Annotated in this window: 332 protein-coding genes, 1 tRNA gene and 4 pseudogenes (1 of these 337 only partly in view); 135 read left to right on the plus strand and 202 right to left on the minus strand. The window is 64.6% G+C overall.

The window, feature by feature from the left end:
* Positions 1 to 52: the 5' portion of a TetR/AcrR family transcriptional regulator gene (locus I6F37_RS09130; protein WP_225150994.1), read on the minus strand. The gene continues 533 nt to the left of window position 1, outside the view; only the first 52 of its 585 coding nucleotides appear in the window; it begins with the start codon at positions 50 to 52; its stop codon lies beyond the left edge, outside the window.
* An 80-nt stretch (positions 53 to 132) separates the two neighbouring features.
* On the opposite strand from I6F37_RS09130, the gene I6F37_RS09135 reads away from it, so the two are divergent.
* On the plus strand, positions 133 to 633 hold the full coding sequence (locus tag I6F37_RS09135) for a peptide deformylase (RefSeq protein WP_225150996.1): 501 nt from the start codon (positions 133 to 135) through the stop codon (positions 631 to 633).
* Positions 634 to 796: 163 nt separating this feature from the next.
* Here I6F37_RS09135 and I6F37_RS09140 read toward each other — a convergent pair whose 3' ends face one another.
* Together I6F37_RS09140 and I6F37_RS09145 are read right to left on the minus strand one after the other, a co-directional pair.
* Positions 797 to 1,159: a helix-turn-helix transcriptional regulator gene (locus I6F37_RS09140; protein WP_225146625.1), complete on the minus strand. Its 363-nt coding sequence runs from the start codon at positions 1,157 to 1,159 to the stop codon at positions 797 to 799.
* Positions 1,159 to 1,821 (minus strand): SRPBCC family protein, encoded by a 663-nt coding sequence (locus tag I6F37_RS09145; protein WP_036000961.1) that lies wholly within the window; start codon positions 1,819 to 1,821, stop codon positions 1,159 to 1,161. Before I6F37_RS09145 ends, I6F37_RS09140 begins: the two co-directional genes overlap by 1 nt.
* 173 nt (positions 1,822 to 1,994) lie before the next feature.
* On the opposite strand from I6F37_RS09145, the gene I6F37_RS09150 reads away from it, so the two are divergent.
* Positions 1,995 to 2,345: a cupin domain-containing protein gene (locus tag I6F37_RS09150; protein ID WP_109144042.1), complete on the plus strand. Its 351-nt coding sequence runs from the start codon at positions 1,995 to 1,997 to the stop codon at positions 2,343 to 2,345.
* A gap of 161 nt (positions 2,346 to 2,506) precedes the next feature.
* On the opposite strand, the gene I6F37_RS09155 is transcribed toward I6F37_RS09150, so the two are convergent.
* From I6F37_RS09155 to guaA, 5 genes are all read right to left on the minus strand, one after another.
* The gene (locus I6F37_RS09155; RefSeq protein ID WP_225150998.1) at positions 2,507 to 3,763 is read right to left on the minus strand and encodes a serine hydrolase; all 1,257 of its coding nucleotides are present in this window, start codon (positions 3,761 to 3,763) and stop codon (positions 2,507 to 2,509) included.
* Positions 3,764 to 4,070: 307 nt separating this feature from the next.
* On the minus strand, positions 4,071 to 5,081 hold the full coding sequence (gene cydB, locus I6F37_RS09160; protein WP_225151000.1) for a cytochrome d ubiquinol oxidase subunit II: 1,011 nt from the start codon (positions 5,079 to 5,081) through the stop codon (positions 4,071 to 4,073).
* Positions 5,078 to 6,523 (minus strand): cytochrome ubiquinol oxidase subunit I, encoded by a 1,446-nt coding sequence (locus I6F37_RS09165; RefSeq protein ID WP_057028924.1) that lies wholly within the window; start codon positions 6,521 to 6,523, stop codon positions 5,078 to 5,080. Before I6F37_RS09165 ends, cydB begins: the two co-directional genes overlap by 4 nt.
* A gap of 299 nt (positions 6,524 to 6,822) precedes the next feature.
* Positions 6,823 to 7,260 carry a nuclear transport factor 2 family protein gene (locus I6F37_RS09170; RefSeq protein ID WP_225140216.1) on the minus strand — a complete coding sequence of 146 codons (438 nt, stop codon included), beginning with the start codon at positions 7,258 to 7,260 and terminating at the stop codon, positions 6,823 to 6,825.
* A 213-nt stretch (positions 7,261 to 7,473) separates the two neighbouring features.
* Positions 7,474 to 9,072 (minus strand): glutamine-hydrolyzing GMP synthase, encoded by a 1,599-nt coding sequence (guaA, locus tag I6F37_RS09175; protein ID WP_225151002.1) that lies wholly within the window; start codon positions 9,070 to 9,072, stop codon positions 7,474 to 7,476.
* A gap of 260 nt (positions 9,073 to 9,332) precedes the next feature.
* On the opposite strand from guaA, the gene I6F37_RS09180 reads away from it, so the two are divergent.
* On the plus strand, positions 9,333 to 9,665 hold the full coding sequence (locus I6F37_RS09180) for a DHCW motif cupin fold protein (RefSeq protein WP_036000985.1): 333 nt from the start codon (positions 9,333 to 9,335) through the stop codon (positions 9,663 to 9,665).
* A 263-nt stretch (positions 9,666 to 9,928) separates the two neighbouring features.
* Positions 9,929 to 10,138: a cold-shock protein gene (locus I6F37_RS09185; protein WP_008141931.1), complete on the plus strand. Its 210-nt coding sequence runs from the start codon at positions 9,929 to 9,931 to the stop codon at positions 10,136 to 10,138.
* Between the two features lie 205 nt (positions 10,139 to 10,343).
* Here the strand turns inward: I6F37_RS09185 and I6F37_RS09190 are convergent, their stop codons facing one another.
* On the minus strand, positions 10,344 to 11,645 hold the full coding sequence (locus tag I6F37_RS09190) for an RsmB/NOP family class I SAM-dependent RNA methyltransferase (protein WP_225151004.1): 1,302 nt from the start codon (positions 11,643 to 11,645) through the stop codon (positions 10,344 to 10,346).
* A 28-nt stretch (positions 11,646 to 11,673) separates the two neighbouring features.
* Positions 11,674 to 12,096, minus strand: a complete 423-nt coding sequence (locus I6F37_RS09195) for an MAPEG family protein (RefSeq protein ID WP_036000992.1) — start codon at positions 12,094 to 12,096, stop codon at positions 11,674 to 11,676.
* A 153-nt stretch (positions 12,097 to 12,249) separates the two neighbouring features.
* On the opposite strand from I6F37_RS09195, the gene I6F37_RS09200 reads away from it, so the two are divergent.
* From I6F37_RS09200 to I6F37_RS09210, 3 genes are all read left to right on the plus strand, one after another.
* Positions 12,250 to 12,864, plus strand: coding sequence for an acriflavin resistance protein (locus tag I6F37_RS09200; protein WP_225112223.1), 615 nt, complete (start codon positions 12,250 to 12,252; stop codon positions 12,862 to 12,864).
* 69 nt (positions 12,865 to 12,933) lie between these two features.
* Positions 12,934 to 13,776: a metallophosphoesterase gene (locus I6F37_RS09205; protein ID WP_225112222.1), complete on the plus strand. Its 843-nt coding sequence runs from the start codon at positions 12,934 to 12,936 to the stop codon at positions 13,774 to 13,776.
* Positions 13,777 to 13,978: 202 nt separating this feature from the next.
* Positions 13,979 to 14,509, plus strand: coding sequence for a DUF992 domain-containing protein (locus tag I6F37_RS09210; RefSeq protein WP_225112221.1), 531 nt, complete (start codon positions 13,979 to 13,981; stop codon positions 14,507 to 14,509).
* Positions 14,510 to 14,527: 18 nt separating this feature from the next.
* On the opposite strand, the gene I6F37_RS09215 is transcribed toward I6F37_RS09210, so the two are convergent.
* On the minus strand, positions 14,528 to 15,469 hold the full coding sequence (locus tag I6F37_RS09215) for an alpha/beta fold hydrolase (protein ID WP_036022562.1): 942 nt from the start codon (positions 15,467 to 15,469) through the stop codon (positions 14,528 to 14,530).
* Positions 15,470 to 15,703: 234 nt separating this feature from the next.
* Between I6F37_RS09215 and I6F37_RS09220 the strand changes: the two genes are divergently transcribed.
* Positions 15,704 to 16,300 carry a phasin family protein gene (locus I6F37_RS09220; protein ID WP_036001015.1) on the plus strand — a complete coding sequence of 199 codons (597 nt, stop codon included), beginning with the start codon at positions 15,704 to 15,706 and terminating at the stop codon, positions 16,298 to 16,300.
* 118 nt (positions 16,301 to 16,418) lie between these two features.
* Here I6F37_RS09220 and I6F37_RS09225 read toward each other — a convergent pair whose 3' ends face one another.
* From I6F37_RS09225 to I6F37_RS09235, 3 genes are all read right to left on the minus strand, one after another.
* Complete coding sequence (locus I6F37_RS09225) at positions 16,419 to 16,712, minus strand: hypothetical protein (RefSeq protein WP_057028917.1); 294 nt, start codon at positions 16,710 to 16,712, stop codon at positions 16,419 to 16,421.
* 257 nt (positions 16,713 to 16,969) lie between these two features.
* Complete coding sequence (locus I6F37_RS09230) at positions 16,970 to 17,992, minus strand: NADP-dependent oxidoreductase (RefSeq protein ID WP_225112220.1); 1,023 nt, start codon at positions 17,990 to 17,992, stop codon at positions 16,970 to 16,972.
* A gap of 187 nt (positions 17,993 to 18,179) precedes the next feature.
* Positions 18,180 to 19,745, minus strand: a complete 1,566-nt coding sequence (locus I6F37_RS09235) for a winged helix-turn-helix domain-containing tetratricopeptide repeat protein (protein ID WP_225112219.1) — start codon at positions 19,743 to 19,745, stop codon at positions 18,180 to 18,182.
* A 195-nt stretch (positions 19,746 to 19,940) separates the two neighbouring features.
* Between I6F37_RS09235 and I6F37_RS09240 the strand changes: the two genes are divergently transcribed.
* From I6F37_RS09240 to I6F37_RS09250, 3 genes are read left to right on the plus strand one after another with little or no spacing between them, the layout of a single operon-like run.
* The gene (locus I6F37_RS09240; RefSeq protein WP_225112218.1) at positions 19,941 to 20,711 is read left to right on the plus strand and encodes an SDR family oxidoreductase; all 771 of its coding nucleotides are present in this window, start codon (positions 19,941 to 19,943) and stop codon (positions 20,709 to 20,711) included.
* Positions 20,708 to 21,529, plus strand: coding sequence for an alpha/beta fold hydrolase (locus I6F37_RS09245; protein WP_225112217.1), 822 nt, complete (start codon positions 20,708 to 20,710; stop codon positions 21,527 to 21,529). The genes I6F37_RS09240 and I6F37_RS09245 overlap by 4 nt, the downstream gene beginning before the upstream one ends.
* A gap of 47 nt (positions 21,530 to 21,576) precedes the next feature.
* A complete protein-coding gene (locus I6F37_RS09250) occupies positions 21,577 to 22,224 on the plus strand; it encodes a hypothetical protein (RefSeq protein WP_057028914.1) in 648 nt (215 codons plus the stop codon).
* Between the two features lie 130 nt (positions 22,225 to 22,354).
* Here I6F37_RS09250 and guaB read toward each other — a convergent pair whose 3' ends face one another.
* Positions 22,355 to 23,848, minus strand: a complete 1,494-nt coding sequence (gene guaB, locus I6F37_RS09255; protein ID WP_036001027.1) for an IMP dehydrogenase — start codon at positions 23,846 to 23,848, stop codon at positions 22,355 to 22,357.
* Between the two features lie 485 nt (positions 23,849 to 24,333).
* Here guaB and I6F37_RS09260 point away from each other — a divergent pair, with 485 nt between their 5' ends.
* The gene (locus I6F37_RS09260; protein ID WP_225140203.1) at positions 24,334 to 25,824 is read left to right on the plus strand and encodes an MDR family MFS transporter; all 1,491 of its coding nucleotides are present in this window, start codon (positions 24,334 to 24,336) and stop codon (positions 25,822 to 25,824) included.
* 148 nt (positions 25,825 to 25,972) lie between these two features.
* Here I6F37_RS09260 and I6F37_RS09265 read toward each other — a convergent pair whose 3' ends face one another.
* Positions 25,973 to 26,659, minus strand: coding sequence for an RlmE family RNA methyltransferase (locus tag I6F37_RS09265; protein ID WP_225151006.1), 687 nt, complete (start codon positions 26,657 to 26,659; stop codon positions 25,973 to 25,975).
* A gap of 2 nt (positions 26,660 to 26,661) precedes the next feature.
* The gene (locus I6F37_RS09270) at positions 26,662 to 27,735 is read right to left on the minus strand and encodes a Ppx/GppA phosphatase family protein (protein WP_036001035.1); all 1,074 of its coding nucleotides are present in this window, start codon (positions 27,733 to 27,735) and stop codon (positions 26,662 to 26,664) included.
* 210 nt (positions 27,736 to 27,945) lie between these two features.
* On the opposite strand from I6F37_RS09270, the gene I6F37_RS09275 reads away from it, so the two are divergent.
* Positions 27,946 to 30,318: a xanthine dehydrogenase family protein molybdopterin-binding subunit gene (locus I6F37_RS09275; protein ID WP_225151007.1), complete on the plus strand. Its 2,373-nt coding sequence runs from the start codon at positions 27,946 to 27,948 to the stop codon at positions 30,316 to 30,318.
* Between the two features lie 170 nt (positions 30,319 to 30,488).
* Here I6F37_RS09275 and I6F37_RS09280 read toward each other — a convergent pair whose 3' ends face one another.
* A complete protein-coding gene (locus tag I6F37_RS09280; RefSeq protein ID WP_225151009.1) occupies positions 30,489 to 31,289 on the minus strand; it encodes a hypothetical protein in 801 nt (266 codons plus the stop codon).
* 106 nt (positions 31,290 to 31,395) lie between these two features.
* Between I6F37_RS09280 and I6F37_RS09285 the strand changes: the two genes are divergently transcribed.
* The 3 genes from I6F37_RS09285 to I6F37_RS09295 are packed head-to-tail and all read left to right on the plus strand — an operon-like array spanning position 31,396 to position 34,784.
* Positions 31,396 to 31,887 carry a YaiI/YqxD family protein gene (locus I6F37_RS09285; protein WP_225112214.1) on the plus strand — a complete coding sequence of 164 codons (492 nt, stop codon included), beginning with the start codon at positions 31,396 to 31,398 and terminating at the stop codon, positions 31,885 to 31,887.
* Positions 31,888 to 31,889: 2 nt separating this feature from the next.
* Positions 31,890 to 33,701, plus strand: a complete 1,812-nt coding sequence (locus I6F37_RS09290; RefSeq protein ID WP_225151011.1) for an ABC-F family ATP-binding cassette domain-containing protein — start codon at positions 31,890 to 31,892, stop codon at positions 33,699 to 33,701.
* Positions 33,702 to 33,704: 3 nt separating this feature from the next.
* Positions 33,705 to 34,784, plus strand: coding sequence for a D-TA family PLP-dependent enzyme (locus tag I6F37_RS09295; RefSeq protein WP_225151013.1), 1,080 nt, complete (start codon positions 33,705 to 33,707; stop codon positions 34,782 to 34,784).
* Between the two features lie 115 nt (positions 34,785 to 34,899).
* Here I6F37_RS09295 and I6F37_RS09300 read toward each other — a convergent pair whose 3' ends face one another.
* The 8 genes from I6F37_RS09300 to I6F37_RS09335 form a co-directional block, all read right to left on the minus strand.
* The gene (locus I6F37_RS09300; protein WP_225151161.1) at positions 34,900 to 36,117 is read right to left on the minus strand and encodes a TIGR03862 family flavoprotein; all 1,218 of its coding nucleotides are present in this window, start codon (positions 36,115 to 36,117) and stop codon (positions 34,900 to 34,902) included.
* Positions 36,114 to 37,031: an SDR family NAD(P)-dependent oxidoreductase gene (locus I6F37_RS09305; protein ID WP_225125772.1), complete on the minus strand. Its 918-nt coding sequence runs from the start codon at positions 37,029 to 37,031 to the stop codon at positions 36,114 to 36,116. Before I6F37_RS09305 ends, I6F37_RS09300 begins: the two co-directional genes overlap by 4 nt.
* A 229-nt stretch (positions 37,032 to 37,260) precedes the next feature.
* Complete coding sequence (locus tag I6F37_RS09310; RefSeq protein ID WP_225112211.1) at positions 37,261 to 37,740, minus strand: MaoC family dehydratase; 480 nt, start codon at positions 37,738 to 37,740, stop codon at positions 37,261 to 37,263.
* Positions 37,741 to 39,459, minus strand: coding sequence for an AMP-binding protein (locus I6F37_RS09315; RefSeq protein WP_225151015.1), 1,719 nt, complete (start codon positions 39,457 to 39,459; stop codon positions 37,741 to 37,743). It lies immediately after the preceding gene.
* Positions 39,459 to 40,379, minus strand: a complete 921-nt coding sequence (gene mmsB / locus I6F37_RS09320; RefSeq protein ID WP_345944086.1) for a 3-hydroxyisobutyrate dehydrogenase — start codon at positions 40,377 to 40,379, stop codon at positions 39,459 to 39,461. Before mmsB ends, I6F37_RS09315 begins: the two co-directional genes overlap by 1 nt.
* A complete protein-coding gene (locus I6F37_RS09325) occupies positions 40,375 to 41,439 on the minus strand; it encodes an enoyl-CoA hydratase/isomerase family protein (protein WP_225151017.1) in 1,065 nt (354 codons plus the stop codon). Before I6F37_RS09325 ends, mmsB begins: the two co-directional genes overlap by 5 nt.
* A complete protein-coding gene (locus I6F37_RS09330) occupies positions 41,436 to 42,581 on the minus strand; it encodes an isobutyryl-CoA dehydrogenase (protein WP_057028900.1) in 1,146 nt (381 codons plus the stop codon). The genes I6F37_RS09325 and I6F37_RS09330 overlap by 4 nt, the downstream gene beginning before the upstream one ends.
* A 121-nt stretch (positions 42,582 to 42,702) precedes the next feature.
* Positions 42,703 to 44,199 (minus strand): CoA-acylating methylmalonate-semialdehyde dehydrogenase, encoded by a 1,497-nt coding sequence (locus I6F37_RS09335; RefSeq protein ID WP_036001072.1) that lies wholly within the window; start codon positions 44,197 to 44,199, stop codon positions 42,703 to 42,705.
* A 102-nt stretch (positions 44,200 to 44,301) separates the two neighbouring features.
* Between I6F37_RS09335 and I6F37_RS09340 the strand changes: the two genes are divergently transcribed.
* Positions 44,302 to 45,210, plus strand: a complete 909-nt coding sequence (locus I6F37_RS09340; RefSeq protein ID WP_225151019.1) for a LysR family transcriptional regulator — start codon at positions 44,302 to 44,304, stop codon at positions 45,208 to 45,210.
* Positions 45,211 to 45,359: 149 nt separating this feature from the next.
* Here the strand turns inward: I6F37_RS09340 and I6F37_RS09345 are convergent, their stop codons facing one another.
* Positions 45,360 to 45,980 carry a TetR/AcrR family transcriptional regulator gene (locus tag I6F37_RS09345; protein WP_225151021.1) on the minus strand — a complete coding sequence of 207 codons (621 nt, stop codon included), beginning with the start codon at positions 45,978 to 45,980 and terminating at the stop codon, positions 45,360 to 45,362.
* A gap of 69 nt (positions 45,981 to 46,049) precedes the next feature.
* Positions 46,050 to 46,577, minus strand: coding sequence for a PaaI family thioesterase (locus I6F37_RS09350; RefSeq protein WP_036022513.1), 528 nt, complete (start codon positions 46,575 to 46,577; stop codon positions 46,050 to 46,052).
* 155 nt (positions 46,578 to 46,732) lie between these two features.
* On the opposite strand from I6F37_RS09350, the gene I6F37_RS09355 reads away from it, so the two are divergent.
* From I6F37_RS09355 to I6F37_RS09370, 4 genes are all read left to right on the plus strand, one after another.
* The gene (locus I6F37_RS09355) at positions 46,733 to 47,503 is read left to right on the plus strand and encodes an enoyl-CoA hydratase (protein WP_109144069.1); all 771 of its coding nucleotides are present in this window, start codon (positions 46,733 to 46,735) and stop codon (positions 47,501 to 47,503) included.
* Positions 47,504 to 47,806: 303 nt separating this feature from the next.
* A complete protein-coding gene (locus I6F37_RS09360; protein WP_225151023.1) occupies positions 47,807 to 48,997 on the plus strand; it encodes an acetyl-CoA C-acyltransferase in 1,191 nt (396 codons plus the stop codon).
* A 110-nt stretch (positions 48,998 to 49,107) separates the two neighbouring features.
* On the plus strand, positions 49,108 to 50,397 hold the full coding sequence (locus I6F37_RS09365) for an MFS transporter (protein ID WP_109144071.1): 1,290 nt from the start codon (positions 49,108 to 49,110) through the stop codon (positions 50,395 to 50,397).
* Positions 50,398 to 50,518: 121 nt separating this feature from the next.
* Positions 50,519 to 51,262, plus strand: a complete 744-nt coding sequence (locus I6F37_RS09370; RefSeq protein WP_051056846.1) for a DUF72 domain-containing protein — start codon at positions 50,519 to 50,521, stop codon at positions 51,260 to 51,262.
* A gap of 22 nt (positions 51,263 to 51,284) precedes the next feature.
* Here the strand turns inward: I6F37_RS09370 and I6F37_RS09375 are convergent, their stop codons facing one another.
* A complete protein-coding gene (locus I6F37_RS09375; RefSeq protein ID WP_081494475.1) occupies positions 51,285 to 51,452 on the minus strand; it encodes a DUF2934 domain-containing protein in 168 nt (55 codons plus the stop codon).
* Between the two features lie 182 nt (positions 51,453 to 51,634).
* Here I6F37_RS09375 and I6F37_RS09380 point away from each other — a divergent pair, with 182 nt between their 5' ends.
* Positions 51,635 to 53,104, plus strand: a complete 1,470-nt coding sequence (locus I6F37_RS09380; RefSeq protein WP_225151026.1) for an FAD-binding oxidoreductase — start codon at positions 51,635 to 51,637, stop codon at positions 53,102 to 53,104.
* 78 nt (positions 53,105 to 53,182) lie between these two features.
* Here the strand turns inward: I6F37_RS09380 and I6F37_RS09385 are convergent, their stop codons facing one another.
* From I6F37_RS09385 to I6F37_RS09400, 4 genes are all read right to left on the minus strand, one after another.
* Positions 53,183 to 53,776 (minus strand): hypothetical protein, encoded by a 594-nt coding sequence (locus I6F37_RS09385; RefSeq protein ID WP_225151029.1) that lies wholly within the window; start codon positions 53,774 to 53,776, stop codon positions 53,183 to 53,185.
* A gap of 280 nt (positions 53,777 to 54,056) precedes the next feature.
* Positions 54,057 to 55,754, minus strand: a complete 1,698-nt coding sequence (locus I6F37_RS09390; protein WP_225141515.1) for a GMC oxidoreductase — start codon at positions 55,752 to 55,754, stop codon at positions 54,057 to 54,059.
* A 276-nt stretch (positions 55,755 to 56,030) separates the two neighbouring features.
* Positions 56,031 to 57,590, minus strand: a complete 1,560-nt coding sequence (locus I6F37_RS09395; RefSeq protein ID WP_036001111.1) for an acyl-CoA carboxylase subunit beta — start codon at positions 57,588 to 57,590, stop codon at positions 56,031 to 56,033.
* A complete protein-coding gene (locus I6F37_RS09400) occupies positions 57,520 to 58,494 on the minus strand; it encodes an IclR family transcriptional regulator (RefSeq protein WP_036001116.1) in 975 nt (324 codons plus the stop codon). The genes I6F37_RS09395 and I6F37_RS09400 overlap by 71 nt, the downstream gene beginning before the upstream one ends.
* Before the next feature lie 95 nt (positions 58,495 to 58,589).
* Here I6F37_RS09400 and I6F37_RS09405 point away from each other — a divergent pair, with 95 nt between their 5' ends.
* The 4 genes from I6F37_RS09405 (at position 58,590) to glsA (ending at position 64,326) form a co-directional block, all read left to right on the plus strand.
* Positions 58,590 to 58,811, plus strand: a complete 222-nt coding sequence (locus tag I6F37_RS09405; protein ID WP_036001120.1) for a biotin/lipoyl-containing protein — start codon at positions 58,590 to 58,592, stop codon at positions 58,809 to 58,811.
* A gap of 167 nt (positions 58,812 to 58,978) precedes the next feature.
* Positions 58,979 to 60,145 carry a TAXI family TRAP transporter solute-binding subunit gene (locus I6F37_RS09410; RefSeq protein WP_036001123.1) on the plus strand — a complete coding sequence of 389 codons (1,167 nt, stop codon included), beginning with the start codon at positions 58,979 to 58,981 and terminating at the stop codon, positions 60,143 to 60,145.
* Positions 60,146 to 60,381: 236 nt separating this feature from the next.
* Positions 60,382 to 62,457, plus strand: a complete 2,076-nt coding sequence (locus tag I6F37_RS09415; RefSeq protein ID WP_085968778.1) for a TRAP transporter permease — start codon at positions 60,382 to 60,384, stop codon at positions 62,455 to 62,457.
* Between the two features lie 21 nt (positions 62,458 to 62,478).
* A complete protein-coding gene (gene glsA, locus I6F37_RS09420; protein ID WP_036001126.1) occupies positions 62,479 to 64,326 on the plus strand; it encodes a glutaminase A in 1,848 nt (615 codons plus the stop codon).
* 131 nt (positions 64,327 to 64,457) lie between these two features.
* Here the strand turns inward: glsA and I6F37_RS09425 are convergent, their stop codons facing one another.
* The 14 genes from I6F37_RS09425 to I6F37_RS09490 form a co-directional block, all read right to left on the minus strand.
* Complete coding sequence (locus I6F37_RS09425; RefSeq protein WP_036022497.1) at positions 64,458 to 64,760, minus strand: nucleoside triphosphate pyrophosphohydrolase family protein; 303 nt, start codon at positions 64,758 to 64,760, stop codon at positions 64,458 to 64,460.
* 28 nt (positions 64,761 to 64,788) lie between these two features.
* Positions 64,789 to 65,316 carry a carboxymuconolactone decarboxylase family protein gene (locus I6F37_RS09430; protein WP_036001128.1) on the minus strand — a complete coding sequence of 176 codons (528 nt, stop codon included), beginning with the start codon at positions 65,314 to 65,316 and terminating at the stop codon, positions 64,789 to 64,791.
* A gap of 640 nt (positions 65,317 to 65,956) precedes the next feature.
* On the minus strand, positions 65,957 to 66,316 hold the full coding sequence (locus tag I6F37_RS09435) for a Zn-ribbon domain-containing OB-fold protein (protein WP_225149465.1): 360 nt from the start codon (positions 66,314 to 66,316) through the stop codon (positions 65,957 to 65,959).
* The gene (locus I6F37_RS09440) at positions 66,313 to 67,449 is read right to left on the minus strand and encodes a thiolase family protein (RefSeq protein ID WP_225151031.1); all 1,137 of its coding nucleotides are present in this window, start codon (positions 67,447 to 67,449) and stop codon (positions 66,313 to 66,315) included. Before I6F37_RS09440 ends, I6F37_RS09435 begins: the two co-directional genes overlap by 4 nt.
* Positions 67,450 to 67,604: 155 nt before the next feature.
* Positions 67,605 to 68,804 carry a CaiB/BaiF CoA-transferase family protein gene (locus tag I6F37_RS09445; RefSeq protein ID WP_225125788.1) on the minus strand — a complete coding sequence of 400 codons (1,200 nt, stop codon included), beginning with the start codon at positions 68,802 to 68,804 and terminating at the stop codon, positions 67,605 to 67,607.
* Positions 68,805 to 68,928: 124 nt separating this feature from the next.
* Complete coding sequence (locus I6F37_RS09450) at positions 68,929 to 69,135, minus strand: hypothetical protein (RefSeq protein WP_036001140.1); 207 nt, start codon at positions 69,133 to 69,135, stop codon at positions 68,929 to 68,931.
* Between the two features lie 121 nt (positions 69,136 to 69,256).
* Entirely contained in the window at positions 69,257 to 70,426 is a 1,170-nt protein-coding gene (locus tag I6F37_RS09455) for an acetyl-CoA acetyltransferase (RefSeq protein ID WP_027571779.1), read from the minus strand.
* A gap of 60 nt (positions 70,427 to 70,486) precedes the next feature.
* Positions 70,487 to 71,137 (minus strand): bifunctional 4-hydroxy-2-oxoglutarate aldolase/2-dehydro-3-deoxy-phosphogluconate aldolase, encoded by a 651-nt coding sequence (eda, locus tag I6F37_RS09460; protein WP_036022476.1) that lies wholly within the window; start codon positions 71,135 to 71,137, stop codon positions 70,487 to 70,489.
* A 25-nt stretch (positions 71,138 to 71,162) separates the two neighbouring features.
* Positions 71,163 to 72,137 carry a sugar kinase gene (locus I6F37_RS09465; protein ID WP_225146777.1) on the minus strand — a complete coding sequence of 325 codons (975 nt, stop codon included), beginning with the start codon at positions 72,135 to 72,137 and terminating at the stop codon, positions 71,163 to 71,165.
* A gap of 24 nt (positions 72,138 to 72,161) precedes the next feature.
* Positions 72,162 to 73,148, minus strand: a complete 987-nt coding sequence (gene denD / locus I6F37_RS09470) for a D-erythronate dehydrogenase (protein ID WP_036022474.1) — start codon at positions 73,146 to 73,148, stop codon at positions 72,162 to 72,164.
* 87 nt (positions 73,149 to 73,235) lie between these two features.
* Positions 73,236 to 74,171 carry a carbohydrate ABC transporter permease gene (locus tag I6F37_RS09475; RefSeq protein WP_225151033.1) on the minus strand — a complete coding sequence of 312 codons (936 nt, stop codon included), beginning with the start codon at positions 74,169 to 74,171 and terminating at the stop codon, positions 73,236 to 73,238.
* Positions 74,164 to 75,117, minus strand: coding sequence for a carbohydrate ABC transporter permease (locus I6F37_RS09480; protein WP_225151034.1), 954 nt, complete (start codon positions 75,115 to 75,117; stop codon positions 74,164 to 74,166). Before I6F37_RS09480 ends, I6F37_RS09475 begins: the two co-directional genes overlap by 8 nt.
* A 65-nt stretch (positions 75,118 to 75,182) precedes the next feature.
* On the minus strand, positions 75,183 to 76,502 hold the full coding sequence (locus I6F37_RS09485; RefSeq protein WP_225112195.1) for an ABC transporter substrate-binding protein: 1,320 nt from the start codon (positions 76,500 to 76,502) through the stop codon (positions 75,183 to 75,185).
* Between the two features lie 52 nt (positions 76,503 to 76,554).
* On the minus strand, positions 76,555 to 77,622 hold the full coding sequence (locus tag I6F37_RS09490) for an ABC transporter ATP-binding protein (RefSeq protein WP_036001178.1): 1,068 nt from the start codon (positions 77,620 to 77,622) through the stop codon (positions 76,555 to 76,557).
* 201 nt (positions 77,623 to 77,823) lie between these two features.
* Between I6F37_RS09490 and I6F37_RS09495 the strand changes: the two genes are divergently transcribed.
* The 7 genes from I6F37_RS09495 to I6F37_RS09525 all read left to right on the plus strand — a co-directional run bounded on the left by I6F37_RS09495 (position 77,824) and on the right by I6F37_RS09525 (position 84,224).
* Complete coding sequence (locus I6F37_RS09495) at positions 77,824 to 78,924, plus strand: LacI family DNA-binding transcriptional regulator (RefSeq protein WP_036001181.1); 1,101 nt, start codon at positions 77,824 to 77,826, stop codon at positions 78,922 to 78,924.
* Positions 78,925 to 79,047: 123 nt separating this feature from the next.
* Entirely contained in the window at positions 79,048 to 80,877 is a 1,830-nt protein-coding gene (locus tag I6F37_RS09500) for an IlvD/Edd family dehydratase (protein WP_036001184.1), read from the plus strand.
* 136 nt (positions 80,878 to 81,013) lie between these two features.
* Positions 81,014 to 81,745 carry an SDR family oxidoreductase gene (locus I6F37_RS09505; RefSeq protein ID WP_036001186.1) on the plus strand — a complete coding sequence of 244 codons (732 nt, stop codon included), beginning with the start codon at positions 81,014 to 81,016 and terminating at the stop codon, positions 81,743 to 81,745.
* An 18-nt stretch (positions 81,746 to 81,763) separates the two neighbouring features.
* Entirely contained in the window at positions 81,764 to 82,510 is a 747-nt protein-coding gene (locus I6F37_RS09510) for an SDR family NAD(P)-dependent oxidoreductase (RefSeq protein WP_057028884.1), read from the plus strand.
* 7 nt (positions 82,511 to 82,517) lie between these two features.
* Positions 82,518 to 82,910, plus strand: a complete 393-nt coding sequence (locus I6F37_RS09515) for a GFA family protein (protein WP_036001190.1) — start codon at positions 82,518 to 82,520, stop codon at positions 82,908 to 82,910.
* A gap of 147 nt (positions 82,911 to 83,057) precedes the next feature.
* On the plus strand, positions 83,058 to 83,738 hold the full coding sequence (locus I6F37_RS09520) for a site-2 protease family protein (protein WP_225151036.1): 681 nt from the start codon (positions 83,058 to 83,060) through the stop codon (positions 83,736 to 83,738).
* Between the two features lie 63 nt (positions 83,739 to 83,801).
* Positions 83,802 to 84,224, plus strand: coding sequence for a hypothetical protein (locus tag I6F37_RS09525; RefSeq protein ID WP_036001196.1), 423 nt, complete (start codon positions 83,802 to 83,804; stop codon positions 84,222 to 84,224).
* Here the strand turns inward: I6F37_RS09525 and I6F37_RS09530 are convergent.
* The 5 genes and pseudogenes from I6F37_RS09530 to I6F37_RS09550 all read right to left on the minus strand — a co-directional run bounded on the left by I6F37_RS09530 (position 84,212) and on the right by I6F37_RS09550 (position 87,087).
* Complete coding sequence (locus I6F37_RS09530; protein WP_036001198.1) at positions 84,212 to 85,036, minus strand: TonB family protein; 825 nt, start codon at positions 85,034 to 85,036, stop codon at positions 84,212 to 84,214. The genes I6F37_RS09525 and I6F37_RS09530 overlap by 13 nt on opposite strands.
* Positions 85,037 to 85,048: 12 nt before the next feature.
* Positions 85,049 to 85,504, minus strand: a complete 456-nt coding sequence (gene exbD / locus I6F37_RS09535) for a TonB system transport protein ExbD (protein ID WP_225112194.1) — start codon at positions 85,502 to 85,504, stop codon at positions 85,049 to 85,051.
* Between the two features lie 3 nt (positions 85,505 to 85,507).
* On the minus strand, positions 85,508 to 86,440 hold the full coding sequence (gene exbB / locus I6F37_RS09540; RefSeq protein ID WP_225151038.1) for a tonB-system energizer ExbB: 933 nt from the start codon (positions 86,438 to 86,440) through the stop codon (positions 85,508 to 85,510).
* Positions 86,437 to 86,664 (minus strand): annotated as a pseudogene (locus I6F37_RS09545) (PKHD-type hydroxylase); the annotation flags it as partial. The pseudogene I6F37_RS09545 and the gene exbB, both read right to left, overlap by 4 nt.
* A gap of 126 nt (positions 86,665 to 86,790) precedes the next feature.
* On the minus strand, positions 86,791 to 87,087 hold the full coding sequence (locus I6F37_RS09550; RefSeq protein ID WP_225112277.1) for a hypothetical protein: 297 nt from the start codon (positions 87,085 to 87,087) through the stop codon (positions 86,791 to 86,793).
* A gap of 374 nt (positions 87,088 to 87,461) precedes the next feature.
* On the opposite strand from I6F37_RS09550, the gene I6F37_RS09555 reads away from it, so the two are divergent.
* From I6F37_RS09555 to I6F37_RS09565, 3 genes are read left to right on the plus strand one after another with little or no spacing between them, the layout of a single operon-like run.
* Positions 87,462 to 88,634 carry an efflux RND transporter periplasmic adaptor subunit gene (locus I6F37_RS09555; protein WP_225112192.1) on the plus strand — a complete coding sequence of 391 codons (1,173 nt, stop codon included), beginning with the start codon at positions 87,462 to 87,464 and terminating at the stop codon, positions 88,632 to 88,634.
* Positions 88,631 to 91,774 (plus strand): multidrug efflux RND transporter permease subunit, encoded by a 3,144-nt coding sequence (locus I6F37_RS09560; RefSeq protein ID WP_036022406.1) that lies wholly within the window; start codon positions 88,631 to 88,633, stop codon positions 91,772 to 91,774. Before I6F37_RS09555 ends, I6F37_RS09560 begins: the two co-directional genes overlap by 4 nt.
* Before the next feature lie 60 nt (positions 91,775 to 91,834).
* Entirely contained in the window at positions 91,835 to 92,401 is a 567-nt protein-coding gene (locus tag I6F37_RS09565; protein WP_036001398.1) for an invasion associated locus B family protein, read from the plus strand.
* A 10-nt stretch (positions 92,402 to 92,411) separates the two neighbouring features.
* Here the strand turns inward: I6F37_RS09565 and I6F37_RS09570 are convergent, their stop codons facing one another.
* Positions 92,412 to 92,774: a DUF1428 domain-containing protein gene (locus tag I6F37_RS09570; RefSeq protein WP_036001227.1), complete on the minus strand. Its 363-nt coding sequence runs from the start codon at positions 92,772 to 92,774 to the stop codon at positions 92,412 to 92,414.
* A 302-nt stretch (positions 92,775 to 93,076) separates the two neighbouring features.
* Between I6F37_RS09570 and I6F37_RS09575 the strand changes: the two genes are divergently transcribed.
* Positions 93,077 to 94,825, plus strand: a complete 1,749-nt coding sequence (locus tag I6F37_RS09575; RefSeq protein WP_225151040.1) for a site-specific integrase — start codon at positions 93,077 to 93,079, stop codon at positions 94,823 to 94,825.
* A gap of 16 nt (positions 94,826 to 94,841) precedes the next feature.
* Here I6F37_RS09575 and I6F37_RS09580 read toward each other — a convergent pair whose 3' ends face one another.
* From I6F37_RS09580 to I6F37_RS09615, 8 genes and pseudogenes are all read right to left on the minus strand, one after another.
* A complete protein-coding gene (locus I6F37_RS09580) occupies positions 94,842 to 96,119 on the minus strand; it encodes a HEPN domain-containing protein (protein ID WP_225151041.1) in 1,278 nt (425 codons plus the stop codon).
* 81 nt (positions 96,120 to 96,200) lie between these two features.
* Positions 96,201 to 96,407: a hypothetical protein gene (locus I6F37_RS09585; protein ID WP_225151167.1), complete on the minus strand. Its 207-nt coding sequence runs from the start codon at positions 96,405 to 96,407 to the stop codon at positions 96,201 to 96,203.
* Between the two features lie 140 nt (positions 96,408 to 96,547).
* Positions 96,548 to 97,066 (minus strand): annotated as a pseudogene (locus I6F37_RS45890) (phage portal protein); the annotation flags it as partial.
* Positions 97,067 to 97,461: 395 nt separating this feature from the next.
* Positions 97,462 to 97,535 (minus strand) — tRNA-Gln (locus I6F37_RS09595).
* A gap of 158 nt (positions 97,536 to 97,693) precedes the next feature.
* A complete protein-coding gene (locus I6F37_RS09600) occupies positions 97,694 to 98,596 on the minus strand; it encodes a ribonuclease Z (RefSeq protein WP_036001228.1) in 903 nt (300 codons plus the stop codon).
* Positions 98,597 to 98,648: 52 nt separating this feature from the next.
* Positions 98,649 to 99,632 (minus strand): antibiotic biosynthesis monooxygenase, encoded by a 984-nt coding sequence (locus I6F37_RS09605; protein ID WP_036001231.1) that lies wholly within the window; start codon positions 99,630 to 99,632, stop codon positions 98,649 to 98,651.
* A gap of 15 nt (positions 99,633 to 99,647) precedes the next feature.
* A complete protein-coding gene (guaD, locus tag I6F37_RS09610) occupies positions 99,648 to 101,045 on the minus strand; it encodes a guanine deaminase (RefSeq protein WP_036001234.1) in 1,398 nt (465 codons plus the stop codon).
* A gap of 15 nt (positions 101,046 to 101,060) precedes the next feature.
* Positions 101,061 to 102,278 (minus strand): multidrug effflux MFS transporter, encoded by a 1,218-nt coding sequence (locus I6F37_RS09615; protein ID WP_036001237.1) that lies wholly within the window; start codon positions 102,276 to 102,278, stop codon positions 101,061 to 101,063.
* 509 nt (positions 102,279 to 102,787) lie between these two features.
* Here I6F37_RS09615 and I6F37_RS09620 point away from each other — a divergent pair.
* The gene (locus I6F37_RS09620) at positions 102,788 to 103,372 is read left to right on the plus strand and encodes a DUF1349 domain-containing protein (RefSeq protein WP_036001240.1); all 585 of its coding nucleotides are present in this window, start codon (positions 102,788 to 102,790) and stop codon (positions 103,370 to 103,372) included.
* A 64-nt stretch (positions 103,373 to 103,436) separates the two neighbouring features.
* Here I6F37_RS09620 and I6F37_RS09625 read toward each other — a convergent pair whose 3' ends face one another.
* On the minus strand, positions 103,437 to 104,039 hold the full coding sequence (locus tag I6F37_RS09625; RefSeq protein ID WP_036001244.1) for a TetR/AcrR family transcriptional regulator: 603 nt from the start codon (positions 104,037 to 104,039) through the stop codon (positions 103,437 to 103,439).
* Between the two features lie 199 nt (positions 104,040 to 104,238).
* On the opposite strand from I6F37_RS09625, the gene I6F37_RS09630 reads away from it, so the two are divergent.
* The gene (locus tag I6F37_RS09630) at positions 104,239 to 105,483 is read left to right on the plus strand and encodes an efflux RND transporter periplasmic adaptor subunit (protein WP_036001246.1); all 1,245 of its coding nucleotides are present in this window, start codon (positions 104,239 to 104,241) and stop codon (positions 105,481 to 105,483) included.
* 182 nt (positions 105,484 to 105,665) lie between these two features.
* Positions 105,666 to 108,854: an efflux RND transporter permease subunit gene (locus I6F37_RS09635; protein ID WP_225151044.1), complete on the plus strand. Its 3,189-nt coding sequence runs from the start codon at positions 105,666 to 105,668 to the stop codon at positions 108,852 to 108,854.
* Positions 108,855 to 108,890: 36 nt separating this feature from the next.
* Here the strand turns inward: I6F37_RS09635 and I6F37_RS09640 are convergent, their stop codons facing one another.
* From I6F37_RS09640 to I6F37_RS09665, 6 genes are all read right to left on the minus strand, one after another.
* The gene (locus tag I6F37_RS09640) at positions 108,891 to 109,403 is read right to left on the minus strand and encodes a hypothetical protein (protein WP_036001249.1); all 513 of its coding nucleotides are present in this window, start codon (positions 109,401 to 109,403) and stop codon (positions 108,891 to 108,893) included.
* A gap of 86 nt (positions 109,404 to 109,489) precedes the next feature.
* Positions 109,490 to 109,936, minus strand: coding sequence for a MaoC family dehydratase (locus I6F37_RS09645; protein WP_036001252.1), 447 nt, complete (start codon positions 109,934 to 109,936; stop codon positions 109,490 to 109,492).
* A gap of 483 nt (positions 109,937 to 110,419) precedes the next feature.
* A complete protein-coding gene (locus tag I6F37_RS09650) occupies positions 110,420 to 110,842 on the minus strand; it encodes a hypothetical protein (RefSeq protein WP_036001255.1) in 423 nt (140 codons plus the stop codon).
* A gap of 12 nt (positions 110,843 to 110,854) precedes the next feature.
* On the minus strand, positions 110,855 to 111,076 hold the full coding sequence (locus I6F37_RS09655; protein WP_007592399.1) for a hypothetical protein: 222 nt from the start codon (positions 111,074 to 111,076) through the stop codon (positions 110,855 to 110,857).
* A gap of 113 nt (positions 111,077 to 111,189) precedes the next feature.
* Positions 111,190 to 112,008 (minus strand): lytic transglycosylase domain-containing protein, encoded by an 819-nt coding sequence (locus tag I6F37_RS09660; RefSeq protein ID WP_036001257.1) that lies wholly within the window; start codon positions 112,006 to 112,008, stop codon positions 111,190 to 111,192.
* Between the two features lie 40 nt (positions 112,009 to 112,048).
* Positions 112,049 to 113,902, minus strand: a complete 1,854-nt coding sequence (locus I6F37_RS09665) for an NAD(P)/FAD-dependent oxidoreductase (RefSeq protein WP_225112180.1) — start codon at positions 113,900 to 113,902, stop codon at positions 112,049 to 112,051.
* A gap of 177 nt (positions 113,903 to 114,079) precedes the next feature.
* Here I6F37_RS09665 and I6F37_RS09670 point away from each other — a divergent pair, with 177 nt between their 5' ends.
* Both I6F37_RS09670 and I6F37_RS09675 read left to right on the plus strand, forming a co-directional pair.
* Entirely contained in the window at positions 114,080 to 115,705 is a 1,626-nt protein-coding gene (locus I6F37_RS09670) for a long-chain fatty acid--CoA ligase (protein WP_225112179.1), read from the plus strand.
* Between the two features lie 31 nt (positions 115,706 to 115,736).
* Entirely contained in the window at positions 115,737 to 116,948 is a 1,212-nt protein-coding gene (locus I6F37_RS09675) for an acyl-CoA dehydrogenase family protein (protein WP_225151046.1), read from the plus strand.
* Positions 116,949 to 116,969: 21 nt separating this feature from the next.
* On the opposite strand, the gene I6F37_RS09680 is transcribed toward I6F37_RS09675, so the two are convergent.
* The 5 genes from I6F37_RS09680 to I6F37_RS09700 all read right to left on the minus strand — a co-directional run bounded on the left by I6F37_RS09680 (position 116,970) and on the right by I6F37_RS09700 (position 122,172).
* On the minus strand, positions 116,970 to 117,878 hold the full coding sequence (locus I6F37_RS09680; RefSeq protein WP_036001269.1) for an amino acid ABC transporter substrate-binding protein: 909 nt from the start codon (positions 117,876 to 117,878) through the stop codon (positions 116,970 to 116,972).
* Between the two features lie 136 nt (positions 117,879 to 118,014).
* A complete protein-coding gene (locus tag I6F37_RS09685; RefSeq protein ID WP_036001274.1) occupies positions 118,015 to 119,448 on the minus strand; it encodes an amidohydrolase family protein in 1,434 nt (477 codons plus the stop codon).
* A 16-nt stretch (positions 119,449 to 119,464) separates the two neighbouring features.
* Positions 119,465 to 120,499: an ABC transporter substrate-binding protein gene (locus tag I6F37_RS09690; protein ID WP_225151048.1), complete on the minus strand. Its 1,035-nt coding sequence runs from the start codon at positions 120,497 to 120,499 to the stop codon at positions 119,465 to 119,467.
* Between the two features lie 39 nt (positions 120,500 to 120,538).
* Positions 120,539 to 121,315, minus strand: coding sequence for an ABC transporter permease (locus tag I6F37_RS09695; RefSeq protein ID WP_036001283.1), 777 nt, complete (start codon positions 121,313 to 121,315; stop codon positions 120,539 to 120,541).
* Positions 121,315 to 122,172, minus strand: a complete 858-nt coding sequence (locus I6F37_RS09700) for an ABC transporter ATP-binding protein (protein WP_036001404.1) — start codon at positions 122,170 to 122,172, stop codon at positions 121,315 to 121,317. Before I6F37_RS09700 ends, I6F37_RS09695 begins: the two co-directional genes overlap by 1 nt.
* Before the next feature lie 194 nt (positions 122,173 to 122,366).
* On the opposite strand from I6F37_RS09700, the gene I6F37_RS09705 reads away from it, so the two are divergent.
* Entirely contained in the window at positions 122,367 to 123,125 is a 759-nt protein-coding gene (locus I6F37_RS09705; protein ID WP_036001286.1) for a GntR family transcriptional regulator, read from the plus strand.
* On the opposite strand, the gene I6F37_RS09710 is transcribed toward I6F37_RS09705, so the two are convergent.
* Positions 123,122 to 123,538, minus strand: coding sequence for a nuclear transport factor 2 family protein (locus I6F37_RS09710; RefSeq protein ID WP_036001289.1), 417 nt, complete (start codon positions 123,536 to 123,538; stop codon positions 123,122 to 123,124). The genes I6F37_RS09705 and I6F37_RS09710 overlap by 4 nt on opposite strands.
* Before the next feature lie 152 nt (positions 123,539 to 123,690).
* On the opposite strand from I6F37_RS09710, the gene I6F37_RS09715 reads away from it, so the two are divergent.
* Together I6F37_RS09715 and I6F37_RS09720 are read left to right on the plus strand one after the other, a co-directional pair.
* Entirely contained in the window at positions 123,691 to 124,926 is a 1,236-nt protein-coding gene (locus I6F37_RS09715; RefSeq protein WP_036001292.1) for an amidohydrolase family protein, read from the plus strand.
* 265 nt (positions 124,927 to 125,191) lie between these two features.
* Positions 125,192 to 125,446, plus strand: coding sequence for a hypothetical protein (locus I6F37_RS09720; RefSeq protein WP_368736750.1), 255 nt, complete (start codon positions 125,192 to 125,194; stop codon positions 125,444 to 125,446).
* On the opposite strand, the gene I6F37_RS09725 is transcribed toward I6F37_RS09720, so the two are convergent.
* From I6F37_RS09725 to I6F37_RS09750, 6 genes are all read right to left on the minus strand, one after another.
* Entirely contained in the window at positions 125,447 to 126,370 is a 924-nt protein-coding gene (locus I6F37_RS09725) for an NAD(P)-dependent oxidoreductase (RefSeq protein ID WP_036001295.1), read from the minus strand.
* On the minus strand, positions 126,370 to 127,248 hold the full coding sequence (locus I6F37_RS09730) for a hypothetical protein (RefSeq protein ID WP_036001298.1): 879 nt from the start codon (positions 127,246 to 127,248) through the stop codon (positions 126,370 to 126,372). Before I6F37_RS09730 ends, I6F37_RS09725 begins: the two co-directional genes overlap by 1 nt.
* Positions 127,245 to 127,958 (minus strand): PIG-L deacetylase family protein, encoded by a 714-nt coding sequence (locus I6F37_RS09735; RefSeq protein WP_036001301.1) that lies wholly within the window; start codon positions 127,956 to 127,958, stop codon positions 127,245 to 127,247. The genes I6F37_RS09730 and I6F37_RS09735 overlap by 4 nt, the downstream gene beginning before the upstream one ends.
* Positions 127,959 to 128,038: 80 nt before the next feature.
* Positions 128,039 to 128,923 (minus strand): amidohydrolase, encoded by an 885-nt coding sequence (locus I6F37_RS09740; protein WP_036001411.1) that lies wholly within the window; start codon positions 128,921 to 128,923, stop codon positions 128,039 to 128,041.
* Between the two features lie 31 nt (positions 128,924 to 128,954).
* On the minus strand, positions 128,955 to 129,665 hold the full coding sequence (locus tag I6F37_RS09745; RefSeq protein ID WP_036001304.1) for a TetR/AcrR family transcriptional regulator: 711 nt from the start codon (positions 129,663 to 129,665) through the stop codon (positions 128,955 to 128,957).
* An 84-nt stretch (positions 129,666 to 129,749) separates the two neighbouring features.
* Complete coding sequence (locus tag I6F37_RS09750) at positions 129,750 to 130,892, minus strand: mechanosensitive ion channel family protein (RefSeq protein ID WP_036001308.1); 1,143 nt, start codon at positions 130,890 to 130,892, stop codon at positions 129,750 to 129,752.
* A gap of 126 nt (positions 130,893 to 131,018) precedes the next feature.
* On the opposite strand from I6F37_RS09750, the gene I6F37_RS09755 reads away from it, so the two are divergent.
* A complete protein-coding gene (locus tag I6F37_RS09755; protein ID WP_036001313.1) occupies positions 131,019 to 132,269 on the plus strand; it encodes a DUF763 domain-containing protein in 1,251 nt (416 codons plus the stop codon).
* A 35-nt stretch (positions 132,270 to 132,304) separates the two neighbouring features.
* Here the strand turns inward: I6F37_RS09755 and I6F37_RS09760 are convergent, their stop codons facing one another.
* The 8 genes from I6F37_RS09760 to I6F37_RS09795 all read right to left on the minus strand — a co-directional run bounded on the left by I6F37_RS09760 (position 132,305) and on the right by I6F37_RS09795 (position 136,289).
* Positions 132,305 to 132,547 carry a hypothetical protein gene (locus I6F37_RS09760; RefSeq protein ID WP_036001316.1) on the minus strand — a complete coding sequence of 81 codons (243 nt, stop codon included), beginning with the start codon at positions 132,545 to 132,547 and terminating at the stop codon, positions 132,305 to 132,307.
* 24 nt (positions 132,548 to 132,571) lie between these two features.
* Positions 132,572 to 132,835, minus strand: coding sequence for a hypothetical protein (locus I6F37_RS09765; protein ID WP_036001319.1), 264 nt, complete (start codon positions 132,833 to 132,835; stop codon positions 132,572 to 132,574).
* 15 nt (positions 132,836 to 132,850) lie between these two features.
* Positions 132,851 to 133,078: a hypothetical protein gene (locus I6F37_RS09770; RefSeq protein ID WP_036001323.1), complete on the minus strand. Its 228-nt coding sequence runs from the start codon at positions 133,076 to 133,078 to the stop codon at positions 132,851 to 132,853.
* Position 133,079: 1 nt separating this feature from the next.
* On the minus strand, positions 133,080 to 133,280 hold the full coding sequence (locus tag I6F37_RS09775; RefSeq protein WP_036001325.1) for a hypothetical protein: 201 nt from the start codon (positions 133,278 to 133,280) through the stop codon (positions 133,080 to 133,082).
* Between the two features lie 14 nt (positions 133,281 to 133,294).
* Positions 133,295 to 133,480: a hypothetical protein gene (locus I6F37_RS09780; protein ID WP_036001413.1), complete on the minus strand. Its 186-nt coding sequence runs from the start codon at positions 133,478 to 133,480 to the stop codon at positions 133,295 to 133,297.
* 148 nt (positions 133,481 to 133,628) lie between these two features.
* Positions 133,629 to 134,900: a cytochrome P450 gene (locus tag I6F37_RS09785; RefSeq protein WP_036001328.1), complete on the minus strand. Its 1,272-nt coding sequence runs from the start codon at positions 134,898 to 134,900 to the stop codon at positions 133,629 to 133,631.
* Between the two features lie 101 nt (positions 134,901 to 135,001).
* Positions 135,002 to 135,325 carry a hypothetical protein gene (locus tag I6F37_RS09790; protein ID WP_036001330.1) on the minus strand — a complete coding sequence of 108 codons (324 nt, stop codon included), beginning with the start codon at positions 135,323 to 135,325 and terminating at the stop codon, positions 135,002 to 135,004.
* A 190-nt stretch (positions 135,326 to 135,515) separates the two neighbouring features.
* A complete protein-coding gene (locus I6F37_RS09795) occupies positions 135,516 to 136,289 on the minus strand; it encodes a ferredoxin--NADP reductase (RefSeq protein ID WP_036001332.1) in 774 nt (257 codons plus the stop codon).
* Positions 136,290 to 136,446: 157 nt separating this feature from the next.
* Between I6F37_RS09795 and I6F37_RS09800 the strand changes: the two genes are divergently transcribed.
* Positions 136,447 to 137,643: an amidohydrolase family protein gene (locus tag I6F37_RS09800; protein ID WP_036001335.1), complete on the plus strand. Its 1,197-nt coding sequence runs from the start codon at positions 136,447 to 136,449 to the stop codon at positions 137,641 to 137,643.
* A 124-nt stretch (positions 137,644 to 137,767) separates the two neighbouring features.
* Positions 137,768 to 138,469 (plus strand): hypothetical protein, encoded by a 702-nt coding sequence (locus I6F37_RS09805; protein WP_036001338.1) that lies wholly within the window; start codon positions 137,768 to 137,770, stop codon positions 138,467 to 138,469.
* Positions 138,470 to 138,473: 4 nt separating this feature from the next.
* On the opposite strand, the gene I6F37_RS09810 is transcribed toward I6F37_RS09805, so the two are convergent.
* From I6F37_RS09810 to I6F37_RS09850, 9 genes are all read right to left on the minus strand, one after another.
* Complete coding sequence (locus tag I6F37_RS09810) at positions 138,474 to 138,863, minus strand: hypothetical protein (protein WP_036001342.1); 390 nt, start codon at positions 138,861 to 138,863, stop codon at positions 138,474 to 138,476.
* 162 nt (positions 138,864 to 139,025) lie between these two features.
* The gene (locus I6F37_RS09815) at positions 139,026 to 139,481 is read right to left on the minus strand and encodes a MarR family winged helix-turn-helix transcriptional regulator (protein WP_036001344.1); all 456 of its coding nucleotides are present in this window, start codon (positions 139,479 to 139,481) and stop codon (positions 139,026 to 139,028) included.
* A 24-nt stretch (positions 139,482 to 139,505) separates the two neighbouring features.
* Positions 139,506 to 140,210, minus strand: coding sequence for an ABC transporter ATP-binding protein (locus I6F37_RS09820; RefSeq protein ID WP_057028850.1), 705 nt, complete (start codon positions 140,208 to 140,210; stop codon positions 139,506 to 139,508).
* Positions 140,207 to 140,998 carry an ABC transporter ATP-binding protein gene (locus tag I6F37_RS09825; protein WP_036001349.1) on the minus strand — a complete coding sequence of 264 codons (792 nt, stop codon included), beginning with the start codon at positions 140,996 to 140,998 and terminating at the stop codon, positions 140,207 to 140,209. Before I6F37_RS09825 ends, I6F37_RS09820 begins: the two co-directional genes overlap by 4 nt.
* A complete protein-coding gene (locus I6F37_RS09830; protein WP_057028848.1) occupies positions 140,995 to 142,884 on the minus strand; it encodes an ABC transporter permease in 1,890 nt (629 codons plus the stop codon). Before I6F37_RS09830 ends, I6F37_RS09825 begins: the two co-directional genes overlap by 4 nt.
* Positions 142,885 to 143,034: 150 nt before the next feature.
* On the minus strand, positions 143,035 to 144,237 hold the full coding sequence (locus I6F37_RS09835; RefSeq protein ID WP_225140161.1) for an ABC transporter substrate-binding protein: 1,203 nt from the start codon (positions 144,235 to 144,237) through the stop codon (positions 143,035 to 143,037).
* Between the two features lie 32 nt (positions 144,238 to 144,269).
* On the minus strand, positions 144,270 to 144,854 hold the full coding sequence (locus I6F37_RS09840; protein ID WP_025035619.1) for an amino acid synthesis family protein: 585 nt from the start codon (positions 144,852 to 144,854) through the stop codon (positions 144,270 to 144,272).
* Between the two features lie 15 nt (positions 144,855 to 144,869).
* Positions 144,870 to 145,766, minus strand: coding sequence for a UPF0280 family protein (locus tag I6F37_RS09845; protein WP_225151050.1), 897 nt, complete (start codon positions 145,764 to 145,766; stop codon positions 144,870 to 144,872).
* Positions 145,763 to 147,220: a hypothetical protein gene (locus tag I6F37_RS09850; protein ID WP_057029297.1), complete on the minus strand. Its 1,458-nt coding sequence runs from the start codon at positions 147,218 to 147,220 to the stop codon at positions 145,763 to 145,765. Before I6F37_RS09850 ends, I6F37_RS09845 begins: the two co-directional genes overlap by 4 nt.
* A gap of 265 nt (positions 147,221 to 147,485) precedes the next feature.
* On the opposite strand from I6F37_RS09850, the gene I6F37_RS09855 reads away from it, so the two are divergent.
* Together I6F37_RS09855 and I6F37_RS09860 are read left to right on the plus strand one after the other, a co-directional pair.
* Positions 147,486 to 147,968, plus strand: a complete 483-nt coding sequence (locus tag I6F37_RS09855) for a (2Fe-2S)-binding protein (protein WP_225132849.1) — start codon at positions 147,486 to 147,488, stop codon at positions 147,966 to 147,968.
* Positions 147,968 to 151,492 carry a molybdopterin cofactor-binding domain-containing protein gene (locus I6F37_RS09860; protein ID WP_225151053.1) on the plus strand — a complete coding sequence of 1,175 codons (3,525 nt, stop codon included), beginning with the start codon at positions 147,968 to 147,970 and terminating at the stop codon, positions 151,490 to 151,492. Before I6F37_RS09855 ends, I6F37_RS09860 begins: the two co-directional genes overlap by 1 nt.
* A gap of 116 nt (positions 151,493 to 151,608) precedes the next feature.
* Here the strand turns inward: I6F37_RS09860 and I6F37_RS09865 are convergent, their stop codons facing one another.
* Complete coding sequence (locus I6F37_RS09865; RefSeq protein ID WP_036001365.1) at positions 151,609 to 152,574, minus strand: catechol 2,3-dioxygenase; 966 nt, start codon at positions 152,572 to 152,574, stop codon at positions 151,609 to 151,611.
* A gap of 369 nt (positions 152,575 to 152,943) precedes the next feature.
* On the opposite strand from I6F37_RS09865, the gene I6F37_RS09870 reads away from it, so the two are divergent.
* From I6F37_RS09870 to I6F37_RS09880, 3 genes are all read left to right on the plus strand, one after another.
* The gene (locus I6F37_RS09870; RefSeq protein ID WP_036001369.1) at positions 152,944 to 154,683 is read left to right on the plus strand and encodes an ATP-binding protein; all 1,740 of its coding nucleotides are present in this window, start codon (positions 152,944 to 152,946) and stop codon (positions 154,681 to 154,683) included.
* Between the two features lie 162 nt (positions 154,684 to 154,845).
* A complete protein-coding gene (locus I6F37_RS09875; protein ID WP_036001422.1) occupies positions 154,846 to 155,427 on the plus strand; it encodes a peroxidase-related enzyme in 582 nt (193 codons plus the stop codon).
* Between the two features lie 10 nt (positions 155,428 to 155,437).
* Positions 155,438 to 155,941 carry an MgtC/SapB family protein gene (locus I6F37_RS09880; RefSeq protein ID WP_036001373.1) on the plus strand — a complete coding sequence of 168 codons (504 nt, stop codon included), beginning with the start codon at positions 155,438 to 155,440 and terminating at the stop codon, positions 155,939 to 155,941.
* On the opposite strand, the gene I6F37_RS09885 is transcribed toward I6F37_RS09880, so the two are convergent.
* The 3 genes from I6F37_RS09885 to I6F37_RS09895 form a co-directional block, all read right to left on the minus strand.
* Positions 155,938 to 158,490, minus strand: coding sequence for a cation-translocating P-type ATPase (locus I6F37_RS09885; protein WP_225151055.1), 2,553 nt, complete (start codon positions 158,488 to 158,490; stop codon positions 155,938 to 155,940). The two genes, I6F37_RS09880 and I6F37_RS09885, sit on opposite strands and share 4 nt — an antisense overlap.
* Complete coding sequence (locus I6F37_RS09890; RefSeq protein WP_167361653.1) at positions 158,487 to 158,654, minus strand: hypothetical protein; 168 nt, start codon at positions 158,652 to 158,654, stop codon at positions 158,487 to 158,489. Before I6F37_RS09890 ends, I6F37_RS09885 begins: the two co-directional genes overlap by 4 nt.
* 235 nt (positions 158,655 to 158,889) lie before the next feature.
* Positions 158,890 to 159,033, minus strand: a complete 144-nt coding sequence (locus I6F37_RS09895) for a hypothetical protein (protein WP_167361652.1) — start codon at positions 159,031 to 159,033, stop codon at positions 158,890 to 158,892.
* Positions 159,034 to 159,295: 262 nt separating this feature from the next.
* Here I6F37_RS09895 and I6F37_RS09900 point away from each other — a divergent pair, with 262 nt between their 5' ends.
* A complete protein-coding gene (locus I6F37_RS09900) occupies positions 159,296 to 159,451 on the plus strand; it encodes a hypothetical protein (protein ID WP_165637160.1) in 156 nt (51 codons plus the stop codon).
* A gap of 11 nt (positions 159,452 to 159,462) precedes the next feature.
* Here the strand turns inward: I6F37_RS09900 and I6F37_RS09905 are convergent, their stop codons facing one another.
* The gene (locus I6F37_RS09905; RefSeq protein WP_057028844.1) at positions 159,463 to 160,092 is read right to left on the minus strand and encodes a ParB-like protein; all 630 of its coding nucleotides are present in this window, start codon (positions 160,090 to 160,092) and stop codon (positions 159,463 to 159,465) included.
* A gap of 322 nt (positions 160,093 to 160,414) precedes the next feature.
* Between I6F37_RS09905 and I6F37_RS09910 the strand changes: the two genes are divergently transcribed.
* From I6F37_RS09910 to I6F37_RS09935, 6 genes are all read left to right on the plus strand, one after another.
* On the plus strand, positions 160,415 to 160,756 hold the full coding sequence (locus I6F37_RS09910; RefSeq protein WP_036001385.1) for a hypothetical protein: 342 nt from the start codon (positions 160,415 to 160,417) through the stop codon (positions 160,754 to 160,756).
* A gap of 234 nt (positions 160,757 to 160,990) precedes the next feature.
* Positions 160,991 to 161,278 (plus strand): acyl carrier protein, encoded by a 288-nt coding sequence (locus tag I6F37_RS09915; RefSeq protein WP_007592476.1) that lies wholly within the window; start codon positions 160,991 to 160,993, stop codon positions 161,276 to 161,278.
* Positions 161,279 to 161,288: 10 nt separating this feature from the next.
* On the plus strand, positions 161,289 to 161,759 hold the full coding sequence (locus I6F37_RS09920) for a 3-hydroxyacyl-ACP dehydratase FabZ family protein (protein WP_036001387.1): 471 nt from the start codon (positions 161,289 to 161,291) through the stop codon (positions 161,757 to 161,759).
* Positions 161,756 to 162,961, plus strand: coding sequence for a beta-ketoacyl-ACP synthase (locus I6F37_RS09925; RefSeq protein WP_036001390.1), 1,206 nt, complete (start codon positions 161,756 to 161,758; stop codon positions 162,959 to 162,961). The genes I6F37_RS09920 and I6F37_RS09925 overlap by 4 nt, the downstream gene beginning before the upstream one ends.
* A 21-nt stretch (positions 162,962 to 162,982) precedes the next feature.
* Positions 162,983 to 164,260 (plus strand): beta-ketoacyl-ACP synthase, encoded by a 1,278-nt coding sequence (locus tag I6F37_RS09930; RefSeq protein ID WP_036001392.1) that lies wholly within the window; start codon positions 162,983 to 162,985, stop codon positions 164,258 to 164,260.
* Between the two features lie 8 nt (positions 164,261 to 164,268).
* The gene (locus I6F37_RS09935) at positions 164,269 to 165,201 is read left to right on the plus strand and encodes a lipid A biosynthesis lauroyl acyltransferase (RefSeq protein WP_036034424.1); all 933 of its coding nucleotides are present in this window, start codon (positions 164,269 to 164,271) and stop codon (positions 165,199 to 165,201) included.
* A 99-nt stretch (positions 165,202 to 165,300) separates the two neighbouring features.
* Here I6F37_RS09935 and I6F37_RS09940 read toward each other — a convergent pair whose 3' ends face one another.
* The 7 genes from I6F37_RS09940 to I6F37_RS09970 all read right to left on the minus strand — a co-directional run bounded on the left by I6F37_RS09940 (position 165,301) and on the right by I6F37_RS09970 (position 173,883).
* Positions 165,301 to 166,413, minus strand: a complete 1,113-nt coding sequence (locus tag I6F37_RS09940; RefSeq protein WP_036001433.1) for a polyamine ABC transporter substrate-binding protein — start codon at positions 166,411 to 166,413, stop codon at positions 165,301 to 165,303.
* A gap of 6 nt (positions 166,414 to 166,419) precedes the next feature.
* Positions 166,420 to 167,601 (minus strand): aminotransferase, encoded by a 1,182-nt coding sequence (locus I6F37_RS09945; RefSeq protein WP_042336240.1) that lies wholly within the window; start codon positions 167,599 to 167,601, stop codon positions 166,420 to 166,422.
* A 7-nt stretch (positions 167,602 to 167,608) separates the two neighbouring features.
* Positions 167,609 to 167,935 carry a rhodanese-like domain-containing protein gene (locus I6F37_RS09950; RefSeq protein WP_036001486.1) on the minus strand — a complete coding sequence of 109 codons (327 nt, stop codon included), beginning with the start codon at positions 167,933 to 167,935 and terminating at the stop codon, positions 167,609 to 167,611.
* 173 nt (positions 167,936 to 168,108) lie between these two features.
* A complete protein-coding gene (locus tag I6F37_RS09955) occupies positions 168,109 to 170,043 on the minus strand; it encodes a potassium transporter Kup (RefSeq protein ID WP_036001439.1) in 1,935 nt (644 codons plus the stop codon).
* Positions 170,044 to 170,183: 140 nt separating this feature from the next.
* Entirely contained in the window at positions 170,184 to 172,082 is a 1,899-nt protein-coding gene (locus tag I6F37_RS09960; protein WP_036001442.1) for a potassium transporter Kup, read from the minus strand.
* A gap of 173 nt (positions 172,083 to 172,255) precedes the next feature.
* Positions 172,256 to 173,086, minus strand: coding sequence for a flagellar motor protein MotB (locus I6F37_RS09965; protein WP_036001445.1), 831 nt, complete (start codon positions 173,084 to 173,086; stop codon positions 172,256 to 172,258).
* Positions 173,087 to 173,109: 23 nt separating this feature from the next.
* Positions 173,110 to 173,883, minus strand: coding sequence for a motility protein A (locus I6F37_RS09970; protein WP_036001447.1), 774 nt, complete (start codon positions 173,881 to 173,883; stop codon positions 173,110 to 173,112).
* A gap of 301 nt (positions 173,884 to 174,184) precedes the next feature.
* Between I6F37_RS09970 and I6F37_RS09975 the strand changes: the two genes are divergently transcribed.
* Positions 174,185 to 174,478 carry a hypothetical protein gene (locus I6F37_RS09975; RefSeq protein ID WP_225151057.1) on the plus strand — a complete coding sequence of 98 codons (294 nt, stop codon included), beginning with the start codon at positions 174,185 to 174,187 and terminating at the stop codon, positions 174,476 to 174,478.
* Between the two features lie 117 nt (positions 174,479 to 174,595).
* Here I6F37_RS09975 and I6F37_RS09980 read toward each other — a convergent pair whose 3' ends face one another.
* The 4 genes from I6F37_RS09980 to I6F37_RS09995 form a co-directional block, all read right to left on the minus strand.
* The gene (locus tag I6F37_RS09980; RefSeq protein ID WP_036034447.1) at positions 174,596 to 175,315 is read right to left on the minus strand and encodes an RraA family protein; all 720 of its coding nucleotides are present in this window, start codon (positions 175,313 to 175,315) and stop codon (positions 174,596 to 174,598) included.
* Between the two features lie 123 nt (positions 175,316 to 175,438).
* Positions 175,439 to 176,320, minus strand: coding sequence for a phosphatidylcholine/phosphatidylserine synthase (locus tag I6F37_RS09985; protein WP_225142783.1), 882 nt, complete (start codon positions 176,318 to 176,320; stop codon positions 175,439 to 175,441).
* An 86-nt stretch (positions 176,321 to 176,406) separates the two neighbouring features.
* Positions 176,407 to 177,129 (minus strand): phosphatidylserine decarboxylase, encoded by a 723-nt coding sequence (locus I6F37_RS09990; RefSeq protein ID WP_225126019.1) that lies wholly within the window; start codon positions 177,127 to 177,129, stop codon positions 176,407 to 176,409.
* A gap of 87 nt (positions 177,130 to 177,216) precedes the next feature.
* Complete coding sequence (locus I6F37_RS09995) at positions 177,217 to 179,175, minus strand: ABC transporter ATP-binding protein/permease (protein ID WP_225132840.1); 1,959 nt, start codon at positions 179,173 to 179,175, stop codon at positions 177,217 to 177,219.
* Positions 179,176 to 179,375: 200 nt separating this feature from the next.
* On the opposite strand from I6F37_RS09995, the gene I6F37_RS10000 reads away from it, so the two are divergent.
* Complete coding sequence (locus tag I6F37_RS10000) at positions 179,376 to 179,981, plus strand: TIGR00730 family Rossman fold protein (RefSeq protein WP_036001463.1); 606 nt, start codon at positions 179,376 to 179,378, stop codon at positions 179,979 to 179,981.
* Between the two features lie 108 nt (positions 179,982 to 180,089).
* Here the strand turns inward: I6F37_RS10000 and I6F37_RS10005 are convergent, their stop codons facing one another.
* From I6F37_RS10005 to cysS, 4 genes are all read right to left on the minus strand, one after another.
* Positions 180,090 to 180,467, minus strand: coding sequence for a VOC family protein (locus I6F37_RS10005; RefSeq protein WP_225151059.1), 378 nt, complete (start codon positions 180,465 to 180,467; stop codon positions 180,090 to 180,092).
* Positions 180,468 to 180,607: 140 nt separating this feature from the next.
* A complete protein-coding gene (cimA, locus tag I6F37_RS10010; RefSeq protein WP_225141430.1) occupies positions 180,608 to 182,206 on the minus strand; it encodes a citramalate synthase in 1,599 nt (532 codons plus the stop codon).
* Positions 182,203 to 182,694: a GNAT family N-acetyltransferase gene (locus tag I6F37_RS10015; RefSeq protein ID WP_036001471.1), complete on the minus strand. Its 492-nt coding sequence runs from the start codon at positions 182,692 to 182,694 to the stop codon at positions 182,203 to 182,205. The genes cimA and I6F37_RS10015 overlap by 4 nt, the downstream gene beginning before the upstream one ends.
* Positions 182,695 to 182,809: 115 nt before the next feature.
* Complete coding sequence (gene cysS / locus I6F37_RS10020) at positions 182,810 to 184,192, minus strand: cysteine--tRNA ligase (RefSeq protein ID WP_225151061.1); 1,383 nt, start codon at positions 184,190 to 184,192, stop codon at positions 182,810 to 182,812.
* A gap of 289 nt (positions 184,193 to 184,481) precedes the next feature.
* On the opposite strand from cysS, the gene I6F37_RS10025 reads away from it, so the two are divergent.
* Together I6F37_RS10025 and I6F37_RS10030 are read left to right on the plus strand one after the other, a co-directional pair.
* Positions 184,482 to 184,775 (plus strand): hypothetical protein, encoded by a 294-nt coding sequence (locus I6F37_RS10025; RefSeq protein ID WP_225151063.1) that lies wholly within the window; start codon positions 184,482 to 184,484, stop codon positions 184,773 to 184,775.
* 140 nt (positions 184,776 to 184,915) lie between these two features.
* A complete protein-coding gene (locus I6F37_RS10030) occupies positions 184,916 to 186,085 on the plus strand; it encodes a DUF2865 domain-containing protein (RefSeq protein WP_074447864.1) in 1,170 nt (389 codons plus the stop codon).
* 52 nt (positions 186,086 to 186,137) lie between these two features.
* Here the strand turns inward: I6F37_RS10030 and I6F37_RS10035 are convergent, their stop codons facing one another.
* Positions 186,138 to 187,043 (minus strand): DUF2189 domain-containing protein, encoded by a 906-nt coding sequence (locus tag I6F37_RS10035; protein ID WP_036001493.1) that lies wholly within the window; start codon positions 187,041 to 187,043, stop codon positions 186,138 to 186,140.
* Positions 187,044 to 187,568: 525 nt separating this feature from the next.
* Here I6F37_RS10035 and I6F37_RS10040 point away from each other — a divergent pair.
* From I6F37_RS10040 to I6F37_RS10060, 5 genes are all read left to right on the plus strand, one after another.
* The gene (locus I6F37_RS10040) at positions 187,569 to 188,402 is read left to right on the plus strand and encodes a cytochrome c oxidase subunit II (RefSeq protein WP_225151065.1); all 834 of its coding nucleotides are present in this window, start codon (positions 187,569 to 187,571) and stop codon (positions 188,400 to 188,402) included.
* A 73-nt stretch (positions 188,403 to 188,475) separates the two neighbouring features.
* Positions 188,476 to 190,254 carry a cbb3-type cytochrome c oxidase subunit I gene (locus I6F37_RS10045; protein ID WP_036001499.1) on the plus strand — a complete coding sequence of 593 codons (1,779 nt, stop codon included), beginning with the start codon at positions 188,476 to 188,478 and terminating at the stop codon, positions 190,252 to 190,254.
* Positions 190,251 to 190,955, plus strand: a complete 705-nt coding sequence (locus I6F37_RS10050) for a cytochrome c oxidase subunit 3 (protein ID WP_225151067.1) — start codon at positions 190,251 to 190,253, stop codon at positions 190,953 to 190,955. Before I6F37_RS10045 ends, I6F37_RS10050 begins: the two co-directional genes overlap by 4 nt.
* A 13-nt stretch (positions 190,956 to 190,968) precedes the next feature.
* Positions 190,969 to 191,691 carry a heme-copper oxidase subunit III family protein gene (locus tag I6F37_RS10055; protein WP_036001504.1) on the plus strand — a complete coding sequence of 241 codons (723 nt, stop codon included), beginning with the start codon at positions 190,969 to 190,971 and terminating at the stop codon, positions 191,689 to 191,691.
* 9 nt (positions 191,692 to 191,700) lie between these two features.
* Positions 191,701 to 192,093 (plus strand): cytochrome C oxidase subunit IV family protein, encoded by a 393-nt coding sequence (locus I6F37_RS10060; RefSeq protein WP_225151069.1) that lies wholly within the window; start codon positions 191,701 to 191,703, stop codon positions 192,091 to 192,093.
* Positions 192,094 to 192,118: 25 nt separating this feature from the next.
* Here I6F37_RS10060 and I6F37_RS10065 read toward each other — a convergent pair whose 3' ends face one another.
* The 3 genes from I6F37_RS10065 to I6F37_RS10075 all read right to left on the minus strand — a co-directional run bounded on the left by I6F37_RS10065 (position 192,119) and on the right by I6F37_RS10075 (position 195,837).
* Positions 192,119 to 193,876, minus strand: coding sequence for an NAD+ synthase (locus tag I6F37_RS10065; RefSeq protein ID WP_225151071.1), 1,758 nt, complete (start codon positions 193,874 to 193,876; stop codon positions 192,119 to 192,121).
* Positions 193,877 to 194,090: 214 nt separating this feature from the next.
* Positions 194,091 to 194,444: a diacylglycerol kinase gene (locus I6F37_RS10070; protein WP_036001513.1), complete on the minus strand. Its 354-nt coding sequence runs from the start codon at positions 194,442 to 194,444 to the stop codon at positions 194,091 to 194,093.
* A gap of 4 nt (positions 194,445 to 194,448) precedes the next feature.
* Positions 194,449 to 195,837, minus strand: a complete 1,389-nt coding sequence (locus I6F37_RS10075) for a class II 3-deoxy-7-phosphoheptulonate synthase (RefSeq protein ID WP_225141419.1) — start codon at positions 195,835 to 195,837, stop codon at positions 194,449 to 194,451.
* A gap of 181 nt (positions 195,838 to 196,018) precedes the next feature.
* Here I6F37_RS10075 and I6F37_RS10080 point away from each other — a divergent pair, with 181 nt between their 5' ends.
* Positions 196,019 to 196,915 (plus strand): alpha/beta fold hydrolase, encoded by an 897-nt coding sequence (locus I6F37_RS10080; protein ID WP_225112793.1) that lies wholly within the window; start codon positions 196,019 to 196,021, stop codon positions 196,913 to 196,915.
* Between the two features lie 7 nt (positions 196,916 to 196,922).
* Here the strand turns inward: I6F37_RS10080 and I6F37_RS10085 are convergent, their stop codons facing one another.
* The 5 genes from I6F37_RS10085 to I6F37_RS10105 form a co-directional block, all read right to left on the minus strand.
* A complete protein-coding gene (locus tag I6F37_RS10085; protein WP_036001521.1) occupies positions 196,923 to 197,186 on the minus strand; it encodes a hypothetical protein in 264 nt (87 codons plus the stop codon).
* Positions 197,187 to 197,387: 201 nt separating this feature from the next.
* Entirely contained in the window at positions 197,388 to 197,972 is a 585-nt protein-coding gene (locus I6F37_RS10090; RefSeq protein ID WP_036022249.1) for a TIGR00645 family protein, read from the minus strand.
* 31 nt (positions 197,973 to 198,003) lie between these two features.
* Positions 198,004 to 198,651, minus strand: a complete 648-nt coding sequence (locus I6F37_RS10095) for a TerC family protein (RefSeq protein ID WP_036022248.1) — start codon at positions 198,649 to 198,651, stop codon at positions 198,004 to 198,006.
* Positions 198,648 to 199,010 carry a hypothetical protein gene (locus I6F37_RS10100; RefSeq protein WP_036022245.1) on the minus strand — a complete coding sequence of 121 codons (363 nt, stop codon included), beginning with the start codon at positions 199,008 to 199,010 and terminating at the stop codon, positions 198,648 to 198,650. Before I6F37_RS10100 ends, I6F37_RS10095 begins: the two co-directional genes overlap by 4 nt.
* A 2-nt stretch (positions 199,011 to 199,012) precedes the next feature.
* On the minus strand, positions 199,013 to 199,480 hold the full coding sequence (locus I6F37_RS10105; RefSeq protein WP_225112792.1) for a TerB family tellurite resistance protein: 468 nt from the start codon (positions 199,478 to 199,480) through the stop codon (positions 199,013 to 199,015).
* Between the two features lie 359 nt (positions 199,481 to 199,839).
* Between I6F37_RS10105 and I6F37_RS10110 the strand changes: the two genes are divergently transcribed.
* The 4 genes from I6F37_RS10110 to I6F37_RS10125 all read left to right on the plus strand — a co-directional run bounded on the left by I6F37_RS10110 (position 199,840) and on the right by I6F37_RS10125 (position 203,629).
* Positions 199,840 to 200,667, plus strand: coding sequence for a class II glutamine amidotransferase (locus I6F37_RS10110; RefSeq protein ID WP_225112816.1), 828 nt, complete (start codon positions 199,840 to 199,842; stop codon positions 200,665 to 200,667).
* 18 nt (positions 200,668 to 200,685) lie between these two features.
* Positions 200,686 to 201,915 carry a carboxylate-amine ligase gene (locus I6F37_RS10115; protein ID WP_225151073.1) on the plus strand — a complete coding sequence of 410 codons (1,230 nt, stop codon included), beginning with the start codon at positions 200,686 to 200,688 and terminating at the stop codon, positions 201,913 to 201,915.
* Between the two features lie 26 nt (positions 201,916 to 201,941).
* On the plus strand, positions 201,942 to 202,163 hold the full coding sequence (locus tag I6F37_RS10120) for a hypothetical protein (protein WP_225151074.1): 222 nt from the start codon (positions 201,942 to 201,944) through the stop codon (positions 202,161 to 202,163).
* 326 nt (positions 202,164 to 202,489) lie between these two features.
* Positions 202,490 to 203,629 carry a glucuronate isomerase gene (locus I6F37_RS10125; protein ID WP_225151076.1) on the plus strand — a complete coding sequence of 380 codons (1,140 nt, stop codon included), beginning with the start codon at positions 202,490 to 202,492 and terminating at the stop codon, positions 203,627 to 203,629.
* A 97-nt stretch (positions 203,630 to 203,726) separates the two neighbouring features.
* Here I6F37_RS10125 and I6F37_RS45895 read toward each other — a convergent pair whose 3' ends face one another.
* Together I6F37_RS45895 and I6F37_RS10135 are read right to left on the minus strand one after the other, a co-directional pair.
* Complete coding sequence (locus tag I6F37_RS45895; RefSeq protein ID WP_036001543.1) at positions 203,727 to 203,948, minus strand: LuxR C-terminal-related transcriptional regulator; 222 nt, start codon at positions 203,946 to 203,948, stop codon at positions 203,727 to 203,729.
* A gap of 547 nt (positions 203,949 to 204,495) precedes the next feature.
* Positions 204,496 to 204,747: a hypothetical protein gene (locus tag I6F37_RS10135; RefSeq protein WP_225151078.1), complete on the minus strand. Its 252-nt coding sequence runs from the start codon at positions 204,745 to 204,747 to the stop codon at positions 204,496 to 204,498.
* Between the two features lie 162 nt (positions 204,748 to 204,909).
* Between I6F37_RS10135 and I6F37_RS10140 the strand changes: the two genes are divergently transcribed.
* On the plus strand, positions 204,910 to 205,344 hold the full coding sequence (locus I6F37_RS10140; protein ID WP_036001546.1) for a hypothetical protein: 435 nt from the start codon (positions 204,910 to 204,912) through the stop codon (positions 205,342 to 205,344).
* 912 nt (positions 205,345 to 206,256) lie between these two features.
* Here I6F37_RS10140 and gor read toward each other — a convergent pair.
* The 3 genes from gor to rpiA are packed head-to-tail and all read right to left on the minus strand — an operon-like array spanning position 206,257 to position 208,963.
* Complete coding sequence (gor, locus tag I6F37_RS10150) at positions 206,257 to 207,645, minus strand: glutathione-disulfide reductase (RefSeq protein ID WP_036001552.1); 1,389 nt, start codon at positions 207,643 to 207,645, stop codon at positions 206,257 to 206,259.
* A 47-nt stretch (positions 207,646 to 207,692) separates the two neighbouring features.
* Entirely contained in the window at positions 207,693 to 208,235 is a 543-nt protein-coding gene (locus I6F37_RS10155) for a DUF2059 domain-containing protein (protein ID WP_036001556.1), read from the minus strand.
* Positions 208,232 to 208,963: a ribose-5-phosphate isomerase RpiA gene (gene rpiA, locus I6F37_RS10160; RefSeq protein ID WP_036001558.1), complete on the minus strand. Its 732-nt coding sequence runs from the start codon at positions 208,961 to 208,963 to the stop codon at positions 208,232 to 208,234. The genes I6F37_RS10155 and rpiA overlap by 4 nt, the downstream gene beginning before the upstream one ends.
* A gap of 183 nt (positions 208,964 to 209,146) precedes the next feature.
* On the opposite strand from rpiA, the gene I6F37_RS10165 reads away from it, so the two are divergent.
* The 5 genes from I6F37_RS10165 (at position 209,147) to I6F37_RS10185 (ending at position 215,133) form a co-directional block, all read left to right on the plus strand.
* On the plus strand, positions 209,147 to 209,854 hold the full coding sequence (locus tag I6F37_RS10165; protein WP_036001631.1) for an HAD family hydrolase: 708 nt from the start codon (positions 209,147 to 209,149) through the stop codon (positions 209,852 to 209,854).
* A gap of 266 nt (positions 209,855 to 210,120) precedes the next feature.
* Complete coding sequence (gene moaA, locus I6F37_RS10170; protein ID WP_036001562.1) at positions 210,121 to 211,140, plus strand: GTP 3',8-cyclase MoaA; 1,020 nt, start codon at positions 210,121 to 210,123, stop codon at positions 211,138 to 211,140.
* Between the two features lie 169 nt (positions 211,141 to 211,309).
* Entirely contained in the window at positions 211,310 to 211,891 is a 582-nt protein-coding gene (locus I6F37_RS10175) for a TRAP transporter small permease subunit (protein ID WP_036001566.1), read from the plus strand.
* A 27-nt stretch (positions 211,892 to 211,918) separates the two neighbouring features.
* Positions 211,919 to 213,574 (plus strand): TRAP transporter large permease subunit, encoded by a 1,656-nt coding sequence (locus I6F37_RS10180; protein ID WP_036001569.1) that lies wholly within the window; start codon positions 211,919 to 211,921, stop codon positions 213,572 to 213,574.
* A 269-nt stretch (positions 213,575 to 213,843) separates the two neighbouring features.
* Positions 213,844 to 215,133 carry a M20/M25/M40 family metallo-hydrolase gene (locus I6F37_RS10185; RefSeq protein ID WP_036001572.1) on the plus strand — a complete coding sequence of 430 codons (1,290 nt, stop codon included), beginning with the start codon at positions 213,844 to 213,846 and terminating at the stop codon, positions 215,131 to 215,133.
* Between the two features lie 167 nt (positions 215,134 to 215,300).
* Here the strand turns inward: I6F37_RS10185 and I6F37_RS10190 are convergent, their stop codons facing one another.
* The 4 genes from I6F37_RS10190 to I6F37_RS10205 all read right to left on the minus strand — a co-directional run bounded on the left by I6F37_RS10190 (position 215,301) and on the right by I6F37_RS10205 (position 217,930).
* Positions 215,301 to 215,513 carry a type II toxin-antitoxin system RelE/ParE family toxin gene (locus I6F37_RS10190; protein ID WP_225151080.1) on the minus strand — a complete coding sequence of 71 codons (213 nt, stop codon included), beginning with the start codon at positions 215,511 to 215,513 and terminating at the stop codon, positions 215,301 to 215,303.
* Positions 215,503 to 215,778 (minus strand): type II toxin-antitoxin system ParD family antitoxin, encoded by a 276-nt coding sequence (locus I6F37_RS10195; RefSeq protein WP_225151083.1) that lies wholly within the window; start codon positions 215,776 to 215,778, stop codon positions 215,503 to 215,505. Before I6F37_RS10195 ends, I6F37_RS10190 begins: the two co-directional genes overlap by 11 nt.
* Positions 215,779 to 215,880: 102 nt before the next feature.
* Positions 215,881 to 217,170, minus strand: coding sequence for an ATP-binding protein (locus tag I6F37_RS10200; protein WP_225151163.1), 1,290 nt, complete (start codon positions 217,168 to 217,170; stop codon positions 215,881 to 215,883).
* Between the two features lie 85 nt (positions 217,171 to 217,255).
* Complete coding sequence (locus I6F37_RS10205; RefSeq protein WP_036001578.1) at positions 217,256 to 217,930, minus strand: response regulator transcription factor; 675 nt, start codon at positions 217,928 to 217,930, stop codon at positions 217,256 to 217,258.
* 252 nt (positions 217,931 to 218,182) lie between these two features.
* Here I6F37_RS10205 and I6F37_RS10210 point away from each other — a divergent pair, with 252 nt between their 5' ends.
* Positions 218,183 to 218,392, plus strand: coding sequence for a hypothetical protein (locus I6F37_RS10210; RefSeq protein ID WP_036001583.1), 210 nt, complete (start codon positions 218,183 to 218,185; stop codon positions 218,390 to 218,392).
* A gap of 437 nt (positions 218,393 to 218,829) precedes the next feature.
* Here I6F37_RS10210 and I6F37_RS10215 read toward each other — a convergent pair whose 3' ends face one another.
* From I6F37_RS10215 to I6F37_RS10230, 4 genes are all read right to left on the minus strand, one after another.
* Positions 218,830 to 219,918, minus strand: a complete 1,089-nt coding sequence (locus I6F37_RS10215; protein WP_036001586.1) for a TRAP transporter substrate-binding protein — start codon at positions 219,916 to 219,918, stop codon at positions 218,830 to 218,832.
* Positions 219,919 to 220,073: 155 nt separating this feature from the next.
* Complete coding sequence (locus tag I6F37_RS10220; RefSeq protein WP_036001589.1) at positions 220,074 to 221,162, minus strand: TRAP transporter substrate-binding protein; 1,089 nt, start codon at positions 221,160 to 221,162, stop codon at positions 220,074 to 220,076.
* Between the two features lie 206 nt (positions 221,163 to 221,368).
* A complete protein-coding gene (locus I6F37_RS10225; protein ID WP_036001591.1) occupies positions 221,369 to 222,505 on the minus strand; it encodes an Mrp/NBP35 family ATP-binding protein in 1,137 nt (378 codons plus the stop codon).
* A 53-nt stretch (positions 222,506 to 222,558) separates the two neighbouring features.
* On the minus strand, positions 222,559 to 222,996 hold the full coding sequence (locus tag I6F37_RS10230) for a VOC family protein (protein WP_036001594.1): 438 nt from the start codon (positions 222,994 to 222,996) through the stop codon (positions 222,559 to 222,561).
* 182 nt (positions 222,997 to 223,178) lie between these two features.
* Between I6F37_RS10230 and I6F37_RS10235 the strand changes: the two genes are divergently transcribed.
* The 5 genes from I6F37_RS10235 to I6F37_RS10255 all read left to right on the plus strand — a co-directional run bounded on the left by I6F37_RS10235 (position 223,179) and on the right by I6F37_RS10255 (position 228,191).
* Positions 223,179 to 224,051, plus strand: a complete 873-nt coding sequence (locus I6F37_RS10235) for an NAD(P)-dependent oxidoreductase (RefSeq protein ID WP_036001597.1) — start codon at positions 223,179 to 223,181, stop codon at positions 224,049 to 224,051.
* A 126-nt stretch (positions 224,052 to 224,177) separates the two neighbouring features.
* Positions 224,178 to 225,602 carry a sodium:proton antiporter gene (locus tag I6F37_RS10240; RefSeq protein WP_225126023.1) on the plus strand — a complete coding sequence of 475 codons (1,425 nt, stop codon included), beginning with the start codon at positions 224,178 to 224,180 and terminating at the stop codon, positions 225,600 to 225,602.
* 162 nt (positions 225,603 to 225,764) lie between these two features.
* Complete coding sequence (locus I6F37_RS10245) at positions 225,765 to 227,360, plus strand: HAMP domain-containing sensor histidine kinase (protein WP_036001601.1); 1,596 nt, start codon at positions 225,765 to 225,767, stop codon at positions 227,358 to 227,360.
* 44 nt (positions 227,361 to 227,404) lie between these two features.
* Positions 227,405 to 227,608 carry a DUF1289 domain-containing protein gene (locus I6F37_RS10250; protein ID WP_036001604.1) on the plus strand — a complete coding sequence of 68 codons (204 nt, stop codon included), beginning with the start codon at positions 227,405 to 227,407 and terminating at the stop codon, positions 227,606 to 227,608.
* A gap of 28 nt (positions 227,609 to 227,636) precedes the next feature.
* On the plus strand, positions 227,637 to 228,191 hold the full coding sequence (locus tag I6F37_RS10255; protein WP_036001607.1) for a TIGR02281 family clan AA aspartic protease: 555 nt from the start codon (positions 227,637 to 227,639) through the stop codon (positions 228,189 to 228,191).
* A gap of 105 nt (positions 228,192 to 228,296) precedes the next feature.
* On the opposite strand, the gene dusA is transcribed toward I6F37_RS10255, so the two are convergent.
* The 4 genes from dusA to I6F37_RS10275 form a co-directional block, all read right to left on the minus strand.
* Entirely contained in the window at positions 228,297 to 229,283 is a 987-nt protein-coding gene (dusA, locus tag I6F37_RS10260; RefSeq protein ID WP_225126024.1) for a tRNA dihydrouridine(20/20a) synthase DusA, read from the minus strand.
* A 1,247-nt stretch (positions 229,284 to 230,530) separates the two neighbouring features.
* Positions 230,531 to 231,829, minus strand: coding sequence for a lysine N(6)-hydroxylase/L-ornithine N(5)-oxygenase family protein (locus I6F37_RS10265; RefSeq protein WP_036001610.1), 1,299 nt, complete (start codon positions 231,827 to 231,829; stop codon positions 230,531 to 230,533).
* Between the two features lie 22 nt (positions 231,830 to 231,851).
* A complete protein-coding gene (locus I6F37_RS10270; RefSeq protein WP_036001613.1) occupies positions 231,852 to 232,913 on the minus strand; it encodes a GNAT family N-acetyltransferase in 1,062 nt (353 codons plus the stop codon).
* A gap of 176 nt (positions 232,914 to 233,089) precedes the next feature.
* On the minus strand, positions 233,090 to 234,787 hold the full coding sequence (locus I6F37_RS10275; RefSeq protein ID WP_225151085.1) for a cyclic peptide export ABC transporter: 1,698 nt from the start codon (positions 234,785 to 234,787) through the stop codon (positions 233,090 to 233,092).
* Positions 234,788 to 235,087: 300 nt separating this feature from the next.
* Here I6F37_RS10275 and I6F37_RS10280 point away from each other — a divergent pair, with 300 nt between their 5' ends.
* Positions 235,088 to 236,143, plus strand: a complete 1,056-nt coding sequence (locus I6F37_RS10280) for a siderophore-interacting protein (protein WP_210161151.1) — start codon at positions 235,088 to 235,090, stop codon at positions 236,141 to 236,143.
* Positions 236,140 to 236,991, plus strand: coding sequence for an ATP-binding cassette domain-containing protein (locus I6F37_RS10285; RefSeq protein ID WP_081494481.1), 852 nt, complete (start codon positions 236,140 to 236,142; stop codon positions 236,989 to 236,991). Before I6F37_RS10280 ends, I6F37_RS10285 begins: the two co-directional genes overlap by 4 nt.
* A 6-nt stretch (positions 236,992 to 236,997) precedes the next feature.
* Here the strand turns inward: I6F37_RS10285 and fhuB are convergent, their stop codons facing one another.
* From fhuB to I6F37_RS10360, 15 genes are all read right to left on the minus strand, one after another.
* Positions 236,998 to 239,004 (minus strand): Fe(3+)-hydroxamate ABC transporter permease FhuB, encoded by a 2,007-nt coding sequence (gene fhuB / locus I6F37_RS10290; RefSeq protein WP_202801495.1) that lies wholly within the window; start codon positions 239,002 to 239,004, stop codon positions 236,998 to 237,000.
* Positions 238,991 to 239,923, minus strand: a complete 933-nt coding sequence (locus tag I6F37_RS10295; RefSeq protein ID WP_036001618.1) for an ABC transporter substrate-binding protein — start codon at positions 239,921 to 239,923, stop codon at positions 238,991 to 238,993. The genes fhuB and I6F37_RS10295 overlap by 14 nt, the downstream gene beginning before the upstream one ends.
* Before the next feature lie 82 nt (positions 239,924 to 240,005).
* On the minus strand, positions 240,006 to 240,986 hold the full coding sequence (locus I6F37_RS10300) for an alpha/beta hydrolase (protein ID WP_036001621.1): 981 nt from the start codon (positions 240,984 to 240,986) through the stop codon (positions 240,006 to 240,008).
* 4 nt (positions 240,987 to 240,990) lie between these two features.
* A complete protein-coding gene (locus I6F37_RS10305; RefSeq protein ID WP_225151087.1) occupies positions 240,991 to 257,427 on the minus strand; it encodes a non-ribosomal peptide synthase/polyketide synthase in 16,437 nt (5,478 codons plus the stop codon).
* Complete coding sequence (locus tag I6F37_RS10310; protein WP_225151089.1) at positions 257,420 to 263,968, minus strand: non-ribosomal peptide synthetase; 6,549 nt, start codon at positions 263,966 to 263,968, stop codon at positions 257,420 to 257,422. Before I6F37_RS10310 ends, I6F37_RS10305 begins: the two co-directional genes overlap by 8 nt.
* Positions 263,969 to 263,970: 2 nt before the next feature.
* Entirely contained in the window at positions 263,971 to 273,702 is a 9,732-nt protein-coding gene (locus I6F37_RS10315; RefSeq protein WP_225151091.1) for a non-ribosomal peptide synthetase, read from the minus strand.
* A 56-nt stretch (positions 273,703 to 273,758) separates the two neighbouring features.
* Positions 273,759 to 274,727, minus strand: a complete 969-nt coding sequence (locus I6F37_RS10320) for a TauD/TfdA family dioxygenase (protein ID WP_036013450.1) — start codon at positions 274,725 to 274,727, stop codon at positions 273,759 to 273,761.
* A complete protein-coding gene (locus I6F37_RS10325) occupies positions 274,696 to 275,451 on the minus strand; it encodes a thioesterase II family protein (RefSeq protein WP_081494622.1) in 756 nt (251 codons plus the stop codon). The genes I6F37_RS10320 and I6F37_RS10325 overlap by 32 nt, the downstream gene beginning before the upstream one ends.
* 21 nt (positions 275,452 to 275,472) lie before the next feature.
* Complete coding sequence (locus I6F37_RS10330; RefSeq protein ID WP_036013449.1) at positions 275,473 to 275,700, minus strand: MbtH family protein; 228 nt, start codon at positions 275,698 to 275,700, stop codon at positions 275,473 to 275,475.
* A gap of 98 nt (positions 275,701 to 275,798) precedes the next feature.
* On the minus strand, positions 275,799 to 276,053 hold the full coding sequence (locus tag I6F37_RS10335) for a hypothetical protein (protein ID WP_141697691.1): 255 nt from the start codon (positions 276,051 to 276,053) through the stop codon (positions 275,799 to 275,801).
* 22 nt (positions 276,054 to 276,075) lie between these two features.
* The gene (locus I6F37_RS10340) at positions 276,076 to 278,415 is read right to left on the minus strand and encodes a TonB-dependent siderophore receptor (RefSeq protein ID WP_036013447.1); all 2,340 of its coding nucleotides are present in this window, start codon (positions 278,413 to 278,415) and stop codon (positions 276,076 to 276,078) included.
* Between the two features lie 249 nt (positions 278,416 to 278,664).
* Entirely contained in the window at positions 278,665 to 279,813 is a 1,149-nt protein-coding gene (locus tag I6F37_RS10345; protein WP_036013444.1) for an amidohydrolase, read from the minus strand.
* Positions 279,814 to 280,084: 271 nt separating this feature from the next.
* The gene (locus I6F37_RS10350; protein WP_036013441.1) at positions 280,085 to 280,516 is read right to left on the minus strand and encodes a RidA family protein; all 432 of its coding nucleotides are present in this window, start codon (positions 280,514 to 280,516) and stop codon (positions 280,085 to 280,087) included.
* 18 nt (positions 280,517 to 280,534) lie between these two features.
* On the minus strand, positions 280,535 to 281,713 hold the full coding sequence (locus tag I6F37_RS10355) for an acyl-CoA dehydrogenase family protein (RefSeq protein ID WP_225151093.1): 1,179 nt from the start codon (positions 281,711 to 281,713) through the stop codon (positions 280,535 to 280,537).
* 16 nt (positions 281,714 to 281,729) lie between these two features.
* Positions 281,730 to 284,048 carry a bifunctional salicylyl-CoA 5-hydroxylase/oxidoreductase gene (locus tag I6F37_RS10360; protein ID WP_225151095.1) on the minus strand — a complete coding sequence of 773 codons (2,319 nt, stop codon included), beginning with the start codon at positions 284,046 to 284,048 and terminating at the stop codon, positions 281,730 to 281,732.
* Between the two features lie 281 nt (positions 284,049 to 284,329).
* Between I6F37_RS10360 and I6F37_RS10365 the strand changes: the two genes are divergently transcribed.
* Complete coding sequence (locus tag I6F37_RS10365; RefSeq protein WP_036034548.1) at positions 284,330 to 284,836, plus strand: MarR family winged helix-turn-helix transcriptional regulator; 507 nt, start codon at positions 284,330 to 284,332, stop codon at positions 284,834 to 284,836.
* A gap of 12 nt (positions 284,837 to 284,848) precedes the next feature.
* On the opposite strand, the gene I6F37_RS10370 is transcribed toward I6F37_RS10365, so the two are convergent.
* Genes I6F37_RS10370 through I6F37_RS10400 form a run of 7 tightly spaced genes read right to left on the minus strand, consistent with a single transcriptional unit; the run spans position 284,849 to position 292,238 of the window.
* A complete protein-coding gene (locus I6F37_RS10370) occupies positions 284,849 to 286,513 on the minus strand; it encodes an ATP-dependent acyl-CoA ligase (RefSeq protein WP_225151097.1) in 1,665 nt (554 codons plus the stop codon).
* A 9-nt stretch (positions 286,514 to 286,522) separates the two neighbouring features.
* Complete coding sequence (locus I6F37_RS10375; protein WP_225132800.1) at positions 286,523 to 287,680, minus strand: ABC transporter substrate-binding protein; 1,158 nt, start codon at positions 287,678 to 287,680, stop codon at positions 286,523 to 286,525.
* 58 nt (positions 287,681 to 287,738) lie between these two features.
* Complete coding sequence (locus I6F37_RS10380) at positions 287,739 to 288,521, minus strand: cyclase family protein (RefSeq protein WP_225151099.1); 783 nt, start codon at positions 288,519 to 288,521, stop codon at positions 287,739 to 287,741.
* 35 nt (positions 288,522 to 288,556) lie between these two features.
* A complete protein-coding gene (locus I6F37_RS10385) occupies positions 288,557 to 289,798 on the minus strand; it encodes an SDR family NAD(P)-dependent oxidoreductase (RefSeq protein WP_225151101.1) in 1,242 nt (413 codons plus the stop codon).
* Positions 289,795 to 290,973 carry a thiolase family protein gene (locus tag I6F37_RS10390; protein WP_225151103.1) on the minus strand — a complete coding sequence of 393 codons (1,179 nt, stop codon included), beginning with the start codon at positions 290,971 to 290,973 and terminating at the stop codon, positions 289,795 to 289,797. The genes I6F37_RS10385 and I6F37_RS10390 overlap by 4 nt, the downstream gene beginning before the upstream one ends.
* Positions 290,974 to 290,995: 22 nt before the next feature.
* Entirely contained in the window at positions 290,996 to 291,424 is a 429-nt protein-coding gene (locus tag I6F37_RS10395; protein ID WP_345944074.1) for an organic hydroperoxide resistance protein, read from the minus strand.
* 31 nt (positions 291,425 to 291,455) lie between these two features.
* Complete coding sequence (locus I6F37_RS10400; RefSeq protein ID WP_057029858.1) at positions 291,456 to 292,238, minus strand: aspartate/glutamate racemase family protein; 783 nt, start codon at positions 292,236 to 292,238, stop codon at positions 291,456 to 291,458.
* Positions 292,239 to 292,873: 635 nt separating this feature from the next.
* Between I6F37_RS10400 and I6F37_RS10405 the strand changes: the two genes are divergently transcribed.
* The 4 genes from I6F37_RS10405 to I6F37_RS10420 are packed head-to-tail and all read left to right on the plus strand — an operon-like array spanning position 292,874 to position 297,584.
* Positions 292,874 to 294,022: an ABC transporter substrate-binding protein gene (locus I6F37_RS10405; protein WP_225151105.1), complete on the plus strand. Its 1,149-nt coding sequence runs from the start codon at positions 292,874 to 292,876 to the stop codon at positions 294,020 to 294,022.
* Between the two features lie 42 nt (positions 294,023 to 294,064).
* Positions 294,065 to 295,108: a branched-chain amino acid ABC transporter permease gene (locus I6F37_RS10410; protein WP_225151107.1), complete on the plus strand. Its 1,044-nt coding sequence runs from the start codon at positions 294,065 to 294,067 to the stop codon at positions 295,106 to 295,108.
* Positions 295,105 to 296,874 carry an ATP-binding cassette domain-containing protein gene (locus I6F37_RS10415; RefSeq protein ID WP_225151108.1) on the plus strand — a complete coding sequence of 590 codons (1,770 nt, stop codon included), beginning with the start codon at positions 295,105 to 295,107 and terminating at the stop codon, positions 296,872 to 296,874. Before I6F37_RS10410 ends, I6F37_RS10415 begins: the two co-directional genes overlap by 4 nt.
* Positions 296,871 to 297,584: an ABC transporter ATP-binding protein gene (locus tag I6F37_RS10420; protein ID WP_225151110.1), complete on the plus strand. Its 714-nt coding sequence runs from the start codon at positions 296,871 to 296,873 to the stop codon at positions 297,582 to 297,584. Before I6F37_RS10415 ends, I6F37_RS10420 begins: the two co-directional genes overlap by 4 nt.
* A gap of 250 nt (positions 297,585 to 297,834) precedes the next feature.
* Here the strand turns inward: I6F37_RS10420 and I6F37_RS10425 are convergent.
* Positions 297,835 to 297,972, minus strand: a pseudogene (locus I6F37_RS10425) (IS5/IS1182 family transposase); the annotation flags it as partial.
* 171 nt (positions 297,973 to 298,143) lie between these two features.
* On the opposite strand from I6F37_RS10425, the gene I6F37_RS10430 reads away from it, so the two are divergent.
* Positions 298,144 to 298,383, plus strand: coding sequence for a hypothetical protein (locus I6F37_RS10430; protein ID WP_157784090.1), 240 nt, complete (start codon positions 298,144 to 298,146; stop codon positions 298,381 to 298,383).
* 92 nt (positions 298,384 to 298,475) lie between these two features.
* On the opposite strand, the gene I6F37_RS10435 is transcribed toward I6F37_RS10430, so the two are convergent.
* The 10 genes from I6F37_RS10435 to I6F37_RS10480 form a co-directional block, all read right to left on the minus strand.
* Positions 298,476 to 299,147: an ABC transporter ATP-binding protein gene (locus tag I6F37_RS10435; protein ID WP_081492912.1), complete on the minus strand. Its 672-nt coding sequence runs from the start codon at positions 299,145 to 299,147 to the stop codon at positions 298,476 to 298,478.
* Positions 299,144 to 299,887: an ABC transporter ATP-binding protein gene (locus I6F37_RS10440; protein WP_036023835.1), complete on the minus strand. Its 744-nt coding sequence runs from the start codon at positions 299,885 to 299,887 to the stop codon at positions 299,144 to 299,146. Before I6F37_RS10440 ends, I6F37_RS10435 begins: the two co-directional genes overlap by 4 nt.
* Positions 299,887 to 300,843: a branched-chain amino acid ABC transporter permease gene (locus I6F37_RS10445; protein WP_225143071.1), complete on the minus strand. Its 957-nt coding sequence runs from the start codon at positions 300,841 to 300,843 to the stop codon at positions 299,887 to 299,889. The genes I6F37_RS10440 and I6F37_RS10445 overlap by 1 nt, the downstream gene beginning before the upstream one ends.
* The gene (locus I6F37_RS10450; RefSeq protein ID WP_036013410.1) at positions 300,843 to 301,742 is read right to left on the minus strand and encodes a branched-chain amino acid ABC transporter permease; all 900 of its coding nucleotides are present in this window, start codon (positions 301,740 to 301,742) and stop codon (positions 300,843 to 300,845) included. Before I6F37_RS10450 ends, I6F37_RS10445 begins: the two co-directional genes overlap by 1 nt.
* 71 nt (positions 301,743 to 301,813) lie before the next feature.
* Entirely contained in the window at positions 301,814 to 303,118 is a 1,305-nt protein-coding gene (locus I6F37_RS10455) for an ABC transporter substrate-binding protein (protein WP_036023831.1), read from the minus strand.
* A 350-nt stretch (positions 303,119 to 303,468) separates the two neighbouring features.
* Positions 303,469 to 304,104, minus strand: a complete 636-nt coding sequence (locus I6F37_RS10460) for a hypothetical protein (protein WP_225151112.1) — start codon at positions 304,102 to 304,104, stop codon at positions 303,469 to 303,471.
* Positions 304,105 to 304,172: 68 nt separating this feature from the next.
* Entirely contained in the window at positions 304,173 to 304,610 is a 438-nt protein-coding gene (locus tag I6F37_RS10465; protein WP_036023826.1) for a thioesterase family protein, read from the minus strand.
* Complete coding sequence (locus I6F37_RS10470; RefSeq protein ID WP_036023825.1) at positions 304,610 to 305,518, minus strand: fumarylacetoacetate hydrolase family protein; 909 nt, start codon at positions 305,516 to 305,518, stop codon at positions 304,610 to 304,612. Before I6F37_RS10470 ends, I6F37_RS10465 begins: the two co-directional genes overlap by 1 nt.
* 45 nt (positions 305,519 to 305,563) lie before the next feature.
* Positions 305,564 to 306,670: a cupin domain-containing protein gene (locus I6F37_RS10475; RefSeq protein ID WP_036023823.1), complete on the minus strand. Its 1,107-nt coding sequence runs from the start codon at positions 306,668 to 306,670 to the stop codon at positions 305,564 to 305,566.
* A 53-nt stretch (positions 306,671 to 306,723) separates the two neighbouring features.
* Positions 306,724 to 307,746 carry a carbon-nitrogen hydrolase family protein gene (locus I6F37_RS10480; protein WP_225151114.1) on the minus strand — a complete coding sequence of 341 codons (1,023 nt, stop codon included), beginning with the start codon at positions 307,744 to 307,746 and terminating at the stop codon, positions 306,724 to 306,726.
* Between the two features lie 127 nt (positions 307,747 to 307,873).
* Between I6F37_RS10480 and I6F37_RS10485 the strand changes: the two genes are divergently transcribed.
* The 4 genes from I6F37_RS10485 (at position 307,874) to I6F37_RS10500 (ending at position 312,728) form a co-directional block, all read left to right on the plus strand.
* Complete coding sequence (locus I6F37_RS10485) at positions 307,874 to 310,033, plus strand: indolepyruvate ferredoxin oxidoreductase subunit alpha (RefSeq protein WP_225151116.1); 2,160 nt, start codon at positions 307,874 to 307,876, stop codon at positions 310,031 to 310,033.
* On the plus strand, positions 310,030 to 311,595 hold the full coding sequence (locus I6F37_RS10490) for an indolepyruvate oxidoreductase subunit beta family protein (RefSeq protein WP_225151118.1): 1,566 nt from the start codon (positions 310,030 to 310,032) through the stop codon (positions 311,593 to 311,595). Before I6F37_RS10485 ends, I6F37_RS10490 begins: the two co-directional genes overlap by 4 nt.
* Positions 311,596 to 311,751: 156 nt before the next feature.
* Complete coding sequence (locus I6F37_RS10495; protein WP_225151120.1) at positions 311,752 to 312,246, plus strand: MarR family winged helix-turn-helix transcriptional regulator; 495 nt, start codon at positions 311,752 to 311,754, stop codon at positions 312,244 to 312,246.
* Complete coding sequence (locus I6F37_RS10500; protein WP_057029875.1) at positions 312,246 to 312,728, plus strand: MarR family winged helix-turn-helix transcriptional regulator; 483 nt, start codon at positions 312,246 to 312,248, stop codon at positions 312,726 to 312,728. The genes I6F37_RS10495 and I6F37_RS10500 overlap by 1 nt, the downstream gene beginning before the upstream one ends.
* Before the next feature lie 10 nt (positions 312,729 to 312,738).
* On the opposite strand, the gene I6F37_RS10505 is transcribed toward I6F37_RS10500, so the two are convergent.
* From I6F37_RS10505 to I6F37_RS10530, 6 genes are all read right to left on the minus strand, one after another.
* Positions 312,739 to 313,467: an SDR family NAD(P)-dependent oxidoreductase gene (locus I6F37_RS10505; RefSeq protein ID WP_225151122.1), complete on the minus strand. Its 729-nt coding sequence runs from the start codon at positions 313,465 to 313,467 to the stop codon at positions 312,739 to 312,741.
* 33 nt (positions 313,468 to 313,500) lie between these two features.
* On the minus strand, positions 313,501 to 315,117 hold the full coding sequence (locus tag I6F37_RS10510) for an ATP-dependent acyl-CoA ligase (protein WP_225151124.1): 1,617 nt from the start codon (positions 315,115 to 315,117) through the stop codon (positions 313,501 to 313,503).
* 7 nt (positions 315,118 to 315,124) lie between these two features.
* Positions 315,125 to 315,601, minus strand: coding sequence for an aromatic-ring-hydroxylating dioxygenase subunit beta (locus I6F37_RS10515; protein ID WP_225151126.1), 477 nt, complete (start codon positions 315,599 to 315,601; stop codon positions 315,125 to 315,127).
* Positions 315,598 to 316,938 (minus strand): Rieske 2Fe-2S domain-containing protein, encoded by a 1,341-nt coding sequence (locus I6F37_RS10520; RefSeq protein ID WP_225151128.1) that lies wholly within the window; start codon positions 316,936 to 316,938, stop codon positions 315,598 to 315,600. The genes I6F37_RS10515 and I6F37_RS10520 overlap by 4 nt, the downstream gene beginning before the upstream one ends.
* Positions 316,939 to 316,955: 17 nt before the next feature.
* Positions 316,956 to 317,906, minus strand: coding sequence for a PDR/VanB family oxidoreductase (locus tag I6F37_RS10525; RefSeq protein ID WP_225151130.1), 951 nt, complete (start codon positions 317,904 to 317,906; stop codon positions 316,956 to 316,958).
* Positions 317,907 to 318,333: 427 nt separating this feature from the next.
* Entirely contained in the window at positions 318,334 to 319,278 is a 945-nt protein-coding gene (locus I6F37_RS10530; protein ID WP_036023805.1) for a LysR family transcriptional regulator, read from the minus strand.
* A gap of 229 nt (positions 319,279 to 319,507) precedes the next feature.
* On the opposite strand from I6F37_RS10530, the gene I6F37_RS10535 reads away from it, so the two are divergent.
* The 22 genes from I6F37_RS10535 (at position 319,508) to I6F37_RS10640 (ending at position 343,810) form a co-directional block, all read left to right on the plus strand.
* Positions 319,508 to 320,443, plus strand: a complete 936-nt coding sequence (locus I6F37_RS10535; RefSeq protein ID WP_225151132.1) for an MBL fold metallo-hydrolase — start codon at positions 319,508 to 319,510, stop codon at positions 320,441 to 320,443.
* A 13-nt stretch (positions 320,444 to 320,456) separates the two neighbouring features.
* Complete coding sequence (locus tag I6F37_RS10540) at positions 320,457 to 321,452, plus strand: alpha/beta hydrolase (RefSeq protein ID WP_225151134.1); 996 nt, start codon at positions 320,457 to 320,459, stop codon at positions 321,450 to 321,452.
* Positions 321,453 to 321,648: 196 nt separating this feature from the next.
* Positions 321,649 to 322,899, plus strand: coding sequence for an ABC transporter substrate-binding protein (locus tag I6F37_RS10545; protein WP_036013367.1), 1,251 nt, complete (start codon positions 321,649 to 321,651; stop codon positions 322,897 to 322,899).
* A 124-nt stretch (positions 322,900 to 323,023) separates the two neighbouring features.
* Positions 323,024 to 323,851 carry an AraC family transcriptional regulator gene (locus tag I6F37_RS10550; protein ID WP_036013364.1) on the plus strand — a complete coding sequence of 276 codons (828 nt, stop codon included), beginning with the start codon at positions 323,024 to 323,026 and terminating at the stop codon, positions 323,849 to 323,851.
* Between the two features lie 286 nt (positions 323,852 to 324,137).
* On the plus strand, positions 324,138 to 325,148 hold the full coding sequence (locus I6F37_RS10555; protein WP_225125937.1) for a branched-chain amino acid ABC transporter permease: 1,011 nt from the start codon (positions 324,138 to 324,140) through the stop codon (positions 325,146 to 325,148).
* Position 325,149: 1 nt separating this feature from the next.
* Positions 325,150 to 326,232, plus strand: coding sequence for a branched-chain amino acid ABC transporter permease (locus tag I6F37_RS10560; RefSeq protein WP_225125939.1), 1,083 nt, complete (start codon positions 325,150 to 325,152; stop codon positions 326,230 to 326,232).
* Positions 326,225 to 327,007, plus strand: coding sequence for an ABC transporter ATP-binding protein (locus I6F37_RS10565; RefSeq protein ID WP_036013359.1), 783 nt, complete (start codon positions 326,225 to 326,227; stop codon positions 327,005 to 327,007). Before I6F37_RS10560 ends, I6F37_RS10565 begins: the two co-directional genes overlap by 8 nt.
* Positions 327,000 to 329,210 carry an ABC transporter permease gene (locus I6F37_RS10570; protein WP_036013356.1) on the plus strand — a complete coding sequence of 737 codons (2,211 nt, stop codon included), beginning with the start codon at positions 327,000 to 327,002 and terminating at the stop codon, positions 329,208 to 329,210. Before I6F37_RS10565 ends, I6F37_RS10570 begins: the two co-directional genes overlap by 8 nt.
* 3 nt (positions 329,211 to 329,213) lie before the next feature.
* Positions 329,214 to 330,047, plus strand: coding sequence for a phosphoenolpyruvate hydrolase family protein (locus tag I6F37_RS10575; RefSeq protein ID WP_074448191.1), 834 nt, complete (start codon positions 329,214 to 329,216; stop codon positions 330,045 to 330,047).
* Between the two features lie 27 nt (positions 330,048 to 330,074).
* Positions 330,075 to 332,993, plus strand: a complete 2,919-nt coding sequence (locus tag I6F37_RS10580) for a flotillin family protein (protein ID WP_225125941.1) — start codon at positions 330,075 to 330,077, stop codon at positions 332,991 to 332,993.
* A gap of 11 nt (positions 332,994 to 333,004) precedes the next feature.
* A complete protein-coding gene (locus tag I6F37_RS10585; RefSeq protein ID WP_225125943.1) occupies positions 333,005 to 333,442 on the plus strand; it encodes an SRPBCC family protein in 438 nt (145 codons plus the stop codon).
* A gap of 2 nt (positions 333,443 to 333,444) precedes the next feature.
* The gene (locus tag I6F37_RS10590; RefSeq protein ID WP_225125945.1) at positions 333,445 to 333,888 is read left to right on the plus strand and encodes an SRPBCC family protein; all 444 of its coding nucleotides are present in this window, start codon (positions 333,445 to 333,447) and stop codon (positions 333,886 to 333,888) included.
* A gap of 3 nt (positions 333,889 to 333,891) precedes the next feature.
* The gene (locus tag I6F37_RS10595; RefSeq protein WP_225125947.1) at positions 333,892 to 334,710 is read left to right on the plus strand and encodes a xanthine dehydrogenase family protein subunit M; all 819 of its coding nucleotides are present in this window, start codon (positions 333,892 to 333,894) and stop codon (positions 334,708 to 334,710) included.
* A 6-nt stretch (positions 334,711 to 334,716) separates the two neighbouring features.
* Positions 334,717 to 335,193 (plus strand): (2Fe-2S)-binding protein, encoded by a 477-nt coding sequence (locus tag I6F37_RS10600; RefSeq protein ID WP_109144206.1) that lies wholly within the window; start codon positions 334,717 to 334,719, stop codon positions 335,191 to 335,193.
* 9 nt (positions 335,194 to 335,202) lie between these two features.
* On the plus strand, positions 335,203 to 336,795 hold the full coding sequence (locus tag I6F37_RS10605) for a xanthine dehydrogenase family protein molybdopterin-binding subunit (protein WP_225151136.1): 1,593 nt from the start codon (positions 335,203 to 335,205) through the stop codon (positions 336,793 to 336,795).
* Between the two features lies 1 nt (position 336,796).
* On the plus strand, positions 336,797 to 337,819 hold the full coding sequence (locus I6F37_RS10610; RefSeq protein ID WP_109144208.1) for a xanthine dehydrogenase family protein molybdopterin-binding subunit: 1,023 nt from the start codon (positions 336,797 to 336,799) through the stop codon (positions 337,817 to 337,819).
* Between the two features lie 10 nt (positions 337,820 to 337,829).
* Positions 337,830 to 338,711: a MoxR family ATPase gene (locus tag I6F37_RS10615; protein WP_109144209.1), complete on the plus strand. Its 882-nt coding sequence runs from the start codon at positions 337,830 to 337,832 to the stop codon at positions 338,709 to 338,711.
* Positions 338,708 to 339,826, plus strand: a complete 1,119-nt coding sequence (locus tag I6F37_RS10620; RefSeq protein WP_225151138.1) for a VWA domain-containing protein — start codon at positions 338,708 to 338,710, stop codon at positions 339,824 to 339,826. Before I6F37_RS10615 ends, I6F37_RS10620 begins: the two co-directional genes overlap by 4 nt.
* Complete coding sequence (locus tag I6F37_RS10625; protein ID WP_036013325.1) at positions 339,823 to 340,707, plus strand: amidohydrolase; 885 nt, start codon at positions 339,823 to 339,825, stop codon at positions 340,705 to 340,707. The genes I6F37_RS10620 and I6F37_RS10625 overlap by 4 nt, the downstream gene beginning before the upstream one ends.
* A 30-nt stretch (positions 340,708 to 340,737) precedes the next feature.
* Positions 340,738 to 341,586: an MBL fold metallo-hydrolase gene (locus I6F37_RS10630; RefSeq protein WP_036023756.1), complete on the plus strand. Its 849-nt coding sequence runs from the start codon at positions 340,738 to 340,740 to the stop codon at positions 341,584 to 341,586.
* A gap of 19 nt (positions 341,587 to 341,605) precedes the next feature.
* Positions 341,606 to 343,180 (plus strand): isochorismatase family protein, encoded by a 1,575-nt coding sequence (locus I6F37_RS10635; RefSeq protein WP_225151139.1) that lies wholly within the window; start codon positions 341,606 to 341,608, stop codon positions 343,178 to 343,180.
* 3 nt (positions 343,181 to 343,183) lie between these two features.
* Positions 343,184 to 343,810 (plus strand): NAD(P)H-dependent oxidoreductase, encoded by a 627-nt coding sequence (locus I6F37_RS10640; RefSeq protein ID WP_225151141.1) that lies wholly within the window; start codon positions 343,184 to 343,186, stop codon positions 343,808 to 343,810.
* 27 nt (positions 343,811 to 343,837) lie between these two features.
* On the opposite strand, the gene hydA is transcribed toward I6F37_RS10640, so the two are convergent.
* Positions 343,838 to 345,298 (minus strand): dihydropyrimidinase, encoded by a 1,461-nt coding sequence (gene hydA / locus I6F37_RS10645; protein ID WP_085969190.1) that lies wholly within the window; start codon positions 345,296 to 345,298, stop codon positions 343,838 to 343,840.
* A complete protein-coding gene (locus I6F37_RS10650) occupies positions 345,259 to 345,999 on the minus strand; it encodes an aspartate/glutamate racemase family protein (RefSeq protein ID WP_225145670.1) in 741 nt (246 codons plus the stop codon). The genes hydA and I6F37_RS10650 overlap by 40 nt, the downstream gene beginning before the upstream one ends.
* A 206-nt stretch (positions 346,000 to 346,205) precedes the next feature.
* On the opposite strand from I6F37_RS10650, the gene I6F37_RS10655 reads away from it, so the two are divergent.
* Complete coding sequence (locus I6F37_RS10655) at positions 346,206 to 346,916, plus strand: GntR family transcriptional regulator (RefSeq protein ID WP_225151143.1); 711 nt, start codon at positions 346,206 to 346,208, stop codon at positions 346,914 to 346,916.
* Between the two features lie 2 nt (positions 346,917 to 346,918).
* Complete coding sequence (locus I6F37_RS10660) at positions 346,919 to 347,668, plus strand: aspartate/glutamate racemase family protein (RefSeq protein ID WP_225151144.1); 750 nt, start codon at positions 346,919 to 346,921, stop codon at positions 347,666 to 347,668.
* On the opposite strand, the gene I6F37_RS10665 is transcribed toward I6F37_RS10660, so the two are convergent.
* Positions 347,669 to 349,057: an amidase gene (locus I6F37_RS10665; RefSeq protein ID WP_225151146.1), complete on the minus strand. Its 1,389-nt coding sequence runs from the start codon at positions 349,055 to 349,057 to the stop codon at positions 347,669 to 347,671.
* An 88-nt stretch (positions 349,058 to 349,145) separates the two neighbouring features.
* On the opposite strand from I6F37_RS10665, the gene I6F37_RS10670 reads away from it, so the two are divergent.
* Genes I6F37_RS10670 through I6F37_RS10685 form a run of 4 tightly spaced genes read left to right on the plus strand, consistent with a single transcriptional unit; the run spans position 349,146 to position 353,014 of the window.
* Positions 349,146 to 350,240, plus strand: coding sequence for an ABC transporter ATP-binding protein (locus I6F37_RS10670; protein WP_225125964.1), 1,095 nt, complete (start codon positions 349,146 to 349,148; stop codon positions 350,238 to 350,240).
* Between the two features lie 30 nt (positions 350,241 to 350,270).
* Positions 350,271 to 351,317 (plus strand): ABC transporter substrate-binding protein, encoded by a 1,047-nt coding sequence (locus I6F37_RS10675; RefSeq protein ID WP_036004961.1) that lies wholly within the window; start codon positions 350,271 to 350,273, stop codon positions 351,315 to 351,317.
* An 18-nt stretch (positions 351,318 to 351,335) separates the two neighbouring features.
* Positions 351,336 to 352,199, plus strand: coding sequence for an ABC transporter permease (locus tag I6F37_RS10680; RefSeq protein WP_036004964.1), 864 nt, complete (start codon positions 351,336 to 351,338; stop codon positions 352,197 to 352,199).
* Positions 352,199 to 353,014: an ABC transporter permease gene (locus I6F37_RS10685; RefSeq protein ID WP_036004967.1), complete on the plus strand. Its 816-nt coding sequence runs from the start codon at positions 352,199 to 352,201 to the stop codon at positions 353,012 to 353,014. Before I6F37_RS10680 ends, I6F37_RS10685 begins: the two co-directional genes overlap by 1 nt.
* Here I6F37_RS10685 and I6F37_RS10690 read toward each other — a convergent pair whose 3' ends face one another.
* A complete protein-coding gene (locus I6F37_RS10690; RefSeq protein ID WP_036004970.1) occupies positions 353,015 to 353,350 on the minus strand; it encodes a hydroxyisourate hydrolase in 336 nt (111 codons plus the stop codon).
* A gap of 26 nt (positions 353,351 to 353,376) precedes the next feature.
* On the opposite strand from I6F37_RS10690, the gene I6F37_RS10695 reads away from it, so the two are divergent.
* From I6F37_RS10695 to I6F37_RS10705, 3 genes are read left to right on the plus strand one after another with little or no spacing between them, the layout of a single operon-like run.
* Complete coding sequence (locus I6F37_RS10695; RefSeq protein WP_036004972.1) at positions 353,377 to 354,585, plus strand: MFS transporter; 1,209 nt, start codon at positions 353,377 to 353,379, stop codon at positions 354,583 to 354,585.
* Positions 354,566 to 355,936, plus strand: coding sequence for an amidase (locus tag I6F37_RS10700; protein WP_225151148.1), 1,371 nt, complete (start codon positions 354,566 to 354,568; stop codon positions 355,934 to 355,936). Before I6F37_RS10695 ends, I6F37_RS10700 begins: the two co-directional genes overlap by 20 nt.
* A gap of 17 nt (positions 355,937 to 355,953) precedes the next feature.
* Positions 355,954 to 356,814 carry an alpha/beta hydrolase gene (locus I6F37_RS10705; protein ID WP_036004986.1) on the plus strand — a complete coding sequence of 287 codons (861 nt, stop codon included), beginning with the start codon at positions 355,954 to 355,956 and terminating at the stop codon, positions 356,812 to 356,814.
* A 124-nt stretch (positions 356,815 to 356,938) separates the two neighbouring features.
* Here the strand turns inward: I6F37_RS10705 and I6F37_RS10710 are convergent, their stop codons facing one another.
* From I6F37_RS10710 to I6F37_RS10755, 10 genes are all read right to left on the minus strand, one after another.
* Positions 356,939 to 357,292 carry a Rieske (2Fe-2S) protein gene (locus I6F37_RS10710; protein WP_051056880.1) on the minus strand — a complete coding sequence of 118 codons (354 nt, stop codon included), beginning with the start codon at positions 357,290 to 357,292 and terminating at the stop codon, positions 356,939 to 356,941.
* Positions 357,264 to 357,968, minus strand: coding sequence for an ABC transporter ATP-binding protein (locus I6F37_RS10715; RefSeq protein WP_036005223.1), 705 nt, complete (start codon positions 357,966 to 357,968; stop codon positions 357,264 to 357,266). The genes I6F37_RS10710 and I6F37_RS10715 overlap by 29 nt, the downstream gene beginning before the upstream one ends.
* A complete protein-coding gene (locus I6F37_RS10720) occupies positions 357,961 to 358,743 on the minus strand; it encodes an ABC transporter ATP-binding protein (RefSeq protein WP_036004989.1) in 783 nt (260 codons plus the stop codon). Before I6F37_RS10720 ends, I6F37_RS10715 begins: the two co-directional genes overlap by 8 nt.
* A complete protein-coding gene (locus I6F37_RS10725) occupies positions 358,743 to 359,789 on the minus strand; it encodes a branched-chain amino acid ABC transporter permease (RefSeq protein WP_036004992.1) in 1,047 nt (348 codons plus the stop codon). Before I6F37_RS10725 ends, I6F37_RS10720 begins: the two co-directional genes overlap by 1 nt.
* Positions 359,786 to 360,658, minus strand: a complete 873-nt coding sequence (locus tag I6F37_RS10730) for a branched-chain amino acid ABC transporter permease (RefSeq protein ID WP_036004995.1) — start codon at positions 360,656 to 360,658, stop codon at positions 359,786 to 359,788. Before I6F37_RS10730 ends, I6F37_RS10725 begins: the two co-directional genes overlap by 4 nt.
* Before the next feature lie 68 nt (positions 360,659 to 360,726).
* Positions 360,727 to 361,881, minus strand: coding sequence for an ABC transporter substrate-binding protein (locus I6F37_RS10735; protein WP_036004998.1), 1,155 nt, complete (start codon positions 361,879 to 361,881; stop codon positions 360,727 to 360,729).
* 76 nt (positions 361,882 to 361,957) lie between these two features.
* Positions 361,958 to 363,154, minus strand: coding sequence for a 2Fe-2S iron-sulfur cluster-binding protein (locus I6F37_RS10740; protein WP_036005001.1), 1,197 nt, complete (start codon positions 363,152 to 363,154; stop codon positions 361,958 to 361,960).
* Positions 363,151 to 363,987, minus strand: coding sequence for a xanthine dehydrogenase family protein subunit M (locus I6F37_RS10745; protein ID WP_036005004.1), 837 nt, complete (start codon positions 363,985 to 363,987; stop codon positions 363,151 to 363,153). The genes I6F37_RS10740 and I6F37_RS10745 overlap by 4 nt, the downstream gene beginning before the upstream one ends.
* Positions 363,984 to 366,377: a xanthine dehydrogenase family protein molybdopterin-binding subunit gene (locus I6F37_RS10750; RefSeq protein WP_225151150.1), complete on the minus strand. Its 2,394-nt coding sequence runs from the start codon at positions 366,375 to 366,377 to the stop codon at positions 363,984 to 363,986. The genes I6F37_RS10745 and I6F37_RS10750 overlap by 4 nt, the downstream gene beginning before the upstream one ends.
* Before the next feature lie 9 nt (positions 366,378 to 366,386).
* Complete coding sequence (locus I6F37_RS10755; RefSeq protein WP_036005011.1) at positions 366,387 to 367,664, minus strand: amidohydrolase/deacetylase family metallohydrolase; 1,278 nt, start codon at positions 367,662 to 367,664, stop codon at positions 366,387 to 366,389.
* 160 nt (positions 367,665 to 367,824) lie between these two features.
* Between I6F37_RS10755 and I6F37_RS10760 the strand changes: the two genes are divergently transcribed.
* Complete coding sequence (locus I6F37_RS10760; RefSeq protein ID WP_225114753.1) at positions 367,825 to 368,319, plus strand: MarR family winged helix-turn-helix transcriptional regulator; 495 nt, start codon at positions 367,825 to 367,827, stop codon at positions 368,317 to 368,319.
* A gap of 266 nt (positions 368,320 to 368,585) precedes the next feature.
* Positions 368,586 to 370,004 (plus strand): cytosine permease, encoded by a 1,419-nt coding sequence (locus I6F37_RS10765; RefSeq protein ID WP_225149396.1) that lies wholly within the window; start codon positions 368,586 to 368,588, stop codon positions 370,002 to 370,004.
* Between the two features lie 27 nt (positions 370,005 to 370,031).
* Here the strand turns inward: I6F37_RS10765 and treZ are convergent, their stop codons facing one another.
* Positions 370,032 to 371,843: a malto-oligosyltrehalose trehalohydrolase gene (gene treZ, locus I6F37_RS10770; RefSeq protein WP_225151152.1), complete on the minus strand. Its 1,812-nt coding sequence runs from the start codon at positions 371,841 to 371,843 to the stop codon at positions 370,032 to 370,034.
* Between the two features lie 189 nt (positions 371,844 to 372,032).
* On the opposite strand from treZ, the gene I6F37_RS10775 reads away from it, so the two are divergent.
* Genes I6F37_RS10775 through I6F37_RS10785 form a run of 3 tightly spaced genes read left to right on the plus strand, consistent with a single transcriptional unit; the run spans position 372,033 to position 375,534 of the window.
* Entirely contained in the window at positions 372,033 to 372,266 is a 234-nt protein-coding gene (locus I6F37_RS10775) for a DUF3606 domain-containing protein (RefSeq protein WP_036005232.1), read from the plus strand.
* Positions 372,267 to 372,286: 20 nt separating this feature from the next.
* Entirely contained in the window at positions 372,287 to 374,524 is a 2,238-nt protein-coding gene (gene glgX / locus I6F37_RS10780; RefSeq protein ID WP_157287664.1) for a glycogen debranching protein GlgX, read from the plus strand.
* Between the two features lie 5 nt (positions 374,525 to 374,529).
* Positions 374,530 to 375,534 (plus strand): patatin-like phospholipase family protein, encoded by a 1,005-nt coding sequence (locus I6F37_RS10785; RefSeq protein WP_225151153.1) that lies wholly within the window; start codon positions 374,530 to 374,532, stop codon positions 375,532 to 375,534.
* Here I6F37_RS10785 and I6F37_RS10790 read toward each other — a convergent pair.
* The 4 genes from I6F37_RS10790 to I6F37_RS10805 form a co-directional block, all read right to left on the minus strand.
* Complete coding sequence (locus I6F37_RS10790) at positions 375,531 to 376,427, minus strand: SIR2 family protein (RefSeq protein WP_225151154.1); 897 nt, start codon at positions 376,425 to 376,427, stop codon at positions 375,531 to 375,533. The genes I6F37_RS10785 and I6F37_RS10790 overlap by 4 nt on opposite strands.
* 50 nt (positions 376,428 to 376,477) lie before the next feature.
* Positions 376,478 to 376,915: an NUDIX hydrolase gene (locus tag I6F37_RS10795; RefSeq protein ID WP_225151155.1), complete on the minus strand. Its 438-nt coding sequence runs from the start codon at positions 376,913 to 376,915 to the stop codon at positions 376,478 to 376,480.
* Positions 376,916 to 377,042: 127 nt separating this feature from the next.
* Positions 377,043 to 377,207 carry a hypothetical protein gene (locus I6F37_RS10800; protein WP_225125994.1) on the minus strand — a complete coding sequence of 55 codons (165 nt, stop codon included), beginning with the start codon at positions 377,205 to 377,207 and terminating at the stop codon, positions 377,043 to 377,045.
* A complete protein-coding gene (locus I6F37_RS10805) occupies positions 377,179 to 377,685 on the minus strand; it encodes a DUF2243 domain-containing protein (RefSeq protein WP_225125996.1) in 507 nt (168 codons plus the stop codon). The genes I6F37_RS10800 and I6F37_RS10805 overlap by 29 nt, the downstream gene beginning before the upstream one ends.
* 359 nt (positions 377,686 to 378,044) lie before the next feature.
* On the opposite strand from I6F37_RS10805, the gene I6F37_RS10810 reads away from it, so the two are divergent.
* Complete coding sequence (locus I6F37_RS10810; RefSeq protein ID WP_036005032.1) at positions 378,045 to 378,260, plus strand: hypothetical protein; 216 nt, start codon at positions 378,045 to 378,047, stop codon at positions 378,258 to 378,260.
* A 242-nt stretch (positions 378,261 to 378,502) separates the two neighbouring features.
* Here the strand turns inward: I6F37_RS10810 and I6F37_RS10815 are convergent.
* Positions 378,503 to 378,778, minus strand: a pseudogene (locus I6F37_RS10815) (hypothetical protein); the annotation flags it as partial.

Raw genomic sequence — 378,778 nt, forward strand, 5'->3', positions numbered from 1 at the left:
GCGTACGGGCGCAGCCAAGAATGTCGTCGGCGGTCGAGGAAGCGGTGCTCATGGCGCTTAGCTACCTTCCAGTAGGTAGGCGGTCAAGCGAGGATGCTTCAATGATCCGTGAGTGAGTGGTAGGAGCCCTGCATGACCATCCGCCCGATCGTGCGCTATCCCGACCGCCGGCTTGCGCTGCCGGCCCGCCTCGTCACCGCGTTCGACGATTCCTTGCGCGAGCTCGCGCAGGATCTGCTCGACACAATGCGCGCCGCGCCCGGCATCGGCATCACCGCGCCGCATATCGGCGTGCCCTTGCGCGTCGTGGTGCTGGAGCTCGACGCGAAGGACGGCCCGCAGACCTACGTCAATCCGGAGATCACATGGGTCTCGCCGGAGATGATCATGCACCGCGAAGGCAGCGTCTCGATGCCGGGGATCAACGACGAGGTGCAGCGACACGCGCGGGTGCGGATCAGCTATCGGGATCTCGACGGCAACATGCACACCGAGGAGTCCGAAGCCCTGCGAGCTGTCTGCCATCAGCACGAGATCGACCAGCTCGACGGCACGTTCTGGATTCAGCGGCTGTCGCGGCTGAAGCGGGAGCGGCTGGTGAAGAAGTTCGAGAAGATGTCGCGGAATTCGTAGGGTGGATTAGCGCAGCGTAATCCACCTGAGTACGACAAAATGAGAGAGATGGTGGATTACGCCGCCCGCTGCGCTTCGCGGCGGCCTGCTAATCCACCCTACGCTACTGCCTGTGTGGGACACCCTGGATTACGCTGCGCTCCATCCAGGCTACGGAGCCCGATTACGCCCTCTTCCCTGTCCGCTTGATGATCGGCTCCTTGCGACGCTCGCGCTTGCCGCGCGCGATCTCGGTGGCGAGCGCGTCCAGCTTCGGCTCCCAGAAAATCCTGAACTGGCCGACCCAGGCATCGACCGCTTGCAGCCCGGCGGCGTCGACCGAATAGAGGCGCCTTTGCGCCTCCGCCCGGACGCTCGCAAAGCCGCTCTCGCGCAGCACCTTGAGGTGCTGCGAGACGGCCGCCTGGGTGATGCCGAACTCGGCCCCGATGACTTCGACGACCTCGCCGGACGCCATCTCCTTGAGGCCGAGCAGCTCGAGGATGCGGCGGCGCACGGGATCGGCGAGGACCTCGAAGGCGTGCATCAGCTTCCGGTGCCGGGATGAACGATGTCGGGCGGCATCTCGCCGCGATAGAATGCGATGGTGCGGTCCGAGCGCTGCTTCGCCTCGTCAGGATCGACCCCGCTTGCGACATGCGCCGCACGCCAATATTCGCCGCTCGTCGTCATGAAGTCCTTGCCCTCGGGCGAGACCATCCACGCCTCCGCCGTTTCATGATCGACCGATGCCCCGGTCGCAAGATATCGCTCAAGTCCCGCAAGCGCGAGGTCCCAACCGATACCGACCGCACCCGGACCGAACTGATTCCAATGATCCTCGATGATCGCGGTGTGCTCAAGCGTCAGGCGCGCCTGGCTTCGCTCGGCTTTCAGGCTGACGTCGATCCAGCTCGTGGCGCCGCCGAATTCCCAGGTCGCGGCGAAATGGGTGGGCGGCGTGCAGGACGTGATGGTGCCGCCGGCATTGCCCTTGACCTGGTAGCGTCCGCCGAGCCGGAGGTCGCCCTCGACCGGCGCAAACCAGCGCGGGATCCGCTCCCTGCTGGTCACGGCGTCCCAGAGATCGTCGACGCTGGTGTCGTAGAGCCGCGTTAGCGTCACCGCGCTAGCCGGCTTGCCGTCTCTCTCCAAGCTCCTCACCGAGCGCGTCACAAGCCCCAAGACCCTGGCGACGTCGATCTGCATTTTCGGTTCTCCCTGTGGTTCATCCGCCGAACAAATATCGATCGCGACTAATATAAGTCAATACTTATATTGCGCGACGTTCCGCTGCGTCAAACCGCCCGCGAGGCGGAACCAAACAACGGCCACGGCGTCTATCGGTGCCCTCCCCCAGCTCCACAAGACGGAATGACCTCATGAAAGTTCGCAAATTCGCCATCGCCGACGCCTCGCTCGAGCGCTCACCGGGACAGGATGGCGATATTTTCGTCGCCAACATGGTCGACCAGCGCCACGGCGGACCTATCACGATCGGCTTCGGCCGCTACGCGCCGAACCAAAATCTCAAGGAGACGATGAAGGTCGACGATGTCATGATCGTCCTCGAAGGGAAGCTGTCGGTCACGAGCGACGGCAGCACCGTGACCGCGGGGCCCGGCGAGATCGTCCATATGCCGAAGGGCGAGACGGTCACGATCCGCTCGCACGAGCAAGGCGCCGTCACCGCCTATGTCACCTATCCGCATTGGCAGGAGGCGCATGAGTGAGGCACGAGCTGCGACGCCCTACCCGCCGGGCATCAGCGCCTTCGCCGGCTCGTAGGGCGGATTAGCCGAAGGCGTAATCCGCCATCTGCCAACACCGCGCGGCGAGAGATGGTAGATTACGCCGGCGGGCTGCGCTTCGCGCAACCGCAGGCCAATCCACCCTACGCACCGACCACTAGCGCTTTGGCTAGCGCCCTGTAGGCCGGCAGCGTCACGGGATCGTTGGCGGCGTTACCCGCCATCGGATGCGAGGCGTAGCGTGCGATCACCATCTCGGCCTTGGGATCGATGTAGATGCCCTGGCCGTAGACGCCGCGCGCCATGTAGGCGCCGTGCTCATTGTGCGTGATCCACCATTGATTGCGGTAGGAGGCGCCCGGCAGTGTGGTGTAGCCGGCCGGCTTGAATTTTTCGGGATCGCCGCCGCGCGCGATGTCCTCGACCACCTGCGACGGCACGATCTGGCGGCCGTTGAAGCGGCCGTGGTTGCGCATGGTCTCGCCGAAGCGGGCGAGATCGCGCAACGTGGTGGAGAGGCCGCCGCCGCCGCTCTCGGTGCCGATGCGATCGACGTGATAATGCGCATCCTCCTCCGCGCCCATCGGCTGCCAGATCCGCTCCGACAAGAGATCGGACAGCGTCAGGCCGCTGGCGCGCCTGATTATCCACGCGAGCACGTCGGTGTTGACGGTCTTGTAGGCAAAGGCCGTGCCGTGCTCGCCCTGCTTCTTCTGCGCGATGAGGAAATCGAAGATGGTGGTCAGGCCGTCATAGCCCGGCGGAATCGGCGCCATGCCGTTGGCGCGCCTGAGGCCCCACACGTCCGAGTTCTTGTCGGTATAGACCTCTGTGTAGAGCAGCCCCGTGGTCATATCCATGACCTCGTGCACACGCGCATCGCCGAACGCGCTTGGCTTCAGCTCCGGCACATAGTCCGTGACGGGCGCCTGCGGGTCGATCCTGCCCTCGGCGACCAGAATCCCCGCGAGCACGCCGGTGAACGACTTCGTCACGGACATCGCGATATGCGGCTTGTGCGGCTTCAACGCGCCGAAATAGCGCTCATAGATCAGCTTGCCCCGGTGCAGCACCGCGATGCCGTCGGTGTAGGTCTCCTCCAGCATCTTCTCGAAGGTCATGGGACGCCCGTCCATCGTGACCGAGGCAACCCGGCCGATGTCCTGCTCCGCCCGCGGCAACACCGACGCCGGCCCTGCCCCGCGCCAGACGTTCACGGTCGGCACGAGCTGGCGGATGTTGCTCCAGGCCCAGCGCAGCTCGGGGAAGCTGCGGAAGGAGCCGTCCTGGAAGGTAATGAGGCGGTCGGGGGATGGCGGGAAGCCGCGCATATAGCCGAGGGTTTCGGGGTCGGTTTCAGCGGCAGCAGGCTGCTGGCTGGCGGCAGTCGCGACGGACATTAAGCGGGCTCCTTGGAGACGATGCGGATGTCGTATCACGGGAGCAGAGGTCGGGCATCCGACGTTTGTGCCGGGGAGCTACGCACAGTCGGGATCACGTGGCCAAGCATGGCACGCGAACGGCTCGCAGCGCCGCACTATGCCGAAAGAGGATTGGCAGCCTGCCGATCCTGCCCGCTCCGGATTCCTCATCCCGCCTTGAGCAACCACCGAATCGGCAATGCGACCACGAAGAGCGTGGTGACACCTGCAGCCCACAGCGTCACGAACCATAGCAGCTGCTTCCAAGTCCGCGATGCGCGCAGCATCAGTGATACCCCTCGCCGTGCCGCACCTTGCCGCGGAAGATCCAATAGACGTAGCCGGTATAGACAAGGATCACCGGTACCAGCACCGCCGCGCCAACGAGCAGGAATAACTGGCTGCTGGGATGCGTGGCTGCCTGCCAGATCGTAATCGAGGGCGGCACGATCATCGGCCACATGCTAATGCCCAGCCCGGCATAGGAAAGCAGGAAAAAGCCCAGTGCGCACAGGAACGGCATCCCATCCTCGCCCTTTGCGAGCGCGCGATGAAAGCGCCAAGCCAACAGGGCCAGAAGGATCGGCACAGGCGCTGCGTAAAGCATGTTCGGCAGCGTCAGCCATCGCTCCCGAAACGCAGGGCTTTGGATGACCATCATCAGTGATATGAGGCCGATGAAGCCGAGTGTCGCAAATCCGAGAACGCGTGCGTAGTTGCGGCAGCGTGCCTGAAGCGCGCCGTCGGTCTTCCAGATCAGCCAGCACGCGCCGAGCAGGCCGTAGCCGACGACAAGGGCAACACCGGTCAAAACCGAGAAAGGTGTCAGCCAGTCCCACCACCCGCCGGCGTAAGCACGCCCCTCCACGCGGATGCCCTGCACGATGGCACCAAGGCAAACGCCCTGGAGCAATGCGGCCGCAAAGCTGCCCCACGAGAAGGCGCGGTCCCACCATATTTCACCAGCCGACGTCCGCGCTCGAAACCGCATTTCGAAGGCTACTCCGCGGAACACCAGCGCCAGCAGCATCAGAATGAGCGGCATGTACAGCGCAGGAAAAATCGTCGCGTAGGCCAGTGGAAACACGGCGAACAATCCGCCGCCACCGAGGACGAGCCAGGTTTCGTTGCCGTCCCAGACCGGTGCCACCGAGTTGACCATGACATCGCGATCGGGCCTCGCCACCTCGGCCGGAAACAGGATGCCGACGCCGAGGTCGAAGCCGTCCATCACGACGTAGAGCAGCACGGCCGTGGCGATCAGCAGCGCCCAAATCAATGTGAGGTCGATGCTCATGGCCGGATCCCCGCTTGCCGCGGCTCTGCTCTGTGCGTGTCTGACCCTGCTATCAAGGCTGGCGCCGGCGTGATGCCGGCCGTGCGGACCGGCTGGCCTTGTGGCGGTCCGTGCTCGCCGGCTTCAGGGGTCTGGCGGAAGAGGTGAAACAGATAAGCAATCCCCGCGCCGAACACGACAAAGTACACGACAACGAATGCCGCCAGAGACGCGGCCACCGCCGGCGCTGCGATCGGCGCCACGCTATCGGCGGTCCTCAGCAGTCCATAAACCGTGAATGGCTGGCGTCCCGCTTCCGTCACTGTCCATCCAGCCGTCACAGCGATCAGCCCCGACGGCCCCATGGCCACGGCAAAGCGGTGCAGCCATGGCGTGTCGTACAGAGCGTCGCGCCAACGCAGAACGAGCGAGGCCATGCCGAGCACGATCATCAGAATCCCCAAGCCGACCATGATGCGGAACGCCCAGAAGACGAGCGGAATGTTGGTCGGCCAGGTGTCTTTCGGGAAAGCCTTGAGCCCCTTGACCTCTCCATCAAGGCTATGCGTGAGATAGAGGCTCGCAAAGCCAGGAATGGCAATTTGGCCGCGCGTCACCCCGGCTTCGGCGTCCGGCATTCCGAACAGGATGGAAGGCGCGCGGCGCTCGGTCTCGAAGTGACCCTCCATGGCGGCGACCTTGGTGGGCTGGTGGTGATACGAATTCACCCCATGCAGATCGCCGATCAGAAGCTGTAGCGGGGCCACGATGGCGGCCATCCACATCGCCATTGAGAACATGATGCGAGCGCGTTCGTTCATCCTGTTCCGCAGCAGGTGCCAGGCGCCCACGGCTCCCACGATCATCGCGGTGGTCAGGTAAGCCGCGGTGACCGTATGGGCGAAGCGATAAGGGAACGACGGATTGAAGATGATCGCCGGCCAGCTCTCGGGGATGAATTGGCCGTCCGCTCCCATCGCGTGTCCTGCCGGCGTCTGCATCCAGGAATTTGCGGCTAGAATCCAGAAGGCCGAAAGCAAGGTGCCGCCCGCGACGAAACAGGTCGCGACGAAATGCAGGCGCGGGCCAACGCGTCCCAGGCCGAAGAGCATGACTCCAAGGAAGCCGGCCTCGAGAAAGAATGCCGTCAGCACCTCGTAGCCGAGGAGCGGCCCGAGCACCGGGGATGTCTTGTCGGCAAACACCGACCAGTTCGTGCCGAACTGGTATGACATGACCAAGCCCGACACCACGCCCATGGCGAAAGCGACGGCGAAAATCTTAAGCCAATAGCGGTAGGTATCGAGATAGGCGCCGCGGCCCGTCCACAGCCACAGCCCTTCGAGCACGGCAAGATAGCTCGCCAGTCCGATGGTGAAGGCCGGAAATAGGAAGTGCCAGACCACCGTGAAGGCAAACTGGAAGCGCGCGAGATCCAACGCGCTGGGTAATAAGTCGGACATAGCTCCGCCCCCGACATCAAGTGCGGCCCGCAGCTAACGCTTTCAACCTACGCTTGTTCCAGCTGCCTCGAACATCCGATGTCGAGGGTTTTAAGAATTCTCTGCGGGCGCTGTCCTTGAAGGCTATCCTCGGCACATTACCATCTCAATATGCCGGAATGTCCTACCCCGCGCACGGCCTGCAACGGACGAGTTGCGGTTGAGTTCGACGCGCAGAGGCCGTTCTGCCGGCTTCGAAGAGCCGGCGCAGAGCTTATTTGATCAATGCAAGTTGCTGACGCGCTGCCGTTGGGCAAGCCTCACAAGAGGCCATTGTCCTTGAGCAGTTGAACTTCATCACCCGTAATCCAGCCGAAAACCTTCAGCAGCCCATCATTCTGCTCAAGCAGATAGGCATTGGTAAAAGGCACGTCGATACGCCTGCCATCTTTCTCGAATTCGCTGCTCCAGCCCACGTGGACAAGGCAATGTGTTTCATCGATCGAATGCATCTCGATCTCGGAGACGGTGACCGCCTTGTTTCCGATCTGACGGTAGCGCTCGTATCCTTTTGAAATCCGCTCGACAAAACTGTGATCGTTGTCCCCTGCCATGACACCCTTTGGTCCTGCAGCGATATATTGGGTGGAAAAAAGCGAACGGAAAAACTCCTCATCAAGAGTACCGTCCAAGCCATCTCTGAAGGCTTGGGCATATCGTTCAAAGAACTGTTCCACTTCGCTTGTCGAGATGGTCATCGCAGCTCCTCCTTCGACTTCGAGAAAATGTTGCCAGATCCGCCGCAAGCTGACGGTGCGCTACCTATCGATCTTGGCAAAGATGGACCCTGTGCCAGCGACGCGAGTCTTGCCGGCGCTCGCAAGCACCAGCTTGAAAACGAAGAAGCCCGCATCTCTGCGGGCGTTCCAGGGTTTCACCTTTCTGGTTTCGGGCCGTGCCAACCAACCAGATCACTCCCACTCGATCGTCCCAGGCGGCTTGCTCGTCACATCATACACCACGCGGTTCACGCCCTTCACCTCGTTGATGATGCGCGTCGCGGTCTCCCCTAAGAACTTCATGTCGAACTGGTAGAAGTCCGCGGTCATTCCGTCGGTCGAGGTCACGGCGCGCAGGCCAACGACGTAATCGTAAGTGCGGCCGTCGCCCATGACGCCGACGGTCTTCACGGGAAGCAGCACGGCGAACGCCTGCCAGATTTCGTCGTAGAGGCCGTGCTTGCGGATCTGGTCGATGTAGACGGCGTCGGCTTTGCGCAGGATGTCGAGCTTGTCCCTGGTGATGTCGCCGGGGCAGCGGATGGCAAGGCCCGGGCCCGGGAACGGATGGCGGCCGACGAAGATTTCGGGCAAGCCGAGCTCACGGCCGAGCTTGCGCACCTCGTCCTTGAACAGCTCGCGCAGGGGCTCGACGAGCTTCATGTTCATGCGCTCAGGAAGGCCGCCGACATTGTGGTGCGACTTGATGGTGACGGAAGGTCCGCCGGTGAAGGAGACGCTCTCGATCACATCAGGATAGAGCGTGCCTTGCGCCAGGAAATCGGCGCCGCCGATCTTCTTGGCCTCAGCCTCGAACACCTCGATGAAGAGGCGGCCGATGGTCTTGCGCTTGGCTTCGGGGTCGGTGACGCCCTCGAGCTCGCCGAGGAATTGCTTGGAAGCGTCCACGTGGACGAGCGGGATGTTGTAGTGGTGGCGGAAGAGGTCGACGACCTGCTCGGCCTCGTTGAGGCGCATCAAGCCGTGATCGACGAACACACACGTCAGCTGGTCGCCAATGGCCTCGTGGATCAGGACGGCCGCCACGGCCGAATCGACGCCGCCAGAGAGGCCGCAGATCACCCTGCCCTTGCCGACCTGCTGGCGGATCTTTGCGATCTCCTCCTCGCGGAAGGCGCGCATGGTCCAGTCGCCGGTGAGGCCGGCGATCTTGCGCACGAAATTGCGGATGAGTTTGGCGCCGTCGGGCGTGTGCACCACCTCGGGGTGGAACATCAGGCCGTAATATTTGCGCTTCTCATCCTGGATGATTGCGAAGGGCGCGTTCGGCGAGGTGCCGGCGACGGAGAAGCCCGGCGGCATCCTGGTGATGCGATCGCCATGGCTCATCCAGACCTGGTTCTTGCTGCCTGACGACCAGACGTCCGCGAACAGCTGGCTCTCGGCCTTCACCTCGACATCGGCGCGGCCGAATTCGCGGTGATGGCCGCCCTCGACCTCGCCCCCTAACTGGGCCGCCATGGTCATCTGGCCGTAGCAGATGCCCATCACCGGCACGCCGGAATCGAAGATGAGTTGCGGGGCGCGGGGCGAGCCGGCCTCGTGCACCGATTCCGGGCCGCCGGACAGGATCACCGCTTTCGGCTTCATCTCCTCGAAGGCGGCCTCCGCCTTGTTGAACGGGACGATCTCGCAATAGACGCCGTCCTCGCGCACGCGGCGCGCGATCAGCTGCGTCACCTGGCTGCCGAAGTCGACGATGAGAATCTTGTCGTGCGCCGAGGCCACCGAGGGCGTCGACGAGGAGCGGTCGTTCTGTGCTGCTGTCATGGCCAGCCAATACGCTGGCGGCGCGCGGGCCGCAACCGCGGTGGTGGAGCGCCCACATGCTTCTTTGGGCATAGACACGAGGCGCTTAGGTAAGTAATATTTACCTAATTTGGTCAACGCAAACGTCGTCGCAACGCTAACGAGCGCTCCAAGAAAAAGCGGCCACATCGGGGCGACGATCAACGCCTCGCGCCCGCAATGACGGAGGCAACAGCGTGCGCTAACAAAAGCGGCGCCGGCTCCGAGACAGGATCGCCCCCATGAAACTCCCCACCTCCCCCTTCACCGTCACCGACTGGAGCAAGGTTGAGCCGACCACGCATCCCGGCGAGAGCGGCGAGGCCACATGGCGCACGCTCAACATCGGCGAACTCCGCGTGCGGATGGTGGAGTACTCGCCGGGCTATCTCGCCGATCACTGGTGCGATCGCGGCCACGTGCTCTATGTGCTGAAGGGCGAGCTCGACTCTGAGTTGCGCGACGGGCGCAAATTCAAGCTCACGGCGGGGATGAGCTACCAGGTATCGGACTTCGGCGACGCCGCGCACCGGTCCTCGACGACGACGGGGGCGACGCTCTTCATCGTCGACTGAGGCGCGCCGACGGTTAATTTGCACCGCAAAATAGCAAAGTCGCGCGAGGTTTCGGGTCGCGGGTGGTGCCTTGAAGTGGCCCCAAATTCTCGCTATATTGTGATCATCGATACTTGGCCGAACGACTGGGCCGCTTCGCTTCGTTGCTGACGGGCGCGCACGCTTCAGATGAATTCTCCAAACATCGACTCATCAGGGACTATGGGCGCAATGCTGCGTACCGGTCTGCGTGCGTACCTCTCTAACTAAACAAGGAAATTCCCATGGCTATGGGCACCGTGAAGTGGTTCAACACCCAAAAGGGTTATGGTTTCATCCAGCCGGATGACGGCCAGAAGGACGTGTTCGTTCACATCAGCGCCGTCGAGCGCGCTGGCCTCTCCTCCCTCAACGAGGGTCAGAAGGTCTCGTTCGACATCGTCGCCGACCGCCGCAGCGGCAAGTCGTCGGCTGACAATCTCCGCGTCGGCTAACGCCCTCGCACCGTTCTGACCGCGGACGTACCGGCAGAACGTTGGAACTCGAAAGCCCCGCGACCGGGATCGGTCTGCGGGGCTTTTGTTTTTGATGTCATTCCGGGGCGCCCGCAGGGCGAACCCGGAATCCGTGGACCCGCGGAGACCGCCGCACGATGGATTCCGGGCTCGCGCTGCGCGCGCCCCGGAATGACAACGTCGATCAGCCGGTCTTTTTCAGCACCGACACGAAAAACCCATCCGTCCCGGTCCGGCGCGGCGTCATCAGCCAGCCCTCGGCTGACTGCAGCGCAGCCTCGCCAAAGGCTTCCGCCTTGTCCCAGAGCACGCTTGCGGTCTGCTCGGGCGGGACAACCGAGAACTCGCCATGTCGGCCGACGAACGCCCTCACCTGCTCGCCGTTCTCCTCCGCCAGCACCGAGCAGGTGATGTAGGCGATGCGGCCGCCCGGCTTGACCAGCGGAACCGCGCGCTCCAGCACCTCGGCCTGGTCACGCAGGCGGATCTCCAGCGCACCGGGGCGCATCCGCCATTTGGCATCGGGGTTGCGGCGCCAGGTGCCGGTTCCGGTGCAGGGCGCGTCGATCACGACCAGGTCGGCGGTGCTGCGGATGTCGGCAAGCGAATCGGCCTCGCCCTTGGGCGTGCGGATTTCGGCGTTGTGGACGCCGGCGCGCGACAGCCGCTCATGGATCGGCGCGAGCTGGCGCTTGTCGCGGTCGGTCGCGATCAGCCGACCCTTGCCCTGCATCAGGGCGGCCAGCGCCAGCGTCTTGCCGCCGGCGCCGGCGCAGAGATCGATCACCTGCTCGCCGGGTTTTGCCGCTGTAAACTGGGCCGCAAGCTGCGATCCCTCATCCTGCACTTCAATCGCGCCCTTGATGAAATCCTCCTCCGCCTGGATGCCGGGGTTGCGCGCATCGGCCGAAAGCTCGATGCGCAGGCCGGTTGCGGACCAGGGCGTCGGTTTTGCATGAAGATGAGAAAGCGCCTTCAGCGCCTTGTCGCGGTTGGATTTTAGCGTGTTGACGCGCAGGTCCAGCGGCGCCCGGCTCGCCATGGCGGCCGCCTCCGCGGCGCGGTCCTCGCCGAACACCTTGGCAAGGTGCGGGTCGAGCCATTCCGGGTAGTCGCCGGCTACGGCGGCAGGTGCGTCCTGGAGGGAGCGCGAGGCGAGCGCAGCCTGCTCGGCCTCGGTCAGCGGCGCCGGCGCAAAGCGGCTGCCGTCGAACAAGGCGCCCATGGTCGCCGTGTCCATGTTGCGCTCGAGGCGGAGCATGCCGATCAGCCGGGCCCGTGCGGTATCGGAATCCATCAGCCAGGCGCTCGAGGCGTAGCGGCGCAGCACATCCCAGACGAGGCCGGCGATGGCGGAGCGGTCGCCGGAACCGGCGAAGCGGTGCGCGGTGCCCCACTCCTTCAGCGCCTTCGCCGCGGGCACGCGGTCCCTCTCGATGGTGTCGATCAGTTCGATGGCTGCGGACAGCCGGGCAGCAGGGGTCATTCGCGTTCTTTCAAGTGGTGCGCAGCGCCTAGATCAGCAGCAAAAGCTTCAGCGCGAAGTAAATCCACATCGCGAGCAGCACCAGCACGCCGGCGAGCCAGACCGTGGAGCGGCGGCCGAGATCGTTGGAGGAAACGAACACGCCGGCATGGGCAAAGCGCGTCACCACGAACACCCAGGACATCAGCACGATGAAGAGATCGGCGCGGCGCAAGGGCAATGCCAGCGCAATCAGGACATAGAACAGCACCGGCAGCTCGAACTGGTTGCGGTAGCAATTGGCGATTTGTGTGGCGCCCTTCGGCCAGTTTGGCTCGCCGAGCGCAATGTCGCGGATCTTGGTCTCGCCGGAGACCAGGGTCTTGCGGCGCGCCAGGACCATGCCGATCAGCAGCGCGAAGGTGAGAGCGACCTGCACGAAGACCGGCAGCAGGACCATTTGAACGGACATCGGAACTTTCCCGGGAGGCGAAATGCCGCCGACGTCATTAGCCGCGACTTTTGGCGCTGACAATGAACGACTTGAACCGGCATTCCCGCTTCCCCGACCAACCCCAGATTGTTGAAGCGATTTCGGCCCCTTGGGCCCCGAGGCGAGCCAGCCATGAATTCCTTGTCCAGCTTGTTCAGCGAAGCCGCCGCGGGCCAGCTCGGCCTCCTGATGTCGGCACTGTCGGGGATCGCGGCAGCGCTCGCGGTCGCGCTGGCCATGACGGTCTACTTCCGCCTGAGTTACAGGACCTGGCGCGACGTCATCAGGCATGGCCTGGCGACCTTGGCCGCGCTCGCGCTGTTCGCCTTTGCCGCCTACGACATGCGTCACGCGGCGCTCGCCTATCTCGGTCTCAACCCCTCCAAGCCCGCCGTCGAGTTCGAGATCCGCATGCCCCGGGAGATGCTGGCGGCGGTGGGCGACAGCCAGATCGAGCTGCACACCGACCGCAACCAGACATTGGCGCTGGTGGACGGCGTGCGCGACCTCTCGGACGGCCGGGCCGTGCTGCGCGGCGCAGTGGTGCTCAACCACCGCACGGCCGATCGCGTTCTGGTCGTGAACCTCTCAGGCAAGGGCGTCTTCGAGTTCCGCCTCCGCCTGCCGGCCGAGCCGCATCGCTCCGGCCAGTTCGGCCCCTGGCACCTCGCCGACCGCATCGCTTCCCCGCTCGCCGCTGCCGTCGCCCCGCAGGACGGCTACAGCATCCGCTATCGCGTGCTTTAAACTTTGTTCGTTGCGATCCATGCCCGGCCCGTCATCGTTCCGACGCGCGGCGACGGGTAGGATGATCGCATGCCCGAATTTCGTCTCACGCAGATTTCCGACACCCATCTCGGCCGGCGCTTTCCCGGCCTGATCGCCAACTTCCATCGCATCAGCGAGCACATCGGCGCCGGCAGACCCGATCTCGTCGTCAACACCGGCGACGTCTCATTCGACGGGCCGACCAGCCGCGACGACCTTGAATTCGCGAAAGGCCTGCACGACGCCCTGCCGGTCACCTGCCGCTATCTCCCCGGTAATCACGATATCGGGGACAATCCGACCGCGATCGGGCCGGCGCCGAAGCCGCCGGTCAGCGAGACCCACCGCCGGCAGTTCTGCGACATCATCGGCGAAGATCATTGGGCGTTTGACGCCGCGGGCTGGCGCTTCATCGGCCTCAATTCGCTGGTGATGAACTCAGGGCTCGCCTTCGAGGCCGAGCAGTTCGACTGGCTGTCTCAGGAAATCTCGCGCGTGAACGGCAGGCCGGTCGCGCTGTTCCTGCACAAGCCGCTGTTTCTCAACCTGCCCGACGATCCCGAGACGCCGGAGACGTCGATCCGCTACGTGCCGCAGCCGGCGCGGGCGCGGCTGATCGAGATGTTCGGCAAGGTCGACCTGCGTCTCATCGCCAGCGGCCACGTGCACCAGCGCCGCGACTTCACCTTCCGCCACACCCGCCACGTCTGGGCGCCGTCAGCGGGCTTCGTCATCAACGATCAGCGCCAGGACCGGATCGCGATCAAGGAAGTCGGCCTGGTCGAATACCGCTTCCAGCCCGACAGTCTCGAGGTCCGCCACATCAGGGCGGCCGGCCAGGTCGATGTCGATATCGAGGAGCTGCTCATCCAGATGGGCGACGGGCACTGATAAAATCGGCTGCGTGCAGTAGGCGCGCTTGATGTCCGCCTGTCACTCAACACCTAGCGCAGAGCCGGACACGCGTGCTCCACATCCCGACCCCGTAAGCGAGGCCTGTCTCGTGGTTCTGGAGCTTCGGCTTGCGACCAACAGGAACATCGCTGGCTCCGCGCGCATTGAAGGACGATCAGACTACGTCGATGGAGGCCCCATGACCAGGACAACGCTGAATGAAGCGAGGCTGACCAATTTGGCCACGGCTTGCGCGGCCTTGGCACTCGTCCTCACGATGGTTCCGGCAACGGCGCAGGAGGCTGGGCGCTCGAGAGCCGGCACACTCACGTGCAACATATCGCCCGGAGTCGGCATGATTGTTGCGGGACAACGGCAGCTGAGCTGCATCTATGCATCGGCACGAGGCAGGGCGCGCGAGGCTTACGAAGGCACCGTCAGCACGCTTGGTCTGGACATAGGAGCCACGTCCGGCGGTCAGCTCGTTTGGACCGTGTTTGCGCCAACGACAGTTCGCCGGGCAGCCTTGGCCGGAACTTATGCGGGCGCGACCGCCGGCGGCACTGTCGGCGCCGGAGTTGGTGCCAACCTCCTGGTGGGCGGCTCGGATCGTACGATTGCCTTGCAGCCGGTGTCCGTCCAGGCGCAGACAGGTGTGAACGTCGCAGCAGGCATATCAAGAATGGAATTGCGGCCGATTGCTGCGCCTGCACGCGGCAAGGCCCAGTGACGGCCGTCGCTGCCGATCTCAGGAGTTCGTCATTGAGTTGACGACCTCCACGATGGCGGCGGGGTCTGCGTACGTGACCATATGCCCGGCATTTGGAACAAGGTGAAGATCGGACCGAGGCAGTGCTTGATGTAAATCCTGCGCTTGTCTGAATTCGATCACTTGGTCCTCTGTTCCGTGGAATATCTGCACTCGCTCGCCGATGGCTGGATAATAAGCTTGGAATTGTGTTGCAGTTGGAATGAGGAGTGCACTTTCCTCCGCAGCCGCCCTCAACTGTGTGGGTCTGAGCACCAAAGACGCTGGAAATTCATTCCTGAACGTCTGCGGGACAGAACGGGGCGCAAAGATCTTGCGAAGAGCTCCTGGCAGGACGGCCCACGAAACGATCGGCGCGACAGTGTAACTGACCAGGTCGCCCAGGACCGGTATGGCTGGACCTGACATCAGCCACACGTCCAATCGGCCGGTCGGGAAATAGTACCCTGACGCAAGCACAAGACCCTGGGTCGGATAATCCTTTCGCACGGCGAGAGCGATAGCGACCAAGGCGCCCCAAGAATGGCCGAGCACAACCGGATTGCGGATTCCAAGTTGATTGAGTGCCTTCGCCAACAGAGCGGCTTGAGCTGCCGCGGTCCATATTCGGAGCCGCGGCCGCTGACTATAGCCAAAGCCTGGGCGATCGAAGCACACCACGCGATTGGTGCGGGCAAGAAGATCGACCAGACCGCTGATCGTGAAGTCCTGGATCATGGATCCGTTGCCATGGAGCAGCACGACGCAAGGAGCGGCCGGATCCCCTCGATCGACATAGTGGAGCACTACGCCGTCGCATTCGAGGAACTTGCCGATTGGTGGATTCCTCCACTCGGCCAGTTTGGAGAAGCCGATGTTACCGACGACGAGAAGCGCCAATAACAAGGCAGCGATGAGCAACACGGTTTCAGCGGTGGTCATTACTTACTGACCCTTGATGATCGAGGGTATGAACATGAGACCCGCGGTGCCAAGCAAGTGAACCAATCCATGGAGTAATTGGAAGTTGAGGCGCTCGTTCCTGCGCGCGATCGCGGAGGATTGATTAAAAATCACGTGCCCCGGAACGGTCGAGAAATGCCCACGTTGGCCGCTAAGGATCGCACCTGTGACGGAGAGGATCCGACGTCACCAACAATAACCAAGGAGCAACAGATGGCTAATCCACGCCAGGAGGAAAAGTCTACGCAAAGCCCTGAGGACACAATGCGCCGCGCCGCCGAAAGGACCGCTGAGCAAACCAGACGGATCGGCTTAGCTACCGCTGAGGCCAGCGAGGAGGTGGCCCAAGCCAGCAGTCACCTGCTGCAACAGAATGCCGAGATGTTGCAAAACAGTTGGCGCTTCGGCGTCGACATGGCCACTGTGATGTTGGGCCGGTCTGCTGATCAGCTTGGTCGCACGTTCGGTGTGACGGGCAATGAAACGGAGCAGGCAACAGAACGATCGGTCCGCAACGCTGAAGCAATCATGTACTCTACAACCGCGGTCGTCAAAGGAATGAACGGCGTCTCACGCGAGTACTTCGATTTCGTTCGACAGCAGATCGAGAGGACCATGGACCGTATGAATGAACTCTGGCGCTGCCGAACTCCGCAGGATTTGGCGGCTGTGCAGACCGATCTGATGCGCGATTCGATCAGAAGCGCCCTCGATACCAGCCGCCGGATGGCGGACATGTCTTTGAAGGTCGCTGACGATGCAGGAAACCATATTACTCAGAGTATCGAACGCATGCGGCACGCCGCCTAAAGCGCGATGCGATTAAGATGAATCGTCATCGCGCTTTGGGTTACTGTTTGAGCATGACTTTTCGGAAAACCGCCACCCACTTTTCCGAATCATGCTGTGTTGCGGCCTCGCGAAAGACTCAAGCCACGCTTTTAAGATCCTGCTGGATGGCCGCGAGCAGCGATTGCAGCGCAGCGCTGTTCACCGGCTTGGCCTCGGTGCCGGCTGGCTGAGCAGCGGGGCGCTGCGCAGCTTTCACGGGACGCTTCGGGAATGGCGGAGGCGCAGGCATTGCGGCCGGGGCGAATTCGCCCTCGTCCTCGGCGTGAACGAACTTGCCATGGATGACGTCGTCGCGACGGCCCATGATGAACATGGTCGCCCAATAGCCGACGGCTAGGAGGATGACGCAGAAAATACCAATCTCTAACATCGCAGCACCTAAAATATGCGCGATGATTCAATGCCTTCGTCCGGCCGTCAATGAACAGGCGGTCACACCCGCGGCTTTTGCGGGCAGGTGTGACCATTTGGTGACTCTTTCTTAACTATCCCCACGCGGCGTGTGCCCGCGGGGCCACGTAAGGCCCAGTCCCTGTCGCCTAAAGCGCGATGAATGCGCTCGCGCTTTAGGTTGTTGTTTTGGCATGATCTTTCCGGAAAACCGCTTCACATTTTTCCGGATCATGCCTAGGCCTTGTCCGGCCCGACCCGGACCAGCTGCTTGCCGAAATTGGCCCCCTTCAGCAGGCCTATGAAGGCGCCGGGGGCGCTTTCCAGGCCCTCGGTGACGAACTCCTTGTACTTGACCTTGCCGACGCGAACCCAGCCCGACATGTCGCGCAGGAAGTCGCCGTGGCGGGCGGCGAAGTCGGAGACGATGAAGCCACGGAAGGTCAGCCGCTTGGTCAGCGTGGCGCGCATCAGGCTGGCGGCCCATTTCGGCGGCTTGGCCTCGGTGTCGTTGTAATGGGCGATCAGGCCGCACACCGGCACGCGCGCAAACGGGTTGAGCAGCGGGAACACCGCCTCGAACACCGCACCGCCGACATTCTCGAAATAGACGTCGATGCCCTTTGGGCAGGCTTCCTTCAGCTTGGCGGCGAGATCGGGATCGCGGTGATCGATGCAGGCATCGAAACCGAGCTCCTTCACGACGTAGTCGCACTTGTCCTTGCCGCCGGCGATGCCGACCGCGCGTGCGCCCTTGATCTTCGCGATCTGCCCCACCGCCGAACCGACGGCGCCGGACGCACCGGCAACGACGACAGTCTCGCCCGGTTGCGGCTTGCCGATGTCGAGCAGGCCGGTATAGGCGGTCATGCCGGGCATGCCGAGCACGCCGATCGAGGTCGAGATCGGCCCGAGCTTGGGGTCCACCTTAATCAGGCCCTTGCCGTTCGAGATCGCATGAGTCTGCCAGCCCGAGCGGATGCGCACGATGTCACCGACCGCGAAATCGGGATTGTTGGAGGCCGCGACCTCGCTGACCGCCTCGCCTTCCATCACGCCGCCGACCGGCACCGGAGCTGCGTAGGACGGCCCTTCGCTCATGCGCCCGCGCATATAGGGATCGAGCGACAGCCAGATCGTGCGCAGCAGGACTTCGCCCTGCCCTGGCGTCGGAACGGCGAATTCCTCCAGGCGAAAATCAGACGGCTTGGGTTCGCCGACGGGACGCGCGGCGAGAACGATGCGTTTGGCTTGGGCCATGGCTTCCTCCTTTTGTCTTTCGATACGGACGGAAGCGGAGGCAGCGAGGCGCGTCAACACAAAAGCGGTGAGCGGTTGGCCCCTCGGAGCCGAGGGCGCGTCAGCGTCGATTCAAGGCCTATCGCCGATCAAGCCTGTTCAGATCCGTTGTCGCCGTTTCCAGCATTTTGTGCCGAGACAGCGTCCTTCATTCGGGTAGCCCGGCCATCCGCATGCCCTCCGAGGCGAGCGCGAAATCCTGCGGGCGGCGGACGAGCAGCCAATCCTCCAAAACGCTGACCCGTAAAGTCGGATCCAGCCTGCGGACGTGGGCCATCGCTTCACGGGCTTCGTCCATCCGCCCGGCTAGCGCGTGGCTCGCCGCCATGAAGGCGGCCACCCGCAGGACGTTCGGCATCTGCCGCGATGCCCGCTGCAGTGACGCCACCGCGTCGTCGAAGCGGCGGCAATACAGATGTCCCATCGCGATCCCGGTCTGCATCTGAAATATCTCGGGGTCGAGCGGGCTGAGCCGCATGGCGCGACTGAAATAGTCGATCGCGCTGTCGTGTTCGCCCATCGAGATTCGTTGATACCCGCCGAGATACCAGATCGTCGACGAATTCGGATTGAGCACCAGCGCGCGGTCTACATGGGCGACGCAGGTGTCCAGATCGCCGCCGAAATGGGGCCATGTGTGGCCGCCACGGCACAATGCAACTGCGTCGTTCTTGTTCAGCGTCACCGCGCGCTGGCACAACCGCGCCGCCTCGGCGCCATCGGCGGCGCGGTCTGCGAGCCAGCGATTCATCTTGCGCCAGTAAAAGCACCACGCCGCCATGCCATAAGCCGCAGCAAAGTCCGGATCGCGATCGATCGCCCCGTAGAACAGTGGCAACGCCGCATCGATTCCGTCGCGGGTCGCGGTGTGGAATTGCGCCAGCCCGCGGAGATAATAGTCGTAGGCATCGAGGCTTTCGGTCGGTTTGCGCTTGGCGCGTTCGATTTCGGCGAGTTCGAGCTGCGGCGCAATCGCGCCGACGACGCTGGCGGTGATCTGGTCCTGCAGTTCGAAGATGTCGTCCATCGCGCTCTCGAACCGCTCAGCCCACAGATGAGCGCCGGTAGAGGCGTCGATCAATTGTCCGGTGATGCGCACGCGGCCAGCGGAGCGGCGCACGCTGCCTTCCAGGACGTAGCGCACGCCCAGTTCGCGGCCAATTTGCTTCACATCGACCGCGCGGCCCTTGTAGGTGAAGCTGGAATTGCGGGCGATCACGAACAGCCAGCGGATTCGCGACAGACCGAAGATGATGTCTTCGACGACGCCGTCGGCGAAGTAGTCCTGAGCGGGGTCCCCGCTCAGGTTCAGAAACGGCAGCACTGCGATCGAGGGCCGGTCGGGCAGGTCGAGCGCGGCAACCGGCTTCTCCGCCGACGGCACGATCGCGATGCGCTGATCGGCCGCTACGTGCACCTCGCCGACGAAGCGGAACCCCTTGCGCGGAACGGTTCGAATCAGCCGCTGTCCCTCTCCACTGTCTTCCAGCGCCCTGCGCACAGCGTTGATGTGGCTGGCCAGCGTCGATTCCGAGACGATCCGCCCGCCCCAGACCGTGTCGAACAGATCATTCTTGCTGACGACGTGGCCGCGGTTGCGCACCAGATACAGCAGCAGATCGAAAGCCTGCGGCGTGAGGCTGACCGCCTCGGAGTCCCGCCGCAACTCCCGCCGGTCCTCATCGAGGACATAGGCTTCGAAGGTGAACCGCACCACAAAGACCCTGATTGAAACCCGAGCGGCATCCCGCTCTCGGCGCACCCCAGCCGAGGCTGCTGCGCCCTGTTTGGACGAAACTCCAAGTAGATTTCAAGCGAAAACCAAGGGCGCTGCACGTCCATACCAAGGTCTTGGGCCGGATTCCGGCGCATCCTGCCGCATCTGGAGCGAACGAGACGCGAGGGCACAATGAAGATCGTGGTGATCGGCGGCAGCGGCCTGATCGGAAGCAATGTGGTGCGCAGGCTTCAGGCCAAAGGCCACCAGGTGGTCGCGGCCTCGCCCTCCTCCGGCGTCAACACATTGACCCGCGAGGGCCTCGCCGAAGCAGTCGACGGTGCACAAGTCGTAATCGACGTCTCGAATTCGCCCGCCTTCGACGACAAGACCGCGATGGATTTTTTCCGGACCTCGGGCCGCAACCTGCTGGCGGCCGAAACCGCCGCCGAGGTGAAGCATCATCTCGCGCTGTCGGTGGTGGGTACCGACCGACTGGAGACGAGCGGCTATTTTCGCGCAAAGCTTGTGCAAGAGGAGCTCATCCAAGCATCAAGCCTTCCATACACCATCCTGCGCGCGACCCAGTTCTTCGAATTCATCGACGCGATCATCGCAGGCGGCGCCGAGGGCGACGTGATCCGGCTGTCGCCTGCGCATCTCCAGCCCGTCGCTGCCGACGACGTCGCGGCCACACTGACCGAATTGGCGCTTGGTCCGCCTCGCAACCGCATAATCGAGATCGCTGGTCCCGAAAGGCGTGGCCTCGATGAGTTTGCACAGCAGGTTCTGGCCGCCAGGGGCGACACACGCCGAGTGATCCCCGATATCCGGGCGGACTATTTCGGCCTGCCCCTGAACGATCAGTCGCTGACGCCGGGCGACGAGCCACAGCTCGGGCGGACCCGGCTCGCCGACTGGCTCCACAACCCTCTCCTCACCCCAAAGGACGCAAAACGATGAGCACGATCACCACCAAGGACGGCACCGAGATCTATTACAAGGACTGGGGCCAAGGCCCCGTCGTGACCTTCTCGCACGGCTGGCCGCTGAATGCAGACGCCTGGGACGGCCAGATGCTGTTCCTTGCCCAGCACGGCTTTCGCGTCGTCGCGCACGACCGGCGCGGTCATGGTCGCTCCAGCCAGGCCTCGGAGCACAACGACATGAACGGCTATGCCGACGATCTCGCCGCGGTGATCGAAGCGCTTGATTTACGGGACGCCACGCTGATCGGCCATTCCACCGGCGGTGGCGAGGTCGCGCGCTATATCGGCCGCCATGGTACCGGTCGCGTCGCCAAGGCGGTGCTGATCGCGGCGGTGCCGCCGATCATGCTGAAGACCGAAGCCAACCCGGAGGGACTTCCGGTCGAGGTGTTCGATGCCATTCGTGCAGGCGTCGCCGGCGACCGGTCGCAATACTACAAGGATCTGGCGATTGCCTTCTACGGCGCAAACCGGCCGGGTGCAAAAGTCTCGCAGGGCACGCTCGACCAGTTCTGGCTGTGGAGCATGCAGGCAGGCGCCAAGAATGCCTATGAGAGCGTCAAAGCTTTCTCGGAAACTGATTTCACCGAGGACCTGAAGAAGTTCGACGTGCCGACCCTGGTCCTGCACGGCGAGGACGACCAGATCGTGCCGGTCAAGGACTCCGCGCGCAAATCGGCGAAGCTGATCAAGGGCGCCAAGGACGTCTACTACCCGGGGGCCCCGCACGGCCTGACGGCCACCCATCAGGATCAGATCAACGCCGAGCTGCTGAAATTCATCCGGAGCTAGCGATCTCGTTCACCTGAATTGCAGATCTCAACGAGAAAGACAGCAGCATGGACAAACCTGCCCACCGCACCCTCGCGGGCGTCGTCGTTCCCGACACTCCCATAGTCGATGCCGCAATCGAACATGCGCGGCAGCACTGCGCCCCGTATCTGTTCAACCACGTCGTCCGCTCGTGGCTGTTCGCGGCAAGGCTCGGACAATTGCAGAACGTGGTGCACGATGAGGAGGTGCTCGCGGTCGGCACCCTGCTGCACGACATCACGCTGAATGAAAGCTTCGCCGGACCTCGCCGCTTCGAGGTCGAAGGCGCGGACCTGGCGCGGCACTTTGCCGCCGAGCGCGGCTTCGACCGGCGCCGCGCCCAGCTGATCTGGGACAGCGTCGCGCTGAACTCGACCCCGTCGATCGCTCTCTACAAAGAGAGCGAGGTTGCACTCGCCACGGCCGGCATCTGCTTCGACGTCATCGGGCTGCAATACGACATCATCCCCGCCGCCGAAGTGTCGCGGATCGTCGCCGAATTCCCGCGAATGCAGATCAAGCGGCAATTCCGCCGCTGCTTCTGCCATATTGCAAGCACCAGGCCGGAAACAAGCTACGACAATTTCATCCGGGATTTCGGCGAACGCTTTGTCGAAGGATACAGCGCGCCTTCGGTGGTTGATCTGGTGGATGCAGCGCCATTCGCCGAGTAGGATTGCATCTCAACCTTACCTGAGCGACAGCGACGACGAGCTTATCCGAAATCCGGTCGCGGGCCGCTCCGGTGCGAACCAAGCACGGCAGTATCTTATCGCGCGCAAAACGCGCGCGCGACCGAAGCGCCTAACCCCCGCCCGGATAATTCGGGCTCTCGCGCGTGATGGTGACGTCGTGGACGTGGCTTTCGCGCAAGCCCGCACCGGTGATGCGGACGAACTGGGCCTTGTCGTGCAGCTCCTTCATGTCGCGTGCGCCGACATAGCCCATCGCGGCGCGCAAGCCGCCGGCGAGCTGGTGCATGACGTTGCCGACCGGGCCCTTGTAGGGCACCTGCCCCTCGATGCCCTCGGGCACGAGCTTGAGCGTGTCCTTGATGTCCTGCTGGAAGTAGCGGTCGGCAGATCCCCGCGCCATCGCGCCGACCGAGCCCATGCCGCGATAGGCCTTGTAGGAACGGCCCTGCCACAAAAACACTTCGCCGGGCGTCTCGTCGGTGCCGGCGAGCAGCGAGCCGACCATGGCAATGTCGGCGCCGGCCGCGAGCGCTTTCGCAAGGTCGCCGGAATATTTGATGCCACCGTCGGCGATGACGGGGATGTCGGCCTTCTTCGCCGCTTCGACCGCATCCATGATCGCGGTGAGCTGGGGCACGCCGACGCCGGCGACGATGCGCGTGGTGCAGATCGAGCCCGGGCCGATGCCGACCTTGATGCAATCCGCGCCCGCATCGATCAGCGCCTGCGCGCCTTCCGTGGTGGCAACGTTGCCGGCGACGACCTGCACCGAATTGGACAGGCGCTTGATGCGGTTCACCGCCTGCAGCACGTGACGGGAATGGCCGTGCGCGGTGTCGACGACGACAAGGTCGACGCCGGCATCGATCAGCCGCTCGGTGCGCTCGAATCCGGTATCGCCGACCGTGGTGGCGGCAGCGACGCGAAGACGCCCCTGCCCGTCCTTGCAGGCGAGCGGATGAGCAACCGCCTTCTCCATGTCCTTCACGGTGATGAGCCCGACGCAGCGATATTGATCGTCGACCACCAGCAGCTTCTCGATGCGGTGCTGGTGCAGCATCCGCCGCGCCTCATCTTGGTTGACATTCTCACGGACCGTGACGAGCCCTTCACGGGTCATCAGCTCGGAGACTTTTTGCCGGCGGTCGGTGGCAAAGCGCACGTCGCGGTTGGTGAGGATGCCGACCAGCTTGCCGGGCGTGTTCTTGCCGGCGCCGGTGACGACGGGAATGCCGGAGATGCCGTGATCGCTCATCAGCTTGAGCGCGTCGTCGAGCGTGGCGTCGGGGCTGATGGTGAGCGGGTTCACCACCATGCCGGACTCGTAGCGCTTGACCTGCCGCACCTGGGCGGCCTGCCCTTCGGGATCGAAGTTGCGGTGGATGACGCCGAGGCCGCCGGCCTGCGCCATGGCGATCGCCATGCGGGCCTCGGTGACGGTGTCCATGGCCGAGGCCATGATCGGGATGTTGAGCGGGATGGCGCGGGTGACGCGGGAGCGAATGTCGACCTCGCCCGGCATGACGTCGGACAGGCCAGGCTTCAACAGCACGTCGTCGAACGTAAAGGCTTCGCGGATGCCCTGAAGTTGCACCGTGGCCATCTGCCAACTCCTTCCTGCGGCCCTGCCGCAAATGCTAATGGATGAGCGCCGCCCTCGGCGTCCCTTGCGGCAACGCCTTGAGAATCGGAGCCCATCGGTGGGGTTGACGCGGGTCGATAGCACGGCCGCGTGACGAATCAAAGCAATTCGGGCCGCTGGCCAGCCATGCACAGGGGTTTTTTGGCCGATTCAGCGGGGTTGGGCTCGGTGCGCCGTCCCCTCCGCCGTCATTCCGGGGCGCGACGAAGTCGCGAACCCGTAATCCATCTGGCGGCAACGCTGCGGCCCAATAGATTCCGGGCTCGCGCCAAGGGGCGCGCCCCGGAATGACGGCGGAGCGAGAAGCGACGCCCCGGCATGACGGAGGCTGTGGGTCACACCGTTGTTACGCGGGATTTAGGTGCCATGCGTGGATCCGCAATGGTCGGCGGCGGACGGCGGTGATAAGCCGCAGCTCCACCCCTCCTTCCGATTTCATTACCCTCATGGTCGACAAGCAACGCGTCATTCCGCTGATCGTGGCCACCGCTCTGTTCATGGAGAACATGGATTCGACCGTGATCGCCACCTCGCTGCCGGCGATCGCAGCCGACATCGGCACCAGCCCGCTGACGCTGAAGCTCGCGATCACCTCCTATCTGCTGTCGCTCGCGGTGTTCATTCCGGCGAGCGGCTGGACCGCCGACCGGTTTGGCGCGCGGATGGTGTTCGCGATCGCCGTCGGCGTGTTCATGGTCGGCTCGGTCGGCTGCGCGCTCTCGACCTCGGTCACCGACTTCGTGTTCGCGCGCATCCTGCAAGGCATGGGCGGCGCCATGATGACGCCGGTCGGGCGCCTCGTGCTGCTGCGTTCGGTCGATAAGAGCGCGCTGGTCAACGCCATGGCTTGGGTGACGGTCCCTGCCCTGATCGGTCCCGTGATCGGCCCGCCGCTCGGCGGCTTCATCACGACCTATGCGTCCTGGCACTGGATCTTCCTGATCAACATCCCGATCGGGCTGCTCGGGATCTTCATGGCGCTGAAGTACATCGACCCGATCAAGAGCGAGGAACGCGAGCCATTCGATCTCTACGGCATGGTGCTCTCTGGGCTGGGGCTCGCAGGCATCGCCTTCGGCCTTTCCGTTGCCGGGCTCAACCTGCTGCCATGGAGCACGGTGGCCGCGCTGGTCGTGGGCGGAGCGATCTCGATGACGCTCTACGTCATCCACGCGCGGCGGACCAGATCGCCGGTGCTGGACTTCTCGCTCCTGAAGCTGCCGACGCTGCGCGCAGCCGTGTTCGGCGGCTTCCTGTTCCGGCTCGGTATCGGCGCGCTGCCGTTCCTGCTGCCGCTCCTGATGCAGATCGGCTTCGGCCTGTCGCCGTTCCATTCCGGCCTCGTCACCTTTGCCTCCTCGCTCGGGGCGATGGGCATGAAGACGCTGGCGGCGCGCATCATCCGCACCTTCGGCTTCCGCAATTTGATGACGGTGAACGCGATCGTCAGCGCGTTCTTTCTCGGCGTCTGCGCGCTGTTCACGGTGACGACGCCGCTGCTCATCATCATGGTGATCCTGGTGGTCGGCGGCTTCTTCCGCTCGCTGCAGTTCACTGCGATCAACACGGTCGCCTATGCCGACGTCGAGACCGCGCAGATGAGCCGCGCCACCACCCTCGTCAGCGTCAACCAGCAGCTCGCGATCTCGGCCGGCGTCGCCGTCGGCGCGGCCTGTGTCGAGACCACGATGTGGTTCAGCCATGTCAGCGAGCTCAACGCCACGGTGTTCGCGCCCGCCTTCGTCGTGGTCGCGCTGACCTCGGCGGCCTCGAGCTGGTTCTTCTGGCAGATGCCCGCGGACGCCGGCCACGAGATTTCGGGGCGCAAGGCGGTGGAGATCGCGAGCCGCAAGGGTGCCGGCAAGGGTGCGGAGAAGGCCGCGGTCAAGGCGGCATCCGAGGATACGCAGGACGTGCGGGATCAGCGGCTGGGGTGAATACCTCCTCGGTCATTCCGGGGCGATGCGCAGCATCGAACTATGATGCGCAATTGCGCATCTGAGAATCCATCGCACCGCGGAACGCGTCGAGACATGGATTCCGGGCTCGCCTCTTCGAGGCGCCCCGGAATGACGGAGTGCGAGGCTACGCCGCTCCCCCGCCGCGAAATCCCGTCGCCAGCACGTAGCGTTCCGAGGAATCCTGCCGGCTCGCCGCCGGCTTGACGTGACGCACGGTGGCGAAGTCGCGCTTGAGCTTGGCCAGCAGCTCAGCGTCGGCGCCGCTCTGGAACGTTTTCGCCAGGAACGTGCCGCCGGGCTTGAGCACGTCGCAGGCAAAGGCCGCCGCCGTCTCGACCAGGCCGACGATGCGGAGCTGGTCGGTCTTGCGGTGGCCGGTGGTGTTGGCGGCCATATCGGACATCACGACGTCGGCCTTGCCGCCCAGCATCGCGGTGAGCTTCTCGGGCGCGTCGTTGTCCATGAAGTCGAGCTGCGCGAAATCGACCCCGGGAATCTCCGGCATCTCCAACAGATCGATCGCGACGACCTTGCCCTTGCCTTCCAATGATCCGACGCGCTTGGCGGCAATCTGGCTCCAGCCGCCGGGCGCCGCGCCGAGATCGACCACGGCCATGCCAGGCTTCAGAAGCCGGAACTTGTCGTCGATCTCCAGCAGCTTGAACGCGGCGCGGGAGCGATAGCCCGCCGCCTTGGCTTTGGCGACGTAGGGATCGTTGAGCTGCCGCTCCAGCCACAGCTTCGACGACAATTTGCGCTTGCCGCCGGTCTTGACCTGGACGTGCAAGCGGCCGGTGGTGTCCTTGGCCATACTCACCAGCTCCTGAGCGCGCCGTCCTCGCGCATCATCTCGACCAGCATGCCCTCGCGCAAGCCGCGGTCGGCGACGCGCAGGCGCGGCAGCGGAAAGGCGCGGCGGATAGCGTCGAGGATGGCGCAGCCCGCCAGGACGAGATCGGCGCGCTCGACGCTGATGCAGCTGTTGGCGGCACGCTCCTCGTAGCTCATGCCGAGCAGCTTGTTGATGGTCGCGGTGATGTCGGCATCGTTCATCCAGATGCTGTCGATGCGGCGGCGGTCATAGCGCGCGAGGTTGAGATGGATGCCGGCCAGCGTCGTCACCGTGCCCGACGTGCCGAGCAGGTGCATGTCGGCGAGATCGCGGCCGTGCTCCTCGGCGAATGGCGCGACGTGGCTTGCGACCTCCTGCTCCATGGCGGCATAGATCTCCGGCGTGACGTCGCGTCCGCCGAACTGCTCAGCGAGCGTGACCACACCATAGGGAATCGACATCCAGGCCTTTATGCGCGGCTCCGGATTGGTGGCGTCGCGCTCGATCCGCACCAGCTCGGTGGAGCCGCCGCCGATGTCGAACAGGATCGCGCCCCGCCCCCTGGGGTCGACCAGCGGCGAGCAACCCAGCACGGCGAGCGCGGCCTCGGTCTCGCGGTCGATCACCTCGAGCTCGATGCCGGTCTCGGCCGCAACGCGGCTGCGGAAACCTTCCGCGTTCGAAGCCGCGCGGCAGGCTTCGGTCGCGATCAGCCGCAGCCGCCGTGCCTTCCGCAGATTGATCTTGTCGCGGCAGATGCTGAGCGCGGCGATGGCGCGCTCGATCGCGGCGTCGCTGATGCACCCGGTCGCCGAGACGCCCTCCCCGAGCCGTATGATGCGCGAGAAGGAATCGACCACGCGAAAGCCGTCCTGGGTCGGACAGGCGATCAGCAGCCTGCAATTGTTGGTGCCGAGGTCCAGCGCCGCATAGACGCCGGTTCCCGGCGCCTGCGCGCCGACGGCCGGATTGGTGGCCAACGCCACCGCCGCCATCGACCCCTCCAGCTCGCTATGCGGCGCATGGCCGTCGCGGAGCCGCGTGTGGTCATTCATACAAACTGTCTTTCCGCGGCCGGTCGGGCCGGTCTGGAATTGATTATTCGCCTGAAACATTAGCAGCGCGGCAGGCCTGCGCAACAACGCATCACATGGGACCATGTCCAATCGTGCGTTGTCGTGAACGGGGGTGGTGGGTTATTTGAGGGAGTCCGGTGCTCCGCTGCCGCGAAAATGCGCAAATGCCGGCTTTTCAGGTCAATTCCCATGCAAGAACACACCAAATCGTCGACGCTCGAGAACGCTATTGCACTGCAAAAGTATGGCGTCGGGCAACCGGTCCGCCGCAAGGAGGACGACACGCTGGTGCGCGGCAAGGGCCGCTACACCGACGATTTCAACCTGCCGAACCAGGCCTATGCCGTGGTCGTCCGCTCGACCCATGCCCATGGCATCATCCGCAGCATCGGCCTCGATGCTGCCAAGGCGATGCCGGGTGTGCTGGGCGTGTGGACCGGGAAGGATCTCGATGCCGCCGGCTATGGCCCCTTCACCTGCGGCCTGCCGCTGAAGAGCCGCGACGGCTCGCCCCTGCTCCAGACCAACCGCCAGCCATTGGCGACCGACAAGGTCCGCTTCGTCGGCGATCCCGTCGCCTTCGTGGTGGCCGAGACGCTGGCTCAGGCGCGCGACGCGGCCGAGGCGGTCGAGCTCGACATCGAGCCGCTGCCGGCGGTGACGGACCCGGAGCAAGCCGCCAAGCCCGGCGCGCCGCAGCTCTATGACCACATTCCTGGTAACGTCGCACTCGACTACCACTATGGCGACATGGACAAGGTGAACGCCGCCTTCGCCAGCGCCGCTCATGTGACCAAGCTCGACATCGAGAACACCCGCGTTGCCGTGGTCTCGATGGAGCCGCGCGTGGGGCTTGCCTCCTACGACAAGAAGACCGAGCGCTACACGCTTCAGGTGCCGACGCAGGGCGTTGCCGGCAACCGCGCCAACCTCGCCAAGAACCTGAAGGTGCCGAACGAGAAGGTGCGCATTCTCACCGCCAATGTCGGCGGCTCCTTCGGCATGAAGAACATCAACTATCCCGAGTACATGTGCATTCTGTATGCGGCGAAGGCACTGGGACGCCCGGTGAAGTGGCTGGACGAGCGCTCCACCAGCTTCCTCTCCGACAGCCACGGCCGCGCCCAGAAGATCCACGCCGAGCTCGCGCTCGATGCCGAGGGGCAGTTCCTCGCGGCAAAGCTGTCCGGCTACGGCAATCTCGGCGCCTACATCACCGGCGTCGCGCCGGGGCCGCTTTCGCTCAACACCGGCAAGAACTTCTCCAGCGTCTATCGCACGCCGCTGATGGCGGTCGACATCAAGGTGGTGCTGACCAACACCACGCTGATGGGGGCCTATCGCGGCGCCGGCCGGCCCGAGGCGAACTATTACATGGAGCGGCTGATCGACCGCGCCGCCGACGAGATGGGCATCAATCGGCTGACCTTGCGTAAGCGCAACTTCATCAAGCCGAACCAGATCCCGTTCGCGGCGTCGTCCGGCGTCACTTATGACAGCGGCGACTTCCAGGCCGTGTTCAACAAGGCGCTCGAGATCTCCGACCACGAGAACTTCGCCAAGCGCAAGAAGGAGAGCAAGAAGGCGGGCAAGCTGCGCGGCATTGCGGTCGGCTCCTATCTCGAGGTCACGGCGCCGCCGAGCCCCGAGCTCGGCAAGATCGTGTTCGATCCTGACGGCACCGTGCAGCTCATCACCGGCACGCTCGACTACGGCCAGGGCCACGCCACCCCGTTCGCGCAGGTGCTGTGCGAGCAGCTCGGTGTTCCCTTCGAGAGCGTGAAGCTCGTACAGGGCGACAGCGATATCGTCCACACCGGCAACGGCACCGGCGGATCGCGCTCGATCACCGCGACGGGCCAGGCCATCGTGGGGGCCGCAAAGCTCGTCATCGAGAAGGGCAAACGCGCCGCTGCACATATGCTGGAAGCATCCGAAGCCGATATCGAGTTTGCCGACGGCAGCTTTACGATCGCCGGCACCGATCGCAGCATCGACATCATGGAGCTCGCCAAGCGTCTGCATGACGGCAAGGTGCCGGAGGGCGTGCCTGACAGCCTCGATGTCGACCACACCAGCGAACCGGTCGCCTCGGCGTTCCCGAACGGCTGCCACGTCGCCGAGGTCGAGATCGACCCGGACACCGGTGTGGTGCAGATCGTGCGCTACAGCGCGGTCAACGATTTCGGCACGGTGATCAACCCGATGCTGGTCGCGGGCCAGCTCCATGGCGGCGTGGTCCAGGGCATCGGCCAGGCCCTGATGGAGCACATTCGCTACGACGACAATGGCCAGCCGATCACGGGCTCGCTGATGGACTACGCCCTGCCCCGCGCGGAGGACGTCCCCAACATGACGGTCGGCGACCACCCGGTGCCCGCCACCACCAACCCGCTCGGCAGCAAGGGCTGCGGCGAAGCCGGCTGCGCCGGCAGCCTGTCGACAGTGGTGAACGCGGTGCTCGATGCGCTGTCGGAGTACGGCATCAAGCACATCGACATGCCGCTGACCCCCGAGCGGGTGTGGCGCGCGATCCAGGAGGCGAAGGCCAAGGCGGCGTAAGGGGCACTATCGTCGCCACAAACTCTACTGTCATCGCCCGGCTTGACCGGGCGATCCAGTACTCCGAGACGGCAGCGATTGACCGAGAAGCTGCGGCGTACTGGATTCCCCGCCTTCGCGGGGAATGACGACGTCCTTGATTGACGGGCGTGGGCTTTCCCAACTGTCCGCTACGCCGCCGCCTGCTCGCGCGGCTGGTAGATCGCGGTGTGCTGGCAATGCGCGAGCGGCGTCGTGCCGTTGGCGACGACGAGGGCGTCGAGCTCGACGAAACGGTGGCCCTTCTTCTCGTAGTTCGCGGTGACTCTTGCCCGCGCGGTGATCTCGTCGCCGGCCCGGGCGGCGGACAGCAGCTGCATGCGGCTGCCCACGTGGATCCAGGGACCCAGGATGGTGTTGTCCACCAGGACGCGGTTCATGACGCGCTGGATCAGGCCGGGATGGCCGAGGCTCTCGCGGGCAAAAATCGGATCGGCCTCCCTGACGTCAGTGAGATAGTCGGCCGCATCCTGCCCGGCCCACCGGCGCGGCGTCGTGCCCAGCCATTTGCCCAGCTCGAATGTCGCAGGACTGACAGGCTTGCGCTCGGCGGCGGCGGGGACTTCGACATAGTCGCTCAACGACACTGCCGGCACCGCCGCCGGCAGCGACGCCGTTCCCGTGGCACACAGCTCGGTGCGACTGAACACCTCGATGGTCAGCAGGCCGTTGTGCTCGGTGGCATCGACATCGGCGGTCTCGCCGTCATAGACCGGCTTGATGAAGCGGGCCTCGACCAGCCCGCGCGACAGGAAGTCCCGCCCCCAGCGCGCGATCGGCACGTGCATCATGTAGGCGAAGACGTCGACACCGGGGACCAGCCCGCCGGAAAAGCCGAAGCGGCGGGCCACATTGTCGTCGTGCATCTTGTTTTCGGACTGCCTGGCGGTGTTGTAGGCCTCGACGCGGTAGGTTTCGAGCCGGTTCGGCATGACTGGCCTTTCCCTGTTCTTGTTGTTTCGGGAGCGATCGTAGGGCCTGAGGAACTGGGGTCAATCCCCTCGCCTTTGCGGCCCGAATGCGGTACCACGCGGCGGAATGACCGAGACCCCGACCCGCATCTATGTCGACGCCGACGCCTGTCCGGTGAAGGACGAAATCTATCGCGTGGCGCTCCGGCACGGCGTGCCCGTGAGCGTGGTCGCCGGCAATTTCATCCGCGTGCCGCAGGACCCTCTGATCGAGCGCATCGCCGCGGGCAGCGGCATGGACGCCGCGGACGACTGGATCGCCGAGCGCGCCAGGCCCGGCGACGTGGTTGTGACCTCGGACATTCCGCTGGCGAGCCGCTGTGTGAAGGCGGGCGCCGACGTGATCGCGCCGAACGGCAAGCCGTTCACCGAAGAATCGATCGGGATGACGCTGGCGGTGCGCAATCTGATGACGGACCTGCGATCGGCCGGCGAAGTCACCGGCGGCCCGCGCTCGTTCTCGCCGCGAGACCGCTCCAGCTTCCTCTCGGCGCTCGACCAGACACTGCGCCGGATCCAGCGCCGCCGCGCAGATCAGGCCGCAACGAGCCAAAGTTAGCCATGGCCCCGCCGCTGATCCAACTCAAAGACATCAGGCTGACCTTCGGCGGCACGCCGCTGCTGTCGGGCGTCGAGCTCAACGTCGCGCCATCCGAACGGGTCTGCCTGATCGGCCGCAACGGCTCCGGCAAATCGACCCTGCTGAAGATCGCGGCCGGCCTGGTCGAGCCTGACGCCGGCACACGCTTCGTGCAGCCCGGCGCAACGGTGCGCTACCTGCCGCAGGAGCCGGATTTCGGCGCGCACAAGAGCACGCTCGCCTATGTCGAGTCCGGGCTCGCGCCGGGGGACGACCAGCACCAGGCGCGCTATCTCCTGGAGCAGCTCGGCCTCACCGGCGAGGAGAACCCGCACAACCTCTCCGGTGGCGAGGCGCGCCGCGCGGCGCTGGCCTTCGTGCTGGCGCCCTCGCCCGACATCCTGCTGCTGGACGAGCCGACCAACCATCTCGATCTCGCCACCATCGAATGGCTGGAGCAGGAGCTCGACTCCAGGCGCAGCGCGCTCGTCATCATCAGCCACGACCGTCGCTTCCTGACCAATCTCTCGCGCTCCACCGCTTGGCTCGATCGCGGCCGGATCAAGCAGATCGATCGCGGCTTTGCCTCGTTCGAGAGCTGGCGCGACGAGGTGCTGGCCGAGGAGGAGCGCGATCAGCACAAGCTCGACCGCAAGATCGTCGACGAGGAGCACTGGCTGCGCCACGGCGTCTCCGGCCGCCGCAAGCGCAACGTCAAGCGGCTCGCCAATCTGCATGCGCTGCGCGCCCAGCGCCGCAACTATCGCGGCACCGCCGGCAGCGCCAACCTCGCAGCCAGCGAAGCCGAGCAGTCCGGCAAGCTGGTGATCGAGGCCAAGGGCATCACGAAATCCTACGGCGAGCGCAAGATCGTCGAGAATTTCTCCACCCGCATCCAGCGCGGCGACCGGCTCGGCATCATCGGGCCGAACGGCGCCGGCAAGACCACGCTGGTCAACCTGCTCACCGGCGGCATGCAGCCGGATTCCGGGACGATACGTCTCGGCGCCAATCTGGAGACGGCGACGCTCGACCAGCACCGCGAAAGCCTCGATCCCAAATCGACGCTCGCCGAAGCGCTCACCGGCGGCCGCGGCGATCAAATCATGGTCGGCGGCAAGCCGAAGCACGTCGTCGGCTACATGAAGGACTTCCTGTTCGCGCAGGAGCAACGCGGCACACCGCTGGAGGTGCTCTCGGGCGGGGAGCGCGGCCGGCTGATGCTGGCGCGGGCGCTGGCAAAGCCGTCGAACCTCCTGGTGCTGGACGAGCCGACCAATGATCTTGATCTCGAAACGCTCGACGTGCTCGAGGAGATGCTTGGCGACTACGAAGGCACCGTCATCCTGATCAGTCACGACCGCGACTTCCTCGACCGCGTCGTCACCTCGGTGATTGCGCCGGAGGGTAACGGCAAGTGGACCGAATATGCCGGCGGCTACAGCGACATGCTGAGCCAACGTGGCGCCGATTTGAAGCGCGAGGCGCCGAAAGCGCCACCGCTGGCGGAGAGGAAGGACGAGCGCGCAGCGGTCCCCTCGTCCGCGCCCAAGCGCAAGCTCAGCTTCAACGAGAAGCACGCGCTGGAAACGCTGCCGAAGAAGATGGAAACGCTGCACGCCGATATTGCAAAATTGCAGCGCGTGCTCGACGACCCCGGTCTCTATGCGAAAGATCGCAAAAAATTTGACGACACATCGGCTGCCATCGCCAAGGCGCACGAAGAATTGTCCGCCGCCGAAGAGCGTTGGCTCGAACTCGAAATGCTCCGCGAAGAGATTGAACAGGCATAACTCATGACAACAACTCTTGCAGCCAAGATCGCCCGCGAATACGGCACACCCTGTGCCGTCATCGACATGGACAGGGTCGAGCGCAACATCGCGCGGATCCAGAAGGCCTGCGACGACGCCGGAATCGCCAATCGCCCCCACATCAAGACGCACAAGAACCCGACCATTGCCAAGATGCAGGTCGCGGCCGGCGCCAAGGGCATCACCTGCCAGAAACTGGGCGAAGCCGAGATCATGGCCCATGCCGGCATCGACGACATCCTGATCAGCTACAATCTGCTGGGCGATGAGAAGATGGCGCGGCTCGGCGCGCTGCAGGCGAAGGCCAACATGACGGTGGCGGCCGACAATTCGACCGTCGTCGCCGGCCTGCCTAAGGCGGCTGCGGCGTCAGGCCGCCCGCTCTCGGTCGTGGTCGAATGCGATACCGGGCGCAAGCGCGCAGGCGTCGAAACGCCGGCGGAGGCGATTGCGCTGGCGCGCGAGATCGCGGCGTCTGAGGGACTCGCGTTCGCCGGCTTCATGCTGTATCCGACCGAGACCGGCTGGGCTGAGGCGCAGAAATTCTACGACGAGGCGCTGGCTGGCGTGCGCGCGCACGGGCTCGACGCCAAGATCGTCTCGACCGGCGGCACGCCGAACCTCGTCAATATCGGCAAGCTCAAGGGCGGCACCGAGCACCGCTTCGGCACCTATATCTACAACGATCGCATGCAGGTCGCCGCGGGCTCGGCGACTTGGGACGATTGCGCGCTGCACATCTATTCGACGGTGGTCAGCCGCGCCGCGCCCGAGCGCGGCATTCTCGATGCCGGCTCGAAAACGCTGACGACGGATACCGGCGGGCTCGACGGCCACGGCCTGATCCTGGAACATCCCGAAGCCAAGATCGCGAAGTTCGCCGAGGAGCACGGTTTTCTCGATCTCTCCCGCAGCAACACGCGGCCCAATGTCGGCGACGTCGTCCGCATCGTGCCGAACCACGTCTGCGTCGTCGTCAACATGATGGATGAGGTGGTGATGGTGCGCGGCGAGGACATCATCGGCACGCTGCCGGTGGCCGCGCGTGGGAAGCTGCGGTAGGTGTACGCGCGCCGTTGCCACGGCCGTCATTGCGAGGAGCTCTTGCGACGAAGCAATCCAGACTTCCGCGGAGGAGGGATTCTGGATTGCTTCGCTGCGCTCGCAATGACGGGGGTTAGCGTTTGAGCCACTCCAGCACGCCCCTGCCCGCGGCAGCCCCAGTCGCGAAGGACGCCTGCAAGAGATAGCCGCCGGTCGGCGCCTCCCAATCCAGCATCTCGCCGGCGGCGAACACACCTTGCAATTTGCGCAGCATGAATTGCTCGTCGAGCTCGTCGAACATAATTCCACCCGCGGTCGAGATCGCGCGATCGATCGGCGCCACTCCGGTGAGCTGAACTGGAATAGCATTGATCAGCCCTGCGAGCTCCGCCGGCGAGAACGCGGCCAGCGGCCGGCCGGAGGCGAAGGCTGCCTCCTGCATCAATCCGATGCCGACCGGCGACAATTGCGCGGCCTTGCGCAGGAAGTTCGCCAGCGATTGCTTGCCACGCACGCCTGACAGCCGCGTGGTCAGCGCAGCGGCGTCGAGATCGGGCCGCAACCCGATCATCAGCGTCGCCTGCCCGAGATTCAGCACAGCCTCGCGCAGTTCCGCCGACAACGAGTAGATCGCGCCGCCTTCGATGCCGCTGCGGGTGATCATCGCCTCTCCGCGCACCGTGTGTGCGCCGATCGTCAACGCCACGCCCTTGAGCGGCTGGCCCTCGAACCGGTCGCGGAACAGTTTGGACCAAGCGACCGTGAAGCCGGAATTGGCCGGCCGCAGCTTCGAGACGGCAATGCCCTTTGCAGCGAGGATGTCGACCCAGCCGGCGTCCGAGCCGAGCCGCGGCCAGCTTGCGCCGCCGAGCGCGAGCAGCGTGGCGTTCGCTTCGATGGCGGAGACGCCTTTCGGCGTCTGAAAGATCAACCGACCCTCGCCGTCCCAGCCGATCCAGCGATGGCGAAAAGCAAAGCGGACACCGGCGGCATCGAGCCGCCGCAGCCAGGCGCGCAGCAAGGGCGAGGCCTTGAACGTTTTCGGAAACACGCGTCCGCTGCTGCCGACGAAGGTCGGCTCGCCCAGCGCCTCGCTCCAGGCACGCAGCGCATCGGGCGAAAATGCCTCGACCGCCGCCTGCAGCTTCGGTGCGGCCTCGCGGTAGCGCGCCATGAATTGCGGCAGCGGTTCGCTGTGAGTGAGGTTGAGTCCGCCGCGGCCGGCCATCAGGAATTTGCGTCCCGCTGATGGCATGGCGTCATAGACGGTGACGGGGGCGCCGCCTGACGCCAGCACCTCCGCCGCCATCAGCCCGGCGGGACCTGCGCCGATGACGGCGACGTCGGTCAGAGCTTGATCCCCGCCCGCACTGCTGCCTGCGCGACGTATTTCTGCGTCTGCTCGAACGCGCCCTGCAGCGCCCTCGCCTTCGACATGTCGCTGATCTCGGCGAAATGCGCGGCGATCGCATCCGGCGTCCACTCGCTCTCCGGCAGGTTGATACCTTCGCTCTCCAAAATCTTGATCACCGCAAACGAGCCGGCACCGGCGCCCATGATGGTGCGGGTCGGCGCATCCTCGCTCAGCATGTACTCGACCGCAGGGGTGATCGCGTTCGGCTTCATCAGTTGCAGCGCCTGCGGCGGCAGCAGCTCTTCGGTCATGCGCGTCGCCGCCGTCGGCGAGATGATGTTGACGCGGATGTCGTTCTTGCGGCCCTCCTCGGCGAGCACGTTCATCAGGCCGACCATGCCGGACTTCGCGGCGCCGTAATTGGCCTGACCGAAATTGCCGTACAGGCCCGAGGATGAGGTGGTCAGCACGATGCGGCCGTAATTGCGGTCACGCATGCCGGCCCAGGCCGCCTTGCAGCAATAGAAAGTGCCGACGAGATGCACGTCGAGTACCTTCTGGAAATCGGCCACCTCCATCTTGCCGAACGACTTGTCGCGCAGGATGCCGGCATTGGCGCACAAGAGATCGACGCTGCCCCACTCCTTGGTAGCGCGCTCGACCATGGCGGTGACCTGCTCGAAATTGGAGACGTCGGCGCCGTCGGCCATCGCGATGCCGCCGGCCTTGCGGATCTCCTCGACCACGGCCTCGGCCGGCGACAGCGAGCCGCCGGTGCCGTCGCGCGCGCCACCGAAATCGTTGACCACGACCTTGGCGCCGCGGCTCGCCAGCCCCAGCGCATGCGCGCGTCCGAGACCATTGCCCGCGCCGGTGACGATGGCGACGCGTCCGTCGAACCTGATTGGCATTGCGTAGCTTCCTGTCTTCTTGCCTTCTCCCCTTGTGGGAGAAGGTGGCGCGAAGCGCCGGATGAGGGGTATCTATCAACAGCGGAGCTCGCGGAGAGATACCCCTCACCCGGCTTCGCTTCGCGAAGCCACCCTCTCCCACAAGGGGAGAGGGTGAGAACCGCGAGAATTCGTCAGCTTTTGAGCAGCGATGGGTTGCCGGGTCAAGCCCGGCAAGGACGGCACGGGCCTACTCGAAATAGATCAGGCCGAGCCAGTCGGCGACGAGCGCCGGTTTATCCTCGCCCTCGATCTCGACCGTGACGTTGGTGCGGGACTGGAGCTCGCCTGGCTTGCGGAGCTTGGCTTCCGCCAGCACGAAACGGCCACGCACGCGCTTGCCTGAGCGCACCGGCGAGATGAAGCGCAGCCTGTCGAAGCCGTAATTCACGCCCATCGTGGTGCCCGCAATCACGGGCATCACCTCGTAGGACATGATCGACAGCAGCGACATCGTGAGAAAACCATGCGCAATGGTAGTGCCGAACGCGGTTTCCTTCTTCGCGCGTTCCGGATCGACGTGGATGAACTGGTGATCTTTGATCACGTCGGCATAGCTGTCGATGCGGGGCTGATCGATCAGGTGCCACGACGATACGCCGATCTCCTTGCCGATCATGGCCTGATAGGCCTCGAGCGTAACAGGCGGCTTCTTCCAGACTTCGTTCACTTAGGTCTCACTCCGTGTCTTCGCCAGCTCCGGAAAATCCTCCTCACGGAATTCCCGGCCGCGCAAGGGATCGCTGCGATCGTCGTCGCGTTCGAGCCGTCGTAGCTGGACGCGGCGGATCTTTCCAGAGATCGTCTTCGGCAGCTCGGTGACGATTTCGAGGCGGCGGATGCGCTTGAACGGGGCCAGGCGCGCGTGCAGGTGCTTGAAGATCGATAGCGCGGTTTCCGGCGAGCGTTCTGCACCCGCGGTCAGCAGCACGAACGCCTTGGGGATCGCGAGCCGGATTGGATCCGGGCTCGGCACCACCGCAGCTTCCGCGACCAGCTCGTGCTCGAGCAGGACGCTCTCCAGTTCGAACGGGCTGATGCGATAATCGGAGGATTTGAAGACGTCGTCAGAGCGGCCGACGAAGGTCAAGTAGCCATCCTCATCCGCGAAAACGACGTCGCCGCTGCGATAGAGCGCGCCTTCGGCGCCGGACAACTTGCCATCCTCGCCCTGGTAGCCCTGCATCAGGCCCGCGGGGCGGTCAGCGCCCAGCACCAGCGTCACCTCGCCTTCCTTGGCCGGGTTTCCATCGGCATCGCTGATCTGCACGCGATAGCCTGGCAGCGGACGGCCCATCGAGCCGATCTTGATGGGCTGGCCCGGCGAGTTGCCGGCGAGCGCCGTGGTCTCGGTCTGGCCGTAGCCGTCGCGAATGGTGAGGCCCCAGGCGGCCTGCACCTGATCGATCACTTCAGGATTGAGCGGCTCGCCGGCGCCGCAGACCTCGCGAAGCGCCACCTTGAACGAGGCGAGGTTCTCCTGGATGAACAGCCGCCACACCGTCGGCGGCGCGCACAGCGTGGTGACGCCGCAGCGGCCGATGGTGGCAAGCAGCGCCTTGGCGTCGAAGCGCGGCTGGTTGACCACGAACACGGTCGCACCCGCATTCCACGGCGCGAAGAAGCAGCTCCAGGCATGCTTGGCCCAGCCGGGCGAGGAGATGTTGAGATGGACGTCGCCGGGCTTCAGCCCGATCCAGTACATCGTCGAGAGATGGCCGACGGGATAGCTGCGCTGACTGTGTCGCACCAATTTTGGTTTTGCTGTCGTACCCGAGGTGAAATACAGCAGCATCGGATCGTCGGCATTGGTCGGACCATCAGGCGCGAAGCTTTCGGAAGCTTTTGCTGCTTCGTCATATGCCAGCCAACCGTCGGAGGCCGCGCCGACGACGATGCGAACGACATTCTCGGCGCCCAAGCTCGTGAATTTCGCGACCTGGTCCTGCGCGGCGACCACTGCCCTTGCCTTGCCGCGATCGAGCCGGTCGCGCAGCTCGTCGGCGGTCAGCAGCGTCGTGGCGGGAATGACGACCACGCCGAGCTTCATCGCGGCAAGCATCGTCTCCCACAGCGGAACCACGTTGCCGAGCAGCAGCAGGAGATGGTCGCCGCGCCGGAGGCCCTGCGCGCGGAGGAAGTTGGCGACCTGGTTGGAGCGGCGCGACAGCGCCGCAAAGGACAGCTTCGTCTGCTTGTCCTGGGCGGCATCGACGATCCAGAGCGCGGGCCGATCCTTGCTGTCCGCATTGGCCGCGAGCTCGGCGTCGAACCAGTCGAGCGCCCAGTTGAAAGGAACCGGATCAGGCCAGCGGAAACCTTTGACCGCAGCCTCGTATTCCGTGCGGTGTTGCAGAAGGAACGCGCGTGCTTCCTGGAATGTGGTCATCAAGCTTTCCCGGCTAAACTCCTAACGTGCTTGATAATTCCGGAAAAATCCACCCCGCCCTGGCCGGCTGCGTCGAAAGACTGATAGATCTCCTGCGCATGCTTGCCGAGCGGCGTCGCCGCGCCCGCAGCCTTGGCCGCATCCTGCGCCAGGGTGAGGTCCTTCACCATCAGCGCCGAGGCAAAGCCCGGCTTGTAATCGTTGTTGGCCGGCGAGGTCGGCACCGGGCCCGGCACCGGGCAATAGGTGGTCAGCGACCAGCACTGGCCGGACGAGGTCGAGGCGACGTCGAACAGCGCCTGATGCGAGAGCCCGAGCTTCTCACCGAGCGCGAAGGCTTCGCTCACCGCGATCATGGAAATGCCGAGGATCATGTTGTTGCAGATTTTTGCGGCCTGCCCTGCGCCGGCACCGCCGCAATGTACGATCTTCTTGCCCATGTTCTCGAGCACGGGCTTGGCCGCGGCAAATGCCTTCTCCTCGCCGCCGCACATGAAGGTGAGCGTCGCACCCTTGGCACCGCCCGTGCCGCCGGAGACCGGCGCATCGACCGAGAGCACGCCGTGCTTGGCGGCGAGCGCATGCGCGGCTCGCGCGCTTTCGACGTCGATGGTGGAGCTGTCGATGATGAGCGCACCCTTGGTCATGGCGGGCACGACCTCGTTCCAGACGCCGAGCACATGCTTGCCTGCGGGCAGCATGGTGACGACGACATCGGCGCCCTTCACCGCGGCCGGTGCGCTGTCGGCGATGCTGGCGCCATCGGTCTTGGCCTGATTGCGCGAGGCTTCGACAAGATCGAACGCCACCACCTTGTGGCCGGCCTTGACGAGGTTGGCCGCCATCGGGCCGCCCATGTTGCCGAGACCGATGAATGCGATCGTCGCCATTGTCGTTTCCTCCGCTACAGCGTTGTTAATTGAACTTCAATTCGTCCGCGCCGATCTCGGCGAAATAGGGCGCAAGCATCTCCGGCGTCACATCCTCGATCCGCGGCGGCGACCAGGTCGGGTTGCGGTCCTTGTCGATCACGGCGGCGCGCACGCCCTCGCGAAAATCATCGCTCCGAAACACCTCCAGCGCGGCGCGGTATTCGCGAACCAGGCACTCTTCCAGGCTCGATCCGCGCGCAAGGCGCAGTAGCTTCAGCGTGACCACCATGCCGCGCGGCGATTTTTCGTTCAGCGTCTTCAGCGTGGCCAGCGCGAACTCGGAACCATCGCGCTTCAGCGCAGCGACAATGTCCTCCATGCGGTCGAAGCCGAACAACGCATCGATGACCGGCTCCCTGGCGGCGACCGGCCCCGCAGTCTCGCCGGAGGCGAAGCCGTCGATGAGCTTGCTGACATCGGCTGCGGTCGCACCGGACCGCAGCTTGGTCAGCGCCTCGCGCAGCTCCGGCAATCTCACGGCCGGCACCACCCAATCGGCAAACTTCGCGTGGATCGCGTCCGGCCCGTTCATGGTCTGGCCGGTCAGCCCGAAATAGGTGCCGATCTCGCCCGGCGAATGCGACAGCAGATAGGTGCCGCCGACATCGGGGAAGAAGCCGAGGCCGACTTCGGGCATCGCGAGCTTGGTCCGATCGGTGACGATACGGTGGCTGGCATGGGCGGACAGACCGACACCGCCGCCCATCACGATGCCGTCCATGAAGGCGACATAGGGTTTTGGAAATTTCTTGATCCGGGCATTGAGGATGTACTCCTCGCGCCACAGGATCTTGCCGAGATCGCCACCCGCCTTCGAGCTTTCCCAGAGCGTGCGGATGTCGCCGCCGGCGCAGAGGCCGCGCTCGCCGGCGCCTTCCAGCAGGATCACGGCAATTGCAGGATCAGCTTCGAAACGATCGAGCGCCTTGTCGATGTCGCGAAACATCTCAAGCGTCACGGCGTTGATCGCCTTGGGACGATTGAGCCTGATGATGCCGGCCGCGCCTTCGACGCGCGCGACCAGATCGCCCTCTTCCACCCCACTCATCGCGCGCCCTCGATCAGTTTGCGCGCCACGATGAGCCGCATGATTTCATTGGTGCCTTCGAGGATCTGGTGCACGCGTAAGTCGCGCACGATCTTCTCGATGCCGTATTCGCTGAGGTAGCCGTAGCCGCCGTGGAGTTGCAGCGCATGGTTGGCAACCTCGAACCCGACATCGGTGCCGAAGCGTTTCGCCATGGCGCAGAGCATGGTGGCGTCGGGGTCTTTGCGATCGAGCGCCGCGGCGGCGCGCCACAGGAAGGTGCGCGCGGCCTCCAACTCGATCGCCATGTCGGCGAGACGGAATTGCAGCGCCTGGAATTCGTCGAGCCGCTTCCCGAACGCCTTGCGCTCCTTCATGTAGGCGCGCGCCTTGTCGAGTGCTGCTTGCGCGCCGCCGAGCGAGCACGCCGTAATGTTGAGACGGCCGCCGTCGAGGCCGGCCATCGCGATCTTGAAGCCTGTGCCCTCCTCGCTCAGGCGATTGGCCACAGGCACGCGGGCGTTCTCGAATATCACCGCGCGGGTCGGCTGCGCGTTCCAGCCCATCTTGCGCTCATTGGCGCCGAAGGAGACACCCGGCGCCTTGCCGTCGATCACGAGCGTCGAGATGCCGCCGGGACCGTCGCCACCGGTACGTACCATCGCGACCAGAATATCCGTGCCGCCAGCGCCGGAGATGAATTGCTTCTGGCCGTTTAGGACGTAGTGGTCGCCGTCGCGCACGGCGCGCGTGCGCAGCGCCGCGGCGTCCGAGCCGGCACCCGGCTCGGTCAGGCAGTAGCTTGCGATCAGCTCCATGGTGCAGAGCTTCGGCAGCCATTGGTGGCGCTGGGTGTCGCTGCCGAAGGCATCGATCATCCAGCTCGCCATATTGTGGATGGAGATGAAGGCCGAGGTGGTCGGGCAGCCCGTCGCCAGCGCCTCGAAGATCAGCGCTGCGTCGAACCGCGTCATGGCGGAGCCGCCGACATCGTCGCGGATATAGATGCCGCCCATGCCGAGCTTGGCGGCTTCGCGCATCACCTCGACTGGAAAATACTTCTCCTCGTCCCAACGCAGCGCGTGCGGCGCGATCCTTTCCGCCGCAAACGCCAGCGCCATGTCGCGAAGGACGACCTGATCCTCGTTCAGAGCGAACTGCATGCTGGGCTGCTCACTATTCTCGTCATTGCGAGGAGCGAAGCGACGAAGCAATCCAGAGTAGTTCCGCAGTGACAGTCTGGATTGCTTCGCTGCGCTCGCAATGACAGGCTGGGCTACAGCCTTACTTCATCAGCGGGATCGAGAACTCCGCACCTTCCTTGACGCCGGACGGCCAGCGCGAGGTCACCGTCTTGGTCTTGGTGTAGAAGCGGATCGAGTCCGGGCCGTGCTGGTTGAGATCGCCGAAGCCCGACTTCTTCCAGCCGCCGAAGGTGTAATAAGCGATCGGCACCGGGATCGGCACGTTGATGCCGACCATGCCGACGTTGACTCTGGCCGCGAAGTCGCGCGCGGCATCGCCGTCGCGGGTGAAGATGGCAACGCCGTTGCCGTAATCGTGGTCGGACGGCAGCGCCAGCGCCTCCTTGTAGTCGTGCGCGCGCACCACCGAGAGCACCGGGCCAAAGATCTCTTCCTTGTAGATCCGCATGTCCTTGGTGACGTTGTCGAACAGCGAACCGCCGAGATAGAAGCCGTTCTCGTAACCCTGCATCTTGAAGCCGCGGCCGTCGACGGCGAGCGTCGCGCCTTCCTTGACGCCGATGTCGATGTAGCTCTTGACCTTCTCGACCGCCTCGCGGGTCACGAGCGGACCGTAGTCGGCCGACGGATCGATCGAGGTGCCGATCTTCAAGGACTCGACGCGCGGGATCAGCTTTTCCATCAGGCGGTCGGCGGTGGACTTGCCGACGGGGACCGCGACGGAAACGGCCATGCAGCGCTCGCCGGCCGAGCCGTAGCCGGCGCCGATCAGCGCGTCGACGGCCTGGTCCATGTCCGCGTCCGGCATGACGATGGCGTGGTTCTTGGCGCCGCCGAAGCACTGGCAGCGCTTGCCGGTCTGCGCGGCGCGCTCGTAGATGTATTGCGCGATCGGCGTCGAGCCGACGAAGCCGATGGCCTTGATGTCGGGATCGTCGAGGATGGCGTCGACCGCCTCCTTGTCGCCGTTGACGACGTTGAGGATGCCGGCGGGCAGGCCCGCTTCCATCATGAGTTCAGCGAGCAGCATCGGCACGCCGGGGTCGCGCTCCGAGGGCTTGAGGATGAAAGCGTTGCCGCAGGCGATCGCCGGCGCAAACTTCCACATCGGGATCATCGCCGGGAAATTGAACGGCGTAATGCCTGCGACGACGCCGAGCGGCTGACGCATCGAATAGATGTCGATGCCGGGGCCAGCGCCTTCGGTGTACTCGCCCTTCATCAGATGCGGAATGCCGCAAGCGAATTCCGCGACTTCTAGGCCGCGCTGGATGTCGCCCTTGGCGTCGGGGACGGTCTTGCCGTGCTCGCGCGCGAGCAGCTCGGCGAGCTTGTCGTAATCGCGCTGGACCAGTTCAACAAATTTCATCATGACGCGGGCGCGGCGCTGCGGGTTGGTCGCGGCCCATTCGGGCTGTGCGGCGCGCGCGTTCTCGACGGCGGCGCGGACCTCGGCCTTGGACGCCAGCGCCACCTTGGCCTGAACGTCACCGGTCATCGGCTCGAAAACGTCGGCGGTGCGGCCCGAGGTGCCCTTGACCTCCTTGCCACCGATGAAATGTCCGATTGAACGCATGGAATGGTCTCCTTCAGGCCGAGCGTGGTCGCTTTGACAAATCCTATTGACCTGCATTTTATAGGATTCAAGTCTGAGATAATGCACCATAGATGTGCGAAAATGCTGGATCAAGGCGCTATCGATTGGGACGACTTTCGCTTCGTGCTGGCCATCGTGCGGGGCGGCTCGGTTTCGGCTGCGGCAAAACAGCTGGGGGTCGACCATGCCACCGTGATCCGCCGCGTCGACCGGCTGGAGAAGCACCTCTCGGCCAAGCTGTTCGACCGGCGCAAGACCGGCTACCTCCTCACCGAGGCCGGCCAGCGCGTCGCCGACAGCGCCGAAGCCATGGAATCGACCATTGTTGCCAATCAGGAGCAGGTCGGCGGCTCCGTGGCGCGGCTGACCGGGACGGTGCGGATCGGCGCGCCTGATGGGTTCGGCACCGCCTTCCTGGCGCCGCGGCTGACGCCGTTCGCGGACTGCTATCCCGATCTCGATTTGCAACTTGTGGCCACCGCGCGGCTGTTCAGCCTCTCCAAGCGCGAGGCCGACATCGCCATCAGCCTGACCATGCCGAAGGAAGGTCGCATCGTCGGGCGCAAGCTGCTCGACTACCGCCTCGGGCTCTACGCAGCCCCCGCCTATCTCGACCGCTTCCCGAAAATCGCCTCGCGGCAGGATCTGACGCAGCACCGCTTCGTCGGCTACATCGAGGAACTCCTGTTCACGCCGGAGCTCGACTATCTGCCACAGGTGTCGCCGCGAATCTCGGCGCGCTTCCGCAGCGCCAATCTGATCGCCCAGCTCAACGCCACGCTCTCAGGCTTCGGCATCGCGGTGCTGCCGCATTTCATGGCGAGCGACTATCCGCAGCTCGTCGCCGTGCTGCCCGACGAAATCTCGATCACGCGGACGTTCTGGATGCTGATGCACGCCGACAGCAAGGACCTGGCGCGGATCAGAGCCGTGGCGGATTACATCTCGGAGATTGTCGAGCGCGAGCGGGCGTTGTTTGCTGGGCGGTGAACGGCGGTCTCTTAGGGGTCTCGTAGGGTGGGTTAGCCGAAGGCGTAACCCACCTCTTCCGTCTCCGCGGACGAACACAGTGGTGGGTTACGCCAAGCGAATACGCTTCGCGCCATCGCATGGCTAACCCACCCTACACGGCATCTCGCCTAATTCTGTTTCGCCTTCTTCGCGGCCGCCACCTTCGACTCACGCTTCGCTCCCTCGAGCGCGTGGTCCCGGCCGGCCTTCAGCATCTCGTCGGACAATTCGCTCGAGCCGGCGATGCGCGCCAGCAGCATGGTTCCGGCCATCGTCGCGAGCGTCGCGATCGCCTGCTTGCGTGCCGCCTTGCGGGGCATGTTCGGGATGGTGTCGGTCAGGGCCTCGATCATCTCATCCAGCTTGCCGGCAAAGGCCTTGCGTGTCCTCGGACTCTCGCGGGCGATCTCGGCTCCCAGCGCGGGAATCGAGCAGCCGTGACCGGGATTGTCGCGATGCAGCGTGGACAAATAGCTTTCCGCGATCAGCGCCAGCCGCTTTTCCGGAGCGACCTCGCCGGTGAGCTTGCGCCAGTGTTCCATCGAACGGTCCATCGCGTAGGCAAAAGCCTCGATCACCAGCGCCTCGCGGGAATCGAAATGCGCGTAAAAGCCGCCGTGGGTCAGGCCCGCCTCCTTCATGAGGTCGGCGACGCCGATACCGTGGGCACCCTTCTCCCGCAGCCGCACCGAGGCCTTCTTCACGATGCGATCGTGGGTTTCCTGCTTGTGTTCCCGGGAATAGCGCATGCGGATCTCATTGAATGTCGGAGATCATCTCATAACACGCAAATGCCGAGATGGGTGCATTAATTCATGTCAAGTTGTGCCGATCATGGAGAAGGTCGCAGTTGCATGGACCGCAAGTGCGCCCTTGCCGTCCCGCACAAAACCCTCGGTGTAGCTGGTCTGGCGTCCTAGCTTGATCACCTTGCCCTCGGCCGAAATCAGCCCGGAACGCACCGACAGGGGGCGCAGATAAGTCAGCTTCAGATCGAGGGTCACCGAGCTTTGTCCGGCCTCCAGCCTGGTCGAGATGGCGCATCCCATGGCCGTATCGAGCAGCGCTGCGGCGGTCGCGCCATGGAGAAGTCCGATGGTGTTTTCGAGATCCTCGCGCGGCTCCAGTTCCATGACGATCCGGCCCGGCTCGACCACGGCCATGGTGAAACCTATCAGCTTGGCGAAGGGCGGCGGCGGCAGGCGGCCGTCACGGATGCCCAGCATGGCATCCATGCCCGACAGGCCCATCGCCGCCCGCGCCACCGGCGCAGGCACCTGCCAGTCCACTACGCGTTCCCGCCTCTGCGCGGGCGAAAACAGGTCGGGTTGATCGTCACCGGTCATGGCAGCCTCTTTAGATGATATTCGTCATACTATGCCACGGACTTCACGCTGGCAACCCGCCCTCCCCGTCGCTTGACAAGACGTACGTTTCGGCCCGGAAGTGATCCCGACCGGCGCGCCCCGCGCATGTCCACGAAACCTTTCGAGATCCCACGATGGAAATGCTCAACAATCATTGCGGCGTGACGCGCGATGCGCGCGGCGTCGTTCATGTCGCGATCTGCAACGCCGGCCCGCTCAACATCCTCGGCTCGCCCGTGACCGACGCCGTGCGCGAAGGCCTGCAGCAGCTCGCATCCGACCGCAGCATCCGCGTCGTGGTGCTGCGCGGACAGAGCGAGAAGAGCCTGATCGGCGGAGCCGACATCAAGGAGATGGCCGGGCTCGACCAGACATCCGCCGAGGCCTTCATCAGCCGCCTGCGCGATCTCTGCGAGGCGGTGCGCGCCTTCCCTGCCCCGATCATCGCACGCATGCCGGGCTGGTGCCTCGGCGGCGGGCTCGAAGTGGCGGCGGCCTGCGACTTCCGCGTCGCCGCGCATGATGCCCATTTCGGCATGCCCGAGGTGCGTGTCGGCATCCCCTCGGTGATCCATGCCGCGCTGTTGCCGCGCCTGATCGGTTGGGCCCGCGCGCGCTGGCTGGTGATGACGGCGGAGAACATCGATGCAGCCACGGCGCTGGCATGGGGCCTGGTCGACAAGGTCGCTGCGCCCGGCGAACTCGATGCCGAGGTCGAGCATCTAGTGAAGGCCTTGCTCGAATGCGGCCCCGAGGCGCTGCGCTCGCAAAAGGCGCTGCTGCGGCAGTGGGAAGAGCTGCCGCTGACCGAGTCGGTGAATTTGAGCGTGAAAGTGTTCGGCGAGTCGTTCCTGACGGACGAGCCGACGCGGCTGATGGGCGCGTTTGTCAACCGGAAGCGGTAGACGCGAGGAAGCAACAGCGCAGCCAAGAAAAGACGGTGTCATGCCCCGCCTAGTGCGCAGTTGCGCACGGGGGCGGGGCCTCCAGTACGCCGCGCCTTCCCGGTTCTAGCCGCGTGGCCTCTGGAATACTGGATTGCCCGCCTTCGCGGGCAATGACAGCGTACTGTGGGTAAGCAGCCCCCAATCGCACGACCAAATCTCATCCGGCCCGCGACATTTTCTCATCCCTGTCGCGGTTGCATTTTTTGCGACGCATCATATGATGTCCATCATCTTACACGTCATCGCCAGGGAGTTCTCGTCATGGCCGAAGCCGCCGAGCCCGTCGTCATCGTCTCCGCCGCACGCACCCCACTCGGCCGCTTCATGGGCGAATTGTCACAGCTTTCCACGCACAAGCTCGGATCACACGTGATCGGGGCGGCACTGGAGCGCGCCGAGCTCGCTCCGGAGAAGGTCGACGAGGTCTTCATGGGCTGCGTGCTGCCGGCAGGCCAAGGCCAGGCGCCGGCGCGCCAGGCCGCACGCAGCGCCGGTCTGCCTGATGCGACCGGTGCCACCACCGTCAACAAGGTCTGCGGTTCCGGCATGAAGGCGACCATGCTGGCGCACGACATCATCCGCGCCGGCTCGGCCGACATCGTCGTCTCCGGCGGCATGGAGAGCATGAGCAACGCGCCCTACCTGCTCGCCAAGGCGCGCGGCGGCTATCGCGTCGGCCACGACCGCATCATCGACCACATGATGATGGACGGCCTGGAGGACGCCTACGAGACCGGCCGTTCCATGGGCGATTTCGGCGAAGCTACCGCGGAAGCCTATCAATTCACCCGCAAGGACCAGGACGCCTATGCGATGGAGACGCTCAGCCGCGCCCGCAAGGCCGTCGAGGGCGGCGCGTTCAAGGCCGAGATCGCGCCGATCACGCTGACCGAAAAGGCCGGCCCGCGCGTGATCGCCAATGACGAGCATCCGCTCAAGGTCGACCCCGCCAATATCCCCGGATTGAAGCCGGCATTCCGCGCCAACGGCACCATCACGCCGGCCGCCTCCTCCGCCAATGCCGACGGCGCCGCCGCGCTGGTGCTGACGAAGCGCGCACTTGCCGACCGGGGCGGCCTGCCTGTTCTCGCCGAGATCAAGGGCCACGCCACCCATAGCCAGGAGCCGCAATGGTTCACCACGGCGCCGATCCCGGCGATCCGCAAGCTGCTGGACAAGGTCGGCTGGAGCGCGGGCGACGTCGACCTGTTCGAGATCAACGAGGCCTTTGCCGTGGTGGCGATGGCGGCGCAGCGCGACCTCGGCATTCCCCGCGACAAGCTGAACGTCAATGGCGGCGCCTGCGCGCTGGGCCACCCGATCGGCGCCACCGGCGCGCGGCTGATCGTGACGCTGCTGCATGCGCTGGAGGCCAACCACCTCAAGCGCGGCATCGCCGCACTCTGCATCGGCGGCGGTGAAGCCACGGCCATCGCGGTGGAACGCCGCTGACGCGGACGTCCGGAAACGAGGGAACTCTGTCATTTGCGACAGATACATCCCGTGTCATCCTCTAGACTGACGCAGGTCTGTCTCGGCCTGCCCATCAATGTTGAGGCCCAATGATCTCGAACTGGCTCGCGGCAGCACTGTCCCGCCGTAACATTCATTACGGTTGGGTGATGGTCGGCGTGACTTTCCTCACCGCGTTGATCAGCGCCGGCACGGTCGGCGCGCCCGGCGTGTTCATCGTTCCCCTGCAGAAGGAGTTCGGCTGGAGCACGGCGGAGATCTCGTCCGCGCTGTCGATCCGCTTCATCCTGTTCGGACTGATGGCGCCGTTCGCGGCCGCCCTGCTCAACCGCTATGGCCTGCGCAACGTCACGCTGGCCGCCCAGCTGATCGTGGTCTCGGCGCTCGTGCTCTCGCTCGGCATGACGGAGGTCTGGCAGCTCATTGCCCTCTGGGGCGTGGTGATCGGGATCGGCACCGGCATGACGGCCTTGGTGCTCGGCGCGACCATCGCCACGCGCTGGTTCGCGGCACGACGCGGCCTCGTCATCGGCATCATGACGGCGAGCGTTGCCACCGGCCAGCTCGTGTTCCTGCCGCTGCTGGCAAGCCTCACCGAGCGCTATGGCTGGCGCCTCGCGCTCGGTCTCGTCTGCATCATGCTCGGTGTTTCCGCGCTGGCCGTGCTGCTCGCGATGCGTGACCGCCCCAGCGACGTCGGCCTGCGGCCGTTCGGCGACGAAGGCACCGCACCCTTGCCCGCGCCGCCCGTCAGCCACGGCTCGATCACGGGCGTTGCACTCGGCACGCTGCGCGACGCCTCGACGTCGATGACGTTCTGGATCCTGTTCGCGACCTTCTTCATCTGCGGCGCCTCCACCAACGGGCTGGTGCAGGTGCACCTGATCCCGATGTGCCTCGATTTCGGCATCCCGCAGGTGCAGGCGGCGAGCCTGCTGGCGGCGATGGGCATCTTCGACTTCTTCGGCACGATCATGTCGGGCTGGCTGTCCGACCGCTACGACAATCGCTGGCTCCTGTTCTGGTACTACGGCCTGCGCGGGCTCTCGCTGATCTTCCTGCCGTTCAGCGATTTCTCCTTCTACGGCCTCTCGGTCTTCGCGATGTTCTATGGTCTCGACTGGATCGCGACGGTGCCGCCGACGGTGCGGCTCACCGCGCAAAAGTTCGGGCCCGAGCGCGCCAATCTGGTGTTCGGCTGGATATTCGCCGGCCATCAGCTCGGCGCCGGCGCCGCGGCGTTCGGCGCGGGGTTCTCGCGCACAGTCTACCAGAGCTACCTGCCCGCCTTCTTCATCGCCGGCGCGCTCTGCGTGTTCGCGGCCCTGATCGTGCTGGCGCTGTCGCGGCAGCCGAAGCCGCAAGTGGCGATGGCGTGAGAAGGAACCACGTCTTCTGCCTTCCGGTTTGACAGAAGAAACAGAGCCCCGCAGTGTCGTGAAGGCGGGCCAAATCGTTCCGACATGACCACGCCGCAAAGATGCCTCCTATGCTGTGGCGATGACAGACAGGCCTGGACGGACGCGCAAGCATGCCCTTCGGATTGGCACGGCGGGATGGAACGTGCCGTCCCAGCATGCGGATGCGTTCAAGGCCGAGGGCTCCCACCTTGAGCGCTACGCCTCAGTGCTGAACTGCACCGAGATCAACACGTCGTTCTATCGTCCGCATCGGCGCACGACATATGAGCGATGGAGCGCTGCGGTGCCGGCCGGCTTCCGTTTTGCGGTCAAGGTCCCGCAATCGATCAGCCATGCGCCGGAGCTGAGGTTCGATCGCGCGGACGTCGATCGGTTCTGCGAGGAGATTTCCGGCCTTGGGCAAAAGCTCGGCGTGCTGCTGCTGCAATTGCCTTCGTCGACAATCTTCGCAAGGCGCGGCGCCGGGAAGCTCGTAATAGCGCTGCAGAAAGGGGGGCAGGTGCCGGTGGTTTGCGAGCCACGGCACGCGAGCTGGTTCACCAGGCCGGCCGACGACTGGCTGGCGCAACGAGGCGTCGCGCGGGTGGCCGCGGATCCACCGCGTGCCGCCAATGGCGCTGCGCCCGGCGGCTGGACCGGGCTGGCCTATTTTCGGCTTCACGGTTCACCGAGGGTCTATTATTCCAGCTATGACGCGGCTGCCTTGGCGGCGCTCAAGGTGCGGCTGGCCGGATGCGCGGCGGCCTCGGTCTGGTGCATTTTCGACAACACCGCTTCGGGCGCAGCCATGGCCAATGCCCGCCAGCTGGTTGAAGCCCGATAGCGCCAGACCGTTCGCTCGCGGATTACTCCGTGAAAGTCTTTGAGGATTCTTCGGCATTTGCGCCGGCGTCGTTTGATAATTCGCGCTCGGCTTCTCGCCAGAACTCGTCCTGGCGGCCCTCCGGCTTGCCTGCGAGTTCCCAAAGCTGGTGGGCTCTCACCCGGATGAGCTCCTCGTCAACCTTCGCCATGCGGCTCTCCTGTTGTGCCGAGAGGCAAACGTCGTGCTGCTGCGGACCGTTCCAAGCGGTCAGGCCGACCCAAACTCCCCACACGCGTGGCGCATTGCCGTTAGACTCGGCAGCCTAAACGTGGACAATGGCTGCGGCGCTTCGCGCGCTCAGTACACACAAAGATGTGCCAGAGGAAACAAATGCCGCTCCCGACGTCCCTGCCCACCATCCCGACCGCTCCCGTGACCGAACCATTGCGCGATGCGTTGCGCGCGATCGTCGGCGACAAAGGCCTGATCGAGGACGAGCATGGCAAGCAGCCGTTTGTGACGGATTGGCGGGGATTGCTGGTCGGCAACGCCGGCGCCGTCGTTCGCCCTGGCAGCACCGAGGAGGTTTCGAAAGTGGTCCGGCTCTGCCACGAGCACGGCGTCGCGATCGTGCCGCAGGGCGGCAACACCGGCCTGATGGGCGGGGCGACGCCCTGGCCTGCGCACACCGGCATCGTGCTGTCGCTCGGCCGGATGAACCGCGTGCTGGATGTCGATCCCGTCGGCTATTCGATGACGGTCGAGGCCGGCTGCGTGTTACAGACGCTTCAGGAGACCGCAAGCGAGCACGACCGCTTCCTGCCGCTGAGCCTCGGTGCCCAGGGCTCCTGCATGATCGGCGGCAATCTCTCCACCAACGCCGGCGGCGTGCAGGTGCTGCGCTACGGCAATGCCCGCAATCTCGTGCTGGGGCTCGAGGTCGTCTTGCCGAGCGGCGAGGTCTGGGACGGATTGCGCGCGCTGAAGAAGGACAATACCGGCTACGACCTCAAGCATTTGTTCATGGGCGCCGAGGGGACGCTGGGCATCATCACCAAGGCCGTGCTCAAGCTGTGGCCGGCACCGAAGGACGTCTGCACGGCGTGGCTGGCGATCCGCGATCCCCGCGCGGCGCTGGAAATCCTGTCGGAGGCGCACGCGGCGTCCGAGGACAATGTCGGCTCCTGCGAGCTGCTCAGCCGGGCGGCCATCGACCTCTCCCTGCGCCACATTCCCGGCACGCAGGATCCGCTGAAGGCGGACACGCCCTGGTATCTGCTGCTGGAATGGTCGTCGGCGCGGCCGCGGCAGGACGGAACCGAGGGCATGTCCGGCAAGATGGAGCAGTTTCTCGCCGATCAGCTCGAAGCCGGCCGCGTGCTGGATGCGGCGATCGCGCACACATTCGGTCAATCGCGCAACATGTGGCGCATCCGCGAAGCAATGGCGGAGGCCTCACGCGCCGAGGGACCGGGGATCAGTTTCGACGTGTCGGTGGCGATTTCAGGGATTCCGGAGTTCATCGACAAGGGCCTCAAGGCCGTGCTCGACATTCTCCCGACCATCCGGCCCTATCCGCTCGGCCATATCGGCGACGGCAATCTGCATTTCTCGTTCATGGGACCGAAGGGCATGGACCAGCAGACGCTGAACCAATACGCGCCCGCCATCACGCGCGCCGTGAACGATCTCGTCACCTCCATGGGCGGCTCGATCTCGGCGGAGCACGGCATCGGCATCGACAAGCTCGACGAGCTCAGCCACTACCGCTCCAAGACCGAGCTCGACATCATGCGCACCATCAAACGCGCGCTCGATCCGCACAACATCATGAATCCCGGCAAGGTGCTCCGGCTGTGATCGGCTCGGCGTTCGGCGTTGGCGGGTCGCAAAGATGTTGCGACCCGTCCGCAGTTTTTGGAGCGCTATCCGCTGCCCTCAAGCCACCGAGCCGCCGCGCGGGTTGACAATCGTATACCCTCGCAGCGAACGCGCGTGGATTCGCGTCGCGCGCCCACCCGAGTTGGCGTCATAGGCCATCCAGACGTCGCCTCCGAGGTGCTGTTCAAGGACGAAAACGTGTCCTCGTCGCGCAGCAACCATTCCCGGTGCGGGTGATGTCCTGGGAAAGCGGAGCCAATTGGACGCAAGATTCAATTCCGGCACGATACGGCCGAACACGCGCAGAGCCGCGCCGCAGCCGCAGAACGACGAAGGGCAACCGGCCGGACGGCCACCGACAATGCGAGCGCCGTGGGCACCGGAGACGGCCGCCGGCGAGGTCGTGCTCCCAGCATCAGTCACCGTCAGTTGTGTCGAGCGGTACGCTTGCAGTGTGGACCTGGAAATCAGCGAAGATCTGGAAGCCAGTGAGGGCCTGGCAACCCGCTCGCGTCGCGCCTGCGAGTAGGAGAAGTCGCAGGGCATGGTGACGTTGCATTCGGGAGCTTGATGAATGCGATAAGGGCGCGCTTCCGAAGCGATAGAACCCAGGATAACGAGGACGCACGCAGAAAATACTCGCTTGAACATTGCAGGACTCCAATGAGAGACCCTGCCCCGGGCAACGAGAAACCAATAACAGTTTGGCTGAAATGGGCCTAAAGCGCGGCTGAAAATGGCTGCGATCGTGCGCCACGACTGCACGATCTCATAGCCTACACGTAGCGCCTGAGATGATTAACTCGCAGCGCTCGAATGCTCGATCAGCGCGTCAAGCTCGCGGCATGCAACCAAGTCGGTCCGCGCAAGGCAAGTATCCATCAGCGCTCCTCCTGCCCGCACTGCCCGGATCGCCAGAACTCGCTGCCACTCATTGCATCATTGCGGCCGCGATCTTCTCCGCCGACATCAACACCGGAAAGTTGGTGTTGGCGCATGGCACCACCGGGAATATCGAGGCATCAACGACGCGCAGGCCCTGCACGCCCTTGACGCGGCCCTGATTGTCGACCACCGCCATTGGATCCTCAGTGCGGCCCATGCGGCACGAGCACGAGGCGTGCCAGACGCCGATCGTCGCCTTGCGCACGAAGGCTTCCAGCGCCTCGTCGTCGTTCATCACCTGATCGAAGGTGAAGCCTTCGACGACGAAATTGTCGATCATGTAGTGACGCAGCGCCGCCGGCCCGTCCATCAGGGCCGCGGCGATCGTGGTGAGAATCTTGTTCCTGGTGTTGACCACGCCGATCTTGCGGACGCGATCGGTATAGGCGGCCGGAAACGGCTTGTCCGTCACCTTCCTGACTACCTCGCTCATCTGGATCGCTGCCATCTTGCGGAAACCGCTCATCAGGCGATCGAGATCGCGGCGGTCGGACAGCAGGTTGAACTCGACGATCGGCTCTGCCGAGGGATCGCGCGAGGCGAGCTTGACCTGTCCGGTCTCGGAATAGGTCTTGTTGACGAAGGTCAGGAGCGAGCCGATCTGCGCGCCGACGGCGTGCCAGGCCGATTTGCTGATGACGACGACGAACATGTCGCCCTTGGGCACATCAGGCAGCCCGGAGGAGTAGCGCAGGCCGAGCTGCATGTGGCGCCTGGTGTGCTCGTTCATGCGCGCGCCGCGGCGGACAAAGGAGGACAGCGAGATCGAGGGATGATCCATCAAGCGTTGGCCCACCCCCGGCAAGGCCGCCAGCACGGGAATGCCCAGCTCCTTGAGGTGACCGACGGGGCCGATGCCGGCGCGGAGCAGATGCGCCGGCGAATGAATGGCGCCGCTGGAGAGGATGATCTCGCGTCCGCGGAATTCCTGCTCGCGGCCGTCGACCATCGCCTTCACGCCGACGCAGCGCGTGCCTTCGAACAGCAGCTCTCGCACCTGCGTGTTGGTCGAAATCGCAAGGTTCGCACGCGCGCGGGTGTCGCGATCGAGATACCCCATCGCGGCCGAGACGCGCTGCTCGGCCTGATTGGAATGCGTCACCGGGAAGAAGCCGTCGACGAATTCGCCGTTCTGGTCGGCCACGAATTGATGGCCGGCCTGCTGGAAGGCCTGCGCGAACGCCTCCGAATGCCGCGTCCAGTGCTCGCGCGGGATGCGGCGGACAGGGATCCTTCCGTCCTTGCCGTGATACGGTCCGTCGAAATCGAGGTCGCGCTCCACCTTCTTGAAGAACGGCAGCACGTCAGCCCACGACCACCCCTCGGCGCCGCGCGCCTCCCATTCATCGTAGTCGGTCGGCGCGCCGCGGTTGGCCATCTGCCCGTTGATCGACGAGCCCCCGCCCAGCACGCGCGCCTGCTCGTATTTGCGCAAAGGAGGCCGCGACTCCTCGGGATTGTTGTGGCTGACGACCTGGGTCGTCACCTTGAGCTCGGTCCAGTGAAAGCGCGGATCGAAATAGGCGGTGCCGGGATAGCTGTCCCTGATTTCGGCTGGCTCGTTGCCGGGTGGCGTGTCCTGACCGGCTTCGCAGAGCAGGACCTTGTTGGCGCTCCTGGCGGAGAGCCGGTGGGCCAGCACGGACCCCGCCGAGCCGCCGCCCACGATGATGAAGTCGTACACGATTGGCGCTTCCTCTTGTTCTTGTTGGCGGAGCTTAGCGCGTTATTGTTTTGCCGTGGAAGTGTCTTGGATTGTGTCGATGCCGCACCTCGTGTCCCGGACGCACTGCAACGCTTCAAGCGTTGCGGCGCTGAGCCGGGACCCAGGAGGCTCCAGATTCGCTGTGGCATGGGCCCCGGCTCTGCAGCGCACCGCTGAACTGGACGATGCTTCGCATCGCCAGGGCAGCGGCGCGCTGCGTCCGGCGCACGAGCGTCATGACTTGGCACAAGGATGCTACGGCCTGATCGTCATATTCTCCGGCGGCCCCGGCTTTCGCAGCGGCTCCGCGAGCCGGGCAAACTCGCACAGGAGCGATCGCGTCTTCCTGGGATCGATGATCTCCTCGACCCAGAATTTTTCGGCCGAGCGGAACGGCGAGCGGAGCTTGTTGAGCCGCTCCTCGATCTCCTTCAGCTTCGCCGCCTTGTCTTCCGCCGCGTCGATGTCGGCGCGGTAGGCGGCTTCGATGCCGCCTTCGAGCGGCAGCGAGCCCCAATAGGCCGAGGGCCAGGCATAGCGGATCGAGAAGCGGTCGGCCGGCTGGTGCACGACACCGGCGACGCCGAAGGCATTGCGCAGGATCACGGTGCACCAGGGCACGGTGGTCTGGTTCACCGCCGCCATGGCACGCACGCCGTGGCGGATGGTGGCGGCCTTCTCCGCATCAAGGCCGATCATGAAGCCGGGGCAATCCATGAGATAGACGACCGGCAGGTGGAAGGTCTCGGCGAAGTCGACCCAGCGCACCACTTTCTGGCAGGCATCCGCGGTCCAGGAGCCGCCGTAATGAAAGCTGTCGCTGGCGAGCAACAGCACCGCCCTGCCCTCGAGCCGCGCGAGACCGACAATGATCGGCTTGCCGAAGTTCTTGGCGACCTCGAAGAACGAGCCCTTGTCGACGACGGACTCGATGATCGGCCGCATCTTGTAGACCTGCTTGCGGTTGCGCGGCACCGCGTTCATCAGCGCTTCGTCGCTGCGTTCAGGACTGTCCGTGCAGGGCAAGGTCGGCGGCAGCTCGTAGACCGATGACGGCAGGTAGGAGAGGAAGCGCCGCGCGCAGGCGAACGCCTCCTCCTCGGTGTCGACCGCATGATCCACCGCGCCGGCGCGGGTCTGGATGTCGGCGCCGCCGAGCTCCTCCTTGGTAAGGTCCTGCCCCAGCGCCTTCACCACCGGCGGACCCGCGACGAACATCGCGGACTTCCGCGTCATGATGGAATAGTGGCTGGCGGCAAGACGCGCGGCGCCCAGGCCCGCCACCGAGCCGAGGCCGAGCGCGACCACCGGCACGCGCGACAGATTCTCCGTCGTGAAGCGATACCAGCGCGTGCCGCCGATGCCGCCGGGCAGATTGGCCGCGCCCTTGGTCTCGATGGTCTTGACCGAGCCGCCGCCGCCGGAGCCTTCGATGATGCGGACGATGGGCAGCCGGAAATCGTGCGCCATCTCCTCCGCCATCAGCGGCTTGGCCGAGATCGACGCATCCGCCGAGCCGCCGCGCACGGTGAAATCGTCGCCGACCACGACCAATGTGCGGCCGTCGACGCGCGCGCGGCCAAACACGCAATTGGCCGGCGTGAGCTTCTTCAGATCGCCGCTGGAATCGTACTCGCCGATGCCGGAGACGGCACCGATCTCGTGAAAGCTGCCTTTGTCGATCAGCTTGTCGATACGCTCCCGAACAGTCAGCCGGCCCTGGTCATGCTGTCGCTTGACCTTGTCAACGCCGCCCATCTCCCGCGCGAAGGCTTCGCGCCGGGCGAGCTCGTCGAGTTCCGGCTTCCAGTTCATTCACTCCCTCCGAATGGATCGGCTTGTTATTGTTGTGCACGGCCATGGCGACCGGCTTACGCGAGATACGGTTGTTGAAGGCGTCGCCTTCCGCGCCTTCCATCAGGCTGCCGAGCGAGCGGCCAAGCTGGAGCATCATCGGTGCGACTTCCTCGTGCAGACGCTGCTCGTCATACATCGCCGACAGAAGACCGATCGTGATGACCACGAAGGTCTGGTACTGCGGCGACCAGATCGGCACCGCGAGGCCGTTGATGTGCGGGCTCCAGAGGCCGCAGGCGACGACATAGCCGCGCTCGCGCAACATCTGCCGGTTGGCCTCGATGCGGGGCTTGAGAATCTTCGCAGCTTCGGGGGCTTCCCGCTCCATGTCCGCGACGAAGGCATCACCGACTTCCGGCGCGAGCGCCGCGGTGTAGGCCGCGCCCGCGGCGGTCGAGGCCATCGAGATGCGGCTGCCGGTGCCCTCGTGCAAGCCGAGCGCCGTCGCCGAACGCGCGAACTGGAGATAGACGAGATGGAAGCGGTCGGGGACGACGAAGCCGACCGTGCCCGGCAGCTGTTCGGCGACTTCCTGCAGCCGCTGGCGAATCATGCTGCGCAGCTGCGCGCCCTTCATCATCGAAGCACTCATCGCCACCGCGCTGGGGCCGATGCGATACTTCTGGTCGCGCGGGAGATACACGAGCTGGCCCATGCGGGTCAGCGTATGCGTGAGCCGCGATACCGTCGAGCGCGGCAGACCGCAGCGATTTGAAATCTCGAGATTGCCGAGTCGCGCCTCGTGGCCCTCGAAGCATCGCAATACGTCGAACGCGCGCGACACCACCTGGATCACATCACCCTCACCGGCTTCGCCAGCGAGCGCACCTTGCCTGCTCAACCGCTCCGAACGTCGTCCCATGATCCCTACCGTTGTGTTCCGCTGTGCGGAATTAAATTCCACTTGCAGACGACGCTACCTCAGGCATTTTGCGACGACAACAAAAAGGCGATGGCATGCCAGAAATTAAGATCGTCACGGAGGTCGCGGGACGCATCTGCGCAACTCCCGTGCAAGTTGGAGGAACCGTCGCGGATGGCGATGACGTTGTGGTGGTCGAAGCGATGAAGATGGAGATCCCAGTGCCCTCGCCCGCAAACGGCACCATCACATCGCTTCTGGTAAAGGTCGATGACGTCGTTGCGGAGGGACAGGCGATAGCGATCGTCGCGAGCTGAGCGTCTTATCCGGTCTTTTCCGCGACAATGTGTCAGTCGCATTCCCACGCGCGCTGTATGGCGTTGCCATCGCTTGATCGCGGTGACATGATCGGTTTCAAACAAAACGTTGTTTCAAACAAAGAATGAAAATCTTCGCGGCAAAGCGAAGATCATTGGAGGGAAACATGCTTCGTGGGCTGCTCGTGCTCGCGCCTGCTCTGGTGGCGGGCATTTCTTTTGCGTCTACACGCTATTCGTTCGCCGAAGACATCAAGCTGCCGGCGACATTGACCTTCACCGCCTATGACACCGGCACCGCCGGATTCAACATCGCGGTCGGCGTCGGCAAGATGATGAAGGACAAGTACGGCACCGACGTGCGCGTGCTCCCCGCAGGCAACGACGTCGCGCGCCTCGCGCCGCTGCGCGCCAAGCGCGCGGTTTCCGCGGCGATGGGGTCGGGCACCTACTTCGCGCAGGAAGGCGTGTTCGAGTTCGGCTCGAAGGAATGGGGTCCGCAGCCGCTGCAGACCCTGCTCTCGACCGTCGACTGCAATTGCGCCTCGCTTGCGGTGGCCGCCGACACCGGCGTGAAGGAGCTGAAGGACCTCAAGGGCAAGCGCGTCGGCTTCGTGGTCGGCTCACCCGCGCTGAACCAGAACTCGCTCGCGGTGCTCGCCTTCGCCGGGCTGACGCAGAAGGACGTCAAGGCTGTCGAATTCGCCAGCTACGGCGCGATGTGGAAAGGGCTGATCAACAACGACGTCGATGCCGCCTTCGGCACCACCATCACCGGTCCCGCCAAGGAGGCCGAGGCTTCGCCGCGCGGGTTGATCTGGCCGCCGCTGCCCGCCAAGGACAAGGAAGGTTGGGCGCGGATGCAGAAGGTCGGCTCGTTCTTCTTCCCGCAGCTTGCGACTTGCGGTGCCGGCATCTCGCCGGAGAAGCCGATCGAGCTCGGCAATTATCCCTACCCGATCTTCGTCGCCTACGCCTCGCAACCGGCCGACCAGGTCTATGCGATCACCAAGGCGATGATCGTCAACTACGACGCTTATAAGGACTCCGCGCCCGGCGCCGGCGGACTCGCGGCCAACCGCCAGACCAAGAACTGGGTGGTGCCGGTGCATCCCGGCGCGGTGAAGGCGTTGAAAGAGGCCGGCCAATGGAGCGACGCTCAGGAGGCACACAACAACCAGCTGATCAAGCGGCAGGAGGTGCTGGCGGCCGCCTGGGCCGATTACGGCAAGTCCAATCCGCCGTCGGACGACAAGGCGTTCCTCGAAGGCTGGACGAAGGCGCGTGCCGCGGCGCTAGCGAAAGCGGGCATGCCGAACGGGTTCGAGGAATAGAGCGAGGTGTTGTTAGGCGTGATCGTTGCCTCGCGAGAAGTGCGCCCCCTCTCCCGCTTGCGGGAGAGGGTTGGGGAGAGGGTGCCTCCGCGGTGGGATTCCCCCAGAGGAGAAAGCCCTCACCCGGCGCTTCGCGCCGACCTCTCCCGCACGCGGGAGAGGTTGAGCGCGCGGCCAGAGCGGTTCAAACAACTGCCGTTTGCCTGATTGCGTTCACCAGCCCACGCGCGGGATCGATGATGTCCTCTTCCACTTCCACCGTCCCGCAAGACGAGCCCAAGCGCGTCGTGTTCGACGATCCGCATGGCGCGGCCGGCAACATGCAGGAGGCGGAGGTGACGCGGGTGCGCACGTTGCGCGGCGCGTGGCGCTGGACGCTGATCGTTGCGACCGCGGCGACGATCCTGCTCTGCATCAACCAGCAATTCTCGCTGCGCTTCTTCGTCGGATACACCCAGCTCAACACGGAATATTTCTATCTCCTGATCGCGTTGATGCTGCCATTCACGTTCCTGATCTTTCCGGGCACCGGACGCGCGCCGCTCGACCGCGTTCCCTGGTATGACCTCGTCCTGTTCGTCGTGACCTTCGCGGCGGCGATCATACTGATGGTTAACGTGCGCAAGGCGGCGGAGGCCGGCTGGGAATTCGGCGGCGCGCCCAACACGGTGATCGCCGCAGGCCTCGTGATGTGGGTGATGCTGATGGAAGCGTTGCGCCGCACCGGCGGCTGGAGCCTGCTCCTCAGCGTTCTGCCCTTCACTGTCTATCCCCTGTTCGCCGAAGCCCGCTGGCTCGGGCCGTTTCGTGGCACGCAATCGACGCTCGAACAGGCGACCGCCTATCACGTGCTCTCGGGCGAGAGCCTGCTCGGCATCCCCATCCAGGCCTTCGCCGACACCGTGATCGGCTTTTTGGTGTTCGGCACCGCGCTGATGATGACGGGCGCCGGAAAGTTCTTCATCAACCTGGCCTTCGCGTTGTGTGGCACCTTTCGCGGCGGCGCGGCAAAAGTCTGTATCTTTGCCAGCGGCCTGCTCGGCATGATGTCGGGTTCGATCATCTCCAACGTGCTCACCGCCGGCACCATGACCATCCCGGTGATGAAGAAGAGCGGCTTTCGCGCCTCCTATGCCGCCGCGATCGAGGCCTGCGCCTCGACCGGCGCCGTGCTGGCGCCGCCAGTGATGGGTGCGACCGCTTTCGTGATCGCCCAGTTCCTCAACGTCAGCTACGCCGATGTCGCCCTCGCCGCAATCATTCCGGCCGTGCTCTACTACGTCGGCCTCTTCATGCAGGTCGACGCTTACGCGGCGCGCCACAAGCTGAAAGGTATTCCCCGCGCCGAGCTGCCGCGGATCATGGATACGATCAAGGACGGCTGGTACTACGTCTTCGTCATCGCGCTTCTGATCGTGATGCTGCTCTACTTCAAGCGCGAGAGCCACGCGCCGTTCTACGCCACCGCGCTGCTTCTCGTGCTCAACCAGTTCTTCTCGAAGGACACGCGCTGGACATTTGCGACGATCGGCAAGTTCCTGGAGGTCAACGGCCGCACCTTCGTCGAGCTGGTCGGCATCCTCGCCGGCTGCGGCCTGCTGATCGGCGCGTTCTCGATGACGGGCGTGGTGTCGAGCCTTGCCAACGACCTCCTGCACATCGCCGGCGACAATGCCTTCCTGCTGCTCGGCATGTGCGCCCTCACCAGCCTCATTCTCGGCCTTGGGCTGACGACGACGGCCTGCTACATCTTCCTCGCCATCCTGGTCGCGCCTGCGCTGGAGAAGCTCGGGCTCAACCGCATGGCGGTGCACATGTTCATCTTCTATTGGGGCATGCTGTCGTCGATCACCCCGCCGGTCGCGATCGCTTCCTTCGCAGCTGCCGGCATCGCCGGATCGCCGGCCATGAAGACCGGCTGGGAATCGATGTGGGTCGGCAGCATCATCTATTTCCTGCCGTTCTTCTTCGTGCTCAATCCGGCGCTGGTGCTGCAGGGTTCGAGCCCATACCTCGCCGGGCTCGGCCTGATGGGCCTCGCCGCCTTCGGTACGCTGTTCATCTGCGGCGGCATCCAGGGCTACCAGCCTTTCGTCGGGGACTTGCGCGGCACAGGCAGCCTGGAATGGCCCATCCGTGTGCTGCTGGTGATCGGCGGCTTCGTGGTGGCGACCCCCGGCGGCGGCATCATGCCGCTGTCGCAGATGCAAGTGACGCTGCTCGGCCTTGGCATCCTGCTGCCGACGATCCTGATCGCGCTTCTCCTGGTCCGGCGCCCGCCTGTGATGCCGGACGGGTTGCGCGTGCTCTGATTGCGTTGCACAAGGGAGGCGATGAAACCGCTCTCGCCTCTCGCCACCGCCTGGACTCGCTCTAAGCCGCCCTTGCTGCGGTTTCTGGACAATTGCCTCAGCGAATTCTCCGCCGAAACGTCGGGCCATGTCGCCGATTACATTCCCGAGCTCGGCAAGGCGGACCCTGCCTATTTCGGCATCAGCCTGGCGACGCTTGACGGCCATGTCTATGAAGTCGGCGACTCCAGGGTGCCCTTCACCATCCAGTCGATGTCGAAACCCTTCGTGTTCGCGCTGGCGCTGGACCTGCTCGGCGCCGGCAAGGTCGAAGGCGCGATCGGCGTCGAACCCTCCGGCGATCCCTTCAACTCGATCCGGCTCAATTCCGAGAACCATCCGTTCAACCCGATGGTCAATGCCGGCGCGATCGCCTGCACCGGGTTGATCTACGACAGCAAGGGCGCGGAGGCTTTCGAGCAGATCCGCCTTGCGCTCAGCCGTTTTGCAGGCCGCGACCTTTCCGTCGACGACGCCGTCTATTCTTCCGAGAGCCAGACCGGCGACCGCAACCGCGCCATCGGCTATCTGCTCAAGACCAACGCGGTGATCTCGGACAATGTCGCCGGCGTGCTCGACGTCTATTTCCGGCAATGCGCCGTGCTGGTGACCGCGCGCGATATCGCGGTGATGGCGGCAACGCTCGCCAATCGCGGCATCAATCCGGTCACCGGCGAGCAGGTGCTGAGCGCCTACGCGATCTCGCGCACACTTTCGGTGATGACGTCGTCGGGCATGTACGACTATGCCGGCGAGTGGATCTACCGCATCGGCATCCCCGCCAAGAGCGGCGTCGGCGGCGGCATCCTGGCCGCGCTCCCTGCCCGCCTCGGCCTCGGCAGCTATTCGCCAAAGCTCGACAAGCACGGCAACAGCGTGCGCGGCATCAAGGTCTGCGAGGCGCTGTCCTCGCATTACGACCTGCACATGCTCAACCGCAGCGACGACGCACGCAACGCCGTCATCGCCGACTACGACATCGGCAAGAGCCCGTCGCGCCGCGTGCGCCGCCCGCAGGAGCGCGAGATCCTGGCGGCCCACGAGCAGGAGGTGCGCATCATCGAACTGGTCGGCACGCTGTCGCTGTCGGCGGTGGATTACGTCTCGCGCCGGCTCGCGGGACGACCGCGGCCGCAATTCGTGATCTTCGATCTCCACCGCGTGACCTCGACTACGCGGGCCGGCGCACGACTTGTGGCCGAAGCGTTCGAGGAATTGGCCGCGCTGAATGTCACGGTGGTCTTGTCGGGCGTCCGGCGCGCCTCCAAGGAATGGAATACGTTACGCGAATGGACCGCTGAGCTGAAGAACGTGCGCGATTTCTATCTGCTCGACACTGCGATCGAATGGGCCGAAGACCAGATCGTCTATCGCTACGGCGGCTCGATCGATTTTCACGAGACCACCGAGCTAGCCGAACAGCCGCTGCTGACCGGGCTGAGCGAGGAAGAGCTGACGGATCTCGCCTCGCTCTGCACCATCAGGACCTATCAATCCGGCGCCAAAATCCTCACGGCCGGCGACCCCGCCGATGCCCTGTACTTCCTGCGCAGCGGCGCTGTGCACGTCACCTTGCCCGATGGCGTCAGGCTGGCGACGCTCACCGCCGGCATGGCGTTCGGCGAGATGGCGCTGCTGGAACAAACCCGCTCCGCCGACGTGTTCGCCGACATGGCAGCGACGGCATGCGAGGTGCCGCTGAAGGATTTCGAGCGCTTCCGCAAGCAGCACCCCCGCGCCAGCGAATGCATCATGCGTAACCTGGCCCAGCTTCTGGCCGACCGCCTGATCGTCGCCAACGCCAAGGTGGATATTCTGACCTCGACGTGAGCGGTTCATGCGCAACAGATCGTCATGCCCGGGCTTGTCCCGGGCATCCACGTTCTTCGTGCTGCGCGGCAAGTCGTGGATGGCCGGGACAAGCCCGGCCATGACGCCGGAGCTCCCAGCTTTCACTTGCTCTACCGGCTCGCCGCTTCGCTGATGCGTCGCCTGATCTTGGCGGCACTGGCGTTGAGCAGCGCGGACGGCTGCTGGCCGGTGGCGGCGCACAGGCAGGCCCAGTAGTAGACGACATCGCCAAGCTCTTCGACGAGACCGGCCTTGTCGAGCCAGTCGTCGCGCAGGAGCTTCTTGATGTGCTCGGCGACCTCGCCCGCCTCAGCGGCAAGGCCCAGCCCGAGATAAGACAACCGCTCGTTCGACGGATGCTCGTCGACTTTGGCAATGGTTGCGGCCCAGGCCGCATATTCATCGATTGTCATGAGCATCCCTCGCAAGCCGAGCTTTGGATCAGCCCACCACTTCGGTGACGGGCTGGAGGTCGATCTCGAACGTCTCCAGGAATTTTGACGTCATGATGTAGAAGCCGACCGAGAGCTGGAGCTCGACCAGCGCGGCCGGTGTCAGCTTCGATGCGATCGCCTTGAAGGTCGCATCCGTCGGCTTCGTCAGCTTCACGATCTCGTCGGTGAAGGCGAGCGCGGCGCGCTGCACCTCGTTGAAGCAGGATGCGGCCTGCCAGTTCTCGAGCGCCTCGTTCTGCTCGTCGGTGACGCCGACATTCTTGCCGATGCGCTTGTGCGCGACGATCTCATAGGGTGCCTCGCACAGAATGCCGGTACGGGTGATCGCAAGCTCGCGCACGATGGGGTCGAGCTCGCCCTTGTGCCTGATTGCGCCCCCGAGGCGGCAATATTGCTCAAAGTAACTCGGCGAATGCGCCATCATCCGGAAGATGTTGGCATGGCGGTTCTTGTCGAGGATTTCGCGGGTGCGGTCGGATGCCTTGGACGGGTCGCTGTACTGAATGCGGGCCATGATTTTCCTGAAGTTTTCCCTGATCTTTTGATGCTTTTGGTCGCCATTGGCGAAGGTTCCCGAAGACTCTATTCGCGTGGGGACGCACGAGCAACATCATCGAGTCAAATTGCCGCCGCATTGCTGATCGACCCTGACACAGTCGATATTCGCCGCGGGGGGACAAATCGCGGCGGATACTCGCAAGGGGTGTTCCGAGTAAAAACAATTGGCCGTCGTATGCGCTCACCGCGCAACGATGAGTCACGCCCAAGTCTAGGGAGAAAACGGCATGAAGGAAGCCACCAAGGGGGCAGCCTCGGGAGCGCTCGCGCATATGCTGGCGGTGACGGCGATGCTCGTCATCGCCAGCATCTTGTTCTACGGGCGTTAGAGTATTTCGATTGCGCATGATCTTTTCGGAAAACCGCTTCACACTTTTCCGGATCAGGCGCTCAGCGTTTTCGTCATTCCGGGGTGGCTCTCGCACAAGCCAAGCCCAGAATTCCCGTTCCAGGCTCGGTCGCATGACCGCCCCCGAATGACGGATCCCTCGGTTGGCGTGTAGCCCGGATGAAGCGCAGCGCAATCCGGGAAGCCTGTCCGCGAGGTGCGAATCCCGGATTTCGCTGCGCTCCATCCGGGCTACATTCGCGTTTCCCTATTTGGTTTTGGCAAAGAACGGCACCAGCTTGCCGGCGAACGGCTTGAAGCTCGCGATGACCGAATCGCCGATGGCGAGGTCATTCTCGCCGTGGGCCATCATGCGAAAACCCTCGGCGCAATCGACCAGCAGGATGTTGTAGGGCACGTGGGCGCGCGTCTCGGGCGTTGCCGCGCGGCAGACCAACGAGGTCGCATACACCCTGCCCTTGCCACTGGCGCGCTGCTCGCGCGGGTCCGATTCGCCACAAGCTGCGCAGAAGGCCCGATGAAAATACTGTACATGCCCGCATGCGGTGCAGGTCTGGTAGGTGATGGCCTCTTTACCCTTGGTCCAGTCCGCCAGACGCTCGCTCATCTGACCCGCTCCAGGAACATGCTGACGTGAGACGACAGCACGCCGCCGTCGCCGTGCAGCAGTGCAATCGAGGCGTCGCGGACCTGGCGGGTGGCCGCCCGCCCCGTCATCTGCAAATGCGCCTCGACGAGATGCGCCATGGCGCCGCCGACGCCGCAATGGCCGTAACTGAGCAGACCGCCATGGGTATTCAGCGGCATCGCGCCATCACGGCTGAAATGGCCGGCGCGCACGCGCGCGGCCGCCTCGCCACGGCCGGCGAGACCGAGGTCTTCCAGCAGCATCGCGAGCGTGATCGTAAAGCTGTCATAGATCGCGGCGTAGCGCACGTCGGAGATCGCGAGACCCGTGGCCGCCTTTGCACGCGCGATGGAGATCTCGGCGCCAAGCTCGCTGAGGGCGGGCGCTGCCGTGACATGCTGATGCGTGTGGGCCTGGGCGCAGCCGCGGATACGCACGCCCGCTTCCCCGGTTCGCTCGCGGCTGACAACGAACGCCGCGCCGCCGTCGGAGACCGGGCAGCAATCGAGCAGCTTGAGCGGCAGCGCCACTGGCTTGGAGGCCATGACGTCGGCGACATTGATGGGATCGTGGAATTGCGCGCCGGGATGGGTGCAGGCGTGGGCACGCATCAGCACCGCGAATTCGGCGAGATCCTCTTCGGTCACGCCGTATTCGTGCATGTATCGGTTGGCAACGAGGCCGTAATAAGCGGGAATGGTCGGTCCTAACGGCACCTCGTAGTCGGGATGGCCGACCTGCGCCAGCGCCTGGATCGAGGCATCGCGGCTCTGCCCGGTGAGCCGGTTCTCGCCAGCGACCACCAGAACGTTCCGGCAGACACCTGACGCGACGAGATGATGTGCAAGCATCGTCATCGCAAGACCCGTGGCGCCGCCGACCTGGACGGCATGGGCGTAAGACGGGCGGATACCAAAATGCTCGGCGAAGACGGTTGCGAGCATGATGTGCGGGGAGACGGTGGAGTAGCCGCAAAGGATGCCGTCGATCTCGGTGCGCTCGAGGCCGGCATCGTCGAGCGCGGCTTGCGCGGCCTCGCTCATCAGGTCGAGCGAGGACGAGCCTTCATGCTTGCCGAACGACGTGAGGCCGACGCCGGTGATGAAGCTCATGGTGCCATTTCTCCACCGTCATTCCGGGGCGCGACGAAGTCGCGAGCCCGGAATCCATCGAACGGCATGTGCGGAGGATGAATGGATTCCGGGCTCGCGCCAAGAGGCGCGCCCCGGAATGACGGATGAGAGAAGCGTGGTCATCTGCACTCCCCCTACTCCGGTGCGTCACGCGTGACGCCGTCGCGCACCATGGCTGCGATCTCGTCAGCGGAATAGCCGATCTCGCGCAAGATCTCGGCGCCGTGCTCGTTGAGCCGCGGCGCCAGGCGGACCGGCTCGGCTTCGGTCTCGGACCAGGTCGCCGTCACTTTCATGCTGCGGATCGGACCTTCGGTCGGATGGGTCACCACCGGGAAAAAGCCGGTCGCCTCCAGATGCTCATCGTGCAGGATCGAGGCGAGATCGTGCATCGGCATGACAGGCACGTCGGCTTTCGTCAGCAGGTCGATCCATTCGGCCGTGGTCCGCGTCTCGAAGATGCGGGCGAGCTCGGCGTAGACCACATTGATATTGGCGGCCCGGCCGGCGAAGGTTGCAAATTTGGGATCGGCGCGCAGGTCGTCGCGCCCCGTGGCCTTGAAGAAGTTCTCCCACTGCTTGTCGTTGTAGACGATGACGCTGAGATAGCCGTCCGAGGTCTTGTAGGGCCTGCGGTCGCGCGAGAGATGGCGGGCATAGCCGCCCTTGTCGAGCGGCGGCTCGAACGTGAGCCCGCCCATGTGGTCGCCCATGACGAAGCCGGCCATGGTCTCGAACATCGGAATGTCCAGACGCTGGCCGCGGCCGGTGCGGTCGCGGTGCACGAGGCTGGCGCAGATCGCGCCGACCGCGGTGAGGCCGACGATACGGTCGACGAGCGCGTTCGGCACGTAGCGCGGCACGCCGTCGCCGGTCTGCGCCATCAGCGCCGGCAGCGCCGTGGCGCCCTGGATCAGGTCGTCGTAAGCGGGTTTTGCGGCATAGGGCCCGTCCTGGCCGAAGCCGAACACGCCGGCATAGACCAGGCGCGGGTTGATGGCGGAGACGACGTCGTAGCCGAGCTGAAGCCGCGCCATCGCCTGCGGGCGGACGTTGTAGACCAGGACGTCGGCGTCCTTCAAAAGCCGCAGCACGGCTTCGCGCCCCGCAGCCTTCTTCAGATCGAGACAGATCGAGCGCTTGCTGCGGTTGGTGTTGAGAAACACCGGCCCCATGCCGGCGTGACGCATCGGGCCGATCAGGCGGGTCACGTCGCCGTCCAGCGATTCCACCTTGACGACGTCGGCACCGTAATCGCCGAGCATTTGGGTCGCATAAGGGCCCATCAGCACGGTGGTCATGTCGACGACCTTGATGCCTTTCAGCGGCCCCATCGTTCGCTCCCGATTGCGCCGAGCCCAACTGCCCACGCGATTTCGGTCCAGCTAACGGCAGTGCCGCCGCTCGCGCAAGGGCGGGCGGCGTATGGCGGCATGCGCCGCGGGGCGACGTCGGCCGCTATTTCTTCTGACGGGATTCCCGGATCTTCAGGAGCCGGTCGAGTTCGTCATTCTGCTGATTGATCCGGTCGGCGATGCGCGACTCGTTCTGCTCGCCGGAGGCGGCAGCGGCCTGCTCGATGAGCTGGCGGATATTGTCTTCGAGGATCGCGATACGATCGTTGAGTGCGTCCATCGACAGTGAATCTTCGTAGTTAGTGCTCATGATGCATTTCCCGCAAAATCAATCAGAGCATTAAGGGGGCCGCGCGAGCCCACCATGATCTAACGCAAAGAAATAAGGCGGGCATGGCGTATGGCGCCTTTGCCCACCCTACAGGATCAAACTACTTCAGCGGCTCCAGGACGGAGACGTAGTTGGCGACGGCCGCGCCACCCATGTTGAAGATGCCGCCGAGCTTGGCGTTCTTGAGCTGCATGCCCTCGGGCGCCTGGCCCGCGAGCTGCATCGCGGTCATCACATGCATGGAGACGCCGGTGGCGCCGATCGGATGGCCCTTGGCCTTGAGGCCGCCGGACGGATTGACCGGCAGCTTGCCGTCCTTGAGCGTCCAGCCTTCTTTGATGGCGCGGGCGCCCTGCCCCTTCGGCGTCAGACCCATCGCTTCGTACTCGATCAGCTCGGCGACGGTGAAGCAGTCATGGGTCTCGACGAAGGAGAGATCGGACAGCGTGACACCGGCCTTCTCCAGCGCCCGCTGCCAGGCGACCGTGCAGCCCTCGAACTGCAGGATGTCGCGCTTACTCATCGGCAGGAAGTCCTGGGCGTGCGCAGTGGCGCGGAAGCCGATCGACTTGGTCATGCCCTTGGCCGTCTCGGCATCGGCCAGCACCAGCGCAGCGGCGCCGTCGGAGACCAGCGAGCAGTCCGTCCGCTTCAGCGGGCCGGCGACATAGGGGTTCTTCTCGCTCTCGGCGCGGCAGAAGTCGAAGCCAAAGTCCTTGCGCATCTGGGCGAAGGGATTGGCGACGCCGTTCTTGTGGTTCTTGGCCGCGATCAGCGCCAGCGCATCGGACTGGTCGCCGTATTTCTGGAAGTAGGAGCTGGCGATCTTGCCGAACACGCCGGCGAAACCGCCGACCGTGTCGCCGTCCTCAGGGAGGTAGGAAGCCTTGAGCAGGTTCTTGCCGATCTCGGCGCTCGGCGTGCGCGTCATCTGCTCGACGCCGACGACCAGCACAATCTTGGCCGCCCCTGCGGCAATCGCGCGCAGGCCCTGATGCACGGCGGCAGATCCCGTGGCGCAGGCGTTCTCGACACGGGTCGCCGGCTTGAAGCGCAGCTTGGGATCGGCCTGCAGTACCAGCGACGCCGTGAAATCCTGCGGCGAGAAGCCGGCGTTGAAATGGCCGAGCACGATCTCGTCGACATCACCGGCCGAGATGCCGGCATCCGCCAGCGCCTCATTGGCGACGCGGGTGACGAGGCTTTCGACGGTTTCGGTGTCGAACTTGCCGAAAGGCGTATGCGCCCATCCGACGATGCTGGCGGTCATGGTCATTTCTCCCTGGAGGCCTCTTCCTGAGCTAAGTCTTAGCCCAGGGATGGCAAGACTTCACGCGGCTTTCAGCGCCTTGAGGGTCCGCTCGCAGATGGCAGTTATGCCGGCCCAGTTCCCGGCCCGGATTTCCGCCGTCGGGCACAGCCAGGACCCGCCAACCGCAACGACATTGGGTTCAGCCAGCCAGGTCGCGGCATTGGCCTCGCCCACCCCGCCGGTCGGGCAGAACCGCACGTTCGGGAACGGCCCGCCGAGGGCGCGCAGGCCCTTGATGCCGCCGGCCTGCTCCGCCGGGAAGAACTTTGCGACGTCGAAACCGTAGGACAGCGCCATCATCAGTTCCGAGGCCGTGGCAATCCCCGGCGCGAACGGCAATGAGCTGTCGGTCGCGGCCTTGAGCAGATCGGGGGTCAGGCCCGGGCTGATGCCGAACGCGACGCCGAGCTTCTCGACCCGGCTGAAGTCGGACGGGTTGAGAATGGTCCCGATGCCGACGACCGCCTCGGGGACCTCGGTCATCATCGCGCGCGCCGCCTCGATCGCAACGGGGGTGCGCAAGGTCACCTCCAGCGTGCGGACCCCGCCGGCAACCAGCGCGCGCGCCAGCGGCACCGCATCCTGGATGCGCTCGATGGTGAGGACGGGAATGACGGTCGCAGCCTTGAACAGCGCGACGAGGTGGTTCTGTTGGGCAGCCGTGGTCATGGGTCTCGATTCATTTGGTCGCTGTCTAATTGTTGGCCTGGCGGGACGCCGCCGGCCGGTGCCGCTTCTTCGGCGGCATGGCATAGCCCGGAATGATGGCGCCGGGATAGCAGATCACGAGGCTGGCGAGCCGATGTCCTGATAGGGCCGCCTCCACCGGCTCGGCGCCGGCGAGCCGGGCCGCGATATAGGCCGCGGCGAAGCTGTCGCCGGCGGCAGTGGTATCGACCACAGGCTTGGTCATGGGCTCGGCGCGGACCTCGCTGGCGCCGCCGGGGTAGCGCAACAGGCTCACCGGCTCGGGCAGACGGAACACCAGTTCCGGGGTTGGGATGCGCGCCATCAGCTGGTCGTGACTTTCGCCGGGATGGAGCGCGAGCAGATCCTCGGTCGAGGTCAGCACGATGTCGGCGGCCGCGAAGGCGGTCGCAAACACCTCCCGCGCGATATCGCGGTCGGGCCAGCCGCGCGCGCGGAAATTGGTGTCGAACACGAAGCGAGTGCCGAGCAGGCGCGCGCGCTTGATGGCGCCGAACAGGCGCTCGCGCCCGGCCGCGTCGTAGATCGAGAGCGTGATCGCAGAGAGATAGACGACGTCGTAGCTCATCAGCGAGTTGAGCAGCTCGTCCGTCTCCGGCAGGCTCATCAGCTGGCGCGCGGCCGCACTGTCGCGCCAATGGAAGAACTGGCGCTCGCCCTCCGCATCCGTCTGGATCATGTAGAGGCCGGGCAGCTTGCCCGCGAGCCGCACGACACGCCGCGTGCCGACGCCTTCCGCATTCCAGGCAGCGACCATCTCGTCGCTCAGGGCGTCATCGCCGAGCGCGGTGAGATAATCGACCTTGACGTCCAGCCGCGCCAGATACACCGCCGTGTTGAGGGTGTCGCCGCCGAAGCCGCGTGAGTACAGGCCACCGCCCTGCCCCTGCCCGGCGGACGCGCCGCCCTGGGCCTGCCGCAGCTCGACCATGCATTCGCCGATGCAAGCAACGCTCGCCATCATCAGGGCCCGCTCAGTCCGAGCTCAGGCGACGAAATTGCCGCCGAGCTCGTCTTCGATGTGAATGCGGATGATATCGTCGAACGTCTTCTCGGCGGTGGTGAAGCCGAGTTCGCGCGACCGCCTGGCATCGAAATTGCGCGGCCAGCCGCCGACGATGCCGACAATGAAGGGATCGGGCTCGCGCTTGATGCGCGCGGCGACCTTCTCGCCCGCAACCCGCTTCAAGGCGGCGATCTGCTCGCCGACCGTGGCCGACAGGCCCGGCATGGTCAGATTGCGGCGCGGGCCGACAGTGGCGAGATCCATGGTGCCGGCGTGAAGCAGGAAGCCGACGGCCGAGCGAGGCGTCGCGTGCCAGTGGCGGACGTCCTCGGAGACCGGGAGGATCGCTTCCTTGCCGGCGAGCGGCTCGCGCAGAATGTTGGAGAAGAAGCCGGATGCCGCCTTGTTGGGCAGGCCCGGCCGGATGCAGATGGTCGGCAGGCGGATGCCGATGCCGTCAAGGAAGCCGCGGCGGGAATAATCGGCGAGCAGAAGTTCGCCGATCGCCTTCTGCGTGCCGTAGCTGAGCAGCGGGGTATGGAAGAACTCGTCGCCGATCGCATCGGGAAACGGCGCGCCGAACACTGCGATCGAGGACGTGAACACCACGCGCGGCTTGTAGCCGCCGCCCGCAAGGCGGATCGCATCGAGCAGCATCCGCGTGCCGTCGAGATTGATGCGATAGCCCTTGTCGAAGTCGAGCTCGGCCTCGCCGGAGACGATCGCGGCGAGATGGAAGATCACGTCGGGGCGACCTGCGATCAGTTTCTCAGCCGCGCCCGGGACGGCGAAATCGCCCGAGACGGTCTCGACGGCAAAACCGGCCTGCTCCGGCTTCTTCGGCTCGACCACGTCATGCATGGTCAGCTTGGTGATATCGCTCTTGCCGAGCCGGCCGTCGCGCAGCAGCCGTTCACAGAGCTTGCGGCCGACCATGCCGGCGGCGCCGAGAACCAGAATGTGCAAGAGCTCAACTCCTTCTTATTGGCCGGACTTATTGGCCGGAGCGCGCCGCTCTTGAAACCATTGGCGCGCCCTCGGCAAGCCCCGCGATCATTCCTTCACGGCGCCGGTCATCGCCGACACATAATGCTCCACGAAGAAGGCGTAAAGGATCACGAGCGGCAGCGAGCCGGCCAGCGCGCCCGCCATCAGCGAGCCCCAGCGGTAGATGTCACCGTCCACGAACTCGTTCACGATCGCGACCGGCACCGTCTTGTTGCCGGTCGATTGCAGGAAGGTCAGGGCGTAGATGAACTCGTTCCAGCACAGCGTGAAGCAGAAGATGAAGGCCGAGATCAGGCCGGGAATGGCCAGCGGCACGACGATCTTGATCAGGATCTGCCAGCGGCTCGCCCCGTCGATCAGCGCGCATTCCTCGAGCTCGAAGGGGATGGTCTTGAAATAGCCCATCAACAGCCAGGTCGAGAACGGGATCAAGATGGTCGGATAGGTCAGGATCAGCGCCAGCGGCGAATCGAACAGGCCGTACTGATACACGACCGTGGCGAGCGGAATGAACAGGATCGACGGCGGCACCAGATAGGCGAGGAAGATCAGCCCGCCGACGAGATTGGCGCCCTTGTAACGCAAGCGCACGATGGCGTAGGCGGCGAACACCGAGGCGATGATCGAGAGCACCGTCGCGCAGATCGCCACGTACATCGTGTTCCAGAGCCAGTACGGATAGTAGCTCTCGAACAGCAGCTTGTGGAAGTGCTTGAAGGTCGGATTCCAGGTCCAGAACGGATTGTACTTGTCGAGGTCGAGCAGCTGCTCGTCGGGCTTCACCGAGGTCAGCGCCATCCAGTAGAACGGGAACAGCAGGACGACGACGATGATGGCGAGCGGCAGGTACAGCGTCACCAGCCTGCGCGGCACCGACTGCAGATAGCTCATGCCCTCGCTGTGATCATCCTTCGCGACTGTCGGAGCGGAGCTATGCAGGACGGCCTTGAGATCGATCCGCGAGGTGGGGAGATCAGTCATTGTTTTCTCCCTGCTGCCACTTGCGACGCTGCAGGCCGAACCAGGACACCATGATGGCGGCGAGCAGGAACGGGATCATCGCACTGGAGATCGCGGCGCCCTCGCCGAGCTGCCCGGCGATGATCGCACGCTGATAGGACAGGGTCGCCATCAGATGAGTGGCGTTGACGGGGCCGCCACGCGTCATCGCCCAGATCAGCTGGAAATCGGTGAAGGTGAACAGCACCGAGAAGGTCATCACGACGGCGATGATCGGCGTCAAGAGCGGATAGGTGATGTAGCGGAAATTCTGCCAGCGCGTGGCGCCGTCGAGCGTCGCGGCTTCATAGAGCGACGGCGAGACGGTCTGGAGGCCTGCGAGCAGCGTGATCGCGACGAACGGCACGCCGCGCCAGATATTGGCGAAGATCACGCAAATGCGTGCCCAGGTCGTGTCGCCGAGGAAGTTGATGTTTTGGTTGATGATCCCGAGATGCTTCAGCGACCAGGAGATGATCGAGAATTGCGAGTCGAAGATCCACCAGAAAGCGAGCGCGGAGAGCACCGTCGGAACGATGAAGGGGATGAGCACCATCGCGCGCAGCATCGCCTTGAACGGCATGTGCTCGTTGAGCAGCAGCGCGAGGTAGAGGCCGATGCCGAATTTGAAGGCGCTGGCGACGAAGGTGTAGAGCAGCGTATTGAACACCGACAGCCAGAAGATGGAATCGTCCCACAGCCACTCGTAGTTCTCGAAGGCGATGAACTGTCCGACCCTGCCGATGCGCGTGTCCGTGAAGGAAAGCCAGATGCCCAGCCCCAGCGGATAGGCCAGGAAGAAGATCAGGAACACCATGGCCGGCACCATGAACCAGAAGCCGAGCCAATTGCGATTGTGTTTAAGCTGGGCCCAGGCGCCAGCCTCGGTCATCTGAGGCTTGGCCCGGGGAATTGCGACATCAGCCATGCCCGATATCCCTGATCGAAATGTTGACGAGCGGGCGACCCAAGAGGCGCCCGCCCCGTGACTGTTCAGCGATAGATGCGCTTCAGCTGGCGCTCGGCTTCCGCCATCGCGCCCTTCGCATCCTTGGCGCCGGTGCAGTAATTGGCGAACATGTCGACGACGATGAAGTCGGCGATCGCGGTTGCCGCCTTCTCGCCGACGGTGCCGATGCCCGACGCCGGCAGCGTGCGCTTGGAGGCCTGCGAGAACACGGCGTTCTTGGGATCGGCCGTCCAGATCGGCGCCGATTCATAGGCGTTCAGGGTCTGCGTCAGATAGCCCTGCGCGCCGGCCAGCCACTTCTCGTAGTTCTCCTTCTCCAGCATGAAGGCGACGAAGGCCTTTGCCGCATTCGGATATTTGGTGAAGTTGAAGGCGAGGATCGGCAGCGCCAGCTGCAGCTCGGTCGGCTTGCCGACAGGACCGACCGGCCAGAGCGCGTGATAGGTGTCCTCGGTGAGCTCCTTCTTGCTGGGATCGGTCTTGGCGGCGACGTAGATCGAGATGCCGTTCGCTGTGCAATAGAGCTCGCCGGCGAGGTACGCCTTGTTGTTGGAGGAATCGTTCCAGGACGCCGTGCCCGGAATGAAGCTGTCGTACAGCGCCTTGCAATATTCCAGCGCCTTCGCCGTCTCCGGCGAATTGATGACGATCTTGTCGTTCTGGTCGACCGTGTAGGCACCGTGGCCCCACAGCACCCAGTGCAGCCAGGAATTGCCGTCGCCCGAGGCGTGACCGAGCGCAAAGCCGGCCGGCGTGTTGTTGGCCTTGAGCGCCTTGCACATCTCGAGGAAGCCGGGAAAGTCCTTCGGGAATTCCTTGAAGCCAGCCTTGTCGAGCGCCGACTTGCGGTAGGTCATGTAACCGCCGTTGGTGGCGACGGGAATGCCGAGCCAGTCGTTGCCCAGCTTGCAGGTCTTGGCAGCCGCATCGGTCCAGCCGCCGTACTTGTTGCCGAGATAATCGGCGACATCGTTCATCTTCAGCACTTTGGTCGGGAACAGCTGCGGCAGGGTGTGCAGACCCCAGGCGAGATCGAGGCCGGAGCCGGTGTTGGCCGCAACCGAGGCCTTCGGCTGCACGTCCTCGAAGGACTCGCTGAAGGTGTTCATCTCGGTGCCGGTCGCGGCCTTGAACGCCGCCACCATCGCGTTGAACGCATCGTCCTCCGCCGGCACGAAGCGCTTCCAGCGCATCACCGTCAGCTTGGCGCCGGGCTCGGCCTTCCAGGGCGCGCTCTGCGCCCAGGCCTTGGCGAAGTCGAACAGTGCCGGCCCCGTCAGCATGCCGGTCGCAGCCAAAGCGGTGCCGCCTTGAAGCAGAGACCGGCGGGTAAAGTCTTGCATGTTGTCCTCCCTGTGATGCTTTTTGTCGTCTTATGCCTTGTCGTCTGATGCGTTAGGCGTTCATGCGTTTGCCCGTCGCATCGTCGAACAGATGGACCAGCGATGGCTCGGGCTTCAGCCGCACCTTGTCGCCCGGATTGAACTGGTGACGCTCGCGGAAGACCGCGACGACCTGCTCGCCGCCGAGCTTGGCAAACACCTGCGTCTCCGAGCCGGTCGGCTCGACGACGATGATCTCGGCCTCGGCGCCGTCATCGGCGATGGTGAAGTGCTCCGGCCGCACGCCATAGACCGCAGGACGGCCGTCGGAATTGGCGGGCGCGGTCTTGAGCGGGAGCTTGACGCCATTCGGTCCTTCGAAGCTCGCAACGCCGTTGACGCGCACATGGCCTTTGAGGAAGTTCATGGCAGGCGAGCCGATGAAGCCGGCGACGAACTGGTTGTCGGGCTTGTCGTAGAGCTCGAGCGGGGTGCCCATCTGCTCGACGATGCCGTCATGCATGACAACGATCTTGTCGGCCATGGTCATGGCCTCGATCTGGTCGTGGGTGACGTAGACGGTCGTCGTCTTCAGCCGCTGGTGCAGCTCCTTGATCTCGGTGCGCATGGCCACGCGCAGCTTGGCGTCCAGGTTCGACAACGGCTCGTCGAACAGGAACACCTGCGGATCGCGCACGATGGCGCGGCCCATGGCGACGCGCTGGCGCTGACCGCCGGAGAGCTGTCGCGGATAGCGGTCGAGCAGCGGCGACAGCGCGAGGATCTCGGCGGCGCGCTTGACGCGCTTGTTGATCTCGTCCGAGCTGGCATTCCGCAGCTTGAGCGAGAAGCCCATGTTGTCGGCGACCGTCATGTGCGGATAGAGCGCGTAGTTCTGGAAGACCATCGCAATGTCCCGCTCCTTGGGCTGGACATTGTTGACGACGCGGTCGCCGATCGAGATCGTCCCGGAAGTGATGTTCTCGAGGCCGGCGAGCATGCGCAGAAGCGTCGACTTGCCGCAGCCGGAGGGGCCGACCAGGACGACGAACTGGCCGTCCTCGATCGGAATCGTCACGCCGTGCAGGACTTCAAAATTGCCGAACGATTTCCGCACGTCGCGGATTTGCACAGACGACATCTAGCTCCCTCCTCGAAAGTCCACGGCGCCTCTCGCGCCGCGACCGTCTTGTTTTTCGGACTTTACCGAACCAGGCCCGATATTAGCGGGCAACATTGTCGGTAGTTTGTGCGGTTTTGGCAATTTGTCTTTGGTTAGTCGTTGCTGGTAGCGCTGTCAACGTTCCTTTGTTTGCGGGACTGACTGTGTTAAGAGCAGCAAATGGGTCGAAAACGCACTAAGTCAGGCAAAATCCGGCTGGCCGAAGTGGCCGAGCTCGCCGGCGTCAGCCCGATTACCGCGTCGCGCTTTTTCCGCAATCCGGAGGCCCTGTCGGTCGCCAAGCGGACGCGGGTCGAGAGCGCCGCCAAGGAGCTCGGCTATGTGCCCAACCTTGCCGCGCGCGCCCTCGCCTCGCAACGCACCGAGGTCATCGGTGTCCTGATCCCATCGCTCACCAACAACGTGTTCTCGGACGTGCTGCGCGGCATCTATGACGCCTCAGAAGGCAGCCGCTACTCGATCCAGTTGTCCAACACGCGCTACAGCATTCTCCAGGAAGAGAAGTTGCTGCGTCTGTTTCTGGCACAGAAGCCGGCCGGGCTGATCGTCACCGGCATCGACCAGACCGCGGAGTCCCGCGCGATGCTTCAGGCCGCGGACTGTCCGATCGTGCAGATCATGGAGATAGGCCCGGACCCGGTCGACATGATGATCGGCTTTTCGCACTATGATGCGGCCCGCGCGGCGATCGCGCATCTGTTCGAGCAAGGTCACCGCAAGGTCGGCTTCGTCGGCGCGAGGATGGATCCCAGGGTGCAGCGGCGGCTGGACGGATATGTCTCGGCCATGAAGGACGCCGGATCGTTCGACCAGCGCCTGGTGGTCACGACGGCGACGCCGACCTCGGTGACGCTCGGCGGCGCCCTGTTCACCGATCTGCTGGCGCGCGAGCCGGACATCGATGCGGTGTTTTGCGCCAACGACGACCTCGCGCTCGGCGTGCTGTTCGAATGCCGGCGCCGGGAGATCGCAGTCCCCGGGCAGATCGCGATCGTCGGCTTCAACGATCTCGAATTCATGGCCGCCGCCGTCCCCACCCTCACCAGCGTCCGCACCAACCGCTATGAGATGGGCAAGACGGCCGCCGCCATGCTGATCGACGCGATCGAGGGCCGCCGCCCGGAGCAGCCGGTGCTCGATCTCGGCTTCAAGGTGATCGAGCGGCAAAGCTCGTCGGCGCGACGTTCGGACAGCAGGCCAGCCGTATCAGGCGCGGGCGCGGCGAACAAAATGATAGCGTTACCAAGCAGCCACGACTAGTATCGGAATCGTGAGGAAACGACCCGCCAGCGGGAAGGCAGATCATCGCGCGCGCCGTTGGGCACCGCACATGCCGACACCATGAGACGGACGGTAGTCGCGTTTGCATTGCAGGAGAAACCAATGACAAAGAAACCAACCAACGGGCATGCCGCCGGCAGCAACGGTACCCGCCGCCATCTTCGCTCGCAGGAATGGTTCAACAACCCGCACAATCCGGGCATGACCGCGCTCTACATGGAGCGTTACCTGAATTACGGCCTCACCCGCGCCGAGCTGCAATCCGGCAAGCCGATCATCGGCATCGCGCAGACCGGCAACGATCTGTCCCCCTGCAACCGCCATCATCTCGAGCTCGCGCACCGCGTCCGCGAAGGCATCCGCGAGGCCGGCGGCATCGCGATGGAATTCCCGACCCATCCCATTCAGGAGACCGGCAAGCGACCGACCGCGGCGCTCGACCGTAACCTCGCTTATCTCGGCCTCGTCGAAATTCTCTACGGCTATCCGCTCGACGGCGTGGTGCTGACCACCGGCTGCGACAAGACCACGCCGGCCTGCATGATGGCGGCGGCGACGGTGAACCTGCCTGCGATCGTGCTGTCGGGCGGCCCGATGCTGAACGGCTGGCACAATGGCGAGCGCACCGGCTCCGGCACCATCGTCTGGAAATCGCGCGAGCGGCTCGCGGCCGGCGAGATCGACTATGAAGAGTTCATGGAGATCGTGGCCTCCTCGGCGCCCTCGGTCGGCCATTGCAACACCATGGGGACGGCCTCGACCATGAACGGGCTTGCCGAAGCGCTCGGCTTCTCGCTGCCGGGCTGCGCGGCGATCCCGGCGCCCTATCGCGAGCGCGGCCAGATCGCTTACGAGACCGGAAAACGCATCGTCGAGATGGTCTGGGAGGATTTGAAGCCTTCCGACATCCTGACCCGCAAGGCGTTCGAGAACTGCATCGTGATCAATTCGGCGATCGGCGGCTCGACCAACGCGCCGATCCACATCAACGCCCTCGCCCGCCATATCGGCGTCGAGCTGTCGATCGAGGACTGGCAGAAGTTCGGCCACGACGTGCCGCTCCTCGTCAACATGCAGCCGGCCGGCTTCTATCTCGGCGAGGAATTTCACCGCGCCGGCGGCGTGCCCGCCGTGGTGCGCGAATTGATGAAGCACAAGCGCATCCATGAGGACGCGGTCACGGTCAACGGCCGCGGCATCGGCGAGAACTGCAAGAACGCGCCCGCTCCCGACAACGACGTGATCTGGGCTTACGACAAGCCGCTGGTGAAGGACGCCGGCTTCCTGGTGCTGAAGGGCAATCTGTTCGATTCCGCGATCATGAAGACAAGCGTGATCTCCAAGGAATTCCGCGACCGCTACCTCAGCAACCCGAAGGACCTCAATGCCTTCGAGGGCCGCGCCATCGTGTTCGAGGGGCCGGAGGATTATCACGAGCGGATCGACGATCCCTCGCTCGACATCGACGAGCGCTGCGTGCTGTTCATCCGCGGCACCGGCCCGATCGGCTACCCCGGTGGCGCCGAGGTTGTGAACATGCAGCCGCCGGCGGCGCTGATCAAACGCGGCATCCTGTCCCTGCCCTGCATCGGCGACGGTCGCCAGTCCGGCACTTCTGGCTCGCCCTCGATCCTCAACGCCTCGCCTGAAGCGGCCGCCAATGGCGGGCTTGCCGTCCTCAAGACCGGCGACAAGGTCCGCATCGACCTCAACAAGGGCAGCGCCAACATCCTGATCTCGGACGAGGAGCTGAAGAAGCGCCATGCCGAGCTCAAGGCCAGCGGCGGCTTCAAGCATCCGCCGAACCAGACGCCGTGGCAGGAGATCTATCGCAACACCGTCGGCCAGCAATCGACCGGCGCCTGCATGGAGCTCGCCACGCGCTACCAGAACGTCGCCGGTACGTTCGGTGTGGCGCGGGACAATCACTGACACGGTCATTCCGGGGCGCGACGCAGTCGCGAGCCCGGAATCCATTCATCCACCGACGCTGTGGCGCGATGGATTCCGGGTTCGCGCCAAGAGGCGCGCCCCGGAATGACGAAGGAAAATTCGCAGGAGAAACAACATGGCAGACCGCCTAAAGGGAAAGCGCGCCGTCGTCACGGCTGCCGCGGCAGGCATTGGGCGCGCTTGCGCCATCGCGTTCGCGCGTGAAGGCGCAACCGTCATCGCCACCGACATCAACGAAGCCGGCATCGCGAGCCTGACGAAGGAAGGCATCGCCGAGGTCGCAAAGCTCGACGTCCGCAACACCGCCGACGTCAACGCCTTCGCCAAGCGCGTCGGCAAGATCGACATCCTGCTCAACGCCGCCGGCTTCGTGCACCACGGCACCATCCTGGAGTGCTCGGAAGAGGATTTCGATTTCTCGTTCGACCTGAACGTCAAGTCGATGCACCGGACCATCAAGGCCTTCCTGCCCGACATGATCGCCGGCGGCGGCGGCAGCATCGTCAACATCTCGTCCTGCGCGGCCTTGCGGCCGCCGGCGAACCGCTACGTCTACAGCTCGTCGAAGGCGGCGGTGTCGCTGCTGTCGCGCGCGGTCGCGCTCGACTTCATCACCAAGGGCATCCGCTGCAACTCGATCTGTCCCGGCACCGTCGAGACGCCTTCGATGCTCGACCGCGCGGCAGCCCAGGGCCCGCAGGGCAAGGAGATGTTCATCTCGCGCCAGAAGATGGGCCGGCTCGGCACCGCCGAGGAGATCGCCGCGATGGCGGTCTATCTCGGCAGCGACGAGAGCGCCTTCACCACCGGCGTCGATCTCGTCGTCGACGGCGGCTACATGCTCTGACGCAGGAAGGCCTCCGGCATGAATAAGATCGATCTCAACGGCCGCATCGCTATCGTCACTGGCGGCGCGCAGGGCTTTGGCCGCGCCATCACCGAGCGCTTCGTCGCCTCCGGCGCCAAGGTCGCGATCTGGGACTTTGACGCCGCGCTGGCCGAGAAGACGGCAAAGGAGATCGGCGGCGAAACGAATGTCTTCAAGGTCGACGTCACCGACACGGCGGCCGTCGAGCAGGCACGCGATGCGACGCTCAAGGCCTTCGGCAAGATCGACATTCTCGTCAACAACGCCGGCATCGCCGGGGTCAACAAGCCGGTGTGGGAGACGGACCTGGAGGAATGGCGGAAGGTGCTGCGCATCAACCTCGACGGCCCCTTCATCGTCTCCAAGGCGATCGTGCCCGAAATGCTCAAGCAGAAATACGGGCGGATCGTGAACATCGCCTCGATCGCAGGCAAGGAAGGCAACCCGAACGCCGCGCATTATTCGGCGTCCAAGGCCGGCCTGATCGCGCTGACGAAGTCGCTCGGCAAGGAGCTCGCCGCCCATGACATCCTCGTCAACGCGGTGACACCGGCGGCGGCGAAGACCGCGATCTTCGACCAGATGACGCAGCAGCATATCGACTTCATGTTGTCGAAGATCCCGAAGGGGCGCTTCGTGCTGGTGGAAGAGCTCGCCGCGATGGTGAGCTGGCTCGCGTCGGAGGACTGCGCGTTCTCGACCGGCGCGGTGTTTGATATTTCCGGTGGGCGGGCGACCTATTGAGGACATCATGATCCGGGAAGGCGGCTGCCTGTGCGGCGCGGTACGGTTCAAGGCGGAGGGCGAGCCGCTCAACGTCCGCATCTGCCATTGCCGCATCTGCCAAAAGGCGATGGGTTCGCCCTATTTCGCCCGCGCGCAGTTCGACCAGCGTGCGCTGAGCGTCGACGGCGAGACTGCACGCTACGCCTCCTCGGAGAATATCGATCGCGTGTTCTGCAAGCGCTGCGGCACGCGGCTTTTCGCCTGGCGCCGCAACGGCACGCTAGCGGGCGTTGCGCTCGCCACCTTCGATGATCGTAACGCCTTTGCGCCGACCGAGCACATCTGGGTGTCGGAAAAGCTCGCCTGGGTGAAGCTCGACGACGGCTTGGTGCAATATCCCGGGACGATCCCGGCGTGACTTTGCGCGACTGCACGGCGGCCGGCCGAAGCATCCATCTGCAGCGTGGCAATTCGGAACCGGCCGCCCTATGTTGAGCCGAAGCGTTGCTGCGCCGGTTTGGTCAGGACGGTTGCAAGGCCGCTAGCTAACCGAAATGGATGAGCTGTGAACATTTCCTTGTACGACCTGTCGGTGTGGGTGCTTCCCCTCGTGCTCGCCATCACCTTCCATGAGGCCGCGCATGCCTTCGTCGCGGACCGGCTCGGGGACAATACGGCCGCGCAGCTCGGCCGCGTCAGCTTCAATCCTATCAGGCATATCGACCCGTTCGGCACCGTCATCCTGCCGGCGATGCTGCTGTTCGCGCATTCGCCGTTCCTGTTCGGCTACGCCAAGCCGGTGCCGGTAAACTTCCGCAAGCTGAACAATCCCAGGCTCGACATGGTCTGGGTAGCGCTGGCCGGACCCGCCACCAACATCCTGCTGGCGCTCGCCACCGCCCTCGCCTTCCATGCCCTGCCGCTGGTGCCCGCGAGCGCGGCGAAATGGGTTGCCGACAACCTCAAGAATGCCCTCATCATCAACGCCATCCTGGCCGTCTTCAACATGATGCCGATCCCGCCGCTGGACGGCGGCCGCGTCGCGGTCCGGCTGCTGCCGCGCCCCCTGGCCTTGCCGCTCGCCCGGCTCGAGCCGTTCGGTATGTTGATCCTGATCGGGCTCTTGATCCTGCTGCCGCTGGCGGGCTCGCAGTTAGGTCTAAATCTTGATGTTATTTCAGCAATACTGCGGACGTTGACCGGTTATGTGATTCAGGCTGTTCTCTTCCTGACCGGCAATGCGTAGTTGAACCGGAACACCCGAACACGAGCCGAAAGGCCAGAGGCCGACTTGGTCAAAGCTGCCGATATGCTGATCGCGCGACGCGCCGACACCCGTGCCCGCGCCGATTTTGCCACCTGGAAGATGATGGCTAAGCTCAATGGGGCGTCCGCGCTGCCTCCGGAGGCCCAGGAGTTCCTGAGCAGCTACAGGAACCTGCTGGCGCAGATGAGCGAAGGCGAAGCCACCGAGGCCACCATCGGTGCGATCTACAAGGCCTATTACGTCGAGATGGGTGGCGCTGGAAAGCCGCCCGACGTCCGTCCGCGCGAGGCCGAGCCGGCAGCGGATAATGTTACCGCTTTCCGGCGCCCGGCGCCGAAGCCGAAAAGCGCAGGTTTCTTCGGGACAGGCGCGGCCAGCGGAGCCCAGAAACGGCCCCTGCCCGTGGCGCTGATCTTCGCCTGCCTGGTGGTGGTCTATGTCGGGATCCGGCTCTACTGGCGTTGAGCCGACTTCTTGTTGGCGGTCTTCTTCGATTTCTCAGGGGCGAAGCTGATCTCGAGGGTGCGCTCGAAACGCTCCTCGGTCAGTTGAACCGGAGGCGGCTCGAAAGGATCCGCCTTGCGAACCATCGAGATCGCAGCTGCATCGTAGGCGGCGTCGCCGGACGACGCGATCACGTCGACCGAGACCACATTTCCCTTTCGGTTGAGCGCGAAACTCACCGTGACCTTCTGATTGGCGTTCTCTCTGCCTTCCGGATTGATCTGGTGCTGCTTGATACGCGCACTGATTTTCTTGTTCCAGTCCACCGTGATCTTCAGGATGTCCTTGCCGAGCCCAACCACCGGCGCCAGGGCCTTTTCGGCCTCGCGCGTTGCGTCCTCGAACGTTTGCCGGGCCATATCAACCTGCTTTGGGGCAGCCTCCATGGCGGGCGTTTCAACGGCAGCCGCCTTCGGATCGTCGTCCTGCTCCTTCTTCGCAACCTTTTCGCTGACAATGCGATCGGGATCCTCGGCCTCTTGCGGTCGATCTTGAGGAAGTTCCGTCTCCTTCAGTTCGGCCTTCTGCTCCGGAAGCTCCGGGCGCTCCTCTTGTGCCGCGGAGTCGTTTGGTCCGGTCGGCAAATCGGATTCCTGAGCCTCCGGCGAAGCCATCTCGACGGCGAACTCGGCTCCGGCCGCGCCGAGACCATCGCCGTCGTCGTCGCCGTGCAAATGCGCCAGCGCGAGCGCAGCACCGCCGAGATGCAGGGCGAGCGCGGCCGCCGCCGCCAGGATCCAGAGCTTCCGGGATGGTCTCGGTTCGTCCGCCATCGTTCCGTCTTCTTAAGGCTGGGCGGCGCCTGCCACAGGCGCCCCCGGTGCGCCTTCCAGCGCGACCAGCTTCACCCGCGTATAGCCGCCCGAGCGCAAGAGCTCCATCACGCCCATCAACTCGCCATAGGGCACCGAGCGATCAGCGCGCAGGAAAACGTACTTGTCCTTGCTCATCTCGGAAAGGCCGTCGAGGGTTCCGATCAACTCGGCCCGGTGAACGGCGTTCTCCCCGATCGCGAGCGTCAGATCGGGCTTGATGCTGAGATAGGTCGGCTTGTCCGGCTTCTTCTGCGGCGTCGCACTCGACGACGGCAGATCGATCGGCAGGTCGACCGTGGACAGCGGCGCGGCGACCATGAAGATGATCAGCAGCACCAGGATGACGTCGATGAACGGCGTGACGTTGATGTCATGCGTTTCCGAGAAATCGTCGTCGTCATCATTGTCAGCGAGCGAAACGGCCATGGTCTACTCCGCCGCGCGCGAATGCACGCTGCCGTGGCTGCGGTCGAGATCACGCGACAGCAGTCGCCCCGCCGCGCCCGAGGCGCGGCTGACGAGCTCGAGATAGCCTTTCGTCACGCGCGAGAAGTGGTTGTAGATGATGACGGCGGGAATGGCGGCGACGAGGCCGATCGCGGTGGCGAGCAGCGCCTCGGCGATGCCGGGCGCGACCACGGCGAGGTTCGTGGTCTGCGACTTCGAGATGCCGATGAAGCTGTTCATGATGCCCCAGACCGTGCCGAACAGGCCGACGAAGGGCGAGGTCGAGCCGATGGTCGCGAGCACGCCCATGCCGATCCGGATGCGCCGTTGCTCCGCGCGCACGATCTCGGAAAAGCTCGAGGCGGCGCGTTCCTTGATGCCGGCATCGCTGGACAGGCCAGCCGACATCCGCGCTTCGCGCAACGCCGCCGCAAGGAACGACGGCAGGATGCCCTCCTTGGTGCCGAGCGCCATCTGCGCTTCGGCAAGCGAGCGCGCCTCCGCAATCTTCTTCAACGCCGCACGCAGCTTGCCGTAGGCGACCGACAGCTCGATCGACTTGGCGATGAAGACGGTCCAGGTCATCAGCGAAGCGAAGGCGAGCCCGATCATCACCGCCTTCACGATGACGTCCGCCGACATGAACATCACCCAGGGCGACAATTCCTTCATGGCCGCAGCCTCGGGCTTCGCACCCGCGGGATTGGCGGCCACCGGGGCGGCGCCCACGACGGCGGGAGCCGTCGAGGCCGCAGGCGCAGCTGCCGGGGGGACGGTCCCGGCAGCGGACGGCTGAGCCGTCGATGGGGCCGGTGCCGGCGGGCTCTGCGTCTGGGCGGAAACGGGGGATGCGAGCCAGGCAGACGCCAGCATCAAGGCTGCGGCAAGGCTTGCTTGAAAGGAGATGGTCTTCATACTTCGGCCCAGTAGCGAATGAGACTGTGATAGATACCCGTCAATTTGACCGTTTCGGGATCGTCACGCCCGAGCCGTTCCACCAGCGCCTGTATCGCGGTGTCGAGGCCATAGATCATGCTCCGGGCTTGATCGTCCCGTATCATGCTCTGAAGCCAGAAGAAAGACGCAACCCGCGTCCCCCTGGTCACGGGGGCGACGAGAGGTGCTGGAGGATAGAGCACAAGGCCCTCCAATTCCTGTCGTTCACACGCGTCGAACGAATGTCGCCTGTTGGTATCGGCCACACAATTGCGGGTCAATGCGTGCCGTTCGCGAGAACCCTTGAATAGATCAAGATCAAAACGATTCTAAACTGCCCCGCTCTCTGAGCGAAGGATGCGTCCTAAACGCAAATCGATTGCTGGGCACTCGATCGCCGCTCTGGGTTTCATCAGCCACAGCAACTCGTCGACGGTCTTCGCAACGGCGCGCACGCGATCGGTGCTGTCCATGCCGGCGATGTTGGCGCCGTTGACAACGGCTTTGATCTCGTCGCGAAAGTCGGTGAGGAAGCACAAGGGATCGCGCTGCTCGTTGGCGACACGCGCGATCAACCCCTTGATCAGAATCTGGCACGCGATCAGCTTGCCGTTCAGCTCGTCCATGCTTTGCTCCGTCGCTGCGGCGCCGAAATGGACGATGCCGAAATCCATGGTAACCGAAACGGCTACGAGGCGACTTAGAACCGTTCTTGCGGCAGATCCGAAAGGTAGCGCGGCGCGGGGCCGATCGGTCCCGAGCACACTGCTCCGCGTGCTGCGCAAGACTTGCACGCCGGCCGATCGCGGCGGGAAAACGCGGCATTGCACGTCGCCGCGCCAACGAGCTGCCTACACGGTGCAAAGCTTTCCAATTGTTTAGGATTCTCACCCGATAGTGCTGTTTACTCTGGAAGTTGGCGTGTATTATACATCATGCTGGAACCGTACGATTGCCCCGATATTCATAGCCGAGGGCATACGAGCCGACACGAGACGACATGAACAAGTCCCGGCCGATCCTTTGGCTTCTGATCATCGCGGCCGTGGCTTCTGCGGGCTATTATGGTTGGCAGAAATTCGGCACGTCCGAGGCGGGAAAAACCCAGACCGCACAAAAAGGCCTGCCTCGCCCCTCCGCCGTCCCGGTCAGCGTTGCGCCGGTTCAGAAGACCGACTTTCCGGTCTATCTCACTGGTCTCGGCACGGTTCAGGGCTTTAACACGGTCCAGGTCCGAAGCCGTGTGGATGGCCAGATCGACAAGCTCGAATTTAGGGAAGGCCAGATCGTCAAGCAGGGCGATCTCCTGGTTTCGATCGATCCCCGCCCCTATCAGGCCACGCTCGACCAAGCCAAGGCCAAGAAGGCGCAGGACGAGGCCAGTCTCGCCAACGCCAATCTCGAGCTCCAGCGCGCCACGAAGCTCGGCGAATTCGCCACCGCCCAGCGCGTCGACACACAGCGCTCCACCGTCGCTCAGCTCACCGCCCAGATCGCCGCCGACGATGCCGCGATCTCCAACGCCCAGACCCAGCTCGATTACACCCAGATCAAGGCGCCGATCACCGGCGTGGCAGGCCTGCGTCAGGTCGACGTCGGCAACATCGTCAACGCTTCGTCGCAGACCGCCATCGTCACGATCTCGCAGGTCGAGCCGATCGCCGTGATCTTCACCGCGCCGGAAGACCAGCTCCCCTATATCAGCGAGGGCCAGAAGGCCGGCGCGCTCAAGGTGATCGCCTTCACCACCGACGGCAAGAGGACGCTGGCCGAGGGCAAGCTCGCGGTGATCAACAACCAGGTCGACGCGACCAGCGGCACGATCCGGCTCAAGGCGGTGTTCGACAACAAGGAAAGAACGCTGTGGCCGGGGCAATCGGTCTCGACGCGGCTCCTGGTGCGAACGCTGAAGGATGCGACCGTCGTTCCGGATGACGCGGTCCAGCGCTCCACCAACGGACTCTATGCCTATACGGTCAACCAGGACAACAAGGCCGAACTGCACAAGATCAAGGTCAGCTATGGCATCGACGGTCATTCGGTCATCGAGGAAGGATTGAGCCCCGGTCAGCAGGTGATCGTCGGCGGACAGTTCAAGGTGCAGCCCGGAAGCCTGGTGTCGACGGCGGTAGCAAGCTCGGATCCGACCCAGAACAAGGTTCGACAGCAATGATCGGCGGCGGGATTTCGGCGCCTTTCATCCGATATCCCATCGGCACCTCGCTGCTGATGGCCGGCATTCTCTTCGTCGGCCTGGTCGCCTATCCCCTGCTCCCGGTCGCGCCCCTGCCGCAGGTGGACTTTCCGACCATTCAGGTCACCGCCAATTTGCCCGGCGGCAGCCCCGAGACCATGGCTTCGTCGGTGGCGCAGCCGCTCGAGCGGCAATTCGCCCAGATTCCTGGCATCGCGCAGATGACCTCGACGAGCTATCTGGGCACGGCGTCGATCACCATCCAATTCGACCTCAACCGCAACATCGACGGCGCCGCCAACGACGTACAGGGTGCCATCAACGCGGCCAGCGGCCAGTTGCCGAGGAACCTGCCGTCGCCCCCGACCTACCGCAAGGTCAACCCCGCCGACGCGCCGATCCTGCTACTGTCGGCGACGTCGGAGACGCTGCCGCTGACCAGCGTCAGCGATGCCGTCGACACCCAGCTCGCCCAGCAGATCAGCCAGCTCTCGGGCGTCGCCCAGGTCTTCATCGGCGGCCAGCAGAAACCCTCGATCCGCATTCAGGTCGATCCCGCAAAGCTGGTCGCCAAGGGCTTGTCGATGGAGGACATCCGCAGCCAGATCGCGATCACCACGGTCGACAGCCCCAAGGGCAATATCGACGGCGAGAAGCGGGCCTATACGATCTACGCCAACGACCAGCTCACTCACGCGAAGGACTGGAACGACGTCATCATCGCCTATCGCAACGGCGCTCCGTTGCGAATCCGCGATATCGGCCAAGCGGTCACCGCTGCCGAAGACGCCAAGCAGGCGGCGTGGGCCAACGGCAAGCGCGGCGTGTTCCTGGTGATCTTCAAGCAGCCCGGCGCCAACGTCATCGAAACCGTCGACAGGATCAAGGCGACCCTCCCTCGTCTCGTGGCGGCGATCCCGCCCGCGATCAAGATCGAGCTCATCAGCGACCGCACCGCGACCATCCGTGCCGCGGTCGAGGACGTCCAGTTCACGCTGCTCTTGACCATTGTGCTCGTGGTCATGGTCATCTTCATCTTCCTGCGCAGCTTCTGGGCGACGGTCATTCCTACCGTCACGGTCCCGCTGGCGCTGCTGGGCGCGTGCGCCCTGATGTGGCCGGTCGGCTATTCGCTCGACAATCTGTCGCTGATGGCGCTCACCATCGCGGTCGGTTTCGTGGTCGACGACGCCATCGTAATGCTCGAGAACATCACGCGTTACATCGAGGAAGGCGACTCGCCGATGGAGGCCGCCTTCAAGGGCTCCAAGGAAATCGGCTTCACGATCGTCTCCATCAGCATCTCGCTGGTCGCGGTGCTGATCCCGCTGCTCCTGATGGGCGGCATTATCGGGCGCCTGTTCCGCGAATTCGCCGTGGTGCTGGCGATGACTATCTTCGTTTCGATGTTCGTATCGCTGACGCTGACACCGATGATGGCCTCACGCTTCCTGCGTGCCCATGGTGAGGTGCAGCACGGCCGCTTCTATCAATGGAGCGAGCGCGCCTTCGACGCGATGCTGCGCGGCTACGAATATGTGCTCGATCACGCCCTCGCCTGGCGGCGCACCACGCTCGCGATCTTCTTCGTCACGCTCGGCCTGTCGATCTACCTGTTCGTGCTGATCCCCAAGGGCTTCTTCCCGCAGCAGGACGTCGGCCTGATCACGGCCACGTCCGAAGCCTCGCAGGACATCTCGTTCAAGGAGATGGTGAGACGCCAGGAGCAACTCGGCAAGATCATCCTGGCCGATCCCGACGTTGCCAGCGTTGCCATGTCGATCGGCGGCAGCGGCCGTGCCGGCAACAACGGCAACCTGTTCATCACGCTGAAGCCGCGCAATGAGCGTGACGCTTCGGCCCAGCAGATCATCGCGCGTCTGCGTCCGCAGTTCGACAAGGTCCAGGGCGCCCGCCTCTACATGCAGGCGGCCCAGGACGTGCGGCTCGGCGGTCGACCCACGCGCACTCAGTTCGAATTCACGCTGCAAGACGCCAATCTGGACGAGCTGAACGAATGGGCGCCGAAGATCCTTGGCAAGATGCAGACACTGCCGGAGCTGCGCGACGTCGCGACCGACCAGCAGACGCAGGGCACGACGGTCCAGCTCAAGATCAACCGCGACACCGCCGCCCGCTACGGCATCCAGCCCCAGCTGATCGACGATACGCTGTATGATTCCTTCGGACAGCGGCAGGTCACGCAATATTTCACGCAGCTCAACACCTACAAGGTGATTCTGGAAGTCCTGCCGGAGATGCAGGGCGATCTCGAGACGCTAAACAAGCTCTATGTGAAATCGCCGCTGACCGGCGACCAGGTGCCGCTGTCGACCTTCGCGAGCTGGACCACCGATCCGGTCCGCCCGCTCTCGATCAGCCATCAAGGCCAGTTCCCGTCGATCACGATCAGCTTCAATCTCGCGCAAGGCGTCGCGCTCGGCCAGGCCACCGAGGCCGTGCAGAAGGCGATGGCGGAGCTCGGGACGCCGCCCACGCTGAATTCGAGCTTCCAGGGCACCGCGCAGGCGTTCCAGCAATCGCTCGGCACCGTGCCGCTCCTGATCCTCGCCGCGCTGGTCGTGGTCTATCTGATCCTCGGCATTCTCTACGAGAGCTACATCCATCCGATCACGATTCTGTCGACGCTACCCTCGGCCGGCGTCGGCGCGCTCGCGATCCTGATGGCGGCCGGATTCGACTTCAGCCTGATCGCGCTGATCGGCATCATCCTCCTGATCGGCATCGTGAAGAAGAACGGCATCATGATGGTGGACTTCGCGATTGCCGCCGAGCGCGACGAGCACAAGACGCCGGAGGAATCGATCCGCCAGGCCGCACTGCTGCGCTTCCGCCCGATCATGATGACGACGATGGCGGCCCTGCTCGGCGGCGTGCCCCTCATGCTCGGCCACGGCACCGGCGCCGAAATCCGCCAGCCGCTCGGCTACGCCATGGTCGGCGGCCTGATCGTCAGCCAGGCGCTGACGCTGTTCACCACGCCGGTCGTCTATCTCTACCTCGACAAGCTCAACAACTGGTTCTCGACCTGGGGCCGTTCGGACGACGAAGGCGAGGAGACGCCCGAGCACGGCAGCGTCAAGGAAGCCGCCGAGTAAGCTTGCGCCGCGCCTGCCGCGACGCTACAGCGAGACCCCGGTTCGCAAATGCGGTTTCCCATGCCTGTGCAATCCAGACTTGTCGCCCTTGTCGCTGCTGTCCTGTTGTCAGCGGGCGCAGCACACGCCCAGCAGGGCGCCAAGAAGAACGCCGCGCCCGCCCCGGCCGCGCAGCCCGCGCCTGCCCCGACACAGGCGCAGGCTGACGGTGCTTCCGGACAGCCCGGCTGGATCGTCCGCTGCACCAGCGCAAACCGCGACGCGCCGCTCGAATGCGCGATGGAGCAGAACGCGGTGCTGACCAAGACGGGCCAGACCGTCGTCCTGATCAACATCCGCATCGCGCCCGACACCCGCACGCCGATCGCGCTTCTGCAATTGCCGCTCGGCCTCAACCTTCCGGTCGGGGCCAAGCTCCAGATCGACGAAGGCAAGACGTTCGATCTCCAGATCCAGACCTGCGAGAATCGCGGCTGCTACGCCTCGACCCCGGTTGCGCCGGACCTGCTCGCCGCCTTGCGGTCGGGCAAGCAGCTGAAGGTCTCTTTTCAGAACATGGCCAAGGAGACCATCGCGATCCCGATGCCGCTCGGCGATTTCGCGGCGGCCTACGACAAGATCAAGTAGCAGGCACGCCTCACGTCACGATGTCACTCGCCCGAAGCAGCGTCGTGAAGCCGCCATAGATCATGCGCTTGCCGTCGAACGGCATGCCCTCGAACTTGATGCGCGGGTCCGCCATCACCTTCTTGTTGATGGCATCGCGGCTCTCGCGGTCCCGATAGACGATCCAGGCGAACACCACGACCTCGTCCTCCTTCGCGATCACAGCGCGCGGAAACGAGGTGAGCTCGCCATAGGGAACGTCGTCGCCGATGCATTCGACGTAGTCGAGCGCGCCGTGCTCCATCCAGATGGCGCAGGCTTGCGTCGCCAGCGCCTTGTAGGCCTCGATATTGTCCTTCGGCACGGCGAGAACGAAACCATCGACATAGGGCATTTGTGGATCTCCTTGGGTTGTCCAGCCCAAGGACGATACAGCGCGCGGCGATCCGACTTGGAAACGCAAATACTAGGTGAGGCAAACCGTCGCGAGCAACGAGGCAGCCCATCAACCTGCCTGCCATCCTGCCCAGGACCGGAACCATACCTTGGGAAAGCGCCCGGAACTGGCTGGGGAACCTGGAGGAAATTCCGTTCTTCCTAAATTATTGACGCGCCATATCTTTTTGTTTTTGCTGTCTAAAACGAGCACATGTGATACGTCGGGGTGTTACGTCACGACCACCCCGGAGATTCCCATTGAGCGTTTCGACCAACGTTGTTCGGCGGCCTGGAAGCCGAAATTATTACGTCCGGGTAGCCGTGCCGCGCGATCTCCAGGTGAGAATGGGCAAGCCTGGAAAGCCCCGCAAAGAGCTTTGGAAGAGTCTCAACACGTCGGACGCTCGCGAGGCCCGCCGGTTGTCCAGGCCGGTCCTGGACGAATGGGAGAACATGTTCGCCGAGCTGCGTCGGCCGAAGCAGTTGACCGAGGCCGAGCTTCAAGATGCGATCTGGCGCCGCTATCTGGAGCTGATCACGACCGATGAGAAGTTCCGGCAATCCCTCCCCACTAACGACGACCTGGACGCGATCTGGAAATACCTGGAGGACGAATTCGGCGAGCAGAGCATATCGGCCTATCGCATCTATGAGGAACTGCGGGACCGGTTCGATAACAACCAGCGTGAGCGCGCCGCACGCCTCGCACAAATGAAAGCCGACGCCGCCCGCGGCGAGACCAAGCTGATTGCGGACGTAGTTGAGCAGGTGATCGAGGCCCGCCGGCTGGGCATCGATCCGGGCACGCCCGAATACCGGAAGCTCGCCCATGGGCTTCAGCGCGCAGAGCTGGAGGGGTTGGCGCGCACGGTCGAGCGCGACCAGGGCGACTTCTCTGGCGCGCCTAAAGACAAGGTGGTGCAACAGCCCACCGTGTTTGATCCGCCCAAGGGCGAGCAGATCCTGGAGCTATTCGATCGCTACGCACGAGAGAAACCCGGTCGGGTTTCCGCCGACACCTGGCAGTCAAATCGCAAGGTGGTTGCCCTCTTTGACGACTTCGTCGGCGGCAAAGCCCACATATCGACCTTCAACCGAAAAAACGTCCGGGAGTGGAAGGACAAACTGTTCGAATGGCCGGTGAAGGCGATCGAGGCGCGGGAGTTTCGTGGCCTGTCCTTCCGGGACGTGATCGAGCGGAACAAGGTCGTGGGCAAGCCAGTGATCCAGCACAAGACAATCAACCGCTACCTCGCGGCCCTGGGTGGCTTCTGTAGCTGGCTGCTTGCCAATGACTACGTCCGCGAGGATGTCATGCTCGGAATGTATCTGGAGGTCGATCGCAAGAAAAAGACGGTGCTGCCCTACACTGAGACCCAGCTAAAGACGATCTTTGGTTCTCCCCTCTTCCACCGCTGCGCCGGCGAGAAGCTGGAGCATCAGGCCGGCGACGTCGAGATTCGCGACTGGCGTTACTGGATTCCGCTAATCGCGATCTATTCGGGCGCGCGGCTCGGTGAGATTTGCCAGTTGATGGTCGCCGACGTGCGGCAACTGCATGGGGTGTGGATTTTCCATATCACCGAGGAAGGCGCTGGCGGCAAGTCGACCAAGACGGAAGGATCGATGCGCGTTGTGCCGATACATTCAAAGCTGATCGAGCTGGGCTTCCTGAAGTTCCACGCGCGCATGAAGGCGTTTGGAGACCGGCTATTCCCGGAGATCAAGGCGGACGCTCGCGGATACATCAGCGGCAAGCCGTCAACGTTCTTCAATGACTATTTCCGCACGATCGGCGTAAAGTCGGATCGATCGAACAACTTCCATAGCTTCCGCCACAACGTTGCAGACGCCTTCCGCGCGGCCGGTTACCTGGATGAGCAGCATGCTGTGTTGCTGGGGCACACCAAGGCAAGCACCACGGGACGTTATGGTGTCCTGCCGGAAGGGCCGCTTCGAGATCGCGTGGCAATGATTGAGGCCGTGTCGTTCGCAGGTCTAGATTAAGTCATTCACCATAGAGCTATTTGCCCCTCAACAGATCAACCTCACGTTGGATGACGCGGTTGCAAATATCTCGGAGCTTGCCAGACAGCAGGCGCTCTTTAAAATTTAGATTTGCCTTCCCGCGATGAACAATCTGCGAGCGAACTGCATAGATCTCATCGAACTCTTTCAAAAGAGTGCGACGCTCATCGTGAGTTTTCCCGATAAGGTAGGCACATCGGTTTCGAAGCAACTGACCAAGTCCGATTACATCGGATGTTGCCTTGTCACCAAGCAAGACCTCCAAGACAACCATGGACTGAACGTAGCTAAGTCGGCGGTCTTGCACTCCATAGCTCTCAAACAACCACTCCGCACCCAACAGAATTGTCTCTGCCTTCTCACCGGCCGAAAAAACCGCTTTCAGCTCATCGAGAATGAGTTTTACTAATGCAACCTTTCGTTCTTCGCTGGCACTCGAGAACATCTCGTTAGGCTCGATTTCCGCAAGCAAGCGCGATGGATCTCTGTCGAGGTCGATCTTTGCGTGGATTGTCCACGCATCGCCCTCATTCTTATGGACAAAGAAAGAACGCGTGGGCGGCGATCCGTGGACCACGTTCGCCACTTTCACTAGCCGCAGCGCCAAAGCTAGGCCGAGAAAGGATTTCAGAACACGCTCAGCCTGGATTGCAGGCGATGAGCCACCATAAGGGCCAATAAAGCCCTCCGTATCAATTTGAAGATAGACTGCGTTCTCTATGTAGCTCTCCTCCTCCGGCCCGAACAGCAAACTGGGCCGATGGATGCTCTCATGCCTCTTCTTGTCCGTATGATTTAAAGGGTATTTGCCAGAGAAGTCCTTCGTGGCTTTGACCAGTCGCAAGTTTGGTCCAAGCGATTCGTCCACGACGACGCTTCCCAAAAGGTCGGACACGTCTTTTGGGAGGGCGATGGATAACGCGTATCGCCACGGAAGGGAGTCAAAAGCATTTATCAGTCGTGTTGCATTCGCTGTGGCATCCTCGAAGCCGACTATCTCGCTGAGCTTTTTCGAATCGTCCGTATACTCCTCGATCGCCAGTTCATACTGCAACAAATCAAAGATAAAGGTCATTGCCGGGAAGTCGGCATCAATGTAACGAGCGAGCCTTTCCCGAAGAGGCCCGTGGCCCGGCAGCGCTTCATCTAGCTTGATAAGAGCTACTCGATTTCTGCTAGTAAGGAACTTACCATGGAGCACCTCCACGCTGGGCAGCACTTCGCCTAGAGTAGCGATCAATCGCGCTTTCAGCTTTTCATTTAAGTCGAGCATCTCGAATCCCCCGCGCAATCTAAGCGCGAGGGACGATTTTGGGCAATAGAAACGGCGCGGGTCGTCACCTAGTCTTGCTTATCAGACGCCCTCGAAAAGCGTCTCTCCCGGCAACCGGATGTAGTTTTTGAACTCCGTTTCGTTGCCGATCGCCGCCGCTACCATTGCATGGGCGATGACGCCCACACATGTAGCACGATCGGCGTCCCCGGCCTTATAGGTGTCGAGGACGTTTTCCAGGAACTCGTCGACCGCGGCGTGATCGGCTTTCTCTGGCTTAAAGGACATACTGATGTCTCTCCATTGCCTCCAGAGAAAGGAAACCCCTCCTGGCGGGAGACACACCAGGAAGGGCGTTCGTTGCGTTGCGTCGTGCTGCGGAGCGTGGCCTGCCACGCGGCCTTGGCCTTGCCAAGCGCGTCGGGCGTAACGGTGCCCTTCAAGCTGAGAACGCCGGAAGGCCTAGCGCCATTGCCGAACAGTCGGGAGGCATGACGTTCCAGGACAAGCGCAAGCGCGATGATCTCGCGACCTTCGCCGACAAGGCCCTTGCGTGCATCGTAGGCCGGCGTCGGAATATGGATCAGGTCCGCACCGTCGATCTGCCGGCCATTCAGTTTGTAGGTCGGTTCTACGTCGCTGGTATCGACGGCAACAGATTGGGTTTGTGGGTCGAGCCGGATCAATTCAGCGGGCTTGCCACCGTCAACGCGATTGATGAGCGCAAAGCCTCCGTGTGGCTGCAACAGCGCGTCGGCCATGACCTGGGTGCGAAACAACGCGGCGGGCGCAAAGCTATTCGGCGCGTCGTGCAAGAGCTTATAGAGCGGATGGTCGGTGGCCTTCTCTTTGCCGCCGTCCGGAAGCTTCTTGTAAACGTGAATCGGGAGTGAGCCGGCCGCTTCGGAGATCGAGCGGACTGCGCACGCAACGGGCGCGCACGTCATAGCGCTATGGGGTGTGACGGTCACACCAGCGAGCGTTGAGGTCGCGCCGAACAGGTCGAAATAGAATCCGCTGCCGTCAGCGAGGCTGGGCGCGGCTTTGGTCTCGATACCGAGAAGAGATTTGAGGCGGGACGCGAAAGACAAACGAGCACGACACAGGGCTGGCCCGCCGGTTAGGCGAGCGAGGGGACGGTTTCTGTGTGTGCTTCGGTGGGAAGACTGCGCGATCGAAAATTGCGCAAATCCGCCTTAGATCGACATAAGCTTACGCCAGGAATTGGAGCGAAATTATGGCAGATTCGCTGACGTAACGTTACGGTGGTCTGTTACGAGATGTTACGATTTTTGAGGCTTGCGGCGCGCTAACTTATTGATTTAGTTGACCTTAGCGCCAATGGCTGGGGAACCTGGATTCGAACCAAGACAAACAGAGTCAGAGTCTGTTGTGCTACCGTTACACCATTCCCCAACGGAATAGTCGAACAAATTCAAAGGCCTGCTTGATTTGTTCGACTGTGGCCGGGAAGCGCATCGCGCTAATCGCGGCTCAGGCGTGGCAGCCTTCTACCCGCTCGCATCTGGGCTGGCAAGCGCTGCGGTGGACGGATCGGGTCAGGGCGCGTTTGATCAGACGACGATGTGGTCGAAGTCTGCGGCGATCCGGGTGTTCGGGAAGATTTTTGCCGCCTCGGCGAGAATCTCTGCGTCTTCGTAGCGTCCCGACATATGCGTCAGCACGAGCTGTCCGACCTCGTTCGCGGCGGCAAAGGAGGCCGCTTCTGCCGCGGTGAGATGGCCGTAATTCCGCGCGGTCGGCGCGTCGCGATCGAGGAACGTCGCCTCGATCACCAGCATGTCGGCGCCGGCCACGTATTGCGACAATCCATCGGTGGTCTCGGTGTCGCCGATCACGACGAGCTTGCTGCCGCCGCTCGGCGGACCGAGGACGTCTTCCGGATCGATAGTTCGGTCGGCAAGCACGATCGGTCGGCCGGCGGCCAACTCGCCGCGCAACGGACCGTCGGGGACACCCAGCGCGATGAGGCGATCAGGCCGCAGATGACGGCGCGCGGGGCTTTGGAAGATGAAGCCGAAGCTGTCGGTGTCGCGGTGGCGCACCGGAAAACAGTCAACGGCGAATTCACCGGTATCGATAGCTCGTCCCTCGGTCAGCGCTTCGAACTGGACGGCGATCGGCGCCCTGCCCGCGCCCCACAGGCCGGCGAGCATGCGGGTGACGAGGTCGAGCGTGCCCGCGCCGCCGTGAACGGTCATTATCGCGGACGTCTGCCGCAAGCCGAGCGTCGAGAATAATCCGGGGATGCCGAGCACGTGGTCGAGATGGGCGTGGGTGAGCAGGACGCGGTCGAGCCGCCGGAAGCCGGCGCCGCTGCGCAGCAGCTGGCGCTGCGTGCCCTCGCCGCAATCGACCAGGACGCGCTTGCCTGCGGCTTCCACAAGGAGTGCCGGATGGTTGCGCTCCGCCGAGGGAACGCTCGCCGATGTCCCGAGAAACGTCAGGGCGAACATGGTCGTCGATGTCCAGCGACCGTCCTTCTCCGCGTCGATACGGTTGACGGTCTCACCGTCCCCAATGCCACGCGAGCAGCAGCGCGTACAGGCCCATCGACCCGGCATAGAGCACGGCGAGCAGCACGTACCCCGCGATCTGGCGACTGATCGTCGCCTTCGGCGTCACCCACCAGTCGAGCGCCTTGAAGGCGGCGGGCACCAGCCACCAGCCGAGCAGCTGCGTGCTGACGAGATTGCCGATGAACAGCGACAGCCAGACCGGCACGCCGTTTCTGTCGATCAGGGGCGCGCTGATGAAAGTACCCCAGAGGTAGACCACGGGATAAAGCACCAGGAGAACGATCAGGTTGCTCTTCCAGATGAAACCGGGCCCTTGCTCGGGAGCCTGCGTCTTGCCGGCCGGGAACCAGAAATTGAAGCCGTAGCTCGCCCGTTTCACGTTCATGCCGGCGTTGAAGCGCGCGCCCTCCTTCAGCAGCGTCTGCCGCAACGGCGAGTCGAGCCAGGCATTGAGATTGGCATCGCTGTCGAAAGACAGGATGATGATCCATTCGTCATGCAGGCCCGGAATCGGCCGCTCGACCTTGTGCCGCAGAAATCCCTTGAACTCGGCCTCCGCTGCCTGGATGCGCTGCTGCCATTTCAGGAAGGCGTCCTCGAGTCCATCAGGGACTTTGAATGAGATGACGGCCGAGACCGCGCTGTCGCGCGGGACGCCGGTGTCGGGCAGGATATGGACGTCCTCCGAACCGACGAAGAAGCGCTGCACCTCCGCGATCAACTTCGCCCGCACCTCGCTCTGCAGCCAGGCACGTGCCGCAGCCGGGCTCGCGAAACGCAGGATCGTCACCCAGTCCACATGCGCCGGCGGTTGCGGCGGCACCACTTCAAGGCTGAGGAAGCCTGGCCAGGCCTTGAGCACCTCGCCGACCTCACCGTTCCACCGGGCGAACGCAGCAAAGCCGTCGTCGGCGATGCGGCGCTGAATGACAAGAGCGACCGGCTGGCCGGTTGTTTCAGGAGATGCGCTCATTGGCAGCGGTCCGCCTCAGCCTTTCTTGTAGAGCCGCTTGCCCATCACCCAGGTCTCGTCGACGCAGCGATCGTCGCCGACCATCATGATGGCGAACAGCATGCTCGCGGCCTCGTCCATCGTGCGCGGGCCGGCGCCGTCGGCGATCAGCGATTGATGCCACGCTTGCGCGACCTGCCCGCCGTTCGGATCGAGCGCGACGAAATCGGCCTCCTTGCCCGGCTCGAAGTTGCCGAGCTTGTCGTCGATGTAGAGGCCTTCGGCGCCGCCGAGCGTGATCGACCAGAAACCGCGATAGGGCGAGAGCTTGTTGCGCTCGGCTTCCGCGAGGTCCTTGCGCGCGGGATCGATGCTGCCGTCGAGCAGCGTGTTGTTGCACATGCCGACCTTGTAGGCGTCGTCGAGCACGGAGATCATCGAGAAGCGGTTGCCGCCGCCGACATCGGTGCCGAACGACATCTTGACGCGATGCTCGGGATCGGTGGCGCGGCCGAGGCGGAACAGGCCACTGCCGAGGAACAGATTCGAGCACGGGCAGAACACCACCGCCGCGCCCTTCTTCGACATGCGGCGGAACTCGTTGTTGGAGAGATAGACGCCGTGGCCGCCGGAGAATTTCGGACCGACCAGGTCGAACTTCTCGTAGACACCGAGATAATCCTGGCAGTCCGGATGCTCGACCAGCACGCCGCTGCATTCGGCCGGATTCTCGGAGATATGGGTGTTGACCCAGCAGTCCGGATGCTCGTGCTTGAGACGCTGACACGCTCTCAGCAATTCCGGCGAGGCACCAAAGGCGAAGCGCGGCGTGATGGCGTAGAGATTGCGGCCCTTGTTGTGGTACTGCGCGATCAGCCGCTTGCTGTCGCGATAGAAATTTTCCGGCGTATCGATGAAATCGGCCGGCGCGTTGCGATCGATCCCGGTGAGGCCCGCGATGACGCGCATTTTGCGCCTGCTCGCTTCCTCGAACAACTCCTCGGTCGAAACAGGCGAGGAGCTCGTGAAGGCTTGGCAGGTGGTGGTGCCTGAGGCGAGCAGCGCATCGAGGAAACGCTTCACGCCCTCGCGCGCGTAGTCGCGATCCCGGTATTTGAGCTCTTCCGGGTAGACCCATTTCTGCAGCCACGGCAGGAGCTGCTCACCATAGGCCCCTAACACGCGCGTCTGCGGCAGATGGATGTGGCCGTCGATGAAGCCGGGAACGATGATGCGGTCCTTGATGTGGGTGACCTCGACGCCCGGATGGGCGGCGGCAATCTTGTCATAAGGACCGAACGCCTTGATCACGCCGTCAGTGACGACCATGAGACCATCCTGGTGAAAGCGCGCGGCGGCCGGCTCGTTGCCGACGTGCTTCCAGGGATCGTCGACGAAATCGAAGAACGTGCCGCGAATTCCGACCGTGGTCATGATTTGGTTCCTTATTTAACTGTGTGTCGCTTGGCGCGCCGACGGCAGCGAGATCGCGAGCAGCGTCCCCGCAATGGCGCAGAGCCCGAGATAAAGCCATCCGATCGGCGCCTGTGTCGCTTCGGGCAACACCGCCGTGATCGCCATGGCACCGCTCACGGCGAGATAGCAGAGCGCGCTGATGAGGCCGCCAACCAGGCCATGGTCGCGTTCGAACAGGCCAAGCGCCATGCCGTACATCATCGGGCACAGCACGCCGCAGCCGCCGAGCACCAGCGCGCCGCCGATCGTGATCGACGTAAAATCCAGACCTAGGGTCATGCCCGTTACGCTCAGGACCGCAGAGCCGGCGAGGAACAGCGCGAAGGCGCCGAAGCCCAGCAAGCGCGCCGGCATGACGCGCGCGAAATGCGCGCAGCCGAGCTCGCCGGCGAGATTGACCCCGCCAAGCCCGAGTGCGACGAGGCCGTAGATGGCCGCCGAATAGCCGAGACCGGTCTGGTAGAAGAACGGCGCGACGACGCCGAACGCCAGCTGCGCGCTGGCCGCCGCGGCAAACACCAGCACGAAGGCGAGGAAGCCCGGGCGGACCAGCGCATCGCGCAAAATACCGGCAGTGCGGCGCGGATCGAATGGCGCGCGCCGCTCTGCCGGCAATGTTTCGGGCAGAAGAAATGCGACGATCGCGGCGACGATCGCCGCGGCGACGGCAATGACGACGAAGACGCCGCGCCACGAGGTCAGCTCGACGATGAAGCCACCGGCTGCCGGCGCCAGCACCGGCGCAAGGCCCCAGGCGGCACCCAACAAGCCGGAGATCGCGGTGAGCTCGCGGCCGCGGAAACAATCGGCTGCGACCGCATAGGCGACGACGAGACAAGTGCAGCCGCCGATGCCTTGCAGGAAGCGCAAGCCGAGCAGCAGCGAGGCGCTGGTGGCCATCGCACAGGCGATGCTCATCGCGATCAGGACCGACAGGCCTGCGAGCAGCACGTTGCGGCGGCCGAGAGTGTCCGAGGCGATACCGACCGGCACCAGCGCCAGAGACATGCCGAGCATGTAAGCGGTGACGGTGTTCTGCATCGACGCCGCGTCAGCTGCGAGATCCACCACCATCTGCGGCAGGCCCGGCGTATAGGCATCGAGCGGAATCTGGCTGAACGGCACGACGCACAACAGGATCGGCACGATCCCACTCCTGGCGCGACCGGCGTCCGAAGCAAGTGCAGTCATGGCTTACGCCCCCTCGATGCCCGCAGGCCCCATCTTTTCGTGCGCGCAATGAGACACGATGCAGGTTGCGGATATTCACGCACGGAACGTGCCAGAACTGTATGTAAAAACTCTTAGGAGTTCCCGTATCGATACGGTTCGCGGCGCTGGATGATCAGGCTCCGGGCACAGTCAAACAAAAATGCGAAAACAACCCCATGCACAGTACGAATCATTGAAGAATTTCGCGCCGCATGGTGCGGGTCCTGCCGGCGAGGGCCGTTTGACACGTCGGGCAGAACAGGCGCAAAGTTGCATGATCGCCGATCGTGAATCCGCAACTCGCGCCGACGCCGTTAACCGGTCGGAAGCCATGGCTGCTATCAAACGTGAGCCGGCCTCGACATCGGCACCACTGTCGATGGCGCGAGGCTGAACTCTATGCACGCGCCCGATCGCAGTTTGCACGAGGCCATGCTTGTCCGGCAGATGGATCGAGCCACGGCAGGCATCGGCAATCGAGGTTGGAAATGACTCTCCTCAGAAGTGACGGCGTGTGGTTGAACGAACCGAAACGATGGACGGCAGAGGACGATCGCCTCCAGGTCGTGACGGACAAAGGCACCGATTTCTGGCGAGAAACCCACTACGGCTTTTATCGTGACAGCGGGCATTTCCTGGGCTTTCCAACCGGCGAGGCATTCACCGCCAGCTTACGTGTACAGGGCGACTTCCAGGCGCTCTACGATCAGGCGGGCATCATGGTGCGCATCGACGCGCGACATTGGGTCAAGGCCGGCATCGAACTGTCGGACGGCCGCGCCATGCTTGCAAGCGTGCTAACCGACGGGCGATCGGACTGGGCAACGGCACCCTATGAGCATGATGCCGGAGACTTCTGGGTCCGCGCAACCGTCGCCGACGGCGTCCTTCGTCTACAAGTCTCGGCCGATGGCAAGACCTGGCCTCTCATGCGGCTAGCGCCGTTTCCGGCAGCAAGCTCCTATCTTGTGGGCCCGATGGCCTGCACGCCCGAGCGAGCGGGACTGGAAGTCGTGTTCTCGAACTTTCGTCTGACACCGCCGCTTGGAAAGGACCTTCACGACCTGAGCTAAGCGGCCTTGCGATCTATCGCGCTCCCGAGCGGGCAGATCGTCGTTCAGCGCAGGCCACTCGTCTCTACCCCCTGGCCGACTGCGCTTCCACCGCCTGCACGGCGACATCAGCGACCTGCCGCAGCGCTTCACGATCGGCGCCTGAAGACGCCATCACGCCCATGCCGACCGCCACCGCCGAGACATAGCGCGCGAGCGCGGCCGGATCGGCGCTCTCCTTGAGATCGCCCTCCGCCTTGGCCCGGACGAAACGGTCGCGGAGCTGGTCCTCGTTCTGGGCGCGGCGGGCGGCGAGCTCGAAGGGGACGTTTTCTGAGCCGGTGCCGCAGGCGATGCCGCCCTGCACGAGCAGGCAGCCGGGCGGATTGGCGGGATCGGTCTGCTTGTCGGCGATGCCCATCAGCATCCGCTCCGCCACCTGGCGAGCGGTGGGCGCTGCGACCACCTCGTCCATCCAGATGTTGCGCAGCGTGGTGTAGCGGTCGAGCGCAGCCTTCAGCAGGCCTTCCTTGTTGCCGAAGCAGGCGTAGAGACTGGGCGGATTGATGCCCATGGCCTCCGTGAGCTGGGCAATGGTCGCGCCCTCATAGCCATGGCGCCAAAACACTTCCATCGCCTGGTCCAACGCCGTTTCGGCGTCGAATTCGCGGGGGCGTCCCATGCCCATGTGCCTGTCTCCTCGGATTCGGCGTGCTGTCTCAGCCTAACGCCGGATCCTATCTATTTGTTCTAGCTTTCTTTTTCTTGTGTCTTCCAATCGTCGCGGTATCGGCGTACAATTTTCTTAGTGATTGGTACATAAGTATCTTGCACTGCGGTATCCAGCTCCACATCTGTAGTGAACACTACATATCTGGAGCGCGCAAATGCATCCCTCCCAAAATACCTCCCGCACCGGCCATTTCCGCCGCCTTCTGGGCGGCGTCGCCATCGTGGGCGCCCTCGCCGCGGCCGGCTCGATCGTGACCGGCCGCTATTTTCATGCGGCGCAAGCGACCGCACCCGCGGCCGCAGCTGAACAAGCCGTTTCCGTCACCGTCGCGATGATCGAGCCGCGGCAGACCGTGCTGTGGGACGATTTCTCCGGCCGGCTCGAGGCGATCAACCGTGTCGAGCTCCGCCCCCGCGTTGCGGGTGCGATCATGTCGGCGAACTTCACCGAGGGCGCGCTGGTGAAGGCCGGCGACGTGCTGTTCAAGATTGATCCCGCCCCCTATGCGGCCGAGGTCGACAAAGCTGCCGCCCAGCTCGAGGCCGCCAAAGCGCGCGTCGTCTTCACCCAAAGCGAGCTCGAGCGTGGCGCACAGCTCGTCGGCAACGCCGTGGTCACCCGGCGGGACTACGACCAGCGCGACAACGCCAATCGCGAAGCAATCGCCAACGTCAAGGCGGCCGAGGCGACGCTGCAGACCGCAAAGCTCAATCTCGACTACACCGAAGTGCGCGCCCCCGTGGATGGCCGCGTCGGCAAGATCGAGGTCACCGTCGGCAATCTCGTCGCCGCCGGCACCGCCTCGCCGGTGTTGACCTCGCTGGTCTCGGTCAATCCGATCTACGCCTCGTTCGATGCGGACGAAGAGGTGGTGCTGCGCGCGCTGAACTCGATCGCCGATGCTTCCGGCCAACGCGGCAAGCTCGACCAGATCCCGGTCGAGATGACGACCTCGGGCGGCTTGTCCGCGAAGGGCAACATCCAGCTGATCGACAACCAGGTCAACGGCCAGAGCGGCACCATCCGTGTCCGCGCGGTGTTCCGCAACGACGATGGGCGTCTCATCCCCGGCCAGTTCGCGCGCGTGCGCATGGGCCAGCCGAAGCAACAGGCGCTGGTGATGATCGACGAGCGCGCGATCGGCACCGACCAGGACAAGAAGTTCGTGATGGCAGTCGGCGACGACAGCCGCGCCGTCTACCGGCCGGTCACGCTCGGCGGCGCGGTCGATGGGCTTCGCATCGTCACCTCGGGCCTGAAGTCCGGCGACCGCATCGTCGTCAATGGTCTGCAACGCGTGCGTCCGGGAGCCCTGCTCAAGACGGAGGTGGCGGCGATGGGCGCACGGGGGCCGCAGCAGGCGTCGAACCACAGCAACCAGGACGTGGTGCAGCGTTAATGCACCCCGTCATCCCGGGGCGCGCATCGCGCGAACTACGGTGCGCAATTGCGCACCTGAGAATCTCGAGCGTACGAAACTCCGAACACATCACCTCTGGATTCCGGGTTCGCGCTTCGCGCGCCCCGGAATGACGAGTGGAGGTCTCGGAGAACATCAGGATATTGCCCAGGGGCAAGGCCATGAATCTGTCAAAGTTCTTCATCGATCGTCCGATTTTCGCCGGCGTGCTGTCGGTCCTGATCTTCCTTGCCGGCCTGATCTCGCTGTTCGCGATGCCGATCTCGGAATATCCGGACGTCGTGCCGCCCTCCGTCGTGGTGCGCGCGACCTATCCCGGCGCCAACCCCAAGGTTATCGCGGAGACAGTGGCGACCCCGATCGAGGAGCAGATCAACGGCGTCGAGAACATGCTCTACATGTCGAGCCAGGCGACCACCGACGGCGCGATGACGCTGACGGTGACGTTCCGGCTCGGCACCGATCCCGACAAGGCGACGCAGCTGGTGCAGAACCGCGTGCAGCAGGCCGAGCCGCGCCTGCCGGCCGTCGTGCGCCAGCTCGGCATCATCACCAAGAAGTCCTCGCCCGACCTCACCATGGTGGTGCATCTGTTGTCGCCGAACGACCGCTACGACATGACGTATTTGCGCAACTATGCCGTGCTGAACGTCAAGGACCGGCTGGCGCGGATCGACGGCGTCGGCGACGTCCAGCTCTATGGCGCCGGCGACTATTCGATGCGGGTCTGGGTCGATCCGCAGAAGGCGGCCGAGCACGGCCTGACCGCAAGCGACATCGTGCGCGCCATCCAGGCGCAGAACGTCGAGGCCGCCGCCGGCGTGGTCGGCTCCTCTCCGAACGTCAAAGGCATCGATCTCCAGCTCTCGGTCAATGCCGAAGGCCGGCTCGCCAACGAGGAGCAGTTCGGCGACATCGTGGTCAAGACCGGCACGCGCGGCGAGGTCGTTCGTCTGCGCGACGTCGCGCGCATCGAGCTCGGCGCGTCCGAATACGGCCTGCGCTCGCTGCTCGACAACAAGCATGCGGTGGCAATCCCGATCTCCCAGGCGCCGGGCTCCAACGCGCTGCAGATCTCCGACAACGTCCGCGCCACCATGGCGGAGATCAAGAAGAACATGCCGGAGGGCGTGTCCTACCAGATCGTCTACGACCCTACCCAGTTCGTTCGCTCCTCGATCGAGGCTGTGATCCACACGCTCTTGGAGGCGATCGCGCTGGTCGTGCTGGTCGTGATCCTATTCCTCCAGACCTGGCGGGCCTCGATCATTCCCCTGCTGGCCGTGCCGGTGTCGATCGTCGGCACCTTCGCCGTGATGCACGTGTTCGGCTTCTCGATCAACGCGCTCACCTTGTTCGGCCTGGTGCTCGCTATCGGCATCGTTGTCGACGACGCCATCGTCGTGGTCGAGAACGTCGAGCGCAACATCGAGTCCGGGCTGTCGCCGCGCGATGCCACCTATCAGGCCATGCGCGAGGTCTCGGGCCCGATCATCGCGATCGCGCTGGTGCTGATCGCGGTGTTCGTGCCGCTCGCCTTCATCTCCGGCCTCACCGGGCAGTTCTACAAGCAGTTCGCGCTGACGATCGCGATTTCGACGGTGATCTCCGCCATCAATTCGCTGACGCTGTCTCCGGCGTTGTCGGCGCTGCTGCTCAAGGGCCACAACGAGCCGAAGGACCGGCTGACGCTGATCATGGAGAAGAGCCTCGGCTGGTTCTTCCGCGGGTTCAACAAGGCGTTCACGCGGTCCTCGGAGAACTACAGCGGCAGCGTCGGCAAGGTGATCTCGCGTAAGTCCGCGATGATGGGCCTTTATGTGGTCCTCGTCGGACTCACCGCATTTCTGTTCCAGCAGGTGCCTGGTGGATTCGTGCCGGGCCAGGACAAGCAATATCTGGTCGGCTTCGCCCGCCTGCCCGATGGCGCCACGCTCGACCGCAGCGAAGAGGTGATCCGCAGGATGAGCGACATCGCGCTGACCCAGCCCGGTGTCGAGAGCTCGGTAGCCTTCCCGGGCCTGTCGATCTCCGGCTTCACCAACTCATCCAATGCCGGCATCGTGTTCTCGACGCTGAAGCCGTTCGACGAGCGCAAGGATTCCTCGCTCAGCGGCCCTGCGATCGCGGCCGAGCTGAACAAGAAATATGCCGGCATCCAGGAAGCCTTCATCGCCATGTTCCCGCCGCCGCCGGTCAACGGCCTCGGCACCATCGGCGGATTCAAGCTGCAGATCGAGGACCGCGCCGGTCTCGGCTATGACGCCCTGAACGAGGCCACCAACGCCTTCATGGCGGCGATGCAGAAGGCGCCGGAGATCGCGGGCGTGTTCTCCAGCTTCCAGGTCAACGTGCCGCAGCTGTTCGCCGACATCGACCGCACCAAGGCGCTGCAGCTGGGCGTGCCCGTGACCGAGGTGTTCAACACGCTGCAGATCTACCTCGGCTCCTACTACGTCAACGACTTCAACAAGTTCGGCCGCACCTATTCCGTCCGCGTCCAGGCCGATGCGCCGTTCCGCGCCCGCGCCGACGACATCAGGCAGTTGAAGGTGCGCTCGTCGTCCGGCGACATGGTGCCATTGTCGGCGCTGCTCAATATCCGCCAGAGCGCGGGGCCGGAGCGCGCGATCCGCTACAACGGCTTCCTGTCGTCCGATATCAACGCGGCGGCTGCGCCGGGCTTTTCATCGGGCCAGGCGCAGGAAGCGGCGACGCGGATCGCGGCGGAAGTGCTGCCGCCGGGCTTTGCCTTCGAATGGACCGACCTGACCTATCAGGAGTTCATCGCCGGCAATTCCGGCATCTGGGTGTTTCCGCTGGCGATCCTGCTGGTGTTCCTGGTGCTGGCCGCGCTCTATGAGAGCCTGACCCTGCCGCTGTCGATCATCATGATCGTGCCGATGGGCTTGCTCGCCGCGATGTTCGGCGTCTGGATCTCCAAGGGCGACAACAACGTCTTCACCCAGATCGGCCTCATCGTGCTGGTCGGCCTCTCCGCCAAGAACGCGATCCTGATCGTCGAATTCGCGCGCGAGCTCGAATTCGCCGGGCGCACGCCGATCCGGGCTGCGATCGAAGCCAGCCGCTTGCGGCTACGCCCGATCCTGATGACGTCGATGGCCTTCATCATGGGCGTGCTGCCGCTGGTGCTCTCGACCGGCGCAGGCTCGGAGATGCGGCGCGCGATGGGCGTTGCCGTGTTCTCGGGCATGATCGGCGTCACCGTGTTCGGCCTGTTCCTGACGCCGGTGTTCTATGTGCTGCTCAGAACCGTCACGGGCATGAAGCCGCTGGTTCATCACGGCAGTGACATCAGCGCAGCGCCGGTCCAGGGGCCTGCCGAGTGAACAGCGTCCCGCCGCGGCACGCCCCCGGCGGGACCATCATTTCCGGTTCTCCTCGCAGAATTTCAGCGCCGCCAGCGCCTCGCCGGCCCGCGGGATCTGCATCTCGATGCTGTCATCGTCGTCGTCCTCGAAGTCCAGCGTGAGGCGCTTGGCCTTCGCGAGGCGGTCCATGATCGACTGGTCGTATGCGAAGATGCCGCGCACCGTGGTCTTGTCCATGACCTCCCACTTGGCCTTCTTCATGATGTCGGCATCGTCGGTGCCGACATCGGCCCGGAGGATCTCACCGGCCTTGTCCCATTCCCAACCGTCGTAGATCATCACGATCACGATCGCCTGCTCGGAATAGGTGATCACGATGACGTAGTCGCGGTTCTCGTCATCCTTGTCCTTGTAGCCGCGGCTGGCATTGCAATGGGTGTCCTGCGCCCGCTTCTCGATGGTCCAGTCGCCGACTTTGGATTGTTGCGCAAGCGCGGGCCTCGAGCTCGAGGCGGTTGCGCTCAAGACGCAAGCGAGAATTCCGGCGGCAAGAAGAGATCGTTTCATGTCGGCCTCCAGCGCGTTCCCCGCGCCGAGATGACCACCTCTCCCGGCGGCTCGCAAGAGGGCGAGGCGAACGGCCGGCCGCCGTCCTATCCCCGCCGCGGCACGATCGCGATCGGAGTGAAGGTGTAAACCTCCTCGCCGTTCTGGTTGAACATGGTCCATTTCACCAGCGCGATGCCTTGCGGCTTCGATTTCGACGGCGTCAGGCTCATGACCTCGCCGACCAGATGCAGGCGGTCGTTGGGCCGCACCGGCATGGTCCAGCGCAGGCCGTCCACACCGGCGCCGATCAGCGGATGCGGGCCGAACGGACGGGTCTGGATCGCAAGGTTCATCGCGATCGCGGCGGTGTGCCATCCCGAGGCGGCAAGCCCCTTGAACAGGGTCTGCTTCGCCGCCTCGTGGTCGAGATGCATCGGCTGCGGATCGAACTCGGCGGCAAATCGCTTGATGTCGGCCTCGGTGACCACGACTTCGGGGGATTTGAACTGCATTCCGATGGTGAGATCGTCGAACCACTCGACCTGCGCCATGATTTTGCCTCGCAAAATGACGTGCCGCTCCCGAAGAGACGGCTCAAAATCGACTGAGCCATGAGGGATATAGCGGGCCCGCAGCGCACAAACCAGCGCAAGGTTCCTGACGAAACCCCTTTCCCGATGCGACGAAACACGCCTGAAACAGATGGCCGCTTAAGTAGTTGTCAAAATAAATACAGGGACGGCCACCATGCAGTTCATCCTCGACCTGATCTACGAATATTCGTGCTGCCAGAATCTCGTTGCCCAGCCGCTGCGGGAGGACGAGCTATGATCGAGCTGATCTCAGCCCTGCTCGCGCTGTGCAGCATCGGCGTCTTCGCGGCGCATGCGTTCGACGCTTACCGCACTACGCATTCCTGACCGTTCTGACGCTAAAGCGCGATGCGATTAGGATGAATCGTCATCGCGCTTTAGGTTTTGTTTGAGCATGATCTTTTTGGAAAACCGCTCCGCACTTTTCCTCCGGATCATGCTCTAGAAAGGTCGCCGGTAGAAGTGCTCGGAATGCGTCGCCGGCGGAAACCGGTTGGCGAGCGCAAGCGCCCCTCTCTCGTCCGTCTCGAGCGCGATCTTCTGCGCCAACATCACATCGCCCGGTACCAGGAAGCCTGACGGGACGAAGCACCACCCCATCGTCGCGCGCCCCTCACTATCGACCTCGTGGACGTTGGCGGCTGTGCCGTAGTGGATGCGATAGGTCCGGCCGGTGTCGCAACCGACGACGTCGAAATACCGAAACTGCTCGAATTGAGCGCGCTGCGCCGGTGACAGCCATTCGGCCAGAAGCCGGCGGCCGCGCGCATCCGGCGTGTTCTCGCCGAAGAAGCGGCGATAGAGTTCACGCAGCGCATGCAGGCGCGCACGCGCCGGCGCGCGGAGCCAAACTGCCGCGATCATGAGCAGCTCAGATCAACCGCCGACCAGGCGGGGATAGAACAGCGTTTCCTGCGCGGTCGGATCGAACGATCGGATCCGGGTCACTTCGCCGGGTCCGGTTCGAAGCGCGGCGGTGAAGCCCGCTCCGGTCAGCTCACGAAAGCGCCGTTCGGCTCGCGCCAGCGCCTCGGCGTTGCCAGGATCAAACTCGTGGCGCGTATCGCCAGTTTGGTCCATCACGATCTGGGTAGCCATGTTGAGTCTCCTCATGCCCAGCCCTGAACTTGATCAAAGCAAACCTCGTGCCGTCGGTTCCAGAAGGCAACAACTTTCTCTCGCCGTCGCATCACACGTCGCTGAGCAAGAGCTCAGCGTGAGGCCGCAGCACTCCCGCCCTCGTCGATCTGCCGGCCCATCAGCGCGATCGCCTTCTGATAGACACCAGCGGCATTCCAAGCCTCGATGGCAGCGAAATTGGGCTCGCCCGGCTGGTATCCGGCTCCCGCACGCCAACCATGGGCTTTGAGGAAATTCGCGGTCGAGTTCAGCGCATTGGCCGCAACTTCGAGATTGCCGGTGCCGTAGGCCAGAATGCTCTTGGGCATGAACTGGGTCTGGCCGACCTCGCCATGCATGGAGCCGCGGGTCGATCCCGACAGCGTACCGCGGTCGATCAGCTTCAGGGCGGCATAGAGCTGGTCGGTGAAGAATTCGGGACGGCGGCAGTCATAGGCGAGGGTCGCAATCGACGACAGCATGTTCTGGTTGCCGCGCTGGCTGCCGAAGCCGGTCTCCATGCCCCAGATCGCGATCAGCGGCCCGGGCGGGACGCCATAGCGCTGCTCGATCGAGGCGAACAAGGCGGCCTGCGACTGCTTGAGCTGCCGGCCCTTGGCGACGATGGTGGTGGCGCCGCGCTTGGCCAGGAACTGGTCCAGCGTCAGCGAGAAGCTGCGCTGGCCGCGGTCGGCCGCGATCGTGGCGCTGGCATAGTTCGTTTGCATCAGCGCCGACAGTGCGGTGGGGCCGATGCCCTTGCCCTGAGCCTCCGCGCTGAACTCGCGCTTCCAGGCCTCGAAGCCGGCCGGCGAGCTGCCGCATTGCGCGGCCTCGGCGGAGGATGCCAGGCAACCGAGCAGCGTCATTGCGCCAAGAACCGCTCCCGCAACAGCCCTGCCCCTGATCATGCCCGACCTCTCCTGTCCTGTACCGCTCGGCGGCGCAATCTTACCCGCTGGAATGCGCCGACTCCATGGCCCGATCATAGGACAATTCGAGGCCTTCCAGGTTGCCCTCTTTGCGCCATTTGTCGAGCAGCCGCAGGAATGCCACCGGCCCGCGCCAATATTGGCTGTTTCTTGCCGCGATCGGATCGAACACGCCTTCGTTATTGTAGTAGCCCGGCGTGCATTCGGCGAGATAGGTCTGCCGACCGAGCGCGGCCTTGACGACCTCCTCGACCCAGGCGTTCTCGGCCGCAAGCGTCGGCTCCAGGGTGCGTGCGTTGCGCTCGCGCGCCTGCTTGATGACATAGGCGATGTGCTGCGACTGCTCGTCGATGATGTGCGGAAAATTGGCGCTCTGGCCGGCCTGCACGGTGACGATCAGGAAGCAGTTCGGAAAGCCGCGGCTGTAGAAGCCGTGCAGCGTCTTGACGCCGTCCTGCCAGCGCTCGGACAGGCTCATGCCGTCGCGGCCATAGACCTCGAAGCCCATTCGGCGCGCGTAATCGGTGCCGACCTCGAAGCCGCTGGCATAGATCAGGCAGTCGAGCTCGTAGGCCTTGCCGCCGGCGACGACGGCATTCTCGGTGATGCGTTCGACGCCCTTCCCCCCGGTATCGACGAGATGCACATTGGGACGGTTGAAGGTGTCCAGATATTCGTCGTGGAAGCAGGGCCGCTTGCAGAACGCCTTGTACCACGGCTTGAGCGCAGCCGCGGTCGCCTCGTCCTTGACCACGGTGTCGACGCGCGCGCGGATCTCCTCCATCTTGCGGTAGTCGGCCTGCTCGATGACCTTCAGCGCTTCTTCAATCGAGGTCACCGGCTGCTTTTGCCGGCGCGGTGCCAGCAGGATTTCGCCGAGCAGGCCGGTCCAGCCGTCCTGCACCAGGTCCTGCTCGAACGGCTCGCCTGAAATCACGGCGGTAAAATTGTCCATGCGCTCGCGCTGCCAGCCTGGCTTGAGGCTCTGCGCCCAGGTCGGGTCCGTCGGACGATCGTCGCGAACGCCGATTGCGGACGGCGTGCGCTGGAACACATAGAGCTCCTTGGCGGAGCGGCCGAGATGCGGCACGCATTGCACGGCGGTGGCGCCGGTGCCGATGATGCCGACGCGCTTGCCGGCAAGACCGGTAAGGCCACCATCCGCGTTGCCGCCGGTGTAGCCGTAATCCCAGCGGCTGGTATGAAAGCTGTGACCTCTGAACGTCTCGATGCCGGCAATCCCCGGCAGCTTCGGACGGCTCAGCGGACCGCCGGCGAGGATGACGAAGCGCGCGCGGATCTGGTCGCCCCTGTTGGTCTCGACCAGCCACCGCGCCTCATGCTCCTGCCAGGTCATCCGCGAGATGACGGTCTGAAACAGCGCGCGCTCGTACAGGTCGAAATGACGGCCGATGCGGCGCGAGTGCTCGTAGATCTCCGGCGCCCGGGCATATTTGCGCACGGGCATGTAACCGGTCTCTTCCAGCAACGGCAGGTAGATATAGCTCTCGGTATCGCAGGCGGCGCCGGGATAACGATTCCAGTACCAGGTGCCGCCGAAGTCGGCGGCCTTTTCCACAATACGAAAATCCGCAATGCCGGCCTCGCGCAATCGCGCGCCACACAGCAGGCCGCCGAAGCCACCGCCGACGATGAGCACTTCGGTCGCTTCGTTGATGGCCGCGCGCGCAAATCCGGGATCGGCCCAGGGGTCGTCGAGATAACGGCCGAACTCGCCCGCAACCTCGACATACTGCGCCTTGCCCTCGGCGCGCAGACGGCGGTCGCGCTCGTCGCGATAACGGGCACGGAGGGCGGAAATATCGACCGTAGAAGCGCCGCTTGCATCGGTCTTGTGTCTTTCCGCTGACATTCGATTCCTCCCGCGCATGCTGCTTCGCCGGCAGCTCACCGCACGTTAGCGCCGAAAAAGCGCTGCATGCAATCACGCTGATTGTTTTTTGCGTGAACGCTGCGTGACGTTCCGCTAACCTCGAGCGCAAATCACGAGCCTACGCCATGCAACGACGTGGCTATCCGGAGGGAGACCATGCAGGGATTGATGATGGACATGCCGCTGCTGATCAGCGGCCTGATCCAGTATGCGGCCGATTATCATGGCGAAGCCGAGATCGTCGCACGCGAGATCGAGGGCGACATCCATCGCTACACCTACTCAGACGCGCATCCGCGCATCAAGCGCATGGCGCTGGCGCTGAAGCGGCTCGGCATGAAGCAAGGCGATCGCGTCGGAACGCTGGCCTGGAATACACACCGGCATTTCGAGATGTTCTACGCCGCGCCGGGCATGGGCTACGTGCTGCACACGGTCAATCCCAGGCTGTTTCCCGAGCAGCTCATCTACATCATCAACCATGCCGGGGACCGCCTGCTCTTCATCGATCGCGCCACGCTGCCGCTCGTGGAGGCGATCGCGCCGCAGCTAACGACGGTCGAAGCCTATGTCGTGATGTCCTCGCGCGAGCGGATGCCGGAGACGAAGCTCGCGAACGTGCATTGTTACGAAGAGCTTCTGGACCGCGAGAACGATGCCGGCTTCGCCTGGCCGGAGTTCGACGAGAAGTCCGCCTCCACGATCTGCTACACCTCAGGCACGACGGGCAATCCAAAGGGCGTGATCTACTCGCACCGCGCCGCGATCCTGCAGACCATGACCTGCTGCAATTTCGACTTCCTGCCGGGACATGTCGAAGGTGTGCGCGAGGTGATGATGCCGATGGCGCCGCTGTTCCACGGCAATGGCTGGAACATGCCGTTCACAGCGCCCTATACGGGATCGAAGCTCGTGCTGCCCGGCCGCAACTACGAGCCGGACAAGCTCTATGAATTGCTGGAAGGCGAGAAGGTGACGCTGTCGGCGGGCGTGCCGAGCTTCTGGCTGATCCTGCTCGATTGGCTCGGGCGGACCGGTAACAAATTCTCGGCCTTGCGCGCGACGTTGTCGTCGGGCTCGGCCCCGCCGCGCGCGATGGTGGAGAAGCTCAAGCGCGAATACAATGTCGACTACATCCAGGCCTGGGGCATGACCGAGGCGCTGGGCTGCTCGATGCCGGGCCTGCGGCCCGGCTCGGAGCACCTCAGCGAGAAGGAGAGATTCGACCGGCGCCAGGTCTCCGGCCGCGCCTGCTTCGGCACCGCCTTGCGCATCGTCGATGATGCCGGCAACGAGCTGCCGCGCGACGGCAAGACCGTCGGCCATCTGCGCGCCCGTGGCCCCTGGGTCGCCTCCGGCTACATGAAGCTGGACGAAGGCCTCGACCGCGACGGCTGGCTGATCACCGGCGACATGGCCGTGATCGACCCACAAGGCCACGTCACGCTGACCGACCGATCCAAGGACGTGATCAAGTCCGGCGGCGAGTGGATCTCCTCGATCCAGCTCGAGGACATCGCCCTGTCCCACCCCGACGTGCTGCAAGCGGCCGTCGTCGCGATCAGCCACGAGAAATGGCAGGAGCGCCCCCTGCTCCTCGTCGTCCGCAAGAAGGGCGCGACCGTCGACGGCAAGGCGCTGCTCGAGCACATGCGTCCGAAGATCGCGAGCTGGTGGCTGCCGGACGCCGTCGAATTCCTCGACGAATTCCCGATGACCGGCACCGGCAAGGTGCTGAAATCCGCTCTGCGCGATAGGTTCAAAGAGTACCGGGTCGCGTGACCCGCTCGCCGTCGATCAAGGAGACCAGAAAATGCTCTATCCGATGTCGCCGAAAGTCGTCGAGCTCAAGCGCAGGCTCGAAAGCTTCATGGACCGGCACATCTATCCGAACGAGGAGCGCTTCTACCGCGAGGCTGAAGAGCTCGGGCCGTGGAAGGTCTATCCGGTCGTCGAGGAGCTTAAGCCGCTGGCGCGCGCGGAGGGGCTGTGGAATCTGTTTCTGCCCGAGAGCGATCACGGCGCGGGCCTCTCCAATCTCGAATACGCGCCACTGTGCGAGGTGATGGGCCGTTCGCACCTTGCTCCTGAAGTCTTCAACTGCTCGGCGCCCGACACCGGCAACATGGAGGTGCTGGAGCGTTACGGCAGCGAGCAGGACAAGGAGCGCTGGCTGAAGCCGCTGCTCGGGGGCGAAATCCGCTCCTGCTTCGCCATGACCGAGCCGGCGGTCGCATCATCCGATGCGACCAACATCGAGAGCTCGATCGTACGGGACGGCCACCATTACGTCATCAACGGGCGCAAATGGTACACCACCAACGCGACCGACCCGCGCTGCAAGATCTGCATCTTCATGGGCAAGACCGACCCCGACAATCCCGACCGTCACAAGCAGCAATCCATGATCCTGGTGCCGATGGACACGCCGGGCATCGAGGTCAAGCGTCCCCTGCCCGTGTTCGGCTTCTACGGCGTGCCCGACCGCGCCTCCGAAGTGGTGTTCACCAATGTGCGCGTGCCCAAGGAGAACATGCTGCTCGGCGAGGGCCGCGGCTTCGAGATTGCGCAGGGCCGTCTCGGGCCCGGCCGCATCCATCATTGCATGCGGCTGATCGGCCTTTCCGAACGCACGCTGGAGAAGATGTGCCGCCGCGTGCGGAGCCGGGTCGCCTTCGGCAAGCCGGTCTCGGAGCAGACGGTGACGCAGGAGCGCATTGCGGAGGCGCGCATCATGATCGAGCAGGCGCGGCTACTGACGCTGAACGCGGCCCATGCGATGGACACGGTCGGCAACAAGGTGGCGAAGGCAGAGATCGCAATGATCAAGGTCGCCGTGCCCAACATGGCCTGTCAGATCATCGACTGGGCCATTCAGGCCCATGGCGGCGGCGGCACCTCGAACGATTTCGGCCTGACGCAGGCCTACGCCACCGCGCGCTTGCTGCGACTTGCCGATGGACCCGATGAGGTCCATCGCAACCAGATCGCGCGGCTCGAGCTGAAGAAATACTCGAACGCCTAAGAAAGGCGCTCTTCCTTCGCTTCAGTTCACCACATAGACGTCAGGATCGGCGCTCGAGCTCGGTTTCTTGAAGGCGTTGCGCAAGGCTGATGACATCGGGACGTTGTAGTTGAGGCCGTTCGGCGGCGTCGGCGATTGCAGCCACTTCTTGTAGAGCGCCTCGATCTCGGGGGTGGCATAAAGCTCCGCGGTGGCGCGATCGGCGAGCGCCTTGAACGGCGCATCCTCTCGCCGCAGCATGATGCCGTAGGGCTCGGGCTTGGAGAACGCCTCCTCGCTGATCATGTAAGCTTGCGGCTCCTTCGACCGCGCGATCGCGACCGCGAGCTGGACGTCGTCGAGCGCATAGGCCTGGGCGCGGTCGGTCTCCAGCAGCAGGAAGGCCTCGGCCTGGTCCTTGGCCGGCATGATGTTGATGCCGAGATTGCGCTCGGTGTTGACCTTGGCGAGCTGCGTCAAGTTCACGGATCCCGCGACCGCCGTGACCGCCTTGCCCTTGAGATCGTCGATGGTCTTGATGCTCGCCGCCTTCCTGGCCGCGAACCGCGTCGCGCTGAGGAAGTGCGTGTTGGTGAAGGCGACCTGCTTCTGGCGGTCGGCATTGTTGGTGGTCGCCGAGCAATGCAGGTCGAGCGTGCCGTTGACCATCAAAGGAATCCGGTTCGAGGACGTCACCGCGACAGTCTCGACCGAAATGTCCGATATGCCGAGTTGCTTCTTCACGGCATCGACGATACGGAGGCAGATGTCCATGGCAAAGCCGACCGGCTTCTGGTTGCCGTCGAGATAGCTGAATGGGACGGAGGCCTCCTGATAGCCCAGCGTGATCTTCTTGGTCTCCTTGACCTTCTGAAGCGTGCCCGTGAGGTCTTCGGCCGAAGCTGCGCCGGCAAGACATGTCAGGGCCAGGAGAATGGTCGGTAGGCGCATCAGGGGCTCCTCGAAGGGGATTGGTGTCGAACTATCGAGGAGCTGATAGCCTAGAGGTCGGTCATGCGCCAGACGAGGCTGCGTCTACCAGCTATCGCTGTTTGATATGCATTTCGTCGCGGCGCCCATCGGCGCGTCACTGGCACGTCAGCTGCTGCTCGAACCAGCCGCTCAACCGATCCGACAGGGACGGCCACATCCGCCGGAAGCTGTCGAGCTTGCCGACATTGGCGCGATACATCGCCCGCAATTCCTGCTCGACAGCCGGCAGGTCGACGCCTGCGCAGACCCCGTCCCGCGCGATCGTCCTGCCGGCGACGACCACCTCCTTCACCAGCGACGCATTGCCGCGCGCGAACAGCAGCGCCATGGGATCGACCGGCATGATCTGGTCTCGATCGAGCCGGTCAAGATCGATCACGACGTAGTCGGCGGGATTGCCCGCCGCGAGCTCACCATTCCCGGGCGCCCCGGTCGCATGGCGTCCGTTGCGGATGGCGAGCGCAAACATCTCGGCGGGCGTCCATGTCGCCTTGAAGCCGAGCCCGCCGTGAACCATCTGCACCAGCCGCATCTCGCGCAGGATGTCGTCATCCTCGTCCAGCGCCAGACCGTCGACGCCCACAGTGATGGCGCAGCCGCATCTGTGCGCGGCGGCGATCGGGGCGAGGCCCGAACGCAGATGCATGTTCGAGCTGAAATTGGTGACGATGCGCGCGCCGGAGGCCGCGATCATCTCGAGCTCTTCGGGACGGGCGTGAATGCAATGCGCCAGCGTCAGCCGCTCGGAGAGAAAGCCGACCTCGCGAAGCCAGCGCACCATGTCCGGAAAGTGCTGGTCGGCCCAGGCGCGCTGATAAACTGTTTCCAACAGATGCATGTGAATGCGGCGACCGGTCCGTGCGGAGTTCTCCGCGACGGCCTCCAGCAGCGGCTTCGAGCACCATTGCACGCCGGCGGGCCCGAACTGCACGTCGACCATCGGTCCGGCGATGGCTGCGGCAATCGCATCGGTCAGCTCGATATAGGCCTTTGGCGACAGCGGCGCGCGAACGAAGAGATCCTCGATCGACTTGCGATCGTCCCCGGGAAGCCCTGAAAGCACCGGCTCGGCATCACCGTAGACGATGGGGTTCTGGTCGCGCACCGCCATTGCAAACGCCATGCGAATCCCGACCTCGGATGCGGCTTTCGCGATGGCCTTGGCCTCGTCCAGCAGCGGCATCGTCCCGCTCGGACGCGTGTAATGGACCATCATCGCCGCGCAGCCTGCCTTGGCGGAACGGGCCAATGCCGAGACGGCTGTCAGATAGGGATCGACCGGCGAGCCCAGCGCGGTTCGCAAAATCCAGCTTTCCAGGGGCATGCCGACCGCACCGAAGGACGACGCCGTGGCACGGGCATGATCATGGGCGTTGACGAAGGCAGGGATGACGAAGGAGCGAGGCGCCGGCCCCGCTCCTTCCGAGATTTCGGTGATGACGCCCTCGTCGTGCCGCAGCACGACGTTCTCGCTGACGCCACGGTCAGGGCCACGGAACAGGCTGGTTGCCGAGATCGCCGTGGCCATGGCTGTTCCTCCAATCTCAGTTGGCAGTGTACACCAGTTCCCGCTCCGCGCGCGGCGGCAGGAATTCGCGCGAGAACACCTCCGCCGGCGTCGGCGCACGGGCGAGCTGGTAGCCCTCGACCACGATGCCGATCGCGCGTGTCATCCGGTCGTCCTTGATGTCGCCGATGCCGATCTCCTTCATCTCCGGCGAGACGATCAGCTTCTCGAAGGAATATTGCAGCCGCCGGTTCTCGACATCGGCGTTGATGAGGTTGTCGTAGTTCAGTGCCGCCTTCATGCCGGCATTCTGGTCCTTGGCGATCGCGATCGCACCCTTGTTGATGGCGCGCACCAGGCCCGCCACGGCCTTCGGATTCGAGGCGATCAGCTTGCGGGAGACCATCACGCCGTTGGAATAGAGATCGAGGCCATATTCACCGAAGGAGAACCATTTGAAGTCCTTGTCCGGATCCTGGCGGTTGAGCACCAGATTGAAATAGCTGGTGATGTTGAAGACGAGGGCCGCATCGATGTCGCCCTTGATCAGCATCGGCTCCTGCAGGTTCGGCAGGTTCGGCGCCATGTTGGAGATCTTGATCTTCTCACCGTCGAGACTATTCTTGCGCGTGAACACCGGCAACAGGCGCGTCGTCGGCGTGCCCTGCGCACCGCCGAGCGTGCGGCCTTCGAAATCCTTGATGGTGTTGATGCCGCTGCTCTTCTTGGCGACGATGGCGAACGGCGGCTGGTTCCACATCATGTAGACCATGACGGGCGCCTCCTGCGGCTTGGTCGAGGCGTTCTGGATGATGGCGTTGACGTCGCCGAAGCCGGCGTCATAGGCGCCCGACATCACGCGCGTGACGGTGGCGCCGGAGCCCTCGCCCTGATCGATGACGACGTTGAGGCCTTCCTCTTTGAAGAAGCCGTTGTCCTTGGCATAGAAGAAGGCAGCGTCGCTGCCCTGGGTTTTCCAGCCTAGCGTGAACTTGATCGTGGTCTCCTGCGCGGTGGCGGCGCCTGCGGATAGCGCCAATCCAAGCAGCGCGGCGGTTAACTTCCTCAACATCGAGACCTCCTCAGCTTCGTTGCGTGACGGTTCAAGAAATCAGGTGGCGATCACGTCGTTCTTGCGCGTGGCCCAGCCGGTGACCTGTCCTTCGATCAGCGAGAACACGACGTAGAGCGCGACACCGAGCCCGGCGAGCACGAACAAGCCCGCGAACACCAGCGGCACGTTGAAATTGGAGGACGCGGTCATCATGACGTTGCCGATGCCGCGGTTGGAGGCGACCGTCTCCGACAGCACCGCGCCGACGAAGGCGTAGGAGATCGCGACCTTCAGCGAAGCAAAGAAGAACGGCATGGTGCGCGGCAGACCGACATTCCAGAGGATATCGAGCTTGCTGGCGCCAAGCGCCTTCAAGACGTCCTCGAGCTCGGGCTCCGTGGTGGCAAGTCCCGTCGCGATATTGACCACGATCGGGAAGAAGCAGATCGACAGCGCAGTCAGCACCGCCGGCACCGTGCCGGAGCCGAACCACAGCACGAAGATCGGCACCACCGCGACCTTGGGGATCGAGGAGAAGCCGATCAGCAGCGGATAGCAAGTGTCGTAGGCCGTCTTCGACACGCCGATGATCGCGCCGAGGGCGACGCCGAGCGCGACGCCAAGCACGAAGCCGAGCATGGTGGTGGCGAGCGTCTGCACGATGTGCGGCCACAGCACCGGGAAGCGCTGGACCAGCGTCACGAACACCTGCGAGGGCCGCGGCAGCACCAGGTCGGACATGCCGGTCATCAGGCAGAACAGCTCCCAGGCGACGAAGAACAGCACGATCAGCCCCGCCGACCACGCTTTTTGCCTGACATCGATCCCGAACATCAGCCTGCCCCCTGCTCAGCGGCGCTGCGCGCATCCTCGATGAAGGCGCGCAGCTTCTGGTTCAGCGCGACGAAATCCGGCTCAAAGGTCATCGCCACGGTGCGCGGCCGCGCGAACTCCACGCGGCTGTCGTCGAGGATGCGGCCGGGACGCGCGCTCATCACGCAGATACGACTGGCGAGAAAACCGGCCTCGCGCAGATCGTGCGTCACCAGCAGCACGGTCGGCTTGTGCGTCATCCAGAGATTCTGGAGGATCGCCCAAAGCTCCTCGCGCGTGAACTGGTCGAGCGCACCGAAGGGCTCATCCAGCAGCAGCATGCGCGGCTCGTGGATCAGCGCACGGCAAAGATTGGCGCGCTGGAGCATGCCGCCGGAGAGCTGCCAGGGATAGCGGTTGCCGAACCCTTTGAGGCCGACCTGCTCCAGCAGCGCATTGGCCTTGTCGCGGAATTCGGTCTTGCGCAGCTTGCGGAACTTCGAGCGGAACGGCTCGACGATCTTCAGCGGCAGCATGATGTTCCGCTCGATCGTCATCCACGGCAGCATGGTCGGGTTCTGGAAGGCCATGCCGACCCGCATCGCCCGTGCCGCCACCTCGCGGCCGCCGACGATGACGACGCCGCTGGTCGGCTGCACCAGGCCGCTGACCAGCCGCAAAATGGTCGATTTGCCGCATCCGGATGGGCCGACCAATGCGACAAACTCGCCGTCGGCGATCTTGAGCGTGGTCTTCGACAAAGCAGGCACGGCGCGGTCGCCGCGCCCGAAGGTCACCGAGGCCTCCGACAGCTCGATCGCGATCGTCGCAGAGCCTTCGGGAACGGGCTGGCCGTCGAACTGGGCGTTGGGTTGCATGCGCATCACGGAAAAAAGTGCATGCAAGCTGGATGCCAGCGATCGAGCCCCGCGAAATCAAAGGCCTAGCCGAAACCCGCGCCAAACCGCCGGATTCGATTTAGGCAGTCCGAAGGCCAAACTGCATGCAATTGGAGCGCTGAATCGGCGCGAGCCTGTGCTAAAGAGAGAGATCACTCCCATGGGATTCGCCGATGGCGGCGCGCGCCAGCAGCAAGACTTCTGAATCGTCGGACAAGGTCAGCGTGATCTGCCGCGCGCTCCGGCGCGCCATCATCGAGCAGGCGCTGGAGCCCGGCGCCAAGCTGCCGGAAGATGCGCTCGGCGAACGTTTCGGCGTCAGCCGCACCATTGCCCGCCATGCCCTCGGCCAACTCGCCGCGGAAGGCCTCGTCGAGCTCCGCCGCAACCGGATCGCCGTGGTGGCGACGCCGAGCTGGCAGGAGGCGCGCGATGCCTTCGACATCCGCATCGAGCTCGAACGCCTCGTCGTGCGCCAGCTCGCGGGCAAGCTGACCAAGGCGCAGATCGCCGAGCTGAACGCCCATGTCGATGCCGAGGATCGCGCCCGCGGCGGCACGGATGCGGTGTCGATCCGACTCGCGACCGAATTCCACATTCTGCTCGCCCATATGACGAACAGCCCGATTCTGGTGCGCTATGTCAGCGAGGTCGCCTATCGCTGCTGCCTGACGCTGTCGCTGTACAGCCGGCCGCATTCCACCGAATGCGCCATCAACGAGCATCGCGCCATCATCGCGGCGCTTGCCAAGGGCGATGCGGCCAAGGTGATGGAATTGATGCATCATCACCTGGATTCGGTGGCCAATCGTGCGCTGGTCGCTCCCACTCCGCAGCGTGGCCGCGATCTGCTCGACATCCTCGCACCCTATGCGGACGAGGTGACGAGCAATCGGGTGATCAAGCTGCCGAAGCTGACTCGACGGAGTTAGGCCTCGATGCCGCGCTGGAGGAGGATGCGCTCGGCGCTGTCGTTCCAGACATCCATCTTCACGATCTGCCCGTCCCTCACGACGAAGCGATCGACATAGCGGTTGCCCTCGAACGGCGTGCCGTCCATCCATTCGCCATAGAGCGTGCCGACGCTGTAGACGACGGTCTCGTCCGGGCCCGGGCAGACGTCGAACCGGTCCATCTTCTTCTTGACCCAGCGATAGCGTTTCGCGTTGAAGCCGGTCGGCCCGCGCGGATGGTCGAACGCGCGCCCGCCGGTGAACGTGATCACCGTGCCCGGCTTCATATAGGCCGCAGCGGCGTCGGGATCCGGTATCATCGAAGCGGTGAGATAGGCTTCGACAATCTCGGCGTCGGTCGTCGGGCTTTCGGCTTTTGCGGCAGTAGACATCGCGGGGTTCTCTCCGGATGCCGCCATCTTACAATCCGGGTGCCTCAAAGTGCATGCACAATTTTTGGACAATCCAGCCCCAGCATTGCACACAATCTGGAGCTGCCCGCCCCCACGGCTTCCGCTAGGCTGCCACGGCTGAATCCAACGCCATGACCGCCCAAGCCACCTTCGACCTGATCTTCCGCAACGCATTGTTGCGCTCTTCCGCCGCACCGGTCGATATCGGGGTGAAGGACGGCCGCATCGCCGCGATCGCGCCAAAGCTGGCCTGCGAGGCCGCCGACGTCGATCTCGGCGGCCTCCTCGCCCTGCCCGGCTTCGTCGACACCCACATCCATCTCGACAAGGCCTGCCTGCTCGGCCGCTGCGGCCACGATCACGGCAGCGTCTCGGAGGCGATCCGCGCCGTCGCCGGGATGAAGAAGGATTTCACAATCGAGGACGTCTACGCGCGCGGCGCCAGAGTGCTCGAACGGGCCATCGTCAACGGCACGACGCGCATGCGGACGCATGTCGAGATCGACCCCCGCATCGGCCTCCGCGGCTACGAGGCGGTCAAGGCGCTGAAGCGCGATTACGCCTGGGCGATCGATCTCGAGCTCTGCGTCTTCCCGCAGGAAGGCCTCACCAACGATCCCGGAGCCGAGGAGCTGCTGATCCAGGCGCTTCGCGAGGGTGGTGAAGCCATCGGCGGCTGCCCCTACATGGACACCGCCCCGAATGCGCACCTCGCGCGCATCTTCGATCTCGCCCAGGAATTCGACATCGACGTCGACCTCCATCTCGATTTCGATCTCGATCCCTCCTGGTGGCATCTCGACGAGGTCTGCCGCCAGACCGAGCGGCGCAGCTACGGCGGACGCGTCGCGATCGGCCATGCCACGAAACTGTCGGCCTTGCCCCCCGAACGGATGAAGGCGGCCACTGCGCAACTGGCAAGGTCAGGCGTTGCGGTCACCGTCCTGCCCGCGACCGATCTCTATCTGATGGGGCGCGAGGCCACGCACAACGCGCCGCGCGGGCTGACCCTCGCCCACAAGCTTGCCGGCGACGGCGTGCTCTGCTCGGTCGCGACCAACAACGTGCTCAATCCCTTCACGCCGTTCGGCGATGCCTCGCTGCTGCGGATGGCGAACTTCTACGCTAACGTCGCGCACGCCTCGGTCCGCGACTTCGACACCTGCCTGGACCTCGTGACCGAGCTGCCGGCCCGGCTGATGAACCTCGCCGACTACGGCATCGAGGTCGGCAATCCCGCCGATCTGATCGTGCTCGATACCAGGGACAGCCGACTCGCGATCGCCGAGCTGCCCGACGTCCTGATGGGCTTCAAGCGCGGCCGGCAGACATTTGCACGGCCGCGGCCGACCCTGTTCAAGAGCTGAGCGCGTTTCGCGGCCGATATTTCGGGCATCGCGCGCACGACCTGATCGGCCGCGGGGCCACGGCAGTTCGATTTTACCGCCGGTCCGCGCCTACCCGAGTTCGGTAGAATCCCGGACCGTAGCTCAACGCATTGCGAGGCAGGCCGCGCCGCCGTAACTACGACGTGCACTGACAATCTGCGTTCAGTGGGGAAGTATGAGTCTGTTCAGCGCATTCAGCAGCATCGATGATTCCGTCCACGCCCGAACGCCGACCGATACGGCGGTGAAGCGGCTGGACGGCATCGGCCACGTTCTCTCGGGTCTCGATATCTCGGCCATCCAGACGCAGGCCGACGTGAACCGTACGCTCTGGACGCTCGATGCCGCCAGCAAGTGCGTTCGCGCCGTGCTGGCGGAGTTCCGCACCCAGCCGGCCACCGAGCAGCTCGTCCGTAAATCCCGCAATCTGATCGACCTCATCGAACGCGCGCGTGACCAGGTCGGGAGCTTCGAATCCCGCGACCCGGTCCTGAGCTGACTATTTCGTCCGATTGATCTTCGCCAGGATCCGGTCCGCCTCGGTGCGCCAGTCCGCACTGCGGGCGAATTCGCTGCTGCCCCTCAACCCGAACAGCCCCTCATCGGCGAGATCAGCCATCCAGGCCTGCCGCTCGGCCGTGCCTTGCGCCGACCATGGCGTCAGCCCCGCCTCGCGCACGGTCTCGGCGACCTCGCGCACCTCCTCGGCCCGGCGGCGGCCGTGCTCGATCACGCGCTGGAAGCAATAGGCGCCCAGCTCCTCCCAGTCGATCCCGGGGAACGTTTCCGCAAGCGAAGGCAGCACCGCATCCTCGACGCCATAGGCACGCGCCGTCGTGAAGCTCTCGATGACCATGGCCTCCAGGCCCTTGATCATGATGCTGCGGCACATTTTGACGGCCGAGGACACGCCGAGCTTGTCACTGGCAACCTTGGCCGCGAAACCGATCGTATTCAGAAGCGGCTCGAGCTCCCTCGCGCCGGGTCCGCCGAGCAGCAAAGGCACCTTGATGCGATAAGGCGGCACCGAGGTCATCACCGCGCCCTCGACATAACGCCCGGCGGCACCGTCGATCAGCCCTGCCGCGCGCTGCTTGGCGCCGGGAGAGGCCGAGTTGAAATCGAGAAACCAGGTGCCCTGATTGATCGCTGCCACACAGGCCTTTGCGACCGGCACGGCCTGGCTCGCCGTGACGGCGGAGATGATGAAGTCGGATTTCGCGGTCAGCTCGGCGTGGGACGTTGCAAGAGCGACACCGAATTTCGCCGCATGCTCTTGCAGCGACGCGCCCTGCTCGCCGCCAAGCTTGATGTCGTAGGCTGAGACTCTGATGTCCTGCTGGCGCAAATCCTCGGCCAAAATCCTGCCGACCTCGCCATAGCCGACCAGTCCGATCTGCCAGCGCCTGGGATCACCTGCCATCAGTTCAGTCCTCGTGTCGTCTCGTCAAAGAGCTCATCGACCGTATAGCGGCGCGGGATCAGCGCCTGCTGGAATGCGTAGTCGATGATCAGCTCGAGCGGTTTTCTGTTGGCCTCGATCCCGTACGGAACGAGGTCCGGCGTTGCCGTCGCTCCCGTCTGCGCCTTGTTGCGCTTGAGCAGATCATAGACGCCGGCGACCACGTCGGGGCGCGATTTCGCCAGGCTCTCGGTCACGACCACGAGATGGTTGATCGGGACCACGCCGCGCCGCGAATACCATCTGGAGGCTTCTGCGGCCGGATCGGGAAACAGCGGCTTCAGCTTGGGATCATCGGAGGTCTCGCCGAGGACGGCATCGAGCTCGCCGTCGCGCAGCATCTGCAGGATCTTCTTGTCCTTCGGCGCGCGCTCCGTGGTGTCGACATATTCGGCGACATGCGGATCCTCGAAGGTGATCCAACGAATCCTGTCGAGATCGACGCCGTAGTCGTTGGCGAGGATGCCCCTGATCCAGGCGCCCGTCGTGGTCGTGAAGGAGCGGATACCGACGCGCTTGCCCTCGAGATCGGACGGCCCGAGCGTCCCACGCGCAGGATTATAGAGAGCGTAAGAATGCTGGAAGCGGCCGAGCATGGTCGCCGGCAGCAGCACCAGCGGCTTGCCGTGCGCTTTCGCCATCAAATAGGTGACGATCGCGATCTCGCAGACGTCAAAGGCCTGCTCGCGCACCATAGGCTTGAACGCCGTGTTGGTCGGCGTGTATTCGATAAAATCGAGATCGAACAGGTCGGAACGGAGCGCCCCGCTCTTCACCGCCTGCACATGGTGGTGACTGCCGAGTACGGCTTTCAGCTTGATTGTGCGGACCGGCTTCATGCCAGCTCGACCGCAACCGTCGGGAACAGGCGCTGATAGGCCTCGCCATAGGTCATGGGAACACCGGTGTTGCGGCTGCCCTGGATGCCGCGGTTGAGCGCGACGCGCTCGTAATAGCCCCAGAGATGTTTTTGCGCGGCGAGAATCTGGAACGCCTCGTACTTCTCCTTCCAGACCTCGTCGATCTTGAGAATGGTGTCGGGCTTGTAGTTACACTGCTCGGGCTGGTGCGGCTCGAACAGGAACACCGGCGGCGCCGAATATTTGTACGGCGCGCCGGGCTTGTGGCCCATGGCCTGCGCGATCACACGCGTCTCCTGCGCGAAATGCGCGGCGTTCGGATGGTCGAAATTATAGGGGTCTTCCAGCGCATGCGTCAGGACGAAGCTCGGATTGAGCTCGCGGTAGATGTCCACCATACGATCGAAATGCGCCTCGGTGAGCTTCAGCGGATAGTCACCGCAATCGAAGAACTCGATTTCGGCGCCCAGTAGCCGGGCTGCCCGCTCCGCTTCGTCCTTGCGGCCGGCCTTGACCGATTCCAGCGTCGCGCCCTGCTCCTTCCAGGCGAACTGGCTCTCGCCGCGCTCGCCGAAGGACAGGCACACGATCTTCACGCGATAACCTTTCTTCGCATGCAGCGCTATGGCGCCGCTGGCGCGCCAGACGAAATCGCCGGGATGGGCTGTGACGACGAGGCCTGTTTTCATGGGCTACTCCTTTTCCTTGGTATGCATCCGCCGGCGCCCGCAACGCATGTCCGCGCAGCGTGCCGGTCGCGATGACGTCGTCACGCCTCGAACCCGAACAGGCGCGCGGGATTGTCGACCAAAATCTTCGTCTGCACCGCCGGCTCCGGCGCGAACAGCGGAATCAGATCGACGAGATCGCCGTCATTCGGCATCACCTTGACGTTGGGATGCGGCCAGTCCGTACCCCAGATGACGCGATCCGGCGCGGTCTCGACGATCTTTCGCGCGAACGGCACCGCATCGGTGAACGGCGGACCGATAGAGGACACCCGCTCCGAGCCGCAGATCTTCACCCAGCACTTGTCATCGCGCTGCATCAGCTCGATCAGGATCTTGAAAGGCGACTGGTCGAGCCCGTCCCCCGCCTTCACCCGGCCCATATGGTCGATGGTGTAGGTCAGCGGCAGCCTCGTCAGCATGTCGGCGTATTCGGGCAGATCGATCGCATCGAAATGCAGGTCGACGTGCCAGCCGAGCGGCGTGACCATCGCGACGATGCGGTCAAACACGCGCCTGTCGGGAACGCCGCCGAGATGGCGGACGAAATTGAAGCGGCAGCCGCGAAAACCGCCCTCGTGCAGGACGCGCAGGTCGCGCTCGGTGATGGTGCCATCGATATTGGCGACGGCGCGGTAGGCGCCATTGCTCTCAGCGATCGCATCGAGCGCCACCCTGTTGTCGGTGCCGTGCACGCTGGCATTGACGATGACGGCGCGCTCCACGCCGAGCTTGGCATGCAGCGCGCGAAAATCCTCCAGCGGCGCATCCGGCGGCGTGTAGGAACGCTCCCGCGCGTAAGGGTATTTCGCGCCGGGCCCGAAGATGTGGCAATGCGCGTCACACGACAGCTTCGGCAGCCTGAACTTCGGCGCGCGCGTATCAGGATCGGGCGGCGGAATGGTCGGCGTGTACATCATCGTCATGAGGTGAACCGCCGAGGCGAGATTTCTTGCTTCACGCCTTGCCGGCGACGACGGGCCGCCGCCGCGCCGGCGCGGCCTCATCCAGCGCCGGCGCCTGGAAGGCGGCGACGGTGGCCTGCACCAATTGTTCGATGGCGCAAGCGGCATCGCTGCCGTCGGCCTCGCCGCGCGACAGGCGCGACACGCGCTCCGGCGTCACCAGCGAATAATAGAGTGCGCCCAGCAGGAAATGGCTGCGCCAGACGATGTCCGTGCGCGGAATGTGCGGCAGGCTCTCGTGGACCGCGTCGATGAAGGCGTGGCTGGTGTCGTCGAAGGTCTGCGCGATGATCTTTCGCGCGACCTCGTTGCCTTCCGCCGACATCACCGCGCGCAGCCGCGTGAAGCGCGCCCCGCCACCGGCGAGATCGCTGCCCGAGGTGAAGGCCGGCACCACATAGGCGCGAACGATCGCCTCCAGCCGGTCCTGGAGATCGCGCACGCGCTTTGCGGCCGCGAGCAGCTCGGAACGGCGCAGATTCATCGGTCCGCAATGGCGCCGGTAGATCTCCAGCAGCAAACCGTCCTTGGTCTTGAAATGATAGGTCACGCTGCCCGGATTTGCCCCGGCAGCTTGCGCAATGTCGCGCACCGATACGGCATTGAAGCCGTTGGTGGCGAACAGCTCCTCCGCGGCGGCGAGGATCGCCTCGCGCATGTTCGGCTTGCGGGCCGCTTCCTTGCTGGTGGGCTTGCGTACCATGAGATTTGTACTATCGTACAAAAGATCAGGTCTCGTCAACAAGAACGTGGCAATGGCGGGACGACGCAGGCGCGTAAGCGCCGTTCAGTGACTGGCGCTCGCCCGCATCTTTTCCGGCGGTGCGGGACGCAGTCCGAGATCGCCCTCTCCGTCTCCCGACGGGATCAGGATGGCGCGGTCGCGCGGCAGCGCCTCCGGCATCTCGTCGCGGATGAAGGCGATGAGCTTCTCCCTGATCTCGCAGCGCAGGTCCCACGACTGCGGTGCGTTCCTGGCACTGACCAGCGCCCGAAGCTCGATGGTGCGCGAATCGGCATCGATCACCTGGAGATTCACCACCTCCCCGTCCCACAGCTTCGACTGCTTCACCGCCTCCTCCAGCCAGCGTCGGATGCGCGGGACGTCGGCGCGATAGTCGACATGCAGCGCGACGACGCCGATGAGGGATGCGGTGTCGCGCGTCCAGTTCTGGAACGGCTTTTCGATGAAGTAGGACAGCGGCACCACCATGCGGCGCCAATCCCACAGCCGGATCACGACATAGGTCGAGGCGATGTCCTCGATCCAGCCCCATTCGTTCTCGATGATCACGGCATCCTCGATGCGGATCGGCTGTGTGATCGCGATCTGCAGGCCGGCGATCAGATTGCTCAGCAGCGGGCGCGCGGCAAGGCCGACGATGATGCCGGCAGCACCGGCGGAGGCGAACAGGCTGACTCCGTATTGCTTCACGGAGTCGAACGTCATCAGCGCGGCGGAGACCGTGATGATGACGATGATGGTGTCTGTGACGCGCTTGAACACGCGCACCTGCGTGACGTGCTTGCGCGCGACGAAATTCTCGGTGACATCGCGAAAGTTCTGCAAGTAGCGCGCCGCGCTCATGTCGACGATCCGGATCGAGATCCAGCCGATCAGCGCGATGAAGGCCACGACGAACAGCCGCGTCAGGGGAGTGCGGATCGTATCGTCGAGCGGCGCCAGCGGCAGCACCATTGCGACGGCGGCAAGGCAAAGTGCCATTTGCGCGGGGCCTGCCGTGCGCTCGATGAACACGCTCAAGAGCGGAAGCCGCGTTCCGAAAGCGCGGTTGAGCAGCCATGTGGCAACCCGGTAGACGAGCAGGGCAAGAAGGATCGCGCCGGCAACCAGGGTGAGGCCGATGAACCATGACGGTATCCAGCCGAACATCCTGTCGATATCGGCCGTCAGAGCCTGCCAATCCATGGATCGTCCCCATCATTGCATTCACGCAACCCGCACAACGCATCCCGGCCGGCTTCGCTCCCCCGCCCCGTGCAATGCAGCATCCCGCAGGTGCAACCGTCGCTGAGCTGCGCTAGGCTTGTCGCCATGACTCGACGAACCGGCAGCGCCGATCTTCCTCTTCACACCGGACGGGTTCCGCCCTGGCTGGCAAGTCGCATGTCCTCGCTCGGGGCGATCGTCACCCAGGCGATCGTGCATCATTACGGCCGCGACGCATTTCTACAGCGCCTGTCGCATCCATTCTGGTTCCAGTCGTTTGGCGCCGTGATGGGAATGGACTGGCACTCCTCCGGCATCACCACCTCCGTGATCGGCGCGCTGAAGCGCGGGCTCGGACCGCTCCAGGACGAGCTCGGGATTTACGTCTGTGGCGGTCGCGGTCAGCATTCGCGCAAGACGCCGGACGAGCTGTTGCAGCTCGGCGACCGCGTCGGATTCGACGGCGTCAAGCTGACCCGGGCCAGCCGTCTGGTCGCCAAGGTCGACAGCGCCGCGGTCCAGGACGGCTTTGACCTTTACCTGCACGGCTTCTTCGTCACCACTGAGGGCAAATGGACGGTGGTGCAGCAGGGCATGAACGGCGACAAGCGGCAGGCGCGGCGCTATCACTGGCACTCCGAGGCACTGAAGAGCTTTGTCGATACACCGCACAGCGCAATCGACGGGCCGCAGCAGGGGGAGATCGTCAATCTCACCGATCATCGCGCCGATCTATCTCGGACGGCACAGCTCGAGCTGCTCTCCGACCTCGGTCCGGATCGCATCGTCTCCGAATTCGAGCGGCTCACGGGGACCCCGTCCACGCCGGCGCAAGGCATGCTGCCGCATCTGATCATGCCTGCGCATCATGATGTGCGGCCGAAGGACGTGTTCGCGCGCCGCCTGCACGGCACGCTCGCCGCCGCAGCCGAGCGCGGCCCGGTCGATTTCCCGGAGCTGCTGCTGACGCCGGGCGTCGGCGCGCGCACGGTGCGCTCGCTAGCCATGGTCGCTGAGGTCGTGCACGGCGCGCCCTATCGCTTCACCGACCCCGCCCGTTTCTCGCTCGCCCATGGCGGCAAGGACCGGCATCCCTACCCCGTTCCGATCAAGGTCTATGACGAGACCATCCGGGTGCTGAAGGGCGCGATCCGAAACGCGAAGCTCGGACGCGACGAGGAGATGCAGGCGATCAAACGCCTCGACGACCAGGCACGGCGGTTGGAGAGGACCGCGCGCGGGCCTTCGGTCGAGGCTTTCATCGCCGGTGAACGAGCGGCCTCACCGGATCTCGACGGCCGCTCGGTGTTCGGCTGGGAGCGCGACCTTGCGCCCACAAAAAAGCGGACCGGCTGAACACCGGTCCGCAAGTCGGCGGAAGGAACGCCCTCTCAGGTCTCGTCGGCCTCCGGCTTCTCATCGAGCCGGTTTGCTGCGTGGTCCTGATATTGTTCGGTCTGGATGGACTTGCCGTCCATGCCGCGAATGTCCGAATGCTGTTTCTTGTCTCGGTTGGACAGGACCATGTTGTCGCCGATCATCTCCTTCGGCACGTCGGTCAATGCGCCGGTGCCGTCGCCCTTGCCATGCATGCCCGATCTAAAGTGCGTCTTGCTGCCATGCCCACCAGGCATCAGTCTCTCCTCTCTTCGGATGATTTAGTGCTTCTGTTGTGCCGTCGTCGGTTTGGGCGGCTTGTGGCCGCTCTGGCCGGGATCGTTGTGCTTGTTGTGATCGCTCTCCTGGTTGAGACCGCCGCGGCTCACTGGAAACTCGCTGTGACGAGCTTCGGGGTTCGCACGATGGACGCGCGTGTCTTGCGGGTTATGACCGGCGGCCTGCTCGAGTTCTCGCGCATCCGGAACATCTGGCTTCCGCTCGAGGATGCGCACTTGCTGTTCGTGAGTCTTCTTGCCCTGCATTGTGGGCCTCCAATCTTACCGGCCTCTTCGGGGCGAACCGCTCCGCGCGACATCCTTGTCGATACCGCCACCGGCGTTCACGTCGTTTTCGACGTCGCCTTCGATCGTGTTCTCGCCCAAGACGTCCTCGAGGTCGTCAGGCGAAACGCCTGCCCTGTTCACGCCCTTGGATCCGCCGATCAGGGGGTTGTCATGCAGGTCCTTCTCGGTCGGCGCGTACAGCTTGGGTTGCTTGTTGGCCATGTCACCTGCCTCCGCCCTTTCCGGCCTCGTCGTGCGTGTGATGGGAATCGCGCTCGCCACCGCCGCCGGAAACCCGGCTGTGGCTGCGCTGCGGATCGTCCGCCGGCGGCTTCTTCACCTGAAGCGGTGCCTTCGCGTTCTCATGCGAGGCGCCGGGTCCGCCCTGTCGAATGCTGTTCGGTGTCTTCGTGGATGTCGACATGAATGTCGTCCTCCTCAGCGATCTTGCTGATAGCCTTGGTTGGTCGTGTTCTGCTTGATGTTGCCCTGCTGTCCCTGCTGATCTGGATTCTGTACACGCTCCTGACCGTGCGGCATCTGATCGGCGGACATCTGCTTGCGATCGCCGGTTCCCTTGCGGCTCTGATTGTCCGGTGGAACAGGTGGCATCTTGCTGGCCATGATCTGGTCTCCCGTTAAGACGTCGATCTGCGACATGCGCCCCAAGGAACTCCCCTCCGCGTCATGTCGGGATGACAACAGCACGAACGGCACACCGTTCCTGGCCGATCACAACAGGCAAAGATTTTCCGAAAGGGCGCCGCCGACGTCAGTTCGCCGCGGTGAGGGAACGATCGTGCCTCGTTCCGCTGCGTGCAGTCGTCTCTGTTCCGCGGCCCTCTGCCGTGACGGGAAGCTTCGCGATCGCGCGCAAGCCCGGCCGCCTGCGCCAGCGGATTTCAGCGGCATCGACGGCAAGACTCAATTTCGGCCAACGCACGAACAGCGCCTCCAGCGCACAGGCCGCCTCGATGCGCGCGAGCTGATGGCCGAGACAGAAGTGGATTCCCGTGCCGAACGAGATATGGCGGTTCGGCTTGCGTTCGAGATCGAGGGTCTCGGGACGATCATGTACCGCGGGATCCATGTTCGCAGCGGCGAGCATCACCATGACGCGATCGCCCTTCTTCAGGCGCACGCCCTCGACCTCGACATCGCGCCGCACGTAGCGCGGCTTGGAGAATTGCACCGGTGAGACGAAGCGCAGAAACTCCTCGACTGCGAGCCCGACACGGCTCCAATCCTGTTCCAGCCAATCGCGCCGTTCGGGATTCCTGAGCAGCTCGTAGATGGAACCGCTGATGAGATGGGTGGTGGTTTCCGATCCCGCCCCGAGCAACAGAAACACCATCGAGACCATTTCATCCGGCGTGATCTGGCCGCCTTCGCGCTCGACCTGAATCAGCTCGGCAATCAGGCCCTCGCCGCCCTGGACACGCGCGATCTGCAACTGCTGCTCGAGGTAGGCGCGCATCTTGCGCACCGCGAACAGCAGGCGGAAGAAGCTGACGACATTCGTCAGCGAGGATATCGCGTTGGCCCAGGCGATGAACTTTGGACGATCTGCGAGCGGCAGGCCGAGCAGCTCCGAGATCACCGCGAGCGGCAGGATGCGCGCATAGCGCTGGACCAGATCGGCCGGGGATCCTTGCGCGAACAGCTCGTCGGCCAGACCGTCAGCGATGGCCCGGATGCGCGGCTCCATCGCAACGATCGCGCGGCGGCGAAACGCTTCGTCGACGATGCTGCGCAGCCGCGTGTGATCCGGCTCGTCCATCGTCAGCATGTTGTTGGCGATGGTCCTGACGAATCTCGGCATCCACCAGCGCAAGCCCGCGATGTCGCCATCCTCCTTGCGCAACGTGAAGGTCGCGCCGTCCTTCAGGACCTGCGCGGTGGCGTCATGAGTCGTGGTGATCCAGACATTGCCGACGATGGGAAACCGCGTCGCGACCACGGGTGCGGACATGCGCAATTTCGCGATCGCCTTGGGCGGATCGCGAAAGAAGGCCTCGCTGGTGAAATCGAGGCGCGCTGTCATGGGATCACCGGAACGATTGGTGGCGTATCACCGAGATGGTGCGCGGCGCGGCCGGCGCAAGGGCGCGTCTGCTCGTCGGCCGCGGGCGTGGCGAGCCGCGGCTATCCGCGCCCGGAGGAGCGCTGGCCGCTCTTGCGCTGCTGTTGGGTGTAGGCGTCCCAATGGCTCCAGCTGCCATTGCTGAGGCTCTGCAGGTCGGTTGCGAGTGGACGGCGCGTCCGTTTGTCGTGATCGGCGATGGCGCGCTCCGACTGTGCGATCTTGCGCTTGAGTTCCGCGATCGTCTTCTGCGTCTGGCCGTTGCGCTTCGAGGTGGCGATCTCGCCCATCGTGAAGCGCGCGGTCTCCAGCGCCTTCAGCTCGGCGCGGTTCTTCTTCAACTGAACCCGGTGCCAGGCGATGTTGCTGTCGCTGTCCGCAACCATGTGGGAACTCCGCTGATTCGGTCCCCCATAGTATCGTGCGCCGAATCGGCGCCGCAACGCCCCGGCGGTGGCGAAAATGCGATCTTCTCGCGCAGAAATTCCGGATCTGGAGCCCCGCAACGGGACCCTAGATTCTTATTTGGGCGGGTCTTCTTGACGCGAACCGGTATCCACTTCGCTCGAAAACGCTTCAGCGCTCGGCGAAGGCCTTCTCTACCACGAACTGGGCAGGCTCGCCGTGATTGCCCTCGACGAAGCCGCGCTCACCCAGGAGGACGCGGGTGTCCGCCACAAGGGCCGGGCTGCCGCAGATCATGACGCGGTCATGGGCGGCTTCCAGCACCGGCAGGCCGATATCGGCGAACAGCTTGCCTGAGGTGATGAGATCGGTGATGCGGCCGCGATTGCGGAAGGGATCGCGCGTCACGGTCGGATAGTAGATCAGCTGGTTCTGGATGTACTCGCCGAGCAGCTCGTCCTTCGGCAGATGCTCGGTGATCATCTCGCCATAGGCGAGCTCCTTGACGTGCCGACAGCCGTGCAGCAGCACCACCTTCTCGAACCGCTCATAGGTCTCGGGATCCTTGATCACGCTCAGGAACGGCGCAAGACCCGTGCCGGTGCCGATCAGGTAGAGGTTACGTCCCTCTTCCAGATTGTCGATCACCAGTGTGCCGGTGGCCTTGCGGCTGACGATGATCTCGTCGCCTTCCTTCAGATGTTGGAGGCGCGAGGTCAGCGGTCCGTCCGGCACCTTGATCGAGAAGAACTCCAGCGTGTCCTCGTAATTGGCGCTGGCGACGCTGTAGGCCCGCAGCAGCGGCTTCTCGCCGACCCTGAGCCCGATCATGGTGAATTCGCCGTTGCGGAAGCGGAAGGTCGGGGTGCGGGTGGTCTTGAAGGAGAACAGCGTATCGGTCCAGTGGTGGACGCTCAAAACGCTTTCTTGATTGAAATTGCTCATCTCACCTTCCCTGTCGCGTCGATTGCGGTTCCGAGGCCGGCAGCTATGCGTCGTTTGTACACGATCATTCGTATACTAATGAATAATCCGGCTTGATCCCGCGGTCAAGGCTGCCCAAGATCGGAAGCGTTGCAGTTAGGAATAAGGAGCCCCTTCCATGGCGCATGACGCACCCCAGGCCACCGGACCCTCGAAGCTGGTGATCCGCAATATCGGCCTGATCCTGTCCGGCGCTTTGGAAAAGCCGATCCTGGACGGCGACACCATCGTCGCCGAGAACGGCAAGATCAGCGCGATCGGCCGCTTCAAGGAGGTCAATACCGAAGGCGCCACCACCATCGTCGACGCCAACGGCACCACGGTGGCGCCGGGCCTGATCGACAGCCACGTCCACCCTGTCGCCGGCGACTGGACGCCGCGGCAGAACCAGATCAACTGGATCGACAGCTATCTGCACGGCGGCGTCACCACCATGATCTCCGCCGGCGAGGTGCACATGCCTGGCCGACCCCGCGACGTCGTCGGCCTCAAGGCCATGGCCGTGTTCGCCCAGCGCGCATTCTGGACCTTGCGTCCTGGCGGGGTGAAGGTTCACGCCGGCGCGCCGGTGATCGAATGCGAGATGGTGGAAGAAGACTTCAAGGAGATGGCCGCGAACGGCGTCAAGCTGCTCGGCGAGGTCGGCCTCGGCGGCGTCAAGGACGGCCCGACCGCGCGGAAGATGGTCGGCTGGGCGCGCAAATACGGTATCCAGAGCACCATCCACACCGGCGGCCCGTCGATCCCCGGCTCCGGCCTGATCGACAAGGACGTGGTGCTTGAGGCCGACACCGACGTGGTCGGCCACATCAACGGCGGCCACACTGCTCTGCCCGACGACCAGATCCGCTGCATCTGCGAGGGCTGCAAGCGCGGCCTCGAGCTCGTGCACAACGGCAATGAGCGCTCGGCCCTGTTCACGCTGCGCACCGCCCGCGAGATGGGCGACCTGCATCGCGTCATCCTTGGTACCGACGCGCCCGCCGGCTCCGGCGTGCAGCCGCTCGGCATTCTGCGCATGGTCTCGATGCTGTCCTCGCTCGGCGACCTGCCGGCCGAGATCGCATTCTGCCTTGCCACCGGCAACACCGCCCGGATGCGCCAGCTCGACTGCGGCCTGATCGAGGTCGGCCGCTCCGCCGACTTCGTCATCATGGACAAGGCCCAGCACTCGCCGGGCAAGAACATCCTGGAGAGCGTTCAGCTCGGCGATCTCCCCGGCATCGGAATGACCATCATCGACGGCATCGTCCGCACCCAGCGCAGCCGCAACACGCCGCCCGCCGGCAAGGTGCCGGAGGTGGTGGCGAAGTGATGCAGCCGGAGCGGCCCGCCGCTCGCACCGTCCCTCGAAGGCATTGAACAAGTCGCAAGCCTGTTGCGTCTAACGCAGGCAGCCCTCGGCGGCGGCAGTTCATTGTTCGACCATCGAGGCTGACATGAAGGACCCATCACGGATAGCCGTGGGCGTCGCTGGCGCGGTGGCGGGCTATATCGCGATCTTTGTGCTGTTTTCTCTCCTCGATGTCGGCAACCGTGCGGACCCGATCACATCGGGTCTGCTGGGACTGTTCGTCTACTCGCCCACCGGTGCAATCGCCGGCGCGGTCCTCGCCAATTGGCTCGTGACGCGTTCAGGCAAAAATGCAGGGCAGGACGCAGGCGTCGGCGGCGTCGCGCGGAACAGCTTGAAGTCGCTCGGCATCGTCGCCCTGCTCTGCACCGCCGGCCTCGGCGCCTACATTGCGTACGCATACGCGACCGCAACGCCCTGGCTCAACCGCAACGGCGCCAATCCCCTGCTCGTGTTCGAGGTCCGCTTTCCGGCGGGAGTAACGGTGCCAACATCGGCGCAGGACATCACCATCGAACTGCAAACCGACATCAACACCATGCCGGGCGAAGTCAGTCCGGCCGCGTTCTATCGCGATGGCGACCAGGCGGTTATCGCCGGCGAAGTCGAGCTGGCGTTTCGAACCTCGCACCGGCAGCTCGCCATCAACATCCAGGGCCAGCCGAGCCGGATCTATCCGATCGATTTGACGGCCCGCGCGCCGCATACGCCGGAATTCGGAACGTGGCGGCGGCTTGGTGACGGCAGCGAAATCCGCTACCGCGCCAAATGGCCGGGAAAGACGTAAGAGATCAGCGCTTCTTCGCAATCTCACAGCGCACATAGGTCTGGCGCTTGGCCCGCCCAACTGGACCGTTGTCCATCACCAGCCTGCCATCCGCAGCGACGGAGACGCGAGGATTGGAGCGGAATTTTTCGCCCTCGCCTTCGCAGGCCAGCTTCATTTTCCAGCCGAGCCTTCCGTCGGCCGTGATCTGGCTGGCGCGGCACCGCGTCTCATACCAGTACAGGCGATTGCCGCCCTCGATGCTCATGCGGTTGGGACTGTCCTCGTTGCGACAGTCCTTTTTGGTCGAGGCCCAGAAGCCTTCGTAAGGCTGCGCCGCCAAGGCGGGAGCGCATTGGCCGGCGAGCACGGCACCAAGACTCAAGACAACCGCAAAGCGCGTCGCAACTCTCATGACCAAAACCTCGATAAACCCTTCATCAAGGTTAGTCGCCAGTTCCGGCACCTTGTTCAACTGCCGTAGGGTGGTCAAACGGCGCGAAGTGCCGTGCCCACGATTTTTGCGACTCGAGAAAGGATGGCGGGCACGCTTCGCTCTGCCCGCCCTACGAAACCTTCACCTGAGCTTGTTCAGCAGCATCATCAGCGTCTCGCGCTCTTTCGCCTCGAGCGGCGCCAGCGTCTCGCGGGTGATCGCCAGCGCGTTCGGCGCCAGCTTTTCGGCAAGCTGCTGTCCGGCGCGGGTCAGGCTCACCAGCAGGCGGCGGCCGTCCTCGGGATCCTGGCTCGTCTCGGTGAGGCCGCGCGCGGTGAGACGATCGATCACGCCCTTGATGGTCGCGACGTCCATCGCCGTCAGGCGCCCGAGCTGGTTCTGCGAGCACGGCCCGGTCTCGGCCAGTTTCGACAGCGCCGCCCATTGCGTCGGCGTCAGATTGGTGCCGATGTCGCGGGCGAAGATCGAGCTGTGGCGCTGCCAGACCTGGCGCAGGATGAAGCCGACCTGTTCGTCGAGCACGTAAGGCGGTTTCGCCGGTTTGACACTTTTCTTTGCCGCAACGCTTCTCGCCATCCGTTCGCAGCCCTTCCCCTTGCCTCACAACGACAGATGCGCGTCGCGGATATCCGGGCGCGCGTCGAGCTCGGCCATGGTGCCGCCGAAGCAGATGCGGCCGCGCTCGATGATGTAGGCGCGATCCGAAATCAGCCGCGCGAAATGCAGATTTTGCTCGGAGACGACGATGCTGACGCCTTCCTTCTTCATGGTCAGGATGGCATCAACCATCTGCTCCACGATCTTCGGCGACAGGCCCTCCGACGGCTCGTCCAGCAGCACCAGCGAGGGATTGCCCATCAGCGTGCGCGCAATGGTGAGCATCTGCTGCTCGCCGCCGCTCATTCGTCCGCCCGGGCGGTTCTTCATCTCGCCGAGGTTAGGAAACAGCGCGAACAGCTTTTCGCGCGTCCAGTGCGGCGCGTTCGGACGCTTCGGCTGGCGGCCGACTTCGAGGTTTTCCTCGACGGTCAGGTCCGTGAAGATGCGACGCTCCTCCGGCACGTAGCCGAGGCCCTCGCGCACGATCTCGTGCGTCGGTTTCGTCGAGACGTCCTTGCCCTCGAACGTGATGCGGCCGGAGCGCTGCGCGACGAGGCCGACGATCGAGCGGAACGTGGTCGACTTGCCGGCGCCGTTGCGTCCCAGCAGTGCCACCACCTCGCCCTCGCCGACCTCGAAGCCGATGTCGAACAGGATATGCGCCGGACCATAATGGCTGTTGAGGTCTTGCACCGTGAGCTTCATGTGGAGGCTCCCTCGCGGTGCCGGGCATCGTAGACAAGGCCCTCGCCGAGATAGACCGCCTGCACCTGGGGATTGCCGCGCACTTCGGCCGGCGAGCCCTCCGCGATCAACGTCCCGCGGTTGAGCACGAGGATGCGGTCGGCATGCTCGAACACCACGTCCATGTCGTGCTCGGTGAAGAGAACGCCGATGGATTTTTCCCGGGCAATGCGCGCGGTCAGCCGCATCAATTCGACGCGCTCGCGCGGTGCCATTCCGGCCGTCGGCTCGTCCATCAGCAGCAGCTTGGGCTGATTGGCGAGCGCAACCGCAAGCTCGAGCCGCTTGAGATCGCCATAGGCAAGCTCGCCGCAGGGCCGGTCCGCATAGCCGCCCATGCCGACCAGCTCGAGCAGGCGGCCGGCCTCGTCGCGATCGAACTTCGGCGCCGAGCCGAACAGATTGAACAGCTGCTTGCCGTGCGAGATCAGCGCGACCTGCACGTTCTCGCGCACGGTCATGGTGGCGAAGGTCGCGGTGATCTGGAAGGTGCGGCCGACGCCGAGCCGCCAGACCTCACGCGGCTTCCGGCCGGTGATCTCCTCGCCAAGCAGGCGAACGTGGCCGCTATCAGGCATGTTCTGGCCGTTGAGCATGTCGAAGCAGGTGCTTTTTCCGGCGCCGTTCGGCCCGATCAGCGCCAGGATCTCGCCGGCCCGCAGCGAGAACGAGACGCCTCGCACGGCATGGATGCCGCCATAGGATTTGGTCAGGCCTTCGACCGCGAGAAGTGGAGGTGCGACGCTCATTCGGCAGACTCGATCGGCTTGGCGAGCAAAGGTGATCCCGGCGGCGATGCTTTCTTGCGGCGCTGCGCCAGCATCTCCAGCGTGCCGACGATGCCCTTGGGGAAGACGACGACGATCAGCATGATGAAGCCGCCGAGCACGAGCTTCGACAGATCGGTCTGGCTCACCAGCCAGATGTTCAAAGCCTTGTAGACGATGGCGCCGATCACCGCGCCCGAGACCGTCTCGACGCCGCCGAGCAGCACCATGACGAGCGCGTCGACGGAGAGCGAAATGCCGAGATTGTCGGGGAACACGCTACCCTTGAGGTAGGCGAACAAGGCGCCGCCGATGCCGGCGGTCGTGCCGGCGATCACGAAGGCGGTCCACTGGATGCGCTTGGCATCGATGCCGATGGCTTCGCTGCGCAGAACCGAGTCGCGCGTGGCACGAAGCGCGTAGCCGAACGGCGAGAACACCATGGCCCGCAGCGCGACGGTCACCAGCGCCGCGACGCCGAGCGAAAGCCAGTAGAAGCGCGACGGGCTTGCCGCCCAGCTCGACGGCCAGAGGCCGAGAATGCCGTTGTCGCCGCCGGTCACGTCCACCCACTGGAACGCGATCGACCAGACGATCTGCGCGAAGGCGAGCGTCAGCATCGCGAAATAGACGCCGGAGAGCTGCACCGCGAAGAAGCCGAACACGGCCGCGCCCATGCAGCCGAGCAGCGGCCCGAGCAGCAAGCAGACGATCATCGGAAGTCCCGCCATCTTGGCGAGGAAGGCGATGCCATAGGCGCCGAGCCCGAAATAGGCAGCGTGACCGAACGATGCGAGGCCGCCGACCGACATCAGGAAGTGCAGGCTGACGGCGAAGATCACGAAAATCGCGATCTCCGAGCCCACGGTCAGCAGATAGTTGCCGGCGAACAGCGGCAGCATGGCCGCGACGATCAGCGCCGCAAGCGCCATCAGCCGCTCGTTCGAGGTCAGCGGCCGCCAGGGATTGACGGTGAGACCCGGCGTCTTGCGCGCGGCCGCCTCCGGCTTGCCGAACAGGCCCCAGGGACGCACGATCAGCACCACCGCCATGACCAGGAAGACGAGAATGATCGAGATCTTCGGGAAGATCAGGATGCCGAAGGCATTCAGCTCGGAGACCAGCACCGCCGCGACGAAAGCGCCGACGATGCTGCCGAGGCCACCGATCACCACCACGACGAAGACTTCGACGATGATGCGCAGGTCCATGGCGTGGTGCACGGCATCGCGCGGGATCTGGAGCGCGCCGCCGAGCGCTGCCAGGAAGACACCGACAGCGAACACCGACGTGAACAGCCACTTTTGGTTGACGCCGAGCGCGGCCACCATGTCGCGATCCTGCGTCGCCGCGCGCACCAAGACGCCCCAGCGCGTGCGCTGGAACAGCAGCCAGAGAATGCCGAGCACGACGGGACCGAGCACGATCAGGAACAGGTCGTAGCTCGGAATGTTCTGGCCGAAGAAATCGATCGCGCCCCTGAAGCCCGGCGCGCGGCGGCCGACGAGATCGTCGGGCCCCCAGATCAGCACGACGAGATCCTCGACCATCAAGGTCAGGCCGAAGGTCGCGAGCAGCTGGAACAGCTCGGGCGCATGATAGATGCGCCGGAGCAGCACCATCTCGACGATGACGCCGATCAGCGCCACCGCGAACGCGGCCAGGACGATGCCGCCCCAGAAGCCGAACGCGCCGGACAAGCGCTCGGTCAGCGTGAAGGCGATGTAGGCGCCGATCATGTAGAAGGCGCCATGCGCGAAATTCACGATCCGGGTCACGCCGAAGATGATCGACAGGCCCGAGGCCACCAGAAACAGCGACGCTGCGCTGGCGAGACCGGTCAGAAACTGTACGACGTAAAAGGCCATCGGCGGTCCGGGTTGGTTAGGTCTCGGTGCTGGTCTTCATCCTTCGAGACGGCGCTCCGCGCCTCCTCAGGATGAGGTCCGGGACCCTCATGGTGAGGAGCGCGGCGACGCCGCGCGTCTCGAACCATGAAGGCCCCGGTCTCTGTTGTATCAATCCTTCGGACGCAACTTCGCGACTTCGGCATCGCTGGGCAGATAGTCCGCGCCTTTCTTGTAAGACGAGTCCACCATCACGCCCTTGCCGTCCTTCAGCGCGGTCTTGCCGACGAAGGCCCCGAGCGTCGACTGGTGGTCGATCTTGCGGAAGGTGATCTCGCCGAACGGCGATGGCATCGTAAGCCCCTCCGCCGCGGCAATCAGCTTCTCCGGATCGGTCGATCCTGCCTTGGCCAGGATCGCGGCGGCCGACTTGATGGTCTGGTAGCCGACGATCGAGCCGAGACGCGGATAGTCGTTGTACTTGGCCTGGTACGCCTTCAGGAACGCGTCATGCTCGGGCGTCTTGATCGAGTACCAGGGATAGCCGGTGACGATCCAGCCCTCCGGCGTCTCGTCCTTGAGCGGGTCGAGATATTCGGGCTCGCCGGTGAGGAAGGAGACGACCTCGCGCCCCTTGAACAGGCCGCGGGTGTTGCCTTCGCGCACGAGTTTGACGAGATCCGCGCCGAACGTGACGTTGAGGATCGCTTCCGGGTTGGCGGCGGCAACCGCCTGCACCACCGGGCCGGCGTCGATCTTGCCCTGCGGCGGCCATTGCTCGTCGACCCACTGGATGTCGGGGCGCTTCTCCGACATCAGCTTCTTGAACACCGCGACCGCCGACTGGCCGTATTCGTAGTTCGGCGCGATCGTCGCCCAGCGTTTCGCCGGCAGCTTGCTGGCAGCTTCCACCAGCATCGCCGCCTGCATGTAGTTGGAGGGACGCAGGCGGAAGGTGTATTTGTTGCCCTTGGACCAGGTGATGGCGTCCGTGAGCGGCTCGGCCGCGAGGAAGAACACCTTCTTCTGGTTGGCGAAGTCAGAGACCGCAAGACCGATGTTCGACAGGAACGTTCCCGCGAGCATCGCGACGCCCTCGCTCGAGACGAGCTCGTTGGCCGCGGTCTGCGCGTCCGCCGGCTTGCCGCCGTCGTCCTTGGAGATGACGACGAGCTTCTTGCCGTTGATGCCGCCGGCCGCGTTGACTTCCTCGACCGCAAGCTGCCAGCCCTTGCGATAGGGCTCGGTGAATGCCGGCAGCAGCGAATAGCTGTTGATCTCGCCGATCTTGATGTCCTGCGCCAGGGCCGAATGGGCCATGCCGCCTGCCAGAAGCGCGAAGGCCGCGCCGACGATAGTATTTCTTGCTCGCATCCCAACCTCCAATTTGAACTCGCTTACGACTTCTATCTCAGACCGTCTTCGCCCTTGATCTCCGCGACCGTGAGCCCGCCGACGCGCGGCAGCGGACGGCCGCTGTCGGTGACGGCGACCGCGACCATGATCTCGTTGGCGCGCGGCGCATCGTTGATCTGTACCTCCATCCCGTCGAAATGGCTGCGGACGAAGGCTGCGTCCTTGTGCCCCAGCGGAATGTCCAGGGTCGTGCCGGGGCCGCTGCGCTTCTTCGAGGACGGGATCAGCGCCGCGCCCTTGCCCAGAACTTTACGCACCGGCGCGCCCATCTTGGGGTGGAGGATTGCGGCGGCATGCTCCAGCTCGCCGTTCTCGCCGACGGCCGCGGCCTTGCCGTAGCTATGTGCCTTGGCGCCATCGATGCCGAGCGCCGCCACCGCGCGCTTCGACAGGAGCTCGCCCAACTCCTCGCCGATCGCGATCAGCGGCGAGAGATCCTCGACATATTTTCCGGCGAAAGGATTTTCGATCACGGCGATCGCGGCGGCACGCCGGGTCGGCGGCGACACCTGGCGTCCCATCTCCATCTGCGTCTCTTCGACGACGGTGACGATCTTGCGGATGATCGCGCTCATGTTTCGCTTCCCTGTTCAGGCATGGACCGCGTTCTCCAGCACACGCGGGCGCGATCGTTGCTCTTCTATATCCTTTGTTCCGATGACAAGCATATCACCACAAAGCCGCAGCACGGCACCTTCGATCAGTCCGCGATCGAACAATTGCCGTGCACATTCCGCGCCAGATTCAAGCGCGGCGGCCATCTCATCGTGAGACAGCTCGCCGACACCGCGCGTCACGAGGCGCGCGCCCAGATCGCTGTCGGGCTGAAGCTCGTTCGCAGGCTGTCGGATGACGGCGGGATGCCCGGGCAGATCGACGGCATTGGCGATCACGGTCGCGGCCGCATCGGCCTGCGAAGCGGTTGCGGCCAGCACAGTCACGGCATCGGCGATCCCGAGCGAAAAGCTGCGGCCGTGCCGACCGCTGGTCGCGACGCCCCGCACCGGATCGTTCGCATCGATCCGCATCCTCCGCATCACGCCGTCGTGGTCGGGACGATCCATCAGGCCGACCGAAAAATGCTCGCCCACACCGAGATGCAGCGCGATGTCGCCGCCATTGTTGACGTAAATCCGATCGAGCGGTGCAGCGCGCAGCATCGCGGCCAGAATCTCCTCCGCGACGCTGCCGGCAACGGCCGCCATCGGCGTGATGAAGCAATCGGCGGCATAAGGCGCGACGGCAGCGTGCATGCGGCGGGCGACAACGCCCTTCAGCGAGGTCTTCTCCTCGACCGCCGTACGCAGCCCTGGCAATTCCGCGCAAAGCTCGTCGAGCAATCCAGTGAACCGCAGCGCCGCAGCCTCATAGGCGACCCGCACCGCATCCGTACGTCCCCTCGCCTCCACGATCAGATCGATCGGTCCATCCTGCAAATGCAGCCGCCGGCCATCAGACAGCAATGCGATTTGCGGGCGCCTGGTCATGTGCGAGGCCCCGGAATCGGGTTCTGCCAGGGCAGTTGGCGGACATCGTCGCCGCTCTGCACCTCGGAGAGCGGCTTCACATAATCCATGTGGCCACCGAGCGCGGCATAGTCGGACAGCTTCATGGTGAATTCGATCGGCGCGACCAGGGCCGGTGTCGGCACATAGCCGAACGCGCCTGACGGCATCTGCGTCACGTCGACCATGTAGGTGATGCCGCCGCCGGGCCAGACATAGACCGGCGCGCCGCCGCTGGTGACGCGCGTCAGCGCATCCTTCACCGAGCGCGTCAGCCGCACCGGGTTGTCGGTGACGCCAGCGCGCAAGGAGCCGCCCGCGCCCGCCATGAACAACACCGTGCACAACGCGGGCTCGCAATTTTCCTGGATGCGCTCGACCGAGAACTTCAAGTCGTCAGGCATCTCGGTCTCGACCGGCTTCAAGGCCTGGTCGAGCACGTAATAGGACGAATGCTCTCCGGTGGTGGAGACCATCAGCATGGTCAGACCGGGCTTTGCTTCCTTGGCATCGAACGGGCCAAGGATCGACAGGGGATCTGAGATGTTGGTGCCGCCCCAGCCCGTGCCTGGATCGGCCACCTGGAAATAGCGGCCGGGCGTCGAGCGACGGCCCTTCATCTTGATGCCGGTGTCGGCGATGTCGAGCAGCTTGCCCGCTTGATGCTCGCTGAGCACGCCGGTGATGTGGTCATCGACCACGACGACTTCGTCCACCTTGCCGTGCCATTGCTTGGCGAACATGCCGATCGTCGCCGAGCCGCAGCCGACGCGCATGCGCTCTTCCTTCACGCCGTTGACGATCGGCGGCTGCCCGGCCTGCACCACCACGGTGGCGCCGCCATCGATGGTGAGCTCGACCGCCTTGCAATTGGCGAGGTCCATCAGCGTGTCGCAGGTAACGCGGCCCTCCTTCTTGGAGCCGCCGGTGAGATGATGCACGCCGCCGAGCGAGAGCATCTGCGAGCCGTATTCGCTGGTCGTGACGTGGCCGACCGCCTCGCCCTGCGCGCGCACGGTCGCGGTCTCCGGGCCGAGATAGCGGTCGGTGTCGATCTTCACCTTGATGCCGCAATAGGAGAAGATGCCCTCGGTGACGACCGTCACCATGTCGACGCCGTCGACCTCCGCAGAGACGATGAAAGGCGCCGGCTTGTAGTCGGGATAGGTCGTGCCTGCCCCGATCGCCGTCACGAAAGTCGAGGGCTCGTGGACGATCTTGCCGTCCCAGTCCTCGGTGCGGCTGAACGGGACAAGCTTGCCGCCGTGAGAGACGGTGCGCTCCAGGATGACATGCGGATCGACGCGGACCAGCTTGCCGTCGTGATTGGCATAGCGATCGCAGGCCCCCGCCGCGCCGGGCTTGATGTAGCACATCACCGGACAAGCATCGCAGCGGATCTTGTCGATGACGGCGCTCGTCGTTTCTGTCACCATGTCGGAGCCGGCGGACACCGCTGTTATCATTCGTATACGAACGATGTTGCGCGCGCTGCCCCGGGGCTGTCAAGCGGCGGTGCAGCGCAAAAGATGCCACTGCCGCATAAAACCTCATTTGCCTATCCGCCCTGTCCACAAAGAAGGCAACCGCGCTGCAGTGCGGCATGCATGGCTTGCACGTTTGTGTACAAACGGTATCGTCGCAGCGCCGAATTTTCGCGATTGCATGATCTTGGATATCGTCTTGGGCTTGGGAACGAGGATGACGCAGACACCGATCCGCCTCACCGTGAACGGCAGGATCCACGAGGTCACGGCAGCGCGCGACACGCCGCTGCTCTACGTGCTGCGCAATGATCTCGCGCTGAACGGCCCGAAATACGGCTGCGGCTTGGGCGAATGCGGCACCTGTACTGTCCTGATCGACGGACTGGCGGCACGCTCCTGCGCGATTCCAGTGAGCGGCTGCGCCGGGCGCGACATCGTGACGCTCGAAGGCCTCGGCACAAGCGACAAGCCCGACGTCGTGCAGCAGGCCTTCATCGACGAGCAGGCCGCACAATGCGGCTATTGTCTCAACGGCATGATCATGACCACCAAGGCGTTGCTCGCGATCAATCCGCGGCCGACCGAACGGGAGGCCTTGGCGGCGCTGCGCTACAATCTCTGCCGCTGCGGCACGCATGTCGAGATCCTTCGCGCAGTGATGCGCGCATCGGGCCAGCTCACCGAGGCCGCAGATTGATGGCGTCCTTTGTTACGAACGGAGCTGAGCGTGCGGGTTCGCTCATCGTCGCGCGCAGCGTGGACGAGGTCACATCGGAAACCTTCGTCCGCATCACCGCGGACGGTTCGGTCACGGCCTATAACGGCCATGTCGATCTCGGCACCGGCATCCGCACTGCGCTGGGCCAGATCGTCGCCGAAGAGCTCGACGTTTCTTTTGCCCGCGTCATCGTCGTACTCGGCGACACGGCATTGGTGCCGAACCAGGGCGCGACGATCGCGAGCGAAACCATCCAGATCACGGCCGTGCCGCTGCGGAAGGCTGCGGCGCAAGCCCGGCACTTTCTGATCGCGCGCGCGGCGGAACGCCTGGACTTGCCCGAAGCCGAGCTCAAGATCGAGGACGGACTCGTTCGCGGCCACGACAATCGCAGCGTCAGCTATGGCGAGCTCATCGGCGACGAGGCGATCCGCCTGGAGCTCGCCGATGACGTCGAGCTCAAGCCTGTCGGCGATTACGCGATCGTCGGCCAGTCGGTGCCGCGCGTCGATCTACCTGCTAAAGCCACGGGCGAGCTGACTTTCGTGCACGACGTCCGAGTATCAGGAATGGTGCATGGCCGCGTGGTGCGGCCGCCCTATGCTGGCGTCGATGCCGGACCGTTCGTCGGCACCAGCCTCATTGCGGTCGACGAATCCTCCGTGCGCGACATTCCCGGCCTTGTCGCCGTCGTGCGGATCGGCGATTTCGTCGGCGTCGTCGCCGAGCGCGAGGAGAATGCGATCCGTGCGGCAGAGCAGCTCAAGGTGAGCTGGAAGCCGACGCCGACGCTTACCGATCTTGGCGATGTCGAGACCGCCCTGCGTGCCAATCCATCGACGCCGCGCACGCTGATCGACAAGGGCGAGGTCGACAAGGCGATGTCGGCCGCGGCCAAGCCGATGCAGCGCACTTACCTCTGGCCGTATCAGATGCACGCCTCGATCGGCCCCTCCTGCGCCGTCGCCGACTTTCAGGACGGCAACATCCGCGTCTGGTCGGGCACGCAGAACCCGCACGTGCTGCGCAGCGACCTCGCGCTGCTGATCGAGCGCCCCGAAAGCGAGATCGAGGTGATCCGGCTGGAGGCCGCCGGCTGCTACGGCCGCAACTGCGCCGACGACGTCACTGCCGATGCGCTGCTGCTGTCGCGCGCCGTCGGCCGTCCCGTCCGCGTGCAGCTGACGCGCGAGCAGGAGCACGCCTGGGAGCCCAAAGGCACCGCGCAGCTCATCGACGTCAATGGTGGCCTCGACGCTGACGGCGGCATCGCCGCTTACGATCTCGCCACGCGCTATCCCTCGAATGCCGCGCCGACGCTGGCGCTGCTGCTGACCGGCCGCGTTCCGCCCGAGCCCGCGGTGCTGCAGATGGGTGACCGCACCGCGATCCCGCCTTACGATTACGAGCACATGCGCGTCGTCGCGCACGACATGGCGCCGATCGTGCGGGCCTCCTGGTTCCGCGGCGTCTCGGCCTTGCCGAATACTTTTGCGCATGAATCCTATATCGACGAGGCCGCAACCGAAGCTGGCGTCGATCCCATCGAATATCGCCGGCGCTATCTGAAGGACCAGCGCGCAATCGATCTCGTCAATGCGGTCGCCGAGCGCGCGGGCTGGACGCCGCGGCCGGTCCGCGAGGAGAAGGACGGCGAGGTCGTGCACGGGCGCGGCTTTGCCTATGCGCTCTACGTCCACAGCAAGTTTCCGGGATACGGCGCGGCGTGGTCGGCCTGGATCGCCGACGTCGCGGTGAACAAGACGACCGGCGACGTCAGCGTGACGCGCGTCGTCGCGGGGCAGGACTCCGGGTTGATGATCAATCCGGACGGCGTGCGCCATCAGATCCAGGGCAACGTCATCCAGTCCACCAGCCGCGCCCTGATGGAAGAGGTGTCGTTCGAGCGCGGCACTGTGGCCGCGCGCGAATGGGGCGCCTACCCCATCATCCCCTTCCCCGACGTGCCCAAGATCGACGTCTTGATGCTGCCGCGGCAGGACCAGCCGCCGCTCGGCGTCGGCGAGTCCGCCTCGGTGCCGAGTGCAGCGGCGATCGCGAACGCCATCTTCGATGCCACCGGCGTGCGCTTTCGCGAGCCGCCCTTCACGCCTGAGCGAATCCTCAAGGGATTGCACGGCGATGCGGCGCTGACGCCGCAGGCCCTGCCCGCGCCGCCCGCATCGCCGCCGTCCCGCATCTGGACAAATCCATTCGCCAAGCGCGCTGGCGTCTTCGCAACGATCGCAGCCGTCTGCACCGCCGCGATCGGGATCGGCGTGGCGCTTCTGCCCGGGCGCGCCATCGCGCCGATCGCGCGACCCGATGCGTCGGTCTATTCCGCGGCGACAATCGCCCGCGGCGCGCAGCTCGCCGCGCTCGGCAATTGCGCGGAGTGCCACACCGCCGTCGGCGGCGCATCGAATGCCGGCGGCCGCGCCTTGGAAACACCGTTTGGCACGATCTACGCAACCAACATCACGCCCGACGTCGAGACCGGGATCGGTGCCTGGTCCTATCCGGCCTTCGAGCGCGCCATGCGCGATGGCTTGCATCGCGACGGACGGCAGCTCTATCCCGCTTTTCCCTACACGCATTTTGCAAAGACCAGCGACGCGGACATGCAGGCGCTCTATGCGTATCTGATGGCGCAGCCTTCAGTGCGTGCGACGGCACCGCCGAACGAACTCGCCTTCCCTTACAATCTCCGCTCGTTGCTCGCGGGCTGGAATGCGCTGTTCCACGACACGAAGGAGTTCAAGCCTGATCCCGCCAAGTCCGATCAATGGAATCGCGGCGCCTATCTGGTCGAAGGTCTCGGCCATTGCAGCGGCTGTCATTCGCCGCGCAACGCGCTCGGCGCCGAGCAACGCAACGCTTATCTCGCCGGCGGCTTTGCCGAGGGCTGGGAAGCGCCGGCGCTGACCTCGCTCTCGCACGCGCCGATTCCGTGGAGCGAGGAGGAGCTCTACGCCTATTTGCGCACCGGCCATTCGCGTTACCACGGTGTCGCGGCCGGCCCGATGGCGCCTGTCGTCAGGGATCTCAAAGCCCTGCCCGACCAGGACATCCGCGCGATGGCGGTCTATCTGAACTCCTTCAACGACACGGCCGATACACCAGCGCCGGATGCGCTCGCCGCCAAGCTCGAGAGCGCAACGCAAGTGACCGTCGCCTCCTCCGCGGGCGCCCGCCTCTATCAAGGCGCCTGCGCCGTGTGCCACGAGGTCGGCGGCCTGCCGCTGTTCGGCACGCGGCCCTCGCTCGCGCTCAACAGCAACGTTCACAGCACGAAGGCGGATAATCTCGTGCAGGTGATCCTGCACGGCATTGCAGACCCAGTCTCCAGCGATCTCGGCTACATGCCCGCGTTCGGGAATAGCATGAGCGATGCACAGGTCGAGGAGCTCGTGACGTTTTTGCGCAAGCAGTTCGCGCCGGACAAGCCGGCCTGGACCGGCGTGCGCGAGACGATCTCGCGGGTGCGAAGTTCGACCCACTAACGTCATTCCGGGGCCCGAGCATAGCGAGGGAGCCCGGAATCCATACCCACCAGCCGGGGTTATGGATTCCGGGCTCGCCGCTTCGCGTCGCCCCGGAATGACACTGCGTGAATACGCTAGTCGTGCTTCACCTCCACCGGCGGCGTGCCGTGGGTGTGGAAGGACTCGATCGTCTTCAATCCCCAGGCCTGGCCCTTCTTGCGCTCCTCCTCGGTCCACACGATCGGCTTCCAGTCGGGCGCGAGAATGAGGCGCGCGCCGGCATTGGCGACTTCGACGCGGTTGCCGCCGGGCTCGTAGACATAGAGGAAGAAGGTCTGCTGGATCGCGTGCTTGTGCGGGCCGGTCTCGATGTGCACGCCGTTCTCTAGAAAAATGTCCGCGGCGCGCAGAATCTCCTCGCGGCTGTCGAGCGCGTAGGTGACGTGGTGGAAGCGGCCCGGCACGCCCGAATGATCGAGCGAATAGGCAAAGTCGTAGCTCTTGTTCGACATCGTCAGCCACATCGCCGCCTCACGGCCGTCGTTGAGCACGATCTGCTCGGTGAGGCGGCAGCCGAGGTAATTCTCGAAGAACTCGCGGTTGGCCTTGATGTCGACGGCGAGGCAATTGAGATGATCGAGCCGGCGGACGTTGACGCCGCGCGCCGGAAAGCGCTGCGCCTGGTTCTTTAGTGCGGGCTTGAGCTCCGGCGGCGCCTGATACCATTCGGTCTCGTAATAGAGCTCGACGATGTGGCCATCGGGGTCGCGGCAGCGGAAGGTCGGCCCCTGCCCCATGTCGCCGTCGATCCAGCCGATGTCGAAGCCGGATCCCTTCAGCGCGGCGACGCGCCGCTCCAGCGCCTGCTGGCTGCGCGCACGGAGCGCCATGTGGCCCATGCCCGAGGTCTTCGACGCCGTGAGCTTGAGCGAATAGCGCTCGTAATCGTCCCAGCCGCGCAAATAGACCGACTCGCCCTTCTGTCCGCTGACGGTCATGCCCATGACATCGACGAAGAACTTCAGGCTCTCGTCGGGCTTCGGCGTCAGCAGCTCCATGTGGCCGAGGTGGGCAAGGTCGAGGATCGGTTCGGGCTGCATGTTTTCCTCCTGGATCGGACGCGGGGCTTTCGGCGCGGCGCCTCATTTGTACTGATGTACAAATCATTAGGTCCAGTCAACAAAGCAGCCGGTATCCTGCTGCGATCGGCGCCTGACCGCCGGCCTCCGGACGAGACGGGCAGCCTGCCCGAATGGTAAACTCTTCCTTAAGGACCATCTCACCTGAAAGGTCCGGAAAATGCAGCATTTTCCCGGCGATTTTGCCAATAAGCAGGCATTGGCGGCGAGGCTCCCGACCGAATTACCGCGGATTTAACGGAGCCGGCGCGTCCGGCGTTTAACCGTTTGTGCAGCGACGGCCGCGCATAGTCCGGGCAACTCCCCTTGCTCTTGCCAGGTTCATTCATCGTGACATCCTTTGGACGCGTGATTTCGGTTCGCGGATCGCTCGCCCGGGTTGGGCTTCTGGCGGAAAGCCGGATGCCGATCTCGGAGGTGCGGGCCACCGTCGGCCGGTTCGTCAGCATTCGCTGCGCCAGCTCGGTCATCGTTGCGATGATCACGGAGGTCTCCTGCGAAAATCTGTCGAGCTCCGACAATTACATTGCCATCGCCTCGGTCGACCTGCTCGGCGAGATCCTCAATGCCGCGGACAAGGCCAAATTTCAGCGCGGCGTCACCAACTATCCGACCATCGGCGATGCCGTCGACCTGATCACGAGCCAGGAGCTGCGCACGATCTACGCGCCGACCGGCTCGGACCAGATCAATGTCGGCTTCCTGCAGCAGGACCGCTCGGTCATCGCCTATGTCGACGTCGAGGAAATGCTGTCCAAGCATTTTGCCGTGCTGGGATCGACCGGCGTCGGTAAATCGACCGGCGTCTCGCTGCTGCTCAACGAGATCCTGAAGGCGCGGCCGAACCTGCGCATCTTCCTGCTCGACGTGCACAACGAATATGGCCGCTGCTTCGGCGACCGCGCGCTGGTGCTCAACCCGCGAAACCTGAAGCTGCCGTTCTGGCTGTTCAACTTCGAGGAAATCGTCGACGTGCTGTTCGGCGGCCGCGCCGGCGTGCCGGAAGAGCTCGACATCCTCGCCGAGGTGATCCCGCTCGCCAAAGGCGTCTACACCCAGTACCAGAACGCCGACCGCATCGGCCTCAAGCGCATCGATCCCAAGCAGATCGGCTATACCGTCGATACGCCGGTGCCCTATCGCCTGGTCGACCTGTTGTCGCTGATCGACGAGCGCATGGGCAAGCTCGAGAACCGCTCCTCGCGCATCATCTATCACAAGCTGATCTCGCGCATCGAGGCCGTGCGCAACGACCCGCGCTACGCCTTCATGTTCGACAACGCCAATGTCGGCGGCGACACCATGGCCGAGGTGATCAGCCATCTGTTCCGCCTGCCCGCCAACGGCAAGCCGATGACGGTGATGCAGCTCGCCGGCTTCCCGGCCGAGGTGATCGATTCCGTCGTCTCCGTGCTCTGCCGCATGGCCTTCGACTTCGGGCTGTGGAGCGACGGCGTCTCGCCGCTGCTGTTCGTCTGCGAAGAGGCGCACCGCTACGCCTCCGCCGACCGCAACATCGGCTTCGGCCCGACCCGCAAGGCGGTATCGCGCATCGCCAAGGAAGGCCGCAAATACGGCGTCTATCTCGGCCTCATCACCCAGCGCCCCGCCGAGCTCGACGCCACCATCATCTCCCAGTGCAACACGCTGTTCACGATGCGCCTCGCCAACGACCGCGACCAGGCGCTGCTGCGCGCCGCCGTGTCGGACGCCGCCGCGAACCTGCTCTCCTTCGTGCCGTCGCTCGGCACCCGCGAGGTGCTGGCGTTCGGCGAAGGCGTGGCGCTGCCGACCCGCTTGCGCTTCAAGGAGGTGCCGCCGCACCAATTGCCGCGCGGCGAGGCCACCATCTCGAGCGTGCCCTCCGTCACCTCCGGCCACGACATGCATTTCGTCAGCGCCGTGCTCGAACGCTGGCGCGGCGCCACCTCGCAGCGCGACGTGCCGAACGACCCCGTGTTCTCGGCACCGCCCGCGAAGACGATGTCCAGCGTCGAAGCCCCGATGCTGCAGCCCTCGATGGGCCTCGATCCGGACCGCTTCTCGCTGCTGAAGAAGCCGCTGCGGTAAGGCTTCGCTCCATCCACATCGTCACTGCGAGCGCAGCGAAGCAATGACGGAGGATGGAACGTCGTTCCCACCTGACACCTTCGTCGCGGCCGCTTCGGACCGGCAGATTGAGCCCGCCCCACGCATCGACTATGGTTCCCGCCCCAAGCTGGAACCATGCCCATGACAAAGACCGCCGCGCAACGCTTTCCCGCCCCCGCCCTCGACACCCTGCCCGACGACATCCGTAAGCGCCTCCTTGCCGTGCAGGAGAAGAGCGGCTTCGTCCCGAACGTGTTCCTGACGCTGGCCTATCGCCCCGACGAGTTCCGCGCCTTCTTCGCCTATCACGACGCGCTGATGGAGAAAGACGGCGGCCTCACCAAGGCCGAGCGCGAGATGATCGTGGTGGCGACGTCGGCGGCCAACCAGTGCCAATATTGCGTGATCGCCCATGGCGCGATCCTGCGCATCCGCGCCAAGAACCCTGTGATCGCCGACCAGGTCGCGATCAACTACCGCAAGGCCGATATCACGCCGCGGCAGAAGGCGATGCTCGATTTCGCCATGAAGGTCTCGGCAGACGCGCAGCGGATTTCCGAGGATGATTTCGTAGCGCTCGCGCCGCACGGCTTCAGCGACGACGACATCTGGGACATCGCCGCGATCTCCGCCTTCTTCGCGCTGTCGAACCGGCTGGCGAATTTCACGGGCATGCGGCCGAACGAGGAGTTCTATCTGATGGGCCGCCTGCCGAAGACGTAGTCGAGGCGCCATGACCGAGCTCGATTGGCCCGAAATCCTGCTGCGCCTCGGCACGGCCACGCTTGCCGGCGGCGCGATCGGCCTCAACCGCGACCTGCACGGCAAGCCGATCGGGCTGAAGACGCTCGGCATCGTCGGGCTCTCCACGGCGAGCGTGGTTCTGCTCGCATTGCAGCTCGCCGAACCGGCCAGGGTCGTCGACGCCGCCAGCCGTGTCATCCAGGGCATCCTCACCGGCATCGGCTTTCTCGGCGCCGGCGTCATCGTGCACCAAAGCACCGGGTTTCGCGTTCGAGGCCTCACCAGCGCCGCCTGCACTTTCCTTGCCGCCTGCCTCGGCATCGTCTGCGGCGCTGGACAATGGAAGATCGTCGTCGTCGCCCTGGCGCTGGCCTTCGTGCTGCTGACGATTGGCCGCCGCCTCGAGCGCCGGCTGCATCGTATGCTTGGCGGCAAGGAAGATCCTCAGCGGACGGAGACCTCGCCGAGCTCGGGTCAGCGGGAGAGCGATTAGAATCGCAACCGTCGGCCCCAAAACGGCTTCAGCAGTTCGAGCGCCGTGAGCACCAGCACTCCCGCGCCGAGCGTGATCATCAAATCGTCAAGATGCAGGGGACCGAAGCGAAACAGGCCTGAGGCCGGCGGCCAGAACAAGGCTGTGGCGAGAACGAGCGCAATCAAGAGGAAGATCCAGAGCAATGCCGCGTTCGGACGGAAGAAGGCAGACAAGAAGGATGCGCTGAAGGATCGATTGACCAGCACCAGCGCGAGGACGCAGACGACGAGCGCGATGAATGCGAGGGTGCGAGCCTCCTCGGGCGGAAGGCCGGAACGAAGCGCTGCGACGAAGATCACGGCGATCAAGGCGAAGGCCATCGTGCCTTGCAGAACGCTCCAGGCGATCAGGGGCCACGAGAACAGCTCCGCATCGGCACGCCGCGGCGGACGCTTCATGACGTCGCGCTCCTCCCGCTCGGCCTCGAACACCAGCGAGCAGACGGGATCGATGATCAGCTCCAGAAAGGCGATGTGCACCGGGCCGAGCACCAGCGGCAGCCCGAACACCAGGGGAAGCAGCGCAAGACCCGCGATCGGCACGTGGACGGCAAAGATAAAGGCCATGGCCTTGCGCAGATTGTCGTAGATCCGGCGACCGAGGCGGATGGATGCGACGATGGAGCTGAAGTCGTCGTCGAGCAGGACGATCGAGGACGCCTCGCGAGCGACGTCGGTGCCGCGGCCACCCATCGCGATTCCGATATGGGCGGCCTTCAGCGACGGCGCGTCGTTGACGCCGTCGCCCGTCATCGCGACGATCTCGCCGCTGCGCTTCAGCGCCTGCACGATCCGCAGCTTCTGCTCCGGCAGAACCCGCGCGAAGACGTTCACCTTCCTGACGAGTGCCTCGAGCTCGCGGTCGTCAGCGAGCTTGACCTGCTCCCCGGTCGCGACCTCATCGACGTCGAGCCCGGCTTGCGCGGCGATCGCCATGGCGGTCGCCGGATAGTCGCCCGTGATCATGATGACGCGGATGCCGGCCGAACGGCATTCGCGAACCGCCTCCGGAACATGAGGCCGCAACGGATCGGCAAGCCCGACCAGGCCGACGAAGCGAAATACAAAAGCCTCCTGGGATGCCGGCAGGGAAGCCTCATCGCAAACGGCGACCGCCATCCCCAGCACCCGGAGCCCGTCCTTCGCCATTGCCCCGATGGCAGCTTGCACGGCCTCCCGATCGGCCTCGTTCAGCCTGCACAGGCGCGCAATCGCTTCCGGCGCGCCCTTGGCGCATGCGACGAGGTCCGCCCCTCCGGCTGTCCGCCAAACCTGGGTCATGGCCAGCAGCTCGGGGCGTAGACCATAGGTGCGCACCAGCGTCCGCTCGCCATCCATCGCGTCGCCGTCCCGCAGGACACCACGCGCGAACGAATGCAGCGCCTTCTCCATCGGATCGAACGGCTCCGGAGAGCTTGCCAGTGCCCCGCAGCGCGCCAGCTCTGCGAATTCGCGCCCGACCTGATCCGGTCCGGACGCCTCCGCGCGCAGGCGCGCGCCGTCCAGCAGGCGCAGCTCGGCGACCGACATCTGATTCTGCGTCAGCGTTCCGGTCTTGTCGGTGCACAGGACTGTTGCTGAGCCGAGGACCTCGATGGCGGCGGCGCGCCGCGTCAGGACGCGGGCCTGCGAAATCCGCCACGCACCCATGGCCATGAACACCGTGAGCACGACACCGAATTCTTCCGGAAGCATCGACATACCGATGGCGACGCCTGCCAGCAGCGCCTGCAGCCAGTCGCCGCGCGAGACGCCGTAGAGCACAATCGCGGCCAGGCTGATCACGGCGCCACCGAGGAAGCAGAGCCGCACCAGCCTTGCGGTCTGTTGCTGAAGCCGCGGCGGCTCGGCCTGCAAGCCGCGAAGCGACAGCCCGATCTTCCCGATCTCGCTGCGCGGCCCGGTGGCCTCGACCAGCGCCAACCCCTCGCCGCGCACGACGAGCGAGCCGGAATACACGAATGGCTGATCCTCGCCGCCGGGCCGGTGAGCGGCTACTTTGATGTTGTCGGCCGTCTTCTTGCGGACGGGCACCGACTCGCCGGTCAGCAGGGACTCGTCGATCTGCAGGTCCCGCGCTTCGACGAGCGCGGCGTCGGCGGGAACGCGATCGCCTTCACCGAGGACGAGAAGGTCGCCCTGCACGACCTCGCGGCCGGCAATTCGCCGGCGCGCACCGTCACGCACCACCAGCGCCCGCGGGCTGGTCAGGTCGCGCAAGGCTTCCAGCACGCGCTCGGTCCGGGTTTCCTGCACCACCGTGATCACGATGGACATCGCCCCGAACGCCAGCAGGATCACCGCCTCCTTGAGATCGCCGAGCACGAGGTAGATCAGCCCGCCGCAGAGCAGCAGCAGGAGCATCGGCTCGCGCAGCACTTCCACCACGATGCGCAGCGGACTGCGTCGTTCCGGCCGAGGCAGTTCGTTGGGGCCGTCTGCCGCGAGCCTCGCCCGCGCCTCGGTCTCACTCAGACCGGCCGCACCTCCGCGTTGCACCTCGCTCACGGTTTCCGCCGCAGGCTCCAGAAGCTGCCGGCACCGACGATTGCGGTGGCGAGCAGGACGGCGACGAAAGTCTGGATGATGGTGAAGTTCAGCGCGTCACGCGCAACGAACAGCGCCGTGATCGCGCCGGCGAGGACAAAGAGGATGCGAAAGATGACGCTCATGGTCGTGCCTCCAAGATCTGCATGACAAGATCTGCATGACTTGGAGCCCGGGGGCCCTCCCATCGGGGCACAACGCTGTCTCTGCAACCATGCAGGCAGACCTTAGCCGCTCAGGGCGAGGCAAGTTTGCGACAAGTCAAACCTGACCCGGCCATCATCGGTCGGCGACTGCGACGTGATGTCCGCCCAGCAGCGAACAGCCGCTGCATCGCTCACGGCTGCGAGGCGTATGCGGCTAGCGCTTCGCCATCAACTCGAGCGCCGGAGCAAAGCGCTCCGCGAACGTCAACGTCTTGGCGTGGTGGACTGCGGCGAAGGATGCAGAGATTCCCGCCGAAGCGACCGCGAGCAAGCCAACTACGAAAGCCAGACGGCGCATGTTCGCCTCCTGTGTGAGCTCGACTACCCCATAGAGATGGGACGGCTCTGTTTCAGGACGGTTTCGTGGGCGCGGAAATTGATTTCGCTCAAGCGGCTGTGATGAGATCCGGCTTATCTGGGCGCAATCCGTAACCAACTAACAAGGGTAGACGTGTTTTGCAGCGCCGGCCGTATTGGGAATTTGATACCCGCGAGCGCTATCCTAGGCACTGCGGTGACGAGCAACATTCGTGAAATGGGAGTCATCGAGGACTACGCAAATGAAGATCGTGATCCAGAAGCTCAATGGCCTGTGGCACCTCATCGTCGGATCGAGCCAGATCCGAACGCCGTTCCTGGATACCCAGGACCGCGCGCTGGTGGTAACTTACGCCCGCCGCGCCTATCCCGGCGCCAGGATCTTCCAGCGCGACTGACGTGAATACCCTCAGTCGTCGTCCGCCGGGCCGCACCAGCCGGGCAGATAGATCGCATTCTTGCTTCTGGCCGCGGCCATCGCCTTCTCGAGCGCATTATCGAAATCGGCCTCCACCGCCTTGCGCGAGACCTGCCGGCGCAGGAAGTCGGCCCACAGGAATTCGGAGAACGGTGTGGTGTCCTTGGCGAAGCCGCCCATGCGGCGCAATTCGCCGGCAAGACTGCGGAACGGATCGTCCTTGAGGTCGGCCACCGATTTCGGCAGGTCGCGGAACGAGCGCCGCTCACCCTTGGCGTCGTAAGGATAGACCCAGCGCTTGTTGTCCATGACGCCCCAGAACGCCTCGCGCTCCACCATCCTGAGATCGCCGACGACGGTCACCAGCACTTCCTTGACGCCTTCATCGTGCAGTGCGCGGCCGAGGTGATGATGATCGATCACGTAGTAGCGCGCGTCAGGACCGTAAACGACGGGGATCATGTGCTTGCCGAGCAGATCCGCCTGCTTCTTCTTGCCGTGCTCGCGCCAGCGCCTGCGCTTCTCCTTGACCTCGCGCATGCCGACCGTCATCTGCGTCGGCCGGAGCGACAGGATCGGAACCGGATGCACTCTCGGCTCGCGCGCGTTGGTCGTGGTCATGATCGAGGCCCCTGGCAGCAACGAACGGTTCGGGTTCCCGCGACTATGCCACGGGTCCCGCGGTGGCAAAATCCGTTCGGAAGACGCGCAGATCACAAGTCGATGCCGACCGGTAAAAAGACGTCCTCAATGGCTGTCGCTATGCCCGCGTTGCAGCGCAACGCTCGCGACGGACACGATGGCCCGTTGCTGGATCGCGGCACACCGGTCCATGCGCAAAATAGTACGAACGCACAAATGCATCCTGGCATTGCAAAGATTTACTGCAACGCGTGCCTCACCTATGCTATCTAGATCGCTGCTTCGGAGTGATCCCCGCCCCATGAACAATCAGCGGCCCATAAGCTCTGATGAGGAGCACCGGGTGCTCCAGTTCAGGCCGCGCACCCCGCCTTCTCCAAGGGTCCAGCGCGGCAATGGCTCCGTGCAACCGCTCCGCGGCACGCCCGAACGGCTGGACCTGTCACGCTACGAGCAGCCGCGTGCCGAGCCCGACAATTACCGGCAGCGCATGCTTGCCAACATCGCAGCGCTCGCCTTCACCATCGCGCTGACGGCGATCGGGATCTGGCTCGCGGTCAGCATCGCCGACCTGCGCCGGACCCAGGATTGCGTGCTGATGGGCCGCCGCGACTGCGTCAAGATCACAACGCCGCATATTTAGGGACCGGCCCGGCACGGACCTCGCGGCGGACGGACCCAGCCGGCATCCCCAGCCACGTCCGATGCTGTCCCCGGAGGCCTGCCCGGCTCCATTGAACTCAAGGCGGCGCTCCGATATACGGGCTTTCGACCCGGCCAGAGGGGGGTTTGAGGGCGTCATCAGGGGCGAGATGCCCAGCCACCGTGCCACTCTGGACAATCTGACAAATACCTACAATATATCAAAGGCTTAGTGATGTCATCCACATTCGATCAGGTCGCCACGATCATCGCTGAAACCTGCGACATCCCGCGCGACACGATCACGCCGGATAGCCATGCCATCGATGATCTCGGTATCGACAGCCTCGATTTTCTCGACATCGCCTTCGCGATCGACAAGCAGTTCGGCATCAAGCTGCCGCTGGAGAAGTGGACTCAGGAGGTCAACGACGGCAAGGCGACCACCGAGCAATATTTCGTGCTGAAGAACCTGTGCGCCCGCATCGACGAACTGGTTGCGGCCAAGGGCGCGAGCGCCTAAGGGCGCAGTCATGCAACTCGAATACTTCCACATGATCGATCGCATCGTCGACCTCAAGGTCGACGAGAAGACGATCGTCGTCGAAGCGCAGGTCCCGCAGGAAAGCACCATCTTCGAGGGGCACTTCCCGGGTTATCCCTTGATGCCCGGCGTGCTCCTGATCGAATCGATGGCGCAGGCCTCGGGCTGGCTTCAACTCGGCGTGTTCCGATTCGAACGCATGCCGATCCTGGCCGCCGTGAAGGAGGCCAAGGTCCGCGGCTCGGTCTTCCCCGGCGACCTCATGAGCATCGAGGCGAGCCTCACCCATGAAGGCTCCGGCTATGCCATGACCGAGGCCAAGATCCGGGTCGGCGGCAAGCTGCGCGCCAATTCGGCGCTGACCTTCACGCTGATTCCCTTCCCCAATGCGGATATGCGCGGATACATGGCGAAGGTCGCCGAGCGCGTCGGCTTTCCGCAACAGGCCGTATCGTCATGACTGACACTCCCGCTTTGAAGCCGGGCCAGACCGAGGTCTGGATCACCGGCATTGGGCTCGCCACCTCGCTCGGCGAGGGCCTCGACGCCAATTGGGCCGCGCTTTCCGAGAAGCGCATCAATGTCGACGAGAAGGGCTTTGCGCCCTACATCGTGCATCCCTTGATGCCGGTATCCTTCGACAGCCAGATCCCGAAGAAGGGCGACCAGCGCCAGATGGAAGCCTGGCAGCGCATCGGCACCTATGCCGCCGGTCTTGCGCTCGATTCCGCCGGCATCAAAGGCAACAAGGACATCCTGTCGAAGATCGACATGGTGGTCGCCGCGGGCGGCGGCGAGCGCGACATCAACGTCGACAGCGGCATTCTCACCGCCGAGGCCAAGGGCGCCAACGCGCCGGGCTTCCTCAACGAACGGCTGATGAGCGATCTCCGGCCGACGCTGTTCCTGGCCCAGCTCTCCAACCTGCTTGCCGGCAACATCGCCATCGTGCACGGTCTCGGCGGCACCTCGCGCACCTTCATGGGCGAAGAGGTCGCCGGCGCCGATGCCGCCCGCATCGCGCTCGCGCGCATCGCCTCGGGCGAGAGCGACATCGCGCTGGTCGGCGGATCGCACAACGGCGAGCGCAAGGACTTGCTCGTCCTCTACGAATTCGGCGATTTCAACCTGAAGGACAAGTTCGCGCCCGTGTGGGCGCGCAAGGACCATCCCGGCTTCGCGCTCGGCTCGGCCGGCGCCTTCCTGGTGCTGGAGTCGAAGGCGCATGCGGAAGCGCGCGGCGCCAAGCCGTTCGCCAAGCTGTCGAGCGTCGTCGCCGACCTCGCCAAGCGCAAGCAGCCTGGCGACATGACCGCGACGCTCGAGAAGCTGTGGGCCAAGCTGCCCAGGCGCGAGGGCAAGGGCGCGATCATCACCGGCGCGACCGGGGCGGAGCCTGCGACCTCGGACGAGCGTGACTTCCTGAAGAACCATGCCGACTTTCCGGTGCGCTCGACCGGCACGGTGTTCGGCCACGCCATGGAAACGCAATTCCCGCTCGGCATTGCCCTCGCCGCATTGTCGATCTCGCGCGGCGCGCTGTTCCCGCCGAATGATTCCACGGGGACCGAGATTGAAATGCAGGGCGCGCCCACCCAGATCGTGGTGGTGGGAGCCGGACACTGGCGCGGCGAAGGCATGGCGCTGGTCGAGGCGGTTTAATCAGCTCAAGCGGGGATCGACATGACTGCACCACGCGACAAACTCGGGCGTCCCGTCGTCGTCGTCACCGGCATGGGCATCATGACCTCGCTCGGCGCCGGCAAATCCGACAATTGGGCAAAGCTCGTCGCCGGCGAATCCGGTATCCGCACCATCACGCGTTTTCCGATCGACGGCCTCAAGACCACGATGGCCGGCACGGTCGATTTCGTCAGCGCCGATCCGTTCTCTTCCACCGCTCTGTCCGAGCGGATGGCCGAGCTGGTGACGCAGGAAGCGCTGGAGCAGGCCGGCATCGGCGCCAAGGCCGATTTCCCGGGTCCGCTTTTCCTCGCGGTGGCGCCGGTCGAGGTTGAATGGCCGCAGCGTCGCGAGCTCGGTCGCGCCGTCGGCCAGCAAGACATCACCTATGACGATCTGCTCCGCATCTCCGGCGGCGGCAAGTTTAGCGCCTATCATCATCGCTTCATGTTCGGCTCGGTTGCCGCCTATCTTGCCGAGACCTTCGGCACCAAGGGCTCGCCGATCTCGCTGTCGACGGCGTGCGCGTCCGGAGCCACCTCGATCCAGCTCGGCGTCGAGGCGATCCGCCGCGGCGAGACGGACGCAGCGCTCTGCGTCGCGACCGACGGCACCGTGAACCCGGAAGCGCTGGTGCGCTTCTCGCTGCTCTCGGCGCTGTCGACCCAGAACGATCCGCCGCAGGCGGCCTCCCGTCCCTTCTCCAAGAACCGCGACGGTTTTGTCATGGCGGAAGGCGCCGGCGCGCTGGTGTTGGAGAGCTATGAAGCCGCCACCGCGCGCGGCGCAAAAATTCTCGGCGTGATCGCCGGCTGCGGCGAGCTCACCGATTCCTTCCACCGCACCCGCTCCTCGCCCGACGGCAAGCCGATCATCGGCTGCATGAACAAGACGCTGGCCGATGCCGGCATGACGCCGGATCAGATCGACCACATCAACGCGCACGGCACCGCGACGCCCGAGAACGACAAGATGGAGTTCAACACGACGTCGGCCGTTTTCGGCGAGCTCGCGCAGAAGATTCCGGTCACCTCCAACAAGTCGATGGTCGGCCACACCATCTCTGCCGCCGGCGCAGTCGAGGCGATCTTCTCGCTGCTCACGCTCGAGCATCAGCGCATTCCGCCGACCATCAACTACGACAATCCGGATCCCACGATCCTGTTCGACGTCGTCGGCAACAAGGCGCGCGATGCGCGCGTGACCGCGGTGATGTCGAACTCATTTGGCTTCGGCGGCCAGAACGCTTCGCTGATCCTGACCCGCGAACCGGCCTGACCGGACGCATGGCGCTCCTTCCTGCGAGCACGAAGGCCCGCGCGCGGGAGGCTGCCAAATCGCTCGGCGGCAGCCTGATCGGCGCCGCGACCGTCGCGATGCTGCGCACCACGCGCTATTTCGATCCGGCCAAGACCTCGGACTTCTTCGCGCGTGCCGTCAAGCTGATCGGGCCGCGCCTGCGCGAGCACCGCATCGGCCGCGCCAACCTCACCGCCGCCTTCCCCGAGAAGTCGCCGGAGGAGATCGAACGGATCCTGATGGGCGTCTGGGACAATCTCGGCCGCGTCGGCGCCGAGTTCGCCCATATCGACCAGGTCTGGGACTACGCCCGCGATGTCCCCGAGAAGAGTCGCATCGAGATTTCCCCGCGCAGCATCGAGCTGTTCGACCAGATCCGCGACGACGGCAAGCCGGCGCTGATCTTCGCCGCACATCTTGCGAACTGGGAATTGCCGGCGCTCGCCGCGGTCGCGCATGGCCTGGACACCGCGATTCTCTATCGCCGCCCGAACATCGCCTCGGCCGATCGCATCATCCAGGAGATGCGCCAGGTCAACATGGGCACGCTGATCCCGGCCGGCCGCGACGCGCCGCTGCGGCTCGCGCAGGCGCTGAAGGACGGCAAGCACGTCGCCATGCTGATCGACCAGTATCTGACAGCCGGCGTCGAGGTCACGTTCTTCGGCCGCAAGACCCGCGCCAATCCGATGCTGGCGCGCCTCTTGCGCCAGGTCGAATGCCCAATCCACGGCGTGCGCATCATCCGCCTGCCCGACGGCCGCTTCCGCGGCGAGCTGACCGAGGAGATCCCGCCGGTGCGCGATGCCGACGGCAGGATCGACATCCAGGGCACGACACAGGCGATCACGAGCGTCGTGGAAAGCTGGGTCCGCGAGCATCCCGAGCAATGGCTGTGGCTGCATAGAAGGTGGCGGTAAATACTCCGTCATTGCGAGCGCAGCGAAGCAATCCAGAATCGTTCCACCGAAGCAGTCTGGATTGCTTCGTCGCTTCGCTCCTCGCAATGACAGGCGCTACTACCGCCCCGTCTTCACCTTGGTCCAGAGCCGGTTGATGATCCGCTGCGTCGCCGGCTCGCGCGCCGTGATCACGAACAGTTTTGCGAGCGTCGCTTCGTCCGGATAGATGTTCTTGTCGTTCAGGATTTTTGGATCCACCAGCTTCTGGCTGGCGAGGTTGCCGCTGGCGTAGGACAGGAAGTCCGAGTTCTTGGCGGCAACGTCCGGGCGATAGAGATAGTTGATCAGCTCGTAGGCTTCCCTAACATTCTTGGCATCCGCGGGGATCGCGAGATTGTCGAAGAACATCTGCGCGCCCTCCTTCGGAATGGTGTAGCCGATCTCGACGCCGCTTTTGGCTTCCGCGGCGCGGGCGCGGGCCTGCATGATGTCACCGGACCAGCCGACCACGAAGCAGATCTCGCCGGTGGCGAGCGCGCTTAGATATTCGGACGAGTGAAACTTGCGTACGGAGGGGCGGACTTTCGCCACGGCATCGGCGGCCTTTTCCAGGTCAGCCTGCTTGGTCGAGTTCGGATCAAGCCCGAGCCAGCTCAGCGCCGCCGGGAAGATGTCGTCGGCGGAGTCGAGCATGTGGACGCCGCAGTCCTTGAACTTGGCGAGGTTCTCCGGCTTGAAGACGATGTCCCAGCTGTCGATCTTCGCATCAACCCCAAGGATCTGCTTCACCTTGGCGACGTTGTAGCCGATGCCCGTCGTGCCCCACATGTAGTTGGCGGCGTAGACATTGCCGGGGTCGTAGGTGGCGAGGCGCTGCGTCACCACCGGCCAGGCATTGGCGAGGTTCGGGAGCTTCGACTTGTCGAGCTTCTGGAAGATGTTGGCCTTGATCTGGCGCTGCAGGAAATAAGCGGTAGGCACCACGACGTCATAACCGGACTTGCCGGCCATCAGGCGCGTCTCCAGCGTCTCGTTGGCGTCGAAGGTATCGTAGACGACCTTGATGCCGGTCTCCTTGGTGAAGGCCTCAAGGACGTCAGGCGCCATGTAGTTGGACCAGTTGTAGAAATTGACGACCCGCTCCTCGGCACCTGCGGGAGCGGAGAGCAACGTCAGCGCGGCGGCGATCGCGAAACCAAGGCCAAAGCCGGAGCGGCCGACGTTCGTCATCTCTGTCTACCTCTTGCGTCCACGCACCGCGTCCGACAGCCGCTCCAGTGCGGTGTCGAGCGTCTCGTCCTTCTTGGCAAAGCAGAAGCGCACCACTGATGTGACCGGGTCCTGCTCGTAGAACGCCGAGACCGGGATCGCGGCGACCTTGTAGTCTTTCACGATGCGCCAGCAGAACTCAGTGTCACTCTCGTTGAGCCCGAGCGGCGACAGGTCGACGGTGAGGAAGTAGGTGCCTTGCGACTTCAGCACGGGGAAGCCGAGGCTCTCCAGTCCCTTGGTCAGCCGGTCCCTGCTCCGCGTCAGGTCCTTGCGCATCGACAGGAAGTAGTCGTCGGACTTGCCGAGCCCATAGGCGACCGCGGCCTGCAGGTTCGGCGCGGTGGTGAAGGTCAGGAACTGGTGCACCTTGGCCGCGACGCGGAGCAGCGGTGGCGCCGCGCAGACGAAGCCGATCTTCCAGCCCGTCAGCGAGAAGATCTTGCCGGCCGAGCCGACCTTGATGGTGCGCTCGCGCATGCCGGGAATGGTGATCAGCGGGATATGCTTGTGCTCGTCGAAGGTGACGTGCTCCCAGACCTCGTCGCAGATCGCGATGACGTCGAACTCCTGGCAGTAGCGCGCCAAGAGCTCGAGGTCCTCGCGCGGATAGACCACCGCGCTGGGATTTAAGGGGTTGTTGAAGAGCACCGCCTTGGTCTTTGAATTGAACACGCTTTTCAGCATGTCCTCATTCAGCCGCCAGTGCGGCGGCTCGAGCCGGACCAAGCGCGGAATGCCGCCGGCCTGGCGGATGATCGGCAGATAGGAATCGTACACCGGCTGGAAGCAGACCACTTCGTCGCCGGGCTGGACCACCGCGAGGATCGCCGAGGTCAGCGCCTCGGTCCCGCCGGAGGTCACCATCACTTCGCTCATCGGATCGAGCTTGAGGCCGTGCCAATGGCCGTAATGGGTCGCAATCGCCTGGCGCAGCTCCGGCAGGCCCATCATCGAGGGGTACTGATTGTAGCCGTTCAGCGAAGCCTCGGCCGCGGCGCGGCGGATGTCTTCGGGGCCGGGATCATCCGGAAAACCCTGGCCGAGATTGATCGCATTGTTGTCGCGCGCGGCCTGCGACATCGCCTCGAAGATGGTGACGGGAAGGTCGGCGAAGACCTTGTTCAGCGAAGAGCTCTTGGTCGTCATTGCGCGGTTAGCCACCGACCTTGCTGGGAAGCCCAGCCGCCTTCCAGCCCAGCATGCCGCCGGCCAGATGCTTGTCGTAAGGCAGGCCCGCCGCCTGCGCCGCCAGCGAGGCGGTCACCGAACGCTTGCCCGAGCGGCAGGCGAACACGACCTGCTTTCCTTGCGGATCGGGGATCGCCTTGGGATCGAAGGTCGAGAGCGGAACCACGACGCCGTAAGGGTAAGCCTCGGCCTCGACCTCGTTCGGCTCACGGACGTCGACGAGCAGATAACGCCCTTCCGCGACACCCTTGGCGACCTCGTCCGGGGTCAGATCCTGCACTTGATTTGCCACATCATCCTCCAACGTCGCGGGCCGCATGCCGGGGTGATCCCGGCCGGCGGCAACCTCGCCTCTCGGGAGACGAAAATCAAGCGCCACAAAGGCTTGAGCCGCGCGGCGCAAGTTAAAGCTAAATCGCAGCGACTTGAAGTCCGCTTTGAATCCCAGGCCCTGAGGTCGCTGCCCTAGATCGTCACCTGCGTACCGACCTCGACCACACGGCCGGACGGGATCTGGAAATAGTCGGTGGCGTCGTTGGCGGAGCGGCTGAGCGAGATGAACAGCCGGTCCTGCCAGCGCGGCATGCCGGAATGGGCGGCGGGCTTGAGCGCCCTGCGCGACAGGAAGAACGAGGTCGACATGATGTCGAACTGCCAGCCCAGCTTGCGGGCGATCGCGAGCGCCTTCGGCACGTTGGGCGATTCCATGAAGCCGAACTTCAGCGTCACCTTGGAGAAGGTCGGTGAAATCTGCTCCAGCTTCACCCGTTCGGCCGGATCGATCCGCGGGGTCTGCGCGGTCTCGATGGTGAGAATGACGTTCTTCTCGTGCAGCACCTTGTAGTGTTTCAGACTATGCATCAGCGCGGTCGGCGCGCTGAGCGGGTCCGAGGTCAGGAACACCGCAGTGCCGGGCACCCGCTGCGGCGGCCGCTTCTCCAGCATCGCCACGAGATCGGCGAGCGGGAACTCGAGCTTGCGCGATTTCTCGAACAACAGCCGGCTGCCGCGCCGCCATGTGTACATTAAGATGATCATGACCGCACCGAGCGCCATCGGCACCCAGCCGCCCTCTAACACCTTCAACAGGTTCGCGCTCAGGAAGGTCAGATCGAGGAACAGGAACGGCGCAATCAGCGCGCCGGCGGCAAGCGCTGACCAGCGCCAGCCCTTCCAGACCACGACGAAGCCCATCATCGCCGTGACCACCATGGTACCGGTGACGGAGATGCCATAGGCGGATGCAAGCGCGCTCGACGAGCGGAACAGCAGCACCAGCAGCACCACCGCGACCAGCAGCAGCTGGTTGATGCGCGGAATGAAGATCTGGCCGGAATGGGCTTCCGACGTATGGCGAATTTCAAAGCGCGGCAGCAGCCCGAGCTGGATCGCCTGGCGCGTCAGGGAATAGGCGCCGGTGATGACGGCCTGGCTCGCGATGACGGTCGCCATGGTGGCGAGCACGACCATGCAGCCTCGGACGAAGCCTTGCGGGAACAGCTGAAAGAACGGGCTCACGATCGCGCCGGGGTCGCCGAGCACCAGCGCGCCCTGCCCCAGATAGTTCAGCGCCAGCGAGGGCAGCACGATGGTAAGCCAAGCGGTCTGGATCGGCCGCTTGCCGAAATGGCCGAGATCGGCATAGAGCGCCTCGGCGCCGGTCACCGCCAGGAACACCGCGCCCAGCGTCACGAAGCCGACGATGCCATGGTGCAGCATGAAGCTCACGGCGTAGAGCGGGTTGAGCGCAAGCAGCACCTGCGGCTGCTGGGCGATCTGAGGGATCGCCGCCACCGCCAGAACCGTGAACCAGACGCACATGATCGGGCCGAAGAAGGCGGCAACGCGCGCCGTGCCGCGGGACTGCACGGCGAACAGGCCGACCAGGATCACAACCGTCAGCGGAACGATGTAGGGCTCGAACCTTAGCGTGACGTCCTTCATGCCCTCGATCGCCGACAGCACGGAGAGCGCCGGCGTGATCACGGCATCGCCGTAGAACAAAGCTCCGGAAATGATGCCGAGCAGGACGATGGTGGCCCCGCCGCGGCCGGTGCCAACCGCCCGCTGGGCCAGCGCCATCAGTGCAAGCGTGCCGCCCTCGCCGTTGTTGTCGGCGCGGAGCAGGATCACGACGTATTTGAGCGTCACCACCACGATGAGCGCCCACAGGATCAGGGAGAGCACGCCGAGGACCGCTGCCGGCGTCGGCAACCCGTCCGCGCCCGAGGCCGCCATCACCGCCTCGCGGAACGCGTAGAGCGGGCTGGTGCCGATGTCGCCGTAAACGACGCCGATGCTGCCGAGCGTCAGCGCGCCGAAACCGGCGGTGGTATGGGCATCGCCATGCCCATTGGCCGCCACCGTTTCCGGGGCGGGAACTGCTACGTCGCTTGTCATGGGAGAGCCCGATGGCCTCTAAAATGCTTCACTGCACAACGGCGGAAGAGCGCGCGGCTTATAGTCCTGCGCCACCGGCATGGCCTAGCCCGATTCTGGGCCGTAGCCATGCAAATATGCATGGCTACGCCAGTTGCATTCTAGATGGTGACCTGGGTTCCGACTTCAACCACGCGGCCGGTGGGGATCTGGAAGTAGTCGGTGGCATCGTTGGCCGACCGGCTCAGCGCGATGAACACATGATCCTGCCAGAGCGGCATGCCCGACTGTGCCGAGGCCTTCAGTGACCTGCGCGACACGAAGAACGACGTCGACATGATGTCGAACTGCCAACCCTGCTTGCGCGCGATGGCGAGCGCCTTCGGCACGTTCGGCTGCTCCATGAAACCGAAGCGCAAGCGGACCTTGGAGAACTTTTCGCTGATCTTCTCCATCCTGAACCGCTCCGACAGATCGACCCGAGGCGTCTGCGCGGTCTCGATGGTCAGAATCACGTTGTGCTCATGCAGCACCTTGTTGTGCTTGAGATTGTGCAGGAGCGCGGTCGGCACGAACGCCGGATCGCTGGTCAGGAACACCGCGGTGCCCTTGACGATGTGCGGTGGCCGCTTCTCCAAACTGCGGATCAGATCGTCCAATGGCACCTCGATCCGGCGGGTCTTCTGGATCAGGATTGCGGAGCCCTTGCGCCAGGTCCAGATCGTCCCGGCCATGACGATGCCGAACAGCAGCGGCACCCAGGCACCTTCGAGCAGCTTGAGCAGGTTGGCGCTGAGGAAGCTCAAATCGACGATGACGAAGGGGACGATCACGGCTGCGGCCGTCGCGGCGCGCCAGTTCCACAACTTCCAGATCACGACGAAGCCCATGATGCCGTCGGCGACCATAGTGGTGGAGACGGCAATACCGTAGGCGGAAGCCAGATTGCTGGGGGTGTGGAACAGCAGCACCAGCAGCATCACGCCGATCAGCAGCAGGCGGTTGACGCGCGGCAGATAGATCTGGCCGGCATGGGATTCGGAGGTGTAACGCACCTCAAAACGCGGCAGGAGCCCGAGTTGCACGGCCTGGTGGACCAGCGAATAGGCGCCGGTGATCACCGCCTGGCTCGCGATCACGGTTGCGGCCGTCGCGAGTCCGACCAGCGGCAGGACCAGGCTCTCGGGCACCATGCGATAAAACGAATGCTCGATCGCGCTGGGATCGGACAGCACCAGCGCACCCTGCCCGAAATAGTTGACTAGAAGCGCCGGCAGCACGAAAAACATCCAGGCCGACTGGATCGGCTTGCGGCCGAAATGGCCGAGATCGGCATAAAGCGCCTCTCCGCCCGTCACCGCCAGGAACACCGCGCCGAGCGTCACGAGGCCGATCACACCGTGCGACAGCACGAACTGCACCGCATAGTACGGATTGATCGCCGCCAGCACCGTGGGATCGTCGGCGATGTGGACAGCCCCCATCACGGCGATGACAGTGAACCAGACCACCATCACCGGCCCGAAGGCCGAGGCGACCAATGCGGTTCCCTTGCTCTGCACGGCGAACAGCAGCACCAGAATGAGCACGGTGAGCGGCACGACATAGTGCTCGAGCGCGGGGGTCGCGAGCTTGAGGCCCTGCACCGCCGATAGCACCGAGATCGCCGGCGTGATCATGGAATCGCCGATGAACATCGAAGCGCCGATCACGCCGAGCGCGAGCAGGACCCAGCTTCGCCGCCCGAGCGCGCGCTGGCCGAGCGCCATCAGCGAGAGCGTGCCGCCCTCCCCGTTATTGTCGGCGCGCAGCAGCAAGAGGACATATTTGGCGGTGACGACGATCAGGAGCGCCCACAGGATCAGCGAGAGCACGCCGAGCACGATGACGCGCGAGACGGGCTCGCCATGGGCGGCGGCCTTGACCGCCTCGTGGAATGCATAGAGCGGCGAAGTGCCGATATCGCCAAAGACGACGCCGACACTCCCGAGCGTAAGGGCCCAAAAACTTGCGGTGGGCCGCCCGTCCTGGGTCTCGGCCTGTGTGATGCTCGCCGTCATGAAGGTGGAGAACGCTTCGTTCCTGAAATTGATCCGGCGCCTTTTGACGCTTCCGGTGCACCTGTCAATCGGCGCACCATCATAGCAGGCGCCGAGCCGGATGCTGTGACGCCACAGCCACGCTCATCGCCCGCGCGACGACATGCCTCAGGTAAGATGGTAGCGCAAGGGGGTTACGGCCTCAGATTCGGCGGCAGCGGCGGATCTTCGCGCATCAAGGTGATGGTCACCCGCCGGTTGGCTGCCAGCGAGGGATCGTCCGGAAACAGCGGCTGGGTATCGGCCTTGCCGGAGACGGCGAAGATGTGCGACGGCGGCAGGCCCTGGCGCTCGAGGATCTGGCGCACGGCGTTGGCGCGATCGGCCGACAGATCGAAGGCGCCATAGTCGCTGCGGGTCGGCACGAACCCCGCCGCGGTGTGGCCGGCGATGGAGACGCGGAGCGGCGTCGCCTTGAGCGGGATCGCGAGCTTCTCGACCAGGCGGCGGGTGCGGTCATAGGGCACCTTGGAGCCGTCGGCGAACATCGAGCGGCCGTCCTGGTCGACGATCTCGAGGTTCAGGCCCTGCTTGGTCTCCTCGAACATGATGTGCTTGGACATCTCGGTCAGTTCCGGCATGTCCTGCAACGCCTGGCGCAGCGAGGCTGCGGCCAGCGCGAAATTGCGGTCGACCTTGATCTTCGCGCCGGAGGTCTTTTCGCGGTCTTCCTGATCTGGCGTCGGCGTGTTGGAGGCATCTTCCGGCTGGATGTGGTCGACGTTCTTGAGCCGCGGGCGCGTCGGCAGGCCGTCGGATTCGACGATGCCGGAGTAGCGCGCCTCGGTCTGCACGCCGAACGCCTCGCGCATCGAGCCCGCGACGATCTTCAGCTTGTTGGCGTCTTGCGTGGAGAACGCGACCAGCATCACGAAAAACGCCAGCAGCAGCGCCATCAGGTCGGCGAAGGTCACGAACCAGCCGTGGCCGCCACCGTGAGCATTGCCGCGCTTCTTCTTGGCCATCTCTCAAAATCCAGGCGGCGGCCTCAAGCCGGCACCGGCTCGCCTTCGGTGTGACGATGCTTCTCCGGCAGATAGGCCAGCAGCATTTCGCGCACCAGGGTCGGGCTCTTGGAGTCGCGGATCATCAGGATGCCGTCGATGATCAAGGTGCGGTTGGTCTCTTCGTCCAGCAGCTTGCCGTGCAGCTTGTCCGCGATCGGCAAGCAGATCAGGTTGGCGACAACGGCGCCGTACAGGGTCGCCAGCAGCGCGGTGGCCATGAACGGGCCGAGCTTGGAGGGATCCGACATGTTGGAGAACATCTGCACCATGCCAAGCAGCGTGCCGATCATGCCGAACGCCGGGGCGCAGTCGCCGACGGCGCGGTAGATCTTGCTGCCTTCGTCGAGGTGCATCAGGAAGTTGTCCCGGTCGCGCTCCAGATTGTCGCGAATGAAATCGAGGTCGTAGCCGTCGGCAACATAGCGAATGCCCTTCGCGAGGAAGGGCTCGTCGGTCTCGACCTTTTCGAGTCCGACCGGGCCCTGCTTGCGGGCGATTTCCGCGATGCGGGCGAGCTCGTCGACAAGGTCGTGAGCCGACAGGCGGCTCAGGGTGAAAGCAAACTTCGCGCCCAGCGGCACGCCGTGGATCATCGCGGACAAAGGAAAGCGGATCATCGTCGCTGCGAACGAGCCGCCGAAGATGACGATGACGGCGTGGATGTCGTAGAACATCCCGAACGTACCGCCCATCAGGATCAGCGACGACACAACAATGGCGCCTGCGACGAGGCCGACAAGTGTTGCGATATCCATGATCGACTCCAACGCCTACGCAACAACGGCCGTCCTGGCCGCTGGCGCGGCTCAACCCCGAACCGCATCGCAGACCCTAGAGCGCCGCCCTTAAAGGCGCGTAAAGGTTAAGTCTCGACGATGTGCCGCCTGCCGCCGCAATTTGTCCCGGTTGCCGTCCAGCGATAGGAATTTCAACCCTTCGCTAACCATAATCAGGCGCCCACCACGTCACGTCGGCTGCGGCCCTCCGCCACATCGTGGACGGGGATCAGTTGGTGTCTGCTAGCGTTGCGACAGGGCCAATCGCGGAGCCAGCGCGATGTTGATGCTATTCGGTCTACTCACGGCGCTGCCCGCGGCGCTGGCGTTCCACCTGCTCGAGGCGGAACTCGTGCTTCCGGCGTTCAGCGTGCTGCTCTTTATCGAGGCCGCCTTCGCCGTGCTCGCGGCGCGGTTGATGCGCAGCGCCAACAGCGCAGACGATATCACCCTCTGGGACCTTGCCGGCGGCTTCACCCTGATCGGATGCGCAGCCGCCGTGCTCGGAGAACCGGATCAAGTCGCCCTGCTTCTGACCGAGCAAGGCGGCATTCGGCCGTCGTCCGGGCCGTAGATTGCCCTAAAGCGCGATGCGATTAGGATCAATCGTCATCGCGCTTTAGGTTATTGTTTGAGCATGATCTTTTCGGAAAACCGCTACACACTTTTCCGGATCACGCTCCAGCAGCCGTCAATGGATCTCCGCAGAGCGCTTCAGCGCGGCCTTGAGCTTCTCGAGCGAGAAGTCGGGACTGCGGGCGATCTCCAGGATCGGCGTCTCGCGGCGGCCGCACAGTTCGGCCGCCTCCGGCAGCTTTGCGGCAAGGTCGAGCGGGATCACGATGGCGCCATGCCGGTCGGCGTGGATGAGGTCGTCCGACTTCACGGTCATGCCGGCGACGCGCACCTCGCCGCCAAAGCTTTCCGCGTGCACCCAGGCGTGCGACGGGCCGATCGAGCCGGCTAGCGCCTGGAACCCTGGCGCCCATTGCGGGATGTCGCGGATCGAGCCGTCGGTGATGACGCCGAGGCAGCCGAGCGCCTTGTGCACGTTGCTCTGTACCTCGCCCCAGAACGCGCCATAGCCGACGTCGGGTCCGTCGATGTCCTGGATCACCGAGATGCGCGGACCATGGCCGGTGCCGACATATTCGTAATATGCGATTCGGCGCCTGGACTGCTCCTCGGCCGGAAGCGATGATTTCAGAACCGAGCGGATCGTCACCGTGCGGGCATAGCCGACGATCGGCGGCAGGTCGGGAAACGGACAGACCAGCTGCTTGGTGGTGTAGCCGATCAGCCGCCGCTCGGGCGCCACGATCTCCATGGCGTTGCAGATCGTCGGCGTATCGTAACGGCCCAGCGCTTCGAGGACGGAAGCGGGCAGCGGCCCGGTCGCGGAATTGGTCACGGCGTTCTCTCCCAGGTTGGCGGCGATTGATTGCGCGATGCCGCCGGCACAGGGCGATATAGCCGAGATCGGATCTCGACCCAACTCAGGCGGGCTTCATGGCAGATATCCGCGAGGAGCGCTTTAGTGCAGTCGTCCGGGCCGATCGTCGTCTTGCGGCGGCTCCGACAAATTCGCCAGCGTCGGCGCCGAGGGCGGTGACGGGACCTCGCCTCCCGCCGGCGCGGTGGCTTCCATCGCGCGCGCCTGGTCGCGATAGGATTTGTAGCCGAGCGGCAGCGCGAGAAGGTACACCACCGTGCCGATCGACAGCACGTGCCAGGGATAGGCGATCAGGAGCGCGATGAAGACGATCACGGCGACGAAGGCCGGCAGCACCAGCTCGGGCGGCACGCGCATCCGCTTGGTCTTGCCGGAGAACACCGGCAGGCGCGACACCATCAGAAACGCGATCAGAAGCGTGTAGGCCGCGGTCACCGCCGCAGGTGTGCGCCCGACGTCGAGGAACGCGACATAGATCGGCAGCAGCACGGTGATCGCGCCGGCGGGCGCCGGCACGCCGGTGAAGAAATTGGCGGCGAAGGCCGGCTTGTTCGGATCGTCCATGGTGGCATTGAAGCGGGCGAGCCGCAGGCCGCCGGAGATCGCGAACACCATGGCGGCGATCCAGCCGGCATTGCCGAGCTCGTGCAGCTGCCAGAAATACAGCATCAGGCCGGGCGCCACGCCGAAATTGACGAAGTCGGCGAGACTGTCGAGCTCGGCGCCGAACTTCGACTGCCCCTTGATCATGCGCGCGATGCGGCCATCGATGCCGTCGAGCGCGGCGGCGAACACGATGGCATAGACCGCGAGCGTCATCCGTCCTTCGATCGACAGGCGGATCGAGGTCAGGCCGGCGCAGATCGCCAGCAGCGTGATGACGTTGGGCACCAGCATCCGCACCGGGATCGGTCGGAACCGCCGGCGGCGGACGTCGGGATCCTTGAAATCGTAAGGCGTCATGGCTCGTCCTTATCTCGAGGCGAGATATAGCAAGCCGCGCCGCCCTCCGCCATTGCGGCGGAACGCCTGCGAGCACCGACTATTGGTTAATTGGCGCGGAACGCGCGGCCCGGGTCGTCGCCGGCAAGGTCGGCCAGGATCGTCTCTCCGGCGATCGCGGTCTGCCCTTCCGAGACCAGCGCCTTGGTACCCACGGGCAGGTAGACGTCGAGGCGCGAGCCGAAGCGGATCAGGCCGAAACGCTCGCCGGCGCCGATCGCCTGCCCCTCCTTGACGAAGCAGACGATGCGCTTGGCGACCAGGCCGGCGATCTGGACCACGCCGATCCGCGCCGTCGGCGTCGTGATCACCAGCGAGTTGCGCTCGTTGTCCTCGCTCGCCTTATCGAGCTCGGCGTTGATGAAGAGGCCGGGCCGGTAGGCGATACGATCCACCCTGCCCGCCACGGGCGCGCGGTTCACGTGGCAATTGAACACGCTCATGAAGATCGAGACGCGCGGCAGCGGCCGGTCGCCCAGCCCAAGCTCGGCCGGCGGCAGCGCCATGGTGATCATGGAGACGCGCCCGTCGGCCGGCGACACCACGAGACCCTCGCCCACCGGCGTCACACGGACGGGATCGCGGAAGAACAGCGCGCACCAAACGGTCAGGATCGTGCCGATCCACCCCAGCGGCGACCACAGCCAGAACAGGAGCAGGCTCGCCAGCGCAAAGGCGCCGATGAAGGGATAGCCCTCCTTGTGGATCGGCGGGATCTGACGCTGGATCGAATCGAGAATGGACATTGCTTTTTGCCGGTCGGGGTTGATGCCACGGGGTCGTCGCGCGGGCTTGTTTAGGCCAGACTTTGTTTAGGCCAGACTTTGTTTAGGCCAGACTTGGGACCGGAGACAAGGTCACTCCGCCGCCGCGGGTGTCGTCAGGCTATCATCGACCGGCGGCGGCTCCCGGTTGGGCGCGGCATTGGTGTCGGCCATCTTGGCCAGCTTCTCGCGGGCCTCCTCGGCCTCGCGCTGCCTGTTCCACATGCTGGCATAGAGCCCGCCCTGCGCGAGCAGGCTCGCGTGAGTGCCGCGCTCGGCGATGCGGCCCTGGTCCAGCACGATGATCTCGTCGGCGCCGACGATGGTGGAAAGCCGATGCGCGATCACCAGGGAGGTGCGGTTCTTCGCCACGCGGTCGAGCGCCCCCTGGATCTCGTGCTCCGTATGGGTGTCGAGCGCCGAGGTCGCCTCGTCGAGCACCAGGATCGGCGGCGCCTTGAGCACCGTGCGCGCGATCGCCACACGTTGCTTCTCGCCGCCCGACAGCTTCAGGCCGCGCTCGCCGACCTGGGTCTCGTAGCCCTTCGGCGCCATGCGGATGAAGTGGTCGATCTGCGCCAGCCGCGCCGCCTCCTCGACCTCGGCATCGGTCGCGTCCCAGCGGCCGTAGCGGATGTTGTAGCGGATGGTGTCGTTGAACAGCACGGTATCCTGCGGCACCATGCCGATCGATGCGCGCAGGCTGGCCTGCGTGACCTCGCGGATGTCCTGGCCGTCGATCAGGATCCTGCCGCCGGAGACATCATAGAGGCGAAACAGAAGCCGCGAGATGGTCGATTTGCCGGCGCCAGAGGGGCCGACGATGGCAACCGTCTTGCCGGCCGGCACTTCGAAGCTGATGCCCTTGAGGATGGGGCGCGCCGGCTCATAGGCAAAGCGCACGTCCTCGAAGCGCACCGTGCCGGCGGAGATGACCAGCGGCTTCGCGCCAGGCGCGTCCTTGATCTCGGCCTCGCGGCTGAGCACGCCGAACATCTTCTCGATGTCGATGATCGCCTGCTTGATCTCGCGATAGACCATGCCCATGAAGTTCAGCGGCTGGTAGAGCTGGATCATCATGGCGTTGACCAGCACGAAATCGCCGACCGTGTTGGTGCCGTTGCGCACGCCGATCGCGCACATCAGCATGGTCGCGGTCAGGCCCAGCGTGAAGATCACCGCCTGGCCTGTGTTGAGCACCGCGAGCGAGGTGTAGGTGCGGACGCTCGCCTCCTCGTAGCGCTCGACCGACCTGTCGTAGCGCTGCGCCTCGCGTGCCTCGGCACTGAAATACTTCACCGTCTCGTAGTTGAGCAGCGAGTCGATCGCCTTGGTGTTCGCCTCGGTGTCGGAATCGTTCATCTTGCGGCGGATGCCGATCCGCCACTCGGTCGCGACGTAGGTGTAGTACATGTAGAGCGTGACCGTGATCAGGGTCGCGACCACGTAACGCCAGTCAAATTGCCAGAGCAGCACCGCCAGCAGCAGCGAGACCTCGACGATGGTCGGGATCAGCTGCAGGATCACCATGCGCACGATGACCTCGATGCCCTCGCGGCCGCGCTCGAGCACGCGCGTGAGGCCACCGGTCTTGCGCTCGAGGTGAAAGCGCAGCGACAGCTCGTGCATGTGGATGAAGGTGAGGGTCGCGAGCTTGCGCACCGCATGCATGGCGACGCGGGCGAAGATGCCGTCGCGCCATTGCGTCAGCACCGCCATCAGGATGCGCATCACGCCGTAGCTCGCGGTCAGCAGCAAGGGCGAGGCGATCACCCAGAGATGCCAATTGTCGGCCGCTACCGGGGCGGTGTTGGCGCCGGTCAGCGCATCCGTCGCCCATTTGAAGCTGAACGGCACGGTGAGCGTGATCAGCTTGGCGGCGAGCAGCAGCACCAGCGACCAGACCACCCTCATCTTCAGGTCGGAACGGTCGCCGGGCCAGATGTAGGGCCACAGATGTGCCAGCGTGCCCATCAGCGTGGCCCCGGCCTGCGGTCCTGCCACGGAAGGATCAGGAACGTCGGCGCCGTCGAACGATTGAGGTTGGTCCATCAACAAACCCGAAGCCCGCCGGGTGCGGGCGCAACTGCGATTAACGATTTTCGCCCGTCATATAGAGCCTTCCCGATGCCCGCGCACCCCGCCAGATGGCGAATCCTAGATTGTTTGTCGCGATTTACCGGTAAATTCCCGGAAGTATCGAATCACCGTTTGGGCTTGACGCCACTTCGCTGCAATGCATCATGGCACCAATGAGCACGATCAAAACCGTCTGTGTCTATTGCGGCTCCGGCCCTGGAACAAATCCCAACTTCATTGAAGCAGCGAAGGCGCTCGGCAGAGCGTTGGCGGAAAACAAGATCCGTCTCGTTTATGGCGGCGGCTCGCTCGGCCTGATGGGCGCGGTTGCGACCTCCGTGCTGGATCACGGCGGCATGGTCACCGGCATCATCCCCGACTTCCTCCGGATGCGCGAGAATGCGCTGACGCGCGTGCAGGAGATGGTCGTCACACCCGACATGCACGAGCGCAAGCGGCTGATGTTCGAGCGCTCCGACGCCTTCGTGGCCCTGCCCGGCGGGCTCGGCACGCTGGAGGAGCTGGTGGAGCAGCTGACCTGGCAGCAACTCGGCCGTCACGCCAAGCCCGTGCTGCTCGCCAATGTCGACGGCTTCTGGGAGCCGCTGTTCTCCCTGGTGGCCCACATGCGGCAGACCCAGTTCATCCGTGCCGGCCTCACCGTCGATATCCTGAAGGCGGACAAGGTCGAGGAGATCATCCCACGGCTGCGCGCCGCGGCGGCGCAGATCCCTGACGACCAGCGCGATCTCGCGCCCGACGTGGCCCGGCGGCTCTAAAGCATGATCCGGAAAAGTGTGAAGCGGTTTTCCGAAAAGATCATGCTCAAACAACAACCTAAAGCGCGATGACGATCCATCCTAATCGCATCGCGCTTTAGACCGACCCTATTCCTGCGGAAACGTCACCGCCTCGATCCGGTTGCCGTCGGGATCGGTGACGAAGGCGGCGTAGTAGCGCACGCGATCGTGCGGGCGGAGGCCCGGTGCGCCGTCGGAGGCGCCGCCAGCGGACAGCGCAGCTGCGTGAAACGCATCGACCTCGGCCGCGGTTTTCGCCCGCAGGCAGATGTGCACGCCGCTCTCCGGCGCGATACGCGGCATGCCCTCGCGCAGATTGATCCAGAACTCCGGATAGGCCTTGCCAAACCCGATCGTCCGCGGCCGCGTGACGAGGCGCGCGAGGCCGAGTGCGGCGAGCGTCGCCTCGTAGAACTTTGCGGCGCGATCGAGATCGCTGACGCCGACGGAGATGTGGTCGATCATGGCCGTGCCTTTCCCCATCCTCGGTGTCATCGCCCGGCTTGACCGGGCGATCCAGTACTCCGTGACAGCAGTAGATAAATCGATGGGCCGCAGCGTACTGGATTCCCCGCCTTCGCGGGGAATGACAGTCGTCGTGGGGGTTACGCCGGCGCGTCCGACTTCACGAGCTTGTAGATTACCGAATCCATCAGCGCCTGGAACGAGGCATCGATGATGTTCGGGGACACGCCGACGGTGGTCCAACGATCGCCGTTCTCGTCCTCGCTCTCGATCAGCACGCGCGTGACCGCGCCGGTGCCGCCATTGAGGATACGGACGCGATAGTCGATCAGTGTCAGGCCCTCGATGAACTTCTGGTACTTGCCGAGGTCCTTGCGCAGGGCGACGTCGAGCGCGTTGACGGGACCGTTGCCTTCGGCCGCCGAGATCAGATGCTCGCCGGCGACGTCGACCTTGACCACCGCGAGCGCCACCGTGACGCGTTCGCCGAGCGCGTTGTAGCGCTGCTCGACGTTGACGTCGAACTGCTCGACCTCGAAATAATGCGGCACCTTGCCGAGCGTGCGGCGCGCCAGGAGCTCGAACGAGGCGTTGGCGGATTCATAGGCATAGCCGGCCGCCTCGCGCTCCTTCAATTCCTCGACGAGACGCGTCAGCTTCGAATCGCTCTTCTCGTAGGGGATACCGGCGCGGTCGAGCTCGGCGATGACGTTGGAGCGCCCGGCCTGGTCGGACACCAGCACCTTGCGGTGATTGCCGACCAGCTCCGGCAACACATGCTCGTAGGTCTGCGGATCCTTCAGCACGGCGGAGGCATGGATGCCGGTCTTGGTGACGAAGGCGCTCTCGCCGACGTAAGGAGCATGCCGGTTCGGCACGCGGTTCAGCATGTCGTCGAGCGTGCGCGACACCTTGACGAGCGTCGCCAGCTTCTCGGTGGTGACGCCGATCTCGAAAGCGTCGGCAAACCCCGTCTTCAGCTTCAGCGTCGGGATCAGCGAGCAGAGATTGGCATTGCCGCAGCGCTCGCCGAGGCCGTTCAGCGTGCCCTGGATCTGCCGCGCGCCGGCACGCACCGCGGCGAGCGAATTGGCCACCGCCTGCTCGGTGTCGTTATGGGCGTGGATGCCGACGTGATCGCCGGGGATGTGCCTGGTCACGTCTCTGACGATGACCTCGACCTCATCAGGCATGGTGCCGCCGTTGGTGTCGCACAGCACCACCCAGCGCGCACCGGCATCGAAGGCGGCCTTGGCGCAGGCAAGCGCGAAGGCGGCGTCTTCCTTGTAGCCGTCGAAGAAATGCTCGCAATCGAGCATCACCTCGCGGCCGGCCGCCTTCGCCGCCGCGACGCTGTCGCGGATCGAGGCGAGATTTTCTTCCTTCGTGGTCTCCAGCGCCACGCGGACCTGATAGGCCGACGCCTTCGCCACGAAGCAGATCGCGTCCGCCTTCGCTTCCAAAAGGCCCGCGACGCCCGGGTCGTTCGAGACCGACCGGCCTGCCCGCCGCGTCATGCCGAAGGCGGTGAAGCGCGCATGATTGAGCTTGGGCTTGGAGCCAAAGAACTCGGTGTCGAGCGGGTTGGCGCCGGGATAGCCGCCCTCGACATAGTCGATGCCGAGATCATCGAGCATCGCCGCGATGACCTGCTTGTCCGCCAGCGTGAAGTCGACGCCGTTGGTCTGCGCCCCATCGCGCAGCGTGGTGTCGAACAGATAGAGACGCTGCTTGCTCATTGCCCCGCTCCGAGCGTCTTCTTCATGGTGGTGTTGGCGAGCCACTCGTCGTTGATGGTGACGCTGTTGCGCTGCTGGGCGGTGTAGCCGCGCTTGGCGAAGAAGCCCTCCGCGGTATCGCTGGCGTCGACCGAGAGGCTCTTGGCGCCGCGGCCGCCGGCGAGCTTCTCCAGCGCGTCGACCAGCATGGTCGCGATGCCCTGCCCGGCCACGGCCGGATGCACATAGAGCATGCGGATGTGATCATTGCCGCGCAGCGAGGCGAAGCCGACAGGCGAGCCTTCCAGCGTCGCGATCAGCGTCAGGTCGGACGCAAGCCGCTTGCCGAACTCCTCGTCCTCGGCCGCCGCCATCCAGGCTTCCTGCTGCGCCTCGCTATAATCGTCGCCGGTCAACTCCTCGATGCTGGCGGCGAAGATCGCGGCGAGCATCGGCACATCCGCCGGCAGGAAGGGCCTCAGTGCGGGCTTTGGCAAAGTCTGTCCCATCGTCCTCACCACACCCCATAAAGCTTGAGCACGATCGCCACTGCGCCGGCGAGCAGCCCGATCTTCAGCGCGATGTAATAGAGCCAGTGCCGCGGAAACGGCGTCTCGGGGCGCTTCATCGGGCGATCTCCCAGGTGGTGCCTTCCTTGGAGTCCTTGATCGCGACGCCCATCGCAGCGAGCAGATCGCGAATGCGGTCGGACTCGCCAAAGTCCTTGCGGCTACGCGCAGCTGTTCGCTCCGCGAGCAGGCGCTCGACCTCCTTGGCGTCGACCCCGCTCGCCTGCTGCTTGCGCCCTTCCCACTGCGCCGCGCTCTCGGAGAGGAATCCGAGCAGCCTCAACGAGCCCGCAAGACCTGCGATATCGTTGCCGCGCAGGCCGTGCAGCGCCGCGATCGCCTGCGGCGTGTTGAGGTCGTCGAGCAGCGGTTCGACCACCGACGGAGCCGGCTCGCCGGGCGCGGCATCGGCCGCGACGCGGTACCAGTCGTCGAGCGTCTTGGCGCTCTCCTCCAGCGACTTCATGGTCCAGTCGATCGGCGAGCGGTAATGCGTCTTGAGCATGTTGAGGCGCAGCACCTCACCCGGCCAATCCCTGAGCAGCTCGTGGATCGTGATGAAGTTGCCGAGGCTCTTCGACATCTTCTCGCTCTCGACCTGCAAGAAGCCGTTGTGCATCCAATAATTCGCCATGCGCTCGCGATGGAAGGCGCAGCAGGTCTGCGCGACCTCGTTCTCGTGGTGCGGAAACACGAGATCGATGCCGCCGCCATGGATGTCGAAATGCTCGCCGAGATGCTTCCAGGCCATCGCTGAGCACTCGATGTGCCAGCCCGGACGCCCCTCCGCCTTGATGCCGGATGGCGACGGCCAGGACGGCTCGCCCGGCTTCGACGGCTTCCACAGCACGAAGTCGGTCGCATCGCGCTTGTAGGGCGCAACATCGACCCGCGCGCCGGCGATCATCTCGTCGAGCGAGCGCTTCGACAGCGCGCCATAGCGCGGCAGCGCGGAATTGGCCGCGTTCATCGCCTGCGGCGAGAACAGCACGTGGTCCTCGGCGACATAGGCAAAGCCGCCGGCGACCAGCTTCTCGATGATCTCGCGCATCTCGCCGATATGCTCGGTGGCGCGCGGCTCGACGCTCGGCCGAAGCGCGCCGAGCGCATCGACGTCGGCATGGAACTGCTTGCCGGTCTGCTCGGTGACCTTGCGAATGGCCTCGTTCAGCGGCAGGCCGGGAAAGTCGCGCGCGGCGCGGTCGTTGATCTTGTCGTCGACGTCGGTGATGTTGCGGACATATTTGACGTGCGCCTCGCCGTAGATGTGGCGCAGCAGCCGAAACAGCACGTCGAACACGATCACCGGCCGCGCATTGCCGATATGGGCGAAGTCATAGACCGTCGGTCCGCAAACATACATGCGGACGTTGTTCGGATCGAGCGGCACGAAGGTGCGCTTTTCCCGGCTCAGCGTATCGTAAAGACGCAATTCCATGACAACCCATCCCTCTCGGCCGGGCGTCCAAGGCTCTCAATGTGTTTGAGAAAAGACGGCTCCAGCCAGCGAATCGCTAGCTCGTAATCTCGCGGCAAATGGCGCAAATGGCGAGGAGACCGTTCATGCGGGCACATATGGGCCACCACGGGCCCCGGCGTCAAGGGCCGCGAAAATGCCGTTTTTGCCCCCGCACGGAGCGCGGCCTGCCCGGAGGGTTCATGATCCCATAACCATTTGAGGCCATTCTGGAACCTGCGGTTCCCAATTTTTTGCCCCCGGTAATTTCATGCGATCCCTGCTCGCGCTCATTTTCAGCGCCTCGCTCCTTGCAGCACCTCAGGCGTGCGCCGAGACCCGCGTCTTCATCATCGCCGACCAGTGCCTGGCCAAGAACGACACCAAGGGCGACACGTGCGGCGCCTCCGCGGCGCGCACCTATTGCCAGTCACGAGATTTTGCGAGGGCATCAAGCTATCGCCGGGTCGATCCCGATGAAATTACCGGCTCCGTCCCCAAATCCGGCACAAACTGCTCCCATGGCCATTGCGACGAATATGTCGCAATCACCTGCCAGCGCTGAATTCCCTCGGAGCTGGCGGACCTTAGGACCAGCTCGGCCCCTGAAACGACGTGACGATGCCGCAGGAAGCGGCTATTGGGAGGGCGCGCTTCGGCCCCCACCCCACTTGGATGATCACGCTGGGCCGTGACCTCGCTAGAATGGCGGATATGCCTGAATTCTTCTCTCTCCTCCGTGCCCGCTCCCTCCTTGCCTGCACCGTGCTCCTCGGCACACTCGTGCTCGCCGATGGCGCTTTGGCGCAGGCCGGCCCGCCGCCCCAGCCCGGCCAGAACGGGCTCGGACCGAACCCGATGTGCGTGCGGCTGGAAGCCCAGCTCGCCGCGCTCGATCGCGGCGGAGGTGATGCCGCTCGCGAAGAGCAGATTCGCCGCTACCAGGATTCCCAGGCCAAGCAGCAGGCCGAGCTCGACCGTGTCACCATGCAGGCCAAGCGCATGGGCTGTGATTCCTCCGGCTTCTTCTCGCTGTTCAACGGCCAGTCGGCGCAGTGCGGCCCGGTCAACACCCAGATCCAGCAGATGCGCGCCAATCTGGACCAGATTACCGGCAGCCTCGAGCGGCTGCGCGGCGGCCCCGGCGCCAACCCGGAGCGCGACAACCAGCGCCGCTCGGTGCTGATGGCGCTGGCGCAGAACAATTGCGGCCCGCAATATGCCAATGCCGTGCAGCAGCAGGGCGGCGGCAACTTCCTCAGCAATCTGTTCGGCGGCAACAATCCGAACAATCCGCAGGCCATGCCGCCCTCCGATCTCGGCCCGCAATCCGGCACCTTCCGCACCGTCTGCGTGCGCACCTGCGACGGCGCTTATTTCCCGATCTCCTTTGCCACCGTGCCGGCGCGCTTCCCTGACGATGAGAAGACCTGCAAGGCGCTGTGCCCGGCGGCGGAAGCCGTGCTCTACAGCCATCGCAATCCCGGCGAGGATATGAACGCTGCGGTCTCGATCGGCGGCCAGCCCTACACGGCGCTGCCGACCGCATTCAAATTCCGCAGCGAGTTCAACCCGTCCTGCTCCTGCAAGGCGGCGGGACAGACCTGGGCGGATGCGCTGAAATCGGCCGACGACAAGGCCGCGGCCGAGCAGCAGGGCGACATCATCGTCACCGAGGAAAGCGCCAGGAAGATGCAGCAGCAACGACTCAACAAGGGCGCGCCGCAGCCTGCCAATGCCAAGAAAGGCGCGGCTCCTGCGCCAGCAACTGCTGCCGCACCGGTCGCCACGCCACCCGCGGACGCGAGCCCCGCGTCGGAGAACAAGCCGATCCGCTCGGTCGGCCCGACCTTCCTGCCGCAGCAGCAGAAGTAGGCCGTCGCTCTGTCATGCTCCGCGCGGGCGTCCCAGCGCGGCCGTTCCGCTGTTACGGCTCGCCCTCGCGGCTCCACGGGAAGAGATTGGCCGGAAAGTCTGCTGCGTAGCGCCTGCCCTTCCGGGGCGGAAGCGGTGCATCCGGTGGGTTCGGATTGGGCTCGACCACCCGCCGATAGAGGTGCCAGGTGGCATGACCGAGCACCGGCAGAACGACGGCGAGACCGACGAAGAGCGGCAGCGAGCCGATCACGAGCAGCGCCGCCACGATGAGGCCCCATCCGGCCATCGCAACCGGATTCGCCGCCACCGCTCGGAGCGACGTGCGGATCGCGTCGATCGCCGTCGCATGACGGTCCAGCATCAACGGAAATGACACGACGCTAACGCACAATGCCACAACCGCAAACAGGAAGCCGACACCGCAACCGATGATGATGAGCGACCAGCCTTCGGGTGTCGTCAGCACGCGCGTTGCGAAGTCGGGTATGCTTGCGGCCGCAGCGTGACCGAAGATCGCGACATAGATTGCGTTCGCGGCACCGATCCAGGCCCCGAACAGGACCAGCAGGAGCACGCCGAGTTCGACCATGGCGCCGAACGACGGTGCGCGCAGCACCTTGATCGCATCCCATGCTTCGACCTCTTCGCCGCGCTCGCGACGACGGCTGAGTTCGTAGAGACCGATCGCGGCAAAAGGACCGATCAAGGCAAAGCCGGCGGCCAGCGGAAACAGTAGCGGCAGCACCGAATAGCCGAGCACCATCCTGAACAGGACGAGACCGAGAACGGGATAAATCAGGCACACGACGATCGCGTGACTCGGCATCGCCTGGAAATCACCCCAACCCAGGCGCAGGACCTCGGTCAGGTCGGACAAGCTGATCTTGCGAATGGGATAGGAGGTCGCTTCGCCGAATGCGCGCCGCCTGATGTCGTGGGAGTACAGAGTGGCCATGTACGGACCCTCCCGTGCTGAAAATCGCGGTTTTCGACAACACGCGCTCTTCAGCCACGCGTGTCCGCCTGACGAGCAGGAAACGCGATGGGTCTGGTACGGCAACCCAGGTTCAGTAACCGAGCCTGGCCGGACGGAACCCGTCGCGACCTGCCCGGCAAGCTTAGCGCGCGCGGAGCACGACTGCACTCACGGTTGGGTGAATTGCGCACCCGCACGGATTTGTGCGTTGCATCACCCAAACCGAACATAGGCGCCGGATGCTTGTCGGTTTGCCAGCACCGGCAATCACACCAATTCGGGCACCTCTATTGCTCTATTGACGCCGGATTAGGCTGGGATCATTTTAGACGCAGACGCCCTTAGAGTTGAAGGTCGCGAGCGTTCTCTTGATTTCGCGATCGGTGGACTGGGCGAAGCAAGAGGCCGGCGATGGCATATGCCAAGAAAGGCCAGCCATCGCGACAGACATGAGCTCCGCCCGGGATTCGTATCCGTAGCCTTCGATGGCAAGGATGGATCAGGATGGCTGTCGCACTGATACTGCTTCTGGTCGCGATCGGCTCGGTGCTGTTTCACATCTACAGCCCGTGGTGGTGGACGCCGATCGCCACGAACTGGGCCTATATCGACCACACGATCAACATCACGTTCTGGATCACGGGCTTTGTTTTCGTCGCCGTGATCGCCTTCATGGCTTACTGCGTCTTCCGCTTTCGCCATAGAGAGGGAAGAAGGGCTGACTACAATCCGGAAAACAAAAGGCTCGAATGGTGGCTGAGCGTCGGGACCGGCGTCGGCGTCGCGGCCATGCTGGCGCCTGGCCTCGTGGTCTGGCACCAGTTCGTGACGGTGCCTGCGGATGCCACCGAGATCGAGGTCATGGGCCAGCAATGGCAGTGGAGCTTCCGCCTTCCGGGCAAGGATGGGCAGTTGGGCACATCCGATGTCCGCAACATCGCTTCCGACAATCCGATGGGGCTCAATCGTGACGACCGGCACGCGCAGGACGATGTCGTGATCGAGAGCGGCGACCTGCACCTTCAAGTCGGAAAGCCGGTCAAGGTTCTCCTCCGCTCGGTTGATGTCCTGCACGATTTCTACGTGCCCGAATTCCGGGCCAAGATGGACATGGTTCCAGGCATGGTGACCTATTTCTGGATGACGCCGATCCGAACCGGAACCTTCGATGTCCTCTGTGCGGAGCTTTGTGGCACTGCTCACTATCAAATGCGGGCCAAGGTCATCGTCGACGAAGAGCGCGAATATCACGCTTGGCTGGAGCAACAAAAAACGTTCGCAGAATTATCGCCGGCAAAAGCCGTCGTGAAGACGACGTACCAATCCGGCAGCAAGTAGCAAGCTGCCGCCGAAGATAGATCGGGCGCAAGAGGCCAGCGCCTCCCCCCGATGGAACGACCGAGGAGGTTCTATGGTCGATGTTCCATATGAAGGAATCCCCGGCATCCCGCCTGCCGAAGTACCTGACGTCGAGCTCTATCATCCGCGGAGCTGGTGGACACGATATGTGTTCTCGCAGGACGCCAAGGTGATCGCCATTCAGTATTCGCTGACGGCCACGGCCATCGGGCTGGTGGCCCTGGTGCTGTCGTGGCTGATGCGGCTGCAACTGGGATTCCCCGGCACGTTCTCTTTCATCGATGCCAACCAGTACCTCCAGTTCATCACCATGCACGGCATGATCATGGTGATTTACCTGCTCACCGCATTGTTCCTGGGCGGCTTCGGCAACTACCTGATCCCGCTGATGGTCGGCGCCAGGGACATGGTCTTCCCCTATGTGAACATGCTGAGCTACTGGATTTACCTGCTCGCAGTCCTGGTGCTTGCCTCGACATTCTTCGTGCCCGGTGGCCCCACCGGCGCCGGTTGGACGCTGTACCCGCCGCAAGCAATCCTTTCAGGAACGCCCGGGCAGGATTGGGGCATCCTTCTCATGCTCGCGTCCCTGATCCTGTTCATCATCGGCTTCACCATGGGCGGGCTGAACTATGTGGTCACTGTGTTGCAGGCGCGCACGCGCGGCATGACCTTGATGCGCCTGCCCCTGACGGTGTGGGGCATTTTCACGGCGACCGTTATGGCGCTCCTCGCGTTCCCTGCATTGTTCGTTGCCTCGGTCATGCTGCTGTTCGACCGTCTCTTGGGAACCAGCTTCTTCATGCCCGCCCTCCTCGAGATGGGCACGCTATCGAAACATGGCGGCGGCAGCCCGTTGCTCTTCCAGCACCTGTTCTGGTTCTTCGGTCATCCCGAAGTCTACATCGTTGCCCTGCCCGCCTTCGGCATCGTCTCCGATCTGATCAGCACGCATGCGCGCAAGAACATCTTTGGTTATCGCATGATGGTCTGGGCGATCGTAGCCATCGGCGCGCTCAGCTTCATCGTATGGGCGCACCACATGTATGTGAGCGGCATGTTCCCGCAATTCGGGTACTTCTTCGCCACCACGACGCTCATCATCGCAATCCCCACCGCGATCAAGGTCTACAACTGGGTGCTGACCCTGTGGCGCGGCGACATTCATCTCACGGTGCCGATGCTGTTCGCCCTCGGCTTCATCGTCACCTTCGTGAACGGCGGGCTCACCGGCCTCTTCCTCGGCAACGTCGTCGTGGACGTGCCCCTCTCGGATACCATGTTCGTGGTCGCCCATTTCCACATGGTGATGGGCGTGGCGCCGATCATGGTCGTGCTCGGCGCGATCTATCATTGGTACCCAAAGGTCACGGGGCGGATGCTGAACGAGGCCATGGGCAAGTTTCACTTCTGGGTCACCTTCCTCGGCGCCTACCTGATCTTCTTCCCCATGCACTATCTTGGACTGCTCGGGGTCCCGCGCCGGTATTTCGAACTCCTGGATACGACGTTCATCCCGTCCTCGGCCCATTCACTCAACGCCTTCATCTCCGTGGTGGCCTTGATCGTCGGCTTTAGCCAGATGGTGTTCCTGTTCAACCTTGTCTGGAGCCTGTTCAAAGGTGAGGCCTCAGGCGGCAATCCGTGGCGGGCGACGACGCTGGAGTGGCAGACGCCGGAGACGCCCCCAGCGCACGGCAACTGGGGCAAGGAGCTCCCTGTCGTGTACCGCTGGGCCTATGATTACAGTGTGCCCGGTGCCGCGGAGGACTTCATTCCGCAGAACCAGCCGCCGCGCGCGACTCAGCTCGTTCAGGGAGCTGCTTCGTGAGCGCCATCATCCTGTTCCTGGCTGTGCTTGCGGTGATCGCCGGATGGTGGCTGTCGCAACAGCGCCTGACGGCCAAGCCCTGGCTGGAGGAAGGCCCGGCCGGTGACTTCCCCGGCGGCGATGCCATAACCTGGCCGGCAGCGAAGATCGGACTTGGCGTGTTTCTCGCGGTCGCGAGCGCCTTGTTCATCCTCTTCATCAGCGCCTACTCCATCCGCATGAGCGTGGTGGACTGGCGGCCGCTGCCGGTGCCGCGGCTGCTGTGGGTCAACACGGGCGTCCTGGTCCTGAGCAGTGTCGCGCTGCAATGGTCTTACGTGGCCGCGCGCCGACACGATACCGAAGGCGTCATGATCGGTCTGCTCGCGGGCGGAGCATCTGCCGTGATCTTCCTCGCCGGGCAGCTCCTGGCCTGGCAACGGCTCGGGGCTGCGGGATATTTCGTGGCGTCCAATCCATCGAATTCCTTCTTCTACCTGTTGACCGCAGTGCACGGGCTGCACCTGACGGGCGGTCTGGTGGCCTTGGGCCGAACCTCGGCCAAGATGTGGCGCGGCGCCGAGATCGCCGACATGCGCTTGAGCGTGGAGCTGTGCGCCATCTACTGGCACTTCCTGCTGTTGGTCTGGCTTGTCCTGCTCGGTCTTCTCACCGGCTGGACCGACGATTTCATCGACATCTGCCGCCAATTGCTGAGCTAGGAGGCGAGACCAGATGGCTGAGACCGTGCTGACAAATCCGGGCCAATCGCCTGCGCGGCTTGAAGGCTGGCGCGGCATCGCCGCCGACTGGGCGTCCGATCAGCGCGCCTTCAAGAACGTGTCCTGGGGCAAGGCCATGATGTGGATCTTCCTCCTCAGCGACACCTTCATCTTCAGTTGCTTCCTGCTCTCCTACATGACGGCGCGCATGTCGACGACCGTGCCGTGGCCCAATCCCAGCGAAGTCTTCGCCCTCGATATCGGGGGCAACCACATGCCCCTGATCCTGATCGCCATCATGACCTTCGTGCTGATCAGCAGCAGCGGTACGATGGCGATGGCCGTCAATTTCGGCTACCGCCGCGATCGGGTGAGAACCGCAATCCTGATGCTGGTCACTGCAGCCTTCGGCGCGACCTTCGTCGGAATGCAGGCCTTCGAATGGACCAAGCTGATCATGGAGGGCGTCCGGCCCTGGGGCAATCCATGGGGCGCCCCGCAGTTTGGTGCGAGCTTCTTCATGATCACCGGCTTCCACGGCACCCATGTGACGTTCGGTGTGATCTTCCTGATCGCCATCGCGCGAAAGGTCTTTCGTGGCGACTTCGACGTCGAGAGGCGCGGCTTCTTCACGAGCCGAAGGGGGAATTACGAGATCGTCGAGATCACGGGCCTATACTGGCACTTCGTCGATCTCGTGTGGGTGTTCATCTTCGCATTCTTCTATCTTTGGTGAGGTCGGCGCATGACAAACGCGGCGGTACACATGGAAGAGCGGCTCCACGCTCCGGCGCACGGCGCAGTCGCAATGGAAGCCGTTCACGCCGAGGGGCAACAGCACCCGATCAAGCTCTACCTCGTGGTCTGGGGCTGGTTGTTCGTCCTCAGCACGTTCTCCTACCTCGTCGACTACTTTGGCCTGCATGGCTATCTGAGGTGGTCGCTGATCCTGCTGTTCATGATGTTGAAGGCCGGCCTGATCGTCGCCGTCTTCATGCACATGGCCTGGGAGCGGCTGGCCTTGACCTATGCCATCCTGCTGCCGCCGGTCGTGGTATTCGTATTTGTGGCGATCATGGCGCTCGAATCCGAATACACGCGCTTCCTGAGGGTGCTGTTTTTCGCAACCCCGTCATAGCGCCTGCCGTCGCTCAGGCTAGGCTTCACCCCTCGAATGCGTCGATTGACGCCGTGCTTCCACGTGACACCAGCGCCTCATCCGTCGCCGGCAACGGCTGGCCCTTGTCGCGAAAACGGTTGGTGATGGGGTAACGGCGGTCGCGGCCGAAATTCTTCGGTGTCACCTTCACCCCAGGCGCGGCCTGGCGGCGCTTGTATTCGGCGACGTTGAGCAGATGATCGATCCGGATCACCGTCTCGCGGTCGAAGCCGGCGGCGATGATCTGGTCGAGCGGCTCCTCGCGCTCGACCAGGCGCTCCAGGATGGCATCGAGCACGTCGTAAGGCGGCAACGAGTCCTGATCGGTCTGGTTCTCGCGCAGCTCCGCGGTCGGCGGGCGCGTGATGATGTCGGGCGGGATCACCTCGCCGGCAGGGCCGAGCGCGCCCTCCGGCTTCCAGGAATTGCGCAAGCTTGCCAGGCGGAACACCTGCGTCTTGTAGATGTCCTTGATCGGGTTGAAGCCGCCGTTCATGTCGCCATAAAGCGTGGCGTAGCCGACCGACATCTCCGACTTGTTGCCGGTCGTCACCACCATCAGCCCGGTCTTGTTGGAGATCGCCATCAGCAGCGTGCCGCGGGTGCGGGCCTGGAGGTTCTCCTCGGTGATATCGGGCGGCAGGTTCTTGAAGATGCCGGACAGGATCGTCTCGAACCCGGTCACGGCTTCGGCGATCGGCAGCACCTCGTAGCGGATGCCGAGATGGCCGGCGAGCTCGCCGGCATCCGCGATCGAATGCGGCGCGGTGTAGCGGTAAGGCAGCATCACGCCATGCACCTGGTCGACGCCGAGCGCGTCGACAGCGATCGCCGCGCAGAGCGCCGAATCGATGCCGCCGGAGATGCCGAGCAGCACGCCTGGAAAGCCGTTCTTGGCGACGTAATCGCGTAAGCCCAGCACGCAGGCGGCGTAGTCGGCCTTGTCGCGCTCGGGCAGCTCGGCGATCGGCCCGCTGCAGCGCCAGTCGTCGCCGTTTCTGCTGAAGCGCAGCGTGACGATGCCTTCTTCGAAGGCCGGCAGCTGCGCCGCGAGCGAGAGATCGCCATTGAGCGCGAAGGATGCGCCGTCGAACACGAGCTCGTCCTGGCCGCCGACCTGGTTGAGATAGACCAGCGGCAGCCCGCTCTCCGTGACGCGCGCCACCGCGACCGACAGGCGCACGTCGTTCTTGTCGCGGGCGTAAGGCGAGCCGTTCGGCACCAGGATGATCTCGGCGCCGGTCTCGGCCAGCGTCTCGACCACGTTCTCGTAATCCTCGGACTCTTCCAGCCAGATGTCCTCGCAGATCGGCACACCGATGCGCACGCCGCGCACAGTGACGGGACCGGCGGCAGGGCCGCGCGAAAACAGCCGCTTCTCGTCGAACACGCCGTAATTCGGCAGGTTGCACTTGAAACGCAGGCTCGCGATGCGCCCGCCGTCGAGCAGCGCACAGGCATTGTAGAGCATGCCCTCCTCGACCCAGGGCGTGCCGACCAGCATCGCAGGCCCGCCATCGGCGGTCTCGCGCGCGAGGCTTTCGATCGCGGCGCGGCAGGCGGCCTGGAAGGCGGGCTTCTGCACCAGGTCTTCCGGCGGATAGCCGGCGATGAACAGTTCTGGAAACAACACGAGATCGGCGCCGCCGGACTTGGCCTGCGCCCGCGCCGCGCGCGCCTTGGCCGCATTGCCCTCCACGTCGCCCATGGTCGGATTGAGCTGGGCGAGCGTGACCGCGAATGTCTCGAGACGTTCGGTCATCGCGCGCTCGCTTTCACCTCTCCCGAAGGGAGAGGTCGAATTGCGTCGGAGATGCAATTCGGGTGAGGGGTTACGGTATCTCGTGGGAGCTGAGCTCCCTCACCCGATTTGAGCTCGACGATGCTCCGCATCGCGAGACACAAATCGACCTCTCCCCGTTGGGGAGAGGTGAAGGGACCTCGGACACCCACGCGCAATGGATTGTCTCCGCGCTCTAGAGGAACCCCAATCGCTCGATGATGGCAATGATCCAGAACGCGCCGGTCATCAAGAGCGCAACGCCAACCGCGGCCGAGCCCATGTCCTTGACTCGGCCGATCTGCTTGTCGTGATCCAAGGTCAGCCGGTCGGCGAGCTTCTCGATCGCGGTATTGAGCAACTCGACCGTCAGCACGAAAGCGACAGAGCACACCAATTCGACCGCGCGCATCGCGGTGGCGCCGATGAACCAGGCGAGCGGCACCGACAGCAGCAGCGCAAAGATCTCCTCGCGGACCGCCTGCTCCGACCGGAACGCAAAGGCCAGCCCGTTGCGAGAATTGATCGTGGCCTTCCAGATCCGCAGCAAGGTCTTACAGCCCCGCTGCGGCCGGAATCGGCTGAGCCTTGCCGGCGCGCTCCTGCTTGAGCAGCTCCGCGACCAGGAACGCCATATCGATGGATTGCTCGGCGTTGAGGCGGGGATCGCAGACAGTGTGGTAGCGATCGTTGAGATCCTCATCCGTGATCGCGCGGGCGCCGCCGAGACATTCGGTGACGTCCTGGCCGGTCATCTCCAGATGCACGCCGCCGGCATGGGTGCCCTCGGCGGCGTGGACCGCGAAGAACGACTTGACCTCGGACAGGATGCGGTCGAACGGGCGAGTCTTGTAGCCGGACGTCGAGGTGATGGTGTTGCCGTGCATGGGATCGCAGGACCAGACCACCACCCGGCCCTCGCGCTTCACGGCGCGGACCATGTTCGGCAGATGCTCGCCGATCTTGTCGGAGCCGAAGCGGCCGATCAGCGTCAGCCGGCCCGGCTCGTTGTCGGGATTGAGCACGTCGATCAGCTTCAGCAGCTCGTCCACCTTGAGCGAGGGGCCGCACTTCAGCCCGATCGGATTCTTGATGCCGCGGAAATATTCGACATGGCCGTGATCGAGCTGGCGGGTGCGGTCGCCGATCCAGATCATGTGGCCCGAGGTCGCGTACCAGTCGCCGGTGGTGGAATCGACGCGGGTCATGGCCTGCTCGTAGCCGAGCAGCAGCGCCTCATGGCTGGTGTAGAAATCGGTGGCACGCAGCTCCGGATGGCTCTCGAGGTCGAGGCCGCAGGCGCGCATGAAGTTGAGCGCGTCCGAGATGCGGTCGGCCAGCTCCTTGTAGCGGCGTGACTGCGGGCTATCCTTGAGGAAACCCAGCATCCATTGATGCACGCTGCCGAGATTGGCGAAGCCGCCGGTGGCGAACGCGCGGAGCAGGTTCAGCGTCGCGGCGGACTGGCGATAGGCCATCAGCTGGCGCTGCGGATCGGGAATGCGCGCTTCGCTGGTGAAGGCGATGTCGTTGACGATGTCGCCGCGATAGCTCGGCAGCTCGACGCCATTCACCTTCTCGGTCGCCGACGAGCGCGGTTTGGCGAATTGGCCGGCGATGCGGCCGACCTTCACCACCGGCACCGCGCCGGCATAGGTCAGCACCACCGCCATCTGCAGCAGCACGCGGAAGAAGTCGCGGATGTTGTTGGCGCCGTGCTCGGCGAAGCTCTCGGCGCAGTCGCCGCCCTGCAGCAGGAAGGCCTCGCCGGCCGCAACGCGGCCCAAGGCCTTCTTCAGATTGCGCGCCTCGCCTGCGAACACCAGCGGCGGAAAGGTCGCAAGCTGCGCCTCGACGTCGGCCAGAGCCTTGGTGTCGGGATATTCGGGCACCTGTAGCACCGGCTTGCTGCGCCAGGACTCGGGCGTCCACCGCTCGGACATCGCAATCTCTCCGTGAAGCAAAAACCGCAACCTGATCTAGGGGTTGCGAGGGCCGCCTTATACACAGGCCGGCCACGCCCCGCCAGTTGTAAATCCATTTCGCAGCGCAAACCCTTGCGGCCAAAGCCGAATTCGCATTTGCTTGGGCAGGCTTGAGGAATCCGACAGGACACCGACCGCCATGGGCGCGGCACTGGATGACGTTTTCATCGACGAGATCAGCTTCCCGGCAGCCGACGGCTATGCCCTGACCGGCACCCTGTTCCTGCCGCGCGGCGCCAAGCGCCATGCCGTCCTGATCAATTCGGCGACCGCCGTGCCGCGAAAGATCTATCGGGGCTTTGCCTCCTACCTCGCCCATCGCGGCTGCGCGGTGCTGACCTACGATTATCGCGGCATCGGCGATTCCCGCCTGCCGGCGATGGTCGGCTACAACCAGCCAAAATCGCTGGTCGGCTTCAAGGCCTCGATGTCGGAATGGGCTGCGCTCGACGTCACCGCCGCGGTCAGTTGGATGCGCGAGCGCTATCATGCCCTGCCGCTCGCCTATATCGGCCATTCCTTCGGCGGCCAGGCGCTCGGGCTGATCGCGAACAACAGCGAGATCTCGCGCGCAGCCTTGGTGGCCTCGCAGGCCGCGACATGGCGGTTGATGACCTCGCCGGAAAAATACCGGGTCTACGCCTTCATGAATTTTGTCGGCGTTCCGCTGGTCCATGCACTCGGTTACGCACCGGGCTGGGCCGGCGTCGGCGAGGATTTGCCCAAGGGCGTCTTCCTGCAATGGACCGAATGGGTCTCGAGCCCGCGCTATCTGTTCGATTCAAAGCTGCCGGCACTCGAGAACTTCGCCAGGTTCAAGGGCGAGCTGCGCTCGCTATGTTTCTCCGACGATCCCTGGGCGACGCGGCCCGCGGTCGAGCTGCTCGCGAGCGGATTCACTGCGATCAAGCCGGAGGTGCTGATGGTCAAACCGTCCGACGTCGGCGCCAAGGGAATAGGCCATTTCGGCTTCTTCCGCCCCGAGCACCGCGACACGCTGTGGCGCGGCGTCGCGGAATGGATTCAGGGGGAATGAGGCTGCGTCAGCGGATGATCGTCGTCAGCGACGAGTAGCGCCGGTTCGGCTTGGCGTCGCTAGGTGCGAACTGCGCGAAGGCGTCGCTGACGCGCACCGCCGGCGGCGTGTCGCTCGCGAACCGAAACTCCTTCGGCCGCGGTGCGTAGAAGCTTGCGCGGTAATAAGCGTCGTCGAAGCGCGCCTCGCCGACGCCGAACAATGCGTCACAGACCAGCAGGAGCGCGTAGACTCCCGCGACCGCTGCGACGATCTCCCTGAGAATTGTCATGCCGATGCCCTGCCCTTTGCGGGCAGGATGCAGATCGGTTCCAAAGGCCTGGTTTAAGGCGCCCGGCTTCTTGTCGGCAGCGTTTGCCGGCACTGAACCGATTGCAGACAATTTTATCGATCTCGAAAGAGAGCCCGCCCAACCGGACGATCAGGCGGGCTCCAGGATTGGCCGCTCGGGAGGTATTGGGCGGCCAGCTTATCAGCCGTGCTCGGCCGCCTTGCGATGGCCGCTCTCGCTGAGGCGGTCGACCCAGGCGATGCCGACCGCCGAGACGATGAAGGTCATATGAATCAGCACCTGCCACATTACCCCGCTCTCGGTGAAATTGCTGCGGGTCGTGCCGAGATTGCCGGCCTCGATGAAGGTCCTGAGCAGCGAGATCGAGGAGATGCCGATGATCGCCATTGCGAGCTTGATCTTGAGCACGCTGGCATTGACGTGACCGAGCCATTCCGGCTCGTCCGGATGGCCGCTGAGGTTCAGCCGGGAAACGAAGGTCTCGTATCCACCCACGATTACCATGATCAGAAGGTTCGAGATCATGACGACGTCAATCAGCCCGAGCACGACCAGCATGATCTGCTGCTCGCTGGCGTCGAACGAATGCAAGACGAGGTGCCAGAGCTCCTTCAGGAACAACAGCACATAGACGGACTGGGCGACAATGAGGCCAACATAGAGCGGCAGCTGCAGCCAGCGCGAGCCGAAGATCAGCTTCGGAAGCAGGCCGACCGGTGGCAACGGCGCGGCCCGCGCCGAAGGTGCTTTGGGTTCAGACGTCATTGATCACTCCGGACTGCGGTAGATTGTCGCCTCAGAGACTCGCAATCACCGGTGCAAGTTCCAGCGTGCCGCGATAGATCATCTCAAACGAGACGTAAAGGATGATGGCGAGGCCGACATAGGCCACCCAGCGCTGCTTCTGGAGCAAACGGCCAAGCAGATCCGCGGCAACGCCCATCATCCCAACCGACAAGAGCAGGCCGAAGGCCAGGATGTAGGGATGCTCCCGCGCGGCGCCCGCGACCGCGAGCACGTTGTCGAGCGACATCGACACGTCGGCGGCGACGATCTGCACCGCCGCTTGGCCGAAAGTCTTCTGCGTTACCGGCTGCTGTACCGGCGCAGCACCTGCGCCGTTACTATCGAATGCGAGTTCTTTCGAATGCGCGGCCTGCTCGCGCAGCTCGCGCCACATCTTCCAGCAGACCCAGAGCAGCAACACGCCGCCGGCGAGCAGAAGGCCGATCACTTGCAGAAGCTGGGTCGCAACGCCGGCGAAGGCGATACGCAGTGCGGTGGCAGCGGCGATACCGACGATGATGGCGCGGCGGCGCTGCTCGGCCGGCAGGCCGGCAGCCGCAAGGCCGATGACGACGGCATTGTCGCCGGCGAGCACGAGATCGATCAGGATGACTTGAAACAGCGCGGACAGCGCTTCGGCGGTGATGAGTTCAGTCATGATTGATCATTCCTAGAGGCAGACGGATCGAGCCAATGCGGCTTGCGCCGCTCGATCCAGTCGAAGACTTTTGAACGGGAGGAGCGCAGCGCAGGCACGTCCTCGGCGAGCAGAGCAAGGCCGAGCGGCAGCATCCAGACGCCGAGCACCGGGAGGATGGAGAGCACACCGCCGACGACCAGCAGCGTGCCCGAGGGGATCCTGACCCAGCGGCTGGACGGCTTGAGCAGATAGGTCAGGGTGTCGCTCATGCGCGGCGGCAGGCGGTCGACGAGCTTGGCCAGGCGCGGGTCTCCACCAGCGATCTGCTCGGTGTTCCCCTCGGTTTGCCTGGCGCGCTCGTTCGAAATCGTGCTCATGCTTACCCCTTCGAGGCGGCCTGCAGCTTGGGGCCCGGCGCACTCGCCCCGACCGGCTTCGCGCGCGGCAGCACCAGCGTCAGCAAGCGCAACAATTTAATCGCCTGGACTTCGTGGGGATGTACGTCCTCGTCTGCGGCAGCAACGCGCTCCGACAGCTCCACCAGATGCGACGACAGCGGCAGGTTCGAAACCGGTCGCAGCGTATCGATCACGACGTTGGCAAAATCCGGCTCTTCGAGCCGTTCGGCGAGTTCGTCGAACATCGCACGGAGCCGTTCGTCGCCGATGTGCGGCGCCAGCTTGCGGTCTCTGATGAAACGGATCACCTCGTCGCGTTCGACGGGTGAGACGCGCCGGTCAGCAACCGCTACCAGGGCGCCCACGATCACCACGGCCGCCGCGGCCTGCTCATTCAGGCTGGACGATTCCGTGATCTCGATCGAATTTGAGGACTTGGTTCCGGACATCGTAGCTCCCTTAACTTGCGAAATAGCCGCACGGAGCTGCGATGGGGACGAATGGTCGGAGAAAACGAAACAGGGGGCCCGACAATCGGCCGATCCATCGCATTCGCGCGGGACTGGTCATCCGACATCGCGAGGTTTGCCGACGAACGTCGACGTCCTCGCCAGAGGGGCCCGGATTCTTGTTCGCTTCAGAATTATAGGTACGCCTGTCGGAATCAAGGCGGACCGGCTGCGACCAGCCGCCGCATCCGTTCGGCGTTGCGGGATCGGTCATGCAACCCTTTCGCAGCTGGAACCATGCGTCCGTGACAGGTGTTGATGCACCTCGCGACGCATCAAACCGCCTGGCAGGAACCCGCATGTGCCGCTGGATCGCATACCGGGGCGAAACCACCTCGTTCGAGCCTTATGTCACCGAACCCGAGCATTCGCTGATTGCGCAGAGCATCCGCTCGCTTCAGTCCACGGCGGGCTCGAACGGAGACGGCTTTGGTCTCGGCTGGTATGGCGAGCACCCCGAGCCGGGCCTTTATCGCGAGACGCGCCCGGCGTGGTCGGACGAAAACCTGCGCTACCTCTGCCGGCATCTGCACTCGCATCTGTTCTTCGCTCATGTGCGTGCCGCAACCGGCACGGCCGTGACGCGGCAGAATTGTCACCCCTTTGCCTGCGGGCACTGGATGTTCATGCACAACGGGTTCGTCGGCAGCTGGAATCGGCTGCGGCGCAAAGTCGAGGCGCTGATTCCCGATGCCTACTATCCGTCGCGGCTGGGCACGACGGATTCGGAAGCCGTGTTCCTGGCCATGATGGGGGCCGGTCTCGAGCACGATCCGCTCGGCGCGACACAGTCCGTGCTGCAATCGCTCCTCGGATTCGTCAATGAAGGCGGGCTTCGGGAGCGGCTGCGCTTTACCAGCGCGATTGCCAACGGCCGCGACCTCTACGCATTTCGGGTCTCGGTGAACGATGCCGCGAACACGCTCTACTTCCGCGAGGACGGCGGGCAAGTCATCGTCGTCTCCGAGCCGTTCGATAAGGAATCGGACTGGGCGGAAGTCCCGCCGAACCACGCCCTGATCGCGCGAGCGTCCGAAGCCGTCAAAATTGTTCCGTTCGACCCTGCAATTTCCAGTACATTGGGTGCGGAACCGGCCACCATCAGACGGATTATCGCCCGCAGGTAATGACCGCGCCGGTGGCCAATGACATTTGCTTCAGACGTTTCAAAGCTGCTGCGTCTTGCCCCCTCCGAGGACAAGCAGCATGTCGTCATCCGTTCTGCCGGCGGCGGCGGCAATCCGGCGGAATATTCCTTCGGCATCGAGGAGGAATACTTCCTCGCTGACCGCCGCAGCTTCGAGGTCGCGATCCGCACGCCCAACGAGCTGTTCGAATCGGCAAACTGGTCGACCGGCGGCCAAGCCATGCGCGAGATGCTGCAATCGCAGCTCGAGGTCGCAACCAACGTTCATGTCGACGTGAACGACGCGCGGGAGGAGCTGCGCTTCCTGCGACGAGAGGTCGCGAACGTCGCTGCGCAATACGGCTTTGTGATCATGGCCTGCGGCACGCACCCGAGCGCAGTCTGGCGCATGTCGCAGCCCAGCCCGAAACCGCGCTACGAGGAGATGATCGAGGATCTGCGCAGCATCGGTCACCGCAACATGATGTGCGGCATGCACGTGCATGTGCAGTTGCCGGATCCCGAGAAGCGCATGGCGGTGATGCGGGCCATGCTGCCGCATCTGCCGCTGTTCATCGCGCTGTCGACGTCCTCGCCGTTCTGGAATTCGCACAAGACCGGATTGAAGGGCTACCGCCTCGCGGCTTATTCCGAGCTGCCGCGCACCGGCCTGCCCGAATTGTTCGAAGGCAAGCAGGATTTCGACGCTTATGTCGGCGCGTTGCAGCGCTCCGGCGTGATCCCGGACGAAAGCCACATCTGGTGGGCAATGCGCCCCTCCATGAACCATCCGACGCTGGAGCTTCGCGCGCCCGACACCTGCACCTTCGTCGACGACGCGGTTGCCATCGCCTCGCTCTACCGCTGCCTGACGCGGCATCTCTATCTGCGCCCTCAGCTGTCCCGGGAGGTCACTGCGGTCGAGCGCGCGATCGCGGTCGAGAACAAATGGCGCGCCCAGCGCTACGGCACCGACTGCATCTTCGCCTCCAAGGACGGACCGGTGACGATCTCGGAGCTGCTCACCGGGGTGATCGACGACATTGCGGAGGACGCAGCCGCACTGCACTGCTCCGCCGAGATCGAACACTGCCGCACCATCGTCGCGCGCGGCAGCTCGGCGGAATTCCAGCTTCGCGCCTATCGCGAAAGCGGCGACGACATCGCAGCCGTGTCACAATGGATCGCTACCTCTACGCTGTCGGGAACGAGCGCGCCTGTGCATCGCAGCGCTGCTGCGCCGTCATAGCGCCCGCGCAAGCTTGCGCGACGAAAATGCCATTCCTGAATTACGGAGATCATGGAGAAGCGCATGAATCGCACCACACCCTGCCCGGCTGCGGCCATGCGCTTGTCCCGATGCTGACGGCCCACGGCCACACGGAGCCGAGCTGCCTCTGGTGCGAAGGCTACGACGCGCGCGCCATGGACATGGCGAAATGGGCAGGCAGCCCGTCCGGCAAGCCCGAGCCGGCGCTCCCGCGATCATTCGACTGAACCGTGCCGGGCGCCCGAAGCGGGGGCCGGCTGCATGCGCTTTTGCAGGGCATGCCGACAAATTAGACAAGACAAGCCGCTGCGCCCACTGACGGCTTGCCAGGATAGGTCGGGCGAGTTCGGCGCCACCTATTGTCTAACCTCAGGTGCAATCTCGATTATTTGCGCGTCGCGTGCAGCCGGCGGACCAGCGCGCCGCATTGCGCTCCGGCTGGCCTGAAATTCGCAAGACCGCATCAGGCCAAGTCCCTGCCCGGCCACGATGAGGAGCGGCCAGTCACGTGCGCTCGGCTTCCGGGATGAATGGCCTCAGATCGGAGAATGCCATGAACGTGCATGCTGCCGGAGACATCAAATTCACCGGTCTCACCCATCCGAACGGCGCCCGGCTGCGCCTCAACGATCAGGACTTCGTGGCGATCGATCGCGACAAGAATGCGAATTTCGAGGCGACCTACCGGCCGCAGGCGCTCTACAACCGCGCCAACGAAGGCTTCCACGCCAACAACGAAACCTTCCTGCTGCACGAGGTGGCCACCAATCTGCCGATCTACCGGCCCGACACCGGCCCTACCGACTTCCATCTGCATCTGCCGCCGGGCGGCTTTCAGCTCGTGCTGGTCACCTCGGGCGCGTTCACCTTCGACTATGACGGCCGCTGGTACAATGTCGGCCCGGGCGCGGTGATGCTGCAAAGCGCGATCGTGCATCGCCAGCTGTTCTACACCTGGTCGGGCCTGTCGACCCAAGAGAATTTGAAGACGCCGCAGACGGTGGTGCCCGATCCGATCTCGATGGGCTATTCCGGCAAATTTCTCGAAGCCTTCATCACCGATCCCACCACCTTTCCGAACCCGACCATTGTCGGCCCGGATCAGATCAATGAGGACGAAACGCCGCGCGTGGCCTGGAGCCATCCGCTGCATGACCGCCCGGCCGATGCCGGCTTCTGGCTTCAGGATCCCCTGGCGCTCGACGCGCTGTTCAAGCCGCTCACCGATGGTTCTGTCAGATCGGCGATGCCGGTTTACATACGCGACATCGGCATCGAGATTCCGAGCGGGCATCTCGTCACCGGCCACATCATCGCGACCGACCCGCGTGGCCACGCACTCTTGCCGAAGAGCACGTCTGCCGCGGCGGACGCGACCTGCTTTGCCAAGGGCGAGGTCGTGATCTATCGCGTCATTCGCGGCACGGCCGAGTTCAAGAAGAAGTCCGGCGAGAGCTTTGAACTCTCTGCCGGCGACGTGGTGACGGCGGGCAAGGATTCCATCAACCTGATCGGCGTCGGCGAAAACACCCAGGTCCTCCGCCTCGGCCTGCTCAAGGGCATGAACGAGCTGCGCAGCTGGACGGCGACACAGCGCGACGAGATCGACGGCCTCGCCGGTCAGATCATCACGCAAAAGGACGTGCGTCCCCTGCGCACCGAAGGCAAGCCGGTCGGGTATTTGTACGGCTAGGCCGGTTCGCAGCTAGGCTGCCGTTGTCTTCCGACGCAGGAATCGTACTTGAGACCAACAGCAGGCCGTTTGAGAAAAATACGTGATGCCGGCCTCGTTAGGTAACACCTCTGTAGGTGCTCCAGCTCGCAAGTCGCTTCGCTGTATCGGCGATCTCCTCTGGAGCCGTGAGTCCCAGCTTCCCCAACAATCGCACTCGCTGTTCCGCGATTTGCTTGCGGCTGCCTCCAAGCCGGACAGCGATCTCCGCGTCCGTTTTCCCGGCGGCCAAGCGCCTGAGAAAGCGCTTCTCGTGAGGGCTGAGCAAAATGTCGGTCATTTGCGTCTTGTCCTGTCTCGTGACTCCTCCGCTGCGACAGCAGTCAGAAGTTCGAACTGGCTCGCGAGGCCGCTTAGGCTGTTTGCGATGTTTTTGAACAGGTTCGCCATTCTCGGTGACACTCCATCTTCCTCGGCCCTTCTTCGATAGTCGCTCGCGAGTTTGCGGCACTCCTCGGCGCTCCGCATGGGTCACTCTCCCAAGCCAAATGTTTGGCAGATGAGATCGCTCTCGAAAACATAAGGGTCGCGTTCAAAAGGGGCGGCCCGGTTCGGCTTTGATGCGCCAATTGGGAATCGAAAACCAAGGGCGAGGAGAGAAACGGCCGTGATCGTGAATATGCTGGCTGAGACGGCGAGCGCTAGGTAACGCGGTCTCGCATGAATTACGTCCTCTCCGGCCCGACAATCCTACATCGAACCTTAGCGGACAACAGTGCAAAAGTGAACGTTGGGCCTCATGAGGTAGAGCTGGTTTGCGCTCGCTGAGCCTCGATCCGCCCGCATTCGCGCACGGATTCGGGATCCCACCGGCCCATGGCCGAAATTTACTTCGGAAGGCATTCGACGTTGTATGCAATGATGAGCTGCGTCGGATCGGCTTTCCCGAGGCTCTTCAAATCTTCCAAACCGCTTCTAAGCTTGGCTCCTGCCTCGCTCAAGCTGCCTTCAAGTGTCGTCTTGGCCTTCCGGCATCGCTCTTCACTCGTGAACTCCTGAAACACGACTGTCGGGAGGAGCCTCCATTCCGCCTTGTCACTGGTGGCGGCCGGGCTGACTGAGTAGGAGAAGACGTACATCAGGACCCACATCCTCTTGCTCCGTACGCGATGAGCACTGCTAGCTGGCCCCCCGACTGAGCCGCTCATGTCCTGCCGCTCGTTGATGTAGATTCAATTTCCTGCGGTTCTGATTGGCAAAATGGAGCACAGGGAAGAAGTCGACCTTTTGGGGCGATAGGCATGAAACGCTGGATGGGGCTTCTCATCACAATGCTCATGTTTGCTGGATCATGCGCAAGCGAGGCGGCCGTGCGGATCGCAGACGACCCCGGTGGACGGATCGGGAAATATATCTATCGGTATGAGCGGCTGCGCGCTTCAGGCCAGCACGTAATTATCGATGGTTTCTGCGCATCTGCATGCACGATTGTCTTGGCGACCTTACCCTCCAACAGGATTTGCGTCACTTCACGTGCAGAATTAGCCTTTCACGCCGCTTGGGACATTGGGCATCGAGGGCGGCCCGTGACAAACCCAGGCGCGACCCGCATGATCTATTCGATGTATCCGGGGCCGGTGCGTCGCTGGATCGCACAACGTGGCGGGCTAACGCGGCGAACGATATTTCTGAGCGGAGGCCCGCTGCAGGCCATGTATCGCTCATGCCCAGTCTGAGCCAGCAAGAGGGATAAGCTTCCTGCCTGGCCCAGGGCAAGGCGCCGCGAAGAAGTTTGCACCTTGTCTGCAGCGATCGCGAAAGAGCGAGGAGCGCCGCCGCTCCCGCTCCCTCGCTCGGCTCAATACTGATACGGATATTGACCTGGGCAGATATACCTGCCGTAGGCATCGTAGTAGCAACTATTGTTGTAGTAACCGTACGCTCCCGCCGCAGCAGCGGCGCCTACAGCGGCAGCACCGTAGCCCCAACCCGGTCGATAATAGCCACCACCGTATCCGGGGTAACCCGCGATCGGTCGCCCCGGACGGCCGGCGATCGGACCACCTGGATAACCCGGCCGACCGGGACGTCCAGCTATTGGATGCGAAGGCCGAGGACCTCCGGCCACGCGATAGCCGCGACCACCGTGAATGCGTCCCGCGTGAGCGGCGCCGCTCCGAACGTGAGCTGTTCTCATGCCGCCGCCGTGAAAGCCTCCCGCGCGCATGCCGCCACCGTGAAATCCTCCCCCACCGCGAATGCCGCCACCTCCACCGCGGCGTGCCGATGCATCATCAGGAACAAGGCTGGCAGCGACGAGGATCGCGGCCGCAAAGCCGATCAGACCGTATCGAACCATAGCATCCTCCCGGGGAGTAATGTGCCGACGGCTGCTGTCTTCAGAACTTGAACGCTTGCGCCAGCGGCACAGGTGGCAATCAGTTCTCTTCCTTCACCTTGCGCGCTTGATTTAAATCAATCGAGCAAGGTCGCACTCAATCGGCGCGCACGTTCCCGTCGGGAACTTCCGCCCTCGTATTGCTCAGAAAGGTGGACCAAGGTGCGGCTCCGCGTCTTGCGAAGCATGGGCATACCTGCCCGCCTCCTCGCGGAGCGGCGGGCGAGCAAGCAAAAGCCCGCTCGTGCAGCTACTCCGCCGCCTGCCGCACGTGCCGTGCGGTCGGGGTGCGCATGGTGACGAGCTCTTCGGCCGCGGTCGGATGCAGCGCGATGGTCGCGTCGAAATCGGCCTTGGTCGCCTTCATCTTCACCGCGATCGCGACGGCCTGCGTGATCTCGGCGGCGGCATCGCCGACGATGTGACAGCCGAGCACGCGGTCGGTCGCGCCGTCGACCACGAGCTTCATCAGCACGCGGGTGTCGCGGCCGGACATCGTCGCCTTGATGGGCCGGAACGTCGTCTTGTAGATGTCGACGTGGCTGAATTGCGCGCGCGCCTCGGTTTCCGTCAGGCCGACAGTGCCGACCTCCGGCTGCGAGAACACGGCCGTCGGGATATTGGCGTGGTCGACCTGCACCTCGCGCTTGCCGAACACCGTGTCGGCGAAGGCATGGCCCTCGCGGATCGCGACCGGCGTCAGGTTGAAGCGGTGGGTGACGTCGCCGATGGCATAGATGCTGTCGACCGAGCTCTTGGAGAAATGGTCGACCGCGATGCCGCCGTTGGCGGGATTGATGGCGACGCCCGCATTCTCCAGGCCGAGATTGGCGACGTTCGGATGGCGGCCGATCGCGAACATCACTTGGTCGGAGGCGAGGCTCGAGCCGTTCGACAGATGCGTGGTGAAGTCCTCGCCGTGGCGGTCGACCTTGGTCACGGTGCAGCCGGTGAGGATGGTGATGCCCTGCTTCTCCATCTCGGCGCGGACATGGGTCCGGACATCCTCGTCGAAGCCGCGCAGAATGTTGTCGCCGCGATAGATTACCGTCACATCGGAGCCGAAGCCGGCGAAGATGCCGGCGAATTCCAGCGCGATATAGCCGCCGCCCTGGATCACGATCCGCTTCGGCAGCCTCGCAAGATGAAACGCCTCGTTGGAGGAGATCACGTGCTCGATGCCGGGGATCGCCGCGCCATGGTTGGGCGCGCCGCCGGTGGCGATCAGGATGTACTTCGCCGTGACCTTCCTGTCGTTCTCGAGCAGGCGGACGGTGTGCTTGTCCTCGATCACCGCGCGGCTCTTGACGATCTGCGCGCCTGATTTCTCGACGTTGGCGGTGTAGGCCGCCTCCAGCCGCGCGATCTCCTTGTCCTTGTTGGCGATCAGCGTCGGCCAGTCGAAGCTGGCGGGCGGCACGGTCCAGCCGAAGCCGGCGGCGTCCTCGAGCTCGTGACGGACGTGCGAGCCGATCACGAACAGCTTCTTCGGCACACAGCCGCGGATCACGCAGGTGCCGCCCATGCGGTACTCTTCCGCGATCATGACGCGGGCGCCGTAGCCGGCCGCGATGCGGGCGGCACGGACGCCGCCCGAGCCGCCACCAATGACGAAGAGGTCGACGTCGAAATCAGCCATTATCCACTCCGACCCCTTATCAGGAACGAGCTTTCAGATAGGTGCGCTCAGATCTCCTTGCCACGCTTGCGCATCTCGGCACGGAAGGCGCCCATCACGGTTTCCGAGAAGTTCTGGGCCCAGCTGTTCATGAACGCCATGCTCTGCCCGATCGCGCGCGGCTCGGCATCGATCAGCTTCTTGCCCAGCGGCGACTTGTAGAAGGTGACGAGGTCCTTCAGCTCCTGCTCGGTGAACTCGCTGGCATAAATCTGCGCCATGCCTTCGCCGATCTCGCTCTGGCGGCCATTGAGCTGCTGGGCCACGATCGGCGCGACCTCGTTGAGGTCCTTCTGGTAATTCAGGTTCTGCTGGATCAGCGCGCCCTTGGTCTTCTCGACCATGCCCGGCACGGCGCCCGCATACATCCCGGCGGCGTTCTTGATCTGCAAGATTTCCTTGGCCGCCGCAATCGCCGCGGGCGACGCCTTCGGCAGGGCCGGCGCCGCGGGAGCCTTCTGGCCCGCCTGCTGCGCGGCGACCGGGGCGGCGGAAAGGGCCAATCCCGCAGCGAGAGCCGCAGCCGGCAAGAATTTCAACACGTTCTTCATTCCTGGTCTCCTTTCGGCTTGCGCCGTTCAATCACGCGGATTCCGCCGCCGCCCGCCAGAACGGCGGAGCTGGCCAAGCCGATGAACAGCCCGTGCTCGACCACACCGGGAATGGCGCTCAACGCCTTGGCGAGACCGGGGGGATCCGTAATACGTCCGAGCTGGGCATCGACGATCCAGTGGCCGCCATCGGTGACGAAAACGTGGCCGTCCTTGTCCCCGCCTTTGGCCTTGCGGACCGCCATTTGCCCGGAAACGCCGCATTCGGCAAATGCCTTTTCGATCGCGCGGCGCGTCGCACCGAGCCCGAACGGGATCACCTCGATCGGCAGCGGAAACTTGCCGAGCGTCGGCACCCATTTGCTGTCGTCGGCAATCACGATCATGCGGTCCGAGGCGGCCGCCACGATCTTCTCGCGCAGGAGCGCGCCGCCGCCGCCCTTGATCAGATTGAGCTCGGGATCGATCTCGTCGGCGCCGTCGATCGTGAGGTCGAGATGGTCGATCTCGTCCAGCGTCGTCAGCTTGACGCCGCAGCGCTCCGCATCGGCCCGCGTCGCCTCGGAGGTCGGCACGCCGATCACCTTGAGCCCAGCGGCAACGCGCTCGCCGAGCAGCTCGACGAAGTGCTTGGCGGTCGAGCCGGTGCCGAGCCCGAGCTGCATGCCGTCGCGCACCTCCTCCAGCGCACGCGCCGCAGCCTGCCGCTTCAACTGGTCCATGGTCACGTGTGCGCCTGCCTTGTGAAGTCTCGAACATGCGGCCGATTCCGGCCGGTTTCGGGCGCCTATGTAGCCTCGTTTTTCCCAGGAGAACAGGGCCTGGAACAGGGTCTGGGAACAGGCCTATAAGGTGATCTTATGGGCCCGCCCCTTGCGCGGATAGGACCAGGCCGGTAGCGCTTGGAAATCATGACCTTCTTCAAGACGACTTCCCCTCACACCATCGTCTTCGATCTCGACGGCACGCTGGTGGATACGGCACCCGACCTGATCACGGCCCTCAATTACGTGCTCGACCGCGAAGGCCTGCCGCCGGTGCCGATGGCCTCGGCCCGCAACATGATCGGCGCCGGTGCCCGCAAGCTGATCGAGCGGGGGCTGGAAGCGGAGGGCCGCACCGTCACGCCCGCGGACATGGACCGGATGACTGCGGATTTCATCGCGTACTATGCCGACCATATCGCGGTGGAATCCCGCCCCTTCGAGGGTCTCGAGGCCGCGCTGGACCAGTTTGCCGCCCAGGGCCATCGCCTCGCGGTCTGCACCAACAAGCTGGAATGGCTGTCGAAGCGCCTGCTGGACCAGCTCGACCTCAGCCGCCGCTTCGCGGCGATCTGCGGCGCGGACACTTTTGGCGTCCAGAAGCCCGATCCGACTATTTTTCGGGAGACGGTGGCCCGGGCCGGCGGCGACGTGAAGGCCAGCATCATGGTCGGCGACGCCGGAACCGATGTCGGCGTCGCCCGGCGGGCCGGCGTGCCGGTGATCGGGGTCAGCTTCGGCTACACCGACGTGCCGATCGCCGAGCTGAAGCCGGACCGCCTGATCCACCACATGCGCGATCTGCCGGCGGCCGCGATCAGCCTGATGACGGCAAGCAACACAGCAACGCTTTGATAGGATTGCCATTTTCGCCGCCTCACATCCCGAATGGATGCATAGAGGGCTGACTTCACCGGCGCCGCGGGCGTTGCCGGTCGTACGCGGAACCCAGCTGCGAGCCGCACCGAACGAGCCGAAATCCCGCGCCGAGGGGGTCACATGCGTCAGTGCTGCACTCACGTATACCACCCGATTGTCCTTGCCGCGTCCGATGCTTAGATTGCGTCGACCGCACCGCTGCAGCAAAGGTGCGCCCGTCGCCATAAGTGAAGGCCTCTCGCATGACCGGATCCGCCGCATTGTCGACCCCGATGACCGATCCGTTCGGGCGGACCATCACCTACTTGCGCGTCTCCGTCACCGACCGCTGCGACCTGCGCTGCTTCTACTGTATGTCCGAAGACATGACGTTCCTGCCCAAGGCGGACCTGCTGACGCTGGAGGAGCTCGATCGGCTCTGTACGGCCTTCATCGCCAAGGGCGTGAAGAAGCTGCGCCTCACCGGCGGCGAGCCCTTGGTCCGCCGCAATGTGATGTCGCTGGTGCGCTCGTTGTCGCGGCATCTGTCGAGCGGCGCGTTGAGCGAGCTGACGCTGACCACCAACGGCACCCAGCTTGCGAAGCACGCGCGGGAGCTCGCCGATTGCGGCGTCCGCCGCATCAACGTCTCGCTCGACACCCTCGATCCCAAGAAGTTTCGCGAGATCACCCGCTGGGGCGAGATCGACAAGGTGCTGGAGGGCATCGAGGCCGCGCGCGCCGCAGGGCTCGCCGTGAAGATCAACGCCGTGGCGCTGAAGAACCTCAACGAGGACGAGCTGCCTTCGCTGATGCGCTGGGCCCACGGCAAGGGCATGGGCCTGACGCTGATCGAGGTGATGCCGATGGGCGAGATCGGATCGGGCCGCATTGACCAATATCTGCCGCTGTCGCTGGTGCGCGCCCGCCTCGCCCAGCAGTTCACGCTGACGGATCTGGCCGAGAGCACCGGCGGTCCGGCCCGCTATGTCGGCGTCGCCGAGACCGGCGGCAAGCTCGGCTTCATCACGCCGATGACCCATAATTTCTGCGAATCCTGTAATCGGGTACGCATCACCTGCACCGGAACGCTGCACACCTGCCTCGGCCATGAGGATGCCTCCGATTTGCGCAAACCTCTGCGTGCATCGAGCGACGATCTATTGCTTGCGGATGCGATCGACCGCGCCATCGGGCTGAAGCCCAAGGGCCACGATTTCATCATCGACCGCCGCCACGACCGGCCCAGCGTCTCCAGGCACATGAGCGTCACCGGCGGCTAACTCCGTATAGTTGCGGCCCTATTCCCCTTAACTATCAACAAACTTCCGATTGACTGGCGGCACGCCCGCTGGTTTGGTGCGGCGGCCTCATGCCTGCGCGGCGAGATAAGCCACGCGCCATCTCGGCGCAGTCAAGACGGCCGGGGCACAATCGGGGGAGGACCTATCGTTGCAAGCGCTCCTTAAGCTGAGCAGCAGGATCGACGCGTTCACGCGCTGGACCGGCAAACGTATTGCGTGGCTGATCGTGCTCGCCGTTGTCATTTCGGCGGTCAACGCGATCATCCGCAAGACGTTCGACACCTCGTCCAATTCGTGGCTCGAGCTGCAATGGGTGCTGTTCAGCATCGTCTTCCTGCTCTGTTCGCCGTGGACGCTGCTCGACAATGAGCACATCCGCATCGACATCGTAAGCAACACGATGCCCAAGAAGGCGCGCAACGTCATCGACATCGTCGGTCACGTGTTCTTCCTCATTCCGATCTGCATCGTCATGATCGTCACGGGCGTGCCGTTCTTCCTGCGCTCCTTCCAGATCAACGAGCAATCCGGCAATGCCGGCGGCCTGCCGCAATGGCCCGCCAAAGCCCTGATCATGGTGGGGTTCGCCTTCCTTCTGGTCCAAGGCATTTCCGAGCTGATCAAGCGGATCGCGGTGATGCGCGGCTTGATACCGGACCCGCACGAATCGCAGGTGTCGGCGCTCGAAGCGGAAGTCGAGCATCTCGTTGAAGCGATCGAGAAGAAGTAGCCGTTGGCGACGGTGTAGGGGGAATCCATGACCGCATTCATCATCGCCAATATGGCGCCCATCATGTTCGTATCGCTGGTCGTCATGCTGCTGCTCGGCTATCCGGCGGCATTCTCGCTCGGCGCCGTCGGCCTGTTCTTCGCCATCATCGGCGTCGAGCTCGGCCAGTTTCACCCCGACTTCCTCCAGGCCTTGCCGGAGCGCGTCTATGGCGTGATGAACAACGACACGCTGCTCGCGATCCCCTTCTTCACCTTCATGGGATTGGTGCTGGAGCGGTCGGGCATGGCCGAGGACCTGCTCGACACGATCGGCCAGCTGTTCGGCACGATCCGCGGCGGCCTCGCCTATGCCGTGATCTTCGTCGGCGCGCTGCTCGCTGCGACCACCGGCGTGGTCGCGGCGTCCGTGATCTCGATGGGCCTGATCTCGCTGCCGATCATGCTGCGCTATGGCTATGATCGCCGCGTGGCCGCCGGCGTCATCGCCGCCTCCGGCACGCTCGCGCAAATCATTCCGCCCTCCCTCGTCCTGATCGTGATGGCCGACCAGCTCGGCAAGTCCGTCGGCGACATGTACGAAGGCGCCTTCATCCCGGGCCTCGTGCTTGCCGCCCTCTACGCCGGATACGCTTTCCTCGTCAGCATGATCTGGCCGAAGGCGACGCCCGGCCTGCCGAAGGACGCCATCGGCTTCCGCGAAGAGAACGGCGATCGCGGCCTTGTATCGCTCGGTGTGCTGTTCCTCGCGAGCTGCGCATTCGGATGGCTCATGATGCGCAATTCCAGCACTCGTGGCGCCGATTACGTGGTGCTCAGCATGTTCTACGGCATCATCTTCGCATTCGCCGTCGCCGTGCTGAACTGGGTGGTGGATAAGCTGACCGGATTCCGTTTCCTCTCGAAGATGGCGCAGCAGACCACCTTCGTGATGGTGCCGCCGCTGTTCCTGATCTTCCTGGTGCTGGGCACGATCTTCATCGGCATCGCCACGCCGACCGAAGGCGGTGCGATGGGTGCCGCCGGCGCCCTCATTCTCGGTGCCGTGAAGCGGCGGCTGAGCTGGGACCTGATCCGGCAGGCCACGGAATCGACCGCCAAGCTGTCGGCCTTCGTCGTGTTCATCCTGGTCGGCGCCCGCATCTTTTCGCTCACCTTTTACGGGGTCAACGGTCACGTCTGGGTCGAGCACCTGCTCACATCGCTGCCGGGCGGCCAGATCGGCTTCCTGATCTTCGTCAACGCGCTCGTATTCGTACTGGCCTTCTTCCTCGACTTCTTCGAGCTGGCCTTCATCGTGATCCCGCTACTGGGACCGGCCGCCGAGAAGCTCGGCATCGACCTGATCTGGTTCGGCGTCATTCTCGGCGTCAATATGCAGACCTCGTTCATGCACCCGCCGTTCGGATTCGCGCTGTTCTATCTCCGGTCCGTCGCGCCGAAGGAGCGATACACCGATCGGGTCACTGGCAAGCGGATGGACCCCGTCACCACCGGCCAGATCTATTGGGGTGCGGTGCCCTTCGTCGTCATCCAGATCATCATGGTCGGCCTCGTGATCGCGTTCCCGTCGATGGTGATGCACTACAAGGGCGTGCAGACGAACATCGATCCCAGCACGATCAAGATCGAGGTGCCGCAGATCGAGCTGCCTCCGCTGGATCTCGGCCCTCCGCAGAAGTAGTGCGACAACTGGTTCTAGGCGCGAGCGCCCACACCCTCTTCCCTTCTCCCCTTGTGGGAGAAGGTGGCGCGAACGCAGTTCGCGCCGGATGAGGGGTTTCTCTCCGCGCATTTTACTCGCCGTCGGACTCGCGGAGACAACCCCTCACCCGGCTTCGCTATCGCGAAGCCGCCCTCTCCCACCAGGGGAGAGGGTGCAGCACGGCCGCGTGACAAGCGCCGCGAACACAGGCATATCGGCTCCTTCTTCAACCGAAGGACTGTCCGCTCATGCCCCGATCGCACCCCGCTTCCACGTTCTTTGGAACGTTGATCGCCTCACTCTGGCTGGCATCTGCCGCAACGCTGGTGCACGCCGAGCCGGTCGCCAACGTCCATGCGCTGGCGCAGAAGGAACAGCAGCCGCTGCTCGACACGCTGCGCGATCTCGTCAACATCGAATCCGGCAGCAAGGACATCGAAGGCCTGAACCAGATCGCCGAGCGCATTGCCGGTCAGCTCAAGCAACTCGGCGGCACGGTGGAGATCCTGCAGCCGACTGACATCTATCGCCTCGACGACACCCCCGAAAAGATCGGGCCGGCCGTGCACGCCGTGTTCAAGGGCACGGGGTCCAAGAAGATCATGCTGATTGCTCACATGGACACGGTGTACCTGAAGGGCATGCTGAAGGACCAGCCGTTCCGCATCGACGGCGACAAGGCGTACGGGCTCGGCATTGCCGACGACAAGCAGGGCATCGCGCTCATTCTCCATACCGTGGCATTGCTGCAGAAGCTGAACTTCAGGGATTACGGCACGCTCACGGTGCTCACGAACGGCGACGAGGAGATCTCCTCGCCCGGCTGGCGCAGCACCATCACCAAGCTCGCATCGGATCAGGACGTGGTGTTCTCGTTCGAAGGCGGCGGCGCCGACGGCACGCTGCGCCTCGCCACCAGCGGCATCGGCTCGGCCTATCTTACCGTGCATGGCAGATCGTCACATGCCGGCGCACGGCCCGAAGGCGGCGTGAATGCGCTGTACGAGCTCTCGCACCAGGTGCTGCAGATGAAGGACTTGTCCAAGCCCGAGCAGGGCCTGAAGCTGAATTGGACGGTGTCCAAGTCCGGAACCAACCGCAATGTGATCCCTGCCGAGGCGACGGCCCAGGCCGACGCGCGCGCCCTCAAGGTGTCCGACTTCGACGAGTTGCAGAAGGCGCTGCAGGACAAGATCAAAAATCGCCTGCTGCCCGATTCCAGAGTCGAGCTGAAGTTCGAGGTGCGGCGCCCGCCGCTCGAACCCAGTGAGGCCTCGCGCCGGGTGGCGGCCTATGGCAAGACGATCTATGGGGAGATCGGACTATCCCTCAAGGTCGACGAGAAGGCCATCGGCGGCGGCACCGACGCGGCTTTCGCCGCACTGCAATCCAAAGGAGCCGTGGTGGAAGGCATGGGCCTGTCGGCCTTCGGCGCGCACTCCAACGATGCCGAATATGTGCAGGTGGGCAGCATCGTGCCGCGGCTCTATCTGACGACACGCATGATCATGGACCTGTCCACCGGCAAGCTGAAATAGCGGCTGCGGTCGCCGTCACTCTCCGGCTCGCGGCCTTCCGTTGCGACGAGACAGAGCGAAGCTCTTTCGTCCGAACAGGAGTGTTCAGACATCGCCTTCGAAATGACGTCCGGCATATGCGATTGTGACGATCTCGACCTCTGTCTTCAGGACACGGAACGCGATCGTCACGCGCCGCTTGAATCCGACGGTACGCAGACCGGAAGAAGATCGTCGCGACTGGTCCCACGTTTGGGAAAGGTGGCGAGAGCCATGCATGCCTTCTCGATACGGTCGATATAGCCGCCTGCAATTCGGTAGCCGGCACGTTCTGCGATGTACTCGTAAAGGCCGACCAGATCGGCCTCCGCCTCCGGTCGGAATACGACCTTAAGTGCCACGCTTGGCTGCCTTCACGTTTCTGGCGTGACGAGTCCGCAGGCGCTTGAAAACGTCGCTCGCAGCAACGCTTGGGCGAGGATCCTGGACCGAAGCTTGGACCTTGGCGGCCAGATATTCGTCAAGCGCGGCATCCTGACGATCGAGGGCGCGGAGGGCCGAGCGCATGACTTCGCTGGCAGAGGCATATTCGCCTGACTTCAGGCGGGCTTCCAGGCTCGCGCGCTGCGGGCCAAGAGTGACGGGGATCGGCTTGCTGGTCCGCATGTGGTCCCCCTTCAGTGCTCTACAACGCAAGATATGACAATGTCATACATGCCTCAAGCGCCATCCGGGCTCCCTGCTCCGCGCACGGGAAAAGGTGCACTGTCATTGCCGGGCCAGTTCCTCCCCCATCGTGACCTTGTCCGCCAGCCGAAACCGCAGCGTGAACTCCGCACCGCCGCCGGGGAGGTTCTGCACCGCGACCGTGGCGGCGTGATCGTCCGCCACGGCGCGCACGATCGAGAGTCCCAGCCCCGCACCGTCGCTGCGCCGGCGGTCGGCGCGCCAGAAGCGCTGGAAGATCAGCTCGCGCTCGGCCTCCGCGATCCCCGGGCCGGAATCGCGCACCCGCACCGAACCGTCCTCCCCCACCTCGACCTCGACGGTGGTGCCCTCCGCCGTGAACTTGATGGCGTTTTCGGCAAGATTGAACACCGCGCGCTGCAGCATCTCCGAATTGCCGTGGATCAGGACCGGTGCGTCGGTGCCCTTCAGCGCGATGTCCTTGCGTTGCGCGATCGCGAACGGGGCGATCGAGCCGACCACCTCGGCACAGACGGCGCGCAAATCCGCGGCCTCGCCGGGATCGAGCACCAGGGTGTCGAGCTCGGCGATCTCAAGCAGCTGGGCGACGATCCGGCTCATGGCCTCGATGTCGGCATGCAGCGCCTGCCGTTCGGCACCGTCGCCGAGCGTCTCGATCCGCGTGCGCAGGATTGCGAGCGGCGTGCGCAATTGATGCGCGGCATCCGCCGTGAACTGCCGCTGCACGCGAAAGCCGGCCTCGAGGCGGTCGAGCGCCTGGTTCACGGCGGTGACCAGCGGCACGATCTCGCGCGGAATCCGCGCCGTCGGCAGCCGGATATCGGTGCGCGCGGGGCCGATATTGCTGGCCTCCTGGGAGGCCTTCCACAACGGCGCGATCGCGCGGCGGAAGATGATGATGTCGATGGCAAGCAGGACCAGGAGGATCGGGACGGTGATCCACCCGACCCGCCGAAAAAAGTTCGAGACGATATCGTCGATGATGACGTCCCGGTGGGCCAGATCCTCGGCAACCTGGATGCGCACCGTCTTGCCGGCAACGTCTCGCGTGACGCTGGCGCCGGAGACGGTGTCGGAGAAACGGGAGGGCGCCGTCGCGGCGGAACGCCGGTGCGAGGAGAACAGCAACCTTCCGTCGGCATCGCGAATGTCGAACTGGTAGCGGCCGTAGGCGTCCGAATAGAGCCCCTTGAGGCTGTCGGGCAGGTTGAAGGTCAACGTGCCGTCCGGCTGCGCGACGATGCGCTCCGCCAGCACCTCGGCCTGCGCGCGCATGGCATCGCGATGCAGCTGGTCGATCTCGGAGTTGAGCAGCCAGAACAACACCAGCGGCAGGAAGATCGCGACCATCGCGACCGCGACGATGTGCAGAAACACGATGCGCGAGATCAGCGATTTGAAGGTCAGCGATCCGGCACGGCCCGCGGCGGGCACGCTATTTCTCCTCGGTCATGAGATAGCCGACGCCACGGATCGTATGGATCACGACCTTGGCGCCGTGCTCGGTCAGCTGCTTGCGCAGCCGCGACACGTAGACCTCGATCGCATTGGAGGCGACGTCGCCTTCGAGACCGAAGATGTGGTCCTCGACGTTCTTCTTCGGTACCACCCGCCCCTGCCGGCGCAGCAGGATCTCGAGCACCGAGGTCTCGCGCGCGGAGATGATCCGCGGCTGGTCGTCGACGAAGATCTGCCGGCTCTCGGTGTCGTAGACGAGGTTGGCGAGAGTGAGCGAGCGGCCGAGCAACTGGCCGGGGCGGCGCAGGATGGCCTCCAACCGCGCCACCAGCTCCTCCATCGCGAACGGTTTTGCCAAATAGTCGTCGGCGCCGCTGCGCAGGCCGGTGACGCGGTCCTGCAAGCCGCCGCGCGCGGTCAGCACCAGCACCGGCAGCGGCTCCATCTTGAGGCGCAGCTCGCGCAGCACCGACAGGCCGTCGGCATCGGGCAGACCGAGGTCGAGGATCATCGCGGCATAGCTGACGCTGTTCACCGCCTCGCGCGCCTCGGCCGCGCTGCCCACGATGTCGCTCTCATAGCCGGCTGCGGCCAGCCCACCGGCCACGAGCCGCGACAGCTCGGCATTGTCCTCGACGATCAGAAGCCGCATCGCATATCCGCTGGACGTTCCTGATACCGCACCGCTCGCGCCGCATCTGCGCTCTTTTCCAGCATTGGGGGCGCCGCGGCCAGCGAAAAAGCGCCGAATAGCCTCTCCTTGTCAGGTCGGTGTAAGCCAGCGCTGCGCATGAACCCGGTCATCGACCGCATGATCATCGCCGGCCGAAGATTGACCCACGGAACATTCGTTTTGGCGTGTCGTTAAATCCAAGCGCTCAGGATGAGCGCCTGGAGGAGCCCGATGTCGTATTTTCCATCTGGCGAAGACCAAGCCTTCCGCATTTGCAAGGTGCTCGCCGACGTCTTCTGCGCGATCCTGCTCGGCACCTTTTCGATCGTGTTCTTCGGCTGGATCGGCGGAATTGTCGCCTTCGTCATTCTCGAAGCTGCCCTGCTCGGGCTCGACTGGCTCATGCCAAGCGCAAGAGACGCAGCAGGCGTCGTTCGCTAGCCGCGCTTCCGATGCTCGGCAGCCGACCGATGGTCCGCCTCTGGCGGCAAATAAGCTCGGCTGCTACGACTCAGCTTGCCCCAACGCGCGGACCTTTCCATTACGACGCGCGCCGGCACTAACGGAAAGGACACCGACCAGGCCTTGCGCAGCGCTCTTTGAATTTCATCGGGATCGAAGCGCATCGGGGGCATCGTTCAGCGCCACGATTTCGGATCGGGCGATGATGCATGTCTACCACTGTTTTGCCCGACGGGTCAAAAATTTCGGTAATTTCGCAATCGCTCGTGGTAACGAAGTCAAGTCATTGATATCGCTGCCCCGGTCTACTGTGCATGGGGTTGTTTTCGATGTTTTGGTTGGACGCCCTCCCAACAGCAGCGACAACGCCCCGGAGCCTTTCGCTCCGGGGCGTGCCGCATCCGATCGGGACGCGATCAGCTCTGCGAGCGCCGCGCCATGAAGATGTCGTAGCCGACCTCGGCCACCTGGAACCAGGAATAGCCGTCGCTCGTGAACTTGGCGAGCGAGTCGTTCACCTTCTTGAAGTTCGGATTGGTCGCAGCGACTTCGGCGTGCAGCTCCTTGGCCGCCTTGTAGCAGGCATCCATGATCGCGGGCGAGAAGGCGTGCAGCTTGGTGCCGCCCGCGAGCAGCTTCCTCAGCGCCAGCGGATTGGCGTTGTCGTAGCGCGCCATCATGTAATTGTTGGCGTAGTGGCCGGCCTGCTCCAGCACGCTCTGGTAATATTTCGGCAGCGCGTTCCATTTGTCGAGGTTGACGAAAGCCATCAGCATCGGACCGCCTTCCCACCAGCCGGGGTAGTAGTAGTGCGGCGCGATCTTGTAGAAGCCGAGCTTCTCGTCGTCATAAGGCCCGACCCATTCGGCGGCGTCGATCGTGCCCTTCTCCAGCGCCGGATAGATGTCACCGCCGGCGAGCTGCTGCGGCACCACGCCGAGCTTCTGGAGCACGCGGCCGGTGAAGCCGCCGATGCGGAACTTCATGCCTTTGAGATCGTCGGGCGTGTTGACCTCTTTCCTGAACCAGCCGCCCATCTGGCAGCCGGTGTTGCCCGCGAGCAGCGAGACGACGTTGTAGCTCTTGTAGAACTCGTTGAGCACGTCGCGGCCGCCGCCCAGCATGTACCAGGCCTGGTTGATGCGCATGTTGGGACCGAACGGCACGGCCGAGCCGAAGGTGAAGGTCGGGTCCTTGCCGAAATAATAATAGGACGCGGTGTGGCCGATCTCGCAGGTGCCGTTCTGCACGGCGTCGAGCACCTGCAGGCCCGGCACGATTTCGCCGGCCGCGAAGATCTGGATCTGGAATTTGTTGTCGGTCGCCTCGGCAACCATCTTGCACATCATCTCGGCGCCGCCAAACAGCGTGTCGAGCGATTTCGGCCAGCTCGTCGGCATGCGCCATTTGATTTCCGGCATCGACTGCGCGATCGCGGGAGCCGCGAGCGTGGCGGCGCCGGCCGCACCAAGTCCTGTGACCTTGATGAAGTCTCTTCTCTTCATGATTTCCTACCCTAATGGATCTAATTGTGGAGCCTTCTTTGCGAGGCTTGCCGACAGAATGGAGCATCACGGGACCGAATGCCATCCCGATCGCAAAGAAAAAGCCCGGCCTCCTGGGGAGGCCGGGCTAGTGGTCTTACGACCTAAGCCGTAGATCAGCCGCGGGTGCGCGAGCGGATCATGAAGCTGTCGTAGGTATATTCGGCAACCTGCCACCACAGATATTCGTCGGAGCGGTAGGCCTGCATGGAGTCAATGGCCTTTTTGAAGTCGGCGTTCTTGCCAGAAACCTCGGCCCACAGCTCGTTGGTCGCCTTGAGGCAGGCTTCCAGCACCTCGTTGGTGAACGGACGAAGCTGGGTGCCGCCGGCGACCAGGCGCTTCAGCGCCGCCGGGTTCTGCATGTCGTAGCGCGCAGCCATCCAGCTGTTGGCGTTCGCCGTCGCGTTCGTGAGGATCGCCTGGTAGCTCTTCGGCAGCGCATTGAACTTTTCCAGGTTGGCGAAGGCGTGGACGGTCGGACCGCCCTCCCAGAAGCCGGGGTAGTAGTAGTACTTGGCGACCTTGGCGAAGCCGAGCTTCTCGTCATCGTAGGGGCCGACCCACTCGGCGGCGTCGATCGTGCCCTTCTCCAGCGCGGGATAAATGTCGCCGCCGGCGAGCTGCTGCGGCACCACGCCGACCTTCTGCAGCACCTGGCCGGCAATGCCGCCGATGCGCATCTTGAGGCCGGAGAGGTCGGCAACGGTCTTGATCTCCTTGCGGAACCAGCCGCCCATCTGGGTACCGGTGTTGCCGCATGGGAAGCCGATCACGTTCGACTTCTTGAAGAACTCGTTGGCGAGCTCGTTGCCGCCGCCCTGATAGAGCCACGAATTCTGCTGACGCGCGTTGAGGCCGAACGGCACCGAGGCGAAGATCGCGAAGGTGGGGTCCTTGCCGACGTAATAGTACGAGACGGTGTGGCACATATCGACCGTGCCGTTCGAGGTCGCATCGAGCGCCTGGAGGCCGGGGACGATTTCGCCGGCGGCGAACACCTGAATCTGGAACTTGTTGTCAGTCATCTCGGCGACGTACTTCGCCACCTGCTCGGCGCCGCCATAGATGGTGTCGAGCGACTTCGGGAAGCTCGAAGTCAGGCGCCACTTCACCTCGGGCGAGGACTGTGCGATCGCCGGCGAGGCCACCGCGGTCGCCGCCGCGCCTGCTGCCGACACTTTGAGAAAATCACGACGCTTCATCTTCAGGTCTCTCCTTGCTGGGGCGTTTCCCCTTGACTTCTCTTCTTGCCGCCGCTCGTTCCGGCGACGCGTTGAGGTCGCGTCGAACCGAAGGGGCTTGACTGCGGGGGGCCTTTAACACGGCCAGCCCGGTTTCGGAACGCGACAATGGCATGACGGGGCTCTACGAAAGTCGCATGCCCCGGAGCCTGCCGCGGTGCCCCCATTCAGGCCGCGGCGATGACACCCTTGAGCTGGTCCCGGACCTGGCCGGCAATGGCGCGGTAGATCGCCGCATGAGGGCCGTCCGGCTCGCTGTCGACCACGGGATTGCCGGCGTCCGAGGTGGCGCGAATCGCCATGTGCAGGGGGATCTCGCCCAGGAATGGGACGCCGAGCTTCTCGGCCTCGTGCCGCGCCCCGCCATGGCCGAAAATATCCGACTTGGTGCCGCAATGCGGACATTGGAAGTAGCTCATATTCTCGACGATGCCGAGCACGGGCACGTTGACCTTCTTGAACATGGCAAGCCCCCGCCGCGCATCGATCAGGGACAGGTCCTGCGGGGTCGAGACGATCACGGCGCCCTTGAGCGGCACGTTCTGCGCCAGCGTGAGCTGGGCATCGCCGGTGCCCGGCGGCATGTCGACGACCAGCACGTCGAGCTTGCCCCATTCGACGTCGCGCAGCATCTGCGTCACCGCCGACATCACCATCGGACCGCGCCAGATCATCGCGGTCTCCTCCTCGACCAGGAAGCCGATCGACATGATGGCGAGCCCGAAGCGCCGAAGCGGAATCATCTTGCGCTCGTCGTTCAGCTCCGGCTTGTCGCGCAGGCCCGTCAGGCGCGGCACCGAGGGGCCGTAGATATCGGCGTCGAGCAGCCCGACCTTGAGGCCGAGGTCGCGCAGGCCGAGCGCCAGATTGAGCGCCGTGGTCGACTTTCCGACGCCGCCCTTGCCGGAGGCGACCGCAATTACGGCGGCAACGCCGGGAATTTCCGATTGCCGCGCCATCGGCGACCCCCCGCCCTGGGGCGGCTTGTGGGCATGGGCCGGCTGCACGCCGGGCGTGCCGCGGCTCGGCTGCGGGGGTGGCGGCGGCGCGGAGCCCGGCTTGCGCTCGGCGGTCAGCGCCACCATGACGGTGGTGACACCGGGAATGCTTCGCACGGCGGCTTCCGCTTCGGCCCGGACGGATTCCCAGGCTCTTGCCTCGGCGGCGTCGACATTGATCGAGAAGAATACCTTGCCGTCGGAGGCGCTGATCGCGCTCAGCACATTGGCATGGGGGAGTGCGACCCCGCGGGGCGACTGGACCCTGGCGAGGCTATCGAGAACCTGTTGCTGCGTCACGCTCAAAGCGCATCTCCTGCAGTTGAGGATGCCCCATTAGAGCGGAAACGCCCAAAAGGCTACTGTCTGCCGATATCGTCCGCCTTTTCGGCCGGCGCCGCCCCCTGCTCCAGGGCAGCCTCGTAGTTCAGCTCGATCATGACCCCGTTGGGGTCGTGGACGAATATCTGCCAGAGATCGCCACCGGGCACCTGGCGGGCCTCGAACTTGATCTTCTTTGACGCCAGCCGCTGTTTCATACCGTCAAAGCCGCGACTGGCGAAGGCGACATGGTGGACAACGCCGGAATCCGGCTTTTGTGGCTCGTCGGTCGGGGAAATGTCGACGAGGTGAACCACCGGCCTGCCCTCGCTGTACATCCAGGCGCCCGGGAAGGCGAAGTTCGGCCGCGCGCCTTTTTCCAGGCCCAGCACGTCTTCGTAGAAGCGGACGGTCTCGGCCAGATTCCGGGTCCGGATGTTGAAATGATCGAGGACGCCTACGCTCACGCCGCCCATGCTCTCGCTCCCTTGTTTTGAAGTCCTTGGGTCGCCACCCTAGCACGGCAGGCCGCCAAACGAAGCCGTTGCCCTCTGGCCTCAAGGGTTTATGGTGCGCCTCCGGTCCGCCCTCACCGCGGAACCCAGGCATCCCTCGCTTGGCAAGAACCGTAAACCCGAACTACGGACAAGGTACCACTATGGCTAAAGTCGCTTTCCTCGGTCTTGGCGTGATGGGCTTCCCCATGGCCGGACACCTCGTGAAAAAAGGGGGCCATGAGGTCACCGTCTACAACCGCACCGCGGCGAAGGCGAAGGAATGGGCGGACAAGTTCGGCGGCAAGACCGCGCCGACCCCGAAGGCCGCCGCCGAGGGTCAGGATTTCGTGATGTGCTGCGTCGGCAACGACAACGATCTGCGCGCGGTCACGATCGGCCCCGACGGCGCCTTCGCCGGCATGAAGAAGGGTGCGACCTTCGTCGACCACACCACTGCCTCCGCCGAGGTCGCCCGTGAGCTCGACGCAGCCGCGACCAAGGCCGGCTTCAAATTCGTCGACGCCCCCGTCTCCGGCGGCCAGGCCGGCGCCGAGAACGGCGTGCTGACGGTGATGTGCGGCGGCGCGCAGGACGCCTATTCCGGCGCCGAGCCGATCATCACGGGCGCCTATGCGCGGATGTGCAAGCTGCTCGGGCCCGCCGGAAGCGGCCAGCTGACCAAGATGGTCAACCAGATTTGCATCGCCGGTCTGGTGCAGGGCCTCTCCGAAGGCATCCATTTCGCCAAGAAGAGCGGCCTGGACGTCGCCGCAGTGATCGAGACCATCTCGAAAGGGGCCGCCCAGTCCTGGCAAATGGAGAACCGCTACAAGACCATGAACGAGGACAAGTACGATTTCGGCTTCGCGGTCGAATGGATGCGCAAGGACCTCTCGATCGCGCTGGCCGAAGCCCGCCGCAACGGCGCCAATCTGCCGGTGACCGCGCTCGTCGATCAGTTTTATTCCGAGGTCGAGAAGATGGGCGGCAAGCGCTGGGATACGTCGAGCCTGCTCGCACGCCTGCAACGCTGACGCTCTGTTGCGGCCTGGTTCGGCGTAGCCGGCTTTGAACGTCGTCGCGACATCCGTCGCGACGGCGTTCCGTAAAGCGCGCCGACCGAAACAATCATAGACTTCCGGGGGGAAGCCTTGCCTAACGTGATCGCCGCCGTCCTTGCTGTTGTTGCGCGCCTGTTCCCGGTCGCGCTCCTGGCCCTGCTGGCATCACCTTCGCAGGCGCTTGCCGCATCGCTCGATGGTGCCAGCATTGGCCCGCAATGGGCGCTTCCATTCGCGGGGATGCTGCTCTCGATCGCCATATTTCCGCTCGCCGCGCCTCACTTCTGGGAGCATCACCAAGGCAAGATTGCCGCGATGTGGGCCACCCTGATCGCGCTGCCGCTTGCAATCTGGTACGGCCCGCTTCCAACCGTCCAAGCGCTCGTTCACACGGCGCTGCTCGAATACGTCCCGTTCATTCTGCTGCTCCTCGCCCTGTTTACCGTCGCCGGCGGAATCGTGGTGCGCGGCAATCTTCACGGCTCCCCCGTCCTGAATACGCTGCTGCTCGCTCTCGGCACTCTGATCGCGAGCGTCATCGGCACGACCGGCGCCTCAATGGTCATGATCCGACCGGTGATCCGCGCCAATGACGATCGGCGGCACAACGCGCATGTCGTGATCTTCTTCATCTTTCTGGTGTCCAACATCGGCGGTTCGCTCTCCCCCCTGGGAGATCCCCCGTTGTTTCTGGGGTTCCTGCGCGGCGTGGATTTTTTCTGGACGACGACACACCTGCTTCCCCAGACCACGTTCGCGGCCTGGATTCTGCTCGCCCTGTTCTTTTGCATCGATACTTATCTCTATCGCAAGGAAGGCCGCGTCAAACCGGACCCAACTCCGGACAATCCCTTGCGGATCAGCGGCGGCCTCAACTTCGCTTTGATGGGAGTCATCATCGCTGCGATCCTCTTGAGTGCCAAGCTCGACCTCGGCGGATTTGAAGTTCTCGGCACGCATCTCCAGGTGCAGAATCTCCTGCGCGATGCCGTGATGATCGGAGTCGTGTTCGCATCTCTCGCCGTCACCTCGAAGGAGGACCACGACGCGAACGGCTTCTCTTGGGGCCCGATGATCGAAGTGGCAAAGCTGTTTGCCGCGATCTTCATCACCATCATTCCCGTGCTCGCGATTCTCAACGCCGGCAAATCCGGCGCGTTTGCCTCCGTCGTAAACATGGTCACCAACGCAGACGGCACGCCGAACAATGCCGCATATTTCTGGTTGACCGGCCTGCTCTCATCCTTTCTCGACAATGCACCGACCTATCTGGTCTTCTTTGAACTTGCCGGTGGCGACGCCAAGCATCTGATGACGAACGGCGCCTTGACCCTTGCCGCGATTTCCGCCGGTGCGGTGTTCATGGGCGCAAACTCCTACATCGGCAACGCGCCCAATTTCATGGTGTACGCAATTGCCCGAGCGAGTGGTGTCGCAATGCCCGGCTTCTTCGGATACATGGCCTGGACCTCCGTCCTGCTGCTGCCGGTCTTCGGGTTGGTCACGCTCGTTTTCTTCAGATGATTGAAGCGCGGGTTGATGAAAGCGGCCGCCCGGACTGCGTATGAATTAACGTTCGGTTAACGTAATTCTTTAGCTCCTTAAGTCAGCTCTTAAGGATTTCTTGCCAGAGATAGACAATGCAGAAAGCCCGCGTCCGGCGTGGGCAGGAATCCGTGTTGCTTGATGAGTAACCCCGCTGAAAAGCCTGAGGTCGTGCAGCTTCCGGCCGAGCCGGTGAGCGCGCCATCGGCGAGCAGCCGAAGGGCTGCGGCGCAGCGGGTGCGCGAGGCGCGCGACAAGTTAACGTCGACCAGTGGAACCCGGCCGGCTTTCGACGCCGAGATGCTGCGGCAATACGCCCAGACCCGGCTGTCGGCCTCCTATGTCGTGATGCTCCTGGTGGTGGCGACCGGCGTGCTGTTCGGGCTATGGATGCAGCCGATCCCGGCCGCGGCCTGGACCGCGGGCATGCTCTGCATCCACAGCGCCATGATCCGCAGCTGCCGGCGCTTCCTGACCGAGCCCGCCTCGCCGGCCGCGACACGCGCATGGCGGACGCGCTTCGTCGTGCTCGACCTGCTCTATGGCCTGTGCTGGATGGCGATCCTGATCCATCCCGTGCTCGACATGGTCACGGAAACGCTGATGATGTTCTTGATGCTGCTGGTGATCGCAGTATCGAGCATGCTCGCGGCCAATCTGCCGATCGCAGCCCTCGCCGCCACGGCGCCGGTCGCGGTTGCGATGGCGCTGAGCTTCGTGACGACCGGATCGCTGGACAATTACATCCTGGCAGCGCTGTCGCTCGCCGCCGAAGGCTATTTCGTGCTGCTGGCGCACCGCCTGCACTCCTCCACCTTCGCCACGCTGGAAGCACGTGCGGAAAAGGACGCGCTGATCGGCGAGCTGGAGCAGGCCAAGGCAATCTCGGACGAAGCGCGCCACCGCGCCGAAGCCGCCAACGTCGCCAAGTCGCGCTTCCTCGCGCAGATGAGCCACGAGCTGCGGACGCCGCTGAACGCCATCCTCGGCTTCTCAGAGGTCATGAAGAGCGAGATTTTCGGCGCGCATGCGGTACCGGTCTACAAGGAATATTCCGCCGACATCCATAATTCCGGCGTGCACCTGCTCAACCTGATCAACGAGATCCTCGATCTGTCGCGGATCGAAGCCGGCCGTTACGAGCTCAACGAGGAAGCGGTGTCCCTGGTCGGCATCGTCGCCGATTGCCATCATCTGATGAAGCTGCGTGCCTCGAGCCGCGGCATCACCATCCACGAAGTGTTCGAGCAGGCGATGCCGCGGCTCTGGGCCGACGAGCGCGCGATCCGCCAGGTCGTGCTCAACCTGCTCTCCAACTCGATCAAGTTCACCCCGCAGGGCGGCGAGATCTGGCTCAAGGCCGGCTGGACCGCCTCCGGCGGACAATATCTCTCGGTGAGGGATTCCGGCTCCGGCATACCCGAGGACGAGATCCCGGTCGTGCTCGCCTCGTTCGGCCAGGGCTCCAATTCGATCAAGTCGGCTGAACAGGGCGCCGGCCTCGGCCTGCCGATCGCCAAGAACCTGATCGACCTGCACGGCGGCACGTTCACGTTGAAATCGAAGCTGCGCATCGGCACCGAGGTGATCGTCACATTCCCGCCGGAGCGCGTGATGAGCGCGCTTGCCCCACTCTCGGACGATTCTCCACCGCTCCAGCCGGAGAGCTCCGTCGTGCCGGACGAGAAACGCCGGCCGCGGCACAAGCCGATCATGAGTGCCGGCACAGGCTCTTAACGAGATGCTTGCAGACATGCCCGATCATCCCTCACTATGTCCGTATGAGCAAAGAAACGCCGTGCGTCGCCGTGTGCATGATCGATCCCAAGACGAAGCTGTGCTTCGGCTGCGGCCGCACCTTGCCGGAGATCGCACGCTGGCACGCCATGGAGAGCGCGGACCGGCGCGCGATCATGGCCCTCTTGCCGGAGCGCATGACGGAAGCCGGACTAGTGCGGATCGCTGGATCCCCAAAGCACGTCTGATCCGCCTGCGTGCCCTTGGAGGCGCGCGATGATCCGCTTCCTGCTCGTCCTGATCATGCTCGCCGGCACGGCAGGTGCCGTCGTCGCCTATGGCGATCCCGACCAGATCGCGCGCGCCAGCCACAAGGTCTCGCATATTTTTCGCGCACAAGCCGCCTCCCCGGCGCCGGCCGTGCAGATCCCGCGCGGCCAGGGCGGCGAATTCACGCTGCGCGCGAAGATCAACGGCGTCACTGCGCCGATGGTGATCGATACCGGCGCGACGTCGGTGGTACTGACCTGGGAAACCGCAAGGGCGATCGGGCTGCCGCTCGAGATGCTTGAATACGACGTCGATCTCGAGACCGCAGGCGGCCACACCAAGGCAGCGCGGCTCACGCTCGACCGTCTCGCCGTCGGCAAGCTGGTCGAGAAGTCGGTGCCGGCCCTCGTCGTGCAGCGCGGCCAGATGAAGACCAATCTGCTCGGCATGAGCTTCCTCGACCGGCTGGAAAGCTGGGGCGTGCGCGCCGACACGCTGATGCTGACAGGGTATCCGGAGCAGCAGCGCAGTCCCCGCCGCGCGCGTACGGCGGTCGACTAAAGCGCGATGCGATTAGGATGAATCGTCTCGCGCTTTAGGCTGTTGTTTGAACAAGATCTTTTCGGAAAACCGCTGCGCACTTTTCCGGATCATGCTCCCGCTCATTCAGGCCGCCTCAGCCGGCGCGCGGGCCCCGACACACGTAATCGCCTCGCGCAGCACGTCGAGACCGGCGCCGGGCTTCACACCCTGCTCGGCCAGATGCCGGCGGAACGCACGCGCGCCGGGCACAGCATGAAATGCGCCGACGAAATGCCGCGTGATCGCGTGCAGCCGCGTGCCGTGCGCGAGCTGCTCTTCGATGTAGGGCATCATCGCCTCGAGCGCGTCCTGCATGGTGGCGTGCGGCGCCGGTCCTCCAAAGATTTCGTGGTCGACCGCGAGCAGCCGCCACGGCTCCTGATAGGCGGCGCGGCCGAGCATCACGCCGTCGACATGGGCAAGATGCGCCTTTGCCTCGTCGATGCTCCGAACGCCGCCGTTGATGATGACGGGCACATCGGGCATCGCGCGCTTGAGCCGGTAGACGCGATCATAGTCGAGCGGCGGGATATCGCGGTTCTCCTTCGGCGACAGGCCGTTGAGCCAGGCCTTGCGGGCGTGCACGATCAACGCATCGCTGCCCGCGGCGACCACCGCACGCGCGAGCGCATCGAGCGCGACCTCCGGATCCTGATCATCGATGCCGATGCGGCACTTCACCGTGACGGGAACGGCGACCACGCGCTTCATCGCGTCGACGCACCTCGCCACCAGCTCCGGCTCGGCCATTAGACAGGCGCCGAAACGGCCATCCTTCACACGATCGGACGGGCAGCCGACATTGAGATTGATCTCGTCATAACCGAAGTCCTCGCCGATCCGTGCCGCCGCCGCGAGCTCGCGCGGATCCGATCCGCCGAGCTGAAGCGCCACGGGGTGCTCGACCGCGTCGAACCCAAGCAGCCGCACCCGGTCGCCGTGAATGATCGCGCCGGTCGTCAGCATCTCGGTATAGAGCAATCCCCGCCGCGTCAGGTGACGGTGGAACACCCGGCAATGCCGGTCGGTCCAATCCATCATGGGGGCCACGGAAAAGCGATGAGACAACATATGGATCATATAGACTTTCGAGCCCCCGACGGGAATAGCGGATTTCATGACCGAGCCGGGTCCGATGACACGCTCTGCGAGCCAATCGGCGCGGGGAAGGCCGGCGCCAGACCAGACGGCAAGCGGTTCGCGGCAGCACGGCGCGGCGCCGCGCTCGAACGCGTACACGTCGAACGCGACCAGTCCGCTGCCAGCGAGTAGCGCGCGAAGAGCATGCTCACTCACGTGGGCCGTCGGAAGATTTGCCTTGATCTCCCGGTGCACATGTCGTGGACACGCCCCCTAACCAACATGAGAGATCGAAAGCGGAATCAAGCGCGCTATTGCAGCGCAGGCTGCTCCAATCACGTCGCCATGCAGCAAATCTGTGCAGCGTGGTTGCGCCTGATCAGATCAGGCTTCGCCACTCGGCCGTCGTTACCTTGCTTGTCGCGGGCCGCGAGGATTGGCGTACGCCGCGGCGCTACACCAAGCTCAAGCAGCAGCTCGCCCGAGCACTCGGGCGAGCTCGCTGGCTTCGACAGGGAGCGCCGGTCCAATGCACAAGCTCGTGAGACAGCGTCTGAAAACAATCGACCTGCTTTGCGCCCACGCATGTACCGCCTTAGCCACCAGCCGCCCGCGTGAAACGCGAGGGCAACGCCGATAAGGGGAGAGAACGAACGTTTCCTTTCCGAACGGAAGAACGTCGGAACGCAAAGCGGCAGATGACGCTATCGAGACTCTCATTCACGTCGCGCATGCGGTGTCCGTGAAAGGCCATCCAGTTCTCGATGCGACGCATGCCTGAACGTCCCAAGCCCGGCTGCGCCAGGAGCTCGGCCTTGGTGTGAAGCGACGCAATCTCGAGGAGGTAGTGCATGCGCGTCACGGGCTCTCTGCCAACCAACGCCGCAAGCGGACTGTGAACCAGAATGCCTGCAATTCGCTCAGGGAGAAGGCTTTGCCCCTGCTTGGGAACGAGAGCTTTCCTCACGGTCAATTCCAGCTAGACTTTCAGAAATTCCAAGATCGTTCTAAGAACTCCTCTAGCAAAGCCAATCGGCGTTGTCTCACACGTACACGCTGCGGTTGATCTCGATTAGACAGGTTCTAGATCGGGGAACCCCAAAGGGACAGCGGAACACGCCTGCAGGGTGACCGCGAGAACGCCGGCTATTGTGTAATGAGAACGGGACGATTCGTGATGCGTTTCAATCTCGATCCGCGCAAGGCTTTTGGAGCTGCGATCTCTCCCGGATCGTGTTCTAGGCGATGAGTTCCCGGCGCGAGATTGTCGAGAGCAGAGACTCCGCAATCTCCTGCGACCGCACGGCAATCACCGAAAGCAGCGTGTCGCTCAGACCGTGAGAGGATTCCGAATAGCCCTGGAGGTGGATCTGCGGCCGGAACGCCGGATTGATCACGAGCCGGTAGTTGCGATCCAGCGCCGCATCGCGAATGTAGCGGCGGATCGGTTCGAGAAACCCGTGCGGCGTCTCCCTGTCGTATCCCGTCGCCAGCACGACCACGTCATAAGTCGAACGACGGTTTTCGCCGCGGAACTTGTCAATCACGCCGATCTCGATGCCGTCCGGTCCCGCATCCACATTGGAAATCTCGCTGCGGGGACGCAACATGACCCTTGTGTCGCCACCGACGCGCTGCTGGTAGAGCAGCCGATAAAGCTGGTCCAGCAGGTCGGCATCGACGACGGCGTAGTTGGTGTTCCGGAAGTTGCGGACGATCGCATCCCGCCGCTCGGCAGGCTGCGCGTAGACGAAGTCCGTATAGTCGGGGTTGAAGATCTCGTTGACGAAGGGACTGCTGTCGGACGGCTTGAGAGCATGGCCGCGGAAGATCAGATCGATATGCGCTTCGGGACATCGGCCATGAAGATCGACCGTTACCTCGGTCGCGCTCTGTCCGCCACCGACGACGGCCACACGCACGGACCGGCCGCGCGGGACAACGCGCTCGATCAAGTCGAGATAGCGGCTGGAATGCAGCAGCCTGCGATCGTCGGTAGCCTTGGCAAACACCTGCGGAACATAGGGCTGGCCTCCAACCGCGACCACGAGATTTCGCGCCAGCCGCACGGTCTCCCCGCCGGCGAGCGAGCGCGAATGCACCCGCAACGACGTCACCGTCTGCCCGGCCGTCACCGGCTCGACGGCGACGATGGTCTCGCCGTAAGCGGCCTGCGACTTGAAATGGCTCGCCACCCACTGCAGGTAATCGTTGAACTCGACCCTGCTCGGATAGAACGTCCGGCAGTTGATGAAATCCAGTAGGCGGCCGCGCTTATGCAGGTAGTTCACGAAGGTGAAGGGACTGGTCGGATCGCGCAAGGAGACCAGATCTTTGAGAAACGATATCTGCATGTCGCTGCCCGGAAGCAGCATGCCGCCATGCCAGGTGAAGTGCGGCTGCTTCTCCACGAACAGCGGCGTGCATTTCAGCCGTGATCGCTTCGCGCATTCGTCCAATGCGATGGCGAGCGCGAGATTGGAAGGCCCGAATCCGACGCCAATGACGTCGTGCTCGATCGCAAGTTGATGGGACATGAAGCCGCGCTCCGCTTGCGCTTTAAGACGAGACCGTTGGGCCGGCGGCTGCCGGAAGCCAAAGCCGATCGCCGAAGAAGCGCTCGCGCAACAGCATGACCAGGGTCGCGCGCTTATGGGGAAAGTCGAAATTCTTGATCTTCGCAAACCCCGAGCGCTCGAGATTGCGAAGCTGCTGGGAGTGCGCGGCCGCCGGCTCCCCGACGATCCGCTGCGTGCGGCAATCGTCGAGAAACATGTAGTGCATCAGAGACGGCAGCCACGCGCTGATGTAACGAGCGCCGCGAAAAGCGTCCTCGCCCACGATCACGTGCCATCCCCGGTCATAGTCGTCGGCATCATAGAACGGCGCAATGCGATTTTCCTTGGCCCAATAGAGCTCGAAATAGCCGAACGGCTGCTCGCCGAAGCAGCCGATCAACGGCAGCATATGAGGATCGGCCAGAATGCCGGCCAGATATCGCCGATGCTTGTCGAGATCGCCCGCCTCGTTCCAGAATGCATCGACGCGAGGATCGTTCATCCAGCGGTGCAACAAATGGAGGTCATTCTCGAGATCGGCCACGCGAAACGAGATGACCTCCGACAGCCAGGGAATGAAACGACCGTACACCTTTCCCGCCGGCTTTGCGGCGCGGCGCGGATGGCGCTTGCCGTCCGTCATGACGTGGAGTTGCGGCAATGGCGGTCGCCCGGGGTTGACCAGCCAGTTGTCCCGCCGCTGCATCACCAGTTCGGGCAGCAGCACCAGTCGCCCCTCGGACATGATGGCAAGACCACTCTCGGTCAGCTCTCGTGCAAGCGGCGCTCTTCCAGCGAAGTCCAGAACGAGCCGATCGGCGCCAGGTCGCCAGGCAAACAGCGCCTCGGCGGACGCCGATACAGCCTGTGCCGCAACCTCGCAGTCATCCGAGGCCTTCAGGATCTCGATGTGATCGACGCGCTCGCGCAGGCGCAGTTCCAACGCGGTCACATCGGCGGCGACGACGCGAAGGCGATCGCCCTCCTGGAAAACGGTCTGAGCGGAATATGGGCCGACCGGGAACGCACGAGGTCCGGTCCCGGAATCCGAAGCCTTGTTCATCCGGCCCTCGCATCTCGATCATCGCTGAGGCGTGGTGTAGATCACTCGCCTACAGGCTGACAAGGAATGCACGCACACGTAGATTAGATTCTCTACAAATCTGACGGCCTGTCGCAAAACGGGATCGCATGCTGTCGTTGCATGTGACAAAGAGCACTCGCTTCGTCACAATAGCTCTAAAGCGGCGCGTCACTTGGAACCGCGGAAACGCTCGCGACGTTATCTGCTTTCGTCTCGCTTCCGACGATCTTGCCGTCGCGCAGCCGCACCAGATGATCTGCAATCCCGAAATAGCGGTCATCGTGCGAAATCACGATGATGGTCTTTCCGAGACGCTTCAGATCGGGCAGGAGCTCCGTATAGAAGATGTGCCGGAACGCCGGATCCTGATCTGCGGCCCATTCGTCGAACACGAGCACGGGTCTTTCCTCGAGCCATGCATTCATCAGCGCCAATCGCTTGCGCTGTCCGGTCGACAGGTCCGTCGTCGTGAACACGCCGTTCTCGACCGAGACCTTGTGCGCGACCTCCAGCCGCTGGAGATAGCGTTCCGCCACATCAGGAACCACGCCCTCTCCACGAATGAGATCCTCAAACAGATAATAGTCGGAGAAGATGGTCGTGAAGAGCTGGCGGTAATCGTCGCGTGTCTCCGTCAGGACCGGCGAACCGTCGCGCAGCACGGCGCCGCCATGCGGAGCATAAAGGCCCAGCAACAACTTGATCAGGGTCGTCTTTCCACTGCCGTTCTGCCCCACGATGAAGACGATGTCGCCTTGCCGAACGAACAGATCAACCGGCCCGAGGACAAAGGGATCGCTGCCCGGCACGGCGCGAAAAGCATAGGTTACGCCGCGGAGCTCGATGGATTCGATGGCGGTCTTGCCGGGTGCAGCGGGCGCACTGGCCAGCAGATCGTGCTCGGGGCTCGAGAACTGCCCCGAGAGCTCCGCAATGCGGCGCATCGCGACCTGGGCGCGACCGAGCGCCGGCAGGATGCCGATGACCTGGTCAATAGGCCCGCGCATAAAGAGCAGCACCAGCACGAACCCGCTGGACACCGCAGCGGGACTGTCGGGCCACAGGAACGGTCGCAAGGTCAGCGCCACGCCGATCACGACGAAGAACAGCATCGTCCCGAACGCCCGCGCCGTCACGAACAGATTGATCGACCTGATCTGCACCGAGCTGATCCGGTCGACGGTCTGCTGGAGCTGCTCGACATAGACGCGCCGACGGCGCACCCGATTGAGGCGCAACTCCTTGGCACCTTCGGCGATCGCGCGATATTGCTTGTGCAGCTGATCTTCGGCCTCTCGCGCGGTGCTGAAGCCGCGAACGCCGCGCGTCCTCGCATATCCATGCGCCAGCGATCCCAGCACGATGACGACTCCCGTGATCAGGAAAAGCTGCCAAGACAGCACCGCCAGGTAAACCATGCAGCCGAGCGCGATCACGAGCGACACGAAAAAGGACGAAAAGAAGAACGCGAAATCGCTGATCGTGTCGACGTCCTGCGTGAGAACCGGGATCAGGCGATGCGTCCGGTAGATTTCGAGCTGATCGATCGGCGCAGCCAGGATTTTGGCGGCGAGCGACTTACGAAGCTCGGCGATGATCCGCTGTCCGACAAAATTGGCGCTGATGTCGGCGCCAATGGAACCGATCAGGATCAGAAGGCACAGGCCAGCGAAGGCGAAAAACAGCGTTACCACGTCGGCCTGCGTGGCATAAAGCCCATGATTCACGACCGCGAGCAACGCCGCGACGGAGGCACCGCCGACCACTCCGAGAACGCTGCCGCCGAGCACGAGTGGCCAGTAGGGCCGCAGGAGCTGCAGGATCTGCGTCGTCAGGCCGCTTCGTGAGTTCATGATGAGAGCCGCGCTGGAGGAGACCTGAAGCGAACCTATATGGCCGGACAAGCCGTGCCGAAGTGATGCGAATACATGATGGCAGCACCGCAACTCCAGCGGTTATTTTCGCTGCTCTTTCGATGGATTCTAATTTGGGATCGGCAATGCCTTTAATATGATGCGGGTAGTATCGCTTTTGCATCGCAGCCGGCGAGCGAGCAGGATTTTTGATCCAGAGCCGTGCCAGGCCGCGACATCCGGACATTTGAAGCGCTTGCAGGCTGGCATCGGACAGGCCGGTGGAGAATGAGTTTGGACTTGCTGATCTCCGAAACCCGCATCGCGCTTCCCGACGCCGCCGGCCTCGCCGCGCGGATGATCGATCATCTGGCCGAGCATGACATCGCCTTCGAGGACCGGGACGGTCTCATGGTGGCGAAACTGCCGTTCGGCATCAGTTCCCTCGCCGTCGAGGCCGAAGCGCTCAAGATCCGCGTCGAGGCCAACGACAAGGGCAATCTGGAAATGCTGCGCTCGGTCGTCGCCTCGCATGTGATCGAGTTCGCGGGCGACATTGCCCCAACCATCATTTGGTCCGGTCATGAATCCAACGGCGGCACGCTGGCCAATTTCCGTGAAGTGCGGCTGAAGGCCGCGATCACCCTGACGCCGCATATGCGGCGGCTGACCTTCACCGGCGAAGACATCGCGCGCTTCGTAAACGACGACGAGCTGCATGTGCGCCTGTATTTTCCGCCCGAGGGCCTCGCCAAGCCCGAATGGCCGTGGCCCGCGCCCGACGGACGTATCCTGTGGCCGGAGCCCGACCGCAGGCCCGTCACCCGCTATTACACGATCCGCCGCATCGAGTTGCAGAGCCGCGAAATCGACATCGACTTCGTAGTCCATGATCATGCCGGGCCGGGCTCGGCGTTCGCCGTCAACGCGACGGCCGGCGCCATCTGCGGCATGGCTGGCCCGCTCGGCCGGGGCATTCGTCCGGCGCGCTGGATGCTGCTGGCGGGCGACGAAACCGCCCTGCCCGCCATCGCGCGAATTCTGGAGACGCTGCCGGCGACGGCGACGGGTGAGGCCTTTATCGAGGTCGCGGATCGGCGCGAGGAAGTTCCGCTGGTCGCCCCGGCCGGGGTAGCAATCCGCTGGTTGCATCGCGAGGGCCGTCCAGCCGGGACGACGCAGCTCCTGGTCGACGCCGTCAAGGCAGTGCGATGGCCGGACCATCGGGACGTCTTCGCCTGGATCGCGTGTGAGGCGCAGGCGCTGAAGACCCTGCGCAACCATCTGCGCGATGAGCGAAAGCTTTCCCGTGACCAGCTTCTGGCCGTCGCCTATTGGAGCCTACGCCAACCATGACGATCCAACACGCGCAGACGAGCGAAAGGACGCTCGCCTTGCCCGACGTCACGCAGGCCTCACTGGAAGCGCCCGCGCCCTTGTTCCAGCTCGACCAGGTCGGCTTCGCCGTGGCCGGGCGCGCGCTGCTCGAACCGCTGACGCTATCTCTTCCCGCACGCAGCGTCGTCGGGCTGATCGGCCATAATGGCTCCGGCAAATCGACCTTGCTGAAATTGTTGTCGCGCCAGCAGCCGAGCTCGTCGGGAACGATTCGTTTCGAAGGCCGCGCACTGCGCGCCTGGAGCGATCGGGACTATGCCCGCAAGGTCGCCTACCTGCCGCAGCAGACGCCGCCCGCCGCCGGCATGCTGGTCAAGGAGCTGGTCGCACTCGGTCGCTATCCCTGGCACGGCGCGCTCGGACGGTTCGGTGACATCGACCGCGAGAAGGTCGCAAACGCCATGGCGTTGACCCATATCGAACCCTTTGCGGATCGCCTGGTCGATACGTTGTCCGGCGGCGAGCGCCAGCGGGCGTGGATCGCCATGCTGGTTGCGCAGGATGCCGAGTGCCTGCTGCTCGACGAGCCGACCTCGGCGCTCGACATCGCTCATCAGATCGAAGTGCTGTCGCTGGTCAGGCAGCTCGCCCGCGAGCGCAATCTCGGCGTGGTCGTGGTGCTCCACGACGTCAACATGGCCGCCCGCTTCTGCGACGAGATCATCGCGCTGCATTCCGGGAAGCTGATCGCGCGCGGCACACCGGACAAGATCATGACGCCGGCCGAGCTCGAAACCATCTACGGCATCCCCATGGGCGTGATGCCGTCGCCGGACCATGGCCATCTCATCAGCTTCGCGCGGTGAGCGCCGTCAACCGCGCTGCGGGCGCAGCAGCCAGATGAGATAGGGTCCAGCAAGCATCATGGCGAAGATGCCGGCGGGCATCTGGAACGGGAAGATCACCATGCGTCCGGCCCAATCCGCCGTGACCATCAGGATCGCCCCGATCAACGCGGCCAGCGCCGCCTGATGCAGCGCGCGCTGCGCCCCCATCATCCGTGCCATATGTGGCGCGATGAAGCCGACCAGGCTCAGAAGACCAACCATCAGCGTGGCCGTCGCCGTCAGCAACGCCGTCAGCAGCATGATGATGACGCGGCTCCGCGTCAGCGAGATGCCGATCGAACGCGAGGTCGCAGATCCCAGCGGCAGGATATCAAGCCAGCGGGACAGCATTGGCACCATGATCAGCAGAACGAGCGCCGCGGCGGCGAGGATTGCGGCCTCGGCCGGGCCGATCTGGTAGAGCGAGCCTGTCAGCAGCGACAGCAGCGTGCCGATGCGGGGATCGCCTGTCGCCAGCGCCATGGCAATGATCGCACCGAATGCCGCGCTCATGGCGACGCCTGCCAGCAGCACGCGCTCCGGACTGAACTCGGACCGCCGGCTGAACAGCAGCACCAGCGCCAGCACGATGAAGGCGCCGATCCCGGCCGCTGCAATCTGCTCCAGCCGGGTGTGGGCGGGAAAGAGATAGAGCAGAACGATCACGCCCATCGCGGCGCCATAGCTGATGCCCATGACCTCCGGCGCGGCCATCGGGTTTCCGGTCATCCGCTGCAGCAGCGTGCCGGCGACCGCCAGCGTCGCGCCCGCGGCCAGCGCCGACACCACGCGCGGCCAGCGCCACGGCCAGAATTCCTGCAAGCCCGACAGGCCGCTCCAGCGCCAGCCGTCGGAGCCGACGCCGAGGGCCAGCGCGATCCAGACGGCGAGCAGCAGCAAGACTAAGGCCAAAAGGATCACGCGCCAGGGATGATCGAGCCGCGCCGGAGCGGATGGCGTGAGGTTTCCCATCGGCATGGTGGCTCGCAGCCGTGGCAGCAGCACGAGCAACATTGGCGCGCCGATCAGGGCCGTCACCGCACCGGCCGGCATTTCGCGATAGCCGGGCGGGATCAGAAGCACGAGCTGATCCGTCAGCCACAGCAGCAGGGCGCCGCAAAGTGGCGCCCAGATCAGCCGGTCGCGAAAGCGGCGCGCGCCTGACAGCATGACGATGGCCGGCGCGGACAAACCGACAAATCCCATGACGCCGACCACGCTGACGACCGACGCGCTGAGCGCGATCGCGATGACGAGCGCGAAGACCCGGGCCCTCGTCAATCCGAGGCCGAGATTGCGCGCGGTCTCGTCGTCGAAGCCGAGCAGGGTCAGCGGACGAACCATCGCCGCGATCAGCACGATCGAAATCAGCAGCCGCGGCGCCAGGAAGGTGACGTTGCTCCAATCCTGCTGATTGAGGAAGCCGGCGCCCCAGATGAACAGACCGATCAGATATTCGTGGTTGAGCAGCACCAGCGCCTGGGTGGTCACCGCGCAGTAGTAGCTGACGATCAATCCAGCGAGCACCAGGACGACGGGCGACAGCGCACGCTTCCAGGTCAGCCCGAACACGCACAGGAACGCAGCGAACCCGCCGCACAGCGCAATCCACTCGCGGCCGAAGGCCAGCAGCGACGGCGCCCACAGGGTCGTCACGGCCAGCGCAAGATAGGCGCCGTTCAGGACGCCGATGGTGCTCGGCTCCGCAAGCGGATTGCGCAACACCTGCTGAGAGACCGTGCCGGCAAGACCGAGGGCTGCGCCGGCCAGCAGCGCCACTGCGATGCGCGGAAACACGGTGTAGTGCACCAGCATCTGCTGGGGATCGGTGACCTCGGGCCGCCACAACACCGGCAGCCAGGCGCCTGCGGGCAGATATCCGGACAGGTTGCGCCAGGTCAGCGCGGCCGCGGCTGCCAGCAGCAAGCCGATCAGCACCGCCGGATGCATCTCCAAGCCGGACCGGGCCGGCAGTGCCTCAACCTTGCTCATGGCTTTCCCGCGGCAGACGTTCGGCGAGAAGGCGGGCGAAACGTTCGGCCGCCGGCACGCCGCCATAGAAAAATTGATTACCCAGGACCGTCAGCCGATGCGACCGAAGAGACGGCAGGGTTTGAAGCACAGGGCTTGCTTTCAGCAGCGCTTCGACATCGGCGACCCGCGAGGTCATCAACACCAGCCGCGCGTCCGGAACCGCGGCGAGCACTTCGAGCCCAACACTGGTATGGCCCCATGGGCCGCTCTGTCCCGTCCAGGCATTCCTCAATCCGCACTGATCGAGCACCTCCTGATAGAGGCTGTTCGGACCGAACACGAGCGCGCGGTTGCGCGCGATCTCGCTGACGAGATAGAGCGGCTTGCCGCCGCGACCCCGGAGCCGCTCACGATAGCCGGCCATGGCGACGTCGAAACGGGCGAAATAGGCTTCGCACGCCGACTGCACCCCGAGGCGTTTGGCAAGCTCCAGCGTCGAATGGCGCGCCGTGTCGAGAGGATGCCCGCCGGGTCTGAAGATCGTGAACGTTTCGACCGGCGCGATCAGCTTGAGCCGGGGGACGGCGGCCGCAATGCTGGGGTCGATGACGATGATGTCGGGCGCGAAGCTCTGCAGCAGTTCGAGATTTGGCTCCGAACGCAGACCGATTTCCTGAACCGCGGACGGAACGGGCGGCTCGACGACGAGCCGGCCATAGCGCTCGATCTCCGGAATCACCAGCGGCACGACGCCGAGCGCCAGGATCGTCTGGGCACAGGCCCAGCCGAGCGCGGCGACCCGGGGCCCGGATTGCGATCCAGCGGTTTGGGCAAACGCCATGGGCCATGGACCCGCAAGGGCCGTGCCTCCGATCGCTGCGCCCGCGCCGAGGAGCGCACGGCGGGACAGCCTATGGTCTGGAATAGACGTGCTCATGGGATCCGTTCAGGCGCCTCTCGCAGAGAGGCCGCGACAGATGATGATCATGACATACTCTCGTTCACGCTGCATTGCCATATCAGGCCGCCTTTTCACCAGCGGCGAGAAAGGCTTTGGCCAGCGCCCGCCCGATCGTCGCTCTCGCCTGCAAGGCATCGGCCACGACATTCCCCATGCGCAGGAATTCATGGATCATGCCGGGATAAACGTGCAGATCGACGGGAACGCCGGCCGCCGCCAAGCGGGCTGCATAATCGTGCCCCTCGTCCACCAGGGGATCGAACTCGGCGAGGACGATGCATGCGGGAGCAAGGCCCGACAAATCATCCGATGCGAGCGGCGCAAAACGCCAATCGTCGCGATCCGACTCGTCGCGGAGATATTGCCGGAAGAACCAATCGACAGTGCTGCGCTCCAGGAGATGGCCGGTACCGTAGCGCTGGTAGGATGCGGAGGTCTGTCGGGAGCTGAGACCGGGATAAGCGAGAACCTGAAGCACCGGCTGCGGAAGGCCCGTGTTTGTCCTCGCCTCGATCGCGAGCGCGGCGGCAAGCGTTCCGCCGGCGCTGTCGCCGCCGACGGCGACCCGGCGGGGATCGAGCCCGATCGCGCGGCCCTCGAGGCCGATCCAGGTCAGCGCATCGACTGCATCCTCGAAAGCGGTCGGAAACTTGTGCTCCGGTGCGAGCCTGTAGCCGACCGACAGCACGGCCGCACCGCTGTCCTCGGCGAGGCCGCGGCACAATGGCTGATGCGAATCGAGGCTGCCGACGACGAAGCCGCCGCCGTGCATGTAAAGAAGAACAGGAATGGGAGTGCGTTCGCTCGGCTGCGCGCTCGCATAGAGCCGCGCCTCGATGATCGCGCCATCCCGCACCGGCAGCGACAAACGCCGCTCGTAGGCGAGCGCCGGCGGATCGACGTCGAGCAGCGGCGAGGACGCATCGAAATCGGCCCGCGCCTGCGCAGCAGTCAATTGCGGAAACGGAACGCGCGCGCCGCTTTCGGTGCCGGCCTGCACCATCTCGAGCAATGCCGCGATATCTGGATCAAGACTCAAAGACTTACTCCGCTGGCTCCGGGACCGTATCCTGCGCGATCGTCGACGCCTCCGCCGGCACGAGCAGACCGCAGATCTCATCGAGCAGGCCGGCATCCCTCAGGATCGTGAAATGGTTGTCGCCGACGAAGCCGCGATCGACCGCCTTCGGCATCTGCGATTCCAGCCGATCACGCTGTGCCAGACGGGTCGAGGTCCACCAGCAGAGCGGCGTGGCTTCCAGGCCCCGCGGCAGCGCTGTGTTCTGCGCCAGCCTGTTGAGGTGCCGTCCGACTGCGAATGCAGCGGACAAATCATCGGCGCCGAGCGAGGCGTCGTTCGCTCTCACGCTCCTGCTCTGCTCCACAACAGAGGCGACCAGATCGCGGATGCGCTCCGGCGTCTCCGGCAAATCAGCGCGTTTCGCTGCCTCGACCTGCGCCTTGATGCGAGAGGCCGCAGCGCTCGGAAGAACCGCCGACAGCAATCCTGCGAGATCGTCGGCCCAGTGTGCCATCGACTCCTGCCGGTTCGGTCCGTCCGGCTGCCGCAGCACGAAGCTGTCGACCAGCGCGAGACGATCGACGCGCTCACCGCCGCGTTCGAGCTCGGCCGCGACGAGACCGACCAGCAGTCCTCCCAAGGACCAGCCGACCAGGCTATAGGGACCGCGCGGCTGCATCCGCCTGATCTCGGCCGCGTAGTCCACGGCCATGGCTTCGAGGGAGGCGTCGGTCCACGAGGGATCGACCAGCATTCTCGATTGCAGCCCGATCAGCTGCCGGTGCCCTTCGAGGCGGCGCGCCAGCGGCCCGTAGTCGAACACTGTGCCGAAGCCGCCATGCACAGCGAAGACCGGGTTCACGCCGCGAACCGCGGCATTCAGCGGCAGCAGCGCCGATGGCGCGGATGCGACGGCGGACGCCGCGGTGGCGCTGCCGGCGAGCAAGGCGCGGATCGTCGGCTTCTGAAGCAGATCGCGCAGCTTGATCTCGATCCCGAACGTCTTGTCCTGACGGACCCGCGCCACGACCTTGAGGCACAGGATTGAATTGCCGCCAAGCTCGAAGAAATTGTCGGTGACGCCGACCTGCGGCACCTCCAGGATCTCGGACCACAGGCGCGCCATTGCAATCTCTGCCGGGGTTCGCGGGGGGACGAAGCTCCGCATCGACGCATCGGGAGCCGGCAATGCACGCCGGTCGATCTTGCCGCTCGACAATGTCGGCAACCGCTCCAGCACCACGATCCGAGCCGGCACCATATAGGCCGGCAGGACGAGCTTCAGGAAACCGGTCAAGCGCTCGACCAGCGTCTCGGCCGCATCAGGCGCGGCGTCATCTGCCGCCTTCGGCGCGACATAGGCAATGAGCTGATTTCCGGCTGCACCCGGCACCGCCACCACCGCGGCCTGCGCGATTGCCTCGTGACGGAGCAGTGAGGTCTGGATCTCTCCGAGCTCGATCCGGAAACCGTTGACCTTGACCTGGTCATCGCTGCGGCCGAGATATTCGACGGTGCCGTCCTCGCGCCATCGCGCCAGATCGCCGGTGCGGTACAGCCGCGCTCCCGGGGCCGACGAGAATGGGTCAGGCACGAAGCGCTCTGCGGTCATACCGGCCTTGCCGTGATAGCACCGTGCCAGCCCAAAGCCGCCGAGATAAAGCTCGCCGGCGACGCCGGCGGGAATAATGTCGAGCGCGGCATCGAGAATGTAGGCACGGCGATCTCCGACCGGCACGCCGATCGGCGCGTAGGGCGTGTCGCATTCCGACGCGCCATCGACTTTCCAGACCAGCGGCGTGACGACGGTTTCGGTCGGACCATAACCATTGATCAGAATGCGTGGCTTGAGAACGCGCCTGACCTTGTCGAAGCCCGCCTTCGGCATCGCCTCGCCGCCGAACGAGTAGAGCTTGACCGGCGGTGGATTGCCGCTCTGCTCGACGCAATCGGCGACCTGCTGGAGGTAGGCCGGCGGCAATCCGATATGGCTGACGCGATGGGCGTGCAGGTTCTCGACGGTCTGTTCCGGCGTCCACAATTCGGCGTCACGCATCAACAGCCGTGCGCCATGCGACAGAACTGTGAGCCAGCGCTCATGAGCGCCGTCGAAGGCCAGCGATAGGAAATGCAGCTCGCAGGAGCTTTCGTCGATCTCGTAGAGGCTGCCCGTGACGCGACAGTGCATCGCCAGCGGACCGTGGGCGACAGCGACGCCCTTCGGCGTCCCCGTCGAGCCCGAGGTGTAAATCAAATAGGCAAGGTTTTCCGGATGCAGTTCGGGCTGCGGCGGATGGTCCGGTCCCGCGTCGAACTCGAACGAAGACAAGGAAATTCGCTCCATGCCGTCCGGGCTGCCCTCGATTTCGAGCGGACCCGTCAACAGGAACGCGATTGCGGCATCGCGCATGACGAACGCGCGCCGCTCCGAGGGCAGCTCGGGATCGAGTGGAACGTAGGCCCCACCCGCCTTGAGCACGGCCAGCAGCGCAATCATCGTGGCAGCAGTTCGCTCGACCACCACGCCGACGCGCTGCTCGGGCTTGAGCCCCCGGGCGATCAGGTGATGCGCCAGGCGGTTGGCCCTGCGCTCGAGGTCTCCGAACGAGAGCACCGAGCTGCCGATGGTCAGCGCCGTCCGCTCCGGATGACGATGCGCATGGCTGCTGATCGCCTCATGTACCAGCGGCAGCGGAGCGCTCGACGTCGCGTGGCGGTTGCAACGATCCGCAAGAGCGGCGTCGAGCTCTGTGACGGGATGGATGCTGCCAAGCACGACCGTGGCATCCCGCGTCAGCTCCGCCAGCAAGAGCTCGAACTGCGCCTTGATCTGCGCCGCCTGCGCTGCGGTGAAATGACTCGGCATATAGGTGTATTCGACCTGGAGCGTGTCTTCGACCAGCACCGAGAGGTCCATCGGATAGTTCGTCACGTCGACACTCTTGAGGCCGCTGAACTGCAATGCGCCTGCGCCGCGGTGCATGCTGCGTTCGATCGGATAGTTCTCGAAGACGATGATGCTGTCGAACATGGTCTGACCGGCGCGGCCGGCCCAGCCCTGGATGTCATAGAGCGGCGTGTGCTCGTAGTCCCGGATCGCCGAATTGCGGTCCTGCAGCGCGCGGAGCCATTCTCCGATCGGGCTTTCGGGCGGAATCGTATCGATCACGGGCAGCGTGTTGATGAAGAGCCCGAGCATCTGCTGCGATCCGTCGAGACCGGCCGGACGACCGGCCACGGTTACGCCGAATGTGACTGTGTTCTGGCCCGTATAGCGTTGCAGCAACAGCGCCCACACGCCCTGGACGACGGTGTTCAGCGTGATCCGTTCGCGGCGCGCGAACGCCTTCAGCTCCGCGGTCGCGGCCTCTCCGAGACGCGTGTAACAGCGTTCGTGGCCGGATGCCTGATGGCGGCGCGCGCCGAAGGCGTCGGCGAGCTGCGTTGGCTGATCAAAGCTCCTGAGTTGTTCACGCCAGAAAGCTTCGGCAGCCTTGGCGTCCTGCGCCTGCAGCCAGGCGATATAGTCGCGGTAGCGCGTCGCGTTCGCGGCAGCAGCGCCGCCGTAATAGCACTCCAGGACTTCTCCGACGAACCTTGCCGAGCTCCAGCCGTCCATCAGGATGTGATGATAGGTCCAGATCAGCCGATACAGGTGGTCCTGGAGGCGCAACAGCCGCACCCGCTGGAGCGGCGGCCTCTGGAGATCGAACTCGGCGGCGCGCTCATCGGCAAGAGCCGCCGCAATTCTTTCATCACTGATCGCCTGCCCTCGCCAGTCCACCTGTGCGAACGGCACGATGGCGTCGCGATAGACGGCTTGCAGCGGGGAGCCGGAGAGCTCACGCCAGAGGAAGCCGGTCCGCAGCATCTGGTGACGCGCGCTCACCTCGCGCCACGCTGTGCCGAGCCGTTCCGGGTCGAGGCCCCGGATCTCGACACTGACCTGGTTGACATAAACGCCGCTGCCGGCATCGCGCAGGCTGTGAAACAGCATGCCCTGCTGCATCGGCGACAGCGGATAGACGTCCTCGACGCGGCTCCAGTTCAGACCGAGCCGTTCGAGCTGCTCGCTGGAGAGTCCCGCCAGCGAACCGCGCTCCGATGCGCGGTCTTCCTTGTCGGGCTCGACATCTCGGGACGACGCAATCAGCGCCTCGATGGTTTGATGCCGGAACACGTCGCGCGGCTCGATGAGCACGCCTTCGCGCCGCGCGCGGCTCACCATCTGCAGCGAGATGATGGAATCACCGCCGAGCTCGAAGAAATTGTCGGTGACGCCGATGTTGGGCTGGCGCAGCAGATCGGCCCAGATCGCGGCCAGTGCGACCTCCGCCGGCGTGCGCGGCGCCACATGCTGGGCGGACGCCGCGAGCTGATCCGGCGCCGGCAATGCCTTGCGGTCGATCTTGCCGTTCGGCGTCAGCGGCAGGCGCTCCAGCACCACGATCCGCGCCGGGACCATGTAGTCGGGCAGCACCGAGGACAGCGCCGTTTTGAGCACCGCTCCATCCAGCGCTTCGCCGCTGACATAGCCGACCAGCTGGCGGCCGGCGCCGGCCTCGCGCGCCACCACCACGGCCGCGCGAACGCCCGGCTGTGCCTGCAGCCGCGCCTCGATCTCGCCGAGCTCGATGCGGAAGCCGCGGATCTTCACCTGGTGGTCGGCGCGGCCGACATAATCGAGCATGCCGTCGGACCGCCACCGCGCCACATCGCCGGTGCGGTACAGCCGCGCCCCCGGCGGACCGAAAGGATCCGGGATGAAGCGCTCCGCCGTCAGGCCGCCGCGCTGCCAATAGCCCCGCGCGAGCCCGCTTCCGCCGATATAGAGCTCGCCGGCGACGCCGACCGGCGCGAGGTTGAGGTCACCGTCGAGAACGTAAAGCGTGGTGTTGCCGATCGGGCGGCCGAGCAGCGGACGATCATCCATCGCATCGAGCCGATGGCACGCCGACCACACCGTGGTCTCGGTCGGGCCGTACAGGTTCCAGACCTCGCCGGCTTGGGCCACCAGCCGCCGCGCCAGATCCGGCGGCAGCGCCTCGCCGCCGCACAGCACCCGGCAGCTCGCCGGCAGCGCAGGACCGTCGTGATCGAGCAGCATCCGCCAGGTTGATGGCGTTGCCTGGATCACGGACACGCCATGCCGCTGCACGATCGTCTTGAGCTTGGCAGGATCATGCGCGGCCGCGCGATCCGCCAGCACGACGCAGGCGCCGATCGTCAGCGGCAGCCACAGCTCCAGGACTGCGATGTCAAAGGACAGCGAGGTCAGTCCGAGCACGTGGTCGCTAGCCGTCATGCCGGGCTGCTTCGCCATGGTCGCCAGGAAGTTCGTCACCGCATCATGGCGGACCATCACGCCCTTGGGCAGACCGGTCGAGCCCGAGGTGTAGATCACATAGACCAGGCTCTCGCCGTGAACGGCGAGATCGAGATTGCCGGCATCGCCGCCCTCGCCGTCCTGTGCATCAATGAGCCAAGCCTCCGCACCGGTCTCCGCTAATATGCTTGCGAACTGATCGTGCAATCTCTCTTGCGTCAGCACCAGCGCCGCGCCGCTGTCGCCCAGCATGTGCGCCAGCCGCTCCGGCGGGTAGTCCGGATCGAGCGGCAGATAGGCCCCGCCGGCCTTCAGCACCGCCAACAGCGCGACCAGCATCTCGACGCCGCGGTCGAGCGCCAGCCCGACTACGATTTCGGTCCCGACGCCGTGATCCCGCAATCGTCGCGCCAGCCGGTTGGCACGTGCATTCAGCGCAGCGTAACTCAGCCCCACCTCGCCGAACACCAGCGCGATCGCCTGCGGCGACTTCCGGACCTGTGCCTCGAATTGCGCAATGATCCCTTCGCGCGGTTCATCCCGGCGCGTATCGTTCGCCCGTGCAAGCAGGACGTCATCCGCGGGGTCGCGGGCCGCGATCATCCCGACCGGTCGATCGGCATCCATGCTCAGCGCCTCGATCAGCCGCACAAAGGTTCGCTGCAGCCGTGCGATCTGGGCCTCGTCGAAATATTTGCGCTGATAGTTGAAGACGAGGCGCAGGCGCTCATCGACGCCGATGCTGGCGAACAAAGGATAATTGCTGCTCTCGACGATCCGGGTTTCGCCGACCTGGATCTGCCGGTTCTGTCCGATCAGCGCGCGGTCGACCGGGTAATTCTCGAACACCAGGATGCTGTCGAATAGCGGCCGTCCGGGGCGCCCTGCCAGCCGCTGGATCTCGTAGAGCGGCGTCGCGCCGAATTCGCGCAGGGCCAGATTGCGATCCTGCAACTCGTGCAACCATGATCCAACGGTCTGCTGCGGGCCGACACCGTCGATGACCGGCAACGTGTTGATGAACAGGCCGACCATCTCTTCGGCGCCGGCGAGCTCCGGCGGTCTGCCCGAGACGGTGACACCGAAGCAGACCGTGCCCTGCCCGGTATGCTGTCGCAGCAACTGCGCCCATGCCGCCTGCACCAGCGTGTTCATCGTGATGCGCTCGCGCGCCGCGAATTCCTGCAACCGTCCGGTCATGGCAGGATCCAGCTCCAGCGCAAGCATGCCATGGCCGGACGTTTCCACGTCCCCCCCTTCGGCCAGGCTGCCTGCGAGGAAGCTCGGCTCGACCAGCCCAGCCGTCGCATTGCGCCAGAACGCCGCCGATGCGTCGCTGTCGCGGCTCTTCAGCCACGCGATGTAGTCGCGATAGCGGTGCCGTAACGGCGGCAGGCGCCCCTCGCCGTTATGTTGCATCACTTCGGCGATGAACCGCGCCGAGCTCCACCCATCGAGCAGAATGTGATGATGCGTCCAGATCAGCCAATGCCTGTCGTTGCCGAGCCGGATCAACCGAACGCGCTGCAAGGGCGGCCGCGACAGGTCAAAGCCGGCGGCCTGCTCCTGCCGCGAAACGTCGGCCAGCGCCGCATCCAGTTGCGCCTGGTCCCAGGTCGCACTCCGTGCCCGCCAGTCATCCTCGATAAAGGGCACTTCGGCCCGTCGATAGACGACCTGTTGCGGCGCGCCGGACAGGTCACGCCAAATAAATCCCGTCCGCAGCACCGCGTGACGATCGCTGGCTGCCTGCCAGGCGCGGCGCAGCTTTCCGGCGTCCAGCCCACGGATCTCCGCCGCGACCTGGTTGACGTAGAGCCCGCTCTCGCCGTCATGCATCGCATGGAACAACATGCCCTGCTGCATCGGCGACAATGGATAGATGTCCTCGATCTCGCGCCAATCAAGCGCAAGCCTGTCGAGCTCGGTCTGACCCAGCCCCGACAACGCCACATCCGATGGTGTCAGACCGCAAGCGCCGCCGGTGCAGTGATCGACCAGCTCGCGCAACGCAGCCTCGTACAACGCAGCCAACCGCTCGACCGTCTCGCGCCGATAGCGCTTGCGGCCGAACCCGAACGATAGAAACAACCGACCATCGCGCACCGTGCCGTTCACGGTCAGCCAGCGTCGCAGCGGGCTCGATGCATCCCGCGATCGGCCGGCGCTTTCCGCTGCCATCTTGAACAGCGCCGCCTCGTCGCCTCCGTCGATCTGGCCGAGATAATTGAACGCAATCTTCGGCTCGCCGGCATGCGATAGCGCCAAACGTTGTTCTTCGGAGCCAAGATAGCGCAATGCGCCGTAGCCCAGCCCGCGGCCGGGAATGCCGCGAAGCTCCTCCTTCACGGTCTTGATCAATGACGAAGGATCTTCCGAGCCACCGGCCAACCGCACGGGAAAAGCCGTCGTAAACCAGCCGACCGTGCGCGAGAGGTCGAGATCGCCAGCGAGAGGCTCGCGGCCATGCCCCTCCAGCTCGACGAGAACGTCGTCCTGCCCACTCCACTGCCAGACGGCGCGTGCAAGGCCGGCAAGAAGGAGATCGTTGATCTGCGTACGATAAGTCGATGGCGCCTCCGCCAGCAGGCGCTGCGTCCATTGCTCTTCGAACGACAGCAGGATTTCATCGGCATCCGCCATGCGATCGAGGTCGGCATGATCGTCGTCGCAGGGAATGTCCGCATGCGCGCCGCGGCTGGCCCAGTAAGGCAATTCCGCCGCCAGTTCAGGGGACGTTGCGTAGGTCCGTAAGCGCTGTCCCCACAGTGCGTAGGCGTGGCTCTTGGGCGGAAGCACAACCGTGGCGTCGCCGTTTCCAAGCCGCGCGTAAGCTGCGGCGATGTCCTCCAGCAGAATGCGCCATGACATCCCGTCGACCACGAGATGGTGGATCACGATCAGGAAACGCTGGCTGCCGTCGGCGACATCGATGCCGATCGCTCGCAAAAGCCTGCCCTCGGAGATGGACAGGCTCGCCTGCGCCGACGATGCCAGCGCCGTCACGGCATCGCGGCCGGCCGCCTGCCGGACCCAGAGCAGGTCCTCCGCGCCCACAGCAGCGCCGTGCTCGGCACACCAGTTCCCTTGCCTCTCCTCGAAGTGGAGGCGCAGTGCATCATGATGATCGACCACGGCGGCGAGTGCGCGCCGCATCACGTTCCAGTCGAGACGCTCTCTCGGCTGCAACAGCACCGCCTGGTTCCAATGATCCCGGTTCTCCATGTCCTCCGCAAAGAAGCGGGATTGAATCGGCAAGAGCGGATGCGGGCCGGTGACCTGCCCTTGGTCGGCGAGCGTGCCCGCGCGCTGTTGCGAACGCGCTGCAAGCGCCAAAGCCTCCAAGGTCTGGTGCTGAAACACGTCACGCGGTTCGATCAGGTATCCGGCGCGCCGGGCGCGGCTCACCATCTGGAGCGAGATGATGGAATCGCCCCCGAGCTCGAAGAAATTGTCGGTGAGGCCGACGGCCGGCCGGCCGAGCAGCTCGGCCCAGATCGCCGCAAAAGCCATCTCCGCAGGCGTGCGTGGCGCCTGATGATCCGCATGGCCATGGGCCATGTCGGGCGCCGGCAGCGCCTGGCGATCAACCTTGCCGCTCGGCATCAAGGGCAGCCGCTCCAGCACGGCAATTCTCGGCGGCACCATGTAATCCGGCAGGACGGCCGACAGCGCTGTCCGCAGCGCAGCCTCTTCCAACTCCGCCGTGCCGCTGACGTAGCCAACGAGCTGCCGGCCGGCGCCGACCTCTCGCGCCACCACCACGGCGGAGCGAACGCCGGGCTGCTCGAGCAGCCGCGCCTCGATCTCGCCGAGCTCGATGCGGAAGCCGCGGATCTTGACCTGGTGATCCGCGCGTCCGACATAGTCGATCGCGCCATCGGCGCGCCAGCGCGCCAGGTCTCCCGACCGATAGAGCCGCTCGCCTTGCTCCCCGAAGGGATCGGGAATGAAGCGCTCCGCCGTCAGCTTCTCGCGCCGCCAATAGCCCCTCGCCAAACCGGCCCCGCCGATGAACAACTCGCCAGTCACGCCTGCCGGAACCATGTTCAGATCGGCGTCGAGGATGCGGATCGTCACGCCGGGAATGGGCTGGCCGATCGGCACGCTCGTCCCATCCTCGTCGCGACAAGTCCAATACGTGGCGTTGATGAGAGCCTCGGTCGGACCGTAGCGATTGTCGAATCGCACGTGGGGGAACGCCGCACGTACACGCGTCATGAGATCGAGCGACAGCGCCTCGCCGCCAGCAAACAGGCGCTTGATCGAGGTGCAGCGCGCCGCGCCGGGCTCGGCCACGAAATGCTCGAGCATCTGCGGCACGAAGTGCAGCGTCGTCACGTCATGGGCGATGACGGCGTCCACCAGGAGTCGCGGCTCGCGATGCGCGCCTGGAGCCGCGATCACGAGCCGCGCGCCGGTTGCGAGCGGCCACAATATCTCCCAAACCGAGACGTCGAAGCTGAACGGGGTCTTGTGCAGCAAGGTCTCGGCAGGATCGAGACGATACTCCGCCTGCATCCAGTCAAGCCGCGCCGCCAGCGCGCGATGCGAGCAGGCCACGCCCTTGGGCACGCCGGTCGAGCCTGATGTGTGCATCACATAAGCCAGGCTGTCCGGATGAAGCGCCGCACCGGGATTGCCGGCATGGGCTTCGATCCGAGCTTCAGCCTCGCCGTCGATTGTCCAGGCCTCGACGTCCGCATCCGTGATCACAGACGCCAGATGCGGAAGCAGCCGCTCCTGGGTCAGCACCAGCGCCGTTCCGCTATCACGCAGCATGTGGAGCAGGCGATCGGACGGGTAGTCGGGATCGAGCGGCAGATAGGCGCCTCCGGCCTTCAGCACGGCCAGGACGCCGACGATCAGCTCGATGCTGCGCTCGAGCGCCAAGCCGACCAGCCGGTCGCGACTGATCCCGTGCTCCCGCAACCGCCATGCCAGGCGATTGGCACGCGCGTTCAGCTCGCCATAGCTGATCTGCCGTTCACTGAAGATCAACGCGATCGACGATGGCGAAGCCGCGGCCCGGGCTTCGATCTGCGCGACGATAGTGTCGCCAAGCTTCGGTGCCCGCTCGGCGCTGCCGCCCCAGCCGAGCAATCTCTGCTCCTCATCGGCATCGAGGCTGTCCAGCGCGCCCAGCGGCCGCGAGGCGTCCGCCACGATCCTGGCCAGCAGTTGCGACAGCGAGGCTTGCAGATATCTGATATGATCGTGGTCGAGGCGGCTGCGATCGTAGCGAAAGCCCAGATTGATGCCGTCGGGCTTGGCGAAGACCGCCACCGTCAGCGCATAGTTGGTGATCGAGACCTGCTCGACCCGGCCGAACCGGCGTCCGCTTTCGCTCTCGCCCCGCAGCGCCTGATCGACCGGATAGTTCTCGAACACGAGGATGTTGTCGAACAACGCGCGTCCGGAACGGCCGGCAAGACGCTGGATTTCGTACAGCGGCATCCAGCCGTGATCGCGCAGATCCGTGTTGCGCGCCTGGAGATCGCGCAGCCACGCTCCGATCTCGGTTTGCGGGCTTGCCTGATCGACGACGGGCAGCGTGTTGATGAACAGGCCGACCATCTCCTCGGCCCCGCTGATCTCCGCCGGCCGGCCCGAGACCGTCGCACCGAAACAGACCGCGCGCTGACCGGTGTGGCGGCGCAACAGCTGCGCCCAAGCGCCTTGCACCAGCGTGTTCAGCGTGACGCGCTCGCGCCGCGCAAAGGCTTGCAGGCTTGCCGTCAGGTCGGCCGTGAGCAGCAGGTCCGACGAGCCATGGCCGGAAGCACCGTTGGCCGCAGGTCCTCCCAGCGTGTCCGCTAGGAAGCTGGGCTCGTCCAATTCGGCCAAGGCCGATCGCCAGAACGACGCGGACGCGTCGCGGTCCTGCCTTTGCAGCCACGCGATGTAGTCGCGGTAGCGGCCCTTCACGGCCGATAGTCGCGCACCGCGTTCGTGCTGCAGGATCTCAGCCATGAGACGCGCGGCGCTCCAGCCGTCGAGCAGGATATGGTGATGGGTCCAGATCAGCCAGTGGCGTGCCTCGTCGAGCCGGATCAGCCGGACCCGCTGCAATGGCGCCTGAGACAGATCGAATGCCCTGGTACGTTCGGCTTGCGCAATACCCGCGAGCGCAACCCGCAGCTCCTCCTCTTCCATGGCGGCCGCCCGCGAGCGCCAGTCTTCTTCCTCGAATGGCAAAGGCGCAGAGCGATAGACCACCTGCTGCGCGGCCCCCGACAGCTCGCGCCACGCAAATCCGGTTCGCAACACGGCGTGGCGCGAGCTGATCTCGTGCCAGGCTGCGCGCAGCCTGCCGGCCTCGAGACCACGGACCTCCAGGCCGATCTGGTTGACGTAATTGCCGCTCTCGCCATCACGAAGGGCATGGAACAGCATGCCCTGCTGCATGGGCGACAGCGGATAGATGTCCACGATCTCGCGGCAGTCGATCGTCGCGACCAGCGCGTCGAGATCAGCCTGCTTGAGGTTCGACAAGGCGAAGTCCGACGGCGTGATGCCGCGGGCGCCGCCCGTGCAATGCGCGACGAGTTCGCGCAAGGAAGCCGCGTAATGCTCGGCGAGACGTTCGATCGTTGCGCGCCGGTAACGCCTGCGGCCATAGCTGAACGACAGGCGCAACTGTCCTTCGCCGACCTGACCGTTGATGCTGACCCAGCGGCCGAGTGGCGCGCTTTCGCTGCGCATCGGCCCCGAGCTCTCGGGCGCGAGGCGGAACGGGGCACTCTCTCCCATGCTGGAATCGAACTGGCCGAGATAGTTGAAGACGATGCGCGGCTCAGGGCGTGTCGCCAGTGCGCTCCGCTGCGCCTCGGGGCCGAGATGGCGCAGGATGCCGTACCCCAGCCCGCGGTTGGGAACGGCCCGAAGCTCCTCCTTGATGGATTTGATCAGAGAGGCATCGTCCTCGGAGCCACCCGACAGCCGCACCGGAAAAGCAGTGGTGAACCAGCCGATGGTGCGGGACACATCGGCGCCCGCAAAGACGTCTTCGCGGCCATGGCCCTCGAGCTCAACGACGACATCCTCAATCCCGCCCCAGCGTGACACCGCTCGCGCAAGTGCCGCCAGCAGGAGATCATTGACCTGGGTGCGGTAGGCGGCCGGGGCTTCCTTCAGCAGCCGCGTGGTCAATCCGGCGTCGAACGCCAGCAGGACTTCATCGCCGTCTGCAACCCGGTCGACCCCGCCATGATCGTCATCGCAGGGAAACGCGGCATGCGATCCTCGCTCCAGCCAATAATCGAGCTCGGCTGCCAGCTCGTCGGTCGCAGCATAGGTCTGCAATCGCGCGCCCCAGGATGCATAAGAGTCGCTCCTCGCCAGCGCGACTGAAGCCGCGCCCTGACGGAGCTGATCGTACGCCGTCGCAAAGTCTTCGAGCAGCACACGCCATGACACGCCGTCGATGACGAGATGATGCACCACCACCAGAAGCCGCTGGCTGCCGTCCGCGAGATCCATGCCGACCACACGCAACAGCGGCCCGGCCAGCGACAGGCTGGCCTGAGCTTGTGAGGCGACCTTCGTGACTGCGGCGGCATCCTGGAGGTCACCAAGAATCCACAGCAGCTCGGACGTTGGCGGTGTAGCGCCGTACGTCGCGCGCCAACCGCCATCAATCTCCTCGAAACGCAGGCGCAGGGCCGCATGATGCGCGACAAGAGCGGCAAGCGTGAGCTCGACGAGCTTCCAGTCGAGCCGCGACTTCGGCATCAGCAGGACGGCCTGATTCCAGTGATGACGGTCCCCTGCATCCTCACTGAGGAACCGCAACTGGATCGGCAGCAGCAGGTGCTCGCGGCCGTCGAGATCGATCTCAGCGGCGACGATCTCCGCTTTGTCTTCACTCCGCGCCACGCGCGCCAGATCCTGCAAGGTCTGATGCCGGAAGACGTCACGCGGCTCGATCAGCAGGCCCGTCTGGCGCGCGCGACCGACCAGCTGCAGCGAGATGATGGAATCGCCGCCGAGCTCGAAGAAATTGTCGGTGGCGCCGATGGCGGGCTGGCCGAGCAGCTCGGCCCAGATCGCAGCGAGCACCGTCTCGGCTGCGGAGCGCGGCGCGACATGCGCGGTGGTTGCGGCCGGCATCTCAGGCGCCGGCAGGGCGTCGCGATCAACCTTGCCGTGCGCGGTGAGCGGCAGCCGGTCCAATCGCACGATGCGGGCCGGCACCATGTAGTCGGGCAGCTCATCCGAGAGCGCCGCACGCATCGCCGCTTCGTCGAACGGCCCATCGCCGGCGACATAGCCGACCAGCTGACGGCTGACGCTGGCTTCAAGGGCAACGACCACGGCCGACCGCACGCCGGCCTGCCGCATCAGCCATGCCTCGATCTCGCCGAGCTCGATCCGGAAGCCGCGGATCTTCACCTGATGATCGGTCCGGCCCACATATTCGATGACGCCATCGGCGCGCCACCGCGCCAGATCGCCGGTGCGATACAGCCGCGCGCCCGGCGCGCCAAACGGATCAGGGACGAAGCGGTCGGCCGTCAGCTCGGCGCGCTGCCAGTAACCGCGCGCCAAGCCCTCGCCGCCGATGAACAGTTCACCGGTCACGCCGACCGGGACGATGTTGAAATCATTGTCCAGGATGTAGGCCGAGCGGCGGCCCACCGGGCGACCGATCGGGGCATAATTGCCGTCGATCTCCTCGCTCGCATCGACCTTCCAGACCAGCGGCGTGACCACGGTTTCGGTCGGCCCGTAGCCGTTGATCAATGCCCGCGGCTTGAGCGCGCGCTTGACCTTGTCGAAGCCGGCCTTTGGCATCGCCTCGCCGCCGAACGAGTACAACTCGACTGGCGGCGGATCGCCACGCCACATCGCGAAATCAGCGAGCTGTTGCAGGTAGGCGGGCGGGAATCCGGCATTGGTGACGCGCTGCCGGCGCAGAACCTCGATAGTCTGTTCGGCGGACCACAGGTCCGCATCCCGCATCACGAGCGCCGCGCCGCAGGTCAGTGCGGTCCAGAGCCGCTCATGGGCGCCATCGAAGGTGAAGGACAGGAAGTGCAGCTCGCGCGAGTGCCGATCCATGTCGTAGAGCCCGGCCGTCACCTCGCAGTGCATGGCGAACGGACCGTGTTCGACCGCGACGCCCTTGGGGATGCCGGTGGAGCCGGAGGTGTAGATCACATAGGCAAGGCTGGTTGGCACCACCGCGATCTCGGGATCGCTTTCGCTCTCCTTGGCGAGATCGATCGCACCGAGCGGAACGACCACAACGCCAGCTGGCGGCGGCGTTAACGCCGAACTATCTGCGTCGACCAGCACGACACGCGCGCCGGCATCGCGCAGGGTGCCGACCTGTCGTCTGGCCGGATGCTCGGGATCGAGCGGCAGATAGGCTGCACCCGTCTTCAAGATGGCGAGCAGCGCTGTAATGAGGCCTGGCGAACGCCGTGCCGAGACACCGACAAGGTCGTCGCGCCCGACACCGAGGCGGATCAGGTGGTGTGCGAGCCGATTGGCGCGGCGGTTGAGCTCGGCATAGCTGATTTCATAGTCACCGAAGACCAGCGCCGGCGCGTCGGGCGTTTCGGCGGCCAGCCGTGCAACCGTCCGATGCACCGGTGTGAACGATGAGCTTGCCGTTTCGTCGGCGCGATTCCATTGCCGCAACTGCCCCAGTTCCTGTTCGGACAGCAACGCCACATCGGCGATCCCTTGCGCGTCGTCGGCAACCATGGCCTTCAGGGTCGTGGTCCAATGCGCGGCAAGACGCTCGATCGTCGCCGCCTCGAACAGCGCCGCCGCATAGGTAAAGACGGCGCGGATTTCGCCTGACAGCCCCTCCTCGGTATCGAGCGCGAGGTCGAACTTGACGGCATCGACCTCCGTATCGATCGTCTCGATCTGGAGACCGGTCCGATCCGATGGACTAGCCGACGCCCGACGGCGCTGGTGATTGTAGAGGACCTGGAACAGTGGATTCTGACTCAGGCTGCGCGTGGGCCGAAGGATTTCGAGCAGACGTTCGAACGGCAGGTCCTGGTTTTCCTGTGCCTCGACAGTGGCCGCATGAACCGCCGCAATGAAGTCCGCGATCGCCGCGCGGCCGTCGATCTGCGTGCGAAGCACCTGGGTATTGACGAACAGACCGATCACGCCGCGCGCTTCGCCGCGATGCCTGTTGGCGACGGGCACGCCGATGTTGATGTCGGACTGCCCGGTGTAGCGATAGAGCAGCAGCTTGAAGCTCGCCAGCAGGACGGCGAACAGGGTCGTGCGATGCCGCCGCGCGAGCCCGCGCAAGCCATCGGCTAGCGCCGGGTCGAGCGGGATGCGATGTGCCGATCCCGCCAGATCCGGGACCGCCGGGCGCGGCCGGTCGATCGGCAGCTGGAGCACCGCCGGATCGGCGAGACGCCTGGTCCAGTAGCCGACCTGCCGTTCGCCATCGACCGCACTCATCCAGAGCCGCTGCCATTCGGCGTAGTCGGCATAGTCAATCTCCGGCTCCGGCAGCGCCGGTTCTTCACCGCAAGCGAATGCCGCGTACAGTTTCCAGAACTCGTCAACCAGCACGCCCATCGACCAGCCGTCGGCCACGATATGGTGCAGGCTGACGACGAGGAAGTGATCGCCCTCGTCCAGCGTCAGCAGCGTCGCGCGCATAAGCGGGCCGGCCTCGAGATCGAACGGCAGCGAAGCCTCCTGCCGCGCAAGCTCGCGCGCCTGCCGTTCGCGGTCGTCGCCATCGAGGGCCAGGTGCCGCAATGCGGCCGGCTGCGGAACCTGGATGACTTGTTCGGCCTGCTCCCCTTCCTGCCGAAAGACGGTGCGAAGCGCGCTGTGGCGGGCGACAAGCATATCGAACGCCTGTTGCAATGCGCGTGGTTGCAGCTGGCCGCGCACGCGCACCGTCGCTGATATGTTGTAGGCCGCGCTGGACGGATCCATCCGCCACAGGAACCAGAGGCGCGCTTGCGCAAAGGACAGCGGCGCCCGCTTATGCCCCTGGCGCACGATCGGCAGCATGGCGAGGTTGACGCCCTTCGCCGCGAGCTGCGACACGAACGCGTGCTGCTTGCCGGAATCGAGACGCATCAAGCGCCGTGAAATGTCGCGCAGCTGCTGCTTTTGCGTGGTTGCCGTGTCACTCATGGGACAGTTCGACTTCCTTCAACAGGTCGAGCATCGCTACGATGTCGTCGCTTCGCTTGTCGATCTCGCTCTCCAGGCCCAGCGCAGCAGCCATGGTTTCAACGGTCGTCAATTCAAACAGACGATTGAGCGGCAGGTCGTGGCCGAGATCCCGCTTGATGCGGCTGACGAGCTGGACCGCGATCAAGGAATCGCCGCCGAGCTCGAAGAAATTGTCGGTGACACCGATATTGGGCTGGCGCAGCAGATCGGCCCAGATCGCGGCCAATGCAGCCTCCGCCGGCGTGCGCGGCGCCACATGCTGGGCGGACGCCGCGAGCTGATCCGGCGCCGGCAATGCCTTGCGGTCGATCTTGCCGTTCGGCGTCAGCGGCAGACGCTCCAGCACCACGATCCGCGCCGGGACCATGTAGTCGGGCAGCACCGGGGACAGCGCCGTTTTGAGCGCCGCCCCATCCAGCGCTTCGCCGCTGACATAGCCGACCAGCTGGCGGCCGGTGCCGGCCTCGCGCGCCACCACGACGGCGGCGCGAACGCCCGGCTGCGCCTGCAGCCGTACCTCGATCTCGCCGAGCTCGATGCGGAAGCCGCGGATCTTCACCTGGTAATCGGCACGGCCGACATAATCGAGCACGCCGTCGGACCGCCACCGCGCCACATCGCCGGTGCGGTACAGCCGCGCCCCCGGCGGACCGAAAGGATCCGGGATGAAGCGCTCCGCCGTCAGGCCGCCGCGCTGCCAATAGCCCCGCGCGAGCCCGCTTCCGCCGATATAGAGCTCGCCGGCGACGCCGACCGGCGCGAGGTTGAGGTCACCGTCGAGAACGTAAAGCGTGGTGTTGCCGATCGGGCGGCCGAGCAGCGGACGATCATCCATCGCATCGAGCCGATGGCACGCCGACCACACCGTGGTCTCGGTCGGGCCGTACAGGTTCCAGACCTCGCCGGCTTGGGCCACCAGCCGCCGCGCCAGATCCGGCGGCAGCGCCTCGCCGCCGCACAGCACCCGGCAGCTCGCCGGCAGCGCAGGACCGTCGTGATCGAGCAGCATCCGCCAGGTTGATGGCGTTGCCTGGATCACGGACACGCCATGCCGCTGCACGATCGTCTTGAGCTTGGCAGGATCATGCGCGGCCGCGCGATCCGCCAGCACGACGCAGGCGCCGATCGTCAGCGGCAGCCACAGCTCCAGGACTGCGATGTCAAAGGACAGTGAGGTCAGTCCGAGCACGTGGTCGCTAGCCGTCATGCCGGGCTGCTTCGCCATGGTCGCCAGGAAATTGGTCACGGCATCATGGCGGACCATCACGCCCTTGGGCAGACCGGTCGAGCCCGAGGTGTAGATCACATAGACCAGGCTCTCGCCGTGAACGGCGAGATCGAGATTGCCGGCATCGCCGCCCTCGCCGTCCTGTGCATCAATGAGCCAAGCCTCCGCACCGGTCTCCGCTAATATGCTTGCGAACTGATCGTGCAATCTCTCTTGCGTCAGCACCAGCGCCGCGCCGCTGTCGCGCAGCATGTGCGCCAGCCGCTCCAGCGGGTAGTCCGGATCGAGCGGCAGATAGGCCCCGCCGGCCTTCAGCACCGCCAGCAGTGCGACCAGCATCTCGACGCCGCGGTCGAGCGCCAGCCCGACTACGATTTCGGTCCCGACGCCGTGATCCCGCAATCGTCGCGCCAGCCGGTTGGCACGCGCATTCAGTGCGGCATAGCTCAGCGCCACCTCGCCGAACACCAGCGCGATCGCCTCAGGTGACTTCCGGACCTGTGCTTCAAATTGCTCGATCAACGACTGTCGCCGATCATGCGCCTGCGTCCGGTTCCACGTCTCCAGCAACAGCTGCCGCTCGTCGTGGGGCAAAATGTCGAGCTGCCGGACCGGCGCACGCGGCGCGCGATCCAGCGCATCGGCCAATTGATCGAGTGCCTGCTGCATCATGGCGCAAATGCGATCGGCCGAGAACGGATGGACGATCTGGGCGGTCAGGCCAAGCGCCTGGCCATAATCCTCGACCGCCAGCATCAGGGGATAATTGGTGCGTTCCTCGCCCCCGAGCCATTCGATGCCGGTGCTCTCCCTGTTGGCAGCCAGATCCGCCGGCATTGCATTGTGCCGATAGTTCAGGACCGCGCTGAACAGAGGCGCAGGTGCCGTGACGCCGCTGCATCGCTGCGCGAGCGCCAGGGAGGCGTGCTCGTGTGCCATCAGTTCGGTCAGCCGGCGATGCGCATCACGAACGCTGTCCTCGACCGCAGCGTCACCAAGATCCAGCCGCAACGGCAAGGTGTTGATGAACAAGCCCATGGTGCGATCGCCGCCCGCGCCGGCGTGCATGCGGCCGAACAGGACGGTCCCGAACACCACGTGCTCGCGCCCGCTGGTTCGCGCCACCACCTGCCCCCAGGCGAGATGGCAAAGGCTGGCGAGGCTGACGCCCAACCGCCGCGCCTGCACACGAAGCCTTGCGTTCAACCCTTCAGGCAGCATTCGCCGGGCTTCCACGACGCCACCGCCGTCGCCGTGCACCCGGTCCAGTCCAAACGGTGTGGTCGGCTCGTCGATGTCGGCGAGCATGCCGCGGAAGAAACGCTCATGCTCCACGGTCGCCGCCGATCCGCGCGCCTGTGCCACCAGATTCCGGAACGGATAAGGCGGCGGCAATTCGTGGCTCCGCCCGGACAGGATCTTCCCGACCTCGTCGTGCATCACTTCGAGCGTGGAGTGGTCGCCAATCAAATGATGCAGCAGGACCAAAAGCAGCCAGCGCTCTCCACCCGGATCGGCCGCGACCGCAAATCGCAAAAGCGGCGGCCGTCCGAGATCGATCCGATGCAAACGCGGATCGAATCGTCGCGCGAGCTGCTCATCCCCAGGGCCTTCGCCATCCAGCACGACCTCGTCGACGACCAAGGACGCCTGCCGCCAAACCACCTGTGCCGGCGTGGACAGTCCGCTCCACACGATAGACGTTCGCAGAATGTCGTGACGGGCGACCACCTGCCGGACCGCGTCGAGATAGCGATCGAGCAGGTCGCGGCTGGCAAATGCCATTCGGCCGACCAGCAGATAGGGATCGCCTTCCTTCGACAGCAGGTGGTGGAAGAGAATGCCATCCTGAAGTGGCGAGAGGCCGTAGACATCTTGGATGTTGGCGACGCCGCCAGGAACGTCGGCCACGATGCTGTCGATGTCGGATTGCGTCAACGTGATCAGCGGCAACAATTCCGGTGTGATCGCCGTCGTCTGCCGGGTGATCTGATTGACCGGAACGTCGGCTTCTACGCCGCCATCGAGGCTGGCGGCAAATTCCGCCAGCACCGGCTTCGCGAACAGCATGCGCGCATCCGCCCTCAGCGCATGCCGCTGCAATCGCTCCAGCATGCGCACTGCGAGCAGCGAGTGGCCGCCGAGCTCGAAGAAGTGGTCACTGCGTCCGATCCGATCGACGCCCAAGAGCTCGGCCCAGATATTTGCGACAATCTGCTCGACCTCGCCGCGCGGCGGTTCGAAACGGCGCCGCGCATATGCATCGTTCTCCGGCGCCGGTAGCGCCTTGCGGTCCACCTTGCCATTCGGCGTGAGCGGGAGTGCATCGAGACTTACGAAAGCTGACGGCACCATGTAGTCCGGCAGACACGCACGCAGGTGATCGCGCAACGCGCTGGCAAGCTCTCCGCGATCGCGCCTTACGCCCCCCCTAGCGGCCACATAGGCGACCAGCCGCATGTCGCCGCCATGATTGCGCTGCACCAGCACGATTGAATCGGCAACGTCGGCGTGCTCGTTGAGCCGAAACTCGATTTCAGCGAGCTCGATACGAAAGCCACGGATCTTGACCTGGTGGTCGTTGCGGCCGAGAAACGCAATATTGCCGTCCGGGAGATAGCGGCCGAGATCGCCGGTGCGGTACATGCGTGCATCCGCATCGCCGCAGAAGGGATCGCGCACGAAGCGTTCCGCCGTCAGATCGGCGCGATTGAGATAACCGCGCGCGATGCCGACCCCTCCGATATGGATTTCACCGACCGCACCGAGCGGAACGGGCGCACCGAACCGGTCCAGAAGATAGATCCGCGCATTCGGCAGCGGTCGACCGATCGGAGCCGCGTCGCCATCAAAGCCCCGATGCCGCAACCAGCTCGTGGCGCAGACCGTTGCTTCCGTCGGCCCATAACCGTTGAAGACGGCAATATCAGGAGGCAATCCCTTGACCAGCTCGGCCCTGGGCAATTCACCGGCAAGAACGAGAACCCGCAACGAGGCGAGCCGTTCGAGATCGGTCCGCCCGTGCAGCATCGCCGGCGGCAAGGTCGCATGCGTGATCGCATTGTCCGCGAGATAGCCGAACAATGCCGCGGTGTCCTGATGCTCGCGCGTGCCGGCCAGAAACAGCGCGGCGCCCGAGCACAGGGCCATGACGATTTCCCAGATGCTGGCATCGAAGCTGAGCGAGGCAAATTGCACGACGCGACTGCTCGAATTGACGTTGAACAACGCCCGCTGCGCCAACGCCAAATTCACCAGGCCACGGTGCTCGACCATCACCCCCTTCGGCCGACCGGTCGAGCCGGACGTGTAGATGATGTAAGCGAGGCTTCGCGCAGTCAGGCCTTCGAGGAGAACACTCGGATCCGACGTCGCCAGCCCTGCGTCTGCGTCGGGGTCGACCATCTCGCAGGTCCCATCTGGAATGATCGCGCGTCCTGTGGCGTCTGCGATCAGCAGGCGCGGCCTGGCATCGTCGACAATCTGACGTAGCCGCTCCGCAGGATAAGCGGGATCGAGCGGCAGATAGGCGCCGCCCGCCTTCAGCACGGCCAGCAGGCTCACCACCATTGCGATGCCCCGCGGCAGGCAGATCGCAACGGGCTGATCCGGCACCACTCCCAAGGTGATCAAGTGCCGCGCAAGCCTGTTCGCCCGCGCATCGAGCTCGCTATAGCTCAGACGAACGTCCTCGTATGCCAGCGCAATGGCGTCCGGCGCCCTTCTCACCTGCTCCGCAAACAGATCTTGAATGCAGCTTTCGGAGGGAAACGGCGTGGCCGTCTCGTTCCAAGTGTCGAGAACGCGCCTGCGCTCATCGGCACCAATGATATCGATCCGATCGACCTCCTGGTCCGCATCGGAGATCATCGCCCGCAGCACGGTCAACAGATAGCCCCGATGGCGCGTGATCGTCGCTTCGTCGAATAGCGACGTCGCATAATTCAGGGAGCCGACAATGCGCCCGTCCATCTCGCCGAGATTGAGCTCGAGATCGAACTTGACCTGTTGCAGCGGAATATCAGCGACCTCGGCTTTGAGGCCGGGCAACTCGAGAGGCCCCCTCTCGTTGTTTTGCCAGGCGAACACGGCCTGGAAGACCGGTGTCTGCTCCGGCCGTCGCAGCGGTTGGACGATCTCGACGACCTGCTCGAACGGTAGGTCCTGATGATCCTGCGCCGCGAGCGCCGCCGCGCGCACGCGGCGGAGCAGTTCGGCCACGCTGGGCTCCGCCGAGAGATCAACGCGGACAGCCAGCATGTTGACGAAGAATCCGATCAGGCCCTCGATCTCCGGCCTATTTCGGTTGGCCGTCGGAGTCCCGATGACGATATCGGTCTGCGAGGAGAGTCTCGACAACACCACTGCCCAGGCCGCCAGCACCGTCATGAAAGCACTGGCGCCATGCGACTGACTCAGTCGCCTGATGCCGGAGGCCAGCTCCACATCGATTTCGATCGGCAGGGACGCCCCGGCGAGCGACCTGATTGGCGGACGCGGCCGATCCGTCGGCAATTCAAGCACGGCAGGAGCGTCCGCGAGTGCTTCTCGCCAATAGTCGACCTGCCGCTGCAAGCGTTCGCCCGACAGCCATTGCCGCTGCCAGACGGCATAGTCCGGATACTGGATTGCCAATGGCGGCAGAGGATCGTCCTTGCCGGCGGCGAATGCCCGGTAGAGAGCGCCGAGCTCGCGCATGAGCACGCCGATCGACCAGCCATCGGAGACGATGTGATGCTGGGTGAGCAAGAAGAGATGCTCTCCCTCCGCCATCCGGATCAGGCGACCGCGGACCAACGGTCCAGCGGCGAGATCGAACGGCGTCGCGGCCTCCTCGCGGCAGAGGCGCGCCAGCTCCTGCTCGCGATCGTCCCGGCTACTCAGATCATGTTCGAGCAGCGGCACACGCGCATCCGTGGGCAGCAGCACCACGCGCGGCTGTTCGTCCACTACGCGAAAGACGCTGCGCAGGGCTTCGTGGCGCGCGAACACACGGTCGATGCTGCGACGCAAGGCTTCGAGATCGAGCTCGCCCGTAAGCCGCAATGCTCCGCGAATGTGATAGCTGGAATTCGTACCATCGAGCTGCGCCAGCAGCCAGAGCCGCTGCTGCGCAAAGGACATTTCCAACGATCCGCTCCGCGCCACCACCGGAATGGCACTGGCGCCACTCCTGTCGGCACTCCGGCCGCGATCCCTGGCCAGCGCGACGAGCTTTCTCATCTGCTGGGGATCCAGATCGCGTAAGCTCGGCTTTGCCGTGTCAGCCATGCTCACTGCTCCGTTCCCACCAGTTCCTGGAGCTCTTCGGCATCGAATTCTTGCTCGATGAGCCTGATCGAAACGACCCGGGCAAATGAGGCAAGATCGGGATGAGCGAACAGATCCGAGACCGCGATTGACACGCCGATCTCCTGCGACACCCGGCTCAGCACCCGCACTGCGAGCAAGGAATGTCCGCCGAGCTCGAAGAAGTGATCGTTGCGTCCGACCTGATCGACGTCGAGCAGCTCCGCCCAGATCCCAGCCAGCGCAAGCTCGATCTCGTCCTCGGGTGCCTCGTAGGTGCGACGCACCAACGCATCCTCGCCCGGCGCCGGCAGTGCACGCCGATCGATCTTACCGTTAGCGGTGAGCGGCAACTGCTCCAGCACCGTCACCGACGACGGCACCATGTAGTCAGGCAGAACGGCGGACAGTGCATCGCGCAAGGCGCGGCCGTCGAGCGACGGCCCGCCACTCGCATAGGCGAACAATTGGCGCCCGGTCCGGCCTTCGCCCGCCACAACGGCCGCCGCACGCACGCCACGCTGCTCGAGCAGACGCGCCTCGATCTCTCCGAGCTCGATACGGAAGCCGCGGATCTTCACCTGCTGGTCGGCGCGGCCGACATATTCAATCACGCCGTCGTTGCGCCAGCGCGCGAGATCGCCGGTGCGATAGAGGCGCGTGCCATCGTCGCTGAACGGATCGGGGACGAACCGCTCCGCGGTCAGTGCAGCCCGGTTCAGATAGCCGCGGGCCTGGCCAACACCACCGATGAACAGCTCGCCGGTGACGCCGGCGGGAACGATATTGAGGTCGGAATCGAGAATGTGCGCCGACCTCGCACCAACGGGCCGTCCGATCGGTGCGGGTTGGTGAGGTGTCAACGCGGCGGCGTCGACGATCCACGCCGTCGGCGCGATCACCGTCTCGGTCGGGCCGTAGGCGTTGACCAGAAGATCGATCTTGACAGCTTCTCGAAATGCCCTGACTCCGGTATCGGACCAGGCTTCGCCACCGACGATACAGGCCCTGATCGCCAGCCTGCGCCCGCCCTGCCGCAATGCCGCGCTCAATTGATCCGCATAGGCCGGCGGCAGAAAGATCGAGGTCACCGCGTTGCGGGTCATCTCGCTGACGAGATCGTCAATCAGGAGACCGGGCTTCGAAGGCAGGACGAGCGAACCGCCCGTCATCAGCGGTACCAGCCATCGCTCGTGGGCGATGTCGAAATTGATCGATGCCGTCTGGAACTCGCGGTCACGCGAGGTCATGCGGTACAGTTGGCCGATGGCTTCGCAATGCATCGCCAGCGGTCCGCGCGCAACCGCCACGCCTTTCGGCGCGCCGGTCGACCCGGACGTGTAGATGACATAGGCCAGGCTGTCCGGATGGATTTCGATGTCGAGGTTCCCGCCGTCCTCGCCGGCGCGCGGCGATGGCTGGTCGATGCAGAGCGCCTCGACCCCGGCTTCGCGCAGCACCGGTGCAAGCGGCTCGAGCAGCGCGCCTTGCGTCAGGACCAGCGCCGCGCCGCCGTCACGCAGCATGTAGGCAAGCCGCTCGGCCGGATAATCCGGATCGAGCGGCAGATAGGCGCCTCCGGCCTTCAGAACCGCGAGCAGCGCGATGATCATGTCCGGGCTTCGGCTCAAGGCAATGCCGACCAGCCGATCCGGACCGACGTTCCAGAGGCGAAGGCGTCGTGCGAGCGCGTTCGCACGCGCGTTCAACTCGCCATAGGAGATGCGCTGGTCGCCGCAGACGATGGCAATGGCAGACCGCGCCTGCGCGGCCTGTGCTTCGATATGCATCACGACGTCGGCGCAGGATGATGCGGAGGTCAGCCGCGCTGCGCCACTCCATTCGAGAGCTCGTCGCGCGTCCTGCTCGACTGCCGCAGAAAGATCACCGAGCGCACATTCCGAATTCGCCGCAATCCGTTCCAGCAGGGCGTGGAGAATGTCGCGAAGGCGCAGGATCGCCGCCTCGTCGACCCGGCTCCGGTCATAGTTGAATTCAATGTTCAGCCGATCGCCGGCGGCGAACACCGCGACCGCCAGCGCATAGTTCGTCGGCGTCACATGCGCCACACGTCCCAGCCGCGGACCACCTTCCCCGCCTCGCAGCACCCCCTCGTCGATCGGATAGTTTTCGAACACCAGGATACTGTCGAACAGCGGCTGCCCGGCACGGCCGGCGAGGCGCTGAATGTCGTAGAGCGGCGTCCAACCGTGCTCGCGCAGCGCCAAATTCTGTTCCTGCAACTGGCGCAGCCAATCGCCCACGATAGCTTGCGGGCTGGTCGCATCGACGATGGGAAGCGTGTTGATGAAGAGGCCCACCATCTCCTCTGAACCGGGCAATTCGGCCGGACGACCCGAGATGGTCACGCCGAAAGAGACCGCGGACTGCCCCGAATGACGCCGCAGCAGCTGCGCCCACGCGCCCTGGATGAGCGTATTGAGCGTCACCCGTTCATGCCTGGCAAAGGACTTCAATCGCTCGGTCAACGCTGCGTCCACCGCAAGCCCGACGCTGGCATGGCCTTCGGCGAGGGATGTTTTGGGGGGCGTCAGTGTGTTCGCGAGCAATGTGGGCGCCTCAAGCCCTGCCAGAGCCTCGCGCCAGAACCTCTCGGCGCTCTCGCGATCGCGGCCCTGCAACCATGCAATGTAGTCGCGATAGCCGCCCTGCACGGCCGGCAGCGGGCGGCCGCTCGCCTGCTGCAACACCTCGGCCACGAGCCGGGCCGAGCTCCAACCATCGACGAAGATGTGATGATGGGTCCAGATCAGCCAATGCCTGTCGTCGTCGAGACGGATCAGACGGATACGCTGAAGCGGCGGCTGCGAAATGTCGAAGCCCATCGCGCGCTCACGCCGGGACATCTCCGCCAGCGCGGCTTGCAGATCCGCAGGCGCGCTGTCGCGCCAATCCTCCTCGACGAACGGCACCGTCACTTGGCGATGCACCACCTGCTGCGCTGCGCCCGACAGGTTCTGCCAGACAAACCCGGTCCGCAGGGTCGCATGCCGGTCGCTGACCATCTGCCACGCGGCTTTCAGCTTGCCGGCATCGACGCCGAACAGCTCGAGCCCGACCTGATTCACATAGGCGTCGTTGGCACCGTCGCGCAGCGCATGAAACAGCATGCCCTGCTGCATCGGCGAGAGCGGATAGATGTCCTCGATGCCGCGCAGATCCAGGTTCGCAGCCAACCGGTCGAGGTCGGCTTGAGCGAGCCCAGACAGCGGGACATCCGATGGCGTGAGGCCGAACGCTCCATTGCAGCAGTGGGTGATCAGTTCGCGCAGTGCGTCTTTGTAATGTGCGGCGAGCCGCTCGACCGTCGCGTCCCGGTAGCGCTTGCGTCCGTATCCGAGAGATAGTTCCAATCGGCCGTCACGCACGAGGCCAGTGATGTTCAGCCAGCCGCGCATGGGTGCCGTGGCGCTACGCGAGGGACCTGCACTCTCCGCTGCGAAGGAGAAGCGCTGGTTGGTGCCTATGTTGGCGTCGAAGCGGCCTAGATAGTTGAAGACGATCTGCGGCTCCGCCAATTGAGCCAGAGCATGGCGCTGCTGCTCGGAGCCGAGATGGCGCAACACGCCATAGCCGATCCCGCGATTCGGAATCGCGCGAAGCGTCTCCTTGACCGCCTTGATCAGCGACGCCTCGTCGCCTGCATCTTTCAGCCGGACCGGGAAGGCCGTCGTGAACCAGCCGACGGTGCGGGACACATCCGCATCTGGGAAGATCTCCTCGCGGCCGTGGCCTTCGAGCTCCACGGTGATCTCGTCGTGCTGGCTCCAGCGCGACACCGCGCGCACGAGACCGGCGAGCAGGAGATCGTTGGCCTGGGTCCGATAGGCAGCCGGCGCCTGTTCGAGGAGCTGTGACGTCAGGTCGGCATCCAACACCAAGGACACCTCGCCGCCATCACCGACGCGATCGACATCGCCATGGTCGTCGTTGCATGGCAGGCGTGCGCCGGCGCCACGATCCAGCCAATACGGCAATTCGGCCGCGATCTCCGCCGTTCCCGCATAGGCATGCAGCCGCTCGCTCCACGAGGCAAAGGAGTCGCTCTTCGGCGGCAGCGCGACGGGACTGCCACGCTGCAGCTGGTCATAGGCCAACGCCAGGTCTTCCAGCAGGATACGCCAGGACACGCCATCGACGACGAGATGATGGATCGCAAGCAGCAAGCGTTGGCTACCGTCCGCCAGGTCCATGCCGACCGCGCGCAGCAGCGGTCCGGAAGACAGTGAGAGGCTTTCCTGCGCGGCACGGGCGAGCGCCGTGATGTCCGTCGCGCCGCCGACGCCCGCGTGAATCCATAACAGTTCGGATGACGCCGGTGCCGGGCCCTGCTCCGCCCGCCAGGCGCCATCCACCTGCTTGAACCGCAAACGCAGCGCATCGTGATGGTCCGAGATGGCCGCAAGCGCGCGCCGCAGCGTCTCCCAATCGACCTGCATACGGGGCAGCAGCAGAACCGCCTGGTTCCAGTGATCCCGGTTGGCAATCTCCTCGGCGAAGAAGCGCGTCTGAATCGGCATCAGATGGGGCATGCCAGATGCGGTGTCGCCGACTGACGCCTTCGCCGCCGGTCTCTCCTTCTTGGTCGTCCCCGCCGATATCACGGCGACCGTCGCCAACCCGGCAATCGTCTGCTGGCTGAAGATCTGCTTCGGAGTGAGCCGGATGCCGCGCTTGCGCAAGCGGGCGATGATCTGCAGGCTCAGAATCGAATCGCCGCCGAGTTCGAAGAAATTGTCATTACGGCCGACGCGCTCGCGAACGAGCACCTCGCACCAGACCGCCGCGATGGCAATTTCAATATCCCCCGCAGGCGCGGCATAGCCGGCCGACGCCCCTTCTTCGGCCGGTTCGGGCAAGGCGCGACGATCGACCTTTCCATTCGGCGTCAGCGGCAATTGCGCCAACATGACGATGTGTGACGGAACCATATAGTCCGGCACGATTGCAGCCAGCTGTTGCTTGATCGCATCGGCCTGTGGAGCGGCGCCGCTCTCAGCCACGCAATAGGCGATCAGCTCCTGGCGCTCACTTTCACCGATGGCGCGTGAAACGACCACCGCGTCACCGATCCCCTGCAGCGCCTTGATAACGCGCGCGACCTCGCCCAACTCGATGCGATAGCCGCGCAACTTGATCTGGTCATCAGAACGACCCAGGAATATCAGCCGGCCCTCGCGGTCGCAGCGGACACGATCCCCGGTTCGGTAGAGGCGCCCGCCCGCGGCGCCGAACGGATCCGGCACGAAGCGTTCCGCGGTCAGGCCCGCCGCGCCGCGATAGCCCCGCGCCAGCCCAGCGCCGCCGACATAGAGCTCGCCAACGACTCCGATCGGCACCTCGTTCAAGGCGTCATCGAGGACATGGACGCGCAGATTGGCAAGAGGCAGACCGATCGGAACCGAACCGTCCCCGCGGCCTGCCGCGCACTCATGCGTCACCGCACCGACGGTCGTTTCCGTGGGCCCGTAATGATTCAGGATCCGGCATTCCGGCCGCAAACGCCGGACGTCGTCCAGCAGCGCGCCATCGCACGCCTCGCCGCCCAGGACGAGCGCGTCGCGGGGGAGCAGATCGGCCGAGTGCGAGGCCTGAAGCAGCCCTCGCAGATGGCTCGGCACGATCTTGAGAATGTCGACCTCGCCCTCGCGCATCGCTTGTGCAAACGCATCCGCGTCGAATACGGCCTCCGGTGACAGCAGATGCAGCGTGCCGCCGGATGCGAGCGCACCGAACAGGACAGTGTGGCCGAGGTCGGCCGCCACCGTCGAAACCATCGCCATGCTCGCCGACGGGCGCGGCTTCAGGCGCTGCAACAAGGCTTGCACGTAATTGGCCAAGGCCCCGTGCGAGACGCTGACGCCCTTAGGCGCGCCGGTCGATCCGGAGGTATAGATGACGTAAGCGGTCTGCGCCGGGTGAATGATCGTGTCGGGCGGCAGGCTCGACACCTCGGCGCGCGCCGCTTCCGCCTCCGCCTCGAGCACCAGGCAGCCCCGCTCGCGCGCATCCGCCAATTTGTCGCCCGCCGCAAGCATGATGTCGATGCCACCGTCGGTCAGGATACGGCGGACGCGCTCCAACGGCCATTTCGGATCGAGCGGGACATAAGAGCCGCCCGCCTTCAGCACACCGAGCAAGGCGACGACAAAGGCCGGAGAGCGCTCGATCCACAGCGCAACCGGTGTCTCGCGTGCCACGCCCTTCGCGATGAGGGCGTGTGCGATACGATTTGACCGCTGCTCGAGCGCCGCAAAGGTCAGTTGCCCCCGGCCGCATCGAATGGCGATGGCGGTCTGTCGATCGACTGTCGCCGCGCGATGCAGGCTCACCACATCGGCGAAGCCGAACGCCGCAGCCTCACTCGGCACGGTCTGCCGGTGTCCGTCGTCGATGACGAAGTCCGATATCCGCCGCTCGGCGTTGTCGGCAATCTGGCGCAGCATCGAACCGAATTGCGTCGCCAATCGCGCGATAGTCGGACGCTCGAACAGATCGGTGGCGTAGTTGAACGTGACCTTCATGCCGACGCCATCGATGACGTCGAGGGCGACATCGAAATGCGAACCAGCGAGATCGACAATGTCGATGTCGGCAGTGAGCCCCCCGACGCCGGAGAAACCGCCCGGCGCCGTCATGTAGTTGAACTTCGCCTGGAACAGGGGATTTTGCCCACCGCTGCGTTCGGGCTTGAGGCCGTCGACCAGCATTTCGAACGGAAGATCCTGGTGCGTCAGCGCCTCGACCACCGACTCCCTGACCTGACGCAACAGGCTGGTGAAGCTCGCTTCGGCGGTCATCTCGGCCCGCAGCACCAGCGTGTTGACGAAACATCCGATCAGTCGTTCGAGCTGCGTATGCCGGCGCCCGGCGACCGGCACGCCGACACGCAAATCACTCTGCCCGGTGTAGCGCTGGAGCAGCGCGTAATATGCGCCGAGCAGCAGCATGAAGACGCTGACGCGCTGCTTGCCGGCGATCTCCCGGAGCCGGGACGCAAGCACGGCGTCGATGGCCAGACCGATCGTATCGCCGGCATGGCTCTGGATCGTCGGGCGCGGCCGATCATGCGGCAGCGCCAGCACCGGGTGAACATCGCCGAGCTTGGCGCGCCAATAGGCGAGCTGCCGATCGCCCTCGCCGCCCGCAAGCCAGCTTCGCTGCCAGGCCGCAAAATCAGCATATTGAATTGCCGGAACCGGCGGCACGCCTGCGCCTTGACCAGTACCGGCTCGATAGAGAGCGGCCAGCTCTTCGAGCAACACATCAAGCGACCTGCCATCGACGATGATGTGATGGGCCAGCAGCAGCAGTTCATACGCATCGTCCGCGAATTGAAGCAGCACGACGCGCAACAATGGCCCGTTCACGAGATCGAACGGCTTGCCGAGCTCTGATCGCCTGACCGTCTCCGCGCGCTCGGAGCGCTCCCGCACAGAATAGGCGCGGAGATCCTCGTGCCGAACGCCGATGCTCATGACATCGTGGACGAGCTGCGTCCCACGGCCGTCTCTGGCGATGAACGTGGTGCGCAATATCTCGTGACGACGGACGATCTCGCCGAAAGCACGCGAAAGCACTGCACGGTCGAGCCGTCCCTTCAGACCGATTGTGCTCGCAACGGTATAGGCTGTCCCAGCAGGATCCATGTTCCAGAGGAACCAGAGCCGCTCCTGTGCGTGCGACAGCATCGTGCGATCGGCCGCGACGGCCCATGGGATCGGCGGGAGCGCCCGGCCAGCGCCGGTGCCCGCCAAAACATCGATCCGGCCAGCGAAGGCCGCAAGCGCCGGCGCGTCGAAGAAGGTGCGCAGCTCCACTTCCACGTTCAGGCGGTCGCGGATCGCCGCGGCTACTTGGCCAGCCGCGATCGAGTTTCCGCCCAGCACAAAGAAATCGTCCTCGCGATGCACCGCCGCGACGCCAAGCGCCTCGCACCACATCGCAGCGACGGCGCGCTCGGTATCAGTCGCCGGCACCGTCAGGGATGCAGTGCCGCGGCGACGCCCTCTCTCGAACACCGCGAAGCTGTCGAGCGTGTTGTCGGCGAGACGCGTTGCGCAGGCCGACCGCTGCAGCTTGCCGCTCGTCGTCAGCGGCATCGCTTGCGGGTTCAGCAGAACGATCACGGCCGGATATTCCTGCGCCTGCCGGAGCACGGCTTCGCCGATCGCATGTGCGAGCGCTTCCGGATTGCTACGCTTGAGCACGGCGCGGCTGAACTCCGCCGCCACTCCGATGGCTTCACGCCCCTCGACCTCGATGGGAAAGGCGGCAACCCGTCCGCTGCGGACGGTTTCGACCTCGGCTTCGACCGCCTGCTCAACATCCGTCGGATAGACGTTCTGCCCGCGAACGATCAGCAGGTCCTTGAGACGACCGGCCACCACGAGTGCGCCGTCGCGAAGGAAGCCGATGTCGCCGGTCCGCAGCCAACGCGCACCATCTCGCTCGACGAAGGCTTGATGCGTGGCCTCGACATTGTTCCAGTAGCCGAGCGCGACACTGGGACCAGTGACCCAGATCTCGCCCACCTCATTCGCCTCGGCCACCGCCGATTCGTCGACGCGCATGATGCGCACGGCGTGACCAGCAGCAGTTCGACCACATGCCACGAGGTCCGTGCCTTCGCTGGCGCTCGCGATGCGGCCGGCGGCGAGTTCCGCGGTGTCGAGCGTGTAGCTGACGGTCCCGGCGGTGATGTCGCTGGCCGTGACAAGCAGCGTCGCCTCCGCAAGTCCATAGCAAGCCGTCAACGCCCGTCGATCGAACCCGGCCCGCGCAAACCGGTCGCCAAATTTCTCGAAGGTGGTGCGGCGGACGAACTCCGAGCCCGAGAACGCAAACCTCCACCGGCTGAGGTCGAGCCGACGGATGGTCTCTTCCGAGATGCGGTCGGTGCAGAGTGAGTACGCGAAGTCGGGGCCACCGCTCAACGTGCCGCCGTGACGGTCGATGGCCTCGAGCCAGCGCCGTGGCCGCTCCAGGAAGTTCCGTGGCGACATCAGGACGCCGGTAAAGCCCGTGAACAGCGGGTTCAGAAGTCCGCCGATCAGCCCCATGTCGTGATAGAGCGGCAGCCAGCTCACAAACACATCGTCCGGCGTTCCACTACAAACCGCTTCGATCGCACGCTCGTTGGCCGCTAGATTGCCATGGGAGACGCAAACGCCCTTCGGCTGCGAGGTCGAGCCGGATGTGTATTGGAGGAACGCGATCCCATCGGTGGCAGGCCTCGTCTCGCACCAGTCCGCGGCGAGATCGGGCGAAATCGTGTCCACCGCAACGATCTCCACGTCGGCGAGCTCGGGCAATGCCGCCTCGATGAGACCGCGCAGCCCCGTCTCCACCAGGATGAAGCGAGGCGCGGCATCCCGCAGGATACCGTTCAGTCGTCCTGCATAGCGCTCGGGACCGCCCTCAGGCGGATACGCCGGCACGGCGACTACGCCCGAATACAGGCAGGCATAGAATGCGACGGCATAGTTGATCCCGCTCGGAAGCAGAATCACCGCCCGTTCGCCCGCACCGCCCATCTGCTGAAACCATGCCGCAAGCGCCCTGATCCGAGCGTCCAGCGCGGCAAACGTCAGCTCATCGGCAACGTCGTCGCCTTCGAGGAACCGCAAAGCCATCTTCTGCGGTCGCAAAGCGGCATGCTCTCGCAAGCGTTCGACGAGGTTGGATCTATCCATCTTCGAAAATTCCTGTCCGGCCGCGCGCCGGAAATCCCCACGCCGAGTGCCGCCGATCACCCCTGCCGATGAGCTTCGGCCATGGCGACGATCACCTTGCGCGGCCCCTTGAACGGGGCACGCGCGTGCGCGGTGAGCATGTTGTCGAGCATCACGACGTCCCCAGCCTGCCAGGGAAAGCTGATCTTGTGCCTCTCCAGAACGGTCCGGACCGTTGACAATGTTTCGTCCTCGATCGTCGAACCGTCGCCATAGAAGACGTTGCGCGGTAGATCGGCTTCGTCCTCGACCACGTCGAGCAGACTCTCGCGCACCTCCGGCTCGAGATTGGAGACATGGAACAGATGCGCCTGGTTGAACCAGACCCACTCCTTCGTGACCGGGTGCTGCGCCGTGCCCTGACAGACCTGGCGCGTACGGAGTTCGCCATCTTCCTTCCACTCGCATTCGATGTCGTGGCGAGCGCAGTAAGCTTCCACCTCCGATCTGGAGTCGGTGCCGAACACCTGCTGCCAATCGACGTCGAGCCCGTTGCCGTAGTTCCGCACATACATCACGCCCTTCTCGGCGAACCGCTCGCGAATGGCCGGCGGCATGTCGCGATAGATGGCGCGGCTGTCGGCGATCGGCGTCTCGCCGCCTTCCAGCGCCGGCTGCATGCAGTAGAACCAGATCTTCATCGGCCAATCGCGGGTATAGGCCTGCTCGTTGTGCAGCGGGATATGCTGGTGCGGCGGATACTCCGTGGACGTGTAGACGCCTGAGGTCACCTGCGAACGCGGCGTCGACCCGAACTCGTAGGTCAGCAGCGGGTGGCCGAAATCGGCCGCGAAGGCTCGAAACGCATCGGGACCATCGAGCGCGAAATCGCGAAACACGATGCCGCCGCTGTCGGTGAGGTACCGGTCGATCGTTGCACGCAGCATGGGAAGGGATTCGCCGAGCGGCTGCCCGGCCTCACCTGCCCTAAGCAGCATGGGAAGAGCCTTGCCCTCAATGAGTGGCTGGACGGAGAACGCGCTCATGATCCTCGCTCCGATGCAAACCGGTCGATCGCCCCGATTGCCGGGCCAGCGCCCAGCCGATCCGGTCGATCAGTTCGGCCTGCTGTGTGTGAATGAAGAAGTGATGCCCGGGCAGAATATCGAGCGTGAATGCCGCCGAGGTCTCCAGCCGCCAAGCCTCGAGTGCTTCGCGGCTGGTCTCGTCGTCCGCTCCGCCAAAAACGTGTACGGGGCACGGCAATGGACGCCGCGGCCGGTAGGCATAGGCTCCGCACATCAGAAAATCTGCGCGCAGTACCGGCAGCGCGGATCGCATCAACTCGGCATTCGACAGCGCCTCGTCGGGTGTGCCCTGAAGATCACGCAGCTCCTGCATCAGCGCCTGGTCGCTCAGGGGATGGCGCCACTTGCTGCCGTCCCGAACCGCCGGCGCTTCCGCACCCGAGGCGAAGAGAATGGCCGGCGCAGGCACTCCGCTATCGAGCAGGCCATGTGCGAGCTCGAACGCGATCACGGCACCGAGGCTGTGCCCGAACAACGCATAGGGCCCGTCGAGCTGCGCCGCGAGTTCACCAGCCAGCTGCGCCGCCAGCACGCCCGGATCGGTCGCCAGCGGCTCGTCCATGCGCGCACCACGCCCGGGCCATTCGACCGGCCGAACGTCGATCCATGACGGCAGCAGCCTGCGCCACCGCGCATAGAACATGGCACTGCCGCCGGAATAAGGCAGACAAAGAAGCCGCATCGGACAACCAGACTTCGCTGACTACGTCGTCTGCTGAGGCGACGCGCCGTCCATGAACTTGCGCAAGCTGAGCGGGCGCATGTCGGTCCACACCTGCTCGATATGGTCGAGACATTCCTTCTTGCTGCCTGACTTGCCCACCGCCTTCCAGCCGGCCGGAATCTCCTTGAACGTCGGCCAGATGGAGTATTGCTCTTCGTGATTGACGACGACGGTGAAGGTGACGTCGTCTCTGTCGAACACCATCATGGCGCGATCCCCTTTTCGGAAAGCGAAAGCAGAGACGTTTGACTAGGTCAGAAGCCGACGAGGGTCAAAGCAATATCGACGCGCCTTTTTGTAAGACCTCAAAACTGGCGACGGGAGAACACAATGCAACCTCCGCGCTTGCGCGCCAATACGCGGGAAAATATCGAGATTTCAGAACATGTCGCAGATTGCTGCAATTCTAACTGCGTAAGAAGGAACTTTTCCGATGTAGCATGATGGTGCATTTTATCGCGGTGGTGTTTCATGACACTGTCATCAATCGCGACAAGTGCAGCTTGCTGATTATGGACCAACGAAAAACCGCCGCGGACCAGATCCACGGCGGTGCGCATCGGGAGTACCAAGGACCAGCGTTCAGAAATTGAACGTCGTCGACAGGAGGTAGGTGCGCGGCGCGCCGAGTGATACCGCGCTACTCACCGTGCGATAGGAATTCCAGTACGCCTCGTTGAACACGTTCTCCACGCTGGCGCGAACAACAATCGGCTTGCCGTTCCAAGGCGATAGGAATGTGTAGCGCGCGCCAAGGTCAACTCGCGTCCACGCTGGAAGCTCCTGCGTATTCGCATCGTTGGCGTAGCTCTCGCTAGTGTAGATGACCCGGCCGGTCATAGTCAGTCCCGGCAGGAACGGGGTGTCCCACTCGGCGCCGAGGTTCAAGTTAACCGCCGACACGCCGACGGGAACCTTGCCATTGTAGTTGACGATGATCGATCCGACGGAGACCGCCTGCCTGACGACCTCGCCGTCAATGAAGGTCACACCACCCAGCACCCGGAACGTCGGGGTCACCTCCCCGAAGGTGAACAGTTCGAAGCCCCGATTGCGCTGCTCGCCGGAAAGTCGCCTCGCAGGTAGGGTTTGCCCCGGCACTGCGACCGAAATAATGTTCGGACTGCTGATGTCAAATGCGCTGGCAGTAAAGCCGATCCGGCCCATATCGACCTTCATGCCGACTTCCTTCTGCTTGGTCTGAGCAGGAGGAATGATCTCGCCAACGTTCGAATATGACGTGGCGCCGACAACGACTTCGGGCGCCTTAAGGCCTTCGATGTAGTTTGCGTAAAGGGAGATGTTCTCCACCGGCTTGACGATGACCGCATAGCCGGGACTCCAGGTCGGAACGTCGACACTCGATTTGGCAGAGGTCAGCAGGTTCACGCTGTCTACGCCCGCTGTCTGCCGCCTCGCCCCGACAACAAACTGAAGCCTGTTGTTGAACATCGACATCGTATCAGCGATACCGACACTGGTAAGCTTGGTTCGCGTCTCCAGGTTCTGGGCGACGGTAGCGAAGTTGGGATAAGGGATCGGAACCGGATTGTACAAGTTTGAATTGATCGCAGCGCCTGCCCTGCCGAACGAACTGTAATCTCGCTCGAAAGCCGAGTAGTTCACAGTCAAGAGATGATTGATGGGGCCGGTATCCACCGAGGCTCGCAGCCCGACCTCACCTGTATAATTGTCATAAACATCGCGCCCGCTGAATGGAACGGCCGTCCAGTTGCCGTTCGCGTTCGTGATGCGCGGCGATGGATAGACGTAGTCGATCTCGCTCTTGTGATATCCAGCCGCACCGTACGCCGTCACCGACTCCGTTAAATCGACTTCACCGCGCGTCATGGCAAACGCGTCTTTCGGTTTCCATGTCGCCCATTCCGGCATGTAATTGGCGCCGGGCTTCGGAAGGGCGGGAACTGGGATGGTGGTCGCGAACGGAGGACTGGTGGTAAACGTCAGGAACCGCAGCGGCGGCTTCAGATCATCAGCCTGATAACCGATATCCGTTGAAAAGCGCACGCGTTCACCCCGGTAGTCCAGATTGAGCACGGCGTTGCCGAACTGATCGGTCTGCCGATCATACGCAGTCGAGCCGCCCCGCGCCTCACCATTGAACCGGACGCCCCATTCTTTATGTTCGCCGTATCGACGGCTCACATCGGTTTGCAGTCCGAACTGAGACCTTGATATGTAAAGTGCAGTGAGTTGCGTGATGTCGAAGTCAGGTGCGCGCTTAGTCACCAAGTTAATGCTACCACCATTGGCACCTGCAGGCGGCATGCCGCCGAGAAGCACGCCCGGTCCCTTCAGAACCTCGACGCGCTCAAGGAAATTCGCTGACGTGGAATAGAACGGCGCCATTCCATAGAGGCCATTCATGGCGTAGTCGCCACTGTCGTGGTAGAAGCCCCTGATGTAGACACCATCGATGCCATTGCCGGCAGGCGTCTTCACCCGGACCGAGGGATCGTTGAACAGCACATCGCCGACGGTGCGCGCCTGCTGATTCTTGATCAGCTCCGCCGTATAGCTCGTCTGGTTGAACGGCGTGTTCATCACGCCGCGATTGCCGAGCAGACCGAGACTCCCGCCGGTTGCAACCTGGCCGCCTGCGTAGGCGGGCGGCACCGTGCCGACCGTTCCGGTCGAGGGCACCACATAGGGAACGGGTGCAGCCTGGCGCGGAGGCGCCGCGGCGACTGATCGCTGTCCGCGCGAGGCGCGCGTCGACTGTGATCTCTGGACCGGCTGACGAACTCTTGGCTTGGGGGCATCCACGGTCACGGGCGGCAGATTGGATTGCGCAACCGCATGCTGAAGGTCACCCGAAGATTCCATCGACAGTGCGAGATAACTCACCGCGCCCAACGATAGTGTACGCACGATTTTCCTGGCCGAGAGTTCACGCATCATTCCTGCGCCCCAATTCCACTTGCAAGCACGTCCCCGTCGCTTCCTAACATACGACGGTGCTGCGAGAAGGAATTGGGACCTAGAAATTATCTAAGGTTGCACGACGAAACCGTCGTGATCGGAGAAGCGATTTCCTGCTTCGAACTTCACTGCAAATTTTCGAAAGCTTCTAGTTTCAAATCGTTCTAAGTGCCGATCCAACATGTGACATGCAGGCGATACGCTGTCACTCAGTCCGGAATTCTCTATTTAGCCAAGCAGGTTGCGTATGGTGCGTATGAATATTCTTGCACCAACTTCTATCAACTGATCCGGAAAGTCGTAGTTCGACTCATGCAGCCCGGGATGCTCTTTGCCGGCTCCCAGGAAAAACATCGCCGACTTCGAACGGGAGCCAAAACGTCCGAAGTCCTCGGAGCCACGCAGTGGAAGGCCCTCCGCCGAATGTCGCACCCCCTCTGCGTCCAGCGCGCTTCTAAGCTGGGCAACAGCATCGACGTCGTTTGCGCAATGATTGAAGACGTCGCGATAAGCGATTTCCGTGCTCAGCCCCTCGCCGGCCGTCACGCGCCGAACCAAGTCTTCCGCCTCCAGGCGGAGCCGTTCCATCATCATGTCGGTGCATGTTCTCAGTGTCGCCCACAATTCGCCGAAGCCCGGCGCGATACCGAACGCAGGCTCCCCAAGTCTTGCGTGGGTGACCGTCAGCATTGAGAAGTCGTCGTCTAGCTCCGTCCCGCGCCCGAGCGCGGGTATCTCCAGCAGAAGCCTGGCGAGCGCGTCTTTCGGGGAGATACCGAGCGCCGGATTCGACGCGTGCGTCGTTCGTCCTGATAATCTGATCTGCATTCCTTGCGAGGCGCAATTCACCAAACCTTCGGCAAGAGAGACCTGTCCAAGACCGAGGCCGGGAAGGTTATGCAGCGCGAAGACAAAGTCGGGCCGCACCTGCTCAAACTTCGCGTCAGCCAGAACGGCGGCCGCACCGGACCCGTCCTCCTCGGCCGGCTGAAACAGGAGCGCTACGCGACCTCGGCTTGGACGTTGCTGGCTCAGATTTTGCGCTACGGCCGCCAGAATTGCCATATGACCATCATGACCGCAGAGATGGGCCTTTCCTGCTATCAGCGATCGATGCTTGAGTTGTGATTTTTCCTGAATCGGCAGTGCATCCAGCTCGGCCCGAAGCATGATCGTCGGGCCAGACTCACGTCCATCATAGATTCCAAGCACGCCGTGACCACCGAGGCCCGAAACGATCCTGTCGGCACCCGCCGCCTGAAGACGGGCCCGCACGGCTTCCGCGGTTTTTGCCTCTTGCCCCGACAGTTCCGGCACGGCGTGAAGATGGCGTCGCCATGCCACCAATTCATTCAGATCGTTCTCGGTCAGGAACATTGGGCTTCTTTCTCACTCATGACCGGCGGCGAAACGCCTGTTGTAGTCGCTGCACTGCTCTCGTCAATTCGATCGCGCGGAAGCCGAGCTCAGTATCACGCCTCAGACCGTCTGCTCAAATTTGCAGTCGATAGATTTTTGTGCATCTCCCGGTGCACACATCGTGCACACGCCGCCCCTTAGCCGATTGAAAATATTGAGCTCTCGCTCCAATCCATCATGGGCGCCGTAGAGAGCTTTCCATCGTGCGAGCCTGCGGCCGACGCCTTCGTCAGCGCGGCACGACGGCCGTCGCCTCGATCTCGACACGCGAGGATGGCTCGACGAGACGCACGATCTGCACCAGCGCCATGCTGGGGTAATGGGTGCCAATGACCTCGCGATAGACTTTGCCGAGCGCCTTCAGGTTCGACACATATTCGTCCATATCCACGACGTACCAGGTCAGGCGCACGAGATGGTCCGGCCGCGCGCCGCCCTCTGCCAGGATCGCGACGATGTTTTCGAACGTCTGGCGGACCTGCGCAACGAGTCCGTCGGCAAATCGCCCGGCTGCGTCCCAACCGACCACACCACCCGTCACGATGAGTCGTCCTTCAGCCATGACGCCGTTCGCATGCCCCTTCGGCTGCGGCCAGCCGCTGGGCTGAAGCAGTTGCAGACCACGCGTCGCGGGAACTTCCGGCTTGCTGATCGTGCTCATGCGTCGCTCTCAATCCTCTCAGCGCGGCTTCAACAGCTCGCGTGCGACAATCAATTTCTGGACCTCGGTCGCGCCCTCGTAGATGCGCAGCGCGCGGATTTCGCGGTAGAGACTTTCGACGACCTCTCCCTTGCGCACGCCGCGGCCGCCGAACATCTGGACGGCACGGTCGATGACGCGCTGCGCGGTCTCGGTGGCGGTCAGCTTCGCCATGGCAGCTTCGCGCGTCGTCGGAAGCTTCTGCACATCGCGGCGCCAGGCCGCGCGGTAGGTCAGCAACGCCGCGGCATCGGTGTCGGTCGCCATGTCGCCGAGCGCGGCCTGGGTCAGTTGAAGATCCCCCAGCGTCGCACCGAACATGTTTCGGCTGCGGGCATGCGACAATGCCTCGTCGAGCGCGCGACGGGCAAAGCCGAGGGCTGCGGCGGCGACCGATGCGCGGAAAATATCCAACGTCTGCATCGCGAGCTTGAACCCGCCCCCGGGCGCGCCGAGCCTACGGCTCGCGGGAATCCGGCAATTAGTAAAGCGCAACGTGGCCAGCGGGTGCGGCGCGATGACGTCGATGCGCTCGGCAATGCTAAAACCGGGATCATCCGGAAAGACGACGAGGGCCGAAATGCCGCGGGCGCCCGGCGCCTCGCCCGTTCGCGCAAACAGCGTATAGACGTCGGCAATGCCGCCGTTCGAGATCCAGGTCTTCTCGCCGTCGATGACGTAGTTGTCGCCGTCGACCCGCGCCGTGCAGGACATCGCTGCGACGTCCGACCCCGCCCCCTTCTCGGAGAGCGCGAAGGCCGCGAGCCATTCGCCGGAACGCACCTTCGGCAGCACGGCCTTGCGCAACTCCGCCGAGCCACCCAGTGCAATCGCTCCGGAGCCAAGCCCCTGCATGGCGAAAGCAAAATCGGCGAGGCCATCGGCATAGGCCAGCGACTCGCGCGACAGGCAGATCGAGCGGGAATCGATCGACGTCGCATCGCCATCGGGCGCCGCGACCGCGCAATCGAGCAACCCCGCCGCGCCCATCGCGCGCACAAGCTTGCGACAGGCACCATCCACATCATTGTGATCGATCTTGTCGAGGGCTCCCGACTGCACGAAGCGATCGAGCGCCTCGCCGATCGCAAGATGGCGGGGCTCGAAGAACGGCCAGTCCAGCCATTCGCGCCGGATCATCTTTACCACGGAGTTCATCCGATCCCTCCTTCGCTCACTGCGCGGCCACGGCAGCGGCACGCGCCAGATTGGCTTCGTATTGTCCCTTGGCGGACAGATACTGCTTCGGCCAGTTGACCGCTGTGATGCCGATGCGCGCGGCTTCGTGCAGCGTCCAGGCCGGGTCGGCGAGATGCGGCCGCGCAATCGCGCAGAGATCCGCGCGGCCAGCCGCGAGAATCGAGTTGGCGTGATCGGCCTCGGAGATCGCACCGACTGCTATCGTCTCGATGCCGACTTCGTTGCGGATCAGATCGGCGAATGGCGTCTGGAACAGGCGGCCGTAGATCGGCCGTTCCTCCTTCCAGACCTGTCCCGAGGAGCAATCGATCACGTCTGCTCCCGCCTCCTTGAACATCCCAGCGAAGATCGCGGCGTCGGCCGGCGTGTTGCCGCCTTCGGTCCAGTCATGGCAGGACAGCCGCACCGACATCGGCCGATCGGATGGCCACGCCGCGCGCATCGCCCTGAAGACCTCCAGCGGAAAGCGCGCACGATTTTCGTGGTTGCCGCCATATTCGTCAGTCCGCCGGTTGGTCAGCGGCGAGAGGAAGCTCGACAGCAAATAGCCATGGGCGCAATGAAGCTCGAGCCAATCGACACCGGCGTCGGCAGCACGGCGCGTTGCGGCGACGAAATCGTCGCGGACGCGGTCCATGTCGCTGCGGTTCATCTCCCGCGGCAACTGGCTGTGCGGCAGATAGGGCAGCGCGGAAGCCGAGATCAGCGGCCAATTGCCTGAAGCCAGCGGTTGGTCAATCCCCTCCCAGGCGAGCCGGGTCGATCCCTTCCGCCCGGCATGGCCGAGCTGGATGCCGACCTTGGCATGTCCGAGGCTATGGACCAGATCGACCAGCCGGCGCCATTGTGCCGCTTGCTCATCATTCCAGAGCCCGAGACAGCCCGGCGTAATCCTGGCATCCGGTGAGACGCAGGTCATCTCGGCAAAGATCAACGCGGCGCCGCCCATGGCGCGCGCTCCGAGGTGGGCGATGTGGAAGTCGTTGATCAGCCCGTCCTTCGCCGAATACATCGCCATCGGCGAGACCATGATGCGGTTCGCCAGCGTGAGGCCGCGCACGCGGTGCGGCGTCAGCATCGGCGGCGGTACCCGTTCGCCGTCCTCGACGGCGATGCCCGAGCGCGCGGCAAACCATCGCTCGAATCCTTCCAACCAGGCACGGTCGCGCAGGCGCAGGTTTTCATGGCTGATGCGCTGGGAACGCGTCAGCATCGAATAGAAGAATTGCGGCGGTTCGAGCGTATCAGCATAGCGCCGGCCGACCACCTCGAACCATTCCATCGCATTGCGCGCGGCGTTCTGGATGCGCGCCACGTCGACGCGGCGTACTTCCTCGTAGGCCTCCAGCACGGTCTGGATGCGGTCGCGCCCGTGACCATGGCGATCGAACTGGTTGGCGAGCTCGATGGCGTCGTCGAGCGCGAGCTTGGTGCCCGACCCGATGGCGAAATGCGCGGTGTGCGCGGCGTCCCCCATCAGCACGACATGGGAGCGGCCGTTGAACACGCTCCATTTGCCGCAGATCAGGCGGCTGAAATTGAGCCAGGCCGAGCCGCGCAGATGGCGGGCGTTGGTCAAGAGCTTCGCACCGTCGAGCGTCTCGGCGAAGATCTTCTCGCAGAAGTCGATCGACCCTTGCTGATCGAGCTCGCCCAGCCCGTGAGCATTGTAGGTCTCTTCCGTGGTCTCGACGATGAAGGTCGAGGTCTCCGCGTCGAACTTGTAAATGTGTGCCTGGAACCAGCCGTGCTCGGTCCTCTGGAAATCGAACGTGAAGGCGTCGAACGCCTTCTTGGTACCGAGCCAGATGTAGCGGTTCGGCCGGATCACCATGTCCGGCTGGAACTGTTCGGCATAGCGGGCGCGAATCCTGGAATTCACACCGTCGGTGGCCACGATCAGGTCGGCGTCGGGGAATTCAAGATCGGACTCCACCTCACGCTCGAAGGCGAGCTCGACACCCAGAGCCTCGCAGCGCCTCTGGAGAATGTTGAGCAGATGCTTGCGACCAATGCCGATGAAGCCGTGGCCGGTCGTGCGCTGGCGCGTCCCCTTGAAGATCAGCTCGATGTCGTCCCAATGATTGAAGGCGTCCTCGATCTCGGCCGCGCTTTCGGGGTCGGCAAGACGCATCGCAGACATCATGGCATCGGAGAATACCACCCCCCAGCCAAACGTATCGTAGGGCTTGTTGCGCTCGACGACCGTGACGACATGTTCCGGATGTCGACGCTTCATCAGGAGGCCCAGATAGAGGCCGGCCGGCCCGCCGCCGATACAGACTATGCGCATGATCCCTCGCTTTCGCGCGTTGCGCCGAGCTCTCACCCAATTATTTTAAGTATAAAATATTTCCTCGACGCGTGCCTTGTCAAGGCGGTTCTGCAAAGGCCCTGGAGGGCACGCCCCTCGCCGCAGCGTCGATCTGAATTTTAGTGTAAATCGGATGCACGGCGGCGCCGATTCCGGATCCCTCGGACCTAGCCTTGAATTTACTTTTGGCACGAACTATCTTGCCAATGTCCACGAGAGCTGCGCCAGCTTTCGTAAGCCACGAAGCCCGGGAGATTCGATTGGCACTCGCGAAGGAGTCCACCCCTGTTTCGGCCAGGAACGAGACGGATCAGGAGGCTGAGTACAGGGCTCAAACACGCCTTTGGCTCCGACTGCTCGCCTGCACGTCCCTCATCGAAAGCGAGTTGCGGCGCCGGTTTCGCGAAGAGTTCGACTTCACGATGCCCCGCTTCGACGTTCTCGCCCAGCTCGACCGCGAACCAAGCGGACTTGTGCTGGGAGAGCTGCCCAAGCGCCTGATGGTCTCCGCCGGGAACCTCACGCCAATCGTCGACCGCCTGGTCGCAGATGGATACATCACCCGCACGGCGTCGAACCTCGACCGGCGGGTGCAGATCGTCTGTATGACGGTCGAAGGCCGCAAGATCTTCAGGCGAATGGCCAAGAGCCACGGCGCATGGCTTGCCGAGCTGCTGGCGGATTTCCCGGCAGATCGGTTCGATGGATTGATCGGCGAGCTCGACGAACTCAAGGCCGCCGTCAGGGACGCCTTGCAAAAACCTTGAGCGAATACGACGTCAGCGTCGTATCTTCACTCCGGCCGCTTCGCGATCCCACGTATCCGTCGTGACGCCGGCATCGCGCAGCACGCCCTTCTTGATCTTGCCGTTCTCCGTCAGCGGCATCTGGCTGAGGATTCGCACATAGCGCGGAATGGCGAAATAGGCGATCCGCCCTTCGCAATGCCTGACGACGTCGACGGGCTGTAGCAAGTGGCCCGGCTCCAGCAGAATTGCAGCGGCAACTTCGTCCTCACCCAACTCCGACGGCAGCGGGTAGATCGCGCAGGCAGCGACCGCGGGGTGCGACTGGATCGCCTGCTCGACCTCCCATGAGGACACGTTCTCGCCGCGCCTGCGGATGGAATCCTTCATGCGATCGATGAAGCGATAATGCCCGTCGGAATCGCGAACGACCCGATCGCCTGAGTGGAACCACAGATTTCGCCAGGCCTCCACGGTCTTCTCCGGCATGCCGAAATAGCCGGACGCGAACGCAAAGGGTTCTCTCGCGCGAAGCACGAGCTCGCCGGCCTCTCCATCAGGCAGCGCGGAATCATTCTCGTCGACGATCCGCGCCTCAATGCCATCGGCCAGGTACCCCATCGTCCCCGCCCGATCCGACGGAATCGTGCCGGCGAACACGAAATTCGTCTCCGTCGACCCGTAGCCGTCGACCAGCGGTACGCCGAAGCGCTCGCGGAACGGGCTGTGGATTTGCGGCGGCACGCCGCCGCCAAGAGCGACACGAAGGCGATGCATTGACTCGTCTGCGCTCTTCGGCTGTGCCAGCAGCATCGAGGCCATCGCACCGAGCAGATAGCCGACCGTCGCATTGTGCTGTCGCGCGGCAGCCCAAAAGCCGGAAGCCGAGAACTTCGGCTCGAGCACGTACGTGCATCCGTTCAGCAGCGCCTGATAGAACGCATTCAGCGCGTTGGTGTGGAACAGCGGCAGCGTCGTGAACAGCACATCTCCCTCGCGGATTCCGAGCGCGCGCGCCGAATAGACGCCCCACCAGAACAGCTGCGCCTGCGGACAGCACACACCCTTCGCAGGCCCCGTGGTGCCCGACGTATAGAGGATCGCAACGGTGTCACCGGGACGCACGGCGCCGGCCGGGGCTGCGGCGCCAAGAGGCGGCAGCGGGACCGCGGAAAGCCTGGCACCGATTGCGTCGGCGGCAGCTCCGATGATCCAGGTCCGAGGCGGCAGCTCGACATCCGCCTCGACACTCTCGACCGCGCTGACGAACTGAGCCTCGATGACGAGCAGCGCGGGACGCGAGTTGCGGAAAATGTGGGACAGCTGGAAGCCGCGCAAGGCGGTATTGATCGGGACCGCAATCGCCCCCAGCCACGCACAGCCGAGATAGACCTGCAAGAACTCCGGACGGTTCGAGCACATCAGCGCGACCCGGTCGCCCGGCTTGATCCCGGTATCGACCAGCGTCTGGGCCGACGCAGCCGCAATCGTCGCAGCCTGCGTAAAGCTCCAACGCGCCTCTCCGGCAACGAGCAGAAGGCGATCGCCGTAACGCTCCGCCTGGCGCGTGAGCATCGTCGAGAGGATGCGCTCAGACGGCGGAAACGACGCCATCGCGCGCGCCCAGGCAGGCGTCACGTCCTCACCGCCGACCACCTCGGTGATGTTCGCTAGCGCATCTTTCTCCATTGCGACCATGCTCGCACCTCAAGGCAACAGCTTGTACTTGCCGTCCTCGATCTGAACCATGATGCGCGAGCGATCGTCGACTCCATGCCGGTCCGCCGGCGTGTAGGTGTAGACGCCCTGCGTCCCGACGACCTCCTTGGTGGTGAACAGTGCCTGGCGAATCGCGGTACGGAACTCAGGTGAGCCTGGTTTGGCACCGGTTGCCAGCGCACGCTTGGCGGCGTCGGCGAAGATCAGCCAGCCGTCGAAGGAATAGGACGAGAATGAATCCGTCGGCGCCTCGCCATTGGCCTTTTCGAAGGCCGCGCGGAAATCCAGGGCGACCTTCTGGATCGGATTGCTGGCCGGAAGCTGCTCCGCCGCGGTCACAGGTCCCGTCGGGCACATGATGCCATTGGCGGCTTTGCCGGCCAGACGAAGGAAATCGGCGCTGATCAGCCCGTGATTGCCGTAGAGCGGTCCCTTATATCCCCGCTCGGACAGAGCGATGACCGGCAGCGCGCCTGGCGTGCCGGTGCCGCCGAGCATGATGGCGTCGGGACGCGCGGCGAGTGCGCGCAGCACCTGAGCCGTCACCGACGAGTCCGACCGGGCATAGCGTTCGTTGGCGACGACCTTGATGCCGGCGGCCTTCGCACTCTGCTCGAGCGAATTGTACATGAGATCTCCGAACGCATCGGAGAAACCGATGAAGGCGACGGTCGTCAGGCCCTTCGCCTTCATATGGTCGACGATTCCTTGCACCAGAAGCGGCGTGGGCTGCGGCGTCTGCACGACCCAGGGACCGCCGTCGCCTGACGCCACCGGTGCGATCGGCGACACCGCGATCATCGGAATCTTCATTTCGATGGCCGCGGTCGCCATCGCGAGCGTCTGGGGAGCGCCGGACGTACCGATCAGGATATCGACCTTCTCCTGCTCCACCAGCTTGCGCGCATTGCGTGCCGACGCGGTCGGATCGGAGCCGTCGTCGAGCTGGATGACCCGCAGCTTTTCGCCGCCGATTTCGCCGATATAGGCCTGACCTGCCGCGATCCCCTTCGCGTTGGGAATACCGATCGATGACACCGGCCCACTGAGGCCGGTAACGAATCCAACGAGGATCTCGGCTCGCGCGAATTGCGGAACGGCAAGCAGCAATGCAGTGGAAGCCACCAGGCTCTTGATCAAGTTCATGGCACCTGTCTTTCGGGAGAATTTCTTGGTCTGATTGGCGAGCGCCATGGATTGGGGCTCAAGTGGACGACACCAGAGCGATGACTCGAAGCGGGCTGCCGGAACCGTTCTGGATCTTTAGTGGCGAGGCCACGATGACGGCGCCGGTGGCCGCAAGCTGATCCAGGTTACACAGGCATTGCAGGCCGTAGCGGCCCGCGCCGTGCAGGAAGTGATGCGCCGGATAAGGCGGCTCGAAGTGCCCGGCCTGCCCCGCATCCGTGCCGATGGTTTCGGTGCCGAAACCGATGACACCGCGCTCCTCCACCAGCCACTTCATCACCGCCGGGTTCGGGCCCGGCGTATGCGCGCCGTCGTCCCTGAGATTGGAGTAGTCGCGCCACCCCTTCTTCGACCAGTCGGTCCTGAGCAGCACCCAATTCCGCTCGGGGATCCGGCCGTGCCTGGCTTCCCAAGCTTCGACAATCGGGACGGTCAGCAGGAAATCGGGATCCTGCGCCGCCTGCGCCGAGCAATCGATGACACAGGCCGGCGCGATCATGTCCTTGGTGGGCATCGTGTCGACGGCATTGTTCGGCAGGTTCTTGCCGGTGAACCAGTGAATCGGCGCGTCGAAATGCGTGCCGGTGTGTTCGCCAAACGTAACGTTGTTCCAGTACCAGGCCGGCCCGCGACCATCGTATCGCGATATCTCCTGGATGCGGACAGGCGCGGCCTGACCGAACTCCGGCGGGAGGACGATGACCGGAAAGTCCGGACTGAGTGTGAAGGTCAGATCGACGACGCGCACCGCGCCGGAAGAAATCGCACTCGCCAGCTCCAGGAGACTCTTGCTTTGCATCGTCACGTCCTCCAGCTCGGTTGAAATCCCGCTTCTTATCGGTCGAGCTCGCGCTCGAGCGCTTTCGGATTGGCCGCGAGACGTTGCCGGATCTCTTCGGCGACATCTCCGACATACATCTCTTCGAGCCCGTTCTTGAGGCCCGACACGATCGCCTGCGCGATCGCGCGCGGCGCGACCTTCGGCGGCGGCACGGTCTGGAACCATTCGGTGTCGACAGGGCCGGTAAACAGGTTCATCACCCGGACGCCGCCCGGCCGCAGCTCCGCGCGCAAGCAATGCGACAACGACAGGCAGGCGGCCTGCGAAGCCGAGTAGGCGCCGAAGGCGGGCCAGTTCGCCAGTGCATAGACCGAGAGAATATTGACCCATGCCGCGCTGCTGTTGATGCCGTCGGCACCGCGCATCCGCATGGCGGGGCCAAAGGCTTGAGCCAGATTGATGAAGCCGAGATAGGCCTGGTCGATCTCGTCCCGTGCGATGCTCGTGCCCCTGCGATCGAGCAGGCCGCCCGGCCGGACATATTCCGCCGTGTTGACGAGAATATCGACCTTGCCGCCGATGTCGGCCGCAAGATCGGTAGCCGATTTTTCGTCAGCAGCATCGAGAGTCACGATCTCGATCCCGTCTTGACCGCGCAGCCGCTCCTCGCCGGCGAACGGCCGCCATGGTTCGGCAATGCCGACGAACACCGTCTTGGCGCCCGCCGCCTTCAAAGCGGTGACGGCTTCCTGACCGATGACGCTGCGGCCATTGGTGACGAGCACGCGACGGAATTTCGGATCGGCCGTCATTTCCCGCCACTGCTTGTCGTCTGCCATGTTGGGAGTCTCCCCTTCGGGACGGGCAAAGGCCACCGCCTGGCCGCTCTTGTCGAGTTGCAGCGACATGCTGACGGCCGCGCCCTCTGCGCAGTCGGCATGAAGATGTGCGACGATCGTCGGACCGCAATCCATCTTGACGAGGCCGATCCGCCACGGCGCCCGCTCGCGGAAATAGACGTCGCTCGGCACCAGCGCCGTTGTCTCGGCAAGCAGTACACCTTGCCGCGGCGCATCGACGAAAGCGAGGCCGGCCGAAAGACAAGACGGGCAGGCTTCGCGCGCCGGATAAGCAAAGGTGCCGCAAGCCTCGCAGCGCTGCAGCATAAAGCGGCCTTCGGCGGCCGCGCGCGTGAACCCGTGCGACATCCTGCTGCGCGGTCGCGGTGGCGAGGCCGGTAGCCGCGTCCGCAGCAGCGGGTTCTTGCGCCGGGGCGGCTTGATCTGCTCTATCATCGCGACGGTCCAGCAAGGATCGCGGCACCCGAGGCGAGACCACGATCATAGTTGATCATACCGAACCCCGAGGCCAGAGCGAGGCTCGCATTCCTGACCTGCGTGGGACCGGCACTGCCCAGAACCTGCCGCAACCCTTCAACGAGGCCGAGATAGGCGCCGGCGGCACCGGCCTGCCCGACCGAGAGCTGTCCGCCCGAGGTGTTGTGCGGGAAGTCGCCATCGATGGTGAGATCGTGTTGGCGCACGAACTCAGCGCCCTCGCCCTTCTTGCAGAATCCGAGGTCCTCGAACTGCATCATCGTGATGACGGGATAGTCGTCATAGGTCTGCACGACGTCGAGATCGTCAGGCTTGACGCCGGCCATCGCATAGAGCTCGTCGACATCCATCGCCCAGCCGCCGCGCACCTGCATCGGATCGTCGGCAAAGGCATTGTGCCGCTCGATCGTCGAAAGGAGTCGCGCGGCGGGCAGCTTCAGGGATGAAGCCGTCTCATCGCGCATCACGAGGAAAGCTTCCGCGCCCGCACAGGGCATCACGCAATCAAACAGGTGGATCGGATCGGAAATCGGCCGGGCCGCCAGGTATTGCGCGAGCGTGAGCGGAGCCTTCATGAGCGCATGCGGGTTGCGCAGGGCATTGGCGCGCTGGGCGACAGCGATCTTGCCGACGTCCTCGCGCGCGACGCCGAACATTCGCATATAGTTGCGCGCAATCAGCGCAAAGCTGGCATTGGCGCCGCCCGCGCCGTAAGGATAGACGGCGTCCTGATTGAACCGCGAGAAATTCTCCAGCGTCAGCCTGAACGAATCGACGTGATTGGTGTCGCCAGCGACGCACGCCACGATGTCGGCATCGCGCGCCTGAACCGCGCGCGCCGCCTTGCGCAGCGCCGCAATAGCGCTGGCGCCGCCGAGCGGGATCGTATCCAACCACCGGACGCAGAGCCCGAAATGCTGTGTCAATCCGATGCCACTGTCCGTGCCCATGGTGAAACTGGAGACGCACAGGCCGTCGATGTCGGAGGCCTTGATGCCGGCCTGCGCGACGAGCGCGCTCAGCGCCCGCCCGATCCACCACTGCGCGCTCTCGATGGAGTAGCGCACATAGGGAATCGTGACGGGAGCCGCGATCACCACGCCGTCATATGGTGCGCGCAAGGTGTTGGTCACCGACCGCCCTCGTTCATCCGCCTCAGACCACCGTCAGTTTCACGTCAATATTGCCGCGGGTTGCGTTCGAATAGGGGCAACGCTCATGCGCACCGGCAACGACCTCTTCGGCCACGGCCTTCTCGACACCGGGCAGGCTGACCTTCAGCTCGACAGCGAGCGCATATCCGACGGGCACCGGCCCCATCGCAACCTTCGCAGTCACGGACGGCTCGGCAGAGGGCACCACCTTCCGCGTGCGCGCGACGAGCTTGACCGCGCCGAGAAAGCAAGCGGCATAGCCGGCCGCAAAGAGCTGCTCGGGATTGGTGCCTTCGCCACCGGGACCACCCATCGATTTCGGCAAGGACAGGGACACCGAGAGCAGACCGTCAGCGCTGGCCGCCTTGCCATCCCGACCTCCGGTCGCCGTCACCTCGGTTTCGTACAAAATCTTTTCGGGGGTCATCATTATTTGTTCTCCAGGGACAGTTTTTCGAGGACTAGCGGCTGTTACGGGCAAGTAGCGCGCGGAAGTCATCGCGGGCCTGGGCGCTGGCCCGCCTGAAGCTCGGCCCGCGGCTGGGCTCGGTGCCATTGAGCTTCCGGAGCTGTACCCACATCTCGGCACTCTTGAGCGCCACGGCCGCGCAGTTGACCACTGGGGCGTGGCCGACCTTCAGGCCATGCTCTCGCCCGATCAAGAGGCCTGGCAACACGCCGGCCGGAATCACGACATCCGCGCCGCGTTCCACCAGCGGGAGCGCGCAGGCGACGAAGTCCTTGATCATGCGGGCTTGGGCGGCAGCGTTTCCGGCGAACGCATCGGCGAAATCATCCGGCCTGCAGCCAAGGCCGGTCACATGGACGACGCGATCGCCGAGGCCGTAACGCTCGGCCTGCTCATAGTGCAAGACCTCGAAGACGGGATCGAGCGTCACAAGACCCAGCCGCCGCCCGAGTTGTGAGGCCGCCAGCAACGTCGCCTCGCCGGTCCCGATCACGGGAATGTCGAGCGCCGAGCGCAGCTCGTAGAGTCCGGGATCCTGAAAATGTCCCATGACGAAGGCGTCGAACCCGCCCTCCTCCGCTGCGATGCCGTTGTCGATTGCCTGGACCGCACAGCGCAATTCCGCGAGCCGTCCGAACTCGCGGTCCGGCGGACTGATGCCCTGGACGTGGACCGTCGTGCCTGGCGCAGCGATGTCGTTCAGGTATTCCGACAGCCGCGCCATGTAGGGCGCATTCACGCTCGCATCAACAAAGCTCTGCCAGAAGATGCGCATCGTCCTTCTCCTCAAGCGGTGATCGGAGGATCGGTCGTCGGCTGCCGATGAATATATTTCAACCATAAACTAATTGACGCGTCAAATGCGCGCGGCGGCGACGGCGACCAGTGCCGTCGGGGTCAAGGCGAGCACGGCGTTTTCTATGGGTCGATGAGCGCAGGAGCGCCGCACACTGACGAAATTGTATGCAACAACATTTTTTTCTGACAGCCCCGTGACACGTGTTGACGGCGCCACCGGAGTTACTTTAGGCTTTAAGTAATTCCTCGCCGGTCAAAGACCGGTGGCCATGACAATGATGTTGCAGGGCACCGATTTTGAGAGACTCGATCGTGTGGACAGTCGCCGTGCTCGAACAGCCGGCCTTAGCAGCAGCATCGCCGGTCGCGCATCGCGGCGGCACCGACGACCTTTCATCGCTCCGGAAAAGGCCCGCTTGCATGTGCCGGTGGGCCTATCGTTCGCGCGGCACGCAACATCATGGCTGCTGAGCGCCGGGCGAGCACACTCTTTTCGGTCGCGCCCGGTATTTGGCGCCGCAGCAATGTTTTCAATCGGCCGGTTCGTCGTTCGGGGACGCCGTGCGGCAGCATCGAAGCATTCCTATCCAGCATCAACGGAGGAGAACGCATATGCGCAAGACTCTGAGTTTACTTGCACTTGCCGCCGGCATCGTCACAGCCCCCGCCGCGCGGGCCGATATCACCATCGGCTTCGTCACCTCGCTCAGCGGCAACGGCTCGTCGATCGGCATCCCCTACGGGCGCGGCACCAACGCGGCCTATGAATACAAGAAGACCGTCAACGGCGAGACCATCCGCCTGATCCAGCTCGACGACGGCTCCGACCCGTCGGCCGCGACCCGCAACGCGCGCAAGCTGGTGGAAGAAGAGAAGGTCGACCTCCTGATAGGCACCGCGACCGCGCCCTCGACCATCGCCATGGCGGCGGTGGCGAGCGAATTGAAAGTGCCGATGATCGCGGTCTCGCCGATCGGCAAACTGCCGGAAACACCCGAGCAGTGGGTGGTGTCGGTGCCGCAGCCTGCGTCCCTCCTCGTCAAGATCATCGCCGATCGCATGAAGCGCGATGGCATGAAGAACATCGGCTATATCGGCTTCTCCGACGCCTGGGGGGACCTCGTCTACAACGGCGCCAAGGCGGCGGAGGCCGCCGGCGATGTCAAGATCCAGACCAACGAGCGCTATGCGCGCACCGACACTTCGGTCACCGCGCAGATCCTCAAAGTGCTCGCGGCGCGGCCGGACGCCGTGCTGGACGGCGGCTCGGGGACGCAAGGCGCGCTGCCGCTCCTCAGCCTCGCGGAGCGCGGCTTCAAGGGAAACACCTACGGCACCGTGGCGCTCGTCAATCCGGACTTCGTGAACGTCGGCGGCAAGGCGGCCGAAGGCATCCAGGTCTCCGCCGGCCCGGTCATCGTGGCCGAGCAGCTGCCCGACGAACATTTCGCCAAGAAGATCGCGCTGGATTTCCGCAGCGTCTACCAGAAGGTCCATAACATCCCGACCACCGACGGCTTCTCGGCCTACTCCTTCGACGCCTGGCTGATCTTCGCCAACGCAGCGGAGCGCGCGCTCAAGACGGCGAAGCCCGGCACGGCGGAATTTCGCGCCGCCCTGCGGGACGCGATCCTCAGCACCAAGGAGCTGCCCGGCGTGCACGCCATCTACAACTTCAAGCCCGGCTCGGTGACCGGCGTCGATGAGCGCGCGCTGGTCGTGGTACGCCTGACGGGCGGCGCCTGGAAATACGCGCCGTAGTCGGACAGGGCAGGCCACCAGAACAAGGGGACGGCGTTCTCAATGACGAGCGACATCGCAGCCATTCTTGCGATCGACGGGATCGCCACCGGCGCAGTCTACGCGCTGGTGGCGATCGGGACCGTCCTCATCTTCACGGTGACACGGGTCATCTTCATTCCCTTTGGCGACATCGCGGCCTTCACGGCGCTGACGCTGGCGGCGCTCGACGCGAAGCGCTTTCCCGGCACGGGCGCGCTGGTCGTCATTCTTGCGTGCCTCGCAACCCTGATCGAAATCGTCTCGCTGCTGCGCAACGGCGAGCGTCGGCTGGTTCCGCGCGCTCTCTTCTTCTATCTCGCATTGCCGCTGGCCGTGGTTGGCCTCGCCTGGCTGACCATGCGCGCCGATCCGCCGCTCGCCATCAGGCTCGTGCTGGCCTTGATGCTGATCACCCCCATCTCCCCGCTGCTGGACCGGATCGTCTTCCGTCCCATTGCGGACGGAACGGTGCTGCTGCTCCTGACCGTTTCCGTCGCCCTGCACTTCGCGCTGGTCGGCCTTGGGCTGCTCTTCTTCGGTCCCGAGGGTGTCAGGACCGAGCCGCTGACGTCATTGTCGACCGAACTTGCGGGCGTGCTGATCTCGGGCCAGACCATGCTGATCGTGATCGCAGCCCTCGTCTTCTCTGGCCTGCTCTATCTCTTCTTCGACTTCACGCTGGTCGGTAAATCGCTCCGCGCGACGGCCGTGAACCGGACCGGCTCCCGCCTGATGGGCATACGTCCCGCCCGCGCCGGCACCATCGCCTATCTCCTGGGCTCGCTGATGGCCGGCGTCTCCGGAATCCTGATCGCGCCCGTCAACACCATATTCTACGATTCCGGCTTCCTGCTCGGCCTCAAGGCCTTCGTCGGCGCCATCGTCGGCGGCATGACGAGCTATCCCGGCGCGGCCATCGGCGCCGTCGGCGTCGGTATCCTCGAAAGCTTCGCATCCTTCGAGAGCAGCGCGCTGAAGGATGTCATCGTGTTCTCGCTTCTGATCCCGATCCTGATCTGGCGATCCCTCGCCTCGCTGCATTCCGAGGAGGAGATCGAGGAATGACGCGCCTTCACGTTCAGCTCGCGGCGGTGGCGGCGGTAGCGTGCCTTGCGCTCGCGCCATTCGTCCTCAACCCCTTCAGCATCACGCTGATGAACTATATCGGCATCTATTCGCTGGTCGCGATCGGCCTTGCCCTGCTCACCGGCGTCGGCGGCATCGTGTCCTTCGGACAGGCCGCCTTCGTCGGCGTCGCGGCCTATGCCACGGCCTGGGTCTCTGCTCTGAATGGATCTTCCCCGTGGCTCGGCCTCGTGTTCGGGGTGGCGCTGACCTGCGGTGTCGCCACCGTCCTCGGCGTTGTCACCTTGCGGCTCCAGGGCCATTTCCTGTCGCTCTCGACCGTCGCCTGGGGGCTCGCCATCGGCTTCCTGTTCGGCAATGTCGAGGGGCTCGGCCGCTTCAACGGCATCTCGTCGATCCCGCCGATCAGTATCGGATCGTTCGCGCTCGTCTCGAGTGCGCAGATCTATTTCCTGATCTGGGGCATCGTCGTCGTGGTGCTTTTCCTCGGCTACAATCTCCTCGACTCCCGGGTCGGCCGCGCCATGCGCGCGCTGCGCGGCGGCAACATCCTGGTCGAAAGCCTCGGCATCAACGCGTTCCGGATCAAGCTCGTGACCTTCGTGATCGCGGCCTTCCTCGCCTCGCTCTCCGGCTGGCTCTACGCCCATATGAGCCGCTTCATCAGCCCGGGCCCGTTCGAGGCCGGCATGGGCATCGAATATCTGATGATGTCGATGGTCGGCGGCGCCGGCAGCCTGCTCGGCGGCGTCGTGGGCGCCGCTATCGTCACCCTGCTCAAGAACAGCGTGCAGGACTATCTGCCGCTGATCGCCAAGGGCGCGTCCGGCCAGCTCGAGATCGTCGCCTTCTCCGCGCTGTTCATCCTGTTCCTGCAATGGGCGCGGCAGGGCATCGTGCCGTTCGTCGCGCGCTACTTGCCGAAGATCAGGCGCGAACGGCCGCCAGCCGCCCCGCCCCTGCCTCGTCGTCCCCAGCCAAAACCGGGCGAACTGCTCCTGAAGGTCGACGGCGCCGAACGGCGGTTCGGCGGTCTCGTCGCGGTCAACAATGTCAGCTTCGAGGTCCGCTCCGGCGAGATCCTCGCCGTCATCGGCCCGAACGGCGCCGGCAAGAGCACGATGTTCAACTGCCTGACGGGCGCGCTCAGGGTCAACAAGGGCGAGATCGTCTTTGCCGGACGCGCCATCACGCGCGATCCACAATCCCGCATCGCGAGGGACGGAATCGCCAGGACCTTCCAGCATGTGAAGCTGCGGCCGCGCATGAGCCTGCTCGAGAACGTCATGCTCGGCACCTACGCGCGCACCAGCACGGGCCTGTTCGCCGGCGCCCTGCGCCTCAACCAGCGCGAGGAAGCCAGCACCCGGCACGAGGCCTTGAAGCAGCTCGAACGCGTCGGGCTCGGCGACAAGCCGTTCGAGCTCGCGGGCAATCTGCCGCTCGGCAACCAGCGCATCCTGGAGATCGCGCGCGCTCTCGCCGCAGACCCGGCGCTGCTGGTGCTGGACGAGCCGGCCGCGGGCCTGCGCCGCCAGGAGAAGCTCAGGCTTGCGGAGCTGCTCCGCTCGCTGCGGTCGGACCATCTGACCATCCTGATCGTCGAACATGACATGGAGTTCGTGATGTCGCTGGTCGACCGCATCGTCGTGCTCGACTTCGGCTCCAAGCTCTGCGAGGGCGCGCCTGCCGCGATCCGGAGCGACGAACGGGTTCAAGAGGCCTATCTCGGAGGCGTCGCGTGAGCGAGATGTTTTCCATGACGGATGTGACCGTCTGCTACGACAATGTCGAAGCGGTCCGCAACGTCTCGCTGTCGGTCGAGGAAGGCCAGATCGTCACCGTGATCGGCCCGAACGGCGCCGGCAAGACCACGCTGCTGATGGCCGCTATCGGATTGCTCGCCTCCCGCGGCCGCCTCGCCTTTCAGGGCAACGACATCGGCAGGATGTCCGTCGAGGACCGCGTCGAGCGCCGGCTGTGCCTCGTGCCGGAGAAGCGCGAGCTGTTCTCCGACATGTCGGTCGCCGATAATCTCCTGCTCGGCTCCTACAGCCTGCGCGACCGCTCGGGCGTCCAGAAGACGCTGGACGAGGTCTATGATCGCTTTCCGCGCCTGAAGGAGCGGCAGCGCCAGGCCGCCGGCACCCTCTCCGGCGGCGAGCGCCAGATGCTGGCGCTCGGGCGCGCGCTGATGGCCAAGCCGAAGCTGCTCATGCTCGACGAGCCGAGCCTCGGCCTCGCGCCGCTGATCGTGCGCGAGATCTTCCGCACCATCGCCTCGCTGCGCGACCTCGGCGTCTCGATCCTGCTGGTCGAGCAGAACGCCCGCGCCGCGCTGGAGACGGCCGATTACGGCTATGTGCTCGAGACCGGCGAGATCGTGCAGTCGGGCCTCGCCAAGGATCTCATCCACGATCCCCGGCTGATCACAGCCTATCTCGGCGGACACTAGCGCTGATCTGGACAGGCAGGGTCGCTGGAAAAAACAGAAAGTCGAAAACAACCCCATGCACAGTAGCCGCTGACAGCGTTTTCAATGACTTGCGGCGAGCCTTACGGATTTTACGAAAACAGGTTGCTCCGTCGGGCAAACAGGGGCATAATGCCATCATCGCCGCTCCGGATGCCGACGGCTTTAACCGCCAACCTGGACTTCCGTTTTCATAGGTACACTGCAAGGCGCGCCGACAGTCTGAATCCGTGCGTACCGGCAAACCATTGCTATCGCCCACCGCGTGGATTTTACGCGTCAAGCCGCCGCGCGACCTTCCCATCGATTGGTGCCAATTCCCAGTGATACAGGCGCCATGCTGATGGACGCGGACAATCGAGGTGTCGATCTCTGGACAGCGGCATCATGGGCAGCAGCAAGTGCGTCTAGAGTGACTTACATCACCTTATTCAAGTAACCCCCTCCGATCGTGCGCCGTATGTCGCGCTGATTTTGAACTCCCCCGCTTTGCGTGGCCACCAACGGCTACTCTGAACTCGAACTCCATAGGGAGGAAACCATGATTACCAAGACGCTGTTCGTCGGACTTCTTACAGCCGGATTTCTCTCTGCATCCTTCGCAGTTGATGCAGAAGCAGAACCAACTCGTTCCCAGCAAGTGAAAAACGTGGGAACTAGCCAGAATGGTGCCCGGGCGGGCTCCATGGATAGCTGGCCGCAGACGATGGACGAACTGAACAACGCCTACAACTGTGGTCCGTATGCGGACAAAGAGTCGGCCAAGAAGTGCAAGAAGTAAGCGCGTTTTTTGATCGCCCAGTGCTGCTGAAGGGGTCAGCTACACGCTGGCCCTTTCTCTTCGGGCAATAACTCCGTGGCGGCCGCACGGCGCTACGCAAGGACCCGGCTTTCGATTTCGCCGCGCTCGATCGTCAGCGTCACGTCGGCGAAGGTCTCGAGCAGCTTCGGGTTCGACTCCGTGATCAGCAGGGTAATGTCCCGGTCCTGCGAACGAAGCCGACGCAGCGCCTCGGCGTACCTCTGCGCCAGCACAGGGGCGAGGCCCTGGAACGGCTCGTCCAGAATGACGAGGCGGGTGCCCAGCATCAGGGCGCGACCAAGGGCGACCATCTTGCCTTGGCCGCCCGAGACGGATCCCGCCGGGCGATCCGCCAGTTCCTTGAGTTCCGGCAGGACGGAGTAGGTTCGCTCCAGCCGCCGGCGCGCCTCGTCCGCGCCAAGTTTAGCGACGCGACCGGGCAGAAGAATGTTTTCTTCCACCGTAAAGGCCGAGAAGAGACGACGGTCCTCGGGGGCGTAGCCGATGCCCAGGAAGGGCCGGCGGTGCGGAGGAACATGCCCCAGGTCCTGACCGCTCAGGCGCACGGTACCGCTCGCCTTCGTGAAGCCCATGATGGTCCGTACCGTCGTGGTTTTGCCGGCGCCGTTTCGCCCGATGAGCGCGGCGGTCGCGCCCGGCGGCAGCGAGAAACTAACGCTGCGCAGCACCGGCGCATCGGCGATCGCGACGTTGACGTTCTCGAAGTCCAGCATCGCCGTCATATGCCGATCACCTGTTCGCGGACCTTGGGATCGGCCAGAACCTCCGCGGGCGTGCCGACCTTTTGGATCTTCCCGACGTTCCACACCGCGACTCGGTGGGCATAGCGCTCCACCATGTCCATGTCGTGCTCGACGAAGACCGAGGTCACCTTCTCCTTGGCGAGCGCGGACGTCAGGATGTCCATGATCTCCAGCTTCTCTGCGGAGGCGACGCCCGAGGTGGGCTCGTCCATCAGGAGCAGTCTGGGCTTCAGCGCGAGCGCCAGAGCGATGTCGACCAGCTTGCGTTGTCCCTCGGGAAGCTCCCTCGCTTTGCGAGATGCGTACAGCTTGACGCCGACGAGATCCAGGAGGCGCTCCATTTCAGACAGCTCAGGCAGGGCGGAAAGAGCCCTAAAGCCGGAAGGGCTTCCCAGCCGCGAGGCTGCGGCGATCAGCATGTTCTCCATCACAGTCTGATCGAGAAAAAGCTGCGGTATCTGAAAGGCCCGCGCGATGCCGAGCTTGGTGATCGTGCGCGGGAGCTGCGCCGTGATCTCCTGGCCAAGGAAGGTGATGCTTCCGGCCTGCGGCCGCAGATAACCCGTCGAGATGTTGAGGAAGGTGGTCTTTCCGGCGCCGTTCGGTCCGATGATCGCGAGGTTCTCGCCTTGGAGCACGTCCAGATCGATACCGTCGGCGGCGACGACGCCACCGAACCGGATCTTGATGCCCTTCGCAGAAAGGAGGACGTTGGCCATCAATGTCCTCCCTGCTTCGCCTGGCCGTAGCGCTGCCTGAGACCTATCAGTCCGTTAGGCGCATAGAGAATGATGACGATCAAGACCGCGCCGAGGATCAGCTGCCAGGTGTCGGCCAGGTGGGCCGCCGCATAGAAGCGCACGCACTCGAACATCGCCGCGCCGGCGAACGCTCCGAAGGCGTGGGCGCTGCCGCCGAGGATCGCGATAAAGACGAATTCGCCCGACTTCGTCCAGAACCCGAACTCGGGCGTGGCGATCTGCTGGATGATCGCCACCAGCGTGCCGCCGATGCCGCCGAGAAAAGCCGAGATTACGTAACCTATCAGAAGCACGCGCCGTGCGGACGTCCCGAGATACTCGAGCCGGGTCTCGTTCGATTTGACGGCACGCAGCATGTGTCCGAGCGGGCTATCGAGATAGCGTTGCACGCCGTAGAAGGCGACGACCGCGATCAAGAGGCTCACGTAAAGAATAACGTACTGGAAGGTTTCGGGCGTAAACGACAGCCCCAACAGGGCCGGACGAGGGACCCGGATGCCGTCGGCGCCGTTAGTGTAATGAAACATCTTCTCCAGCAGCGACCACAGCACCATCGAAAACGCCAGATTCAGCATTCCAAAAAAGATCTCCCGGTAGCGCACGACGAAGAGCCCGACGATGAGGCCGAAGACGGCGGAGGTTATGCCGCCCAGCACGATGAAGAGCACGATGTCGCCGCCACCGACGTACTTGCCCCAGAACGCCGCGGTATATGCCCCGGTAGCGAAGAACATTGCATGTCCGAACGACACCTGTCCCGCCTGCAGCAGAAGAATGATACCGAGAACGACGATGCCCTTCGCTAGGATCAACGCGAACAAGGTTGCCCAGCTCGCTACAAAAAGGGGCGCGACGGCGCTGGCCAGAAAGAAGATAGTCGCGATCGTGGTGACCGGCTTGACGCGACCGCTCATCATATTTTCCTTACCTGCACGGCGCCGAACAGGCCGAACGGACGCACCAGAAGCACCAGCACCATCAGCAGATAGGGAACGAGAACTTCGAATTCCGGCTGGAGATAGATCACGAAGGCACGGGTCAGGCCGATCATCAGCGCGGTGAGCGCGGTGCCCTCGATCTGGCCGAGACCCGCGGTCGCAGCGACGGCAAAGGAAAGCACGATCATATCGGCGCCCATACCGGGGACCAGCGAGGTGGTCGGCGAAGCCAGCGCTCCTCCCAACGCGGCCAGACTCGCTCCGATGACGAAAGTGACGAAATATACGCGTTTTGCGTCAATCCCAATGGCCGTCGAAGCTTCGCGGTCCTCCGTGACCGCAAGGATCACCGCTCCCGACAGCGTCCTGCGCAGGAAGTAGCGGAGCCCGAACAGCGTCGCCAATGCGACGCCGGGCAGCAGAATGACCTGGTATGACGTGTAGCTGACGCCGAACACGGCGATGTTGGGAAGTAGTCTCAACGGCTCCGCGGCGAAGATGGGCTGCACGCCCCAGATTAGGCGCTGCAGGTTGTCCATGATCATGAAGGCGGCGAAAGTGATCAGAAGCTGGAGGACGTCCTCCTGTCCGGAGAGCGGTCGCAGCAGAAACCGTTCGATGAAACCGCCGCACACGACGCCGATCACGATGGAGGCGGCCAGCAGCGCGGGATAGGTGAGCCAAGGCGAGATCGGCGCGATTGCAAGGCTGAACGTCGCAGCCAGATAGGCGCCGAACGCATACAGCGAACCGTGCGCGACGTTGACCACGCGCAGCACGCCGAAAATCAGGCTGAGCCCGACCGAGACCAAAAACACCAGTGCGGCGTAGCTGATCCCATCGAGGATCGCCAAGATAGCGAGTGTCGAGTTCATGATGACCTTCGGAAAAGGTCCGTCCTCCGGGACGCGGCTCGGAGGACGGGGATCAAAAGTCGAGCGTGCCGTTACTGAGCTTTGAAGGTCGGCACGTCCATCTTGACGAAGTCCGGCTTGAGAGTCTTGAGCCACTCAACCGACCGTACGCCCGCCGGGTTGGTGATCATCTTCGGATCGAAGATCATCATGTTGTCGAGCAGCTTGAAGTCGTACCCCGGAACGGACTTGGTGACGCCGACCAGCTGAGCTTCGAGACCCTGGTTGTCCTCGGGCCGCAGCGTAATCGGACGGCCGAAGCCGGTGGCGAACTCGATGCCCGCCGTCGCGTCGACGACCTGTTCGCGGGTGGGCCAGTTGCCGCCGTTGGACTTGATCGCCTTGTCGTAGGCCGTCTGCAGGGCCTTGAATGCCTGCGCCATGTGATAGACCGGGTAGATCGGCCATGCACCGGTCTTCGCCTTGAAGGCTTCATTGAACGCCTTGAAGGCGGCGTCGTTCTTCTTCTCGGGATGCAGGAACCAGTGGTCTCCGCGCGCGCCGACGATCAGGCCTTCAGGCAAGTCCTTGCCCAACCGCTGGATCGATGATTCGCCGATCCCGAGCACGAAGGTCGACTGCTGCAACAGACCGCGCTGACCGGCCTGGCGGACCAGCGTGTCGAGATCTCCGCCCCAAGACGTGGTCAGAACCACATCCGGCCGCAGCGCCAACAGACGGGAAACTTCAGTGGAGTAGTCCGGTGCGCCGAACTTCGGGAAGAGCTCCGCGACGACTTGCACGTCCGGCTTCATTGCCTTGAGCGCGGTCGAAAAGATCTCCCAGCTCTCCCGACCCCATGCATAATCCTGATTGACCACCGCGATCGTCTTAAAGTCGGGCTTGGTCTTGAGCAGGTAAAGGAGCACGGCCAGCATTTCCGGCGTGCCGTTCGCCTGAGTCCGGAAATTGTAGCGGTACTTCTTGGTTTCGAGGATGGAGGCCGCACCGCAGTCCCACATGAAATTCATGACTTTGAGGTCTTCGGCGACGGGCACCAACTGGGTGCAGCTGCCCGACGAGATCGAAGCAAACGTGGCATCGACCTTTTCGTCCTGCACAACGCGTCGGTAGTTCGAGACGAGCGCTTCGCCTCCCGCGCCTTCGTCGATGAAGGAGAGCTTGACCGGCACGCCGCCGATGCCGCCCTTCTTGTTGAGGTCCTCCGCGATCATCTCCGCCGCGGCCTTCGCCGGCACACCGAAGACTGACGCAGGGCCCGACAGGAACGTCGTGATGCCGATTTTGAGCTCCGACGGCTTGTTCTGCGCAAGCGAGGTGCCCGTAAAGGCCGCAACTACAAGCCCGGCCGCAACCGCAGCCTTGAGAAATTTCATTGAAAATCCTCCCTGTTTTATTGTTGCGCCCGGTTTCAGCCGCCGTGCGCTTCTTCTTGCAACAACGCTACTATAATTGTCGCGTGTTGCCAGCCCTCTTCTGTCATTCGCGAGCCGACGAACCCGGTTCGACGCCGTCGCCCATTTTGTCGGCTGCGCATCGATTGTAACGGACAAGGGCCCCAAATGGTCGATGCCTCCAATTCCAGCGTGCGAAAAAACAAACACCGACCGCGCTTTGCGCTTTGGGCCCATCGCGACATACTGCGCCGCCGCACGAACTCGGTCGCTATAGGAGCAAAGCAGATATTGCTTTTGGCCGCATCACGCTCGGGTTACGGGTACGCGGCCTAGGACCTAGCCGCCACCACCCTAGTCAGCATCGGAAAATGCTTGTTGCCGCCTGCGAATGGCGGGAATTTCACGAAGTCGGCACGCATGTGCTTGATCACGTCGGAGCCGAGTGCATGCGCGAGGGCTTGCGGGCTGTCGAACACCAGCTTGTTGCGTTGCATGTGCTCGACGCGCCGCGACGGCAGCCGGTCGACCCAGTCGATGCGGGTGTAGATCTCGATCTGGCGGACGTTCGGGAAGGTCCGCATGATCGACGGGTGGTGCTTCAGATAATGCAGGTTCCAAGCGTTCATATCCTCGGCCGGGCCGGGATAGTGCACGAGGTAACTGCACGGGGTGGTCGTTCCCGCCGGATGCTCTGCGACATCGACCGGAAACGGGCGCGTCAGCATCACCTGGTGTGCGACATCGAGTCCGGTGAGGCCGGATAGCCCGGCCCCTGTTGCGAGGCTGGCGAGGACGCCGCCGCGGTCCATTGCCGCCTCGCAGGCGAACAGGTCGGGAAACCGGAGTTGAAGCGCAAAGGCGGGGCCGGTGCCGTCGGCCTTGTAAGGATGGTCGACCGACTGTTCGAGCGGCGTGAACAGCAGGGCCTCGGTCATGTCGGGGATCGATCCGACGAGCTCCGCCACGGAGGCAACCTCATCGGGACGAACTCGCCGTTCGCCTGTGGAACCGGAGAATGTCATGAACAGCGAGATCACGCGGGCGTCGCCTCGGTCCCCTCGCCCACACTCACATGCGCCATCAGTGCGAAGCGAATGTCATCGGGCCATGGGATCGCATGATGATCGACCAGCGAGGTCGCAGCAAGGATCTGGCGCGCGCGCCAGCGCGGGCCATTCGCGCCGGAGATGACATGCTCGAGATGGAGAGATGACCCACCGACCCTGATGATGCGCAGGTTGAACGTCAGGAGATCGCCGAACATCGACGGCCGGGAGAAATCGCAATTCAGGTGCACCGTGGGCGTTCCGATCTTCCGGACGGTGATCAGCTCCGGCCATGGAAAACCGATCCGCGCCCAGAAATCTTCGACCACGCCGTTGAGGAGGTTCAAATAGGACGGGAAGTACGCGATTCCCGAGGGATCGCAGTGTCCGAACCTGAGCTGGCGATCGAACGAAAAATTCGTCATCAGATCGCAACAACGGGGTGGCGGATGACGCCGACGCCGTCGACGCCGGCCTCGACCACGTCACCCGGCCAAAGCCATTCCTGCGGGCTCATGCCGGCGCCGACGCCTTCAGGCGTACCGGTGGCGATGATGTCGCCCGGCTCGAGCGTCATGCCGGACGAAATGTCCGATATCAGCACCGGGATGTCGAAGATCATATATTTGGTGTTAGAGTCCTGCTTCATGACCCCGTTCTTGGTCAGCCACAGCCGCAGATCGTGTGGATCAGGAATCTCGTCCGCGGTCACGATGCACGGGCCGAACGGCGCATAAGTGTCCATGCCCTTGGAGAAAATCCACTGTCCGGCGCGGCGATTGTCGCGCGCGGAAATGTCGATCATCACCGAATAGCCGAAGACGTGGTCCATCGCCCTGTCGGTCGCGATGCGCGTTGCGGTCTTGCCGATGATGACGGCGAGCTCGACCTCCCAGTCGAGCTGCTGCGTCATCTTCGCATTGTGCTGGATCGCCGCGCCGGGGCCGATCACCGAGGTCGGCGGCTTGGAGAAGACGACCGGCTGCTTCGGCAGGTCCTTGTCCGTATCCAGGCTCTTGGCGGATTCCGCCACATGCGCCCGGTAGTTCAGCCCGATGCCGAAGATGTTTTTCCGCGGCCGCGGGATCGGCGCCTGCAGCTTTACATCCTCGACCGCGACCGCCGAGCCAGCCGGGAAGCGGCCATTGGCGTCCGCCAGTGCATCCCTGAGCGCAGGCAGCAGGGTCACGCTGTTGTCGATGAACGACAGCATGTCACCCGGCCATGTCACGCCGCTGGACGCACCAAGGTGCTCGACATCGACGACCAGTCCATTGACCAGGGCTCCAAGACGGGCACCGCTGGAGCCCAAGGTGTAGGTGACGAGACGCATGAAAGCTTCTATCCGGCTGTTCTGGTTGAATTCTGCAAGGGCATGTCAGGCCGCAACCGACTGGTAACCGCCATTGTCGCCATAGGCCTCTTCCCGATAGAGCCCGAGGCCTTCGATGACGGGCAGGTCGTTGAAGCAGAACAGGCAGGCATCCTCGCTCGCTGATGCATTGCCGTGCTCGTGCCAGGCCCAGGAGGGAACGCAGAAGATGTCGCGCTCTTCCCATTCGAGCCGCTTGCCGCCAATGATCGAATAGCCGCGCCCCTTGGCGACCTGGTAGATGAAGCTGCCGGTGTGCCGGTGCGACTTGGTCTTCTCGCCGGGGCGCAGCAGCTGCATGCTCGCACCGATCGTCTGCATCACGTGCCCGCCGGTGACCGGGTTGACGTAGTTCATGAGGATGCCGTCATAGGGCGAGCCATCGGTCGCGGCCGCATATTTCTGCAAGGACTCGTAGGTCGGCTCCCACTCATATTTGAACATCGGCGAATAACCCTTCGACCAGCGCGAGTCCGCCGGCCGAAGACCGGGATTGCCCCAGGTCCGGGTCATGTCGTCCACGGGATAGCCGGACGGCTCCTGCTGGATGTTCGGATGCACGACGAAGAAATTGGCTTCCAGCGCGTTGACGAGCGGGATGTCCAGGCCGTCCTGCCAGATGCAGACCGAGCCGTCGCCTTCGACGCCATGCTCGTGCCAGGTGCCGTTCGGCGTCAGCACGAAATCCCGCGCGCCCAGCGTCATCTTGTGACCGTCGACGATGGTGTAGGCGCCCGCGCCCTCCATGATGAAGCGTAGCGCCGAGGCCGAGTGGGCATGGGCCGTGGCGACCTCGCCGGGATGCATCACCTGCAATCCGGAATAGAGCCAGCCGACCGCGGCCGACACGTCGCGCCGCCCGGGATTGTTGAGATAGATCACGCGCCGGCCGGCTTTCTCGGGCGAGACCAGCTCGACCGAGCGCAGCACGTGCTCGCGCAGATCCTTGTAGCGCCAGAGCACGGGAACCGAGGCCGATTGCGGCGCCCACGGCTCGATCTTGTTGGCGACGGTCCAGAGCGCTCCGGCTTCGTACCTTTCGAGATCCTTGTAATAGGCCTCGAGCTCGGGGGTGTCCTCGACATTGGCCCGGCCGATCACGTTCTCGCGCATCCTATCCTCCAAGTCCTGTCTTATGATCCCGCACCCTCAAGCGAGCCAGCCCGTCATTCCGCTCGACCTGGAATCGACGCGAAGCCCGCCTGCTCTTGGCCGGCGACGGTTTCCGCCTCTGTCAGACCGAGCGGCGTCTGCGGACGACGGTTGACCCGCAGATCGAAAATGTCGAACCGGTTATAGTGCCCGACGATGTCGTGCATCTGCTTCGGCTGGATGCAGCGCTCGAGGTCGATGTCGGCATAGACGATGCCTTCGTCGTCGATCAAGGGATCGCCGACCACGCGCCCGTCCGGACCGATGATGCCGGAGAATGCGCTCGACTTCCGTTGCAAACGCGCGCGTGCGTCGGGAACGACGGTCTCCATCGCCGCGATGATCTCCTCCGACACCGTCGAGCAGGAGACGATCGTGAAGATCTTGCCTTCGAAGGAGTGGGCAATCGCGCGCAATTTGATCGCCTCCGCCATGTCATAGTCGGGGGGCGCGACGGGAAGCGAGATATAGCTGGCGACGTGCACGAGCTCGCCCTGCCCGAGCAGCGCAAAGCGCGCGAGCGTGTTGGTGTTCTCGCCGCAGGCCAGGCCTCCGAGACGCCCGATCTCGGTATCATAGACGCGCAGGCTCGACCCGTCACCGCCGGTCCAGGTCAGCTTCTCTGCCCAGGTCGGCACCAGCTTGCGATGCTTGCCGAGCAAGGCGCCGTCAGGACGGATGAAAACCAGCGTATTGTAGATCGCGCCGAGCGAGACCGGGCTGCGCTCGTTCACGCCGAGCACGACGTGGCATCCCGTATCGCGCGCGGCCTTGCAGACGATTTCGACCTCCGGCCCCGGCACCAGCACCGACGCCTTGGCGAGCTTCTCGAACCATGCACTGCCGGTGACGGGATCGGTGATCCAGTTCCAATAAGGATAGCCGGGAACGAACACTTCGGGGAACGCGACGAGCTTCGCCCCGTTGGCTGCGGCCTCACGGACCAGTGAAGCCGCCTTCTCCGCGGTCGCGCTTGCGTTGAGATAGACTGGTGAAGCCTGGACGGCGGCAGCTTTAAAGCGAGGCAGCTTCAGCATCGGCCCTACCCTGTCGCTGGCTCATGACCGCCTTGTCGGAGAGAGCATCCGCAAGCGTGATAGCATGGCGCGGCGTTGACTTACTTCACATGTAAACGTATGCTATCGCATATTTCTGGAGGGTGCAATGGCTGAACGGTCTTTTGCTCGCGAGGTCGAGGATCTCAGGCTCGGCGATGGCGACACGTTCCGCGGCGAAGGCATCCTCGCCATCACCAAGGCGCTGCTGCAATCGGGGGTCGCCTATGTCGGCGGCTATCAGGGCTCGCCGATCTCGCACCTGATGGACGTGCTGGCCGACGCCAAGGACGTGCTCGACGATCTCGGCGTCGTATTCCAGAGCTCGGCCAACGAAGCCGCCGCCGCGGCGATGCTGTCGGCATCGGTGATGTATCCCCTGCGCGGCGCGGTCGCGTGGAAGTCGACCGTCGGGACCAACGTCGCCTCCGACGCTCTTGCCAACCTCGCCTCGGGCGGTGTCACCGGCGGCACCATGATCATCGTCGGCGAGGACTATGGCGAAGGCTCCTCCATCATGCAGGAGCGTACCCACGCCTTCGCGATGAAGTCGCAGATGTGGCTGCTCGATCCCCGCCCCGAGCATGAATGCATCGTCAATCTGATCGAGAAAGGCTTCGAGCTCTCCGAGTTCTCCAACACGCCGGTCATGCTGGAGGTGCGCGTGCGCGCCTGCCACATGCACGGCAGCTTCGCCTGCAAGGACAATGTCAGGCCGGCGCACACCATCAAGGACGCGCTCAACAATCCCAAGCGTGACGTCAACCGCATCGTGCTGCCGCCGGCGGCCTATGAGCACGAGCAGGAGAAGATCAAGACGCGGATGCCCGCGGCCATCGGATTCATTCGGGACAACAAGCTGAATGAGTGGATGGGGCCGAAGCAGGGCAAGGTCGGCATCATCATGCAGGGCGGCATGTACAACAACGTCATCCGCGCGCTGCAATATCTCGGGCTGTCGGATGCCTATGGCAACACGCAGATCCCGCTCTACATCATGAACGTCACCTACCCCGTGATCGATACCGAGGTTGCGGAATTTTGCCTCGACAAGGACGCCGTGCTCATCGTCGAGGAAGGCCAGCCGGAATATCTGGAGCAGGCGATCAATACGGTCTTGCGCCGCAAGGACATCCAGGCGCGCGTCCATGGCAAGGACGTGCTGCCAATGGGCGGCGACTACACCGCGCAGGTGCTGCTCGGCGGCGTCAGGGAATTCCTGGAGAAGACCGAGCCGCGGCTGCTCGGCAACCGTCCGCCGGCGCCGGACGCAGCGCCCGTGCTCAATCACCCCGCGGTCGAGAAGCTCAAGCAGGTGGTGCCGGCGCGCCCGCCCGGGCTTTGCACCGGCTGCCCGGAACGGCCGATCTTCGCCGCCATGAAGCTGGTCGAGGAAGAGCTCGGCCAGCACCACGTCTCCGCAGACATCGGCTGCCATCTGTTCTCGATCCTGCCGCCCTTCAACATCGGCGCGACCACGATGGGCTTCGGCCTCGGCCCGGCCTCGACCTCGGCCTTCAACGTCAAGGCGGACAAGCGGTCGATCGCGGTGATGGGCGACGGCGGCTTCTGGCACAATGGACTGACCAGCGGCATCGGCAATGCCGTGTTCAACAAGCATGACGGCGTGTTCGTCATCGTCGACAATTACTACACTTCTGCCACGGGCGGTCAGGACATCCTGTCCTCGCGCGCGGTCAACAAGCGCCGCAAGACCAACAACTCGATCGTGCAGGCGGTGAAGGGCATCGGCGGCCAGTGGGTGCGCCAGCTCGACCGCACCTACGACGTCGGCAAGATGCGCGACACGCTGAAGGAAGCGCTGACGACGAAAGAGGAAGGCCCGAAGGTCATCGTCGCGTCCTCCGAATGCATGCTGAACAAGCAGCGGCGCGTGAAGCCGCAGATCAACAAGGCGATCAAGGACGGGACGCGCATCGTCAAGGAGCGCTTTGGCGTCGACGAAGACGTCTGCACCGGCGACCATGCCTGCATCCGCCTCTCCGGCTGCCCGTCACTGTCGGTGAAGCAGCTCGACGACCCCTTGCGCGACGATCCGGTCGCGGCGATCGATAATTCCTGCGTCGGCTGCGGCAATTGCGGCGAGGTTTCCGAGGCCGCCGTGCTCTGCCCCTCGTTCTATCGAGCCGACGTCATCCATAATCCGACGCGCTGGGACATGTTCAAATCCAGGGTCGCCTTGAGCGTGATCGGCTGGCTGCAGCGTCGGCGCGACCGCCGGCGTCCGGCGCTCGAGGCACTGGCATGAGGGACGAGACGGTCCGGCTGGCCCTCCCCGCCGCAGGCGAAGCGACGGAGCGGCCGATCTCGATCGCGATTGTCGCGATGGGGGGCCAGGGCGGCGGCGTCCTGACGGACTGGATCGTTCAGCTCGCCGAGAACCATGGCTGGGTCGCGCAGTCCACCTCCGTGCCCGGCGTCGCCCAGCGCACCGGCGCCACCATCTACTATATCGAGGCGATGCCGCCGCTCGACGGCCGCAAGCCGATCCTGTCGCTGATGCCCACCCCGGGCGACGTCGACGTGGTGATGGCGGCGGAATTCATGGAGGCCGGGCGATCGATCCTGCGCGGCCTCGTGACGCCGGATCGCACCACGTTGATCGCGTCCAACCACCGCTCGTTTGCGATCGGCGAGAAGATCGCGCCGGGCAACGGCATCGCCGACGGCGGCGCCGTGACCGGCGCCATCGGAATTGCGGCAAAGACCGAGATCATCTTCGATCTGAACGCGCTGGCGATCGCGCATGGCAGCGTCATCTCGGCCGCGATGTTCGGCGCGCTCGCAGGCGCCGGCGTCTTGCCGTTCAGCCGCGACAGCTATCTCGACGTCATCCGCACCGGCGGCAAAGGCGCCAAGGCCAGCGTCGAGACGTTCGAGGCCGCCTTCGAGCGGGTCAAGACCGGCCCGACCGAAGTTGCGGCGCCCGCGCCAGCCAAACCGGCCGACGATACCCCCTCTTCCGCGACGCCCGATCCGCAGCTTGGCGAGCTCGTCGCAAGATTGAATGGGGAGCTGCCCCAGCCTGCACTCGGCATGGCTCGTGCAGGCTTGCGGAAGGTCGTCGACTTCCAGGACATCGCCTATGGCGGCGAATATCTCGACATCCTCAAGAGGTTGCACGCAGCCGACCGAAACGCCGGCGGTGACGCACATGCCTATGCCTTCACGGAAGCCGCGGCAAAGTACCTCGCCAACGCCATGACCTATGACGACGTCATCCGCGTCGCCGACCTCAAGACGCGCGCCGGCCGCCGCGCGCGCATCGAGAGCGAGCTCGAGATGTCGAACGGACAGGTGCTCCAGACCACCGAGTTCATGCATCCCCGCATGGAGGAAGTGATGGGCATGCTGCCGGCAGGCTTCGGCCGCTGGCTCGGCGCGCGGCCGCGCCTGCTCGGCTGGCTCGATCGCCGCGTCAACCGGGGACGCCGGGTGCGAACCTACTCGCTGCCCTGGTTCCTGGCCCTCTATGTCGTCGGCGGAATGCGCGGCCTGCGCCGCCGCTCGCTGCGTCACGCCATCGAGACGGCGCACCGGGATTCATGGCTCAAGGCCGCGACCGAGGCGGTCGGCACCAATTACCAGCTCGGTGTCGAGATCCTGCAATGCCGACGCCTCGTCAAAGGCTATTCAGACACCCACAGCCGGGGGCTGTCGAAATTCGACAGGACGCTCGCGGCGATCAAGCTGGTGGAGCGCCGCGAGGATGCCGCCGACTGGGCGCGCCGCCTGCGCGAGGCCGCGCTGAAGGACAGCGCCGGAACGGCGCTCGACGGCGTGATCCAGACCATAAAGACTTTCGCATGATTCCACGGGCGCCGGACGCAGGATTGGATTGCCGTTCGCTCCGCAGGAGGTCAGGATCAGACCGCTTGACTACGATTCTCAGGTTGTTAATCGGAGCGAACGACCCGCGGTAATTCCCTTCACTCGACGAGACATTCTGTACTCGATGGTCATGCGATGCCGGCAGCACTCAAGGAGAACGTTGTTCCCGTCCCTGGGCAGATCGAAACCCGGCTCTGGCTCCAATTGCTGTCGCTGCATGGTGAGCTGTTCGCCTCGCTCAATTCGATGCTGAGTTCGGAGTTCGGCCTGTCGCTGGCAAAATTCGACGTGCTGGCCCAGCTCGATCGTTACCAGGAGGGCCTCGCGCTCGGGCAATTGTCGCAAAATCTGAAGGTGACCGGCGGCAATGTCTCGGGGCTGGTGCAACGTCTTCTCGCCGACGACCTCATCAGCAGGGAGATGTCGAGCGAGGACCGGCGGTCCTTCATCGTGCGCCTGACGCCGAAAGGCGAAGCTCTGTTCCGGCAGGCCGCCGAAATCCACAAGAAGCATCTCGCCAGACGGCTCGAGAACGTCCCGGCCCGGGAGCTGGACAGCGCGCTGTCCGTGCTGAAATCGCTTTCCTCGAAACTTCATACCGAGAGCAAGAAGCAAAGTCGCAAGAGATAATGGCCAGAGAATCCAAGAGCAGATGGAAGTCGGGTCCGCCGAGGACGAGGGACCAGCTGCAAACCTATATTCCGTATCTGTTCAACCGGCTCGCCAATCGCTGGAACCTGGATCAGAACCGTGATTTGAGCGAGCACGGCATCAACAATGTCGTGTTCCGGACGCTGTCGGTGCTGTTCATCTACAGGACGCTCACGGTCAACGAGGTCGCCGTTCTCGCGGTGACCGAGCAGTCGACGGCAAGCCGCATGGTGGAGTCCATGGTGTCGTCGGGCCTCGTCAAGCGCGAGATCGCCGAGGAGGACCAGCGCCGCCGCGTCGTCGCCCTGACGCCGGAGGGCGAAGCGCTGCTGCGCAAGATCTGGCCGATCATGGCGAACAATTACGACAGGCTGGTCGCGGGCATCGAGCCCGACGACATCGAGGTCTGCGCGCGCGTGCTGGCCAAGATGGTCGAGAATATCCGCCAGAACCAGATCTAGGACGCGCGCGTCAAGGCCCGAGGCCGACGAGGCTGGTACCGCCGCAGACATAGAGCACCTGGCCGGTGACGAAATCGGAGTGCTCGTCGAGGAAGAACGAGATTGCGTGCGCGACATCCTCGCGCGAGCCGAGCCGTCCGACCGGAACGTTGCGCGCCATCCGCTCCTGCTGCTCGGAACCCTTCGGGATGATGCCCCAGAAATTGTCGGTCAGGATCGGCCCCGGCGCGACGACATTGACGGTGATGCCGCTCGCGGCAAGCTCCAGCGCCCAGGTCCTTGCCATGCCGTGCACACCGGCCTTGGTGGCCGAATAGGCCGAGCGCGTCGCCGCGCCCATCGCCGCGCGCGAAGAGACGAACACGATGCGCCCGAAGCGGCGCGCACGCATCCCTTCCAGCGCCGCCTGGGTCAGGAGCATCGGCGCGCCCAGATGCAACTGCGCCAGCATCAATATGTCTTCCGGCTTGGCGTCGGGCAGCAGGTTCGGCAGGATGATTCCGGCATTGTGGACCAGGCTGTCGACGGCGTGATCCCGGCAGATCTCCTGCGCGATCGCACGCGTCTGTTCGATATTGGTGAGGTCGGCGCGATAGGCCGCGAGCAGATCATGTGTCCAGCCGGGCTGCTCCAGCCCGACCGAGACCACGCGCTGCCCGCGCGCGACGAGCTTCTTCGCTAGGGCCTCGCCGATCCCCGAATTGCCGCCGGTGATGAGGGTGGTGCGGATCTCGCTCATGATCAGACCTTCTTTGATCAGACCCTTCTTTGATCAGACTTGCCGCTTCTTGAGGTCGCGCAGGTCGAAGAACGCGCCCTCGCCCATCAGCTTCCCGACGAAATCCTTCAACCCGCCGCGCTGGATCTTCTCGGTCGCGGTCAGCGGCAGGCTGTCGGCGAAGCAGATCCAGCCCGGCGCCTTGTAATAGGCCATCTGCTCAAGGCTCCAGCGCACGATCTCTTCGGCGAGCGCGCGGTCCGCGCCGGCCTTCTCAGTGATGATGACCGCCGCAACCTCGTCGCCGCGCACCTGGTCCGGCGTCGCCGCAACCGCGGCCTGCCGGATCGCGGGATGGCGGTTGAGAACGGATTCGACCTCGACCGCGGCGATGTTCTCGCCGGAGCGACGGATCACGTTCTTCTTGCGATCGACGAAGTGCAGGTCGCCGTCCGCATCGCGCGACACGATATCGCCGGTGTGCAGCCAGCCGCCGGCCCACGCCTCGGTGGTGGCAGCCGCGTTCTTGAGATATTCGCGGAAGAAACCGTAGCGCGGATCGGCGCCGGCGCGCCGCACCAGCAGCTCGCCGGGCACATCCACCGGCGCATCATTGCCGCCGTCATCGACGATCCGAACCTCGATCTCGGGGGCCGGGCGGCCAAAACAGCTGGTGCCGACCTTGCGCGGCTCGACATTGGCGGCGATGACGCCGCCGCTGCCGGTCTCGGTCATCGCCCAGGCCTCCAGCAGCGGAAAGCCGAAGCGCTGCTCGAACGTGGCATGCAGCAGCTTGTCGACGCCGGCGCCGAAGCCGAAGCGCACGCTGTGCGCGCGGTCCAGCTCCGACGGCGGCGCGCTCATCAGCATCGAGGGCATCACGCCGAGATAATGCAGGCAGGTGGCACGGCTGTCGCGCACCGAGGCCCACCAGCTGCGCGGGTGGAAGCGATCGAGCATGGTCAGGCAGCCGCCGACCGACAGCATCGCCATCAGAGACACCGCCATCGCGTTCATGTGGAACAGCGGCAGCGGCGTGATCATACGCTCGCCGTCTGGCTTGAGGTCGATCAGCCCGCCGACGTCGCGATACCAGTTTCCGCAATGCAGGAAATAGGTGTTGGTGAGCACGCAGCCCTTGGGCTGGCCCGTCGTCCCCGACGTATAGAGCAGCGCGCATTCGCTTCCCTCGCTTGCCGCGGTCAAGGGCCGCGCACCGCCGAAGGGCGCGGGAACGTCGTCCTGATCGTCCACGACAGGGATCGGCCGGCCGGCCTGATGCGCGGCCAGCGCCACCTCCTCGCGCCGTTCGGCGAGGACGAACGCAGCATTCATCTCGGAATGCGAGATGATGTATTCGAGCTCGCTGAGACGGAGGTCCGGATTGATCGGCACCACCGAGACGCCGAGCGCATTGAGCGCGAACCACAGCTCGATGAAGACAGGCCTGTTCTGGAGCAGCAGCCCGACCCGGTGGCCTTCGCCGTAGCCGCGGCTCGCAAACGCTACGCGACGGCGCTCGACCCGGTCGAGCATCGCGCGGTAGGAAATCTCGCCCGCCGCAATGCCGTAGAAGCCTGCGGTCTCCGGCAGCACGTTGAGGAAACCCGCTTCGCCGCGGCGGAGCGCGGTCTCTTGAAAACGGGCATGGACAGTAGTCGCAGCGGACAAGGCAGTCTCACATGAAAAGCTGGATGTTGCCGAACGGCGCATCGAAATTGACGAGATCGACGCGCTTGAGCTTGATCTTCAGGGCATCGCCGACCTGCACGAGCTCGTGCGAGGCCCATCCCGAATAGCGCTCCAGCATATCGCCGCGCGTCTCGGTGTAGATGTAGGAGGTCCGGGCCTTGAACATTCCGACAGCAGGATCGCACGCGACGATCCGCGGTGCTTGGAGCAGATGATGGCAACGGCTCTTCGGCTTCTGGCTGAAGGTGCGCTCGCCGGCGAGCCGCTCGACCCGCACCTTCAGGAGCAGCAGATCCTCGTACATCAGGGACGGCTGCAGCACCGGATCCTGCTGCTGCCATTCCAGCGGCATCCAATAACGCCCTTCGGGGTGAAACAGATCGAGCCAGGCCTGCCACTCCATGGTGTCGAGCAGCTCCGCCTCGCGATAGATGAAGTCCGTGATGGTGTTCTCGCCGATCATTCCGCAGCCTCGATGCGCTTGTCCATGTCCATGGTGATGAATTTCGCCCAGGCGTGAAACTGGTTGCGCATCTGCCGCTCGGACGTGCCGTTGATCACCGCCGTGACGTCCTGCTCTTCATGGCCGTCGTAGAGCCGTCGCAGATTAACCCATCGATTGCCGTTGGACTTCAGTCCTTCCTGCGCCCGCTCGTACATTTCGAGGTCGTCGTGGCCGACGATCGAGGTCGGCGCGTTGATGAAGCGGTTGTACATCAATGCGCGCTCGTAGAGCTTGTCGGGCGCGCCGACCAGGCGATAGACCCAGCTCTCGACCAGCGTCTTGTCGACCGCGATCGGGATGAAATTGCGCAGGATCTGGACAGCGCCCTTCACCATGATGTTCGGGAAGTAGACGGTGTTGTGCCTGACCTCGCCAAGGATCTCATGCGCGCGCTGCTCGCCATAGGCTGCGACCATCTGGTCCAGATAGCCCGGGATATCCGAATAGTTCGAATGGATAGAGTTAGCGACGCCGGTGTGGCCGTGGCCGTTCGGCCAGATCCGGATGCCGCTCTGCTCGTAGAACTCGTACGGGCTCATGAAGGGACCGTAGAGCTGCACCGCCATCGGTGTTTCCGTGGAATCGCCCTGCTCGCGCTTCCAGACCTTGACCGCGGTGCCGGCCGAGCTCTCGTGCGCCACCATCGGATGGCAGGTGTCGGTCTGGTTCTCGACCAGCATCTTCCAATTGCACGTGTGCATGTAGCGGATCGGCGTCGCCTGGACCGCGAGCTTCCCCTCCGGCGAGCGGTCGACCATGTTGTCGATGGTCGAGAGACTTTCGCCGAAATAATCCTCGAAGGAGACGCCCTCATCGCTCAGGCGAGCGAAGATGAAATCACGGTAGATGACGACGTTCCTGACCCTCGACAAGCCCTCATTGGCCTGGGTGTCGCCGAAGCCGGTGCCCTCGTAGCCCTTCTTCAGCGGGATCGCGAGCAGGGAGCCGTCGGTCTTGAAAGACCATGCGTGATAGGGGCAGCGGAAGAACTTTCCGGTGTTGCCGCAGGGTTCGGACGCGATCTTCACGCCTTTGTGCGGACAGCGATTGTAGAACACATGGATGGAGCCGTCGGTATGGCGGCTGGCTATGACCGGCTGCCGGCCGATATTGGCCGTGATGAAATCGCCGGGTTTTGCAAGTTGACTGGCATGGCCGACATAGACCCAGCTGTTGGGAAACAGATGCTCCATCTCGAGCTCGAAGATCTCGGGATCGACATAGACGTCGCGATGCACCTCGGCCTCGCGCACCAGCGCCGCAATCGCACGGGCATTCCCGCCGTATCCTTTCATGACGTCCCTCGCCTCCCCTAGAGATCCAGCACCAGACGTTCCGACTTCGCGCGTGACACGCAGATCTGCATGATCTTGTTGGACGCCCTCTCCTCGTCGCTGAGGATGACGTCGCGATGATCGGGGACTCCCGCGATCACGCCGCACTGGCAAATGCCGCAATCGCCGCGCCGGCAGTCGTAGAGCACGTCGAAACCGGCCGCCTCCAGCGCCTCGATGATGGTCTGCCCCGCAGCAACGCCGACAACCTGCCCGGTCGACTTGATCTCGACCTCGAACGGCCGGTCAGGCGATGACGGCTGCTCGGACTTGAAGAGCTCGTAATGAACGCGATCGGCTGCCACCCCGGCGGCGGCCGCACCGGCCTTCACCGCCTCGATCATGCCCGAAGGGCCACAGACATAGACGTGGGCGTTTGCTGCGGCATCGTCGAGCGCCGCGGCAATGTCGAGGCGGGATTCATCGCTGTCGTAGTGGACGGACAGCCCTCCGGCGCAGATCTCCTGCAATTGCGGCAGGAACGCCAGCAATCCTTGCGTGCGCCCGGCATAGTGCAGGCGATATGAGCTTCCCCGCGCCGCCAGTTCCGCCGCCATCGACAGAACGGGCGTGATGCCGATGCCGCCGGCGAACAGCAGCGCCGGCGCTGCTCCCTCGTGCAGTCGGAAATTGTTGACCGGCGCGCTCGCCTTCACGACGTCGCCGACCTTGAGCGCGTGCATGAACTGCGAGCCGCCGCTCGAAGCCTCCTCGCGCAGGACACCAAGCGCCAGCGCATCTTCAGGAAGTCCCGGCAACGCCATCAGCGAGTACGGCCGGTCTCCGCCATTCGGGAGCGCGACGCGGAGATGCGCACCTGCCTGCCATTGCGGCACGACGCCGTCCTCCACACCAAACACAAGGCTCCGTATGAACGGCGTCTCCGCGACATACGACCTGACCTTGAGCTTGAGCGGATGCACGTCCATTCAGGCATCTCACGGATTATATGAATTTGCATATTTTTAGACATGTAATAATTCGCTTGTCAATCGTCAGCGTGGAGCAGGTCCGGATGATGCAATCAATGGATCGCCAGCTGGCGTCTCGGGCGATCGCCCGCCGGCAACGTCAGTGGCCAGCCGGGGGGCTCGCTACCGGCTTGCCGCCGGTCGTCAGGCCCGGCGCATCATGCGCTCTCCTGCGCTCGGCATCGAGCAAGGATACAAGGGGCGAAAGCCGGCGGTAATGGCGATCCGGTGATACTTCGAGGCACCTGCCCATCTCGGCACGCAGCTCAGGAAGGCGGCAGGCGGCATACCGGACGCAACGAATGCAAGCTGGCCGACTTCATTCCAGAAATCAGAACTTACAACCTGACAGCGCCGCTCCTCCCCACGTGAGGGCACGTCGCGATCAAGCGGCAGCCGCCTGGTATAGGCACTCGCGAAGCCAGGCGTGGCCTTTGTCCTCCTGATTGCGCGGATGCCACAGCGCGACGATGCGAGCGGGCGGCAGATCGAGCGGCGGTGGCGTGAGATCGAGCTCGTGGGCGAAACGGATCAGGAAGCGCCGCGGAAGAGTGCAAATGCAGTCGCTGTGCGCAAGGATGACCGGCGCCAGCGCATAGGTCTGAATCGAGACGGCGACGCGCCGGGAGCGGCCGAGCACCGCCAGCGCGTCGTCGACCAGGCCCGAGAAACCGCCGCCATCGGCGGAGATCAGCAGATGGTCGAGCGCGCAAAAGCTGTCGAGATCGAGCGGACCGATGCCGCGGGGATGACCCTTGCGCTGTGCGGACAGGAAGCCGTCTTCGAACAGCGGCCGCTGCATCAGCTCGCCATGTGCGCGGTCGGCGCCCGTCACCAGGATGTCGATCTCTCCCCTTTCGAGCTGATCCACGACATCGCGCGCGGGGTGAATAAGGGCGAGCCGCGCCCGCTCGGCCATCGCGGTCAAGCGCGCGACCAGGCCGGGCGCCAGCGTCACGGCCGGATTCTCGTGGATGGCAACGATGAAGGTACGCTGGCTCTTGGCGGGGTCGAACTCAGCCGGCCCCTCCACCATGCGACGAAGCTTGCCGAGCACGTCCGCAAGCGCCGTCTGCAACTCCACCGCCCGCGTCGTCGGCACGACGCCGCGCCCGCTCGCGGCGGGTACGAACAGCGGATCGGCAAAGATCTGCCGCAGCCGGTTCAGCCGCGCCGAGAGCGCAGGCTGCCCGATATTGAGCCGGGAGGCCGCGCGCGTCACGTTCCGCTCGCGCAGGAGAGCCTCCAGAGCCAGCAACAGACCGAGGTCGATCTCGGCGAGATCGTTATCATCGGCCGGCCGACCCCGGCCGTGTTCCGCATCCTGCATCGGTGGCACCTCCGTCTGGGGCATGTCGCGACCGCGACGAGCCGCGATACGAGGGTTAGGGCCAAAACGCCGGCGTGAAAAGCTGGGCCAGCATCCTTTCCGATATCGACAATGTCGATGGGACCTATCGAGCCCGCGACTCTCCCCAAGGCCTGGCGCGCTTCGTACCTCATTGTCACCGCGGCCCGGGCAACCAGCCCTACGCCGCGGTCCAGTGGAGGACATCTTGATGATTCACGCGGCCAAGACCTATCAGGTCGGCGAAGCATCCGTCACGCGGATCGACGAGTTGCGGCTTGCCGCATTCAGGTTCGACGCGCTCTATCCGGGAGGCGAGCCAGAGGCGCTGGAGCGCAATCGCGACGAGTTGGAAGCGGGCTCGTTCGATGCTGCGAACGGCACCTTCATCCAGAGCATTCACAGCTGGCTGGTCAGGACACCGCACCACACGATCCTGATCGACACGGCCACCGGCAACGACAAGAACCGGCCGGAGATTCCGCCGCTTCACCGGCTCAACGAACCGTTCCTGGCGCGGCTGGCCGCAGCGGGCGTCACGCCGGAGCAGGTCGACTACGTGCTGCTCACCCACGTGCACGCCGATCACGTCGGCTGGAACACCCGTCTCGTCGAGGGACGCTGGGTCCCGACCTTCCCGAATGCGACCTACGTCTTCTCCGCGATCGAGCAGGCCTATGGCGAGAGCCTCGCGACGGGCACAGAGCCGACCGGAGCGGCCCGCCCGGCCCCGGCCCTCGGCCCCGCGCTGCGCAAGCCGGCCGACCGTGTCTATGACGACAGCGTCCGGCCGGTGATCGAGGCCGGACTTGCCAGGCTCATCGCTGTGGACGGGAGCGAGGCCATCGAGGGCATCTCGTTCGTCCCGACGCCCGGCCACAGCGTCGATCACGCCTCCATCCGCCTCGTCTCACGCGGCGAGGAGGCGCTGTTCGCCGGAGACGTGATGCACCACCCGCTCCAGGTGTATGAGCCTTCGCTCAATTCCTGCTTCTGCGAATTCCCGGAAGCCGCGTTGCGCTCGCGCGCCTTCGTGCTGGAGGACGCTGCCGAGCGGGGCTCAATCATCTTCACCACCCATTTCGCACAGTCATCGGTCGGCCGCGTCAGCCGCACCGGAGGACGCTTCACCTGGCAATTCGTCTGAACGGAGAACGATCATGAATCAGCACGCCAGCGCGCGCGTCGACAGGCCCAAGATCGTAGTCGAGGATCTCATGATCCCGAGCGACACGGCCGGAATTTCGCTTCACCTGCGCAACAAGCGTCCCGCGGCGCTCGAGACCTTCTCCGCCGAGCGAACCATCCTGATGATGCACGGCGCGACCTATTCATCGGGAAGCCTTTTCGATACGCCGCTCGGCGGCCTCTCGTTCATGGATTATCTCGCCGGCCATGGCTACGACGTCTTCGCGCTCGACGTGCGCGGCTATGGCCAGTCGACCCGCCCGTCCGAGATGGACATCCCGCCGGAGCAGTCCGCACCGCTCGTGCGCACCGAAGCCGGCGTGCGTGACCTCGCCAGCGCCGTCGCACACATCCTGAAGCAGCGCAGGATCGCGCGCCTCAATCTGGTTGCCATGTCCTGGGGCGGCTCGGTGGCCGGCGCTTACACTGCAGGCAACAACGACAAGGTCGTCAAGCTCGCGCTGGTCGCGCCGCTTTGGGTGCTGCAGGGCCCAGCTCCGATCGATGCAGGCGGGCGCCTCGGCGGCTATCGCAACGTTCGCGTGCTGGACTTCAGGACGCGCTGGCTCTCGGCTGCGCCGGAAGCGGCACGATCGAGCTTGATCCCGGCGGGCGGCTTCGAGCGCTGGGCCAATATCTCGCTCGCCACCGACCCGCTAGGCAGCGCGCAAGCGCCTGCCATCATGCGTGCAGTCAACGGCCCGATCCTGGACATCCGCGAATACTGGGCCGCGGGCAAGAGGCTCTATGACGCCGCCGACATTCGCGTGCCCGTGCTCCTGGTCCACGCGGAATGGGACCAGGACGTTCCTATCGCCTCGGCGCAGAACTTCTTCCTTTCGCTGACGCATGCGCCCTACCGGCGATGGGTCGAGATTGGCGAAGGCACGCACATGGTTCTGCTGGAGAAGAACCGTCTGCAGGCGTTCGATGCGATCAACCAGTTTCTCGGCGAAGATTACAGCTAGCGCGGCGTCCTGCTGCACCGCGAAAATCACTCGCGCCGCAACATTCAAAAATGAGACTACCGGTCAAGCCGAACGAGGCCGCGATGGGTGCAGCGCATCCGACTTCGGTTAGCTTTCCTCCAAAGCCGCGGGCTTCGAGAGCCACGGGCATCATACGGTTCGTCGCGGCAACAAGCGATGACACAGGGAGGAGCACATGTCGAAATGCAGCATCGGACTGCTCGCGTTGAGCAGCCTGTTTCTTTCGGGCGCGGCGATCGCCCAGGAAAAGATCAAGGTGGGCGTGACCGCAACGCTCGAGGGCACCTACACGGTGCTCGGCGAGGACGGCATGCGCGGCCACCAGACCGCGCTCAACGTGCTCGGCAAGAAGGTCGGCGACAAGGAACTCGAATTCATCGTCGCTTCGACCGATGCAACGCCGGACTCCGCCGTGCGCGCCGTGCGCAAGCTGATCGAGCAGGACAAGGTACAGATCCTGCTGTCGCCGCTCTCCGGCGACGAAGGCATCGCGGTCAAGAATTTTGCCAAGAGCCATCCCGGGCTGACGTTCATCAATGCCGCATCCGGTGCGCAGGAAACGACCTATGTCGACCCGGCACCGAACTTCTTCCGCTACAACATGGACGGCGCGCAGTGGCAGATCGGCCTCGGCAAATACGCCTATGAAGAGAAGAAGTATCGCAAGATCGCGACCGTCGGCGAGGACTATTCCTTCATCTATACCCAGGTGTTCGGGCTGGTGCTCGAGTTCTGCGGCATGGGCGGACAGGTCACCAACCGGCAATGGGTGCCGCTGGGAACGAAGGACTTCGCCTCCGTCATCGCTGCCCTGCCCGACGACGTCGATGCCATCTATCTCGGGCTTGGCGGCGCCGACGCCGTCAACTTCCTCAACCAGTATCAGCAGGCCGGCGGCAAGGCGCATCTGATGGGCGGTTCCATCATGATCGACCAGACGATCCTGTCGTCGAAGGGCAACGCCAAGAACGCGCTGATCGGAACCATCGCGGCGAGCGGACAGGCCGACACCTGGGAGGATCCGGGCTGGCAGAAATTCGTGAAGGCCTATCAAGACGCCTTCCCGCCCAACAAGCGCTTCCCGAGCCCGTCGCTGCTCGCCACCAACTACTATAATTCAACCATGGCGCTGATCCTCGCACTGCGTCAGGTCAACGGCGATCTCTCCAACAACCAGGCCAAGTACAAGGAAGCACTGGCGAAGATCGAGCTCGACGCACCGAACGGCAAGATCAAGCTCGACTCCAACCGCCAGGCGATCGGCACCAACTTCGTCACCGAAGTCGTCGACGACGGCAAGGGCGCGCTGTTCAGCAAGGTCGTGAAGGTGATCCCGAACGTGAACCAGACGCTCGGCTACGACCCGGCCGTGTTCTCCAAGATCGGGCTGCCGAGCCGCACCGTGCCGGAATGTAAGAAGTACTGACGCATCACGTCAGGCAGACGCAACCGGGGAGCGACTCGCTGACGCGGTCGCTCTCCGCTCTTGCAATCTCGGCGGTGTTGTTGAAGGCTGGCCGAAAAGACAAGAACATTCGGGAGGGGAAGGCATGAGCCGTGCGCTCGCCGTCTTCCATGGCCGCTTCGGCCGGGCGACGGTTTATCAGTTGAACCGGCCTTTCAATATCCACGCCCATCGCGAAGGTCATCTGATCTTCCATGTCGGCGGCATGTCGGCATGCATTGACGTCTCCGACGGGCATTACGATCTCACCGAGACGTCGGTCGTCGCTGTCAATCCCTGGGAACCGCACAACTTTCTGCCGACCGATCTTGAGGGCGGCGCCATCTTCTTCGTGCTCTACGTCAACGCCGAATGGTTTGCGCCGGATGCCTCCGGCTCCGACCGGTTGCGCTTCGGCCGCACCCAGTTCAAGCGCACGCCAGCACTCGACAAGCACATCAGGCGGACCGCCGCGCTCGTGTGCGGCGCACCATCGCTCTCCAGTCTCGATTCCGAGCTGAGGCGGCTGATCGACATCTGCTACGACGAAAGCTGGCAGCAGGCCGAGATCGCGCGCGATCCGCGCGCAGGCGGCGCCGTCACCGACTTTCGCGTCCGCAAGTGCATCAAGATGATGTCGGAGAGCCCCGGCGCTGAAATCGAGCTCGACACCATCGCGCGCGAATCCGGCCTGTCGCGACCGCATTTCTACCGGCTGTTCCGCGTGCAGACCGGCGTCACGCCGAACCTCTATCTCAACACGCTGATCATGGAACAGGCGCTCGAAGCGCTGGTGGCGAGCGAGACACCGATCGCCGACATCGGCTTCGATCTCGGCTTCTCCTCACAGAGCGGTTTCACGCGCTTTTTTGCCGCCAATGTCGGGATGGCCCCGACCGATTATCGTCGCGCCGCCAAGGTTTTGCGCGCCTGAGCGCAGGCCACGAAAAGATACTCACGATCAAATGTCGCCCTCGCCGCTTGGCTAGGATGCCAGCAACGCGATCCCGGAAAAGAGGATCGCGCGTGACGGGAGGACGTTCGCTCATGGCAGGGCCAGCAGCCGGCAACGGCTTGCATGCCCCCTCGCCCCGCTTGCGGGGAGAGGGTCTGGGTGAGGAGGAGTCTCCGCAAGTGCGGCGGCAGTTTGGCTTGCGGAGAGTCCCCCTCACCCGGCGCTACGCGTCGACCTCTCCCCGCAAGCGGGGCGAGGTGAAGCCATGAGCCGCTTCGTCGAACGCCATCCGGCTTGGGCGCTGATTACGATCATCGCGATTGCGGTCGCGCTCTGGCTGATCTTCGCAGTCTGGCCGCCGGGGCTGGAAGAGGCGATCGGCCGCAAGCGCGTCTTCCTCAACGCGGTGTTCAACGGCATCACGCTCGGGGGCCTCTATTTTCTGGTCGCCAGCGGCTTCACGCTGATCTTCGGCCTGATGCGCAACGTCAACCTCGCGCACGGTTCGCTCTATCTGTTCGGCGGCTATATCGGTTATGCCATCAGCACATCGTCCGGCTCGTGGATCCTCGGCTTCATCGTCGCCTTCGTCCTGACCGCTGTCGTCGGCGTGCTGCTGCAGGTGATCGTGTTCCGCCGGATGGAGGGCCAGGATCTCAGGCAGACCATGGTGACGATCGGGCTGTCCATCGTGTTTGCCGATCTCATGCTATGGGCCTGCGGCGGCGACTTCTACCAGATCCAGACCCCGAAATGGCTGATCGGTCCCATCGAGCTGCCGCTGGTGACTGCGATCAAATCCTCGGGCGATCCGGTCTACCTCAGATATCCACTCGTCAGGCTCGTGATCTTCGTGGCCTCCGTTGTCATCGGCGTCGCGATGTGGCTCGCGCTCAACCGCACCCGGATCGGCATGATCATCCGCGCCGGCGTCGACGACCGCGATATTCTCGCCGCGACGGGCGTGCGCATCCAGCTCGTCTTCGTCGGGGTGTTCGCCTTCGGCGCGGGGCTTGCCGGCATCGCTGGCGTCGTCGGCGGCACCTTCCAGTCATTGTCGCCCGGCGAAGACATCCGTTTCCTGCTGGCGTCCCTCGTCGTCGTGATCGTGGGCGGCATGGGCTCGATTCCGGGCGCCGCGCTCGGCGCGCTGATCATCGGCCTCGCCGAGCAGCTCGGCTCGGTCTACATCCCGACCTACGCCATCGTCGTGACCTTCCTGATCATGGTGCTGGTGCTGGCGATCCGGCCGCAAGGCCTGTTGGCGAGGCGCTGAGATGTCGCTCGCCCACGATGCCCCAGTTGCCGTAGGCCGCGCCACCAAGGCGCAGCCCCCCGCCCGGACATGGCCGGAGATCAACAACCCCGCTGCCTGGGCCGTCGCGGCCATTCTCCTGATCATGCCGCTGATCGCGAGCAGCTTTTTTCTGATCGAGATCTTCGCGACCACGCTGATCCTCGGCACCGTGGCGCTGAGCCTCATGTTTCTTGCCGGCTATGGCGGCATGGTCAGCCTTATGCAGCTCACCATCGCGGGCTTCTCAGCCTACATGGTCGCGGTGTTCGGCGTCAGCGGCAACCCCAATATCAGCCTGGGCTGGCCGTGGTGGCTCGCGGTGCCGATGGCGCTCGCGCTGGCGACCGCCTTCGGCACGCTCGGCGGCGCGCTCGCGGTGCGCACCGAAGGCATCTACACCATCATGATCACGCTCGCGATCGGAGCGGCCTTCTACTATTTCACCAACCAGAACTGGGCGATCTTCAACGGTCATACCGGCATCAACACCGTGGCCACGCCGCGCTTCTGGGGCGTGAACTGGCGCGCGGACATTCCCTTCTACTATGTCGTGCTCGCGGTTGCCGCGCTCTGCTATTTCGCGGTCGAATACCTCTCGCGCGCGCCGTTCGGCCTGGCGCTCCAGGGTGTGCGCGACAATCCGCGGCGCATGGCGGCGCTCGGCTTCAACGTCAATGCGCACCGCGTCGCGGCCTATGCTTTCGCGTCTTTCGTCGCCGCGCTGGCCGGCGTGCTCCAGGTCTGGAACTATCGCCAGATCTCGCCGGGTTCGGTCAGCGTCGGCGCCTGCATCGACGTCCTGATCATCGCCGTCGTCGGCGGCATCACGCGCCCGATCGGGCCCTTCATCGGCGCGCTGATCTTCGTGCTGCTGCGCACCTTCGCGCTCGACTTCCTGGTCCGACTCGGACTCGACGGCAACCGCTTCCGCCTGCTGATCGGGCTCGGCTTCCTCGCCATCGTGTTCTGGTCCTCGGACGGCGTCATCGGCCTCTGGCAGCGCTGGCGTCAGCATCAACGGCGCGAGGTGAGCCGCACCAGTGGAGGGCGCGGCCATGGATAGCGTCGCCCAACGCCTCTCCGCAGTCGGTGCCGGCGCTGCGCTGGAGCTGCGCGGCGTGACGCGGCTGTTCGGCGCGCTCGCCGCGCTGACCGACGTCACCATCACCGTGCGGCCGGGCGAGCGGCGCGCCGTGCTCGGCTCGAACGGTGCCGGCAAGACCACGCTGTTCAACTGCATCACGGGCGACTTCCCACCCTCCTCCGGCACCATCCGCTTCTTCGGCGAGGACGTCACGCACTTCCCGCCCTATGAGCGCATCCGCCGCGGGCTGCGCCGCACCTACCAGATTTCGGCGCTGTTCCCCGGCCTCACCGTGCAGGACAACGTCTATCTCGCCTGCCGCGGCGTCTCGCGCGGACGCTTCTCGTTCCTGCGACCGGGGCAGAACGATGCCCTGATGCACGCGGCCGACAACCTGGTCCAGGCCGTGCATCTATCCGCGGTGAAGGACCAGCGCGTGGCCGAGCTCGCCCACGGCCAGCAGCGCCAGCTCGAGATCGCGCTCGCGCTCGCCGGTGCGCCGCGCTTCGTGCTGTTCGACGAGCCGGCGGCGGGCCTGTCGCCAACGGAAAGGGCCGAGCTGATCGAGATCCTGACCTCCCTGCCGGCCCATATCGGCTACATCATCATCGAACACGACATGGACGTTGCGCTGCGCGTCGTCGAGAGCGTCACGATGATGCACAACGGCCGCGTCTTCAAGGAAGGCGTGCCGGAAGAGATCCAGTCCGACCCCGAGGTGCAGGAGCTCTACCTTGGAGGCGGCCATGAATGAGGTCCGCCGCAGCAATCCCGCGCTCGAGGTTCGCGGCCTCGACGTCTATTACGGCCACTCGCATGCGCTGCAAGGCGTCGATCTCACATTGGAGAGCGGCGTGTTCTCCGTCGTCGGCCGCAACGGCATGGGCAAGACCACGCTGTGCAAGGCGATCATGGGGCTGGTCGGCGTGAGCGGCGGCTCGATCCGCGTCCGCGGCGAGGATGTCACGCGGCGGCCGCCGGCCCAGATCGCCCGGCTCGGCGTCGGCTACGTGCCGCAGGGACGACGCCTGTGGCGCTCGCTCAGCGTCGACGAGCATCTGCAGCTCGCCGGCGGCCTGCGTTCGGGCGCATGGACCGTCGAGCGCATCTACGACACATTCCCGCGCCTCGCCGAGCGCAAGGGCCACGGCGGCGGCCAGCTCTCCGGCGGCGAGCAGCAGATGCTGGCGATCTCGCGCGCGCTGCTCACCAATCCGCATCTCCTCGTCATGGACGAGCCGACCGAAGGCCTCGCACCCGTCATCGTCGCGCAGGTCGAGGAGATGCTGCTGCGGCTGGGCGACGACGGCGACATGTCCGTGCTCGTGATCGAGCAGAACATCGGCGTCGCCACCGCGATCTCGCGCAACGTCGCGATCATGGTCAACGGCCGCATCAACCGCATCATCGACTCCGCGCGCCTTGCCGCGGACCGCGAGCTACAGCAGCGCCTGCTCGGCGTCGGGCTTCATGCGGAGCTCGAACCGGATATCGAAATCGCCGCATCCGGCGCCGAAACGAAGCCGGCGCCGGCGCCACGGCGCGACGGGCCGGTGCGCATCTACATCTCCAATCCAACGCTGCCGACGCGATGGTCGCAACCGGTGCCGATCGCCCGCATCGAGGCCGCGGCGCGGACGCTCTCGACGCAGGTCGCCCGGCTCGACGAGACGGCGCGGCGCAAGCACGAACCGGTGGCGGCGCAGGCTTCGGGCCCGCCGGTGGTGCTGGTCGTCGGCACGCTCGATACCAAGGGCCAGGAGCTGCGCTACATCCGCGACATCATAGCCGAAAGCGGCCTGCGCACGCGGTTGGTCGACGTCTCGACCAGCGGCAAGCATTCCTCCTGCGATGTCTCCGCGCAGGAGATCGCCCTGAACCACGGCCGCGGCGGCTCCGCCGTGTTCGGCACCGATCGCGGAGCCGCCGTGACCGCAATGGCGGATGCGTTTGCGAATTGGCTGCAGCGCCAGGGCAATGTCGCCGGCGTAATCTCCGCCGGAGGCTCGGGCGCGGCCTCGCTGGTCGCCCCGGGCATGCGCGCGCTCCCAGTGGGCGTTCCCAAGCTGATCATCTCATCCGTCGCCTCGGGCGATGTCGGGCCCTATGTCGGCCCGGCCGACATCACGATGATGTACTCGGTCACCGACGTGCAGGGGCTCAATTCGATCTCACGCGCGGTGCTGGCCAACGGCGCCAACGCGCTCGCCGGCATGGTCAAGGCGCGGCTCGACACGCGTGCCGCCACGGCGCGCGAGGCCGGCGGACTGCCCGCAATCGGAATCACCATGTTCGGCGTCACCACGCCGGCCGTGCAGAAGATCGCCGCCGACTTGCGCGGCGATTTCGAATGCCTGGTATTTCATGCGACCGGCGTCGGCGGACGCTCGATGGAGAAGCTCGTGGAGTCCGGCCAGCTCGCCGGCGTGATCGACCTCACCACGACTGAAGTCTGCGACCTCCTGATGGGCGGCGTGTTTCCCGCGACCGAGGACCGCTTTGGCGCGGTCATCCGCAGCCGCCTGCCCTATGTCGGCTCGGTCGGCGCACTCGACATGGTCAATTTCGGCGCACCCGACACCGTTCCCGAGCGCTATCGCGGCCGCAAATTCCACGTCCACAATCCGCAGGTGACGCTGATGCGGACGACCGTGGAAGAGAACGAGCGCATGGGCCGCTGGATCGGCGAGCGGCTGAACCAGATGGATGGCCCGGTGCGTTTCTTCCTGCCCGAGGGCGGCGTCTCCGCCCTCGACGCACGAGGCCAGCCGTTCTGGGATCCGGATGCCGACGCCGCGCTGTTCCGCACGCTGGAGCGGACCGTGCGGCAGACCGGCAACCGCCAGCTCATTCGCATCCCTAAGAACATCAACGATCCCGATTTCGCCGCCGCCATCGTCGGTGCGTTCCGAACCCTGTTCGGGCGCACCGGGGTGCGGCGGAGAGTAGCGAGGTGACCGATGGCCAGGTTTGAACGCGCGGCGCTGCTGAAAAGGTTTCGCGACATGGCAAGGCGCGGCGAGCCGATCGTCGGCGGCGGCGCCGGCACCGGGCTCTCAGCCAAATGCGAGGAAGCCGGCGGCGTCGACCTCATCGTCATCTATAATTCCGGCCGCTACCGCATGGCGGGGCGCGGCTCGCTCGCGGGCCTGATGGCGTATGGCGATGCCAACGCCATCGTGCTGGAAATGGCGAGCGAAGTGCTCCCCGTGGTCGACCAGACCCCGGTGTTGGCGGGCGTCAACGGCACCGATCCCTTCCGCGACATGGACGTCTTTCTCGACCAGCTGAAGGCACTCGGGTTTGCCGGCGTCCAGAACTTTCCGACCGTCGGCCTGATCGACGGCACCTTCCGCGCCAATCTCGAAGAGACCGGTATGTCCTATGCGCTCGAGATCGACATGATCGCCAGGGCGCACGACAAGGACATGCTGACCACGCCCTACGTGTTCAGCGAGAAGGAAGCCGCGGCGATGGCGATCGCCGGCGCCGACATCATCGTCTGCCACATGGGTCTGACCACCGGCGGCACGATCGGTGCGCAGACCGCCTTGAGGCTCAACGACTGCCCGGCGCGGATCGACACCTGGGCCAATGCCGCGCTCAGCGTCAATCCGGACATCCTGGTGTTGGCGCATGGCGGCCCGATCGCCGATCCCGCCGACGCCGATTTCATCATGAAGAACACCCGTCATTGCCACGGCTTCTACGGGGCGTCCTCGATGGAGCGGCTGCCGGTGGAGCGGGCGCTGACGGAACAGGTGCGGCAATTCAAGGCGATCGGCGCGCGATAACGCCTGATTGGTTCGAGGGAGGAAAAGATGTCAGGGATGTTGGTCGGTGAATTGATCCTCTGGCTGATCGTCACGATCATCGTGATCGTGGTTGGCGTCTATATCGTGAACTGGCTCTACCACCGCTCCTCCAAGGAGACATCGTTCGTCCGCACCGGCTTCCTCGGCGAACGCGTGGTGATCAATGGCGGCGCCTTCGTGCTGCCGTTCATCCACGACTACACCCCCGTCAACATGAACGTGCTGCCGATGGGCATCGTGCGTTCGAAGCAGGATGCCGTGATCACCCGCGACCGCATGCGCGTCGACATCGAGGCCGACTTCTATGTCCGCGTGCAGCCGACCCGGGAGGCCGTCTCGATTGCCGCGGCGACACTCGGCCGCCGCACCCTGGAACCCGGGCAGCTCCACGCACTGCTGGCCGGCAAGTTCATCTCCGCGATCCGCTCGGTCGCCTCCGAGATGACCATGGAGGAAATGCACGAGCGTCGCGGCGACTACGTCGCGCGGGTCAAGACCGAAGCGGCGGAAGCTCTCGCCCAAAACGGCCTCGAGCTGGAATCGGTTGCGATCACCGATCTCGACCAGACCGATCTCGAGTTCTTCAACCCTTCGAACCGCTTCGACGCCGAAGGCCTGACGCGGTTGATGGAGGACATCGAGGCCAGACGCAAGCTGCGCAACGACATCGAGCAGGATTCGATGATCAAGATCCGCTCGCGCAACCTCGAAGCCGAGCGGCAGGCGCTGGAGATCGAGCGCGAGAGCGAGACCGCGCGCCTGGAGCAGGAACGCGACATCGAGATGCGCCGTGCGCTTCAGCGCACCGAAGTCGCGCGCGAGCGGGCACTGCGCGAGACCGAGGCCGAACAGGCGCAGATTTCCGCCCGCGAGGCCATCGAGCGCGCCCGCATCGCCAATGAGCAGGCGATCGCCGAGGCCCGTATCGCCTCCGAGCGCGAGACCCGCCAGAAGGAGATCGAGCGGACCCGCACCATCGAGGAGAAGGAGCTGCTGGCGCGCGAGGAGATCGAGAAGACAAGGATCGCCAACCAGCGCTCGATCGATACCACACGCATCGCTTCGGAACGCGAAGTGCGCCAGCGCGAAATCGAGCGGATGCGCACGGTCGAGGAAGCCGAGATCGCCGCGCGCGAGGCGATCGAAAAGGCCCGGATCCAGCAGGACCGCGTCGTCACCGACGCCCGCATCGCCAACGAGGAAGAGACGCGGCGCCGCGAGATCGAGCGGACGCGCGCGGTCGACGAGGCCGAGATTGCCGCACGCGAGGCCACCGAAAAGGCGCGCATCGCCCAGACGCTGATCGTCAATGTCGAGCGTATCTCCTCGGACGAGCGTACCCGCGCGCTGGAAATCCAGCAGGTGCGGACCATCCAGGAGGCCGAGATCGAAGCGCAGCGCGCGGTCGAGGCCGCCCGCATTGCCCGGGAGCGGACGCTGGCTGCCGAGCGCATCGCTGCCGAGCAGAACACACGGCAGCTGGAGATCGAGCGCAACCAGGCGCTGGACGTCGCCGGCATCGCCGCGCGCGAGACCACGGAAGCCTCGCGCATCGCGCAGGAGGAGCGCGTGCGCTCCCTGGAGATCGCCCGCAACCGCGCCGTCGAGGAAGCCGACATCGCCTCGCGCGAGGCGATCGAGGCGGCCCGCATCGCCCAGGAAAAGGCGGTTGCGGCCGAGCGCATCCAGGCCGAACGGGAGACGCGCGCGCTCGAGATCGAGCGGACCGGCGTCCTCGAGGCGGCCGAGCTGAAGCGGCGCGACGCCATCGAGCGGCAGCGCATCACGGTCGACCTGGCGCTCGAGGCCGAGCGCATCAATTCCTCCAAGAAGCGCGAAGTGCTCAACATCGAGCAGAAGAAGGCGATCGAGATCGCGGACGAGGACCGCGTCATCGCGCTGTCGACCAAGAAGTCCGAGCGGATCGACGCCGACCGCCAGGTCCGGCAGGCCGAGATCGTGGCGCGCAAGGAGGTCGAGACCACCGACGTTTCGCGCGAGCAGGCGCTGGAGGCCGCCCACATCGAGCGGCGCCGCGCCATCGAGCAGCTCGAGGTCGCCCGCGTCCAGTCGCTCCAGGAGGCCGAGATTGCTGCGCGCGAGGAAGTCGAGCGTGCCCGCATCGCCTCCGACCGCGGCCTCGACGAGGCCCGCATCGGCCGCGAGCGCGAGCTGCGCAAGCTCGAGGTCAATCGTGAGAAGGACGTCGAGACGGTGCTGATGGAGAAGGCGATCGCGATCCATCAGAAGTCGCTGGAGGAGTCGGCCGCGCGCGCAGCCGCCGAGGAGGCGCGGATCCGGGCGACCGAAGCCGCCGAGCGCGTCGTCACCGCCCGCGAGAGCGAGATCGCCAAACGGCGCAAGACCGTCGAGGTTCTGCTGGCGGAGAAGCAGGCCGAAGAGACCCGCATCGCCGCCGAAGCCGAGCGCGTGCGCGCCGCGGTCGAAGCCGAAGCGCAACGCATGCTGAACGAAGCCGAGAACGTGCTGACCGACCAGGCACGCTATTCGCTGTTCCGCAGAAAGCTGCTCGACCGCATCGAGGGCATCGTGCGCGAGAGCGTCAAGCCGATGGAGAAGATCGAAGGCATCCGCATCCTCCAGGTCGACGGCCTCAACGGCAACGGCCACGGCAACGGCAATGGCGGCCGCAGCGCCACCGACGAGGTGATCGACTCGGCGCTACGCTACCGAGTCCAGGCGCCGCTGATCGACTCGATCCTGTCGGATATCGGCGTCGAAGGCGGCAGCCTGGCCAAGATGCCGGGACTGATCCGCGAGGCCCGTGACATGCAGGGCATCAAGGAGGCCGCGCGCAAGGGCGGCGGCGGAGGTGGTGGCGGTGGTGACAAGCCGGCCGCCGCTCCGCCTGCGACTGAGGGCGGCGAGCCGCCCGCCGAGCGCGGGCCACGGAAGAAGAGCTGAGGTCTTAAGCAATGGCCCGCGTCTACGTCTCCACCGTCGTCAACGCCCGCAACGACCGCGTCTGGGCGCGGGTGCGCGATTTCAACGGCCTGCCGAACTGGCACCCGGCCATCGCCGAAAGCCGGATCGAGGGCGGCGAGCCCGCCGACAAGATCGGCTGTGTCCGGGATTTCCGTCTGCGCAACGGCGACCGCATCCGCGAGAAGCTGCTCGGCCTCTCCGATTACGACATGTTCTGCACCTACTCGATCCTGGAATCGCCGATGGGCGTCGAGAACTACGTCGCCACCCTGCGCCTGACGCCCGTCACCGACGGTGACCAGACGTTTTTGGAATGGACCGCCGAGTTCGATTGCGCCCCGGAACGGGAGACCGAGCTCGTCAACAATATCGGCGGCGGAGTGTTCCAGGGCGGCTTCGACGCGTTGAAGCGCGTGTTCGGAGGCTAGCCGTGCCGCATATCGTCAAGAGCACGATCCTGAACGCACCGACGGACGCGGTGTGGGACGTGCTGCGCGATTTCAACGGGCACGACCGCTGGCACCCGGCGGTTGCGACCTCCTCCATCGAACGCGCGCAATCCGCCGACAAGATCGGCTGCGTGCGACGGTTCAAGCTGAATGACGGCTCGGAGCTCCGCGAGCAGCTGCTGGCACTGTCCGACCTGGAACAGACCTTCAGCTATTGCCTGCTCGATACGCCGGTCCCGATGTTCAACTACGTCGCGCATGTCCGGCTGCTGCCGGTGACCGACGGTGACCGCACCTTCTGGCACTGGGAATCGCGGTTCACGACGAAGCCGGAGGACAAGGACCGCATCACCCACATGGTCGCGGAAGACATCTATCAGGCCGGATTCGAGGCGATCCGCCGCCATCTGAAGGAGGCCGCTTAAGCCATGGCCGTGACGGTAAAGACCTTTACGAATGCGAGCGAGGCGGCTGGCGCGCTGTCGTCGGACCGGAGCGCGCGCTATCTCGGCGGCGGCACGCTGGTGATGCGGGCGCTGAACGAAGGCGACGTCTCGATCTCGACGATCGTCCGGGCGCAGGACCAGGCGCTGACCCGGATCGACGCCTCAAGTCCACGCATCACGCTGGGCGCCGGCGTGACCTTCGCGCGCGTGCTCGCCGAACGCGACCTCGCCTTCCTGCATGCCCCTGCCCGCTCGATCGGCGGTCCCGCCGTCCGCAACATGGGCACGGTCGGCGGCAATCTGTTCGCGCCGAACCCTTACGGCGATTTCACCGTGGCGCTGCTGGCGCTCGACGCCACCATTGCGGTTCAAGGCGGCTTCGGCTCGCGCGATATTCCGATCGAGGAGTTTCTGCAGGGGCGCGAGCGTCAGGCCGGAACTTTGGTGCTGTCGGTGTCCTGCACGCGGCCGGCAAGCAGCGAGGCGTTCCGATATCGCAAGATCGCGCGCATCAAGCCGAAGGGCGGCTCGGTGATCACGCTTGCCGCGCATCTGCCGGTCAGCGGCGGACGGATTGCGGGTGCGCGGATTGCGCTGGGCTCGATGGCGCCGACCCAGATCCGCGCTCGCGCCGCCGAGCGCGCGCTGGAGGGCCGCTCGCTGGATGCGGCGACCATCGCAGCTGCGGCCTCTGCCGCCACAGAAGGAACTTCGCCCTCAGACAACGCGCTCGGCAGCGCCTGGTATCGCCGCGAGATCGTCGGCGTGCATCTGCGGCGCCTGCTATCGGGACAGGAATAGCTCGCCATGACAAAAATCCCCCTGCAGTTTCGCCACAACGGCCGCGACGTCGCGATCTTCGTCGACGGCGGCACGAACCTGCTCGTCGCGCTGCGCGAGCTGATCGGCGACATGACGCCGAAATTCGGCTGCGGCCAGGGTGGCTGCGGCACATGCAGCGTGCTGATCGATGGCGAGCTTCACCTCTCCTGCCTGACGCTCGCCGAGACCGTCGCGGGCCGCTCGGTCGAGACGCTCGACGGCATGAAGCAAGGCCCGAACCTGCATCCGCTGCAGCGCGCCTTTGCCGACAATTTCGCCGCCCAGTGCGGCTATTGCACGCCGGGCATGCTGATGGCTGCAAAGGCGCTGCTCGACCGCAATCCCGCCCCGAGCCGGACTGAGGTGATCGAGGCGATCTCCGGCAACATCTGCCGCTGCACCGGCTACGAGCCGATCATCAATGCCATCCTCGCCGCCGCGGGCGGCCGGGCCAGCGCCTGAGGTCAGACCATGCTGGAACTGCGCAAGGACATCTTCGCCGACGAGCGTGACGATAACCTGAAGGAAATCGGCAAGGGCACGCAGCGGCAGGACATGCTCGGCCACATCACGGGCACGTCCAGCTATTTCAACGACCACAAGCTGCAGGGCATGCTGCACCTGAAGGTCGTTCGTTCGACCCAGGCCCATGCAAGGCTGCGCCGCATCGATACCACCGAGGCCGAGCGCTCGGCAGGCGTGCGCCGAATCATCCGTGGCGCGGACGTGCCACGCAACCTCAACACGCTGCTCAGCCTGATCAACTTCGGCAAGGACGACGAGCCGTCGCTGGCGGTCGACAAGGTCCGCTACAAGGGCGAACCGATCCTCGCTATCGTCGCCGACAGCGAGCGCGAGGCGTTCGAGGCGATCGCAAAAGTCAGGATCGATTACGAGCCGCTGCCGGCCGTGTTCGACGTCGAGGATGCGCTGAAGCCGGGTGCGCCCGTCGTGAACGAGACCTATCCGAAGAACGCCTTCATCTATCACGACGTCTATGATCACCAGCGCCTGCGCTTTGGCGATGCCGATTCCGCGCTCGCAACCGCCGACCACGTGCTCGAGCAGCGCTACCAGATGTCGCCGATCGAGCACGCGCCGACCGAGACCAACGGCGCGATCGCCGCGCCCGATACCAACGGCCGCTACGTCGTCTATACCTCGACGCAAGCGCTGTTCTTTTCGGTCGACACCTGCGCGAAGATTTTGGACGTGCCATCCAACACCTTCCACTTCATCGGCGGCACGGTCGGCGGCGGCTTCGGCGGCAAGGTCGATACCTTGACCGAACCGCTCGCGATCCTCGGCGCCATGCTGACAGGGCGCCCGGTGCGCTACGTGTTCGGCCGCGAGGAGGAGATGCAGTACGGCCCGCCGCGCGGCGCCGAACGCATCTACATCAAGGACGGCGTGATGCGCGACGGCCGCATCGTCGCGCGCAAGATCCGCGCCTATTTCGACAGCGGCGCCTATACGCGGCTATCGAGCTATGCCGCGGTGAAATGCGCCGCGCATCTACCGGGCCCCTACACCATCCCGAACGTCTATGGCGACGTCTATTGCGTCTTCACCAACCGCACGCCGGCGACCGCCATGCGCGGCTTCGGCGTCACCGCAATGGACTTTGCCATCGAATGCCAGATGGACAAGCTCGCAAACCTCGTCGGCATGGACCCGATGGAGTTCCGGATTCTGAACGCCTATCGCGACGGCGACATGAAGGCGCATCGGCGCGAGGCCAAGAACACCGCGCTGATCGAGTGCGTCCAGGTTGCCGCCGAGAAGGCCAAATGGCCGATCCGCGACGAGTTCAGGCGCGCCTCCTCGCGCAAGGACGGCGGCGGCAGCCGCGCCGTGATCCCGCCAACACCGACGGATTCGCGCAGCCGGCCCGCTGCGCCGGCGCAGCAGCGCACGACCTACGACCGCGCGCCGGTGACGGCGACAAGAGAGCCGCCGCGCGAACCAACTCCGCCGGCGCCGCCGCCTCCCCCGCCCCGCCCGGCCGCGCCATCGCACGGCGCGACCCGATTCTCCTCCGTGTTCGGCACCAGGAGACGCTGAGATGACCCGGCATCGTGGACGCGGCATGGCGTCGATCAACTACCCCATCGGCATGAATCTCGGCGGCGATCCGAGCCAGGCGCTGGTGCATTCCAACCCGAGCGGCAAGTTCACCGTGGCGCTGTCGTCGATCGACCTCGGCCAGGGCATGAAATCGGTGACGCGGCAGATCTGCGCGGAGACGCTGGGCGTGCCCGTCGAGGACGTCTATGTCGACACGGCGGATTCCGACACCGGCCCGCACTGCATGGGCTCGTTCGCCTCACGCGGCACCCATCGCGTCGGCAACGCCGTGATGGCTGCGGCGCGCGAGGCGCGCGGCGTGATGATGGAGGCCGCCGCCGAGGAGCTCGAGGTCAACGCCGCCGATCTCGAGACCGACGGGCGCGGCAACATCCATGTCAAAGGCGCGCCGCACCGCTCGATCTCGACAAAGGACGTGGCCATTGCCGCGCAGTTCAAACAGGGCAAGACCATCTCCGGCCGAGGCATCTTCCTGGTGCCGCTCTCCAACGTCGACCCTGAAACGGGCGAGATGTCGCCGGCAACCTGCTATGCCCATGCCTGCCTTGTCGCCGAGGTCGAGGTGGATGATGAGACCGGCGAGGTCGCGATGGTCCGCATGGACTCGGCTTATGAGCTCGGCCGCGCGCTCAACCCGCGCCTGGTCGAGCAGCAGCTGGTCGGCGGCGCCTGGATGGGCATCAGCCACGCGCTCTACGAGACGCCGGAGCCGTACTATCCCGATCCCGTCCATGGCCCCCGCGACTTCGTCGAATATCTGATGCCCGGTCCAGGCGATATCTGCCCGCACGATATCGCGGTGCTTGAACGCCCTGCGCCTGATGGTCCGTTCGGGGGAAAAGGCCCCGGCGAGATGTGCGCCAATCCGGTGCTGCCCGCCGTGGCGAACGCAATCTTCAACGCCGTCGGCGTGCGGATCGACGACCTGCCGATCACGCCGGAAAAGGTGCTGCGGGCGATCAAGGCGCAGGGCGGCGCGCGGCCGCAGGCGCGGCGTTAGAGGATCGGCCGTGGCGGTTCGCAGCAACATCGTCGGCATCGACAGCCCGGAGGCGCTGGAGAGGGCGTTGCGCGCGGCCTATTATCTCGCCGACGAAGGGCTCGCGACCGCCGCCTATCTCGGCCTTGCGCTGGGCAAGCCGCTGCTGCTCGAAGGCGCGCCCGGCGTCGGCAAGACGGAGGCGGCAAAGGCAATAGCTGCGGTGCTCGGCCGCCGCCTGATCCGCCTGCAATGCTACGAGGGCATCGACGCCTCTGCCGCGCTCTATGAGTGGAACTATCCACGCCAGATGCTGGCGATCCGTCAGGCCGGCGACGAGAGCATCGACATCTATGGCGAGACGTTCTTGATCGAGCGGCCGATGCTGGCGGCGCTGCGCGCACCTGATTCCACCGTGCTCCTGATCGATGAAATCGACCGCGCCGACCAGGAGTTCGAGGCCTTCCTGCTCGAATTCCTCTCCGACTTCCAGATCTCGATTCCCGAGCGCGGCACGGTCCGCGCGGCCGAGCGGCCGGTGGTCGTGCTCACCTCGAACCGGACCCGCGATCTGCACGAAGCCTTGCGCCGCCGCTGCGTCTATCACTGGATCGATTATCCGACGGCGGAGCGCGAGGCACGCATCATCATGATGCGCGCCTCCAGCGTCGCCGAAACCACGGCCCGCGCCGTCGTCGCGGCCGTCGAGAGATTGCGGCGTGAACCGCTGAGCAAGGCCCCCGGGATCGCCGAAGCCGTCGACTGGGCCGAGGCCGCGACCCTCCTCAACAAGGGCGGCGCGCGCTGGCCTGATGCCTTCAAACGCTCGATCGGCGTCGCGCTGAAGGACGAAGAGGACCTGCACTTCATCGCGCCGCGGCTCGATGCCATGCTCGCGGAGGCGACCGCATGAGCATCGAGCCGCAGCTCCCGCGCGCTGCCCGCACCTTTGTTTCCTTCGTCGCCCTGCTGCGCGCCAACGGCTTCGCCGTCGCGCCGGAACAGACCACCGCGTTCCTCGCCGCGATTGCGCTGCTCGGACCGCGCAAGCTCGAGGACATCAAGCAATCTGCGCTCGCCACCCTCGCCCCTCCGCACGAGCGCCGCGCCACCTTCGATCGGCTGTTCGACCTGCATTTCCGCGGCAGCGAGGCGATCGAGCGTGCCGACGACGGCGAGGACGACGAGACCGTCCGTCTGCAGGAGGAAGGTCGCGGCGACGAGGAGCCCCTGCTCTCCGACGAGGCCAACGAGTCCGGCCTGACTGCATCGCGCACTGAGGCGCTGGTCGAGCGCCGCTTCGTGCAGCTATCCACGACCGATGCCCTCCGACGCCTGGCACGCGAGGCGCCGCGGTGCCTGCCACGGCGGCGCGGGCACCGCCGCATGCGGGCGCGCCGCGGCCCCTTTGCCGACCTCCGCCGCACCTTGCGCGACAGCGTCCGCAGCGACGGCGAGATCCTGCGGCTCGGCCACATGAAACGGCGGCAACGGCCGCGCAAGGTGTTACTGCTGATCGACGTCTCCGGCTCGATGAAAAGCGGCACCGAGGAGAATATGAAGCTTGCGCATACGCTGGTGCAGGCCGCGCCCAATGTCGAGGTCTTCACCTTCGGCACGCGTCTGACCCGTGTCACTCGCGCGCTGCGGCTGAAACGGCGCGAGCAGGCGCTGAGCGCCGCGGCACATCTGGTCAGCGACTGGGACGGCGGCACTCGGATCGGCGACGCGCTGCAAGCGTTCCTGGCGGTCCCGCGGTTCGGCGGCTACGCCCGCGGCGCCGCTGTGATCATCATCTCCGACGGGCTCGAGCGTGGAGAGCCGGACGCCCTTCGCGACGCTGTCGCGAAACTATCGCGGCGGGCCTGGCGCCTCAGCTGGCTGACGCCGCTCGCGACAGGCCCCGCGTTCCGTCCGCAGACAGAAGCGCTGGTCGCGATCGAACGCTTCGTCGACGATCTCGTGGACGGCGGGTCGAGCGCATCGATCGTCGCCCACGTGCTGGCACTGGGAAGGAGAGCTGCGTGAGCAATATTGTCGACGGCCATCATCACATCTGGCGGCAGGCCGATCTGCCCTGGCTGACCGGTCCCATGCAGCCCCGCATCTTCGGACCGTACGAGCCGATCCGGCGCGATTATCCGATCCAGGAATATCTCGACGATCTCAAGGACAGCGACGTCACCCGTTCCGTCTATGTGCAGACCAATTGGGCGCCCGAGCATTTTGAGGAGGAAGCAGCGTGGGTACAGCGTACCTCCGACGAACATGGCTGGCCGCACGCCATCGTTGCCTACGCCAATTTCGCGGCCGAGGACGTCCGTCCGCAGCTCGACCGCCTCAAGCGTTATCCGCTACTGCGCGGGGTGCGCATGCAGCTGCATTGGCACGAGAACCCGCTCTATCGCTTCGCAGCGCGTCCGGATCTCTGCACCGACCCGACGATCCGTCGCAATGTCGCACGTCTTTCCGATTACGGCTGGAGCTTCGATTTGCAGGTGTTCACGCCGCAGATGCCGGATGCTGCGCAGCTGGCCGAATCCTGTCCCGGCGTGACCTTCATCCTCCAGCATGCCGGCATGCTCGAGGATCTCTCGCCGGCTGGACGGGCGGCCTGGCGCGCCGGGATGGCCCGGCTCGCGAGTTGTCCGAACGTGGTCTCGAAACTGTCCGGGCTCGGCACCTTCATCCATCGCAACGATCCCGCGCATATCGCCGCCGTGCTCACCGATACCGTCGCGATCTTCGGCGCCGAGCGCTGCCTGTTCGGCTCCAATTTTCCGATCGAGAAATTGTGGACCAGTTATCGCGAGCTCGTCGCAGCCTTTCGCGCCGCCGCCGCCCCGTTCAGTGCGGAGCAGCAGGATGCGATCTTCAGGACGACGGCGACGCGCGTCTATCGGCTTTGACAGACAAGAAACGAGACGGGAGGGAAACGAATGGCGCTGGAGATCAAGATCCTGGACTACGGCGATATCGAGCTGGAATCGAGCTTCCTGGTGCTCGGCCGCGACTGCGGCCGCACCCGCCGCGTCCTCACGCTCGGCTTTTTGATCCTCGGCGGCAAATATCCTGTTGTCGTCGACACCGGCTATCGCTCCAACCAGATCATGGAGACGCTGGGCATGCGCGGGCTCCAGTATCATGAGAACATGATCGAGAACCAGCTCGCGCGCCACGGCGTTCGCATGGGCGACGTTCGCTTCGTCTGCCACACGCATTTGCATATCGACCATGCCGGCAAGGACGACCTGTTTCCGATGAACACGACCGTCGTGCTCAACCGCAAGGAGCTCGAATATTCCGTCTCCGGCCTGATGCATCCGCAATATCCCGCGCCAGACATCAAGCACCTGATCGACCGGCTGCATACCAAGAGCGCGCTGCGCTTCCTGGACCTCGAGATCACCGGGCCGATCGAGCTGATGCCCGGCGTCTATTGCGACGCCGCCAACGCGCACACCGAGGGCTCGATGAACATCATCGTCGAGACCGCCGACGGCATCGCCACCATCTGCGGCGACGTGATCTACGACTTCAACGACCAGATCGTCACGCCCTTCCATGAGATCCACGATTGGGAGCCGCGTACCACCGGCAACCATGGCACCACCAAGCGCGCGGAAAAGGCGGCGATCAAAAAGCTGCTGAGCAGCTCGCGCTACCTGCTCCCGGTCCACGACCGTCCCGCCAAGATCGAAGGCGGCAATGTCGTGGGGCGTCTGCACGATCAAGTCCCTGGCCCGATCGTGCAGTCGCTGCCCGAGCGCAACTGGTTCCCGGCTTGACGTTGTCGAGGATCGACCGATGACGCATGTGACGTTGCGAAGCGAGTTCGAAACCCTGATCGACCCCTATGCGCCGGTCGCACAGATCGGCACTGGCTTCGACTTCACGGAAGGGCCGATCTGGCATCCGGTCGATCATTATCTGCTGTTCTCGGACATGCCGGCCGACGTGCGGCGGCGCTGGGATGCGCGGCGCGGCGTCGTCGAGGTCAAACGCCCGTCGAACAAATGCAACGGCATGACCTATGACGCCGAGCTCAATTTGATCGTCTGCGAGCACGCGACCTCGTCGCTGATCCGCGAACGCCCGGACGGACGGCGCGAGGTGCTCGCCTCGCATTTCGGCGGCCAGGAGCTCAACAGCCCGAACGACGTCTGCGTGCACTCATCCGGCGCGATCTATTTCTCCGATCCATGGTATGGCCGCATGCCGGTCTATGGCGTCGAACGGCCGCGCCAGCTCGGCTTCCAGGGCGTCTATCGCGTGGTGCCGGGCGGCGAGCCGAAGCTCGTGGTCGAGCGCAGCCTGTTCGACCAGCCGAACGGGCTATGCTTCTCGCCGGACGAGAGGCTGCTTTATGTCAACGACACGGTGCAAGCGCTGATCCGCGTGTTCGACGTCAACAGCGACGGCTCGCTGTCCAATGCGCGCGTGTTCGCCAGCGGCATCAAGTCCGAGCTCGAGCCTGGCTTGCCCGACGGCATGAAATGCGATCAGCACAGCAACATCTGGGTCACCGCGCCCGGCGGCGTCTGGGTCTATTCGCCGCGCGGCGAACTGCTCGGCAAGGTCCGCGTGCCGGAGCTGGTCGCCAACCTCGCCTGGGGCGGGCCGGATTTCCGCACGCTCTATCTCACCTCGACGCACTCGGTGTATGCGATCCCGACCCGGGTCGGCCCGCGGCATGAGCCCTATATGAGCGGCAGGCGCGCTGGCGGCGGAACAAGCCCGGGCTCATCGCCAGCCGCACCTATTCTGACCGAGGGCGAGATGCGCCTCGATCCGCAACGCTGCGCCATGATCATTCAGGATCTCCAGAACGACGTCATCATGGACGGCGGGGCTTTCGCCGAGTCGGGCGCGCCGGGTCACGCCAAGCAGCAGCATGTCGTGGAGAATGTGCGGCGCCTGGCGGAAGCCGCCCGCGCCCGCGGCGTCACCATCATCCATGTCTGGTTCGTGGTCGAGCCCGGCGCGCCCGGCGTCACGCTGAACGCTCCGTTGTTCGAGGGCCTGGTCGACAGCAAGGCGATGGTGCGCGGGAGCTGGGGTGCGGCCCCGGTTTCAGGCCTCGAGCCCCGGCCCGGCGATTTCGTGGTCGAGAAGATGCGGATGAGCGCCTGGGAAGGCACGCGGCTGGAGACGATCCTGAAAGCGACCGGTCGCGACATGATCATCAATACCGGCGCCTGGACCAACATGTCGATCGAGCACACGGCGCGGACCGGCGCCGACAAGGGCTATTTCATGATCGTGCCCGAGGATTGCTGCTCGACCATGAATGCCGACTGGCACAACGCCTCGATCAACTTTGCCATGCAGAACGTCGCGGTCGTGACCAGGGCCGACGCCGTGATCCGAGCGCTGGGATGAGCTGTGGCAAAGCTCTTGCACTTGTCCTGCTCGCCGCGCGCCGAGGCCGAATCGACGGCCGGCGCGCGGGTCTTTCTCGATGGCTTCCGCCAGGCCCGGCCGGATTGGGACATTGATGTCGTGGACATCTGGCGTGAGCGGATGCCGGAATTCACCGGTCCGATCGTCGAAGCCAAATACGCCCGCATGAAGGCTCAGGCCTTCACCGATGCGCAGCGCGACAGCTTTGCCGAGGCCGAGCGAATGGCGCTGCGCTTCTCGCTCGCCGACCGGGTGCTGATCTCGACCCCGATGTGGAACTTCGGCCTTCCCTACAAGCTCAAGCAGTGGTTCGACATCATCGTCCAGCCCGGTCTCACCTTCCGGTTCGATCCGTCGCAGGGATATCTGCCGCTGCTCAAGGACCGGCCGACGCTGGTGATCATCGCCAGCGGCAGCGATTTTGCCACCGGCATGAACCGCGGCCGTATCGATATGGCAACGCCCTGCTTACGGGAGATCCTGCGCTTCATCGGGATCAGCAATGTCCGCTTCGTCCTGATCGGTCCAACCACGGGACCACAAGCGCCGATCGATGCCGCCCGCGAACGGGCCCATCAACGTCTCGCTGCAATGGCCGCGACCTTCTGAAGCGCGATGGCGGCGTGTCGAGCCGGATCAGATCAGGCTCGACTTGCCCCGGCTCAGCACCTGGCCTGCGCCTTTGGCGCCGACGATCCGGCCCTCGCTGCAGACCACCTCTCCCCTCGCGATCGTCGTCACCGGCCATCCCGTAACCTCGAAACCTTCCCAGGGCGTGTAATCCGCGCCGTGATGCAGATCGGCCTGCCGGATCGGCTTCTTCAACTTGGGATCCCAGAGAACGATGTCGGCGTCGAAGCCGACGCCGATCGAGCCCTTCCGGGGATAGAGACCGTAGATGCGGGCGTGGTTGGTCGCGGTCAGCTCGACGAACTTCTGCAGGGTGATGCGGCCCTTCGAGACGCCTTCGGAGAACAGGATCGGCAGCCGCGTCTCGACGCCGGGGATGCCGTTCGGCACCCAGCGGAACGAGGTACGGGCGTTCGGCGTCAGCTTGCCCTTGGGATCATCGTAGCGGAACGGGCAGTGATCGGACGAGAAGGTCTGGAACACGCCCGACGTAATGCCCTCCCAGATCGCCTCCTGGCTCTCGACATCGCGCGGCGGCGGCGAGCAGACATATTTCGCGCCCGTGATGTCCATGTTGAGGCCCTTCATGTCGTCGGCCGTCAGCGTGATGTATTGCGGGCAAGTCTCGGCATGCACGGGCAGGCCACGCTGCTGCGCCCAGCGCACCTGCTCCATCGCCTCGCGTCCGGAGACGTGCACGATCATGATGGGAACGCCGATCACCTCGGCATGGCTGATGGCCCGGTGCGTCGCCTCGCGCTCGACCGCCTGCGGCCGCGAGGTGCCGTGATAATACGGCGCGATATGACCTTCGCGCTCCAGCTTGCTGGTCAGGAAACGGATGGCGTCGTAGCCCTCGCAATGGACCATGACCAGCGCCTCCTCGCGGCGCGCGACCTCGAACACTTCGAGCAGCTGCTTGTCGCTGAGCACGAGGTCGTCATAGGTCATGAACACCTTGAACGAGGTGTAGCCGTCCTTGACCAGCGCCGGCAGCTCCTGCCCGAGCACCACGGCAGTCGGATCGGAGATGATGAGATGGAAGGCCGTATCGATGTAGCACTCACCTTCGGCGAGCTTGCGATAGTTCTCGACACAGCTGCGCAGCGAGGTGCCTTTCTCCTGCAGCGCAAAGGGCAGCACCATGGTGTTGCCGCCGGCTGCGGCTGCGCGCGTCGCCGAGGCAAAATCGTCGGCCATCACCACGTCGGGGCCCGAGGGCTGGGAAATATGGACGTGGCTGTCGATGCCGCCCGGCAGCGCCAATAGGCCCGACGCATCGATCTCGCGCGCTGCGCCCGCGATGCTATCGGCGATGCTGACGATGCGGCCGTCGCGAATTCCGATATCAGCGCGAAACTCGTCGCTGGCCGTCACGATGGTGCCGCCGCGGATGGCGAGGTCGAGCTGCGTCACTGATGTCTCCGTCACCTGATATTTGGCATTGTCTGGAAGATCCGTCCCCATTTCGCAAGGGCCGTCACATCGCCGCCGGCGAGGCAGAGGGTCCGCCACAGCGTCACCGCGACCGAATCGAGCACGGCGATATCCAGCTCCCGCTCCAGCGTGGCCGCAAGCGCCGCACCATCGAGATTGGTGCAGAGGATGACGATCGCGTCAGTCCCCTCCGCCGCCACGGCGCGGATCATATCCGTGATCGTCGACGGCGCGACTTCGCCAAAGGAAAAGTTGTCGCGCAAGCCGAGATGCCGCTCGGCATGCGGGGCGATCCCCTCCTCAGCCCAGACGTCGGCAATGCGCCGCTGCACGTCGTCGGTATAGGGCGAGACCAGGCCGACGCGCCTGGCGCCGAGCGCGCAGGCGGCATCGATGCAGGCCAGGGTCGATGTCGTCGCCGGCACATTTGTGCGGGCCGTGATCGCCTCGCACAGGCTGCGGTCGCGGCCGATGCCGAGCCAGCTTGCGGACGTTCCGTTCCAGGCGATCGCGTCGACCTTGGCATCGGCCAGCAGATCTGCCGCCGGCAACATCACCGAGGCATCGAACTGGCTCAGCGCGGCGGCATCGAGCGCGATCTGGGTGACGCGGAAGCGAGAGAAATGCGCGGTGACGCCGGGGGTGCCCGCCAGCATAGCGCTGGTGACGGGCTCGAGCACCGAGTTGGAGGACGGCGTGATCATGCCGAGGCGCTTGCGCATGGCTGACATCGATCACAGTCGCTCCGTTGCCGCAGGGAGCATCAAACGCTCCCTCGAAACGATCATCGGCATCCCCGGCGCCGTGCGCAACCCGCAATTTGCATACTGCATACAATTTGTTCGATATGCATTTGTTTTACGCCACATACGTCGCCTATTTGAGCATCGCGTTCGGCTCGGTATGGCTAGGATGAGTTGCAAGCAGGAAGCCTCGCGTGCAGCAAAAATCCGAAACGAACCCGGCGCGAAAGTCGCCCAAGCTCAAGCGGATGGGCCTGCATGAGCGCGCCGCCGCGCGGATGCGGACGATGATCATTCGCGGCGAGCTTCCGCCGGGCTCGCAGACTCAGGAGACCAAGCTGTCGAAGGAGCTCGGCGTGTCGCGCACCCCCTTGCGCGAGGCGATGAAGGTGCTCGCGGCGGAAGGCTTGATCGAGCTCCGTCCCAACCGCAGCCCGCGCATCGCCGATATTGCGGTCGACGGCATCTCGGAATTGTTCGAGGCGCTCGCCGGGATCGAGCGGCTCGCCGCCGAGCTCGCCGCGGAACGCGCCACCGAGCGCGATCTCGTCCGCCTACGCACGCTGCAGACCCGGATGGAGGGTCATCACCGCAGCGGCAAGCTCGACGATTATTTCGCGATCAACGGCGAAATCCACAACGCCATCGTCCGCATGGCCCGCAACACCCCGCTGCGCGAGGCGCACGAGACGCTGATCTTCCGCGCCGAGCGTGCGCGCTATCTCGCGCTCGGTGCCGACAGGCGCTGGAGCAATTCGGTCGACGAGCACGCCGACATCCTGGCCGCCCTCGAAGCGCGCGACGGCGAAGCGGCCGGCCGCCTGCTCGGCGCGCACGTTGCGCGCACCGGCACGGCGCTGCTGGAAGTTCTCGCCGCCTCTCAGGCCAAGCGGCCGGCGGCATGATCATGAAGCTGCTCCTGCTCAACCCAAATACCAGCACTGAGGTCACGCAGCTGATGCTGGGGGTCGGGCAGCGCGCCGCCTCGGCAGGTACCGAGCTGATCCCCTGCACCGCGGCCCGCGGCGTGCCCTATATCGCCACGCGCACCGAAGCGCAGATCGGCGGCGCCATCGCGCTGGAGATGCTTGCCGAGCAGCACAAAAAGGTCGACGCCGCGATCATCGCGGCCTTCGGCGATCCCGGCCTGTTCGCGGCGCGCGAGACCTTCGACATTCCCGTGATCGGCATGGCGGAAGCCGCGATGCTGACCGCGTGCATGGCCGGACGCCGCTTTGCCATCGTTACCTTCGCGCAGGCGCTGGGGCCCTGGTACGAGGAATGCGTCCGCGCCCACGGGCTGTGGGAGCGCTGCGCCGGCATCCGCATGCTGGATACGCCGTTTCAGGCGATCTCCGAGGTCGGCACCGAGAAGGAGGACATGCTGGTCGAGCTCGCCCGGCGCGCCATCGTCGAGGACGAGGCCGATGTGCTGATCTTTGCCGGCGCCCCGCTCTCGGGTCTTGCCGAGCGCGTCGCCGACCGGATCCCTGTCCCCGTGGTCGATCAGGTCATAGCTTCAGTGAAGCAAGCCGAGGCGCTGCATGCGCTGCGTTTGCGCAAGGCCGTTGCGGGCACCTTCCGCCGCCCCGCCGCCAAGCCGACCATCGGCCTTGCCGAAGCGCTCGCCGCCCGGCTCGAGCATCGCGACAGCTGATCAGAGAGGCGGCCGGCGATGCGAAAAACCCAATTCGTTCTCGAGCACGCGGCCGAAGGCAAACAAGCGGGATTCGCATCCCGGCGGTGCGACGATCTGCATGCCGAAGGGCAGCACATTCTCCCCGCGCGGCACCGGCACGGTCAGCACAGGGAAGCCGACCAGCGACACGATGAAGGTCACGGCGAGATAGTCGATCGGCGTCTCCAGCGCGGCCCCATCGATGGCCGTGACGTCGGCGATTTCATTCGGCCAGGGCAAGACCGACGCAGCCGGCGCGACCAGGAAATCGGCGCGATTGAACAGCTGGCGAAAGCTGCGGTAGATCGCGGTGCGGCGCCGCTCGGCGTCGAGGTAGTCCTGCACGGACAGGTTTGCACCGGCTTCGATATTCCAGATCACGGTCGGCGTGAGCTCCGCACGCCGCGTTCTCAGCAACTCGCCGTAAGCGTTGGCGATGTGCGCGGCGCGCAAGGTGCGGAAGGCTTCGATCGCCCCGCCGCAATCCGGCGAGGACGGCACGACATCGGCAACACGCGCGAACGCCTGGCAGGCCGCAGCGAAGCGGGCACGAGCCTCGCGCGCAACCGGCGCCACACCGAAATCGGGCGTGACCGCAATCCGGGCACGGTCGGGGACCGGTCGATCATCATCGGTACTGCCGAGCGAGAGCGGATCATTCGCATCGTCTCCGGCGCAGACCGACAACGCGAGTTCGAGATCATCGACACCGCGGGCGAGGAAGCCGTGGGTCGCCAGCATGTCCCAGCCGAGCGGCCGGCGCGGCGATGCAATGCGGCCGGGTGTCGGCCGGATCGAGGCGACACCACAGAAGCTGGCGGGCGTGCGCACCGAGCCGCCGAAATCGGTGCCGTGCGCCAGCGGCACCATGCCGGATGCGACCGCGACGGCAGAGCCGCCGGACGATCCGCCGGAGGTCAGCGCCGGATCGAAGGGGTTGCGTGTCGGCCCGCACAATCTGTTGGTGCAGACCGCGCCGAAGCCGAACTCCGGCGTGTTGGTTTTGCCCAGAATGACCGCGCCGGCACGCCGCAGCCGCGCCACGACGAGATCATCCTCGGCCGGGACGTGATCGCCGAACAGCAGGGATCCGTAAGTCGTCGCAAGTCCCGCAGTGTCAGTGAGGTCCTTGACCGCAATGGGCACGCCGTGCAGCGGGCCCATCGGCGCAGAGGCGGCATCGCACATCTGCGCTGCACGGCGGGCACCATCCGCATCCACCGTCACGAATGCCGCCAATCGGCTGTCGAGGCTCGCCATCCGCGCCAGATGCGCTTCGACGGCCTGGCGGGAGGACACTTCGCGCCTTGCAATGGCGCGCGCGAGCTCTGTCGCCGTGAGGTCGCATATCGATCGATCCGATGTCATGGGGTCACCATGCCAAAACGCTCCGCGAAAAGCGACAGTCGCGGGCACGAGACTTGCTTTCTCCTCTGGGGCAACGGGAGGCAACACCATGGTTGATGCGCCAAGCAGCCGATCGCTTGTCGTCGATGCGGTCACCCACCGGTATCCGAGTGGCGCGCTTGCGGTCGAGAACATCAATCTCGACATCAAGGGCGGCGAGATCATTGCGCTGCTGGGTCCGTCCGGCTGCGGCAAGACAACGCTGCTGCGCATCATCGCCGGCTTCATCGCGCAGACGCAAGGGAGGATCATCATCGGCGACGACATCGTCGATGCACTGCCGCCGAACAAGCGCGCCGTCGGCATCGTATTCCAGAACTACGCGCTGTTTCCGCACCTGTCGATCAGCGAGAACGTCGCCTACGGCCTCGCCGCCCGCGGCATCGACAAGGCGACGCGCCAGCGCGAAGCGCAGCGCCTGCTCGAGCTGGTGCAGCTGCCGGCTATGGCCGAGCGGCTGCCGCGGCAGCTCTCCGGCGGCCAGCAGCAGCGCGTTGCGCTCGCCCGCGCGCTCGCGATCAAGCCGTCGATCCTGCTGCTCGACGAGCCCTTCGCCGCGCTCGACAAGAATCTGCGGCTGGACATGCAGATCGAGGTCAAGCGGCTGCAGCGCGTTTCCGGCATCACCACGCTGATCGTGACGCATGACCAGGAAGAAGCGCTGTCGATGGCCGATCGTGTTGCGGTGCTGAGCCATGGCAAGCTCGAGCAGTTCGGCTCGCCATCGGACGTCTACGATCGTCCGCAGACGCTGTTCGTCAACACCTTCGTTGGCTCCACCAACCGCATGCCCGGCATCGTGGTCTCAGCGGACCGCACGGCAGCGAAGGTGCGCCTCGATGCCGGCGCGGAGATCATCGCGCGTCCCGCGGGCGGTGCGCTCAGCGAGGGCGGCCGCGTCACCGTCTGCATCCGCCCCGAGCACCTGCAATTCGTCGGCGACGAGACCGGCTTTGCCGGCGTCGTTGGCATGTCGCTGCCGCTGGGCGCCACCGTCGTGCACGAGGTCACCACGGCCGATGGCTCCGGCGTCAAGGTTTCTCAGGCGCGCATCGGCGAGACGCGCGCCCTGGAGAGCGGCGCTGCGGTGCGCCTCGCACCCCTCGCCCCATCGCTCGCCAACGCCTTTCCCGCAACGCTTTAGATCCAGTCCTTGTCCAGAGGGGAGTTTGATATGATCATGAATCGCAGAAGCCTGCTGACCACGGCGCTCACGCTCGGGGCCATGAAGGCGTTTCCAGGCCTGAGCTACGCCCAGGCGCGTCCGCTGGTGTTTGCGACCTTCACCGGCAGCTGGGAGGAAGCGCACAAGGCCGTGCTGGTGCCGGCGTTCCGCAAAGCCAATGCGGACGCCGCGATGGTGCTCGATCCCATGCTCTCTGTCGACCAGATCGCTAAGGTCAACGCGGCGAAAGCAAATCCACCGATCGACGTCATGCTGCACGACCCGGGTCCTGCCCTCGTCGCCGTCGGCCAGGATCTGGTCGAGCCTTATCCGGTCGAGAAGAGCGCCTACTACAAGGACCTGATCGCCGAGGCACAGGAACCGATGGGCCCCGCCCCGTTCTTCCAGGTCGTCGGCCTCACCTACAATCCGGAAGCGGTCAAGACGCCGCCAACGTCATGGGCCGATCTCTGGAAGCCGGAATTCAAGGGCCGCGTCGGCATCACCAACCTCAACTCGACACTCGGCACCGGCTGGCTGGTCGAGATCGCCAAGATGCGCGGCGGCTCGGAGGCCAATGTCGATCCGGGCTTCAAGGCACTGGAGGAGCTCAAGCCCAATCTCGCCGCGGTCGCCGCCAATCCCGGCGCGCTCGCGACCCTGTTCCAGCAGGGCCAGATCGACATCTCGCCCGGCAATTTCAACGCCATCCAGATCCTGAAAGCGCGCGGCGTGCCGGTCGAGTTCGTGGCGCCGAAGGAAGGCGCCATCGCCTTCAAGACCACGATCCACATCGTCAAGAACTCGCCGAACCGCGAGCTCGCCTTCAAGCTGATCGAGGCGGCGCTGACGCCGGAGGTGCAGACCACGCTGATGAACCCGCCCTACCTGATCGTGCCGACCAACTCCAAGGTGACGATGGGCGGCGAGATCGCACGTGTGCTGGCCAAGGACACCGCCGAGCTGAAGAAGAAGTTCGTGTTCCAGGACTGGAAGAAGATCAACGAGCAGCGCTCGGCCTGGATCGAACGCTTCAACCGCGAGATCAAGATCTAAAACCTCGAGGTTCAAGCCATGGGCGCAGCGCCGGCAGCACGGGACGTGACGTCCTACGGAATGGGATTGGCAGCGCCGCTGGCGCTGTTCTTCCTGGTCTTCTTCGTCGCGCCGCTGCTGCAATTGTTCTGGCTCTCGCTGCACAACGACACGGCCGGGCTCCATTGGGGGCTCGGCCAGTACCTGCACTTTCTCACCGATCCCTTCAGCCTCGGCGTGCTCGGCTCGACGCTGCTGCTGGGCGCCGAGGTGACGGCCGTCTGCCTCGTGCTCGGCTTTCCCATCGCCTGGCTTTATCAGCGGGTCGGGCCAAAACTTCAGACGGTCATCATCCTGATCGTGCTGCTGCCGCTTCTGACCAGCGTCGTGGTCCGCACCTTCGCCTGGATCGTCATCCTCGGGCGCCAGGGCATCATCAACGCGACGCTGCAATCGCTCGGCCTGATCGATACCCCGCTGAAACTGCTCTACACCCAGTTCGGCGTGGTGATCGCGCTGGCGCAGGTGCAGATGCCCTTGATGACGCTGCCGCTGATAACCGCGCTCGGCCGCATCGATCCCAATCTCGACGACGCCTCCTGTTCGCTCGGCGCCGGAAGCTGGCGCACCTTCTTCCGGATCGTGCTGCCACTGTCGCTTCCGGGCGTCATCGCCGGCTGCACGCTGACCTATGCCGCCGCGATCACCGCCTTCATCACCCAGTCGCTGATCGGCGGCGGACAGATGCTGTTCATGCCGATGTATCTCTACCAGCAGGCCTCGACGCTGCAGAACTGGCCGTTCGCGGCTGCGATCTCGATCATCTTCCTGCTCGCCGTGCTCGCGGTCGTCTCGGTCTTCACCACGCTCGGCCGCATGTCGCGCGGCTATGGAGGCGCATGATGAGCGGCCGCAAGCGCACGCTCGAGGCGATCAGCTTCGAGCTCGTCATGACCGTGATCGCGATGATCGCGCTTCTCATCATCATCGCCCCCTCGCTCGTGGTGCTGATCGTCTCCTTCACCAGCGGCTTCTCGCTGCGCTTCCCGCCGCCCGGCTATTCGCTGCGCTGGTACGTCGAGCTGTGGAATGCCTGGCAGCTGCATTTCGCGGCCAAGAACAGCCTGATCGTGGCGCTATGGGCGACCGGCCTGTCCGTTACCCTTGGCGTCGCCGCGGCGCTGGCGATCTCCAGGTCGCGGACGCTGTCGGCGCGGCTGCTCGATTCGCTCTTCATGTCGCCGCTGGTGCTTCCCGCGCTCGCCTTCGGCCTCGCCGCCCTGATGCTGTTCTCGCTGGTCGGCCTGCCCGTGTCGCCGCTGACGCTGGTGATCGGCCACACCGTGGTCTGCGTGCCCTATGTCGTGCGCAACACGGTCGCAGCGCTGGCCCAGCTCGAGCCGACCCTGCTCGAAAGCTCGGCCGTGCTCGGCGCCAGCCGCCTCTACACGTTCCGCCGCATCGTGCTGCCGCTGATCCGGCCGGGCATCATCGCGGGCGCCTTCATCGCCTTCATGTCGTCCTTCGACAACGTGCCGGTCTCGCTGTTCCTGCGCGATGCCGCCACCGACATGCTGCCGATCCGGATGTGGCAGGATCTCGAAGGCAAGCTGGATGTCACCATCGCAGCCCTCTCGGGCGTGCTGATCATCGCCACCGTCGCGCTGGTCGCGGTGATGGAGCGCGTCACCGGCCTGTCGCGGCGGCTGACCAACTGATCAGGCGCCGCGGAACAGCGAATAGCCCCAGCGCGTGAATTTCAGCGGCAGATGAAAATGCTCATCAACGTTCTTGATGCGAAAGCGGAACGGCGTCACGGTGAGGAAACCGTCGCGCTCGCCAAAGAACTCGCCGAGATGAAACAGCACCTCGTACGCGCCTTCCGTCACACCGGCACCTTGCGCGACGGCATGATCGAGCACGCCGTTGGCGCCGAGCCGCCCGTCGGCAATGCGCTGGGACTCCGGATCGATCCGCCAGATCTCGACGCGCAGCCCCTGCGCCGGACGCCCGCTCGCGACATCGACCGCGTGAATGGAAATACCGCCTGCCACAATGTTCCTCCCATGAGCACGCCGCCATGGTAGACGGAAATACGGCCGCTCGGCCAGCGCCCGCGCTGCTGCCGGCCCTGTTGCCTGCTTTGGGGGCGATGACCGCGCTTCAGGCCCTGGTCGCGCTGGCCTTGTTCGCGCCCGGCGTGGTCGCCCCGCGCGCCCATATCGAGGTCTGGCAGCTCTCGATGTTCTCCGCCGCCGTGTTCGCGGTCGGCATCCCCGCCTCGTTCTGGGGCGGCGGCTTCATCGCGCGCCTTGGCTCGCTGCGGATCGCGAGCCTGTGCGCGGCGGCCATCGTCGTCGGCATGGCGCTGGCTTCGCTCGGGACGAGCGCCGCCCTGCTGGCTGCGGGCCTGTGCATCGGCCTCGCTATGGGACCCGAGACGCCGGCGAGCGCGGCGCTGCTGGCGCGGCTCGTCACTGCCGAGCGGCGCGCCTTCGTGTTCTCGGTGCGCCAGACCGGCAACCAGATCGGCGCCGTTTGCGGCTCGCTGGCCCTGCCCGCGATCGCCATCGTGTTCGGACCGGTCTGGTGCTATGCGGCCGTTGCTGCCTTGGCGCTACTGGCGATCGCGCTGTTCGAACGGTTGCGGCCGGCCTATGCCGGCAAGGTCGCCCCGCCGCCAAAGCTCGATCTCCGCGCGCGGGTGGCGCTGGTGATCGCGGACCGGCGGATCGCGATGCTGGCGCTGGCCTCGATGCCGTTCAGCGCGATGCAGGTGTCGCTCAACACGGTCTTCGTCACGCTCGGCACACGCGAGCTCGGCCTCAGCCATATCGAATCCGGCATGGCGCTCGCCTGCGCGCAAGCCGGCGGCCTGATCGGCCGTCTCGGCTGGGGCTATGTCGCCATGCGGCTCGATGCCTCGCGCGCCGTCCTCGTCGTCATCGGCCTCGGCATGGCCTTCTGCGCCGCGCTGCTCGGCCTGAATGGCGCTTCGCTCGGCCGCAGCGGACAATTCATCATTGCCGCATTGTTCGGCCTGACGGCGTCGGGCTGGAACGGCGTCTTTGTCGCCGAGATCGCCCGCCTCGCCCCGCAGGACCGGATCGGCGAGACCACCGGCGCGGTGCTGACCGCGTCCTATGCCGGTCTCCTTGCCGCGCCCGCGCTGGTGTCGATCCTGGATGGCGTGGCCAGTCTCGGCATGGCCTTCTTCGCCCTGGCGTGCCTTGCCCTTGGCGGTACATTGGCGTTGATCTGGGGAGGCCATGACAACGCGGACAAATAACGCGCGCGAGATCGCTGCCGCCGTCAGCGCCGGGCGGACCAATGCCGTCGAGACTGCGAAAGCAGCGCTCGGCCGCATCGAGGTCGCCAAGGCCTTGAACGCGGTCGTCACGATCGATCCTGCGCGCACGCTGTCAGATGCTGCGGCGGTCGATCATCGCCTGCGTATGGGCGAGATCATGCCGCTCGCCGGCGTTCCCGTGATCGTCAAGGACAACATCTGGGTCGGCGGCTGGCGCGTGACGCAGGGCTCGCGCCTATTCTGCGATTTCATCGCGCCGCGCGATGCCATCGCGGTCGAGCGGCTGCGCAAGGCCGGTGTCGTTGTCGTCGGCATCGGCGCGACCTCCGAGTTCGCCTGCAAGGGCGTGACGACCTCGCAACTATACGGGCCGACGCGACATCCGCTCGATCCCGCGCTGACGCCCGGCGGCTCATCGGGTGGCCCGGCCGCAGCTGTTGCAGCCGGCTTGGTGCCGCTCGCGATCGGTACCGATGCGGGCGGCTCGAGCCGCAGGCCGCCGGCGCATGTCGGGGTTGCCGGCTTCAAGCCGTCCTACGGCGCGATCCCCTATGGGCCAGGTTTCGCCGAGCCCTTCTTCGGCCTCTCCGTCATCGCGCCGATCGCATCGGACGCGGCCGATATCGCGCTGGCGTTTGAAGCCATGGCCGGCGCCGACCCGCACGATCCGGAGTCTGCCGTCGTGGTGCAGCAGGCCAAAGACATCGGCAGTCAGCGCATCGCGTTCTCGCCGCGCCTTGGTCTCGACGTCGCGATCGACGACGTCGTCGCGAATGGCCTCGCCGCCGCCGTCGACCGGCTTTCCGCAGCGGGTTTACGCATCGCGCGACGCGATCCTGTCTGGCCGGCAGATGCCACGGAGGATGCGATCATGCCGCTGCAGCATGCGGGGCTCGCAGCACTCCACGGCGAACGCTTTCGCAACGATCCGACTGTGTTCGATCCTGACATCGCCAAGCAGATCGAGCGAGGTCTCACCTGGTCGGGTGCGGAGGTCGCCGCAGCGCTGCTCGCGAGCACCGCGATCGCCAATGCCTTCGCAGCGTTCTTTACCGAAGCCGACCTGCTGCTGGCGCCGACCGTCCCCTGCGTCGCCTGGCCGCTGATGCAGCTAGGCCCTGATATGATCGGCGAAAAGCCTGCAAGCCCGCGGGCCCACGCGGTGTTCACGCCCTTCGTCAATCACGCCCGCCTGCCGGCGATCTCGATTCCGTGCGGAACGGATCGGCGCGGGCTTCCCTTCGGCCTTCAGATCATCGCGGCGCGCGGGCAAGACCGCTCGCTGCTCGCAGCAGCGCAAGAGATCGAAGCGATCTTGCGCAGTGCCTGACGCAAACGGAGACTCCCATGGTTGAGAACGCTCATTCGACAATTCGACCGCTCGACCCCCGCGACCGGTGGTCCGAGCTGTCTCGGGCGGAACGCAGTGCCGCCTATGACAACAACGCGGCGGTCAAGAACAGCCCCGCCCTGATCGCCGAGCGCAACGAAGCCTCAAGCCGGCTGCGGGGCTCGCTCAAGTCCCATCTCGACCTGCCCTACGGCGAGCGGGCGAATAACAAGATCGACCTCTACCCGGCCGCAAAGCCTGATGCGCCCTGCCTGGTGTTCCTGCATGGCGGCTACTGGCAACGCAATTCGCGCGAGCTGTTCGCCATGCTGGTCGCAGGCGTCGCCGCGCATGGCTGGTCGGTTGCGATCCCCGGCTATTCGCTGGCGCCCGAGGTGTCCCTCAGCGACATCGTCGCCGAGATCCCGCGCGCGCTCGACTGGCTCGCGGCGCACGGCGCGTCCTATGGAATTGCCGGGCCGGTCGTGCTGTCGGGCTGGTCCGCCGGCGCCCATCTCGCTGCCATGGCGCTGGATCATCCGCGTGTCCATGCGGGGCTCGCGCTCTCGGGCGTCTACGATCTCACGCCGATCCGCGATACGGGGCTGAACGATGCGCTGAAGCTGACGGACCAGGAGATCGCCACGCTGTCGCCGCTGCGCCTGCCCGTCACCCGGAAGCGCCTAGACATCGCCTATGGCAGCAGCGAGCTGCCGGCACTCGTCTGCGATTCCATCAATCTCTACGACAGGCGCGTGGCGGCGGGAGCGCCGGGCAAGCTCATCTCGGTCGAAGGCGCCGACCATTTCACCATTCTCGAGGCTCTGCGCCGGCCGGACGGAGTCCTGGTGCAGGCCGCGCGGCGGCTGCTGGACTAAAAGTGCGAAAAACAACCCCATGCACAGTAGCGATGTCGTTGTTTGCAAAGGCGAATTGTTTGAGGGTCGATCGACACCGCCTTTGCCGCTTTGACTCGTCGGGCAAAACAGGGGCATGATGTCATCATCGCCCCGGCTGCCGCTCCTGCATCTCAATCCAGATTCGCTCGCCCGTGATCCGCACCGGATACAGCCGCAGCGGCCGGCTCGGCCATCCCGCGGTGATTGCGCCATCGCGCAAATCGAACGACGCCGCGTGACGCGGGCAATGCAGCCGCCCCGTGCTCACCTGCCCCAACGCCAGATCCGCCTGCTCGTGCGGGCATGCACGTTCGCAGGCGACGACGTCGCCCTCGTTCCAGATCACGAGCAGGTCGCGCCCGGCGACGCGGACGATCGTCTCCGCCTTCAGCCGGTCGAGATCGCAGACGGCAATCCACCCGGCCTCGTCACCCACCGAGATAGGCCTTGCGCACATGCTCGTTCGCGATCAGCTCGCTGCCGGCGCCCGATAGCACGATGCGGCCGTTCTCGAGCAGATAGGCGTGGTCGCACATCTCGAGCGCAGCGAAGGCGTTCTGCTCGACCAGCAGCACCGTGGTGCCGGCATCGCGAATGCCGCGGATGATCGCAAAGGTGCGCTCGACGATATTGGGGGCGAGCCCGAGCGACGGCTCGTCGAACATGATCAGGCGCGGCCGCGACATCAGCGCGCGGCCGATCGCAAGCATCTGCTGCTCGCCGCCCGACAGCGTGCCCGCCGCCTGCCGGCGCCGCTCGGCGAGCCGCGGGAATTCCGAGTAGATACGGTCGCGGTCGGCCGCGATCTCGCCCGAACGACGCCGGAGGTAAGCGCCCATATCGAGATTTTCCTCGACGCTCATATGCGGAAACACGCGCCGCCCTTCCGGGCAATGCGCGATGCCGCTCGCCAGCACGCGCGGCGGCTTCGCGCCGGTGATGTCGATGCCCTCAAACTTCATCTGGCCCGAGCGCGGCGCCACCAGGCCGGAGATCGCGCGCAGCGTCGTGCTCTTGCCGGCGCCGTTGGCTCCGATCAGGGCGACCAGCTGGCCGGCCTTCACGTCGAGCGAGATGCCGCGCAGCGCGGTGACGCCACCGTAGCCGCAGACCATGTCGCGTATCTCAAGCACGTCCTGCTCCATGTCCAAGATAGGCTTCGATGACAGCAGGATCGTTGCGGATCACATCGGGCGTCCCTTCGGCGATGATGCGGCCATAGTTGAGCACCACGATGCGATCCGAGACGGTCATCACCATCGGCATGTCGTGCTCGACCAGCAAAATCGTGATGCCGCGGTCGCGGATGCCACGGATCAGCTCGACGAAACGGTGCGTCTCCGAGGCGTTCATGCCGGAGACGGGCTCGTCGAGCAGCAGCATCGACGGCTCCGCCGCCAGCGCCAGCGCGACACCGACCAAGCGCTGCTCGCCGTAGGAGAGCGAGCCCGCCGCATCGTGGGCGCGGCGTTCGAGCCCGACCCATTCGAGCAGCTCGCTCGCGCGCTGCCGCAGCTTGCGCTCCGAGGCGCGGGCGCCTGGCAGGCCGAGGATGGCGTCGAGCAGCCGGACCCGGCCCTGCCGGTGCAGGCCGATCAGGAGGTTGTCATAGACGGTGTCGTTCGGGAATACGCTGGTGCGCTGGAAGGTGCGGATCAGGCCGAGATCGGCGATCTCATGCGGCTTCAATCCGGCAAGTGCAGTGTTGCGATAGGTCACCCGGCCCGCGCTCGGCGTCAAGAAACCGGTCATGACGTTGAAGGCGGTGGTCTTGCCGGCGCCGTTCGGGCCGATCAGGCTGACGATCTCGCCCTCGCCGACCTCAAAGCTCATGTCGGAGATCGCGACGAGGCCGCCGAAGCGGACGGCGACCTGATCGATGGTCATGGCGATGCTGCGCGCGGTCATCACGCCGGCTCCTTGGCGCCGGTTTCAGTGAGCGTCACCGGCGCCAGCGCCGTCGTCCCGCGCCGTCGCCGGGTCAACCGCTGCGCCAGCGACCGCACGATGCCGCGCGGCAACACGAACAGGATGGCGATCAGCACGCCGCCATAGGCGATCCACTGCGCTTCCGGCGCCATCACAGGCCGCAGCGCGACCGGCAATAGGCCGAAGATCAGGCCGCCGACGACGGGACCCGCCAGCGAGCCCTTGCCGCCGCTGATGACCATGATCACCATGGTGACGGTGTTGATGAAGGCGAAGACTTCAGGATCGATGATCCGGATGTAGTGTGCATAGAGACTTCCGGCCGCGCCGGCGATCGCGGCGGAGATCACCGCAGCAATCGTCAGCGTCCTGGTCACGTCGATGCCGACCGAGACGGCGAGCGTTTCGTTCTCCATCAGGCCACGCATGGAGCGGCCGAAATGGGAATGAACGAGGCGCGCGATCAGGAGATAGGCGATGAGCGCAACGACCAGGACGAGATAATAGTTGTGGAATTTCGTGCGCAGCGTCAGCTCGCCAAAGCCGGGCAAGGGCAACGCGACGGACGGAATATTGGTCAGCGCCAATGGACCCTGCGTCAGCTCGACCCAGTTCAGCGCGACCAGCCGAACCACCTCGGCAAAGGAGATCGTCACAATGACGAAATAGGCGCCGCGGACGCGGAACGACAACAGACCGACGAAATAGCCGCACAATCCTGCAATCAAAATTGCCAGCACGAAGCCTACGATCGGCGGCCATGGTGTGTGGACAAGACGAAAACCCCCTAGCAGGCCGATGTCGAAGCCGAGCGATGTCAGTGCGCTGACATAGGCGCCGATGCCGAAGAAGGCGATATGGCCGAGGCTGAGCTGGCCGGTGAAGCCGAGCAGCAGATTGAGACTCATAGCGCCGATGACGAAGATGCCGGTCGTGATCAGCGCGTTGAGCAGATAGGGATCGCGCAGCCAGAGCGGCACCGAGGCCAGCGCCGCGACGGCGAGAATGGTGACGATCGTCTTCATCCGACGCGCTCCGCGCGCGCGAACAGGCCGGTCGGCCGGAAGATCAGCACCGCGATGATGATGAGAAAGCCCATGGCATCGCGGTAGCCGGACGAGACGTAGCCGGCGCCGAGCTCCTCGGCCAGCGCCAGGATGAAGCCGCCGATCACCGCGCCCGTGATGTTGCCGAGGCCGCCGAGGATGACGATGGCGAAAGCCTTGACCGCGGCGAGATCGCCCATCTGCGGGAAGATCACGTAGACCGGCCCGAGCAGCGCGCCCGCGGCGGCGGCGAGGCTAGAGCCGATCGCGAAGGTCGAGGTGTAGATCATGTCGACGTTCACGCCCATCAGCGACGCCGTGTCATGGTCCTGGAACGTCGCCCGCATCGCGCGGCCGAGGCTGGTCTTGTTGATGAGCAGATACGTCACAAGGATCAACATGGCCGCAGCGGCGAGCACGAACAGGCGCAGCCAGGAGACGGAGACCGGCCCCAGCACCAGCGGCGCCTCCGGGAATGGCGTCGCCACCGCTTTCGCGACTCCGCCCCAGATCCACAGCGTGCCCGACTGCATCGCGATCCAGGCGCCGATCATCACCAGCATGGTGGTGTCGATGTCGGAGCCGCGCAGCGGACGCAGCAAGGTCAATTCGATGGCCGCACCCAGCAGCCATCCGGCCAGCACGGCCACCGGTAGCGCGAGAAAGAAGTTCAGCCCGATCTGCTGCACCACGATGAACATGATGTAGGCGCCGAACGTGTAGAGCACGCCATGCGTGAAGTTCACGACGTTCATGATGCCGAAGATCAAGGTCAGCCCGATACCCAGCAGCGCATAGGTGCCGCCGAGCACGAGCATGTTGATCAAATGCTGGAGGAATTCGCTCAAGATTGTTCCCGATTAGTCCGTATTCGGCGAGAGCGGTGACGTACCGCCCTCGCCTGCGAACAAGCGCGTCAGAGCGTTTTCATCTCGATCTTGCCGTCGGCGATCTCGATGAGATAGACATTCGGCTGGCTCTGACCGCTTTCCTTGCCCTCGGGGCCCGACTTGCGGAACACGATGTCGCCGTTCAGCCCCTTGATGTTGATGTTCCAGAGCGCCGCCTTTATCGCGGCAGGCTCAGCCTTGCCGGCCTTCTCGATCGCGGCGGCGACGGTGCGGATGCCGTCATAGCCGCGAAAACTCTCGGTGCAGCCGGCGAAGTCGAAGCCGCGCTTCTTCCATTCCGCGATGAAATAGTTGGTGGCTTCCGGGTTCGGCGTCTTGTCCGGGAACCAGGGCAGGAAGGTCGTCAGATGCATGGTGCCGTTGGCGGCCGCTCCCGCCTGGGCGATGATCTGGTCCGGGTTCTGCGAGCCGCCGGTGGTGATGATGCGCTTCTTCAGGCCAAGCGCGGCGGCCTGCTTGAAGATCAGCGTGAGCTGGTCAACGGCGGTGGTGACGATGACGGTCTCGGAATCCGAGCTCTTGATCTTGGACAGCTGCGCGCTCATGTCCTGCGCGCCCTGGTCCATGGTCTCGACGAGGCCGATGCCGATGCCCTTCTCCTTCATCATCTTGCTGAAATCCTCGGCGGTGCCGCGGCCCCAGTCATTGTTGATGACGAGGAAGTCGACCTTCTTGAGCGCGAGCTTGTCGACGATGTTCTTGAACGCGGCCGCCTCAATCGCGGAGGGCGGCGAGATGCGGAAGATGAAGGGATTGCCCGTCGTCGTGATCTTGCCGGAGGACGAGGTCTCCACCACCATCGGCGTCTCGTACTCCATCAGCTTCGGCATCACCGCGAGCGTCAGGCTCGACCCCCAGGCGCCCATCAGGACCGGCACCTTGTCGCTGGTGATGAGCTTCTCGGCGACGGCGGCGGCCTCCGTCGGGTTGCTCTTGTTGTCCTCGATGACGAGCTCGATCTTCTTGCCGAGGATGCCGCCCTTGGCGTTGATCTCGTCGGCGGCGATCTTCGCACCGTTGACGACGTAAGTGCCTGAGGCCGCGAACGCGCCGGTGAGCGGCTCGTTGACGCCGATCTTGATGGTCTGCGCCCCCGCGGCGCCGCCGAACAAGGCCGTCGCCAACGCGATTGCCGGAACCAGTCCGAGTGTTCGTGTCATGTTTGTCTCTCCAAATCCCACGCTGTTGATGTCAGGGCAGTCCAGGCTTCGTCACTCCGCGGCGCCGGTTCGCCGATCATTCCGCGCCACCTCTTCCGAAGGTGCGGCGAAATGTTTGCGCGAGCCGGGCTCGCAAGACGTCCGATGCAATCGACCAGAAGCTGAGCTCCGCCGGACCTGCCTGCCCCGACGAGGCGCCGGACATGTGGCGGTCGAGATTGGCGGCGAACTCCGCAACGAGACGTTTTGCAAGGTCTCGCACCAGGCCGGGACGACCGACCTGAGCCAGCATTCCCGTGAGCGTGTAGCCGATCGACAGTTCGACCGCGGTCGCCGCGCCGCCTTCGAGCGGCAGCAGGCGGTAACAGATCTCGCCCTGCGTCGCGGAATGGCTGCGCTGGTCGGTACCGATGCCGACGATGCGCCCCGAGAGTGTCGCGGGATCCCGCTCGACACGCGCGGCCCCCTCGAAGCTTGCTGCGATCGGACCGAGCCTGACGCGGATCGATCCTTCGACGCGCTCCGGCTTTGGCGTCGACGACAGCGATACGCCAGGGAGGCAGGCGGCGATGCCTGCGATGTCCTCGAACATCGCGAACACCTTTGCCGGCGGATACGGCAACGTGAAGCGCTGATCGAGCACGGTTGCCGGCGTGAAGTCGGGGATGCTGCTTGGGGTGGCACTTTCCGGTGCCGGAGCTGGCGCGTGCCGCGCAGGCCGCAGCTCGTTCCGGGCGGTTGCCGCTCGCCCCGAGCCGGCAGGACCAAGGACGGTCCGGCCTCCATCCGCCACCGGCGCGACGTTGCGCGCGCGCCTTGCCTCGATCACGGACTGCACCGCGCGCACAATGCCGACATAGCCGGTGCAGCGGCAGAGATTGCCGCTGAGGCCGATGCGAATCTGGCGCTCGTCGGCGTCGGGCAGACGCAGCACCAGGTCGCGCGCCGAGACCAGCATGCCGGGCGTGCAATAGCCGCATTGCAGGGCATGCTCGCGGGTGAAGGCAGCGCGCAGCTCGGTCGTGATCTCGTCCTCGTCGAGGCCTTCGATCGTGGTGACATCGGCGCCCTCGCAGGCCGCCGCATAGGTGATGCAGGAGCGCGCCGGCACGCCGTCGAGCAGCACAGTGCAGGCGCCGCAGACCCCATGCTCGCAGCCGAGATGCGTGCCGGTGAGATCGAGCTTGTCGCGGACGAAATCGGCAAGGCTGGTGCGCGGCTCGGCGTGCAGCTCCACCGCGCGGCGATTGACCTGAAGCGCGATCGTGGTCATGCCGCGGCCTCCAGAACGGCGCGCTTCAGCACGCTGACATGGATGTGGCGCTGCGCGGCATCGTCGATGCCGGCGCTTGCGAGCAGGGCATCGGCGGCACGGACATCGAAGCGCCGCTTGTAGTCGGCGGCAATCCGGCCGCCGAACAGCTCGGCGGCATCGGTGATGACGATCGGCGTCGTATCGATGGCACCGATCACGATACGCGCCGAGGCGGTAGCGGGATCGACCAATATCGCACCGATGGCATGGGCGAATTCGCCGGGCTTGCGGCAGCTCTTGGCATAACCCCAATGCGCAGTCGCCGATCGCGCCGGCACGTGGACCGCCTCGACGATCTCGCCGGCATGCAGCGCAGATTCCAGCGCACCGACCACAAACGCTTCGACCGCCATCGATCGCACACCGGCAAGACTGCGCAATGTCACGCGCGCACCCAGGGCCGCGAGCGCCGAGATCCAGTCCGCGGCGGGATCGGCATGGCTGAGCGAGCCGCCGATTGTGCCGCGATTGCGCACCGCGCGATAGGCGATGTTGGCAGCGACAGCCCGCATGGCACCCCGGGTCACGTCGGCGGTGCGGCCGTCCTCGATGTCGGCATGGGTGATAAGAGCGCCGAGCACGAGCTCGCTGCCGGAGACTTCTGCGCGCTTGAGCTCGGCAAGGCCGGAGATGTCGATGATCAGCTCCGGCTGCACCAGCCGCAGATTGAGCATCGGGCCGAGCGACTGGCCGCCGGCGATGATCTTCGCCGATCCGCCGCTTGCGGCCAGCATCGACAGGGCCGCATCGAGGTCGCGCGGGCGCTCGTAAGCGAAGGGCGCCGGTTTCATGCCGCGCTCCTCTCAGCCGCACGCGCGGCCAGCACCGCCGCGACGATGCGATGCGGCGTGATCGGCGACTGCATCAGCTCGACGCCGAGCGGGCGCAGCGCGTCGTTGACGGCATTGGCGATTGCGGCGGGCGGTGCGATGGCGCCGCCCTCGCCGATGCCTTTCACCCCGAATTGCGTATAGGGCGACGGCGTCTCCATGTGATCGAGGCGCGCGGCCGGGACCTCGGTCGGGCCGGGCAGCAGGTAGTCGGCGAGCGTCGTCGCCAGCGGCTGGCCGGAGGCGTCGAACGGCATTTCCTCGTGGAGCGCGGTGCCGATGCCTTGCGCGAGGCCGCCATAGATCTGGCCGTCGACGACGAGCGGATTGACCAGCACGCCGCCGTCCTCGACGATCACATAGTCGAGGATCTCGACCTCGCCGATATCAGGATCGACCGCGACCACGACTGCATGCGCGGCATAGCTGAAGGTGCCGCTGTCGCGCACGGGCTTGTAGCCTTGGGTGACCTCGAGCCCGCCGGGATCGACGTCTGGCGGCAAATCCTGCGGGCGGCGGTACCAGGTGTGGGCGATCGCCTTCAGGCTGACGCTGCCGTTGACGCCGCGCACCTCGCCATTCTGCAACACCACCGAGGCCGGATCGTGCTGCAAGAGTTTCGCGCCGATGCGGCGCGCACGTTCGCCGAGTTCGCGGCAGGCCGTCGCGACCGCACCACCCGCCATCACCATCGAGCGCGAGCCCCAGGTGCCGGTCGAATAGGGCGTCATCGCGGTGTCGCCGAGGACGATGCGGATGTTCGCGACATCCACGCCGAGGATTTCGTGCGCGACCTGGGCGAGTGTCGTCTCCATGCCCTGCCCGTGCGAGTGCACGCCGACGCGCAGTTCTAGGCCGCCGTCCGGCGTCAGGCGCGCCGAGGCCTGCTCATGGCCCGGCACCATCGGGATGCCCCAGCCGGAATAGACCGAGGTGCCGTGCGCGGCCTGCTCGCAATAGATGGAGATGCCGACGCCGATGCGGCGGCCGTCGGCCTCGCCCTGCTTTTGCCTGACGCGGATGGCGTCGATGTCGATGGCCGCGAGCGCGCGGCGCATCGCTTCCGGATAATCGCCGCTGTCGAAATGCTTCTTGGTGATGTTGTCGAACGGCATCTGTTCGGGGCGCACCAGATTGCGCAGCCGCACCTCGCCGGGCTCGAGGCCGGCTTCCGCCGCCACGAGGTCGAGCATCAGTTCCAGCGCAAAGCAGACGCCGGTGCGCGCGACGCCGCGATAGGGCAGGATCGGGCATTTGTTGGTGGCGACCGAGAAGGTGCGGCAGCGATAGGCCGGCATCTTGTAGGGGCCGGGCAGAATGCTGGCGACCTGCGCGGCCTCCAGGCAGGCCGAGAACGGATAGGACGAGTAGGCGCCGGAATCGACCGTCGCTTCACAGTCGATGCCGCGCAGCGTGCCGTCACGGTCAGCATAGACCGTGATTTTGTAATGATGTTCGCGGCAATTGGAGCTGGCGACGAGATGCTCGCGCCGGTCTTCGAGCCAGCGCACGGGATGGCCGCAACGCATCGTCAGCCAGGACAGGCAGACCTCTTCGGGCAACAAAATTCCCTTGTGACCGAAACCACCGCCGACGTCGGGCGAGATGACGCGGATCTGGCCCTCCTCCATGTCGAGGCATTCGGCGAGGCCGCTGCGTGTGATGTGCGGCATCTGGGCCGCCGAATGCAGCGTGAGCTGGTCGAGCCTCTTGTCGAAGTTCGCGACCACGCCGCGGCCTTCGAGCGGCGACATGCATTGCCGCGCCGTCGAGATCTCGCGCGTCACCTTGATCGGCGCATCGAGCGCGGCGGAGATGTCGACCTCGTAATTGGTCTCCAGGAAGACGTTGTCGCCCCAATGCTCGTGCACCAGCGCCGAGCCGGGCTCGCGCGCCTTCAGCATGTCATGGATCGCCGGCAGCTCCTCCAGATCGAGCGTCACGGAGGCCGCGATGTCCTCGGCCTCGGCGCGGGTCGGCGCGAGGCACATCGCGACGAGCTCACCGACCTGGCGCACCTTGCCGGTGGCGAGCACCGGCTGCTCCGAGATCTTGAAGCCCGGCAGGCCCGACACCGCACGGATCGGCTTGATGCCGACGAGATCGGTCGCCGTGAACACGCTGCCGCGATGGCGTTCGGGCACATGGATGCCGCGGATGCGCGCATGCGCCAGCGGGCTGCGCACGAAGGCGACGTCCTGAAGGCCGGCGAGCCTGACGTCTCCGACATATTGGCCGCGGCCGCGCATCAGGCGGTCGTCTTCCTTGCGCGGCAGCCGTGCGCCTACGCCCTGCCCCGTCTTTCCGTCCGGAAATTCTCGCTCGTTGCGCAACTTCGCGTTCTCCTCCACCGCCCGGCCTTATGCCGCGACGGCCTGCGGCAGGATCGGCGCGACCGCGTCGAAGCGGGTGCCGGCGCGCAGGCAGAAGGCCGGCTGCAGCAGGCGCTCGGCAATCACCTCGTTGTTCTCGTTGTCCTTCAGGACGAAGCGGCCGTTTCTCTCCGTGAGCACGGAGACGTCGGCGTCCATGCCGATCTTGAGCGCGCCGATCTCGTGGCTGCGGCCAAGCATTCTTGCGGGATTGGCGGTGACCATCGGCACCACCTGCTCCAGCGACAGGCCGAGCGCCATCATCGAGCTCATCGCCTGGACCAGGCTGAACTTGGCTTGCCCCGCGAAGGGATGATTCTCATCGTCCTCGTGCTGGTCGGGCGTTCCGGCCGGCGCGGGCACATGGGTGTTGTAGCCGTGGATGTCGGCGCCGAGCGTGGTCGGAATGATGCCGGCGGCGATCGCCTTTTTCGCGAGCCGATAGGAGAAATGGCTGCCGTGCCCGACGTCGACCTTGAGGCCGCGGTCGAGCGCGGCCTGGATCACCGGATGGACTTCGCCCTCGCGATTGACGAAGCCGCCGGGATGGCGCGTGAAGGGATGCGCGAGGATGTCGCCCTCGCGCAAGAGCGGAATGACGCGGGTGAGGATGGTGTCGGCGTCCTCGCCATTGGCGCCGCTCTCGGGCAGGCCCCAGAGCTGGCCGAAATGCACATAGACCGGCAGGTCGGCGCGCTTGCCGATCTCGGCCGCCATCTCGATGACGCGAATGCCCCAGCGCGCGAAGCCGCCGATCTCGGCATGGGCCTTGATGCCGCGCACGAGATCGAGATTGGCGGTTGCCGCCTTGACGGTCGCATCGATGTCGACGCCGTCGGGGCTGTAGAGCTGCGGATAGAAATGGCCCTCGAGGCCGCCGACGAGATAGGCGGAGATAAACGCATAGACGCGCGAGGCCGAGGCTTCCGCGATGAAATGGCGGAAACCCGGCAGCGTCATGCAGGACGGACCGCCCTGATCGACCAGCGTCGTCACGCCGGACTGCACGCCCACCATGTCGGGGTTCATGCCGAAACGGCCGGAGACATATTGATAGACATGCGCGTGGGTGTCGATCAGCCCGGGCAGCACCAGCTTGCCGCTGACATTGACGACCTCCTTCGCGCTGGTCGGCAGAATGTCGGACGCGACCGCCGCGATCTTGCCATTGCGGATGGCGACGTCCTTGAGGCCATCGACGCCGGAGGCCGGACAGATCACGCGGCCACCCCGGAGCAGAAGATCGAAGCTGGCAGTGACGGACATGGCGCTCTCCTCTTCTTGCGAGGGGCGACGGCTTCGTCCCTCGAATTACGAAGCATGCTTCGCATTTTGACAAAAGCAAGCATCGTGCCATGATCCCGATGTGGCAGGCGCACTCGAATCGAGCTAAGCGCGGCAGGGTTTCGGCTTGGGAGTGTGTGCATTGCGGCAAGCGAAGACACGTCGCGGCGGGACGCGGCACCGCCCCTGGCCCTTGTCGGAACGGCCCGGCTATCTGATCCGCCGGCTGCACCAGATTCACGTCGCGCTGTTTCAGGAAGCCTGCGGCGAATTCGAGGTCACGCCGCTGCAATACAGCCTGCTCTCGGCGCTGGCGGTGCGAGAAACCGCCGATCAGACCACTTTGGCGGCCGATATCGCGCTCGATCGCACCACGACGACGGGCGCCTTGAAGCGCCTCGCTGCGCGCAACCTGGTCGAGCGCGCGGTGAACAAGGACGATCGGCGCGCGCGATTGTGCCGCCTGACGCCGGCCGGCGCCGCGCTGCTGGTTAAAATCGAGGGCGCGGCACGGCGGGCGCATCGCGCAACGCTCGGTGATTTGAGCCAGCGGGAACAGGCGCTCTTCATCGAGATGATGCAGCGCATCGTGGCCGGCCATCCCAGTCGCGACAGCGCCGCTGCCCTATTCGACTAGAGGCGAGTGCTGCGCTTTTGAGTTGGGCTGCTTAATTTATCATCGTACCGCTGCCCGGCCGTGCATCGATCGCCGTCAACCGGCGGCGGGTCCGGTGTGCTGCGGCAGGCCGGTGCGTCGGCATGGCCGGCGCTTGAAAACGCAGTCGCATCCGAGGCGAGCCTCGCTGCGTCCGGCATCGAAACGCGCCCGGCCCGGCCGCTCCGCAACCCATGGCACGATTTATGCTGCGATGATGCGAAGCGTGCTTCGTATTGGGGGATGCCATGACGGATTCCGAACTTCGCGCTGATATTCACAGCATCGAGCCAATTCCTGACGCGGACCGGGACTCCTCCGGGCCGCAGCAGATGTGGATCTGGGCCGGCGCCAACATCGCGCCGGTGAACTGGGCGCTCGGCGCGCTCGGCATCATCCTCAAGCTCGGCCTGATGGAGACAATCGCGGTCATCGTGCTCGGCAACATCGTGGGCTGCGCGATCTTCGCGACCTTCACGGTGATGGGACACAAGACCGGCGTCAACCAGATGGTGCTGAGCCGGTCCGCCTTCGGCGTCCGCGGCGCCTACCTGCCGAGCATCCTGATGTTCCTGATGACGCTGGGCTGGATCGGCGTGAACACCTATTTCCCGGTCAAGGTCTCGATGGGCATCCTCGGCCAGTTCGGCGTGCCCGACACCTGGCTGGTCGAGATGATCGTCATCACGCTGGTGATGGCGGTGCAGGTGATGATCGGCGTCTACGGCTTCTACGCGATCCGCACCTTCGAGAAGTACACGGTGCCGCCGACCATCGCCATCATGGTGCTGATGAGCGTGCTGGCCTGGACGCGGCCCGGCGTCGTCAACTGGAACCTGACCACCTCGCTGCCACCAGGCGCGCATCTGGCGATGCTGACGATGCTGATGACCGCAATCGGCGTCGGCTGGGGGATTTCCTGGGTCACCTGGGCCTCCGACTATTCGCGCTTCGTGCCGCGCTCCACGCCGTCGAAAGCCGTGTTCTGGTACAGCTATGTCGGCATGTTCGTGCCGACGGTCTGGCTCGGCATTCTCGGCGCGACCATTGCCTCGACGACGCTGGACACGGACCCCGCCAAGATGGTCAGCGCGGTGTTCGGCGGTCCCGTCAGCATCCTTGTCCTCCTGATGGTGTTGCACGGCCCGATCGCCACCAACATCCTCAACGTCTATTCGGCAGCGCTGGCGGCCCTGAGCGCGGGGCTGAAACTCTCGCGCTTCTGGCTCACCGTCATCGTCGGCGTCGCCGGCTATCTGGTTACCCTCTACTTCATCTTCGCGCCGTCGTTCGCGAAGGCGTTTGACCATTGGATGATCAGCCTGCTGTTGTGGATGAGCCCGTGGGCCGGCGTGGTGCTCGCCGACTTCTTCATCAAGCGCAAGGGCAAGATCGAGGTGGCCGAGCTCTATCGCTCGCCGGAGAGCAGCGCCTATGGCGACATCAACTGGGCCGGCATGATCGCGTTCTTCGCCGGCCTCGTTGCCGGATGGCTGGTGCAGGACGGCCTCGTCAGCGCGCTGCAGGGGCCGATCTCGATCTATCTGCTCGGCGGTGCCGATCTGAGCTGGTTGTTCGGAATCGGCGTGGCGGGCCTCGTCTACCTTGGGCTCGGCAAGTTCGCGACCTCGCCCACACCGGCCGTCGCGAGCCGCGCCGGCAGTTAGCCTGAGAGCGCTGAACTTCGTCTGTCGTCAGCGCTTGCGGCCAAGCCTCACGATCATGTCGCCGGGCGCAAGTGCTCCGGCGACATGACGGCGCAATCGCCACAGGCTCTCGCCGTCGACCAGCGACGGCATCGGCAGTTCGAGGTCGGCGAGATTGGCGACAATCTGCAGAACGTCGCCCTGCTCGGTCTGCCAGCGCACATCCACGCCCCCCATGCTGGGATCCGCGCCGAGCAATTGTCGCTGCGCCGAAACGAACCCGCGTTTGATCAGCGGCACGATCTTCTCGCGCCGGATCGTCAACAACTGCGTCGTCAGTGCTCGGAACCTGGTGCCGGAAGGCGATTGCTCGATGCTGGTCCAGTCCAGCTTGGAGGCGCGGAAGGTTCTTTCGTCGCACGGGTCCGGGATTCCGGCGCGCGTTTCGGGCGTCGCGAACGCCTTGAAGTGTGAAAACTCCTTGCGGCGGCCTTCCCGTGTCAGTTCGGCGGCTTCGCCCGACCAGTCGGCGAAGAACAGGAAGGGCGTTTCGGCTGCCGCTTCCTCGCCCATGAACAGCATTGGAATATGCGGGCTGAGCAGAACCAGTGCGAGGGCCAGCTCCAGCTTGTCCGGACCGACCAACCGCGACAGCCGCTCCCCGAAAGCGCGGTTGCCGACCTGGTCGTGGTTCTGGGCGAAGAAGATGGTCGCTTCGGGCGGCAGATGAGCGCTCGGCTCGCCGCGCGGCGCCTGGTGCAGGGGAAACACCTCGCCCTGATAGGCAAAGCCCTCGGTGAGGGATCGCGCCAAATGCTCGAGCGGCTTGTCCGCAAACGCCCGGTAATAACCTTCGTCCTCGCCCGTGAGCAGGACGTGGAGCGCATTGTGGAAATCGTCGCCCCATTGCGCATCGTAGTACGTCGCTCGTCCCTGCGAACGCGCGAGCAGGTGCGCCTGATTGGCTTCGTTCTCCAGCATCAGATGGATGCGCCGGCCCGCCAGCTGGCTGCGCAGGGTCTCGGCGAGCTCGACCAGGAAATGACGTTTCGAGTCGTCCTTCAGTGCATGAACGGCATCGAAGCGCAGGCCGTCGAACCCATAATCGCGCAGCCACATCAGGGCATTCTCGATCAGAAACCCGCGCACGAACGCGCCGTCGGCTCCTTCGAGGTTGACGGCGGGCCCCCACCCGGTGGTGTGGCGCGGGTTGAAGAAGTTCTCCGCATAGAGATGCAGATAGTTCAGCTGCGGCCCGAAATGGTTATAGACGACGTCGAGATAGACCATGAGGTCAAGGGCATGCGCCGCGCGCAGCAGCCGCTTGAGATCCTCCGGCCGGCCATAGCGGGCATTCGGCGCGTTCAGGAGCACGCCGTCATAGCCCCAATTGTGCCGCCCGGGGACGTCGTTGAGCGGCATCAGCTCGATGGCGGTGATGCCGAGATCGCGAAGATAAGGCAGCTTCTTCTCGACGCCGGCATAGGTCCCCTCCTCGCTGAACGTGCCGACATGCAGCTCGTAGATCACGGCTTCCGCCCAGGGACGGCCCGGATAGAGCACCGGGTCCCGCAACGCGGCCGTATCGACCACCTCGCTCGGCGCGCCGACGTCGTCCGGCTGGAAGCACGAGGCGGGATCGGGCACGACGAGGTCTTGGTTGATCCTGAACAGATAGCGCGTGCCGGCGCGCGCAGTTTGGCTCAATAGCTGATACCAGCCGTCCGCATCGCGCGGCATCTTGCGTGGCGGCTGGCCGATTTCGAGCAGCTCGACCGATCGCGCCGTCGGCGCCCACAGGTTGAACGAGACCCCATGATCGACGATCTGAGGACCATGGCGCCGATTTTGCTCGGCCATTCCCAGCCTCTGATTCAAGCCCGTCCCCTTTCGCCGCATGCCCACTTCGGCATGCAATTGCGCACGTCAGGGCGACAAAGCGGAGCGGTGTGCGTTCGTTCCTGCACGGCGCCGACGCCGGACATTTGCAGCGCAACGGGAACGGAATCAGCAGCGCGACGGTTACCATCCCAGACAGGAGCCGTGGCCATGCGCCGCCCGAAGCCGCAACTGATCCGCAACAAGCTCGACCTGACCGACCGCGCCCAGGTGCGCCTCGTCAAGAAACGGCTCGGACTTTCGGACGCTGAGCTGATCGCGATCGTCGGGCGGATCGGCAACTCCATTCCGGCCATCAGCAAGGAGGCGGCTCTGCAAAAAGCCAACGCGCCGTCCAAGCCGGCCGACGTGGAGCCCACCGCCGCGACTGCGCCGACATCCTGACGGGCAACCCGGGGGCGGAGATGGACCAGCCAGCACATTCAGACGAGGCCCTGACGCGGACGGCCTCACGCCTGCGCCGCACCCGGATCACCGAAGGCAGACCTTTCCCGCTCGGCGCCACCTGGGATGGCCTCGGCGTCAATTTCGCGCTGTTCTCCGCCCACGCCACCAAGGTCGAGCTCTGCCTGTTCGACGATACCGGCGAAGCCGAGCTCGAGCGCATCGAGCTGCCCGAATATACCGACGAGGTCTGGCACGGCTATCTGCCCTCCGCCCGTCCCGGGACCGTCTACGGCTATCGCGTCCATGGTCCTTACCAACCCGACGCCGGCCACCGCTTCAATCCCAACAAGCTCGTGCTCGATCCCTACGCCAGGCAGCTGGTCGGCCAGCTCCGCTGGGGGCCGGAGTTGTTCGGCTATCGGCTCGACCACGCCGACAAGGACCTGTCCTATGATGAACGCGACAGCGCGCCCTTGATGCAGAAATGCCGCGTCATCGATCCCGCCTTTACCTGGGGCGTGGCGCGCAAGCCGGAAGTGCCGTGGGAGCGCACGATCGTCTACGAGATGCACGTCAAGGGCTTCACCCAGCTGCATCCGCTGGTGCCGGAAGCCGATCGCGGCACGTTCTCGGGGCTCGCACATTCGGAAATCCCGGCTTACTTGCGCTCGCTCGGCATCACCAGCGCCGAGCTATTACCGATCCATGCCTTCGTCGACGACAGCTATCTGGTCGAGAAAGGCCTGCGCAATTACTGGGGCTACAACTCCATTGCCTTCTTCGCGCCGGAGCCGCGTTACCTGAAGGCGACATCGGCCAACGAATTCAAGGCCATGGTCAACCAGTTTCACGCCCATGGCATCGAGGTCATTCTCGACGTCGTCTACAATCACACCGCCGAAGGCAACGAGCTCGGCCCGACCCTGTCGTTCAAGGGAATCGACAATGCCAGCTATTACCGCCTGCTGCCGGACGAGAAGCGCTACTACATCAATGACACCGGCACCGGAAACACCGTCAATCTTTCGCATCAGCGTGTGCTGCAACTCGTCGCCGATTCCTTGCGCTACTGGGCGACCGAGATGCGGGTCGACGGCTTCCGTTTCGATCTCGCCACCATCCTGGCGCGCGAACCCTATGGCTTCGATGAAGGCGGCGGCTTCCTCGACGCCTGCCGCCAGGATCCCGTGCTCTCCAGCGTCAAGCTGATCGCAGAACCCTGGGACATCGGGCCCGGTGGCTACCAGGTCGGTCAGTTCCCGCCGGGCTGGGCCGAGTGGAACGACAAGTTCAGGGACACGGTGCGGGCCTTCTGGAAAGGCGATCCGGGCACGCTCGCCGACTTCGCCAAGCGCGTCTCAGGCTCCGGCGACCTCTTCAACAAGCGCGGACGCCGGCCCTGGGCCAGTGTCAATTTCGTCACCGCGCATGACGGCTTCAACCTCAACGATCTCGTCTCCTACAACGACAAGCACAACGAGGCGAATGGCGAGGACAATCGCGACGGTCACAGCAACAACCATTCCTGGAATTGCGGCGCCGAAGGGCCGACCAACGACCCCGAGATCACCGCCTTGCGTGAGCGCCAGAAGCGGAATCTGCTGGCGACGATGCTGCTGTCCCACGGCACGCCGATGCTGCTCGCAGGCGACGAGTTCGGGCACACCCAGAACGGCAACAACAACGCTTACGCCCAGGACAACGAGACCACCTGGCTCAATTGGATGGGCATCACCGCGAACGGCCGCAGCCTGCGCGAGTTCGTGCGCAAGCTGATCGCCACCCGCAAGGCGTTTCCGATCCTATATCGCAGCCGCTTCCTGGTCGGCTCGCACAACGAGGAGCTCGACGTCAAGGATGTCACCTGGCTGTCGCCGTCCGGCGAGGAGATGACGACGGAGCAATGGCAGGACGGCAACGCCAAATGCTTCGGCATGCTGCTCGACGGCCGCGCGCAGGAGACCGGGATCAAGCGGCGCGGCTCGGATGCGACCATGCTGCTGGTCTACAACGCGCACCACGACGTCGTGAACTTCACCCTGCCGGAGGTCACCGAAGGACACAGCTGGCTGGGCTTGATCGACACCAATCGGCCCGACGCGCCGATGGCCGAGTTCGAGTTCGGGCATGCTTACGCGGTGACCGCGCGCTCGCTCGTGGTGTTCGGCCTTGCCAACGACAGCATCGCGACGCGGCGCCTCCGCCAAGGCCTCGGCGCGCTGCTGGACATCGCCGATACGCCTCTGCCGGAGTAGCCGCGTTGCCGTCCGTTCGCGATCACGGGACAACCGCAGCCGAGCGCCCTCTCACGACCGTCGCATTCTCCGGCGGCCTCGGCCTCGGTGCTTATCATGGCGGTGTGTTTGAAGCCTTCACCTCTCTTCGGCTGCCGATCGACTGGGTGACGGGTTCGTCGGCCGGGGCCATCACGGCCGCGCTGATCGCGGGGAGCGCGCGCGACGACCGGCTGCAGACTCTTCGCAGCTATTGGCATGCACTAAGCAGTCCAGCCGACGTGCCGAACGCGGGCCGCCACGCGTTTGCGTGGCTGAGCTCGATCAGTACGCGCGTGCTGGGTCATTCGGGCTACTTCCACCCCCGCCTCCCCATTCCGGCGTCTCACTACGGCGGCCTCTACGATCTCGGCCCGACCCGGCAACGCCTGCAGCGCTTGATCGATTTCGGACGTCTGAACGGCGGCGATCTGCGGATCACGATCTGCGCCACGGACGTCGAGAGCGGCGATGCCGTGCTGTTCGACTCCGCGTCGGAGCGGATCGAAATGGACCATATCCTGGCCAGCTGCGGCTTTCTCCCCGAATTCGCTCCGGTGCAGATCGCCGGCCGCTGGCTCGTCGACGGCGGGTTCTCGCTGAACGCGCCGTTCGATCCGATCCTCGAGACTGCTGGCCCGCTCCGCCTCTATGTGATCGATCTGTTTCCGCGTGATGGCAAGGTCCCTGACGGACTCGAGGCTGCCTCCGAGCGCAAGAGCGACCTGACCTTCGGCAACCAGACCTTCCAGCGCCTCGGCTACGCTCTGGAGGCCCGTCAGCTCCGCGCCGAGCTTCAGGACCTCCACTACGAGGACGAGGTCTATCTCCTGAGCTACCGCCCGGGCCGCGAGGAAGCCGGGCCGGAAAAATCCTTCGACCTGTCGGAGACGGCCATGGCGCAGCGCTGGCGCGCCGGCTTTCTGGACATGCAATATGCCGCAAGCCTCACTCCAGCCTCGAACGAGATCTGCAGCGTGCGGCGTCCCTAGCGATGTCTCTCGGTGTCGGGACACGAGCTAGGCGCTGTCCTGCCGTCACGCCGCTCGCGAATGTCGCGCAGCAACCGCCTGAGACCGTCATCGGCAGCCATCCCGTCGGGCGGAGCGATGGTGGTAATGCCCCAGTTCGCGAGCACGGCCTCCTGCACCGGATTGCGCTGCGCGACGAACACGAAGGATCTCGGCCGGTCCTGGCTGTGCCCGGACTCGTCCCAGATCTGCCAGATCCGGTGCAGCAACAGCCGAATGTTCGGATCGGACATGCTGTATCCGACGAAAAGCAGCGTGCTTCCCAGCGCATCGGCGCGAAAGCGGATATCGAGCGGGGAATTGAAGGCGAGCCGGTTCAGAAAGTCGGTCTCGGTCAGAACCAGCGAAGCATCGTCGTCGAAGTCGCCGTGAAACTTGATGATGTGGGTGACACCGGCACGCGCGCTCGCGATCTCCTTCGCGTTGCTGATCTTCGCAAAGGGCTTGTTCAGCACGTCGAACGCGGTTTCCAGGTTGCGGTCGTAATTGGTGGTGTAGATGACCGGAAAATCCAGCTCGACGATCATCCGGTGCAGCTCTGAAGCGGCGATCTTCTCGGGGTCGACACGCCAATTGCGGTCGAGCCAGCTGCGCAGCGGGCCGATCCCGCCGCGCTTGATCCGATAATATTCCGCGAGCATCTGATAGCCGCCATGCATTCCATCGATGACGTTGCGATCGAGGCCGAGATCGTCAAGGAGATGATCGATCAGGGACTGCCAGGACGGCAGGCCGACGGCCATCGAGACACCGGCGCCCACGAACAGGACGGCGCGGCGTCGCTCGATCGCCGCTGCCAGGATGTCGTGAGGCGGCCGCTCCTCCGATATGAGCCCCGTGGTTTGTTGGTCCATCAACCTTGAATGATTGGGCGCGCGACGCGTTCCTAATCCCGGACGACCCCTCACCGGCCGAGCGGCGAGGATGTCTCGCGCGCCGTCTGCGCCGCGAACCGGGCGATCAGGCGCCGGAGCTGCGCCTTATGCACCAGGCGCGCCGCCGTCTTCGGCGAGACCCAGATCGCCTCCCGCTCGCCCTTCTCGGGCCACCAACGCTCCCGCCCGTGCACCTTCATGGGGAAGACGGCAACGTTCATGGTCCACTTGCGATCACCTTTTCGCTTGCGATGCTTGAAGCTGCCCAGTGCGCGCGTGGCCACGACACCGACCAGGCCCGCCTCCTCATAGGCTTCGAGCGCAGCCGTCAGGTGCGGCTCCTTGTTGCGCATCGGCGATCCCTTTGGGACGCTCCACCTGCGCTTGCGCCTGGTCGTGATCAGCATCACCCGCAGCTCGGACTTGTCCAGACGAAACGGCAGAGCGGCAAATTGCTTCTTTCCCATCAGGCGCCTCCAACTCGCGTCTGATAAGCGAACGCCGCAGCCATGGTTCCTGTTTTGCGAAGTGGCGCCTCGCGTGTGGGCGCTGGAATTCTAAGAAGCCTGAACTCCACCATGGTCACCTCCGCGCTCAGACCGGCGAAAAACAGCGCAACTGCAAGAGATCGTCGACGGAGAGGCCGAACAGCACTGGCCGAAACGCTGGTGCCGTCGCGAGCACGAGCAGCAGCAGAAAGATCACGTAGACCAGAGCCGGCGGCGTGTTTCTAACGATCCTGTAGACTGCCTTTCGCATGCACTCCCTCCTGCGCCCCCACGCGTGCCATGGCAACGCCCATTCCGATCATCGCAGCTCCCCACAGCAGGAAGCCGATATCCCAGAAAATGCGCTGGCCGTCGGGCACGGTCTCGTTCACCTGATGCAATCTCAGGATCTGGTGATCGACCACGCCTTCAGCGAGATTGAAGATGCCCCACCCGATCAGGATCGTCCCGAAACACTGCGAGCCGGACCACCGCGGCGCGCTTCGGCGTGTCCGCTGCCACATCAGGAAAAGCCCGGCGAGCACGAGGACGTATGCGGCACTGTGAAAGATGCCGTCCCAAGTCGTATTGAGGGTGATGTTCTCGATGGAATTGAGGGGATACCAACTGCTTAACATATGATGCCATTGCAGCAGCTGATGAAAGACGATGCCGTCGAAGAATGCGCCGAGGCCAAGTCCGAGAAGGACGCATGCGGACGTCGGGAAATTGCTTTGTCTGTCTTCCATGTGGTGAACTCGTGCGCGGCTCGGCACTTCCGATACGGAATCAAGCCATGCCACACGCGCACGTTCCTATGGCGATCAGCAGGTCACTGGGATCGAGCTTGCGATCAATCGTGCCAATTCATCGAGACTAACATGCGTTAAGACGAGCCAGACATTCGTCGGCACGCGTGCGCGATTGGTTATCGGCTTCATTCCCGATAGGAACGTTCGGTATCAACGCTGCGTCTGTCGCTCACATGTTGGAGATGCACATGCCGAGAAGATCGTTCTTGCTTGCTTTGAGTGGCCTCGGATTGTCGACCCTGAGTCACCTCAGGGAAATCGCATAGTGCGTAGCGACGGAAGCCAGAGAGGCGATCATGGCATACGCCCTGTTCAAGGACGGAGAGAAGATGAGCCGCACGTTTCCGACCAAGGAGGAAGCGCTGGAGAAAGCCGATGAGGCGGGGTTGGTCGAGCATGCCGAGGGCGAGGCGGTGCTCGAGGACGAGTTGAAGATCAGGCCTTGCCCGGCCGACCCCGAGCCTTGCGATGATGCGGACCTGGACTGGACGCCGGTCAAGCCGGCGTCCTGATCAGGGCCAGCGCAATCGCATATGACTTGTGGCGGCGGTCTGCGCGCACGCCTCGTCCTTCGAGACGGCGCTGACGCGCCTCCTCAGGATGAGGCTAATCGGTGTCAGTGCCCGTTGAAACTGCTGCCGCGCACTCCGACCTCATCCCGAGGAGCCCGCCTCAAGCGGGCGTCTGGAAGGATGGCCGCAGGGAAAATCTCAAATGCGATAGCCCTGCTGATCAAGGGGTCAGCATCATGGGCTCAGCATCCCCTGCAGATGCCTTTGATCTTTCGATCCGCCTCGGAATCGCGGGAGGTCTCCGAACGAATCTGGTCGTCGCCCTGCAGCGAGGGTCCGGGCGTGACGGTCCCATCGATGCGTCCGATGTTGGTGCCGCCTGCAGGATTGCCGGGTCGGCCGACGGTCGTCGATCCCCGCGGGCCGGAGCCGCCGCTCGATTGCGCTGTCCCGGCCGAGTTGGTCCCGGGCGCCGACGACGTGCTCCCGGCCGCCCCGCCACCGGCGCTCCCTCCCCC

It is taken from the genome of Bradyrhizobium sp. NBAIM08, assembly GCF_020193935.1.
Lineage (GTDB): Bacteria > Pseudomonadota > Alphaproteobacteria > Rhizobiales > Xanthobacteraceae > Bradyrhizobium > Bradyrhizobium yuanmingense.

Excerpts from the sequence above, each read along its gene's own strand:
- I6F37_RS10665 (WP_225151146.1), bottom strand. The coding sequence starts at position 349,057 with ATGACATCGGATCGATCGATATGCGACCTCACGGCGACAGAGCTCGCG.
- I6F37_RS09340 (WP_225151019.1), top strand. The coding sequence starts at position 44,302 with ATGCTGGATCAAGGCGCTATCGATTGGGACGACTTTCGCTTCGTGCTG.
- I6F37_RS09755 (WP_036001313.1), top strand. The coding sequence starts at position 131,019 with ATGACTCGACGAACCGGCAGCGCCGATCTTCCTCTTCACACCGGACGG.
- I6F37_RS09215 (WP_036022562.1), bottom strand. The coding sequence starts at position 15,469 with ATGACCACCGCTGAAACCGTGTTGCTCATCGCTGCCTTGTTATTGGCG.
- I6F37_RS09145 (WP_036000961.1), bottom strand. The coding sequence starts at position 1,821 with ATGCAGATCGACGTCGCCAGGGTCTTGGGGCTTGTGACGCGCTCGGTG.
- I6F37_RS10710 (WP_051056880.1), bottom strand. The coding sequence starts at position 357,292 with ATGTGCGCAAGGCCTATCTCGGTGGGTGACGAGGCCGGGTGGATTGCC.
- I6F37_RS09525 (WP_036001196.1), top strand. The coding sequence starts at position 83,802 with ATGCTGATCGCGCGACGCGCCGACACCCGTGCCCGCGCCGATTTTGCC.
- I6F37_RS09185 (WP_008141931.1), top strand. The coding sequence starts at position 9,929 with ATGGCTATGGGCACCGTGAAGTGGTTCAACACCCAAAAGGGTTATGGT.
- I6F37_RS10540 (WP_225151134.1), top strand. The coding sequence starts at position 320,457 with ATGAATCAGCACGCCAGCGCGCGCGTCGACAGGCCCAAGATCGTAGTC.
- I6F37_RS10720 (WP_036004989.1), bottom strand. The coding sequence starts at position 358,743 with ATGACCGCGCGCAGCATCGCCATGACCATCGATCAGGTCGCCGTCCGC.
- I6F37_RS09315 (WP_225151015.1), bottom strand. The coding sequence starts at position 39,459 with ATGACCACATTCCAGGAAGCACGCGCGTTCCTTCTGCAACACCGCACG.
- eda (WP_036022476.1), bottom strand. The coding sequence starts at position 71,137 with ATGACCACGGCTGCCCAACAGAACCACCTCGTCGCGCTGTTCAAGGCT.
- I6F37_RS09725 (WP_036001295.1), bottom strand. The coding sequence starts at position 126,370 with ATGGCAGGTGATCCCAGGCGCTGGCAGATCGGACTGGTCGGCTATGGC.
- I6F37_RS09580 (WP_225151041.1), bottom strand. The coding sequence starts at position 96,119 with ATGCTCGACTTAAATGAAAAGCTGAAAGCGCGATTGATCGCTACTCTA.
- I6F37_RS10230 (WP_036001594.1), bottom strand. The coding sequence starts at position 222,996 with ATGGGCGGCGTGAGCGTAGGCGTCCTCGATCATTTCAACATCCGGACC.
- I6F37_RS09245 (WP_225112217.1), top strand. The coding sequence starts at position 20,708 with ATGAGCACGATCACCACCAAGGACGGCACCGAGATCTATTACAAGGAC.
- I6F37_RS10235 (WP_036001597.1), top strand. The coding sequence starts at position 223,179 with ATGGCTAAAGTCGCTTTCCTCGGTCTTGGCGTGATGGGCTTCCCCATG.
- I6F37_RS10045 (WP_036001499.1), top strand. The coding sequence starts at position 188,476 with ATGGTCGATGTTCCATATGAAGGAATCCCCGGCATCCCGCCTGCCGAA.
- I6F37_RS09690 (WP_225151048.1), bottom strand. The coding sequence starts at position 120,499 with ATGTTGAGGAAGTTAACCGCCGCGCTGCTTGGATTGGCGCTATCCGCA.
- I6F37_RS10295 (WP_036001618.1), bottom strand. The coding sequence starts at position 239,923 with ATGAGCACGTCTATTCCAGACCATAGGCTGTCCCGCCGTGCGCTCCTC.
- I6F37_RS10325 (WP_081494622.1), bottom strand. The coding sequence starts at position 275,451 with ATGCGGCTTCTTTGTCTGCCTTATTCCGGCGGCAGTGCCATGTTCTAT.
- I6F37_RS09710 (WP_036001289.1), bottom strand. The coding sequence starts at position 123,538 with ATGTCTACTGCCGCAAAAGCCGAAAGCCCGACGACCGACGCCGAGATT.
- I6F37_RS09650 (WP_036001255.1), bottom strand. The coding sequence starts at position 110,842 with ATGATCGCGGCAGTTTGGCTCCGCGCGCCGGCGCGTGCGCGCCTGCAT.
- I6F37_RS10580 (WP_225125941.1), top strand. The coding sequence starts at position 330,075 with ATGTCAGGGATGTTGGTCGGTGAATTGATCCTCTGGCTGATCGTCACG.
- I6F37_RS09740 (WP_036001411.1), bottom strand. The coding sequence starts at position 128,923 with ATGACGATGATGTACACGCCGACCATTCCGCCGCCCGATCCTGATACG.
- I6F37_RS10725 (WP_036004992.1), bottom strand. The coding sequence starts at position 359,789 with ATGAAGACGATCGTCACCATTCTCGCCGTCGCGGCGCTGGCCTCGGTG.
- I6F37_RS10210 (WP_036001583.1), top strand. The coding sequence starts at position 218,183 with ATGTCGTATTTTCCATCTGGCGAAGACCAAGCCTTCCGCATTTGCAAG.
- I6F37_RS09445 (WP_225125788.1), bottom strand. The coding sequence starts at position 68,804 with ATGGGGCCGCTGAAAGGCATCAAGGTCGTCGACATGACCACCGTGCTG.
- I6F37_RS09970 (WP_036001447.1), bottom strand. The coding sequence starts at position 173,883 with ATGGATATCGCAACACTTGTCGGCCTCGTCGCAGGCGCCATTGTTGTG.
- I6F37_RS10560 (WP_225125939.1), top strand. The coding sequence starts at position 325,150 with ATGTCGCTCGCCCACGATGCCCCAGTTGCCGTAGGCCGCGCCACCAAG.
- I6F37_RS10065 (WP_225151071.1), bottom strand. The coding sequence starts at position 193,876 with ATGACCGAACGTCTCGAGACATTCGCGGTCACGCTCGCCCAGCTCAAT.
- I6F37_RS10440 (WP_036023835.1), bottom strand. The coding sequence starts at position 299,887 with ATGGCCAACGTCCTCCTTTCTGCGAAGGGCATCAAGATCCGGTTCGGT.
- cimA (WP_225141430.1), bottom strand. The coding sequence starts at position 182,206 with ATGAGCAAGCAGCGTCTCTATCTGTTCGACACCACGCTGCGCGATGGG.
- I6F37_RS09140 (WP_225146625.1), bottom strand. The coding sequence starts at position 1,159 with ATGCACGCCTTCGAGGTCCTCGCCGATCCCGTGCGCCGCCGCATCCTC.
- I6F37_RS09290 (WP_225151011.1), top strand. The coding sequence starts at position 31,890 with ATGGCCCCGCCGCTGATCCAACTCAAAGACATCAGGCTGACCTTCGGC.
- I6F37_RS10455 (WP_036023831.1), bottom strand. The coding sequence starts at position 303,118 with ATGAAATTTCTCAAGGCTGCGGTTGCGGCCGGGCTTGTAGTTGCGGCC.
- I6F37_RS09835 (WP_225140161.1), bottom strand. The coding sequence starts at position 144,237 with ATGCGAGCAAGAAATACTATCGTCGGCGCGGCCTTCGCGCTTCTGGCA.
- I6F37_RS09930 (WP_036001392.1), top strand. The coding sequence starts at position 162,983 with ATGACTGCACCACGCGACAAACTCGGGCGTCCCGTCGTCGTCGTCACC.
- I6F37_RS10080 (WP_225112793.1), top strand. The coding sequence starts at position 196,019 with ATGGGCGCGGCACTGGATGACGTTTTCATCGACGAGATCAGCTTCCCG.
- I6F37_RS09635 (WP_225151044.1), top strand. The coding sequence starts at position 105,666 with ATGAATCTGTCAAAGTTCTTCATCGATCGTCCGATTTTCGCCGGCGTG.
- exbB (WP_225151038.1), bottom strand. The coding sequence starts at position 86,440 with ATGAAGACCATCTCCTTTCAAGCAAGCCTTGCCGCAGCCTTGATGCTG.
- I6F37_RS10270 (WP_036001613.1), bottom strand. The coding sequence starts at position 232,913 with ATGAACAAGGCTTCGGATTCCGGGACCGGACCTCGTGCGTTCCCGGTC.
- I6F37_RS09935 (WP_036034424.1), top strand. The coding sequence starts at position 164,269 with ATGGCGCTCCTTCCTGCGAGCACGAAGGCCCGCGCGCGGGAGGCTGCC.
- I6F37_RS09760 (WP_036001316.1), bottom strand. The coding sequence starts at position 132,547 with ATGCCTGGTGGGCATGGCAGCAAGACGCACTTTAGATCGGGCATGCAT.
- I6F37_RS09360 (WP_225151023.1), top strand. The coding sequence starts at position 47,807 with ATGGCCGAAGCCGCCGAGCCCGTCGTCATCGTCTCCGCCGCACGCACC.
- I6F37_RS10445 (WP_225143071.1), bottom strand. The coding sequence starts at position 300,843 with ATGAGCGGTCGCGTCAAGCCGGTCACCACGATCGCGACTATCTTCTTT.
- I6F37_RS10465 (WP_036023826.1), bottom strand. The coding sequence starts at position 304,610 with ATGACGAATTTTTCGTTCGATCGCCAGCTCAGGTTCGGACACTGCGAT.
- I6F37_RS10415 (WP_225151108.1), top strand. The coding sequence starts at position 295,105 with ATGACGCGCCTTCACGTTCAGCTCGCGGCGGTGGCGGCGGTAGCGTGC.
- I6F37_RS10565 (WP_036013359.1), top strand. The coding sequence starts at position 326,225 with ATGGATAGCGTCGCCCAACGCCTCTCCGCAGTCGGTGCCGGCGCTGCG.
- treZ (WP_225151152.1), bottom strand. The coding sequence starts at position 371,843 with ATGGCCGAGCAAAATCGGCGCCATGGTCCTCAGATCGTCGATCATGGG.
- I6F37_RS09260 (WP_225140203.1), top strand. The coding sequence starts at position 24,334 with ATGGTCGACAAGCAACGCGTCATTCCGCTGATCGTGGCCACCGCTCTG.
- I6F37_RS10450 (WP_036013410.1), bottom strand. The coding sequence starts at position 301,742 with ATGAACTCGACACTCGCTATCTTGGCGATCCTCGATGGGATCAGCTAC.
- I6F37_RS09345 (WP_225151021.1), bottom strand. The coding sequence starts at position 45,980 with ATGCGCTATTCCCGGGAACACAAGCAGGAAACCCACGATCGCATCGTG.
- I6F37_RS09510 (WP_057028884.1), top strand. The coding sequence starts at position 81,764 with ATGAATAAGATCGATCTCAACGGCCGCATCGCTATCGTCACTGGCGGC.
- gor (WP_036001552.1), bottom strand. The coding sequence starts at position 207,645 with ATGGCTGATTTCGACGTCGACCTCTTCGTCATTGGTGGCGGCTCGGGC.
- I6F37_RS10695 (WP_036004972.1), top strand. The coding sequence starts at position 353,377 with ATGGTAGACGGAAATACGGCCGCTCGGCCAGCGCCCGCGCTGCTGCCG.
- I6F37_RS10085 (WP_036001521.1), bottom strand. The coding sequence starts at position 197,186 with ATGACAATTCTCAGGGAGATCGTCGCAGCGGTCGCGGGAGTCTACGCG.
- I6F37_RS10405 (WP_225151105.1), top strand. The coding sequence starts at position 292,874 with ATGCGCAAGACTCTGAGTTTACTTGCACTTGCCGCCGGCATCGTCACA.
- I6F37_RS09180 (WP_036000985.1), top strand. The coding sequence starts at position 9,333 with ATGAAACTCCCCACCTCCCCCTTCACCGTCACCGACTGGAGCAAGGTT.
- glgX (WP_157287664.1), top strand. The coding sequence starts at position 372,287 with ATGGACCAGCCAGCACATTCAGACGAGGCCCTGACGCGGACGGCCTCA.
- I6F37_RS09910 (WP_036001385.1), top strand. The coding sequence starts at position 160,415 with ATGAACAATCAGCGGCCCATAAGCTCTGATGAGGAGCACCGGGTGCTC.
- moaA (WP_036001562.1), top strand. The coding sequence starts at position 210,121 with ATGACCGGATCCGCCGCATTGTCGACCCCGATGACCGATCCGTTCGGG.
- I6F37_RS10320 (WP_036013450.1), bottom strand. The coding sequence starts at position 274,727 with ATGAGCGCGTTCTCCGTCCAGCCACTCATTGAGGGCAAGGCTCTTCCC.
- I6F37_RS10795 (WP_225151155.1), bottom strand. The coding sequence starts at position 376,915 with ATGGGAAAGAAGCAATTTGCCGCTCTGCCGTTTCGTCTGGACAAGTCC.
- I6F37_RS10505 (WP_225151122.1), bottom strand. The coding sequence starts at position 313,467 with ATGAGCGAGATCCGCACCACCCTCATCACCGGCGGCAATTCGGGGATC.
- I6F37_RS10180 (WP_036001569.1), top strand. The coding sequence starts at position 211,919 with ATGACCGCATTCATCATCGCCAATATGGCGCCCATCATGTTCGTATCG.
- I6F37_RS09825 (WP_036001349.1), bottom strand. The coding sequence starts at position 140,998 with ATGAGCGTCGCACCTCCACTTCTCGCGGTCGAAGGCCTGACCAAATCC.
- I6F37_RS10040 (WP_225151065.1), top strand. The coding sequence starts at position 187,569 with ATGGCTGTCGCACTGATACTGCTTCTGGTCGCGATCGGCTCGGTGCTG.
- I6F37_RS09605 (WP_036001231.1), bottom strand. The coding sequence starts at position 99,632 with ATGAGCGCATCTCCTGAAACAACCGGCCAGCCGGTCGCTCTTGTCATT.
- I6F37_RS10205 (WP_036001578.1), bottom strand. The coding sequence starts at position 217,930 with ATGCGGCTTCTGATCGTCGAGGACAATGCCGAGCTGTCGCGGCTCGTG.
- I6F37_RS09745 (WP_036001304.1), bottom strand. The coding sequence starts at position 129,665 with ATGGTACGCAAGCCCACCAGCAAGGAAGCGGCCCGCAAGCCGAACATG.
- I6F37_RS10735 (WP_036004998.1), bottom strand. The coding sequence starts at position 361,881 with ATGACACGAACACTCGGACTGGTTCCGGCAATCGCGTTGGCGACGGCC.
- I6F37_RS09660 (WP_036001257.1), bottom strand. The coding sequence starts at position 112,008 with ATGATCAGGGGCAGGGCTGTTGCGGGAGCGGTTCTTGGCGCAATGACG.
- I6F37_RS10495 (WP_225151120.1), top strand. The coding sequence starts at position 311,752 with ATGCCGGCAGCACTCAAGGAGAACGTTGTTCCCGTCCCTGGGCAGATC.
- I6F37_RS10575 (WP_074448191.1), top strand. The coding sequence starts at position 329,214 with ATGGCCAGGTTTGAACGCGCGGCGCTGCTGAAAAGGTTTCGCGACATG.
- I6F37_RS10500 (WP_057029875.1), top strand. The coding sequence starts at position 312,246 with ATGGCCAGAGAATCCAAGAGCAGATGGAAGTCGGGTCCGCCGAGGACG.
- I6F37_RS09865 (WP_036001365.1), bottom strand. The coding sequence starts at position 152,574 with ATGCAGCCCGAACCGATCCTCGACCTTGCCCACCTCGGCCACATGGAG.
- I6F37_RS10015 (WP_036001471.1), bottom strand. The coding sequence starts at position 182,694 with ATGGGACAGACTTTGCCAAAGCCCGCACTGAGGCCCTTCCTGCCGGCG.
- I6F37_RS09330 (WP_057028900.1), bottom strand. The coding sequence starts at position 42,581 with ATGCAGTTCGCTCTGAACGAGGATCAGGTCGTCCTTCGCGACATGGCG.
- I6F37_RS09795 (WP_036001332.1), bottom strand. The coding sequence starts at position 136,289 with ATGAGCAATTTCAATCAAGAAAGCGTTTTGAGCGTCCACCACTGGACC.
- I6F37_RS10375 (WP_225132800.1), bottom strand. The coding sequence starts at position 287,680 with ATGAACTTGATCAAGAGCCTGGTGGCTTCCACTGCATTGCTGCTTGCC.
- I6F37_RS09645 (WP_036001252.1), bottom strand. The coding sequence starts at position 109,936 with ATGGCGCAGGTCGAGTGGTTCGACGATCTCACCATCGGAATGCAGTTC.
- I6F37_RS10585 (WP_225125943.1), top strand. The coding sequence starts at position 333,005 with ATGGCCCGCGTCTACGTCTCCACCGTCGTCAACGCCCGCAACGACCGC.
- I6F37_RS10570 (WP_036013356.1), top strand. The coding sequence starts at position 327,000 with ATGAATGAGGTCCGCCGCAGCAATCCCGCGCTCGAGGTTCGCGGCCTC.
- I6F37_RS09265 (WP_225151006.1), bottom strand. The coding sequence starts at position 26,659 with ATGGCCAAGGACACCACCGGCCGCTTGCACGTCCAGGTCAAGACCGGC.
- I6F37_RS09695 (WP_036001283.1), bottom strand. The coding sequence starts at position 121,315 with ATGTTCGGGATCGATGTCAGGCAAAAAGCGTGGTCGGCGGGGCTGATC.
- I6F37_RS10155 (WP_036001556.1), bottom strand. The coding sequence starts at position 208,235 with ATGAAGAACGTGTTGAAATTCTTGCCGGCTGCGGCTCTCGCTGCGGGA.
- I6F37_RS09285 (WP_225112214.1), top strand. The coding sequence starts at position 31,396 with ATGACCGAGACCCCGACCCGCATCTATGTCGACGCCGACGCCTGTCCG.
- I6F37_RS09240 (WP_225112218.1), top strand. The coding sequence starts at position 19,941 with ATGAAGATCGTGGTGATCGGCGGCAGCGGCCTGATCGGAAGCAATGTG.
- I6F37_RS09465 (WP_225146777.1), bottom strand. The coding sequence starts at position 72,137 with ATGGCGAGCGTTGCTTGCATCGGCGAATGCATGGTCGAGCTGCGGCAG.
- I6F37_RS10765 (WP_225149396.1), top strand. The coding sequence starts at position 368,586 with ATGACGGATTCCGAACTTCGCGCTGATATTCACAGCATCGAGCCAATT.
- I6F37_RS09840 (WP_025035619.1), bottom strand. The coding sequence starts at position 144,854 with ATGAGCGCGATCATCCGCAAGATCGTCACCGTCGTCGAAGAGACGCAG.
- I6F37_RS10115 (WP_225151073.1), top strand. The coding sequence starts at position 200,686 with ATGACATTTGCTTCAGACGTTTCAAAGCTGCTGCGTCTTGCCCCCTCC.
- I6F37_RS10315 (WP_225151091.1), bottom strand. The coding sequence starts at position 273,702 with ATGGATAGATCCAACCTCGTCGAACGCTTGCGAGAGCATGCCGCTTTG.
- I6F37_RS09275 (WP_225151007.1), top strand. The coding sequence starts at position 27,946 with ATGCAAGAACACACCAAATCGTCGACGCTCGAGAACGCTATTGCACTG.
- I6F37_RS09895 (WP_167361652.1), bottom strand. The coding sequence starts at position 159,033 with ATGCGCCGTCTGGCTTTCGTAGTTGGCTTGCTCGCGGTCGCTTCGGCG.
- I6F37_RS10680 (WP_036004964.1), top strand. The coding sequence starts at position 351,336 with ATGGGCGCAGCGCCGGCAGCACGGGACGTGACGTCCTACGGAATGGGA.
- I6F37_RS10600 (WP_109144206.1), top strand. The coding sequence starts at position 334,717 with ATGACAAAAATCCCCCTGCAGTTTCGCCACAACGGCCGCGACGTCGCG.
- I6F37_RS09900 (WP_165637160.1), top strand. The coding sequence starts at position 159,296 with ATGAAGATCGTGATCCAGAAGCTCAATGGCCTGTGGCACCTCATCGTC.
- I6F37_RS09585 (WP_225151167.1), bottom strand. The coding sequence starts at position 96,407 with ATGTCCTTTAAGCCAGAGAAAGCCGATCACGCCGCGGTCGACGAGTTC.
- I6F37_RS10030 (WP_074447864.1), top strand. The coding sequence starts at position 184,916 with ATGGCGGATATGCCTGAATTCTTCTCTCTCCTCCGTGCCCGCTCCCTC.
- I6F37_RS10595 (WP_225125947.1), top strand. The coding sequence starts at position 333,892 with ATGGCCGTGACGGTAAAGACCTTTACGAATGCGAGCGAGGCGGCTGGC.
- I6F37_RS09395 (WP_036001111.1), bottom strand. The coding sequence starts at position 57,590 with ATGAACTGGAAGCCGGAACTCGACGAGCTCGCCCGGCGCGAAGCCTTC.
- I6F37_RS10525 (WP_225151130.1), bottom strand. The coding sequence starts at position 317,906 with ATGGACGTGCATCCGCTCAAGCTCAAGGTCAGGTCGTATGTCGCGGAG.
- I6F37_RS09200 (WP_225112223.1), top strand. The coding sequence starts at position 12,250 with ATGAATTCCTTGTCCAGCTTGTTCAGCGAAGCCGCCGCGGGCCAGCTC.
- I6F37_RS10400 (WP_057029858.1), bottom strand. The coding sequence starts at position 292,238 with ATGCGCATCTTCTGGCAGAGCTTTGTTGATGCGAGCGTGAATGCGCCC.
- I6F37_RS10165 (WP_036001631.1), top strand. The coding sequence starts at position 209,147 with ATGACCTTCTTCAAGACGACTTCCCCTCACACCATCGTCTTCGATCTC.
- I6F37_RS09355 (WP_109144069.1), top strand. The coding sequence starts at position 46,733 with ATGGAAATGCTCAACAATCATTGCGGCGTGACGCGCGATGCGCGCGGC.
- I6F37_RS09350 (WP_036022513.1), bottom strand. The coding sequence starts at position 46,577 with ATGACCGGTGACGATCAACCCGACCTGTTTTCGCCCGCGCAGAGGCGG.
- I6F37_RS10285 (WP_081494481.1), top strand. The coding sequence starts at position 236,140 with ATGACGATCCAACACGCGCAGACGAGCGAAAGGACGCTCGCCTTGCCC.
- I6F37_RS09415 (WP_085968778.1), top strand. The coding sequence starts at position 60,382 with ATGATGTCCTCTTCCACTTCCACCGTCCCGCAAGACGAGCCCAAGCGC.
- I6F37_RS10475 (WP_036023823.1), bottom strand. The coding sequence starts at position 306,670 with ATGCGCGAGAACGTGATCGGCCGGGCCAATGTCGAGGACACCCCCGAG.
- I6F37_RS10140 (WP_036001546.1), top strand. The coding sequence starts at position 204,910 with ATGAAACGCTGGATGGGGCTTCTCATCACAATGCTCATGTTTGCTGGA.
- I6F37_RS09295 (WP_225151013.1), top strand. The coding sequence starts at position 33,705 with ATGACAACAACTCTTGCAGCCAAGATCGCCCGCGAATACGGCACACCC.
- I6F37_RS09325 (WP_225151017.1), bottom strand. The coding sequence starts at position 41,439 with ATGAGTGGGGTGGAAGAGGGCGATCTGGTCGCGCGCGTCGAAGGCGCG.
- I6F37_RS09670 (WP_225112179.1), top strand. The coding sequence starts at position 114,080 with ATGCAGGGATTGATGATGGACATGCCGCTGCTGATCAGCGGCCTGATC.
- I6F37_RS10220 (WP_036001589.1), bottom strand. The coding sequence starts at position 221,162 with ATGAAGCGTCGTGATTTTCTCAAAGTGTCGGCAGCAGGCGCGGCGGCG.
- I6F37_RS09505 (WP_036001186.1), top strand. The coding sequence starts at position 81,014 with ATGGCAGACCGCCTAAAGGGAAAGCGCGCCGTCGTCACGGCTGCCGCG.
- I6F37_RS09570 (WP_036001227.1), bottom strand. The coding sequence starts at position 92,774 with ATGCCCTATGTCGATGGTTTCGTTCTCGCCGTGCCGAAGGACAATATC.
- I6F37_RS10550 (WP_036013364.1), top strand. The coding sequence starts at position 323,024 with ATGAGCCGTGCGCTCGCCGTCTTCCATGGCCGCTTCGGCCGGGCGACG.
- I6F37_RS09945 (WP_042336240.1), bottom strand. The coding sequence starts at position 167,601 with ATGACGACCAAGAGCTCTTCGCTGAACAAGGTCTTCGCCGACCTTCCC.
- I6F37_RS09860 (WP_225151053.1), top strand. The coding sequence starts at position 147,968 with ATGGCGTCCTTTGTTACGAACGGAGCTGAGCGTGCGGGTTCGCTCATC.
- I6F37_RS09630 (WP_036001246.1), top strand. The coding sequence starts at position 104,239 with ATGCATCCCTCCCAAAATACCTCCCGCACCGGCCATTTCCGCCGCCTT.
- I6F37_RS09335 (WP_036001072.1), bottom strand. The coding sequence starts at position 44,199 with ATGCGTTCAATCGGACATTTCATCGGTGGCAAGGAGGTCAAGGGCACC.
- I6F37_RS10200 (WP_225151163.1), bottom strand. The coding sequence starts at position 217,170 with ATGGTCGCGATCTTCCTGCCGCTGGTGTTGTTCTGGCTGCTCAACTCC.
- I6F37_RS09815 (WP_036001344.1), bottom strand. The coding sequence starts at position 139,481 with ATGGCGAGAAGCGTTGCGGCAAAGAAAAGTGTCAAACCGGCGAAACCG.
- I6F37_RS09960 (WP_036001442.1), bottom strand. The coding sequence starts at position 172,082 with ATGACGGCGAGCATCACACAGGCCGAGACCCAGGACGGGCGGCCCACC.
- I6F37_RS10620 (WP_225151138.1), top strand. The coding sequence starts at position 338,708 with ATGAGCATCGAGCCGCAGCTCCCGCGCGCTGCCCGCACCTTTGTTTCC.
- I6F37_RS10790 (WP_225151154.1), bottom strand. The coding sequence starts at position 376,427 with ATGGACCAACAAACCACGGGGCTCATATCGGAGGAGCGGCCGCCTCAC.
- I6F37_RS10485 (WP_225151116.1), top strand. The coding sequence starts at position 307,874 with ATGGCTGAACGGTCTTTTGCTCGCGAGGTCGAGGATCTCAGGCTCGGC.
- I6F37_RS09750 (WP_036001308.1), bottom strand. The coding sequence starts at position 130,892 with ATGGATTGGCAGGCTCTGACGGCCGATATCGACAGGATGTTCGGCTGG.
- I6F37_RS09810 (WP_036001342.1), bottom strand. The coding sequence starts at position 138,863 with ATGAGAGTTGCGACGCGCTTTGCGGTTGTCTTGAGTCTTGGTGCCGTG.
- I6F37_RS10545 (WP_036013367.1), top strand. The coding sequence starts at position 321,649 with ATGTCGAAATGCAGCATCGGACTGCTCGCGTTGAGCAGCCTGTTTCTT.
- I6F37_RS09830 (WP_057028848.1), bottom strand. The coding sequence starts at position 142,884 with ATGGCCTTTTACGTCGTACAGTTTCTGACCGGTCTCGCCAGCGCAGCG.
- I6F37_RS10005 (WP_225151059.1), bottom strand. The coding sequence starts at position 180,467 with ATGATCGACCACATCTCCGTCGGCGTCAGCGATCTCGATCGCGCCGCA.
- I6F37_RS10075 (WP_225141419.1), bottom strand. The coding sequence starts at position 195,837 with ATGTCCGAGCGGTGGACGCCCGAGTCCTGGCGCAGCAAGCCGGTGCTA.
- cysS (WP_225151061.1), bottom strand. The coding sequence starts at position 184,192 with ATGGAATTGCGTCTTTACGATACGCTGAGCCGGGAAAAGCGCACCTTC.
- I6F37_RS09800 (WP_036001335.1), top strand. The coding sequence starts at position 136,447 with ATGGCGCATGACGCACCCCAGGCCACCGGACCCTCGAAGCTGGTGATC.
- fhuB (WP_202801495.1), bottom strand. The coding sequence starts at position 239,004 with ATGAGCAAGGTTGAGGCACTGCCGGCCCGGTCCGGCTTGGAGATGCAT.
- hydA (WP_085969190.1), bottom strand. The coding sequence starts at position 345,298 with ATGGGGACGGATCTTCCAGACAATGCCAAATATCAGGTGACGGAGACA.
- I6F37_RS09435 (WP_225149465.1), bottom strand. The coding sequence starts at position 66,316 with ATGAGCGAGCGTCTGGCGGACTGGACCAAGGGTAAAGAGGCCATCACC.
- I6F37_RS10745 (WP_036005004.1), bottom strand. The coding sequence starts at position 363,987 with ATGAAACCGGCGCCCTTCGCTTACGAGCGCCCGCGCGACCTCGATGCG.
- I6F37_RS09270 (WP_036001035.1), bottom strand. The coding sequence starts at position 27,735 with ATGAATGACCACACGCGGCTCCGCGACGGCCATGCGCCGCATAGCGAG.
- I6F37_RS09165 (WP_057028924.1), bottom strand. The coding sequence starts at position 6,523 with ATGTCCGACTTATTACCCAGCGCGTTGGATCTCGCGCGCTTCCAGTTT.
- I6F37_RS09305 (WP_225125772.1), bottom strand. The coding sequence starts at position 37,031 with ATGCCAATCAGGTTCGACGGACGCGTCGCCATCGTCACCGGCGCGGGC.
- I6F37_RS09425 (WP_036022497.1), bottom strand. The coding sequence starts at position 64,760 with ATGACAATCGATGAATATGCGGCCTGGGCCGCAACCATTGCCAAAGTC.
- I6F37_RS09455 (WP_027571779.1), bottom strand. The coding sequence starts at position 70,426 with ATGACCGCCAGCATCGTCGGATGGGCGCATACGCCTTTCGGCAAGTTC.
- I6F37_RS10685 (WP_036004967.1), top strand. The coding sequence starts at position 352,199 with ATGAGCGGCCGCAAGCGCACGCTCGAGGCGATCAGCTTCGAGCTCGTC.
- I6F37_RS10110 (WP_225112816.1), top strand. The coding sequence starts at position 199,840 with ATGTGCCGCTGGATCGCATACCGGGGCGAAACCACCTCGTTCGAGCCT.
- guaD (WP_036001234.1), bottom strand. The coding sequence starts at position 101,045 with ATGACCACGGTCGGAATTCGCGGCACGTTCTTCGATTTCGTCGACGAT.
- I6F37_RS10605 (WP_225151136.1), top strand. The coding sequence starts at position 335,203 with ATGCTGGAACTGCGCAAGGACATCTTCGCCGACGAGCGTGACGATAAC.
- I6F37_RS10245 (WP_036001601.1), top strand. The coding sequence starts at position 225,765 with ATGAGTAACCCCGCTGAAAAGCCTGAGGTCGTGCAGCTTCCGGCCGAG.
- I6F37_RS09400 (WP_036001116.1), bottom strand. The coding sequence starts at position 58,494 with ATGGGACGACGTTCGGAGCGGTTGAGCAGGCAAGGTGCGCTCGCTGGC.
- I6F37_RS10275 (WP_225151085.1), bottom strand. The coding sequence starts at position 234,787 with ATGAACTCACGAAGCGGCCTGACGACGCAGATCCTGCAGCTCCTGCGG.
- I6F37_RS09780 (WP_036001413.1), bottom strand. The coding sequence starts at position 133,480 with ATGGCCAGCAAGATGCCACCTGTTCCACCGGACAATCAGAGCCGCAAG.
- I6F37_RS09905 (WP_057028844.1), bottom strand. The coding sequence starts at position 160,092 with ATGACCACGACCAACGCGCGCGAGCCGAGAGTGCATCCGGTTCCGATC.
- I6F37_RS10380 (WP_225151099.1), bottom strand. The coding sequence starts at position 288,521 with ATGCAAAGCAAGAGTCTCCTGGAGCTGGCGAGTGCGATTTCTTCCGGC.
- I6F37_RS10660 (WP_225151144.1), top strand. The coding sequence starts at position 346,919 with ATGAAGCTGCTCCTGCTCAACCCAAATACCAGCACTGAGGTCACGCAG.
- I6F37_RS10555 (WP_225125937.1), top strand. The coding sequence starts at position 324,138 with ATGAGCCGCTTCGTCGAACGCCATCCGGCTTGGGCGCTGATTACGATC.
- I6F37_RS09700 (WP_036001404.1), bottom strand. The coding sequence starts at position 122,172 with ATGCAACCCAACGCCCAGTTCGACGGCCAGCCCGTTCCCGAAGGCTCT.
- I6F37_RS45895 (WP_036001543.1), bottom strand. The coding sequence starts at position 203,948 with ATGACCGACATTTTGCTCAGCCCTCACGAGAAGCGCTTTCTCAGGCGC.
- I6F37_RS09925 (WP_036001390.1), top strand. The coding sequence starts at position 161,756 with ATGACTGACACTCCCGCTTTGAAGCCGGGCCAGACCGAGGTCTGGATC.
- I6F37_RS09765 (WP_036001319.1), bottom strand. The coding sequence starts at position 132,835 with ATGCAGGGCAAGAAGACTCACGAACAGCAAGTGCGCATCCTCGAGCGG.
- I6F37_RS10265 (WP_036001610.1), bottom strand. The coding sequence starts at position 231,829 with ATGTCCCATCAACTTGCGATCGAGCACGACGTCATTGGCGTCGGATTC.
- I6F37_RS09405 (WP_036001120.1), top strand. The coding sequence starts at position 58,590 with ATGCCAGAAATTAAGATCGTCACGGAGGTCGCGGGACGCATCTGCGCA.
- I6F37_RS10340 (WP_036013447.1), bottom strand. The coding sequence starts at position 278,415 with ATGATGCGTGAACTCTCGGCCAGGAAAATCGTGCGTACACTATCGTTG.
- I6F37_RS10810 (WP_036005032.1), top strand. The coding sequence starts at position 378,045 with ATGGCATACGCCCTGTTCAAGGACGGAGAGAAGATGAGCCGCACGTTT.
- I6F37_RS10025 (WP_225151063.1), top strand. The coding sequence starts at position 184,482 with ATGCGATCCCTGCTCGCGCTCATTTTCAGCGCCTCGCTCCTTGCAGCA.
- I6F37_RS09450 (WP_036001140.1), bottom strand. The coding sequence starts at position 69,135 with ATGAGCACTAACTACGAAGATTCACTGTCGATGGACGCACTCAACGAT.
- I6F37_RS09475 (WP_225151033.1), bottom strand. The coding sequence starts at position 74,171 with ATGACTGATCTCCCCACCTCGCGGATCGATCTCAAGGCCGTCCTGCAT.
- I6F37_RS09150 (WP_109144042.1), top strand. The coding sequence starts at position 1,995 with ATGAAAGTTCGCAAATTCGCCATCGCCGACGCCTCGCTCGAGCGCTCA.
- I6F37_RS09975 (WP_225151057.1), top strand. The coding sequence starts at position 174,185 with ATGTTGATGCTATTCGGTCTACTCACGGCGCTGCCCGCGGCGCTGGCG.
- I6F37_RS10215 (WP_036001586.1), bottom strand. The coding sequence starts at position 219,918 with ATGAAGAGAAGAGACTTCATCAAGGTCACAGGACTTGGTGCGGCCGGC.
- I6F37_RS09675 (WP_225151046.1), top strand. The coding sequence starts at position 115,737 with ATGCTCTATCCGATGTCGCCGAAAGTCGTCGAGCTCAAGCGCAGGCTC.
- I6F37_RS09555 (WP_225112192.1), top strand. The coding sequence starts at position 87,462 with ATGAACAAGTCCCGGCCGATCCTTTGGCTTCTGATCATCGCGGCCGTG.
- I6F37_RS09365 (WP_109144071.1), top strand. The coding sequence starts at position 49,108 with ATGATCTCGAACTGGCTCGCGGCAGCACTGTCCCGCCGTAACATTCAT.
- I6F37_RS10470 (WP_036023825.1), bottom strand. The coding sequence starts at position 305,518 with ATGCGTCTCGTCACCTACACCTTGGGCTCCAGCGGTGCCCGTCTTGGA.
- I6F37_RS09965 (WP_036001445.1), bottom strand. The coding sequence starts at position 173,086 with ATGGCCAAGAAGAAGCGCGGCAATGCTCACGGTGGCGGCCACGGCTGG.
- I6F37_RS09790 (WP_036001330.1), bottom strand. The coding sequence starts at position 135,325 with ATGGTTGCGGACAGCGACAGCAACATCGCCTGGCACCGGGTTCAGTTG.
- I6F37_RS10705 (WP_036004986.1), top strand. The coding sequence starts at position 355,954 with ATGGTTGAGAACGCTCATTCGACAATTCGACCGCTCGACCCCCGCGAC.
- I6F37_RS10125 (WP_225151076.1), top strand. The coding sequence starts at position 202,490 with ATGAACGTGCATGCTGCCGGAGACATCAAATTCACCGGTCTCACCCAT.
- I6F37_RS09805 (WP_036001338.1), top strand. The coding sequence starts at position 137,768 with ATGAAGGACCCATCACGGATAGCCGTGGGCGTCGCTGGCGCGGTGGCG.
- I6F37_RS10490 (WP_225151118.1), top strand. The coding sequence starts at position 310,030 with ATGAGGGACGAGACGGTCCGGCTGGCCCTCCCCGCCGCAGGCGAAGCG.
- I6F37_RS09685 (WP_036001274.1), bottom strand. The coding sequence starts at position 119,448 with ATGGCCACGGCGATCTCGGCAACCAGCCTGTTCCGTGGCCCTGACCGT.
- I6F37_RS09705 (WP_036001286.1), top strand. The coding sequence starts at position 122,367 with ATGGCGGCGCGCGCCAGCAGCAAGACTTCTGAATCGTCGGACAAGGTC.
- I6F37_RS10335 (WP_141697691.1), bottom strand. The coding sequence starts at position 276,053 with ATGCGCACCGCCGTGGATCTGGTCCGCGGCGGTTTTTCGTTGGTCCAT.
- I6F37_RS09775 (WP_036001325.1), bottom strand. The coding sequence starts at position 133,280 with ATGTCGACATCCACGAAGACACCGAACAGCATTCGACAGGGCGGACCC.
- I6F37_RS10355 (WP_225151093.1), bottom strand. The coding sequence starts at position 281,713 with ATGAACTCCGTGGTAAAGATGATCCGGCGCGAATGGCTGGACTGGCCG.
- I6F37_RS09640 (WP_036001249.1), bottom strand. The coding sequence starts at position 109,403 with ATGAAACGATCTCTTCTTGCCGCCGGAATTCTCGCTTGCGTCTTGAGC.
- dusA (WP_225126024.1), bottom strand. The coding sequence starts at position 229,283 with ATGTTGTCTCATCGCTTTTCCGTGGCCCCCATGATGGATTGGACCGAC.
- I6F37_RS10515 (WP_225151126.1), bottom strand. The coding sequence starts at position 315,601 with ATGATCGGCGAGAACACCATCACGGACTTCATCTATCGCGAGGCGGAG.
- I6F37_RS09280 (WP_225151009.1), bottom strand. The coding sequence starts at position 31,289 with ATGCCGAACCGGCTCGAAACCTACCGCGTCGAGGCCTACAACACCGCC.
- I6F37_RS10250 (WP_036001604.1), top strand. The coding sequence starts at position 227,405 with ATGAGCAAAGAAACGCCGTGCGTCGCCGTGTGCATGATCGATCCCAAG.
- I6F37_RS10480 (WP_225151114.1), bottom strand. The coding sequence starts at position 307,746 with ATGCTGAAGCTGCCTCGCTTTAAAGCTGCCGCCGTCCAGGCTTCACCA.
- I6F37_RS10305 (WP_225151087.1), bottom strand. The coding sequence starts at position 257,427 with ATGAGTGACACGGCAACCACGCAAAAGCAGCAGCTGCGCGACATTTCA.
- I6F37_RS10185 (WP_036001572.1), top strand. The coding sequence starts at position 213,844 with ATGCCCCGATCGCACCCCGCTTCCACGTTCTTTGGAACGTTGATCGCC.
- I6F37_RS10395 (WP_345944074.1), bottom strand. The coding sequence starts at position 291,424 with ATGATGACCCCCGAAAAGATTTTGTACGAAACCGAGGTGACGGCGACC.
- I6F37_RS09875 (WP_036001422.1), top strand. The coding sequence starts at position 154,846 with ATGACAAAGACCGCCGCGCAACGCTTTCCCGCCCCCGCCCTCGACACC.
- I6F37_RS10095 (WP_036022248.1), bottom strand. The coding sequence starts at position 198,651 with ATGACTGAACTCATCACCGCCGAAGCGCTGTCCGCGCTGTTTCAAGTC.
- I6F37_RS09440 (WP_225151031.1), bottom strand. The coding sequence starts at position 67,449 with ATGAGCTTCATCACCGGCGTCGGCCTCACGTCGTTCGGCAAGCATGAA.
- I6F37_RS10530 (WP_036023805.1), bottom strand. The coding sequence starts at position 319,278 with ATGCAGGATGCGGAACACGGCCGGGGTCGGCCGGCCGATGATAACGAT.
- I6F37_RS10610 (WP_109144208.1), top strand. The coding sequence starts at position 336,797 with ATGACCCGGCATCGTGGACGCGGCATGGCGTCGATCAACTACCCCATC.
- I6F37_RS09195 (WP_036000992.1), bottom strand. The coding sequence starts at position 12,096 with ATGTCCGTTCAAATGGTCCTGCTGCCGGTCTTCGTGCAGGTCGCTCTC.
- I6F37_RS10635 (WP_225151139.1), top strand. The coding sequence starts at position 341,606 with ATGACGCATGTGACGTTGCGAAGCGAGTTCGAAACCCTGATCGACCCC.
- I6F37_RS10805 (WP_225125996.1), bottom strand. The coding sequence starts at position 377,685 with ATGGAAGACAGACAAAGCAATTTCCCGACGTCCGCATGCGTCCTTCTC.
- I6F37_RS09785 (WP_036001328.1), bottom strand. The coding sequence starts at position 134,900 with ATGACAGCGCGCCTCGATTTCACCAGCGAGGCCTTCTTTCGCGATCCG.
- guaB (WP_036001027.1), bottom strand. The coding sequence starts at position 23,848 with ATGGCCACGGTGCAACTTCAGGGCATCCGCGAAGCCTTTACGTTCGAC.
- I6F37_RS09890 (WP_167361653.1), bottom strand. The coding sequence starts at position 158,654 with ATGAGCGTCATCTTTCGCATCCTCTTTGTCCTCGCCGGCGCGATCACG.
- I6F37_RS09430 (WP_036001128.1), bottom strand. The coding sequence starts at position 65,316 with ATGGCCCGCATTCAGTACAGCGACCCGTCCAAGGCATCCGACCGCACC.
- I6F37_RS09880 (WP_036001373.1), top strand. The coding sequence starts at position 155,438 with ATGACCGAGCTCGATTGGCCCGAAATCCTGCTGCGCCTCGGCACGGCC.
- I6F37_RS09855 (WP_225132849.1), top strand. The coding sequence starts at position 147,486 with ATGACGCAGACACCGATCCGCCTCACCGTGAACGGCAGGATCCACGAG.
- I6F37_RS10255 (WP_036001607.1), top strand. The coding sequence starts at position 227,637 with ATGATCCGCTTCCTGCTCGTCCTGATCATGCTCGCCGGCACGGCAGGT.
- I6F37_RS10755 (WP_036005011.1), bottom strand. The coding sequence starts at position 367,664 with ATGTCCGTCACTGCCAGCTTCGATCTTCTGCTCCGGGGTGGCCGCGTG.
- I6F37_RS09370 (WP_051056846.1), top strand. The coding sequence starts at position 50,519 with ATGACAGACAGGCCTGGACGGACGCGCAAGCATGCCCTTCGGATTGGC.
- I6F37_RS10670 (WP_225125964.1), top strand. The coding sequence starts at position 349,146 with ATGGTTGATGCGCCAAGCAGCCGATCGCTTGTCGTCGATGCGGTCACC.
- I6F37_RS09410 (WP_036001123.1), top strand. The coding sequence starts at position 58,979 with ATGCTTCGTGGGCTGCTCGTGCTCGCGCCTGCTCTGGTGGCGGGCATT.
- I6F37_RS09715 (WP_036001292.1), top strand. The coding sequence starts at position 123,691 with ATGACCGCCCAAGCCACCTTCGACCTGATCTTCCGCAACGCATTGTTG.
- I6F37_RS10630 (WP_036023756.1), top strand. The coding sequence starts at position 340,738 with ATGGCGCTGGAGATCAAGATCCTGGACTACGGCGATATCGAGCTGGAA.
- I6F37_RS10675 (WP_036004961.1), top strand. The coding sequence starts at position 350,271 with ATGATCATGAATCGCAGAAGCCTGCTGACCACGGCGCTCACGCTCGGG.
- I6F37_RS09985 (WP_225142783.1), bottom strand. The coding sequence starts at position 176,320 with ATGACGCCTTACGATTTCAAGGATCCCGACGTCCGCCGCCGGCGGTTC.
- I6F37_RS09915 (WP_007592476.1), top strand. The coding sequence starts at position 160,991 with ATGTCATCCACATTCGATCAGGTCGCCACGATCATCGCTGAAACCTGC.
- I6F37_RS09665 (WP_225112180.1), bottom strand. The coding sequence starts at position 113,902 with ATGTCAGCGGAAAGACACAAGACCGATGCAAGCGGCGCTTCTACGGTC.
- I6F37_RS09995 (WP_225132840.1), bottom strand. The coding sequence starts at position 179,175 with ATGGACCAACCTCAATCGTTCGACGGCGCCGACGTTCCTGATCCTTCC.
- I6F37_RS10330 (WP_036013449.1), bottom strand. The coding sequence starts at position 275,700 with ATGATGGTGTTCGACAGAGACGACGTCACCTTCACCGTCGTCGTCAAT.
- I6F37_RS09490 (WP_036001178.1), bottom strand. The coding sequence starts at position 77,622 with ATGTCGTCTGTGCAAATCCGCGACGTGCGGAAATCGTTCGGCAATTTT.
- I6F37_RS09170 (WP_225140216.1), bottom strand. The coding sequence starts at position 7,260 with ATGACCATCTCGACAAGCGAAGTGGAACAGTTCTTTGAACGATATGCC.
- I6F37_RS09730 (WP_036001298.1), bottom strand. The coding sequence starts at position 127,248 with ATGAAGCCGGTCCGCACAATCAAGCTGAAAGCCGTACTCGGCAGTCAC.
- I6F37_RS10350 (WP_036013441.1), bottom strand. The coding sequence starts at position 280,516 with ATGAGCACGATCAGCAAGCCGGAAGTTCCCGCGACGCGTGGTCTGCAA.
- I6F37_RS09155 (WP_225150998.1), bottom strand. The coding sequence starts at position 3,763 with ATGTCCGTCGCGACTGCCGCCAGCCAGCAGCCTGCTGCCGCTGAAACC.
- I6F37_RS10035 (WP_036001493.1), bottom strand. The coding sequence starts at position 187,043 with ATGGCCACTCTGTACTCCCACGACATCAGGCGGCGCGCATTCGGCGAA.
- I6F37_RS09560 (WP_036022406.1), top strand. The coding sequence starts at position 88,631 with ATGATCGGCGGCGGGATTTCGGCGCCTTTCATCCGATATCCCATCGGC.
- I6F37_RS09500 (WP_036001184.1), top strand. The coding sequence starts at position 79,048 with ATGACAAAGAAACCAACCAACGGGCATGCCGCCGGCAGCAACGGTACC.
- I6F37_RS09385 (WP_225151029.1), bottom strand. The coding sequence starts at position 53,776 with ATGTTCAAGCGAGTATTTTCTGCGTGCGTCCTCGTTATCCTGGGTTCT.
- I6F37_RS09135 (WP_225150996.1), top strand. The coding sequence starts at position 133 with ATGACCATCCGCCCGATCGTGCGCTATCCCGACCGCCGGCTTGCGCTG.
- exbD (WP_225112194.1), bottom strand. The coding sequence starts at position 85,504 with ATGGCCGTTTCGCTCGCTGACAATGATGACGACGACGATTTCTCGGAA.
- I6F37_RS10310 (WP_225151089.1), bottom strand. The coding sequence starts at position 263,968 with ATGGCTGACACGGCAAAGCCGAGCTTACGCGATCTGGATCCCCAGCAG.
- I6F37_RS09770 (WP_036001323.1), bottom strand. The coding sequence starts at position 133,078 with ATGGCCAACAAGCAACCCAAGCTGTACGCGCCGACCGAGAAGGACCTG.
- I6F37_RS10100 (WP_036022245.1), bottom strand. The coding sequence starts at position 199,010 with ATGAGCACGATTTCGAACGAGCGCGCCAGGCAAACCGAGGGGAACACC.
- I6F37_RS09820 (WP_057028850.1), bottom strand. The coding sequence starts at position 140,210 with ATGAAGCTCACGGTGCAAGACCTCAACAGCCATTATGGTCCGGCGCAT.
- I6F37_RS10345 (WP_036013444.1), bottom strand. The coding sequence starts at position 279,813 with ATGTTCCTGACCGAGAACGATCTGAATGAATTGGTGGCATGGCGACGC.
- I6F37_RS09485 (WP_225112195.1), bottom strand. The coding sequence starts at position 76,502 with ATGCAAGACTTTACCCGCCGGTCTCTGCTTCAAGGCGGCACCGCTTTG.
- I6F37_RS09735 (WP_036001301.1), bottom strand. The coding sequence starts at position 127,958 with ATGAAAACAGGCCTCGTCGTCACAGCCCATCCCGGCGATTTCGTCTGG.
- I6F37_RS09250 (WP_057028914.1), top strand. The coding sequence starts at position 21,577 with ATGGACAAACCTGCCCACCGCACCCTCGCGGGCGTCGTCGTTCCCGAC.
- I6F37_RS10700 (WP_225151148.1), top strand. The coding sequence starts at position 354,566 with ATGACAACGCGGACAAATAACGCGCGCGAGATCGCTGCCGCCGTCAGC.
- I6F37_RS10360 (WP_225151095.1), bottom strand. The coding sequence starts at position 284,048 with ATGCGCATAGTCTGTATCGGCGGCGGGCCGGCCGGCCTCTATCTGGGC.
- I6F37_RS09530 (WP_036001198.1), bottom strand. The coding sequence starts at position 85,036 with ATGGCGGACGAACCGAGACCATCCCGGAAGCTCTGGATCCTGGCGGCG.
- I6F37_RS09230 (WP_225112220.1), bottom strand. The coding sequence starts at position 17,992 with ATGGCCCAAGCCAAACGCATCGTTCTCGCCGCGCGTCCCGTCGGCGAA.
- I6F37_RS10000 (WP_036001463.1), top strand. The coding sequence starts at position 179,376 with ATGAGCACGATCAAAACCGTCTGTGTCTATTGCGGCTCCGGCCCTGGA.
- I6F37_RS10430 (WP_157784090.1), top strand. The coding sequence starts at position 298,144 with ATGATTACCAAGACGCTGTTCGTCGGACTTCTTACAGCCGGATTTCTC.
- I6F37_RS09845 (WP_225151050.1), bottom strand. The coding sequence starts at position 145,766 with ATGACCAGGCGCCCGCAAATCGCATTGCTGTCTGATGGCCGGCGGCTG.
- I6F37_RS09615 (WP_036001237.1), bottom strand. The coding sequence starts at position 102,278 with ATGACTGCACTTGCTTCGGACGCCGGTCGCGCCAGGAGTGGGATCGTG.
- I6F37_RS10090 (WP_036022249.1), bottom strand. The coding sequence starts at position 197,972 with ATGACGTCTGAACCCAAAGCACCTTCGGCGCGGGCCGCGCCGTTGCCA.
- I6F37_RS09220 (WP_036001015.1), top strand. The coding sequence starts at position 15,704 with ATGGCTAATCCACGCCAGGAGGAAAAGTCTACGCAAAGCCCTGAGGAC.
- I6F37_RS10520 (WP_225151128.1), bottom strand. The coding sequence starts at position 316,938 with ATGAAAGGATACGGCGGGAATGCCCGTGCGATTGCGGCGCTGGTGCGC.
- I6F37_RS10055 (WP_036001504.1), top strand. The coding sequence starts at position 190,969 with ATGGCTGAGACCGTGCTGACAAATCCGGGCCAATCGCCTGCGCGGCTT.
- I6F37_RS09495 (WP_036001181.1), top strand. The coding sequence starts at position 77,824 with ATGGGTCGAAAACGCACTAAGTCAGGCAAAATCCGGCTGGCCGAAGTG.
- I6F37_RS09680 (WP_036001269.1), bottom strand. The coding sequence starts at position 117,878 with ATGCGCCTACCGACCATTCTCCTGGCCCTGACATGTCTTGCCGGCGCA.
- I6F37_RS09940 (WP_036001433.1), bottom strand. The coding sequence starts at position 166,413 with ATGACGAACGTCGGCCGCTCCGGCTTTGGCCTTGGTTTCGCGATCGCC.
- I6F37_RS09225 (WP_057028917.1), bottom strand. The coding sequence starts at position 16,712 with ATGTTAGAGATTGGTATTTTCTGCGTCATCCTCCTAGCCGTCGGCTAT.
- I6F37_RS09380 (WP_225151026.1), top strand. The coding sequence starts at position 51,635 with ATGCCGCTCCCGACGTCCCTGCCCACCATCCCGACCGCTCCCGTGACC.
- I6F37_RS10195 (WP_225151083.1), bottom strand. The coding sequence starts at position 215,778 with ATGCGGACCAGCAAGCCGATCCCCGTCACTCTTGGCCCGCAGCGCGCG.
- I6F37_RS09210 (WP_225112221.1), top strand. The coding sequence starts at position 13,979 with ATGACCAGGACAACGCTGAATGAAGCGAGGCTGACCAATTTGGCCACG.
- I6F37_RS09565 (WP_036001398.1), top strand. The coding sequence starts at position 91,835 with ATGCCTGTGCAATCCAGACTTGTCGCCCTTGTCGCTGCTGTCCTGTTG.
- I6F37_RS10135 (WP_225151078.1), bottom strand. The coding sequence starts at position 204,747 with ATGTACGTCTTCTCCTACTCAGTCAGCCCGGCCGCCACCAGTGACAAG.
- I6F37_RS09550 (WP_225112277.1), bottom strand. The coding sequence starts at position 87,087 with ATGGACGAGCTGAACGGCAAGCTGATCGCGTGCCAGATTCTGATCAAG.
- I6F37_RS10740 (WP_036005001.1), bottom strand. The coding sequence starts at position 363,154 with ATGACCACGATCGCGCTTCAGGTCAATCGCCGCGCGGTGGAGCTGCAC.
- I6F37_RS09205 (WP_225112222.1), top strand. The coding sequence starts at position 12,934 with ATGCCCGAATTTCGTCTCACGCAGATTTCCGACACCCATCTCGGCCGG.
- guaA (WP_225151002.1), bottom strand. The coding sequence starts at position 9,072 with ATGACAGCAGCACAGAACGACCGCTCCTCGTCGACGCCCTCGGTGGCC.
- I6F37_RS10650 (WP_225145670.1), bottom strand. The coding sequence starts at position 345,999 with ATGTCAGCCATGCGCAAGCGCCTCGGCATGATCACGCCGTCCTCCAAC.
- I6F37_RS10410 (WP_225151107.1), top strand. The coding sequence starts at position 294,065 with ATGACGAGCGACATCGCAGCCATTCTTGCGATCGACGGGATCGCCACC.
- I6F37_RS10105 (WP_225112792.1), bottom strand. The coding sequence starts at position 199,480 with ATGTCCGGAACCAAGTCCTCAAATTCGATCGAGATCACGGAATCGTCC.
- I6F37_RS09480 (WP_225151034.1), bottom strand. The coding sequence starts at position 75,117 with ATGGCTGATGTCGCAATTCCCCGGGCCAAGCCTCAGATGACCGAGGCT.
- I6F37_RS10775 (WP_036005232.1), top strand. The coding sequence starts at position 372,033 with ATGCGCCGCCCGAAGCCGCAACTGATCCGCAACAAGCTCGACCTGACC.
- I6F37_RS10535 (WP_225151132.1), top strand. The coding sequence starts at position 319,508 with ATGATTCACGCGGCCAAGACCTATCAGGTCGGCGAAGCATCCGTCACG.
- I6F37_RS09955 (WP_036001439.1), bottom strand. The coding sequence starts at position 170,043 with ATGACAAGCGACGTAGCAGTTCCCGCCCCGGAAACGGTGGCGGCCAAT.
- I6F37_RS09515 (WP_036001190.1), top strand. The coding sequence starts at position 82,518 with ATGATCCGGGAAGGCGGCTGCCTGTGCGGCGCGGTACGGTTCAAGGCG.
- I6F37_RS09600 (WP_036001228.1), bottom strand. The coding sequence starts at position 98,596 with ATGTTCGCCCTGACGTTTCTCGGGACATCGGCGAGCGTTCCCTCGGCG.
- I6F37_RS10120 (WP_225151074.1), top strand. The coding sequence starts at position 201,942 with ATGCCATTCCTGAATTACGGAGATCATGGAGAAGCGCATGAATCGCAC.
- I6F37_RS09620 (WP_036001240.1), top strand. The coding sequence starts at position 102,788 with ATGACTCTCCTCAGAAGTGACGGCGTGTGGTTGAACGAACCGAAACGA.
- I6F37_RS09850 (WP_057029297.1), bottom strand. The coding sequence starts at position 147,220 with ATGGTGACAGAAACGACGAGCGCCGTCATCGACAAGATCCGCTGCGAT.
- I6F37_RS09375 (WP_081494475.1), bottom strand. The coding sequence starts at position 51,452 with ATGGCGAAGGTTGACGAGGAGCTCATCCGGGTGAGAGCCCACCAGCTT.
- I6F37_RS09655 (WP_007592399.1), bottom strand. The coding sequence starts at position 111,076 with ATGGCTACCCAGATCGTGATGGACCAAACTGGCGATACGCGCCACGAG.
- I6F37_RS10060 (WP_225151069.1), top strand. The coding sequence starts at position 191,701 with ATGACAAACGCGGCGGTACACATGGAAGAGCGGCTCCACGCTCCGGCG.
- I6F37_RS10800 (WP_225125994.1), bottom strand. The coding sequence starts at position 377,207 with ATGCGAAAGGCAGTCTACAGGATCGTTAGAAACACGCCGCCGGCTCTG.
- glsA (WP_036001126.1), top strand. The coding sequence starts at position 62,479 with ATGAAACCGCTCTCGCCTCTCGCCACCGCCTGGACTCGCTCTAAGCCG.
- I6F37_RS09190 (WP_225151004.1), bottom strand. The coding sequence starts at position 11,645 with ATGACCCCTGCTGCCCGGCTGTCCGCAGCCATCGAACTGATCGACACC.
- cydB (WP_225151000.1), bottom strand. The coding sequence starts at position 5,081 with ATGAGCATCGACCTCACATTGATTTGGGCGCTGCTGATCGCCACGGCC.
- I6F37_RS10370 (WP_225151097.1), bottom strand. The coding sequence starts at position 286,513 with ATGGTCGCAATGGAGAAAGATGCGCTAGCGAACATCACCGAGGTGGTC.
- I6F37_RS10435 (WP_081492912.1), bottom strand. The coding sequence starts at position 299,147 with ATGACGGCGATGCTGGACTTCGAGAACGTCAACGTCGCGATCGCCGAT.
- I6F37_RS09625 (WP_036001244.1), bottom strand. The coding sequence starts at position 104,039 with ATGGGCATGGGACGCCCCCGCGAATTCGACGCCGAAACGGCGTTGGAC.
- I6F37_RS09920 (WP_036001387.1), top strand. The coding sequence starts at position 161,289 with ATGCAACTCGAATACTTCCACATGATCGATCGCATCGTCGACCTCAAG.
- I6F37_RS10385 (WP_225151101.1), bottom strand. The coding sequence starts at position 289,798 with ATGATAGAGCAGATCAAGCCGCCCCGGCGCAAGAACCCGCTGCTGCGG.